At 50.7% G+C, this 461,373-nt stretch carries 400 protein-coding genes, 18 tRNA genes, 3 rRNA genes, 1 other RNA gene, 14 pseudogenes and 1 CRISPR repeat array (1 of these 437 running past the window's edge); of the genes and pseudogenes, 190 read left to right on the top strand and 246 right to left on the bottom strand.

The window, feature by feature from the left end:
* Positions 1–178: 178 nt before the first annotated feature.
* Together RFN81_RS04085 and syd are read right to left on the bottom strand one after the other, a co-directional pair.
* Positions 179–529 carry a YqcC family protein gene (locus RFN81_RS04085; RefSeq protein ID WP_264497903.1) on the bottom strand — a complete coding sequence of 117 codons (351 nt, stop codon included), beginning with the start codon at positions 527–529 and terminating at the stop codon, positions 179–181.
* Between the two features lie 777 nt (positions 530–1,306).
* Positions 1,307–1,855, bottom strand: coding sequence for a SecY-interacting protein (gene syd / locus RFN81_RS04080; RefSeq protein ID WP_264497902.1), 549 nt, complete (start codon positions 1,853–1,855; stop codon positions 1,307–1,309).
* Between the two features lie 70 nt (positions 1,856–1,925).
* Between syd and queF the strand changes: the two genes are divergently transcribed.
* The 3 genes from queF (at position 1,926) to xni (ending at position 5,195) form a co-directional block, all read left to right on the top strand.
* Positions 1,926–2,774, top strand: a complete 849-nt coding sequence (gene queF, locus RFN81_RS04075) for an NADPH-dependent 7-cyano-7-deazaguanine reductase QueF (protein ID WP_264497901.1) — start codon at positions 1,926–1,928, stop codon at positions 2,772–2,774.
* A gap of 228 nt (positions 2,775–3,002) precedes the next feature.
* The gene (gene ppnN / locus RFN81_RS04070) at positions 3,003–4,367 is read left to right on the top strand and encodes a nucleotide 5'-monophosphate nucleosidase PpnN (RefSeq protein ID WP_264497900.1); all 1,365 of its coding nucleotides are present in this window, start codon (positions 3,003–3,005) and stop codon (positions 4,365–4,367) included.
* Positions 4,368–4,427: 60 nt separating this feature from the next.
* Entirely contained in the window at positions 4,428–5,195 is a 768-nt protein-coding gene (gene xni, locus RFN81_RS04065; RefSeq protein ID WP_264497899.1) for a flap endonuclease Xni, read from the top strand.
* A 71-nt stretch (positions 5,196–5,266) separates the two neighbouring features.
* Here xni and rlmM read toward each other — a convergent pair whose 3' ends face one another.
* The 4 genes from rlmM to RFN81_RS04045 all read right to left on the bottom strand — a co-directional run bounded on the left by rlmM (position 5,267) and on the right by RFN81_RS04045 (position 8,561).
* Complete coding sequence (rlmM, locus tag RFN81_RS04060) at positions 5,267–6,367, bottom strand: 23S rRNA (cytidine(2498)-2'-O)-methyltransferase RlmM (RefSeq protein ID WP_264497898.1); 1,101 nt, start codon at positions 6,365–6,367, stop codon at positions 5,267–5,269.
* Positions 6,360–6,755 (bottom strand): DUF423 domain-containing protein, encoded by a 396-nt coding sequence (locus tag RFN81_RS04055; protein ID WP_264497897.1) that lies wholly within the window; start codon positions 6,753–6,755, stop codon positions 6,360–6,362. The genes rlmM and RFN81_RS04055 overlap by 8 nt, the downstream gene beginning before the upstream one ends.
* Positions 6,756–6,876: 121 nt before the next feature.
* Positions 6,877–7,818, bottom strand: a complete 942-nt coding sequence (locus tag RFN81_RS04050; RefSeq protein ID WP_264497896.1) for a transcriptional regulator GcvA — start codon at positions 7,816–7,818, stop codon at positions 6,877–6,879.
* Between the two features lie 521 nt (positions 7,819–8,339).
* On the bottom strand, positions 8,340–8,561 hold the full coding sequence (locus RFN81_RS04045) for a YgdI/YgdR family lipoprotein (protein WP_264497895.1): 222 nt from the start codon (positions 8,559–8,561) through the stop codon (positions 8,340–8,342).
* 183 nt (positions 8,562–8,744) lie between these two features.
* Between RFN81_RS04045 and csdA the strand changes: the two genes are divergently transcribed.
* On the top strand, positions 8,745–9,950 hold the full coding sequence (gene csdA / locus RFN81_RS04040; RefSeq protein WP_264497894.1) for a cysteine desulfurase CsdA: 1,206 nt from the start codon (positions 8,745–8,747) through the stop codon (positions 9,948–9,950).
* An 11-nt stretch (positions 9,951–9,961) separates the two neighbouring features.
* Positions 9,962–10,417, top strand: coding sequence for a cysteine desulfurase sulfur acceptor subunit CsdE (csdE, locus tag RFN81_RS04035; RefSeq protein WP_264497893.1), 456 nt, complete (start codon positions 9,962–9,964; stop codon positions 10,415–10,417).
* Here csdE and tcdA read toward each other — a convergent pair.
* The 3 genes from tcdA to mltA all read right to left on the bottom strand — a co-directional run bounded on the left by tcdA (position 10,414) and on the right by mltA (position 14,766).
* A complete protein-coding gene (tcdA, locus tag RFN81_RS04030; protein WP_264497892.1) occupies positions 10,414–11,244 on the bottom strand; it encodes a tRNA cyclic N6-threonylcarbamoyladenosine(37) synthase TcdA in 831 nt (276 codons plus the stop codon). The two genes, csdE and tcdA, sit on opposite strands and share 4 nt — an antisense overlap.
* A gap of 108 nt (positions 11,245–11,352) precedes the next feature.
* The gene (locus tag RFN81_RS04025; RefSeq protein ID WP_264497891.1) at positions 11,353–13,611 is read right to left on the bottom strand and encodes a molybdopterin-dependent oxidoreductase; all 2,259 of its coding nucleotides are present in this window, start codon (positions 13,609–13,611) and stop codon (positions 11,353–11,355) included.
* A gap of 18 nt (positions 13,612–13,629) precedes the next feature.
* Positions 13,630–14,766 carry a murein transglycosylase A gene (gene mltA / locus RFN81_RS04020; protein WP_264497890.1) on the bottom strand — a complete coding sequence of 379 codons (1,137 nt, stop codon included), beginning with the start codon at positions 14,764–14,766 and terminating at the stop codon, positions 13,630–13,632.
* 267 nt (positions 14,767–15,033) lie between these two features.
* On the opposite strand from mltA, the gene RFN81_RS04015 reads away from it, so the two are divergent.
* The 3 genes from RFN81_RS04015 (at position 15,034) to RFN81_RS04005 (ending at position 15,360) form a co-directional block, all read left to right on the top strand.
* A tRNA-Met gene (locus RFN81_RS04015) sits at positions 15,034–15,110 on the top strand.
* A gap of 48 nt (positions 15,111–15,158) precedes the next feature.
* Positions 15,159–15,235, top strand: a tRNA-Met gene (locus RFN81_RS04010).
* Positions 15,236–15,283: 48 nt separating this feature from the next.
* A tRNA-Met gene (locus tag RFN81_RS04005) sits at positions 15,284–15,360 on the top strand.
* A 140-nt stretch (positions 15,361–15,500) separates the two neighbouring features.
* Here RFN81_RS04005 and amiC read toward each other — a convergent pair.
* Positions 15,501–16,742 (bottom strand): N-acetylmuramoyl-L-alanine amidase AmiC, encoded by a 1,242-nt coding sequence (amiC, locus tag RFN81_RS04000; protein WP_264497889.1) that lies wholly within the window; start codon positions 16,740–16,742, stop codon positions 15,501–15,503.
* Between the two features lie 277 nt (positions 16,743–17,019).
* Here amiC and argA point away from each other — a divergent pair, with 277 nt between their 5' ends.
* Positions 17,020–18,345, top strand: a complete 1,326-nt coding sequence (gene argA, locus RFN81_RS03995) for an amino-acid N-acetyltransferase (RefSeq protein ID WP_264497888.1) — start codon at positions 17,020–17,022, stop codon at positions 18,343–18,345.
* 72 nt (positions 18,346–18,417) lie between these two features.
* Here the strand turns inward: argA and recD are convergent, their stop codons facing one another.
* From recD to rppH, 12 genes are all read right to left on the bottom strand, one after another.
* Positions 18,418–20,277: an exodeoxyribonuclease V subunit alpha gene (recD, locus tag RFN81_RS03990; protein ID WP_264497887.1), complete on the bottom strand. Its 1,860-nt coding sequence runs from the start codon at positions 20,275–20,277 to the stop codon at positions 18,418–18,420.
* The gene (gene recB, locus RFN81_RS03985; protein ID WP_264497886.1) at positions 20,274–23,885 is read right to left on the bottom strand and encodes an exodeoxyribonuclease V subunit beta; all 3,612 of its coding nucleotides are present in this window, start codon (positions 23,883–23,885) and stop codon (positions 20,274–20,276) included. The genes recD and recB overlap by 4 nt, the downstream gene beginning before the upstream one ends.
* Positions 23,882–26,818, bottom strand: coding sequence for a pitrilysin (gene ptrA / locus RFN81_RS03980; RefSeq protein WP_264497885.1), 2,937 nt, complete (start codon positions 26,816–26,818; stop codon positions 23,882–23,884). Before ptrA ends, recB begins: the two co-directional genes overlap by 4 nt.
* A gap of 95 nt (positions 26,819–26,913) precedes the next feature.
* A complete protein-coding gene (gene recC / locus RFN81_RS03975) occupies positions 26,914–30,312 on the bottom strand; it encodes an exodeoxyribonuclease V subunit gamma (protein ID WP_264497884.1) in 3,399 nt (1,132 codons plus the stop codon).
* Positions 30,313–30,374: 62 nt separating this feature from the next.
* Positions 30,375–30,782, bottom strand: a complete 408-nt coding sequence (locus RFN81_RS03970) for a prepilin-type N-terminal cleavage/methylation domain-containing protein (RefSeq protein WP_264497883.1) — start codon at positions 30,780–30,782, stop codon at positions 30,375–30,377.
* 2 nt (positions 30,783–30,784) lie between these two features.
* Positions 30,785–31,240 carry a YgdB family protein gene (locus RFN81_RS03965; RefSeq protein WP_264497882.1) on the bottom strand — a complete coding sequence of 152 codons (456 nt, stop codon included), beginning with the start codon at positions 31,238–31,240 and terminating at the stop codon, positions 30,785–30,787.
* Positions 31,237–31,878, bottom strand: a complete 642-nt coding sequence (locus tag RFN81_RS03960; RefSeq protein ID WP_378929060.1) for a prepilin peptidase-dependent protein — start codon at positions 31,876–31,878, stop codon at positions 31,237–31,239. Before RFN81_RS03960 ends, RFN81_RS03965 begins: the two co-directional genes overlap by 4 nt.
* Entirely contained in the window at positions 31,872–32,375 is a 504-nt protein-coding gene (locus RFN81_RS03955; RefSeq protein WP_264498865.1) for a prepilin peptidase-dependent protein, read from the bottom strand. The genes RFN81_RS03960 and RFN81_RS03955 overlap by 7 nt, the downstream gene beginning before the upstream one ends.
* 169 nt (positions 32,376–32,544) lie before the next feature.
* Positions 32,545–33,339 (bottom strand): thymidylate synthase, encoded by a 795-nt coding sequence (gene thyA / locus RFN81_RS03950; protein ID WP_264497881.1) that lies wholly within the window; start codon positions 33,337–33,339, stop codon positions 32,545–32,547.
* A 35-nt stretch (positions 33,340–33,374) separates the two neighbouring features.
* Positions 33,375–34,241, bottom strand: a complete 867-nt coding sequence (gene lgt / locus RFN81_RS03945) for a prolipoprotein diacylglyceryl transferase (RefSeq protein ID WP_264498864.1) — start codon at positions 34,239–34,241, stop codon at positions 33,375–33,377.
* A 228-nt stretch (positions 34,242–34,469) separates the two neighbouring features.
* Positions 34,470–36,716, bottom strand: coding sequence for a phosphoenolpyruvate--protein phosphotransferase (gene ptsP / locus RFN81_RS03940; RefSeq protein WP_264497880.1), 2,247 nt, complete (start codon positions 36,714–36,716; stop codon positions 34,470–34,472).
* A gap of 12 nt (positions 36,717–36,728) precedes the next feature.
* Complete coding sequence (gene rppH / locus RFN81_RS03935) at positions 36,729–37,262, bottom strand: RNA pyrophosphohydrolase (protein ID WP_264497879.1); 534 nt, start codon at positions 37,260–37,262, stop codon at positions 36,729–36,731.
* A gap of 696 nt (positions 37,263–37,958) precedes the next feature.
* On the opposite strand from rppH, the gene mutH reads away from it, so the two are divergent.
* The 13 genes from mutH (at position 37,959) to RFN81_RS03870 (ending at position 54,077) form a co-directional block, all read left to right on the top strand.
* Positions 37,959–38,669 carry a DNA mismatch repair endonuclease MutH gene (gene mutH / locus RFN81_RS03930; protein ID WP_264497878.1) on the top strand — a complete coding sequence of 237 codons (711 nt, stop codon included), beginning with the start codon at positions 37,959–37,961 and terminating at the stop codon, positions 38,667–38,669.
* Between the two features lie 129 nt (positions 38,670–38,798).
* Positions 38,799–39,515: a TerC family protein gene (locus RFN81_RS03925; protein ID WP_264497877.1), complete on the top strand. Its 717-nt coding sequence runs from the start codon at positions 38,799–38,801 to the stop codon at positions 39,513–39,515.
* A gap of 161 nt (positions 39,516–39,676) precedes the next feature.
* Positions 39,677–39,895 (top strand): YgdI/YgdR family lipoprotein, encoded by a 219-nt coding sequence (locus RFN81_RS03920; RefSeq protein WP_264497876.1) that lies wholly within the window; start codon positions 39,677–39,679, stop codon positions 39,893–39,895.
* A 213-nt stretch (positions 39,896–40,108) separates the two neighbouring features.
* Complete coding sequence (locus RFN81_RS03915; protein ID WP_264497875.1) at positions 40,109–41,149, top strand: NADP(H)-dependent aldo-keto reductase; 1,041 nt, start codon at positions 40,109–40,111, stop codon at positions 41,147–41,149.
* A 261-nt stretch (positions 41,150–41,410) separates the two neighbouring features.
* On the top strand, positions 41,411–41,926 hold the full coding sequence (locus RFN81_RS03910; protein WP_264497874.1) for an RNA polymerase sigma factor: 516 nt from the start codon (positions 41,411–41,413) through the stop codon (positions 41,924–41,926).
* 52 nt (positions 41,927–41,978) lie between these two features.
* Complete coding sequence (locus tag RFN81_RS03905; protein WP_264497873.1) at positions 41,979–42,989, top strand: FecR family protein; 1,011 nt, start codon at positions 41,979–41,981, stop codon at positions 42,987–42,989.
* A gap of 207 nt (positions 42,990–43,196) precedes the next feature.
* Positions 43,197–44,984, top strand: coding sequence for an ABC transporter ATP-binding protein/permease (locus RFN81_RS03900; protein WP_264497872.1), 1,788 nt, complete (start codon positions 43,197–43,199; stop codon positions 44,982–44,984).
* Positions 44,985–45,173: 189 nt separating this feature from the next.
* Positions 45,174–46,184 (top strand): MotA/TolQ/ExbB proton channel family protein, encoded by a 1,011-nt coding sequence (locus RFN81_RS03895; protein ID WP_264497871.1) that lies wholly within the window; start codon positions 45,174–45,176, stop codon positions 46,182–46,184.
* A gap of 1 nt (position 46,185) precedes the next feature.
* A complete protein-coding gene (locus tag RFN81_RS03890; RefSeq protein ID WP_264497870.1) occupies positions 46,186–46,626 on the top strand; it encodes a biopolymer transporter ExbD in 441 nt (146 codons plus the stop codon).
* Complete coding sequence (locus RFN81_RS03885) at positions 46,623–47,432, top strand: energy transducer TonB (RefSeq protein WP_264497869.1); 810 nt, start codon at positions 46,623–46,625, stop codon at positions 47,430–47,432. Before RFN81_RS03890 ends, RFN81_RS03885 begins: the two co-directional genes overlap by 4 nt.
* 108 nt (positions 47,433–47,540) lie before the next feature.
* Positions 47,541–50,063: a TonB-dependent siderophore receptor gene (locus tag RFN81_RS03880; RefSeq protein ID WP_264497868.1), complete on the top strand. Its 2,523-nt coding sequence runs from the start codon at positions 47,541–47,543 to the stop codon at positions 50,061–50,063.
* Between the two features lie 25 nt (positions 50,064–50,088).
* A complete protein-coding gene (locus tag RFN81_RS03875; protein ID WP_264497867.1) occupies positions 50,089–52,806 on the top strand; it encodes a M16 family metallopeptidase in 2,718 nt (905 codons plus the stop codon).
* A 146-nt stretch (positions 52,807–52,952) separates the two neighbouring features.
* Positions 52,953–54,077, top strand: a complete 1,125-nt coding sequence (locus RFN81_RS03870) for a TlpA family protein disulfide reductase (protein WP_264497866.1) — start codon at positions 52,953–52,955, stop codon at positions 54,075–54,077.
* A 141-nt stretch (positions 54,078–54,218) separates the two neighbouring features.
* Here RFN81_RS03870 and RFN81_RS03865 read toward each other — a convergent pair whose 3' ends face one another.
* The 3 genes from RFN81_RS03865 to trmB form a co-directional block, all read right to left on the bottom strand.
* Positions 54,219–54,932 carry a DUF2884 domain-containing protein gene (locus RFN81_RS03865; protein ID WP_264497865.1) on the bottom strand — a complete coding sequence of 238 codons (714 nt, stop codon included), beginning with the start codon at positions 54,930–54,932 and terminating at the stop codon, positions 54,219–54,221.
* 179 nt (positions 54,933–55,111) lie between these two features.
* Complete coding sequence (locus RFN81_RS03860; protein WP_264497864.1) at positions 55,112–55,456, bottom strand: YggL family protein; 345 nt, start codon at positions 55,454–55,456, stop codon at positions 55,112–55,114.
* Between the two features lies 1 nt (position 55,457).
* Positions 55,458–56,177, bottom strand: a complete 720-nt coding sequence (gene trmB / locus RFN81_RS03855; RefSeq protein WP_264497863.1) for a tRNA (guanosine(46)-N7)-methyltransferase TrmB — start codon at positions 56,175–56,177, stop codon at positions 55,458–55,460.
* Between the two features lie 163 nt (positions 56,178–56,340).
* On the opposite strand from trmB, the gene mutY reads away from it, so the two are divergent.
* From mutY to RFN81_RS03835, 4 genes are all read left to right on the top strand, one after another.
* On the top strand, positions 56,341–57,447 hold the full coding sequence (gene mutY, locus RFN81_RS03850) for an A/G-specific adenine glycosylase (protein WP_264497862.1): 1,107 nt from the start codon (positions 56,341–56,343) through the stop codon (positions 57,445–57,447).
* Positions 57,444–57,716 (top strand): oxidative damage protection protein, encoded by a 273-nt coding sequence (locus RFN81_RS03845; protein WP_264497861.1) that lies wholly within the window; start codon positions 57,444–57,446, stop codon positions 57,714–57,716. The genes mutY and RFN81_RS03845 overlap by 4 nt, the downstream gene beginning before the upstream one ends.
* A gap of 53 nt (positions 57,717–57,769) precedes the next feature.
* Entirely contained in the window at positions 57,770–58,843 is a 1,074-nt protein-coding gene (mltC, locus tag RFN81_RS03840; protein WP_264497860.1) for a membrane-bound lytic murein transglycosylase MltC, read from the top strand.
* Between the two features lie 109 nt (positions 58,844–58,952).
* Positions 58,953–60,044: a helix-turn-helix domain-containing protein gene (locus tag RFN81_RS03835; RefSeq protein ID WP_319800200.1), complete on the top strand. Its 1,092-nt coding sequence runs from the start codon at positions 58,953–58,955 to the stop codon at positions 60,042–60,044.
* Here RFN81_RS03835 and RFN81_RS03830 read toward each other — a convergent pair.
* Complete coding sequence (locus RFN81_RS03830; protein WP_264497858.1) at positions 60,007–61,050, bottom strand: alpha/beta hydrolase family protein; 1,044 nt, start codon at positions 61,048–61,050, stop codon at positions 60,007–60,009. The genes RFN81_RS03835 and RFN81_RS03830 overlap by 38 nt on opposite strands.
* Before the next feature lie 552 nt (positions 61,051–61,602).
* Here RFN81_RS03830 and RFN81_RS03825 point away from each other — a divergent pair.
* Complete coding sequence (locus RFN81_RS03825; RefSeq protein ID WP_264497857.1) at positions 61,603–62,013, top strand: DUF2628 domain-containing protein; 411 nt, start codon at positions 61,603–61,605, stop codon at positions 62,011–62,013.
* Positions 62,014–62,081: 68 nt separating this feature from the next.
* Here RFN81_RS03825 and RFN81_RS03820 read toward each other — a convergent pair whose 3' ends face one another.
* A complete protein-coding gene (locus tag RFN81_RS03820; RefSeq protein WP_264497856.1) occupies positions 62,082–64,232 on the bottom strand; it encodes an ornithine decarboxylase in 2,151 nt (716 codons plus the stop codon).
* Positions 64,233–64,462: 230 nt separating this feature from the next.
* A complete protein-coding gene (locus RFN81_RS03815) occupies positions 64,463–64,588 on the bottom strand; it encodes a hypothetical protein (RefSeq protein ID WP_264497855.1) in 126 nt (41 codons plus the stop codon).
* 313 nt (positions 64,589–64,901) lie between these two features.
* Here RFN81_RS03815 and RFN81_RS03810 point away from each other — a divergent pair.
* Positions 64,902–64,977 (top strand) — tRNA-Phe (locus RFN81_RS03810).
* 634 nt (positions 64,978–65,611) lie between these two features.
* Positions 65,612–66,373 (top strand): annotated as a pseudogene (locus RFN81_RS03805) (tyrosine-type recombinase/integrase); the annotation flags it as partial.
* Between the two features lie 65 nt (positions 66,374–66,438).
* Here the strand turns inward: RFN81_RS03805 and RFN81_RS03800 are convergent.
* Positions 66,439–66,815, bottom strand: a pseudogene (locus RFN81_RS03800) (IS1 family transposase); the annotation flags it as partial.
* 473 nt (positions 66,816–67,288) lie between these two features.
* Here RFN81_RS03800 and aepX point away from each other — a divergent pair.
* The 12 genes from aepX to phnP all read left to right on the top strand — a co-directional run bounded on the left by aepX (position 67,289) and on the right by phnP (position 77,607).
* Complete coding sequence (gene aepX / locus RFN81_RS03795; protein ID WP_264497854.1) at positions 67,289–68,221, top strand: phosphoenolpyruvate mutase; 933 nt, start codon at positions 67,289–67,291, stop codon at positions 68,219–68,221.
* Between the two features lie 220 nt (positions 68,222–68,441).
* Positions 68,442–69,593 (top strand): phosphonopyruvate decarboxylase, encoded by a 1,152-nt coding sequence (gene aepY / locus RFN81_RS03790; protein ID WP_338539452.1) that lies wholly within the window; start codon positions 68,442–68,444, stop codon positions 69,591–69,593.
* Positions 69,593–70,540: an NAD(P)-dependent oxidoreductase gene (locus RFN81_RS03785; RefSeq protein ID WP_264497852.1), complete on the top strand. Its 948-nt coding sequence runs from the start codon at positions 69,593–69,595 to the stop codon at positions 70,538–70,540. Before aepY ends, RFN81_RS03785 begins: the two co-directional genes overlap by 1 nt.
* On the top strand, positions 70,541–70,984 hold the full coding sequence (gene phnG, locus RFN81_RS03780) for a phosphonate C-P lyase system protein PhnG (RefSeq protein WP_264497851.1): 444 nt from the start codon (positions 70,541–70,543) through the stop codon (positions 70,982–70,984). It begins immediately after the preceding gene.
* A 6-nt stretch (positions 70,985–70,990) separates the two neighbouring features.
* Entirely contained in the window at positions 70,991–71,572 is a 582-nt protein-coding gene (gene phnH / locus RFN81_RS03775; RefSeq protein ID WP_264497850.1) for a phosphonate C-P lyase system protein PhnH, read from the top strand.
* Entirely contained in the window at positions 71,572–72,675 is a 1,104-nt protein-coding gene (locus tag RFN81_RS03770) for a carbon-phosphorus lyase complex subunit PhnI (RefSeq protein ID WP_264497849.1), read from the top strand. Before phnH ends, RFN81_RS03770 begins: the two co-directional genes overlap by 1 nt.
* Entirely contained in the window at positions 72,675–73,559 is an 885-nt protein-coding gene (locus RFN81_RS03765; RefSeq protein ID WP_264497848.1) for an alpha-D-ribose 1-methylphosphonate 5-phosphate C-P-lyase PhnJ, read from the top strand. Before RFN81_RS03770 ends, RFN81_RS03765 begins: the two co-directional genes overlap by 1 nt.
* The gene (gene phnK / locus RFN81_RS03760) at positions 73,556–74,344 is read left to right on the top strand and encodes a phosphonate C-P lyase system protein PhnK (RefSeq protein WP_264497847.1); all 789 of its coding nucleotides are present in this window, start codon (positions 73,556–73,558) and stop codon (positions 74,342–74,344) included. Before RFN81_RS03765 ends, phnK begins: the two co-directional genes overlap by 4 nt.
* Positions 74,345–74,365: 21 nt before the next feature.
* On the top strand, positions 74,366–75,100 hold the full coding sequence (gene phnL, locus RFN81_RS03755) for a phosphonate C-P lyase system protein PhnL (protein ID WP_264497846.1): 735 nt from the start codon (positions 74,366–74,368) through the stop codon (positions 75,098–75,100).
* On the top strand, positions 75,087–76,223 hold the full coding sequence (gene phnM, locus RFN81_RS03750) for an alpha-D-ribose 1-methylphosphonate 5-triphosphate diphosphatase (protein ID WP_264497845.1): 1,137 nt from the start codon (positions 75,087–75,089) through the stop codon (positions 76,221–76,223). Before phnL ends, phnM begins: the two co-directional genes overlap by 14 nt.
* A 2-nt stretch (positions 76,224–76,225) precedes the next feature.
* The gene (gene phnN / locus RFN81_RS03745; RefSeq protein ID WP_264497844.1) at positions 76,226–76,795 is read left to right on the top strand and encodes a ribose 1,5-bisphosphokinase; all 570 of its coding nucleotides are present in this window, start codon (positions 76,226–76,228) and stop codon (positions 76,793–76,795) included.
* Between the two features lie 59 nt (positions 76,796–76,854).
* Positions 76,855–77,607 (top strand): phosphonate metabolism protein PhnP, encoded by a 753-nt coding sequence (gene phnP / locus RFN81_RS03740; RefSeq protein ID WP_378929291.1) that lies wholly within the window; start codon positions 76,855–76,857, stop codon positions 77,605–77,607.
* Positions 77,608–77,888: 281 nt separating this feature from the next.
* On the opposite strand, the gene RFN81_RS03735 is transcribed toward phnP, so the two are convergent.
* From RFN81_RS03735 to RFN81_RS03725, 3 genes are all read right to left on the bottom strand, one after another.
* Complete coding sequence (locus tag RFN81_RS03735) at positions 77,889–78,221, bottom strand: EmrE family multidrug efflux SMR transporter (protein WP_264497842.1); 333 nt, start codon at positions 78,219–78,221, stop codon at positions 77,889–77,891.
* Positions 78,222–78,400: 179 nt separating this feature from the next.
* Complete coding sequence (locus RFN81_RS03730; RefSeq protein ID WP_264497841.1) at positions 78,401–79,771, bottom strand: amidohydrolase family protein; 1,371 nt, start codon at positions 79,769–79,771, stop codon at positions 78,401–78,403.
* A gap of 977 nt (positions 79,772–80,748) precedes the next feature.
* Positions 80,749–81,711 (bottom strand): LysR substrate-binding domain-containing protein, encoded by a 963-nt coding sequence (locus RFN81_RS03725; protein WP_334584825.1) that lies wholly within the window; start codon positions 81,709–81,711, stop codon positions 80,749–80,751.
* A gap of 15 nt (positions 81,712–81,726) precedes the next feature.
* Here RFN81_RS03725 and RFN81_RS03720 point away from each other — a divergent pair, with 15 nt between their 5' ends.
* On the top strand, positions 81,727–83,136 hold the full coding sequence (locus RFN81_RS03720; RefSeq protein ID WP_334584826.1) for an NAD-dependent succinate-semialdehyde dehydrogenase: 1,410 nt from the start codon (positions 81,727–81,729) through the stop codon (positions 83,134–83,136).
* 76 nt (positions 83,137–83,212) lie between these two features.
* Positions 83,213–84,430 carry an MFS transporter gene (locus tag RFN81_RS03715; protein WP_264497838.1) on the top strand — a complete coding sequence of 406 codons (1,218 nt, stop codon included), beginning with the start codon at positions 83,213–83,215 and terminating at the stop codon, positions 84,428–84,430.
* 13 nt (positions 84,431–84,443) lie between these two features.
* On the opposite strand, the pseudogene RFN81_RS03710 reads toward RFN81_RS03715, so the two are convergent.
* Positions 84,444–84,799, bottom strand: a pseudogene (locus tag RFN81_RS03710) (IS5/IS1182 family transposase); the annotation flags it as partial.
* Between the two features lie 122 nt (positions 84,800–84,921).
* Here RFN81_RS03710 and RFN81_RS03705 point away from each other — a divergent pair.
* The gene (locus RFN81_RS03705) at positions 84,922–85,263 is read left to right on the top strand and encodes a hypothetical protein (protein ID WP_264499051.1); all 342 of its coding nucleotides are present in this window, start codon (positions 84,922–84,924) and stop codon (positions 85,261–85,263) included.
* Between the two features lie 129 nt (positions 85,264–85,392).
* Here the strand turns inward: RFN81_RS03705 and RFN81_RS03700 are convergent, their stop codons facing one another.
* The 10 genes and pseudogenes from RFN81_RS03700 to xerD form a co-directional block, all read right to left on the bottom strand.
* Positions 85,393–85,719, bottom strand: coding sequence for a hypothetical protein (locus RFN81_RS03700; RefSeq protein WP_264497837.1), 327 nt, complete (start codon positions 85,717–85,719; stop codon positions 85,393–85,395).
* Positions 85,720–86,025: 306 nt separating this feature from the next.
* Positions 86,026–86,241: pseudogene (locus RFN81_RS03695) on the bottom strand (Arm DNA-binding domain-containing protein); the annotation flags it as partial.
* A gap of 48 nt (positions 86,242–86,289) precedes the next feature.
* A tRNA-Gly gene (locus RFN81_RS03690) sits at positions 86,290–86,363 on the bottom strand.
* A gap of 81 nt (positions 86,364–86,444) precedes the next feature.
* Positions 86,445–87,128: a LysE family translocator gene (locus tag RFN81_RS03685; protein WP_264497836.1), complete on the bottom strand. Its 684-nt coding sequence runs from the start codon at positions 87,126–87,128 to the stop codon at positions 86,445–86,447.
* 62 nt (positions 87,129–87,190) lie between these two features.
* Entirely contained in the window at positions 87,191–87,946 is a 756-nt protein-coding gene (locus tag RFN81_RS03680; RefSeq protein WP_264497835.1) for an AraC family transcriptional regulator, read from the bottom strand.
* Positions 87,947–88,233: 287 nt separating this feature from the next.
* Positions 88,234–89,751: a lysine--tRNA ligase gene (gene lysS / locus RFN81_RS03675; RefSeq protein ID WP_264497834.1), complete on the bottom strand. Its 1,518-nt coding sequence runs from the start codon at positions 89,749–89,751 to the stop codon at positions 88,234–88,236.
* Positions 89,752–89,759: 8 nt separating this feature from the next.
* A protein-coding gene (prfB, locus tag RFN81_RS03670) for a peptide chain release factor 2 (RefSeq protein ID WP_264497833.1) occupies positions 89,760–90,858 on the bottom strand; the annotation gives its coding sequence in 2 pieces (ribosomal slippage) (positions 89,760–90,782 and positions 90,784–90,858; 1,098 coding nt in all).
* A gap of 113 nt (positions 90,859–90,971) precedes the next feature.
* A complete protein-coding gene (gene recJ, locus RFN81_RS03665; protein ID WP_264497832.1) occupies positions 90,972–92,717 on the bottom strand; it encodes a single-stranded-DNA-specific exonuclease RecJ in 1,746 nt (581 codons plus the stop codon).
* Between the two features lie 6 nt (positions 92,718–92,723).
* The gene (gene dsbC / locus RFN81_RS03660) at positions 92,724–93,440 is read right to left on the bottom strand and encodes a bifunctional protein-disulfide isomerase/oxidoreductase DsbC (RefSeq protein ID WP_264497831.1); all 717 of its coding nucleotides are present in this window, start codon (positions 93,438–93,440) and stop codon (positions 92,724–92,726) included.
* 148 nt (positions 93,441–93,588) lie between these two features.
* The gene (gene xerD / locus RFN81_RS03655) at positions 93,589–94,488 is read right to left on the bottom strand and encodes a site-specific tyrosine recombinase XerD (protein ID WP_264497830.1); all 900 of its coding nucleotides are present in this window, start codon (positions 94,486–94,488) and stop codon (positions 93,589–93,591) included.
* A 291-nt stretch (positions 94,489–94,779) separates the two neighbouring features.
* On the opposite strand from xerD, the gene RFN81_RS03650 reads away from it, so the two are divergent.
* The 13 genes and pseudogenes from RFN81_RS03650 to RFN81_RS03590 all read left to right on the top strand — a co-directional run bounded on the left by RFN81_RS03650 (position 94,780) and on the right by RFN81_RS03590 (position 110,815).
* Positions 94,780–95,562 (top strand): IclR family transcriptional regulator, encoded by a 783-nt coding sequence (locus RFN81_RS03650; RefSeq protein ID WP_264497829.1) that lies wholly within the window; start codon positions 94,780–94,782, stop codon positions 95,560–95,562.
* A 37-nt stretch (positions 95,563–95,599) separates the two neighbouring features.
* A complete protein-coding gene (gene rhmD / locus RFN81_RS03645; protein WP_264497828.1) occupies positions 95,600–96,805 on the top strand; it encodes an L-rhamnonate dehydratase in 1,206 nt (401 codons plus the stop codon).
* A gap of 76 nt (positions 96,806–96,881) precedes the next feature.
* On the top strand, positions 96,882–98,168 hold the full coding sequence (locus tag RFN81_RS03640; RefSeq protein ID WP_264497827.1) for an MFS transporter: 1,287 nt from the start codon (positions 96,882–96,884) through the stop codon (positions 98,166–98,168).
* A 25-nt stretch (positions 98,169–98,193) separates the two neighbouring features.
* Positions 98,194–99,024: a 2-keto-3-deoxy-L-rhamnonate aldolase gene (gene yfaU / locus RFN81_RS03635; RefSeq protein WP_264497826.1), complete on the top strand. Its 831-nt coding sequence runs from the start codon at positions 98,194–98,196 to the stop codon at positions 99,022–99,024.
* Between the two features lie 343 nt (positions 99,025–99,367).
* On the top strand, positions 99,368–100,693 hold the full coding sequence (locus tag RFN81_RS03630; protein WP_264497825.1) for an MFS transporter: 1,326 nt from the start codon (positions 99,368–99,370) through the stop codon (positions 100,691–100,693).
* A gap of 158 nt (positions 100,694–100,851) precedes the next feature.
* A complete protein-coding gene (gene fldB, locus RFN81_RS03625; RefSeq protein ID WP_264497824.1) occupies positions 100,852–101,370 on the top strand; it encodes a flavodoxin FldB in 519 nt (172 codons plus the stop codon).
* A 509-nt stretch (positions 101,371–101,879) separates the two neighbouring features.
* The gene (locus RFN81_RS03620) at positions 101,880–102,398 is read left to right on the top strand and encodes an Hcp family type VI secretion system effector (RefSeq protein WP_264496693.1); all 519 of its coding nucleotides are present in this window, start codon (positions 101,880–101,882) and stop codon (positions 102,396–102,398) included.
* 188 nt (positions 102,399–102,586) lie between these two features.
* Positions 102,587–104,416, top strand: a complete 1,830-nt coding sequence (locus tag RFN81_RS03615) for a type VI secretion system tip protein VgrG (protein WP_264497823.1) — start codon at positions 102,587–102,589, stop codon at positions 104,414–104,416.
* Between the two features lie 29 nt (positions 104,417–104,445).
* Entirely contained in the window at positions 104,446–104,892 is a 447-nt protein-coding gene (locus tag RFN81_RS03610; protein WP_264497822.1) for a DUF1795 domain-containing protein, read from the top strand.
* Positions 104,885–109,135 carry an RHS repeat-associated core domain-containing protein gene (locus tag RFN81_RS03605; RefSeq protein ID WP_264497821.1) on the top strand — a complete coding sequence of 1,417 codons (4,251 nt, stop codon included), beginning with the start codon at positions 104,885–104,887 and terminating at the stop codon, positions 109,133–109,135. The genes RFN81_RS03610 and RFN81_RS03605 overlap by 8 nt, the downstream gene beginning before the upstream one ends.
* A gap of 2 nt (positions 109,136–109,137) precedes the next feature.
* Positions 109,138–109,617 carry a competence protein ComJ gene (comJ, locus tag RFN81_RS03600; protein ID WP_264497820.1) on the top strand — a complete coding sequence of 160 codons (480 nt, stop codon included), beginning with the start codon at positions 109,138–109,140 and terminating at the stop codon, positions 109,615–109,617.
* 153 nt (positions 109,618–109,770) lie between these two features.
* Positions 109,771–110,565, top strand: a pseudogene (locus RFN81_RS03595) (RHS repeat-associated core domain-containing protein); the annotation flags it as partial.
* 1 nt (position 110,566) lies between these two features.
* A complete protein-coding gene (locus tag RFN81_RS03590) occupies positions 110,567–110,815 on the top strand; it encodes a DUF7660 family protein (RefSeq protein ID WP_264498863.1) in 249 nt (82 codons plus the stop codon).
* A gap of 74 nt (positions 110,816–110,889) precedes the next feature.
* Here RFN81_RS03590 and RFN81_RS03585 read toward each other — a convergent pair.
* The 4 genes and pseudogenes from RFN81_RS03585 to sdhE all read right to left on the bottom strand — a co-directional run.
* Positions 110,890–111,012, bottom strand: a pseudogene (locus RFN81_RS03585) (SymE family type I addiction module toxin); the annotation flags it as partial.
* Positions 111,013–111,252: 240 nt separating this feature from the next.
* Positions 111,253–112,188 carry a 23S rRNA (adenine(1618)-N(6))-methyltransferase RlmF gene (gene rlmF / locus RFN81_RS03580; protein WP_264497819.1) on the bottom strand — a complete coding sequence of 312 codons (936 nt, stop codon included), beginning with the start codon at positions 112,186–112,188 and terminating at the stop codon, positions 111,253–111,255.
* Positions 112,189–112,253: 65 nt separating this feature from the next.
* A complete protein-coding gene (locus tag RFN81_RS03575) occupies positions 112,254–112,667 on the bottom strand; it encodes a protein YgfX (protein WP_264497818.1) in 414 nt (137 codons plus the stop codon).
* Positions 112,648–112,914, bottom strand: coding sequence for an FAD assembly factor SdhE (gene sdhE / locus RFN81_RS03570; protein ID WP_264497817.1), 267 nt, complete (start codon positions 112,912–112,914; stop codon positions 112,648–112,650). The genes RFN81_RS03575 and sdhE overlap by 20 nt, the downstream gene beginning before the upstream one ends.
* Before the next feature lie 235 nt (positions 112,915–113,149).
* Between sdhE and ygfZ the strand changes: the two genes are divergently transcribed.
* On the top strand, positions 113,150–114,151 hold the full coding sequence (gene ygfZ, locus RFN81_RS03565; RefSeq protein ID WP_264497816.1) for a tRNA-modifying protein YgfZ: 1,002 nt from the start codon (positions 113,150–113,152) through the stop codon (positions 114,149–114,151).
* Positions 114,152–114,301: 150 nt separating this feature from the next.
* Here the strand turns inward: ygfZ and trhA are convergent, their stop codons facing one another.
* Positions 114,302–114,949 carry a PAQR family membrane homeostasis protein TrhA gene (gene trhA, locus RFN81_RS03560; RefSeq protein WP_264497815.1) on the bottom strand — a complete coding sequence of 216 codons (648 nt, stop codon included), beginning with the start codon at positions 114,947–114,949 and terminating at the stop codon, positions 114,302–114,304.
* Between the two features lie 371 nt (positions 114,950–115,320).
* On the opposite strand from trhA, the gene RFN81_RS03555 reads away from it, so the two are divergent.
* Positions 115,321–115,929 carry an HD domain-containing protein gene (locus RFN81_RS03555; protein ID WP_264497814.1) on the top strand — a complete coding sequence of 203 codons (609 nt, stop codon included), beginning with the start codon at positions 115,321–115,323 and terminating at the stop codon, positions 115,927–115,929.
* A 149-nt stretch (positions 115,930–116,078) separates the two neighbouring features.
* Here the strand turns inward: RFN81_RS03555 and RFN81_RS03550 are convergent, their stop codons facing one another.
* The 8 genes from RFN81_RS03550 to gcvT form a co-directional block, all read right to left on the bottom strand.
* Positions 116,079–117,386 carry an ABC transporter substrate-binding protein gene (locus RFN81_RS03550; RefSeq protein ID WP_264497813.1) on the bottom strand — a complete coding sequence of 436 codons (1,308 nt, stop codon included), beginning with the start codon at positions 117,384–117,386 and terminating at the stop codon, positions 116,079–116,081.
* On the bottom strand, positions 117,379–118,467 hold the full coding sequence (locus RFN81_RS03545) for an ABC transporter ATP-binding protein (RefSeq protein WP_264497812.1): 1,089 nt from the start codon (positions 118,465–118,467) through the stop codon (positions 117,379–117,381). The genes RFN81_RS03550 and RFN81_RS03545 overlap by 8 nt, the downstream gene beginning before the upstream one ends.
* Positions 118,467–119,291, bottom strand: coding sequence for a phosphodiesterase (locus RFN81_RS03540; RefSeq protein ID WP_264497811.1), 825 nt, complete (start codon positions 119,289–119,291; stop codon positions 118,467–118,469). Before RFN81_RS03540 ends, RFN81_RS03545 begins: the two co-directional genes overlap by 1 nt.
* Positions 119,292–119,324: 33 nt before the next feature.
* Positions 119,325–120,224: a carbohydrate ABC transporter permease gene (locus RFN81_RS03535; RefSeq protein ID WP_264497810.1), complete on the bottom strand. Its 900-nt coding sequence runs from the start codon at positions 120,222–120,224 to the stop codon at positions 119,325–119,327.
* Entirely contained in the window at positions 120,214–121,086 is an 873-nt protein-coding gene (locus RFN81_RS03530) for a carbohydrate ABC transporter permease (protein WP_264497809.1), read from the bottom strand. The genes RFN81_RS03535 and RFN81_RS03530 overlap by 11 nt, the downstream gene beginning before the upstream one ends.
* Positions 121,087–121,258: 172 nt before the next feature.
* Complete coding sequence (gene gcvP, locus RFN81_RS03525; protein ID WP_264497808.1) at positions 121,259–124,129, bottom strand: aminomethyl-transferring glycine dehydrogenase; 2,871 nt, start codon at positions 124,127–124,129, stop codon at positions 121,259–121,261.
* Between the two features lie 117 nt (positions 124,130–124,246).
* A complete protein-coding gene (gene gcvH, locus RFN81_RS03520; RefSeq protein ID WP_264497807.1) occupies positions 124,247–124,639 on the bottom strand; it encodes a glycine cleavage system protein GcvH in 393 nt (130 codons plus the stop codon).
* A gap of 81 nt (positions 124,640–124,720) precedes the next feature.
* Entirely contained in the window at positions 124,721–125,830 is a 1,110-nt protein-coding gene (gene gcvT / locus RFN81_RS03515; RefSeq protein ID WP_264497806.1) for a glycine cleavage system aminomethyltransferase GcvT, read from the bottom strand.
* 562 nt (positions 125,831–126,392) lie between these two features.
* Between gcvT and fucO the strand changes: the two genes are divergently transcribed.
* From fucO to napF, 6 genes are all read left to right on the top strand, one after another.
* Positions 126,393–127,544, top strand: a complete 1,152-nt coding sequence (gene fucO / locus RFN81_RS03510) for a lactaldehyde reductase (protein ID WP_264497805.1) — start codon at positions 126,393–126,395, stop codon at positions 127,542–127,544.
* A 390-nt stretch (positions 127,545–127,934) separates the two neighbouring features.
* The gene (locus RFN81_RS03505) at positions 127,935–130,370 is read left to right on the top strand and encodes a DMSO/selenate family reductase complex A subunit (protein WP_264497804.1); all 2,436 of its coding nucleotides are present in this window, start codon (positions 127,935–127,937) and stop codon (positions 130,368–130,370) included.
* A gap of 13 nt (positions 130,371–130,383) precedes the next feature.
* A complete protein-coding gene (locus tag RFN81_RS03500; protein ID WP_264497803.1) occupies positions 130,384–131,010 on the top strand; it encodes a DMSO/selenate family reductase complex B subunit in 627 nt (208 codons plus the stop codon).
* Positions 131,003–131,776 carry a dimethyl sulfoxide reductase anchor subunit family protein gene (locus RFN81_RS03495; protein ID WP_264497802.1) on the top strand — a complete coding sequence of 258 codons (774 nt, stop codon included), beginning with the start codon at positions 131,003–131,005 and terminating at the stop codon, positions 131,774–131,776. Before RFN81_RS03500 ends, RFN81_RS03495 begins: the two co-directional genes overlap by 8 nt.
* 44 nt (positions 131,777–131,820) lie before the next feature.
* Positions 131,821–132,417 carry a TorD/DmsD family molecular chaperone gene (locus RFN81_RS03490; protein ID WP_264497801.1) on the top strand — a complete coding sequence of 199 codons (597 nt, stop codon included), beginning with the start codon at positions 131,821–131,823 and terminating at the stop codon, positions 132,415–132,417.
* A complete protein-coding gene (napF, locus tag RFN81_RS03485) occupies positions 132,414–132,971 on the top strand; it encodes a ferredoxin-type protein NapF (RefSeq protein ID WP_264497800.1) in 558 nt (185 codons plus the stop codon). Before RFN81_RS03490 ends, napF begins: the two co-directional genes overlap by 4 nt.
* Before the next feature lie 355 nt (positions 132,972–133,326).
* Here the strand turns inward: napF and alsS are convergent, their stop codons facing one another.
* Complete coding sequence (alsS, locus tag RFN81_RS03480) at positions 133,327–135,006, bottom strand: acetolactate synthase AlsS (protein WP_264497799.1); 1,680 nt, start codon at positions 135,004–135,006, stop codon at positions 133,327–133,329.
* A 21-nt stretch (positions 135,007–135,027) separates the two neighbouring features.
* Positions 135,028–135,810, bottom strand: coding sequence for an acetolactate decarboxylase (gene budA / locus RFN81_RS03475; protein ID WP_264497798.1), 783 nt, complete (start codon positions 135,808–135,810; stop codon positions 135,028–135,030).
* Positions 135,811–135,939: 129 nt separating this feature from the next.
* On the opposite strand from budA, the gene RFN81_RS03470 reads away from it, so the two are divergent.
* Positions 135,940–136,830, top strand: a complete 891-nt coding sequence (locus tag RFN81_RS03470; protein ID WP_264497797.1) for a LysR family transcriptional regulator — start codon at positions 135,940–135,942, stop codon at positions 136,828–136,830.
* A gap of 115 nt (positions 136,831–136,945) precedes the next feature.
* The gene (locus tag RFN81_RS03465) at positions 136,946–137,236 is read left to right on the top strand and encodes a DUF1435 domain-containing protein (protein WP_264497796.1); all 291 of its coding nucleotides are present in this window, start codon (positions 136,946–136,948) and stop codon (positions 137,234–137,236) included.
* 81 nt (positions 137,237–137,317) lie between these two features.
* Here RFN81_RS03465 and RFN81_RS03460 read toward each other — a convergent pair.
* The 4 genes from RFN81_RS03460 to RFN81_RS03445 form a co-directional block, all read right to left on the bottom strand.
* Positions 137,318–137,404 (bottom strand) — tRNA-Leu (locus RFN81_RS03460).
* Positions 137,405–137,483: 79 nt separating this feature from the next.
* Positions 137,484–137,570 (bottom strand) — tRNA-Leu (locus tag RFN81_RS03455).
* Positions 137,571–137,633: 63 nt separating this feature from the next.
* Positions 137,634–137,720 (bottom strand) — tRNA-Leu (locus tag RFN81_RS03450).
* 106 nt (positions 137,721–137,826) lie between these two features.
* On the bottom strand, positions 137,827–138,729 hold the full coding sequence (locus RFN81_RS03445) for a LysR family transcriptional regulator (protein ID WP_264497795.1): 903 nt from the start codon (positions 138,727–138,729) through the stop codon (positions 137,827–137,829).
* A 113-nt stretch (positions 138,730–138,842) separates the two neighbouring features.
* Between RFN81_RS03445 and RFN81_RS03440 the strand changes: the two genes are divergently transcribed.
* On the top strand, positions 138,843–139,835 hold the full coding sequence (locus tag RFN81_RS03440) for an aldo/keto reductase (protein ID WP_264497794.1): 993 nt from the start codon (positions 138,843–138,845) through the stop codon (positions 139,833–139,835).
* A gap of 6 nt (positions 139,836–139,841) precedes the next feature.
* Here the strand turns inward: RFN81_RS03440 and rsmC are convergent, their stop codons facing one another.
* On the bottom strand, positions 139,842–140,885 hold the full coding sequence (gene rsmC / locus RFN81_RS03435; RefSeq protein ID WP_264497793.1) for a 16S rRNA (guanine(1207)-N(2))-methyltransferase RsmC: 1,044 nt from the start codon (positions 140,883–140,885) through the stop codon (positions 139,842–139,844).
* A 158-nt stretch (positions 140,886–141,043) separates the two neighbouring features.
* Here rsmC and RFN81_RS03430 point away from each other — a divergent pair, with 158 nt between their 5' ends.
* The 3 genes from RFN81_RS03430 to RFN81_RS03420 all read left to right on the top strand — a co-directional run bounded on the left by RFN81_RS03430 (position 141,044) and on the right by RFN81_RS03420 (position 142,549).
* Positions 141,044–141,475, top strand: a complete 432-nt coding sequence (locus RFN81_RS03430) for a DNA polymerase III subunit psi (protein ID WP_264497792.1) — start codon at positions 141,044–141,046, stop codon at positions 141,473–141,475.
* Positions 141,426–141,869 carry a ribosomal protein S18-alanine N-acetyltransferase gene (gene rimI, locus RFN81_RS03425; protein ID WP_264497791.1) on the top strand — a complete coding sequence of 148 codons (444 nt, stop codon included), beginning with the start codon at positions 141,426–141,428 and terminating at the stop codon, positions 141,867–141,869. Before RFN81_RS03430 ends, rimI begins: the two co-directional genes overlap by 50 nt.
* A gap of 200 nt (positions 141,870–142,069) precedes the next feature.
* Positions 142,070–142,549, top strand: a complete 480-nt coding sequence (locus RFN81_RS03420; RefSeq protein ID WP_264497790.1) for a discoidin domain-containing protein — start codon at positions 142,070–142,072, stop codon at positions 142,547–142,549.
* A 99-nt stretch (positions 142,550–142,648) separates the two neighbouring features.
* Here RFN81_RS03420 and deoD read toward each other — a convergent pair whose 3' ends face one another.
* The 3 genes from deoD to RFN81_RS03405 are packed head-to-tail and all read right to left on the bottom strand — an operon-like array spanning position 142,649 to position 144,844.
* Positions 142,649–143,368 (bottom strand): purine-nucleoside phosphorylase, encoded by a 720-nt coding sequence (deoD, locus tag RFN81_RS03415; RefSeq protein ID WP_264497789.1) that lies wholly within the window; start codon positions 143,366–143,368, stop codon positions 142,649–142,651.
* Between the two features lie 41 nt (positions 143,369–143,409).
* A complete protein-coding gene (deoB, locus tag RFN81_RS03410; RefSeq protein ID WP_264497788.1) occupies positions 143,410–144,633 on the bottom strand; it encodes a phosphopentomutase in 1,224 nt (407 codons plus the stop codon).
* 25 nt (positions 144,634–144,658) lie between these two features.
* A complete protein-coding gene (locus RFN81_RS03405) occupies positions 144,659–144,844 on the bottom strand; it encodes a hypothetical protein (protein WP_264497787.1) in 186 nt (61 codons plus the stop codon).
* Positions 144,845–144,983: 139 nt separating this feature from the next.
* Between RFN81_RS03405 and RFN81_RS03400 the strand changes: the two genes are divergently transcribed.
* The gene (locus RFN81_RS03400; RefSeq protein ID WP_264497786.1) at positions 144,984–145,364 is read left to right on the top strand and encodes a GIY-YIG nuclease family protein; all 381 of its coding nucleotides are present in this window, start codon (positions 144,984–144,986) and stop codon (positions 145,362–145,364) included.
* Here the strand turns inward: RFN81_RS03400 and RFN81_RS03395 are convergent.
* Both RFN81_RS03395 and ubiT read right to left on the bottom strand, forming a co-directional pair.
* Positions 145,345–145,890, bottom strand: coding sequence for a GNAT family N-acetyltransferase (locus RFN81_RS03395; protein ID WP_264497785.1), 546 nt, complete (start codon positions 145,888–145,890; stop codon positions 145,345–145,347). The genes RFN81_RS03400 and RFN81_RS03395 overlap by 20 nt on opposite strands.
* Entirely contained in the window at positions 145,884–146,408 is a 525-nt protein-coding gene (gene ubiT / locus RFN81_RS03390; RefSeq protein WP_264497784.1) for a ubiquinone anaerobic biosynthesis accessory factor UbiT, read from the bottom strand. Before ubiT ends, RFN81_RS03395 begins: the two co-directional genes overlap by 7 nt.
* 354 nt (positions 146,409–146,762) lie before the next feature.
* Here ubiT and ubiU point away from each other — a divergent pair, with 354 nt between their 5' ends.
* From ubiU to RFN81_RS03375, 3 genes are all read left to right on the top strand, one after another.
* Entirely contained in the window at positions 146,763–147,758 is a 996-nt protein-coding gene (ubiU, locus tag RFN81_RS03385; RefSeq protein ID WP_264497783.1) for a ubiquinone anaerobic biosynthesis protein UbiU, read from the top strand.
* Between the two features lie 11 nt (positions 147,759–147,769).
* Complete coding sequence (locus RFN81_RS03380) at positions 147,770–148,648, top strand: U32 family peptidase (protein ID WP_264497782.1); 879 nt, start codon at positions 147,770–147,772, stop codon at positions 148,646–148,648.
* A gap of 163 nt (positions 148,649–148,811) precedes the next feature.
* Entirely contained in the window at positions 148,812–149,825 is a 1,014-nt protein-coding gene (locus tag RFN81_RS03375; protein ID WP_264497781.1) for a luciferase-like monooxygenase, read from the top strand.
* Between the two features lie 176 nt (positions 149,826–150,001).
* Here RFN81_RS03375 and RFN81_RS03370 read toward each other — a convergent pair whose 3' ends face one another.
* The 17 genes from RFN81_RS03370 to rlmE all read right to left on the bottom strand — a co-directional run bounded on the left by RFN81_RS03370 (position 150,002) and on the right by rlmE (position 168,384).
* A complete protein-coding gene (locus RFN81_RS03370; protein WP_264497780.1) occupies positions 150,002–151,846 on the bottom strand; it encodes a DEAD/DEAH family ATP-dependent RNA helicase in 1,845 nt (614 codons plus the stop codon).
* Complete coding sequence (yrbN, locus tag RFN81_RS18700) at positions 151,839–151,910, bottom strand: protein YrbN (RefSeq protein ID WP_223193433.1); 72 nt, start codon at positions 151,908–151,910, stop codon at positions 151,839–151,841. The genes RFN81_RS03370 and yrbN overlap by 8 nt, the downstream gene beginning before the upstream one ends.
* A 109-nt stretch (positions 151,911–152,019) precedes the next feature.
* Positions 152,020–152,904, bottom strand: a complete 885-nt coding sequence (gene nlpI / locus RFN81_RS03365; protein WP_264497779.1) for a lipoprotein NlpI — start codon at positions 152,902–152,904, stop codon at positions 152,020–152,022.
* A 139-nt stretch (positions 152,905–153,043) separates the two neighbouring features.
* On the bottom strand, positions 153,044–155,164 hold the full coding sequence (gene pnp, locus RFN81_RS03360) for a polyribonucleotide nucleotidyltransferase (RefSeq protein ID WP_264497778.1): 2,121 nt from the start codon (positions 155,162–155,164) through the stop codon (positions 153,044–153,046).
* A gap of 249 nt (positions 155,165–155,413) precedes the next feature.
* Positions 155,414–155,683: a 30S ribosomal protein S15 gene (rpsO, locus tag RFN81_RS03355; RefSeq protein ID WP_095846101.1), complete on the bottom strand. Its 270-nt coding sequence runs from the start codon at positions 155,681–155,683 to the stop codon at positions 155,414–155,416.
* A 121-nt stretch (positions 155,684–155,804) separates the two neighbouring features.
* The gene (gene truB / locus RFN81_RS03350; RefSeq protein WP_264497777.1) at positions 155,805–156,749 is read right to left on the bottom strand and encodes a tRNA pseudouridine(55) synthase TruB; all 945 of its coding nucleotides are present in this window, start codon (positions 156,747–156,749) and stop codon (positions 155,805–155,807) included.
* Complete coding sequence (rbfA, locus tag RFN81_RS03345) at positions 156,749–157,147, bottom strand: 30S ribosome-binding factor RbfA (RefSeq protein WP_264497776.1); 399 nt, start codon at positions 157,145–157,147, stop codon at positions 156,749–156,751. Before rbfA ends, truB begins: the two co-directional genes overlap by 1 nt.
* Positions 157,148–157,223: 76 nt before the next feature.
* Positions 157,224–159,908, bottom strand: a complete 2,685-nt coding sequence (infB, locus tag RFN81_RS03340) for a translation initiation factor IF-2 (protein ID WP_264497775.1) — start codon at positions 159,906–159,908, stop codon at positions 157,224–157,226.
* A gap of 25 nt (positions 159,909–159,933) precedes the next feature.
* On the bottom strand, positions 159,934–161,463 hold the full coding sequence (nusA, locus tag RFN81_RS03335; RefSeq protein ID WP_264497774.1) for a transcription termination factor NusA: 1,530 nt from the start codon (positions 161,461–161,463) through the stop codon (positions 159,934–159,936).
* A gap of 21 nt (positions 161,464–161,484) precedes the next feature.
* The gene (rimP, locus tag RFN81_RS03330; protein ID WP_264497773.1) at positions 161,485–161,937 is read right to left on the bottom strand and encodes a ribosome maturation factor RimP; all 453 of its coding nucleotides are present in this window, start codon (positions 161,935–161,937) and stop codon (positions 161,485–161,487) included.
* A 213-nt stretch (positions 161,938–162,150) separates the two neighbouring features.
* Positions 162,151–162,227 (bottom strand) — tRNA-Met (locus RFN81_RS03325).
* A 520-nt stretch (positions 162,228–162,747) separates the two neighbouring features.
* Positions 162,748–162,834: transfer RNA gene (locus RFN81_RS03320), tRNA-Leu, on the bottom strand.
* 24 nt (positions 162,835–162,858) lie between these two features.
* Positions 162,859–163,191, bottom strand: a complete 333-nt coding sequence (secG, locus tag RFN81_RS03315; protein ID WP_264497772.1) for a preprotein translocase subunit SecG — start codon at positions 163,189–163,191, stop codon at positions 162,859–162,861.
* A gap of 248 nt (positions 163,192–163,439) precedes the next feature.
* The gene (gene glmM / locus RFN81_RS03310; protein WP_264497771.1) at positions 163,440–164,777 is read right to left on the bottom strand and encodes a phosphoglucosamine mutase; all 1,338 of its coding nucleotides are present in this window, start codon (positions 164,775–164,777) and stop codon (positions 163,440–163,442) included.
* On the bottom strand, positions 164,774–165,619 hold the full coding sequence (gene folP, locus RFN81_RS03305) for a dihydropteroate synthase (RefSeq protein ID WP_264497770.1): 846 nt from the start codon (positions 165,617–165,619) through the stop codon (positions 164,774–164,776). The genes glmM and folP overlap by 4 nt, the downstream gene beginning before the upstream one ends.
* Positions 165,620–165,745: 126 nt before the next feature.
* The gene (ftsH, locus tag RFN81_RS03300; RefSeq protein ID WP_264497769.1) at positions 165,746–167,707 is read right to left on the bottom strand and encodes an ATP-dependent zinc metalloprotease FtsH; all 1,962 of its coding nucleotides are present in this window, start codon (positions 167,705–167,707) and stop codon (positions 165,746–165,748) included.
* A gap of 47 nt (positions 167,708–167,754) precedes the next feature.
* Complete coding sequence (rlmE, locus tag RFN81_RS03295; protein ID WP_264497768.1) at positions 167,755–168,384, bottom strand: 23S rRNA (uridine(2552)-2'-O)-methyltransferase RlmE; 630 nt, start codon at positions 168,382–168,384, stop codon at positions 167,755–167,757.
* Positions 168,385–168,527: 143 nt separating this feature from the next.
* Here rlmE and yhbY point away from each other — a divergent pair, with 143 nt between their 5' ends.
* Positions 168,528–168,821: a ribosome assembly RNA-binding protein YhbY gene (gene yhbY, locus RFN81_RS03290; RefSeq protein WP_264497767.1), complete on the top strand. Its 294-nt coding sequence runs from the start codon at positions 168,528–168,530 to the stop codon at positions 168,819–168,821.
* A 127-nt stretch (positions 168,822–168,948) separates the two neighbouring features.
* Here yhbY and greA read toward each other — a convergent pair whose 3' ends face one another.
* Positions 168,949–169,425 carry a transcription elongation factor GreA gene (greA, locus tag RFN81_RS03285; protein WP_264497766.1) on the bottom strand — a complete coding sequence of 159 codons (477 nt, stop codon included), beginning with the start codon at positions 169,423–169,425 and terminating at the stop codon, positions 168,949–168,951.
* A gap of 266 nt (positions 169,426–169,691) precedes the next feature.
* On the opposite strand from greA, the gene dacB reads away from it, so the two are divergent.
* Positions 169,692–171,125, top strand: coding sequence for a serine-type D-Ala-D-Ala carboxypeptidase (dacB, locus tag RFN81_RS03280; RefSeq protein ID WP_264498861.1), 1,434 nt, complete (start codon positions 169,692–169,694; stop codon positions 171,123–171,125).
* Between the two features lie 67 nt (positions 171,126–171,192).
* Here the strand turns inward: dacB and cgtA are convergent, their stop codons facing one another.
* The 4 genes from cgtA to rplU all read right to left on the bottom strand — a co-directional run bounded on the left by cgtA (position 171,193) and on the right by rplU (position 174,262).
* Entirely contained in the window at positions 171,193–172,365 is a 1,173-nt protein-coding gene (gene cgtA / locus RFN81_RS03275; RefSeq protein ID WP_264497765.1) for an Obg family GTPase CgtA, read from the bottom strand.
* Between the two features lie 257 nt (positions 172,366–172,622).
* A complete protein-coding gene (locus RFN81_RS03270; RefSeq protein ID WP_264497764.1) occupies positions 172,623–173,585 on the bottom strand; it encodes a DMT family transporter in 963 nt (320 codons plus the stop codon).
* Positions 173,586–173,673: 88 nt separating this feature from the next.
* The gene (rpmA, locus tag RFN81_RS03265) at positions 173,674–173,931 is read right to left on the bottom strand and encodes a 50S ribosomal protein L27 (protein WP_264497763.1); all 258 of its coding nucleotides are present in this window, start codon (positions 173,929–173,931) and stop codon (positions 173,674–173,676) included.
* Between the two features lie 19 nt (positions 173,932–173,950).
* The gene (gene rplU, locus RFN81_RS03260) at positions 173,951–174,262 is read right to left on the bottom strand and encodes a 50S ribosomal protein L21 (RefSeq protein ID WP_010283026.1); all 312 of its coding nucleotides are present in this window, start codon (positions 174,260–174,262) and stop codon (positions 173,951–173,953) included.
* A gap of 256 nt (positions 174,263–174,518) precedes the next feature.
* Here rplU and ispB point away from each other — a divergent pair, with 256 nt between their 5' ends.
* On the top strand, positions 174,519–175,490 hold the full coding sequence (gene ispB, locus RFN81_RS03255; protein ID WP_264497762.1) for an octaprenyl diphosphate synthase: 972 nt from the start codon (positions 174,519–174,521) through the stop codon (positions 175,488–175,490).
* Positions 175,491–175,565: 75 nt separating this feature from the next.
* Here ispB and RFN81_RS03250 read toward each other — a convergent pair whose 3' ends face one another.
* On the bottom strand, positions 175,566–175,940 hold the full coding sequence (locus RFN81_RS03250) for a DNA-binding protein (protein WP_264497761.1): 375 nt from the start codon (positions 175,938–175,940) through the stop codon (positions 175,566–175,568).
* A gap of 247 nt (positions 175,941–176,187) precedes the next feature.
* Positions 176,188–176,574: a DNA-binding protein gene (locus RFN81_RS03245; RefSeq protein WP_264497760.1), complete on the bottom strand. Its 387-nt coding sequence runs from the start codon at positions 176,572–176,574 to the stop codon at positions 176,188–176,190.
* 187 nt (positions 176,575–176,761) lie between these two features.
* Here RFN81_RS03245 and RFN81_RS03240 point away from each other — a divergent pair, with 187 nt between their 5' ends.
* Positions 176,762–177,025, top strand: coding sequence for a helix-turn-helix domain-containing protein (locus RFN81_RS03240; protein WP_264497759.1), 264 nt, complete (start codon positions 176,762–176,764; stop codon positions 177,023–177,025).
* A gap of 60 nt (positions 177,026–177,085) precedes the next feature.
* On the opposite strand, the gene mdh is transcribed toward RFN81_RS03240, so the two are convergent.
* Positions 177,086–178,024, bottom strand: coding sequence for a malate dehydrogenase (gene mdh / locus RFN81_RS03235; RefSeq protein ID WP_264497758.1), 939 nt, complete (start codon positions 178,022–178,024; stop codon positions 177,086–177,088).
* Between the two features lie 467 nt (positions 178,025–178,491).
* Here mdh and argR point away from each other — a divergent pair, with 467 nt between their 5' ends.
* Positions 178,492–178,962, top strand: coding sequence for a transcriptional regulator ArgR (argR, locus tag RFN81_RS03230; RefSeq protein ID WP_264497757.1), 471 nt, complete (start codon positions 178,492–178,494; stop codon positions 178,960–178,962).
* An 89-nt stretch (positions 178,963–179,051) separates the two neighbouring features.
* Here argR and tsaD read toward each other — a convergent pair whose 3' ends face one another.
* Positions 179,052–180,065 carry a tRNA (adenosine(37)-N6)-threonylcarbamoyltransferase complex transferase subunit TsaD gene (gene tsaD / locus RFN81_RS03225; RefSeq protein ID WP_264497756.1) on the bottom strand — a complete coding sequence of 338 codons (1,014 nt, stop codon included), beginning with the start codon at positions 180,063–180,065 and terminating at the stop codon, positions 179,052–179,054.
* Between the two features lie 232 nt (positions 180,066–180,297).
* Between tsaD and rpsU the strand changes: the two genes are divergently transcribed.
* From rpsU to rpoD, 3 genes are all read left to right on the top strand, one after another.
* On the top strand, positions 180,298–180,513 hold the full coding sequence (rpsU, locus tag RFN81_RS03220; protein WP_001144069.1) for a 30S ribosomal protein S21: 216 nt from the start codon (positions 180,298–180,300) through the stop codon (positions 180,511–180,513).
* A gap of 151 nt (positions 180,514–180,664) precedes the next feature.
* On the top strand, positions 180,665–182,419 hold the full coding sequence (gene dnaG / locus RFN81_RS03215; protein WP_264497755.1) for a DNA primase: 1,755 nt from the start codon (positions 180,665–180,667) through the stop codon (positions 182,417–182,419).
* A 155-nt stretch (positions 182,420–182,574) separates the two neighbouring features.
* Entirely contained in the window at positions 182,575–184,404 is a 1,830-nt protein-coding gene (gene rpoD / locus RFN81_RS03210; RefSeq protein WP_264497754.1) for an RNA polymerase sigma factor RpoD, read from the top strand.
* Positions 184,405–184,480: 76 nt separating this feature from the next.
* Here the strand turns inward: rpoD and mug are convergent, their stop codons facing one another.
* The 3 genes from mug to RFN81_RS03195 form a co-directional block, all read right to left on the bottom strand.
* Positions 184,481–184,981, bottom strand: a complete 501-nt coding sequence (gene mug / locus RFN81_RS03205; protein WP_264497753.1) for a G/U mismatch-specific DNA glycosylase — start codon at positions 184,979–184,981, stop codon at positions 184,481–184,483.
* Positions 184,982–185,210: 229 nt separating this feature from the next.
* Positions 185,211–185,501 carry an RnfH family protein gene (locus tag RFN81_RS03200; RefSeq protein WP_264497752.1) on the bottom strand — a complete coding sequence of 97 codons (291 nt, stop codon included), beginning with the start codon at positions 185,499–185,501 and terminating at the stop codon, positions 185,211–185,213.
* The gene (locus tag RFN81_RS03195; RefSeq protein WP_264497751.1) at positions 185,482–185,928 is read right to left on the bottom strand and encodes a type II toxin-antitoxin system RatA family toxin; all 447 of its coding nucleotides are present in this window, start codon (positions 185,926–185,928) and stop codon (positions 185,482–185,484) included. The genes RFN81_RS03200 and RFN81_RS03195 overlap by 20 nt, the downstream gene beginning before the upstream one ends.
* Before the next feature lie 154 nt (positions 185,929–186,082).
* Between RFN81_RS03195 and smpB the strand changes: the two genes are divergently transcribed.
* Positions 186,083–186,565 carry an SsrA-binding protein SmpB gene (smpB, locus tag RFN81_RS03190; protein WP_264497750.1) on the top strand — a complete coding sequence of 161 codons (483 nt, stop codon included), beginning with the start codon at positions 186,083–186,085 and terminating at the stop codon, positions 186,563–186,565.
* Positions 186,566–186,615: 50 nt separating this feature from the next.
* Positions 186,616–186,978: a transfer-messenger RNA gene (ssrA, locus tag RFN81_RS03185) on the top strand.
* A 448-nt stretch (positions 186,979–187,426) separates the two neighbouring features.
* On the opposite strand, the gene RFN81_RS03180 is transcribed toward ssrA, so the two are convergent.
* Both RFN81_RS03180 and RFN81_RS03175 read right to left on the bottom strand, forming a co-directional pair.
* Positions 187,427–187,864 (bottom strand): GNAT family N-acetyltransferase, encoded by a 438-nt coding sequence (locus RFN81_RS03180; protein ID WP_264497749.1) that lies wholly within the window; start codon positions 187,862–187,864, stop codon positions 187,427–187,429.
* A gap of 32 nt (positions 187,865–187,896) precedes the next feature.
* Positions 187,897–188,169 carry a DUF1778 domain-containing protein gene (locus tag RFN81_RS03175; RefSeq protein ID WP_264497748.1) on the bottom strand — a complete coding sequence of 91 codons (273 nt, stop codon included), beginning with the start codon at positions 188,167–188,169 and terminating at the stop codon, positions 187,897–187,899.
* A 350-nt stretch (positions 188,170–188,519) separates the two neighbouring features.
* Here RFN81_RS03175 and RFN81_RS03170 point away from each other — a divergent pair, with 350 nt between their 5' ends.
* Together RFN81_RS03170 and RFN81_RS03165 are read left to right on the top strand one after the other, a co-directional pair.
* Positions 188,520–188,786: a DUF1778 domain-containing protein gene (locus tag RFN81_RS03170; protein WP_264497747.1), complete on the top strand. Its 267-nt coding sequence runs from the start codon at positions 188,520–188,522 to the stop codon at positions 188,784–188,786.
* A 1-nt stretch (position 188,787) separates the two neighbouring features.
* On the top strand, positions 188,788–189,303 hold the full coding sequence (locus RFN81_RS03165; protein ID WP_264497746.1) for a GNAT family N-acetyltransferase: 516 nt from the start codon (positions 188,788–188,790) through the stop codon (positions 189,301–189,303).
* 854 nt (positions 189,304–190,157) lie between these two features.
* Here the strand turns inward: RFN81_RS03165 and RFN81_RS03160 are convergent.
* Positions 190,158–190,233, bottom strand: a tRNA-Ile gene (locus RFN81_RS03160).
* A 277-nt stretch (positions 190,234–190,510) separates the two neighbouring features.
* On the opposite strand from RFN81_RS03160, the gene RFN81_RS03155 reads away from it, so the two are divergent.
* From RFN81_RS03155 to RFN81_RS03140, 4 genes are read left to right on the top strand one after another with little or no spacing between them, the layout of a single operon-like run.
* Complete coding sequence (locus RFN81_RS03155; protein WP_264497745.1) at positions 190,511–191,326, top strand: transporter substrate-binding domain-containing protein; 816 nt, start codon at positions 190,511–190,513, stop codon at positions 191,324–191,326.
* A gap of 23 nt (positions 191,327–191,349) precedes the next feature.
* A complete protein-coding gene (locus tag RFN81_RS03150) occupies positions 191,350–192,858 on the top strand; it encodes an amino acid ABC transporter permease/ATP-binding protein (RefSeq protein WP_264497744.1) in 1,509 nt (502 codons plus the stop codon).
* A gap of 9 nt (positions 192,859–192,867) precedes the next feature.
* Positions 192,868–193,590: a GntR family transcriptional regulator gene (locus RFN81_RS03145; RefSeq protein WP_264497743.1), complete on the top strand. Its 723-nt coding sequence runs from the start codon at positions 192,868–192,870 to the stop codon at positions 193,588–193,590.
* Positions 193,590–194,441 (top strand): urea carboxylase-associated family protein, encoded by an 852-nt coding sequence (locus RFN81_RS03140; protein WP_264497742.1) that lies wholly within the window; start codon positions 193,590–193,592, stop codon positions 194,439–194,441. The genes RFN81_RS03145 and RFN81_RS03140 overlap by 1 nt, the downstream gene beginning before the upstream one ends.
* A 52-nt stretch (positions 194,442–194,493) precedes the next feature.
* Here RFN81_RS03140 and aspA read toward each other — a convergent pair whose 3' ends face one another.
* The 3 genes from aspA to RFN81_RS03125 all read right to left on the bottom strand — a co-directional run bounded on the left by aspA (position 194,494) and on the right by RFN81_RS03125 (position 199,196).
* Positions 194,494–195,933, bottom strand: coding sequence for an aspartate ammonia-lyase (aspA, locus tag RFN81_RS03135; RefSeq protein WP_264497741.1), 1,440 nt, complete (start codon positions 195,931–195,933; stop codon positions 194,494–194,496).
* 228 nt (positions 195,934–196,161) lie between these two features.
* Positions 196,162–197,157, bottom strand: a complete 996-nt coding sequence (locus RFN81_RS03130; protein WP_264497740.1) for a LysR family transcriptional regulator — start codon at positions 197,155–197,157, stop codon at positions 196,162–196,164.
* Between the two features lie 515 nt (positions 197,158–197,672).
* The gene (locus RFN81_RS03125) at positions 197,673–199,196 is read right to left on the bottom strand and encodes a glycosyl hydrolase 53 family protein (RefSeq protein WP_264497739.1); all 1,524 of its coding nucleotides are present in this window, start codon (positions 199,194–199,196) and stop codon (positions 197,673–197,675) included.
* A gap of 787 nt (positions 199,197–199,983) precedes the next feature.
* Between RFN81_RS03125 and RFN81_RS03120 the strand changes: the two genes are divergently transcribed.
* Positions 199,984–201,081 carry a glycerol dehydrogenase gene (locus RFN81_RS03120; RefSeq protein WP_264497738.1) on the top strand — a complete coding sequence of 366 codons (1,098 nt, stop codon included), beginning with the start codon at positions 199,984–199,986 and terminating at the stop codon, positions 201,079–201,081.
* A 197-nt stretch (positions 201,082–201,278) separates the two neighbouring features.
* Positions 201,279–201,527, top strand: a complete 249-nt coding sequence (locus RFN81_RS03115) for a 2-hydroxymuconate tautomerase family protein (protein WP_378929286.1) — start codon at positions 201,279–201,281, stop codon at positions 201,525–201,527.
* A gap of 47 nt (positions 201,528–201,574) precedes the next feature.
* Here the strand turns inward: RFN81_RS03115 and RFN81_RS03110 are convergent, their stop codons facing one another.
* Positions 201,575–202,819 (bottom strand): Nramp family divalent metal transporter, encoded by a 1,245-nt coding sequence (locus RFN81_RS03110; RefSeq protein ID WP_264497736.1) that lies wholly within the window; start codon positions 202,817–202,819, stop codon positions 201,575–201,577.
* A gap of 234 nt (positions 202,820–203,053) precedes the next feature.
* Positions 203,054–203,650 (bottom strand): nucleotide exchange factor GrpE, encoded by a 597-nt coding sequence (gene grpE / locus RFN81_RS03105; protein WP_264497735.1) that lies wholly within the window; start codon positions 203,648–203,650, stop codon positions 203,054–203,056.
* 130 nt (positions 203,651–203,780) lie between these two features.
* On the opposite strand from grpE, the gene nadK reads away from it, so the two are divergent.
* The 3 genes from nadK to bamE all read left to right on the top strand — a co-directional run bounded on the left by nadK (position 203,781) and on the right by bamE (position 206,894).
* Positions 203,781–204,659, top strand: a complete 879-nt coding sequence (nadK, locus tag RFN81_RS03100; protein ID WP_264497734.1) for an NAD(+) kinase — start codon at positions 203,781–203,783, stop codon at positions 204,657–204,659.
* Positions 204,660–204,743: 84 nt separating this feature from the next.
* The gene (recN, locus tag RFN81_RS03095) at positions 204,744–206,405 is read left to right on the top strand and encodes a DNA repair protein RecN (RefSeq protein ID WP_264497733.1); all 1,662 of its coding nucleotides are present in this window, start codon (positions 204,744–204,746) and stop codon (positions 206,403–206,405) included.
* Positions 206,406–206,558: 153 nt separating this feature from the next.
* Positions 206,559–206,894 (top strand): outer membrane protein assembly factor BamE, encoded by a 336-nt coding sequence (gene bamE, locus RFN81_RS03090; RefSeq protein WP_264497732.1) that lies wholly within the window; start codon positions 206,559–206,561, stop codon positions 206,892–206,894.
* A 458-nt stretch (positions 206,895–207,352) separates the two neighbouring features.
* Here the strand turns inward: bamE and RFN81_RS03085 are convergent.
* Positions 207,353–207,622: pseudogene (locus RFN81_RS03085) on the bottom strand (LysR family transcriptional regulator); the annotation flags it as partial.
* Positions 207,623–207,999: 377 nt separating this feature from the next.
* Between RFN81_RS03085 and RFN81_RS03080 the strand changes: the two are divergent.
* Positions 208,000–208,075: transfer RNA gene (locus RFN81_RS03080), tRNA-Asn, on the top strand.
* 161 nt (positions 208,076–208,236) lie between these two features.
* Positions 208,237–209,508, top strand: coding sequence for a tyrosine-type recombinase/integrase (locus tag RFN81_RS03075; protein WP_264497731.1), 1,272 nt, complete (start codon positions 208,237–208,239; stop codon positions 209,506–209,508).
* A 134-nt stretch (positions 209,509–209,642) separates the two neighbouring features.
* On the opposite strand, the gene RFN81_RS03070 is transcribed toward RFN81_RS03075, so the two are convergent.
* Complete coding sequence (locus RFN81_RS03070; RefSeq protein WP_039516912.1) at positions 209,643–209,957, bottom strand: helix-turn-helix domain-containing protein; 315 nt, start codon at positions 209,955–209,957, stop codon at positions 209,643–209,645.
* A gap of 184 nt (positions 209,958–210,141) precedes the next feature.
* On the bottom strand, positions 210,142–210,456 hold the full coding sequence (locus tag RFN81_RS03065; protein WP_025918866.1) for a helix-turn-helix domain-containing protein: 315 nt from the start codon (positions 210,454–210,456) through the stop codon (positions 210,142–210,144).
* Positions 210,457–210,602: 146 nt separating this feature from the next.
* Here RFN81_RS03065 and RFN81_RS03060 point away from each other — a divergent pair, with 146 nt between their 5' ends.
* From RFN81_RS03060 to RFN81_RS03040, 5 genes are all read left to right on the top strand, one after another.
* Positions 210,603–210,875, top strand: coding sequence for a helix-turn-helix domain-containing protein (locus RFN81_RS03060; RefSeq protein WP_014699383.1), 273 nt, complete (start codon positions 210,603–210,605; stop codon positions 210,873–210,875).
* A 416-nt stretch (positions 210,876–211,291) separates the two neighbouring features.
* Positions 211,292–212,206 carry a hypothetical protein gene (locus tag RFN81_RS03055; RefSeq protein ID WP_264497730.1) on the top strand — a complete coding sequence of 305 codons (915 nt, stop codon included), beginning with the start codon at positions 211,292–211,294 and terminating at the stop codon, positions 212,204–212,206.
* Between the two features lie 152 nt (positions 212,207–212,358).
* Positions 212,359–212,553, top strand: coding sequence for an AlpA family transcriptional regulator (locus tag RFN81_RS03050; RefSeq protein ID WP_025918863.1), 195 nt, complete (start codon positions 212,359–212,361; stop codon positions 212,551–212,553).
* Between the two features lie 16 nt (positions 212,554–212,569).
* A complete protein-coding gene (locus tag RFN81_RS03045) occupies positions 212,570–213,154 on the top strand; it encodes a DUF2857 domain-containing protein (protein WP_264497729.1) in 585 nt (194 codons plus the stop codon).
* The gene (locus tag RFN81_RS03040; protein WP_264497728.1) at positions 213,144–213,353 is read left to right on the top strand and encodes a TraR/DksA family transcriptional regulator; all 210 of its coding nucleotides are present in this window, start codon (positions 213,144–213,146) and stop codon (positions 213,351–213,353) included. The genes RFN81_RS03045 and RFN81_RS03040 overlap by 11 nt, the downstream gene beginning before the upstream one ends.
* Positions 213,354–213,558: 205 nt before the next feature.
* Here RFN81_RS03040 and RFN81_RS03035 read toward each other — a convergent pair.
* The 5 genes and pseudogenes from RFN81_RS03035 to RFN81_RS03015 all read right to left on the bottom strand — a co-directional run bounded on the left by RFN81_RS03035 (position 213,559) and on the right by RFN81_RS03015 (position 219,229).
* Positions 213,559–214,718, bottom strand: a pseudogene (locus tag RFN81_RS03035) (IS30 family transposase).
* Positions 214,719–214,970: 252 nt separating this feature from the next.
* A complete protein-coding gene (locus RFN81_RS03030) occupies positions 214,971–216,029 on the bottom strand; it encodes a thiamine-phosphate kinase (protein WP_264497727.1) in 1,059 nt (352 codons plus the stop codon).
* Entirely contained in the window at positions 216,016–216,705 is a 690-nt protein-coding gene (locus tag RFN81_RS03025) for a hypothetical protein (RefSeq protein WP_264497726.1), read from the bottom strand. Before RFN81_RS03025 ends, RFN81_RS03030 begins: the two co-directional genes overlap by 14 nt.
* Positions 216,702–217,562, bottom strand: a complete 861-nt coding sequence (locus tag RFN81_RS03020) for a hypothetical protein (protein WP_264497725.1) — start codon at positions 217,560–217,562, stop codon at positions 216,702–216,704. The genes RFN81_RS03025 and RFN81_RS03020 overlap by 4 nt, the downstream gene beginning before the upstream one ends.
* 629 nt (positions 217,563–218,191) lie before the next feature.
* Positions 218,192–219,229, bottom strand: coding sequence for a hypothetical protein (locus RFN81_RS03015; RefSeq protein ID WP_264497724.1), 1,038 nt, complete (start codon positions 219,227–219,229; stop codon positions 218,192–218,194).
* 615 nt (positions 219,230–219,844) lie between these two features.
* Between RFN81_RS03015 and RFN81_RS03010 the strand changes: the two genes are divergently transcribed.
* From RFN81_RS03010 to mobC, 14 genes are all read left to right on the top strand, one after another.
* A complete protein-coding gene (locus RFN81_RS03010) occupies positions 219,845–220,066 on the top strand; it encodes a hypothetical protein (protein WP_205947880.1) in 222 nt (73 codons plus the stop codon).
* A 78-nt stretch (positions 220,067–220,144) separates the two neighbouring features.
* Entirely contained in the window at positions 220,145–220,810 is a 666-nt protein-coding gene (locus RFN81_RS03005) for a lytic transglycosylase domain-containing protein (RefSeq protein WP_264497723.1), read from the top strand.
* Positions 220,807–221,088: a TrbC/VirB2 family protein gene (locus RFN81_RS03000; RefSeq protein ID WP_107332632.1), complete on the top strand. Its 282-nt coding sequence runs from the start codon at positions 220,807–220,809 to the stop codon at positions 221,086–221,088. Before RFN81_RS03005 ends, RFN81_RS03000 begins: the two co-directional genes overlap by 4 nt.
* Positions 221,089–221,097: 9 nt before the next feature.
* The gene (locus tag RFN81_RS02995) at positions 221,098–223,833 is read left to right on the top strand and encodes a VirB3 family type IV secretion system protein (RefSeq protein ID WP_264497722.1); all 2,736 of its coding nucleotides are present in this window, start codon (positions 221,098–221,100) and stop codon (positions 223,831–223,833) included.
* Between the two features lie 23 nt (positions 223,834–223,856).
* Positions 223,857–224,573, top strand: coding sequence for a type IV secretion system protein (locus RFN81_RS02990; RefSeq protein ID WP_264497721.1), 717 nt, complete (start codon positions 223,857–223,859; stop codon positions 224,571–224,573).
* A 10-nt stretch (positions 224,574–224,583) separates the two neighbouring features.
* Complete coding sequence (locus tag RFN81_RS02985) at positions 224,584–224,808, top strand: EexN family lipoprotein (protein ID WP_264497720.1); 225 nt, start codon at positions 224,584–224,586, stop codon at positions 224,806–224,808.
* A gap of 11 nt (positions 224,809–224,819) precedes the next feature.
* Entirely contained in the window at positions 224,820–225,860 is a 1,041-nt protein-coding gene (locus RFN81_RS02980; protein WP_264497719.1) for a type IV secretion system protein, read from the top strand.
* 220 nt (positions 225,861–226,080) lie between these two features.
* The gene (locus RFN81_RS02975; protein WP_264497718.1) at positions 226,081–226,764 is read left to right on the top strand and encodes a virB8 family protein; all 684 of its coding nucleotides are present in this window, start codon (positions 226,081–226,083) and stop codon (positions 226,762–226,764) included.
* Positions 226,761–227,654: a P-type conjugative transfer protein VirB9 gene (gene virB9 / locus RFN81_RS02970; RefSeq protein WP_264497717.1), complete on the top strand. Its 894-nt coding sequence runs from the start codon at positions 226,761–226,763 to the stop codon at positions 227,652–227,654. Before RFN81_RS02975 ends, virB9 begins: the two co-directional genes overlap by 4 nt.
* Positions 227,651–228,874 (top strand): VirB10/TraB/TrbI family type IV secretion system protein, encoded by a 1,224-nt coding sequence (gene virB10 / locus RFN81_RS02965; protein WP_264497716.1) that lies wholly within the window; start codon positions 227,651–227,653, stop codon positions 228,872–228,874. The genes virB9 and virB10 overlap by 4 nt, the downstream gene beginning before the upstream one ends.
* On the top strand, positions 228,864–229,880 hold the full coding sequence (gene virB11, locus RFN81_RS02960) for a P-type DNA transfer ATPase VirB11 (protein WP_264497715.1): 1,017 nt from the start codon (positions 228,864–228,866) through the stop codon (positions 229,878–229,880). The genes virB10 and virB11 overlap by 11 nt, the downstream gene beginning before the upstream one ends.
* Positions 229,881–229,922: 42 nt before the next feature.
* Positions 229,923–230,225 (top strand): conjugal transfer protein, encoded by a 303-nt coding sequence (locus RFN81_RS02955; RefSeq protein WP_264497714.1) that lies wholly within the window; start codon positions 229,923–229,925, stop codon positions 230,223–230,225.
* Between the two features lie 724 nt (positions 230,226–230,949).
* Positions 230,950–232,812: a type IV secretory system conjugative DNA transfer family protein gene (locus RFN81_RS02950; RefSeq protein WP_264497713.1), complete on the top strand. Its 1,863-nt coding sequence runs from the start codon at positions 230,950–230,952 to the stop codon at positions 232,810–232,812.
* A gap of 8 nt (positions 232,813–232,820) precedes the next feature.
* Positions 232,821–233,567, top strand: coding sequence for a MobC family replication-relaxation protein (gene mobC, locus RFN81_RS02945; RefSeq protein WP_264497712.1), 747 nt, complete (start codon positions 232,821–232,823; stop codon positions 233,565–233,567).
* A gap of 193 nt (positions 233,568–233,760) precedes the next feature.
* Here mobC and RFN81_RS02940 read toward each other — a convergent pair whose 3' ends face one another.
* Entirely contained in the window at positions 233,761–234,705 is a 945-nt protein-coding gene (locus tag RFN81_RS02940) for an ArdC family protein (protein ID WP_264497711.1), read from the bottom strand.
* 345 nt (positions 234,706–235,050) lie between these two features.
* On the opposite strand from RFN81_RS02940, the gene RFN81_RS02935 reads away from it, so the two are divergent.
* Positions 235,051–235,854, top strand: a complete 804-nt coding sequence (locus tag RFN81_RS02935; protein ID WP_264497710.1) for a hypothetical protein — start codon at positions 235,051–235,053, stop codon at positions 235,852–235,854.
* 369 nt (positions 235,855–236,223) lie between these two features.
* On the opposite strand, the gene RFN81_RS02930 is transcribed toward RFN81_RS02935, so the two are convergent.
* The 3 genes from RFN81_RS02930 to RFN81_RS02920 are packed head-to-tail and all read right to left on the bottom strand — an operon-like array spanning position 236,224 to position 241,901.
* Complete coding sequence (locus tag RFN81_RS02930; protein WP_264497709.1) at positions 236,224–237,873, bottom strand: response regulator receiver domain; 1,650 nt, start codon at positions 237,871–237,873, stop codon at positions 236,224–236,226.
* Position 237,874: 1 nt separating this feature from the next.
* Positions 237,875–240,850, bottom strand: coding sequence for an ATP-binding protein (locus tag RFN81_RS02925; protein ID WP_264497708.1), 2,976 nt, complete (start codon positions 240,848–240,850; stop codon positions 237,875–237,877).
* Positions 240,837–241,901 carry a DNA cytosine methyltransferase gene (locus RFN81_RS02920; protein WP_085661443.1) on the bottom strand — a complete coding sequence of 355 codons (1,065 nt, stop codon included), beginning with the start codon at positions 241,899–241,901 and terminating at the stop codon, positions 240,837–240,839. Before RFN81_RS02920 ends, RFN81_RS02925 begins: the two co-directional genes overlap by 14 nt.
* Before the next feature lie 722 nt (positions 241,902–242,623).
* On the opposite strand from RFN81_RS02920, the pseudogene RFN81_RS02915 reads away from it, so the two are divergent.
* Positions 242,624–242,848: pseudogene (locus RFN81_RS02915) on the top strand (Arm DNA-binding domain-containing protein); the annotation flags it as partial.
* 298 nt (positions 242,849–243,146) lie between these two features.
* Here the strand turns inward: RFN81_RS02915 and RFN81_RS02910 are convergent.
* The 11 genes from RFN81_RS02910 to RFN81_RS02860 all read right to left on the bottom strand — a co-directional run bounded on the left by RFN81_RS02910 (position 243,147) and on the right by RFN81_RS02860 (position 253,598).
* A complete protein-coding gene (locus tag RFN81_RS02910) occupies positions 243,147–243,734 on the bottom strand; it encodes a cupin domain-containing protein (protein WP_264497707.1) in 588 nt (195 codons plus the stop codon).
* A 57-nt stretch (positions 243,735–243,791) separates the two neighbouring features.
* A complete protein-coding gene (locus RFN81_RS02905) occupies positions 243,792–244,496 on the bottom strand; it encodes a DUF1989 domain-containing protein (RefSeq protein WP_378929001.1) in 705 nt (234 codons plus the stop codon).
* Complete coding sequence (locus tag RFN81_RS02900; protein WP_319800189.1) at positions 244,493–245,743, bottom strand: M20 family metallo-hydrolase; 1,251 nt, start codon at positions 245,741–245,743, stop codon at positions 244,493–244,495. Before RFN81_RS02900 ends, RFN81_RS02905 begins: the two co-directional genes overlap by 4 nt.
* Positions 245,740–246,525, bottom strand: coding sequence for an amino acid ABC transporter ATP-binding protein (locus RFN81_RS02895; protein WP_378929283.1), 786 nt, complete (start codon positions 246,523–246,525; stop codon positions 245,740–245,742). Before RFN81_RS02895 ends, RFN81_RS02900 begins: the two co-directional genes overlap by 4 nt.
* A gap of 31 nt (positions 246,526–246,556) precedes the next feature.
* Entirely contained in the window at positions 246,557–247,198 is a 642-nt protein-coding gene (locus RFN81_RS02890; RefSeq protein ID WP_264497706.1) for an amino acid ABC transporter permease, read from the bottom strand.
* Positions 247,195–247,854, bottom strand: a complete 660-nt coding sequence (locus RFN81_RS02885) for an amino acid ABC transporter permease (protein WP_264497705.1) — start codon at positions 247,852–247,854, stop codon at positions 247,195–247,197. The genes RFN81_RS02890 and RFN81_RS02885 overlap by 4 nt, the downstream gene beginning before the upstream one ends.
* A 7-nt stretch (positions 247,855–247,861) precedes the next feature.
* Positions 247,862–248,716, bottom strand: a complete 855-nt coding sequence (locus RFN81_RS02880; protein ID WP_264497704.1) for a transporter substrate-binding domain-containing protein — start codon at positions 248,714–248,716, stop codon at positions 247,862–247,864.
* Between the two features lie 328 nt (positions 248,717–249,044).
* Positions 249,045–250,913 (bottom strand): Svx/AvrXca family virulence/avirulence protein, encoded by a 1,869-nt coding sequence (locus RFN81_RS02875; protein ID WP_264497703.1) that lies wholly within the window; start codon positions 250,911–250,913, stop codon positions 249,045–249,047.
* Between the two features lie 221 nt (positions 250,914–251,134).
* Complete coding sequence (locus RFN81_RS02870; RefSeq protein ID WP_264497702.1) at positions 251,135–252,451, bottom strand: purine-cytosine permease family protein; 1,317 nt, start codon at positions 252,449–252,451, stop codon at positions 251,135–251,137.
* A gap of 14 nt (positions 252,452–252,465) precedes the next feature.
* The gene (locus RFN81_RS02865) at positions 252,466–253,134 is read right to left on the bottom strand and encodes a helix-turn-helix transcriptional regulator (protein ID WP_264497701.1); all 669 of its coding nucleotides are present in this window, start codon (positions 253,132–253,134) and stop codon (positions 252,466–252,468) included.
* A gap of 50 nt (positions 253,135–253,184) precedes the next feature.
* Positions 253,185–253,598: a GNAT family N-acetyltransferase gene (locus RFN81_RS02860; protein ID WP_264497700.1), complete on the bottom strand. Its 414-nt coding sequence runs from the start codon at positions 253,596–253,598 to the stop codon at positions 253,185–253,187.
* Positions 253,599–254,082: 484 nt separating this feature from the next.
* Here RFN81_RS02860 and RFN81_RS02855 point away from each other — a divergent pair, with 484 nt between their 5' ends.
* A complete protein-coding gene (locus tag RFN81_RS02855) occupies positions 254,083–254,709 on the top strand; it encodes a LysE family translocator (protein WP_264497699.1) in 627 nt (208 codons plus the stop codon).
* 43 nt (positions 254,710–254,752) lie between these two features.
* On the opposite strand, the gene RFN81_RS02850 is transcribed toward RFN81_RS02855, so the two are convergent.
* Both RFN81_RS02850 and RFN81_RS02845 read right to left on the bottom strand, forming a co-directional pair.
* Entirely contained in the window at positions 254,753–255,235 is a 483-nt protein-coding gene (locus tag RFN81_RS02850; RefSeq protein ID WP_264497698.1) for a GNAT family N-acetyltransferase, read from the bottom strand.
* A 64-nt stretch (positions 255,236–255,299) separates the two neighbouring features.
* Positions 255,300–255,722: a hypothetical protein gene (locus tag RFN81_RS02845; RefSeq protein WP_264497697.1), complete on the bottom strand. Its 423-nt coding sequence runs from the start codon at positions 255,720–255,722 to the stop codon at positions 255,300–255,302.
* Positions 255,723–256,102: 380 nt separating this feature from the next.
* On the opposite strand from RFN81_RS02845, the gene nifJ reads away from it, so the two are divergent.
* The 3 genes from nifJ to RFN81_RS02830 all read left to right on the top strand — a co-directional run bounded on the left by nifJ (position 256,103) and on the right by RFN81_RS02830 (position 261,731).
* Positions 256,103–259,627 (top strand): pyruvate:ferredoxin (flavodoxin) oxidoreductase, encoded by a 3,525-nt coding sequence (gene nifJ / locus RFN81_RS02840; RefSeq protein ID WP_264498857.1) that lies wholly within the window; start codon positions 256,103–256,105, stop codon positions 259,625–259,627.
* Positions 259,628–259,709: 82 nt separating this feature from the next.
* A complete protein-coding gene (locus RFN81_RS02835; RefSeq protein ID WP_264497696.1) occupies positions 259,710–260,507 on the top strand; it encodes a deaminated glutathione amidase in 798 nt (265 codons plus the stop codon).
* A gap of 183 nt (positions 260,508–260,690) precedes the next feature.
* Complete coding sequence (locus tag RFN81_RS02830; protein WP_264497695.1) at positions 260,691–261,731, top strand: L,D-transpeptidase family protein; 1,041 nt, start codon at positions 260,691–260,693, stop codon at positions 261,729–261,731.
* Between the two features lie 127 nt (positions 261,732–261,858).
* On the opposite strand, the gene RFN81_RS02825 is transcribed toward RFN81_RS02830, so the two are convergent.
* Positions 261,859–262,233, bottom strand: coding sequence for a hypothetical protein (locus RFN81_RS02825; RefSeq protein ID WP_264497694.1), 375 nt, complete (start codon positions 262,231–262,233; stop codon positions 261,859–261,861).
* Positions 262,234–262,624: 391 nt separating this feature from the next.
* Here RFN81_RS02825 and RFN81_RS02820 point away from each other — a divergent pair, with 391 nt between their 5' ends.
* Positions 262,625–264,151 (top strand): MFS transporter, encoded by a 1,527-nt coding sequence (locus RFN81_RS02820; RefSeq protein WP_264497693.1) that lies wholly within the window; start codon positions 262,625–262,627, stop codon positions 264,149–264,151.
* Between the two features lie 201 nt (positions 264,152–264,352).
* Here the strand turns inward: RFN81_RS02820 and RFN81_RS02815 are convergent, their stop codons facing one another.
* From RFN81_RS02815 to RFN81_RS02805, 3 genes are all read right to left on the bottom strand, one after another.
* A complete protein-coding gene (locus RFN81_RS02815) occupies positions 264,353–265,363 on the bottom strand; it encodes an AI-2E family transporter (RefSeq protein ID WP_264497692.1) in 1,011 nt (336 codons plus the stop codon).
* A 169-nt stretch (positions 265,364–265,532) separates the two neighbouring features.
* A complete protein-coding gene (locus tag RFN81_RS02810; protein ID WP_264497691.1) occupies positions 265,533–266,477 on the bottom strand; it encodes a DUF4880 domain-containing protein in 945 nt (314 codons plus the stop codon).
* Positions 266,474–266,998, bottom strand: coding sequence for a sigma-70 family RNA polymerase sigma factor (locus tag RFN81_RS02805; RefSeq protein WP_264497690.1), 525 nt, complete (start codon positions 266,996–266,998; stop codon positions 266,474–266,476). The genes RFN81_RS02810 and RFN81_RS02805 overlap by 4 nt, the downstream gene beginning before the upstream one ends.
* A 442-nt stretch (positions 266,999–267,440) precedes the next feature.
* On the opposite strand from RFN81_RS02805, the gene RFN81_RS02800 reads away from it, so the two are divergent.
* Genes RFN81_RS02800 through RFN81_RS02760 form a run of 9 tightly spaced genes read left to right on the top strand, consistent with a single transcriptional unit; the run spans position 267,441 to position 274,844 of the window.
* A complete protein-coding gene (locus RFN81_RS02800) occupies positions 267,441–267,761 on the top strand; it encodes a glycine dehydrogenase (protein ID WP_264497689.1) in 321 nt (106 codons plus the stop codon).
* A gap of 10 nt (positions 267,762–267,771) precedes the next feature.
* Complete coding sequence (locus RFN81_RS02795) at positions 267,772–268,134, top strand: SFCGS family glycine-rich protein (RefSeq protein WP_264497688.1); 363 nt, start codon at positions 267,772–267,774, stop codon at positions 268,132–268,134.
* Between the two features lie 2 nt (positions 268,135–268,136).
* A complete protein-coding gene (locus RFN81_RS02790) occupies positions 268,137–268,436 on the top strand; it encodes a DUF4312 family protein (protein WP_264497687.1) in 300 nt (99 codons plus the stop codon).
* A gap of 22 nt (positions 268,437–268,458) precedes the next feature.
* On the top strand, positions 268,459–269,235 hold the full coding sequence (locus RFN81_RS02785; RefSeq protein WP_264497686.1) for a DUF4311 domain-containing protein: 777 nt from the start codon (positions 268,459–268,461) through the stop codon (positions 269,233–269,235).
* A gap of 9 nt (positions 269,236–269,244) precedes the next feature.
* Positions 269,245–269,886 carry a DUF4310 family protein gene (locus tag RFN81_RS02780; RefSeq protein ID WP_264497685.1) on the top strand — a complete coding sequence of 214 codons (642 nt, stop codon included), beginning with the start codon at positions 269,245–269,247 and terminating at the stop codon, positions 269,884–269,886.
* A 41-nt stretch (positions 269,887–269,927) separates the two neighbouring features.
* Positions 269,928–271,061: an amidohydrolase/deacetylase family metallohydrolase gene (locus tag RFN81_RS02775; RefSeq protein ID WP_264497684.1), complete on the top strand. Its 1,134-nt coding sequence runs from the start codon at positions 269,928–269,930 to the stop codon at positions 271,059–271,061.
* Entirely contained in the window at positions 271,045–272,163 is a 1,119-nt protein-coding gene (locus RFN81_RS02770) for a DgaE family pyridoxal phosphate-dependent ammonia lyase (protein ID WP_264497683.1), read from the top strand. Before RFN81_RS02775 ends, RFN81_RS02770 begins: the two co-directional genes overlap by 17 nt.
* Positions 272,160–272,897 (top strand): 2-dehydro-3-deoxy-phosphogluconate aldolase, encoded by a 738-nt coding sequence (gene dagF / locus RFN81_RS02765; RefSeq protein ID WP_264497682.1) that lies wholly within the window; start codon positions 272,160–272,162, stop codon positions 272,895–272,897. Before RFN81_RS02770 ends, dagF begins: the two co-directional genes overlap by 4 nt.
* A gap of 36 nt (positions 272,898–272,933) precedes the next feature.
* Positions 272,934–274,844, top strand: coding sequence for a BglG family transcription antiterminator (locus tag RFN81_RS02760; protein ID WP_264497681.1), 1,911 nt, complete (start codon positions 272,934–272,936; stop codon positions 274,842–274,844).
* Positions 274,845–274,952: 108 nt separating this feature from the next.
* On the opposite strand, the gene RFN81_RS02755 is transcribed toward RFN81_RS02760, so the two are convergent.
* Together RFN81_RS02755 and RFN81_RS02750 are read right to left on the bottom strand one after the other, a co-directional pair.
* Positions 274,953–277,310 (bottom strand): TonB-dependent siderophore receptor, encoded by a 2,358-nt coding sequence (locus tag RFN81_RS02755; RefSeq protein WP_264497680.1) that lies wholly within the window; start codon positions 277,308–277,310, stop codon positions 274,953–274,955.
* 708 nt (positions 277,311–278,018) lie between these two features.
* Positions 278,019–278,411 carry a transcriptional regulator gene (locus tag RFN81_RS02750; protein ID WP_264497679.1) on the bottom strand — a complete coding sequence of 131 codons (393 nt, stop codon included), beginning with the start codon at positions 278,409–278,411 and terminating at the stop codon, positions 278,019–278,021.
* An 888-nt stretch (positions 278,412–279,299) separates the two neighbouring features.
* On the opposite strand from RFN81_RS02750, the gene acs reads away from it, so the two are divergent.
* Complete coding sequence (gene acs, locus RFN81_RS02745) at positions 279,300–281,261, top strand: acetate--CoA ligase (RefSeq protein WP_264497678.1); 1,962 nt, start codon at positions 279,300–279,302, stop codon at positions 281,259–281,261.
* Positions 281,262–281,497: 236 nt separating this feature from the next.
* Here acs and RFN81_RS02740 read toward each other — a convergent pair whose 3' ends face one another.
* The 10 genes and pseudogenes from RFN81_RS02740 to RFN81_RS02695 all read right to left on the bottom strand — a co-directional run bounded on the left by RFN81_RS02740 (position 281,498) and on the right by RFN81_RS02695 (position 291,093).
* On the bottom strand, positions 281,498–282,250 hold the full coding sequence (locus RFN81_RS02740; RefSeq protein ID WP_264497677.1) for an oligogalacturonate-specific porin KdgM family protein: 753 nt from the start codon (positions 282,248–282,250) through the stop codon (positions 281,498–281,500).
* Between the two features lie 49 nt (positions 282,251–282,299).
* Entirely contained in the window at positions 282,300–283,991 is a 1,692-nt protein-coding gene (locus RFN81_RS02735) for a polysaccharide lyase family protein (protein WP_378929280.1), read from the bottom strand.
* Between the two features lie 403 nt (positions 283,992–284,394).
* Positions 284,395–284,550, bottom strand: a pseudogene (locus RFN81_RS02730) (IS3 family transposase); the annotation flags it as partial.
* 39 nt (positions 284,551–284,589) lie between these two features.
* Complete coding sequence (locus RFN81_RS02725) at positions 284,590–285,924, bottom strand: type II toxin-antitoxin system HipA family toxin (RefSeq protein WP_264497675.1); 1,335 nt, start codon at positions 285,922–285,924, stop codon at positions 284,590–284,592.
* A gap of 4 nt (positions 285,925–285,928) precedes the next feature.
* The gene (locus RFN81_RS02720; RefSeq protein ID WP_264497674.1) at positions 285,929–286,234 is read right to left on the bottom strand and encodes a helix-turn-helix domain-containing protein; all 306 of its coding nucleotides are present in this window, start codon (positions 286,232–286,234) and stop codon (positions 285,929–285,931) included.
* A gap of 396 nt (positions 286,235–286,630) precedes the next feature.
* Positions 286,631–287,500: pseudogene (locus RFN81_RS02715) on the bottom strand (tyrosine-type recombinase/integrase); the annotation flags it as partial.
* Between the two features lie 450 nt (positions 287,501–287,950).
* Positions 287,951–288,820, bottom strand: a complete 870-nt coding sequence (locus tag RFN81_RS02710; RefSeq protein WP_205947181.1) for a DNA adenine methylase — start codon at positions 288,818–288,820, stop codon at positions 287,951–287,953.
* A gap of 65 nt (positions 288,821–288,885) precedes the next feature.
* Entirely contained in the window at positions 288,886–290,307 is a 1,422-nt protein-coding gene (locus RFN81_RS02705; RefSeq protein WP_256553918.1) for a ParB N-terminal domain-containing protein, read from the bottom strand.
* A gap of 119 nt (positions 290,308–290,426) precedes the next feature.
* Entirely contained in the window at positions 290,427–290,750 is a 324-nt protein-coding gene (locus RFN81_RS02700; protein ID WP_039304754.1) for a helix-turn-helix domain-containing protein, read from the bottom strand.
* Positions 290,734–291,093 (bottom strand): type II toxin-antitoxin system RelE/ParE family toxin, encoded by a 360-nt coding sequence (locus RFN81_RS02695; protein WP_264497673.1) that lies wholly within the window; start codon positions 291,091–291,093, stop codon positions 290,734–290,736. The genes RFN81_RS02700 and RFN81_RS02695 overlap by 17 nt, the downstream gene beginning before the upstream one ends.
* Positions 291,094–292,114: 1,021 nt before the next feature.
* Here RFN81_RS02695 and RFN81_RS02690 point away from each other — a divergent pair.
* From RFN81_RS02690 to RFN81_RS02670, 5 genes and pseudogenes are all read left to right on the top strand, one after another.
* Positions 292,115–292,993, top strand: a complete 879-nt coding sequence (locus RFN81_RS02690; protein WP_264497672.1) for an integrase domain-containing protein — start codon at positions 292,115–292,117, stop codon at positions 292,991–292,993.
* 2 nt (positions 292,994–292,995) lie between these two features.
* Positions 292,996–293,196 carry a helix-turn-helix transcriptional regulator gene (locus RFN81_RS02685; RefSeq protein WP_005971237.1) on the top strand — a complete coding sequence of 67 codons (201 nt, stop codon included), beginning with the start codon at positions 292,996–292,998 and terminating at the stop codon, positions 293,194–293,196.
* On the top strand, positions 293,193–293,729 hold the full coding sequence (locus tag RFN81_RS02680) for an ash family protein (protein WP_039547926.1): 537 nt from the start codon (positions 293,193–293,195) through the stop codon (positions 293,727–293,729). Before RFN81_RS02685 ends, RFN81_RS02680 begins: the two co-directional genes overlap by 4 nt.
* Positions 293,692–294,558: pseudogene (locus RFN81_RS02675) on the top strand (primase-helicase zinc-binding domain-containing protein); the annotation flags it as partial. The gene RFN81_RS02680 and the pseudogene RFN81_RS02675, both read left to right, overlap by 38 nt.
* Positions 294,559–294,669: 111 nt before the next feature.
* On the top strand, positions 294,670–295,758 hold the full coding sequence (locus RFN81_RS02670; RefSeq protein WP_264498856.1) for a helicase RepA family protein: 1,089 nt from the start codon (positions 294,670–294,672) through the stop codon (positions 295,756–295,758).
* Positions 295,759–295,960: 202 nt separating this feature from the next.
* Here the strand turns inward: RFN81_RS02670 and RFN81_RS02665 are convergent, their stop codons facing one another.
* Positions 295,961–296,227 carry a helix-turn-helix domain-containing protein gene (locus tag RFN81_RS02665; protein WP_180778923.1) on the bottom strand — a complete coding sequence of 89 codons (267 nt, stop codon included), beginning with the start codon at positions 296,225–296,227 and terminating at the stop codon, positions 295,961–295,963.
* A gap of 117 nt (positions 296,228–296,344) precedes the next feature.
* Here RFN81_RS02665 and RFN81_RS02660 point away from each other — a divergent pair, with 117 nt between their 5' ends.
* Positions 296,345–296,608 carry a helix-turn-helix transcriptional regulator gene (locus RFN81_RS02660; RefSeq protein ID WP_039507757.1) on the top strand — a complete coding sequence of 88 codons (264 nt, stop codon included), beginning with the start codon at positions 296,345–296,347 and terminating at the stop codon, positions 296,606–296,608.
* 93 nt (positions 296,609–296,701) lie between these two features.
* Here RFN81_RS02660 and RFN81_RS02655 read toward each other — a convergent pair whose 3' ends face one another.
* The 5 genes from RFN81_RS02655 to lptF form a co-directional block, all read right to left on the bottom strand.
* Positions 296,702–296,863 (bottom strand): CopG family transcriptional regulator, encoded by a 162-nt coding sequence (locus tag RFN81_RS02655; RefSeq protein WP_264497671.1) that lies wholly within the window; start codon positions 296,861–296,863, stop codon positions 296,702–296,704.
* Between the two features lie 18 nt (positions 296,864–296,881).
* Positions 296,882–298,138 (bottom strand): tyrosine-type recombinase/integrase, encoded by a 1,257-nt coding sequence (locus RFN81_RS02650; RefSeq protein ID WP_264497670.1) that lies wholly within the window; start codon positions 298,136–298,138, stop codon positions 296,882–296,884.
* A gap of 220 nt (positions 298,139–298,358) precedes the next feature.
* A tRNA-Leu gene (locus tag RFN81_RS02645) sits at positions 298,359–298,443 on the bottom strand.
* A 151-nt stretch (positions 298,444–298,594) separates the two neighbouring features.
* On the bottom strand, positions 298,595–299,671 hold the full coding sequence (gene lptG, locus RFN81_RS02640; RefSeq protein WP_264497669.1) for an LPS export ABC transporter permease LptG: 1,077 nt from the start codon (positions 299,669–299,671) through the stop codon (positions 298,595–298,597).
* On the bottom strand, positions 299,671–300,786 hold the full coding sequence (gene lptF, locus RFN81_RS02635) for an LPS export ABC transporter permease LptF (protein WP_264497668.1): 1,116 nt from the start codon (positions 300,784–300,786) through the stop codon (positions 299,671–299,673). The genes lptG and lptF overlap by 1 nt, the downstream gene beginning before the upstream one ends.
* 283 nt (positions 300,787–301,069) lie before the next feature.
* On the opposite strand from lptF, the gene pepA reads away from it, so the two are divergent.
* The 4 genes from pepA to RFN81_RS02615 all read left to right on the top strand — a co-directional run bounded on the left by pepA (position 301,070) and on the right by RFN81_RS02615 (position 306,688).
* Positions 301,070–302,581 carry a leucyl aminopeptidase gene (gene pepA, locus RFN81_RS02630; protein WP_264497667.1) on the top strand — a complete coding sequence of 504 codons (1,512 nt, stop codon included), beginning with the start codon at positions 301,070–301,072 and terminating at the stop codon, positions 302,579–302,581.
* 137 nt (positions 302,582–302,718) lie between these two features.
* The gene (locus RFN81_RS02625) at positions 302,719–303,168 is read left to right on the top strand and encodes a DNA polymerase III subunit chi (protein ID WP_264497666.1); all 450 of its coding nucleotides are present in this window, start codon (positions 302,719–302,721) and stop codon (positions 303,166–303,168) included.
* Positions 303,169–303,180: 12 nt separating this feature from the next.
* Positions 303,181–306,036 carry a valine--tRNA ligase gene (locus RFN81_RS02620; RefSeq protein ID WP_264497665.1) on the top strand — a complete coding sequence of 952 codons (2,856 nt, stop codon included), beginning with the start codon at positions 303,181–303,183 and terminating at the stop codon, positions 306,034–306,036.
* A 142-nt stretch (positions 306,037–306,178) separates the two neighbouring features.
* Positions 306,179–306,688 carry a GNAT family N-acetyltransferase gene (locus RFN81_RS02615; RefSeq protein ID WP_264497664.1) on the top strand — a complete coding sequence of 170 codons (510 nt, stop codon included), beginning with the start codon at positions 306,179–306,181 and terminating at the stop codon, positions 306,686–306,688.
* A gap of 105 nt (positions 306,689–306,793) precedes the next feature.
* Here RFN81_RS02615 and rraB read toward each other — a convergent pair whose 3' ends face one another.
* On the bottom strand, positions 306,794–307,225 hold the full coding sequence (gene rraB, locus RFN81_RS02610; protein ID WP_264497663.1) for a ribonuclease E inhibitor RraB: 432 nt from the start codon (positions 307,223–307,225) through the stop codon (positions 306,794–306,796).
* A gap of 161 nt (positions 307,226–307,386) precedes the next feature.
* On the opposite strand from rraB, the gene argF reads away from it, so the two are divergent.
* Positions 307,387–308,394, top strand: coding sequence for an ornithine carbamoyltransferase (gene argF / locus RFN81_RS02605; RefSeq protein WP_264497662.1), 1,008 nt, complete (start codon positions 307,387–307,389; stop codon positions 308,392–308,394).
* A gap of 45 nt (positions 308,395–308,439) precedes the next feature.
* Here argF and RFN81_RS02600 read toward each other — a convergent pair whose 3' ends face one another.
* Positions 308,440–308,907, bottom strand: coding sequence for a YhcH/YjgK/YiaL family protein (locus RFN81_RS02600; RefSeq protein ID WP_264497661.1), 468 nt, complete (start codon positions 308,905–308,907; stop codon positions 308,440–308,442).
* Between the two features lie 448 nt (positions 308,908–309,355).
* Between RFN81_RS02600 and pyrB the strand changes: the two genes are divergently transcribed.
* The 9 genes from pyrB (at position 309,356) to nrdG (ending at position 318,534) form a co-directional block, all read left to right on the top strand.
* Positions 309,356–310,291: an aspartate carbamoyltransferase gene (gene pyrB / locus RFN81_RS02595; protein ID WP_264497660.1), complete on the top strand. Its 936-nt coding sequence runs from the start codon at positions 309,356–309,358 to the stop codon at positions 310,289–310,291.
* Positions 310,292–310,306: 15 nt separating this feature from the next.
* On the top strand, positions 310,307–310,771 hold the full coding sequence (gene pyrI / locus RFN81_RS02590) for an aspartate carbamoyltransferase regulatory subunit (RefSeq protein WP_264497659.1): 465 nt from the start codon (positions 310,307–310,309) through the stop codon (positions 310,769–310,771).
* 118 nt (positions 310,772–310,889) lie between these two features.
* Complete coding sequence (ridA, locus tag RFN81_RS02585; RefSeq protein ID WP_264497658.1) at positions 310,890–311,276, top strand: 2-iminobutanoate/2-iminopropanoate deaminase; 387 nt, start codon at positions 310,890–310,892, stop codon at positions 311,274–311,276.
* A gap of 217 nt (positions 311,277–311,493) precedes the next feature.
* Positions 311,494–312,933 (top strand): circularly permuted type 2 ATP-grasp protein, encoded by a 1,440-nt coding sequence (locus tag RFN81_RS02580; RefSeq protein WP_264497657.1) that lies wholly within the window; start codon positions 311,494–311,496, stop codon positions 312,931–312,933.
* The gene (locus RFN81_RS02575; RefSeq protein WP_264497656.1) at positions 312,927–313,856 is read left to right on the top strand and encodes an alpha-E domain-containing protein; all 930 of its coding nucleotides are present in this window, start codon (positions 312,927–312,929) and stop codon (positions 313,854–313,856) included. The genes RFN81_RS02580 and RFN81_RS02575 overlap by 7 nt, the downstream gene beginning before the upstream one ends.
* Positions 313,853–314,671 carry a transglutaminase family protein gene (locus tag RFN81_RS02570; protein ID WP_264497655.1) on the top strand — a complete coding sequence of 273 codons (819 nt, stop codon included), beginning with the start codon at positions 313,853–313,855 and terminating at the stop codon, positions 314,669–314,671. The genes RFN81_RS02575 and RFN81_RS02570 overlap by 4 nt, the downstream gene beginning before the upstream one ends.
* Positions 314,672–314,693: 22 nt before the next feature.
* Positions 314,694–315,431, top strand: coding sequence for a proteasome-type protease (locus RFN81_RS02565; protein ID WP_264497654.1), 738 nt, complete (start codon positions 314,694–314,696; stop codon positions 315,429–315,431).
* A gap of 418 nt (positions 315,432–315,849) precedes the next feature.
* Complete coding sequence (gene nrdD / locus RFN81_RS02560) at positions 315,850–317,988, top strand: anaerobic ribonucleoside-triphosphate reductase (protein ID WP_264497653.1); 2,139 nt, start codon at positions 315,850–315,852, stop codon at positions 317,986–317,988.
* An 81-nt stretch (positions 317,989–318,069) separates the two neighbouring features.
* Positions 318,070–318,534: an anaerobic ribonucleoside-triphosphate reductase-activating protein gene (gene nrdG / locus RFN81_RS02555; protein WP_264497652.1), complete on the top strand. Its 465-nt coding sequence runs from the start codon at positions 318,070–318,072 to the stop codon at positions 318,532–318,534.
* An 80-nt stretch (positions 318,535–318,614) separates the two neighbouring features.
* Here nrdG and RFN81_RS02550 read toward each other — a convergent pair whose 3' ends face one another.
* The 12 genes from RFN81_RS02550 to RFN81_RS02495 all read right to left on the bottom strand — a co-directional run bounded on the left by RFN81_RS02550 (position 318,615) and on the right by RFN81_RS02495 (position 335,579).
* Positions 318,615–319,082 (bottom strand): YhbP family protein, encoded by a 468-nt coding sequence (locus RFN81_RS02550; protein WP_264497651.1) that lies wholly within the window; start codon positions 319,080–319,082, stop codon positions 318,615–318,617.
* A gap of 239 nt (positions 319,083–319,321) precedes the next feature.
* Positions 319,322–325,762: direct repeats of the CRISPR family, unit length 29 nt; unit sequence CGGTTTATCCCCGCTGGCGCGGGGAACAC.
* An 84-nt stretch (positions 325,763–325,846) separates the two neighbouring features.
* Positions 325,847–326,140, bottom strand: coding sequence for a type I-E CRISPR-associated endoribonuclease Cas2e (gene cas2e / locus RFN81_RS02545; RefSeq protein ID WP_264497650.1), 294 nt, complete (start codon positions 326,138–326,140; stop codon positions 325,847–325,849).
* Positions 326,140–327,060, bottom strand: a complete 921-nt coding sequence (cas1e, locus tag RFN81_RS02540) for a type I-E CRISPR-associated endonuclease Cas1e (RefSeq protein WP_264498855.1) — start codon at positions 327,058–327,060, stop codon at positions 326,140–326,142. The genes cas2e and cas1e overlap by 1 nt, the downstream gene beginning before the upstream one ends.
* Positions 327,061–327,084: 24 nt before the next feature.
* A complete protein-coding gene (gene cas6e, locus RFN81_RS02535) occupies positions 327,085–327,732 on the bottom strand; it encodes a type I-E CRISPR-associated protein Cas6/Cse3/CasE (protein WP_264497649.1) in 648 nt (215 codons plus the stop codon).
* The gene (gene cas5e, locus RFN81_RS02530) at positions 327,732–328,466 is read right to left on the bottom strand and encodes a type I-E CRISPR-associated protein Cas5/CasD (RefSeq protein ID WP_264497648.1); all 735 of its coding nucleotides are present in this window, start codon (positions 328,464–328,466) and stop codon (positions 327,732–327,734) included. Before cas5e ends, cas6e begins: the two co-directional genes overlap by 1 nt.
* Before the next feature lie 9 nt (positions 328,467–328,475).
* Positions 328,476–329,543 (bottom strand): type I-E CRISPR-associated protein Cas7/Cse4/CasC, encoded by a 1,068-nt coding sequence (gene cas7e / locus RFN81_RS02525; protein WP_264497647.1) that lies wholly within the window; start codon positions 329,541–329,543, stop codon positions 328,476–328,478.
* Positions 329,544–329,546: 3 nt separating this feature from the next.
* Positions 329,547–330,182, bottom strand: coding sequence for a type I-E CRISPR-associated protein Cse2/CasB (casB, locus tag RFN81_RS02520; protein ID WP_264497646.1), 636 nt, complete (start codon positions 330,180–330,182; stop codon positions 329,547–329,549).
* On the bottom strand, positions 330,166–331,737 hold the full coding sequence (gene casA, locus RFN81_RS02515; RefSeq protein WP_264497645.1) for a type I-E CRISPR-associated protein Cse1/CasA: 1,572 nt from the start codon (positions 331,735–331,737) through the stop codon (positions 330,166–330,168). The genes casB and casA overlap by 17 nt, the downstream gene beginning before the upstream one ends.
* Before the next feature lie 150 nt (positions 331,738–331,887).
* On the bottom strand, positions 331,888–334,611 hold the full coding sequence (cas3, locus tag RFN81_RS02510) for a CRISPR-associated helicase Cas3' (protein WP_264497644.1): 2,724 nt from the start codon (positions 334,609–334,611) through the stop codon (positions 331,888–331,890).
* Between the two features lie 30 nt (positions 334,612–334,641).
* The gene (locus RFN81_RS02505) at positions 334,642–335,034 is read right to left on the bottom strand and encodes a bactofilin family protein (protein ID WP_264497643.1); all 393 of its coding nucleotides are present in this window, start codon (positions 335,032–335,034) and stop codon (positions 334,642–334,644) included.
* Between the two features lie 64 nt (positions 335,035–335,098).
* Entirely contained in the window at positions 335,099–335,398 is a 300-nt protein-coding gene (locus RFN81_RS02500; RefSeq protein ID WP_264497642.1) for a hypothetical protein, read from the bottom strand.
* A complete protein-coding gene (locus RFN81_RS02495; protein WP_264497641.1) occupies positions 335,391–335,579 on the bottom strand; it encodes a hypothetical protein in 189 nt (62 codons plus the stop codon). Before RFN81_RS02495 ends, RFN81_RS02500 begins: the two co-directional genes overlap by 8 nt.
* Before the next feature lie 344 nt (positions 335,580–335,923).
* Between RFN81_RS02495 and RFN81_RS02490 the strand changes: the two genes are divergently transcribed.
* From RFN81_RS02490 to RFN81_RS02470, 5 genes are all read left to right on the top strand, one after another.
* A complete protein-coding gene (locus RFN81_RS02490; RefSeq protein WP_264497640.1) occupies positions 335,924–336,847 on the top strand; it encodes an aminoimidazole riboside kinase in 924 nt (307 codons plus the stop codon).
* Between the two features lie 181 nt (positions 336,848–337,028).
* Positions 337,029–338,564, top strand: coding sequence for a carbohydrate porin (locus RFN81_RS02485; RefSeq protein ID WP_264497639.1), 1,536 nt, complete (start codon positions 337,029–337,031; stop codon positions 338,562–338,564).
* An 80-nt stretch (positions 338,565–338,644) separates the two neighbouring features.
* Positions 338,645–340,015 carry a sucrose-specific PTS transporter subunit IIBC gene (locus RFN81_RS02480; protein WP_264497638.1) on the top strand — a complete coding sequence of 457 codons (1,371 nt, stop codon included), beginning with the start codon at positions 338,645–338,647 and terminating at the stop codon, positions 340,013–340,015.
* Positions 340,015–341,424 carry a glycoside hydrolase family 32 protein gene (locus RFN81_RS02475; protein ID WP_264497637.1) on the top strand — a complete coding sequence of 470 codons (1,410 nt, stop codon included), beginning with the start codon at positions 340,015–340,017 and terminating at the stop codon, positions 341,422–341,424. The genes RFN81_RS02480 and RFN81_RS02475 overlap by 1 nt, the downstream gene beginning before the upstream one ends.
* A 30-nt stretch (positions 341,425–341,454) precedes the next feature.
* Positions 341,455–342,474 (top strand): substrate-binding domain-containing protein, encoded by a 1,020-nt coding sequence (locus RFN81_RS02470; RefSeq protein WP_264497636.1) that lies wholly within the window; start codon positions 341,455–341,457, stop codon positions 342,472–342,474.
* A gap of 126 nt (positions 342,475–342,600) precedes the next feature.
* Here RFN81_RS02470 and exbD read toward each other — a convergent pair whose 3' ends face one another.
* Both exbD and exbB read right to left on the bottom strand, forming a co-directional pair.
* Positions 342,601–343,026, bottom strand: coding sequence for a TonB system transport protein ExbD (gene exbD, locus RFN81_RS02465; RefSeq protein WP_264497635.1), 426 nt, complete (start codon positions 343,024–343,026; stop codon positions 342,601–342,603).
* A gap of 3 nt (positions 343,027–343,029) precedes the next feature.
* A complete protein-coding gene (gene exbB / locus RFN81_RS02460) occupies positions 343,030–344,058 on the bottom strand; it encodes a tol-pal system-associated acyl-CoA thioesterase (protein WP_264497634.1) in 1,029 nt (342 codons plus the stop codon).
* A gap of 339 nt (positions 344,059–344,397) precedes the next feature.
* Between exbB and metC the strand changes: the two genes are divergently transcribed.
* Both metC and RFN81_RS02450 read left to right on the top strand, forming a co-directional pair.
* On the top strand, positions 344,398–345,591 hold the full coding sequence (gene metC, locus RFN81_RS02455) for a cystathionine beta-lyase (protein ID WP_264497633.1): 1,194 nt from the start codon (positions 344,398–344,400) through the stop codon (positions 345,589–345,591).
* 235 nt (positions 345,592–345,826) lie between these two features.
* Positions 345,827–346,486 carry a DedA family protein gene (locus tag RFN81_RS02450; protein ID WP_264497632.1) on the top strand — a complete coding sequence of 220 codons (660 nt, stop codon included), beginning with the start codon at positions 345,827–345,829 and terminating at the stop codon, positions 346,484–346,486.
* Positions 346,487–346,663: 177 nt separating this feature from the next.
* On the opposite strand, the gene RFN81_RS02445 is transcribed toward RFN81_RS02450, so the two are convergent.
* Positions 346,664–347,632, bottom strand: a complete 969-nt coding sequence (locus RFN81_RS02445) for an AraC family transcriptional regulator (protein WP_378929275.1) — start codon at positions 347,630–347,632, stop codon at positions 346,664–346,666.
* A gap of 215 nt (positions 347,633–347,847) precedes the next feature.
* On the opposite strand from RFN81_RS02445, the gene RFN81_RS02440 reads away from it, so the two are divergent.
* Positions 347,848–348,588, top strand: a complete 741-nt coding sequence (locus tag RFN81_RS02440; protein ID WP_264497630.1) for an NADPH-dependent oxidoreductase — start codon at positions 347,848–347,850, stop codon at positions 348,586–348,588.
* Between the two features lies 1 nt (position 348,589).
* Here RFN81_RS02440 and RFN81_RS02435 read toward each other — a convergent pair whose 3' ends face one another.
* A complete protein-coding gene (locus tag RFN81_RS02435; protein ID WP_264497629.1) occupies positions 348,590–348,724 on the bottom strand; it encodes a hypothetical protein in 135 nt (44 codons plus the stop codon).
* Between the two features lie 275 nt (positions 348,725–348,999).
* On the opposite strand from RFN81_RS02435, the gene dkgA reads away from it, so the two are divergent.
* The gene (dkgA, locus tag RFN81_RS02430) at positions 349,000–349,827 is read left to right on the top strand and encodes a 2,5-didehydrogluconate reductase DkgA (RefSeq protein ID WP_264497628.1); all 828 of its coding nucleotides are present in this window, start codon (positions 349,000–349,002) and stop codon (positions 349,825–349,827) included.
* Positions 349,828–349,865: 38 nt separating this feature from the next.
* On the opposite strand, the gene RFN81_RS02425 is transcribed toward dkgA, so the two are convergent.
* The 4 genes from RFN81_RS02425 to parC all read right to left on the bottom strand — a co-directional run bounded on the left by RFN81_RS02425 (position 349,866) and on the right by parC (position 355,453).
* Complete coding sequence (locus RFN81_RS02425; RefSeq protein ID WP_264497627.1) at positions 349,866–350,606, bottom strand: GntR family transcriptional regulator; 741 nt, start codon at positions 350,604–350,606, stop codon at positions 349,866–349,868.
* A gap of 181 nt (positions 350,607–350,787) precedes the next feature.
* The gene (gene ftsP / locus RFN81_RS02420; protein ID WP_264497626.1) at positions 350,788–352,203 is read right to left on the bottom strand and encodes a cell division protein FtsP; all 1,416 of its coding nucleotides are present in this window, start codon (positions 352,201–352,203) and stop codon (positions 350,788–350,790) included.
* Positions 352,204–352,300: 97 nt separating this feature from the next.
* Positions 352,301–353,038, bottom strand: coding sequence for a 1-acylglycerol-3-phosphate O-acyltransferase (locus RFN81_RS02415; RefSeq protein WP_264497625.1), 738 nt, complete (start codon positions 353,036–353,038; stop codon positions 352,301–352,303).
* Positions 353,039–353,185: 147 nt separating this feature from the next.
* Positions 353,186–355,453: a DNA topoisomerase IV subunit A gene (parC, locus tag RFN81_RS02410; RefSeq protein WP_264497624.1), complete on the bottom strand. Its 2,268-nt coding sequence runs from the start codon at positions 355,451–355,453 to the stop codon at positions 353,186–353,188.
* A gap of 431 nt (positions 355,454–355,884) precedes the next feature.
* Between parC and RFN81_RS02405 the strand changes: the two genes are divergently transcribed.
* Entirely contained in the window at positions 355,885–356,928 is a 1,044-nt protein-coding gene (locus RFN81_RS02405; RefSeq protein WP_264497623.1) for a CAP-Gly protein, read from the top strand.
* A 244-nt stretch (positions 356,929–357,172) separates the two neighbouring features.
* Here RFN81_RS02405 and fkpA read toward each other — a convergent pair whose 3' ends face one another.
* Positions 357,173–357,991 carry an FKBP-type peptidyl-prolyl cis-trans isomerase gene (gene fkpA, locus RFN81_RS02400; RefSeq protein WP_264497622.1) on the bottom strand — a complete coding sequence of 273 codons (819 nt, stop codon included), beginning with the start codon at positions 357,989–357,991 and terminating at the stop codon, positions 357,173–357,175.
* Positions 357,992–358,279: 288 nt separating this feature from the next.
* Between fkpA and RFN81_RS02395 the strand changes: the two genes are divergently transcribed.
* Entirely contained in the window at positions 358,280–358,498 is a 219-nt protein-coding gene (locus RFN81_RS02395) for a protein SlyX (protein ID WP_264498854.1), read from the top strand.
* 93 nt (positions 358,499–358,591) lie between these two features.
* Here RFN81_RS02395 and slyD read toward each other — a convergent pair whose 3' ends face one another.
* From slyD to kefG, 4 genes are all read right to left on the bottom strand, one after another.
* Entirely contained in the window at positions 358,592–359,164 is a 573-nt protein-coding gene (gene slyD / locus RFN81_RS02390) for a peptidylprolyl isomerase (protein WP_264497621.1), read from the bottom strand.
* A 119-nt stretch (positions 359,165–359,283) separates the two neighbouring features.
* Entirely contained in the window at positions 359,284–359,478 is a 195-nt protein-coding gene (locus tag RFN81_RS02385) for a YheV family putative zinc ribbon protein (RefSeq protein ID WP_264497620.1), read from the bottom strand.
* Positions 359,479–359,534: 56 nt separating this feature from the next.
* Positions 359,535–361,346: a glutathione-regulated potassium-efflux system protein KefB gene (gene kefB / locus RFN81_RS02380; RefSeq protein WP_264497619.1), complete on the bottom strand. Its 1,812-nt coding sequence runs from the start codon at positions 361,344–361,346 to the stop codon at positions 359,535–359,537.
* 8 nt (positions 361,347–361,354) lie between these two features.
* Positions 361,355–361,900: a glutathione-regulated potassium-efflux system ancillary protein KefG gene (gene kefG / locus RFN81_RS02375; protein WP_264498853.1), complete on the bottom strand. Its 546-nt coding sequence runs from the start codon at positions 361,898–361,900 to the stop codon at positions 361,355–361,357.
* A gap of 126 nt (positions 361,901–362,026) precedes the next feature.
* On the opposite strand from kefG, the gene RFN81_RS02370 reads away from it, so the two are divergent.
* Positions 362,027–363,934, top strand: a complete 1,908-nt coding sequence (locus RFN81_RS02370) for an ABC transporter ATP-binding protein (protein ID WP_264497618.1) — start codon at positions 362,027–362,029, stop codon at positions 363,932–363,934.
* Positions 363,935–364,004: 70 nt separating this feature from the next.
* On the opposite strand, the gene RFN81_RS02365 is transcribed toward RFN81_RS02370, so the two are convergent.
* Positions 364,005–364,607, bottom strand: a complete 603-nt coding sequence (locus RFN81_RS02365; RefSeq protein WP_264497617.1) for a LysE family translocator — start codon at positions 364,605–364,607, stop codon at positions 364,005–364,007.
* Between the two features lie 106 nt (positions 364,608–364,713).
* Between RFN81_RS02365 and RFN81_RS02360 the strand changes: the two genes are divergently transcribed.
* The 3 genes from RFN81_RS02360 to RFN81_RS02350 all read left to right on the top strand — a co-directional run bounded on the left by RFN81_RS02360 (position 364,714) and on the right by RFN81_RS02350 (position 366,956).
* Positions 364,714–365,706 (top strand): hydrolase, encoded by a 993-nt coding sequence (locus RFN81_RS02360; RefSeq protein ID WP_264497616.1) that lies wholly within the window; start codon positions 364,714–364,716, stop codon positions 365,704–365,706.
* 24 nt (positions 365,707–365,730) lie between these two features.
* Positions 365,731–365,967 (top strand): YheU family protein, encoded by a 237-nt coding sequence (locus tag RFN81_RS02355; protein ID WP_264497615.1) that lies wholly within the window; start codon positions 365,731–365,733, stop codon positions 365,965–365,967.
* A 119-nt stretch (positions 365,968–366,086) separates the two neighbouring features.
* Complete coding sequence (locus RFN81_RS02350) at positions 366,087–366,956, top strand: phosphoribulokinase (RefSeq protein ID WP_264497614.1); 870 nt, start codon at positions 366,087–366,089, stop codon at positions 366,954–366,956.
* Between the two features lie 37 nt (positions 366,957–366,993).
* On the opposite strand, the gene RFN81_RS02345 is transcribed toward RFN81_RS02350, so the two are convergent.
* Positions 366,994–367,401 (bottom strand): OsmC family protein, encoded by a 408-nt coding sequence (locus RFN81_RS02345; RefSeq protein ID WP_264497613.1) that lies wholly within the window; start codon positions 367,399–367,401, stop codon positions 366,994–366,996.
* Positions 367,402–367,774: 373 nt separating this feature from the next.
* Between RFN81_RS02345 and crp the strand changes: the two genes are divergently transcribed.
* Positions 367,775–368,407 carry a cAMP-activated global transcriptional regulator CRP gene (crp, locus tag RFN81_RS02340; protein WP_004090925.1) on the top strand — a complete coding sequence of 211 codons (633 nt, stop codon included), beginning with the start codon at positions 367,775–367,777 and terminating at the stop codon, positions 368,405–368,407.
* 467 nt (positions 368,408–368,874) lie between these two features.
* Here the strand turns inward: crp and rrf are convergent.
* The 10 genes from rrf to ubiD all read right to left on the bottom strand — a co-directional run bounded on the left by rrf (position 368,875) and on the right by ubiD (position 381,059).
* A 5S ribosomal RNA gene (gene rrf, locus RFN81_RS02335) occupies positions 368,875–368,990 on the bottom strand.
* A 137-nt stretch (positions 368,991–369,127) separates the two neighbouring features.
* A 23S ribosomal RNA gene (locus tag RFN81_RS02330) occupies positions 369,128–372,033 on the bottom strand.
* A 241-nt stretch (positions 372,034–372,274) separates the two neighbouring features.
* A tRNA-Glu gene (locus tag RFN81_RS02325) sits at positions 372,275–372,350 on the bottom strand.
* Positions 372,351–372,491: 141 nt separating this feature from the next.
* Positions 372,492–374,031: ribosomal RNA gene (locus RFN81_RS02320) — 16S ribosomal RNA — on the bottom strand.
* The 16S, 23S and 5S rRNA genes sit together here with 1 tRNA gene alongside, the layout of an rRNA operon.
* A gap of 391 nt (positions 374,032–374,422) precedes the next feature.
* On the bottom strand, positions 374,423–374,962 hold the full coding sequence (gene hemG, locus RFN81_RS02315) for a menaquinone-dependent protoporphyrinogen IX dehydrogenase (RefSeq protein ID WP_264497612.1): 540 nt from the start codon (positions 374,960–374,962) through the stop codon (positions 374,423–374,425).
* Between the two features lie 21 nt (positions 374,963–374,983).
* On the bottom strand, positions 374,984–376,435 hold the full coding sequence (gene trkH / locus RFN81_RS02310) for a Trk system potassium transporter TrkH (protein ID WP_264497611.1): 1,452 nt from the start codon (positions 376,433–376,435) through the stop codon (positions 374,984–374,986).
* Positions 376,436–376,477: 42 nt separating this feature from the next.
* Positions 376,478–377,089 carry an IMPACT family protein gene (locus tag RFN81_RS02305; RefSeq protein ID WP_264497610.1) on the bottom strand — a complete coding sequence of 204 codons (612 nt, stop codon included), beginning with the start codon at positions 377,087–377,089 and terminating at the stop codon, positions 376,478–376,480.
* Entirely contained in the window at positions 377,089–378,420 is a 1,332-nt protein-coding gene (gene pepQ / locus RFN81_RS02300) for a Xaa-Pro dipeptidase (RefSeq protein WP_264497609.1), read from the bottom strand. Before pepQ ends, RFN81_RS02305 begins: the two co-directional genes overlap by 1 nt.
* 386 nt (positions 378,421–378,806) lie before the next feature.
* The gene (gene fre, locus RFN81_RS02295) at positions 378,807–379,508 is read right to left on the bottom strand and encodes an NAD(P)H-flavin reductase (RefSeq protein ID WP_264497608.1); all 702 of its coding nucleotides are present in this window, start codon (positions 379,506–379,508) and stop codon (positions 378,807–378,809) included.
* A gap of 60 nt (positions 379,509–379,568) precedes the next feature.
* On the bottom strand, positions 379,569–381,059 hold the full coding sequence (ubiD, locus tag RFN81_RS02290; RefSeq protein ID WP_264497607.1) for a 4-hydroxy-3-polyprenylbenzoate decarboxylase: 1,491 nt from the start codon (positions 381,057–381,059) through the stop codon (positions 379,569–379,571).
* A gap of 199 nt (positions 381,060–381,258) precedes the next feature.
* On the opposite strand from ubiD, the gene rfaH reads away from it, so the two are divergent.
* Positions 381,259–381,747, top strand: a complete 489-nt coding sequence (gene rfaH / locus RFN81_RS02285) for a transcription/translation regulatory transformer protein RfaH (RefSeq protein ID WP_264497606.1) — start codon at positions 381,259–381,261, stop codon at positions 381,745–381,747.
* Positions 381,748–381,782: 35 nt separating this feature from the next.
* On the opposite strand, the gene hemB is transcribed toward rfaH, so the two are convergent.
* The 12 genes from hemB to argC all read right to left on the bottom strand — a co-directional run bounded on the left by hemB (position 381,783) and on the right by argC (position 393,613).
* Positions 381,783–382,805: a porphobilinogen synthase gene (hemB, locus tag RFN81_RS02280; RefSeq protein WP_264497605.1), complete on the bottom strand. Its 1,023-nt coding sequence runs from the start codon at positions 382,803–382,805 to the stop codon at positions 381,783–381,785.
* A 17-nt stretch (positions 382,806–382,822) separates the two neighbouring features.
* Positions 382,823–383,605: a 3'-5' ssDNA/RNA exonuclease TatD gene (gene tatD / locus RFN81_RS02275; RefSeq protein WP_264497604.1), complete on the bottom strand. Its 783-nt coding sequence runs from the start codon at positions 383,603–383,605 to the stop codon at positions 382,823–382,825.
* A gap of 105 nt (positions 383,606–383,710) precedes the next feature.
* Positions 383,711–384,463, bottom strand: a complete 753-nt coding sequence (gene tatC, locus RFN81_RS02270; RefSeq protein ID WP_264497603.1) for a Sec-independent protein translocase subunit TatC — start codon at positions 384,461–384,463, stop codon at positions 383,711–383,713.
* 3 nt (positions 384,464–384,466) lie between these two features.
* Positions 384,467–385,060, bottom strand: a complete 594-nt coding sequence (gene tatB, locus RFN81_RS02265; RefSeq protein WP_264497602.1) for a Sec-independent protein translocase protein TatB — start codon at positions 385,058–385,060, stop codon at positions 384,467–384,469.
* A gap of 3 nt (positions 385,061–385,063) precedes the next feature.
* A complete protein-coding gene (gene tatA, locus RFN81_RS02260; RefSeq protein WP_264497601.1) occupies positions 385,064–385,324 on the bottom strand; it encodes a Sec-independent protein translocase subunit TatA in 261 nt (86 codons plus the stop codon).
* An 81-nt stretch (positions 385,325–385,405) separates the two neighbouring features.
* Complete coding sequence (gene ubiB / locus RFN81_RS02255; RefSeq protein ID WP_264497600.1) at positions 385,406–387,046, bottom strand: ubiquinone biosynthesis regulatory protein kinase UbiB; 1,641 nt, start codon at positions 387,044–387,046, stop codon at positions 385,406–385,408.
* Complete coding sequence (ubiJ, locus tag RFN81_RS02250) at positions 387,043–387,666, bottom strand: ubiquinone biosynthesis protein UbiJ (protein ID WP_264497599.1); 624 nt, start codon at positions 387,664–387,666, stop codon at positions 387,043–387,045. Before ubiJ ends, ubiB begins: the two co-directional genes overlap by 4 nt.
* Before the next feature lie 12 nt (positions 387,667–387,678).
* The gene (ubiE, locus tag RFN81_RS02245) at positions 387,679–388,434 is read right to left on the bottom strand and encodes a bifunctional demethylmenaquinone methyltransferase/2-methoxy-6-polyprenyl-1,4-benzoquinol methylase UbiE (protein WP_264497598.1); all 756 of its coding nucleotides are present in this window, start codon (positions 388,432–388,434) and stop codon (positions 387,679–387,681) included.
* A 158-nt stretch (positions 388,435–388,592) separates the two neighbouring features.
* Positions 388,593–390,131, bottom strand: coding sequence for a DNA recombination protein RmuC (rmuC, locus tag RFN81_RS02240; protein WP_264497597.1), 1,539 nt, complete (start codon positions 390,129–390,131; stop codon positions 388,593–388,595).
* 230 nt (positions 390,132–390,361) lie between these two features.
* Positions 390,362–391,735, bottom strand: coding sequence for an argininosuccinate lyase (argH, locus tag RFN81_RS02235; RefSeq protein WP_264497596.1), 1,374 nt, complete (start codon positions 391,733–391,735; stop codon positions 390,362–390,364).
* Positions 391,736–391,797: 62 nt separating this feature from the next.
* The gene (gene argB / locus RFN81_RS02230) at positions 391,798–392,571 is read right to left on the bottom strand and encodes an acetylglutamate kinase (RefSeq protein ID WP_319800188.1); all 774 of its coding nucleotides are present in this window, start codon (positions 392,569–392,571) and stop codon (positions 391,798–391,800) included.
* 37 nt (positions 392,572–392,608) lie between these two features.
* A complete protein-coding gene (argC, locus tag RFN81_RS02225) occupies positions 392,609–393,613 on the bottom strand; it encodes an N-acetyl-gamma-glutamyl-phosphate reductase (RefSeq protein WP_264497595.1) in 1,005 nt (334 codons plus the stop codon).
* Positions 393,614–393,817: 204 nt separating this feature from the next.
* Between argC and argE the strand changes: the two genes are divergently transcribed.
* Both argE and ppc read left to right on the top strand, forming a co-directional pair.
* Positions 393,818–394,969 (top strand): acetylornithine deacetylase, encoded by a 1,152-nt coding sequence (gene argE / locus RFN81_RS02220; RefSeq protein WP_264497594.1) that lies wholly within the window; start codon positions 393,818–393,820, stop codon positions 394,967–394,969.
* A gap of 296 nt (positions 394,970–395,265) precedes the next feature.
* Positions 395,266–397,905, top strand: coding sequence for a phosphoenolpyruvate carboxylase (gene ppc / locus RFN81_RS02215; RefSeq protein WP_264497593.1), 2,640 nt, complete (start codon positions 395,266–395,268; stop codon positions 397,903–397,905).
* Positions 397,906–398,025: 120 nt separating this feature from the next.
* Here ppc and RFN81_RS02210 read toward each other — a convergent pair whose 3' ends face one another.
* From RFN81_RS02210 to metE, 5 genes are all read right to left on the bottom strand, one after another.
* Positions 398,026–398,808 (bottom strand): tyrosine-protein phosphatase, encoded by a 783-nt coding sequence (locus RFN81_RS02210; protein ID WP_264497592.1) that lies wholly within the window; start codon positions 398,806–398,808, stop codon positions 398,026–398,028.
* A 16-nt stretch (positions 398,809–398,824) separates the two neighbouring features.
* A complete protein-coding gene (gene udp, locus RFN81_RS02205; protein ID WP_264497591.1) occupies positions 398,825–399,604 on the bottom strand; it encodes a uridine phosphorylase in 780 nt (259 codons plus the stop codon).
* 299 nt (positions 399,605–399,903) lie between these two features.
* Positions 399,904–401,559, bottom strand: coding sequence for a methyl-accepting chemotaxis protein (locus tag RFN81_RS02200; RefSeq protein WP_264497590.1), 1,656 nt, complete (start codon positions 401,557–401,559; stop codon positions 399,904–399,906).
* Positions 401,560–402,068: 509 nt separating this feature from the next.
* Positions 402,069–403,679 carry a methyl-accepting chemotaxis protein gene (locus tag RFN81_RS02195; protein WP_264497589.1) on the bottom strand — a complete coding sequence of 537 codons (1,611 nt, stop codon included), beginning with the start codon at positions 403,677–403,679 and terminating at the stop codon, positions 402,069–402,071.
* A 501-nt stretch (positions 403,680–404,180) separates the two neighbouring features.
* Positions 404,181–406,445, bottom strand: coding sequence for a 5-methyltetrahydropteroyltriglutamate--homocysteine S-methyltransferase (gene metE, locus RFN81_RS02190; RefSeq protein WP_264497588.1), 2,265 nt, complete (start codon positions 406,443–406,445; stop codon positions 404,181–404,183).
* 104 nt (positions 406,446–406,549) lie between these two features.
* Here metE and metR point away from each other — a divergent pair, with 104 nt between their 5' ends.
* Positions 406,550–407,485 carry an HTH-type transcriptional regulator MetR gene (metR, locus tag RFN81_RS02185; protein ID WP_264497587.1) on the top strand — a complete coding sequence of 312 codons (936 nt, stop codon included), beginning with the start codon at positions 406,550–406,552 and terminating at the stop codon, positions 407,483–407,485.
* Here the strand turns inward: metR and RFN81_RS02180 are convergent.
* The 5 genes from RFN81_RS02180 to RFN81_RS02160 all read right to left on the bottom strand — a co-directional run bounded on the left by RFN81_RS02180 (position 407,391) and on the right by RFN81_RS02160 (position 411,566).
* The gene (locus RFN81_RS02180) at positions 407,391–408,290 is read right to left on the bottom strand and encodes a carboxylate/amino acid/amine transporter (RefSeq protein ID WP_264498851.1); all 900 of its coding nucleotides are present in this window, start codon (positions 408,288–408,290) and stop codon (positions 407,391–407,393) included. The two genes, metR and RFN81_RS02180, sit on opposite strands and share 95 nt — an antisense overlap.
* A gap of 196 nt (positions 408,291–408,486) precedes the next feature.
* Positions 408,487–409,308 (bottom strand): serine O-acetyltransferase, encoded by an 822-nt coding sequence (cysE, locus tag RFN81_RS02175; protein ID WP_264497586.1) that lies wholly within the window; start codon positions 409,306–409,308, stop codon positions 408,487–408,489.
* A gap of 139 nt (positions 409,309–409,447) precedes the next feature.
* Entirely contained in the window at positions 409,448–410,464 is a 1,017-nt protein-coding gene (gpsA, locus tag RFN81_RS02170; protein WP_264497585.1) for an NAD(P)H-dependent glycerol-3-phosphate dehydrogenase, read from the bottom strand.
* On the bottom strand, positions 410,464–410,934 hold the full coding sequence (gene secB / locus RFN81_RS02165; RefSeq protein WP_264497584.1) for a protein-export chaperone SecB: 471 nt from the start codon (positions 410,932–410,934) through the stop codon (positions 410,464–410,466). Before secB ends, gpsA begins: the two co-directional genes overlap by 1 nt.
* 200 nt (positions 410,935–411,134) lie before the next feature.
* Positions 411,135–411,566: a rhodanese-like domain-containing protein gene (locus RFN81_RS02160; protein WP_264497583.1), complete on the bottom strand. Its 432-nt coding sequence runs from the start codon at positions 411,564–411,566 to the stop codon at positions 411,135–411,137.
* A 246-nt stretch (positions 411,567–411,812) separates the two neighbouring features.
* On the opposite strand from RFN81_RS02160, the gene envC reads away from it, so the two are divergent.
* Entirely contained in the window at positions 411,813–413,114 is a 1,302-nt protein-coding gene (gene envC / locus RFN81_RS02155) for a murein hydrolase activator EnvC (RefSeq protein WP_264497582.1), read from the top strand.
* Between the two features lie 2 nt (positions 413,115–413,116).
* The gene (locus RFN81_RS02150) at positions 413,117–414,082 is read left to right on the top strand and encodes a divergent polysaccharide deacetylase family protein (protein ID WP_264497581.1); all 966 of its coding nucleotides are present in this window, start codon (positions 413,117–413,119) and stop codon (positions 414,080–414,082) included.
* On the opposite strand, the gene pldA is transcribed toward RFN81_RS02150, so the two are convergent.
* A complete protein-coding gene (gene pldA / locus RFN81_RS02145) occupies positions 414,079–414,945 on the bottom strand; it encodes a phospholipase A (RefSeq protein WP_264497580.1) in 867 nt (288 codons plus the stop codon). The two genes, RFN81_RS02150 and pldA, sit on opposite strands and share 4 nt — an antisense overlap.
* A 250-nt stretch (positions 414,946–415,195) precedes the next feature.
* On the opposite strand from pldA, the gene rarD reads away from it, so the two are divergent.
* Positions 415,196–416,119: an EamA family transporter RarD gene (gene rarD, locus RFN81_RS02140; protein ID WP_264497579.1), complete on the top strand. Its 924-nt coding sequence runs from the start codon at positions 415,196–415,198 to the stop codon at positions 416,117–416,119.
* A 49-nt stretch (positions 416,120–416,168) separates the two neighbouring features.
* Here the strand turns inward: rarD and corA are convergent, their stop codons facing one another.
* The 10 genes from corA to RFN81_RS02095 all read right to left on the bottom strand — a co-directional run bounded on the left by corA (position 416,169) and on the right by RFN81_RS02095 (position 427,217).
* Positions 416,169–417,119 carry a magnesium/cobalt transporter CorA gene (gene corA, locus RFN81_RS02135; protein ID WP_264497578.1) on the bottom strand — a complete coding sequence of 317 codons (951 nt, stop codon included), beginning with the start codon at positions 417,117–417,119 and terminating at the stop codon, positions 416,169–416,171.
* Positions 417,120–417,285: 166 nt separating this feature from the next.
* Positions 417,286–417,342, bottom strand: coding sequence for a YsgD/CorL family protein (gene ysgD, locus RFN81_RS18695; protein ID WP_349814568.1), 57 nt, complete (start codon positions 417,340–417,342; stop codon positions 417,286–417,288).
* Between the two features lie 226 nt (positions 417,343–417,568).
* Positions 417,569–419,731: a DNA helicase II gene (gene uvrD, locus RFN81_RS02130; RefSeq protein WP_264497577.1), complete on the bottom strand. Its 2,163-nt coding sequence runs from the start codon at positions 419,729–419,731 to the stop codon at positions 417,569–417,571.
* An 83-nt stretch (positions 419,732–419,814) separates the two neighbouring features.
* Positions 419,815–420,531: a 5-amino-6-(5-phospho-D-ribitylamino)uracil phosphatase YigB gene (gene yigB, locus RFN81_RS02125; RefSeq protein ID WP_264497576.1), complete on the bottom strand. Its 717-nt coding sequence runs from the start codon at positions 420,529–420,531 to the stop codon at positions 419,815–419,817.
* Complete coding sequence (gene xerC / locus RFN81_RS02120; protein WP_264497575.1) at positions 420,531–421,466, bottom strand: tyrosine recombinase XerC; 936 nt, start codon at positions 421,464–421,466, stop codon at positions 420,531–420,533. Before xerC ends, yigB begins: the two co-directional genes overlap by 1 nt.
* Positions 421,463–422,167 (bottom strand): DUF484 domain-containing protein, encoded by a 705-nt coding sequence (locus RFN81_RS02115; RefSeq protein ID WP_264497574.1) that lies wholly within the window; start codon positions 422,165–422,167, stop codon positions 421,463–421,465. Before RFN81_RS02115 ends, xerC begins: the two co-directional genes overlap by 4 nt.
* Positions 422,164–422,988 (bottom strand): diaminopimelate epimerase, encoded by an 825-nt coding sequence (gene dapF, locus RFN81_RS02110; protein WP_264497573.1) that lies wholly within the window; start codon positions 422,986–422,988, stop codon positions 422,164–422,166. The genes RFN81_RS02115 and dapF overlap by 4 nt, the downstream gene beginning before the upstream one ends.
* A 74-nt stretch (positions 422,989–423,062) precedes the next feature.
* Positions 423,063–423,230, bottom strand: a complete 168-nt coding sequence (gene lptM, locus RFN81_RS02105; RefSeq protein ID WP_319800187.1) for an LPS translocon maturation chaperone LptM — start codon at positions 423,228–423,230, stop codon at positions 423,063–423,065.
* 204 nt (positions 423,231–423,434) lie between these two features.
* Positions 423,435–424,616 (bottom strand): MFS transporter, encoded by a 1,182-nt coding sequence (locus tag RFN81_RS02100; protein ID WP_264497571.1) that lies wholly within the window; start codon positions 424,614–424,616, stop codon positions 423,435–423,437.
* Between the two features lie 45 nt (positions 424,617–424,661).
* Positions 424,662–427,217, bottom strand: coding sequence for a class I adenylate cyclase (locus RFN81_RS02095; protein WP_264497570.1), 2,556 nt, complete (start codon positions 427,215–427,217; stop codon positions 424,662–424,664).
* Between the two features lie 321 nt (positions 427,218–427,538).
* Here RFN81_RS02095 and hemC point away from each other — a divergent pair, with 321 nt between their 5' ends.
* Genes hemC through hemY form a run of 4 tightly spaced genes read left to right on the top strand, consistent with a single transcriptional unit; the run spans position 427,539 to position 431,558 of the window.
* A complete protein-coding gene (gene hemC, locus RFN81_RS02090; RefSeq protein ID WP_264497569.1) occupies positions 427,539–428,480 on the top strand; it encodes a hydroxymethylbilane synthase in 942 nt (313 codons plus the stop codon).
* The gene (hemD, locus tag RFN81_RS02085) at positions 428,477–429,217 is read left to right on the top strand and encodes a uroporphyrinogen-III synthase (protein WP_264497568.1); all 741 of its coding nucleotides are present in this window, start codon (positions 428,477–428,479) and stop codon (positions 429,215–429,217) included. The genes hemC and hemD overlap by 4 nt, the downstream gene beginning before the upstream one ends.
* A gap of 23 nt (positions 429,218–429,240) precedes the next feature.
* Positions 429,241–430,362, top strand: a complete 1,122-nt coding sequence (gene hemX, locus RFN81_RS02080) for a uroporphyrinogen-III C-methyltransferase (RefSeq protein ID WP_264497567.1) — start codon at positions 429,241–429,243, stop codon at positions 430,360–430,362.
* Between the two features lie 2 nt (positions 430,363–430,364).
* On the top strand, positions 430,365–431,558 hold the full coding sequence (gene hemY / locus RFN81_RS02075; RefSeq protein WP_264497566.1) for a protoheme IX biogenesis protein HemY: 1,194 nt from the start codon (positions 430,365–430,367) through the stop codon (positions 431,556–431,558).
* 651 nt (positions 431,559–432,209) lie between these two features.
* Here the strand turns inward: hemY and RFN81_RS02070 are convergent.
* The 10 genes from RFN81_RS02070 to RFN81_RS02025 form a co-directional block, all read right to left on the bottom strand.
* Positions 432,210–433,367, bottom strand: coding sequence for a M20 peptidase aminoacylase family protein (locus RFN81_RS02070; protein ID WP_264497565.1), 1,158 nt, complete (start codon positions 433,365–433,367; stop codon positions 432,210–432,212).
* Positions 433,368–433,444: 77 nt separating this feature from the next.
* Positions 433,445–434,206, bottom strand: coding sequence for an amino acid ABC transporter ATP-binding protein (locus RFN81_RS02065; RefSeq protein WP_264497564.1), 762 nt, complete (start codon positions 434,204–434,206; stop codon positions 433,445–433,447).
* Between the two features lie 9 nt (positions 434,207–434,215).
* On the bottom strand, positions 434,216–434,887 hold the full coding sequence (locus RFN81_RS02060) for an amino acid ABC transporter permease (RefSeq protein ID WP_264497563.1): 672 nt from the start codon (positions 434,885–434,887) through the stop codon (positions 434,216–434,218).
* Positions 434,888–435,026: 139 nt separating this feature from the next.
* Complete coding sequence (locus RFN81_RS02055) at positions 435,027–435,818, bottom strand: amino acid ABC transporter substrate-binding protein (RefSeq protein ID WP_264497562.1); 792 nt, start codon at positions 435,816–435,818, stop codon at positions 435,027–435,029.
* Positions 435,815–436,357 carry a GNAT family N-acetyltransferase gene (locus RFN81_RS02050; RefSeq protein ID WP_264497561.1) on the bottom strand — a complete coding sequence of 181 codons (543 nt, stop codon included), beginning with the start codon at positions 436,355–436,357 and terminating at the stop codon, positions 435,815–435,817. The genes RFN81_RS02055 and RFN81_RS02050 overlap by 4 nt, the downstream gene beginning before the upstream one ends.
* A 9-nt stretch (positions 436,358–436,366) precedes the next feature.
* On the bottom strand, positions 436,367–437,731 hold the full coding sequence (purB, locus tag RFN81_RS02045) for an adenylosuccinate lyase (protein ID WP_264497560.1): 1,365 nt from the start codon (positions 437,729–437,731) through the stop codon (positions 436,367–436,369).
* Between the two features lie 502 nt (positions 437,732–438,233).
* Positions 438,234–438,310 (bottom strand) — tRNA-Pro (locus RFN81_RS02040).
* Positions 438,311–438,355: 45 nt separating this feature from the next.
* A tRNA-Leu gene (locus RFN81_RS02035) sits at positions 438,356–438,442 on the bottom strand.
* A gap of 49 nt (positions 438,443–438,491) precedes the next feature.
* A tRNA-His gene (locus RFN81_RS02030) sits at positions 438,492–438,567 on the bottom strand.
* A gap of 99 nt (positions 438,568–438,666) precedes the next feature.
* Positions 438,667–438,743 (bottom strand) — tRNA-Arg (locus RFN81_RS02025).
* A 376-nt stretch (positions 438,744–439,119) separates the two neighbouring features.
* Here RFN81_RS02025 and RFN81_RS02020 point away from each other — a divergent pair.
* The 8 genes from RFN81_RS02020 to RFN81_RS01985 all read left to right on the top strand — a co-directional run bounded on the left by RFN81_RS02020 (position 439,120) and on the right by RFN81_RS01985 (position 448,422).
* On the top strand, positions 439,120–440,040 hold the full coding sequence (locus RFN81_RS02020; RefSeq protein WP_264497559.1) for a LysR family transcriptional regulator: 921 nt from the start codon (positions 439,120–439,122) through the stop codon (positions 440,038–440,040).
* Between the two features lie 295 nt (positions 440,041–440,335).
* The gene (locus RFN81_RS02015) at positions 440,336–441,763 is read left to right on the top strand and encodes a M20 family metallopeptidase (protein WP_264497558.1); all 1,428 of its coding nucleotides are present in this window, start codon (positions 440,336–440,338) and stop codon (positions 441,761–441,763) included.
* A 30-nt stretch (positions 441,764–441,793) separates the two neighbouring features.
* Entirely contained in the window at positions 441,794–443,389 is a 1,596-nt protein-coding gene (locus tag RFN81_RS02010) for an ABC transporter substrate-binding protein (RefSeq protein ID WP_378928957.1), read from the top strand.
* Positions 443,390–443,404: 15 nt separating this feature from the next.
* A complete protein-coding gene (locus tag RFN81_RS02005; protein ID WP_378928955.1) occupies positions 443,405–444,478 on the top strand; it encodes an ABC transporter permease in 1,074 nt (357 codons plus the stop codon).
* Positions 444,475–445,410, top strand: a complete 936-nt coding sequence (locus RFN81_RS02000; RefSeq protein ID WP_378928953.1) for an ABC transporter permease — start codon at positions 444,475–444,477, stop codon at positions 445,408–445,410. The genes RFN81_RS02005 and RFN81_RS02000 overlap by 4 nt, the downstream gene beginning before the upstream one ends.
* Complete coding sequence (locus RFN81_RS01995) at positions 445,403–446,269, top strand: ABC transporter ATP-binding protein (protein ID WP_264497557.1); 867 nt, start codon at positions 445,403–445,405, stop codon at positions 446,267–446,269. Before RFN81_RS02000 ends, RFN81_RS01995 begins: the two co-directional genes overlap by 8 nt.
* On the top strand, positions 446,266–447,027 hold the full coding sequence (locus tag RFN81_RS01990; RefSeq protein ID WP_264497556.1) for an ABC transporter ATP-binding protein: 762 nt from the start codon (positions 446,266–446,268) through the stop codon (positions 447,025–447,027). The genes RFN81_RS01995 and RFN81_RS01990 overlap by 4 nt, the downstream gene beginning before the upstream one ends.
* Before the next feature lie 87 nt (positions 447,028–447,114).
* Positions 447,115–448,422, top strand: coding sequence for an MmgE/PrpD family protein (locus RFN81_RS01985; protein WP_264497555.1), 1,308 nt, complete (start codon positions 447,115–447,117; stop codon positions 448,420–448,422).
* A 76-nt stretch (positions 448,423–448,498) separates the two neighbouring features.
* On the opposite strand, the gene RFN81_RS01980 is transcribed toward RFN81_RS01985, so the two are convergent.
* The 9 genes and pseudogenes from RFN81_RS01980 to RFN81_RS01940 all read right to left on the bottom strand — a co-directional run.
* Positions 448,499–450,229 (bottom strand): nitrilase-related carbon-nitrogen hydrolase, encoded by a 1,731-nt coding sequence (locus tag RFN81_RS01980; protein WP_264498847.1) that lies wholly within the window; start codon positions 450,227–450,229, stop codon positions 448,499–448,501.
* Positions 450,230–450,247: 18 nt separating this feature from the next.
* Positions 450,248–450,886, bottom strand: a complete 639-nt coding sequence (locus RFN81_RS01975) for an ANTAR domain-containing response regulator (protein WP_264497554.1) — start codon at positions 450,884–450,886, stop codon at positions 450,248–450,250.
* Positions 450,876–452,042 carry a transporter substrate-binding domain-containing protein gene (locus RFN81_RS01970; RefSeq protein ID WP_264497553.1) on the bottom strand — a complete coding sequence of 389 codons (1,167 nt, stop codon included), beginning with the start codon at positions 452,040–452,042 and terminating at the stop codon, positions 450,876–450,878. Before RFN81_RS01970 ends, RFN81_RS01975 begins: the two co-directional genes overlap by 11 nt.
* Before the next feature lie 115 nt (positions 452,043–452,157).
* A complete protein-coding gene (locus RFN81_RS01965; protein ID WP_264497552.1) occupies positions 452,158–453,147 on the bottom strand; it encodes an acetamidase/formamidase family protein in 990 nt (329 codons plus the stop codon).
* A gap of 53 nt (positions 453,148–453,200) precedes the next feature.
* Positions 453,201–453,920: an ABC transporter ATP-binding protein gene (locus RFN81_RS01960; RefSeq protein WP_264497551.1), complete on the bottom strand. Its 720-nt coding sequence runs from the start codon at positions 453,918–453,920 to the stop codon at positions 453,201–453,203.
* A complete protein-coding gene (locus RFN81_RS01955) occupies positions 453,917–454,648 on the bottom strand; it encodes an ABC transporter ATP-binding protein (RefSeq protein ID WP_264497550.1) in 732 nt (243 codons plus the stop codon). The genes RFN81_RS01960 and RFN81_RS01955 overlap by 4 nt, the downstream gene beginning before the upstream one ends.
* 2 nt (positions 454,649–454,650) lie before the next feature.
* Positions 454,651–455,736, bottom strand: coding sequence for a branched-chain amino acid ABC transporter permease (locus RFN81_RS01950; protein ID WP_378929270.1), 1,086 nt, complete (start codon positions 455,734–455,736; stop codon positions 454,651–454,653).
* A 15-nt stretch (positions 455,737–455,751) separates the two neighbouring features.
* On the bottom strand, positions 455,752–456,621 hold the full coding sequence (locus RFN81_RS01945; protein ID WP_264497548.1) for an ABC transporter permease subunit: 870 nt from the start codon (positions 456,619–456,621) through the stop codon (positions 455,752–455,754).
* Positions 456,622–456,719: 98 nt separating this feature from the next.
* Positions 456,720–457,607: pseudogene (locus RFN81_RS01940) on the bottom strand (ABC transporter substrate-binding protein); the annotation flags it as partial.
* 103 nt (positions 457,608–457,710) lie between these two features.
* Here RFN81_RS01940 and RFN81_RS01935 point away from each other — a divergent pair.
* The gene (locus RFN81_RS01935) at positions 457,711–458,751 is read left to right on the top strand and encodes an IS481 family transposase (RefSeq protein WP_264497225.1); all 1,041 of its coding nucleotides are present in this window, start codon (positions 457,711–457,713) and stop codon (positions 458,749–458,751) included.
* 58 nt (positions 458,752–458,809) lie between these two features.
* Here RFN81_RS01935 and RFN81_RS01930 read toward each other — a convergent pair.
* The 3 genes and pseudogenes from RFN81_RS01930 to wzyE form a co-directional block, all read right to left on the bottom strand.
* A pseudogene (locus RFN81_RS01930) lies at positions 458,810–459,160 on the bottom strand (ABC transporter substrate-binding protein); the annotation flags it as partial.
* Between the two features lie 534 nt (positions 459,161–459,694).
* The gene (wecG, locus tag RFN81_RS01925; RefSeq protein WP_264497547.1) at positions 459,695–460,444 is read right to left on the bottom strand and encodes a lipopolysaccharide N-acetylmannosaminouronosyltransferase; all 750 of its coding nucleotides are present in this window, start codon (positions 460,442–460,444) and stop codon (positions 459,695–459,697) included.
* On the bottom strand, positions 460,441–461,373 hold the 3' portion of the coding sequence (wzyE, locus tag RFN81_RS01920) for an ECA oligosaccharide polymerase (protein ID WP_264497546.1). It continues 456 nt past the right edge of the window; 933 of the gene's 1,389 nt are visible here — the last part of the coding sequence; its start codon lies off the right edge, out of view; its stop codon occupies positions 460,441–460,443. Before wzyE ends, wecG begins: the two co-directional genes overlap by 4 nt.

Raw genomic sequence — 461,373 nt, 5'->3', positions numbered from 1 at the left:
ATACGACGGTGGTTACTCGACGATAGGTCGCTATCCTGACCTGACTTAACAGGAAACTCAACCCTTTCGAATTCAGGGGAAATACCCGGCAGGCGTTCCACCTGGCGGTAACGTGCCGTGTAAGATAATAGCGGATGGCGACAGGCATTTCGGTCAGCGCTACGAACGGTAAATCATCTCAGGCATCGTGCGCTGCATTATCCTGCGTTTCAGGGCGAAATAGTGCGTCAAGCTGACCGAGATGACGCAAAATCCCTGCCGTTTCTTCCGGCGCCCCGTCCAGCGCTTCTTCAAAATAGGGTAACAGCGCCAACTCGACCGGCAATGCTAATTCGCTGTCCAATAAAGCATGCATGCGAGGCAAAAAAACCCACTGCAACCACTCTTCGGGCCGCATAGTATCAAGGCTAAAAGGTTCAGTGCTGTTAAACGCCGCATCTTCCGGCGGCACCACCTGCCAGAATGCACTTTCCCTCAATGCGCGCTCAATATCGACCAATGACTGACGAATAAGGTGCTCTCTACTCATGCAATTTCCCGCCCCAAAATCAACGATAATAGCGACAAATCATAGCATTGATATCAACCTAGCCCAATCGCCAACGTTAGCTGGAAAACCACGCCTGATATCCTCACGTACTCCGTGTACGCTCCGGTTTTTGCGCGCTGTCCGTGACCAAACTGACGGCGACAATGACGCCTACTGGGATAGGCTCTAAGGCGCATGTGATAAATATTGTAGAAAAAAATGGGGGTACTGATTGCTCAGTACCCCCGGTGCGTTTTATAGCCATCCCGCTACACATTTGCATCCCTGCTCATCCCTGAAAACTTTTCCTTCTTGGTCGTCCTGACCCACAATCCTTGCTGGCGTCCCACTTTCATCCTGACGTTTCCATCCTGTATCTTCCCTGATTGACATCCTTTAGGCTCCTGCCCCACCGATACTCCTTATCGGCTCTCAATCTCCTTCCTGGAGGTGTCCATGATTTCATCCTGAAACCGGGTTTCTTCCTGAATCAAATGCAACCAGTAACGTTTTTTTATTACCGATAGTCGCCGTAACAAACACTGTAACCGGTTACTAATTTAAGTAATAAGATGTATTAATTGTTAGCGCTCGGCAAGGGGTTAGTGACAATGTTTCTCAACACCACTTAAGGAATACTGTATTTCTTTACTTTAATTAGCTAATTAATAATGAAAAAATAAAAATAAAACGTATTTTCAACATTAAAGATAGGAGATTTCTCACAGCAAATGTAAGAGATCTCTTACAACATGGAAAGTGAAATTCGGTTAACCATTAAGCCACTATCGGATGAAGGTGAGAAAGAAACGTTGTCAGCGTCGGCGCTAAGACCTGGCGTTTGTTCGTACCGAACGTTTCCAAAATGATCTCGCCTGAAACATTACACAATGACACGATAGTCATATCAGAATCGGTGGTTGCAAGAAACAACGTCGGAGTAAGTTTCAGGCGTTTCTGCGTTAGCAAATGACCAATGAGATTCTCCTGCATGCGGGTGAAATCGTCTTCGCTCCACACCTGTAATAACTGGCAAGATATTGCATCATACCGTGCCGCCATATCTCCGGCATATTGTGCAGTATAAAAAGCATGGACATCGGGGTGCAGACTAATGTCTAACGCCCGTTCCACCCCATCCAATACGGTGGGAAGCGTAAAAGGCTGCGGCGTCCAATAAACCGTTCCCTCATGGCTTTCAGCAACACACGAGGAAGGCACGCCGTAGAGCGCTTCGCTGGCGGGCAAATGCCCCTTCTCCTGTTGCCAACCAGCGACATAGCGTTGGGTAAACGCTATCAGTGCCGCAATAACATCGTTTTCCATAATTTTTCTCATCACTCTTTTAGTCAGGTTACACTATTTGCCATCACGCTTATCACATTAAGGTAACAGCATGACCTCTGATAACACACATCAAGCCCTGAGCGGGCTGACGCTGGGTAAACCCACATCTTATTGTGACCACTATGATGCCGCACTTTTGCAGCCGGTACCCCGCAGTCTCAACCGCGATCCATTAGGGATTTATCCTAACAATCTGCCATTTCATGGCGCAGATATCTGGACGCTTTATGAACTTTCCTGGCTAAACCGTCACGGCTTGCCTCAGGTGGCCATTGGCGAAATATGCCTCGATGCGGCAAGCGTGAATCTGATTGAATCAAAAAGCTTTAAACTGTACCTGAATAGTTTTAATCAGACAGCGTTCGACAGTTGGGAACAGGTCCGCGCTACGCTAGCCAACGATCTAGCACACTGCGCGCAGGGCGGTGTGACCGTCAAACTCTTCAAACTGAGTGAGTTCGAAGGACAGCCGCTGGCAGGATTCACAGGCGAATGCATTGACGATCAGGACATCCAGATCGACCGCTACGACTTCAACGCCGATTATCTGGCAATACACGATCAGAATGCGCCAATCGTGGAAGAGACGCTGGTCAGCCATCTGCTAAAATCCAACTGCCTGATCACTCACCAGCCAGACTGGGGTTCCGTACAAATACACTACTGCGGTAAACGCATCAGCCGCGAGGCATTATTGCGCTACATAGTTTCGTTCCGTCATCATAACGAATTTCATGAGCAGTGTGTGGAACGAATTTTTAACGACATCATGCGCTATTACCAGCCGGAAAAGCTTAGCGTTTATGCCCGTTACACTCGCCGCGGCGGGCTGGATATCAATCCGTGGCGCAGTAACACCGCCTTTGATGCGCCAAAAGGGCGGCTGCCGCGCCAGTAGCCGATGACAGAGGGCGATTCACGCGATAATTGACGGCGCATTGCGCAAGTCGGCCCCTAAATTCACGGCAATATTGGAAAAAATGATGGCAGCACGTTATGGTGATATGCCAGATAACCAAGGATCTCTCGCGTCTGAACGGTATGCCAGTCGCTGTCATTGAGACTCACGGCAGTTAACGCTGACGCGTTTTGCATCGCGAATTATAGTGTCTTTCAAGGAGCAAAATTGATTACGCATATCAGCCCATTGGGATCGATGGATTTGTTATCACAGTTAGAAGTCGACATGCTAAAAAGCACGGCTAGCAGCGATCTCTATCGTTTATTTCGCAACTGTTCCCTTGCCGTACTCAATTCCGGTAGCCAAACGGATAACAGCAAAGAACTGCTATCCCGCTATGAAGATTTCGATATCAACGTGCTGCGGCGAGAACGCGGCGTCAAATTGGAGTTGGTAAATCCGCCGGAAGACGCTTTCGTCGACGGGAATATTATTCGGTCTTTGCAGGCTAACCTGTTCGCCGTATTGCGCGATATTCTTTTCGTCAATGGCCAAATCGCCAGCACGGGCCGCTATCAGAATCTGAATCTGGAAAATTCCGCGCATATTACCAATCTGGTGTTTTCCATCCTGCGTAATGCCAAGGCGCTCCACGTTGGGGAAGAACCGAACATGGTCGTCTGCTGGGGCGGCCATTCGATTAATGCAACCGAATATCTATATGCCCGCAAAGTTGGTAGCCAACTCGGCCTGCGCGAACTGAATATCTGTACGGGCTGCGGCCCGGGAGCAATGGAAGCCCCCATGAAGGGCGCCGCCGTCGGCCATGCGCAACAGCGCTACAAAGACGGGCGTTTTATCGGGATGACTGAGCCATCCATCATTGCCGCCGAACCGCCGAACCCGCTGGTCAATGAGTTAATTATTATGCCGGACATTGAAAAGCGTTTAGAAGCCTTTGTCCGTATCGGACATGGCATCATTATTTTCCCCGGCGGGGTTGGCACGGCGGAAGAATTCCTTTACCTGCTAGGCATTATGATGAATCCTGAAAATAGCGAGCAGGTGCTACCGATTATCCTGACCGGGCCGAAAGAAAGCGAAGACTACTTCCGCGTGCTGGACGAGTTTATTGTTGGCACACTTGGCCGTCAGGCGCGTCGTTACTACTCGATCATCATTGATAACGCGGCGGAAGTCGCCCGTCAGATGAAAAAAGCAATGCCGCAAGTGAAAGAAAGCCGCCGCCACACGGGCGACGCCTACAGCTTTAACTGGTCACTGCGCATCGCCCCAGATCTGCAACTGCCTTTCGAACCAAGCCACGAAAATATGGCCGAGCTTAACCTGCATCCGAATCAGCCGGCAGAACAGCTTGCTGGCGCGCTGCGTCGGGCGTTTTCCGGTATCGTGACGGGCAATGTGAAGGAAGCCGGTATTCAGGCAATAGAACAGCGCGGGCCGTACAAAATTCACGGCGATCCCCAGATAATGAAAAGCATGGATACGCTGTTACAGGGCTTTGTCGCACAGCAACGTATGAAGCTGCCCGGCAGCGTCTATACGCCCTGCTACGAAATCTGTACATAACCGCCTGTCGATAAACATCTACGGGGGAAGCCCACTTCCCCTTATCTCAGGAATGCTGCTATGCCTTTCCATTTGCTGATTGTCGATGCGCTGAATCTGATACGCCGTATTCATGCGGTACAAGGTTCACCCTGCAATACGGCATGCCAACATGCGCTGTACCAGCTGATACAAAACAGCCAGCCGACACACGCGGTAGCCGTTTTTGATGATGAAGATCGCGCAACCAGTTGGCGTCATCGGCTCCTTCCTGATTACAAGGCGGGACGTCAGCCAATGCCGGATACGCTAAAACGGGAACTTCCGCACATTAAAGCGGCATTCGCTGCGGTTGGCGTAGCAAGCTGGCATAGTCGCGGAAATGAGGCCGACGATCTGGCGGCCACGTTAGCCGCCAAGCTATCATCCGCGGGCCATCAGGCAACGATTGTGTCGACCGATAAAGGCTACTGCCAGCTATTGGCGCCACACATTAAGATCAGAGACTACTTCCAGAAGCGCTGGCTTGATTTACCGTTTATTGAACACGCGTTTGGCGTTTCGCCCCAGCAGTTGACGGATTACTGGGGGCTAGTGGGCATTAGTAGCAGTAAGATTCCAGGTATCATGGGCATTGGCCCCAAAAGTGCCGCGCAACTTATACGACAGGCCGGAAGCCTGGAGGCGTTGTACCAACAATTAGACACCGTACCGGAAAAATGGCGTAAGAAACTGGAACAACATAAAGAAATAGCACTAATCAGTCGTCAAGTGGCCACACTACGTACCGATTTAACACTGAATGGCAACCTACAACAGCTCAGGTTATTGGGGCAAAACAGCGCGTAATCCTCTCCTCGCTAGCGGCAGGATGAAGCGGTATGCGCCCCAGATAATGTCAGGCGCGCACCAGCGGAATATTACCGTTCGTCACGACGGCCAGGCACCGCGCTCCAAAAGCGGCGCGCATGCACGGTAATCTCTTCACGATCGTGGTACAAATGCTTAGCGTGTACCTCGGCATTAATACCCGCATCACTTAGGCGTTCACGCAGCAATGCCAGATTTTGCGACACCTCTTCATAACGTTTTTTCATCGGTAGCTTCAAATTGAAAATAGCCTCACGGCACCACCCTTTCACCAACCAGTCGCTCATTAAACTCGCCACCTTCGCCGGTTTTTCCACCATATCGCATACCACCCAGTACACGTTATTACGCGGGGGTTCGAAACGGAAACCATCTGCCTGATGGTGCATAACCTGCCCGGTATCCATTAGGCTTGGGGCCATGGGGCCATTATCAACCGCATAAACCATCATACTGCGTTTAACCAACTGATAGGTCCACCCGCCGGGGCACGCTCCCAAATCAACGGCATACATGCCACTGCTCAAACGCTCATCCCACTCATCCGCAGGAATAAAAACGTGAAACGCCTCTTCCAATTTCAGTGTCGAACGGCTTGGCGCATCAGAAGGGAATTTGAGTCGTGGAATACCCATATAAAACGGCGAGTTGTTGTTGCTATGCGAGTAGCCGACATAGCAGCAACCTGGGGCGATAAATAACACATGCAGCACCGGACGAGCGGCATTTTCATGGCCCAGCAGAATGTTATGTTCACGCAACGCCGCGCGCAGCGGAACGGTGAATTTACGACAGAACTTCATCAGTTCTTTGCTTTCGTTGGTATCCGGTACTTCAACGCGCAATGCTCCAGCACGCTCAATGGCGCCGGACAACATGCCGACAATTGGCGTAATACGATCGTCTGGTGATAAGTTGCGTAGTAGTTCTCCACTCACAAACATCTGACGAGCAAAAATCAGTTCATGAAAGGGTAGCGTTTTCACCAGACGCTCAGCGTCTTCGTGCTGATAACATTCGAACACAACGTAACCGCTATTTTCTTTTACCCGCGCGAAGCCAAACGCATTATGCTCCGTGGCTTTGGACGTGATTTCCGCTGCGCACTCCTTCTCAAATCCGGGACGGCAATACAAAATAATGTTATTCATGGCGTTCAGCCTTTTTCTTCAGACGCAGTGCGCCAATCAATAATAATATCCATCCCACGAGAAAAAAGGTTCCGCCGATGGGCGTGACATAAACCCACAATTTCAGATGAGAAAGCGCTAGGCAGTACAAACTTCCACTGAAGAGTACCGTTCCCAGCGCCAGAAAAACGCTACTCCAGTAAAACCACATATTGGTTCGCCGTTGCATCGCCATCGCGAGCGCCAGAATCGCTAAGGTGTGGAACGCCTGATATTCCAGGCCGGTACGCAGCCAGGCCAGTTCCGTAACACCCAGCGTTTTGCTCAAAACATGGGAGCCGAACGCACCCAGAGCGACAAATGTAAAACCGCCGATCGCGGCAAATACCAGCATGAAACGACTATTCATCGTTATTACCTATACGTTATTACCTATAAATGAGGTTGCTGACAAAGACCGCCGTTTTCATTTTGCAAATAGGCCTGTCATCAGCCTGAAACGTAGTTATCTACGTGAGTTATTCGGTTAATCAGCCAGCAACACAGCCTCCGCGCGGACCATTGTCATAGCGAAAACGAAATTTCTCTTGCTCGCTGGCTGCCCGCGCCAAAATCCAGTGGCGAAAGGCGGCTATTTTACCCAGTTCTGCCTGGCTGTCATGACATACCAGATAAAACGCATTCCGGCTGACCAGCACATCGTTAAACGGGCATACTAGTCGTCCGGCCTCGATTTCCGTTTGCGCCATGACATTATTCGCTAATGCGACACCCTGCCCATGAATCGCCGCCTGCAATACCATGGCGCTGTGGCTGAAAATCGGCCCTTGCTGTACATTAATCTGCACGCCTAGCTGACGCGTATAAGACAGCCAGTCACGCCGCGACGCATCGTGCAGGAGCGTATGATACGCTAAATCACCCGGCGTCTTTAACGGGCGTTCCCCGGTCAGCAATGCGGGTGAGCAGACAGGTAAAAGATATTCCGCGTACAATTTCTCCACCCGTAATCCCGGCCAGTTTCCCCTTCCATAGAAAATTGCGACGTCCACATCATCCGCAAGCCGATCTTCGTCACGATCCACGGCCTGGATACGCACATCGATCCCCGGATAGTCGGCGTTAAAGCTGGAGAGGCGCGGTACCAGCCAATGAATAGCAAAACTTGGCAGTAGGCTAACCGTTAATGCGCCTTTGGCGCTACGGGATTGCAGTTTTCGAGTCGCATCATTCAATGATGAAAAAATTTCTTTTATATCAAGATAATAACTTTGCCCTTCTTCCGTCAGTAATAGAGAGCGATTACGTCGGCGGAATAATTTAAGCCCTAAGAAATCTTCCAGAGATTTAATCTGGTGGCTAACGGCGGCCTGCGTAACAAACAGTTCTTCTGCCGCTTTGGTAAAGCTCAAGTGGCGTGCTGCCGCATCAAAAACGCGTAATGCATTGAGCGGAGGGAGACGTTTTGACATGAATGAAATCTTTTTGGTTTACGCCAACTCAGCGAGCTATCGGGCACATTTGTCCCCCACAACACTTAACATGCAGAGAAGGATTTAGAGAAAAAGCCTCGTCGTTCGGTCACCTGCGCGTGTGAGGGAATCGCTCACACGCTACTGTGATGTAACGAAAGATAACGGGTACAACGATTAGTTTTTGTAATCCGAGACATTATAATTTGTCCGTTGAGGATGTACCAGCAAATACCTATAGTAGCGCAACTTCCTGGGCCGGAACGAAAAGTACGTAGGGGTAACCTGAGGTGCTTTTGGCTTGTGGTTGTGATGTTGTGTTTGCTATTTTTTTGTCTGTGGTTTGCAGATGCGGTAGCAAGTCTACCCTATTCACTTCCTGTACATTTACCCTGTCTGTCCAAAGTGATTTTATGTGGCACCGCAATTGCGGTGCTTTTTTTTGCCCACCCTATTCTTGCAATGAGACAAAAAAGCCAGCGTTGGGCACTGGCTTATCAACCTGCATTAACGTTGTGCCACTACTTCGCTTCAACCATCTCCCGCACATTATCGCGGCTAATCTGCTGTTTCTGCCCATAAGCGTCGGTGTAGCTAATCATGCCAGTATCGCTATCTACTTTGGGTTTGCCATCGGAGATGATGGTGCGTCCATCATTGGTGTGTAAAACATAATTGCTCGAACAGGCAGCCAGAGAAAATGCCATCACTACTGCGGCAAAAATAGAGATTTTATTCTTCATAATTAGCCCTCATCAACGTTAAGTTTTATCCAATTAACTTAATTCATCAGGATATCCTGAAAACTCACATGTTAAAGCGTAGCAACAGTTGGTTTTTTTGCCATAAAATCGCGCTAGGTATCGTCCTAAACTTGTCTCCCCCGACAAAATGGGACAGGATCGGCTCGACAACAGAGGATGCTCATGACACCGTTTAACCCAGAGGCATTTCGCCAACAGTTCCCCGCGCTGCTGCATCCAACCGTGTATCTAGATAGCGCGGCGACCGCACTGAAACCCCAGCCCGTTATTAATGCGGTGCAACAGTTTTATGAAAGCCAAAGTGGTACGGTACACCGCAGCCAGCATCGTGGCGCACAGGCGCTAACGCAACGTTTTGAAGGCACCCGTGAACAGGTCGCCGCGTTACTACATGCTGACAATCCGCGTTCTATTGTTTGGACCAGAGGCACGACGGAGGCCATTAATCTGGTCGCGCAGAGCTACGCTCGCCCTCGCCTTCAACCGGGTGATGAGATTATCGTTAGCGAAGCGGAACATCACGCTAACCTCATTCCATGGTTGATAGTGGCACAGCAAACCGGCGCGCGCGTGATAAAGTTACCGCTAGGCGCAGACTTCTTACCGGATGTTGAGCAGCTTGCCACATTAATCACGCCTAAAACTCGCCTGCTGGCGCTAGGCCAGATGTCAAATGTGACAGGGGGTCAGCCCGATCTTGCGCGCGCGGTAACGCTGGCTCACCGCTCTGGCGCCGTGGTGGTGATAGACGGTGCACAGGGCATCGTCCATCGTCCGCCCGATGTACAGGGGCTGGATATCGATTTCTACGCATTTTCCGCGCACAAACTCTATGCGCCCACCGGGATTGGCGTGCTGTATGGCAAAACGGCATTACTAGAAAGTATGATCCCGTGGCAAGGCGGGGGGAAAATGATGGCGCACGTGTCCTTTGACGGTTTTAAACCGCAGGCAATTCCGCAAAGATTTGAAGCGGGAACGCCACATATCGCTGGTGTACTTGGCCTGTCAGCGGCGTTGGACTGGTTAACGACACTAGATTGGCCTGCCGCGGAACAGCACTGTCAGCGGTTGGCGCAGCTTGCCGAAACACAATTGGCACAGTTTCCCGGCTTTCGCAGTTTCCGCGCCCCGAATGCCAGCATCCTGGCTTTTGACGTTGCCGGAATACACCATAGCGATCTGGTCACGCTGCTTGCCGAAAGCGGCATCGCCCTGCGCGCCGGGCATCATTGCGCGCAGCCACTCATGGACGCACTCGGTGTCAGTGGGACGCTTCGCGCCTCGTTTGCCCCCTATAATAACCAACAAGATGTTGCTGCCTTGATCGCCGCCGTGGGCAACGCACTTGAAATACTGCTCGACTGAATGATTCGCCGATGATTAAACCAACTGAGATTCCTCATTCTTTTAGCCATACCATTTCCCTTGCCGAGCTCTTGGCGCGCTTCGATAACTGTCGGGCATGGGAGGAGCGCTATCGTCAGCTCGTCTTGCTCGCCAAATCACTGCCTACGCTGCCCGATGAGCTAAAAACCGAAGATGTCTCGCTATCCGGCTGTGAAAATCGCGTTTGGCTAGGCTATCAACGTCAGGAAGACGGAAAGCTACATTTTTACGGCGATAGCGATGGACGCATCGTCCGGGGGCTGCTGGCGATACTATTCATGACTATTGAAGGGAAAACGGCAGAAGCGCTATTACAGGAGGATCCATTAGCGCTATTTGATCGCCTGGGACTACGCGCTGAACTCAGCGCCTCGCGTTCCAGCGGGCTGGCGGCGCTGGCCGCCAGAATCAAAGATATTGCCCAGCGGGAGGCCGCCACAGACTAGTTGTCAGACGGCTTCGGCGTCGCAGAGACTCTCGCATTTTTCGCCATCATCTTTTTCAATGCATGAGAGACTGCGACAAAGCCAAACGTTGCGGTGACCATCGTCGCCGCGCCAAAACCTGACGCACAGTCCATCCGCAATACACCATCAGCCGTGCTGCGAGACGCGCAGACGGAGCCATCAGGCTGAGGATAAACCAGCGGTTCACTGGAAAATACGCAGTCGATGCCCAGCTTCCCCTTGCTATTTTTCACTACGTTAAAATCGTGCTTTAGCCGCTCACGTAACTTGGCAGCCAGCGGATCCTGAATGGTTTTGGCGAGATCGACCACCTCAATGCGGGTTGGATCGATCTGCCCCCCCGCGCCCCCCGTTGTCACCACCGGGATCTTATAGCGACGGCAGTAGGAGAGTAACGCCGCCTTTGGGCGCACGCTGTCGATAGCGTCAATCACATAGCTAAAGTCCTGGTCGAGCAGTTCCGCCACGTTATCCGCGCTAATGAAATCATCCACACAGGTAACATTACATTCCGGGTTAATCGCCAAAATACGTTCGGCCATCACGGCCGTTTTCGGTTGCCCGGTATGGTGACGTAAGGCATGAATCTGGCGGTTGGTATTACTCACGCACACATCATCCATATCAATCAGCGTGATCGCGCCAATACCGGTACGCGCCAGCGCCTCGGCAGCCCAGGAGCCCACGCCGCCAATACCAATCACACAAACGTGAGCCTGAGAAAACAGCGCCAGCGCCTGTTGACCATATAGCCGCGCGGTGCCGCCGAAGCGTTGCAAATAAGCTTCGGATAATTGCGTATTCATCAAATATCCCTCTGGAGCCCTCACCCAATACGGGCGAGGAGCGGTCAATCAACCTTCGAAAACAAAAGCACAGGAGAATAACACAGCGAAAAGCGGCCCAGAATAGCGCTAAACCTGTACGACATCCACCAGGCAGCTCATGGCATTCGGCCCCTGCGTCAGCGGCGACGTCCCGATATCTAACGTAAGCACATTCGCATTGCCTGATTGCTCAACCGGATGCCACGTTTTCTGACCGAATCCGGGTTCAAACCAGGCGCCGGTAGACATGATCACCACGCCCGGCGTAACGCCGTCGGTAATCTGTACACCAGCCAGAATACGACCGCGCGCATTTCTGACCTCTACCAGTGAACGATCGGCGATATCCCGCGCGGCAGCATCCTGCGGGTGCATATACAGCGTCTCTTTGCCAGCGGTCTTATTCGCGGCCACCTGCGGCGTGACGCCCAGTTGGCTGTGCAAGCGGTCAGATGGCTGAATGGAAATAAAGTGCAGCGGCCATTGCTCCGCGCTTTTAGCCCCCAGCCATTCAACGGGTGGCCGCCACTCAGGATGCGGCGCAAAATCGTCATAGCCATAGCTGGCAATGGCGGAGCTAAACAGTTCAATTTTACCGCTTGGCGTACTCAAGGCATGCTGCTGCGGATCGCGGCGGAAATCCTCAAAGAACACAAACGGCTTTTCATCCATCGGGATTTCTACATACCCCTGCCGCCAGAAATCCTCAAAAGATGGCCAGCTATCAATGGCATCCCGTTGCCTTGAACGGCATTCGTCATAAAGATGTTCCAACCACTGCCGCTCGCTGCGGTTTTGTGTGAACACATCCTTATAGCCCAGCCGTTCTGCCAGCTCGCTGAAAATATCCACGTCATTACGTGCCTGATGCTGCGGTGTAATTGCCTGATGCATGGCGAAGATAAAGCGATCGCGGGACGATCCGCCAATATCATTACGCTCCAGCGTGGTGGTTACGGGCAGCACAATATCCGCCATCTGCGCCGCTGGGGTCCAAACGATATCTTGCACAATTATCGTATCCGGCTTACGCCAGCCGTCCACTAGCCGGTTCAACTGCTGGTGATGGTGGAACGGATTCCCCCCTGCCCAGTGAATAAGATGAATCTCAGGGTAAGTCTGGATTTTCCCCTGAAAGGTATAAGGCGTTCCTGGATGTAAAAGCATATCGGCAATACGCGCGACGGGGATCGACCGCCCTGCATTGGGAGTAGACGGCGAAGCTGGCGCAGGCGTCGAAATCCGTTCATTACCGACGCCGTTCATCGAACCGTGGCCGAAGGAAAATCCGCCGCCCGGTAAGCCCACTTGTCCCAGCATTGACGACAGTGCAATCATCATCCAGTACGGTTGCTCACCGCGATGGGCACGCTGCACGGAGTAAGAACAGGTGATAAAGCTGCGCACGCCTATCAGTTGCTGCGCCAGACGCCGGATACGATCGGCCGGAATGCCCGTAATCGCACTGGCCCATTCAGGCGTCTTCGCCACACCATCGCCGTACCCCCGTAGATAGTGCTGCAATTGTTCGTAGCCGACGCAGTAGCGTTGCAGGAAATCCTTATCGTCGGCGTCCAAACGCTGAATCTCATAGCCTAGCGCCAGCATCAGAGCGACATCGGTATTCGGCCGAATGGGTATCCACTCGGCATTCACAAATTCAGGACAATCGTCTCGCATCGGGCTGATGTTAATAACGGGAATGCCTTTCTCCACCAGTTTTTCCAAGGCAGGTTTAAGCGTATGGTGCCCGGCACCACCGGAAGCAATCTGCGCATTTTTCAACGCAAGACCGCCAAACGCGAGGAAAATATCACAGTGCTCGGCGACGCTGCGCCATTCTGTCACCTTGCCCGTCAGCGGATGAAATGTACCAATGACGTAAGGCAAGAAGAACTGCGCCGCGCCCCAACTGTAATTGCCTTGTTGATCGACCGCGCCACCGCCGGAGAAATAGAAACGTCGCACCTGAGAACGCGCATGGTGATAACGCCCAGCTGAGGACCAACCGTAGGAACCGGCAAAAATGCCGTCTGCGCCGTAGCGATCGCGGATACGGCGATTCTCCTGAGCAACCAGATCGAGCGCCACGTCCCAGTCCACTTCAACAAAATCTTCCCGCCCACGTAGCGTTCTATCGCTGTTTTCGCGTTTCTGAAGCCAGGAACGCCGCACCGATGGCCGACGGATACGTCGCTCGGAATACACCAACGGCACAATAGAATCGAGCATGGCAGATGGCGCTGGATCGGCGGCAAACGGTTCGCAGCGGATCAGCCGGCCATCTTCAACAACCGCGGTAAACGCGCCCCAGTGCGCAAGATGTGGATAACGTTTAATCGCCATGACAACCTCAAGGAAGAATTAATTTTTTTGATAATTAACTAGCAGCGAGGAGCCAGAGCCGTTCGCCGTACTATTTTGAGCGTTCTTCAACACCCATACGCGGCCGTAATGGTTATAGAATCCCGCCGAATGCCCCGCATCCGGGCCGATCCCCTGATACATATCGAAGTGTTGACCTTTAATCGCTCCACCGACATCCAACGCCACCATCAAACGCATTTCATACTTACCGGTAAACTTGCCTGCGTTATCCAACAGCGGTATCTCCATTAACAGGGCAGTACCAGCCGGGATCAACGAACGGTCAGAGGCGACGGAGGCTTTCGCTACCAGCGGCACAGCGCTAGCCCCCTTGACCGGGGCAGACGGCATTGGCTTGAAAAAGACAAAAGAGGGGTTCTGCTCGAACAGTTCACGCACCTCATACTCGGTGTGCTGAGCCGCCCACTGACGAATGGCCTGCATTGACATCTCTTCACGCGGCACTTCACCACGATCGATCAGCACTTTACCAATACTGCGATAAGGATGACCATTTTTACCCGCGTAGCCAAAGAACGTTAACGGTTGACCATCACCGAAATCAATATAGGCGCTGCCCTGTACTTCCATCATAAAATTGTCGACTAGCGAATTAGTCCAGGCGAGAACCAGGCGCTCATTCAGCGCACCGGCATAAATACTGGCGCGATCGGGCAGACGGCGGCTTTTCTTACTTTTTGGCGGCATGGCGTATAAAGGATAGCGGAACTCGCCCTGGCGGGTATGACGCGCCTGCAATACCGGCGTGTAGTAACCCGTGAATTGCACATTACCAAAATTGTCGACGCCTTCCATCTGCCAGGCGCTCAACCCAAACTGGCTTAGCTTACGCGTATCCGCACCTGCCACCATCCAATTTTCTATCGCCTGAAAAGTTTTATCATTACGAGCATAGAGCGTCGGTGATGCTGACCGGATCTCAGCGACCTGAGTCATAAAGTCCCGTGCGTTGACCGGTTTTCCTTTGGCATTAGGTTCATTGACCAGTTCCAGAGGCTGTTTGAGGTGGCCATCTTTATACTGCTGACCGCGATCGGTTGGCCCAGATTGACATCCGACCAGAATGGCGATGACCGCCGCGATCGGCACATATTTCCCCCACCGTCCCTTCATTTTCGCACTCACCTTTTACATCTAAAAATTCACCGTCGAACGATAACAAACCGCCATTGAGAAAGGAATGGGCCGAGAAATAAATCCAAAACTCAAGCCTGTGTCGTCCTGTTTGTAATGGCACTAACGCCAGGTAGTGCATTGCCCTGGTTCGGTCACAAAATCAGCCATCAGGATGAAGATCAATCACTTGACGGCAAAAAACGCTGCTTTTTTCAGAAATAGGTTGCATCAACGTTCATGGAGAGTATAGTGCGCATCCACGGACGCGGGGTGGAGCAGCCTGGTAGCTCGTCGGGCTCATAACCCGAAGGTCGTCGGTTCAAATCCGGCCCCCGCAACCAATTGATGTGAGTCATCCATCAATAGCAGTGAAGAAGAGACAGTACGGACGCGGGGTGGAGCAGCCTGGTAGCTCGTCGGGCTCATAACCCGAAGGTCGTCGGTTCAAATCCGGCCCCCGCAACCAATTGATGTAAGTCGTTCATCAACAGCAGTGAAGAAGAGACAGTACGGACGCGGGGTGGAGCAGCCTGGTAGCTCGTCGGGCTCATAACCCGAAGGTCGTCGGTTCAAATCCGGCCCCCGCAACCAATTAATACGCCAAAGTAAGCACCTTAATAGGTGCTTTTTTTTTGCGCCATTTCCCCTCGGTACATTTTCTGCCCGCGCTCCGCGTTTGGTTGCGTGCGTCCGCAGATATGCCATCAACCACATAGCCAGCGAAATATCGACTAACGTCCGGTCTGGCTGGCAAAATAGGCTTTAATTCCGGCAAAAATGGATTCGGCAATTTGCTGCTGGAAATGGCTGGTGCGTAGCTTACGCTCTTCTTCCAGATTACTGATAAATGCCGTTTCAACCAGCACTGAAGGGATGTCCGGCGCTTTCAATACCGCAAAGCCTGCCTGATCGACACTGTTTTTATGCAGACGATTCACTTTGCCCAATCGGGTCAGAATCTCTTTACCGAACTTCAAACTATCGCTAATAGTCACGGTCTGTACGAGATCAAACATCGTATGATCCAGATAACGATCGCCGCTCAAGCTCACTCCCCCGATCAAATCCGATTCATTCTGCGTTTCAGCGAGAAACCTGGCGGCAGTACTGGTGGCGCCTTTCTTTGACAACGCAAACACCGACGATCCCCTCGCCGATCGATTGGTAAATGCATCCGCATGAATCGAAATGAACAAATCGGCACGCTGCTTACGCGCTTTCGCTACCCGCACGCGTAGTGGAATAAAGACGTCTTCATTACGCGTCATATACGCTTTCATGTTGGATTCATTATCGATTAGCTTACGCAGACGGCGAGCGATTTGTAGCACGATGTCTTTCTCGCGAGTTTTGTTCTTACCGATTGCGCCGGGATCCTCTCCGCCGTGGCCGGGATCGAGCATAATAATCAGCGGACGATCCCGCCCTACTTTGCCCGCTTTCGGCGCCTCAGCCGGCAGTGAACGCTCCAGTTCGCCTTTGTTATAATCTTCCAATAGCGCCAGCAGCGGATCGTCTTCGTTATCGTAACGTCCAGCAACAGGATACAAATCCAACACTAGCCGATGTTTGAATCCAGCTACCGGCCCCAGCGTAAACACTTTTGTCGTTGTCGGTTGCTTAAGCTCCAACACCAGGCGTACCGTATTCTTATCGAACTGCCCAATGCGCGCTGCCTTAATCAATGGATCGTTATCCGGCTGTAACTGATTGGCGATATTCTTTAACACGCTATTGAGGCGAATATTTTCCATATCGACCACGATGCGCTCAGGGTGACTGAGGCTGAACTGTTTATATTTCAGCGGAAGATTGGATTCCAGCGCGACGCGGGTGTAGGAGGAAGCCGGCCAGACGCGCACGGCAATGACATGAGTGGTGGCAGCCACACCGACACCACTCACGCTTAATAGCCAGGTGGCCACTGCACTTTGTAATAGACGTCTTCGGGTCAGAGGATTCGAATGAGACATGTCACTCCGATCTGATTGCTGTACGTTATCCGGCATTATTCAATAGCTAATGCATTGGATAGGCCATCAAAGGATAAAAAACAAGAAATTGCCGAAAACTTTAACCAATTGGCTTCGTGCTGTCATGCAAAAATCATCAACAAGCCTTATAACAGGCGAACCGAATGAATTTAGCACAGTATCGTGGTTTTCCTGACGATGACTTCCTCTTGCCTTTTATTAAATAAAGAATAAAAATACAGAAATTACGAATAAAAATGCAGAGAGAGGGTTAACAGTGAAGGAACGCAGTACAGAACTGGTTCAGGGCTTCCGCCATTCAGTTCCCTATATCAATGCCCATCGCGGCAAGACATTTGTCATCATGTTAGGTGGCGAAGCCATTGAACATGCAAACTTCTCTAGCATCGTCAATGATATTGGGTTGCTACACAGTTTGGGCATTAAACTGGTCGTCGTCTATGGCGCACGCCCCCAGATCGACGCCAACCTGACTATGCATCACCAAGAACCTCACTATCATAAAAACACTCGCATTACCGACAGCGCCACGCTGGAACTGGTAAAACAAGCCGCAGGCATGTTGCAATTGGACATCACCGCTCGACTATCGATGAGCCTGAACAATACGCCGCTGCAAGGTGCTCACATCAATGTCGTTAGCGGCAATTTTATTATCGCGCAACCGCTTGGCGTCGATGATGGAGTAGATTACTGTCACAGCGGTCGCATTCGTCGCATCGACGAAGAGGCCATTCACCGCCAGTTGAATAGTGGCGCAATCGTCTTGCTTGGCCCGGTAGCGGTCTCAGTCACAGGCGAAAGTTTCAATCTCACCTCAGAAGAGGTCGCAACCCAGCTCGCGATTAAGTTGAAGGCAGAAAAAATGATCGGCTTCTGCTCTTCACAGGGTGTGACTAACGAAGATGGCAACATCATTTCCGAGCTGTTTCCCGATGAAGCGCAAAAGCGGATCGACGCGCTGGAACGTGCGGGTGACTACCACTCTGGTACGGTTAGATTTTTGCGCGGGGCGGTCAAAGCCTGTCGTAGCGGCGTACGCCGTAGCCATCTGATCAGTTATCAGGATGACGGCGCGCTACTACAAGAGCTGTTCTCCCGCGACGGAATCGGTACGCAAATTGTTATGGAAAGTGCTGAACAAGTACGCCGTGCGACGATTAACGATATCGGCGGCATTCTGGAGCTTATTCGTCCGCTAGAAGAACAGGGTATCCTGGTGAGGCGCTCACGTGAGCAGCTAGAAATGGAGATCGACAAATTTACCATCGTGGTACGCGATAACCTCACCATCGCCTGCGCCGCGCTATATCCCTTCCCGGAAGAAAGTATCGGCGAAATGGCTTGCGTCGCGGTTCACCCGGATTACCGCAGCTCGGCACGCGGCGATATGCTGTTGCAACGCATTGCCGCTCAGGCACGCCAGCAAGGCTTGCAAAAGCTCTTTGTGCTAACGACACACAGCATTCATTGGTTCCAGGAGCGCGGTTTTTTACCGGCCGATGTGGAAATGCTACCGAAGAAGAAAAAGGCGCTGTACAACTATCACCGCCGCTCGAAGATTCTGGTGATGGATCTCTGAAGGATGCTTGTTATTGCCGCGTCGGGTGGTCGACGTAACATCGGCCACCCTTTTGCGTCAGTGGGGAGCCGCTTAAGAAGGCTCCATCAGTGCGCTAATTCTCTCTTTCAGGCCGCTATAGCGCTGCGTTGGCGTCTGCACTGCCCGACACAGAATGCCGATGTCGGTATAAATGGACAAGCGCTGCCGCGCACGCGTGATCGCGGTATACACTAACTCACGCGTCAACACTGGTAAGACATGGTTCGGCAGCACCAACGCCGTATGATCGAACTCCGACCCCTGCGATTTATGCACCGTCATCGCATAAGCTGTTTCATGCGGCGGCAGACGGCTTGGCGTGACGTCTTTCATTTCACCATTCGGCAAAGGGAAAAACACGCGCAGTTGCTCGCGTTCCCCCACCATCGCGATACCAATATCGCCATTAAATAACCCTAATGCGACATCGTTACGCTCAATCATGACCGGTCGACCAGGATACCAGCGATTCAACGGGTTACGACTACGCTGAATCAACCCGGCCTGATGTAAGGCCTGCTCAATACGCTGATTCAGACCGGCGACGCCAAACGGCCCTTCACGCAACGCACACAGTTGCCGATAACGCAAGAAAGCGGAAAGCACGGCATCCGGTCGCGCGCCTGCCGCAATAAGCTGCAAGTACTCTCGATACCCGGCGACACACTGCGCCAGCATTCCCTGATATGCCTCTACCTCGTCAATCGGACGACAGATAATGTCGGCAAATTCGCCATTGAGTACCGCACGGACACGCACATCATCACCACGATTCACGGCGAGCGCGAGTTGCCCAATACCGGAATGCGGATCGAACCGATAGCTACGACGTAGCAGGCAGATACTGTCGCTGACCGTCGTTTGTTCTTTAGCTCCACCGCCGACAAGCTGACATCCCGTTAATCGATGAAGTTGTTGCGCCCGCCCCTGGCTATAACCCGCTTCGGCGAAGCGACAGATATCACCTAATACAGCCCCCGCTTCGACGGACGCCAACTGATCGCGATCGCCGAGAAAAATAAGGCGGGCCTGTGCCGGGAGCGCGGCTATTACATTCGCCATCATCGGTAGATCGACCATCGATGCCTCGTCCACAATGAGTACATCCACATGTAACGGATTATTCTGATGGTAACGCAGCCGCTGGCTATCTGCCACCGCGCCCAAAAGACGATGGAGTGTTGTCGCTTCCTGTGGGAATGCTTCTCGCTGCCGTTGATCGACCACCAGACGCTGTAATGCCGCCCCCAAGGATTCCGTCAGGCGCGCGGCGGCTTTTCCGGTAGGCGCGGCTAATTGAATCCGTAACGCCGGTCCGGTATTTAGCTCAATTAGCGCCGCCAGAAGTTTGGCAACCGTCGTCGTCTTCCCTGTCCCCGGGCCACCGGAAATAACCGCAATACGGCGGGTCAGGGCAACGGCCGCCGCCACCTTTTGCCAGTCAACCTCGTCGTCTGTTTTAGGAAACAGACGGTCAAGAACCGCCCGGATCGCGGACTCGTCAAAGGCGGGCATCTCACGCTCGCCGGCGATAAACTGCGCCACGCGACCTTCACTCTGCCAGTTACGCTGTAAATACAGCCGTTCTTCTTGCAACACCAGCGGCGTTGATGTACTCCCGTCGCTGACGGCATCAAAGGACTGCAAACACTGCTGCCATGCACAAACCGTGTTTACCCCCGCCTGTGTGAGTAGGTCTTGCGCCAGGTCGGGCTCGCGACCATCAAACAGGGTCTGCGCCTGCAAATTCGCCAGCGGTAAACAAACATGCCCCGCTCCTGAATGTGCGCTCAGGCAGGCCGCGGCCAGCAGTAACGCGGGCTGCGTCTCATCCGCCAGCATTCTGGCAAACTGAATATCCAGTGGTCGTAACAAGCGCCGCGCTAGCGCCGTTTCAAGCAACGCGATCATGCGGGTAGCCCTGAATCAACATCATCCATTCCTATACCCTTGCCGCCATCGTCTTTTAATGGCTCACCGTTGAAAAGCGCATCAAGCTCAGTAACAAATTCAGCTGCGGGGCGAAGCGCATAGATGCCATTACCAGGATGAGCCGCCTCAACGCCGCGTAAAAACACATAAAACACTCCGCCAAAATGGCGCTCATAGTGGTAGTCCGCAATCCGATGGCCGAGATAACGATGCAATGCCAACGTGTAAAGCTGATATTGCAGATCGTAACGGTGTTCAGCCATCGATTGGCTCATTGACGCTTGGGTATACGCGCTGGCATCTGGGCCAAGCCAATTGGATTTGTAATCGAGTAGGTAGTAGCGCCCTTCCCAACGAAAGACCAGATCGATAAACCCTTTCAACATACCTTTCACCTGCTGAAAAGAAAGCGGTGGGCACAGTGCAGACAACGCGTCATAACGCTTTGCTAATCGATCCAACTGTGCCGCCTGTATCCGTGCTTCAATGGGAATATAGAACTGTAATTCAGCCTGCTTATCCCTATTTTCCAGTGACGATAGCGTAATCCCGTGATCATCAAGCGGCGTGTTCAACAGCGAGTCCATCCATGCCTTCAAGACCGGGCTCCAGCGAACGTCAAACCCGTGTAATTGCAACTGATCGATCAGCCATCCTTCTTCTACGGGCTGGGTAAAATCCAGCGTTTCAAACAGACTATGCAGAAACGTCCCGGGACTCGCACCGCGTGGAAAGGTATGCGGGGTCAGATGGCCTTCCGCCTCACGCTGACGTTCGCTTATCGCTTCAATATCCAGTCGCGGCACCAACTCCTGCACACTGGCTGAACCGTGCTGTTGCAGCCCAGAATAGCTGGTGACCCGCCAATCATCACTCAACCGACGCGTAATATGGCGAGCCAAAAGCGTTGTCGAGTCAGGTCTATCCGGTTGCCAACGCCGTTCGTCAATTAGCGATAGTGGCGTCAATTCGACGCCGTCGCCCACCATGCTTTCCAACTCGCTGACGAGTGTGGCAGCCTCAGCTTCTTTACCCCGTTGCAGTAAATAGCCTAACGCGCTCAGATGCATATCGCTGCTGCCGTCTTTCTTGCGCGATCGCTGGATGGGCGCGACGCCAACACTACAATGATAAATAGATCGCGTCAGAGCGACATATAGCAGGCGTAAATCTTCTGCCAACCGCTCCTCTTCCGCCAGTTTTTGCGTTTCTTCACTATTTTGCAGATCCAGCATAGCCTGATAGCTGGCGCGATCGTGATAGACCCCCTGCTCCTGCACGCGATAATTACTGATGAAAGGCAGCCATACCAGCGGATATTCCAGCCCTTTCGATTTATGGATCGTCACGATCTGAACCAGATGGCGATCGCTTTCCAAACGTAGTTGTTGATTCTCGGCTTGCGGATTTGGCTGGGCAATCTGTTGCGATAACCAGCGCACCAGCGCGTGTTCACTATCGAGCATTGACGACGCATCCTGCAACAATTCGCCAATATGCAGAATATCGGTCAGACGACGCTCCCCGTCGGCACTCGCGAGTAGATTCTCGGCCAGCCGATGTTGGCTCATTAGCGCACGCAGCATGGGTAGCACGCCGCGCTGACGCCACAACGCACGATATCCTGCAAATTCATCCACCAGCGCGTCCCATGCCCTTTCACTTTGCCCCAATGCATCAACCTGCACGGCATCCATCCCCATCAAGGACGTCGCCATCGCACTGCGTAATGTACGTTCCTGTTCTGGTGCCAGCACCGCCTGTAACACCCATAAAATATCACTGGCTTCTGGCGTACCAAAGACGCTGTCTCGGTTAGACAGGTATACTGAAGGAATGGACAAACGTTTAAGAGCATCACGAATCAATGAGGCTTCGCGTCGGCTACGCACCAGCACGCTCATATCGGACGCCTGAACCAAACGCCGCGAATCATCACTGATCAACCAGGCTTCATTACGCTGGCTGGCGGACAGCCAGTCACGGATCTGCGCGGCACATTGGCGCGCCATCTGTTGTTGATAATCGCCAATACCAATAGGTTCCTGGCCCGTCAGCCAGTATTGCAGAGCAGGCTGAAGCTTGCCTGCTATCTCAAACCGCAAACCGCGTTTAGCCTCGGCAGGCTTAACCGACTGGAAGGGGATATCTTGAAAAATAAAAGGATTGTCGAGACGTTCAAACAGACGATTAACGCCATGAACCATCTGGTGCGACGATCGCCAGTTCGTCGCCAAAGTATAATGCGCGTGGACTTCCCCTCGAGCATGCATGTAAGTAAAAATGTCCGCACCGCGAAAAGCATAAATTGCCTGCTTAGGATCGCCGATCAATAGCAGGCCACACTGAGGCTGCCCGACGTATAACGTTCTGAAAATCCGATATTGTTGAGGATCGGTATCCTGGAACTCATCGATCATCGCCACCGGATAGCGTTCGCGGATAGCGCTGGCAAGCCGATCCCCCTCCGGTTGCTGTAACGCCGCATCCAAACGGCCCAGCAGATCGTCAAAACCCAACTCTGCACGCTGCCGCTTTTCCTCATTTACCGACGTTCGGATCGCCGATAGCGCACGCACAATGACCAAGTCACGCAGAGATAGCGTGGTTTCCAGCAACCGCTGCGTTTCCTCAAACAGGGCATGGACGGGCGGCTCGCCCTTCTTGGTCTTCTCGATTAACGTGTGCTGGGCAAACCTCTCCAACTCTTTCGGCAGTTGATAATCCCGTGTTGGCTGCGCCGCCCACTGAGTGACTTTCTGTAGCCAGTTGGGAAGATGTTTGCTGCTATAGCTGCGTTTATCAACGCCAGAATCACGAATCAGCGCTTCCAAACCCGCCGCTGACGCCAGCCAATGTTGTTTATAGGCATCGATCGTCGCGACGATCTTCTCATGCCGACGCTGCAACGTCTCGCCCTCCTCTGGCATCAGGCGCAATGCGGGCGCTTCGCCGTGCAGATAAGGCGCTAAGTCGGCCAGCAGATCTTCCGGCCCTTTCCACTCCAGACCGATAATTCGAGCAATAGCGACCGGTAGCGGGTAGCAATAACGACGCCAGAAATCAGCACAGGCCTGACGCCGCAGCGGCTGCTCATCTTCTATCAGCACATGTTCAAACAGGACACCGGACTCAAACGCATTCGTACTAAGCATTCGTTGGCAAAAACCATGGATCGTGTAGATCGCCGCCTCATCCATTTGCCGTTCAGCTGCCAGCAAGATATCGGCCGCCTCGCTAAGATCCGCGATTTCCGCCAACAATGGTCGAAGAGATGCATCCTTATACGTCTGCGCCATATTACCCGGCGCGCTGGTGCGCAGGCAGGCAATGCGCAATGCGTGGATTCTGGCACGGATACGCTCTCGTAATTCCTCCGTCGCGGCTTCCGTAAAAGTGACAACGAGAATTTCCTCGACCAGTAACGGGCGTGGATACGCCGCTTGTTGACCAAGCCCCAGCAGCAGACGCAAGTAAAGTACCGCAAGCGTATACGTTTTCCCGGTTCCGGCCGACGCCTCAATTAGTCGCTCCCCGTAAAGCGGCAACGACATAACGTCTAACGATTGCGGCGCAACATTTGTCATTCCACAGCAACCTTCTCAGCGATGCCCGACGCTGTTGGCGCTGGAATCATGGCGGGGGGGTTCTCATGCGGTAGCGTCTTCTGCAACGAGGACGCATCCGCGTAGGTATGCCATCCTTTAGGCGCAGCATAATCCGCCTTGCCATGATGACTGCCAGAAATTTGCGACAGAACCGCTAATCCTTCTGGCTTTAGCGCCTGTTGAAAGAAATCGGCCAGTTGCGTTACCGTCAGCGGTTTAATTTGCGCGATCAATTTTTCACGCGAGTCAAAGGCAAAGTTTTCCCGATCCAAATCCTTGCGGAAGCGGCCAGCCTCTTCACCCAGTGTTTGCGGACGCTGGCGCAATTCATTAATCACACCTTGTTTGTACTGCGCAAATTCCTCTTCGCGCATTTCACGCAGCCGCTTTTGTGCTTTTTGATAAAAATCTTCATAACGCTGATAAAGATACGCAGGCTGTTTACTATTGCTTTGCAGCAGGAAGCCGATGCCCATCTGCCGGCCAATAGAGAATGGGAAGGCGAACACAGCATAGCCGAGCTGCTCCTCCGTTCTTAACTGGCTGTAGAACCAGGGCTGAATGATTTGCCCCAATACCGAGCTGTACGCCATGCTTTGTATTTCCGAGTAGCCTGCCGGCACATATACCGCCGCTAAAGCAGAATCTGAGCTACTACCTGGACGCTGTAGGTTAGCAAGCTGCGCTTTACTCACTTTGACATCGTCACTACGTGACAGATTTTCCCCCTCCGCTTTCAGATGCGCTTTCAGCGTATTGGCTAACTCGATAACGCGCTCTGGCGATAGGTTACCTACGACTAACATTTCCGGCGTCGCTTTGTGCAATAAGTCGTTACGGTAGTTAACGACATCTTGTAAGCGAATATCCTTTAGCAGATTACGGCGTTCGCTGCGTTCGAAATAAGGTAGTTGTGATAATGCCTGAATTGGCTGCAACGCCTGTTCAAACGCTTTTGACTTTTCTACCGCATCCAACTGCTGTAAATACCAGGATTTTGCCTGCTCCAATTGTGCTTCGGTTGGATTAAAGGAGGCATAGCCATCTGCCAGCGTCACCAACAGTTGTGGTAGATGCTGAGTGTAGCCGTTGGAGCTAATTACCAGGCCATCATTACTGCGGGTGGAAAAACCGATCCCCCCAATCGAAGCCTGGTAGCTGAGTTCATCTAACGCCAGACCTGCCAGATAATCGTTTAACGCAAACAATACCTGATGGCGGGCGGTGCTGCGCGCCTCCTGATTGCGCAGATATAACGTGATTTCCGCTTTTGGCTCATCGGAAAAATAGCGGCTGGGCATATACAACACACGCAGCCCTGGCTGATTTAGCAGGAGCGACGGCTTCACTATTGTCTTATCCACATCGATCAGAGAAAAATCATTCGGGATATAAGGGTTTATCGTGGGTAGTGACAGCGCGATTTTTTGCCCTAACCGTTGCCATTTAGCGAAGGTTTCTGATGGGATTTTGTCCATCTCATAGGGTGCATCGACAAAATAGGCGACTTTGTTATGGGGTTCATTCGGACTAATAATCCAGATACGCGCATTCTGCGGCGCCATCTCTTCCAGACGCGCAGCAATAGCCTGCGGATCGTAGCGATCCGCAATATATTGCGCATCAAGGGTATGTTCGATTGGTACCCGTAGCATAGTATCCACCAGCCATTCTATGTAATCCATATCCCGGCTAATGGACGGATAACGGAAATCCAGATCGAGAACATGCGCCATCTCATCAAAATAACGTGGCTGAATTCCCTCGGTACGGATTTGTTGCAGGTAACGAAATATGGCGGCGATGACCTCGTCACGCTGAGCCAGCCCTTTATCCGTTAGCGAGACTGAAATAGCGAACAGGCCGCCGTTACGATCGAGCATCGGCGACGACCCTGCACCGATAGACTCAACCAGCCCTTCCTTTTGCAGCCAGTCAGAGAGCGTATTCTGGCTACGATTACCGATCAGATAACTAATGTAAGTATCCGTCTTACTGCGAAATGCCTGACTAATATTGCTAACGCGAAACTCGATCCGGAGCTGTTTCTTTGGCTGCGCGGGAACATAGTGAAGCATCACGCCGCGCTGCTTCTCCGTCGTGACCGGAACGGTAATGACCGGAACGCTGGCATGACGATTAGCAATACGACCAAAGGTATCCACCGCTATCGTCGCCAATTCAGACAGCGGTTGATTACTGTAAATCACGCCTTTCATCAGATTAGCTGAGTAGTATTTCTGGTAAAACTTCACCAGTTCATCATGTAATTTACTGCCGGGTTTATCGCTCAGCGTTTCAAGGTTACCTCCCGAAAAACGTGCGCTTGGGTGCAGCGGATTCAGCGTCTCTGCCCCAACTTGCGCCATGCGGTGACCGTCGCGCGAACGCGCCATCGTCAATTCCGCATTCACGGCATGACGCTCACGATCGGCGTTCACCGGATCGAGAAGGGGCTCTGCTATCGCATCAGCCAGACGATCCACCGCGGGCCGCAGCGCTCCGTTTTCCACTTCCAGATAAAATGCCGTGCGGTAAGATGCCGTACTGGCGTTGTAGCTACCGCCATGCTTTTTCAAAAACTCGGATAACGCTTCCGGCTCGGGGTAACGCTTGGACCCCATCAGCACCATGTGTTCGAGATAATGCGCTAACCCCAACTGACTATTGGGATCGTCCAATGAGCCAATAGGCAACGCCAGTGATGCCAGTGATTTAGACGCCTGCGGATCGGAAACCAACAACACGACCATGCCGTTATCCAGTTTGATCGCCTGGTAATGTCGCGGATCTTTTTCACTTTTTCGGATGGTCTGAGCTAGCGGCTGCCAGCCAGTTTCAGCCCAGCTTGCCGGAAGCCAGAATGTGAATAACACTAACCACCCAGTCATCCAGATCCACTGTTTACGCATGCAATTATCCAACCTCATCTCCCTCACTTTCCACGTTACAGTGCATGATCTTCCCGCACCTAGAAATCGCGCCTATAGCGGCAACCACAACATCATCACGACAAATTAGAGCGGAACGCTGGCAGTAACCAGGTCTGCGCCGCTTCAATCACTTCATTCATTCGTTTTTCATCTAACTCTCGAACAATACGTTGCAGGTAATAATCCTCACCTTCGCCCCGCATTACCATATTGCCCTGCCAGGCTTGCAGCAGACGCATCCGCGCTTTATTTTGCGTCTCCTGATCTAACCGTAGGCTATCGCTGTCGCGATCGTAGCACTCAGCCAGCCAGGCGCTCCCCGCTTTATTAAGCAGTAATAATGGCTTCATCATTCCCTGACGATATCCATCCAACATGAGGATCAGGTGCTCACGAGCCTGCGTTTCAGATAGAGCAGCAAAGCGCCACGTCGTATTCTCGCGCCCATAAAGACGACTTTCCCCCTTGCCCCCGGTCGCACAGTAGGCCAGATGTTCCAACCACAGCGTAATGCCATCCTTCATAGAAAGCGTGCCCGGACGCCAGCGCAGCAAACCCTCCGGCTGCACCTGATTTAGCCAACCGCTGACGCGCACACCGTCAAGGCGTATATCCACTTCTCGATTCACTGATAGCGAGGGCGTAAACGCATCACGTACGCGCGCAGCCAACTGCGCCATCTCTTGCTGTTGCTCCTGCCAGTAAATTTCGCCGAATGCGCCATAAGGCAGCGCACCCGCGGCTCTGGCCCGGCGATATAACCGTTCGGTATCGCCTTCACTAATCAGGGTATTAAGTAATTCGCTATTCCATTGATAGCGATTAAGACCATCCACCACAAAAGGTTCTTCATCCAGCAGTTCATCGCTGTGCAGCATGAAACTCACCCCCAACCGTAGTTGGAAAAAGGCGCGCACGGGATGACGATAAAAACGCGTTAAATCGTCCAGGCTGATATCCCTATCGCTCTCCCTCTCAGGTAAAGCCTGACGATCGAAATCAGGCTGTGTTTCCCCCCGCCGGCATGCCGCCGCCAGCCATTCTGCGGCGAAACTCAATGGCTGTGGCGTAGGTTGAAAGTTGTCCGCATCAAACGGCATTCGACTGTGTTCACGGCAGAGGTGCTGCAAGACACGCTCCGCGCTACGGTCGATATCCAGCGCTTCATCCCCCGGCAACACATAACTTTGCGCAATATATTCCATGAGTTCACTGACCAATACGGAAGGGTAGCGGCGCGTATTATCCTGAATCGAGCGCCCAATATAGCTGATATAGAGTTTATGCTGCGCGGACAGAAGTGCTTCAAGAAATAAATAGCGGTCATCATCGCGCCGACTACGATCGCCACGCTTGATTTTCCGCCCCATGAGATCGAACCCTAGCGGTGGCAATGTGCGAGGATAGACACCATCGTTCATACCCAGCAAACAGACGACCTTGAATGGAATGGAACGCATGGGCATCAGTGTACAGAAGTTGATCGCCCCCGCCAGAAAGCGCTGGGTAAGACGCTCCTGATCGAGACGTCTTGACAGCTCATCACGTAACAATGTAATTGGCACCCGTTGCGGATATTGCGCCAGCGTTCCCATGCTAATCACGTGCTGCCACTGTTTCTCGACCAATGCCAGCGCCGCTTCGGTTTCGCTATCGGCAGCAAAGAAAGCATCGATCAACTCCCGACATAACGGTAGCCAATCGACCAGCTCGCGTGGCTGAGACAGGCGCTGTCGCCAGTCATGGATCTGCATCAACAGTTCGGCGAGTTGGCCAGCCAACTCCGCAATCAACCCACGGGATTCATCATAGGGCAGCACCCCCTGCCAGTCGCCTGCCTGACTGTCCATTGCATAACCCAGTAGCATACGCGTTAGACCAAAGCGCCATGTATGTTGCCCTGTTGGCGGTAACTTCAAATCGCGTACATTATCGTCATCCAGGCCCCAGCGCACGCCAGATTCCACCACCCACAAGCGCAAACGCCGTAGCCCTTCCTCCTGAATACCGAAACGCGCGGCCAATGCGGGCACTTCTAGCAATGCCAGAATTTGTTCCGCAGTAAAACGGCTGGAGGGCAAATCTAACAGGCTGATGAAAGCCTGTAAGGCGGGGTGTGCATGTCGAGCGCGCTGGTCGGAGAGGGCAAAAGGCAGATAACGGTTATCCGGCGCATTACCAAACACCGCCTGAATAAACGGCGTGTAGCTATCAATGTCTGCCATCATCACAATAATGTCGCGCGGCATCAGTTCAGGATCGTCTGCCATCATGGCCAACAGCCGATCGTGGAGCACTTCGACTTCACGTTGCGGGCTATGGCAAGCGTGAAAATCAACAGAACGATCGTCGCACGCCAACACCCGTTTTTGCGTACTGACCTGCTGTGTTTCATTGCTAACGGCCACTATCGCGTGATCTTCAAGCTCAAGGATATCACGCTGCAAAGTTTGCAGTAGCGTCTCACCATCCAATTCGACAAAGGCATCAATTTCCTGCACATTTTCTAACTCAGCCAGTAAATACAGGTTATCGCGACCCAGCTTTCCCCACGATGCCAGTAACGGATTATTGAGTAACTGTTTACCCTCGCCGTTAAACAGCGTTTCCGCCTGTGAGGGATCGCGAAATAGCGAACGCGTCTCATCGCTCGGCTCACGATCAAAACGATGTAAGCGCCGACTGCGGGCTTTTAATTTTGCCAGAAATTTATAATCCTGAATGTCGCTCCAGTAATGACGGCAGGGATTAGTAAAGAGTAGGTGCACCTCAATATGCCGTGACGTTGCCGCCAACGCCTGTAAATAGATGGGGGGCAAGGCCGAGATACCGCAGATAAAAATACGGGGCGGGAAACCGTTCGGGCACGCATCCAACTGCGCTAACGCTTTTATGAAACGTTGATACAGGATTGCATGGTGCCATTCAGGCTGCGCTAATTCGCGCGTGTAATCTACCAGCGCACGCCACAGCGCAGATTGCCATTGCTGGTTCCCACCGAGGTCATCAACCTGTTTACCCTCTTGCCATGCCGCGATCCATTCGGGGCGATAAATCAGATATTGATCGAACAGATCCGCTACGCGTGCGGCCAGTTGATGCAGCTTGCGCTGGTTGTCATCATCCTGCAAATAGTGATGTAGTGCGGCAAATTCTGGCTGCACCAGTAAATTGGGCAGCAAGTGCATCAATTTCCACGTCATCGCATCCTTGCTGAAGGCGCTTTCTTGTGGAATATCCGGCAGCACATGGCGACACATATTCCACAAAAAAACACCGGGTAATGGGAATTGAATGTTGGCAGCAATACCAAAGTGCCCAGCCAACTCAATTTGCAACCACTGCGCCATTCCTGGGCTTTGTACAAGGATCACTTCCGGTTGAAAAGGATCCGCCAGCGGCTGACGTTTTATCAGTTCAACCATCAATTGTTTCAGGATATCCAATTGATTGGAGTGATAGATTCTAAACATTCTGTCTCCTGCTCGCCGTGGCGTAAGATTGATTATGCATGTGGTTTACCCAAGGACATCGACTAAACAGGCGACCGGCAAAACCAACGACTCAGTGTAGCCTGATAGCGGCGTGGCGTCATGACGCTTGCCGTTACCTGGCGGCATTCGCCGTTTGATACCGGTGCCAACAGACTAAACTGCCAGTTTTTACTCGCAAGAGACGCGGTATCTTCAAGATAGGGAGGATGGTACGGTACGCCCGCCTCAAAGGCCTCTAACTGTTGTAGCGCAAACCGCCAGGCCTGACGTTGCTGCAACTGATGCTGAAATGATTGCCGCAAGATCTGGTGATAGTGCAGTAACCCCATCAGCGACACAGCAAACAACAGTGCCGCCACCAATGTCTCAACCAGGCTGAACCCCGATTGCCGCTTTATCCGCCCATGGCCCTCTATGCTATTCTCGGCTTCATCACTATTTAGTTTCATCGTTATTCAGTTCCATCACAGCGCGTCACATCCTTATCAGGACAAAAATCCAGCCAGCCATTACGTAGGGGGTGAAGCGCAATCTGCCCCGAAGACAGCGCTAAAAATGACACTCGCTGGTATAACTGTAATGGCCGCTTAGAAGCTGGGTAAGTTCCTTCACCTCGTAACAGGCCTTGATCTCCCACTGACGCAGCACGCAGGCACACCACAAGTTGTTCCACTACTCGTTGCCGACACTGCCAATGTTCAGTTAATACGTTCCAGCGTTGACCTCTTCCCCAATTCAATGAAGACAACGCCTGATTGAAAGCACGTAGATAATGTCGCTCATCATTTCCCACCAGAATAGCCGTATCAAGCTGGCGCTGTAGCCCCGACATTAATAGCAGGCCAATAATCGCGATTAGCAGCACCATAGCCAGTGTTCCACTTCCCCGTTGCCGGCCTTTTTTCATTGGTTTCGCCCTAGTATCAGGCGGACGATATGCTGTTTTACCGCAGGGCGCCTCGCCCAGTATCCCGCCAATTGTAATTCATATAGCGCCATCTCATTTTGCGTAGTAAGACGCTGTAAACGGAACGCAGTAAGCATCACCTCCTGCGGATCGAACAGCTTTTCCCATCGATCCCCTTGGCAGTTATGCGCCCCGCTCTGAATTTCCAATGCACGGTTGCGCAGGCGATAGCCAAAGGACTCGGCATCCTGCTGATCGCCACCATCCCATGCGCCATTCCGATTCAGATCGTAAGAGACATTCAGACAACTGTTTCCAGCCTCGCCCGGATAATTCCCGATACTGATCGCCTTTCCCCGACACGTTCCCGCGCAAAACCCCGCTCGACGGATATCTTTCTCAATCCCCATCGCTACCTGACTGAATAACTGCGTCAATCGGAAACCCTGCGCGCTATCCTGGCTTTGACTGCGTAGTAGAGGGTACAACTGCGCGGCTGACAGCACGATCAGGCTACCTAAACTCAGCGCTAACAGGGTTTCCGGCAGTGTGAAACCACAGAGGTTACGTTTCCTCTTAAGCCGTCTCAGACTCATGTAACCTGACGCGGTCTGCTCTATGCGATGCTGTTTCAACATAGTGGAATCGCCAGAACAACGCGCGATTCGCTGCATAGGCGCATACGCCCCCTCACTGAGATGACCAGTCGCAGTTGTCCCGCCCTATTTGATAACGAGATATGCCCGGCCTGCGCCGCGTTACGCAAGCCAAAGAAAGTAAAAACAGGGCTAGTAAACGCGGTCAGCACGACATCCTGCGTGCGACGGACAAACTGATCCGACCGCGCCTCTCGGCATGCTTCCTGTTGCTGTTTGTCATTCTGAACAGCCACCATGCACCATTGTTCCCCCTGTGGAATGAGCTTCACCGTTCGGGTTGCGTTATGCCAGTAGGCATTCGCCTGAACCCGTTGCAAAAAATCCAACAGTTGCTGCGCATTTTGCTCTAAACGAATTGCCTGCTGATATTGAATCCAGCCATGCACGCCGCTGCCCGCCATCAGCGCCACAATCGTCAGCACCACTAATAATTCCAGCAAAGTAAACCCCTGCCGTTGCCGTTTTTCCATTTTCATCATGTCAGAATAATGATTTCTGGTAGCCAAAACAGCGTGTTGTCAGCGCTATGCGCGGCGGTGCGCAATGTTTTAGTTCAACGATGTAACGGCATAAAGCCTGTGCGTGGCGGCGGGAGAAACGACATAAAAAAGGCCGCGGAGTGCGGCCCATTAAAAGAAAGTGACTTTAGATGGCGACAGGCGCTTTGATAGCAGGATGCGGATCGTATCCTTCTATTTCAAAGTCCTCAAAGCGATAGTCGAACAGCGTGTCCGGGCGACGCTTAATCACCAGCTTTGGCAATGCGCGCGGTTCGCGACTTAACTGTAAATGCGCCTGCTCCAGGTGATTGTTGTACAGGTGCGTGTCCCCGCCAGTCCAGACGAAATCGCCAACGTCCAGATCACACTGCTGCGCCACCATATGTACCAGCAGCGCGTAACTGGCGATGTTGAACGGAAGGCCGAGGAAAATGTCGCACGAGCGCTGATAAAGCTGGCAAGAGAGCTTACCGCCCGCCACATAAAACTGGAAAAACGCGTGGCACGGCGCCAGGGCCATTTTATCTAATTCGCCGACATTCCACGCAGATACGATAATACGGCGAGAATCTGGATCCTGCTTCAACTGGGCCAACACCTGCTTCAGCTGATCGATCTGGCGCCCGTCCGCCGTTCCCCACGCTCGCCATTGTTTACCATAAATCGGCCCCAAATCGCCGCGATCATCCGCCCATTCGTCCCAAATACTGACTTTATTTTCATGCAGATAAGCAATGTTGGTCTCACCCTTCAGGAACCAGAGCAGTTCATGAATAATCGAGCGTAGATGGCATTTTTTAGTCGTCACCAACGGAAATCCATCCTGCAAGTTGAAACGCATCTGATGACCAAAAATTGAGCGTGTCCCCGTGCCGGTACGGTCGGCTTTCGGCGTGCCTTCCGCAAGCACTTTTTCCATCAATTCCAGATACTGTTTCATACTACCTCACCACAAAAATTGAAAAATGACAGCACTTATTGCTGCTCAGGCCGACGGCGATAAGCCCAAACCATCATCAGAATACCGGCAATGACCATCGGCAAGGACAGTATTTGTCCCATGCTAAACAGGCCGCCAAAGAGGCCCAGTTGAGCATCCGGCTGGCGGAAGAATTCGGAAATAATACGGAATATGCCATAACCGATCAGAAATAACCCGGATACGCTGCCCATGGGCCGGGAGCGGCGAATAAAAAGATTGAGAATAATAAACAACGCTACCCCTTCCAGCATCATTTGGTATAACTGGGAAGGGTGGCGCGGCAACATGCCGTACTGATTGAAGATGGCCTGCCACTGCGGATTAGCCGCGGCTAACACGATATCTTCACCACGAGAACCAGGAAACAGCATCGCCCATGGCGTGTCCGTCGTTACGCGTCCCCACAGTTCGCCGTTGATAAAATTCCCCAGTCGGCCGGCGCCAAGGCCAAAAGGGATTAAAGGAGCAATAAAATCAGCGACCTGGAAAAAATGACGCTGGGTTCGATGCGCGAACCACAGCATAACGCAGATGACGCCGATTAAGCCGCCGTGAAACGACATGCCGCCGTCCCAAACTTTGAAAAGGTAGAGTGGATTTTCAAGAAATGATGGAAATGCATAAAACAGAACATAGCCCAGACGCCCACCGACGAAAACCCCCAAAAATCCCATATACAGTAGATTTTCAACTTCGTCTCTGCTCCAGCCGCTGCCCGGTTTATTCGCCCGACGTACCGCCAGCCACATGGCAAACACAAAGCCGACCAGATACATGAGCCCATACCAGTGAAGCGCCAGCGGGCCAATTGAGAAAATTACGGGGTCAAACTGAGGAAACGCCAGATAGCTTGTCGTCATCATTCACCACATATTTTATTGTGTTACCCCGGTTTCCGGGATCGTCATTAATAGGCAAAAGGCAGGAGAACGATCTCGTTCCTGCGAACCGCGGTGGCGAATCATAGCATACGTACCGACAGTCGTTGTTCGCAGAGGGGAAAAGTTCTGTAAAACATTAATACGTACTACTACTCGATAATACGTACTGACACTCGCTGGCAGGAACCCACCCTAGCGTGATTTCCATCATCGCCCACCTCGAACCAGACCGCCTAATCCACGCGCCTCCATGAACATCGCGACCTGCTGGCGAACAACGGTGGCGCTTTCTGCACTCAGTAACCGCTGTACTAACGTCTGAGACTCGTCCAGCGTGATTTTGCGTAGCAGATATTTAATGCGCGCGATGCTGCGCCCATTCATGCTGAAAGAACGATAGCCCATGCCAATCAACAGCAGTGCGCCAGGCGCTTCACCCGCCATTTCACCACATACGGAAAGCGGAATATGATACCGCTTACATTCGGTGGCTATCATGTTTAACGCCTGTAATACGGAAGGGTGCAGACCATCATAGAGTGAGGCGACATGCGCATTGTTACGATCGACCGCTAGCAGGTATTGCGTCAAATCGTTGGTACCGACCGAAATAAAATCGATACACGACGCCAATTGAGGGATCAGAAACAGCATTGACGGAACTTCGAGCATGATCCCAATGCGTGGTTTTGGCTGTGGGCCTCCCAGCAACTCCTCAACTTCTCCCACGGCCTGCTTAATCAACCGCCGTGCCTCGCTAATTTCATCCAAGCTACTGATCATCGGCAGCAAAATATTAAGATTGCCGATATCGACATTTGCACGCAGCATAGCGCGCACTTGAATCAAAAAAATTTCAGGCTGATCGAGCGTAATACGAATACCGCGCCAACCGAGGCTCGGGTTTTCTTCGCTGATCGGTAAATAAGGCAATGGTTTATCCGCACCGATATCCAGCGTGCGCAACGTCACTGGACGAGCAGGATAAAGCTGCAACATGCGTTGGTATTGCGCCATTTGCTCATCCTCGGACGGAAACCCGCTTTGCAACATAAAAAGCACTTCCGTGCGATACAACCCCACGCCATCAACCTGGCTAATAAAACGATTTTCATGTTCGGCGTTTAAACCCGCATTCAACATAATCTGAATGCGCTCGCCGCTTTTCAGCTCGGCAGGCCGATCCATGTCATCTTCAGCCAGACGCGTCAGCGCATTTTCTTCCGCCAGCAGATGCTGATACTCCTGTAACAGCGCCGGCTCAGGATCGACCAGCAACTCGCCACGATAACCGTCAATAATAAGCAGGCGCTGGTGCAGCAGATCGGGCTGGATATCCGCCCCCACCAGCGTGGGAATCCCCAGTGCACGCACAAGAATCGCCGCATGCGAATTGGCGGCGCCATCGTACACAACTACGCCAGCCAACCGTTCCGATGGAAGTTCCGCTAGCAGTGTTACCGTTAATTCGTCCGCCACGAGGATGAAACGCTCCGGCCACTGCCCCATGATTTGCGCGTTATCGTCCAGGTGAAACAACAGTCGTTGCCCTAATGCGCGTAAATCGCCTGCGCGTTCACGTAAATACGTATCCTGTAAATGGGCAAACCGCGCGGCAAATCGTTCAATCACCTGTTTTACGGCCCACTCGGCAACATTGCCCGCATCCACTTCCTGAAAGAGTTCGCGTTTAAGCCGCGCATCATTGAGTAAATGCGAATACAAATCAAAAATCGCAGCGCTTTCTTTCTGTGCGCTCGCGTTAAAGCGCTTGCTAAGGCGACGGAATTCCGCCGTCGCGTCTTCCAACGCCTGCGTTAGACGAGAGCGTTCGCGCTCGCGGTTCAGACTCGACGCGGGGAAAACCTGTTCCAGAGAAGGCTGGGTACAATCCTGCCAGCCTGGGGCAATCGCGACGCCAGGCGCCGCAGCCAGCGCCTTGATGCAGGTCTGACGATATTGGCCAAACAGCGTTTTTATCTGCGAAAGGGAAAAAATAGCGGCCATTTGCATGGCCAGCGTCACCATGAACGATTCTTCATTTTTATCAAACTGACGGTGTTCACGCTGCTGAACCACCAGCACGCCGAGTAGGTGTCGGCGGTGGATGATAGGAACACCAAGAAAAGCACGAAAATGCTGCTCTTTCACGGCGGGAATATATTTGAAACGGGGATGAGACTGCGCATCGGCAAGATTAATCGGCTCTGCGCGTTGCCCAACCAGCCCAACGATCCCCTGCCCAAACGCAAGTGTTACCGTGCGCCCGCGCGGCTTTTTCAACCCGCGCGTCGCCATCAGGTAATAGCATTGGCGATCGTGATCGGCCAGATAGAGGGAACAAACCTCCGTGTTCATCGCCTGACAGGTTTCATTGACCAGAATGTCCAGCGCATCACTAAGGCGGGACGTTGCCGCAACATTTTCGACAATTTCTCGCAGGCGCGTGAGCATAATAAGTCTAAACTACCCTCTTTTTCGTCGAGAACCGGATGGGGGAGTCCCCCGCGTCGCAACACTCTCCTGGAGCAATATCACCGGGCTGATAAATTCTTTCATCACGCGGCGATACACATCACGCTTGAAAGAAACGACCTGGCGTACCGGATACCAGTAACTGACCCAACGCCAGCCATCGAATTCCGGCGTGCTACTGCTCTGCATATTGATATCCGATTCATTGCACATTAACTGTAGCAAAAACCACTTCTGCTTTTGGCCGATACAGACCGGTTTTGTATCCCAACGCACCAAACGCTTTGGTAATTTGTAGCGTAACCAGTTACGGGTAAATGCCAATACACGCACATCCTTTTTTCTTAACCCGACTTCCTCAAACAGTTCGCGGTACATCGCCTGCTCAGCACTTTCGCCGGGGTTAATTCCCCCTTGCGGAAACTGCCAGGAGTGCTGACCATAGCGCCGGGCCCACATGACTTGCCCCTGCCGATTACAAATTACAATACCCACGTTGGGGCGGTAGCCATCATCATCGATCACCGGACTACCTCGATAAACATTAATGCAATAGATAGGTTGATTGTTTCACACTCCCGACAGGCGGTAAACCACTGCTTAGAATGCATGTGATACGAATAAAACTACGATAACCCACAGATAAGATCAAAGTTATAAACATGGTTAGTGTGCAGACCGCGGTTTATTCACTTTTTCTGTGGACATCGTTGTGCAGAACCCATGAAGAAGTGAGTAAAACTCTTCTTTCGCCAAAAGACAAAACGGCCAAAACCAGCAAGAAAACCTCACTTACTCATTGAATTTAAATCACTTAATCTTGACTCAGCCCATACATTAATTAACACCGGAATGGCATGATAATCTTATTGGCGAAAGATCGCACTATGTCGATTTTATCCACAGGCAATGCCGTAAAGTCAGCCAATAAATAGGCTAAAACAGCAAAAATCATAGGAGTCAAGGCTGTAAATTGAACCAGTAATTCATGATTATGTGGGTTATCCAATAAATCTGTGGATAACCTAGTGTAAGATCCTGTTTATTATCGGTGGCTATACGTGCACAGTTTGCCAGGCGCAACGTCATCATTGCTATCACACGCAAAAAAAACGCTACGAATCATGCTATTATTTTTTTCTGCACTGAATTATCGACCGTGCATGAACATGTTTTATCTATTGCGTTTTTTTTAACCAGGTAAACATCGAATCAGAAGCTATGAATTTACCCAGAATTCACACAACAGCTCCGCCGCATGAACAGGCCTTATTGGAACGCGCACAAGCGCTTGCGGGGTATTCGCTTGCGGAGTTAGCGGACATCGCGCGCCTGCCTCTTCCCGCCGACCTAAAACGGGATAAAGGCTGGATTGGCATATTGCTGGAGCGATTTCTGGGCGCGAGCGCAGGGAGTAAACCTGAACAGGATTTTCCAGACATCGGTGTTGAACTAAAAACCATTCCGATCGATGAACAAGGCAGGCCGCTGGAGACCACCTTTGTCTGTGTCGCACCGTTAACCGGCAACAGCGGCGTTACGTGGGAAAGTAGCCACGTTCGACATAAGCTCGCCAGAGTGTTGTGGATTCCGGTGGAGGGCTCACGCTACATCCCCCTGGGAGAACGCCGTATTGGCACGCCGCTTATCTGGAGCCCTAGTGAAGAAGAAGAGGAGCAACTCCGCCGCGATTGGGAAGAGTTAATGGATCTGATTGTGTTAGGTCGGGTTGAAAGCATTACCGCCCGGCATGGCGAAGTGTTACAGCTACGCCCTAAGGCGGCAAATAGTCGGGCCTTGACGGAAGCCATTGGCGAATGGGGCCAACCTATCCTGACATTACCGCGCGGATTCTATCTGAAAAAAACCTTTACCGGGCCGCTTCTCGCCCGCCACTTTATGCCGACGGACAACGGAACGCCGTTAGCTTGACGGCTCCCCGCCCTGAAGGACGGGGATTCCCACTTCAAGGATGCTTAATCAGAGCCTCACGTCGTTGTACACATGTCGGAGTCGCGGGGTATACTACCGTTTATGCTCTGTTTAAGGTAAATCGCTATAATGTTCAGTTGGATTTTTGATCCGAATGCCTGGTTGGCACTAGGAACGTTGACTATCTTGGAAATCGTTCTCGGGATCGATAATATTATTTTCCTGTCTCTGGTTGTCGCTAAACTCCCAAAAGCACAGCAAAACAAAGCGCGCCGCTTGGGGTTGCTTGGCGCGATGTTGATGCGTTTAGGGCTACTCGCGTCTATTGCCTGGGTCATGCGCCTGACGACCCCACTGTTTACTGTTTTCGACAATGGTATCTCCCTGCGCGATCTGATCCTGTTTTTCGGCGGGCTCTTTCTCATCTGGAAATCGAGCAAAGAAATCCACGAAACCGTCGAAGGCGGTTCGGAAGAACATACCGCAAAAGTACACTCTTTCTTCGGTGCGATTATTCAGATCATGCTATTGGATATTATCTTTAGCCTGGATTCGGTTATCACCGCGGTTGGTCTTTCCGATCACTTATTCATTATGATGGCTGCCGTTGTTATCGCCGTTGGCGTGATGATGTTTTCTGCACGCGCCATCGGCGAATTTGTTGAAAGTCACCCCTCGGTCAAAATGCTGGCGCTATCGTTCCTGATCCTTGTCGGGTTCACCTTGATTCTGGAAAGTGTCGATATCCATGTACCAAAAGGCTACATCTACTTTGCGATGTTCTTCTCAATGTCTGTCGAGGCGCTGAATCTTTTACGTGGTAAAAAGCAGAAAGCAGCGCTTTGATTGCCATGTCGCGTATGCGTTCACGTAGAAATAGGTAACTGGATCGGCCGGTTACCTACGTACGCTCATCGCAATCACATTTTCCCATTATTCCTACGTTAACCACCGCACGCCTTTGCTAGACTCAGGTTAGCGTTTTCATTTATTGATGAGTTAATTCGATGAAAATAGGTATAAAAGCGGCGATAACGTTGGCACTACTCTTCACCCTTGCTGGCTGCTCCAGCCACTACGTCATAGCCACCAAAACAGGGGAAATATTCCTGACACAGGGCAAACCCGTGTTAGACAAAGACACCGGGCTACTGCGTTATACCGATGAACAAGGCAATCAGAAACAGATCAACGGCGACCAGATCTCCCAGATCGCGCGGCGCTAGATCGCCGCACATGCGCCATCCCCTGCTACCGGTGGTGTGATGCGCCATCCCGCTGAATAATCTGCAAACGGCAACAGAAGAGACTTCCCCACGCGCTACAGCTTCGTTTATAGTCGAACCAGGTGTGTTTTCCCAGACGCATTAAAATCGCCGCAAATCATGTGGAAATGATAGGAAAACCATCGGCTATTTTCAGACATAAGGAAGCTGGCAATGCAATATCACCGTATTCCCCATAGTTCTTTAGAAGTGAGCGTACTGGGTCTTGGTACGATGACCTTTGGCGAACAGAACAGCGAGGCAGACGCTCATGCCCAGTTAGATCACGCCATTGCCGCAGGTGTTAACCTGATAGACACAGCAGAAATGTACGCCGTTCCTCCTCGCCCGGAAACTCAGGGGCTAACCGAGAAGTTTATCGGTTCCTGGCTGAAGTCCCGCGGTGGTCGCGAAAAATTGATTGTGGCGAGCAAGGTCTCCGGCCCGGTGCGCGGAAACGATCATAGCATCCGTCCGCAGCAGGCGCTGGACAGGAAAAATATCCGTGCCGCACTGGATGCCAGTCTGCAGCGCCTGAACACCGATTATATTGACCTCTACCAACTCCATTGGCCGCAGCGCCAGACTAACTGTTTCGGCAAACTAAACTATCAATATACCGATGACAAACCGGCGGTCACGCTGCTTGAGACGCTGGAAGCGCTGAATGAACAAGTGCGTGCCGGTAAGATTCGCTACATTGGGGTTTCCAATGAAACGCCATGGGGTGTGATGCGTTACCTGCATCTGGCGGAAAAACACGATCTGCCGCGTATTGTTTCGATTCAAAACCCCTACAGCCTGTTGAATCGCAGTTTTGAGGTCGGTCTGGCGGAGATCAGCCAGCATGAAGGTGTAGAACTGCTCGCCTATTCGTCACTGGCATTCGGTACGCTGACGGGGAAATACCTGAATGGCGCCAAACCCGCGAACGCGCGCAACACGCTGTTTAGCCGCTTCACCCGCTATACCAGCCCGCAGGCTGAGGCGGCGGTTGCCGAATACGTGGCGCTGGCGCAAAAGCACGGTTTGAATCCGGCGCAAATGGCCCTGGCGTTTGTGCGTCAGCAGCCGTTCGTTGCCAGCACGCTACTGGGCGCGACCACGCTGGAGCAGTTGCAAATTAACCTCGACAGCCAGCATCTGACGCTGGATGGCGAAATTCTGGATGAGTTGGAGGCGATCCACCGACGCTTTACGTTCCCCGCGCCATAAGTCACGCCGGGCGCACAAAGTCCCTCTGAATATCCTACTTAAAAAGCTAATGCCAGAAGGTTTATGTTCCTCATAGACCTTTTGGACGGTTTTTTTATCAGAAATAACCCATCGTATGGTTAAACAATCCAAAAGTTAAATCAGCTGACGTTCAATACATATACAAAAAAAGTATATCTGATGGGGTTTTACTTTTTATGACATTATGGAAATATGCTGAGACTATTAAAATAAATTATTGTTATTCAACAGGGCATGGCTATGTTAACCAAAGATACTAATATTGATATTGTTGATGTTTTTGTCGATATGTATTCGACATTGCTAAAAATTGTCAGCTATCGCACAGGGACATTACATGCCGCGCAAGACATTACTCAGGAAATTTATTTCAAGGTAATAAATATCGCCAATGAGTTCCCGGCATATAATGATGCGCGGAATTACCTCATTCGCGTCGCGTTAAACGCCTCAAGTGATTATCAGCGTACAGAGAAACGTCGAACGCAGATACTAAATGGCGCCCTGTCTTTGTTTGAAAATTACGCGCCCTCCCTTGAAGATAATCACTATGCCGCAGAAAAAATAACACTTCTCGATAGTTCGCTGTCGTCATTACCTGAAAAATGCCGGGAAATCTTGTATTTTAGTCGCGTAGAAGGGCTGACACATAAAGAAATTGCTGAAAAAATGGGCATATCTGTGAGTCTTGTCGAAAAATATGCAATACGCGCGTTGTTGCAGTGCCGGGATGTTATTAAGACGTCTGGAGAATAAGCTATAATACGCTCAGGCTCTTTTCCCCAATAAACATAATTGGAACACCGTCGTGGCACCTAACAACTTTCATACCTCATCAGAAGATGATGCTTTGGAAACAAAAGCCATTTATTGGCTTGTCAGGTTAACGTCCGGCGAAATTACCCAGGGTGAATTAAAAAAGTTTAATCAATGGCGATGTTCAAATCCGCGCCATGAAGCCGCATTGACTTCGGCTCTGAATTTATGGCTTCAGATTGGTAAACCGCTCGAAGCTCATCAACGCGCAATGCTTCTCCGTTCTTATCCTTCTACTGGCTACGGTCGTCGCTTCGCCTCACTGCCTCCCCGGCGTTTAATATCGATAGGCTTCCTGCTGCTGATTAGTCTGATGGGATGTTACCAATGGATGAATTATTGGCGTTTTAGCTATGCCACGCGTTTGGGGGAATTTCGCGAAGTGTCTCTCAATGATGGCAGTAGGATGTGGCTAAATACCGATAGCGCCGCAAATGTAGATGTTTCAGCTTTCCATCGACACGTTATGTTAGCGCGCGGGGAAGCGTTTTTTGACGTCAAACACGACGAAAAAATTCCTTTTACCGTGAACGCCGGAAGCGGCTATATCAGGGTATTAGGAACCGCTTTCGCGGTAAAAATCGAGGGTAAAAATACCGTTATCACCTCTCAGAACGGCAAAGTCAGTATTACCGCTAACGCGCAGAAAACAGTAGAGATCGGTGCCGATCAATCCGCGGTTATTAATTCAGCCAAGAATACGCTGGCGGTTAGCAACGTTGACGCCAGGAGTGAGCTTGCCTGGCAGAAAGGCTTATTGATATTTGAAAACAGTACGTTGCACGACATAGTAAAAACCCTGAAACGCTATGATAGAAAAGTGATTTATCTCAGCCCCTCGCTATCAGATAAATTTCGTCTGAGCGCCAGTATCAATACCGCTAACATTGACGGCTGGTTCGATCAGTTAGAAAAAGTGCTCCCCATTCAGGTAAGGCGTTTAGGGCCGATTATCTGGGTTCAGGCGACATCGGCATATGATGCCCCCACCGCTGGAATGTAAACCTCTTCTTATTCTATCCCCGTATTCCCGCCCACTATCAGCATAAATATTCTTTTTTCTCATTACTGTTTTTGCCTTGCTGGCACGTTCTTGAATAAGACGAAGACAAATTCGCTTTTCTTACGGGAAGAGTTTTGGGACATCTTTAGAAGGTGACGTAATGTTGACTGGCTATGGTTATGCTCGTGAAAAAAGTATGGGGTCGGAATGAAAGACAGTAAAACCCCAGAGGTCAATAAAAAAGATTATCGCATCTCCTGGCTATTACTTAACCGTATATGGATGTTAACTCACCCATTCTGGCGACAAAAGGAGCATCGCCGTTGGTGGGTGTTGATGTGCATATTATTACTCATGACGCCGGCTTTCTCGGCCATCGGTTATTGGACCGCAAACCTGACGGCGGACATGACCAACGCGATTGTTGCGCGCGACCGACCTCAGTATACGAATTTGTTTTGGGTTATCGCCATCGTCAGTGTCCTCAGTTTTGTGGTTCAAATGGTGATGTACTATCTGAGCAACGTGCTGAACGTGCGCTGGCGTAGCTGGTTAACCGAATGGCTTGTAACGCGCTATTTGCATCGCCGAACCTACTACAATATTACCGTACACGAAGATTTGGACAATCCGGATCAACGTATTCAAGGCGATGTGGACCCGTTTGTCAGCACCATGACGGGTATTCCGCTGCAAATAATTAGCCAGTTAATGGGGTTATTAACGGGTGGCATTATCATCGCCTCCATCAGCCAGACGATGATGTGGTATGTGATTGCCTATGCGATTATCTCTACGCTCATCACGCTGGCGATGTATACGCCAATGATCAGGTTGAATTTTAACAGCACGGTGGCGGAAGCCGATCTGCGTTACGGTTTGCTGCATGTGCGAGATAACGCAGAAACCGTCGCTTTTTACCGTGGTGAGGCGACTGAAAAGCAGCAAATCGACCGACGACTGGAAATCGCCACGAATAGCAAAATGGCGATTCTTGTTTATCAGTTAAAAATGTCGATGATTAACTTCGGTATGGGGCAATTATGGAACCTGGCGCCCTTTTTCCTCATCGCGCCGCTGTTCTTCGAACACAAAATTGAGTACGGGGCGATTGCTATGGCCACCACGGCCGCCACGCAGATGATGACGGCGCTGACCACACTTTCGCAATTTATCCCCACCATTGCCAGTATGGCTCCGAGCGCGGTACGTCTGGCGCAAATCGTCGAACGATTTGATGAGTTGGATATTCAACAGGACGATCCGCATAAGCACACAATACGAATCCAGCAGGGTTCCGCGATTGCGCTGCACGATGTCAGCCTCGAAACGCCTGGCGGAGAACAAACATTAACGCAACACCTCTCGTTAACGATCTCGCCCGGACAGCATTTGCTAATCCAGGGGCAGACCGGTGTCGGTAAAAGCTCGCTGTTACGCGCCATGGCGGGATTATGGCAGCGAGGACGAGGGGAAATTACTATGCCAGCGATTGAGGACTGTTTCTTCCTGCCTCAGCGCCCTTACATGATCCTCGCAGATCTACGCTCGCAATTGCTTTACCCCAACACCAACCGGCAGGTATCGGATGACGTGCTACAGCGTTGTCTGGAAAGGGTTAATCTTTCCGACCTATGCGATAAATATGGTGATTTTGACAGCGTGCGGGACTGGGGAAAAGTGTTATCACTCGGCGAACAACAACGTATTGGCTTCGCCAGAGTACTGCTTGCCAAGTCAAAATTTGTGTTCCTGGATGAAGCGACTAGCGCCGTGGATATTGATACCGAACGAGGACTCTATCAACTGCTGGCAGAAACCGGCACCACCTATATCAGCGTAGGGCACCGCCCTTCCATTACCGAATTTCATAAAGAAATACTCCAACTTCATTCCAGAGGTAAATGGTCGTTACTACGCAATACCGCTGATGCGAACGATCCGGCAAACCATTGTAAAGCATTAACGCCATTGCCCAATGTCGCGGGTAATTAAGATCTGGCGACCACAAGAAAGATGCACAACAAAAAGCGATTAAAAAATATTTTTATCATTATCTCAATTTTATTGCGGTAAACCCCTTGCTAACACGTTTAGTTAAGAAAAGAGGCGAAGTAACCGCACGGTGCTAGCGTTCCCAACTTGGGTCACTGGCTTCATTGCATCCAGAGGATAATTTTCATCATGTTAACTATTATCGGGTCTGTATTAAGCGCCAAACGTATGCTGGTCATGCAATGGGTATTCGCGCCGTTGTTTTTCATGTTAAGCGCGTTGCCAGCACATGCCGCAGAGGCGCTCAATTCTCCTGCGGACGCCGCGCCGGTAGCAGCCTCCCCCACCACGGTAACAGAGGCTACAACCAGCGCGCCAGAGAGCGATGCCGAACTACAAGCGCCGACTGAGGCTGAATCCAGCGCCTCTACGCCAGAGAGCGCTGTTACTAAGCCTCAAGAAACCATAACCACGGCGGCGACAAGCAACCTGGACTTTTCACCCATCGCGCTCTATCACCACGCCGATAGCGTTGGCAAGATGGTTATCTTGTTGCTACTCAGTGGCTCGGTACTGAGCTGGTCTGTGTGGTTGAGTAAAACCATCAGTATTCTTTATTACCGCCGTGGTTTGCAAACGAGTGCGGCGCAACTCTGCCAGTCTTTGACGTTGGAAGAGACCCGTAAACTCTCTTCGCGCGTCTGTCGGCACATTGGCGAGCAGGCGCTGGTAGAGTTAAAGCATAAGCAAGAAAATGGTGGACGGCTGATAGTCGAAACCTTAAAAGAACGGGTTCAGGCACGTATCAGCCGTGTCGAGGCCGGGGAAGCGCGCCGCCTGACGCGAGGCGTCAGTATTCTTGCAACGACAACCGCCGTCGCGCCATTTGTTGGTCTCTTCGGCACGGTGTGGGGGATCATGCACAGCTTTACGTCGATAGCGCGCATGCAATCGACCAGTCTCAGCGTCGTGGCGCCAGGTATCGCCGAGTCGCTTTTTGCCACCGCGCTAGGGCTGGCCGTCGCCATTCCGGCTGTTATTTTCTTTAACATGCTAACCCGACATATTAGCGGCGCTCGCCAGCAGATGATGGATGTTTCAACGTTGACGCTATGTCTACTGAGTCAACAGCTTGATGAAGAGCAGGAATCATCATGCCAGGAATTAGCCCAGCAGCATGACATTAAACGGGTGGTTTAACATGGCTTTTACTCCTACATCATCCGATGATGATTTGAATGCGCTGAGTGACATAAACGTCACGCCGTTTATTGATGTCATGCTGGTATTACTGATCATTTTTATGGTTACCGCCCCGCTGGCAACCAGCAATATTGATATTGATCTACCGTCGACAACTAAAGCGCCTCAACCTGATAATCAGCAACCGCTTATTATCAACTTAAAAGAGGGTGGCGATCTATTTATCAAAGATCGGGCCATTACGCGTAACGAATTCACCAGGGAAATTAATCAAGCCAGCAACAACAATACGGGAACGCGCATATTTATTCGTGCGGATAAGAACGTTAATTATCAGGCATTAATATCGCTGATGGATTTATTGCGCGATAACGGTTACCTCAAAGTATCACTCATCGGTATGGATGCCGGCGGTCATACCAAGGAAACCGGAAAATGACGGCTATCTATGGTATGCAGTCGGCGCGGCGGCCTGCCCTATATAAGAAAGCCCTGTGGTTAGCGACGCCACTCTTGGTCATGGCCGGGCATCTTGCCGTAATTGCACTGTTATTACGCGATCCAACAATCAGAATGCCGCCGCCATTGTCACAAACGCCGGCTGCAGCACCGATCGCTATTGAGCTTGCCGCGCTGGCGACATCCGTAAAACCGCAAGTTGAGATGGAGCCAGCCGCTACGCCGGATACGCCTCCCCCACCGCCACCGGAAGCGGAAATCATTCAGTCGGTGGTAAAGGAGGAGCCGAAGGCCGTTGCAAAGCTAACCGTACGTGAAAAGCCTGACGTGAAACACGAACCGCGCAAACAGAAGAAAGTAGAAAAACACGTTGTTACACCTTCGCCAGCGCGGCAAAGCCAGCAGCAAATCGATAACAGCAACCGTCGAATTGCCGACGTTAACCGTGCGCCACAGGTAGGCGCAACGAGTGACGCCACGCTAAAGGCCAATATGAGCTGGCAATCAGCCATTCTGGCGCGTTTGCAAAAAGAAAAACGCTATCCCGCGTTTGCGCTACGCACCCATCAGCAGGATACGATCCTCCTACGGTTTTTCGTTGATGAAAGGGGTAATGTAACGGATGTCAGCATCGTTAAAAGTCGTGGTTATTCGATATTAGATAAGGAATCGCTTGATTTAGTTAAACGCGTATCGCCGCTGCCGAAACCCCCAACAAGCACGCTAAAAAATGGCAGTGCAGAGCTTATCGTGCCTATTCAGTTTTATATTACAGAAAAAAGTTAATGTCCTTTGCCCCGCCTTCCAAAATAAAAATATTTTTATATACAGTGATGTTTTTTCCTGTCGGTCACGTTTTATTTAAAAAAGCCGTTTAACGAGGGAAACAAAATAATGAAGCACAATGTTAAAATAAAAAGACTGGCATTAATTATCGCCTCTACACTATTTCTCTCGCCGCCATTTCTTTCTGCGGCGACAGGAAATGTGACCAATAGCCAATCGGATTCAATTGCAGATTATCAAATCCCAGCGGGGAACTTAAGCCTCGCACTGGTTCAGTTTAGTTTACAAAGTAATATGCAATTAATTGCGCCCAGCTCACTAACCGACGGGCTAGCCACACCAGGGGTAAGCGGCAAACTGAGCGCCTCAGACGCGCTTGAAAAGCTGCTGGCGGGGAGTGGATTGCACTTTATACTGGATTCGCAGCAAAATATCGTCACGTTAAGCGGCCCGCAATCGAACGGTGATAACCCAAATCAGCTTAATGCCGTAAAGGTTGAAGGCGTTCAGAGCGCGATCGTGGCGGGAGGGGCTAATGGCAGCACGGATTTAACGGCGACAGAAGGCAGCAACAGTTACACCACCACCGCTATCAGTATCGGCTCGAAAACGCCGCAATCATTAAAAGAAACGCCGCAAAGCGTCAGCGTTATAACCAACAAACAGATCAAGGATCAGAACCTGACCAGTCTGGATTCCGTGATGTCAAAGGCATCGGGGATTACTGTCAGGAAAATCAGTGGGTCTGATCAATATTATTCACGCGGCTGGCGCGTCACCAATATCCAACTGGATGGCGGCACGCCCATCCAGCTATTCAATTCTCTGACTTCTTCTGACAGCGCGATCTCCTCTTTTGATATGTCGATGTTCGATCACGCGGAAATTTTACGCGGGGGAGACAGTTTAAACAGCGTCGGCAGCAGTTCCCCCGGCGGGAGCATCAATTTAACGCGTAAACGCCCGCTCGATCACAAACAGGTCTCGATCAGCGGTCAAGCTGGCTCCTGGAACGACTACCGTACCTCTGTTGACGTCAGCAGCCCGCTGGCGTTCGATGATAAACTCCGCGGGCGTACCGTCATCACCTGGCAGGATAAAGACCAATTTTATCATCCGGCAAATGAGCGCTCTCGCCTGCTCTACGGTATTCTCGAAGCCGACCTCACGCCAACGACTCTGTTTTCGGTCGGAGGCAGCTATGTTCGAAAAAACAGCCTGCCGTGGGAAAGCGGATTACCCCGATATCAGTCGGGGCGTGATGCAAACTATCCACGCAGCACGAGTTTAACGCTGCCCTGGGGGCATGAGCAGTTAATTTCCAAAGAGCTGTTTACCCAGTTAAAACAAACGCTGGGTGAACATTGGACGTTGAACGCCCAGTTAACTTACTTAGACCAAAGCAACATTTATCGCGAGGGATCGATCATCGGCGCCGTGCCCGACCTAATGCCGGACTGGCGTTATTCCGATAATTCGGCAGGGAATTCGGATAGCAAACAGTATCTTTCCGACATTAACCTCGTCGGTAAATTCGATGTGTTTTCTCTGCCCCAACAGGTGTCTTTTTCCGGCAGCTACCAGAAAAACAAATCAGACATTGTCTCGTTTTATAACGTAACCGGAACGGGTTTACTCACTGACCCCGAGCCAAACTGGGATATCCAGTCGCTTAACACCGTTGGTTATAACACCTCTAATTTAGTGGCAAAAGTGGATTCAGTACTATTGCCTTTTCTACCTGATTTGCATTTCCAAACGGCGCTACGCTGGGATCGTTATGATGCCAACTATAATGCGTTTATCCCCAGCTTAGACATGAACTTAGGGGTAAATGTTAAAACGGAGCGCACATCAGTACCCTATTATGCACTGCGCTACGATATTTCGCCGGACTGGTCTGTCTATGGCAGCTACACCGATCTTTACCAGTTCCAGGCCCAGATGAGGACGGTAGATAACAACCCGTTACCCCCCATGACCGGCAGCACCAGGGAAATCGGCATTAAATACAGTCAAGGGTCAACCAATGCGTCACTCTCCGCCTATCGCTCAATGCAGCGTAATGGCGCCGAGACCGATCTATTGAATCCAGATTATTACCGTATAGGAAGCCGGGAAGAAATCAGTGAAGGGATTGATTTCGAGATTACGGGTGAACCCTTGCCCTGGTGGTCAGTCAATTTTGGCTACACCTTTAACAGCAACAAATCAAAACCGGACGCTGAAGACACCAGTAACGATAGAACGCTGTCGAGCTTTACGCCCAAGCATATGTTCAAACTGTGGAATGACTTCCAACTTAGCGGCAACGAGTACTTGAATAAGACACGCGTTGGATTAGGCGTTATTGCCCAAACCCGCAACTATACCAGTGGTCAGGTATGCAGCAAGGTCAACGCCGACGCTACCTGCGATTTTGAAAATTATGTGACTTATGCGTTTGGTCAGGGTTTTTATAGCGTTGTGTCTACGCGGCTCTCTTATCAAATTACTGACAACTGGTCTGCGGCGCTCAACGTCAACAACCTGTTTGACCGCCATTATTACAGCAGTACCAGTGGCGTTGACTCCGGCAACTGGTATGGCGCGCCGCGTAATGTAGTCTTCACTATCGATGGCACTTTTTGATGTTCTGAAGGGAACCCGTAATTAAATGACGACACGATTAAATAACCTGCATACGCCTAGCGGTTGGACGCCCGATAACATGGCGCTGAATATCGATTGCACAACATTCACGCTGGACAATGGATTAACCGTTATTGTGCATGAAGATCATCAAGCTCCGGTGGTTGCGGTCAACGTCTGGTATCGCGTCGGTTCAAAGGATGAACCCGCAGGGCAAACCGGCTTCGCACACCTTTTTGAACACCTGATGTTCGGCGGCAGCGGTAATCTACCCGGCTCGTATCTGGAACACATGTTGGCCGCCGGCGCGCTAACGGTGAACGGTACGACCAACCGCGATCGCACTAACTATTATCAAACGGTGCCGCTGGAAGCGCTGGATTTTGCCCTTTTCGCCGAATCTGACCGCATGGGACATTTTCTGGAAGGGCTGGAACAAGATGTGCTGGATCGCCAACTCAACGTGGTACTGAATGAGAAAAAAGAGCGTGAAGGTGAGCCTTATGGCGCTATCTTTGAACGCATATCGAAAACCTGTTTTCCTGCGGGTCATCCCTATGCGCATACCGTATTGGGCGAAGAAGTCGATCTGAAAAATGCCTCGCTGGAGGATGTGCGCCGCTGGTTCCTCCGCTGGTATCGTCCGTCAAATGCCGTATTGACACTGGCGGGAGCCATTAACGTCGAAACGGCAAAAGAAAAGGTCACTCGCTTCTTTGGGCATATCCCCGCTGGTGAACCGTTACAACGCCCTGCCGTATGGGTCAATGCGATTGAAGGGCAACGCCGCGAAATTCTGGAAGATCGCGTCGCACACGCCAGAGTGAATCTACGCTGGAATCTCCCGCCCTATGGTGATGATGAGACCACCACATTACTGCTGCTGCCTGCGATACTGACCCATGGCATGCTGTCCGTCATGCATCAGAAGCTGGTGCTTGACGCGGGTATCGCCACCTTCGTCAGCGCCTGGATTGAACCTGGCCAAATCTGTAGCCAATTTACCATTATGGCTCAGGCGCAGAATGATACGTCTCCCGCCGACCTTGAGGCGAGTATCCTCGACATTCTTGCCGAATTTATCGCCAACGGCGTCTCGGATGACACGCTGGAAAGAGTGCGAGATGCCTATCTGATCGACGACATAAAAAGCAATGCGACGGTGACGAACATTGCGGACCTCCTCTCTTTCCATTATGGCACCATGGGAGATGCCCTGGGGTTTCGCCGCATATTCTCCCGGCTGGCAACGATCACCGGCGAAGAAATTCGTCTCTGCGCCGGTCGTTGGTTAAACGATAACCGTTACTCGCTTCATATTGTTCCTTTCACTGCACGTTCGCTTGAGGTCGCCCCACCTGCCAGAGACGTGCCGAAAATCCAGATCTCCGCCGAGATAACGCTGCCGGAACAACGTAAAGCGATGCTAGCAAATGGCATTGCCGTCACGTTCGCCGCACGATCGCCTCAACCTGAGACGCTAATCTCGCTAGTCATTCCACGCGGTTGCGCATGGGATCGGTTTTATGCGCCGGGCGCCGGGCAACTGCTTGGTGCCATCCTCAGCGAATGCGGCACCGAAACCTTGACGGCCAACGACATGGCCGAAAAAGCCGAGCGCCTCGGGGCCGATATTAGCATTTCCGTAGGACAGGATAATCTAACCGTGACGCTGCGGGCGTTAACGTCGCGGCTAGCTCCCGCGCTTGAACTTCTGGCTGACAGAGTGCGTCGGAGCCGCTTCACCGAACAAGAATTTGAACACCATCGTTCGCAGCAGCTCAGTCACCTGCAATCCGAACTGACTACCCCCGATGGCATTGCCGCATTATTGCTCTCACAATCGCTATTTGCCGCCGATCACCCTTATGCAACGCCAATGTTCGGCTCCGGTACACCGGCGTCATTAGAAAACATGGCGTTTGACGCACTGTCCGCGCATCAGTCGCGCCTCCTTGTTCCAACAGGGGCTCAATTTATTCTTGCTGGCAGCGCCGATTTTGCCGATGTGGTCAACCAGCTCGACACGTTGTTCGGCGACTGGATAGACAACAGCTCATATGACGACCTGGCGCTCCCCGCCTTCAGGGCTAATACCGCCACCCTCTACCTTGTGGACAAACCGGGATCGATGCAGACCACCATTGCCGCCGCATCATTGATTCCCCGGCTTGATGGTCAGGAGGATGCCGCGTTCACCCTGTTACATGAAATTCTGTTCAATGGTTTTGCTTCACGACTCAATACCTCGCTGCGCGAAGAACACAACTGGACTTATGGTGTTAAAGGCATATTGAGACAGCATAAGGCCACCTATATACAGGGGCTATCTACCTCGGTACAACGCGAAAGTAGTGGAGAAGCGCTGAGCGAAATCTTCCGTCAGCTAACGACCATTCAGCAAGATCGCCCCATCAACACCAGCGAATTAGAGCAATTTCGCCGGGGAGAATTGCTGCGGTTACGCGGCGGGTTTGAGGGCGTGGGACAATTACTGAGTTACATCCGGTATGCCATTACCCAGCAAAGGCCAGAAAACTATTGGCAACAATACGCGAAATATGTTGCCGCGATGACACCGGCAGACCTGCAACATCAGGCCCAACAATGGATAAACCCCGAACGGATGGTTTGGGTTGTGATCGGCGATATGAAACACGTGGAAAAGGAAATTCGCTCAGCGCTGCCCTCGGCTCTGCTGCCATGCATCTTGTTAAAAGATAACGAGTTACCTGGCTTATAAGGTTGTAATAAACCTGTCGCATTACCCAGACGGTAAGCGACAGGCGCCCGGTTTACCGCCAATAAATTGGCTTTGCGTAACGTACTACGATGGTCATGCCTTTCATGGCGTGCCGAGAATGTCACCTTTTACCTGATGGAGCTACTATGTCAGATACCCCTTTATACATTGGCGATCCCGTCCCCGCGTTTCCACAATTGCACTTTATTAAAGGCTCTCCGTTTTCGGCATTTGAAGCGGGAAAAATATACGTTCTGGAATGCTGGGCGACCTGGTGCGGCCCTTGCGTAGACTCCTTCCCGCACATTAGTCAGTTACAGGAAAAATACCCTGATGTCACCGTGCTGGGAGCGGCGATCTGGGAAGAGGATATAGAGAAAGTACAGGCGTTTGTTAACGAGCATGACTCAGAGATGCAGTACACGATTGCCTTCAACCCGGTAGCAACCGGGGACGATGGGGAAGATATTCCGACCGCCTGGCTACGTCCGACCTATATGGACGGAATACCAACGGCGTACGTCATCGACGCACAAGGGCGCCTGGCCTGGTTTGGCCATCCGATGGATCTTGATGAACCCTTAGCCGCGCTGACATCCGGCAGCTTTGACATCAGTAAAGCAGCGGATAGCTATCGCCGCTGGGTTGCAGAAAGCATGATTGCGGAAAAAACGGCGCTGAAAAAACAGGTGCGTAGTTGTTTATCGAACGATGATTTGTCCGGTGCCATCGCCTTATACGACAAAGGCTTTAAAGAAAATCCGCCATTGGAAAAAGAGCTGTGCCTGAACAAATTAGAGTTGCTATTACGCTCTGGAGACGGACTGCAAGCCTTAGATTATGCCCGTTATTTAGTCTCAAACCCTCACCAGTCAGAAACCGAATTGCATGATGAAGTGGCTTACCTCATTCTCGACAGCATAGAGGATAATGCCACGATGCAGGGCCTGGATGAGCTATTGGCTTATGCTGAAGCACTTCTGCTCAATGCAGAAAAACAGGTGCTGGCGCAGGAACAACAAGACACCGTCGCGCTGTGCTATATCACCCGCGCGCTGGCGTTGATTAAACTCCGGCATAATAATCGGCAGGAGGCCGACCGCTATGCCAAAGCCTCGCTGGCCTACGCCCATCAGGCGGAATTTGATGAGGAAATGATCCAACAGATTTTAGGCCAACTGCTTGAAGACTGCCGGGTTGATGTTCCGGAACCGGTCAGTTCCCCCGGCAGAAAAGTCGTCTGCGATGGCGATCAATGCTGGCTGGAATAATCCGCCATTAACCTAGCGACCGCTCGACACCGCCATTTCCTGCCTTTGCGGCAGGAAATGGCTCAAACCAGACTCATCGATACAATCGCCACATCTGAGCGATCGCTGACTTATCCTTAAGCGTCAGCATGCGATAAACGTTCACTTCAGCGTCTGTAACAGTGCCTTACGCTGATTTTCCAGCGAGGTGATACGACCGCAGACTTCAGTACCAAAACGCTGAAATGTCTGCTCCTGCTGGTTCCATTCGGTCTGAACGGCTTGCTGTAAACCGCCAAGATTGCCCATCATCGCCTGTAACGGATTGCCCCCGCTGGATAATTGCTTCACCCCCATCTCATTCAGGCTGTCCTGTAGGACGCCGCCCAAACTCTGCTGGACGATCTGTTTACCATCTTGCTCAACCTGCTTGATCGCCTGATGATGAAACGTCAGGGTATCGCCACGACGTTCGAGGACGCGATCCAACTGCTGCTCAAGCTGTTTATCCAGTGTCGTTAATCGGTTACGCACATTGCTGTCGCTACCCAGTTCACGCACGATCACGTTATCCAGCGCGACACGCGCTTTTTCAAGATGCTGCTTCGCGCCCTGCGCGATCCACGGCAGTTGCTGGCGTATATCCGCCTGATAGGCTTTGGCCTTCTGGCGCTGTTCGGCATTTAAGGTCAGCGGCGTACCGTTACGGACGATATCGCCCTGTGGGGAAAGCTGTAAATTTCCGCTGGCGCCGACGACCTGAACGTGCTGCGGACTGATGATGATGTCGTCCTGCGGATTCACATTGCATTGGTATGCCGCCTGCACTTGCCAGGATAGCATCGTCAGTAAACCTAATATGACTTTACGCAACATCTCTTCTCCTAAAACAAACGCTTCATCTTGCCCCCAAAATGGCGGCGGCGAGTAACAACACGGTGATTAGATGATCGATGACGCCTGAGCCACAATCCGCTCAGGCATTTTTGCCTGGATCAAGGCCTATGCCTAAGCCAAGGCTGTTTTGCGTATTCCTGCGTGTACTGAAGCAAAAATTACAGCAGGTTTTCTGGCAGATCCCACCAGATATCGAACAGGTCACTGACTTTCACGTCCGTCAGTTTCTGTTCTTCCAGCCAGCGGCTAACCCGTTGGCGGTGCTCTTCGGTACAGTGACCTATTTTTTGCAGGCAGATGAGACCTTCCCAGTGCAGATACCCACTGCCTTCGAATGCCAGGCCCTGTGGTTCAATCACGTCATCGACGAATTTATCCATCAGTCGATCGATATCTTCTACGCTAGTGCCCTCCGGGAAACGGAAGCTAACCGAAAACCCTAACTCCTGAAATTCGTCGATGTGCAGTTTTTTGCGTAAACGACGGCTACGAGCTTGTGCCATTTTATTTTATCCTCTCAAACATCAGATCCCATACGCCATGCCCCAGCCGCTGGCCGCGCGCTTCAAATTTCGTTAGCGGTCGGTAATCCGGTCGCTCAACGTAGTCACTCTTATCGGAAAGATTGCGATACCCGGCGACAGACGTCATCACTTCGAGCATATGTTGCGCATAAGGTTCCCAATCCGTTGCCATATGGAACACACCGCCGACGTTCAGCTTACTTTGTACCAGTTCGACGAAAGGCGTCTGCACGATACGGCGTTTATTATGGCGGGCCTTGTGCCACGGATCGGGGAAGAAAAGTTGAACTCTGGACAGCGAATCATCGGGGATCATATGCATTAGCACGTCGATCGCATCATGACACATCACGCGTAAATTACCGACCCCCGCCGCCTGAGCAGAAGCGAGACATGCTCCCACGCCCGGCAGGTGAACTTCGATACCGAAGAAATTCTGATCGGGTTGCTGTGCCGCCATCGTCACCAGCGAGGCACCCATGCCAAAACCGATCTCCAGCACCACCGGCGCGTCACGACCAAATAGCGCGTTAAAATCTACCTGTTCGGCCTGATATTCCACGCCCATCACCGGCCAGTAGTTATCCAGCGCCACTTGCTGCCCGTTGGTCAAGCGCCCCTGGCGGCGGACAAAACTGCGGATACGACGCATCGGGCGTCCATTTTCATCAAATTCCGGTGAAATGACGTTGTTAATCATAAAGAGTGCTTACTTGCTGTCCGATTACATTAAGGAAACGCGCATTATGCAAGGATACCGTGGTTTAGCAAGCCCGCCGCCTCGGAAAGTTCCGGTTTACAGCACATTCACTCTGTGCTGCAATCGCTTGCAAATTTTATCTGTCGGATAGTGACCCCATTTTATGATGCAAGCGCAACAGTTCGCCCATCAGGTGCTGGACTGGTATCAACGCTATGGCCGCAAAACCCTACCGTGGCAGCTTGAGAAAACCCCCTATAAAGTCTGGCTATCCGAAGTGATGTTGCAGCAAACGCAGGTCACCACGGTTATTCCCTATTTCCAACGCTTTATGGCGCGTTTTCCAAACGTGAGCGCGCTGGCGGCCGCACCGCTGGACGAAGTGCTCCACTTATGGACCGGGCTGGGCTACTACGCCCGTGCGCGCAACCTGCACAAAGCGGCCCAGACCATCGTGTCACGTCACGGCGGCGAATTCCCCACTACGTTTGATGAAGTCGCAGCGTTGCCGGGCATCGGACGTTCCACCGCAGGCGCCGTGCTGTCGCTCTCTCTCGGCCAGCATTACCCGATTCTCGATGGCAACGTGAAGCGCGTGCTGGCGCGCTGTTATGCCGTTGACGGCTGGCCGGGCAAGAAAGAGGTTGAAAAGACGCTGTGGGAGCTAAGCGAAAATGTCACGCCAGCCGAAGGCGTCAGCCAGTTTAATCAAGCGATGATGGATCTCGGCGCAATGGTATGCACTCGCAGCCGTCCCAAGTGCGAGCTGTGCCCGCTCAACACCGGCTGCATTGCTTACGCCAACCACAGTTGGGCGCAATACCCCGGTAAAAAACCGAAACAGACGTTGCCGGAAAGAACCGGCTGGTTTCTGTTAATGCAACAAGACGCGCAGGTTTGGCTGCAACAGCGCCCCGCGGTTGGGCTTTGGGGTGGGCTCTATTGTTTCCCACAGTTCAGCACCCGTCAGGAATTGGAACTCTGGCTGCAACAGCGTGGTCTGAATCCTGATAGGTTGCAACAGCTTGTGGCATTCCGTCACACATTCAGCCACTTTCATCTGGATATCGTTCCGCTCTGGCTGGACGTATCGCAGAGCGAACGTTCACAATACAGCGCCTGCATGGATGACGGTGCAGGTCTCTGGTATAACTTAGCGCAGCCGCCGTCTGTCGGGCTGGCCGCCCCGGTAGAACGCCTGCTGAGGGCGTTGGCTGACCCGCAGGCGACACATTCGCATGCCCGCGAAATTGATGAGGAACAAGCATGAGCAGAACCATTTTTTGTACGTTTTTACAACGCGACGCCGAAGGACAGGATTTCCAACTCTACCCCGGCGATCTCGGCAAGCGCATCTATAACGAAATTTCTAAAGAAGCCTGGGCGCAGTGGCAAACTAAGCAAACCATGCTGATCAACGAGAAAAAACTTAGCATGATGAATGTTGAAGACCGTAAACTGCTGGAACAGGAAATGATCAAATTTCTGTTCGAAGGAAAGGACGTACATATCGAAGGCTATACGCCTCCCAGTCATTGAGAAGGTGGGCTTCCGGGCCCGCTTGCGCCCTTATTCCGACACGGCTTTGTAATATGAAGAAAATGTTAGCTCTGCTGGTGATTGCACCGCTATTAGTTTCCTGTTCGGGAAACAAAGGGAATACCAACAACGAGGCGTTTATCAAAGATACGAATGCCTTTGATATTTTGATGGGGCAGTTCGCCAATAACATCGAAAACATCTGGGGCATCAATGAAGTTTTGATCGCTGGCCCAAAAGACTACGTTAAATATACCGATCAATATCAGACACGTAGCCACATCAACTTTGATGCCGGTACGATCACGGTTGAAACTATTTCGGCGACGAACGCCGTCGCCAGCCTGCGCCAGGCGATCATCACAACCCTATTGATGGGCGATGATGCCAGCAATACCGACCTGTATTCCGACGCTAACGATATTCAGGTCAGCCGTGAACCACTACTCTATGGTCAGGTGCTAGATAACACCGGGCAACCGATTCGCTGGGAGGGCCGCGCCGCCAGCTTCGCGGATTATTTACTCCAGAACCGCTTGCAAAAACGCACGTCCGGCCTGCATGTGATCTGGTCGGTCACCATACAACTGGTGCCGAACCATTTGGATAAGCGCGCCCACAAATATCTTCCGCTGGTGCGTAAGGCAGCTGAACGTTACGGCATTGAAACGTCACTAATTCTGGCGATTATGCAGACCGAATCCAGCTTTAACCCTTATGCCGTCAGCCATGCCGACGCATTAGGACTGATGCAAGTAGTGCAGCACAGCGCGGGGCGCGATGTTTTTAAAATGAAAGGGAAATGGGGGCAGCCAAGTCGCAGCTATCTGTTTGATCCAGAGAACAATATCGATGCCGGCACCGCTTATCTATCGCTCTTAAAGAACAGCTATTTAGCCGGGATCGAAAACCCGACGTCAAAACGCTATGCCATGATCACCGCCTATAACGGCGGCGCGGGTAGCGTGTTGCGCGTCTTCTCCAGCGATCGCGACCGTGCTGTTAGCATTATCAACAGTATGTCGCCAAGCGAAGTCTATCAAACGCTCACGACTAAACATCCTTCTGGCGAATCGCGCCGTTATCTCTATAAAGTGAACATGGCGCAGAAAAATTATCTGCGCTAATTCGTGTGTACCGCTGAACGCCGCGCTATCGAGCCTGTTTCGATAGCGTGGCGTCATGAGGACAGATGGCTAAAAACACTATTTCATAGAAACGTTTCTGATGAACACAATGACCGCGATTCCCCTGCCTTTTATCACCGCACTTTTGCTGGTTATTTTGTTTTTTCGCATCCGATTTCTGGATATTCAGCACAATCGTCCTAACAAGAACACGAAAAAACGCAGCACCAAAGCAGAGGCGATCTTCATCGGCGCAAGCTGTCTTACTATGACGCTGGTGGCACTACGCTGGGGTAGCCACGTGGCCATACCTCTGTTTATCCAGCCTGCGATTGCCGCATCGATTCCGCCTCTGCTATGGCTTTGCCTTTTCCCTCGCAGCGAAAAAAAATCTGAGGATATACCCCGCAGACGCGGCAACTCTCTCGTGCCCCTGTTACCCCCCTTACTCATTCTTGGTGCACACGCCGCCCAGAGCAAAACGTCTATTCCGCTCATTGATATAACGCTGGTGAGTATTTACTTCGGTTATGGGACAACGCTGATTTACCGCGCTCGCTGTCTGCAAACACCATCCCCCAGTTGGAAAAGTGCGCCGTTTATCGCCGGGTTATATGTTCTGATCTCCGGCGCGATTGATATGGTGATTGCGCTGAATATCGCTTTCTACAGCGGCAGTCGCGCGACGACCTTCATCACCGCATTTCATCTTGCCATGCTGGCGATATTGACCCTGCTGATCGTCACACACCGTACAGTACCGCCAGTAGGACTTACCCCGCAGGCTGACCCGCCCCCCGTCGCGCCGCCAGTGACCGAAGACGAACACCGGCTCGCGAAAGCGTTAGATGATTTCATCCGCACTCACGCGCTGTACACCGATCCGAGCATGACGCTTCAGCGTTTGAGCAGACGCATGAGCATACCGCTCCGGCGCCTGTCCGAAACCATCAACCGCGTTCACGGTCGTAATTTTTCTCAGGTGATGAACGAATATCGCATCGAGGAGGCTAAACGCCTCCTCAGCCAAACGGATGACCGAATTACGGATATCATGCTAGCCAGCGGGTTCCAGACCAAATCAAACTTCAACCGCGAATTCCTGCGGCTAACGGGAATGAGCCCCAGCGTCTGGCGGAGTCAGCACCCACTTCAGGAACAGGTTATGGCTTCCGCCACGCCGCCTGAAGAAATTCACTGATATCCTGCGCGACGTCCTGATGGATCTGCTCACGCGAGCGTTCCCCGCCGTCAAGACAGATCATGCCATCTCCCGGGCTCTCGGCATTGATGATGTCAATAGCACCCGGTTTACAACGCTGCATGAAACTAAAATGCGTCGCGTCGGCAATTTCCTTATACGTTGAATGCGCTGGCGGCAGCTTCCGCGCCAGATCGTGAGACTCCAACGCGGCAGGCAGTTCCTCATTGGGATACCCGGCTGCCATAATCAAAACGGGAATATTGATTGCCGCCAGGCTCTGCGCGGTAATACCGCGTGCCAGCCCCATATCCAGCGAAACGACGGCGCGAATACGGGGATCGGCGAGTGATTTATCAAGCTGTGTACGCGATGCGGCATTTTTTGCAACCTGCATTCGTTCGTAGACTTTGCAGGACGCCAGCCCAGCGTGCGTCAGACAATCCTGCTCAAATTGATCCGTACTAAAGCGCCCACCAGCAAGCTCAAGCACCGTCCATCCCCCGAGCGAGTGACCGACAGCAGCAATCCGCTTCTCATCAACCCGCCCCATCTTTTCTGGCGCAGCCAGTAATGCAGTGACGACACGGCTGATATCATGAGGCCGTTGCCACAATTCCTGCGCCTTCTCAGTCCGCATATCTTTAGTGGTGGTTCCAGGATGATTAGGGGCAGCGACAATATAGCCTTGCTTAACCAACGCCTCTGCCAGCCACAGTTGGTTAAGCCAGCTCCCGCCATAGCCGTGCGAAACCACAATCAACGGATATTTGCCGGATTCAGGCGCAGCATTTTTACTCACGGTGATGCCGGGAAAGGCGGCGTTTTCGCCAATGATTGTCGTCTGCGAGGATGACGAAACCGGATAAAAGACGGCGACATCCAATGGCCGATTATCGGCACCTTTTACGATGGTTATCTGCTGAAACCCGATGCCAACATCCGCCAGAGCGGCAAAACTGAGTAGTAAACTGATGAACAATCCGAGTGTGATGCGCCATGCCATAACTATTTCTCCGACATTGATACGATGAAAACCACTTTTATAACAATGGCCTTCATCTCTTCGCGACCTAAAACGCGATATAGTCCCTCTTTTTCGGCGATCATCACCATGATCGTAAATCGATGAAAATCGTTGAGCGGAAAACAAACGCGCGATTAACGCTAATAAATAACGCTTTCTTTTACTATTGTTGCGATCGTGCGCATTAATACTGTGTTTAACCACAGATATTAATTTTACTTAATACAACATGTGACTCTTCATTAATAAAAATTGTCAGAATAAATATTTGTGACGATAAATACGGTTTTACAATATTCCTTTACCACGCGTAGCACCACGCCTAGGATTGACGCAATTAACCTGAAAACAATACCACTTAATTACTCTGCTATTAATACAGAAAGAAAATTATCAGCAAAAAACAACAATAAAATCCACCTAAACTTACCATCCTTAAATACACAGTGGTAAGACGCAGAATCAGTCAGTAAAATTATTAACGAAATAATTCACAGCAATATGATTAATTTTTTATATAAGAGAGCGGTTATGGAAAACACAGTAGGGAAACAATATTCTAAAAAATGGCAGACGCGATTCGCATTTTATAATGAGTTTGGGGCACCCAACACGGCGACCTTCAAAAATGGGTGTAAAAACGCGACATTTCGCACCAGAATGCTATTGAAATTCAACTTCATCGCCTTCTTCTTCAGTATCATTTATTTCTTTGTCCTGGGATTATGGCGTAAGAACCTGACGTTACTTGGTATTTCACTGGTTATCGCCACAATTTTTGCTTATATCGACGTCTATACCAGCATCTCGCTGCCAATCTATACCGAGAGCGCCGTTAGAACCGCCCTTAGTATGATGTGGGCGTTAACAGCTAACCACGCGTATTATCTCAAACAGATTCAGGGTAGCAAAAGCTGGAACCCGTTTGAAGGCATGTTCTAACAACTATGCCTGTACTATTCGGCCAGTTAATACTGGCCGAATTCATGATTTGAAGGACAATCACGCTATTATTCTAGTACGTAACCATACAAACGCTTGCTGCCATCTTCTTCTGTAACGCTGTAAACGCCCTGCAATTCTGGCGTAAATCCGGGTAACAGGTTAATGCCATCTTCCAGCGCCAGAAAATAACGCTGCACCGCTCCGCCCCAGATTTCCCCCGGCACCACGCACAGTACGCCCGGCGGATACGGCAATGCGCCTTCTGCCGCGATACGGCCTTCCGCTTCGGCGATAGGAACCAGTTCGATATTCCCGCGCACAAACTCTCTGTTGGCATCCTGTGGCAGCATTACAGCTGTAGGAAACGCGCTTTTGCGAAACATGGCTTTCTGCAAATCTTTCACGTTACGCTGAACATAAAAATCATGCATTTCCTGACATAATTGACGCAACCGATAACCCCGATAGCGGACTTTGTGTTTCTGATACAGGCTGGGAAGCACTTCACTCAGCGGCGCATCGCGGGCGATCAGCGTCTCGAAATGCACCAACGCATTCACCAGTTCCTGCATTTTTGCCGCGTCCTCCGCTGGCGTTAGCAGGAACAGGATTGAGTTCATGTCGCATTTTTCCGGGATAATGCCGTGTTCACGCAGGTAGTTAGCCAAAATCGTCGCCGGAATACCAAATTCGGTATACGCGCCGCTAGCGGCATCAATACCTGGCGTGGTCAGCAATAATTTGCAGGGATCGATAACGTATTGATCCTTCGCGTACCCTTCGAATGCATGCCATTTCTCGCCGGGCTCAAAGTTGAAGAAGCGCACGTCCTGCGCGATCGTCTGCGTATCGTGATCCTGCCAGAGTGCGCCCCCCACCGTCACTGGCACGAACGGTTTGATGAGCGAACAGCGCGTCAACAGTTGCTTACGCGCCTCAATACCCAGCTTCACGCAGTCCATCCATAGGCGACGCCCGCTCTCTCCTTCGTGCATTTTGGCATTGATATCCAGTGCCGCGAACAGCGGGTAAAACGGGCTCGTCGAGGCATGCAGCATGAAGGCGTTATTCAACTGTTTATGATTGCAGAAACGACGCTGGCCTTTGATGTGCGTATCTTTTTTGTGGATCTGCGAGGTCTGGGAGAAGCCTGCCTGCTGTTTATGCACCGACTGAGTGACAAAGATACCCGGATCATTTTCATTCAGATCCAGCAACAGCGGCGAGCATTGCTCCATCATCGGAATAAACTGCTCGTAGCCCACCCAGGCGGAATCAAACAGAATGTAGTCACACAGGTGCCCGATACTATCGACGACCTGACGCGCGTTATAAATGGTGCCGTCATAGGTGCCGAGCTGGATAACGGCCAGACGGAACGGACGTGGTTCATTGGCACGTTCCGGCGCGACTTCCGCGATCAGCTTGCGCAGATACGCTTCATCAAAACAGTGCGCGTCGATGCCGCCGATGAGGCCGAACGGGTTGCGTACGGTTTCCAGATAGATTGGCGTAGCGCCCGCCTGAATTAGCGCGCCGTGATGATTGGATTTATGGTTATTACGATCAAAAAGCACTAGGTCGCCACATGCCAGCAGCGCATTCGTCACTACTTTGTTTGCTGAAGATGTGCCATTCAACACGAAATAGGTTTTATCTGCGTTAAATACACGTGCGGCGTGCTTCTGCGCCTTCTTCGCTGCACCTTCATGAATTAGCAAATCGCCCAGCTTGACGTCTGCGTTGCAGATATCCGAACGAAACACGTTCTCACCGTAAAACTCAAAAAACTGGCGTCCTGCCGGATGTTTGCGAAAAAACTGCCCGCCCTGATGCCCCGGACAGGCAAAGGTGGTGTTTTTCATTCTGACGTATTTCGTTAGCGTATCGAAAAATGGTGGCAACAGCGCATCCTGATAAGCTTTCGCCGCATGCTCCAACACAATTGCATGCTCGCCGCCCTCATCAAGATTCAACCATTCGCTACCTGCTGGCGGAACATCTGATTCTTTATCTTCATCGGGCTCTTCGACAAACATCGGAATGCCAAAGCCGGTGTGCTGCAACAACGACAAAATGCCGCTACGCGCTTCTTCAATCGACACCACGACCGCCGCCACATCAGTGAAATCCGTCTGCCCCAACGCAACAATCTCACGCGCTGTGATTAAACGGGTGGCAACCGCTGCATTCGCCGCAATTTTTAACTGTTTCATGTAACCAAGCCAAACGGTTGAGGGTAAGTATACGTGTCTGGAAGACACCGCTCAGGGATAACAATACCAACCAATTACCATGCCAATCATCGGCGACAAGCGCACGATCCCTACAGGTCAACTGTAGGCCAAGAATGGAAAAACTGGAGCCAGCACCATCCGATAGACATCAGTAAAAGCAGAGCCGTACTCTATTTTTACTCATGCCTAACAGTGAGCGAACAAACGCCTCACCGCATGGTGAAGAAGGATAATCGACTGGGGGAAAGGTAGGTCGCGCAACGGGGAGAAAATGGCACGCACGATAGCATCATCAATGCGTTGGCGCGTAGCACCATAAACAATGAATCTGACATATCGGTTATCCTCTTTTCGCTACACGCTAGCTAGGCTTAAAGGGACGTTCAGGTGAACGAGACGTTAAAAACCGCGCAATAGTGGCATTATTCTTCGCCGAATTCAATAATACCGTCCGCACGCAATCTGGTAAAAGTGCAACTAAACTTGCCGCGTCGGCCCAGAATAAACACAGACAGGCAAAGAGCGGCGAAAGGATCGCCAGAAGTTGGTTATCAAAAACATCAATTGCCTGAAAATAGCGCAGGCGCTCTGCTTTGTGACATAAACCCGTTGACGCCACGTAATCAATACGGTTTAATGCGCCCCGTTGCCCGGATAGCTCAGTCGGTAGAGCAGAGGATTGAAAATCCTCGTGTCCTTGGTTCGATTCCGAGTCCGGGCACCACTTCTTCTTAACCCTCGCCTTTGGCGAGGGTTTTTTCGTTTCCGGCGTGTGGACTCTCCATCGAACTACGTTCGATTATTCGCCGCAAGCGGCTCACCCTTTCAGGGCCAGCGCGACAAGCGCGCTGTTCAACGCCTTTGGCGTTTGTCCGAGTCCGGGCACCACTTCTTCTTAACCCTCGCCTTTGGCGAGGGGTTTTTTCGTTTCCGGCGTGTGGACTCTCCATCGAACTACGTTCGATTATTCGCCGCAAGCGGCTCACCCTTTCAGGGCCAGCGCGACAAGCGCGCTGTTCAACGCCTTTGGCGTTTGTCCGAGTCCGGGCACCACTTCTTCTTAACCCTCGCCTTTGGCGAGGGTTTTTTTCGTTTCCGGCGTGTGGACTCTCCATCGAACTACGTTCGATTATTCGCCGCAAGCGGCTCACCCTTTCAGGGCCAGCGCGACAAGCGCGCTGTTCAACGCCTTTGGCGTTTGTCCGAGTCGGGCACCACCATTCCTTTTTTTATGCCTCCTTATCAATCCCTATGTTGTTGCGATTCAATAAGTTGGCGTGAAAATCTTTTCCGATGCGTTTTGATTTATCCCTTCGTATCGGGGAATTTGTGGGTCAGATTGCGGGTCATTCAGTTCGATGAACGGGAGTGACCCTCATAGGTTAACTGACAGCAAAGTCCGATCCGCGAAACCTCTCGCAAAATCTTATAAGCTCACTGACTCACAAGGCCTGTACCTCACGGTATCTACCAGCGGCGCTAAGTTATGGTATTTCCGCTATCGCTTCGGCGGTAAAGAGAACCGTCTGGCCTTTGGCCCCTACCCTCAAACCACGCTGGCAGAGGCCCGTGAAAAGCGCGATGCGGCACGTAAGCTATTGGCATCCGGCATCAGCCCTTCTCAGCTTCGTAAATCGAACAACCCCGCCGTTGAGGAATCCCACACCTTTCAGTATGTCGCTCAGGCGTGGCATACCAGCAGCCTTAAACTCTGGTCGGACGCGCACGCCGATAAAATTCTTATCTGCCTGAAACGCTACGTTTTCCCTGCGATAGGTGCGATGGATATTGCTCAGGTTGAAACCCATCATCTGGCGCAGTTGGTTAAGGCCATCGACGATAAAGGTGTGCATGACGTTGCCGGACGGGTGCGCCAGCATCTGACCAAAATCATGCGCCACGCCGTCCAGCAGGGAGTAATCAAATATAATCCGGCTTACGATTTAGATGGCGTCGTGACCCCCGTGGCGACCCAACATCACCCCGCCCTGCCGCTGAAACGCCTGCCTGAACTGCTGGGGAAGATGGAGAACTACAAAGGCCGAATTCTGACCCGTCTTGCGCTGGAGCTGAATCTGCATGTTTTCCTGCGCTCCAGTGAGTTGCGGCTTACCCGTTGGTAGGAGTACATCATCAGTTCGGGACCAAAAGTGTAGGCCACTACACCGCCTGTTTTGGTGTTTTACGCGTACCGGAGCCAGTGCTGCCGGGCTTTACTGCCAACGAAGCCCCATTGCTCATCAAGTTCGCAGATAAGCGCCACCCCAGCATGGGCAACAGGCGAAGACGTTATTCGCTTTGGCGCGAGTTTTTTAAAGTCCGGATGACGGTGTTAATGCCAATTTTCAGTGTTCTGGCGGTATCGCGAACCTCGGCACCATTGAAGGCCATTTCAGTGATCTGCTCTTTAATACCCGGCTTACGTGCTTCATAAGCATAAGTGAGCTGAAACACACGGTGGCAATCACGGCTGCGAAATCTGTCATGGCCTTTAGGGTTCTGACCCTGGCGGTAAACCTTAGCAGACTGACAACGGGCACAATGAACGTTAACGCTGGCCATGAGATAATCTTAAAAGCCCGTATTATACATCAGAGCCAACTAATTAGAGGCATCACCGGAAATCGAACCAAAGGGACGCTCCCGAAATTTCTTTATCCATGTAACCCGACATTATGATCAATCTATAAGAATACGGTTCTACTCATTAGCAGTATTACAGAAAGATTTATTGGAATAAAAAACCAAAAAAACTATTTTTTTAGTTTTTTTATATAAATAAGTCTCGTTTTACTGGTTAAAATTTCGCCAAAGGCGTTTTTTTCTCGTTTAAATCGATTTTATTTCAATAAGGTAGGGGAAATATAAAAATAAACAAAAAATTTTTACCCCTATTGAAGTGTGGTTTTCAAAGAATAGAATCAACTTGTTGGCATATTTTATTTAAATAAATATAACGTAATTGATCTTATGATTGCTGCTTTTGGTTTTCTAGGGAAAGTAGACATCAACTTTATGGTACATAGGAGATAACCATGTCTGTCAATTTATCTAATCATACCCCAACGGATTCCTATAAAGGGTGTACGCCGGGTTCACGACGTAGTGCTCTTCGCGAATTATTACGGCAACAGAAAGGTATTCGTGTGATGGAAGCCCACAGCCCACTTTCTGCTTTATTAATCGAACAAGCCGCTTATGAGGACGGCGATATTCATTATCAATTTGATGCATTTTGGTCCAGCTCACTCACTGATTCCACGTTGCGGGGAAAACCCGATACGGAATTGGTTGATATTAGCCATCGGTTTCATGCGATTACGGAAATATTTGATGTTACCACGCGTCCATTAATTTTTGACGGCGATACAGGCGGGCAAGCAGAACATTTGGCCCACCATATTCGGGCGGCCGAAAATTTGGGCATTTCCGCCATGATTATCGAAGATAAAACGGGTCTAAAAAAGAACTCTTTATTTGGTAATGACGTAAAACAAACGCAGGCCTCCGTAGAGGACTTTTGCGAAAAAATTACGACCGCCAAAAAAGCACAATTGACGCCTGAATTTATGCTAATCGCCCGTATTGAGAGCCTGATTCTGGACGTCGGTATGGAAGATGCGATCAACCGCGCCCTGCGTTATGCTGAAGCCGGCGCCGATGGGATTATGATCCATAGCCGGCATAAGAATCCTTCCGAAATCTTGGCTTTCGCCAGACAATTCCGCGATCATTATCCCAATCTACCTCTGGTTTGTGTGCCCACCAGTTTTAACGATATCACTTTCGATGAGTTAGTTGATAGTGGATTCAATATCGTGATTTATGCAAACCATATGTTACGTGCGGCTTATCCTGCAATGAAGTCGATTTTGCCGGAAATCCTCAAACATGGTCGAACATTGGAAGTTGAGGATAAATGCATGTCGATAAAAGATATTTTGGATCTTATCCCAGGAACACGGTAAAGAAATATATTTCGGTTCAGTATAATTATTTTATAGCGATATTATTGAGCATTAGAAGTCTGTTTTTATTATAAGACATGATAAATAAATCAATGAGTCAATTTGGTTTATTGGCTATTTGGGGGATTACATAATTATATTGCACCTTGTTATTTCTACTTCATAATTAAATTATCATCATTGCGGTTAACTACGGCGTGATGCAAAGGGAAGGTTTATTATGATTGACCCTAATAAACTCATCGAATTTCTTGTTCAACGCGGCGTACATTTTTTCAGTGGCGTCCCTGATTCATTATTAAAAGCATTTTGTCTGGCGATTGAAAGTAATCATAGTGGGTTGGCGCACCGTATCGCGAGTAATGAAGGCTGTGCGATAGGGATGGCAATTGGTCATTATCTCTCGACACGAACGTTGCCCGTGGTCTATATGCAAAACTCGGGGTTGGGTAATACGATCAACCCCCTTTGTTCTCTGGCTACGCCAGATGTTTATGGTATTCCACTATTACTCATCGTTGGCTGGCGCGGCGAGATCGATGACGGCGGAAAGCAACTGCACGATGAACCACAGCATGTGATGCAGGGGCGAGTCACATTGGCCCAACTTAATGTGCTTGATATCCCGCATATCGTTCTGGATGGACTTAACCCGTCTCCGTGGGATGACATTCAGGCCCTGCTTCAACGTGCGCACGATGAACACCGCCCCGTGGCGCTGGTAGTGAGAAAAAATACGTTTTCCTCGTCTGCCGCCCCCGCCAATTCCACGGTGGAACCGGTGCTGATGCAGCGAGAAGCTATCGTAGCCGTCTGCCTGAACGAACTGCCTCCTCATCTTCCTATCGTAAGCACCACGGGCATGTTGTCCCGCGAACTCTATGAGCTACGTGAGCGGCGGAGTGAAGGGCATCAGCGAGATTTTCTCACTGTCGGTGGCATGGGCCTTGCCAGCCAAATTGCATTGGGTCTATGTGATGCGCAACCGCAGCGGAAAATCGTGTGTCTGGATGGGGATGGAGCACTGCTGATGCACATGGGTGGGCTGACGAACACCGCCCAGGCAAACAACCTGATACACGTCGTCATCAACAATGGCGCCCATGATTCCGTGGGAGGGCAGCCCACGGCCGCGTCCCGATTACCGCTAACGCCCATCGCGGCTGCTTGCGGCTATGGCGACACTTACTACACCGAAACGGAAGAAGCCTTACGAGCCGCGCTGCAACAGGCGCTGCGGGCGCACGTCAGTCAGTTCATTGAGGTGAAATGCCGCGTCGGCCATCGTAGCGATCTCGAGCGGCCTGCAACGTCTCCGGCGCAAAACCGTGATGCGTTTATGCAGTTTCTCGATGTACCCCAGGCCTCTTGATGAGTGGCGATACCCTGGGTATTGCTCACTTCTTAGCGACAAGGATTGCCGATATGACTCATTCTGTTTCTTTAGTTGGTGTGGGTGTATTAGGAAAAGCGATTGCGCTCAGACTATTACAACGTCAGTTTTCGCTCTGTGTGTTTAACCGGACTTACAGTAAAGCAAGCGAGGTTGCTGCCGAAGGCGCTCACGCGGTCTCTGAACTGCACCAGTTATTTACGCAGGAAAAACAGGTTGTGCTGATCTGCCTGAAAGATGCAGAGGCGATACGTGATGTTTTCCAGTCGGAAAAGGTGACACAGAAACTGACTCGCTATCACCCTTTGTTTATCAATATCAGCACGGTAGGGCCGGAAGAGAGCCGCTGGATGGAGGCTTTTTTTCATCAGCATGGCGCTCATTATGTGGAATGCCCCGTGTCGGGCGGGCCGGAGGGCGCGCGACAGGGCAAACTTGCCGCCTGGGTGGGTCCGTGTGTCAATGATTATGCTCGTGCGGTTAACGATGTCGTAACCAGCCTATCGGATCATTATGTGCTGATGGCAAGTAACCACAGTGCACAAACCATGAAGGTAATTAATAACTATTGTGAGGCGGTGCATCTGCTGGTGGCGGCGGAAGCGCTGTTGGTAGCGGAAGGCCATGACATCGCCCCTGATGTGTTGGCAAAGGCGTTAACGCTGGGACGCGGTCGCTCGACCTATATGGATGTCATGTTGGATCGCTATCTGAACCCGCGTGAAACTGTGTCTGTCCCTTTATCCATCCGCCTTAAAGATCTCGATCTGGCCAATAGGCTTTTCCAATGCGCCGAGATCCAAAGCGAATTCTTCGATACGGCGCGTCAGTGCTATCAAAACACAGCGGAACTCTCGGCGGAGCCGCAAGATCAAACCGCCTGCTTTGCTTATCTCTCACGCGCCTTACCAGCAAGGAGGGAATAAATGTCAGAGTTAACACAACGCCAGCACTGGATGTCAATTCTTGCGCACAGCGATCCGGCTGAACTGAAAGAACATTGGGGAAGATTGGATTTCCCGGCAAGTTATCAGCTCTTACGCCCGACGCAGATTGGCTTAATCCAGCTACAGGGAAGAATGGAAGTAGATGGCCCGCGCTTTATTGTCGGCGATATGACCGTGACCCGCGCGGCGGTACAGCTGGAAGATGGGACGTGCGGTTACAGCTATATCGCGGGCAGAAATAAATCACATGCCGAACTTTGCGCCTGGATCGATGCGCTACTGCAAACCCAAGCCTGTTTCCACGAAATCTGGGATCGCATCATCACGCCATTAGCGGACGTGCAACGCGCGCATCGGGAGCGGCTACAGCATGAAGTGGCTGCCAGCCGGGTAAATTTCTTTACTTTGGTCAGGGGGGAATAATTTGTCATGACAACAATGACGGGCTTCGCCCACCCTGTATTTGGCACTCAGCTCTGCTTTCGCAAAATCGTGAAGGCAATGAGCGAGCCGGGTTCTCTGGTAACCGTGCCCAATGTTTCCGGTCTGGAATCAATATCTTCCGCTACGGCGGCTACGCTGCTTACGCTGACCAGCCACACTACGCCGCTGTTTATCGATCCGCAGATGAGTAATCCGCTGCTGCTGCGCACGCTTTGTCTGCATACGAACGTGCCGATCGTTACAACGCTGGAAGAGGCCTACTTTGTGCTGCTAAGCGGAAATCCTTTTTCTTACGATCTGATGACGCTCTCCTGTGGCAGCGAAGCCGAGCCAGAAAAATCCACCACGGTTATTGTCGAGGTGGACGGAATGCATGACGGGCCGTGTTTAAAGCTAACCGGTCCTGGCATCAAGACACATCGCGTTATCTCTCCCCATTTGCCCGATCGTGTCAGGAACTACCTATGTAACCGCCCTCATGCTTTCCCTACAGGATTGGATTTTCTCTTTACCTCTGGGAAAAAGCTGTTTGCGATCCCTAGAAGTACCCACGTGGAGGAATGCTAATGTACGTTGCCGTGAAAGGTGGGGAAAAGGCCATTGAAGCCGCTCACCAGCTACAATCCTGTCGCCGACGCGGGTGCACGGATATTCCAGAATTGGACTGTACACAGATAGAACAACAGTTGAACTTAGCTGTCGATCGCGTCATGACGGAAGGCAATATTTACGACCGCCAACTCGCCGCGCTGGCCATTAAACAAGCCAGTGGAGATCTGGTAGAGAGTATCTTTCTCTTACGGGCTTACCGCTCTACGCTGCCTCGCTGGGGAATCAGTCAACCGCTGAATACGTCTGATATGCGTCTCGAACGCCGAGTGTCAGCCATTTTCAAAGACTTACCGGGCGGGCAGCTCCTGGGCCCGACCTATGACTATACTCATCGATTGCTGGATTTCTCGCTTCTGGCCGCCGGTGAGGATCCTGTCGCGCCGAACCTCGACACCGCTGACACGAAAGAGGAAGCTCGCGAGCACATTACTCACGCATTTCAGTTTCTGGCGCAACAACATCTTGTCCCTGAGCGCGATATCAACGAGGACAACGATCCACCAGACATTACGATGGTTCCGCCGAGTTACCCCGGCACGCGGGCGGCACGTCTCCAACAGTTGTTTCGTGGTGATGAGGGCTTTCTCCTCTCGCTCGGCTATTCAACCCAGCGCGGCTATGGGCGCAACCATCCGTTCGTCGGCGAGATCCGAACGGGATATATCACGGTCAGCATCGTCGCCGAAGAGGTGGGTTTTGCCATTGATATTGGCGAGATTCTGCTCACGGAATGCGAAACCGTAAACGGATTTGTTAAACCCACCAGCGATGCACCGCATTTTACTCGTGGTTACGGGTTGGCATTCGGCCGTTCAGAGCGTAAGGCCATTACGGTGGCATTAGCCGATCGCGCACTTCAGACTGCCGATTATCAAGAGGAAATTCGCGGCCCGGCTCAGGATGAAGAGTTTGTGCTTTCCCATGCCGACAACGTGGAAGCAGCGGGATTTGTTTCGCATCTGAAACTTCCGCATTACGTCGATTTCCAGTCAGAGCTGGAACTATTAAAACGACTACGTGAGGAATACCTTGCGTCTGTGTCAAGGAGTAACGCGTGATGGGACAGACAACGATCTCCCACCAGACAGGCAGCCGGCCAGAAACGGAATATAACTATGCCTACCTGGATGAAAGCACGAAGGGCATGATACGGCGTGCAATCCTGAAAGCGATCGCCATCCCAGGGCATCAAGTGCCATTCGGTAGCCGGGAAATGCCGATGCCTTACGGCTGGGGCACCGGCGGCATTCAAATCACCGCCAGCATTATCGGGCCGGACGATACGCTCAAAGTGATCGATCAAGGCTCTGACGATACGACCAACGCCGTGTCGATTCGCTCGTTTTTCCGCAAGGTGGCAAAGGTAGCAACTACAGAAAGAACCTGCGATGCGACGCTGATCCAAACACGACACCGCATTCCTGAAACGCCACTGAGGGAAGATCAGATCCTGGTCTTTCAAGTGCCAATCCCTGAGCCACTGCGCTTTATCGAACCGCGAGAAACCGAAACATGCAAAATGCATGCGTTGGAAGAATATGGTGTGATGCAGGTGAAACTCTATGAAGATATCGCGCGTTTTGGCCATATTGCCACAACCTACGCGTACCCGGTGAAGGTGAATCACCGCTACGTCATGGATCCATCGCCCATCCCAAAATTCGACAACCCGAAGATGAACATGATGCCTGCGCTGCAACTCTTTGGCGCAGGGCGTGAAAAGCGGGTCTATGCCGTTCCGCCGTACACCGTGGTGGAAAGCCTCGATTTCGACGATCACCCTTTCACAATACAGCAGTGGGACAAGCCATGTGAGCTATGTGGCGCCCGCGACAGCTTCCTCGATGAAGTGGTAATGGATGATGACGGGACCCGTATGTTCGTCTGCTCCGATACCGACTATTGCCAGCAGCGACAGAACCAGGGAGGAGAAACGTCATGACGACAGCACATCATGTATCCGACACCCCTTTGTTGACAGTGCAACACCTCACGCACCTGTATGCACCGGAAAAAGGCTTCCGCGACGTGTCGTTTCAGTTATGGCCAGGGGAAGTGTTAGGGATTGTCGGCGAATCGGGTTCAGGCAAGACAACGCTATTGAATGCGATCTCTGCCCGGCTGGCACCGCAGGAAGGCGACGTTATCTATCGTGATCTCAATCATCAGGCACTCTCGATCTATGACATTAGTGAACGGCAGCGGCGTGCGCTGCTGCGAACCGAATGGGGGATTGTCTGGCAGCAACCGCTGGCAGGGCTACGCGCTACCGTGTCTGCCGGCGGTAATATCGGCGAACGGCTCATGGCTATCGGCAATCGGCACTACGGGGATATCCGTAGGAAGGCGGCACAGTGGATGACAAACGTCGAACTCCCCGAGAACCGGATGGACGATCTGCCAACCACGTTTTCCGGCGGGATGCAGCAGCGCCTACAGATCGCACGTAACCTGGTGACGGCGCCACGACTGATATTTATGGATGAACCCACCGGCGGGTTAGACGTATCGGTACAGGCGCGATTGCTCGATCTGCTCAGAACACTGGTCGTGGAAATGCAGCTTTCCGTCGTCATCGTGACACACGATCTCGGCGTTGCCCGTTTGTTGTCACACCGCCTGTTGGTGATGCAGCGAGGGCGGGTTGTCGAACAAGGATTGACGGACAGGGTGCTCGACGATCCGAGCCACCCTTATACCCAATTACTGGTTTCTTCCATTCTGTAAATCCAGACAAAAGGACGCTTGATGGAAACGCAAATACGCATTGAGAACGTTGATAAAACGTTCGTGTTATATAACCAACAGGGCGCACGATTGCCGGTGTTCCACGATGTCAGCCTGTCTGTGAAAGGCGGTGAATGCGTGGCGTTGCACGGGCATTCCGGGAGCGGAAAATCCACTTTGTTGCGATCTTTGTATGGCAATTATCAGCCTGACGGCGGCCACATCTGGATACGTCATCGCGAAAGCTGGGTCGATATCGTCAACGCAGATGCCCGCCATGTGCTGGAAATCCGCCGTGAAACCGTGGGCTGGGTAAGCCAGTTCCTACGCGTCATTCCGCGCATCAGTACACTGAACGTAGTCATACAACCCTTACTGGAACGCGGTATGTCTCGTCAGGAAAGTGAGGTGCGCGCCGGTGAATTACTGACGCATCTGAACGTCCCTGAGCGGCTGTGGTCGCTCGCTCCCGCCACCTTTTCCGGCGGTGAGCAGCAGCGCATTAATATTGCCCGCGGATTCATTGGCGATTACCCGATTCTACTGTTAGATGAGCCGACAGCCTCGTTGGACGCCCAAAACCGACTGGCTGTCATGCAGCTCATCAGTAATGCGAAAGCCAAAGGGTGTGCCATCGTCGGGATTTTTCACGATGACGAGGTTCGTCAGGAGGTCGCCGATCGCCTGTATACAATGTCGATGCACTCGATGCCGATAATCTCCAACGCTCAGGAGACCGCAAATGATCATCAATAATGTCAATATGGTGCTCGCACAGGAAATCGTCCATGGGTCACTGGAAGTACGCAACGGCGTGATTCACCACATCAGCGCCAGGCCCAGTCGTCATCCCGGCGCGCTGGATGGCGAACAGGCCTGGCTCCTGCCGGGGCTTGTGGAACTCCATACGGATAATCTCGACAAGTGTTTTACTCCACGCCCTGGCGTTAACTGGCCTTCCGAAGCGGCAATGCGCAATCATGATGCGTTGGTTATCTCCTGCGGGATTACTACCGTTCTGGATGCCATCGCGGTAGGAGATGTCCGTGATGGCGGCCATCGGCTTGATAACCTGCGACGCATGACGGATGCGGTACTGTACAGCCAGCAGCATGGCGCAAATCGGGCGGATCATCATCTGCATCTGCGCTGTGAATTGCCACACCAGGATACATTTCCGCTCTTTGAACAGCTAGTCGATATCCCACTGGTCGTGCTCGCATCATTGATGGATCACTCGCCAGGGCAGCGGCAATTTTCCTCTCAGGAGAAATATCATCAGTATTACAAAGGCAAATATCACCTGAATGACGAGCAAATGGCCGCATTTGAACAGGAACAGTTGACGGGTTCGCGCCGCTGGTCACAGACTAACCGCGAAGCGATTGTCCGCCTTTGTCATGATAGAGGCATTACGTTGGCCAGCCATGACGATGCAACGCCAGAGCATATCAGCGAAGCCCACCAGTATCGTGTGAGCATTGCCGAATTTCCTACCACTGCGGTCGCGGCGCAGCAGGCGCATGATGTTGGAATGAATGTGCTTATGGGGGCGCCCAATGTCATCTGTGGCGGCTCACACTCGGGCAATGTGTCAGCACACCATCTGGCGACGTTGGGCGTACTTAACATCTTATCTTCCGACTATTATCCGGCCAGCCTGCTGGAGGCGGCGTTCATGATCGCGGAGGATGAACGTAATGATTACGATCTGCCGCGCGCGATCGCGCTGGTTAGCCGTAATCCTGCTCAGGTGCTGCAATTTAACGATCGCGGCTGCATTGAAGAAGGGCGACGAGCTGACCTGCTACTTGTTACACGACATGCTCCGCAAATGAAACTAATGCGCGTGTGGCGTCAGGGCATCCGGGTATTCTGATCATGACGAAACTCATCTACCTCATCGGCCCCTCCGGAGCAGGCAAAGATAGCTTGCTCCGGGCGATTCGTCAGCTAGCGCTGCCACGCCTGCTGGTGGCGCATCGCTACATTACGCGTCCCGCTGAAATTAAAGGAGAGAACCATATTGCGCTGACCATGGAAGAGTTTGCGCTCCGCGAGCGGCTTGGCCTTTTCGCGCTCCACTGGCAAGCGCACGAGTATTACTATGGTATCGGAATAGAGATTGATGACTGGCTACAGCGAGGGAACAACGTCATCGTGAATGGCTCGCGGGCTTACCTGAGCCAGGCACGCGAGCGTTATGGCAACACCTTGTTTCCAATATGTCTGACTGTTTCTGCATCGATACTGCGAGAGCGGTTACGTACCAGAGGACGGGAGAGCGAACAGCAAATCGCGACGCGATTGCGGCGGGCGGAAGAAGAGCAGCGCCGCTTACCAAGCGACTGTATGTTATTGAATAACGACGGCGACCTGCAACGCACTTTATCCACCTTTCAGTCATTGCTACCGTTCGACGGCGCTTGCACAGCACACAATAAGCAATAGATCGAGCGGAAAACACACGGGAGAGCAGGAGAAAACCGATGGCAGCAAATAGTGACGGGATCGTTTTTCGCTTTCTGGGAACCGGCAGCGCGCAGCAGGTTCCCGCATTTGGCTGTAAATGTGAAGTTTGCCAGCAGGCGCTGCAAGATGAAAAAAAGCGGCGCCGTGCCTGCTGTGCGGCACTCACAACCAAATACCGGCTCATCCTGATTGATGCCGGATTGCCGGAGCTAGCGCCGTATCTGCTCCCTTATTCTGATCGGCATATTCTGCTGACCCACTATCATATGGATCACGTTCAGGGGTTATTTCCCCTACGCTGGGGCTATGGCGAGCGTATTCCTGTTTTTGGGCCACCGGATGACGCGGGCTGCGACGATCTCTTTAAGCACCCAGGAATATTGCATTTTCAGCCGCCGCTAATACCGTTCCAGCCCTTCGAACTGGATGGCATCAGGTTCACGCCACTGCCCTTAATCCATTCCAAATTAACTTACGGTTACCTCATCCAAACGTCGACGCATACGCTGGCCTACCTGACCGATACGATTGGATTGCCGCCTGAAACCGTTCAATTTCTCGCGTCATACTCGCTGGACTATGCCGTGGTCGATTGCAGCCATCCCCCGCGATCGTCTCCACCGCGTAACCACAATGACGTCACATGCGCGTTGGCGATCTCAACCCAACTCAATCCCAAACAGTTGTACCTGACCCACATCGGCCACGAGCTGGATAGCTGGCTCCAGACACAAACGCTGCTGCCTCAAAATGTCCGGGCGGCCTACGATGGGTTGGCATTGAGGTTGTAGTCATGGAATTGACGGGAATAGCGTCATATTTACCCAAATAATGGTAACGATGCTTCTATCACAGACACAGACAGGAATACGGATTACAGTAGGCGTCATTGGCGCAGTCAGTTTGGTCACGGACAGCGCGCAGAAATCGGAGCGTACACGGAGTACGTGAGATTTCGAGCACTGCCCTGGGCCAAAATGGCACGTAATATAGCCCTAAGGGATAGGTTCTAAGGATGAGAGGGAGGATAGCTATCGACACGTATCAGATTGCTAATACGTGTCGACGATATCTAATGTGGTGATACTTTGGAAAAGATATTAATAACCAAAACACCAGCGCAGATAAGGAACATACCCGCAATAGCTGGGATATCAAGTTTTTGTCCACTGATTAACCAGCCAGCGAGGCTAATCAGCACTATCCCTACGCCGGACCAAATAGCATAAGCAATGCCAGTAGGTATCGTGTTCAACGTCTGAGAAAGGAGATAAAAGGCGGCGCAATAACTAAGGATAGTTACGATTGATGGCCATAAAAGCGTAAATCCTTCAGAGTATTTCATAAAGGTAGTACCGATGACTTCAGCCACGATAGCTCCGCCCAACAAGATATAGCTATTCACGAACGTTCCTCACTTTACAAAATTTATCTGAGCGTGAAATTATTCTCACATCGACGCTGCCCATACCGGCGGCAGACTTCCCCCTTTAAAGCCGTGACGCCACATACTTCGCTTACACTCCTGAGCATCTCGACATCGTGAGCTTACTTTCATTGACTGATTTGAAAGCAAGATGAGCACTACGTCAAGGATAGGCCAGAAACCTCTGTGCCAGCTTTCCACACAGAACGAATACGGCGCGTATCACTGATATTCTTGATGGGGTTACCATCAATCACAACGAGGTCGGCACGTTTTCCAACAGCCAATACGCCGCGATCCTCCAATTTCAATGCCTGTGCGGCTTTACCCGTAGCCAACGTCAGAGCCTGCAGAGGTGAAATACCACTTTCTACCAAAAGTTCCAGTTCCCGGTGTTCAGCAAATCCAGGAACGCGCAACGGCATCGCACCTGAATCAGTGCCGAATCCAACGTTCAAGCCGTTTTCAATAGCTGTTTTTGTATTCTGCTGGTTTACAGCAAGCCCACTATGCCAACTTGACAAAGCCTTTGGATTGGAGATCTGCTTAGTGCGCCATTCTTCACTTTCATATTGTTTCAGCAAATCAGGGTGCAGCGCCTTACGTACAAACGGGTCTTGCAGAACCTGTGGCTGCTCGGCAAATAAATAGAATGCCTCATCTACGGTCAACGTTGGAATGTACCAGGCATTGTTTTTGCGCATCAATTCAATGAATTCGCCATCGATCGCCTTATCCCGCACACCGTGTGCGAGCACGTCAGCTCCAGCACGCAACACGTCTTTCGCGTCATCCAGATAGTGGATATGAACAAAGGCACAGAGGTTGTTTTTGTGCGCCTCATCGATTGCGGCCCGATAGATTTCCGGCGACATCTTGACGAGTTTGAGTCCCTGAAAATCATCAAGCCAGAGCTTGATAAAGTTCGTGCCTCGCGCCGCCGCCGCACGCACTGCCTGCCGGGCTTCTTGCACCGAAGCCGGACGGTCAAGTTGGTCTGGACCTAGCGGCGCAGGTGGCGCGCCATTAGGAACGCCAATCCCATGATCCGCAACCAGAATATCAGCCCCGGAAACTGAACCCGCGCTCAGGCGAGAACGCAGGTCGTAGACGAGCGCACCATTGGTTCCCATTGAGGCAACCGTCGTAACGCCATATGACAGGTAAACATTGAGCTGTTTCAGTATATTATCGGCATTTTGCGCAGACGGCCCTGCAACCAGGCCATCATAACCGCCGAGGTGCACGTGATCAGAGATGAGGCCCGGTATGACAGTGCCACCATTAACAGGGATGACCCGGGCAGTTAAAGGTATCGCCACTTGCTGTGATGGCCCGATGGCTGCGATGCGTCCATCGGCGATGACTATACGCGCGTTCTCTACAGGCGTTCCCCCTAGGCCATCAACCAGCCTGACTCCATCGAGGACGGTTGGGGTGGCAACAGTTTGCGCGACCGACCGCGTCAACGGCATGGTTAATAATGCGAGGGAATAATACAGGAATGTCCGGCGAGATACTGTTGTCATATTTTTTCCTTGAGCAAGTCATTGACACGCCGTTCGCATAACGGCTAATAGGGAGAATCCTTTACTGCTCCCATGATTATAGGGAGGTTTTCCAGGACAACAAACTGATATGCAGCCTGAGCTCCTAGGTTAAATTTGCGCCCAGAAAACCGGTGTGGTCCACAATAAGCATTTCTGGCGGATCTCAGGGTCTGTCTGCGGCATGTGTATAGTTTCCTACCTGTATTGAGAGCGAATGTATATAGGATTTCAGATGTCCTCATGTCCTATACACATTGAGACGTAGATTTAGATAGACGTGGGTTTTCCCTGAGCGATAGAGAATTCGCGTGAACCCTTGTGATGACTAGATTTTGTGGACTTTGGGGAACTTCAGAGAAGGTATTTCTGTAGCGAGTGAAGGGAACAAATTCACACAACAAAGCCTTTGATTAAAATGGTTTTTTAGGTTTCGACACACTGTGTCCGGCCATTACTCGGGCCACCGCCTTGTACCACCGCCCTTGCGCGCGTTCGTCGATTTCATCAAGTTGGCACAGCGGGCCGACCTCCCTGGCGAAAGCAGAACAGATTTACAACGATGATCTGTGCGCGGACATTCGGGGACATTGCCAACTGACAGAGCTTGTTCAAATGCGACAGTACTGGTTAACTTCAACCTGCATCAGGGCGCCTTCCGCAGGCTCGGGCCGTCGAGCAAGTATCTGGCACCAAAGCTGCACGTGTCTATCGAATTCATGGGCGCGGATCTGTTCAAGCCCAAGGTCAGCTCATCCGACAACCACGCCAAGTACGCGAAGCCATGCGGTCGGATGATGCTGAACTGTGCCGATCGCCTCGACTGGCTTGGCGACATTACGCCTAATGTAGACATCACGCCAATGTAGAAGTTGGCCTTGGTCGTATAGTTCCACCTTTGGCAATTGCTAAGAAAGGGGGATTATCGGGCGCGAACGGGTGGCCCTGGAAAATTCAGCTCAGGCATTTCGCGTCTCCGAAGCGCACAGCGCCTCACGGAGTTCGATGAGCGCGCGGCGGCGGCGGCGGGCGTTGTCAATCACCAGATAGTAAGTCTCGTCGTCTCTGTCGACGCGCAGATCGAATGGCGCGATCAGTCGGCCTGAGGCGAGTTCCGCCTCAATCAGCACTTCCTGGGCGACGATCACCCCAAGACCGTCCTGCGCTGCCTCATACGCAACGGCGGAACTTTCGAACACGCGTTGCCGGCTCATCGTGGAAGGATCGACGCCCACCGCACGACACCATGCGTCCCAGTCGCTCGAACGGGAGCTGACCTGCAAAAGCGTCTGTTCCGAAAGCCAAACAGGGTCCACTGGACGACTTCGCTGCACGAGGGACGGAGCACAAACCAGCACGAGCACATTGCTCACCAGCTTCGTCGATTCATAGCCGGGCCAATGCCCGTTGCCCAAGCGGACCGAAGCATCGCAGTCGGCACCCGTACCCCAGTCGGACGACGTAGTCAGACGAACCTCGATCTGCGGGTGGGTAACCTGAAATGTGCTGAGCCGCGGAATCAACCAGCGGGTTGCGAACGTCGTGTATGAATGCACGCGCACAATTGAACGGACGCCATCGTTAAGCAATTTTGCGGTAGCTTTGCGGATCCCTTCCAAGTGCGAGGTTATCTGTTTGAAGTACATGGCCCCCGCGACGGAAAGTGCAAGCCCACGCCCCTGGTGTTCGAAGAGGCTGGTTTCGAAAAACTCGTCGAGCACCTTGATCTGTCGACTGACAGCGCCAGGCGTCACAAACAATTCCTCAGCGGCCAAAGCGACCGAACCTGTGCGGGCCACGGCCTCGAAGGCGACCAAGGCATTAAGCGGTGGAAGGGAGCGCATGATAGTTTCCAAAAACTCAATGATTGAGCAAGTATAATCGATTGTCCCCTGAACCGCCAAGCCTGATACTTCTGCCAACGCCGCAGTCCTGCGGTGGAAAACATCTCTTCAAGGAGTTTTAGAATGATCAAGGTTTACAACCCCGCCGATGGCAGTGTCGTCGGCGAAGCCCCCGAAATGAGCACCGATGAGGTGCTCGCCGCTATCGACCGGACCTGCGACGCTTTTCCTGCGTGGTCGCGGATGCTGGCGAAAGAACGTGGCGCAAAATTGCGTCGCTGGTTCGAACTGGTCAGCGCCGATCGCCGTATCTTCGCCGAACTGATGGTGAAGGAAAACGGCAAGTGCCTCACCGAGGCGATGGGCGAGATTGCCTATGGGCTAGGCTTCGTTGAGTGGTACGCCGAGGAAGCCAAGCGCGTCTACGGTGACACGATTCCAACGCATGCCCAGAATGCCGCGGTGATCGTGACGAAGGAACCGGTGGGCCCCACGGCCGCCATCACGCCGTGGAACTTCCCGTTCATGATGATCACGCGCAAGGTCGCCACGGCGCTTGCCGCTGGTTGCACGATGATCATCAAGCCTTCGGAGGAAACGCCGTTGACCGCCTATAAGCTGCTCGAATATGCACGTGAAGCAGGTATCCCGGAGGGTGTGTTTGAGATGGTGACGGGCGACCCGAAGACGATCGGCGAGGCGTTTACGAACGACGCGCGCATCCAGAAGATCTCGTTCACCGGATCGACGAATGTAGGTAAGCTTCTGGCGCGCAATAGTGCCGATACGCTCAAGAAGATGACCATGGAACTGGGCGGCAATGCCCCGTTCATCGTTTTCGACGATGTCGATATCGATGACGCCGTGACGGGGCTTGTGGCGGCCAAGCTACGCAACTCCGGTCAAGTATGTATATCGCCGAACCGCGTATACGTACAGGATGCGATCTACGACACCTTTGCCGAGAAGTTGAAGGTGGCGGTGGAGCGCATCCGTGTCGATCAAGGTCTTCAGGAAGAATTCGTGGTCGGTCCCCTCATCAATCAATCGGCCGTCAACAAGGTCGACGCCCTGGTTGCCGACGCCGTCAAGCGCGGTGCCAGCCTTCTTTCGGGCGGGGAATTGGCCAGACCGGAGTCGTTGTTCTACAAGCCGACCATCCTGACGAATGTTCCCGACGACGCGCAGGTTCGTACCACGGAAATATTCGGGCCGGTTTTCCCGCTGTACCGGTTTGCTTCCGAAGACGAAGTGATTCAGCGCGCAAATGACACGGAGTACGGGCTTGTTGCGTATGCCTACACCTCGGCCCTCGGTCGGGCCTTCCGGCTGTCGCGTGAAATCAAGGCAGGCATGGTCGTCCTGAACAGCGGATCGGTTGGCACGGAGTCGGTGCCATTCGGCGGTGTCAAGCAGTCTGGCTACGGTCGCGAAGGCAGCCACTACGGCATTGAAGAATACGTGAGCGTCAAATACACGCTGATGGCCGCGCTCGACAAATAACTTAATCGTCGATTATCTCATTCACCGCCGCCTTCGGCACTCAGCTGAGGGCGGCGCATTTTTTGTGGACCTCATCATGACATCCATCCTCGCACCCAAAACGACGCTTACCCGTTCGCAGGTGTTAACCATGGCGATCGCGACCGGCACGACGATTGCCAACCTCTACTACAGCCAGCCTATCCTCGGTGCCATGGCGGCGACGTTTGGCGCAAGCAGCGCGGAGGCCGGCTCGGTCCCCCTCCTTGCTCAGGCAGGTTTCGCCATCGGCTTGATCTTTGTCGCGCCGCTTGGAGATCTGTATGATCGCAAGCGCCTGGTCATTGCCTTGGAAATCATGCTTTTCCTGGCCCTGGCCTCGTTTAGCATGGCACCAAGTCTCATGGCGCTTCGCATCTGCGCATTTCTTGTCGGCGTCTCCGCGACGTCTGTCCAGGTCGTGGTACCGCTAGCCGCTACGTTGGCATCGCCAGAGCGCCGTGGTCAGGTGGTCAGTCTCGTGTTCACCGGCACATTGATGGGGATATTGTCTGCCCGAATCGTCGCTGGCATCGTGGCCGACACGTGGGGGTGGCGCATCATTTTCGAACTTTCGGCGATCGCCGCAGCCTGCGTGGCTATTCTCATCGCCGTTGTCATACCTGCTGAAGGGAGACGTCAGGGTCCTCCCTATCTCAAACTCCTGGCATCCACGGCGGCTCAGTGGACCCGGTTTGCCACCCTCCGCCGCGTTTCCATCCTTGGTGCCCTGACCTTTGGCGTTTTCTGCGCGTACTGGACAACGCTGACTTTTCAGCTTGAATCCGCGTTTGGCTTTGATGCATGGAGGATCGGGTTGTTCGGTATCGCTGCCATGGCGGGTGCCGTCCTTTCACCTTTTGCGGGAAAAATGGCCGACCGGATCCACCCATCAAGCATGCAACTGGCCACTCTGACCACGTTGCTCTTGGGAACACTACTTGCCGCTATTGGCCGCGAATCCCTATCGCTACTGGTACTCGCCACGATAGTGATCGATGTGGGCATGCAAACCACACAGGTCAGCAGTCTTGCCCAAATCTATGCCTTGGACCCGCTCGCGAACAGCCGAATCAATACCGTCTATATCGCCAGTTTCTTCATGGGCGGGGCACTGGGTACGGCTTTGGGCATTCTGGCCTGGAACCACGGTTACTGGGTGGCAGTATGCGCTCTACTGGCAGCGATGAGTGCTGTCGCACTATGCATTGCGGTGCGCAGTGTCATGCTTCGCAAGGCTAGCGATGCTTCCCGAGATGAACGAGAGCAGGATTAATGGTCTTAGGGTAGGCATCCACCCCAATGTGCGCTTTCTTGCAGAAGTACCATTGCTGATCTTTGTAGCTCTGCTTCATCTCGGGATCTCGCTGGCCGCTGGCATTTTTGGTCGAATTAAAGGCCGAGCTCAGGGTAGCATCGACCACCGTGCGCTGCGCAGTATCAAGTCGCGGGCACTCAGAATCGTGTTGACCGTGGCCGGGATCCGCTCGGCCAAATGATGCTTCTCTAGTACGTGCCGGAACCGCAAAATGGTGCTCTCGTCAGGCAACCGGGCATCCCAGCCGCCCCGTCCAGGCACATCGTGCAGTGTCTCTTCTATGGCCGGATTGCTCACCATGAACCACTGCGGCATATGTAGTACACGATCGGCTAGGTTTGAACCACAGCGAACGCACCTGGACGCCGTGCTGGCGTGAACGACCTCACGTTGCGCGGCACATCGCCTGCGACAAGCGAAGGCATCATGGATTTGCTGAGGGACGGTCCATGGGAATCTCCTTTAGGAAGAACATGGGATTCCCCGTCCATACAGGCGGCGCATTGACGGTTGGAGCCACGACCAGGTGGGGGTGTAATGTAGGAGATGTATCACTCTCTGGCTTTGCAGCTTTAAGAATGCCAGTGTTAATAGAAAATCCAACTAGGCTTGCATCCAGAGGTTTTCTTGATAAACCAAGAACGACGAAATTATTTCGTTATATAGATAAAGACTACAGCCCTAAATTTACTGCCGCCAACAAATTCATGAAAATATATATGGTCGGAAGCTCAATTAAAAAAGTACATGCTGAATTCTCAAACGAAAACTACCTACTAGGTGACAGATAGGAATCAATTAGAAATAGCAATATCTCATCGCATTGCTATTTCTATAATTGTTCTTTTTTTAAAAATTTTTGGGGTGATTTAAAATTTCACGAATTCTGAGATACATTAATTTAGCTATTGTTATCATTTTTACCTTAAAATAACCCCCCTTTGATTTGAAAACGCATAGAAACATAACCCCATAAATAAGAATAAAAAATTAATACTATTTATTATAATACGATATTCATAATAATCATAAATAGCGAAACATAGTGGTAAAAGGAAAGGTATTAACATACCTCTCCAAGATAAACGTGATACAAACAAGATGTAATCAGAAAAGGGTTCGATGTCTTTTATTTTTTTCTCTTTGCTGTAAACTTTATTTTTAGTTTCAATATATTTATTTTTCAGGCGAAGTAATTCCCTGACACTCAATCCTGATTTTAAGATTAATGTTCTTTTATCCATCATCCATTCCCTTGGTTACCTGTTTTTCTAATCAGCTAAATATTAGGCGTCATTGTCGCAGCCAGTTTGGTAATAGACAGCGCGCAAAGACCGGAGCATACACAGATTACGTGAGGATTTCGAGCACTGCCCAGGGCCTAAATGGCAAGTAGAACAGTCCTGATGGCATAGGCTCTAAGTTTCTCGCTCAACGGCACCGGCATCTGTAGAGATTCTGGGCAGGATAATCCTTCACTCTTCCCGTCACGATGGCATATTTCCAGACTTACCCACAGCGCTACCGCACTTTGCGAAGCGTCTCGGTAGCACCTCTTTACGAACTTCGCTGGGATTAATGCCAGCCACCACCCGTTTTTTGGCTTCATCGCGTTTCTGTCTTGCTTCTGTTAAAGAAATGGTTGGGTAAGTGCCAAGCGACAACAGTTTTGCTTTACCACCGAAACGGTAGCGATAGCGCCATCCTTTAGAGCCGTTAGGTTCAATCAGTAGCGAAAGGCCATTACCATCGTTTTTGGTGTAAGGCTGTTATGACTGGGTTTTGTGGACTTTGGGGAACTTCAGAGAAGGTATTTTTGGAGCGAGTGAAGGGAATCGAACCCTCGTATGCAGCTTGGGAAGCTGCCGTTCTACCATTGAACTACACTCGCGCCGAGAGACGCGTGGCATTATAGCGCTATGCCGTTATCGAGCAAGCAAAAAACTTAGCAACGCGTTGAAATACTAACCGGTTAGGCGGCCGTAGACAGCGGTAGGAATAACGTCTCATACCCATTGGCGATAACGTGCCAGGCAAAATAGGCGAATAACAGCGCAGAAATCAGACTGCAATAGAATGAGATTCGTTCTTTCAGCAGACGCTGACCATATTTTACCAGCGCCGCAAGGAAAATCGTCCAGAGTATTCCACCGCCAAAAAAGCCTAATAGAAATAAGCTCACCATAAATGCCGATCCATCGGTAGATTGCGCGATGATAGTGCCGCCAATGGCCGCAAACCACAGTAACGATGTCGGCGAGGCCAGCGCCATACCGATACCACTGAGAAATTCGGTATATCGGGCGGGTGCCGTTGTGTTATCTCTCTCATTCGCAGTTATTGGCAGGTTGGCAAAGCGCTTTACCTGATAATCCCGCCATGCCGCCCGTGCCATGCTGAATGCCATCCAGACTAAAATCAATCCGCCGCCAATCCATAATACCCAGCGCACCGGCGTCAAATTAAACACGACAGCCAAGCCTAGAACCGACAGCGTGGCATAAAATAGATCGCCAAAGCAGGAGCCTAACCCGATATAAAATGCCGATCGCGCGCCGTAGCGTAGTCCACGATTAATAATCGCGGTATTGACCATTCCCAAGTCGAGGCACAGCGATAGGGACAATAGCATCCCCGTAATCATCACTAACAGCATGGTTTTCCCTTTGAACATAACGTATTAGGGCCAGTGTAGCGATGAGCGGAAACGCTGTATTGTCAAAAATTGATGTGACGGAACTGCCCCGGCGTCATCGCATTATAGCGATTGAACGCCTTGGTAAAATGCGCTTGATCGGCAAACCCCACATCGGCTGCAACCTGACTGATCGCCTCGCCCTGTCGCAGCAGTTCGCGCGCTTTACACATACGTCGTTGCATCAACCACGCCAGCGGCGGCAACCCTACCGCCTGATTAAATGAGCGCACCAGGTGTGCGACAGAAATGTTCTCACGCTGAGCGAGCTGGTTGAGTGTAGGGATAGCACTCAGATCGTTTAGCAAATCGTCTTTGATCCGTGTGATACGTTCGACTTCTTGAACCTGGCGGTGAGGCGACACATGATGCTGATTCTCCATCAACGCCGCCAACAGCAGGATAATACGCTCCTGACGCGCGCTATCGTCCAAATCAGAAATGACCAGTTGTTTCAACTCGGATGCGAGTTGCGGTGAAGCATTCCAGCCCCGTGAGAACCGGAAAGTTTGGTGAAAAAAATGCTCAAAAGCCTGCGGATGAACATATAGTGATGCGCACTGCCAGCGCGCAAACGCGTTCTCGCTGCCTTGCAGTTGGTTGGGATTGTAGGTTGTCACCATCTCGTTGGTGGCAACAAAGGTCTCCCCATCCAGCCAGACGGTTTCCAGCCCGCTAAGATTGGCGCTAATGACAAACTCATCATGCGTATGCCGTGGAAAACTGCGTCCGTTGGTTAACAGCGCCAACTCGAACCAGGCATCGCGATACGTAATCATGGAGGTGTTCCGGCAGTGAATGGATGCCTGAAAATAGCATCTTCCCCCATCAGGCGACAATCACAGAATGACGGCTAAAATGCGGAGATAAAATGGGATGAGCCAGGAAGACTATCGAGGTAAGATCGAGATATGCGGGGCAACCACGGTGCAAGATGTCCGTGCGGGAATATCATCCCCTTGTTTCCCCTAATATTTGGCATTGTCGATAAATTTAAACCGGCGCAATTGCACCGGTTTAATAAAGTATGACAACAATGTCAGGCTGACTTTTTACACTCAGCGACTTACTTCTGCGGGCGCATCGCCGGGAACAGAATCACATCGCGGATAGTGTGGCTATTCGTGAACAACATCACCATACGGTCGATACCGATACCCAGACCCGCCGTCGGCGGCAGACCATGTTCCAACGCCGTCACATAGTCTTCGTCGTAGAACATCGCTTCATCATCGCCCGCGTCTTTAGCACTTACCTGTTGCGCAAAACGCTCAGCCTGATCTTCGGCATCATTCAGCTCGGAGAAGCCATTACCAATTTCACGCCCGCCGATAAAGAACTCAAAGCGATCGGTAATGTCTGGGTTCCGATCGTTACGGCGTGCCAATGGCGACACTTCCGCCGGATATTCGGTGATGAATGTGGGTTGGATTAGATGACTTTCTGCCGTCTCTTCAAAGATCTCGGTAACGATACGGCCCAGACCCCAACTTTTCTCGATCTTGATCCCGAGAGATTGCGCGATCGCAGTCGCTTTCTCCAGATCGTCCAGATCGGCGACATCGGTTTCTGGGCGGTATTTACAGATGGCTTCGCGCATCGTCAGTTTCTCGAACGGCTTGCCGAAGTCAAACGTCTGGTCACCGTATGGCACCGTCGTTGAGCCCAGTACCTCCTGCGCCAGCGTGCGGAACAAGTTTTCCGTTAGAACAATCAGGTCTTTATAATCGGCATACGCCATATAAAGTTCCATCATGGTAAATTCAGGATTGTGGCGCGGAGAAATGCCTTCGTTACGGAAGTTTCGGTTGATCTCGAAGACACGCTCAAAGCCGCCGACAACCAGACGCTTTAGGTACAGCTCCGGCGCGATACGCAGATACATGTCAATATCCAGCGCATTGTGATGCGTGATGAACGGACGGGCCGATGCGCCGCCAGGGATCACCTGCATCATCGGCGTTTCAACTTCCATAAAACCATGATCGACCATGAAGTGCCGAATCGCCGCCATCACTTTGGAACGAATGCGGAAGGTATTGCGAGATTCATCGTTGGCGATCAGATCCAGATAGCGCTGGCGGTAACGGGTTTCCTGATCGGCGAGACCGTGGAATTTATCCGGCAGCGGGCGCAGTGCTTTGGTCAGTAGGCGCAGTTCGGTACAGTGGATGGACAGCTCACCGGTTTTCGTTTTGAAGAGCTTGCCGCGCGCGCCCAGAATATCGCCCAGGTCCCACTTCTTGAATTGTTCGTTGTAGATGCCTTCCGCCAGATCGTCGCGGGATACATAGAGCTGGATACGACCACCAACGTCCTGCAACGTAGCAAAGGAGGCTTTCCCCATAATACGACGGGTCATCATGCGGCCAGCCACGGTCACTTCAATGCCCAGCGCCTCCAGTTCTTCGTTGGTTTTGCCACCAAACTCGGCATGCAGGCGATCGGACGTGCTGTCACGGCGGAAATCATTCGGGAACGCAACCCCAGCCGCACGCAACGCCGCCAGCTTTTCACGGCGCGTTTTTAATTCGTTATTCAGATCCTGCGCCTGATCGGCACCCTGTGATTGTGATCCAGCCATGTGAATTTTTATAACCCCGCTTTTAAACTTGCTTCAATAAATTTGTCCAGATCGCCATCCAGCACGGCCTGAGTGTTGCGTGTTTCCACCCCGGTACGTAGATCCTTGATGCGCGAATCATCCAAAACATAGGAACGAATCTGGCTGCCCCAGCCGATATCGGATTTATTATCTTCCATCACCTGTTTCTCAGCATTTTTCTTTTGCATCTCAAACTCGTACAGCTTGGCTTTAAGCTGTTTCATCGCCTGATCTTTGTTTTTATGCTGAGAGCGGTCATTCTGACACTGCGTGACGATGTTGGTTGGGATATGCGTGATACGCACCGCAGACTCTGTCCGGTTAACGTGCTGCCCCCCGGCCCCGGATGCGCGATAAACATCAATACGCAGGTCGGCTGGATTGATTTCGATATCAATATCGTCGTCCACTTCCGGGTAAACGAACGCGGAACTAAACGATGTGTGGCGACGGCCGCCTGAATCGAACGGGCTTTTACGTACCAGACGGTGTACGCCGGTTTCGGTACGTAACCAGCCAAAGGCATAGTCGCCGATAATCTTGATGGTAGCGGATTTCGTACCCGCAACATCACCATCTGACTCTTCAATGATTTCGGTTTTGAAGCCTTTCGCTTCCGCCCAGCGCAAATACATACGTACCAGCATACTGGCCCAGTCCTGCGCTTCCGTACCGCCAGAGCCTGCCTGGATATCAAGATAGCAATTCGCGCTATCGTATTCTCCGGAGAACATACGCCGGAATTCAAGCTGGCCTAATTTATTTTCCAGCGCGTCCAATTCCGCAGTGATGTCATGAAAAGTATCTTCGTCGTCTTCTTCCACCGCGAGTTCCAACAGGCCTGTTACATCTTCCAACCCCTGAGCGAGCTGATCGATGGTGTCGACGATGGCTTCCAGCGAAGAACGTTCTTTTCCTAATGCCTGCGCACGCTCAGGATCGTTCCAGACATCCGGCTGCTCTAGTTCGGCGTTGACTTCTTCGAGACGTTCTCTCTTAGCATCGTAGTCAAAGATACCCCCGAAGAACGGCGCTACGTTCAGAGAGATCCTGAATGCGGTTTTTTATCGGATTAATTTCAAACATGATTTTTATATTCTTACGTTAGGTCGTTGGCTATAGAATGGTGTAACCCGCTATTCTAGCGGATAAAACACGCGGTTTATAGCCTTTCCGCCCGCCATGTTCCGTTCATACGGTTAGCGCGGCCACAGATGTTGAATGAGCAATTGCACCGACCGTTGACCGCGAAATTCGTTAATATCCAACCGATACACCATTTCCACTTCTTTAATACTTGGGTCCGACCAGATGGCGGTATCGACATTGAAGGCGATGCCATCGAGCAGTGGCGCAGATCCTGCGACATCGATCGGTTCAAACATCGCTTTCAAATGACGTTCTTTAAGCAGGCGAGGTTTGATCATACGAAAACGCCCGTCGAACGTGGGTTCAGGGAACGCCTGCCCCCACGGCCCGGCATAGCGCAGCATTTCCGCCGTCGAAAGTAGATCCAGTTCTGACAACGGCAGTTCGCCGTCAGACCAAACGACGCCTTCAAGCTGAGAGGGGTCAAGCCATTCGCTGACCAGTTCGCCAAAGCGCTGGCGAAAATCCTCGAACCGATCTTCGTGTAGCGATAGCCCGGCCGCCATCGCGTGTCCGCCGAATTTCTCTATCATATCGGGGTACAGCGTATCCAGACGCTCCAGCGCATCGCGCAGATGTAAACCAGCAATAGAGCGCCCCGACCCTTTCAGCATACCGTTACCCGCGGGTGCAAAGGCAATGACCGGGCGGTGAAAACGCTCTTTAATACGCGAAGCCAGAATACCGACAACGCCCTGATGCCATTCCTGATGGTACAGCGCCAAACCATAGGGCAATACCGCACGTGTGCGCTCCAGCGTGTCGCAGAGCTTCAGCGCTTCAACCTGCATCCCCTGCTCGATTTCCCGCCGATCCTGATTCATGTCATTCAGTTCATTGGCAAGAAGGCGTGCTTTAACAAGATCATCGCAGAGCAGTAGATCAACCCCGATCTTCATGTCGTGTAACCGTCCGGCGGCGTTCAACCGTGGGCCTAGGGCAAAGCCTAAATCGCTAGCGACCAATTGGCTGGCATCGCGATTAGCAACCTCCAACAATGCCCGAATCCCCGGACGACATTCGCCAGCACGAATACGATTTAGCCCCTGAGAGACCAGAATCCGGTTATTAGCGTCCAGCGGCACCACGTCGGCCACTGTTCCCAGCGCGACCAGATCCAGCAACTCAGCCAGATTAGGCTTCGACAACCCCTGTTGCGTAAACCAATGGCTATCACGCAGGCGCACAAATAGCGCCATCATCAGATAAAACGCTACACCCACGCCAGCCAGCGCCTTGGAAGGGAACCGGCAGCCAGGCAAATTGGGGTTAATCATCGCGTCGGCGTCAGGCAACATTTCGCCCGGCAGGTGGTGGTCGGTTACCAGCACCGTGATACCACGGCGATGGGCCTCTTCAACGCCCGAATGGGAAGAGATCCCGTTATCGACGGTCACGATCATTTCTGCGCCCAGCGCATCCGCCTGCGCCACCACTTCCGGGCTTAATCCGTAGCCATTGTCAAAACGATTCGGCACCAGATATTGCACGTTTATCGCGCCCATACTGCGCAACGCTAATACGGTGAGCGCGGTGCTAGTCGCGCCATCGGCGTCAAAATCGCCAACGATGACAATGCGACGCTTTTCTGCCAGCGCGCGTTGCAGCAAATCGATTGCGTTATCAATCCCGCTTAATAAACGATAGTTGAGCAGGCCACTCAGGCTACGTTCCAACTCCTGAGCACCTTTCACTCCGCGCTGCGCATAAAGACGACGTAGCAGCGGTGGAACCGTGTCAGGCAAATCAATCCCCTCCGCCAGCGGCCGCCGACGGAGTTGTGTCATCATATTCACGTAATATCAACCGCCCGTTTTTTGCGCAGCCTGATGCGCTTCCAACATCGCCAGCATTTCCTTCGGCCCTTGATATCCCGGCACCACCATTCCATCCTGCAGCACGATAGCGGGCGTACCTTGTACGCCAAACTGGATGCCCAATTGATAATGCGCGGCAATAGCGGTTTTGCAGGTTGCTGGCGAAATCGCATCGCCTTTCATCGCGTTATCAAATGCTTTATTGCGATCGGCTACGCACCAGATGGATTGCATATCTTTGGCAGCCTGCGAATTCATGCCCTGACGGGGGAAGGCCAGATAGCGCACGGTAATGCCCAGCGCATTGTAGTCCTTCATCTGTTCATGCAACTTGTGGCAATAACCGCAGGTGATGTCGGTAAAAACGGTAATCACATGTTTTTCCTGCGCGGCTTTATAGACGATCATCTGTTCCTGTAGCGCATTCAGTTTGCCGAGCAGGATTTGATTCGTGGTGTTGACCGGCATGCTACCGCTCACATCGTATAGCGGGCCTTGCAGCAAATGTTTACCATCTTCGCTGATATACAACACGCCGCTATCGGTTATAACGGTTTTCATGCCCGCTATCGGCGAAGGCTGAATCTCCGCCCCTTGCATATCCAGACGTGTCAGCGTCTGTTGGATCGCCGCATCATCAGCGTGCGCAAAGTGAGTCGCCGTCGCCATCAGTAAAGAAAGCAGTAATAAGCCTTTTTTCATTTCATCGATCCTGTTACGCAATTTACCCGGAACCCCGTGCTTTTTTAATATAGGGTTCGTGGCCAATGCGATGTCGTAGTGAACGGGAAGCCCCGTCGGCCAGATAACATCCTGTTACCGTATGTTAACTCTCTGTCGTTACGCGAACCTAGGCGCGCGGATGGTGCTGCTGATGAAGCTGCTTCAGCCGCTCCGTCGCTACATGCGTGTAAATCTGCGTGGTAGAAAGGTCGCTGTGCCCCAGGAGCATCTGCACGACCCGTAAATCCGCGCCGTGGTTCAATAAATGTGTCGCAAACGCGTGGCGAAGCACGTGCGGCGAGAGCTTTTCGCTGTCGATAGATGCCAATACCGCATAGTGCTTGATGCGGTGCCAAAACGTCTGGCGCGTCATTTGCCGAGCGCGGTTGCTGGGGAACAGCACATCCAGCGTCTGCCCATTAAGCAGCCACGGGCGACCATGCTCAAGATAATACTCGATCCAGTACACCGCCTCTTCCCCAAGCGGCACCAATCGTTCTTTATTGCCTTTCCCCAACACGCGTACCACGCCCTGACGCAGGCTGACATCGCTCATCGTCAACCCGACCAACTCGGAAACACGCAGCCCCGTGGCATACAATACCTCAAGCATGGCCTTATCACGCAATTCCAGCGGCTGTTCAATGCTGGGCGCATTGAGTAATGCATTTACCTGAGCCTCGCTTAAATCTTTGGGGAGACGTTGCGGCAACTTCGGTGACGACAGGATCGCGCTAGGATCATCGCTGCGCAGCTTTTCCCGATAAAGGTACTGAAACAGCCGACGCAACGCACTCAGCAAACGGGCTGAACTGGTGGCTTTATACCCCCCTTCAACACGCTCTGCCAGAAATGACTGCAAGTCAATCGCCTGCGCGTGTAGCACATCATTATCATGATGTGCTAACCAGTCCACCAGCGCACGTAGGTCTTGCCGATAAGAGGCTAACGTATTTTCCGCCAGATTGCGCTCCAGCCACAATGCATCAAGAAATTGCTCAACCAACGCTTCATCTGGTGCGTGCATATTATTGATGTCCTCTTTTTATCGTCCATTCGTCATTATGCCTGAGTCATCTATTCAGGGTACACCGATGCGCTCACACGGGTTTTCCTTGTATCACGCGTCGTTCGCCAGCACGCTCATCGCGTCAGTACAACCTGTTGTACTCAAAACAAAAAAATCCGTGATCTGATTCACGATTACAATTGTCGCCGCCCCCGTTTTTCACATTGAGCCACGTTATATGAAGCGCATCACATAATGCAACCTGAGCACAAATAATACTGATTCCATCAAGAAAGACAGGAGTCCAGTATGTTGGAATCAACAAAAGTCCCCGCGTTGACTCGTGCGATCGAAATCATGAATCTGATTGCTCGCCGAGGGCCGTTGTCGGCGGCGGAGATCATCGCCGATCTCGCCATTCCGAAGAGCACAACCTACCTATTGCTGGCCGAACTGAAACGACACCGCTTTGTTTCCGTAGATGCCAATGATAACTACTGCCTGTGGACCAAGTTAGTGGAGTTAGCGGAACAGGCGCTAAGCAAGATCGACCTGCGCGATATTTCCCGGGCCCGGCTGACACAGTTGATGGAACAAACCAACCTGCTTTGTCATTTAGGAATCATCGATGGTGAAAATGCCTATTACATTCTAAAAGTGGAGTCGCCTTCCACCATCAGCGTGCGGTCTCATGAAGGGAAAAGTCTGTCGCTCTCGCGCTCAGGGATTGGCAAATGTTTACTTGCCTGGCAGCCAGATGAACCGCGCGAAAAGATCATCGCCAACCTCGATTTTTCAATCAAGACGCCCAACACCATCAAGACGCCAGAACAGTTACGCGCCGAACTCACCAAGATTCGCCGCCAGGGCTGGAGCTATGACAACGGCGAAGACTATGTGGATGTGCGCTGTGTCGCCGCCCCGGTCTTCAATAGCCGTAATGAACTTACCGCCGCCATTTCGGTGGTAGGCACGCGGTTGCAAATTAATAACGACAACCGCGATCTGTTGGCTAGTCAAACGATCGCCTGCGCCAGGGATATCTCTCGCCTATTGGGCTGGAGGAGTCCGTTCGATCGCCAGACAGCCTAACCCCTACAGATATAATGATAACAATGGAGAATGAAAGATGACCTTACCTACAATTAAACACATTCGCGCCTGGTTCCTGGGTGGAGCAACGGCTGAAAAAGGCAGTGGCGGCGCCGATTATCACGATCAGGGCAGCCATCATTGGATCGACGATCACATCGCCACACCGATGAGCAAATACAAACAATACGAGCAGTCACGTCAATCCTTCGGCATTAACGTATTGGGCACGCTGGTCGTAGAAGTGGAGGCAGACAATGGTCAGATCGGTTTTGCCGTCTCCACCGCAGGTGAAATGGGCTGTTTTATCGTCGAGAAACATCTAAGCCGGTTTATCGAAGGCAAATGTGTCAGCGATATCAAATTGATCCACGATCAGATGCTGGGAGCAACGATGTATTATTCCGGCTCCGGTGGGCTAGTGATGAATACGATTTCTTGCGTCGATCTGGCGCTGTGGGATCTCTTCGGGAAGGTCATCGATCTCCCGGTATACCAACTTCTCGGCGGAGCGGTGCGTGATGAGATCCGGTTCTATGCCACGGGAGCACGCCCTGACCTCGCCAAGGAAATGGGTTTTATCGGGGGTAAAATGCCAACCCACTGGGGGCCACAGGATGGCGATGAAGGCATTCGTAAAGATAGGGCGATGGTTGCCGATTTTCGTGAAAAATGTGGACCGGATTTCTGGCTGATGCTCGACTGCTGGATGAGCCAGGACGTCAACTACGCCACTAAACTCGCTCACGCCTGTGCGCCGTACAACCTGAAATGGATAGAAGAATGCCTGCCGCCGCAGCAATACGAAGGTTATCGGGAATTGAAGCGTCACGTACCGGCGGGCATGATGGTCACCAGCGGAGAACACCATGGCACCTTGCAATCTTTCCGTACATTGGCAGAAACCGGAATCGACATCATGCAGCCCGATGTCGGCTGGTGCGGCGGCTTAACAACGCTGGTCGAAATTGCGGCGATTGCCAAATCCCGTGGCCAACTGGTGGTGCCGCACGGGTCTTCCGTTTACTCCCATCATGCCGTGATCACCTTTACCAACACCCCGTTCAGCGAATTCCTGATGACCAGCCCAAATTGCGACACGCTACGCCCGCAATTTGATCCCATCCTGCTTGATGAGCCGGTGCCAACACAGGGACGCTTACCTAAATCAGCCCTCGATAAACCGGGTTTTGGCGTCGAACTGAATCGGGATCTCAACCTTCAGCGTCCATATACGCACTAATCGATCCCTTCGTTACGGCCCGCCATACATGATGCGGGCCATGACCATAACATTACCTCTAATGAGGATACACACTATGAATACCGTTCTGGAAAGCACGGTGAGGAAGAACCGTGCGCGGTTAATTCCGTTTATGTTGATGTTATATATCTTGGCTTTCCTCGATCGCTCCAATATTGGGTTTGCCAAGGAAACTTACCAACTCGATACCGGCCTTAGCAACGAGTCCTATGCGCTGGGTGCTGGAATCTTCTTTGTGGTCTATGCGTTTCTTGGTGTTCCTGCCAATCTGTTGATGCGCAAATGGGGAGCGCGCCGCTGGATAGGGAGTACCACCGTGGTATGGGGCGCGCTTTCCGCCGCCATGGGATATGCCGATACCGAAGCAAAATTCCTGATCGTCCGTACATTGCTGGGGGCGGCGGAAGCTGGCTTCTTTCCGGGTATGATTTATCTGACTTCCCAATGGTTTCCACAAAACCATCGCGCCAGAATCATGGGGCTGTTTTATATGGGTGCGCCACTGGCGCTGACGCTCGGTTCCCCATTGTCCGGCGCACTGCTGGAAATGCATGGCTTTCTGGGGCATCCCGGCTGGTTCTGGATGTTCATCATTGAAGGCGGGCTAGCCTTACTGGCTGGGGTATTTACGTTTTTCTATCTCGATGACACACCACAACAGGCTCGTTTCCTCAGCGCAGACGAAAAACAGGTTCTGATCGCCCAATTAGCCAGTGAAGATGAGAAGAAAACCACGTCTCGTTTCAGGGATGCCATTACCAACACGCGTGTCTGGCAATTAGCCATTATCTACATGGCGATTCAAATCGCGGTATACGGGCTGATCTTCTTCCTCCCGACGCAGGTGGCCGCACTAATGGGCACCAAAGTTGGTTTCATCGCCTCTCTGGTTACCGCCATTCCCTGGGTGGCGGCGCTGTTTGGGACGCTGCTCATCCCCCACTATTCCGATAAAACGGGGAATAGGCGCAACGTCGCCGCGGTTACCCTGTTTGCTGCCGCGCTGGGGATTGGTATTTCCGGTCTGGTCAGTCCGTTGCTGGCCATCGTCGCCCTGTGTGTGGCAGCGATCGGATGTATCGCCGTGCAACCCGTATTCTGGACTATGCCCACGCAGTTGCTTTCCGGTACAGCGCTGGCGGCGGGAATTGGTTTCATTAACCTCTTTGGCGCGATTGGCGGCTTTCTGGCGCCAATCCTGCGGGTAAAAGCCGAAGCAGCATTCCAGAACGGTGCCGCAGGGCTGCTGACGCTCTCTGGCATCGCCATTATCGGTACGCTGATTATTTTCACTCTGAGCGCGGTGAAACCATCCACGCTGACAGCGCAAACTCATCGCTAAAATACCATTTGAAGTAAGGATTATTATGAATAGTAAGTTAGAACACGATGTCTTGAACCATGAGATATTAGCTAACCCCTTCAAGCAGGGGCTACAAAATGGGAAGGTGCAAATCGGCCTGTGGCTCAGCAGTACATCGGCTTATCTGGCCGAGATTGCCGCAACATCGTCCTACGACTGGTTGTTGATCGACGGTGAACATGCGCCTAATACAATACAAGATCTTTACCATCAGCTTCAGGCTATCGCGCCTTATGCCAGTCACCCTGTGATTCGTCCGGTAGAAGGGAGACGCAGTATTATCAAGCAGGTGTTGGATATTGGTACTCGAACCCTCCTGATCCCAATGGTGGATACCGCCGAGCAGGCCCGCGAGGTGGTGTCCGCAACCCGCTACCCGCCCATCGGGACGCGCGGCGTCGGGGCAAGCGTTGCCCGCGCGGCTCGCTGGGGGCGGGTAGATAATTACATGGCAAAAGCCAATGAAGAACTCTGTCTACTGATTCAGGCCGAGAGTAAGACGGCATTGGATAATCTGGACGCACTGCTGCAAGTGGATGGCGTTGATGGCATTTTCATCGGCCCAGCCGACCTCTCCGCGTCACTGGGCTACCCTGATAACCCGAACCACCCGGAAGTGCAGCGTATTATCGAACAGAGCATCCGGCGTATTCGCGCGGCGGGCAAGGCTGCGGGATTTCTGGCTGTCGATCCGGAAATGGCTAAAACATGCATTTCATGGGGCGCCAATTTTGTCGCGGTCGGCGTAGATACTCTGCTTTATACACAGGCACTGGATGAACGTCTGGCGATGTTTAAATCGACGAGAAAGACACAACCGCAAGCCAGCTATTAACGATAACCGACATAATTACACCGCCTACAGCCCAAGGACGGGCTGCTTTGTCACACCGTTACTCCATATGTTGCTACAGCGATCTCCCGATCACCCTCACGCCGTACATGTGGCTATGGAATGTCCTCTGCGTTTTTTATGCAAATTTATTTTATGCTACCTCATTCGGCCGACCCCGGTACAAAATGCGGAAAAGAGTAATATAAGTCATAGGATGTTTTTATAATCACGTCCACAACCACACAGGCGCTTTTCGCGCCATGCTCATAGCGTGGGCTGACATTGAAATGCTTTTTTTTCTGTGCGTAGAATATGTGTTCATTTGTTAAAATAAAGAAACACTATGCAAGCCACCATCACTCCCACTCTGGATGCCGAAGCGGAAACGCCCCCCGTTAACTCACGTAATAAAGTCATTGTTGCGTCACTGATTGGCACCGCCATCGAATTTTTCGATTTTTATATTTATGCCACTGCGGCGGTGCTGATTTTCCCGCACATTTTCTTCCCGCAAGGCGATCCAACGGCTGCCACGCTACAATCGCTGGCAACCTTTGCTATTGCCTTCGTGGCACGCCCTATTGGTTCGGCGCTCTTCGGCCACTTTGGTGACCGTGTCGGACGTAAAGTGACCCTGGTTGCTTCGTTGCTGACTATGGGGATTTCTACCGTGTTGATTGGGCTGCTGCCTACCTACGAAACCATTGGTATCTTTGCGCCTCTGTTGCTGGCGCTGGCACGTTTCGGTCAAGGGCTGGGTTTGGGCGGAGAATGGGGCGGTGCGGCGCTGCTGGCGACGGAAAATGCGCCATCCAATAAACGCGCGTTATATGGTTCGTTTCCCCAACTTGGTGCCCCTATCGGCTTTTTCTTCGCGAACGGCACCTTCCTGCTATTATCCTGGCTGCTCACCGAAGAGCAGTTCATGAATTGGGGCTGGCGCGTACCGTTCATCGCCTCTGCTGTATTAGTGCTGGTTGGCTTATATGTCCGTATCTCTCTGCATGAAGCGCCGGTCTTTACCAACGCAGTTAAAGCGGGTAAGCAGGTGCGTATGCCGCTGGGTACGTTACTGAGCAAGCACATGAAAGCCACCATCCTCGGCACCTTCATCATGCTGGCGACTTATACGCTGTTCTACATCATGACCGTTTATTCCATGACGTATGGTACGACGCCCGTGCCAGACGGCCTGGGTTTCTCGCGTAATAGCTTTCTATTAATGCTGATGGTCGCGGTGATAGGCTTTGGTCTAACGATCCCGCTCGCGGGATGTTTGGCAGATGCCTTTGGCCGCCGCAAAACCATGATTGTCGTCACGTGCCTGATGCTGGCTTTCTCCATCCTTTTTCCATACCTGCTGGGTTCAGGCAACCAGGTTCTGGTGATGGGCTTTTTGGTATTAGGGCTTAGCCTGATGGGGCTGACATTCGGCCCGATGGGCGCACTGCTGCCTGAGTTATTTCCAACGGAAGTTCGCTACACTGGCGCGTCATTTTCGTACAATATCTCGTCAATTTTAGGCGCGTCAGTCGCACCGTATATCGCGGCATGGCTAACGGCCAATTATGGTCTGTTCTATGTCGGCGTTTATTTGGCGGCAATGGCGTCACTGACGTTGATCGCCCTTCTGTTAATTAAAGAAACGCGCCACCAGTCTCTGGGATAATTTCCCTGCCATGAGGGTCGAAACCCTCATGGCGTCTTTCATTACTATCATCCACCTTTTAGAATAGCGCTATCCGGTACCTTCACTCTCAGGCTACACCTTCATGGTAATCTGAAGCGAATGCGCACACTTTGATAGCATTTTATAAAGAACTGAATATGAAAATCGGTCTATTTTACGGTTCAAGCACCTGTTACACCGAAATGGCAGCAGAAAAGATTCGCGATATTTTGGGCGAAGATCTGGTGGATCTGCACAACGTTAAAGATGTCGACCCCCAACGTATGCAGGACTACAGTATTTTAATACTCGGCATCCCGACGTGGGATTTTGGTGAAATACAGGAAGATTGGGAAAATATTTGGCATCAATTAGCGACGCTGAATCTCAAAGGGAAAGTCGTCGCACTCTATGGTATGGGTGACCAGATTGGCTATAGCGAATGGTTCCTCGATGCACTCGGCATGTTACATGAACAGCTACTACCGTTAGGCGTCACATTCATCGGCTACTGGCCAACAGAAGGCTACGAATTCACCAGCCCAAAACCGCTGACCGCTGACGGCAAACATTTCGTTGGCCTGGCATTAGACGAAGTGAATCAATACGATCTCAGCGATGAACGTCTGGAACAGTGGTGCGAACAGATTCTACAAGAAATGGCGTCACTCCTGTAGGTTATAGACGAATGCCTCTATGTCGATTGCGCCCAGCAGGGGCGCACACAGTTTAAGTCGGTGGTCAAATCCCCCGCATTAATCACGCGAGTACGCTGCTCCCCGCCATCTGACCGTCTACATTCGCGTGTGTTTTTACCTGACAATAGAAGTAAGCACTCACTTTTTACCTGATATCGAGTGGATAATTTATCGCCTTTTTTCTGTCATTAGCAATGAATCCCATCGTAATTGATAGCCTATACCTTTGTTAAATTGATCCCTAACGCCAATTTTCAGCATAAATGCGCATTCTGCGCAACTTCTTGCTCACTTCCCAGTGGATATCACTTTTTGCGCAATGGATGCCGTTTTTTCACGAGGTCTGCGCAACTTTTTGCTCAAATTTTGCTTAGGGAAAATTTGACTTAAGTGATTGTTTAATCATAACAATAACATATAAATTGGCACAGGAGTTGCTATACAGAACGCGACGTTATTCAACTCGTTCAACAACAAGGAGCAAGACCATGCCAACTCCATGCTATATCAGCATCGAAGGGAAAACGCAGGGCAACATCACCGCGGGCGCATTCACCGCCGAGTCCGTCGGCAACATCTACGTGCAGGGCCACGAAGATGAGATGCTGGTGCAGGAATTCAAACACATCGTTACCGTTCCGACCGACCCGCAATCCGGTCAGCCGTCCGGCCAACGCGTTCATAAACCCTTCAAATTCACCGTCGCGCTCAACAAGGCCGTGCCGCTGCTGTACAACGCGCTCTCTACCGGTGAAATGCTGCCGACCGTGACACTGAAGTGGTATCGCACTTCGGTGGAAGGCAAACAGGAGCATTTCTTTTCCACCATCCTGACCGACGCCACCATCGTCGATATCAACTGCCAGATGCCGCACTGCCAGGACCCGGCGAAACTGGACTACACCCAGTTACTCGAAGTCTCGCTGGCCTACCGCAAAATCGACTGGGAACACACCGTGGCCGGCACCTCCGGCTCTGACGACTGGCGTGCGCCGGTTGAAGCGTAATTGATACCCAACCCGGGCGTGCCCGGGTTTTTCACATTTTTCGTTGAAACAATATGTAGCCCGTCTACGCATGGGGGTGAGCAGACTCAACCCCATGTGCAGGTGTCATCAGGGTTGACCCGTGCCGCGCCGGAAAGCGCGGCACGTGCGGTAGCCATGGTTATAGTGAGGGGAAAAGGAGAGGACAGGTGGCAAACAGTACAGGATTACAGTTCACGGTTAAGGTCGGCGCCCTGCCCGAAAGCACGTTTGTCGTGGTGGATTTTCAGCTCAGCGAAGCGCTGAATCGCCCGTTCGGCCTGTCGCTTAGTCTGGCCAGCGCATTACCGGATGTAGATTTTGGCGCGGTACTCGACCAGCCGTGCGAGTTGCTGATTTGGTTCGAGGGAGAACTCAAACGCCGGGTCAGCGGTATCGTCAGCGGTTTTACGCAGGGCGACACCGGCTTTCGCCGCACCCGCTATCAGGCCGAGGTGCGCCCGGCGCTGTGGCGACTGGGGTTACGCACCAACGCCCGCATTTTTCAGGCGCACAAACCCGAAGCCATCATCGCCACATTGCTGGAAGAGTCCGGCATTACCGATTATGCCTTTGCCTTACGCCATGACCACGCCTCGCGTGAATACTGCGTGCAATACCGGGAAAGCGATTTAGCCTTTATCACCCGACTGGCCGCCGAGGAAGGGCTGTATTTCTTCCACGAATTTGAAGCGGGCAAGCACCGCGTGGTCTTTGCCGACGATGCCGGGGCGCTGGCCAAAGGTCCCGAACTGTTCTTCAACCTCGCCACGCAGGGCCTGAGCGAAGGCGAGTACGTCCGTCGCTTCCGCTACGCCGAGCAGGTCAGCACGGCAGAGGTGGCCCTCAAGGATTACAGCTTCAAAACCCCGGCCTACGGCCTGCTGCACCGTAAGATGAGCAACGACCTGGCGCATCAGCGGGAGAGCTATCAGCACTTCGACTACCCCGGTCGCTTCAAGCAAGACCCGAGCGGCAAGGCGTTTACCGGCTATCGGCTGGACGCGTTAAGGGCGGGCGCGATGGGCGGCGCGGGCGAATCCAATGCCGCCATGCTGATGCCGGGCAGCACCTTTCAACTGACCGAACACCCCAACCCGACACTCAATACCGGCTGGCAACTGGTCGCCATCACGCACAGCGGGCAACAACCGCAGGCGCTGGAAGAGGAAAGCGGCGGCGAACCGACCACCTACAGCAACAGTTTTGAGGTTATCAGCGCCAAACGCACCTGGCGCGCCGACCTGCCGTACAAGCCGATGGTGGATGGCCCGCAAATCGCCACCGTGGTCGGCCCGGCGGGCGAAGAAATCTACTGTGACGAACATGGGCGGGTGAAGCTGCAATTTCCGTGGGACCGCTACGGCGCCAGCAATGACCAAAGCTCCTGCTGGGTACGAGTCAGCCAGGGCTGGGCGGGCGGCCAGTACGGGCTGATCGCCATCCCGCGCATCGGCCACGAGGTGATTGTCAGCTTCCTGGAAGGCGACCCGGACCAGCCGATTGTGACAGGGTGCACCTTTCACGCCACCAATAGGCCGCCGTACCCGCTGCCCGCCAACAAGACGCGCACCACGCTGCGTACCTCGACGCACAAGGGAACTGGCTTCAACGAACTGCGCTTTGAAGACCAGTCAGGTCAGGAAGAAGTGTTCATCCATGCTCAGAAAGACATGAACACCGTGGTGCTCAACAATCGCACGACAACCGTGACGGCTGACCATACCGAAAGCGTCGGCGGCAATCAGGTAGTTTCCGTCAGCAAAGACCAGTCCACCGAGATTCAGGGACAGCAAAATATCGCTATTACCCAAAACCGCAGCACGATCGTCAATGATAACGACAGCCTACAGGTGAAAAACAATATTGCCATCCAGTCACAGGAGGGCGACATCCTGATTGCTACTAAAGGCGGTTTTATCGGCATCAGCGCCGATGGCGTCATCAACCTTAAGGGCAGCCATATTGTCATCAATGGCCAGCAAATCGACCTGAACTAAATAACAAAAACGACAAGGACAGATGGAATATGTATCAGATGAATGAAGGATCGCTGGCCATTCCGGCGCAGTGGCGTGACGAATCCCTACACGTTTTTGTCTTGCCGGACGACACCGTCAATCTCGTCGTCAATCGAACCCCGACCGAACCCGGCCAGACGCCGAAAACGGTTTATGAGAACACGTTGGAACAGTTTTCAGCGCAACTGAAAGGGTACAAAGAAATCCAGTCGTGGGAGCTGACGCTGGCAGGTTTACCCGCCCCGGCGCTGGAATACGCCTGGCAGTCGCCGGAAGGCCGGATGCATCAGGTCGTCGTGATGCAAGTGCGTGGTAATCTGCTGCTGACATTCACGATTACCGCCGCTGATGTACTGAGTGAGACGCATAAGTCTGAACTACTGGCGGTGATTGAGACCTTTAGCGTCGCTGCGCCCGCCCTCGATCCGGAGGGGAAGGCAGGCGGCGATGCGTGATGAAATTCTGGCCCGTATTGCGCGCGTCGGTGCGATGCACGCGGGCAATCGCCCCACGCTGCCACCTGACTTACCAGCACCCGGTAGTGGTTCGCCGCCGACCTCGCCGGGCAAAGCTATAAAACACAGCAGCTTTCTGGGCGCATTGCTCGGCGCGGTGGCCGGAGCGCTGGTTGCAGCAGCCGTGGCCACTGTGGCGGTTGCCCTGGTGGGCGTTACCGGTGGATTGGCGATTGCCGTGGTCGGTGGGTTGGCGGTGCTGGGGGCGGGAAGCCTGATATCGGCGGTCAGTGGCCGGGTGTCCGCCATGGTGGATAGCGCCTCACCACCTGCTGGGGTGGTAGCGGGCGGTTCTCCGAATGTGTCGGTGGAAGGCAACCCGGTTTCCCGCGCAGAAGTCGACGCGGTGGCGTGCACCAAGCACAGCGGCCCGCAGCTCATTGCTCAGGGCAGCGAAACCGTCTTTGTGAACGGTCATCCGGCCGCACGGATTGGCGACAAGACCGTGTGCGGTGCCACCATCAAGGAGGGGGCCTCGACGGTGTTCTTTGGCTCCGGTCAGGCTACCGTACTGGAGATACAGGACGAGTTCAGCGGCTGGCAGAAAGCGCTGCTGATTGCGGTGGAATTTCTGGTGCCTCCAAGCCGCGGCCTGTTTCGCGGGTTGGGGAAGTTATTCTTCCGCGGCCCCAAAGCGGTGATGAAAGGACTGGGCGCTGGTGCACTTTGGGCAGGTAAGCGTCTCAAGCAAAAGACACGTTGCGCCACCCGGGCATTTAAGGCGAACAAGGGCCGGGCGCGGGTGACACAAGCGGCCAAAGCCTTCAAGAAGGACCCGGTGTATATTGCCAGCGGTGAGGTGATTGAACGCCGCATCGATATCGAACTGGGGCAGACCATCCCGCTAGTGTTCGAACGCACCTACCGCTCTGGCAGTACCCACGTCGGTCTGCTGGGACATGGCTGGCAGGATAGCTGGAGCGAGGTCGCTACCGTTAGTCAAGATGATGGCGACACTCATGTCACTATCACCCTGGCACAGGGCTATGACATTGATTTCACCTTCGGGCTCGGTGCCATCGTGGTGTACTGCGCCGAATACCCCGAATTCAAGCTGCTGCGGCGGCATAACGGTTTTCATCTGTGGCACCGCGACAGCCAGACCTGGCGTGCCTTTACCGTCAAACACGGTGACCAGTTGCTATTGTCGGCTATTACCGACAACCACCAGAATCGAATCGACTTTCTCCGCGACCCCAAAGGCTACCTGCGCAAGATACAACACAGCGACGGCATTGAACTGCTACTAGTGTGGCGGGGGGAGTTTCTGCGTCAGGTCCAGCGCATTGATGGTGGTCAGAAAACCATTCTGGCCGAGTATCGTCAGGATGAAGGTGCCCGATTGGTCGAAGCGGATGCGGCGCAGGGGTATCGCTTGTCCTATGACTACGATAAGCACCAGCGTCTGACGCGCTGGCACGACAATGACAAGACCTGGGCACGGTACGAATATGACGCGCTTGGTCGCTGCGTTTACACCACCTGCGCCGACGGCTATCTGACGGCGCGTTTTGCGTATCTGGCCGACCGCGTGGTGATGACCGACGGGCGGGGGCAGCGCCATGAATACGGCTTTAATGCGTTGTGCCTGATGGCGTGGCAGAAATCTCCGCTTGGGCATATCACCCGCTATGAGTATGACGATGTCGGCAACCTGCTGCGGGAAATATCCCCGGCGGGGCGGGTAGTTGAGTTCGCTTACCAAGATGACACCGGGCTGGTTAGCCTCTTTACCGACGGTAGCGGCCACCAATGGCATTACGCATACGACGACCACGAGCGACTGGTTGGCATCACTGACCCGCTCGGGCGTCATTGGGACTGGCAGTATGACGGCAAAGGCAATCCGCAGTGTCTGACCGGCCCCGCCAACCGTGAGGTGCGCTTTACCTGGAACCGCTACGGCCTGTTAACGGAGGTCAGTGATGAACAAGGGCGAGTGCAGGCCAACCTGTGCTATGACCACCGTCAGCGGTTGCTGAGCGCCACCGATGCCGAGTCCCGGACCCAGCAATTGCGCTACGACCAGCAGGACCGGCTAACGACCTGGACACGGGCGGATGGTGCGACCTATCGCCTTGGCTACCGCCGTGCCAGTTGGCAACTGCCGGAGCAACTGGTACGTCCGGACGGCAGGGAGGAGAAGCGCCGCTACGACAAACATCACAACTTGCAGGTCTACACTGACGGCAACGGCGCAGAGTGGGAGCAAGGCTACGGGGCGTTCGACCTGCTGGTATCACGTACCGATGCGGCAGGACGTACCTGGCGGTATGAATATGACAAGGAAAGCCAGCAACTGGTGGGCGTTACCGCACCGGACGGCAGCCAGTGGCAATGGTGGCTGGATGCGGACGGTCGGGTTATACGCGAACGGGACACGGCGGGTACGGAGACCCACTACGGCTATGACGAAGACGGCAACTGCATCACCGTTCGCAACGGTGAAGGAGAAACCCGGCACTTCCTGTATGACGGGCGTGGGCTGCTGATAAAGGAGACGGCGCCGGACGACACCCTGCGCTATCGTTATGATGCGGCGGGTCGGCTTATCGAAGTCGCGTCCGCCACCGGTCATGTACTGTTGACGTATGACGAGTGTGACCGTGTGGTCGAAGAGCGCAACAGCGGCACGGTCATCCGGCGTCAATACCTGGACACCTCGCACTCCGTCACCCGGAGTCTGGCCTGGGAAGGAGAGGAAGACGGCGCAGCGCTGACCAGCACCTTTGGCTACAGCGCCACGGGCGAACTGCGTCAGGTCATGTTGCCGGACGGCGCGGCGCTGACGCTGACGCATGATGCGGCCGGGCGCGAAGTGACCCGCCACGGCAGCGGCGGTTTTGCTCAGCAGCGTGAATACGATGTCATGGGTTGGTTAACGCGGGAGCGGAGCGGGCCAACGGTGGATGGTCGTCTGCAACCGACCCAGACGCGGGAATACCTCTATGACGGCGCGGGCAACCTGATAGGCACGCGGCGCAACCGTGAGGCGGCAGGCTACAAGCTTGACGCCAGCGGGCGCGTGCTGGCCGTCCTGAGTGGCGGTGCGGGGCGCACCATCAACACCGAGGAAGAGTACCGTTACACCCGCAGCGGTTTACCACAGGCGGCGACACGCCTGACCGACTGGCAGGCTGGGCGACTCACCCAGCAGGACAACACGCACTACCAGTACGATAAGGCCGGACGGCTCATTCGCAAACAGGTGGTGCAGCCGGGCTATCGCCCACAGGTATGGCACTACCGCTGGGACAGCCGTAACCAGTTGCGGGTCGTCGACACGCCGAATGGCGAACGCTGGTTCTATCGTTACGACCCGTTCGGCCGCCGCATCGGCAAACGCTGCGACCAGAAGGCGGACGACATCCGCTATCTGTGGGACGGCGACCAGATAGCCGAAGTGCGTCACTATCGCGACAAACAGCTTATCAGCCGCCGCCATTGGGTACACAACGGTTGGGAGTTGCTGGTGCAACAGCGTGAGAGCGCAACCGCAAGTTGGGAAACGGATTTTGTCACCAGCGGGCATAATGGCGAACCGCAGGCTATCTTTACTCCGCAAGGCGAACTGCGCTGGCTGGCGCCGCGCGCCACGTTATGGGGCCAGCGCTATACGGATAAGACAGAAAATCTTGATCCGGGGCTGGCGTTTGCCGGACAATACCGTGACGAGGAGAGCCGCTTATGCTATAACCGATTTCGGTATTACGACCCGAGCGGTGGCTGTTATATCTCACCTGACCCTGTGAGTATTTTGGGTGGTGAGAATAACTACGGGTATGTGCATAACCCACTGGACTGGGTTGATCCGTTTGGGTTAGCTGGTTGTTCCTTAATAAAATCATCCTCCAAGGATTATGATTACATCTTAAAGTTGAAGCGTACTGAATATCCGCAAACATTTGGTCATATTGATGACGCTATTGGGAAGGGGCACCCGGATATCGTGACTATCAATAGAGGAACCGCCAAGTTGAATAGGAAAGTGAGTTTAAAAGATGTAAAGACAAAGACTGGGTATGATCGTGACGAATGGCCAATGGCTATGTTTAAAGAGGGCGGAAGTGGTGCAAGTGTCAGGTATATTAATCCTGGTGATAATCGCGGCGCCGGCTCAAGCATTGGTAGTATTTTGTCGGATTTGCCTGATGGAACTAGAATAAAAGTGGAGATTTTCTAATTATGCTCAATGAAACCCAGAAATTCGATTTGCTAATTTCACATGGTCAGATTTTAATAAGATCAAGAACATTTGATGAGCAATTAAGCTCATGGGGTAAAGGGAATATTGAGCAGGGAGCTCTTTTATATAAGGATTATGTTGTATTTGATCCGCTCCCTGAAGATGCTTTCGGTGCAAATGTAATTGTGTCTATTTCCTCTGCTTTTGATATTGATGAAAATTGTCAGCGTTGCATTGTTGTGCCATTTCATGTGAGCAATAAAGATAATGTTGAGGTGGCTTCTGCTACAGAGAAGTTCAAAGTAAATTTGAATTTTGAGACTGAGATATATTCTCTCTACTATGAGATATGTGAAGGTGATGAAATATTTTATAAATTCACATTTGTACCTGCTAAAAAGGAGGTTAATCCTGAATATTTATTGGATGATCCATGGGGAGGGGTTAAGGGAAAACCTCTTTTAATTGGTAAAATTTAGCAGTTCTCATTGATGGGTAATGGTTGGCTACTGGTTTTTAATTAATATCAAGGAGGGGGTTTTTATCTCACTATCTATCTAAGAAGTGAATCTACACGTTTTCCTATTTGCAGGGTCACGGGTGAGCTGTGTCAGGTACCGTTAAGGTGGTGACTGTGGGACGGCGACCAGATAGCCGAAGTGCGGCACTATCGCGACAAGCAGCTTATCAGCCGCCGCCATTGGGTACACAACGGCTGGGAGTTGCTGGTGCAGCAGCGTGAGCGCGCAACCGCAAGTTGGGAAACGGATTTTGTCACCAGTGGGCATAATGGCGAACCGCAGGCTATCTTTACTCCGCAAGGCGAACTGCGCTGGCTGGCGCCGCGCGCCACGTTATGGGGCCAGCGCTATACGGATAAGACAGAAAATCTTGATCCGGGGCTGGCGTTTGCCGGACAATACCGTGACGAGGAGAGCCGCTTATGCTATAACCGATTTCGGTATTACGACCCGAGCGGTGGCTGTTATATCTCACCTGACCCGATAGGGGTGCTGGGTGGGGATGATAACTATCAGTACGCGCCAAATCCAATTACATGGGCTGATCCATTGGGGTTGGCAGAATGTAGTTTAAATCCTAAAGATATTCATTTCATGCAAAGCTCGATTAAAAATCAAACGGGCGCTCATACTGTTTTAGATAATGCTAAAGCTCCATCTAATGGCTCATTGAAAGCATCGGATTTACCTGCGATTAAAGTATGGAAAGATCCTTCAGGGAAAATATGGACACTAGATCATCGTCGTTTGGCTGCATTTAAAATTGCTGGCCTTGATAAAGTACCGGTCCAATGGGCTACTCCTAGAGAAATAGCAAGTCAGATGTGGAAAATGACTACAAGAACCGATGGAAAAAGCATCATCCTTAAAATGGGAGATGGCGTGAGGAAAATCATAGGTGGATGAAATGTTAGATGAATTGTTCCCGATTAGCAGTAAAGATGATCTTGTTAAACTTATATCTGCTTTGGCTAAAGATTTTAAAGAAAATCCCGATGAATGGGAAAATAAAGATTTACCATCTTATCTAGAAGCAATAGCCTCATGGATAGAAGACATGGATGGATATTATGAAAATACCAACCAGCCTATACCGAAAGATACAAACTGGAAAGTTTTTGCAGATATATTAATGGCTGCAAAAGTCTACGAATAAATAAAAGCCGGAAGCGATCCCAACGATTCTTCCGGCTTTATTTTTATCTGCTATTTATTCCTTGATGTGCGGCGTCAGAGATTAATCTCGGTCTCAATAATCATCCTTCCCCGCTCCACCGTCACGGTTATCGGCATCCCGGTCATAAACCCCGACTCCTCCAGCCAGCGGCCTTTAAGGTTAATGGCGGACGGCGGGATCTAACATACGATACGGAGAATTGAATTATCTAGGACACTCAACAGGTGTTAGAGATCGACTAGATCTCTAGTTACCTAAATACAGGTGCGCCTCTAATCCCTCCACCCAACCTACGGGATTCATTGCAAAGCTGGTTTTAATCGTGCTCGTGGACATGTTGTTGGCGGATGCAAACCTCATAGCAATAGCATTGCTGCGAATATCCCGATGACAAGTATCCGTAGTCATGATGTCGTTTAGCGTTTGTGAAACCAGCGAGCGCGGGCGGCGCTATTCAGAAAGCTCCAGGCGACAAAGCGACTTTGCTTTTGGCCTTGCGCCATGTCTTTCGTTTTGATCTGCTCCGCACCAACCGCTTCCAACGCGCGGTAAATCGCCGGCACGTTTTCTTTGCGTGACACCAGCGAGGTAAACCACAGACACTGGCGGGCAAAACCAACGCTTTCCTTGATCATCTGACCAATGAAGGCGGATTCTCCTCCCTCACACCACAACTCATCCTGCTGACCGCCAAAATTTAGCGGCGATCGCGTGTCCAGCCCCAGATGATGTCGCTTACGCTGCGATCCCTCGTGAGCCTCTTGGGCAGAGGAATGAAACGGCGGATTACACATAACGGCATCAAACGTGTCGTTCTTGTGTATAACGCCGACTAGCACCGCCTGACTATTTTTCTGACGGCGCAGACGAATCGAGCGATTCAAACCAGGATTCGCCTCAATCGTCTCATTAGCTGCCTTCATAGCCAACGGATTAATTTCGCTGCCGGTGAAACGCCAACCATACTCGCGGTGCCCAATTAGCGGATAAATACAGTTAGCGCCGCAGCCGATATCTAATATTGAGGCTCCCTGCGGCACCACCGAATGGTTATCTTCCGCCAGCACATCGGCCAGATGGTGAATATAATCGGCACGGCCCGGAATGGGCGGACACAGAAACCCCTCGGGGATCGTCCAGTGTTCAATTTGATAAAAATACCGCAGCAGCGCCTGATTCAGCGCTTTTACCGCGTCAGGATTAGCAAAATCCACTGACTCATCGCCATAGGCATTCACCCTCACAAACTGGGTTAATGCCGGGTAGCACTGCTTGAGCGCGGGGAAATCATAACGATCGCGATGACGGTTGCGAGGATGCAGACCTGTTTTTTGTACGGCGGGCTTAATCATCAATGATACTCAATATATTTCGAAATACAGTCAAACGATGACCGAATAAAAACATAGCGTAACCGCTATCTTGCCCAGCGTTTCTGTTGCAACAGGATCTGACGCAAATGACGCCACTCATCCTCACCCATGCTGTCCGATGCCAGCCATAGTTGTCGCCTGTCTTTACCATTTACCGCCTGCAATGACAATAATACACCATGCTTCAGCAACCACGGCCGTTTCACGATTCGCCACTCTTGCTGCCGCCAATCCAACGTGGTTTCGCTAAGCAACGCGATTTCTCCGTGTCGCGATTTGATATTGCGTTGGCTGCGGATAAAACCAAACATCACCATCGTGACCAGACACAGCCACAGCCACGCGTAACCATCCGGCCACGGCGCCAGAAGAATAAGTAACACTAAGAGGCCATGCACCATCAATGAGAGTAGCTGCATTCGCCAGGAAACGCGGAGATCACATTGCCACTGGGCCACGATCTTTATTTCGCGTCTGAATAAGAGAAATCATGCGTTTTAGCTCTTCGTCCTGCGGCTCGCCGTGGTTCATCAACCAGTTAAATAAATCAGGATCGTCGCTTTGTAACAGTCGGACAAACGTGTGCTTATCACTGTCACTGAGTGTGTCATAGTCATGCTCGAAAAAGGGCATGATCGCGATATCCAGTTCACGCATACCACGACGACACGCCCAATGAATACGTGATTTATTATCGATTTCCATGTTTCATGTCTGCCTTGTTATCGCCACTTATCGCTAGTGTACCCTGATTCCGGTAGCGGGTTTCAACTAATAGTAACATTCTGACATAGTTTACCCATAAGAAAAACGAAGAGCACCTTCCTATACATCGGAATAGGCCAGGCTATCACGCGGCGAGAATAACCCCTTGCAAACCCTGACCGCTCTTTTACCATTAGGCCATTCGGGCATCGCCCTTAGCGTAGGATCGTACTCTATGGTTAACCAACATACGACTTATCAACGTCCTTTTGCATCACACCCTCCGGTTGCGTCAGCCCAATTGACCGCGACGCTGATCTCGCTCGACGATTGGGCGTTGGTCACGTTAGTCGGGCCAGACACCGTCTCCTATCTTCAGGGACAGGTCACTGCTGATGTCAACGCGCTGGCTAATGAGCGGCACGTCCTTTGCGCCCATTGCGACGCAAAAGGAAAAATGTGGAGCAACTTACGCCTGTTTCATCGCGGCGAGGGCCTGGCTTACATTGAACGCCGCAATCTCCGCGACGCGCAGCTAAGCGAACTGAAAAAATATGCGGTTTTCTCGAAAACCACCATCACGCCGGACGATAGCACCATCCTGCTTGGTGCCGCAGGTGCGGGTATCCGCGCGCGGCTGGCGTCGATATACCCTCAACTTCCAGACGCCGAGCACGCTGTCGTACAACATGAAGGGGCAACCTTATTACATTTTGCCCACCCTACAGAACGTTTTCTGTTGGCGCTTTCGCCTGAGCAAAGTACGTCGCTACTCGAACAGCTCGGTGACAGCGTCAGTTTACATGACAGCCAACAATGGCTAACGCTGGATATTGAAGCGGGGCTTCCCATCATTGACAGTGCCAACAGCGGGCAGTTCATTCCACAAGCAACTAATTTACAGGCACTCAATGGCATCAGCTTCAGTAAAGGATGTTATGCCGGACAGGAAATGGTCGCTCGGGCAAAATATCGCGGTGCGAATAAGCGTGCGCTTTATTGGTTAGCGGGAAAAGCGGGTCAGATCCCCCAAGCTGGAGACGATCTTGAATTACAGCTTGGTGATAACTGGCGTCGAACAGGAACGGTATTGGCGGCTAGCCAATTGCAGAATGGTGAAGTTTGGGTACAGGCCGTGTTAAACAACGATCTCACCGCCGAGCACATTTTGCGCGTTCGTGGCGACGTAGACAGCCGACTCGCAATTCAGCCGCTACCTTATGAAATAACTGATTAAAAATATCACGCCGTTGACATCCTTCCCGCCCCAAAAGGCGGGGTTTTACGGCGTACCTAATAATGGGATAGGCGGGTAACAGGACCTAAACGTTTTTACAATCGAACGATTATCATTGCTCGTCTTACGCCATCTCCCCGCAACCAAAGATTAAATATAAAGATAAATCGCCAGAAAGTGGCAGACGCTGCCGCCCAGCACAAACCCGTGCCAAATTGCGTGATTATAGGGAATGCGTTTGCAGACGTAGAAAATAACGCCCAACGTGTACACTACACCGCCCACGGCCAGTAGCGTTACGCTTCCCGGCGCCAATTTCATCATCATCTGATAAATAACGACTAAAGATAGCCAGCCCATCACCAAATAGGTCATCAGCGACAGTACTTCAAAACGGTGGGCAAACGCCAGTTTGAAGATCACCCCCAACAGCGCCATAACCCAGATGACCACCATTAAGCCATGCGCCAGCGGGGAATTTAGCCCGACCAGCAAAAATGGCGTGTAGGTTCCGGCAATCAATAGATAGATAGCACAGTGGTCGAATTTCTTTAGCCAGGGTTTGATGCGCGCCGAAGGGATCGCGTGGTACAGCGTCGACGCCAGAAAAAGCAGGATAATACTACCGCCATAGAGACTATAGCTGGTGATTGCCAGACTACCGACGTCGCGATTGACCGCCTGCACCAACAGTAAAACCAAGCCTACAATACCAAAAATCACACCGATTCCATGGCTAATGCTATTCGCAATTTCTTCTGCCGGCGAATATTCCGACGCTTGTACATTTTTTGCCATCTACCGTTCCACAGCATTCATTCAGTAACGAACCTATTCCATAACGCCATCAGCCATACTATCCCTCCCGAGGTTTCCGCCCCTCATACCGGATATGGCAGACGTTATCCTGAACAGATTAACCGAGAAGCATTTCAGTGTACATCTGTAAGCTGAAATTTTCCCTGCGCGATCGTCCATCAGAGGGGTAATCATGCATGTCAATCCTGCATAACATCCCCTACAATGGTCAGCTTAGATATTCTCTCTATTTTTTGAAAGGCATCGTCGTTGTCTATTATTTTGCGTTGGTCGCCATCCGGTTCTGACGCTTAGAGCGCCTTTCTGTCGTTGTCACTGCATACTATTTCTCTGCAAGAGGTACGCGTTTCATGTCATCTTCTCCATCCCTTCTTAATTTCGGCTCCCTGACCGAGGTGTTTGGCTTTCTGATAGAAATCGATAAATTAAAAAGCGTGCAACGCCGTAATAAGATTATTGGCAGTGAACGTCACGAAGATTCCGCCGAGCATAGTTGGCACTTTGCCGTCGCGGCAATGGCGCTCGCGCCCTATGCCGGTGAAAACGTAGACATTCATCGCGTGATCCAAATGGCGCTGATTCATGACATTGTCGAAGTCGATGCGGGCGATGTACTGGTGTACGATCTCTCTGCGCGCCTGGCGATTCACGACCGTGAAGTCGCCGCCGCTACACGTATTTTTGGCCTGTTGCCGGAACCGCAACGTCAACAATTCCATGCCTTGTGGGAAGAATATGAGGCCAATCAAACCCCGAGCGCCCAGTTCGCTATGATGCTCGATCGCCTCATGCCGATGCTGATGAACCTGCACAATGGCGGGCAAAGTTGGATAGAAAACGGCATCCGTCTGGAACAGGTTCTCGATCGCGCCGCGTTTATCGCTAACATCAACCCAGAACTGTGGCGCTACCTTAAAGCGCATCTGGAAGAGGCGAAAACCAAAGGGTGGTTGCTTTAAAGGAACAGCGCCTCGTTGCTTTCTCACACTGCCGTAGAAAATTTCTTCGGCCAGAAACAGTCTTTTCCGCTGAAACGCTTATTGCCAATGGACGCAGACGTTACCGTCTGCGTCCATTGGCTGTCGGCCAGAGAAAGGCACCGCCTCTGTTATTTCACTTCGCGCAACGCCGTTTGATCTACATACGGCTTCATTATGCTATCCGCTTCTTTTTGTGCCGCAGCGGCCGCATCTTCCACCTTTTTCGCTGGATCATTCAACAGTGCCGCTAGCTGATTTTCCATCGCCTTGCGTACCGCGACCGTTTCATAGGTTGCATACCACGGATGAGCATATTGCAACTGTGACAATGCAATGGCCGCGCGTGGATCTTTCGCCAGATAATCTTTCATTTCCGGCAGATCGTAGGCCGCCATACGCGGTGCGAAATAACCGGTAAAACGGCTCCAGCTCCCGCTGACCTCAGGGCTGACCAGATAGCTCATAAACTGCCAGGCTGCTTTCTTTTTCTCCTCGGAAATCCCCTTAAAGCTCACCAGACTTGCCCCGCCGATAGTCACACCACGACGCTCTTTTTCCGGCATCATCGCCACACCAAGCGTAAAATCTTTGGTGTTTTCGCGCATAAACCCTAACGCGCCGGTGCTTAGCATCGCCATCCCCAATTTGCCGGAGAAAAACGCGGCGCTGATCTGCTTGGAATTCAGCACGCCCGCTGGCATCACCTTGTCGCGGTAGACTAAATTGCGCCAGAACTGAAGTGCGCCTTTGGTCGACGCTGAGTTGTAATAGACTTCTCCCGGATAGTCGGCATTATAATATGCCCCGCCGTTAGCTCGCGTCAGTGCGGATAACATCCAGCCGCCATAATCATCGTTCGTTGACGGAATCATAATGCCCCACTGCCCTTTCGCCGGATCGGTCAATTTCTTCGCGACCGCAACTACCTCATCCCAATTCTTGGGCGGTTCGTTAATACCCGCCTTCTTCAGCATATCTTCGTTGTAATAGAGGATCGGCGTCGAGTTGTGAAATGGAATCGCATACGTCACGCCCATCACCTGTGCGTTCTGGTGTAGCGCTGGCCAAAAGTTTTTGGTCAGGAAAGGCGTGGCCTTTTCGTTGCCATATTTGAACAGTTCGTCCATCGGCAGGATTTCATCTTTGATAACCAGATCGGCGGTAAAGTTTGCCGACATAATCACCAATGCTGGCGGATCGCCCGCTTTGGCGGCGGCTTCCGCTTTCACTTTAGTCGTGTCGTAACCGCCAGTGAAAATGCCACGCACTTCAACCTGATCCTGAGATTGGTTGTATTCTTTGATGATGCGCGTCATTTCCATCGTTAACTTGCCATCAACCGGCGCGGGGAACATAAAATCAATCTTTTCTTTCGCCAGAGCAGAACCTGACATGAGCAAAGTGATTGCCAACGCCATCATATGAGGCTTACGCATTTATTTTCTCCTGGGATAAATTACGGGCGGTTTGCCCGGAAAACCAATGACAATCTTGCGGTGAAAAATGAAGCTCAATAAAAGTACCGACATCCGGCACGCCAGCGCGATTTGGCCGCCGATAGCGAATTACCCCCAACGGCGTATCGACATGAATCAAATACTCAGCGCCGAATAATTCCCGTTGCTTCACCGTTCCCGATAACGATAACGCGCCATCTGACGTGGCGTGATCGGTAATATGCTCAGGCCGAATGCCCAGTAGCACACTGGTGAGTGAGTGAGTTTCTTCGCTAACGGGCAACGCCACCGGCAAGGTTGGAAATAAGGCATGGCCGTTATCGCAGGACAACGTCACCATGTTCATCGCCGGTGTACCAATAAAACCAGCCACAAAAACGTTCGCAGGACGAGAATACAGTTGTTCCGGTGTACCCACTTGCTGCAACACGCCGCGATCCAGTACAGCGATCCTATCCGCCATCGTCATCGCTTCGATCTGATCGTGCGTGACGTAAACGGTGGTCGTTTGCAACTGTCGATGCAGATCCATAATACCGTCGCGCACATCGCTACGCAGGCGGGCATCCAGATTCGACAACGGCTCATCCATCAGAAACAAACGGGGATCGCGCACGATCGCCCGCGCCATCGCCACGCGCTGACGCTGACCGCCGGACAGTTTCCCCGGCTTGCGCTTGAGTAATGGCTCAAGTTGGAGCAGGCTGGCAACACGCTGTACCCGCTGTGGATAGTCCGCTTTCGGCTCGCCGCGCATCCGCATCCCAAAGGTGATGTTCTGCTCAACGGTTAAATGTGGAAACAGCGCGTAATTCTGGAAGATCATAGAGAAATTACGCTGTTTGGGGCTCCACGTCGTGATGTCGTCGTCACCCAGCAGAATTTGCCCGTCACTCACCGCTTCCAGACCCGCCAGCATGCGTAACAGTGTACTTTTCCCACAGCCGGACGGCCCAACCAACACTAAAAATTCGCCGTCAGCGATATCCAATGACAGCGAGGCCAGCGCCTGAGTCTGCTCGAAGCGTTTGCTGATATTACGTAATTGAATCGCCGCCATTATGCATCCACCGGACAACTGATACGCGGATCGTAGAGGAAAGGCCCAGGGTAGGACGCGATCGACTGGCTATAGCTGACTAGCCCAGTTTGCGGTACATAGCGATGCATCACCACGCTGGCGGGTTCCAGGTTGTAATAGGGTGCGTCATCTTCGTAAAAATACGGAACCTGATGGACGGTACCCGGTACGGTGGCAATAATCGCCTGCCGGTGCTGCGTCATAATCAAACGATGCGTATGCCCGCAGAATACGCGAGTGAGTTGCGGGAAACGTTCGATCAGCATCAGCAGTTCATGTCCGTTTTCGCAGGCGATCCGATCCATCTGTGCAGATCCTAATGGGAGCGGTGGATGATGCATGAAGATCGTCGTTTCGCGCGTTGGGTGATCCTGCAATTGTTGCGCTAGCCAGCTCAGCGTGGACGGCGTGAGCCATCCTTTCGACTGCCCGGTCAAACTGGTATCGATGAATAATAAACGCAGCGGAAAATCGTCCACGGCATAACGAATATTTTCCGGATCGTCACCCAATAACGGGCACAGCGGACGCATCGCATCCAGGAAATACGCTTTATCATCATGGTTGCCAGGGATGACATACAGCGGGTAATCCAACATCTGCAACACGCGCTGTGCCATCTGATACTCTTGTGGGCGTCCACAGTTGACAATATCGCCGCTAATCACCACCGCATCAGGCCGTTCGCTCAATGCGTTTAGCTGGTTAATGACTTTGGCGTTTTCTCCATTAATATCAATAAATTCATAAAGTTTTCGTCCTTCACTGCGAAAATGCAGATCGGAAATCTGTGCCAACAACATAACAACCACCTCTATATTTCGCCCGTAGACGATTTACTTAATGCCCGAGAAACCGAAACTACTCAGAAATTGCTTCTGAAACACAATAAAAGCGATCATCAGTGGCAGGCATACCAACAACGTACCTGCGCAAATCAATCCCCACTGCCCGCCAGACTCAGCGCCCATCGCGAACGACACTAACCCAATGGTCAGCACCTGTTTGTCTGGATCGTTGAGCACCATCAGCGGCCAGAGATATTCGTTCCAGTGATACGTGATGCTGACCGTGGCAAAGGCCAGTATCGACGGCCAGGTCATTGGGATCAGGACGTGAAACACCACCTGCCACCAGCGGCAACCTTCCATCAACGCCGCTTCTTCGATCTCTTTAGCAATATTGAGAAACGCCTGGCGCATCAGAAACACACCAAATGCCGAAGCGAAATACGGCATCATCACACCGGTCAGCGTATTGAGCAGGCCAAGCTGCTTGAGCGTCATCATGTTCGGCACCATCATGACGACGGGCATGATCATCAGTTGAATCAGCAGCAGGTAAAACAGCAGCGTTTTGCCGCGAAACTCGTGGTAGGCAAAGATGTAGCCGGCCGTGGTGATCGTCACCAACTGAACCAGAAACGTACCGACCGCAAAAATCAGCGTGTTAGCGTAAAGCCTTACCCAGTCAGCGCTGTCCCACGCATCGCGAAAGTTATCGAGCGTCAGCGGGAATCGTGGTAGCAACGAAGCCATGTCTTCACCAAAACTACTGGCGCTGATGGAAGAAGACAGCATCCAGATAAATGGACTGATCCAGAGCAGTGCGGCACATATCAATAGCAATGGCAGCGTAAATCGCGATGTGGTACGCAGCGGATTGGACGTGCTTAATCCCGCAACGCACGGATTCTTTACGCTCCGAACGTCAACGATTTGATTCTCAGCGCTCATAATGTGCTCCCTTCTCCAGCACTTTCAGATTCATAATGGAAAAAGCGAATAGCATCACCAGCGTCAGGAACGTCGCGGCGGAAGCTTTGCCCAGATCGTGCGTATCATTCGCCAGATCCTGGATGTAATAGAGCAGCACAGTCGTGGCGTTATTCGGCCCGCCGCGCGTCATCACCGCAACATGGTCGATTTGGGTAATGGCGTAAATAAAGGCAATGGTGACCACAAAGGCGATGGTTGGCCGCAATAGCGGCAGCGTGACGTAGAAAAACACCTGACGCCGCGAAGCCCCTTCCATCAGCGCCGCCTCGCGAGCGGAAGCGGAAATCGCTTGCAGACCGGCGAGAAAAAACAGCATGTAATAGCCGGCAAATTTCCAGATACCGATGACGCTTACTGCCACCAGCGCACTATTACTCATGCCGAGGTAGTTGTTGTTCATCGGGCCAAACACTTTCGCCAGATAGTAATCCAACAGCCCCAGCCCCGGCATAAAGATAAAAAGCCACAGCGTCGCGGCGCTCACCAGCGGAATAATCATTGGAAAAAAGAAGGCGGTGCGTAGCCAGCGATTCACACGCGTGTTTTCCCACAGTAGCACCGCGAGCACCAGCGCCAGCAGCACGCCGGGCACTACCGTCATCAGGATATACAGCGCATTGTTCAGAAGAGCCTGCCAAAACACGGCGTCCTGCACCAGGCGCACAAAATTATCCAGCCCAACAAACAGCGGCGCATCGGCATTCAGCCGGGTGTCATACAGGCTGTCAATAACCGAACGCACGAGAGGGAAATAGGTAAAAGCAAGTAAAAAAATCAGCGTTGGTAACAGTACAAGGTAGGGAAAATATTTTGCACGCATAACTCAAGGATCGCTCAGAGTGAAACAGAGGGCGATACCCTAAAGCACTAGCATGTCACGGGGGCGTCAGTTTAATGACATTTTGATTTCGGAGGTAAATAGTTTTCTGGCTAACTAGATATAGCCTCGCAGGCTACAAACACCGGCGAGGCCAGGTTATTCAACTACGCGATTAATAGTCGCTTATTGGCACACATGAACAGAACAGGTTACGATCGCCGTACACATCATCCAGGCGCTTCACGCTCGGCCAGTATTTGTGTTCGCTCCCTGCCGGGAATACCGCCAGTTCGCGGCTGTACGGGTGCGTCCAGTCCGCGACCAGTTCCGCCTGCGTATGCGGTGCGTTAACCAATGGGTTGTCGTCCAGCGGCCATTCCCCCTGAGCGACGCGATCGATCTCAGCGCGGATCGCCAGCATCGCAGCGATAAAGCGATCGATCTCAACCTGACTTTCTGATTCCGTTGGTTCCACCATCAGCGTACCCGCGACCGGAAACGACATCGTCGGGGCATGAAAACCGTAGTCAATTAGACGTTTGGCAATATCCATTTCGCTAATTCCCGTGCTTTCCTTGAGCGGACGAATATCCAGAATACACTCGTGTGCGACACGCCCGTCACGGCCGGTGTACAGCACCGGATACGCCTGCTGCAAGCGTGTTGCAATATAGTTAGCGTTCAGGATCGCCATCTGGCTGGCCTTTTTCAGCCCTTCCGCGCCCATCATCCGAATGTACATCCAGCTAATCGGCAAGATGGACGCACTACCAAATGGTGCTGCGGAGACAGCGCCTTGTTCCGTCAGCACACCTGCGATTTTGACCACCTGATGACCTGGCACAAACGGCGCCAGATGCGCTTTGACGCCAATCGGCCCCATGCCCGGCCCACCGCCACCATGCGGGATACAGAAGGTTTTATGCAGGTTCAGGTGCGATACGTCTGCGCCGATGTAACCCGGTGACGTAATGCCAACCTGGGCGTTCATATTCGCACCATCGAGATACACCTGACCGCCGTATTGATGCACGATCTGACACACTTCCCGGATTGTCTCTTCGTAGACGCCGTGGGTAGACGGATACGTCACCATGATACAAGAAAGGTGTTCGCCCGCCGCCTGCGCTTTCTCCCGTAGATCGTGCAGGTCGATATTGCCCTGTTTGTCACAGGACACCACCACCACGCGCATACCCGCCATCTGCGCCGACGCCGGATTAGTGCCATGGGCAGAGCTGGGGATCAGGCAGATATTGCGGTCGGCTTCATTGCGGCTTTCATGATAGCGGCGGATCGCCAGCATCCCGGCATATTCCCCCTGCGCGCCCGAATTGGGCTGCATGCACACTGCGTCATAGCCCGTTAGTTGTACCAACCAGCCGGATAGTTGCTCGATCATCTGACGATAACCCAGCGCCTGTTCAGGCGGGCAGAACGGATGCAGTTCAGCAAATTCCGGCCAGGTAATCGGCAGCATTTCCGCCGCGGCGTTAAGCTTCATGGTGCAGGAACCCAGCGGAATCATCGCCTGATCCAGCGCCAGATCCTTACGCGCGAGACGATGCAGATAGCGCATCATCTCCGTTTCACTATGATAACGGTTGAAAACCGGATGCGTCAGAATCGCGTCCTGGCGCACCAATCCGGCAGGGATAGTTGCCGCTTGCTGGTTAACCGCTGCATCCAGCGCCTCAATATCCAAACCGTGATCGTCACCTAGCAGCACTGCAAACAGCGTCAATACGTCTTCACGCGTGGTCGCTTCATCCAACGTGATGCCCACGGCACCTGCCAAATCGCTGCGCAAGTTGATACCAAAGCTTAATGCCCGACTGAGCACCGCGTCTTTGTCCGCTACTTCAATCGTCAACGTGTCGAACCAGCTACGATGGCGTAGCAGCAGACCGCCCTGTGTGAGCCCCGCCGCCAGAATATCGGTCAAACGGTGGATGCGCGACGCAATGCGTTTTAGCCCTTCCGGCCCGTGGAATACCGCATACATCCCTGCGATATTGGCCAATAGCACCTGAGAAGTACAAATATTCGAGTTCGCCTTTTCGCGGCGAATATGCTGTTCACGCGTCTGCATCGCCATGCGCAATGCCGTGTTGCCCGCCGCATCGCGCGATACGCCAATGATGCGTCCCGGCATCGCGCGTTTATGCTCGTCACGGCAGGCGAAGAACGCGGCATGCGGGCCGCCGTAACCCATAGGGACGCCGAAACGCTGTGCGGAACCAAAGACAATATCCGCCCCCTGCTTACCCGGCGCGGTCAGCAGCACCAGCGCCATAATATCTGACGCCACACAACTGATGACCTTGCGCGCCTTAAGTGCCGCGATTAAATCGCTATAATCGTGCAACTCGCCGGTCGTCCCAATCTGTTGCAGTAGTACACCAAACACCGCGTCGTCTTTCAGCGCCTCTTCCGCTTTGCCGACCACAATCTCGAAACCGAAGGTTTTCGCTCGAGTTCGCACCACATCCAACGTTTGCGGATGCACGTCGGCGGCGATGAAGAAACGGTCGGCTTGCTTGAGCTTGCTGATGCGCTTCGCCATCGCCATCGCTTCCGCCGCTGCGGTCGCTTCATCCAATAGCGAAGCGGAAGCCAAATCCAGCCCGGTTAAATCCTGTGTGACCTGTTGAAAATTCAATAATGCCTCAAGCCGCCCCTGAGAGACTTCCGGCTGATACGGCGTATAGGCGGTATACCAACCTGGGTTTTCCAGCATGTTACGTAAAATCACTGGCGGCATCAGTACCGCGCTATATCCCATACCGATATAGCTTTTATAGCGTTGATTGCGCCCTGCAATCGCCTTCAACTCAGCCAACGCCTGGTGCTCGGCCACCGCTTCCCCCACTGCTGGCGGGCAGGGCAATTGGATGTCCGCCGGGACAATCTGGCGGATTAGCGCATCCAGCGACGTCGCGCCGACAACCGATAGCATGTGCTGCTGCTGGCTGGCGGAAGGACCGATATGGCGCTCGATAAACGCGCCGTCATGTTCGAGTTGACTGAGTGTCTGGGTCATTACCGTAATTTCCTGCTTCAATCGTGCCTGCTTCAATCGAGATCGCTGCCGCGCTGAAAGACGACGCGGGCGCACAAACAAAACGCCCCCGGTTCAACAAAACCGGGGGCGCGATCACTACTCGTCTTCTTCTAACGATGCCTGATAGCCTTCGGCATCAAGTAGTTCATCTAAATCGGACTCATCAGCAATTTTGATGCGAAACAACCAGCCGTCGGTATAAGGCGCGCTATTCACCAGTTCAGGCGCGTTATCCAGTTCGTCATTGACTTCCACAATTTCACCGCCGATGGGCGCATAAATATCTGAGGCCGCCTTTACCGATTCCGCTACCGCGCAGTCATCGCCTGCTGCGACGACCGTCCCCACTTCCGGTAAATCGATAAATACCATGTCCCCCAGAAGTTCCTGGGCATGTTCGGTAATGCCCACGCTATAAATCCCCTCGCCTTCGTGCAAAACCCATTCATGTGACGTGGTATATTTTAATTCCTCTGGTACATGACTCATTGCATCCTCTCTTACCTAAAATAGTGAACCCTTTAGCGCTACTGCGATTAAACGATAGCGGTTATTCCATGATCGCCGTTATTAAATGATGGCTTTTCCGGCACGCACAAAGCCGGGTTTGGTCACACGCACAGGTAGCTCCCGATGACGGATCTGTACGATGGCCTGTTCGCCAATTCCCACCGGCACACGCGCCAGCGCGATACTCACGCCGAGCGTCGGCGAGAACGATCCGCTGGTAATGACGCCTTCACGCATCACGCCATCCCGGTCGGTAAAGCGCACCGGTAACCCATTACGCAATACGCCTTTTTCCGTCAGTACTAAACCAACCAATTGCTCGGTGCCCTTTTCACGCTGATGCGTTAAGGCCTCACGCCCGATAAACTGGCGATCTTCCGGTAGCCAGGCGATCGTCCACCCCATGTTAGCCGCTAGTGGCGAAATGCTTTCATCCATTTCTTGTCCGTACAGGTTCATTCCGGCTTCCAACCGCAACGTATCACGAGCGCCCAGCCCACAGGGTTTCACACCCGCTGCGAGTAACTGTTGCCAAAAATTAATTACCTGGTCATTCGGCAATGCGATCTCATATCCCGCCTCGCCCGTATACCCTGTCGTCGCGACGAAGAAATCGCCCATCTGGGTGCCGAAAAAGGGTTTCATACTAGCCAGTGTCGCGACATCCGCCTCACTCAGGCCCATTTCCTTCAGGAGGTTTCGTACTTTTTCCTGCGCTAACGGGCCTTGTACGGCAACCAGCGACAGATCCTGACGTTCGCGAATTTCAACGCTGAACGGCGCCGCGTGCTGCTTAATCCAGGCGAGATCTTTTTCGCGGGTCGCGGAATTCACGACCAACCGGAAATAGTCTTCCGTCAGAAAATAAACGATCAGATCGTCGATGACGCCACCGGAAGCATTCAGCATACCGGTATAAAGCGCTTTACCCGTCTGCGTGAGTTTGGCGACATCATTTGCCAGCAGATAGCGTAAAAACTCACGGGTTCTCACACCGTGCAAATCAACGATTGTCATGTGGGACACGTCAAAAATACCGGCCTCTCGACGCACGGCGTGGTGTTCATCCAGTTGAGAACCGTAATGCAGTGGCATCATCCAGCCGTGAAAATCCACCATTTTAGCGCCATCAACCAGATGCTGTTGATACAGCGGGGTCTGCTTTGCCATTTTCCATCCCTCTCATGCGTACGGCGTTATGCGAACAAAACGCACTACGCAAACGATATCTTTTGACTGAACTTACCACCGAAGCCTGGGTTAAACCACAGCTTCAGACATAAGATAAAGTATATATAAAGCCTTAAAACCATAACCTCCCACAAAAAACAAATCAGCAATAAAAACTAAATAACCAAAACAATGTAGATATAAATTAATTTAAAAGAACAAAAAACACATATTAATGCTATTAAATATGAAGAAATCAGATAATAACACACGAAAAAAATCACCTTTCGGATTAGATAATCTAATGATAAAAACGAGCTTAAATTAGATTTTTTCAATCAAACCGTATTGCGCTACTCCCTTTTCCTCATATTCCCCTCGTTGTTCATCATGGCAATTCTGTGAGCTAATTCTCAGAAGTCTTTACCTCAATGCCAGCATATAGGGTGATATGGCAACCGAGGGAAGGCGTTAAGCGCTTATTTTCGTCACCCTAACAGCAGGGAATTACGCAATATCTATCTTTCGATTTATCAAAATTACCGTTAACTGGGGGCATATAATGGCTAACAGAATGATTCTTAACGAAACATCCTATTTTGGCACAGGCGCTATCGCTCAAATTGTCGATGAAGTAAAACGGCGAGGGTTTAAGAAAGCTCTGCTGGTGACAGACAAAGATTTGGTTAAATTTGGTGTCGCTACGAAAGTGACCGACAAGCTTGACTTGGCCGGGCTTTCCTACGAGATCTACGATGAAGTCATTCCCAATCCCACCATTAGCGTGGTGAAAAAAGGCGTAGAACGTTTCAAGGCAGCGCAGGCCGATTATCTCATCGCCATTGGTGGCGGTTCACCGCAGGATACCTGTAAGGCGATCGGAATAATCATTAATAATCCCGAATTTGCCGATGTCCGCAGCCTAGAAGGCGTCGCCGCCACTCGCCGTCCCTCCGTACCCATTATCGCTATCCCTACCACCGCGGGCACTGCCGCTGAAGTCACCATTAATTACGTCATTACCGATGAAGAAAAACGCCGCAAGTTCGTGTGCGTCGATCCGCATGACATTCCGCTTGTCGCCATCGTCGATCCCGATATGATGGCGAGCATGCCAGCATCGTTGAAAGCGGCCACGGGGATTGATGCGCTAACACACGCTATTGAGGGCTTTACGACCAAGGCGGCCTGGGAATTAACCGATACGCTGCACCTGAAGGCCATTGAAATTATCAGCCGTTCATTGCGGGATTCCGTGGCCGGAAAGCCGCAAGGCGTGGAAGATATGGCGCTCGGGCAGTACATCGCCGGTATGGGGTTTTCGAATGTCGGGCTTGGGTTGGTGCATGGTATGGCGCACCCGCTCGGCGCGTTTTACAACACACCGCACGGCGTCGCCAATGCCATTCTACTGCCGCACATCATGGCCTATAATGCGGATTATACGGGGGAAAAATTCCGTGACATTGCCGTCGCCATGGGGGTTAACGGTGCGGTGGAGATGCCGATTGCACAGGCGCGCGAGGCGGCAATCCATGCCGTTAGACAACTTTCTCACGACGTTGCTATTCCTCCGAGACTGCGCGACGTCGGGATGAAAGAAGAAGATATTCCCGCATTGGCGCAAGCCGCTTTTGATGATGTTTGCACTGGCGGCAACCCACGCGAAACCAATATCGAAGAAATAAAAGCGCTGTATCAATCTATTTATTAAAATATTGATAATGCCACCCGTAATCCGCTGCGGGTGGCGTTAAAAATAGAGGCTCGGAAATACACGATAGCTCCCGCACATCACCATCTCGTGAACCCTGTCACCTTCCGAATTCTTTATTCCAGCCATCGCTGTCCCTGAAAAACAGAACACCTGATTAACACCCTTCGATATTATCGGCTTACCCATTGAGGACGACTCAGTCATGCCTTGCCACACCTGTCATATGTTATCAAGCACTCATGACCGATTCTGCTCACCATGAGCGGTTCAACTTATTCAATCAATCCCATCGTTTGATCATTATCAACCGATGAAAATAACCACTCCTTTATGATTAATAAGATTTACATATTAATAATAATATTGAATTCAATGTGAGTAATTAAAATGATTATACAAGAATGGTTTAATACAAAATTAACCCGCCGAGATACGGTAACAGGGACCGTAAAAATCGGAGCCGCTATTGCGCTCAGCAATGCGATCGCTCTACCGTTTTCTCCCGTAGTCCAGGCTGAAATATCCAGCACCTCATCCCCGGCAAGTGACGATGGAGAAACGGTTCGACATAGCGCCTGCCTGGTTAACTGCGGTAGTCGTTGCCCGCTTAAGGTGATTGTCAAAGACGACCGCATTGTCCGTATAGAACCAGAAGATGCAAAAGACGACGCGGTGTTTGGCGAACATCAAATTCGGCCCTGTTTGCGTGGGCGTTCCAGCCGCTGGCGAGTCTATAGTCCTGACCGCATCAAATACCCGATGAAGCGCGTTGGGAAACGCGGTGAAGGAAAATTCAAACGCATTTCATGGGATGAAGCAACGGCTTTTATAGCAGCAGAACTAAAACGCGTGACAGAGAAATATGGCCGTGAGGCCATTTATTATAATTATCAGTCAGGCGCGTATTACCATACGCAGGGGACACAAGCATGGAAGCGTCTTCTTAATCTCACCGGCGGTTATTTAAATTACCACAATACCTATTCCACAGCGCAAATTGCGACAGCGACGCCGTATACTCACGGCACTTATGTCGGCAGCCATTTTACGCAAATCGCCCATTCCGATCTTGTGGTGTTGTTTGGTCTGAATTTGTCAGAAACACGCATGTCTGGCGGCGGTCAGGTGGAAGAATTACGCCGAGCGTTGGAAACGTCAAAGGCCCGAGTGATTATCATCGATCCACGCTATACCGATTCCGTCATTACGGAACACGCCGAGTGGTTGCCTATTCGCCCAACAACCGATGCCGCACTGGTGGCGGGTATCGCACACACATTGATTACCGAACAGCTCATTGATGAAGAACAGGTGAACAAATACTGTGTGGGCTATGACAGTAGCACATTGCCGGAAGGTGCTGCGCCGAATGCCAGTTACAAAGATTATGTAACGGGCAAGGGCGACGATGGCATTGCCAAAACGCCAGAATGGGCGGCAGAGATCACCGGCATTCCGGCAGCGCGCATCCGTCAACTGGCGCGAGAGATCGCCTCGGCACGCGCCTGTTACATTTGTCAAGGCTGGGGGCCGCAGCGTCACGCTAACGGCGAACAAACCGTGCGCGCCATCCAGACGTTACCCGCGTTAACTGGCCACTTTGGCCTGCCGGGAACCAATAACGGCAACTGGCCTTATGGCACACCTTATGGCGTGCCGAAGCTACCAATTTTAACCAACCCGGTCAAAACGTCTATTCCATGCTATCTCTGGACGGATGCCATTCTGAACCCGGAAAAAATGACGTCTACCACGATGGGGGTAAAAGGGGCAGACAAACTCAAAACCGGCATCAAGCTGTTCTTTAACCAAGCCGGTAACACCCTGTTGAACCAGCATGGCGAAACCAATCGCACGCGCAAAATTCTCGCGGATGAAAGCTTGTGTGAAACCATTATCGTCATTGAAAACCATATGACGCCGAGCGCGAAATACGCCGATATCCTGCTGCCGGAAACCAGCTATCTCGAAGCGGAAGATCTGGTCGACAGCTCCTATGCCGCAGGTTCTCATAACTACATGATAGCGTTGCAGAGAACCATTACCCCAATGTGGGAAGTGCGTAGCACCTACGATATCTGTGCCGATATCGCCGGACATCTGGGACTACGCGAGCAATACACTGAAGGCCGCACGCAGGCGCAATGGGTGGAATTGCACTATCAGCAGATCCGTAATAAGCGCCCCTACCTGCCAGAGTGGTCAGTGGCGAAAGATATGGGCGTGGTCGACCAACGTATTGCCACAGAGGAAGAAAGCCTTGCATTTGCCGATTTTCGTGCCGATGTTGAGAAACATCCGCTGAAGACGCCTTCCGGTAAGATCGAGATTTATTCGCAGGCACTGGCCGATCTTGCAAAAGAGTGGACGCTGCCTGAAGGCGATCGCATCCCAGCGGTGCCAGAGTTCTGTGAAGTGAAAGAGTCGCACCTAAACAAAACATTGACCAAGAAGTATCCGTTGCAGTTGAGCGGCTTTCATACCAAAGGCCATACCCATTCAACTTATGCCAACCTGCTGACACTGCATGAAGCTGTGCCAGATGAAGTATGGATAAATCCCATAGATGCCAACGCACGTCAGCTAAAATCCGGCGATCTGGTACATGTATTCAACGATCGCGGTGTGGTGGCAATCCCTTGTAAGGTGACGCATCGCATCCTCCCAGGCGTGGTGGCAATGCCACAGGGAGCGTGGACCCGGCTGGATAGCAATGGTATCGATGTTGGCGGGTGTATTAACACCTTAACTAGCCACCTACCGTCGCCTCTGGCGAAAGGGAACCCGCAACACACTAACCTCGTTGAAATCAAACGTGCCTGAGGAGTGATCCGCAATGAAACAGTATGGCTTTTATGTTGACTCCTCACGCTGCTCTGGTTGTAAAACCTGTCAGGTCAGTTGCAAGGATAATAAAGATCTGGACGTTGGTCCGAAATTCCGTCGTGTCTATGAATACGGTGGTGGAAACTGGGTAAAAGAAGGTCAAAGTTGGCATAACGATACTTTTACTTACTACCTCTCCATCGCTTGTAACCACTGCGATGCGCCGGTATGCGTATCAGGGTGCCCTACCGGTGCAATGCATAAGCGTGAAGAGGATGGGCTGGTGCTAGTGGATGACAGTATTTGCGTCGGTTGCCGTTATTGCGAAATGCGCTGCCCCTATGGCGCGCCGCAGTTCGATGCGAAGGCAAAAGTGATGCGCAAGTGCGACGGCTGCCTTGACCGATTAGAGAAAAATCTGCGCCCAATCTGTGTAGATTCCTGTCCACAACGGGCACTGGATTTCGGCCCAATTGATGAACTGCGGGCAAAATACGGTACTGAGAACGAAATTGCGCCACTGCCTGCCGCGTCACTTACCTACCCTAACCTCGTTATTAAGCCGCATCCGAAAGCCCGCCCTACGGGAGATAAAGAAGGGGCAATCGTGAACCTCAAGGAGGTGCGCCATGCATGAATTACCACTGGTGTTTTTTACCGTCTTTACTCAAAGCGCGGTCGGTGCGTTTATTCTGTTACTGATTGGTGGCACGCTAAGGCAGATAGACGAGCGGCGGATGACCATTGGCCTGTTTTCTATGATGTGTCTCTTTGGTATTGGCGTGTTACTGGGGATCTTCCACGTTGGTCAGCCACTACGCGCGTTGAATATGCTTTTGCGCGTGGGCCATTCGCCAATGAGCAACGAAATTGTGCTATCAGCAATGTTTGCAACACTTGGTGGTCTAGGGGCGTTAGGCCTACTGCTCAACCGTGGCGCGGTTGTACTGTGCAAAGGGTTAGTGTGGCTGGCTGCCATTGTGGGCGTATTTTTTATTCTCGCCATCCCACAAATCTACCAGTTGCCGACCGTAGTGACCTGGCGAACACCTTACACCATAGTGATGATGATACTGACGCCGTTGATTGGCGGCGGTATTCTGGCTGGGCTATTTGGCCTACGTCTTGGGATAGTAGTGAGCGTGCTGGCAATCCTTATCAGCTTCGTCCTGCATCCAGGCTATATCTCATCACTGATGAGCGCTGATGGTGTGTTGACCGCGATGCAAACCCACTGGTTTACCGCACAGGCAGCGCTACTTGCGCTAGGGGTAGTCGGTATGATGGTTTGGGCACGACTCAAATCGACTATAGCCGTTCTGGCATCCACGGCGCTGGTCGTTATTGCCGCTGAATTGGTGGGCAGGATTGCGTTTTACAATCTGTGGACGTTACCGATGTAACCTGTGAGCGGCTTTGGCCGCTCTGTTTTTAAAAGGAGTCAGAGATGACGCCAGATGCACTATTGCCGAGGATACTCGGTGCATTGTTTTATTACTCACCGGAACGACCCGAGGTAAAAGCGCTTTTAGATTGCCTGAAGATACTGCCAGAGCTGTATCCATGGCGCGATCCGGCACGAATCGCGCCACTATGTGAGGATTGCCCGATGCCAGATCATGATGCGCTGCTATGGCAATTCTCCGTCCTGTTTGAAGGGCAAGGGGAGATGCCGATTCCGCCCTGGGGATCGGTCTGGCTAGAACGCGATAACCTGTTGATGGGCAATACTACCGCAGAGTACCGTGCCTTTTTGCAGTCTCAGAACATGATCTTTGACTCACAGCAGAATGAACCGGAAGATCAGTTTGGTTTAATGTTGTTAGCCTGTAGCGCACTTTTTGAAGCTGGAAAGGAAGCCGCCGTTAATCAGCTTTTAGAAATATATTTACTACCATGGGGGTATCGTTATCTTGAACGGTTGCGCGACAACGTGATAAGTCCGTTTTATGCGCGGCTTGCCGCCATAACGATGCTTTATTTACAAGACATTGAGCGGCAACGAGGGCTACAACCTGTAGAGAAAAGGCTGTTCTTCGGATGAACAAGTCAGAAGAATATTATCGGGCGCTGATGACTCATCGGCTCGTCAGTCGGCGCGGGCTATTCCGCGCATTGATCAGCGCGGCAAGACATGCGACACCAGAAACCGCTCCTCCTCGTCTGGCGCATCCGCTACCGCCGGGAGCTATTCCTGATGAGCAGTTCATCACACAATGCACCCGCTGCAACAAATGTATCGATGCCTGTCCGATGGGAATTCTGATCCGGCATGAAGATGGTTATCCGCAACTGGCGATTGAGTATGCCAGTTGCGATGGTTGCGCTCGATGTATCTCCGCATGCCCAACCGATACGCTGCGTGCGCAATCTCATTTTGATACCGGGCTACGCCCGGCGTTCAGTGACGCCTGCGTAAATCTGATACGCCAGTGTAACCAGTGTGTCGAAGCGTGCCCGGAACAGGCTTGCACATTGGACGAGAAAGGGATTCCCCAGGTAGAAAACGATCGCTGCAACGGCTGCGGCGAATGCCAGGTACAGTGTTATGCCGACGCTATCAGTCTGATACGCATACCGCACCTTGCAAAATCATAGATATTATTGACTATTATTATTTACTTAGAACCTATCCCAATAGGCGTCATTGGCGCAGTCAGTTTGGTCACGGACAGCGCGCAGAAACCGGAGCGTACACGGAGTACGTAAGGATTTCGAGCACGGACCAGGGCCAAAATGGCAAGTAAAATAGCCATAATGGGATAGGTTCTTAGCCGGCTCGATGTAATTAAGCTTTAAATCGATAGAATTTTATCTTGCCAAATCAATATCTTGAAAATGGAAATCAGTTCTTCTGCCAAGAAAATCCATATTCTATTGATTAGACACATTATCAGATATTTTTCAAGATGATGTCCGCCCAATGCACTTGGACGGACAATAACCACTAACCTTAGATCAGTAAACTAATATTCAGCTCTTTCATTAACCAATGGTTATCGGAGTAATCTACCGGGATGGCAATGACTGCCGGACCATCAACATCCATGGCCTGGCGGAGTTTACTGACCAACTCATCAGCAGATTCCACTGCAAACCCTTTCGCGCCAAACGCTTCCGCATACGCTTTAAAATCAATCGGCCCGAATCTTACGCCTGCCGGACGGTGGTATTTATGCAGTTGCTGGATTTCTACCATGTTGTAGCCATTATCCACCCAGATAATATGCAAAAGGTTGCTTTTCAAACGCACTGCCGTTTCCAGTTCCATACTGGATTGCATAAATCCGCCATCGCCGGACACGGAAACCACTTTTTTACCCGGTTGTATCAGCGATGCGGCTATCGCCCAGGGTAACGCCACGCCCATCGTCTGCTGGCCATTCGTCATGAGAATTTGCCGCGCCCGAAAACTATATAGATAACGCGCTAGCCAGATATGAAAACTCCCCATATCCACACACAACGTGACATCATCATTGACGATATCTTGCATCGCCCGTACCAGACGTAGCGGGTGAATAGCAAACCCCGCCATGTTGATGGCTCGCGTACTCAGCGCATGACGTTGCTGTTTACGATCCTCCAACACCGCCTGGGTCTGTGCGGATAAGGTACACGGCGTCGTGATGCACGCATTCAACGCATCTATCGTCATTGCGATATTGCCGAGCAACTCAATATCGGGGTGATAAGCGCTGTCGATCTCCGCACGTAACACATCGATGTGGATTAACGTCGCCTTGCCGTTATTCCACAGGATAGGATCGTACTCAATTGGGCTATAGCCCACCGTCACAATCAGATCTGCCTGCTTTAACAACGTGTCGCCAGCTTGATTGTTGAATAATCCGACGCGGCCAGCAAAGTGATCGAAATGTTGTTGGTCGATTACGCCGGCCGCCTGATAGGTACTGGTCACCGGCAGTTGGCTATGATGTAAGAAACGGCGCAGCGCCTGCGCATTTTCCTGCTGGCTCGCCATTAACCCAAGCAGTAGCACCGGATTTTTCGCCTGTTGCAGCCGTTTTGCCGCATCAACAATGTCACGATGCGGCGCGCCATTTAACGGCGGTAAATGCGGGCAGGCCAGAATCGGACTACTAGCTGGCTCGTTGACGATATCCTGAGGCAGGCTGACAAATGCCGCGCCCGGATGACCGCTTTCCGCCGCACGGAAAGCGTTCGCCAACACTTCTGAAATCGCACTGGATGCCGAAATCTCCGCACTGAATTTACTGACTGGCTGGAAGAGGCTGACAGTATCCAGACTCTGGTGCGTCAGCTTAAGTTTATCTGCCCGTTTGACCGCCCCACCTAATGCCACAACGGCGTCACCCTCTGACGTCGCCGTCGCCAGCCCGGTCACCAGATTGGAACAACCGGGGCCAGAGGTCACCAGCGTTACTCCCGCTTTTCCCGTGAGGCGACCTATCGCCGCCGCCATGAAGGCGCCATTTGCCTCATGTCGTACCGGGATAGTTTGAATCGTCGAGTCTTCCAGCTCATCAAATACGCGATCGATTTTTGCGCCGGGGATACCAAAAACATACTTCACACCCTGCGTTTCCAAGTGTCTTACAATCAACTCAGCGCCGCTGTTCCAGCATTGCTGTTTTGTGGACTTTTCCATGACATAACTCCGATGAAATGACTAGCTTTCAACTGACTTGATTACGCTGTTGAGGTTTTCTGAAGAAAGATCGGCATTGAGAAATTCCCGATCCTGAGGTAGGTCGATGATCAATTTAGCAATTACGCCAAACGTTAGGGTGCCGGATTCGACATCATAATTAAGGATATGACCGCCTCCCTGACGATCGTCGGTAATGAAATGTTCGTGATAACCGGCGACATTAATTCCCTGGGTATACGCCGGACTGCGAAATCCAATCACACTGCCGCTGCGATGTTCAAAATGAAAGGTCGGTTGCCCTTCAATCGCCTCTTGCATTGGCTTATAAGGCCGACTTTGCCGGGGGACCGTGCGCGTTTCAACACAGCGAAAATTCCCATCAATGCGCAAGGCGCAGAACAGATTATCCGTCCCCACGATTTCATCAATCCGGCGGTGCACCTCTTCGCGCGAGGTCCAATGATCGAAATGAATCGTTTCCGTCGGCCGGAAAAACGTCATGACCGCAAATGGCGTCTTTTGATCTGGCTTTGCCGCCCGCGCACTACCATCGGATAACAATTGAAAAATCTGACTATTTAATGCAACCAGTTCCCCATCCAAACTATTAAATGTTCCTAATCCAAAATCACCATGCTCCAGTAACTCAGCCATCGTTCGACTACCGTCATACACGCCATTAATTAGCCCACTCATTAATGAAGTTTGATAAATAACGCAGTCTTCGTGCTGCTGGTGAAAATCACAAGCATAGCTAGCAAAGGATTCTTCACAGGATTGTTCACCAATACTCGTTTTCATGTCTTCCTTTCCATCGCGCCAATTACTTAAACGTTACTAATATTTATATAAAGATTGACGCCAGGGAGGACAAAATTCCAATATGCAATGAAGGGCATTTCAAGATCGTATATATATGGAGTTACATAAATGGAGCTACGTTATCTGCGCTACTTTGTGGCTGTTGCACAAGCACGGCATTTCACTCGCGCAGCAGAACATTTAGGCATGTCACAGCCGCCGCTCAGCCAGCAAATCAAAAAATTTGAGCAGGAGATCGGCACACCGCTGTTCAAACGGTTGACGCGCGGTATAGAAATGACGGAGGCCGGGCAGGCGCTGTATGAGGATGCGTGTAGGATTTTGCAACTTACCGATTCGGCGATTGCACGGACGAGGAGCATCGCGCGTGGCGAAAAAGGCAGCTTCAACATAGGTTTCTCACCCTCAGCCATGTTTCACCCAACGGTACTGACTTTGCTGCATCGCTATTGTCAGCAACATCCACATGTTCAGTTGCTACCAAAAGAAGATAACCCGGCTACGCTCATCGCCTCACTGCGGGAACGCAATATCGATATCGTATTTTTGCGTTTACCCTGCGATCTTAGCGATGACATTAATGGCGAAATTTTAGCCGATGAACCAATGAAGTTGGCGTTATCCGCTGAACATGAGCTTAGCCATAAAAAACAGGTGTTGCTGGGTGAATTGCGTCAGGAACCGCTGATTATTTTCCCCCGCGAGGTGTGCCCGGGGCTGCACGATATGATCATTCGCGCCTGCTACTTATCGGGATATGGCGCCAGACCAAGCCCCTTTGCCCCACAGTTGACGGCGACTATCGGGATGGTTGCCGCGGGTTTCGGTGTTACTTTGGTGCCGGAGTCACTTGCCTGTATCAAGGTTGAAAAGGTGACCTATCATGACATTGGCATGCCAGGGATCCATACACAAATTGCGGCTATCTGGCGCAAACATGAACGATCGGCAGTCATCGTGAACATGATTCACCTGATACGTGATCACCTGAACCATTAACATTATGGTTAATGCCAACGAGAGAAAATTTTCGCCTCAGCGAGTCAAAACGCTAGTAATTAGTACAAATTCTTATATGATATTGGTTATCATTATCATTTTTGCGGATAGAAAAATGCTGACGGCAATGATCACGGCCTGCGGGCTATGGGGTGTGAGTTGGTGCATGGGGAAGCATCTGTCTAGCGCCTGGGGGGTGCTCTTGCCCTGCGCGCTTATGCCATTATTGGCACTACTCAATCTGAATTTGACGCACCTGAAGGTGATTGTCGCCATTGCGCTGTTAGCGACTCTGGTCATGTTGGTTCATCAACGCTTGCGTCACTATTTGCTCCTGCCATCCTGCATTGCATTCGCTGGCGGTTTAGCGGCGTTATCCATTATGTTTAACGTGTCGGCGTTATAAACTCACGTAAGATAACGCAATATGTCAACGGGCGGGAAACAAGCATAAGAGGGGATTTCGAAAAATCCTGGTGGTAATTGATGGTGCGAAGAGAGGGACTTGAACCCTCACGTCCGTAAGGACACTAACACCTGAAGCTAGCGCGTCTACCAATTCCGCCACCTTCGCACTGAGAATGGGGTGTTACTTAGCAACTCATTTGACCTTGCGCGACAAATCGGCCCGGCGCGCTTAATCTATCATGGCATGGTGCGAAGAGAGGGACTTGAACCCTCACGTTCGTAAGAACACTAACACCTGAAGCTAGCGCGTCTACCAATTCCGCCACCTTCGCAGGGTTGCCATGCATTAATATAAATTGCCTCGGTTCAAACAACGAGAACCGCTATAGCGATAATGGTGCGAAGAGAGGGACTTGAACCCTCACGTCCGTAAGGACACTAACACCTGAAGCTAGCGCGTCTACCAATTCCGCCACCTTCGCAGCATTGCATTACGCAATATCACTACGGGGGCGAATTCTAGAGCTTTTCGCGTTCTCGTCAACGATTATTTCCCTTAGCACTCGGGGTTTGCTGCAAAAAACATCATCACGCTTTAGTGTTACGCGTAAAGATCTCATCCAGCCATTCGATAAACACCCTAATTCTCGGCGCAAGGAAGCGGCCGGGTGTATACATCACGTAGAGCGGCATCGCGGGCGGCGGCATTTCCGGCAGAATTTCGACGAGCGCTCCGCTTTGTAAAAACGGGCGTAGGCCGCGCCACGGCGCCTGAATAATCCCCAGCCCGGCACATGCTCCCGCGATATATGCATCAGAACCGTTAACCTGCAACACGCTGGGTAACATACGCGTAATACAGGCATCGCCAGACATGAACTCCAATGGATACTGATGTTCATTACGCAGAGAGAAATAGCCCACCATTTGGTGTCCTGACAATTGATCCAACGAACGCGGCATGCCATAGCGCGCCAGATAGTCAGGCGACGCGCAGGTGACCTGCTGCATGGACGGCAAATGGCGAGTCGCGAGCGTCTCGTCGTCCGTCTGCCACGCACGCAGCACGCAGTCGACGCCCTCACGCAGCACATTAATCGCCGTATCATTAGCACTCAGCATCAGCGTCACTTGCGGATAGCGCGCATAAAATTCCCCCAATGCGGGAATCACAATTTCTCGTGCCAGCGAGTGCGGCATATCCACCCGTACTCGCCCTGCCGGCTGCTGCTTTTGCTGTGTGAATAGGGTGTCGATTTCTTCAATTTCCGCGAGCAATTGCAGACAGCGCTCATAATATATGCGTCCTTCAGCGGTAATTTGCACCTGCCGGGTGGTACGTTGCAGCAACCGCGCTCCCAGTCGCCCTTCTAGCTGTTTTATGGTGTTGCTCACCGTCGCGCGCGGTAGCGCCAACCGCTCCGCTGCGCGACTGAAGCTGCCCAGTTCAGCAATACGCACAAAAACCCGCATCGCCTGAATATGATCCATTACCGCCACCATTGTTAGCTATTTTTGAATAGTGTTGCACAAAAAACGGTATTTATCTTTTTAACATAAACAACCAGACTACAAACACTGCCAATGAGATGAGGAAAACAACAATGCAACAGCGGAAATTAGGCGTCAACGGCCCAGTAGTTTCGGCAATTGGACTAGGCTGCATGGGAATGAGTGATTTTTACTCTACCGCACAGGATGAAAAAGAGTCTATCGCCACACTACACCGCGCACTGGAGCTGGGCGTTACCCTGCTGGATACCGCCGATATGTATGGCCCCCACACCAATGAGCAGTTGATCGGCAGGGCGATTAAAGGTAAACGCGAACAAATTTTTCTGGCGACCAAATTCGGCATCGTGCGCGATCCGACCGATCCTGCCGCTCGCGGTGTCTGCGGGAAGCCGGATTATATCCGACGCGCGGTGGAAGGCAGCCTGACGCGGCTCGGTACTGACGTTATCGATCTTTACTATCAGCACCGTATTGACCCGACGGTTCCCATTGAAGAGACGGTTGGCACGCTAAGCGAACTAGTCAAGGAAGGCAAGATTCGTTATATCGGACTGAGTGAGGCCTCTGCCGCTACGCTGGAGCGCGCCCACCGCGTACACCCTATCACAGCGTTACAGAGTGAATATTCTCTGTGGACGCGCGATATGGAAACCGAAATCCTACCTACGTGTGAGCGCTTGGGCATCGGCTTTGTACCCTACAGCCCGCTCGGCCGCGGCTTTCTAACTGGTGCAATTCGCAGCCGTGACGATCTGGCCGCCGACGATTTCCGCCGCGACAACCCACGCTTCTCCGAAGAAAATTTCGGCAAGAATCTGCTGCTGGTGGAGAAAATTAACCAACTGGCGCAGGAAAAACAGATCACGCCATCGCAGCTGGCACTGGCGTGGGTACTTGCACAAGGCGAGCATATCGTGCCGATTCCAGGCACCAAACGCCGTCGCTATCTGGAAGAGAACGTTGCGGCGCTGGATGTCACACTGACAAAAGAGGAACTGGATGCCATTGATGCCATCTTCCCGCCCGATGCCGCAGCAGGTGAACGCTACGGCAAGGAGAGCATGGCGACATTGAATCAGTAACCAGGATTATCGGCGGCCTTTGCCAGTGCGCGGCGGGCGACCTACCGTAGCCTGATACACTTTAAAGCGCCCGGTCTGCGCCAGCACGTCATGGCTACCAAATGCCGCATCCAGCAGTGCCGGGTATGGTAGAAAGGCGTTAGCGACAATGCGTAATCGCCCGCCAATCGGTAGATGGGTGACGGCTCCACGAATCAACATTTCTGCGGCTTGCAGGCTCGTTTGCAGGCCATCGTGGAATGGCGGGTTGGATACGATGATATCGAAGCGATCGTTGATATCAGAATAAACGTTACTCGCAATCACCGTGCCTTCCAGCCCATTCGCCGCTAGCGTGGCGCGACTAGACTCCACCGCTGCCGCGCTGACATCGCTCAGCGTCAGGCGGATCTTCGGTGACTGTTTCGCCAGTACCGTTGCCAGCACGCCTGCACCACAGGCGATATCCAACACCTTGCCTTTCATATGCGGCTCAAACGTAGACAGTAGCAGCCGACTCCCCGGATCGAGGCCATCACGGCTGAAAACGCCAGGGAGCGTCTTTACTGTTACGCCGTCTGTCTCATATTCGTCCCACCAGTCATCCAGCGCAAAGCAAGTTTGCTTATTAATTCGGCCGTGATACAGCCCACAGCGGCGCGCACTGTCGATTTTCATCAGCGCCACAAAATCGGACAACACGCTTTCGGCGCTACGCACGCCGCTACGGTTTTCCCCAACTACGAAGATCTCTGCGCCGATCGGCAATAGTGACAATAGGTTACGCAGTTGGAATTCCGCTTCCTGCTTGCTCTTTGGCCAGTAATAAATCAGCGTGTCACTATCCGCCACTAACGCCGCATCAGCGACCAAACCATATTGGGCGTTATCCCCAAGCGGCTTTGCCATCTGTTGCCAATGGTGATATTGGTTGCAATGGACGCGCACCGATGCCGCCGAGAATTGCGCGGGCAGGGTATCCTGCAAATCACCGGCAAACAGGACGCGGCGTGAAAGAAATTCGTCACTATGGCGCAGTATGACTTCACTGGCGGGAGTTAATGCGGACATCAGGCTACAGCTCCTTAATCATTGAACCGGGGATTATATACACTTCGCCTGAGAAGTTGCAGAGTATAAGGGAAATAGGCGCACCGATATTGGCGCTGCCTGACGGGGTTTGTTAGCATAGGCGCCATCGCTTTCCCGCACGCCAGACAGGATAACGCATGGAATCAAGACGCGACAGGCTGCTACAGCAACTGGGAATTACGCAGTGGACGCTGCGTCGCCCGACGGTGTTGCAAGGCGAAATCGCCGTTAGTCTGCCAGAACAGGTGCGCCTGGTGGTCGTTTCCGCTGAACCGCTGGCCGGTGATGAACCGCTGCTGGCTGATGTGCTACGTAGCCTGGCGCTCACGCCGGATCACGTCTATTACCTGACGCCGCAGCAGGTAGCGATGCTGCCGGACGATGCACGCTGCCATAGCTGGCGGCTGGGTATCGCGGACACCATTGCGCTACAGGGGGCTCAGCTTTCCAGCCCTGCGCTTTCCGAATTTTATCAAAATGCCGACGCCAAACGGGCGTTGTGGCAACAGATCTGTGAACATGAACACGATATCTTCCCTGACGCCAGCCGATCTAGCACAAGCCTTTAAAATTGAACAGGCTAGCCACGCCTTTCCCTGGACAGAAAAAACGTTTATCAGCAATCAGGGCGAACGTTATTTCAATCTGAAACTGAGTCGAAATGGGCAGATTGTTGCTTATGCCATCACGCAAGTCGTTCTGGACGAGGCAACGTTATTCAACATCGCCGTACATCCCGACCACCAGCGTCAGGGGCTGGGGCGTCAGTTATTGGAACACCTGATCGGCGAAATGGAACATAGAGGAATTCTCACGCTATGGCTGGAAGTGCGCGCATCAAATGCCCAGGCCATCGCGCTGTATGAAAGTCTCGGATTTAATGAAGTTTCCGTGCGCCGTGATTATTACCCTGCGGCACGCGGTCGGGAAGACGCAATTATCATGGCGCTACCGCTCGGTTAAGCGTTGTAATTATCGTATTCGCTACTGGGTAAATGCGATAATGTGCGCCCCATCTCGCTCTCCTTTTTTCCTAATAGAAAAAATCCTCGCAACGTGATCGTCATAAATAAAACTTCATTTCTTTTTTATCACAATGAAGTTCCATTTTATTTTCTGGCCTGCATCCCTGCATGCTTTATGCGTTATCAATGAGGAATAATATGAAAAAATACACTCTGGCTACGACACTCCTGTGCGGTTTATTCTCTCTCTCCGCTTATGCGGTACAAATAATGTCGGTGACCGCTTCTGGTTACGATTCAGATAAAGGCCACACGCCAGCTAATATCGCCGATGGCGATGTGAAAACGCGTTGGGCAGTAAACGGTGAAGGCTGGATTCAATTAGCACTGGATAAAACGCAATCGATTGAAAACTTTGTCCTGGTGCCTTTTAAGGCGGATGAACGCAAACTGAAGTTCTCGGTTTCCTACTCTACTGACGGTAAATCCTGGCAAAAACTGGCCGACAATCTTGTCACGTCCCATGAGGCTAAGGGCGGTGAGAAATTTACCTTTCCCGCCGTTAACGCCAAATTCTTTAAACTGGAGACCTTCGGCACCGATGTAAACAAATGGAGCGCGATCAACGAGATCAGTTTTAACAGCGCCGCGCAGGTTCCAACTCAGGCGATTAAGTAATTCCATTCGTTGCAGGCACCGCGCCCAACTTCTCTAATGAGCACGGTGTCTCCCCATGTTACCTTAGCTATTTTCCCGCCTATCCAGACGGATGTGATGTTATTCTTTATCACCCAATAGAACGGATTCCAACGCGATCTCGATCATCTCATTGAATGTGTTTTGACGCTCTTCCGGCGTAGTTTGTGCACCGGTACGAATATGGTCAGACACGGTACAGATTGCCAGCGCTTTCGCACCGAATTCCGCGGCGACGCCGTAGATGCCAGCCGCTTCCATTTCTACCCCCAGAATGCCGTATTTCTCCATTACGTCGAACATCTGCGGGTCTGGGGTATAAAACAGATCGGCGGAGAATAGATTCCCTACGCGGACAGAAATATCACGCGCTTTGGCCGCATCAACGGCATGGCGCACCATGTCAAAATCGGCAATCGCCGCATAGTCATGATCTTTGAAGCGTATCCGGTTCACTTTGGAATCCGTACAAGCCCCCATGCCGATCACCACGTCGCGTAGCTTAACATCGCTTCGCACCGCGCCGCAGGAGCCCACGCGAATGATCTTCTTCACGCCGAATTCGGTGATCAATTCTTTGGTATAAATAGAGCAGGAGGGGATCCCCATACCGTGCCCCATCACCGAAATGTTCCGGCCTTTGTACGCGCCGGTGAAACCTAACATTCCCCGCACGCTATTAACTTCTCGGCTATTTTCCAGAAAATTTTCTGCAATATATTTAGCCCGCAGCGGATCGCCGGGCATAAGAACAACGTCCGCAAAATCACCCAACTCTGCATTAATATGTGGCGTAGCCATGCGTTAATTCCTTATTAAATTCATTCACGTAAAAACGAGCGTTACAGTATCGATTTACCATAATCCATCGGCGACAAACCAAAGTAGGCCGCCACCGTCTGCCCGATATCGGCAAAGGTTTCACGGTGGCCGTATGACCCCGGTTTCACTTGCGGCCCATAAATCAATACCGGTACGTTCTCGCGCGTATGATCGGTGCCATGCCAGCTCGGGTCGCAGCCGTGATCGGCCGTCAGAATCAAGATGTCATCACCTTTCACACGGGACAGCATTTCCGGTAAGCGACGGTCAAAATACTCCAGCGCGGCCGCATAGCCCGAAATATCGCGACGGTGGCCGTAGGCGGAATCGAAATCCACGAAGTTGGTAAACACGATCGTGTTGTCGCCCGCGTTATCCATTTCCTTCAACGTGGCGTCGAACAACGCAGCAATGCCGGTCGCCTTCACCTTTTTGGTAATGCCGACCTGCGCGTAGATATCCGCAATTTTACCAACGGAAACCACTTCACCGCCTTTTTCCTCCACCAGCTTTTTCAGGATGGTCGGCGCTGGCGGTTCAACGGCCAGGTCGTGTCGATTACCGGTACGCGTGAAGTGCCCGGGTTTATCACCGATAAATGGACGAGCGATCACCCGGCCGATGTTATAACCCCCTTTGGTCAACTCTTCGCGCGCAATCTCGCATAACGCGTACAGGTTATCCAGCCCGAACGTCTCTTCATGACAGGCAATCTGGAAGACTGAATCCGCCGAGGTGTAGAAAATCGGTTTGCCGGTTTTCATATGCTCTTCCCCCAGATTATCCAGAATGACGGTGCCAGAAGCGTGGCAGTTGCCCAGGTAACCCGGCAGGTTGGCGCGTTTTACCAGTTTATCCAGCAGTTCTTGCGGAAAACTGTTTTCTTGTTCTTTGAAATAGCCCCAGTCGAACAAAACGGGCACGCCAGCAATTTCCCAGTGTCCAGACGGCGTATCTTTACCCGAAGAGATTTCACTGGCATAGGCATAAGCGCCAATAATTTCAGCATGTTCATCCAGCCCTAACGGGAATGTCCCCGTTGAACTCTCGGCGGCTTTACCCAACCCCAAGCGGCTCAGATTCGGCAAACGCAGCGGGCCACTGCGCCCTTTATCCGCCCTTCCCTCTGCACATGCCTGAGCGATATGCCCCAAGGTATCCGCACCTGCGTCACCAAAACGTTCGGCATCCGCGCTGCTGCCAATGCCAAACGAGTCGAGAACCATAATATATGCTCTTCTCATGCTTTATCTCCCGCGCCGCTAGCGCCTAACATCCTGCCGATTGGCAGGGGAAAATCAGTTCAAGACGATGATTTCCCACCTTACACGATCGCAACCTGACGATCATCTGACGATAGGCAATACGTGAGCTGGTTTTCACCGCCATCGGCGACGCGGTGTTCCACAGCATTGCATCGATCGCCGCAACTAAAGCGAATAATAGATTATCCATATTTAGCGATACATGACGCGTTTTGATTACATTATTCCTTGCGACATTCCTCACCTAACACTGACAACGTTCGCCTTCACATTGCAGAATAAGCCCCTTACACTGGCGATTAACCTGCCGTTTTCAAGGAACCCCCAACATGCTGGCTGCCCCTTCAGAACATGCTTGCTGGTATCTGTATATACTGCGTACCGTCTCCGGTTCGCTATACACCGGAATCACAACGGATGTTAGCCGTCGTCTAAATCAGCATCAATCGGGAAAAGGGGCGAAGTCCCTGCGCGGGAAAGGAGAATTGACACTGGTATTTCAGTGTTTGGCCGGTGACCGCTCAAGCGCACTCAAACTGGAATATCGCATTAAACAGTTGAACAAAAAACAAAAAGAAAGGCTGATACAAGATCAGCCTCAGACACTGTGTATTTCAGACACCCGTATTTCAGACGCTATACTCTGCATTAATACGGCTATGCTTAAGGACGCGGTCGGCTTGCCGAACCCTATGAAAGAAAGCGGTTAAACGGTTCGGCGTATTCAACCAGGCCACCCGCACTTTCTAACCGGCTCCCATCCTCAGAATGTCCTTCACTGCTCACCTGATTATCCGCTAATGGATAAACCAGGAAGGCCGACTCGCTGCTCGGCCAGCGGCAGTGTAACTGGTGTTCACTCGCCGGAACGAAACCAAAACGAGAGTAGTACGCTGGATCGCCTAATACCACGACGGCGGTATAGCTGAACTCATTTAATGCATCCAGCCCCTCGTAAACCAATTTTTCCCCTATCCCTTCCCGGCGCAGAGTTTCATCAACGGCCAATGGCGCAAGCGCAACCCACTGCCGATCTTCTCCGCCGATCATTACCGGGCTGAATGCTGCATACCCCACCACGCCACCGTCATCATTGGTCGCCACGACGCCGAGCGTCAATAAGCCATCTTCACGTAACTGATGCACCAGTTCTGCTTCAGCGCCGGTTGGGAACGTGCGGCGTAATAGGCGGTCAATCCCAGCGGCATCGACGGGGATTTCAACCCGAACTAGCATGATACCGGCGCGTGATCTGCTGTTTGCTCCGCGCCCTCCCGTAATCCCGCCTCAACAAAATTCGCCAGTTGCAGCAGGCCAATACGCAGCGGTGCAGGCATGGCTTCCAGCTCGATGGCGTCCATCAGGTTCTTGACATATAACCCCAACTCGGTGTCACCCTCAATACGCAATCGCCGCTGGAAGAACAGGGTATCAGGATCCTCTTTACGAGCGGCAATCAAAATCAGATCGTTCGCGTCTGCACTGAAACTGACATCCGGCGTCTCAGCCGGACTTACCATCAGGCAACCATTACGTAACGTCACAAACCACTGTAAACCGACGTCCCGCACTTCAATTTTAAGCCAGCGGTTGTCGAGAAATGCCAGATCACCCTCTTCCAACGCCTGACGGAATTGCCAGCCTAGCATCTGTTCTAAAACCTGTCGCTGTAGCGCAAAAGGGGTGAACTTGAGTGGCTTACCTAATAAGGCCGGCCCCTGACGCACAATCTGCGCGCGTAGTTTTTCCAACACTGGCGTACTCCTCTTAACGCAATCTGACGGTTCAGATAATCTGCAAATATTTTGCCACATCCGCCGCAACCGACGAGGGCCTATGTCAATAATTTAGTCGCTTCTCCGCTTAACCCCAACAGATTTTGCCTTTGCGCGACGATTAGTACCATAAACTGCCTTAAATCAAAGTCCATATCTGCCGGGTTAATTATTATCCCATCGTTAACCATATTCATCGGCGGGTAAATAATCGCCAACGGTGGCGCGGAACGCTGACGAGTCGGCTTACCGTCATAAACCTGATTATCCGTCTGAGCATCATTGATCGTACCGACCCGCTACGGCCCCGAACGGGTTAATAAAGGATTGTGTATGGAATTGCTTTGCCCCGCTGGTAACCTGCCAGCACTGAAAGCTGCCATCGATAATGGCGCAGATGCGGTCTATATTGGCCTGAAAGATGACACCAACGCACGTCATTTCGCCGGGCTGAATTTCACCGATAAGAAACTACAGGAAGCTCGCGAGTACGTGCATCATCATCAACGTAAGCTGCATATCGCGATCAATACGTTTGCGCACCCTAACGGTTTCCAGCGATGGCAACGCGCCGTAGACATGGCCGCACAAATTGGCGCGGATGTGCTAATCCTCGCCGATCTCGCCATGCTGGAATATGCCGCTGAGCGCTATCCAGACATCGAGCGTCACGTGTCGGTGCAGGCCTCGGCAACAAACACCGAAGCAATCCATTTCTATCATCGCCATTTCAATGTGTCGCGCATCGTGCTGCCGCGCGTGCTGTCCCTTCATCAGGTGAAGCAAATCGCCCGCACCAGCCCGGTGCCACTCGAAGTTTTTGCTTTTGGTAGCCTGTGCATCATGGCGGAAGGCCGCTGTTATCTCTCTTCCTATCTGACCGGTGAATCACCGAATACCGTAGGCGCTTGTTCACCCGCGCGATTCGTACGCTGGCAGCAAACGGAGAACGGCATGGAATCACGCCTGAACAATATTCTGATCGACCGCTATCAGGATGATGAAAACGCGGGTTATCCCACACTATGCAAGGGACGTTATTTGGTCGATGGGCAGCGCTATCATGCTTTAGAAGAACCGACCAGCCTGAACACGCTGGCGCTTCTGCCCGAGCTCATTGCCGCCAATATTGCCTCTGTGAAGATTGAGGGGCGCCAGCGGAGCCCAGCCTATGTGAGCCAAATCACGCAGGTATGGCGGCAGGCTATCGATAGCTGCCTCGCCCATCCTGAAGCATTCGTACCCACTCAGGCTTGGATGAACACGTTAGGCGCGGTGGCAGAAGGCGCGCAGACCACGCTCGGCGCCTATCACCGCAAATGGCAGTAGCGGGAGAACAGATGAAATACGCATTAGGGAATATCCTCTACTATTGGCCGAAAGAAGATGTTGAGGCGTTTTATCAGGCGGCGATGAATAGCAGCGCCGATATCATTTATCTCGGTGAAACGGTGTGCAGCAAACGCCGTCTGATGAAAGTCGCTGACTGGTTCAATGTGGCTCGTGAGGTCGCCAGTAGCGGCAAACAGGTGGTGATATCTACGCTGGCACTGTTACAAGCGCCGTCTGAATTGGCAGAGCTAAAACGCTATGTAGATAACGGTGAGTTTTTGTTAGAAGCCAATGATTTGGGTGCCGTCAATATCGCCGCCGAACGCAATTTGCCGTTTGTCGCTGGACACGCATTGAATTGCTATAACGCTTATGCCCTGAGAATCCTCCATCGGCAAGGTATGGTGCGCTGGTGCATGCCGGTTGAGCTGTCGCGCGACTGGCTGAAAGATTTGCTGAATCAGTGTGAAGAACTGGGCTTTCGCCATCAGTTTGAGGTGGAAGTTCTCAGCTACGGTCATTTACCGTTAGCCTATTCCGCCCGCTGCTTTACCGCACGTTCAGAAGATCGTCCCAAAGACGAATGCGAAACCTGTTGTATCCGCTATCCTCAGGGCCGAAAAATGCTCTCGCAGGAAAATCAGCAGGTTTTTGTCCTCAATGGCATTCAGACGCAAAGCGGTTATTGCTATAACCTCGGTAACGAGCTGACGTCAATGCGAGACATGGTCGATATCGTTCGGCTATCGCCGAACGATATCAGCACGCTGGACATGCTGGAAAAATTTCGCGCTAACGAGCAAGGCCATGCGCCAATAACATTGGAAAATCAGGCTGATTGCAACGGCTATTGGCGACGCGTCGCGGGCCTCGAACTCGTCCCCTAATCTATTGACTCTCCGGGCGGTACACCGCCCCTTATTCCCAGCGCACCTTTACATTACCCATAACCTCAACATTCCCTCATACTTACCTGACTTTCATCATTGACTGACGGCGTTAGCATCCACCGTATAAGTGGAGTCAGTGACCAACAAAGTGAGCCATCTTATGTCCATATCATCACATCCTCCGGTGCTCTCCGTGCTCGATCTGGCACCAATTCCGCAAGGCGCGACAGCTCGTGACGCCTTCCATCACTCGCTGGATCTGGCTCAACATACTGAACAATTGGGTTATCACCGTTATTGGCTGGCGGAACATCACAATATGACCGGTATCGCTAGCGCAGCCACATCCGTACTACTCGGCTATCTTGCCTCAGGTACGCAGCGTATCCGTCTTGGTTCCGGCGGCGTCATGCTGCCGAACCATTCACCACTCGTCATCGCCGAGCAGTTTGGCACGCTGGAATCGCTGTATCCCGGTCGTATAGATTTAGGATTGGGACGTGCGCCCGGCACGGATCAACGCACCATGATGGCGCTACGCCGTCATTTAAACGCCGATATTGAGGATTTCCCTCGCGATGTACAGGAGCTACAACGCTATTTTGCCGATGCGCAACCGGGGCAGCCGGTGCAGGCTGTCCCCGGACAAGGTTTACATGTTCCGATCTGGCTATTAGGATCGAGCCTTTATAGCGCTCAACTAGCCGCCAAGCTGGGGCTACCATTTGCCTTTGCTGCACATTTCGCTCCCGATATGTTGTTGGAGGCATTACATCTCTATCGTAAAAGCTTTATCCCGTCCGCCACCCACACTACGCCGTATGCGATGGTTTGCGTCAATGTCATTGCCGCCGATAGCGATCGGGATGCGCGCTTCCTTTTTACCTCCATCCAGCAACAGTTTATTAATCTGCGCCGGGGCGCGCCGGGCCCACTGCCAGCCCCAGTAGAAAATATCGACACGGTGGGGTCTGCTGCCGAACAATTTAGCGCGGAGCAAGCATTACGACTGTCGATTGTCGGAGATAGTACGAAAGTCCGCCATGGATTACAGAGCCTACTGCGTGAAACAGAGGCGGACGAGGTGATGATCAATGGACAAATTTTTGACCATCAGGCGCGAAAGGACTCTTTCGAACGGATCATGCAAATTTACCAAGACGTGATTGGCTAATCCGTACGGCCCAGTTAACTGACCTCCGCCTCGCGCTAAAGAGCGAGGACAGTAGAAGCGCCGAATAAAACGGAGTTGATTAGCTTTGTTTCGCCCTAAAAAAACGGCTCACCGATCGCGGTGAGCCGTTTTATATGCCCTAAAATAGGCCAATATGCCTGTTATCCAATATGTTTTTATTGGCCAACATCGGCAGGACGACGGCGCGGAGCGCGTTGACCTTCACGACGAGCATCACCCTGCCCGCCAAATGAACGACGTCCACCTTCGCGGCGTTCACCGCCGGAGAAAGAACGCCCGCCTCGGCTATCAGAACGTTCGCGGCGCTCCTGATGTTGCACTGCGTCACCCAACAATTGCATGTTCATTGGCTTATTCAAAATACGTGTGCGAGTAAAGTGTGACAGCAGATCACCTGGCATCCCTTTCGGCAATTCAATAGTCGAGTGAGACGCAAACAGTTTGATGTTGCCAATGTAACGGCTGCTGATATCGCCTTCGTTGGCGATAGCGCCAACAATGTGGCGAACTTCAACACCGTCATCACGACCTACTTCGATGCGATACAATTCCATTTCGCCAGCGTCACGACGCTCGCGACGTTGCGGACGCTCGCCATCACGGGCTTCACGTGGATCGCGGCGACGTTCGCCGCGCGAATCATCACGCTCGCGGAACTCACGGCGAGGACGGAATACCGGATCGGGTGGCAGAATCAGAGGACGTTCACCCTGTGCCATCTTCAGTAGCGCAGCCGCTAGCGTCTCGATATCCAACTCTTCCTGCGGTTGTAACTTGGTCAGTAGCGCGCGGTACATATCCAAATCGCTACTTTCCAACTGCTGTTGTACTTTCGCGGCAAATTTAGCCAGACGGCGCTGACCCAGCAATTCTGCATTCGGTAATTCCACTTCAGGAATCGTCAGCTTCATTGTGCGTTCAACGTTGCGTAGCAAGCGGCGTTCACGGTTTTCTACAAACAACAAGGCACGACCAGCGCGGCCCGCACGCCCAGTACGACCAATACGATGGACATAGGATTCGGCGTCCATCGGAATATCATAGTTCACAACCAGGCTAATACGTTCAACATCTAAACCACGCGCCGCAACGTCGGTCGCAATCAGGATGTCAAGACGACCGTCTTTCAGGCGCTCTAGCGTTTGCTCACGCAATGCCTGATTCATGTCACCGTTCAGCGCAGCACTGTTATAACCACTACGTTCCAGCGCTTCGGCCACTTCCAACGTCGCATTTTTAGTACGAACGAAAATAATCGCCGCATCAAAATCTTCCGCCTCAAGGAAACGAACCAGCGCCTCGTTTTTACGCATGCCCTGCACCGTCCAGTAGCTCTGGCTAATGTCAGGACGCGTCGTCACGCTTGATTGGATACGCACTTCTTGCGGATCTCTCATAAAGCGGCGCGTAATGCGACGGATCGCTTCAGGCATGGTCGCAGAAAACAGCGCAGTTTGATGCTCTGCGGGGATCTGGGCCATGATATTTTCAACATCTTCGATGAAGCCCATCCGCAACATTTCATCAGCTTCATCCAGCACCAAACCGCTCAGATGAGATAGATCAAGCGTTCCGCGCTTCAAATGATCCAGCAGACGACCCGGCGTACCTACAACAATTTGAGCACCGCCACGCAACGCCCGTAGTTGAACGTCATACCGCTGGCCGCCGTACAAGGCAACAACGTTAACGCCGTGCATATGTTTGGCAAAATCATTACAGGCTTCAGCAACCTGAACAGCCAACTCTCGGGTTGGAGCCAACACCAGCATCTGCGGTGCTTTTAACTCAGGTTTTAAATTATTGAGTAACGGCAGAGCAAAAGCCGCAGTTTTACCACTGCCGGTCTGCGCCATACCCAGCACATCGCGACCGTTCAGCAGGTGGGGAATACATTCAGCCTGAATCGGCGATGGTTTTTCATAGCCCAGATCGGTCAGGGCATTAATAATCGGAGCAGACAGCCCCAAATCGGAAAAAGAAGTAAGTAAATCAGTCATGTACACGTGCCTCATTAAACATGGCGGCCAGTCTACATAACTCATCGTGAAAATTTTCAGTCATTTTCATTGAAAAGTGTGAACCGGCTCAAATTGGATTAAAAAGCGAACAGAAAAGCCACCACCTGCAAAGGTGATACCGAAGTTTTTCAGGCTGATGATATGTTCGTCAGCTATTGCTGGTCCGATCCTGATAGGTCGTCTTGCTCTTGGCCTAATAGCGCCAATTCCAACAATGCATAGCGGTGCTCAACGAAATTATGAACGTTGTTAGCAACCGTCAGCTTGAACAGCGCCAAAGCGGTGTCCTTGTCCCCCAGACTTAGGTAGTGCTTACCTAAATAGAAGTCAGTTTCACTGAGATGCTCAGCGAGCGAAGTGTTATCCGTAGCCTCTTCCTGCAAACGTTGCATCAGTGTTTTCTCACTGATACTGTCCAGGTAGAATTCGACAATATTCCAGCCCCAAGGTCCTTTCTTAGCATCGTGATAGCGTTTATTTAACGCCTTTACAGCCGCATCTGGATTGATCTCTCGCTCCACAAGATACAGCCACAACGAACGGAAAGGATCATTCGGATCGTCTCGATAAAACGCCAGCAGATCATCCTGCGCCAACAGGTAGCGACCACCATAATACAAAGCGATGCCCCGGTTTAAACGCGCGTAATTGTAAGTTGGATCAAGCTCTAGTACAGAATCAAACGCTTCATAGGCAGCATCAAAATTGCCTGCCTGCGTAAAATAAATACCCAGATAGTTAAAAACTTCTGGAATATCAGGGCGGATCGTTAGTGCTTGTGAAAAATCATTTCGCGCTAAAGCCCGCAACCCGATGCTATCATACAACACTCCGCGCTCATATAATAGCTGCGCTCGCTCATCATCAGTCAGCGCCCGGCTAGCAAGGATTTGTTCCATGCGGGCCAGAATAACTTCCTGCTGCAAAGTCGGCTGTAACGGAATCGCCAATACTGCGTCTTTACGCCAATCCGTGTTGCTGCATCCTGCCAGCATGAGTGCTGTTGCAACATAACACCAGCGCAAGAAAGGCTTCATTTCCCACTCCCGAAGACAAACATTGGATGAACATCCTGTCCCGGACCGCTAAGCGTAAGAACATCCATATCCTTACGATAGATGCAGCGCTTCGTCATAAACATCAAGCGGAGCGCCATAGGGCTGTTATTTAACAGTGTTATTCTCCGGAAGCAGCTGCTGCCGCATCCTGGGTTTGCACTGTGGCTTCCTTGATACTTAAGCGCACGCGGCCTTGACGGTCAACTTCCATCACCTTGACAGAGACTTCCTGACCCATCTGTAAATAGTCGGTCACTTTTTCTACACGCTTATCGGCAATCTGAGAAATATGTACCAGACCTTCTTTACCGCCGCCAATAGCCACAAAAGCACCAAAATCGACAATACGAGTCACTTTACCCTGATACACGCGGCCAACTTCAATTTCAGCGGTAATCTCTTCAATTCGACGAATCGCATGCTTCGCTTTCTCGCCATCCGTAGAAGCGATCTTCACCGTACCATCATCTTCAATTTCAATGGTTGTGCCCGTTTCTTCCGTCAACGCACGAATCACCGAACCACCTTTACCGATTACGTCTTTGATCTTGTCGGTGCTAATTTTGAGGGTATGAATACGCGGGGCGAACTCAGAAATATCGCCACGTGGAATGCTGATAGCCTGCTCCATCACACCCAGAATGTGCAAACGTGCACCTTTGGCCTGATTTAGCGCTACCTGCATAATCTCACGGGTAATCCCCTCAATCTTGATATCCATTTGTAACGCGGTAATACCTTCACGGCTGCCAGCAACTTTGAAGTCCATATCGCCCAGATGGTCTTCATCACCCAGAATATCGGACAGAACAACAAAGTTATCGCCTTCTTTCACTAACCCCATTGCGATCCCGGCAACGGCTGACTTAATCGGAACCCCAGCGTCCATCAGAGCCAGAGAAGCACCGCAGACAGATGCCATCGAAGAAGATCCATTAGATTCCGTGATTTCAGATACAACACGTACGGTGTACGGGAATTCGCTCGCTTTAGGCATGACGGCCAGCACGCCACGCTTGGCTAGGCGACCATGCCCTATTTCGCGACGCTTTGGTGAACCCACCATTCCCGTTTCACCAACAGAGTAGGGAGGAAAATTATAGTGTAACAGGAAGCGATCGGTACGTTCTCCGGTCAGCTCATCAATAGTCTGTGCGTCGCGCTCCGTACCCAGCGTTGCTGTAACTAACGCCTGCGTTTCACCGCGGGTGAACAACGCGGAACCGTGAGTACGGGGCAGTACGCCGGTGCGTATATCCAGACCACGTATCATGTCTTTTTCACGGCCATCAATACGCGGTTCGCCTGCCAGCACGCGGCTACGTACCACGTTTTTCTCGATGTTACCTAAGATTTCCAGAATCTCGCTTGCATCCAAAGTTTCATCTTCAGCTTGCAAAGCGGCAACGACATCATCTTTAATGGCGTCAACTTGCGCATAGCGCTCTTGTTTTTCAGTAATGCGATACGCGTCACCCAAACGAGCTTCAGATAGAGCTTGCACACGCTGTTCTAAAGCAACATTGACCTCAGGCGCATGCCATTCCCACTTCGGCTTACCCGCTTCGGCAACCAAAGCATTAATATTTTCAATAACAACCTGCTGCTGATCGTGACCAAACACTACCGCGCCTAGCATCTGATCTTCACTCAACAGATCAGCTTCGGATTCCACCATCAGAACCGCGCCCTCTGTACCCGCGACGACCAAATCTAGACGGCTTTCTTTCAGTTCATCTGTTGTTGGGTTCAGGACATATTGGTCATTCAAATAACCAACACGTGCGGCACCGATAGGACCGTTAAAAGGAATTCCTGATAAGCTCAGCGCCGCAGAGGCACCAATCATGGCAACGATGTCAGGGTTAACCTGTGGGTTAACGGAAACAACGGTCGCAATCACCTGAACTTCATTCAGGAAACCCTCTGGGAACAGGGGGCGGATAGGACGGTCAATAAGACGAGAAATCAGCGTTTCGCCTTCGCTTGGACGGCCTTCACGACGGAAAAAACCACCAGGGAAACGTCCGGCAGCGTAGGTACGCTCCTGATAGTTAACCGTTAATGGGAAGAAATTTTGGCCGGGTTTGGCGTTTTTCGCGCCGACCACGGTAACGAATACCGCGGTATCATCCATGCTTACCATCACAGCGGCGGTAGCCTGGCGTGCCATCATACCCGTCTCTAACGTGACAGTATTCTGGCCATATTGAAATTTACGAACGATCGGATTTAACAAAATAGGATCCTTAACTAGGGCGTGCTACACCTCTTCAAGATAAGCACGTCAATGAACTCTCGACCCTTACACTACATCCTCACGACTAATGACAACCCTTATCTTGCTTATGCAGATAAAGCCTCTCATTAGTCGCGCGAATCTCTGTAATGAAAGATCATATTAACAACAATACACTACTCTGTTTTGCTAACGCTTCCTAGAAGAAAGGGGCCAAAAGAGGCCCCTTCCTACTAAAACTCAGAAGACTTAGCGACGCAGGCCCAGACGCTCGATCAGGCTGGTGTAACGCGCGACATCTTTACGCTTCAGGTAGTCCAGCAGCTTACGACGCTGAGAAACCATACGCAGCAGACCACGACGGCTGTGGTGATCTTTTTTATGCTCGGCGAAGTGCCCTTGCAGATGATTTATCTGCGCGGTCAACAACGCAACCTGAACTTCAGTAGAACCGCTATCGTTAGCGTCACGACCGAAGTCTGCTACGATTTTAGCTTTCGCTTCAACACTTAGAGACATGGTAATACTCCAACATTATAGATAAAAAAACAGGCGCCGATCTCTAATTCAGCCACCCAATAGTCAAGCCGCGTCATTCTACCCTCAGCATTCGACGATAGCAAGAAAGCGACGAGCGAGGCTAGGCCGGATATTCAACGACCAGGCGTCTTGGCGCAACGCGACCATCGCTATCAATTTCACCCATGCCGATGAACTTGTGCTCATCACCTTCGGTGATCCTCACCATCCCGGCACGCGGCGCACCCGCCGCCTGAACAGGCTGCCCTTGCTTAAGATAGCTTGCGACAACGGGTATCAAATTCACTTCAGGAAAAGCTATGACCGGACTCTCCATTGGCATGAGCAGCGAATCGAGACTCAGTGAAGGCGAGAGCTCTTGCGCCTGAGCCTGCTCGACCAATGTGGCCAGTTGCTCCAGCGTTACCATTCTTTCAATAGGATACGTGGCAACCTGTAAACGGCGCAGGTAAATCACATGCGCGCCACAGCCTAGCTTTTCACCCAAATCATCAATAATAGTGCGGATGTACGTGCCTTTTGAGCAATGAATCTCCAGCTCCAACTCATCACCTTCCCAGCGAATGAATTGCAGTTCGTAAACGGTGATTTCACGCGCCTCGCGCGGTACGGTCAGCCCCTGACGCGCATACTCATACAGCTTGCGCCCTTGATATTTTAGCGCCGAATACATAGAGGGTACTTGCTGTGTAGTGCCACGAAAACTCTCCAGCGCCTGCTCCAGTTCCGTTGCAGAAAAACCTATCGCCCGTTCTTCAATTACGTTGCCATCGGCATCAGAGGTGTCGGTTCGCTGTCCCAAACGTGCAATCACACGGTAGCGTTTATCTGAATCCAGCAGGTATTGGGAAAATTTCGTCGCTTCCCCAAGGCAAATCGGCAACATACCGGTTGCTAGCGGATCTAACGCTCCCGTATGGCCCGCTCTGTTAGCGTTAAATATCCGCTTTACCTTCTGCAAAACATCATTGGATGACGCACCTTGCGGCTTGTCTAATAACAATACGCCGTGAACATCACGGCCACGGCGACGAGGACGACTCATTAATCCTCCCGATCTTCGCCCGTAATAGCACGACGTTCCGAATCATTTCTGACCACATTGGTCACCAGATTGGACATTCTCATCCCTTCAACCAACGAGTTGTCGTAGGAGAAGGTTAGCGCTGGGACAACACGCAGTCGCATCGCCTTACCAACCAGGGTACGAATAAAGCCGGACGCATCCTGCAACGCTTTCAACGCCGTTTTAATTTGTTCCGGCTCGTTATCATTCAGAAAAGTTACAAAAACTTTGGCATACGCCAGATCGCGCGAAACTTCTACACCGGATACGGTAGCCATACCGATACGCGGATCTTTCACTTCACGCTGAATGATAATGGCGATTTCTTTTTGCATTTCCTGTGCAACGCGCTGGGTACGGCTAAATTCTTTTGCCATGATAAATTCTCCAGTAAAAATCGGGGGGCTCTAGGCCCCCCTTACAAATTACTTACGTCGTTGTCGCAAATAAGAATTACGCGATCGTACGTTTAACCTCAACCGTTTCAAACACTTCGATCACATCGCCAGGACGAACGTCATTATAGTTCTTCACGCCAATGCCACATTCCATGCCGTTGCGAACTTCGTTAACGTCATCTTTGAAGCGGCGTAAAGACTCCAGCTCACCTTCGTAGATCACGACGTTGTCACGTAGTACACGGATCTTATTGTGGCGCTTAACGACACCTTCCGTCACCATACAACCGGCGATGGCACCAAATTTCGGCGATTTAAAGACATCACGTACTTCGGCCAGACCGATGATCTCTTGTTTGTATTCAGGCGCTAACATCCCGCTCATCGCCTGTTTCACTTCGTCAAGCAAGTCATAAATGACGGAGTAATAACGCAGATCCAGGTTTTCTGATTCAACAATGCGGCGTGCTGACGCATCAGCACGAACATTAAAGCCAAGGATAATCGCATTCGAAGCGGCTGCCAGCGTTGCGTCCGTTTCTGTGATACCACCGACACCGGAGCCCACAATCTTCACTTTCACTTCATCAGTAGACAGCTTCTGCAAGGAATCGGAAATCGCTTCACAAGAACCTTGAACGTCAGATTTCAGCACGATATTCAGTTCAGAAACTTCACCTTCCGTCATGTTGGCAAACATGTTTTCCAGTTTAGATTTCTGCTGACGCGCCAGTTTGACTTCACGGAATTTACCCTGGCGATATAAGGCGACTTCGCGCGCTTTCTTCTCGTCACGCACGACCGTCGCTTCATCGCCTGCGGCAGGAACACCGGACAGCCCCAGAATTTCGACAGGAATAGAAGGGCCTGCGGACGTGATTTCACGGCCTAACTCATCACGCATTGCACGAACACGTCCATATTCAAAGCCACACAACACGATATCGCCTTTGTGCAACGTACCTTCACGCACCAGCACCGTTGCCACCGGGCCACGGCCTTTATCCAAGAAGGATTCGATAACCACACCGTTTGCCATGCCGCTATGGACCGCCTTCAGTTCCAGAACTTCGGCCTGCAACAGAATCGCATCCAGCAATTCGTCAATGCCCGTGCCGGCTTTAGCGGATACATGGACAAACTGAGACTCGCCGCCCCACTCTTCCGGCATGACGCCATACTGAGAGAGCTCGGTTTTCACTCGATCGGGATCGGCCTCAGGCTTATCGATTTTGTTGACTGCGACTACCACCGGGACCTTAGCGGCCTTCGCGTGCTGGATAGCTTCGATAGTCTGAGGCATCACGCCATCATCGGCCGCCACAACCAATACGACGATATCTGTTGCCTGCGCACCACGAGCACGCATTGCGGTAAACGCAGCATGCCCAGGGGTATCCAGAAACGTAATCATACCGTTGTCAGTTTCTACGTGGTAAGCACCAATATGCTGGGTAATGCCCCCCGCTTCACCCGCTGCGACCTTAGTTGAGCGGATATAGTCGAGCAAAGACGTTTTACCGTGATCGACATGGCCCATGATAGTAACGACTGGTGCGCGGGATTCTGCCGCCACGCCCATATCACGATCGCTCATTAGCGCTTCTTCTAACTCATTTTCACGTCGCAGAATAACCTTATGGCCCATTTCCTCCGCCACAAGTTGTGCCGTTTCCTGATCAATAACCTGGTTGATCGTTGCCATTGCGCCTAGTTTCATCATTACTTTGATGACCTGAGAGCCTTTAACGGCCATTTTGTTAGCCAGCTCAGCGACAGTAACGGTCTCGCCAATCACAACATCGCGGTTAACCGCCTGCGCTGGCTTATTAAAACTTTGTTGTAGGGAACTCGGCTTGCGCTTTCCCTTACCGCCACGAGTAACCGCGCGCGCTTCTTCGCGATCGGCCTTGGATTCTGACTGACGATTTCCTTTCTTCTGTTTGGTTACTTTACCGGCACGACTACGGCTACGGCGTTCGCCTTCAACTTGGCGATCATTTTCATCTTCTGCTTCACGGGCATGATGGGACGTCGTCACATGGTAATCGGCCGTCTCTTCTGGTTTAGCGCTTTCCGCTTCCCAACGTCCGGCATTTTCTTCTGCCATACGACGGGCCTCTTCTGCAATACGGCGGGCTTCTTCTTCAACTTTAAGACGCGCCGTTTCTTCCGCTTTACGTTTAAGCTCTGCGGCTTCTGCTTCGCGTTTCGCTTTCTCAGCCTGAGCTGGCTTAGTCATATTTTCGTTTTGTTGGTTCGTCACTTTTTCTTTTTCCGCTACATCACGCTTAGCTTTTTCAGCGGCTTCACGTTTGGCTTGCTCGTCGGCAGCACGTTTCGCTTTCTCAGCAGCTTCGCGTTTAGCTTGCTCTTCAGCGGCACGTTGTGCCTGTTCTTCCGCTTCACGCCGTGCCTGCTCTTCCCTTTCAGCCTGTTCGGCATCAATAGGATCGCGTTTTACATAAGTGCGTGTCTTGCGGACTTCGATCTGCACCGACTTACTTTTTCCGCCAGTGCTAGGAACGCTTAACGTGCTACGCGTTTTGCGCTGCAACGTCAACTTACTTGGCGCATTACCGCGATCGCGGTTCAAATGTGCCAATAATGTTTCTTTTTCATGCTGAGTCACAGAGTCTGATTCGGACTTGGTTATTCCCGCATCAGCAAACTGTTGTATCAGGCGGTCAACCGGAGTCTGGATCTCTGCGGCCAGCGATTTTACGGTTACTTCTGTCATGCTGTTCCTTTCCTGCTACAGTTCATTATTCGTTGTCGTTGCCAAACCAACAGATATTGCGCGCGGCCATAATCAATTCACCCGCTTTCTCATCATTGAGTTCTTCAATGTCTGTCAGGTCGTCAACGCCCTGTTCAGCAAGATCTTCCAGCGTACAAACACCGATCGCCGCAAGCTTGAACGCCAACTCTCGCGATAGCCCAGGCAAGCTAAGCAGATCTTCTGTGGGTTGACCGTCACCAAAACTTTCCTCATGCGCCAGCGCCAACGTGGTTAGTGCCGCTTTCGCTCGTTCTCGCAATACCTCGACGGTTTCTTCATCAAGTCCTTCAATAGCTAGCAATTCCTTGATTGGTACATAGGCCAGTTCTTCAAGTGAAGAGAAACCCTCTTCAACCAACACTGTGGCAAACTCTTCATCAATATCAAGGTGCTTGGTAAAGACGTCGATTGCAGCATGCGCTTCGGCCTGATGCTTAGCTTGAAGATCTTCCACTGTCATCACGTTCAGTTCCCAACGGTCGTCTGAACGATGCTGTTTCAGCAGTTGAGAAGCCAAACGTACGTTTTGCCCGTTACGACCAATTGCCTGAGCCAGATTGCTCGATTCCACGGCGATGTCCATTGTGCAGGAATCTTCATCAACCACAATCGATACCACATCGGCAGGCGCCATTGCGTTGATGACAAATTGCGCAGGGTTATCATCCCATAGAATAATATCGATACGCTCACCACCCAGCTCGCTGGAAACCGCTTGCACACGCGCACCGCGCATACCGACACAGGCACCAACAGGATCGATACGCTTGTCATTCGTCTTCACTGCAATTTTTGCTCGGGACCCAGGGTCACGTGCCGCAGCTTTAATTTCGATAACCTCTTCGCCAATTTCCGGCACTTCGATGCGGAAAAGCTCAACCAACATTTCAGGACGAGAGCGGCTGACAAACAGTTGAGCCCCACGAGCTTCGGGACGGACGGAATACAACACACCGCGAATACGGTCGCCAGGGCGGAAATTCTCACGCGGAAGCATATCTTCGCGGCCGATTACCGCTTCTGCGCTAGTGTTAGAGCCATCGTTAGGCCTGACTTCCAGCGAAATATTATCACGATTCACCTTCTTCACGACACCGGTGATAATTTCGCCTTCTTGATCATGGAATTGATCGACAACCATCGCTCGCTCGGCTTCACGGACTTTCTGTACAATAACTTGCTTTGCCGTTTGCGTCGTAATGCGGTCGAAGGTAACGGATTCAATTTGGTCCTCGACGTAACCACCGATATCAAGAGAAGGATCTTCAAACTGTGCCGCTTCAAGCGTAATCTCACGTGTTGGCTGAGTGACTTCATCGACCACTAACCAACGACGGAAAGTATCAAAGTCGCCTGTTTTACGATCGATACTGACACGGACGTCAATTTCCTGCTCATATTTTTTCTTTGTCGCTGTCGCTAATGCGGTTTCCAACGCTTCAAAAATCTTCTCGCGCGGAAGGGCTTTTTCATTGGAAACTGCTTCAACAACAGCCAGAATCTCTTTGTTCATCCTAGTTGCCTCATCCAAACTTTAAAAGTGGGGTACAAGATTCGCTTTCTGTATATTGCTCAGTGCGAATACTTCATCTTTGCCTTCCACTGTTATGGTGATCATTTCGCCGTTAACAGCTTTGATAACACCCAGCCATTTACGGCGATTCTGGACTGCCATACGCAGTACTACAGTCACCTCTTCACCGATGAAACGCAGGTAATGTTCTGTCGTAAATAAAGGTCGCTCAAGGCCAGGAGAAGATACTTCCAGGTTATAGGCGACAGTAATTGGATCTTCAACATCCAACACCGCACTGACCTGGTGGCTGACATCAGCACAATCATCAACAGTGATCCCATCGACACTATCAATATAGATACGCAGTGTCGATTGGCGACTGCGGATGAACTCAATCCCAACCAATTCATAGCCTAATGCGGCGACGGGAGCTGCAATCATCTCTGTTAATTTTTGCTCTAATGTGGACAAGTCCACCCCCAAGACATAAAAAAAGGGCCTAATAGCCCAGTTGTTTGTTGCCAAATAACAAAAAACCCCGAAAATCGGGGCTTCATGCAACTGGACCCTATACCGCTAATCACAGCGGCATAACTTTCAATGAAGGATTTTTTCAAAAACCACCGCAAAAGATAAAAAATTGAGTGAACATCTATTTGAAAAAACACTTTACTGGAAGTTAAGTGGTTGCGGGGGCCGGATTTGAACCAACGACCTTCGGGTTATGAGCCCGACGAGCTACCAAGCTGCTCCACCCCGCGTCCGAAACGTGGCAAATACTACGCTGACAACCGTATAAATGCAAGTTATCAATAGGATTGGTTCGAAGGCAGTCTTTATATTGCAAAAAGCGTACTTTTGTCAAGTATAAATATTCTTATGGAGCAGCCATCTGCAATTTATCGACAATATCAGCGGTGATATGGGTTAGCTATTGTCCTTTTATCGGTTCATGTTTATTCACCCTTGACTTAAGCAGCGTGGCCGCCAATCGAACCCCGAGGCATGCTTTTTCAGTCTGACGCCGCAATCCCAGAGTCCCTTTTTATATTATGGTGATAAATAGACTAAAGACTATGGATGAACTGATATTTGGTGACTAACGTAATAAAAACGAATTGAAATATGGAAGAATATCATTGAAGTGTTTTGGGGGAAATTTCAAGCTGTAATGGATAGATAGGGCAGAACAAATACGTAGGCAGGTGCCGGGTACAGCAACAGAATAGGTGAAAAACTACAGATAAAAAAATAGACGCCGAACGACGTCTATTCTTATGTTGGTACCGAGGACGGGACTTGAACCCGTAAGCCCAATCGGGCACTACCACCTCAAGGTAGCGTGTCTACCAATTCCACCACCACGGCATCATTGTTACTACTTCAAAACGCTTATTTCGGAATATCACTTGCTGGTGTCGAAGGCGCAACCGGCGCAGTCGTCTGCTCGACTTTTTCTGGCTGACTTAAATTATCCCACGTACCACCAGTCTTCTGCAAAGAACTCAAATTACCCAACACAAGGCTGATAATGAAGAACAGCGTCGCTAATACCGCTGTCACGCGAGTCATGAAATTCCCGGAACCACTCGAACCAAACAAAGTGGCTGAAGCCCCTGCTCCAAACGACGCTCCCATATCAGCACCTTTACCCTGTTGAAGCATGATTAAGGCTACTAGCCCAATCGACACTAACAGGAAAATCACTAATAGCGCTTCGTACATAGTCGCACCTACTAACCGTTTTCCCCATTTATTATGGAGATGCTATATTCTGGCGGTAAACCGCATGTCCTTCCGCATAAAGATGTCTTAAACATCCGTTATTAAGCGGGTTTGAATACTAACCAAAGGAGATAACGTACGCAAGGGTAATTTAGCCACCATGGGTTAATTGCAGAAAAAAACAGCGGCTTTCAACATAAGAAGCCCATCAATCGGTTATCTATCTGATTGATGAATCAAAAAAGCTCTCATCCAGCTGCTTTTACTGCATCGGCAATTCGATTTGCCAACGCGATTACGGTCTCTTCGTTTTCACCCTCAACCATGACGCGGATAAGCGGCTCAGTACCAGATTTACGCAACAAAACCCGTCCGCATCCCGCTAGCTCTTTTTCTACCTCCAGCGTGATCTGCTGAACATGTTTGTCTTCCAACGGATCATTTTCCCCCGTGAACCGCACATTGACCAAGATTTGAGGGAATAACTTCATACCACTGCATAAATCATGAAGGCTCATATTGTTCCTCACGATCGCGGTAAGTACTTGTAACCCGGCAATCACACCATCGCCGGTCGTAGTTTTGTCCAGCAGGATCACATGCCCAGAGTTCTCTGCACCTATCCGCCACCCTTTTACCTGCATCATTTCTAATACATAGCGGTCGCCCACTTTAGCGCGAGCAAACGGGATGCCGAGCTGCTTTAACGCCACTTCAAGCCCCATGTTACTCATCAGCGTGCCCACTGCGCCACCACGCAGTTGCCCCTGGCGTAGGCCTTCGCGGGCGATGATATACAGGATCTGATCGCCATCAACCTTGTTGCCTAAATGGTCGACCATAATAAGACGATCGCCATCGCCGTCGAAAGCCAAACCAACATCGGCTTTTTCAGCCAGTACGCGCGCCTGTAGCTGCCTAACATCGGTAGCGCCGCACTCTTCGTTGATATTCATGCCATCGGGCTCGCAGCCAATCGTAATGACTTTCGCACCCAGCTCGCGCAATACGCTAGGAGCGATATGGTAGGTCGCACCATTGGCGCAATCTACCACAATTTTTAGCCCATTGAGATTCAGCTCACTTGGAAAGGTCCCTTTACAAAATTCGATGTAACGCCCAGCGGCATCAACAATGCGGCTTGCTTTGCCTAATTCAGCAGACTCAACACACGTCAGCGGTTTTTCTAGTTCAGCCTCGATCGCTTCTTCTACGTCATCCGGCAGCTTGGTGCCGTCAATCGAAAAGAATTTAATTCCATTGTCATAATAAGGATTGTGAGAAGCTGAAATCACAATCCCCGCCTCTGCGCGGAATGCGCGAGTAAGATAAGCAACCGCGGGCGTTGGCATTGGGCCTGTAAATGAGGCTGACAGCCCCGCTGCCGCTAGCCCGGCCTCCAAAGCGGATTCCAGCATATAGCCAGAAATGCGAGTATCTTTACCGATAATAATTTTACGAGATCCATGCCGAGCCAACACCTTCCCGGCGGCCCAACCCAGCTTAAGTACAAAGTCTGGAGTAATCGGTGTATCTCCTACCTTGCCACGAACGCCATCAGTACCAAAATATTTGCGGTTACTCATCTTATTATTTGTTCCTTCGCAGAAAGCGTGGCTTCAACAATGCGCATGGCATCAGCCGTTTCTTTAACATCGTGTACTCGAATAACCTGTGCTCCCTGCATCGCTGCGATTACGGCACAAGCGACGCTGCCATGAACACGTTGCGCAGGAGAGACATTAAGGAGTTGCCCAACCATAGATTTCCTCGACATACCAACCAAAAGAGGCAATCTGAAACGATGTAACTCACTTAGACGAGCCAGAAGTGCATAATTATGTGCGAGATTTTTACCGAATCCAAATCCTGGATCCAGTAATAGCTTACTTTTCGGAATATTGGCGCTAACGCAGCGATCGATCTGCTGCTGAAAGAAGTTTCCGATCTCCTGCATCAGATCATCATAATGCGGTTTATTCTGCATGGTTCTCGGCATCCCTTGCATATGCATCAGACATACAGGTAAACCGGTTGCCGCCGCTGCTTCCAGTGCGCCCGGCTCTTGCAAAGCGCGGATGTCATTAATCAGATGCGCTCCTGCCCGTGCCGACGCGATCATGACTTCCGGTTTTGAGGTATCAACGGAGATCCATACGTCAAAACGCCTAGCAATTGCCTCTACCACTGGTATCACGCGGTTAAGTTCTTCCTCCGTACTTACTTCATCCGCCCCAGGGCGCGTAGATTCGCCGCCAATGTCGATCAAGGTAGCGCCAGCAGCGATCATCTCCTGGGCATGCAGTAGTGCCGCATCAAGACTATTGTGCTTACCACCATCGGAAAAGGAATCTGGCGTGACATTGAGAATACCCATGACACGTGGGCAAGAAAGATCCAGCGTTGAGTCTCTGGCAACCAGTTGCATGTTTTACCTCCGCATTCTGGTGGATATAGCGTGAAAATTCTTTGAAAACTCTTTCAGTAAAAAACCCCAGACTGAGCTGGGGTTTCATTGTTAAAAACGTCGGTAGATGATTGACTTAGCATCCACTCATTCAGACATTGTATTCGCGGATGGTGTATTACCAGATGACGTGTTATCCGTCTTAGGCGTCTGCAATTCATCCGTAGACGTAGGGGCTTTGGGCGCGCCGCCGTGACCAGAATCATTGTCAGAACGCGAGGCTTCCCACCCTGCAGGCGGACGAATCTCTTTCTTACGTTCCATTAAATCGTCAATCTGCGGTGCATCTATGGTTTCATACTTCATCAGCGCATCTTTCATTGCATGAAGAATGTCCAAATTAGCCATTAGCAATTCCCGCGCACGCGTATAGTTGCGTTCAACAAGCGACTTCACTTCCTGATCGATGATACGTGCCGTTTCATCAGACATATGCTTAGCTTTTGCCACCGAGCGACCGAGGAAAACTTCGCCATCTTCCTCAGCGTAGAGCAACGGACCTAATTTCTCAGAGAAACCCCATTGCGTCACCATGTTACGCGCAATAGACGTTGCAACTTTTATGTCATTAGATGCGCCCGTGGAAACATGTTCCGCACCATAGATAATTTCTTCGGCTAGCCGACCACCATAAAGCGTAGATATCTGACTTTCCAGCTTCTGACGACTGGCGCTGATCGCATCCCCTTCTGGCAGGAAAAATGTCACACCCAACGCTCGACCTCGTGGAATAATCGTCACCTTATGAACAGGATCGTGCTCGGGCACCAGACGACCAATAATGGCGTGCCCAGCTTCATGATAGGCCGTCGATTCCTTTTGCTTTTCCGTCATTACCATGGAACGGCGCTCTGCGCCCATCATGATTTTATCCTTAGCCTTCTCGAATTCGACCATCGAAACAACACGTTTGTTGCCACGAGCCGAGAACAAAGCGGCTTCGTTCACGAGGTTGGCCAAATCGGCACCGGAAAAACCAGGCGTACCGCGCGCAATGACGGATGGTTCAACATCTGGAGATAACGGCACACGACGCATATGGACTTTAAGTATTTGCTCACGACCGCGAACGTCCGGCAGGCCTACGACGACCTGGCGATCAAAACGACCTGGACGCAGTAACGCAGGGTCAAGAACGTCAGGACGGTTAGTCGCCGCGATGACAATAATGCCTTCATTACCTTCAAAGCCGTCCATCTCAACTAACATTTGGTTCAACGTCTGCTCACGTTCGTCGTGACCACCGCCCAAACCGGCACCACGTTGTCGACCAACGGCATCAATTTCATCGATAAAAATAATACAAGGTGCCGCTTTCTTCGCTTGTTCAAACATGTCGCGAACTCGGGAAGCGCCGACGCCCACAAACATTTCAACGAAGTCAGAACCAGAGATGGTAAAGAAAGGCACTTTGGCTTCACCTGCAATCGCTTTCGCCAGCAACGTTTTACCTGTTCCCGGCGGGCCGACCATGAGGATACCCTTTGGAATTTTACCACCTAGCTTCTGAAAACGACTGGGTTCACGCAGGTACTCCACCAATTCACTGACTTCTTCCTTCGCTTCATCACAGCCTGCGACATCGGCAAAAGTCGTTTTAATTTGATCTTCCGTTAACATGCGTGCCTTGCTCTTTCCGAAGGACATGGCGCCTTTCCCACCCCCGCCTTGCATTTGGCGCATGAAAAAGATCCAGACACCTATCAGTAACAGCATAGGGAACCAGGAAATAAAGATAGAAGCCAACAGGCTCGGCTCTTCCGGTGGCTCACCAACGACTTTTACATTCTTCGTTAGCAGATTATCCAGTAGCTTGGGATCATTGACAGGGATGTAGGTTGTATATCTGTTGCTATCTTTTTTGATAACACTGATCTCACGCCCGTTAATACGCGCTTCACGAACCTGATCCTGATTAACTTCAGTCAAGAAGGTTGAATAATCCACCCTACGGCCATTCGACTCGCTGGGCCCAAAGCTCTGGAAAACAGACATCAGCACAACCGCGATGACTAACCAGAGAATTAGGTTTTTCGCCATGTCACTCAAGGGATTAACCTCATATTACAACTGTGTTAAAAAACAGCGTTAGGGTACTACAGTTTACGCCCCGTCGCTACAATATACACTTCACGAGACCGGGCACGTGAGGCGTCTGGTTTACGAATTTTCACTTTCGTAAACAGGGAGCGAATTTCCCGTAGGTATTCATCAAAGCCTTCTCCCTGAAACACTTTCACCAGAAAACTTCCGCCTGGTGCTAATACATCTCGGCACATACTAAGCGCCAATTCAACCAAATACATCGACTTCGGTATATCAACGGCTGGTGTACCACTCATGTTAGGTGCCATGTCAGACATCACCACCTGAACTTTGCTATCGCCAACCCTTTCTAGCAACGTATTGAGAACTCGCTCGTCACGAAAATCGCCTTGCAGGAAATCAACGCCGACAATGGGATCCATAGGTAAAATATCGCACGCGATGATTCGACCACTTCCCCCAATTTGCGTGACCACATATTGCGACCAACCACCGGGCGCGGCACCTAAATCCACAACCGTCATCCCAGCTTTAAACAGTTTGTCGCTCTGTTGTATTTCATCAAGTTTAAACCAAGCACGAGAGCGCAGCCCTTTTTTCTGAGCCTGCTGTACATATTTATCGCTAAAGTGTTCCTGCAACCAGCGACTGGAGCTTGCAGAACGCTTTTTATTCGCCATCAATTTTCCAACTATTCTCAGTAACGCACCCATGGTCGAGAGAAACATCTCACCGATTACCAATCAAAACAGTCAAATTGGTTATAATCTTGAGATGACGGTAGAATGGCCTGTTTTCAATCCCAACCTAAGTAAAAAAGACAATGAACCTAAGTAATAAACAAAAACAATACCTGAAAGGCTTAGCACATCCATTAAAACCGGTTGTGATGCTAGGCAATAACGGTCTCACCGAAGGTGTTCTGGCTGAGATCGAGCAAGCATTGTCGCATCACGAGTTGATCAAGATAAAGGTAGCGACAGAAGAACGTGAAACCAAAACCTTGATTGTTGAAGCGATTGTCCGCGAAACGGCCGCTGCGAATGTTCAAGTTATCGGCCATACTCTGGTGCTCTACCGTCCAGCTAAAGAGCGTAAAATTGTGTTACCACGATAACACTTTTTGTTTCAGGATACTCGGTTTAAACGGAAAGGTGCCATGCCTATTGATTAGAGAAAAGGCCGCAAGCGGCCTTTTTCTTTTCTTTACAATTTTTGCCGTTTAAATCAACAACACGGCAAATTTATAGGTATTCTACCTTCAAAATTTCATATTCTACATCACCGCCCGGTGTGCTGATGACGACAACATCATCTTCTTCTTTACCGATCAACCCACGTGCAATTGGGGAGTTAACAGAGATCAGATTCTGTTTAAAATCTGCCTCATCATCACCAACAATACGATAGGTTTGTTCTTCCTCACTATCCAGGTTCATCACCGTCACCGTCGCGCCGAAAATAACGCGTCCATTCGCTGCCATCTTCGTAACATCGATGACCTGTGCGTTAGACAATTTCGCTTCAATGTCTTGGATTCGCCCTTCACAAAAACCCTGCTGTTCCCGTGCGGCATGATATTCTGCGTTTTCTTTTAGATCGCCGTGCTCACGCGCTTCAGCGATGGCCGCAATAATTTGAGGTCGTCGCACAGACTTTAGGTAGTCAAGCTCTTCGCGCAGCTTTTCAGCGCCGCGCAACGTCATCGGAAATTGTTTCATATTATCTAACACCTCTAGAAAAGTCCGTAAGATCCAAATAATCGTCATCCTGACGCATTAAAATCAAAGGCAACGAAGTCTCTGCTTCGCGCCAATCCTCATAGGACGTAAACAATAGCAACCAGTCCCGGAACAAAATATCTGGGCTGGCAATGGTTTCGCATTTTGATGAACATTTTACCTCAGAGTTCAATGAGGGTCATCGTTTACTTTAGACCTGATTGCGCCGTAGTATGACCGCACGTTACCCCGTTTTAGCTGAGATTATGCGTTTTTCATCGATTGTTACCGGATTAGCCTGCGCTTTTGTTCTGCATGCCAAGGCAGCTTCTATTGAGGATTATCGTCAATATTTGCCAGACGGCGCCAATTTGGCGCTATTGGTACAAAAGGTTGGCGCAACAACACCCACAACGGCCTTCAATAGCCAGCAAATGGCACTTCCTGCCAGTACACAGAAGGTGATAACCGCTTTAGCTGCATTATTGCAATTAGGCCCAGATTACCGATTTATCACCACAATGGAAAGCCATGGATCCCTCACCGGTGGGGTTTTAAACGGTAACCTGATCGTACGATTTAGTGGCGATCCTACCCTAAAACGTCAGCAAATTCGGAATATGGTTCAGGAATTAAGAAAACGAGGGATTCAGCAAATATCAGGGGATGTGCTAATCGATACTTCCGTTTTTGCCAGCCACGATAAAGCCCCAGGCTGGCCATGGAACGACATGACGCAGTGTTTCAGTGCCCCGCCAGGTGCAGCAATTGTCGATCGTAACTGTTTTTCTATTTCACTTTACAGCGCGCCTAAAGTTGGTGATAACGCGTTTATCCGCGTTGCATCTTATTACCCAGTACAAATGTTCAGCGAAGTGCGCACGCTGGCTAACGGATCCCCTGATGCACAGTACTGTGAGTTGGATGTGGTTCCCGGAGAGTTGAATCGTTTCACACTTACCGGTTGCCTGACTCAACGTAGTGACCCTCTTCCGCTAGCGTTTGCAATCCAAGATGGCGCTAGCTATGCCGGTGCTATCGTTAAAGATGAACTCCAACAGGCATCTATCCGTATTGGAGGTAACCTTCGTCGACAGACGCAGCCGAACTCAGTGGGTAATGTGCTGGCTCAAACACAATCAGCGCCGTTGCATGATCTGCTTACCGTGATGCTTAAAAAATCGGACAATATGATTGCCGATACCGTCTTTAGAACCATTGGGCGTCAACGCTTTGATGTGCCAGGAACATGGCGTGCTGGTGCAGATGCCGTGCGTCAAATTTTGCGTCAGAAGGCGGGAATAAATTTAGGAAACAGTATTATTGTTGATGGTTCGGGCCTGTCGCGGCATAACCTGATTTCGCCGGAAACGATGATGCAGGTATTACAGTACATCGCGCAGCATGATAATACGTTGAATTTTATTAAGATGCTTCCGCTCTCTGGTTACGACGGCACATTACGATATCGGGGTGGCTTGCATGAGGCAGGAGTCGATGGCAAGGTTTCAGCTAAAACGGGGGCATTACAAGGCGTATACAATCTGGCTGGATTCATAACCACCGCAAGTGGTCAGCGTATGGCATTCGTTCAGTTCCTGTCTGGCTATGCCGTGCCGCCAGAAGATCAGCGCACACGCCGTGTTCCGCTGGTCAGATTTGAAAGTCGCCTTTACAAAGATATTTATCAAAGTAACTAATAACAACGCGGCCTTACCCATTAAGGTAAAGCCGCGACAGTAAGAGATGTACTAGTGGAAAAATGCGTTATTTTTGATAAATAATTTCAACGCCTTCATCATCTTCATCGTTCCAATCATCATCCCATTCTTCTTCAGCCTCTTTTTCTACTTCGGCCAGTTGTTCGCGATGATAATCATCCCACATGAACTCGACTTTTTCCGTCGCACTTTCAGCCATCGCTGTTATTTTCGGGTTCGCTTTCAGGAAGCTCATCACATCCCAGCACAGTGGGGTAATGCCTTCGCGGTTGGCAGCAGAAATCAGATAGTACTTGTCATCCCAACCTAGTGCGGTGGCGATATCTTTGGCCCGTTTTTCCGCCTCAGCCTTATCAATCAAATCTATTTTATTAAAAACCAGCCAACGTGGTTTTTCTGCCAAGCCTGCACCATACTGCTCTAACTCGTTGATAATGACTTTGGCATTTTCAACTGGATCAGACTCATCTACCGGCGCTAAATCAACCAAGTGTAACAGTACGCGGCAACGCTCAAGATGTTTTAGAAAGCGAATGCCCAATCCCGCCCCGTCAGAAGCGCCTTCAATTAAGCCAGGGATATCTGCCACAACAAAGCTCTGCTCGCTATCCATGCGCACTACGCCAAGGCTAGGAACCAACGTAGTAAACGGATAATCGGCGACTTTCGGCTTAGCTGCCGAAACGGCACGGATAAAAGTTGATTTGCCTGCATTAGGCAAGCCAAGCATCCCCACATCCGCCAATAACAGCAACTCTAACATCAGCTCACGTTCTTCGCCTTTTGTACCGTTCGTTTTTTGGCGGGGGGCGCGATTAACAGATGATTTAAAACGCGAGTTGCCTAAACCATGCCATCCCCCTTTCGCCACCATCAGTCTCTGCTGATGGTGCGTCATATCGCCGAGTACCTCTCCTGTTCCTTGATCCAGAACACGCGTACCAACAGGAACCTTAATCGTGATATCTTTACCACGTTTGCCGGTACAATCGCGGCTTTGTCCGTTTTGCCCTCGCTCTGCGCGAAAAGATTTTTCGAACCGATAATCAATCAGCGTATTAAGATTTTCATCAGCCAGCAGGTAAACGTCACCGCCATCGCCACCGTCGCCGCCATCTGGGCCACCGTTAGGAATATATTTTTCGCGGCGAAAGCTAACACAACCGTTGCCGCCATCGCCCGCCACAACAAGTATTGTGGCTTCATCTACAAACTTCATTGATTCTCTCCGCAAAAAACCAATAGAGCATACCTATGTGTTTTAAGCTTGTTATTGGTTTTTCTGGGTAATTTCTTAATTTTATGGCGTGTAATGCACTTCTACCTGCCATTAGAAAAATATTGCACCAGAACATATCCTGGCAAAGTGGGTAGATTGTACCTGTCTGCCTACATAATTTCATCTGTATTAAAAATAAGCACCGCTACAGAATAAGCAAACACACCCTCAACTAGATGTAATCGGCCTTCTTTCAACTACTTTTGCGGCATCAACGGCGGCACGAGATCTTTCTTTCCAGGGAATAAACGATGTCCGATAGCCGAAAACATCGCGCCGGCAACAACGACAAAAGCCCCTAGATAGCCGATCCAATTCAGCGCCTGAGCGATAAAAAAATCTGGCCACGCTAACGCGAGTAAATCGGAAAATAGCAATGTAAACAACGGTGTCAGCGTAACGACAGCGCTTACCTGCGACGCCTGCCAACGCGCCATTGCCTCAGCCAGCGCGCCATAGCCAATCAATGTATTCGCACCGCAGAACAGCAGGCATATAAGTTGCCAGCCACTAAGCTGGAAAATAACATCAGGCTTAGCAAAAGGCGTTATGAAGATGACACACAGTACATATAGTAAGAACAAAATTTGCGCTGATGTTAGACGTCGTAATAGTACCTTCTGTGCGACGCCATAAGCTACCCATACCGTCGCTGCGCAAACACCTAACAGTACGCCCAGCGTGTAGTCCGTCAAGCGGGTAAAAATCTCAACAAGGCTAGTGTTAAAAAACATAGTCAGGCCACAGATCAGCATAATTGCGCCAATCACCTGTGTACCACGCATTTTTTCTCTTAAGATAAGCACACTGGCGAACATCATCCCAACCGGGGAGAGTTGCCCAATAACCTGGGACGCCGTTGGACTCAGATACTGTAAAGACGAACTAAAGAAAACAAAATTGCCTAACAACCCTGCCGTGGCAACAAGTAACAAAATCCACCAACGACGATGACGAAAAATCCGTATCGGCGGCAGATTATGACGAGAAGACAAAATGATGCCAAGCCCTATGGACGCAATAAGAAAACGATACCAAACAACAGTATAAGGTTCCATGACTATCAGAACCTGTTTCATGGCTATCGGTAATGCCCCCCAGCATACTGCCGTAACCAGCGCCAGACAAAACCCGATCCCCGTCTGCTGTTTAGTGTTCATACTTATCCAAATGGTTGGCTCAGATCCAGAACGTAAAAAGCCCCGCAAAGAATGCGGGGCCTAAATCTGTAAGACCTAATGCGAAAAATTACGCAGCAACGATGCTGATAAATTTACGATTTTTAGGGCCTTTAACTTCAAACTGAACTTTACCATCAGTCAAAGCGAACAGAGTATGGTCTTTCCCGCAACCAACGTTAGTTCCTGCATGGAATTTGGTACCACGTTGACGAACGATGATGTTACCTGCCAGTACACTCTCACCGCCGAAACGTTTTACACCTAAACGTTGTGCGTTAGAATCGCGACCATTACGGGTTGAACCGCCAGCTTTCTTGTGTGCCATTTAATCCGCTCTCCTAATCTTAAGCGCTAATGCCGGTAATTTTCACATCAGTGAACCACTGACGGTGACCTGCTTGCTTACGGTAGTGTTTACGGCGACGGAACTTGACGATCTTCACTTTCTCGCCACGACCATGAGCAACGACTTCAGCCTTGATCTTACCGCCATCGACGAAAGGAACGCCGATTTTTATTTCTTCACCGTTGGCAACCATCAGAACCTGGTCAAACTCAACGGCTTCACCAGTTGCGATGTCCAGCTTTTCCAAGCGAACGGTTTGCCCTTCGCTTACTCGGTGTTGTTTACCACCACTTTGGAAAACTGCGTACATATAAAACTCCGCTTTCCGCGCACCCATTAATATGTTTCAGAGCGCACTATAAATATTCATAATAGGGCGCGAATTCTACGCAAAAACACTACACATGACAAGAGCAGAATCAACGTATGCGAAGAAAAAGAGAACAACGAGTGAACTGCCGTTTATCTCTCTCATTTTTCAAGTACAATCGGCGTAATAAGTTCCGTCTTGCCGATATGCAACCGCAATTTTACGGCAGTGTTGAAGACATACGTTGGCACAAATCATGAATCTAGAACAAATAACAACATTGGCTGCGCAAGATATGGCGGCGGTGAATGATGTCATTCTCAAACACCTAAATTCCGACGTCGTTTTGATTAATCAGCTTGGCCATTACATCATTGACGGCGGAGGGAAGCGGATACGTCCAATGATTGCGGTACTTGCCGCCAGAGCGCTCGCCTATGCCGGCGATAAACATATCACTGTTGCTGCATTGATTGAATTCATCCATACCGCAACATTGTTACATGATGATGTGGTAGATGAATCCGACATGCGTCGGGGCAAAGCAACCGCAAATGCCGCCTTTGGCAACGCCGCGAGCGTGTTGGTTGGTGATTTCATCTATACCAGAGCATTCCAGATGATGACCAGCCTCGAATCGCTGCGCGTGCTAGCCCTAATGTCAGAAGCTGTGAATGTCATTGCTGAAGGCGAAGTCTTACAGTTAATGAATTGCAATGACCCGGACATTACCGAAGAAAGCTATATGCGTGTTATTTATAGTAAAACAGCACGTTTGTTTGAGGCTGCGGCGCAATCTTCATCTATTCTTGCAGGTGCAACGCCAGAGCAGGAAAATGCGCTAAAGGACTATGGTCGATACTTGGGCACTGCGTTTCAATTGATTGACGATCTACTAGATTACAGCGCGGATGGTAACGTTCTGGGCAAAAACACAGGTGATGATCTCAATGAGGGTAAGCCAACATTGCCGCTACTACACGCGATGCGACAGGGTAACAAGGAACAAAGTTCGTTAATTCGTAAGGCGATTGAAGAAGGAAATGGACGTCATCTGCTCGACACCGTTCTTGCGACAATGCAGCAGTGTGGATCGCTTGAATATACGCGTAAGCGAGCTGAAGAAGAGGCAGATAAAGCGATTCTATCTCTACAGCAACTACCGGAAACGCCATACCGTATTGCGCTAGAGGGGCTTGCTCACCTTGCTGTCAAGCGCGATTTCTAACCGCGCTTGGCAAATATTATGCGGGCTTAATTTCTCTCTATGCGGCACTGTAAAACGGCGCCGCACATTTGCAAATTAATCAGTCTGGCCAGATGTGCCAGTATCCAGACGAGACAACATCGCTATCGTCCCTTCCCTTAAGATGAAATTAATTAGTCGGGTTCTTTCATCAACGGAAAGCTGATGAAAGATATGCACCCATGAAGATAGTAATGTCGGCTCATTATCGATGCGATAATACTCTGTTGGCGGATTCTCCTTCATAGAAAGAGATTGTCTGACCTCGCTCGGCAAACTACGAATAGAATATTCGACACCTCGTCCTTGAACTCCTTTCCGCCGACGCTTTTCCCAGCCGTCATCACGTGCCCGTTTGTTCAGCCCCTGCGGTGATTTAGGCAATCCACCTACGCCGACCAGCTCACTTGTTGTAAACCATTCTTTGTCCACACTCGTCACTCCTTTGTTTGTTTTGAACAGGCAGTACGTCAACTCGCCCAAAAGTTTCCATATAATAGACCATTATTACCCAAATAACTAACATTTACGCGTTACGATAACACCTAAAGCATAAAGAGATAGTCTCAATCCAATTAATAACAGGTGGCACTGCGTCCGCACGAGGCGGTAAGTCGCAAAAAACAGCATCGGCTTTTGCACCACAAAACGAGCGATCGGCCAGCACGCGTCCAATCGATCAATCAATCTCCGTGGATGAGACGCCATCTTCACTTGACGGCGTAATACCCAACTGGCGTAACGTTGCTGACACGCCAACTCGTAAAATATAAGAAATTAGGTTATCTCTTTCTTTTTCAGATAATTGTTGATAGATCTTCATCCATACAGCTAGAGAGGCTGGCTGTTTCTCAGAATACGGTGAAGGTTCAATTTCGCGTAATAGTGCTGTCTTTACCGTATCCGGCAAGCTGTGAATTGAGTACTCAACGCCCCTTCCCTGGACACCTTTGCGACGGCGTTTCTCCCACCCATCTTCACGAGCGCGCTTATTCAATCCTTGTCTGGATTTAGGAAGGCCACCGACTCCAACCAATTCGTTGGTAGCAAACCACTCTTTTTTCATCGCCTTTCATCCTGATAGTGCCGTCCCTAACAAAAACGTGCTTATTTGGAAATTAATTGGGAATTTTAAGGAAATCTAATGCTATATTATTTCCTATTAATAACGGCATGTTAGTCCAACACGTAACTAATATCCGTTATTTATACCACTAATTTACAGTCGTCTTATAGCAAATAAGGGAAGGATTATGATTTCAAGGAAACAAGACTGGCACCCTGCTGATATCATTGCTGCACTGCGCAAAAAAAACACGACGCTGGCGGCGGTATCGCGAGCGGCCGGATTAAGTTCATCGACGTTAGCTAACGCACTCTCTCGCCCCTGGCCTAAAGGAGAATGGCTGATTGCCGATGCATTGGGAATACATCCATCTGAGATTTGGCCAAGTCGGTACTACGATCCTGAAACCAATAAACTTATCGATAGAAAGAAACTCATTCGCCCCGATTAAAAAAAGGCCGGAGATTCTCTCTCCGGCCTTTTTTTAATATGCATCCAAGGGTGATCATCATCACTTCTTGATAAACGCCTCGCCTAATTCAATATCCTGCCTTAGCGTATCCAGCATGGTGTTAAGCGCGTTTTGCTCAAAAGCACTTAATGAGCCGATTTTTTTACGCTCTATAATCCCGTCTTTTCCTAACAGGACCGGCTGCGCGAAGAAGCGGGCATATTCACCATCACTCTCAACATATGCGCATTCCACTACTTCCTTTTTGCCTTGCAGTGCTCTGACGAGGGAGAGGCCGAAACAGGCTGCGGCATGCCCCATAGATAATGTCGCAGACCCACTCCCTGCTTTGGCTTCAACAACTTCTGTGCCCGCATTCTGAATACGCTTAGTCAGTTCAATAACTTCCTGCTCGCTGAATTCGACACCAGGAACCTGAGACAGTAGCGGCAAAATTGTCACACCAGAATGCCCCCCCACCACGGGCACATTAATCTCCTGCGGCAGTTTACCTTTTAACTCAGCGACGAACGTATTAGAGCGGATAACATCCAGCGTGGTGACGCCGAACAGTTTATTTTTGTCATATACTCCTGCTTTTTTTAGCACTTCGGCAGCGATAGCCACAGTAGTATTCACAGGGTTCGTAATCACGCCAATGCAAGCTTTCGGGCAAACAACAGCAATTTGTTCAACCAAATTACGCACAATGCTGGCATTAACGTTAAATAAATCAGAACGATCCATACCAGGTTTTCGCGCCACCCCGGCAGAAATCAGCACAACATCCGCACCAATAAGCGCGGGTTTAGCATCCTCACCGCTAAAACCTATCGTCTTTACAGCGGTAGGGATATGGCCCAGATCAACAGCGACACCTGGTGTAACAGGAGCAATATCGTACAGAGATAATTCTGAACCAGAAGGAAGCTGGGTTTTGAGGAGGAGTGCGAGTGCCTGACCGATGCCGCCTGCCGCTCCGAGAACTGCAACTTTCATCCTAAACTCCTTATTATCGTAAAATAAAAAATCATTCTAATTCAATAAATTAAAAAAAATACATCATAAGTGTAAGTTAAGTCTACGTACCTTTCTGCTCAGCAAAGAAGCAAGAAATAAAAATTGCTATGTCACTAATAATAAACTAAAAGCACCCTTCCGTTTGAAAGGTAACTAAAGTTAATAGGCCGGCGATCAAAAATGAGAAGCGTGTTCACAAAAAACAATCAATACACGCCATTATATTAATTTGAGCGTGCTAAGCGCGCCGATAAAAACTGATAAATTATCTACATATTTATAGCATTAAGCACGCTTTTCAAATATTCCACGCGGTGGATTAATTTGAAAACATTGATTGACACCGATGTAGCGCAATGCATTGGAATTATACGCAAATTAATTGCATAAAAATGCATAAAAATGCATAATAACCAATATCTCTACAACAACTTATCCGGTGCAGAATGCGAAACTCGACAAAGCAGGAAGATCTCGTTAAATCGTTCAAAGCGCTGTTAAAGGAAGAGAAGTTCAGTTCCCAAAGTGAAATTGTTCAGGCATTGCAAGACGAAGGGTTTGAAAACATTAACCAGTCTAAAGTATCACGCATGCTAACAAAATTTGGCGCGGTACGCACACGTAATGCGAAGATGGAAATGGTATATTGTCTTCCCGCCGAACTGGGTGTTCCTACGACATCTAGCCCATTGAAAAACCTGGTATTAGACGTAGATTATAACGATGCAGTCGTCGTCATCCATACCAGCCCAGGCGCTGCGCAACTCATTGCCCGCCTACTAGACTCCCTGGGAAAATCTGAAGGGATCTTAGGTACCATCGCCGGTGATGACACGATCTTTACCACCCCAGCAAGAAATTTCAGTGTCAAACAACTCTACGAAGCCATTTTGATACTCTTCGAGCAAGAGTTATAACTGTTAGCGTAACGCTCGCTACAGTCTATAGCTCGCCCATTTCCGCTACGTGTAGATTAGCAACACGTAGCAACCATCGCGCTTGACACTTATACCGCAGACAGCTCCGCCAGCGGCCAACGTGGCCTGACTGATACACTCAGCGTCTCACTCGTACCATGACGCAAACGTACGCTACCTGCATAGGCAATCATCGCGCCATTATCCGTGCAAAATGAAGGCCGCGCATAAAATACTTCACCACCGCGTTTTGCCATCACTTCACCTAGGCGCTGGCGCAGCGTCCGGTTTGCACTCACACCACCGGCCATAACAAGTCGTTTAAATCCGGTATCATCCAATGCGCGACGACACTTGATCGCCAAGGTATCCACAACAGCATCTTCAAATGCACGCGCAATATCGGCACGAGTTTGATCGTCATCTCCGTGGTTGCGAATGGTATTGGCGGCAAACGTTTTAAGGCCGGAAAAGCTAAAATCCAATCCTGGGCGATCGGTCATTGGACGCGGAAACGTAAAACGATGGGGATCGCCAGATTGTGCCATTTTTGACAACATTGGCCCACCGGGATAATCCAACCCCAATAGCTTCGCTGTTTTATCAAACGCTTCACCCGCCGCGTCATCAATCGATTCGCCAAGAAGACGGTATTTTCCAATGCCCGTCACGCTGATGAGTTGTGTATGACCACCAGAAACCAACAGTGCCACAAAAGGAAACTCGGGCGGATTATCTTCCAGCATTGGCGCCAGCAAATGCCCTTCCATGTGGTGTACTGGGATTGCTGGCACCCCCCAAGCGAACGCCAGAGAGCGGCCAACAGTCGCCCCCACCAATAGCGCGCCTACCAACCCCGGGCCTACAGTATAAGCCACACCATCAATATCGCTGGCCGCCAAACCAGCTTCACTGAGTGCAGCCTGAATGAGTGGCACCGTTTTGCGTACATGATCGCGTGAGGCGAGCTCAGGCACTACACCGCCATAATCAGCATGTAATTTGATCTGACTGTATAATTGATTAGCAAGCAAACCGGTTTCTGTGTCATAGATGGCCACGCCAGTTTCATCACAGGATGTTTCGATACCTAATACACGCATTGCTATTCCTACTTTAATGACTACGCAAACACATATTCATTTAATGTCGCTTGCTTCAGGCTGGAGATAGTCTACCATAATCGCCTTGTTTTCTGCGCTGACCACCATTGGGCGTTTTATGATCGCTACGACACTTTACAAAGGTGTCGGGTTTGCAGTAGAATTCCGCACCATTTTGAAAAGGCTGGCACAAGGCCAGCGGCAAACCGAATTTATTTAAGGTGAGAGGCACATGCCGGTAATTAAAGTACGTGAAAACGAGCCGTTCGACGTTGCTCTGCGTCGCTTCAAGCGTTCCTGTGAAAAGGCGGGTGTTTTAGCTGAAGTTCGTCGTCGTGAATTTTATGAAAAACCTACGACCGAACGCAAACGTGCTAAAGCTTCTGCAGTGAAACGTCACGCAAAGAAATTGGCTCGAGAAAACGCACGCCGCACTCGTCTGTATTAATTTTTGGAGGAATCGCCTCCAACGCGTGATTAATCCGCAGACTTAGCAGTTGCATACGAAGGCCGTGCTTTCCGAAAGGAAGCGCGGCTTGTTGTCGTTTATAAGTTATATCCGATGTAATTTTTTACAAAACGATATACATCAGGGGCTTATGGCTGGAAGAATCCCACGTGTATTTATTAATGACCTGCTTGCTCGCACCGACATCGTCGATCTTATCGACGCGCGCGTCAAACTAAAAAAGCAGGGCAAAAACCATCATGCGTGTTGTCCTTTCCATCATGAAAAAACCCCTTCTTTCACCGTAAACAGTGATAAACAGTTCTATCATTGCTTTGGCTGCGGCGCACACGGCAACGCTATTGATTTTTTAATGAATTACGATCGCCTTGAATTCGTTGAAGCCATTGAAGAACTGGCTACCCAATACGGCCTTGAGGTGCCTTATGAAACGGGTACTGGCACAACCCAATTAGCACGGCACCAACGACAAAGTCTTTACGAATTGATGGGACGCATTAACGAGTTCTATCGACAAGCGTTGAATGAATCAGCGGGAGTACCCGCGTTACAGTATCTGCAACGGCGTGGTTTAAGCGCAGAAGTAATTAACCATTTTGCGATTGGCTTTGCCCCTCCCGGTTGGGATAACGTTTTAAAACGTTTTGGCAGTAGTCGCGATGATCGCAGCTCATTGAACGATGCCGGTATGCTGGTGACTAACGATCAAGGCCGAATGTATGACCGTTTCCGCGAGCGGGTGATGTTTCCCATTCGTGACAAACGAGGCAGAGTCATCGCCTTTGGGGGGCGGGTATTGGGTGACGGCACACCCAAATACCTTAATTCGCCTGAAACGGAGATTTTTCATAAAGGTCGCCAACTTTACGGGCTATATGAAGCGCAGCAAAATCACGTTCAGCTAAAGCGACTGCTCGTTGTCGAGGGCTATATGGATGTGGTCGCGCTGGCGCAGTTTGGCATTGATTATGCGGTAGCGTCGTTGGGTACCTCAACAACAGCCGAACATATCCAGTTACTCTTTCGTGCCACAGATCAGGTGGTTTGTTGTTACGACGGGGACCGCGCCGGACGCGAAGCGGCATGGCGCGCATTGGAAACTGCGCTACCTTATCTGAATGATGGTCGCCAGTTACGTTTTATGTTCCTGCCAGACGGTGAAGATCCAGACACCTTGGTACGTAAAGAAGGCAAGCTTGCTTTTGAGCAGCGCATGGAGCAGGCCCATCCGTTGTCACAATTTTTGTTTGAAACCTTGCAACAGCAGGTGGACATGAGTTCGCCCGATGGTCGAACCAAACTCAGTTCGTTAGCTTTGCCGTTGATAGGCCAGGTACCGGGAGAAACGCTTCGACTGTATCTGCGTCAGCAACTCGGTAATAAATTGGGAATTTTAGACGATAGTCAGTTGGAAAAATTGCTGCCAAAAGTGTCAGAACCAGCGCAATCCTACCAACCGCCACAGCTAAAAGTTACAACTATGCGTATACTCATAGGACTTTTAGTACAAAACCCGAGGCTAGCCGCAGAGGTTCCCGACCTGGCACTGGAAGGGATTGAAGAAGACAAAGTCGCCGGTTTAACGTTATTTCAGGATCTAGTAAAAACCTGTAATGCCAGCCCAGGGATGAATATGGGGTTGCTGCTGGAAAAATACCGTGACAGCAAATACCACAAGCAGCTTGAAACGATGGCCTCATGGGACCATATGATCATTGAAGAAGAGCTCGACGAGAAGTTCAGAATCAGCTTGGCAGAGCTCTACGATCAACTATTGAGACAGCGACAAGAAACATTGATAGCCCGTGATAGAACGCACGGGTTAAACGCCAAAGAAAAAAAAGAGCTTTGGTCGTTGCAACTGGCATTGGCCAGAAGACACTGATTAAAGAGGCTTAATTGCCGATCAATAGCAGGGTTGCCCCTGCAAAGAGCCGCTACAGGGGGCAGCGGCGATAAGAAAAATCCCCCTAATGCTATTGTTAGCGAACTACGCTGACCGACACCAACCCAAATACTCTGAAGTGTGGATACCGTCTTATGGAGCAAAACCCGCAGTCACAGCTAAAGCTACTTGTCACCCGTGGTAAGGAGCAAGGCTACCTGACCTATGCTGAGGTCAATGACCATCTGCCGGAAGATATCATCGATTCGGATCAGATCGAAGATATCATCCAGATGATTAATGACATGGGCATCCAGGTGATGGAAGAAGCACCGGATGCAGACGATCTGTTGCTAGCCGAAAACACCAATGACGCCGATGAAGATGCGGCAGAGGCTGCTGCGCAAGTTCTATCTAGTGTTGAATCGGAAATCGGTCGCACCACCGATCCGGTTAGAATGTACATGCGTGAGATGGGTACCGTTGAACTGTTGACCCGTGAAGGCGAGATTGATATCGCCAAGCGAATAGAAGACGGTATCAATCAGGTTCAGTGCTCTGTTGCGGAGTATCCAGAAGCCATTACCTATCTACTGGAACAATACGATCGTGTCGAAGCGGGCGAAAGTCGCCTATCCGACTTGATCACCGGCTTTGTCGATCCTAATGCGGAAGAGGATATCGCCCCTACCGCAACGCACGTTGGCTCCGAGCTTTCAAACGACGAAATCACCGATGATGACGAGGAAGACGACGAGGAAGACGACGATAACAGCATTGATCCTGAACTGGCTCGTGAGAAGTTCACCCAATTGCGTGAGCAATATGAAACGACCCGCCAGGCAATCAAAACCTACGGTCGTAGTCATGCGCTGGCGGCACAGGAAATCTTAAACCTGTCTGAAGTCTTCAAACAGTTCCGTTTGGTACCAAAACAGTTTGATTTCCTTGTCAATAGCATGCGTTCAATGATGGATCGCGTACGAACTCAGGAACGCTTAATCATCAAGCTGTGCGTTGAGCATTGCAAAATGCCGAAGAAAAACTTCGTCACCATGTTTACCGGCAATGAAACCAACAATACCTGGTTTATTGCAGCGGTTGCCATGGGTAAGCCATGGTCTGAAAAGCTGAAAGACGTTGAAGAAGATGTCACTCGCAGTCTGCAAAAGCTGCGGCAGATCGAGGAAGAAACCGGCCTGACGATCGAGCAAGTTAAAGATATCAACCGCCGTATGTCGATCGGGGAAGCAAAGGCGCGTCGTGCTAAAAAAGAAATGGTCGAAGCCAACTTGCGTCTGGTTATTTCTATTGCGAAAAAATACACCAACCGCGGTTTGCAGTTCCTTGATTTGATTCAGGAAGGCAATATCGGTTTGATGAAAGCGGTGGATAAATTCGAATATCGCCGTGGCTATAAATTCTCAACTTACGCGACCTGGTGGATCCGTCAGGCAATTACTCGCTCTATCGCCGATCAGGCTCGCACCATCCGTATTCCGGTACATATGATCGAAACGATCAACAAACTGAATCGCATCTCTCGCCAGATGTTGCAGGAAATGGGCCGCGAACCAACGCCGGAAGAGTTAGCCGAACGGATGTTGATGCCGGAAGATAAAATCCGCAAAGTGCTTAAAATCGCGAAAGAACCGATTTCTATGGAAACGCCAATTGGTGACGATGAAGATTCACATTTAGGCGATTTCATAGAAGATACGACGTTGGAACTACCGCTGGACTCTGCCACATCAGAAAGTCTACGCTCTGCTACACACGATGTGCTGGCCGGCCTGACTGCGCGTGAAGCGAAAGTCCTACGCATGCGTTTCGGTATTGATATGAACACCGATCATACACTGGAAGAAGTGGGTAAACAGTTTGACGTCACGCGTGAACGTATTCGTCAGATCGAAGCGAAAGCGCTGCGTAAACTGCGCCACCCAAGTCGTTCTGAAGTGCTACGTAGCTTCCTGGATGACTAATTTATCCCTTAGGTAATTCACTCGTCAGATAACCCCGGTGCGCTGGGGTTATCTTTTCTTCTGCAAATTCCCAAACCTAATGATGCCGCAACGCCTGATATAATTCCTGATAGGATGCAACCAACGACGCCAGCGTCGCACGATTCAATCCGCTAGGATTCGGCAATACCCAAACCTGCGTCTCGCCAATAGTCAGATCCTGGCGCCCCCAGGCGACCCTTTTTATACCAAACGCCCGGCTAAACGCCTGCTTCCCCAGCACGGCCAGCGCTTGTGGTTGATAGTGAGTCATCTTCTCGATCAGCACATTGCCACCTTTTTGCAACTCATTTCGCCCAAGTTCAGTCGCTTCAACCGTTGGACGTTCAACCAACATAGTGATACCGCATTTTGTATCCAACAAATGCCGCTCTTCCGCGGGTTCAAGCAACCGTTCGGTAAAACCTGCCTGGTGGATTACTTTCCAGAAACGATTATTAGGATTAGCGAAGTGATAGCCGTAATGGGCCGTCGACAGACCTGGGTTAATGCCACAGAAAACAACCTGAAGATTCATGGCCAGAATATCGGTAATCATGCCTTTTCCTGCTTTCGTTGACGACAGCCATCATATTAGTACCAATTTGCGATCTTTTTTATCATCGGAAATCGGCGAGCGAAAGGGGCAAGGAAGACTCGTTACACCAACGCTATAAGATAATAAAACGTTGTTGCGCAGCGCTTCGCCGTAACCGCTGAAACCCATGTTCTATGGCGCATATAAAATCGATTGTTCGACTCTAGTGACACCTATTCTTAACGCAAAATCATACCCTATTCTTTGCGCGCTCGGCACGCTGGCGGCGAAGCTCCTTCGGATCAGCAATTAACGGACGATAAATTTCCACGCGGTCACCATCCTGCACCACATCGGTCAGTTTAGCCGCCCGGCTATAAATACCGACTTTATTCACCTGTAAATCAATATCATGGCGGAGTTCCAGCAGGCCCGATGCAACGATAGCCTGCTCAATGGTACTTCCTTCATCCAACGTCACCGTACGCAGATACTGGCGTTCAGGCAACGCATAAACCACATCAACACGCATTTCGGACACGATAAACCTCTTTCGCACGCTGCGTGAACGCCTGCACCATATTCCCCGCCAGCTCCTTGAACACTTTGCCAAAAGCGAGTTCTATCAGTGCATTAGTGAATTCAAACTCCAGATGTAGCTCGACTTTACAGGCATCGGCGCTCAGCGGTGTAAAATGCCAGTCACCGCCTAACTGACGAAATGGGCCATCGACCAGTTGCATATTGATATTTTGGTTGTGCGTCAATGTATTACGTGTGGTGAATGTCTTACTGATACCAACTTTGGATACATCCACCGCAGCAGTCATCTCACCCTCCGAGGAGGAAAGCACTCGACTCCCCGTACAGCCCGGTAAGAATGCAGGGTACGAGGCAACATCATTGACCAGTTTGTACATCTGTTCAGCACTAAACGGCACTAGTGCTGAACGGCTTATCTTTGGCATACTATTTTCCGAAAGTCATAAACGCGCAAAATAATAGCACTGATAACCCAACTGGCAAAAATTCTGCGAAGCTTATCGCACGATCGCATTAACCACGACGCGAAAGCACGGCGGGGATTTCATTCCCAATGACATCCAGTATAATGGCGGCACTATGACAAAGAAAAAAGCATACAAACCCGGTTCCGCCACCATTGCGCAGAACAAGCGCGCCCGTCACGAATATTTCATTGAGGAAGAGTTCGAGGCTGGTCTTGCGCTGCAAGGATGGGAAGTTAAATCACTGCGCGCAGGTAAGGCGAACCTCAGTGACAGCTATGTCACCTTTATGAACGGCGAGGCTTACCTGTTTGGCGCGACCATTACGCCACTAAATGTAGCTTCATCGCACGTGGTGTGCGATCCCACACGTACGCGTAAACTCCTGCTCAACAAACGCGAGCTAGAGTCGCTATTTGGTCGTGTCAGTCGTGATGGCTACACGGTCGTCGCACTATCCATGTATTGGAAAAATGCCTGGAGCAAAGTTAAAATCGGCGTAGCGAAAGGTAAAAAAGATCACGACAAGCGTGATGACATTAAAGAACGTGAATGGAAGTTAGACAAAGCCCGTATCATGAAGAACGCCAATCGTTAAGCCACTGGCTTAACAATGGAAAGTTCTGGTATACTGGCGACAGTTTCTTGGGGGCTGATTCTGGATTCGACGGGATTTGCAAAGCCCAAGGTGCATGCCGAGGGGCGGTTGGCCTCGTAAAAAGCCGCAAAAAAATAGTCGCAAACGACGAAAACTACGCTTTAGCAGCTTAATAACCTGCTTTGAGCCCTCTCTCCCTAGCCTCCGCTCTTAGGACGGGGATCAAGAGAGGTCAAACCCAAAAGAGATCGTGTGGATGCCTTGCCTGGGGTTGAAGCATTAAATCTAATCAGGCTAGTTTGTTAGTGGCGTGTCTATTCGCAGCTGGCAAGCGAATGTAAAGATAGACTAAGCATGTAGTACCGACGGTAGAGTGGTTCCGGACGGGGGTTCAAATCCCCCCAGCTCCACCAATTTAGACATCGGGTATTACCAGATAAATCCGATGAAGTACGAAAAGCCCGCATGGCGTAAGCCCTGCGGGCTTTTTTGTGTCCGCCATTGTCCGACGATATTCGCCTGAATCCAGAGATTATTGGTATACGTTTAGGCCTACGGTATCATATATGCCTAAAAACGTAGGCCTAAAACACGGATGCCCCGGCATGCCAAGAATTGCCCGTCCTCTGACACATACAGAAGTCAGCCCTATAAGCCTGACGGCTTTTGGTAAGGTGCTGCCAAATATGATGTCGGAACATGGGCAGACGTACCTCAAAGGCAGAGTCAATCAGGGCATACAGACTAACCTTGAACTGAAAGACGAATCCGACGCCGACTGGCTGCTCAAATGTGAGATAGCGAGGTAGATACCAGAAACGACAAACCGGCTCTGGCCGGTTTTTACATTGGATGCATAGATTACCAGAGCGGTAAAAGCAATGTGATTGGCTGGATTTCCGAAGGGGTAAAGCCCCAGTGCAGATAAAAAGCCTTTGCCTCCTCAGAGAGCGCATGAACCAATAATGCTTTTGTTCCCACCTGTTCAGCAACCAGCCGGGAACGCAAGACCGCATCTTTCAACAGCCCCGCGCCAATCCCCCGGCGATGATAACGTTCATCAACTGCCAGACGCCCCAAAACTAATACAGGCAGCGGATCAGGCATATTACGCCGCAACGCCCCCGATACAGATTGACGTTGTATACTGCCCGTTGCCAGCGCGTAAAAGCCAATAACCTGATTCCCACCGGATTCACACACGACAAAAGTGCGTGATGCCCCCATGGTCTGCTTCTTGGATGCTTTACGCTTTAGCCATTCGTCCAATGACGGCTCTGAACTTCGGAAATCGACCACGGCTTGCTAAGGTAATAATAATTCTGGTGCCGTTATTCCCACGGTGATTTCCTGTTTAATAACGCCCGTAACCGCTCATTCGTGGCGACGGGTTTTTCCAGTGCGTTAACAAACGCATCAAATTGTGAGTCATCAACCAGAAACAGGCGTTGATCCAATAGCACCTCTTCCGCCTCACGACAAGCAGCCTCAAGGATAAAATCAGTGCGTGACTTTGAAAGCAATTTTGCGGCAACGTCTATCAGTTCCCGTTGTGACGATTTAGCCCGAATGTTGATCGGTGCTTCTTTTGCTTCGGTTCTCATAATTACCTATTGTGTAGCTATTAGCTATACAAACTCATAGCCGATTGTATCGCAAATAGCTACACACATCTTAAATCTCACTGTAGGGTGACGAGTCACTCATCACCTGTTCACCAACTCACCAACTCACCAACTCACCAACTCACCAACTCACCAACTCACCACCATTTAATATATTGATTAATAAAAATAAAAAACCATAGTGAAGAAAGCGAACGGTTTTGTGCAAAATCTTTTTATTTTGAGATAAGCACACTCATCCCCAATGCGAATACTCAGACTATCTTTTGATATGTACCTTATATACTTCTTGTACGGCAATCTGCCGGAATTATGAACGTGAGGTAACTATGCCTACAACCGCAAGACTGGAAGCGCGCATCCCTCCGGAACTCCACGCATTGATCAAACATGCCGCCGAGTTGCAGGGGCGCACAATGACGGATTTTATTATCACAGCAACGCAGGAAGCCGCTAAAAGAGCCGTAGAGGAAACCGCAATCCTGAAACTGGCAATTGAAGACCAAAAGCAATTTGCTGACTCACTGCTATCCGAATCACCGGTTTCCACTGCATTATTAGGCGCAATGCAAAGGCGTGAAGCGTTGGGAAGATAAAATGAGCTTATTGACCTACACGCTACTTGCCAAAAACCATAACAAGAAAGATTTTAATTGCGGCGTTCCTGAGTTAAATACTTACCTGCAAAAGTACGCCGGGCAGTACAGCCGGGAACGCTTTACTAAACGTTATGTTGCCGTTGATGAAAACAATAACGTAGCAGGCTTTTATACGTTGTCTTCCAGTGCAATCGACATCAGCGGCCTACCCGGGACAATTACCAAGAAACTTCCGCGTTATCCTTCGGTACCCGCTGCATTACTTGGTCGCCTTGCCGTCGATTCTGAATTTGCGGGAAAAGGCATAGGCGGTTCATTACTTGTTGATGCGATCCTCAATGTTTCGCGCTCGACAACAGGAATATGGGCTTTACATGTCGATGCGAAAGATGAGGTTGCGAAGAATTTTTATCTGAAATATGGGTTTATTGCCTTTCAACGTAAGCCTAATTCGCTCTATCTTCCTACCACAAATACCCTGTTAAAAGAATTAGCCTTATTTGAACTAGTTTGATAAGCATCCATCAGGATTAAGTACACACCAACACCACTAAAAAGTGATATTCGCATGTACTTATCAAAGCATCATCATAGATTGAGGTAACAGAAGGGGTGGGATTCACAGGGTGAAATCATTAGCAAAAAAACCTATCACTTTTCTGCATTGGTATACGTTTAGGTATACCAACAAAGTCTGAATTCATACTAAAAACATAAATATCATTGAATTACGTAAAATATTCAGAATCACTAGACCATCGATCGACGCTACCGATCAATAACGCATAATCGATCTGTATAAACGTTTATAAAATAAACACACCCAATGTCATTATGTGATTGGATTTAAAACAATAATGATGACACCAGGGAAAGCCAAGCCCGCCATGCGCGGGCTTTTTCACGCCGATAGACAACCGTACTAACTGTCTCACACTAAAACATCCAAAATGCGCAACGCCGCGCTCCCCCCATCAATACGTGCTATGTCATGCGATCCAACCCGATAGTTCCACCACATCGCGCAGGCGTGGCAAACGCACGCACAAAATGAACGGTCACATTGACAAAATCGGCGTTACACCGCACCCGCCTTCGGTTTTCGGATCATAGCTATTTTTCAGTTTTATTTTTCTACAAATGGGTACGCCAGCCTGCGCCACTGCTGGGGTTCTGGTGAAAATCTCAAACTGAAAAATAAGATTAGTAATATTTCCATGCCTGAGTAACCTGCTTCAGGTTAACCAATAGTTGTGTATTTTCGATATGGTCTAAATCTGTTGAGACACTTTTGCGACACGAACTGAATATAACAAAAAAGCCACCTTGTGAAAGGTGGCTTAATCATATGATTTTAAAGCTAAAATTTGGTGGCCCCTGCTGGACTTGAACCAGCGACCAAGCGATTATGAGTCGCCTGCTCTAACCACTGAGCTAAGGGGCCGAACGGGCGACGATTATACGGTAATGTATAGCAGAAGATCTATAGCCTAACTGCCGTATGGCGGTTTTATACTCAGCGCTGTAGCGCATCCTCTTCACTATCAGTCGCCCAAATACCCCTTTCTGGTGCAACACCTTCCCCGACATGCCCCATTTTTGTTCAATGAACGGGCTTTTAGTGCACCTCCTCCCTGATTTACGCATCTATTTCACCAACTTAAAAGTTGGCACATTAAATGCTTATTCATTGTTGAACAAATAATTGTCGAGGCTCTCTGATGAAAATGTTATTACGTATTGCCTTTCTTATCGCCCCTGCATTTTTCAACGTGACACAGGCGGCTACGCTAAAACCGGGTAGCCTGATCATTGGCTCAGACCTATCGTATCCTCCTTATAACTTCTTAAAGGAAGACAAGCCGGCAGGTTTCGATACCGAGTTTATTAATCTCATTTCTGCGCCGTTGAAACTTAAACCTGTCGTTAAGGACACGCGTTTTGCTAACTTAATCCTAGGGTTAAAAAGCAATAAATTCGATGTTATCGCCTCAACGCTCTATGTCACACCAGAACGCGCACAACAAGTAGATTTTCTGCCTTATATGAAAACCGGTGGGACGTTGCTGGTTGCAGCTAACTCGGCCTTCCAACCGAAAAAGCCCGAAGATTTGTGTGGCAAACGCGTTTCCTCTATTAAAGGTGGAGCCTGGATAGCACGTCTGAATGCAGTTTCCACTCACTACTGTCAACCGAAAGGTTTAGGGGCTATCTCAGTTCGCGAATTCCCAACGTCACCTGAAGCGACACAGGCGCTGTTATCAGCAGCGGTCGATGTGCAGTATGAAGATGCCGCAGTCGCCAAGGCGACATTAGAAAAAACCGCTCAACGCCTGAAAATTTCCTCTGATGAGATGATCTATCCCGTCGTGGTAGGGCTGGCCGTCAATAAAGACAATCCGCAGTTGTTGAATGAACTGAAAGCGTCATTCGCACAAAAAGTTAGTGATGGCAGTTATCGCGCGTTGTTGCAGAAATATAACCTGCAAATGCCAGATGCCAATGAAGCTGAGAAAGCGCTGGCTGGCACTCTTTAACCCTTCCCACCTCTGGAGGATGCATGCATTTTGACTGGCCTTACCTAATAAGTTTGTTTCATTACGCCGATTTCTGGCGAGCCAGTTGGCTGGTGGTCCAGTTAAGCGTGCTGACCTGGCTGGGAGGCGTTGTTCTGGGCTTAGGTGTGGCGCTGGCTAAACAGTCGCATAACGTACTGTTGCGTAACGCAGCGGCCTGCTACATCTGGCTTTTCCGAAGTCTACCGCTACTGGTGCTGTTGATCTTTATTTTTAACCTGCCACAAATTTTTCCGGCGACGAGCGATGTGTTGTCTAGTCCTTTTGCTGCGGGTCTGCTAGCGCTCATTATTAGTGAAACGGCCTATATAGCGGAGATCCACCGTGGCGGATTGCTGTCAGTGCAGCGTGGACAGTTCGAAGCGGGCCGTGCACTAGGGCTCAACACAACCCAAATTCGTTTAAGTATCATTATCCCACAGGCTCTGCGGATCTCTCTGCCTACGTTAGTGAATGAATTTATCACTATCGTGAAGATGACCTCGCTGGTATCAGTGATCTCGCTGTCTGAAATTCTGAGGGTGGGCGAGCGTCTCTATACTGACAATTTTAAGGTGATGGAAACCATGCTGGCGGTGGCTTTCTACTATGTGTTGATCGTCACAATGTTTGAGCGTCTGTTCGGCTGGCTGGAACGCCATTGGGATGTTCAAAATCGTAAACCCGCTCCGTTTGATGCTGCGCAAGCGCGCGCTCTTTTGCCCATCGCCCCCGTTGTTACACGCAAGCGTCGCAGTGCTTCGGCGAAACCGATTTTACAATTAACGGGGATCAGTAAATCTTTTAATGGCAAGCCTGTATTGCAAGATATTCATCTTAGCGTACTACCGGGCGAAGTGATCTCGATTATTGGCCCATCAGGTTCAGGGAAGACGACGCTCATTCGCCTGATCAATGGGCTGGAGAAAATGGATCGTGGCAGCGTTGAACTCTTAGGACGCGCGTTCATTCACGCCGGGCAACGAGAAGATGCCCTACCCTACCGCGCTCAGATTACTAAACTTGGTATGGTTTTTCAGAGTTTTAATCTGTTTCCCCATAAGACGGTGCTGGAAAATCTGATGCTGGCCCCGCAGTTGCACAATCTCGACAGCCATGAGGCGTTGTATCAACGCAGTCTGGCCATGCTCGATAAGGTTGGCATGTTGGAACATGCCGCTAAATATCCCCATCAATTATCCGGCGGACAACAACAGAGGGTGGCTATTGCCCGTACACTGGTGATGAAACCCGCAGTGGTTCTGTTTGATGAGCCGACCTCGGCACTCGACCCAGAGCGTGTCAGCGAAGTACTCCTGGTCATTGAAAAGCTGGCGCAGGAAGGGATCACCATGTTGATTGTGACGCACGAAATGAAGTTTGCGTTCTCCATTTCCGATCGCGTGGTGTTTATGGAACAGGGGCGTATCGAAATTGATGCGCCACCGGCTGAGATTCGCCAGATGCGCGATCATCGGATTTCCCGCTTTATTAACGATATGGCCGTGGTCTGAGGGACGCATATGAAAGGAAACATCGGGGATTCATGTCCCTTACTGATTGAAATACCAGAACATATTGATCTAAGCGGGTTACCTGCCTTTGAGCGCATTTCTATCCTGCTACGTGAAAATATCATCAACGGTAATCTGGTGGCAGGACAAGCGTTAGGCGAGATTGAACTGGCGGCATTATGCGATAGCTCACGAAATACGCTGCGCGAGGCGTTACGTTTTCTGCATGGCGAAGGGCTGGTGAATTATCACCAGAACCGAGGGGTATTTGTCCGCCAGCTTGATAAACGCGATGTCAGGGACATCTTCAAAGCGCGTCGCCATCTGGAAGTCCTGGCATTGACGGTTAGTACCCCGGTCAGCGATTTTCACCTGGCGCGTATGAAAACACATCTGGACAACGCCGCACAATCAGCGGCGGCGTCGGAATGGCGGAGCGTCGGCACCCACAGCCTGCGCTTTCATCAGAGTATCGTACAAATGTTGGGCTGTGCGCGCTTTAACGATTTTTTCAGCGTGCTACTGGCGCAGTTACGTCTGCTATTTTGCAGCGGCGCCGGAGAGCGCGATTTTCAACTACCGTGGATTGCCCGCGATCGCGAAATTCTGGCGTTACTCAATCAGCAACAAACCGCAGCAGCCTGCCGGGCATTAACCGACTATCTCGATTGCTCAGAACGCCAGTTGATGACCAACTTTACTCATCCTATGACTCATGGAGAATCTTACTGATGTCGAATTATCCCGCCGCTTACCAGAGCACGTCTGGCTCGGCGTTAGACGTTGATCGCCCCTTTTACAAAGCGCTTGCCGAAGGCCCTCGCGAACTGATCGCTTCCCATTTGATCCCTATTCGTACTGGTTTCGCCTGGGAGGTTCCTGCCGGGCATCTATTTCGGATTACTACCCCAGAAGGGCCACAGGTCGGGGATTTGAATATCTGGAACCGCCGCGATCCGCGCGAAAGAATGTGGGTATCCCGTACTCGCCAACTACAACGGGCGCACTTATCTACCTATGATCGCCTGTGGTCTACTCTGCCATTTATTCGCCCGATAGCGACCATCACCGCCGATTCACTGGCGGATTATGGTATTGATAGCGATGGTGGTCGGGTACACGACCTGATGGGCACTCGTTGCGATCCTTATGTGAATAAGTTGCTAACTGGCGAAGATTTCGATTTCCATTGCCATTCCAATCTGGTGCGCGCCATACAGCCGTGGGGACTAACAGAATTTGATGTCCACGACGTGATGAATGTGTTTCAGTGCACCGGTCTGAATGATGATGATCAGTACTTTATGAAAGCCTGTCCGGCGAAAAAGGGCGATTATTTAGAGTTTTTTGCTGAAATCGATCTGTTATGCGCACTTTCGACCTGTCCGGGTGGTGATTTGTCACTACCTATGTGGGGAGATGAGGCGGAAGATACGCTGAAAGTTTGTCGCCCGCTCGGGGTGGAAATTTATCAACCGCAGGCTGAGCTACTCGCCAACTGGGCGCCTCCCGTTTCGCCAGACTATCGTGGCAACCATGGCATGCAGTTAAAACCGGTCAACTGGTCGTCCCACAACGACTAATCCAGAAAAAGCCCGGAGTTATCCTCTGGGCTTATGCACCAATAGACAAAAATTAAAGGGCTTCATTCTCATCGATATAGCGTTTTCCTTTGTAGGCTGGACGCATCAGGTTCTGGATGGAGAAAATGTCGTCTAGTTGTTCTTCGGTCAGCAGGCCACGCTCAAGCACCACTTCGCGCACGCTCTTGCCTGTCTCAGCACAGATTTTCCCCACAATGTCGCCATTGTGATGACCGATGAACGGGTTCAGATAGGTCACAATACCAATAGAGTTGAAGACATAAGCCTCACACACCTCTTTATTAGCAGTGATACCGTTGACGCATTTTTCCAGCAAGTTATAACAGGCACTGGTGAGAATCTGGATGGATTCGAACATTGCCTGCCCAATAACCGGCTCCATCACATTCAACTGTAACTGACCCGCTTCCGCCGCCATGGTGACACAGGTATCGTTACCGATGACTTTAAAGCACACCTGATTCACGACTTCGGGTACGACGGGATTTACCTTAGCGGGCATGATGGACGATCCAGCTTGCAATTCCGGCAGGTTGATTTCATTCAGGCCGGTGCGCGGGCCGGAAGAGAGCAAACGCAGGTCATTACAGATTTTCGACAGTTTTACCGCCAGGCGTTTCAGTGCGCTATGCATCATGACATAAGCGCCACAGTCGGATGTTGCTTCGATCAAATCTTCCGCCGGCACGCATGGCAGCCCACTAATTTTCGCCAAATGCTGAACGGCTAACTTTTGATACTCATCCGGCGTATTCAGGCGCGTACCGATAGCGGTTGCGCCAAGATTCACTTCCAGCAACAGCTCGGCGGTACGCAACAAATTACGGTTTTCTTCTTTCAGCAGCACGTTGAAGGCGTGGAACTCCTGACCGAGCGTCATTGGCACGGCATCCTGCAACTGAGTCCGCCCCATTTTCAGGATATTTTCGAACTCTTTTGCTTTGCGCTCAAAACCCTCGCTCAACTGGGTAATCGCTTCGACTAATTTTAAAATGGATGAATACACCGCGATGCGAAAGCCCGTCGGGTAAGCATCATTGGTCGACTGGCATTTATTGAGGTGGTCGTTTGGGTTCAAATATTGATATTCCCCTTTCTGGTGCCCCATTAATTCCAGACCGATATTCGCCAGTACCTCGTTAGTGTTCATGTTGACCGATGTCCCTGCCCCCCCCTGATAAACATCGACAGGGAATTGGTCCAGACATTTACCATTATTCAGCACCTCATCGCAGGCGCGTATAATAATATCTGCAATGTTACGCGGGATAGTTTGCAGTTCTTTATTGGCTAACGCCGCTGCTTTTTTTACCATCACCATCGCACGGACAAATGCGGGTATATCGCTAATGGTGCTATGGCTGATATAAAAATTTTCAATCGCACGCAGTGTATGGATACCGTAATAGGCATCGGCGGGAACTTCACGGGTACCGAGTAGATCTTCTTCAATACGGATATCGGTTGACATGGTTATTTTTCCTTTTTTATGCACATAGCATTACTTTCAACATTAACATTACGATTTTTAAATTTATTGCTTCTTATTTCTTCATTTTAAAATTACAAAAAACTGCCATAATTCTGATAACGTCAGGACTAAAAAACTTCTCGTCAAAATGGGGCTGAATTTGTATCGTTAAATTGCCATACCTGTCTTTTCAGCCCCCCATTAGTCATTAAAAATGCTGTCTTGCCGTTATTCAGTATCGTTATTGCCGATCTCAACCAGTTTTTCTATTCCGCGGCTTAGCGTTTTTAATTTTGGAATAAATACGGTTTTAATAATTTCATGCGTAACATCGCACGCTTCTTCGAAAAACGCGCTGTATTCATCACGATGCCCGACAATATACAGCGAGCGTTTGATATTGAGCTGATCCGGCATATGCGTCAGCACTTCGCGAGAATGAGCAATGGATTGCAGGAAGCTGATCGGGGTTGTTACCGCCCAACCGATGCCTGCCGCGACCATTGACGTTAAGGTATCTGCGTTATCAAATTCGAGCATATTGGGTACACGGATATCAATGCGCCGCAGATAGCGTTCAATTTGCATTCCAATCTGCGAGTTCCGATTAAAGCGCACCAGCGGTAATGCGGCAGAGAGTTCTCGGATGTCCTCAACCGTATTGATACGTTTGCGGTAATCAGGAGGTGTGATGATGAAGTAACCTTCGGAAAATAACTGATAGCGCACCACACTGTCGCTATCAATTAACGGATCGCTGGTTACGATCAAATCCAGTTCACGTCGCATTAACGCCTCACCTTGCTGCGGGCTGAGACCGGTACGAATGAGTAATTGCGATGAACTTTTCATCAGGCGTTTGGTAAACACGGAGCCACAGGTTATCGCAAATGAATCAACCAACCCGATACGCAGGTCAGGCTTAATGCCCTTTCCCGCTTCCAGCACTTGCGCCTTCAGATTCGCGATTTCCTCCGTCAGGATTTCTCCCCGATTTTTTAACGCAATGCCATAAGGCGTCAGAACAAAGGGGCGGCGAGCCCGATTCACTAATTTGACGCCGAAATCTTCTTCCAATAAGCGGATCGTTTGCGAAATCGCAGAGGGCGTCAGGCCTAACCGCGCCGCGGCGGCCGTCATGCTTCCAACTTCTGCCATCGTTACGAAAACATGGACGGCATACATATCGATCGATTTATTCGCGGACACTGTTCGTTTAACCATCAGGGTTTGCCTACGCTGGCAGGTGAATGCCGTCGAAATATGAAACGTTAGTCTATCCCAACTCGCTGACTACGGCCTTGCTAACTGATTCTAAACCAGAATAGTCAGCTAATTTCAGAAAAAATACAGGTTATGTCACTGATTAATTTTTTCTTATCTTTAGATTTAGTGGATCTGAAGATCGGGCTGATGAATATCTAAAGACACACGCGGAAAACCATTCCCCTTCTCCATCGACGCGCCTATGCCCCATGTTAGGAAACAGCATAATGTTGAAAAACGCTGGCTCACTCGGCTTGGCAGACGATCGCTGAGTTGAACGTCATCTCACTGCGGAAGAGGCAAGCTGGCGATCAGTTTTTTTTGGAATGGTGCTCACCGAAATGAAGTCAAGCCTGGCGGCTCGAAATACAGAAAGTCCACCAAGAGAAGTGTGGGGGGATGAGGTTTTACGTCTATCCAGGTATCCAGTTAAACAGGACGGCCACGTAAGAGAATTACGCGGCCTGACAATATCAATTAGTGGTTATTTTCCATAACTGGTTCGCTTTTCCATTATCCGTTTGCTGTACGCCTGACGCACCATCCTCCACTGAGCGACTCTTAATTTCTAACAACTTGCCACTATTTCTATTCAGGATTTTATAATATCCATCTCCAGCATCTAAAATCAGCCACTGTTGGCTGAAATGGCCGGTGTTGTACATTTGAATAATTTTTGCTCCATTTTCACTGGCGCTTGAATCAATATCGATATACTTTCCGCTATTAACATTCACAATATTGAAATAACCGTTACCAATTGGACTGAAATAGAATCGTTGGCTACTCCAGTTATTATCGCCATATTGTTCTAAAGTAGCGCCATCCTCAAGCGAACCGCTTGCAATATTAAGCGACTTACCACTATGGCGATTGACGATTTTGTACTGCGCACCATCAATGAAATGGATTTGTGATTCAGCAAAAGCGTCTACTGTTCGGGTAAATTGCAATGTATTAGCTGAAACGAGCTTTGTCGCACCTAATGCATAGCCATCCGTCAGCACATTCGCATTCGCGGCTGGCTCCCAGTAAAAAACGCCTATACCTTTATTACCTGGAACCGCTTTTACTAAATCAATCGTATTTTTGACTGTCCAGTAACTATCCTCTGGCTTACTTTCAAGACCGCCAATCTCTACCACCATTACTTCTTTGCCATAGCGGCGCGCCATATCATTAAGATTGTTAGCCAGATCGCCAGTTATCTCCCAATAATTTTTCCCTTCCCAATGGGGATAGAATGAAAAACCAATAACATCAGTTTTACCGCCATGTTTAGTGAGGAAATTGTCAAAAAACCAGCGCGCGTTAGAATTATTATTTCCGTGTGCTAAATGGCTGATGACCTTTGTGGAAGGGCTGACCGCTTTAACCGCATCATAGCCTGAATTAAGTAACTGAGTTAAATCAGCGAACCGATTTATGCTACCTTCTGGCAATAAAATACCCGAATTCATCTCGTTACCGACTTGTACCCATTCTGGCGTCACGCCCGCGGATACTAACGTCGTCATCACCTCGTGAGTGTGATTATAAACCGCGGAGGTTAATTGGCGAAGATTGTAATTCGCCCATGCAGCCGGCTTTTGCTGACGCGCAGGGTCAGCAAAAACATCGCTATAATGGAAATCGACCATAACACGCATTCCCATTGCTTTAGCACGCAAGGCGGCTTCCACCACGCGGTTTTTATCTGAATAACCGAGCATTGTCCAGGTCGTTTTATAGCTATTCCATAGGGCATTGGCCGCCGGATTAACAAAAACACGTAGCCGTACCGCATTGATGCCGTGATCGCGTAATATTTGCAAGACATCGCGCTGCGATCCTGCATCATCAAGCCAGCGCACACCGCGATCTTCTAATTGCTTAACCCAACCAATATCCGCGCCATATGCAAAGGGCGGTGCCGCCTTAGCTAGATTAACTGACATAATCCCCATAAAGAAGACTAATAATAGAATGCTTATTCTTGAATAATGATTCCTTTTCACGTATTTCTCCTTGAAACGACACTATAGAATAGTTTTATACCATAAAAGCATATAGGAACAGATTAAAAAAATGAAGACGATAAGTCTATAAAAAGCATCTGATGAAAATCAACTACTATTAATAGTAATTTTTATTTATTAACTTCACCCACAAAATTAAGCATCCTATTTTATCATCGTAAGATATTAACTGGGTAATTATTCAAAAATCAATTAATTCACCGAATACGATTACCGAGGGTATTAAGATATCTGTCCTGTATACCTATACAGAATTAACATTAGCCATATTCAATCCGCGGGAAAAAGTAAGCATTTTACGCTTTATGATTTAAATACCATTTTTTTAACAGAAATAACCCTGCGGTGAACGGATAAAACCGACAACGCAAAACCTATCTCAGTAGGCGTAATTGTCGCGGTCAGTTTGGTCACGGACAGCGCGCAGAAACCGGAGCGTACACGAAGTACGTGAGGATTTCGAGCACTGCCCAGGGCCGAAATGGCAAGTAAAATAGCGCTAATGGGATAGGTTCTAAACCTCTTCAAGTGGCGACACACGTCGATGACATCAGTAGATGGACTAATGGCCCCCGTCATTGATTAGAAGAAGGTCTGAGAAGCGAATACCAAAGGTAGACGATAGGAGAAGATCGCCTAACTACATGATTATTATAATCTAGCTTTACCGCTTATACCGCTCTTTTCGTCTATTAACAGTTTGTCGGCTATGCTATAACAATGCCATACCGCATCACTTTTATAACAACATCATGAGGTAGATAACATGAACCATTTCATTTTCTCTTCACCTAGAAAATATGTTCAGGGTAGCGGCGTATTGGATGAACTGGGCGAACAACTTAAGCCCCTAGGCGCCAAAGCATTTTTGATGGCAGACAACATCGTATGGGATATTATCGGCCAACGTGTCTATGACTCACTCAAACAGGCAGGCATTGATCATCATTATGAGCGCTTTAACGGAGAGGCATCGAGTAATGAAATAACCCGTCTTGCCGGGTTGGCTCGTGATGCAGGCGCGGATATCGTCGTTGGGCTAGGAGGGGGGAAAACATTGGATACAGCAAAAGCTGTGGCCGATGAGTTAAAACAGAATGTCGCTATCGTCCCCACAGTTGCATCGACAGATGCTCCGTGTAGCGCGCTCTCCGTCATCTATACCGATGACGGTGTGTTTGATTCCTACCGTTTTTATGACAAAAACCCCGATCTGGTTCTGGTCGATACTGCAATATGCGCTCAGGCTCCCGCTCGCCTATTTGCTTCAGGCATTGCCGATGGACTGGCTACCTATGTTGAAGCTCAGGCCGTGCTGCGCTCTCATTCTCTCTCGATGTTGGGCGGTAAGCCAACCCTGGCAGGTATGGCGATTGCAGAAACGTGCGAGAAAACACTGCTGACCTATGGCTATAGCGCCTATAAAGCCGTGGAAAAAGGCGCCGTCACGCCAGCAGTCGAATCCGTTGTTGAAGCGAACACTCTGCTTTCAGGCTTAGGGTTTGAAAATGGCGGATTAGCAGGTGCCCATGCTATCCACAATGGTTTTACCGCCATTAAGGGTGATATCCATCATCTTACGCATGGAGAAAAAGTGGCCTATGGCACGTTAACACATATGGTATTGGAACAGCGTCCCGATGAAGAAATCGCACGCTATATCCGTTTTTACCGAGCTATCAACATGCCGACCCGGCTAAAAGACCTGCACCTTGAAAACGAATCGTTTGAAAATCTGGTCAAAGTCGGTGCTTTGGCGTGCAGCGACGCCGATACACTGAAGAATCTGGACAACAGATTAACCGCGGAAGACGTCGCACACGCGATTGTCGCCGTCGATGCATTCAGCAAAACGATCGACTAACCATTGCCATAGAAGCCCGACGCTACCATCTTTATCGCGTCGGGCTTAGGTCTATAGACGAACGATTCTTTCCAACCATCGGCTAAAACATCCTTTCCATATCATCAACCACCCCATTAATATCAACGCTGAATTGATATTCAACGGTCAAACTAATCTACGTGGATTCACCACGCTTTTATCATGATAGGACTTTGCTGCTCTGCCGCGAGCCACTATCTCATCATCGGAGAATAGAACACATGCCATATGTCAACATCAGGATCACTAATGAGGGCGCTACCGCTGAACAAAAACGTCAGTTGATTGAAGGCGTCACCCAGCTTCTCGTCGATGTGCTAAACAAGAACCCGAAAACGACCGTAGTCGTTATTGATGAAGTTGAAACTGACAACTGGGGAATTGGCGGCGTGCCAGTAACAACCTTAAGAAAAGCCGCGCAATAGGGAATTGCGCGATAGGTTTCCGAGTGGCCGAATACATGCCTACGGCATCAGGCATGTATTCCAAGTAGCGTATCAATTAGCAGGTACATATTCAGGGAAACGACCAGTATGACAATTAATTTCCCGCAACGCTGCACCCAGCGGCCGTTGACCATTCCGCCCATCAGCTCACGATTCCCCGTGAAAGAAAGTAACGGAATCAGAGCCAACGCAATCCCAAAACTCAAGACTACCTGACTCAATATCAGCACTCTCGTCGGATCCATTCCGGACATAATAACAATAAACGACGGTAGCATCGTCACGGTACGACGTACCCAGAGCGGAATATGAAAATGCACAAACCCTTGCATCACCACCTGACCCGCAAGTGTACCAACCACGGTGGAAGACAGACCTGCCACCACCAAACTCAATCCAAAAACGACCGCGGCGGTTTTACCTAAAAGTGGCTCTAACGTGAGGTACGCTTTATCCAGATCGGCGATATCCTGATTACCACTGAAATGAAACGCCGCTGCCGCCGTTGCCATCATGGCTAGATTAACAAATCCGGCGATAGTCATCGCAATCGCAACATCGGCCTTCGTTGCAGAATAACGTTCTGCACGGCTGTGGCCGCCTTCATGCTGAGTAAGAGAAGAGTGGAGGTAAATCACATGCGGCATAATCGTCGCACCTAACACGCCAGCAGCCAATAGCACGGCATCGGAGGAGGGTAAGGCTGGAATTGCCATGCCTTTGGCCAGCGCGGCTAACTCAGGCTGTGAAAACACCAATTCGACAATATATGCCGCCGCCACAAACAATAACAAGCCGCCGATGACTCTCTCCAGGGGCTTCTGGCCGCGCTGTTGCAACATTAAAATCAGAAAGGTTGCAATGGCGGTAAGGATCGCACCTTCCAGTAAGGTCACCCCCAAAAGCAACTTAAAACCAATCGCCGCACCGATGAATTCCGCCAAATCGGTCGCCATCGCGATAATCTCAGCCTGAATCCAATATGCCCAAACAGCTGGTCGCGGGAAGCGATCGCGGATATGTTCCGCCAGGTTTTTTCCCGTTGCGATCCCCAGCTTAGCGGACAATAATTGGATTAGCATCGCCATCAGGTTCGCCCAAACAACGACCCACAGCAAGGTATACCCATAGGTGGCACCAGATTGAATATTAGTGGCGAAATTGCCTGGATCGATATAACCAATCGCCGCGATAAACGCTGGCCCCATCAAAGACAACTTTATCTTCCTTGATGTACGGCTTGTTGATTCAATAGCACGGCTACCCGGCATAGCATGACCCTTCTAATACTGTCGTTATATTACGCTAAGGGTTACTCTCACAAAAATGAGAATGCTTATCAAGCGCATTTATAACGACAACATCGATTTTTGCAATAGTTAAAGATGATGAGTTATTAAGCATCTGTGCGACATCTGTTTAATCAATCGAATTTTAACAAAATAAAAACAAAAACCCCATGCAGGAAGCACAGGGTTTAGCATAAAGACGCGTAAGAGAGAATATCAGTCTTGTGCTTTCGATACGGCAACCATCGCCGGACGTAGCAAGCGACCATTTAATGTATAACCTTTTTGCATGACCATCATAACGTGGTTTGGCTCATGCTCAGCCGAAGGTAACATCGTCATTGCCTGATGTACTTCCGGATTAAACGGCACATTAACGTCGCTGACGACTTCAATCCCAAATTTGCGTACTGCATCTAATAATGATTTCAACGTCAGCTCAACGCCTTCGATCATCGCCGCCAGCGATTCGTCGGTTTTATCCGCCGTTTCCAGCGCACGTTCCAGGTTATCGATAACTGGCAGCATTTCACTGGCAAATTTCTCCACCGCAAACTTATGCGCTTTTTCAACATCCATTTCCGCACGACGGCGAATGTTATCCGCCTCGGCCCGGAGGCGAAGAATATTATCACGTTCGCGTTGCTGCAATTCGTTCAGTTGCGCTTCCAGTTCGGCAATGCGCGCATCTCGCGGATCGGTAACCTCTGGCGTCTCTGGTGTCTCAGGCGTGGCTTCTGCTTGCTGACCTTCAACGGCATCTTTTTGATCCGGCACTTGCTCGTCAGGTGTTTTCTGTTCTTTACTACTCATGAAATTCTCCGCGGTTTAGCATTAATCTCGCTAGTTGCTTATTATGGGGATCAAAATCGGGGATTCAAGGGAACTTGCCACATATTGGTTTAGCAACTTCCGATATATCTCGCTGAGGATAAAAACAACAATGAACAAACCGTTTACTTGTATTGGTATTGTCGGTCATCCACGTCATCCGACAGCATTGGCAACGCATGAGATGCTCTATCGCTGGCTGATGGATAAAGGGTACTCGGTTGTGATCGAACAACAAATCGCCCGCGAATTGAATCTGCAAGATGCATTGACCGGTAGCCTTGCCGATATTGGCCAACAAGCAGATCTGGCGGTTGTCGTCGGCGGTGATGGCAATATGTTAGGCGCGGCGCGCGTGCTGTCACGCTACGATATCAAAGTGATCGGAGTGAATCGTGGTAATCTAGGCTTTCTCACCGATCTCGATCCCGATCAGGCGCAGCAGCAACTTTCCGACGTTCTTGCTGGCCATTATTTGTGTGAACAACGCTTCATGCTGGAAGCGCACGTTTGCCGCGTGAATCAGCCTGACAGCATCAGTACCGCGATTAATGAGGTCGTGCTCCACCCTGGGAAGGTGGCGCACATGATTGAATTTGAAGTTTATATTGATGACAAATTCGCTTTCTCACAACGTTCCGATGGCCTGATTATCGCCACCCCTACGGGCTCAACCGCCTATTCGCTTTCCGCTGGCGGCCCAATACTGACACCTTCTCTGGAAGCCATTGCTCTGGTGCCTATGTTCCCGCATACGCTGTCTGCTCGTCCGCTGGTCATCAGCAGCAGCAGCGCGATTCGACTGAAGTTTTCCTGCATAACGAACGATTTAGAAATTAGTTGCGACAGTCAGATTGCACTACCGGTACAGGAGGGTGAAGAAGTCCTCATTCGCCGTAGCAAGCACCACCTGAGCCTAATACACCCAAAAAATTATAGTTATTTCAACACATTAAGTTCAAAGCTTGGTTGGTCAAAAAAATTATTCTAAAATCTACCTCCAGCACTTTACTGTATATAAAACCAGTTTATACTGTATGTAAACACACCTTGTTTTTACATACAGGAAACTACCATGCTGGCGCAACTCACTATTAGTAACTTCGCCATCGTGCGCGAATTAGAAATTGATTTTCAATCAGGAATGAGTGTCATCACTGGTGAAACCGGTGCGGGGAAATCGATTGCAATAGATGCACTTGGCTTATGCCTGGGAAATCGTTCTGATGCCAGCATGGTTAGGCCGGGAGTTGCCCGAGCCGATATTTGTGCCCGCTTTATACTGTCGGATACCCCTATGGCCCTTCAGTGGCTGGAAAAAAACCAGTTGGATGATAGCAACGAGTGTCTGTTGCGCCGCGTCATTGGTGCCGATGGTCGCTCACGCGGCTTTATTAACGGTACTGCCGTGCCGTTATCTCAATTGCGTGAGCTTGGTCAATATCTGATTCAGGTACATGGGCAGCATGCTCATCAATTACTACTGCGCCCGGACCACCAAAAACACCTTTTAGATGCCTTTGCTGATGAACCGGCACTCCTAGCCGCAATGCAACAAGCCTGGCACCAATGGCACCAAAGTTGCCGCGCGCTGTCGCAGTTGCAACAAGCGACAATCGAACGAGAGGCTCGCCGGGAACTGTTGCAATATCAACTAAAAGAGTTGAATGAATTTGCTCCACAGACTGGTGAATACGAACGAATTGATGCCGAATACAAACGATTGGCGAACAGTGGTCAGCTACTGACGATGAGCCAACAGGCCATGCAACGACTGAGCGAAGATGAAGAACAGAACATCATTAGCATGCTGTACAGTATAAAACATCAGCTTGGCGAACTCGTCAGCCTGGATGGCAAACTGTCCGGTGTGCTATCAATGCTCGAAGAAGCGAGCATCCAACTGAGTGAAGCTAGCGATGAGCTACGTCACTACTGCGAACAAACGGAGCTCGACCCGATTCGACTGTATGAATTAGAGCAGCGTTTGTCACGCCAGATTACACTCGCACGCAAACACCATGTAGCCCCAGAATCGCTCCCGGCATTCCATCAACAGTTGCTGGATGAACAGCGACAACTTGAGCAGCAGGAAAACGATCACGCTACACTCAGTGCTTCCGTTGGCGAATATCATCAGCAGGCTTTGCATCTGGCAGAACAATTACATCAATGCCGCCAGCGCCACGCCAATGAACTGGCACAGCTTATCACCGTCAATATGCGAGAACTGGCGATGCCGCATGGACACTTCATTATTGATGTTAAATTTACGCCTGAGTGCCTGACAGCTACTGGCGCTGACAATATCACGTTCCGTGTGACTACTAACCCTGGGCAACCGCACCAAACTCTAGCAAAGGTGGCATCAGGAGGGGAGTTATCGCGTATTGCACTGATAATACAGGTAATAACCGCGAAGAAAATGGACACTCCTGCGATGATTTTCGATGAAGTTGATGTGGGTATTAGCGGGCCAACCGCTGCTACTGTTGGAAAGATGCTGCGTCAACTCGGCGAGTCCACCCAGGTGATGTGCGTGACGCACTTGCCTCAGGTTGCTGGATATGGACACCAACACTTTTTCGTGAGTAAACAAACGGATGGCGCTGAAACAGAGACACTAATGCAGTTGTTAGATAAGCGAGCACGCCTGCAAGAACTAGCACGCCTCTTAGGAGGGAGTGCGGTGACCAAAAACACACTGGCGAATGCCAAAGAACTGCTAGCGGCTTAAAATCTATCGTTAACAGACACTATGAAGTGGCATCGTTGGTTAAAAAGCTCAACTTTTTTACCTTCTAGCGGTCATACAATCGCCTTGCAGGTTTCCAAGTCCTGCAAGGTCTATTATCATCAATGATCTATGCCCTTAAGGAATGTAATTACTATGCGCTGTAAAACGCTGACTGTTGCCGCTGCGGTGGTTGTTATATTAACCGCTGGTTGTTCCACATTGGAAAAGGCGGTCTATAGGCCGGATATCAATCAAGGAAACTATCTGGCACCGGCCGACGTCGCAAAAATTCATACCGGCATGACCAAACAACAAGTTGCTTATACACTTGGGACGCCGATGATGCAGGATCCATTTGGCAGCGATACCTGGTTTTACATTTTCCGACAACAGCCTGGCCACGAATCGGTAAAACAGCAAACGCTGACGCTAACTTTCAGCAGTGGTGGTGTGTTAACCCATATCAACAACAAGCCAGCCCTAGAGTAATATTTCCTTCAGCGGCTAGCCTTACAGAGAGCATTATTGTTGGGTTAGCCTACCTAGCCCATTGTGTTGGTGGTAGCAACATACATGTAGATACTGCGTACATATTGCGTCTAGCAACTTGTACGTAGCGCCGCGTTGAGTTAATAAATGATGAAGGTTAGCATACGTAGGTAATTAAGCGCGTTGGGTTCCTCGGGGAGATTTGAATTCGTAATGCGCGCTACTGGATATTTACCCACAGAAGCAGAATTTGTTTTTCGGGTTTCTACTGATTTAAGGCTCTTTTCCCCCATTTTAAAAGACATCAGGACTACCTGACGCAGACTACTTTCCTAAAATGAAGCAACTGTGATTAACGATCACGTATTTTTAAATCTTTATGCTCATGCCCTTATGCGCACCAACATAGACGCCGCCAGCCATCGTCAAATGGCTGGCTCCAGAGATTGCCTTCACGCGCTGATTGATTGCCGTGTACCACTTACCGCATTCTTTGCTTGCTCGCACTGTGACAATATCGTCTGTGCATGAGAATAAAGGATTTTTCCCGCTTCGGTTGGAGTAACACCGCGTCGACTCCGCACCAGCAGTTGTTTTTCTAGTTCACTTTCCAGCGTTGCGACCTGCTGGCTCAGCGCTGGTTGTGCAATATGCAACAACTCAGCAGCCTGTGTCAGGCTACCGATGTCAACGATTTTTACAAAATATTTGAGCCGTCTAAAATTCATGTCTGCCTCCTGAATAGTTACCCTAAAGAGGTAGCAAAAATCGCGCCATCTTATACATCCACACCTAAGAAAAAGTGATACCTTATTGATAAACCAGAGGTAAAATAAGGAAAAGCAATGATTGCGCTAATCGATTAACTCCATTCAAAAAGGGAACCTACTGTATACCCGCACTAACTGCACTATATGAAAGCAGGTTCTGCTATTTAAGAGTGCAACGGCATACGCGAATTGACATCTTTCTAAGATGCTAACGCATTAACTTGGGCAGCAATCTCAACGCGTTGGTTATTAGTTCGGCAGTTAAACGCAACAAACCATAACATCCTTTGACAACCATAAATGTGCCCGCTATTATCCACCGCAATTAACGCAATTCCTCTGTAGTTCAGTCGGTAGAACGGCGGACTGTTAATCCGTATGTCACTGGTTCGAGTCCAGTCAGAGGAGCCAAATTCTTGTTTTCATGCCTCTTTGCGAATCCTTATATGATTTAGATTCAATAAGTTAGCGTGAAAAGTTTTCCCGATGCATTTTCAGTTTTCCCTCCGCATCGGGAGAATTTGGTGGTCAGATTTGGGGTCAAGTTGGTTCGATGACGGAGTGACCCCCAAATGTCTCTTAACGACTCAAAAATCCGCAACTTAAAACCATCAGCAAAACCCTTCAAAATTTCCGATTCTCACGGTCTGTACCTTTTAGTTAATCCAGGCGGTTCACGTCTCTGGTATCTCAAATATCGCATCAATAGAAAAGAATCACGCCTCAGCTTAGGTGCCTACCCTGATGTATCTCTGGCCGACGCTCGTCAGCAGCGTGATGGTATCCGCAAATTGCTGGCGCAGAATATCAACCCTGCACAGCAGCGCTCTGCTGAAAGAACCACTTCCTCACCAGAAAAAACCTTCAAGCATGTGGCATTGGAATGGCATAAAAGCAACCGCTCATGGTCAGAGAACCATGCCACCCGTCTGCTTGCTAGCATGAACAACCATATCTTCCCGATAATTGGACACTTGCCAGTCACAGAACTGAAAACTCGCCACTTCATCGACCTGCTGAAAGGGATTGAGAAAAAAGGTTTGCTGGAAGTGGCGGCACGAACCCGACAGCATATGTGCAACATCATGCGTCATGCCGTGCATCAGGAGTTGATAGAGCACAACCCGGCGGCAAATCTGGACGGGATAATCGCCCCTCCCGTTAAACGCCACTACCCTGCCCTTCCATTGGAACGACTGCCAGAGCTGTTGACTAGCATTGAGGACTACAAGCAAGGGAGAGAATTAACCCGTTTGGCAGTCTCACTCACCCTGCACCTGTTCATCCGTTCCAGCGAATTGCGCTTTGCCCGTTGGTCTGAGATCGATTTTAGAAACAAAATCTGGACCATTCCAGCCACCCGCGAAGCCATCCCCGGTGTCCGCTACTCTGGGCGTGGGGCGAAAATGCGCACGCCGCATATCGTTCCCCTCTCCCATCAGTCCATCGCTATTCTGAAACAGATACGGGAAATATCCGGGCATCAGGAGCTGATATTCCCCGGTGACCATAATCCGTATAAACCAATGTGCGAAAACACGGTCAACAAGGCGCTGCGCTTGATGGGTTATGACACAAAAGATGAAATCTGCGGCCACGGATTCAGAGCTATGGCCTGTAGTGCGCTAATGGAGTCTGGCCTATGGTCGCAGGATGCCGTTGAACGTCAAATGAGTCATCAGGAACGCAATAGCGTTCGAGCGGCTTACATCCATAAAGCTGAATATCTCGATGCCCGTAAAGCGATGATGCAATGGTGGTCGGATTATCTAGATACCAATCGAGAAGGATATGTTGCGCCATACATTTATGCTCAAAAACATAAGACGGCTGGAGCTGCCTGATCGATAACCCCCTTAAGAGCAGATCCTGATCAAAGGATCTGCTTTTCGGACTGCGAGAAGTTTTTTCCCTCAGCATTTCACAAAAAATCTAGAAACGTCAGGAAATTACTCAGGCCAGATACAGGAATGAAGGTCTATTGCGGGGTAATCAACAACGTAGAATTAGGGTTACTTTTCTTATAACGATGGTACTGCAAGATTAGCGTTGCGAGATCTTCATCGACAGCATAAAAATAGGCTTCCGGCACATCCAGCACCGCTGCAAAACGGCAAACCAGACCAAAATCCGGCGAACTGACTTCCCTTTCATATTGGCTTACGCGAGAACTCGCTGTCTCTTCATCCAGCCCAGCGAGACAACCGAGCTCGACCTGTTTTAATCCTGCATTCACTCGGGCCAATCTTAATCGTTTACCAATCACGGCATTACCTGCTTCGCAGATTAACATAAGCCGATTATCGCCGTTCCCGCTATGCCTCTCTTGAAGTGGTTCTTCACCTAGTAAATTTAAAATTTATTTTTGGTTATTTTAAACCCAAAAATGAAGATTTAATTCATTGAGAGTAGGAATAATTAAATTTAGAAGGGTAAGTGCACCGGAATTGAACACCAGACGCATTAGGGCACCAATCTTACTGAGGTGTGATGAGCAGCGTGGAGTTTGGGTTGGCTTTCTTGAAACGGTGATACTGTAAGATCAAGGTGGCGAGATCGTCATCGACGGCATAGAAATACGCTTCAGGAACATCCAGCACTGTAGCAAACCGAGAAACCAACCCAAAATCTGGTGCACTGACTTCTCTTTCATATTGGCTCACACGAGAGCTTGCCGTTTCCTCATCCAGGCCAGCGAGGCAACCGAGCTCTGCCTGCTTTAATCCCTTGTTCACTCGGGCTAGTCTTAATCGCTTACCAATCACGGTGTTATCCACTGTACTGATCAACATAGACTGATTATCGCTTCTCTCAGTAAGCCCTTCTTGAAGCATTTCTTTCCTAAATAAATTTTATCTTTATTTTTGGTTGTTTTTTCACCCATAATAAAGATATAGTTTACTGGAAGAAGTAAAGTTTTAATCCAAGAGGAGGAAGTATGAACATTGAACAACAGGAACAACGAATGGACTGGCATCCTGCCGATATCATTGCAGCCTTGCGTAAACGAAAGACGACATTAGCAGCCGTATCACGTGAGGCGGGTCTTAGTTCATCAACGCTTGCAAATGCACTAAACCGACCGTGGCCGAAAGGTGAACGACTGATCGCAGACGCACTGGGCATTCCAGCGAGTGAAATCTGGCCGAATCGTTATTTCGATTCACAAGGGCAGCGCATTCCGCGAGAAATTCGTCATAAAAACAATTAGATCATTTGCTGGGCTTAAACGCCAACAATCAGGGAAAACAAGTTCTTATCTCAACTCGTTTCAACCGTACCACATCATCAATTGGTTCGTTAATTACCTCGAACCAATTGATATGCCTGATTCAGGGTATGTCCCTTCTTTTTTGATACAGAGCTTTGACTGTGTTGACCTGAACAAAACCGGCAACGCGTGGAGTAAAAATCGACATAATCAAGATCGCTCGTTTGGTGATGGCTTCCTAATTTAGACATTTTTTGTGACGACCAGCGAAAAGCGATCAATAACCTCATCGTTATCCCAACAACCCCTCACTAATCCTATTCCTCATTTTCAGAATCCTATCTATACGTCATGGCTGCATAAGGAAACGTTAGCTACCTATGCAATATATCATTTTCATATAAAGGAGATGAATCATGATAATGAAAAATAGGATTTTCAATACCAAGAGCAATGAATTTAACTGGATTACGATACCAGAAGCCATAGTTATCGCGGCTCAGATAAGAAACTCACTGTTAACAGAAGCTGATATTTATCGCCATGCCTTATACGGAGATATCAACCTTTCGATCTACTTCCAATCTCCAGTCATCTTACGAAGAATCAAAACATCAAATGCTAAGGCAAAACTTAAGCCTATAGACAATTATTTGATTAACCAGCTATGCATTCTCGAAAAGAACTGTTTCATCAATAACAGAAACTTAATCGTCACCACCGAGGGTAAATATACTTACCCCACTCAACAAGTGATTGATACAGCGCTTATCGGCTATGAATACGTTCTGGTTCAACGTTTATTAGCGAGATCTCTGGGTATTCCACTACCCGTAATCGGAGAAAATCACGTTAACTATGGTCTTACTGTCAATATCGGCGACGATCACTTTCAAATATTTGAGAAAATCAGGTATCGCGAAAGGATAAAACAGCAAACCATGAGACTTCCTAAAAATATTGCATCACATATTACTGAAAAAATCCCATACCAGAAAACAAAGCAGTATAGCCATAGAGAATATTTTCCGATTCATGATTTGCCAAAGGATGCCTGTTTTGTCATCAAACATGCTGAACTTGAGAAATTAATTAACATGCCCGCCAAAAACGATACCTCTCCCCCCTCCTCGACACGTATATCCACGCCATTATCCAGACTGTTCTGGCTTGCCTGTAAAAAAAATGAAGCTATCAGCCCATTAATTAGGCAACCTTATAAGCTTCTGTCCATCTTTGAACAATGGGCATCAGACGAAGGCATGACCGACCGATTCAGCGGCGATACGTTAAAGACGGCACTTGAACGTGGTTCACCGACGTCCGTTTAAGCACCCAATTAAAATGACATTACAGCTCCAATCTAAAAACCCGTATTAAGGATTGTGGTGTCCGTAATACGGGCTCTTCAACTTTCACTCCTTTCCTCACTGTGTTTTTTTGTCATCTCCGGGCATATCCCATTTCTGCACTGGAGGTATTTATGACATCGCATCAGTTATTACGTCTGAAACAAGTGGAAGTAAAAACCGGCCTGAAACGCTCGCAAATCTACTTGTACATGAAAGAAGGTGCCTTTCCCTCTTCAATAAAGATTGGACCTGCCAGTGTGGCTTGGCTTGAATCTGAAATTGACGAATGGATTAACTTCAAATTATCTAACCGCTTAACGCGCTGAAGGGAGATATAGCATTATGTTCCCCTCACTGAATTACGCGGTATTAACAAACGCCCTTACCGCGCTCAAAGAAGGCAATTTTCGTTATTGTGAAACGTTAGGATTCACATTCGACGAATTGAATGCCCTCAATCAACTATCCCTCGACGAACTGTTTATCGTCAGCCGGGCATCGGCACAGTTTATGTCGATCACTGTCCGTCACGACGTTCTACAACAGATCCTGACGCTGTCCCACCAGGAAGCGCAACGCCAGCGACAGATAAATCGTGCCATCAGATTGGGTGGATCTATTGCACTCCTGAATCATTTTTTTGGCCTCACCTCAAATGAAGTCTGCGCTCGCCGCCGGTTGCTGGGTGTCACCATCCCTTATGGCCGAACGCCTATTCCAGATGAAGACATTGATGCAGAAATTTGGCTGTCATGGAAAAAGAACCGCTCTGAAAACCTTGATACATCTGACGCGCTGGAAACAATGATGCAGGTTACTGAATCCTTATCCTCTAGGGAAAAAGGACCTTCCCTGACCGCCGTCTGGAACCGTATCGCCCTTTGTGAGAAAGAAGCTCTGAACAGGAGGACATCGCATGCCAGATGAGATCGATCGCGATCAGGAATTTAATGAGCAACGTCTGGAAGAGATGATTGAACAGAACCGTTTCAAGCCAGCAACTACCCCCTCATTACATTACTGTCGCTTGTGCGGTGAACCCATTCCCGAGCAGCGGAGGAAAACCCTTCCGGGCGTGACAACCTGTACGGAATGCCAGATTATTCTTGAGCGCCGTCAACGCTGATTATATGCAAAAATATGCGCAGAGAAATGCCCTTCTCTGCGCGTTTTTTATCATCTGGGTAAATCGATATGCATATTTTAAACAGTGAAGAACTGAACAGGAATCGTGCCACCATTATTACTTATCTGTGTAGGCTCAGACTCGCCCTAGTAGTGTTCTGTGTTAAAACTCAATAGAACCTGACAGTCGGCAACGAGCTGTGGGTTCAGCCTATGGATTCAACACACTTATTGAACCGCTCTGCGGGTGATTCATAGTGTAGCGTTTTTCTCGGCCTCTCATTGAGCTGTCTGGCAACACTGTTTAGTCTTTGTTGGCTATGAACCGATAAGTCAGTTCCTTTTGGAAAATACTGTCTGAGTAATCTGTTTGTATTTTCATTTGAGCCACGTTGCCAGGGAGATTGAGGATCACAGAAATAAATCTGAATATCTGTGGCTACAGTAAACCGGGTGTGGCTGGTCATTTCAGCCCCCCGGTCCCATGTTAGTGTTTTATAAAGCTCAACAGGTAATTCCCGGGCTTGTCTGATGAGTGCAGATATTACCGTTATGGTCTTGTTGTCTCTGATTTTGGCCAGCATAACAAAACGGGAATGACGTTCTACGAGGGTGACGATATAGGAGTTTTTCGAGCCCTAGATCAGGTCTCCTTCCCATTGACCCGGTATGGCTCTGTCTGCGGCTTCAGGTGGCCTTTCGCTGATAGGTATCGCATTCGGAATTGACCCTAATCCTTTCCCTTTAAGCGATGACGTTCTGGATCTGCGCACTGCTCTTCCGCTTCGGAGGCATTGCTGTAGTTCTTTTTTCAATGCTCCCCGGGTTTGTATAAAAAGCGTTTTATAAATCGTTTCGTATGACACATGCATTTTCTGATTATCTGGATAACAGCGTTTCAGCCAACCGGCAATTTGTTCCGGCGACCAGTCCTGATACATCTTCTCTGCAATGATTTTACAAATGTGGGGCTTTCAATTAGCTTGCAAGGTTTTAGTCTCAGGGCACTTTCCCACGCAGCTGTCTCCGCTTTTGCTGCACGGTATTGTTTTGCACTTCCGTGCCTCTTGATCTCACGGCTAATCGTTGAGGGGGCTCTTGATAATTTGTCAGCGATATCTCTGATGCTACATTTTGCTACCAACCCTCTGGATATCTCCTCTCTTTCATCAAGCGAAAGCGCTAACCGGTGCCGCTTTCTCACTGGGGGACGGTATCCACCAGTCTGGTGGATAGTGGGCATGATAGAAGAATGATATCTGTCGAACATTCTGGCGATGTCATGCAGGGAATCACCTTGCTTATATCTGTCCCAGATAATCGCTTTTTGCTCTGGCGTGTAGTTAATCCGCGTTCTTCGTTTCATAGCAACGTCCCTCCTTGATTAAGGATAGCGTTGCATCGACCCATTGAACTCACAGCACAAAGCGGACATTAGTATCAACATCTCGATGGCCCCTCTGGCTCCCCCGGCGTTGCCGGGGAGCCAAGCCCTACTGCGCTAAAGCAGAGCCGGTAAGATCCACCGAATCTTACCGGCTCAGAAATGTAGTGTTCTACTCCTGATTCCGGTCAAGAATTTTTTTCAACAAAGCCAATTGCCTATCGAAACCATAATTTACAACTGAGCTTTACCCTTGAGAAAAGAGAATTTTGTAAGTTCAGAAAAATAGTCTTTTTCTTTCTCCATGGTTCGGCGGAAATGCTCATTTGTTAAATCTAAAGTTAACTCGTATTTCATACCAGTTTTGACAGAAAAATATCCAGCCTTATCTGCTTTTACAATGGTTCCAACCTCTGTTATATCAAGACCTGCTGGCATCGATGCTATTGCGCTTTCAGCAGTGCTTTTTGACATTGCAAAAAGAATTCCCCAATCACCTACAGTAAAAGCAAAGTTAGATTTCTCAATACATAATTCATTTGAAGCCAGTCTAGCTAAATGATGTAGGGGTAATAAATCAATATTAATAAGGGGTGCCAATCCATTTTTGCTAAGTAGATTCAATCCTTCGGCAAGTCCATCACTTAGATCTACTGCAGCTGTCACTCCGCCGTGAGAAAATAGATATCTAGCTTCATCCCAAACGCAGGTTGGTAGCGCGAGAGATTCTAGGATTTCGCTACTCTTATTTCTTGCTTTGGTGCGTAATAAATAAGAAGATGCAAATCCTCCCAGACGGCCAGCGAGGAGTACAGTGTTTTCTTCTTCTGCGGCCCTCCTGCTGACAATCATGTCTTTCTGTATTGTTCCGAACGCTGCCCCCACTACATTAGCTTCTCTACCTTCTTTTGTATCACCACCAACGAACGCTACGCCTTTTTCCTGACAAGCTATCTCAGCCCCTTTAATAATCTCTTCAACGTCTGAAGCACTCCAAGTGCCGGGTACAGTGATGGAAAGCATAAACCCAGTTGGTGTAGCTCCAACAGCAAGAATATCGCTAATATTGGCCGTTACAGCTAAACGCCCCCACATTTGAAAGCTAGCCCAGCCTTTATATGCTGCTATGGGTTTAGCTGCACGATCAATTTTGAAAGCAATTGCAATATCGGGAAGGCCGATATCAACTACGCTCGCATCATTTCCAAAACCATTAAGAAATTTATCTGATTTAATCAAGCCAGGGAGAATGGAACGCAAGAATTCCTTTTCTCCAATATCATTCATCAACATTCTTTTCACCTAATTGAAAGTGCATTTCCTCCAAGATTCTTCTCTTTTCATCAATATATAAAGATCTTGATGACTTTCTAACTTCATTGGTAGATTGTCTTGCCCTATATACGTGGATATTACGATCAACTGGAGAATCTTGCAGTATTAAGGAAATTGTACAAATTGATAAAGGCTCCACGCAATGTAACTCATTGAAATTTAAGTAATAAACATCACCCATTTTAATTGTAGACTTGCTATTTGGAATTAATTTTATCGTTTGTGCGCTTTCTGCACTTGGTTCACATCTATCTCCTACTGCTACGAAACCCTGTCTATAATATTCATCACCAAGATCACTGATGCTAAATTTAGTAGAAGTCAAGGACCCTTGTAATATTATAGAAGCAAAAGACGCGATGTGATCATGAATATCTTTCTCTATTTGTCCACGTCTCCAAAAATGCAGGCGGACCCGACGCGGGTACCTTCCACCGACATCTGCAACTATAAATTTATAAAAGCCAAGCTGATGTTCGTATCCGGTAATATTTAACTCACCTTTACTTAATAAATCACCCAAATATTCTTGTATTTCAATTGGGCTAGTATACCTAGTGAGCATATCTACAAGTTCTTGTTGTTTAAGTACTACATTGTTTTTCTTGCTGAGATTATCTATTAATCTTTTCATTGCTTAAGCTCCACTGCTGGTTTCATAGATACACCGGGTGAGCCGTATGCAAATTGTTGTTCGAGATGATCGATAACATCTCCGTTCCTTTCTAATGTATACTGATGATTTCGCAAGTCATGAATGGTCATCCATGCATACTTACCTGCAGGAAGAATAAACTCCCTATCATTCATCTTTTTTGCAAGACTGTCTGAAATTTCCACAAAGAAAATATCGAAGTAATAAGTGGTGAGCTTCCCATTTTTTAATGATAATTTCGTGCTTATTAAATCATCTTTGAGTGTTGATAGTTTAATGTCACTGCCCTTAGCAGCCCATTTTGTCGCTAATGCATTACACAATTCATCATTCGTTTGAATATCCGAAGACGCGCGCTTTCCGAAGTTAGGCAATAGCCAGCATTTCCACGTATTTGAATATTCAACTAATATTCTTAAAGACGATTCAGTATCTTTAGCTAATAATAAAAATGCGAAGCGTCTATCTTCTTTAGTTTGTGATTGGTCTATCAACTTCTGCAAAAAATCTTCAAAACTTGGGGTTTTTAATATTTTGTAAATGATATACGAAAACCATACTAAGAGTGCCCCAAAAAAAGTTAAGGATAAAAAGATCCACACATTCTCATCGATACCCCATTTAGAGCCGATGTCGGACACGAGCATAGTGTAACCAATAGTTACAAGGATGCTTATCTGCGATAGCAAAATCCCTATATTGGAGGCTTTATTATCAAAATAAGGGCGAAGTAAACCGTTGAGATGTAAACGGTCGAACAGTACCTTGTCAGGAGGTATGCGGGATTCTTTCTGGCGCGAAACACTAAACTTGTACTTCCATATATTAAATTCCAATTCAATCTCCTTTAATAATCTGATTTTTAGGAAACAGCAGAATCAGTATTGAATGACATCATATTTAACTTAAAGGTTGGATGACCAATGGCCATCAAACCCCTTAAACATAACGCTCACTTATCGCTAAGGCAATTTTTAATGCGCGACAGCGCATCAAGGCGACAGAAACAGTTTCGTATATTACACAGGCTATTGTCGCCGTGACGCAGCGTCGCAGCCTTGAACTTATAGGTTTTACCAATCCCAGCCCCTCCCTTGTATGACTAAGTAACCTCTTCGCTATGCTAGATCTCAATGAAACTAAGCATTCACAAAAAAACGGCATAACCGAAATTCAGACGGCCATTTTTTAGAAAGGTTTAATCAGGTCTGCGAGGCTGACACGTTCGTAACTTTGAACGTCCTCTCTTGGCACATAGCAACCCCTTCAGTTTGGAGAGGAGACCCTCTTCCCAGTTCAGCCATGACCACATTCATCGTCGAAGAGGACCTACAACTTCAGCCTGACGCTAGCGGGTTTCAGCAAACTTGGCTGTGCGACAGGTTATATACATCCTGACGGTTACGTTAGCTGGCTAAAGATCTCGACTGGCGTCTGGAAAGCATCTTCACCGCAATGATGTGCGTTATCGAACATTCGGGGACATTATCGCCTTCATGTCACTGGCAAGCGCCTCTGCCCGCTTTTCCAAAACAGCTAGCATGAGGTCTTTTTTATCCTTTACTCTAACTAGATAATAGAAAGGTTTACTATTCGTGCAGGTTAAACGTGAGAATGTATAGTCATCATGATGTGGTATTAATGCGCGATAGTTTCCTTCAGAGATAAACATAAAACGGGCATTAGGATGTTCGCTAAGCAACATATATGTATCATTGCAAAAAAAAGTGTCGCGCGTATCATATTTCATGGCCAATTCGAAACCGAATTTGATGATAGAAAGCGCTTGTACATTAAATGCAATATATGAAATATAGCCAATAATAAACAGCGGAGCAAAAATCGACATTGAATAGTTAATATCAAAAGAGGATTTCTTCTTTACTTTTTTTGCTTTCGAGGTGATAGAAGATAAAACAGCAATAAAAACAAAGTAAATAACATAATAGAAGATAAAAATAAAAAATAACGCTGTAACTACAGTTATGAGCTTATTGAGTGTGGTGTCAAAAGGAATATCCAATGAATTAGATGTTAGCGAACGTGCGAGATAGTATGAGATCAATGAGACGATTAGCCATGAATACTTAACTGCTAGCTTTACTCTTAGAGCTATGCTTTTTTCTTTGTTATCGATTGATTTTATATGGGATACGACAGTGTAGATAATTAATATTGCAGTTATGAATATTAGTGTATTCTGAATGACGATACCAATATAGCTGGAAATTTTAAATGAAATACAGGTTACCAAAAACAAAAATGTCGAAAATAATGCCGCCCTTGGCGTTTTCTTATAATTATGCCGAAAGCGAGTGACAGATTGATTAAACGATGTTTTATTACAGTAAAAGTGCACAATTAGCCCGCTAAAGATAATCATACCTAACCAAATAACAATGGGGTATAGCTGCGTTCTCTTCGGCGTGACGAAGAGTATTGCCATATAGAACAATAAAAAATTCGCGATACCAAAATTTAATGAATTCCATATTTTTTTCATAGAAGTTCTGTTTAACAATAAGTTATCCTATTGAGATTTAGAGATCGTCTTTATAACAGACGCCAGCAAAATAGGAAATTAAATCATGGTCGAGGAAAGGAAAAAAGTGATTTACAACAGATTTAACAGATATATCAGAGGATATGTTCGCGGATTTTCTTCAATCCCCATCCTATGAACAACGCATTTTAGGCAATGCCTGATACGTTCAAGCGGTGAAACCTATTAAGCATGCAGCAATAGCCAATATTTCCCCCTTTTGACACAAAGCTGTCTGTCATATTAGGTATGTCCATAAGCGACAATTCAAAACCAAGCCAACCCTTCAAATAATCACCACACTACACATTTTCTCTCTCACCCCCTTTTTGATTTTCTCATTCTCATCCTGACGCTGATATCGCACGCTAATCGCGCCACCTTCCACTGGCGAGCTTTATGGACGTTTATTCGTCCGGGGCGGGTATTGCTCTTTAAAAATATGAACCGGGCTGTCACGCAACCACAATTCAGGATGCCGCTGAATGTTCTCGCTGACCCGTTGAAACCGGAATGCAGAATTGGGATGTGATCGATTGAGTTAATTCACCATGACTTTTTATTAAAGGAAATAGCATGAGAAAACCTACCTATCACGTGTTTGTCACGCAGGAAAACCAGCCCAATTCTAACGGAGAGAAAAACACTTACTGGACAAAGGTCGGCGTAGCGTTCGCTCATAACGGCAAACCTGGATTGAACATCGTACTGACACCCGGTATTGCTGTCTCCGGTAAGCTGGTTCTCCTTGAGCCGAGAGACGATAGCGATACGCCGCAGGCACCCCAGCAAGATTAACGCTCAACTCACCCTCCTTTGCCCTTGCCATCGACTATCTGATGGCTACGTGTGGCTAGATTTGTTACCGAGGCAACCATGCTTTCACCCACTGCTTTTCTGGCGGCGGTCATGCAGTGTGCCGCCACAATTCACCCATCCACCGCGTCTGATGTGGCGAAAGTAGAATCCAGCTTTAATCCTTACGCTGTCGCTGAGATTGTGCCAAAGAAAGAGAGAACACCTGGCAGTGCAGGTGTCATTTCTCATCAGCCCACCAGCAAACAAACTGCCATCAACATCATCAACCAGGTAGTCGCAAAAGGTCGCCGCTATTCGGTCGGGCTGATGCAAATCACCAGCACTAATTTCAGGCATTACGGCGTGACCGCCCATGACTTGTTAGACCCCTGCACCAATCTATCCGTTTTTGAACGCATTCTTACCGATTGCTACCAGCGAGGTGGCACGTTGAAAAGAGCACTCAGCTGTTACTATTCCGGTAATTTCGATACGGGTCAGCAGCCAGAATCTGCCTTTAACCAAACCAGTTATATCCAACGTATTGGCTATGTGGTCCCGTCAACGCGGGAAGATCTCAAGCGTAGTACCACCAGCCAATCCACTTCAGATATTCATTATCCGCCCACCGTCCTACGCGGTGAGCTTACCGATAAATCCATACCGGTTTTGACCTCCTTGCACTATCCCGACGCCATCCTTCGCGGCGATGTATCCCTACCTGTAATTAATGAGGAGCAATGACGATGCAAAAACGTAAATACTGGCCTGCGTTTTCTTCCCTGTTGATATCAACCCAAACGCTGGCAGCCGGGAGCGGATTTAATAAAGCCAACGATACACTGAGTAATACCTCCACCGGCTTGCTCGGACTGGCCGCCGTCACGATCACGCTGGCAACCATGTGGGTGGGTTACAAAGTGCTGTTTGACGGTAAAAGTTTGCATGACATGCGCAACGTCATTATCGGAGCCATCCTGATTGTCGGCGCATCGGGCTTTGGTGCTTATTGGGCATCCTAGGGGGAACCGATGACCACCTTGAACAAAGCACTGACCCGCCCTGCCGCCATTATGGGTATCCCTCTCGTTCCGTTCGTGATCGTCAGCGGGGCTATCGTCCTGCTGTCGGTCTATATCAGCTATTACCTTGCGTTGTTATTGATTCCAGCTTGGCTGGAAATGAAAGCAAAAGCTCGAACGGATATTCATTATTTCGGACTGCTGTGGCTGGCCTTTAAAACCCGTGGGCGATTTGCCACGAATCGCCATTTCGGTGCCAGTGCTGTGCTGGCAAGCCACTATGACACCGTCGATGTTTCGGAGTTTACCGATAAGATGAAATTAAACGAACGCATCACACTGGATAAATACATTCCCTACTCTTCCCACATTCATCCTCACATCATAAGAAATCGCGCCGGTGATTTAGTCGCTACCTGGGAATTGGGCGGTACTGTTTTTGAATGTGAGGATGAACATCATCTGACATTGCTAGCAAGCCACCTTAACAACCTGATCCGCTCGTATGAAGGGCTACCTATGACCTTCTATATCCACCGCATACGGGAGAAATATCAGGATGGCTTTGAGGCCAATTCGGGCATTCCCTTTTCGGATGAAGTCACGGAACGCTATTACCAGCCACTAAAAGAGAAACCACTCTGGCGGCATCGGCTTTTTTTCACCGTCTGTTATGCCCCGTTCTCCACACTAGAGAAAAAAGTCATGAAGACGCAGCCAGCCGGAAAAAGGAAAGAGGCGCTGAAAGGGATACTGGAACACCATGAAGCCATCCACACCACCCTGTCACGTTACGTGGCAAAGCCATTGGGCCTCTATGAGGAAAAAGGTCGGGTTTACTCTTCGCAACTGGCTTTCTACCATCGCCTGATTAGCGGCAAATGGCAGAACGTGGCGGTGACATGCACACCGTTTTATCACACACTCAGCACGCCGGATGTGTTCTTCACCACCGATACCGCCGAATGTCAGACGGTCGGCGGTTCCCACTTCTTCCGCAGTATGGAAATTAAAGACTATTCACCGGAGACCTATACCGGCCTGCTCGATGCGCTGCTGTATGCCGAAAGCGAGTATGTACTGACGCAGTCTTTTACCTGTATGGCACGGGATGAAGCGCAAAATCATATCCGACTGGCGGAAAAACGGCTGAATTCAACCGACGATGACGCCATTTCACAGCGTGAGGAATTGATCGTCTTACGCGATCTGCTCCAGTCCGGGCATGTGTCTTGCGGCAAGTATCACTTCTCCCTGCTGGTCTCGTCGGTCAGTGCCGATCAAGTGGTAAAGGAGACCAATGCGCTGGCGCAGCCTTTTAACGATCTCGGTATCATGACATCCCTGTCTACGCTGTCGTTACCTGCCGCTTATCTGGCTCAACTCCCTGGCGTCTACTCGCTGCGACCGCGTCTGGTGGTGGTCAGTAGCCAGAACTACGCGGATATGGGGGGTCTGCACAACTTTCATTCTCACAAGCGCAACGGCAATCCATGGGGTGAGGCTATCGCCATTCTGAAATCCCCCGGTGGTGGCGGTTACTATCTGAACTTGCATGACAGTCAGGCAGGACGGAATGACTTCAATGAGAAAACGCCGGGGAATACTGCCATCATCGGTAAAACCGGTTCAGGAAAGACCCTTCTGATGACGATGATGAAACAGTTGATGCAGAAGTACCGTAATCCGGCGACATTTTCCACCTCTGCCACCATCAAACGGCTGACCACCGTTTACTTTGATAAAGACAGAGCGGCAGAAATGTCGATCCGCCAGATGGGCGGTCGCTACTTCCGTATCCGGACAGGTATCCCTACCGGATTCAACCCGTTTTCACTTGCTCCCACACGACGGAATATCAGCTTTATCAAGCGACTGATTCGGATGCTGTGCCGTCGTGACGGTAAGCCACTTGATCCCCGCGATGAAGAGCGTATCAGCACAGCGGTGGACACCATCATGCTGGACTACCCGCCGGAATATCGCCGTTATGGTATTACCCGATTGCTGGAAGTGTTGCCCGAACCACCGACCAAGGAGGCCCGAACTAACGGTCTGCGTATACGCCTGAAACAGTGGGCGCAGGGCGGTGAGTTTGGCTGGGTGTTCGATAACGAGGAGGACACGTTCAACATCAGCAATATTGATAACTTTGGTATCGACGGTACGGAATTCCTGGATGATGACGACATACGTGGGCCGATCACCTTTTACTTACTGTACCGCGTCACCAGCCTGTTAGATGGTCGCCGACTGGTGATGTTTATGGATGAGTTCTGGAAATGGCTGGCTGATGTGGAGTTTTCTAAATTCTCCCTCAACATGCTCAAGGTGATCCGCAAACTGAACGGCATTTTTATTCCCGCCACCCAGTCACCCGATGAAATCGTCAGGCATCCCATCGCTCCGGCGATTATTGAGCAGTGCAGTACCCAAATTTTTCTCGCCAATCCCAAGGCCAGCCGTGCGGATTACGTGGAGAAAATAAAAGTCCCTGAAAGCGTTTACGACATTGTTCGCAGCCTCGATCCGAGCGAGCACTATATGGTTGTCCTGAAAACACCACTGCGTGCTGGTGAAACTCGCCCGTTTGTCGCCATGGCAAGGATGGATTTATCGGGCCTCGGAAACATCACCAAAATCCTGAGCGGCAGCGAAGACAACCTGAAAATATTTGATGCTATTTATCAGGAAGGCATGTCCCCTCAAGACTGGAAAGAAACGTTCCTTAACCACGCTATCTGATATTCACCTCGGAGGTCATCACCATGCAAACCAGAAAGATGTGTCTGGCATTATCGCTATTGATGTCTACACCAGCGATAAGCGCCGGTATCCCAGTATTTGATGCCGCCAGTAATACCGAGTCGATTAACCAATGGGTACAGAAACTCCAGCAATGGCAGGACACAGTCACCCATTATAAAAGCGAGCTTGATGCCTATAAGCAGCAATTAGCGACCGCAACAGGTATACGAGATATTCAGGGATTTCTCATCGATGCTAAAAACCTAAAAAACGATATCGAACATCTTCGTAAAAATGGTATTTCACTGGATGACCTGCTGACCAACTCAAACGGTTATTATTCTTCTGACCTTCAGCGCCTATATAAAAAATATCAATCGTTCGATATTTGTAATCAGTCCAGTTCATCGCAACGTTATCTGGAAAGTTGCAAACAACTTGTCCTCAATCAGGCGGTCTCGATTGAGAATACCAGCGATGTTCAAAACAAGATTAATAGCACATTAAACGATATATCAGACTTATCCGACCGTATTGCCAACGCCAAAGACTCGAAAGAATCACAGGACCTAGCTAACGCGGTGGCAGCCAAAAGCGTACAATTGAACGCATTAACCAGCCAATGGGAAATGTCAGTCAAGCAGGCTGAACAGCGAGCCGCGATGTTGACTCAACAGCGGCAAAAAGTATTCAATGAACAACAACTCGCCGCTCCGATTCCTGACTTTAATTATTGAGAGGGTAAGAATGAAAAAGTCACTTTGCATTTTTCCGATTATTTTAAGCTCATTATTTCTGTCGGGGTGTGATAACCCGAAATCAACGCAATGGTACAAAGAACATCCGGATGAAATGAACCAGCGATATAAAGCGTGTGAATCATCCGGCGATGACTCCCAAGATTGCAAAAATGCACGAGAAGCGCGATTTGAACTCCGTCAGGAAAATGCCAAGGTTCCCGATTTGAATTAAAGGGGTAATCTATGTCAGGTGGTATGTTTGTTGGAATGAACAACACGATCACTGACGGTTTACATGCCGTACTGCGGGGACAAACCTCCGTGTACGGCGATATGGTAAGCATTATCGCCGTCAGCTCCTTCACGTTATTTGTCACTTATCGGGGTTATCAAACCCTGGCTGGAAAACTCCAAACGCCTGTAGAAGATGTCATATGGGATGTCGGGCGAATGCTATTAATCATGACGTTCGTTTTAAATCTCGATGGTTGGTTGGATTTAGCCATTTCGGCCATTAACGGATTAACCGACGGCGTCAGCGGTGATGACAACGTCTGGGTGTTACTGGATACCGTCTGGGCGAAAGCGCAAACGATAGGACAAAAGCTTTATCAACAGGATGATTCCACCTATGTAAAACTCAACGGCGGTATTGCCCAACTGCTGGTCTGGGGAGGTGCAATCGTCACTCTGCTATTTGGTTCGGCAGTTAACCTGTTAGCCGGAATTATCATTGTATTAATGACCACCACTGCACCGTTATTTATTTTCTGCCTGCTGTATGGATTCCTTATTCCAATGTTTAACAACTGGCTGAAAATTATCTTCACGGTGATCCTGACGATTATGTTTTCCGCGTTATCCATCAGGATTGTCATTAATTATCTCAATGGCTTATTAGATAAAGCGGTTAACTTTGCAGATAGCGCCAATATCATCACACTGGGTGTTCAGTGCTGCGTTGCGGGTGTTATTTCAGGTGTCATTATCTGGTTTTCAGCAAAAATCGCGAACGCATTAGGTGGCGTAGCCGTTCAAGCAGCACTACAGGGTGCCGCTATGGGCGGTCTACGTGGGCTGGCGAAACCGTCTTCTGACGCAGCGAAACCGGTCATGAAAGCCGGTGCGACAGGTGCGCGACTTGCGACAAAAGCGGGCGTCAGCGCCGCTACTGCAACAGGTTCACTTATCGCCGCAGGCACCAGCAAAGCCCTATCCGCATGGCAAAAACGTGCGGCTTCTATCGATAGCATGAAGCGTTTCAATCAACAGCGTAACCGCTAATCTCCTTCTAACCCCATCCCTCCATCTCATGCCGCGGCAACCGCCATCGGTATGGTATTTCTGTCTTCGACAAACATAGGTATCGATATGAAATCCAGCCTCGTCTTTCTGATGCTGTGCGTCCTCACGGGCTGTGCGCAGCATCGGCACGACCTCCCGCCGGTATCTGGCGATCCTCAACCAGTTAATTCTCCCGCAATTATTCAGGAGCTGACAAAGCATGTCTGAAACAGAAAACATCATTGCGTCATCCCGCGCCTTTGAATCTGTCCTGCTGGAAAAGGATGAACGGGAAAAAAAGATGGCGTGGCGAATAGCGGCCATAGGGTTTGCTCTGGCCGCAATGGCGATCACTGCACTGATTATTCTGCTGCCGCTGAAAACCACCGAAATCGAATTATGGTCAGTGGATAAACAAACCGGGCGTTATGAATATATGACCCGGATTAAAGAGCAGAATATTTCCACAGAGCAAGCGCTGGCTCAGGCGTTAGCGGCGCATTATGTCAGGCTCCGCGAGGGCTATAACTATTTTGCTCTCCAGCGTGATTATGACGATGTGCAGTTATTCAATAGCGACAGCGTGAACAGGGATTATCTCGATGGATTTAACAGCAATCAGGCACCCGATATCATTTTCAATAAAGCGGAATATGTCGTGTCTATCGACATTATTTCCAACGTTCACGCGACCGCGACAAATCCTGACCATCTGGCGACCTTACGCGTTAAACGGACTATCCGCCGCATTGTCGATAACTCGGTTAAAACAGATGTCTGGAACATTCGCCTGACTTATCGCTACCTCCCCCGCAAACAACTGACAGACAGCCAGCGAGAAGTGAACCCGCTGGGGTTCATCGTGACCAGCTACCAACGCGATAAAGAACTGAGGGGTGAATGATGCTGAAAACAACAGTGATCTTGTGGCTCTTTCTGATGTCATCCACAGTCTGGAGCGCGGCGATACCGAGATCCAGTACATATGACAGCCGAATGCAGAATGTCACCTATAACAGCCAGAATGCGACTATCGTCAACACCCGCCCCGGCTACCTCACCACACTCCTGTTTGATGACGATGAAGAAGTTATCGACGCGCAGGCAGGCTTTCCAAAGGGCTGGAAAGTCACAAAAAGTGATAACCGAGTCGGTGTCAGTCCAAACCCTATCACCCAGCCGGTAACCGATGATAACGGCAACAACGTCAATAAAGTGTTTCTGCCAACGGCGAGCGAGTGGAGAACCAATCTCTTTGTCGTGACATCGAAGCGCGATTACAGTCTGGAACTGAACGTACTGGAGAATGACTCGCCTTTTCAGGCCTTTATTATCCGTTTTCGCTATCCGGATGACGAGCGCAGGCAAGCAGACGCAGCCAGCGCAGTGCGTCTGAAACTCCTGCGTGAAACACAGGAAAAGCAGCGGATAACGACAGCCTTCGAGCAGGCTACCACGCCGCGTAACTGGCTTTATACCAAGCGAGTCGCAGCCGGTTCAGCATCGATTGCACCAGATTTCACTTATGATGATGGCCGCTTTATCTATCTCGGTTTTTCTCCCGTCAAAATCCTTCCGTCAATCTTCCGGATCGTTAACGGGCAGGAACAGACCGTAACACCCCGCATAACCAAATACGGAAACCACACCGTGGTCGTCGTGCGGGCAATGTCGCCACAGTTGGTGTTGCGCTATGGCGGTTCGGTAGTCGGGATTGAGAATACGTCATTCGGCAACGCCACCGTTGGCAGCGGTGACACCGTTTCACCTGTCGTCACACTGGAGGCCAGATGACTGATAAAGCAGACTCAGAGACAACGGAAAAAACCGTGGCGGAGCTGGAGGCTGAAGCCCGTGAACGCGCCCGTTCAGCGATGGCGAGTCAGGCACCAGAGCAAAACACACCTCCCGGCCAACCTGAAGTGACCCGCTTCAAAAAAGCCTCCAGCCCCCGGACGCTGCTGGTCAGCCTGCTGAGTCTGGGCGCATTGATTGCACTGGCATTGGGTGGTGATCGCTTCCTTGTCGCATTAAAGCAACGCGATGATAAGTCGGTTGAAACCCCAGTCCCGCCATCAGCCAATACCAGACAACATGAGCGTAAAAACCTCGGCATGGACAATAATCCGTTCGGCCTGTTCGGCCAGGACAAACAGGAAATCGCAACAGATAATCCCCCAATACAGACTGCACCACCGTCAGAGCCACCTGCTTTAAATAAGGCGGCGGCACTGGTCGATGGGTTAAGCAATGATTCAGATACCGTACAGAGCAGCAACGCACAGTATTCAGAAACTGCCCCCTCTGGCAGCACACAGAGCAAGAACACCACCACAACGCCTAGCACAGAGGCTAACGACACCAATCCCGGTGTCGCAAAAGTGACCAGCGTTAGGCGACTGGGTCTCGATCCCAATCTTTACCTTCCGGTTGATCGCTATATTCCATGCTCAATGATGCAGCGTTTTGTCTCTGACGTGGGTGGTCGTATTTCGTGCCTCATCGGTGAAGATGTCTACAGCGCCAACCATTACGTGAAGTTGCTCCCTGCCGGAACCGTCGTCAGAGGGTTCTACCGCACCGGGGCGCTGCAACATGGCCGGAGCCGGATGTTTGTCATCTGGACGGAATTACGCACACCGGAACCCGGTAGCCTGCAAATCCCACTGATTGATACTGAAGCCACCGGTCCATTGGGTGAGGCCGGGATTAGCGGCTGGATTGATACCCATTTCTGGGAACGGTTCGGCAATGCGTTGATGTTGAGCACCGTACAAGATGTGGCTGCCGCCGCATCAGATTCAGCACCGGGGAAAGACCGCAATACCGATTACACCGAAAACACTCGCGCTGCCGCGTCAGAAATGGCGAAAACGGCGTTAGAAAACAGCATCAATATCCCGCCCACAATGTACCTCAATCAGGGCGATGTGATCGGCATCATGACCGGTACGGATATCGATTTCTCTTCCGTTTATCAACTACGTCTAAAAAAGAGGTGGTATGAGCGCTGAAAATCTGTCGCTGGATTTTATGAAAAACCAGTTGTTCGGCGATTATCTCAAACTGGATGGCCTGACGGAAATCGCCATTAACCGCCCCGGAGAGATCCACACCAAAATACACGGTCGATGGCAGAAGCATGATTCTCCGGTTACGTTGCGTCAGTGCCATGCGTTTGCCAAAGCACTGGCCTCATGGAATGAGGATAATATCGATGATACCTCCCCTATCCTTTCCGCAACATTAGGATCAGGTGAACGTGTCCAGACCATTATCCCCCCAGCCTGTGAGCGGAATACCGTATCGATTACGCTGCGAAATCCGTCATTTGAGCAGAAAACACATCAGTCCTGGATTGATGCCGGGTTTTATAACCGGATAGCGGGTAAGGAGAGAAACAAAAGCAAAGATGATGAACTGACCAGATGCTACAACAATGGTGATACTCCCCACTTTATCGAAAAGGCCGTCGAGTACGGTAAAACGATCTTTATTGTTGGTGAAACCGGCTCCGGTAAAACCACCTATATGAAGACGTTGCTGCACTATATTCCGTCACATCTCAGGCTAACCACGATTGAAGATAATCCTGAAATCCGTTTTTACCACCACGCTAATTATGTTCATCTGTTTTACCCGGCGGATGCCGGAGACAAGGCGATTATCACACCCGGCAGACTTATCAGAGCGAATTATCGAATGAATCCAGATCGGATTCTGCTGGCGGAAATTCGTGGGCGGGAAGCGTGGGATGCGCTGAAAATTATCGGCTCTGGGCATGAAGGCCTTATCACCTCCCTGCACGCAGGCAGCCCGGAAGAATGTATTGAAGGGATCATTGACCGCTGTTATGAAAATCCTGACTGTAAAAATATCCCGTTCGATGTGCTGTTACGCAAGGTACTTAAATGCGTAGATATCATCGTCAGCGTAGATATTCACGGTGATATTCGCCGAATGGGGGATATTTATTTCAAACCTGTACACCTCCATCAAATGAAGAAAACATTCAGATAGACGAACAGTTAAACCCCTTCACTCCCAATAAAGGTATTTGATATGAAAACAATCATATTCACCACCTGCCTTTTCTGCATGAGTTTGCTACTACCCTCTTCCGTAATGGCCGCTGATGCCTGTGAAATTGTTTTATGTCTGTACGGTAAAACAACCGGTAACGACGGAGGAAATGGATGTCAGTCTGCTGAAAGCTCTTTCTTTAATGTTGTAAAAAAGAACAAACACGGATTTCACTCCAACCGTACCGCCGATGCCCGAAGAGACTTATTGCTCGAATGCAAATCAGCCGACCCGAAAATTATCGACCAGATAATTAATAAATTTGGCCGCGTGCGTAATTGAAATCAATGAAAAACGGTAATAACAATATCTGGATTATTACCGATTCCCCTGTCAAATCGAGATGGCAAACTCGGCACCAGTCGTGACGGTTTTAGGCTTTTTAATTTATGCGAATAGCAGAAATTTAAAAGTGGCGTAAGGCGAGTAAATTCAATTTCGCAGAAATAGCTAATTTGCGTCGCCGAACCCATCTGCAAACAGCCGCGCCCACGCGGATTTTGCAGACTGGGGGAGCCGAATAAATTTCGCCGCCCCAGCGAGCGAAAAGCTATCGCCCACGATAGCGGTTTATTTGGGGGGCTTGCCCCGCACACCGTCGCAGCTAAGTCTCCGGCCAAAAGCCGGTAGCGTGGCGCGACCACCCGCTTTGAAGGCGTTTTCCCATTTTTTCGCTTGGCCGGAACGGACAAAAGAAAAAATAGGCGAAAAACGGCGTCTCAAAGGGGGTGGTCGCGCGTAGCGGGCGACGGTGTGCCGCCTTTGACCTTGGGGGTTTTGGCGCGGCGTCCAGCCGCGACATTACCCCCATGTGACAGTTCATCAGGGCGTCCAGCCCGCATGAACTGGCGCACGCTGTTTCGTGCAGGGAAGCATGCTTTCCGACACATGGCCGCAGAGCGGTCACCTTCTTCGCCCCAGACGTTCGCCCCGCCTTTTCGCCCAATACCGTGGGGCGAATTGATGGGGCGATGCGTTGGGGCGAGTCGCTGACAAAGGAGGCACCATGATGTTAAATAAGCTTGCCGTTTCACTGTCGCCGATAGTGAATGATGTGCTGTCCTTTATTGATGTTATGCAACAGCATCAATTGGTGCTGGCGTTATTATCGGGACTAACCCTGCCGTTTTTCGCTTCAATGAAAAGCGACGATCGGCAGAAAGCCCCGTTATGGAAAAAGCTGATCATTACTTTTTCCCTGCTGTGTTTCCTGTTTGGCACGGTGGGTCCCTTACTTATTAGCGTTTTTAGGTGGCTTTATAACGTTCGGATACTTACCCGCATTCCCATTCTGGACTGGTCAATATTAATTATATTTACCGTGGCAGGGTTTATTCTCCATATTAGTCTGCGCCGGGCATTAACGCCTGAACTGGATAAAATAAAAAAACGACTCATCAAAAAGACCAGTCTTGAACGGGAATTACGCACCGATGTTCGCACGGTAAAATCCCTACTGCCGGAAACGCTGCATTATAATCCGCTGGATTATATCAACCTAAATAAGGGTATTTTTATCGGGATGGACAGAGAGCAACAGCCGATGTATCTCCCGTTAAAAGACTGGCAAAGACAACATGCGGATATTATCGGCACCACCGGAGCTGGTAAAGGGGTCGCAACCGGCATATTGCTTTATCAAAGCATTCTGGCTGGTGAAGGCATTTTTGTTATGGACCCAAAAGATGATGAATGGGCACCGCATCTTTACCGCAAGGCCTGCGAGGATGCAGGCAAACCCTTTGCCTTAATTGACCTGCGAAAACCGCAATACCAATTAAATCTGATTGAAAATATTACGCCTGACGAACTGGAGGAATTGTTTGTTGCGGGATTCAGCTTGGCGGAAAAAGGTCAGGAATCTGACTTTTATCGTATCGACGACCGGAAAGCTGCTCGTATGGCGGCACAATTTGTCAGCCGTAATACCGCGTCAACCATCCGGGATGTTTATAACGGTGAATATGTTCAGGGCATCGCGGAAGATATTAAAGCTTTTTTCGGCAAAATTGAGGAATTGGCGTTGCTCAATGCCATCAACGCGCCAAAGGGATGTTCACTTAAACAGATCTTTGATGAAGGCGGCTGCTGTTATGTCATCGGCTCGATGCGCAACAGCAAAATTATTACCGCACAGCGTATGCTGCTGGTACGTCTGTACCAGTTAGCAGAACGGCGCGACCGGGTAAAAGAAACGCCCCGCCCCATAGCCATCTTCCTCGACGAATTAAAATACCATCTGTCAAAACCGGCGCTGGAGGGGTTAGGCGCAGCACGGGATAAAGGCGTACATATTATTATGGCGCATCAGTCCATTGCCGATTTAAAAGACTGCCCAGCGGATTTAAAAGGCGATGCAGTTGTGGGTGCAGTCGTTGAAAACGCTAAATTCAAGCTGGTATACCGCGTTATGGACCCGGATACAGCGGAATGGGTAGCGAGAATGTCTGGCACCATCTTAGTGGATGATGAAATCCGCAAAGTCAAAACTGATGCCGTACTGACGGAAACCATCGACGGTGAACGTACTATCAGACAGGCCGAGCGTTTCTTTATCGACAGCAATATGATCCTGAACCTGCCCGACTTTGTCAGCTTTATCTTTACAACGAAAACACTTCCCTCGGCCTCACTGATTTCCCCCATCAGGGTACAAAAACGCGAGCTGGAGATCTATTCCGTTTCTCCGGATATTGCCGCATCGGCAGCACCGGCAAAAATCGCGCTGGACTTCGACGAGGAAGGAGCGACACCCGCTTCAACAACCAATGTCGCGGCAACCCGGCCCGATCTTTTCTTTGAAGGGGAAAGTAAATCAGCAAAACCGAGATCTGATGATGACGAAACACCGTCCTTGCTCAATTTTTAGGAGGCATAATGCTTATCGCAACGCATAGCGAGCGCACCGCCCGCAACAGCGAAAAGATAAAAAGGCTGCTGAATTTCCTGAAGGAAGAAACCTACAGCGACTTTAAAACGCTGATGCTGCTGTTTGGCTTCAGGGATCATAAATCACTGTATACGCTGCTGACAAAAACTGAACGAATGGGGTTAATACAAAAGCATGTGTTTGAATCACGGACGATGAAAATGTCGTTGTGGGGCATAACCAGCGACGGACTGGCTATCGTTTTAACGCCGGACGATGACATTTTCCCGGCACGCTTTGAACCATCAAAAATCACTGGCTGGACGCTGGAGCACCACCTTGATAATCAGGTTGCTAGGCTCATTCTAGAGAAAAAAGGCGCATCCAGATGGGTAAACGGCGATCGCTCAACGTTCCTCAGCCAGTATCAGGTCAAACACCGTCCAGATGGACTCATCACACTCCCTGACGGACAGGTCATCGCAGTAGAAACCGAGCGCCGCCTGAAAACCAAAGCTCGCTACCAGACGATTATCGCCAGCCATTTGCTGGCCCGGACACAAAAGAACTGGATTTACGTCTTTTATATCGTACCGGACCTACAGAAAAAACGGGCGCTTGAACTGCTGTTTGGCAGCATCAAACACGTCATCATCAACCATCAGCACGTCCCGTTGGAAGAACGTCACCGCCGGGTATTTCGCATTTATACCCTTGATGAACTGAAATACCTGTCACTAGGCAGCTATACGTAAGCTTTTACTCAGGCCATCACGATGGCCTCACCGGCCTGGCGGCGATACCGCCAGGCCGGAATTATTTTATTCCACTGCGAGGCGCAGACTGTTCGGTACTCGCTGTGCTGCGTTCCGCCTCAGTCTGCGCCTTGCAGCGTTGCCAGTTAAATACCCTGTAACCGCATTCCCTTGCGGTTGTCCGGCTCCGGCCTCAGAGTTTATCCATCAGATAACGATGCGCTTTAGAGGCGGAGCTAGCGGCTTTGAAAATATAGCGTTTGTCGTTTTTCAGCGCTTCCAGCCAGGAAGCAATGTAGCTTTCATGTTGTACCTCTCCATCAATCCCCAAATCTGCCATCAGAAAGGCACTTCCCAGCTCCGCCACTAATTCCTCCTCCGCATAATCTGCACTGCCAAACTTCCCTTTCATTTCACGGTTCAGGCGTTTTTTACCACCACTCCAGTGAACCAGCTCATGCAGGCCAGTAGCATAGAAATTAGCTGCATCCGAAAAGAGACGGCGCTCCGGTAGCCAGACTTCATCTGTTGATGGACTGAAAAAAGCATTTTGTCCTTTCTCAATGATGTTTGCGCCGCTCTTCCTGAACAGGTTTTCAGCCTGCGGCAACGGGGCAAATGTCGCTTCCGGGCTGACGGTTTCCGTTGTCAGAGGCAAGCCGTCGATTTGCTGAACGTTAAACACGGTGAAAGTTTTCAGCATTGGGATCTGGTCGATTTCTCCGGCGTCGTTTTCCTTCTCCAGTGTTGTGTAGAAAATGGCTGTAGTGCCATGTTCACCCTTGCGAACCTGTCCACCTGCTGCCTGTGCCTGCCTGTAAGTCATCCAGCGGGAATCGCTAAAACCCTGTTTTGACGCGCTGCACCATAACAGCATGATATTAATTCCACTGTAGGCTGTGCCAGTGGCGTAATTGGATGGTAGCCCAGACATGCCCGATACGCGTTGCCACGGGCAGGACCACGGTTTTACACCTCCTTCAAGTGCTGCAATGATGTTGTCGGTAACGGTCTGATAAATATCGGTTTTGGTTTTATAAAATTTCGTTTTTGAGGAGCCTGACGGGTCCAGCGGGGATACGCTGGTCGCCGCTGCGGAGTTAGGGGCGCTGGTCTGGGTATGCAGTGTAATAGACATGGTTTTTTCTCCGTCAGTAGTGTGATTTTCGTCTTCGTATCGCCTGACGGTTCGCTTTCCCAGCATCGTTCTGTCCTGCAAGGGCGCAGCATGCGTGCCATTTACCCTTGCAGGATGGGTTGTGTTGGGAAACGATTAACCGGAAGCAGATACGGAGAACGGAAAGTGCACAGGAGAGAAACTTGCCCCTATATAGCCGGGTGTAGCGCCCCTTACTTTGCAGTGGTGAACTTGAGTTTCGATTACTTACTAAGTAATAATGCAAACTCTGTTTTTGTAATGAGTTATGATAAAATATTCATATAGCACAATCTTATTATTACCTTCAGATTGCAGAGATACGAAATGGCACATATTTTCACGAGTTTACGTCATCCTGTTGAAAAACTTATGGAAGCAGAATATTTCTTCAAACGTTCAATAACCTTAGATGGTTTAGAATTCCAGTTTGTACTCAATGCTTTTCTTTCTGCTAGCCGTAGTGTGACGTTTGTCCTCCAAAAGGCTATGTCAGGTGTAGACGGGTTTTCAACGTGGTATGGCCTTCAACAATCAGAAATGAAATCTGATTTGAGTATGCGTTTTTTTGTAGAATTAAGAAATTTAACGCAAAAAGAGGGTCCTGTATCTTATATTGGCGGGTTTTTGCCAAATGGTTTATGTACATATCGTTTTGTTGGCCACTCACAAAAAATCCCCCCCGAACTGAAAGGGAGAGATATTCGTGAATGTTGTTCAGAGCAACTGATGAAATTAGCAACTTTATTACTTAAATGCCAAGAAGCCTTCCCATTCGCGTCTTGCCCAGCCCAAGCTTTTACAATCGAAGGAAAAACTTCCTTAGGATATAATTGGGATGATGTAACCAGAGCACTTGGATTACCTGATGGATACATTGATGTTGTAGATATACCTGACGCAGAGAAATTAAGGATTTTAAGTAAAGATATCGAAGCGGTCGATATGGCTAACATTCAGCGTATAGCTGCTGGAAAATTTTTCGTAGATGCCGACATTTTTCCATTCAAAAACCCGACTCATGATGGATTGATTGATCGTATGGCTGATTTAATATCATCAGAATTAAATTTGCAACCGCACGCAGCATTTATCAGTGCAATAATGGGAAAGACTGAAGATAAAGATTGACCTTATATTAATCAGGATTAAAGGTAAGTAGTCATTTTTTCGTTAAGATAATACGGGCAATGTTTTTATTTTTTGACTTCTATCTAACTCTTCCAATCACACTAGAAAACAAAAGAAACCTGCAAAGAGAAAATAAAATTTATTAACGGCAATGTAGGTTATATTAGATACTGTTTCGCATATGACCACTTGATGATAATCATAATTAAAACTATGGATTGGACAAGAAGGTTACTTAATTACCTTTTACCAGAAACATATTTTTTGCCAACAACCATAATATATAAAAATAATACTGACAGTTCCCTTTTATTGCACCCTGGAAACTGTCATATAACATCTAAGAAAATACATTTATGGCATAAATATCTAGTTCAACCGCCGTACCCATTCGGGTTCATCAAGACCTACACGAGATAGACTCGAACTATATTCCTCAACTATGCGCTGAGCGTAAAGTTCTTTCAGCTCAATGATAAACTCAAACCTCTCGGAATGTTCTTTTTCATTGGAGTAATAAGATGGTTCAAAATATTTTTTGTTATCAATTTCACATCTTGTTGCAAGAGCGAAACCATTAGTTCCCGAGAACTTAACTGTTCGTAGAGAATATGTAGACTTATCAATTTTAAGTTTAATACCACTAGGGGTTAAAAAGTTAAACCCACCATCATTAACCTCGTCTAATGAAATAAAAAGAAAGCGACGCTTCTCTCCCTCTTGAATTCTTACAGAATCACATCTTTGTTGAATGCAAATATAATAACACCCATTATCGAGAGTGCTTTTAACAACCGTACCCAGTGATAAAAATGGAAGATGGTGAGGCGAAAAAATTGCACTTCTATGGTAGCATAACTTTGCAAAATTTTTATTAATTTCTTCTGTCTTATCAAATTCCGCAAACAAGGTTGTGGCATATTTTTTTATTAGAATACCGATTTTTTTTGTTGATAGTTGTTGCCCATCGCTGCTGATTAAAGAACTAGAAAATTTATTATTAACATCGGAATCAGACTGCAATAATCTCAATAATATGTCCGCATTTCTTTGGTAAAAAACATTGTCTGGAGTACCATCGTCCTTATAGAATGGCTTTACTCCATCTTCAATATTTTGTTCAAGCCATAACTTGACTTTTTCTTCATTCAAAAATTGATTTAGGCTTCTATATCTAATAATGGATGAAAAGGTATCGCTCAGCAGCTGGACTAACAGTTCATTTGCATCAAAAGAGTTAGGTAACAAAGTTTGATGTGCTAAATAAGCTGCGTCTAACTCCTTAGAAAAGAGAGTCAAAATATGATGAAAGTTCCTTCTAATTTCAGCAAGAGATTCCATTGCGAAATTGGAAAGTAACCCACTTGTCATTTCCGTAAATTGTAATGATATGAAATCAGGTAATTCTTCATAACTCTTTGTTTTATTGGCCAATTGTGGTAAATGTTGAGCTCGACCGACTCCTCCATTTGCTTTTGATATGACCATGATTTTACAATTATTAGACATAACAGTGCATGGATCATCTTGATTAATGCTGAAACCAGAAATGTTTTTTTCATTAAGTGCCGCATTAATTTCTGATGCAATGTTAGAGAGATCGACCTCACCAGTATAAATTAGGATCAATTTTATACAGTGTTGATTATCAATATCACCAAGAAGAGATGTGATAATTTTCTTCGTGTACACGCCTCTTACATCATCCTCCTCAGCATCTTCTTCATCATTTTGTGAATCATTTTCTGCTGGTTCCTCATCAAGCACTATCTGCCAATCAAGTATTGTTACATCAGACTTGTTCGCAATTGAAGTTAAGTATTCAAGATCGCTAACTAGCTGAGGTTTATAGACAGCACAAATTTTTCCCTTCTTAGAAAATATTTTTGTGACTTCTTGTGCATCAAATTCATGCTGATCTTTTGGGCCATTGCTATTATATGCTTTATCATCAATGAAGATAATATTCTGAATAAAATGATCTGTAACTGCTGTTGAAAATTCATTGAATGTTTTCATTTTATTTTTCCACCATGGAAATTTTAAATGTAACAGTTGAACCCTCTCTTGGCTCATCTAACGTCAATTTATAACCTATCGACTCCAGAACTTCATTGCTGATATGCAACCCCATTCCCCGACCATTATATTTTCTTGAAAAACCTAGGCTAAATATTCTGTCTTTATCACGATAATCAACGATTGGTCCATTATTAGATATATAGACATTGCCGTTATCATCGGCGTGTAATCTTATAGTTTTGTCGCTACTATTACTTTCATTTAGCCAATAAATTGCATTATCGATTACGTTTACGAAAACTGGATAAAAGGATGAGCGGAAACCATAAAGTTTACCCTTTGAATATCCCTTCGTATGTTTGAAAGAAATATTATGCCTATCCATTCTATTTTTAAACAAATCGATTAAGAATGATTTAATTTCAAGAAGTTTAATTTCTTCTCTTTTCCTCTGTAATCTTCTATTTAATGGGGTAAAGAGATTGAGATAACCATCTAAATGCTCGAAGTTAATCTTAATATTTTTATAGACACCTTCAAGATCTTCATTGACATCGCTCCAAGCCTTTAAATCTTTAAGACTAGTTCTTATCGATCTAACAGTACTATTAAATTCATGATGAATGATACTCACAGCTAAACCAAGCTGACTCAACTCAACATCAGCATGAATTTTTTCTCTCAAAGCATCAACTTCTTCACCAAGCACTTCGGTTATTAGTTCACTGGTTATATAATTATTATCTTCATCTTTCTCCCAATAAACACCCTCAAGTTGTCTGATGATAGTATCTAAAATATTTGTATTTCTTTCGCTGACATTGGTAATTTCTGCTGCTAATTCATTTCGTTTAGCAACTAAATCAATATCAGATTCACTTTCTATAGATATGTGTTTAAATTTGTCTTTTACAATGCGGATTTGGTTATCTAAATCAATCATTAAATCTGATGTTAACTCTTTAACTCTTTTGTTTATATCCAGAACAACTTGTTCTGTGCTTTTTCTTTTTTCAGCATTGACTTTCCTTGCTTCGACAGAAATAAAATCAACCGCCTGTTCTAAACGCTTACGTTTGCTTATTTTTATTTGATAATCATTAATTGCTTTATCAACTAATTGATCAATTTTTTCGATAGCTGGCTGAAAACATGTACCCTCTAACTCCTGCAAGGTCGTTAGATATGTATTATAATCTTCTTTCAGCTCTCCTCTAATTAAAAACCCTCTAGGAGTTGGGACAATAATAGAGCGCTTATATGCATTAATCTCTTCTCTAGTCTGGGATTCAACATCAATTATTTTCTGACTGGCTATGTCAGGATCTTTAATTGAGTATACACTGTGAAACTTATGTTCACTTTCTGTCAGAATATTATTTACATCTTGTTCAATTAGTCCATTTGAATGATGCTCAAAGAAATAGCCAAGAGCAGATTCAAATTTAGCTTTTTTTAGCTTAGCTTGCTTTTCTCGTTTCTCTAATGCTTTGTGAGAAGAAAGTAATTCATTTCTTTTTGTTGCCCAAATTTCTGCTTTTGGGCCCGCTTTTACATCATCTCGGAAAAAATCAGCCGCCAGTTGGATAAAGAAGTTTTTAAGAATATCTCTCAGATGCTTGTATGCCTGATCTTCAATAAACCCTTCACGCCCAGCCTTTTCTTTTAATCTAAAATTTTCGTTTTGCGAAAGACTTATAACTCCAAACATTCTCCTATACGAAAAGAAAGCAGAACCAGCATGTTTAGATCGTCTTTTTTCAATTTCAAGATAATCATAATCAGAATCACCATAAGGTAAAATTCTAATATTATCTTTATAAATATATAAACCACCGAACTTATCAGATTTGGATGTAACTCGGGCATAATCTTCATTAGCCATTATTGAATGCCTTCTATCCCCCTGAACATAAGCAAGGTTTATTTCAAAAGGACCACAACTGGTTAGATTTAGGTTATTTCCAGTCCAATTGACTATATGTTCAAAGTTTTTATCATGATAAATTCTTATGTTACCTTTAAACTGCCCGTATTCGTCAAAAAAACCATGAAAATGATGATCTGCTTGTTCAAAATCCTCACTAGTGAAAAAGTGCTCTTTGTCAATAAGATCAATATAAGTATCATCATTACTTCTATAATCTCTGAATACGATATCTAACAAAGGTTCAGGATGAGATATCGTCATTGTATTATGAAAACCCATCAACATTTTTTCTATTTTTGTAGCCTCTTTATCATTACCATCACCATCGATATCTGAATTCAGAATTTCATCAACGGGAGAAATGATAAAGATCGTACCTCCTGAATCATTACTACCAAAGGTGCTAAATCGAATTAATTTTTTACTCAGCGTTTTTGGGCAAATAGAAAAAGATGTTATGGTTTCTTTTATTTCTAAGTATTTTTCTTCACTTAAAGAATCTTTGCTGAATAAAATATCAACTGAATCTAGTAACTCAGACTTCATAGAGTTTACTTGATCGACATCTGGAATTTGTTGAAATGTTTTGGTCGGAACAACGATATCATCTAAATTTAACCCAGGAAGTTCAAATATTTGCCAATTAATAAATGCAGCCGTTATCTCATTCGTGTTTTTAGCCTTAGTTATTATTAATACCTGTTTACCTATTGAGGCTATAGCGAGGCGACCTATACCTTTCTCCCCCATCTGATGTCTAAATTTTTTAGATTCATCTACTGGGGGAAGGGATGCGTTTGTATGTTGAACTTTCGACTCAGTACCTAATGTAAGCCATCTATTTTCAAAGTCAGTTCTTGACATACCTACGCCATCATCTCTGATAATAAAAAGGCTTTTCCTACGAAAATAATCTATATCAACATGATCAGCATAAGCATCATGAGCATTTTTTAATAGCTCATTTATGGCCGTAGGGATGCCCGCAATCTGTTGTCGGCCTAATAAGTCTAAGGTTCTAGCTCTTGTCTTAAAATTTGCCATGGTTATCTCTCTTTGAAGCCTCATTATGCTCAATGAAGTGCAGACCAAATTGTCGAGCTAACTCACAAGGGACAGCATTTCCAATTTGTTTCGCCATCGAATTAAAAGAACCTTTAAATATATATTTTTTTGGAAATGTTTGTAGTCGAGACGCTTCTCTAATACTTATAGCTCGATTTTGTGTTATATCTGGGTGACCAAAACGTCCATTCGAATAACTATTGCACTTTGTTGTCAAAGTCGGAGCAGGTTTATCCCATGACATTCTGCCATAGGTATCTGTATGGCCAGTATAATCTTTGTGACAAGTGTTGATTAAATTGGTCGGCCAGTCCCTGCGATCCCCTCCTTCTGGGGTATTTTTTATTCTCTCTAAATTCAACTCAGTTAGGATCGCCGAACGATGTAGTTCATCATTTTTATCGACTTCTCCCGATGCAAGTTTTGGATATTCACCAATAAATTCTCTAACTGTTTTTACAGGTGAATTTTCTATATCATGAGTTGGCTCTGGTATTGATATTGGTCCTAGCAAACTAGCCAGAAGAACAAACCGTTTTCTTCTTTGCGGCACGCCATATTTTTCAGCATTTGCCACAAAATACACATAGTGGTAGTTTAGCTTATCAAGCAAAGAAATAAATCTTGTGAAAGGACTTTCTTTACTACCATCAATTTTCTGTATACCAGGAACATTTTCTAATAAAATATATTCTGGTAAGAGTCTTGAAACGAAGCGGTGAGTTTCGTCTAGGAGGCAAATCCTTTCATCATCTTTGTTTTTATATTTGTTTTGCTGTGAGAAAGGTTGGCAAGGGGCGCAGGCACTTAAAAGCAAACCATCTGCACTTTTGAATGCTATAGAGTTCGCAACCCTTTCAACAGTTACATTTCTGATATCATCGAAGATGAAATCAGCATCAGGGAAGTTAGCTTTGTATGTTTCTGAGGCCTGCTGATCTACATCAATGCCAAGAACAACGTCAAAACCGGCCTGACGTAGCCCTTCGCTAGCTCCCCCACATCCACAAAAGAAATCTATTGCAATCAATTTAGTATCCATTCGTCACATACACAATCTAACTAATTATTATTATTAGATTTGTTATTCAATGACATAAAGTTGACAAGAATAGTTCCTCTTATTCTACTCAAGAAAATCATTTAGACCAAACTTTATGATCGCACCTGAGGATGTTACATGACGAGAAAATCATTTAAAAAACATGCAATTAAAAACAATAGCTGTTCATCTGGCGGGGATCTCGTGTTATACAGAGAACTTCTGTTGTTTCTGGTGGGCAACATTATTTCAAATAGTTTCTGTCAATAAAATGCTCGTTTAGTAAAGTACTTACCTTATGCTTCGTCTTAAAATTAACAAATTATTATTTATCAATCACTTATAAAACAACACCATCGTTTGTCTTGATTTACAATATATAAATCAAAGGCTTATTTTTTAAGATGATTAGACCGCATTCGACATTCAATCAAATGGTGGTCACTCTGGTGGTCTTGACAGAAAGGAATTTCTGATTTAGCTTATTTATTAGCCAGTTAATGGCAAAGGCGATCCCAGTCAGAGGAGCCAATTTAAAGAAAGCAGACGTTCACTGACGTCTGCTTTTTTGCTTTTAATCAATTGGTTACCCCCTTCTTTAGGTTCACCCTCGTCCACCTTAAAACACGCGAAGCCATACCCTTTTGCTGGTAAAAATACGGGTAAAGCGGGTTCGATTTCGTTTTTACCAGTAATCGGAGGGTGCCGTCGTGTCACTGACTGATACGAAAGTAAAAAATGCCAAGCCGTCAGAAAAGGTGGTTAAGCTTACTGACGGGTTCGGCCTCTACCTACTGGTACATCCCAACGGTTCCAAATACGGGCAGTTAGGCTATCGCTTTGAAGGGGAATAGAAGGTGTTTTCCATCGGCGTCTATCCTGCTGTTTCTTTGACTGATGCCAGACAACGCCGGGATGAAGCCAAAAAAGCCATGACGGCATATTGGCTTACAAGTTTGACCTACGATCGGACCAAAACTGTCAGGAATTACTGCCACTTTTCGCCCAATTTAGTCTCCGCATGATAACCCGTTAGACACGAGGCATGTGATATCAGAGAAGAGCCAGAGGGAAGACTCTGACAGGGAAAATATTCATGCAACGCATTGAACGTAACACTCGTGGCATTACGCGCCCGCATTTAATGTCTGGCTTGGAAAACCAGCTGTTTCACACGCCCGATTGAAGCGTGGAAAAGGCCATCGGCGCGTTCAATAAAGAGAACAGCAAGAATTAGAATGTGACCGGGGTATTAACCCACAGCACCTTGACGACGACATCGCCACTATTACGATAGCCATGGGGGATCTGGCTCGAGAAATAGAATGAATCGCCCTGTTCCAACGTCCAGACATCATCTCCCAGACGTAATTCCAGCTTACCTTCGAGCACATAGCCCATCTCTTCACCATGATGTTCAATCAACCCATCGCTAGCGACGCCAGGCTCAATAATATGAATATTGCCTTGCAATAATCCGCCTTTATGAGGCTGGGTCAGATTTTCCAGCTCAATCCCCCCCTTTTTACTGCGCTGCAAAAATCGCTTACGGTTTCGTTGTTCTGGTTTTAGTACTGGCTGCTCAGCGGCCCAGTCATCGGCCATCAGGTCGGCAATGCTGGTTTCCAACGCTTTCGCCAAACGATGCAGCATCGCCAACGACGGCGATGCTGCATCGTTTTCCAATTTGGATAACAGGCTCTCTGAGCACGCCACTTTTTGCGCAAGTTGTTTGAGCGTCATTTCATGTACTAGACGTGCATGGCGTAGCCGCATTCCCAACGGCGTGCTGGTAGATTTCGGGTCGGCGTTCTTTTTCATATCTCGACTTCTTGAGTTTTGCCAATGGCCTGCATCATGCAGGCCAGACAGGATAAGTTATTCCATTACGATAAATTGAATTTCTTTTGGCGAGCAGCCGTTGATAGGGACGATGTCTTGTGGGCAGGCAGACATCACCGCCACGCAGTCCAGCTCGGCGCGAATTTCTACATAATCACCCGCTTTGCTGACAGCGGGCAACCAGGAAATAGAATAATCAGGATTTACCGGCGTATTCATCCATAAATTAAGCGGTTGTGGCACTTCACGCGCACGCAAACCAATCGCATTCAGCGCCATACGCATATTGTCGGCACAGCTATCGTGGTATTCCGTGATCCCCATGTTGGTGTAACGATAAAGATCGCACGCCGCGATCAACGTATCGTGTACGCCGGGCGACGTATCGGTCAGTAATGTCGCGATCGCACGGCGCTGGTTGGTCACCAGCACATCACCCGGCTGCGGGATAATCTTGTCGATGAAGGCGCGCGTATGCTCCATGGAAGAAAACTCGCTGAGATCCTCGCTATTGAAAAACCAGGTATCGCAAACCTGACTGCCTGGGGTGTTGATGATCTTAATCACCTGCCCTTTTTTTAGTTTAACGGCACGTCCGCAACGCGGCGGAATCGTATATAGCTCATTGAGAATGGGAACGCCGTCGGCCGAAATGGGTGATGTAGCCGTTGGATTGCGTCCTAGCGCATCGCCATTGTCTTTCTCACAGCAGGATGGATAGTGTGTCGTTGTGGTCATCATTTAACTCCTTCGATTGAGTGGGATAGCTCAGTGAGTGCGCAGGCCAACGCACGAGCGCCGGACGCCAGTGAGCGAGGATCGGTATATTCAGCCGGATTATGGCTAATGCCGTTGTGGCTAGGGACAAAAAGCATGCTGGTCGGACAGTGTTCGGACAGATACATGGCATCGTGAAATGCACCTGACAATAGCGTCATGTGCGGTATATCCAAGGTATTGGCCGTATTCTCCAGGACCTGGTTGAGGCGCGCATCAAAAGTGACGGGCGCCTTATTGAGTAATAATTCGACAGTGACGCAATCACTAGCCAACGACGCCATTACCGCGTCGAGTTGTGCCAGCTTTTCCGTCGAGGGATGGCGAAAATCAAGGGTAAAGCGCACATTTGAGGGAATCGTGTTGATCGCATTCGGTGTGACCTGCCAACGACCAAACGTCAATCTTAAGGCGTCATCCGCCGCATCGTCCATCGCTTGCTCAATACGGTTAAGCTGTTGACGAGCCAGCGTCATGGCATCTCGTCGTTGCATCATCGGCGTCGTTCCCGAATGCGCTGATACGCCGTGACAAGTCACCTGATACCAGCGCACCCCCTGAATGCCGCTGACGATGGCCAGCGATAAATCGCGGCTCTCCAGCACGGGCCCTTGTTCAATGTGCAATTCGATAAAACAATCCATTTCACGATCTGGACGAAAAGGAATCGCCGCAAAACGCGTTTGATGCTGATCCAGCGCATCACGAAATGAAATATCATCCACGCCTACAGTATTAAGATACTCGGACAGGCGTTCAGGATAGACGAAGGCGCTGGATCCCATGGCGCCAGGCGCAAAACGACTGCCCTCTTCGTTAGTCCAAATGACAACTTCGACAGGACGTGCGGTAACAACCTGCGCATCATTTAGCGCTTTCAGGCAGGCCAACCCTGCAATCACGCCGTAGCAACCGTCATAGTTGCCGCCGGAGGGTTGCGTATCGATATGGCTGCCGGTGGTTACCGGGGAGACCTCCAGTCGTCCCGGTCGGCGAAAGAATAAATTTGCGGCCGCGTCCCGGTAAACGTCACAACCAAGCTCTCTGGCGAGACCGATAAGCCAGGCTCGCGCATCGAGTTCCTCACCGCTCAGTGCCTGCCGATCTACGCCGCCATTCGCTAACTGGCCAAACTCCGCCAGTTGCGCCAACCGCTGGTTAATCCAGCCTTCATCCACCTGCTGAGAGACCCGTAAGCCCATCTCCATCATGATAATTTCTCCAACTCTTCGGGCTGTAGCGGCCGACGAAACAACGGGGCAATGAAGCGTTTTAGCCGCTCGCTTTGCGGCTGCGTAAATATCTGTCTCGGTGTACCGCTTTCGATAATGTTACCGTCAGCCATGAATACCAGACGCGAAGAAATGTGGGCGGCAAAGGCCATTTCATGCGTGACCATCACCATGGTCATCCCCTGCTCGGCCAGCACACGGATTACATCTAGCACCTCTTCAACACGCTCAGGATCGAGCGCCGAGGTAGGTTCATCCAGTAGTAATAGCTCCGGGTTCAGCGCCAGAGCACGCGCAATGCCCACGCGCTGTTGCTGCCCACCAGAAAGCCGTGCAGGCCAATCATCGGCCTTTTGCGCCATACCCACTCGCCCCAACGCAGATATCGCCGCCGCTTTCGCCATTTGACGCGACAGCTTTTTACCCAAAACCAGCGGAGCGGCAACATTGTCCAGTACGGTCATATGCGGCCACAGATTGAACTGCTGAAACACCATTGCGAGCGGTCGACGTACTTCGGCGATGAGGCTGGCGCTATCAACATGCGCAGGGCCTCTTTGCCTCCCCGAATAGCCGAGCAGTTGCCCTTTAATTAGCACATCGCCTTTGTCGTAGGCCTCCAGAAAATTCATACAACGTAGCGCCGTGGTTTTTCCTGAGCCGGACGGGCCGATTAGCGTGACGATCTCGCCATAATCGACGCGTAAATTGATGTCATTCAGCACTACCTGGTTTGCGAATGACTTACCCACATGGCGCATTTCGAGCACCGGTATAGAAGTATCGATCACGTTATTCTCCGGTTCGTAATATATGACTCAGCGTTCTTACGCTTAGGCTGACCCCTTGTGCCAGCAGCCAGTAGCTGACGATCAGTAGGGTATAAGGCAAGACATAGCTGTAGGTGTTGGCCACAATCTGGCTGGTCGTCATGGTCAATTCCGGTACGGTAATAATTGACGCGATGGCGCTCTCTTTAATGGTCAGAATGAACTGGTTACCTAACAGCGGCAGGGCAAAACGGATGGCCTGCGGGGTCTGGATATGCCAGAAACAGCAAACCGAAGAAATGTTGTTGGCTAATGCCGCCTCGCGCTGTCCCGGCGGGATGCTGTTCCACGCGGCGCGGAAGATCTCACTAAAATAAGCGGCGCTATACAGCATCAGCGATAGCACAGTGGCCTCAACCGCGCTCAACATGATGCCGATAGACGGTAGGCCAAAGTAAATAACGGCCAGTTGCGCCAGGAATGGCGTACCGCGAATCACCCACACGTATAGTCGCCATAGACGAAACGCTAACCCACATTTGCCGCACAGCCCGTTGAAGGCGAACCCCAGTAACATGCCCGCGAACGCGGCACTCAGGCTTATCCACAGGGTGACACCCAGGGCCTGAATATATTCAGGCAGATACTGCATGAATTCAGTCATCGTTGTTCCCTCTGCCAGTGGCGTTCCGTCTGGCGTCCCAACAGCGCGAGCAGGCTAGTCAGCAGTAAATAGACCAGCGCGACAGCCAGATAGACTTGTAACGGCTGGTAGGTAGAGGATGCCAGTTGCTGGCCAACCCGCATCAAATCGGTCAAGGCAATCACTGACACCACCGCCGAGGCTTTAATCACATCAATCAGCTCGGAAATCAGCGACGGCAGCGTCATCCGAATGACCTGCGGCACCTGAATTCGCCATAAAATTTGCCGCGAACTGAGCCCGCAAATAGCGGCGGCCTCAAGCTGCCCCGGCGAGATGCTGGAGAAACCACTTTTCAGAATTTGTGATTGATAAGCGGCCGTATTTAGCGTTAACGCTAATACCGCGGCTACAAAACCGGGGATGTCCAGACCGAGCTGCGACGGCAAATAGAAGCAAAGGAGTAACTGCGCCAGAACCGGCGTACCGCGAAACAGGCTGACCCATCCCTGAGCCGTCAGCCGACAAAGCCGCAATGGGCTTGTCGACATACGCCAGACGCCAATTCCTACCAGAAAACCGGCGACCATTGCCGTCAGACAGAGCGCAAAGGTCGTAAGCGCTCCCTGAGTCAGCATGGGCAGCCAAAGGATAAAATTCGCGATGAAATCCGTCATGGCTCACTCACAAGGCTGGCTTAGGCATATCTGTTGCAGGAACGTCCATGGTGAAACCAAACCATTTTTGCTGTAGTGACTTCATCGTGCCGTCGCGATTGGCGTCAATAATGCCGTCGCTGATCAGTTTCACCAATGAGGCGCTGTCGGCATCTTTACGCCCGACCCAACCAAAGAATGTCTGCGGACCCAGCATGTCCGGCAGGGTGGAAAAAATACCCGGTCGCGCTTTAATCAGCGGCCCCAGGTTAGCAAGCGACTGTGCTACACCATCGAGGCGTTGAGACGCCAGATCGGCATAAGCTTCATCAAAAGACACATACTGTTTAATCGCTTTAATTCCGGGCTTACCTTTAGCCTTCAACGCGCGATCAAAGGATTGCAAGATTTGCAATTGACCCGATCCGGCTTGTGAACCCACGATTTTGCCGTTCAGATCGTCAAGGGTATTAATCGTGCTGTCGCCCGCCCTTTTAAGTAAGGCAACCGTAGACTCCGCCACCGGGGCGGTAAAACTGAAATGCGCCATACGCTGTTGGTTAACCGTAACGGCGGTGATGACAAAATCGAATTTCTTCGCATCTAATCCTGGCAAGATGCCTTGAAAAGGGAGATCCAACTGCTTCACGGTGACGCCGGGCAACGATTTCGCCAGGATGTGATTCATCAGATCAACGTCATAGCCCACGATTTTGCCGTTTTCGACATATTCAAAGGGGGCATACCGTGCTTCGGTCGCTACCGTTATCTCCTTTGCTTCTTTGATTCTCGCAAGCAGATCGGCACTCCATACCGGGGAGCAAAAAAGGCTGGCGGAGACCAGCGTCAGACAGGCGGATAAGGAAAAACGAGTCAGAGTCATGGCATGCTTCCTTAAAGTAGTTTGAACATCAGTAAAGTCACTTGAACAAAATGATATAAGCATGAAACATGCCAACTGAATTATCGTTAGCGCTAAAAATTCATCATGATGAAAAATAAAGATTATTTAAAAAAACAGACATCAGAATGTAAGTCGGCTAACCGTTAGGATGCGTGCGATGCACAAATAGGGGGCGTAAATACGGTGCAGTGATATCTAACAAGCGTTAACGATCGGCGGAAAATTTAACACCGCCAGGGCAAAGCGCTGTCTAAGATAAGAACCGACGGAGCTAATGCCACGCCGGTCCTTTTATTTTCTTAAGGTACTATTTCGTACTGTAGATCGGGATAGCCGTTACTTCCGGTACGGCCTCAGTCAGGTAAGCGCCAGCATCGCCGCTTTTAACCTCATTTTCATCAATAAACCCATAGAACACGCCCTGCGAAGCGGAAGCGCCACGAATTTCCGCATCGCCGCGCATTTGCGCATTGCCGGAAAGCACTATGCCGCGTTCAAAGGCGCCCGGCCCCATGAAGACCGTATGTAACCGAGCATTATCGCGCACCACGGTGTCGCCTTGTAATACCGTCAGACCGCTAACGACGGCACGCCCTTCCACTGTTCCACTAAGAACGGTGGCACGATCCTCTATCCTGGCATTATCCCTCACCGTACCGCCAATCACTCGCGCATAAGGCCCGACATAAGCGGTCGGGGCAACATTCGCTGCACTCGCTACCCAACCACCGCCATTAGGATGTCGGGAACCGCTAGCGGTAGGGTTCTCAGCGCCAGGCTGACTGCCTTCCGGCCAAACGCCGGTAAAATCAGCCATCCACGGGTAGCGATATAGAGAATAGTAAGCTTGATCCCACTTAATCTTCTGCATTTGCGAAGGCGTGCCCATCACTACCATGTAAACGCCTCGATCGTCCGGACGGATTGTGAAATTTTTCACAGTAGCAGATGCGCCACGCTGTAATTGGCTGTAACGAGAAACGCCATCTGCACCGATAGCGACAACCCCCCAGCGCCAGTCGGAGTGGGGCTGAGGTAGGGCTGCCGGATCGTTTTTCAACCCAGGGAAACGGGTAATAGCCGGTTTACTCTGCACTATGCCACGAAATTTGACCGTAATTTTCCTCACGCCATTTTCAGGAATTAGCCGCACGATGTTGTAACCCAGCTGCTGTGGAGCCTGGTCGAATGGCACGGAGAAACGGCGAAGATTCGGGCTGGCGCCGACCACAGGCTCAAGCGTCGTGGTTCGTAGCAGACGGTCAGCATTATTCTGGTTAGGTTGCACGGCTCCATAGCCGCCGTAGGTTGAACGATAGAAGCGACCGCGATCGAAGCCGTCTGGATCAACATAATCCCAGTTAACATTGTGCATCGCCCAGTCGCCGAATACGTCATTAAATTCAGCCTGACTCCACCCCATATTGGTACGCAGCACCGACAGCGGATCGGCAGTAGATTGGCCGCGTTCTCCCGCTTTTGGCGCTTTTGACCACATATCATTGATGACGCTATAACCAAAGCGATCTTTCAAATATTCCATAAACTGCCAGTTGCAGTAACGGTTACGCGTTGACCCGAGATAGAGATGGGGATAGTTAACCAGCATTTCCGAACAATGTGCCGATGTGCCGCGAAATTCATCCAACTGATGCGTCATCCAGTTCGCGTGGGATTCCCAAATCCAACCAACATAATTTTCTCCGCCGGTACTCTGAAAGCCGCCGGTTTGCCCTTGTAACGCGTGAGTAAACTCATGCGCCAACCCCCAATGATCCTTGAGCGAGGCAGGGCCAATCCACATTCCCATGCTGCCGCCTCCCGCAATCCCGCCACTCAGTCCAAAAGTGGGATCAATGTGAATATTGGCCTTATATTTTACTTTTTGGGTACAGTAAGGTTCAGGAAACTGAATTTGTTTAATAAACTTATCCCAAATTTGTTCGAGCTTCTGCCCTGCGGCAATTGCATCATTGCGGTTAACATCATTATTATTCCAACGAAAAGCGAAATGTTCCGTCTGATATTTTACCGCGGGCATGTCGGTGATCGCTTGATTTACCTGCCATTGGCCCAAAACACAATCTTCAGCGGCATATGCCGTATTGACGAGTAAAACGCTGCTTAACATGAGAAGCCCATTTAGCGGCGTAAGGCATGTTTTTATTTTCAGCATAAATCCTTTTCCTTATCTGACCATTCCTAATCAATCTTATTATTTCACGAAAATATATTTTCGTTAAAATATACGTCCCATTCCCAAGGCCATCATGGCCGCTAATTATCATATTTTAGACCGCAACAGATAACCACAGAAAAAAACACTGTTCATTTCTTCTCTTAAAAAAAGAATCGACCTCGATAGAAAGAGGTCGATTTGTGACAGCAAGAATTCATTCAGAATCTATTTAAAATTTTTGTTACCCCGGAATTACCTAAAACAGGTGTAATGTAATACGTTATTACCCAATAAAATAGGCTGGCGGCCAGCAATGAATTAAATGCTGGAACACCCCAGGTAAAGACTAACCCAACGCTGGCGCCGATAACGCTGGCAATAATCGCAGGCCAGCCAATCAGCGGCGTTTGGGTGCTGTCAGGTAAATCGCCGTTGGCGCGGCTGGTGTCAAGCAGAGTCTTGTGCGTGCGTAAAATATAATAGTCAACCAGCATTACCCCGATAATCGGCGGGAATAACACGCCCAATAATGTCAGGAAATCAATAAAACGATCCAGAATCCCAGCAACAGATAACGCCGTGCCAATGAGGCCAATCACTAATGTGATCGATACATAGCGTAATTTTTTCCCCGTGACGCCTTCTATAGCGTTGGCGATCCCCAAGGATGAGGAATAAAGGTTAATATCGTTTACACGCAACGTTGAAAAAATAACGGCAATCAACCCGATGCCACCGGCCGCCTGGGACATGATCGTCACAACATCTGCGGTGTTGAGCGCCCGGGCGATAATAATAGCGAGGCCATTAACGATAAATTCCCCCACGATAATCGACAGCATTGTCATCCAGAATACATGTTTTCCTTTTTGAGAATAGCGTGTCATATCTGGGGTAATTAAACTGGCGACGATGCAGCCGCCCACAACCATGGTGGCACCGGCGCTGATGGAAAGCCTCTCACCATTTGGCGCTGAAGCCAGCAACTGTGCGATATTGTGGCCGGAGAGCGTCATAACCGAAATATAACCAATAACCAGAATAAACATCGGCACGGCGATTTTGGCGGTGAAACGCAATGCTTTGAAACCAAAGGCAACCAATAATGTTAATGCTATACCGGATAAAGCGGCAGACCAGCCAAAGCCGAGTTTATCCGCCATTGCAAAATTAAGCGCCTTAGCAAACACAGCATTTTGAACGCCAAACCAACCTATGAGACTGATAGCGATAACCAACCCGATGAGGACAGACCCCATACGGCCAAAGCCGCACCAACGGGCGAGCAAACTGCCAGACATCCCCTCTTTCATCCCTGCGTAGCCCAACCCCACGGTCACCACGCCAAAAATCGCGCTGCCAATAAAAATAGCGATAAAAGCCTGACCGAGCGTCATTGAATGGCCGAGTACCGCACCTAACATAAACTGGTCTAACGCGGTTAACATGCCTATGTGAACCAATGCGACGTTGAAGAAAGGCAACCTGACATTCAGCGGAACGCGGCTGACGGGGTAATCATCTAATTTTTCCATGTCGATATATTCTCTTATAAAAATTGAATCCCTTTCTCGATGAGAGAATGGGGAATATAGCCATCTATTCCAACGTGGCGACAAAATTCCTCAAATTGAGGGAATGAGTGTACTTCTGCTTTCTGATAAATATTGTATATTCTATTCTCGATAGTTTTGGGGGATAATTTCATCTTTCTGGCTATCTCCTTATTGGTAAAACGCTGCAAGATAAGAAATATAATATCTAACTCTGATTGCGTAAAAATACTGTTCTTTAGCTCTGTGCGTAAGGTCGTTGGTTTTTTTTGATTAATATAGATCAGGGGTGAACGCGTATCTAACGCCCTGGCGTTCCACATTGTGCCAATACAACGCTTATTTTCATCAAAAATAGGGATTTTTTCACTAACAAAGGGCGCCAGCGTTTTTCTGCCATACCAATAGTGCGTTTCGATAACGGTAACCCGCTGTTCACTCTTTTCTGTCAATCGGTCATGTGCTTTTAAATCATCGGAAAGCTCCGCCCAACTGGCCGGAAATTCATCGTCGAGCCGCCCCTCAATATCAAAATGCATCGGTGTATTGGTATAAAGATAAGCGGCTTTATTCATATAAAGATGACGCGATGACAAATCCTTAATTCCCCAGGGTTCATTGAGACACGCCATCATGGTAATAAGATTGCGAATATAATCATCCATATCTCCTCCCATGAGGATTTCATCCAACTATCCTCAATCAATAGTATTATTTAACGAATTAATTTCGCTAGATAAATCCGGATATGCTTATGCGCATACCCCGGAAGATTCCCATATTCCTGATATCCGAGTTTTTCGTAGAACCCCTTGGCCTGGAATTCAAACGTGTCCACGTACGCCATATGACAACCTCTATTTAATGCTTCTCTCTCGGCAGCCTGCATAAGCTGGCGACCTAAGCCATTATTACGGTAAGGTTCACTCACCCAAAGGTACTGTACTTCTAATGCCCCCCACCAGGTTCGTGAAACCAGCCCGGCGATAATATGATTTTCATCGTCGCGAAAATTTAAAAAAAGAGGGGTAATATCAACAGGATCGTATTGTGCATTATGTTTCCAAAGGCTTGCGATGACAAACGCCTCTTCGTCGGCATTCGGTGAATCAGTAATCTGTAACTTCATGACAATAAAGCCTCATTATTATTAGCACGATAACTTTTAGAACACGATATTTCAGGATTTAATTACAAGCCTTTGTCTATCATATGGAATATATTTGCGCAAGGGTGAATAGCCCCCGTTACAGAGACGGAATTATACGCTAGCGTTAAAAGACAAATTTCACATTAAATTATCTTTCCGCGAAAAATCATTAAATTATCGCGTATGCTCCGCGCCAGGGAAAACACTATAAGTAGTGATAACGATAAAATTATATTCTTCACAAATACATTTTTACGCGTCAGAAGCCCCTTTATTTTTTATTTTACCGCGTTATCGCACACCGACCTCAGCAATAGGATCTTAATGCAAGTGTAAGAGCGCTGTCGGCGCCTTTTTTGTTACTATCGTGCGTTGGAAAATAGCGATAGGTATGCGAATATATCCCGCTTCATATCACCGCTCTCGATCACGCTTTCACAGTGAACTATACGCAGGAGAAATCATGAGCCTTCACCTCTGGCTGGCTTATACAGGCATCATCATCGCCCTGATTGCCATTCCGGGCCCATCCGCCTTAATCAGCATGTCGCACGGTTTACGCTACGGCGCTTCACGCGCAACAGCAACCGTACTAGGCGGCGTTAGCGCGGCAATGATTTTGATGTCCTGTTCAGCATTGGGGCTAGGGGCCATCCTCGCGGCGTCAACCACCGCCTTCATGATATTAAAAATTATTGGTGCGGTTTATCTCATCTGGTTGGGCATCGCGTCATGGCGATCTAAGGATATGAGCATTGCGGAACAGGACGTGCAGGAAACCTCGGCTCCAGGCTGGTTTCCGCTATTCCGTAAAGGTTTCCTGGTTGGGATCAGTAATCCGAAAGATCTGCTGTTCTTCGCCGCGCTCTTCCCAAATTTTATCGATACCAACGCCCCGCACGCTCTGCAACTGATCATTCTGGCGGTAACCTGGGCGGTCTGCGATTTCAGTATCATGTTTATCTATGCTTGCACCGGTCGCCGTTTATCAGGGCTGTTTTCCAACCCACGCCGCATCAAGCTGTTTAACCGCTCGACGGGCGGGATCTTTATTCTGGCAGGCACCACGCTGGCAGCGTCAACACGTTAATTGGCAGGCTCCTGCTGCTTTCAGGCTGGCAGGAGCCACACCGTTACGCTGCCGTGACAAAATCAGCAATGCCCTTCTCATCCATACGATAGCGAATCCACTCCTCCTGCGGCTTGGCCCCAATGCTTTGATAAAAATCGATGGCGGGCTGGTTCCAGTCCAATACACTCCATTCCAGCCGCCCGCACTGCCTTTCTTGCGCCAGCCGCGCGACCTGTTTCAATAGCGCTTTCCCCGCTCCAACCTTACGGTATGCTTGCGCGATATAGAGATCTTCCAGATAGAGGCCATATTTCCCGAGCCAAGTAGAATAACTCATAAAGAAAATGGCATAGCCGATAGGTTTACCATCCACTTCGCAAATTAACGTTTCCGCGCTTGCGCCTTCGCTAAAGAGTGAGTTCTCAATGTTTTCAAGCGAAGCGAGCACCTCGTGGCGAGCCTTCTCATAGTCGGCAAGTTCAATAATAAGATCCAGTATCACCTGCGCATCGGATTGTTGCGCGGGACGGATGACCATGTTCATAAACGTGTTCTTCTCCGGTGAAAAACCATTGTGTTAGGTTTCAAGTAAAGACCTTGCCAAGGGGCTAAACGCCAAGAGCATCGGCCGCCAGTTCACTTTCCGTCTTGGAAAAGCCAGCATTCAGCGCATCGAGTAATGTGTCGCGATCGAGTGTCGGATAAATTGCCGGATTCATCAAAATCTCGCCGATATATTGCGCCGCTAATAGGGGGTAAGTGCTATGTAAACCCACGACAATATCGCGGGCGGGGTAGCACAGTTTATGTAGAATCGCCGCAATCTGCTGCTCGGTTATCGCCTCCTGATACACGGAATAAAGCACATCAGCAATCAGTGTCGATGTCAAAAAAGGGAAACGAGACACATTTCCCGCAAGTCCACCTAATGCCTGAAGAATATGCTCGACGGCCTGCTCCGGCGAATTCCCCTGAGATTGTAGTGACGCGAGCACGGAAACCAATTTATTTTTTATTTCATCATTTGCCATTGCTTGGTTCCTTAATACTTAATTTATTCATGTCATTCTATAGCACGCTACCTGTCCTGATGGTAATGAGCAAATAAAATCATACCGCGATCGCTGTAAAGAAAAATAAAAAACGATTACCCTGCGTTGGCACATATAAACTGTATTCGTTTTAGAAAATGCAGATGCCGCCAATGTGACGCACTATAGCCAATAAGCGCGTTTGTGATACGCGGCGTCACACATATTGATACAACTCCATGTACATCGTTTTTCCCTCTTTCTGACCGAAATGCGATAATTCTCCGATAAGGATCGTATTCTCTTCTCTGCCCCGTCCTTTCCATCATCTGAAAAGGCTCGGTAGAATGAACGAATTAGTGAGCAAAAAGGTAGTAGTCATGATCACCACCGACGGTAATAACGCAGTCGCCTCTGTAGCCTGGCGAACCCATGAAGTCATCGCCATCTATCCCATCACCCCGAGTTCCAGTATGGCTGAACAGGCTTCCGCCTGGTCGAGTGAAGGCGGAACGAATATCTGGGGAGACACGCCGCGCGTGGTGGAAATGCAATCGGAAGGCGGCGCGATTGCGACCGTTCACGGCGCATTACAGACCGGCTCCCTCGCGACCACCTTTACCTCATCGCAGGGGCTGCTGCTCATGATCCCCACGCTGTATAAGCTGGCGGGTGAGCTCACTCCGTTCGTCCTGCACGTCGCGGCCCGTACGGTCGCCACCCATGCGCTTTCTATCTTCTGCGATCATTCTGACGTCATGGCCGTGCGTCAGACGGGTTGCGCCATGCTGTGCGCCAGCAACGTGCAGGAGGCGCAGGATTTTGCTCTGATCGCCCAGATCGCCAGCCTGAATAGTCGTTTGCCGTTTATCCATTTCTTTGACGGCTTCCGCACGTCACACGAAATCAATAAGATTGAGCCACTGAGCGATGCAACGATCCGCCAGCTTCTACCACAGCAGGCAATTGATGCACACCGTGAGCGAGCGCTTACACCGGAACGCCCGGTGATCCGCGGTACGGCATCAAACCCAGATACCTTCTTTCAGGCGCGCGAAGCCACTAATCCCTGGTATAACGCAGCATATGACCACGTTGAGCAAGCGATGAACGCGTTCGCGGCTGCCACCGGTCGCCAGTATCAGCCGTTCGAATATTACGGCCACCCGGAAGCGACCAAAATCGTCATCCTCATGGGATCGGGTGTCGGCACCTGTGAAGAAGTGGTCGATACGTTATTGATGCGCGGCGATAAAGTCGGCGTAGTGAAAATCCGTTTGTATCGTCCCTTCTCCGCCAAGCACCTGCTGGCCGCTATTCCGTCAACGGCGACGCGGATTGCGGTACTGGATCGCACCAAAGAACCGGGTGCGCAAGCCGAACCGCTATACCTTGATGTGATGACTGCGCTGGCTGAGGCATATTCCGTAGGTGAGCGTTCACTTATGCCGCGCGTGATTGGCGGGCGTTATGGGCTATCTTCCAAAGAATTTACTCCGCAGTGCGTACTGGCCATCTTTAGTGAGTTAGCGCTTGCCAACCCACGACCACGCTTTACCGTGGGGATTTATGACGATGTCACCCACCTCTCTTTGCCGCTGCCGCAACAGCATTTCCCTGCTAACGCCTCGCTTGAAGCGCTGTTCTATGGGCTGGGCAGTGACGGCACCGTTTCTGCCACCAAGAATGCGATAAAAATCGTCGGGGAAACCACGCCGATGTTTGTGCAAGGCTACTTTGTCTACGACTCGAAGAAAGCCGGTAGCCTCACCGTTTCCCATATGCGCGTAGGTTCACATCCGATTAACTCAGCTTATCTGATTGATCAAGCCGATTTTGTTGCCTGTCATCAGTGGCAGTTTATCGACAAATACAACATGGTCGAACGCTTAAAGCCCGGCGGCGTTTTCCTGATCAACTCGCCGTATAGCAGCGATGATTTGTGGCACCGTTTACCACAGGAAGTGCAGGCAGAGTTAAACCAGCGCAACGCCCGTGTGTACTGCATCAACGCCGCCAAGATTGCCCGCGAATGCCATCTGGGCGCGCGCATCAACACCGTCATGCAGATGGCGTTTTTCCATCTGTCACAAATTCTGCCAGCCGATGTAGCTGTGGAAAAACTGCGTAGCGCTATCGCCAAAAGCTATGGCAGTAAAGGTCAGGAACTGGTTGAGCGCAACTGGCAGGCGCTGAGCGCCACATTAGACGCGCTGGCTGAAGTGCCACGGCAGGCCGTCAACCCAGACAGCCCACAGCGCCCGCCGGTAGTGTCCGATGCCGCGCCCGATTTTGTCAAAACCGTTACCGCGACCATGTTGGCGGGCCTGGGTGATACACTGCCCGTTTCCGCCCTGCCGCCCGATGGCACCTGGCCTACAGGTACGACTCAGTGGGAAAAACGTAATATCGCGGAAGCCATTCCGTTATGGCAACCGCAGATCTGTACGCAGTGTAACCACTGTGTTGCCGCCTGCCCGCACGCGGCTATCCGCGCCAAAGTCGTTCCCCCTGAGGCGATGGAGAATGCGCCGGCGTCACTGCAATCGCTGGATGTGAAAGCGCGCGACATGCGCGGCCAGAAATATGTGTTGCAGGTTGCGCCCGAAGACTGTACCGGCTGTAACCTGTGCGTGGAGGTCTGCCCGGCGAAAGACCGGCAGAACCCGCAAATCAAAGCCATCAATATGGCATCCCGTCTGGATAATCTGGCGACGGAGAAAGAGAACTTTGACTTCTTCCTCCACTTGCCAGAAATCGATAAATCGACGCTGGAACGGATCGATATCCGTACTTCTCAGCTCATTTCGCCGCTGTTCGAATATTCCGGAGCCTGTTCCGGCTGTGGTGAAACGCCGTACATCAAGCTGTTGACGCAACTCTATGGCGATCGTCTGCTGGTCGCTAACGCCACGGGCTGTTCGTCCATTTATGGCGGTAATCTGCCAACCACGCCGTGGACTACCGATGCCAACGGTCGCGGCCCCGCCTGGGCAAACTCCTTGTTCGAAGACAACGCCGAATTCGGTCTGGGCTTCCGCCTGAGTGTTGATCAGCACCGTCAACGCGCCGTGCGCCTGCTCAACAAGCTGGCCCCGCAACTGCCGTCGGATCTGGTGAGCGCATTGCAAGAAGCGTCTATCGCGCCCGATCTACGCCGCCAGCAAATCGAACAACTCCGTGGATTGCTGGCGACCATCAATGATGCCGATGCCGCCGAACTGGCGAACGAAGCCGACCACTTTGTCGATAAATCCATCTGGCTGATTGGCGGCGATGGCTGGGCGTATGACATCGGCTATGGCGGTCTGGATCAAGTCATGAGCCTGAGCGAAAACGTCAACGTACTGGTGCTGGATACCCAGTGTTACTCCAACACCGGCGGCCAACAGTCCAAGGCGACGCCGCTGGGCGCAGTGACCAAATTTGGAGAGAAAGGCAAACGCAAAGCCCGTAAGGATCTCGGCATCAACGTCATGATGTACGGCCACGTGTACGTCGCGCAAATCTCACTGGGCGCGCAGTTGAACCAGACGGTGAAAGCGATTCAGGAAGCAGAAGCCTGGCCGGGTCCGTCACTGATTATTGCGTACAGCCCGTGTGAAGAACACGGTTACGATCTGGCATTCAGTCACGATCAGATGCGTCAGTTAACCGCTACCGGTTTCTGGCCGCTCTACCGCTTCGATCCGCGTCGCTTAGAAGAGGGGAAACCGGCGCTGGTGACCGATTCTCGTCCGCCATCAAGTAGCCTGAGTGAAACGCTACTAAAAGAGCAGCGCTTCCGCCGTTTGAATAGCATGATGCCGGAAGACACCGTGCGGCTCTATGAAGAGGCCGAAGAGGATCTGCGCCGCCGCTTTGATTTCCTGAGCACCATGGCGGGCAAGGCGGTGCAGGAGTGACAAACAGTAGATTACCTGATGCTTGACGTCATAGCTCGCGCATTGCAAGGTAAATCGCAGATTGGGACAGAGAGGAAGAAGCATGAAAGTTGCACTGGGGCAATTCGCCGTTGAGCGCGAGTGGCAACAAAACGCCACAACCATCGCTGAATTGATGTTGTTGGCACAGCAAAATAGCGCCGACCTGCTGGTGTTGCCGGAAGGCGTGCTGGCGCGCGATATCACCGATCCCAATCTGGTGCTCACCGCCGCGCAGCCGCTAGAGGGGCCGTTTATTTCGCATCTGCTGGCAGCCAGCAAAGGCAACGACCTAACGACCATACTGTGCGTACACATTCCCAATGGCGCGGGGAAAGTCTGGAATACGCTGCTGGCGCTGCGCGATGGCGAGATCGTCGCGCAATATCGGAAATTGCATCTCTACGATGCGTTTTCCGTACAAGAATCGGAAAACGTACTGGCAGGAACAGCGGTTCCACCGCTGTTGACCATCGCGGGGTTAAAGGTCGGGTTGATGACCTGCTATGATGTTCGCTTCCCAGAACTTGCCCGCCGCCTGACGCTGGACGGCGCCGAGGTACTCGTCCTCCCTTCCGCCTGGATCAAAGGGCCGTTGAAAGAGGCGCATTGGGAACTGTTGGTGCGTGCCAGGGCGTTGGAAAACACCGTATATCTGGTCGCCGTCGGCGAATGCGGCGCTAAGAATATCGGCAACAGCATGGTCGTCGATCCGTTAGGCGTTGTCGTGGTTCAAGCGCCGGAAACCCCGGCGCTGGTTTATGCCGATATCGATCGTGAACGGCTCGCGTATGCCCGTCGGCATCTCCCGGTGCTCGCCAATCGACGCTTTAACAAACCGATGTTAGAGGGAGAAGATTGAATCGTGGCACACGCTAAATGGTAGTCTTTCGTTTTAGGGCGCTAAAAAGTGTGATTAGTTACACATGTTGTTTCCCTCCAGGGCCATTGTGCACATATAATGCGCATCCGGTCATCTCGACCTTAGCAGGCTAGCCTCCCAGTTTTCGGGAGGTGCATTTACCACTCAAATTAAGAAACGAAAATGAGTATTCGCGCGATCCTTATGATGTTAGTTCTTGCCGCCGCCACCTTCAGCCAGGCCGCGTCTGCCGTCGTTTATCCTTTGCCTGCGGCTAACAGCCGACTGATAGGCGAGAATATCGAAATTACCGTACCGGAAGATAGCACCCAACCCTTAGAGCATTTTGCTGCCCAGTTTCAAATGGGGCTGAGCAACATGATGGAAGCGAATCCCGATGCGGATGTTTATTTGCCCGCGCCTGGCAGTAAGATGGTGATCCCACATCAGTTGATTTTGCCAGACGCGCCGCGTGAGGGCATTGTTATCAATAGCGCAGAAATGCGTCTGTACTACTACCCGAAGGGCTCCAAAACCGTTGTCGTGTTGCCAATCGGGATTGGTGAGTTAGGTAAAGACACGCCGATTAACTGGATAACCTCGGTTAAACGTAAAAAGGCCAATCCGACCTGGACGCCGACCGCGAAGATGCACGCAGAATACGCCGCGCGTGGCGAAACGCTGCCTAAAGTGTTCCCGGCAGGCCCGGATAACCCTATGGGGCTGTATGCGTTGTACATTGGCAATCTGTATGCGATCCATGGCACCAACGCTAACTTCGGCATTGGTCTGCGCGTCAGCCACGGCTGCGTTCGCCTTCGTGCCGATGATATTAAATATCTGTTCGACCACGTCCCTGTCGGTACACGCGTGCAGTTCATTAATGAACCGGTGAAAGCCACCGTTGAACCGGACGGTTCACGCTATATTGAGGTGCACAACCCGTTATCCCGTACCGTTGAAGAATTCCACTCCGATTCCCCGGCGCCGATCACCATCCCGCCCAACGTGGCCAAGGTGATCGCCGATGCCAGCGTTAATACCCGTGAAGTGGATCAGGCAATTCAAAGGCGTTCAGGTATGCCGACCAAAATCAACGGGCCAGCCGAGCCCATCACGCCAGCCATACCCGTTGAATCGGCTGCCGCCCCCCAAGATAGCCTCAATGCGGAGCAAAATGCCGCACCTGTTGGCGATATCGCCGCCGACGTAAACCGTTCGTAATGGTACTCTGTGTTGGAAACCGATTTAGGTTTCCAACGCTGACTACATTCACTCACGCTTATCGTTACCAGCGGCTGTCCTGTCAACGTCCGATTTCTCACGACAATAGCCGCGCGGGTACAAAGCGTTAAATCGCCATAAACCCAAGCACTACAAGGCATACCGCACTTTGAACGCTTAACGCCAACGTGCGGCTTTTCCCTTTGGTCCCATCCAGCCACGGTAGTGCTGACCAGCTCATGCACGCGCCGATAAACGCGATGATCAAGATCGCTACGGCAACGAGCCAGACGAGCTTATCCAGCAGAGAATTAGGAAACAAAATCTGCAATGCGGAAACCACTAGAAACAGTGTGGCGCAGCGCAACACGCCGACCAGAATACCCAGGCGATCTCTCAACCCACGAGGAGCGGATGAGGGTAGCCACGCCTGAAAAGCAAACAGCCCAACCACGGCAATAAAAAATACATAAATGATGGCGTAGACCAGCAAATGACTCACGTTTCGGCTCCTGATAAGAGAATTTGACAAAAGGCACTGGCCGCGATGATGACGACATTCTCTCACGGAGGTCAACGCGTTATGTCATTTATGTGCCCGATTTGTGAGGTGATTCGACTATCACTGCGCGGGATTTGGGCGCTACCAGCCGTAGATTCCGCGCCGCTGTAACAAACCTACACGTTCTGTAAATTAACCACATAAACCGATCATCAAAAAATAAAAAAAAGCAAATTAAAATATCTTATTTCATGATCGATATGACAGATCGTGATTAAAATCGCTCGAAATCGTGATCACCAGTTTACATTTTTTTCGTAAGGGAAAATTATAAAGAAATGATAGTTCAAATGAACTGAAATATTGTTTCATATTTATAATTAGGCTGATCATGAATAAACCAATCTCTTTTACACATACCTTCTGTTACGGCAGCGCAAACCTGCTTGGCAGCGGCGCGCTCGCGATTAGCGGCGCATGGCTAATGTATTTCTACACCACATTTTGTGGATTAACATTGGTGGAAGCTGCCGCTATTTTTTCCGTCGCTAGCATCATCGATGCTATCAGTAACCCCGTCATGGGCTACATCAGCGATAACTTCTACAATACCCGGGTTGGTCGCCTGTTTGGCCGCCGGCGTTTCTTTATTTTGCTGGGCATACCGCTAGTTTTGGTCTACCCCATGTTATGGGTAGATGGCTTTGGCTTCTGGTACTATCTGACGACTTACGTGATGTTCGAGCTGATTTATACCTCGATCATGGTGCCATATGAAACGTTAGCGACCGAAATGACCTCTGACTTCAAACTGCGTTCCAAGTTGACGGGTTCCAAGGCTATCTTCGGTAAAATCGCTAACTTCCTGGGGGCATTTATCCCTGGTCAGTTTATTGCCATCTACGGTAAAGATTCTGCGACGCCATTCTTCTACACCGGACTGGTCTATGGCGCTATTATGTGCGCAGCAATGATCGCGCTGTATACCACATCGTGGGAGCGTCCGGTCAACGAAATCGTCCGCGAAAGTACTTCCAGCCTGTGGCAAGCCATGAAAAAGCTGAGCGTGGATATGGCGTCCACCTTTCGCCTGCGCATTTTCCGCAAACACTTGGGCATGTACCTGTTTGGCTTTGGCGCTGAATGGCTGTTCGCTTCCTCGTTTACCTACTTCATCGTCTTTGGTCTACAGCAGAACACCGCGCTGGTATCACACCTCAATAGCTTCAGTTCCGTTATGCAGCTTATTTCTACCGCCGCCTTCATTGGTATCTGCGTAAAAATGGGCTTTGCACGGCCGTTCCGCCTGGCGCTAATGGTTGTCATTGTCAGCGTGCTGGCCTATGCCGTACTCTATTTCACTAACTGGTCAGAAGATATGACCATCTTTGTGCTGTTCGCCATTACCGCAGTATTTGGCCTGAGCACTGGCGGGATTTACTACATTCCCTGGACGGTCTATACCTTCCTGGCCGATGTGGATGAAGTGCTTACCGGGCGGCGGCGTGAGGGAATCTATGCCGGTGCCATGACCTTCGCCGGTAAAATGATACGCTCTGTTATTGTCTTCGCGATGGGGTGGACATTGAGTCAGTTCGGCTTTGTTTCTGGCCACTCGGCACAGCCGGAATCTGCCGTTCAGGCGATCGTTGGCGTGTTCTCGCTAGGGGTTATCGGGCTTTCTCTGGTGGCGATTTACTACACCACGCAAATGAAGTTGGATCGTAAGAATCACGGTATCCTGCTGGAAGAGATTGCTCGCGTCAAAGCAGGCGGCGCGCTGGCCGATATCCCGCCGCACGCTCGTGCCGTTGCTGAAGAGTTAACAGGCTGGGAATACGAAAAATGCTGGGGTAACAACCCGTTAGGCGTGAAACCTGAAGAGGACGAACCGCAGGTTGCGCCCTTGCATCATTGATTGAACACAATCGCTGATTACCCGCGTTAGCGATTAAAAAACCGCATCACTGAAAAAATCAGCCCATACTCATTGGGCTGATTCATTTATCAGGTACGCTTAATATCCCTTGATTTTTAGAGCAATGAGCGCGTCCTGCGCGGTACGAACAAGAGGGTCATCTTTTACACCCTCCGTAGCCCCTTCTCGCCAACGCAGCCCTTAAATCAAAGCGGCTTCTTTCAGTTCACTTTTCAGGTAAGCGTAGTATATCGGCGCAGCAATCACGCCAGATAAACCAAATGCCGCCTCAAACACCAACATCGCCAAGAGAATTTCCCAGGCATGCGCTTTGATCCTCGATCCGACAATTTGCGCATTCAGAAAATACTCTAACTTATGAATCAGCATCAGATACACCAGCGCAACCAGCGCAATCGGTAGCGAAAGCGATAAGCCCGAGAGAAAAACAATGGAGTTGGAAATCAGATTCCCGATGACAGGAAGCAGGCCAAAAATAAAGGTGAGTACCACCAGCGTCTTGGCGAACGGCAGGTGAACATCGAACAAGGGTAGCGCACCGAGAATAAAAATAGCGGACAACACCGTATTCACTACGGAAATTTTGACCTGAGCGAAAACAATATTGCGGAATGATGCCGACAGTAACGTCACCCGACGCATTAACTCCGCTTTAAGCAGCGGTTTTTCCGTGTCCTGATCGACGTTATAAAGCGACACGATCACGCCAAGCACCATACCGATTAACATCGTCACAAATCCATGCAGGAAGCTTTTTCCCATGTTTTGCAACATCACAATATGCTCTTGAACCCACTGTAAGAACTCGTGCTGAAGTTCTTCAATACTGACTGGCAGATATCCAGGCAGATAGTGGGCGATCTGCTGTTGGATATCATTAAGGATGTAGCCGATACGCAGATTAAACGCCGTCGTATCCTTCATTTCCTGCATTAGCAACCCAACCAGGCTGCCAAATAATAAACTCAATAGGCTCACAACGAGGGTACTGATCACCGCAACGACAATCCACCGTGCACGTTTACCGCTGATAACACGTTGAAAATAAGGGGTCAGTAAATTCACAATTTCATACACCAGAAAGCCCGCGATGAAACAGGCCAATAGGCGTAAGGGCAGCAAGACGAGCAAGCCGCCCATAATAAAGAAAAAGCTCAATAGGCGAGCTTGTTTCAGGTTCAGTAACTGCATGATGTCATCCCGTATGAAGAAGCAACGCTGAGAATACGCCTTGGGGAGTATGTTACGCCGTTTTCGCTATTAACAGATTGATATATCTGCACCAGATTGACGTTTACTCGGCGAGCAATATCCTGCGCGAAATATTTTGGCGTGTTATCGGCGAAATACCAGCGGTGATTTAACGCGAACGAATATCTATCCACCAGGAAAAACGCCGGGTCACTTTCACCGGCAGAGTTCGTGCTACGGCATTGAGCAGGCGATCGGTTTCATGCAGCGGAAACACCCCCGAAATCCGCAACGCCGCAACGGTGGAATCGACATGAAAGTAGCCATGATGATAGCGGGACACTTCCGCGATGAATGCCCCGAGCGGCATATTATCCGCGACCAGTTGACCTTCGCGCCAACTCTGGCGGAAATTCTCGACGGGTGCTGATTCGCTGCATCGATCGTGAGTAAAAATGATCTGCTGACCCGTCATCACCCGCCGTGCAGCGGATCGGGCCGCTTTTAACATCACCTCACCGCTAAACACCGAGAGCACACTCTGCGCCGAGGTATAGCGCAAAGCCAACTGGCAGGAATGCGCTGCGGCGAGTTCGCCATGCGGCGTGGTCAGCCGAACAGCACGTGTAGTTTGGTTGTCTAGCAGCAATTCGCCGGTAAGTAACTGAAACGTCAACGGCTGGGACAATGCCGGATTACCTTGCTGATTCAGGGCCGAATCCGTATTCAGCCAGACAGTCATACCAGGTTCGATGCTGAGTTTACGTGTTTCCCCCGTTCCCGTGCGATAATCGGCTGCGTAACTTTCCCACGGCAGACTAAAACCCACGCTACCGGTTAGGCAGGCAAACGCGGCTAATTTTAATATACGCCGCCGTTGCGCGCCGCGTTTGCCCAATACCGAAGAGGCTAACTGACCGTCTACGGCATGAAAACGGGCGTGGATCTGTTCGACCCGTTGCCAGGCACGCCGATGGCTTTCGTCCTGCGCCAACCATTGTTGCCAGGCCTGACGATCGTCTTCGGAACAGGCTTCATCATACAGCGTGGCATACCACTCGGCGGCGGCATGAAAAACAGCGTTGGGAATAGACGACGAGAGAGAAGAAATCATAACTCCTGACACAATAGGCAACTCAGCATTGCCTGCGCCATATATTTTTTTACCATCCGCTCGGATACGGCCAAACGTTCTGCGACCTGCCGATACGTTAGCCCCTCCAGATGCACCAGTAAGAATGCCTGACGCACTTTACTGGGCAATGTCGCCAACATCCGATCGATGACTAACAGCGCATCGACGACCATAGCCTGGTGCTCAAGCGAGGGGGAGAACGTGAATTCTTGTTCCGCTAACACCCGCAGATAGGCATGTTCAATCTCTTTTCGCCGCCAGTGATTTACCACCAGACCGTGAGCTACGGTCGTCAGCCAGGCGCGCGGTTCTCGAATGCGCTCGTCCTGACGCTGGCAGAGCAAACGTAAAAACGTATCCTGTGCCAGATCGGCGGCCTGCTGCGAACACCCTAAGCGCCGCCGCAACCACGACTGTAACCAAGTATGGTGGTCTTGATAAATCTGTTGAACATCCAATATGTCAGACTGATGAGGACAGATAGCGTCAGAACGGTTCACAGCATTCACTCAGCATGGCGAGAATGAAATGATTTTTATTATCATTAACAAGAAAGTCAACGACTATTCATTTTTGTTATGCCAATTAGGTAAGAAAATAAGGACATGACAAGGGAATTTGCAGAAAGGAGGTAACCCATAGCGCCTGATAGCGGCCAAAATTCGCCACAGCCATAACTAAATATTATACTTTTCAAATTCTTATCTCACATGAAACTTTTTTAGCCTCTTTAATTTCGCCATTTATCATTATATTTATCCATAATTAATCATTAAAACAGTTTAATTATCCGACAAAATCAATAAATTAGATTTATATCACTAAAGGCATTAGCCTTTCCACTTCGAAACGGAAAATTCCTCGCTACAAACTATTAACTCGCCGCGTTAGTTTTAAACCGAAGCCACTCGTAGTGGTAAACGTGTAAATAACGGAGCAGTAATGAACAACGTTGGAAATCGGGCGGAGAAAACAGCAACGCTGGCCGAGCATATGCTAACGCGAGTCTATAGCTTGCTGGGCAAGCACAACATCGTACCGAATGCGGTTCAGCAACAGATGTTGACTTCCCACGTGCGGGCGATGGCCCATCGGTCTGTAACCGGTGAGCCGTTGCCGGACGTAGACGCCAGCCTGTTCGACGAGATTTCCCCCTCGTCAATGAACCTGGCCCAGGAAATAGTAACGGCGTTTGGCAACCTCCCAGAAGAAGAAGCCTGGCTGTTATCCGTCCATTTCGAGGTAGCAAAAAACAACACTTAAGGAGCAAAAAATGGGACAAATTACGGTAGTGATTGGCGATCGGTTGGGTAAAGGCCAAAAAGTGGCGGCGGGGGTAGAAAAAGCCGGTGGCCGAGCGGTCGTCGTACCCGGCGTCGCGGCTGATATGAAATTGGGTGACGTGATGAAAGCAGAGGGCGCCACCTTCGGTATTTCATTTTGTGGCAGTGGTGGTGCCGGGGCCATCACCGCACAAAATAAGTATGGCTATAAAGCCAAATACGGTATGCGTTCCGTGGAAGAAGGCGTGACCGCTATTAATGAAGGTTGCACAGTACTTGGCTTTGGTTTTATGGATAAAGAGGAGTTAGGTGAGCGTTTGGTTCTGGCATGGTTGAAAAAATACGGCACATAACCATGAAAGAACAGTTCACTACCACCGTTAGGGTTAAAGGCCATGGTGACGCGAAAACCCGCGCCTTCTCAGACGCATTAAATCATGTACAGGCTGCGGTAATGGCCGCATCGCCACACATCTTACTGCGCATAGAACCACAGGATGTGCAGGTCATTTATGCGAATGAATCGATACGCAAAGAGGCTTTTTTATTCTTCTTTTTACGCCGGGAAAAACGCATATACCGTGTGGAGTTGGACGTGACTGTTAACGTCATCGCCCTCAACCTCGATAAAGTGGATTTTGTCACGTCACGCTGATTCTCACTACAAGGACAGACTAATGTTCCTGATTATTTTAATAAAATCGCTCATCATCGGCGGCCTTGTCGGCATCGGTGTCGGCGCTGGGGCCGCCCGCATGTTTCACGCGCCTACCACACAGGGAATGGGCGCATTTCGTACGCTCGGCGAGCTAAACGCTTGCGAAGGCGATCCCGCATCCCACTTCTCCTTTGGGCTGGGATTCTTTTTTAACGCCTGGGCGTCGTCTGTTGCGGCGGGATCGTTCACTCAGGATGTAGATCATCGCATTATCCCAAACTGGGCGGCAGCCGCATTGATGATGAAAAATCGCCATGTCGGTGAAACGTTGCATGATCCGAAAAAGATGGCGGTGGCCTGCGGTCTGATAGGCATGATTGTGGTGACCTTTCTTAATTTGACCGCCTCTTCGGTTCCGGCTGCGCTACAGGTGACGGCGGTAAAAGTACTGGTGCCTGCTGCAAACCTGCTGGTGAACACCATCATGCCCGTCATTTTCTGGTTAGCGGCGATTGATGCCGGCAAGAAATCAGGCTTTTGGGCTACCGTTTTTGGCGGCGCGGCACAGCTGATTATGGGGAACGCCGTACCGGGCTTGGTTCTGGGCATTTTGATCGGTAAAGGCGTAGAGGAAAGCGGCTGGAACCGGGTAACAAAAGTGATGATGGCCGCCATTGTCGCCCTTTTTATCCTCAGCGCCTTTTTCCGTGGCTTCGATCTCAAAGTGCTTCAATCCTTTCATCTGACCCCACCAAACTGGCTCGAACTCATTCACAACGCACTCAGTGGCAAATAAGGAAAGGCAATGGAGCAAAATAAAAACTTTTGGTATGCCGACTGGTCATTTCCGATTTTTGTCGGCCTGCTCTCCTCTGGCGTGTTCGCAGGAACGCATATGTACTACCTCTACGGCATCGGCGCATTTAACGAAGTGGCCTTCGTATCGATGCTGCGTTCCGGGATGGAGACCGGCGTCTACGGTGCCGTGGCGGCGTTTGGCGCAAGTTTCCTGTTCGCTCGGATTATCGAAGGCTCGCTAGTGGGTATTCTTGATATCGGCGGCGCCATCCAGACGGGAGTCGGCCTCGGTGTTCCGGCACTGCTGCTCGGCGCTGGCATTGTTTTCCCGGTGGAGAACTTTATTGCCGCGTTAGTGACGGGGCTCGTTATTGGTTTAGCCATTGGTTACCTGATCATTCTGGCGCGTAAATTCACCATCAATCAAAGCGACTCAACATATGGCGCAGATGTGATGATGGGAGCCGGTAACGCCTCTGGCCGCTTCCTTGGCCCATTGATTATTCTTAGTGCTATGACCGCCTCTATTCCTATTGGTATTGGTTCACTCATCGGCGCGTTGTTGTTCTATCTCTGGCAAAAGCCCATCACCGGCGGCGCAATCCTGGGCGCCATGCTTTTAGGTTCCCTCTTCCCGATTGCGTTATGACTCTGCGTCTATCTCAACAACGGTGATAACTGGAGAATAGTATGTTTGATTTACTGCTACGCCAGGCACGTCTGGTGGATGAAACCGTGACGGATATTGCCATCGTGGATGGGAAGATCGCCGCACTCGGCGCGATAGCAGGTTCCGCGCTTAAAACGGTGGATTTACATGGCAAACACTATGTGAGCGCCGGTTGGATTGACTCTCATGTGCATTGCTATCCACATTCACCGATTTACCATGACCAGCCAGACAATGTTGGTATCGCCACCGGCGTCACCACCGTCATCGACGCGGGCAGCACCGGCGCGGACGACGTTGATGACTTTTACGCGCTCACCCGCGACGCCGTGACGGAAGTCTATGCGTTACTGAACATCTCGCGCCGGGGCCTGATCGCGCAGAACGAGTTGGCCGATATGGCGAACATTGATGCTGAAGCGGCATGTGCTGCGATAAAGCGCCATCCGAATTTTATCGTTGGTTTGAAAGCTCGGATGAGTAGCAGCGTGGTCGGTGATAACGGGATTACACCGCTGAAGCGCGCGAAAGCGCTCCAGAAAGAGAATGGGAATCTGCCATTGATGGTGCATATCGGTAACACCCCACCGGACCTGGATGATATCGCCAGATTACTGACCGCTGGCGATATTATTACCCACTGCTACAACGGTAAGCCGAATCGCATTCTCACGCCATCGGGTGAACTACGCGCATCAATCATGCACGCCATCCAGCGTGGCGTCCGTCTGGACGTCGGCCACGGTAGCGCCAGTTTCAGCTTTGCTGTGGCGCGGCAGGCGATAAGTCAGGGTATTTTTCCCCAGACCATCAGTTCCGATATCTATTGCCGCAACCGAATTAACGGCCCGGTATTTTCGCTGGCTAACGTGATGTCCAAATTTCTCTCCATCGGGATGTCCTTGCCGCAGGTGATTGCTTGCGTCACCAACCAGGCCGCGGCAGGGCTACATCTGCCCCGTAAAGGCGTGCTGTCGGTAGGCTATGACGCCGATCTGACTATTTTCGATCTCCGTCGCCAGTCAGTTCTCTTTACCGATGCAGACAATAACAGCCTACAGGCCACTCAACTATTGACGCCGTTAGCCGCCATCCGCGCGGGGAAAGGCTATATGACCGAACTTGGGAGCGCAGAACATGCCTTCAATTTATGAAAAATATCAACTAAAAAAAGTCATTAACGCTTCTGGACGCATGACGGTGTTAGGCGTATCCACACCACGTCCAGAAGTCGCACAAGCCGTACTTGACGGCATGAATCACTACTTCGAAATGAAAGATCTGGTCAATAAAACGGGCGACTACATCGCCAAATTATTAGGCGTAGAGGCGGCAACGGTCGTTTCCTGCGCCTCGGCGGGCATTGCCCAATCGGTGGCCGCCGTGCTAGTCCGGGATAGTGACTGGTTACTGGAAAACCTGCATAACACCCTCATCGAAAACAACGAGATCATTCTACCGCGTGGACACAACGTCAACTTTGGCGCCCCTGTGGGCACGATGGTGGCGCTAGGCGGGGGGAAAGTTATCGAAGCAGGCTACGCTAACGAATGCTCTGCCGCACAACTGGCGGCGGCGATCTCGCCACGTACGGCGGGGATCCTTTACGTTAAATCACACCATTGCGTACAAAAAAGCATGCTTAGTGTTGAGCAAGCGGTGGAGGTAGCGCGTGCGCATCACTTACCGTTGATTGTCGATGCGGCGGCTGAAGAAGACCTACAAAGTTACTACCGTGCCGGTGCCGATTTGGTGATTTATAGCGGAGCGAAGGCCATTGAAGGCCCCACGAGTGGTCTGGTCATCGGTAAAACACAGTATATCGCATGGGTTAAACGCCAGAGCACGGGCATAGGACGTGCAATGAAAGTCGGCAAAGAAGGCATTCTTGGCCTGACTTGCGCCATTGAACACTATCTAAGCACCATCAAAGAAAGCGGCGCGGAGATGGTGGAAAAAATGACGCCGTTTATCCACAAGTTAAATACGTTCAACGGCGTCAGCGCACGCGTTGTATGGGATAGCGCTGGACGCGATATTGCGCGTAGCGAAATTACATTTGATGAGACCGTCACAGGCATTGCAACGGACAAATTGATTGCCGCCCTAAAGCAAGGTGAATACGCGATTTACTTTCGCGGCTATAAGGCGAATGAAGGGGTGATCGAAGCCGATGTGCGCAGTGTAAGTGCTGAACAACTCGATATCATCGCCAATCGCATCGGCGAAGAATTAAATAAGGAACCGATTGTATGAAATTAACGCCCAACTTTTATCGCGACCGCGTGTGCCTGAACGTGCTGGCCGGTAGCAAAGCGAATGCTCGTGCAGTTTATGACGCTGCCGAAGGTCATGTCCTCGTTGGCGTGCTTTCTAAAAATTATCCAAGCGTGGCGCTTGCGGTAGCCGACATGCGCGAGTACGCGCAGTGTGTCGATAACGCCTTATCAATCGGGCTCGGCGCAGGGGATCCAAATCAGTCGGCGATGGTGAGCGAAATTTCCCGCGAAGTACAACCCCAGCACGTTAACCAGGTGTTTACTGGCGTCGCCACCAGCCGGGCACTGCTGGGGCAAAATGACACCGTGGTGAATGGCTTGGTATCACCCACGGGAACCGTTGGGTGGGTTAAAATCTCTACCGGGCCGCTCAGTAGCCAGGCGGCGGACGGTATTGTACCGATAGAAACCGCCATCGCATTGCTGAAGGATATGGGTGGCAGTTCCATTAAATATTTCCCCATGGCCGGGTTGAAATACCGTGAAGAATATCAGGCGGTCGCTGAGGCATGCGCGCGTCATGACTTCTGGCTGGAGCCAACGGGGGGCATCGATCTGGACAACTACGGAGAAATTTTGCAGATTGCGCTGGATGCCGGGGTCAGCAAGATCATTCCTCACATTTATAGCTCAATTATTGATAAGGCGAGCGGCAACACCCGCCCTGAAGATGTTCGCCAATTGCTGGCACTCACTCAGGCACGCGTATAGTGCCCCCGGCCCTGATGATAACGCGAGGAGAGCAACGTGCGATTCCCTAACCAACGTTTAACTCAACTCTTTATTCTGTTGCAGAACGAGACACTACCGCAAGATGAATTGGCACAGCGGCTCTCCGTGTCCACGCGTACCGTCCGGGCCGATATCACCGCATTGAATACGCTGCTGACACATCATGGCGCGCAATTTATTCTTAACCGCGGTAGCGGTTATCAACTAAAAATTGACGACGCCGTGCGTTATCAAGCCCTACAGCTTGAATGCCCACAGGCATTGTACACGCCACGCAGCGGGCCGGAACGCGTTCAATGTATGCTGCTCCGTTTTTTAACCTCGCCGTTCTCTCTCAAACTTGAAGATCTCGCGGAGGAGTGGTTTGTCAGTCGCGCTACGCTGCAAAATGACATGACAAAAGTACGAGAATGGTTTTCCCGCTATAACTTAACGTTGGAAGCGCGGCCGCGTCACGGTATGAAGCTATTCGGTAGTGAAATGGCGCTACGCGCCAGCCTGACCGATTTACTGTGGGAACTCACGCCCCCAAATAGCCAAAATTCGCCCATCGCCGACGCGGCGCTGAACAAGGATGTGCAGACACAATTAACGTCGATACTGCACCGTGTTTTTACTCGCCATCATATTCGCCTGACCGATGAGGGCGAACGGTTCATTCGTCTCTATTGTGCCGTAACAGTTCGCCGTATTCGCGAGGGGTTCCCCCTGTCGGAGTTTAGGGCCGAAGACGGCGATGAAAACGTGCGTAATGCAGCGCGGGATATTGCGATAGCGCTACAACCGTTAGCAGGAAAACCCTTAGCGACATCTGAAGAACACTGGCTGCGCGTCCATATTGCCGGACGGCGCGTACAAGATCTGGTGCCCAGCGTGATCAGTGCCGATGATGACGAGACGCTGGTCAATTATCTCCTTAGCTACATTAATAGGCACTATGGCTATAACCTGCAAAATGATACGCAACTACATGCCGATCTTTCGACGCATATCAAAGCCATGATTACCCGCGTGCGCTACCAGATAATGATTCCTAACCCACTGCTGGGAAATATCAAACAACATTATCCAATGGCATGGGATATGACGTTGGCCGCGGTCTCAAGCTGGGGAAAATATACGCCATATGTGATTAACGAAAATGAAGTCGGCTTTTTAGTGTTGCATATCGGCGTTGGACTTGAGCGACATTACAACATTGGCTACCAGCGCCAGCCCCAGGTCATGCTAGTGTGTGATGCCGGTAACGCGATGGTGCGGATGATCGAAGCGGTACTCTCGCGTAAATATCCGCAAATTATGGTTACCCGCACTGTTACGCTGCGTGATTATGAGCAGTGCGAAAATATTGTCGAAGATTTCGTCATTTCTACCGCTCGCGTCAGGGATAAAGGGAAACCTATCGTCACTATCGCGCCCTTCCCCACCGACTACCAGTTAGAGCAGATTGGTAAACTCGTTCTCGTAGATAGAACGCGACCATGGATGCTAGATAAATATTTTGACGCAATACATTTCCGCATTATTGATGGCCCAACCGATCAGCAAACACTGTTTAAAACGCTTTGCAGCCAGTTATACGATGAAGGCTTTGTTGATGCGGAATTTTTCGACTCTGTCGTAGAACGTGAAGCCATTGTCAGCACGCTGTTTGGCGAAGGAATTGCCCTCCCTCACTCTCTGGGTCTGCTCGCGCAAAAAACCGTTGTCTACACCGTGCTGGCTCCACAGGGGATTCAGTGGGGAGAAGAGGTAGCACATGTCATTTTTTTACTGGCCATTAGCAAGCGTGAGTATGAAGAAGCGATCGCTATCTACGATATCTTTGTGACATTCCTACGCGAACGCGCCACCGCAAGACTATGCCACTGCACAGATTTTGCCGCCTTCAAAAGGGTCGCTATGGAATGTGTCAGCCGCTTTTAATTCAAGGCTTCCATCAGATATCGCTTATCCCCGCCCGCACTGGGCGAGGATTTATCGCGGATTTTACGAAATAGAAGCCCGCAGGCTTCTGATATTCAAGACGAAAGATTACCAGCGATAGCTGATATTTGCGCTGACGTTGCGCCCTTCGCCGTAGTAGCACCAGTAATTACAGGCGCTGACATACTCATGATTCGCCAGATTGGTCGCATTGATTTGCAACCGCCAGTCTTTGCTGAAATCATAGGCGATCATCGCATCCCATAACGTATAGGCTGGCACTTTCATATCCGACGAATTGGCGATATCGCCGTAAGAGCTGCCTACGTAGCGCACGCCGCTACCAATACTGAGTCCTTCCAGTTTGCCGTTGAAGGCGTAGTTCGCCCAGCCTGAAATGATGTGTTCAGGCAATCCCACCAGGCGTTTACCCACTTCGCCAACAGAGCCGGATTTCGTCGTCTTCACTTCGTTGTAGGTATAGTTTGCCGTCAGCGTCAGCCCGGTATACACCTCACCGCTGAATTCAAGCTCCAAACCGCGTGAACGCGCTTCCCCGGCCTGAACCGTAAGGCCTGGGTTGTTAGGATCGGTGGTTTTAACGTTTTTCTGTTCCAGGTTAAACAAAGCGGCAGAGGCATAGCCGTTAAAGCCTTCCGGTGTATATTTCACACCAATTTCCGCCTGCTGCCCTTCTTCCGGCACATAAGGACGTTGATAACCATCCCGTCCCGCAACGGGCAGGAAGGATTCCGAATAGCTGATATAGGGTGACACGCCGTTATCAAACAGATACATCAGCCCGGCGGCCTTGGTAAATTTGGTGTCATCCGTGCGCGTATCCTCTCCAGAGGATAAATTACGGTCGCGTGACTTCGCCACATCGTAACGCCCGCCGAGCAGGAAGATCAGACGCTCATCATATTTGATCTGGTTTTGCACGTAGTAGCCGGTTTGATGACGTCCGGATCGGTGCTGGAACAACTGGCTGTCCGGAGACGTATAATGACCGTAAACGGGGTTAAAAATATCAATAGGATCGCCGAATGCGCTCAGATTCGCGTCGCGACTTTGTGTATTGGCGCGCCGATAGTCCACGCCCAGTAGGAGGGTGTTATCGATCTTTTCCCCCAGCCATTCACCCACCAGGCGGTTATCCGTGGCCCAGTTTTGCGCAAAGCCATCACGGTAAGTCAGGCCACGACTGGCATGACGCTCATCCACCATCGCCATCGCATACACATTGCGCAGATCCAAATTCAGATAGGTGTAATTCAGGTTCTGCTGGAAGGTCCAGGTATCATTCAGATGATGGGTAAACTCATAGCCCAGATTGAGTTGCCGGGTATTGTGGCGGTTAATATCGGGTTCACCCAGCGACGTGGTATAACCGACTTTGCCAAACGGCGTATTGTGCAACGTACCATAAGGCAGCTTAAAACCATTGGTCGTATCGGATCTCGTATCCATGTAACTGGCTAACACGGTCAGTTCGGTATTTTCACCGAGGAAGGTGACGCTGGGAGCGAGATAAAAACGTTTGCTCTTCGAGAAATCCATCTCCCCCGAGGTGTCGCGCGCCAGCGCCACGACGCGATACAATACCGAGCCATCATCATTTAATGGGCCAGCGCTATCAACGGCCAGATGGCGGTAATCGTTAGATCCATATTCCAGCTCAACTTTCCCTTGCGGTAAGCGCGTCGGCCGTTTGGTGATAACGTTAACCAAGCCACCTGGCGGGTTCTGCCCGTACAGTACCGAGGCCGGACCTTTCAGCACCTCAATGCGTTCAACACCGAACGGTTCAATCTGTTGACCGTAAAACCCGTCTTCATTCAGCGTAGCCAATCCATTTTGGAAACGAGACTGATCGCTAAATCCACGGATGGTCACCCATTCCGCTTTGTTATCTGGGCCGTAGGTCGTCGCCAGCACACCGCTGCTATAGCGTAACGCTTGATCGATTTTTTGCGCACCGCGCTCTTCGATTTGCTTTTCTGTTACCACAGAAACCGCCCGCGGCGTTTCTGAAATCGGCACATCCAGCTTCAGCGCGGTATTCGGCGGCGCGGTGACGACGATACGATCATTTTTAGCGACAGCAGGCGCCGCAGCAGACACGGGGTCATTCGCGATATCCTGCACAAGTGCCACACTGCCATCGCCGCTGTATTGCGCACGCAGGCCACTCTGGCCAAGTATTTGCTGGAAACCCTGTTCAACGCTGTAGTTTCCCTGCAACCCGGTTCCGCGTTTACCTGCGACGATAGCCGGATCGTAAGAAAGCAATACCCCGGCCTGCTGGGCAAATTGATTAAGAACCTGATTGAGTGGGCCAGAAGGCACGGCGTAATGTTGAACCGACGCCGCATAGGCCGCGACTGGCAAAGCAGAGACAAACGATGCCCCCAGTATTCCCGCACGTAAAGCACGCACCAACACATGGGTACGAAATTTAACCATTATTGTTCCCCTATCACCGACAAAACACGTGTATTCGCAGGCTATGCCAATGGAGAGCATCAAAAGGGGAACTTAAAGTGAAAATAATTATGCTGCTAACAACATGGAGGATGATAGACAGCCTCTGCTGAGCAACTGCCCAGGGCCAAAATGGCAAGTAACATAGCCCTAATGGGATAGGTTCCACTATTAGGCTGATCGCATTAATTGAGGGAACGCACTCTATTAAACACAAATTCAAAGAGCGCTACGGTGGCAGGCGGGGTAGAGCCGATTACGGAGATTATCCCTCTATTTTATAAGGAATAAGAGGGCGACGGTATCGATAACGTCATCATTACTCCAGAAACATTTATCATATTTCTCGCACTGGCCCGTCGTTCTCTCCGGCACCGGGAAAACAAAGGAAATAATAATAGCGAAACGTTTCGCTATCAAAGATAAAATGCATTAATATGCAACAAAATAAGATACAACATATTATTTTTATTAATTTTTTATCTTATTATGCATTTAAAAATCGCATATTTCACCTGCTACTTATGCAAACCTGTGCAACATGTGATCTGATGGTGAGTAGCAAATAGGATAGTGGCTGACAAATTCTAACGAGGCACACGAAATGTCATTAATATATCGTTAATTTTTGTTTCGTTGTATGCAGAACAGACTGCAACATGACTCGCTAAAAACGACAGTCGTTTCAGACTACGATGCCAGGTTTTTCGCAGGTTCAACCGTCTCCTGATTTAAAATCAGCAAAGAGAGCACGCTGTTTTCCACATTTAGCTTAGAAAAAGATAGCGTACTTTGCTGGTCTTTAGTAAAGCCATCGGACAGTAGGCCCGACACCACCTGCGTACTCAGCACATTGGAATTATTCATGAAATCGTGATACGCGAACTTCACGTTAAGCGGTAATACATCATCAATTGAGACGGGATCGCTCCTCTCAGCATGCAACCCAAAATGAGCGTTGAAGGCAGAATTCGCGCAAACGACTTTACATTTTTCGTCAATTACCGCCACGGCACGCCGATCCTTCTGAACGGGTTGAGAGAGCATACCTAAAATTTCATTCCGGCCGAATATCAGACTCATTGTTTCCTCTGCATCATGCTATGTAAAAAGATATCTCACAGCACACGGTCACCATGCGCTATTGATAAAAAGCCAACCTACCGGAATATAAAATCCTCCCGGTACAAAATGTTCTTATCTTAAGAAATCGCCAAATAAAATAACGGGTTTTGCTAATCGTGACCGTACCCCCCGACCTTAGATTAACCGGGCTAAAACCGCTGTCGCTTTATAGCGTCAGTAGTAGGGATACAGCTACATTATTTTTGGAAACTGGAAATTTCTGAATTAAGAAATAAGAATTCGCCCTACCTCTTCTTTTTATTCGTCTTATTCGTGCTTAACCGTAACACGGCTCTTTTTGAGATCGACCAATTTGGGGCCGTAGAATCTACTTACTAGGTAGATTATTCTACACCGACCCGCTCGGTTGATAATCTGATCGACCGATTTCACTAATTGCTCAGCCACCCTGCACAACCGGAAAAAACCAATAAACAGCATACTAATAAGGGCTAACCAGCTGCCCGATGAAGAAATATACCCCAAACTGGGTTTCTACTATCGGCTGAATAAGCGGGATCTTTATACCTTTTGATCGTATGTGGCGATCAAAAACTTGATAACAATAGATATAATCTATTGAAAACAATGAATTGATCGTTAGTGGCATCATAACGGGTTGATAACGCGACACGTCGCCATACTGAGGCGTAGCTCGCTTATCGTGTCAGAGTTATACAAAAAAAACGAATTTCTAAACCAGCGGGTATCTTTTAAGTCTTAAGCCTCTCCTCAACGCCTTCCTATCATTGCGTGATCGATAGCGCAAAAAACAAACAAATATAACAAACACATAACAATTAACTAACTATTGACATAAAATTAACATGTTTAAGGAGAAGCGCTATGACATCACATCAAAAACATGCTATTCCCGCCGCCATTGCAGAAAATGCCCTGATCAATGCCCGGCAATACGACGCGATGTATCGGCTGTCGGTTGACGACCCGGATACTTTTTGGGGGGATCAGGGAAAAATCGTCGATTGGATTAAACCCTATACCACGATCAAGAACACCTCGTTCGACCCAGGGCATATTCGCATCCGCTGGTTTGAAGACGGTACATTAAACGTAGCGGCAAACTGCCTGGATCGCCACCTGGCCGAACGGGGCGAGCAAACCGCGATAATCTGGGAAGGTGATGATGCAACCGAAACTAAGAAGGTTACCTATCGGGAATTACACCAGTCCGTGTGCCGTTTTGCCAACGTATTAAAGTCGCAGGGCATCAAGAAAGGAGACATTGTCGCCATCTATATGCCAATGGTGCTGGAAGCCGCGGTAGCAATGCTGGCCTGCGCCCGCATCGGCGCGATTCACTCGGTGATTTTCGGGGGATTTTCTCCTGAGGCCATCTCCGGACGCCTTATTGACTCTAGCGCCAAACTCATCGTGACCGCCGATGAAGGCGTGCGCGCCGGACGTATTATTCCACTGAAGAAGAATATTGATGAAGCATTAAAAAACCCCCACGTCACGACAATCTCCCGCGTCATCGTTTTCCGCCGCACAGGTCACCACGTTGAATGGCAGGATGAACGCGATCGATGGTGGCACGATCTGGTGGAACAAGCTGACGATCATTGTCCGCCGGAAGAGATGAACGCGGAAGATCCGTTGTTCATCCTTTATACCTCTGGATCGACCGGTAAACCCAAAGGGGTTTTACATACTACTGGCGGCTATCTGGTTTATGCCGCGCTGACCTTTAAATATGTCTTCGACTATCACCCCGGCGAGATCTACTGGTGTACGGCGGACGTCGGCTGGGTTACCGGGCACAGCTACCTGCTTTATGGCCCGCTGGCCTGCGGTGCCATCACACTCATGTTTGAAGGGGTGCCGACCTGGCCCGATGCCCGCCGTATGGCCCAAGTCGTTGATAAACACCACGTCAATATCCTCTATACCGCACCGACTGCGATACGTGCGCTGATGGCCGAAGGCGATAGATCGATCGAGGGAACATCGCGTGAATCACTCAGAATCATGGGCTCCGTCGGCGAACCGATTAACCCAGAGGCCTGGGAGTGGTATTTCAACAAGATAGGTAATGGCAAATGTCCGATCGTCGATACCTGGTGGCAAACGGAGACGGGTGGCTTCATGATCGCTCCCCTGCCCGGTGCGATTGAAGCGAAAGCCGGTTCCGCAACGCGTCCATTTTTCGGCGTCCAGCCTGCGATCGTCGATAACCTCGGTACTCCGCTGGAAGGGGCTGCCGAAGGCAATCTGGCGATCGTGGATTCCTGGCCGGGCCAGGCAAGAACGTTATTTGGCGATCATGAGCGCTTCGAACAAACCTATTTTTCTACGTTTAAAGGTATGTACTTTAGCGGCGACGGCGCACGCCGTGACGACGATGGCTATTACTGGATCACGGGGCGCGTTGACGACGTACTGAACGTTTCAGGACACCGTTTGGGTACGGCGGAGATTGAATCGGCGCTCGTCGCCCATCCTAAGATCGCCGAGGCAGCCGTCGTCGGCATTCCACACCAGATGAAAGGGCAGGCTATTTACGCCTACATCACGTTGAACCACGGCGAAGAACCATCCAGCGAGCTGTATACCGACGTTCGCAACTGGGTGCGTAAGGAGATCGGCCCTATTGCCACGCCAGATATCCTGCATTGGACGGATGCCCTGCCAAAAACGCGATCCGGCAAGATCATGCGCCGCATCCTACGCAAGATCGCCGCTGGAGATACCGGTAATCTGGGGGATATCTCTACACTCGCCGATCCTGGCGTCGTCGAAAAACTGCTGGAAGAAAAGCACGCCATGGGCGCCGCTTCGTACTAGCCACCAGCGCCAACCTAGCGGTTTGGTGAAGATTGGCCTACGCGCACGATAAAAAGCGTGAAATAGTGACGAATTCTCAACCGCTCATTGTTTATGAAAAGTAAACGGGTTATGAGAAGTAAACGGGTTATGAAGAATAAATGCACCATTAGGTGCGTACTTGATAGATATTGAGGCTACTAATTAGCAGTATGGCGATATTCACCGCCATACTGCCTAACAAGCCAGATATCTACCTATTTAAAGGTATAGGCGACACCGGCGCGTAAACGAAGCTGGCGTTCGCTGGATTTTGATGAACGACCGATATCACCAAAACTGACATAAGGGCTCCATTCTCTTTTTGCCCCTAAGGCATAATTAAACTGTAGCTCCTGCTCATAGTCGTATTTTTGATTAGAAAACATTTTGGCATCGCCATACTTATAAATAATTTTATACGTGGTGCTTAAGTTATCCCAGCGATAGCGAAGATAACCATCAACGCGGTTAACGGTTCTATGTTTATCGGTACTACAATAAAATCGACCGGCTTGATTACAGCGATCGTCATGCGCATAATCCGTGAGCTCTAAACGATATAATCCCCCCACCGACCAGCTATCGTTAATTTTATACCAGGGCGATACGCCGACCTTCCATTCTGTACGCGATGAATTAAATTCTGGTTGGAATAGCGGCGTTATCGTCCAGTTTCCTACATAATATTTTTTGGCTAACGTCATCTCTACCGCATTGAGCACGGTATCATTATAATACTTATCTTTAGGATCGCTGCCCCCGGTTTTAAATTTTGTTTCAACCGCAAATGAAAAATCATTCGGTAATTGGGTTGCCAACGTTAATTTATCAAAATGCGTTCTATCCCGTAATCGATACTCATGGCGATAATCCATTGAGACATTTCTGAGCACTACATCAGCGCTGGCCTGTCCCAGACAAGCTAAAGATAGGGAGGCAGCAATAAATACCTTATTAGCCGTTTTCATGTCACCCTCATTATTATGGATGTTGTGTTGGTTTTAATAATCGGTAATATTATTCTTCACTTAACGTAACGATGTCATACATCAGGCTTCCGCCTTTTAATTGCAGGGAAATAACGTTATTCCCTTTTTTCAATACCTCATAGCTCACTGGAATACGGTTTAAATGATAACGACCACTTTGTAAGGCGCCACGATAAAGCGTTTTATCATTCTCATACTTGAGCGTTTCAACCTTTTTGCCATTTACGACGACATCCAATTCGGGAGCTGTTGCCTTGGTCATGCCGAAGTTACTCGCTCCGGCCAGAGAGAGTGTGAGAAAATAGGTTTTCTTTTCCGGCTGTAGCGCAAAACGAATATCCCATTTACCGGGTTTGGTCTGAGCGTAATACCAATCGCGTGAATAATCGCTGCGATCAATATCAAAAGTCAGATTAGCAGGGACGTCATTTTGCCAGTGATAATTACGCACTTTATCGCCAAAGCGGAATTCGCGCGCCTGACGATCCGCCTGCCCTATCGCCCAAATAATCTTATTGGCGGCGGGCAAGGAAATATCTGCCAGTTGTTGTTTTACGCCAGTAATATCGACAGTCTGTTGCGCCAGTACGCCGGGCTGAGTCCCACCATTGGCATAGACCGAGACCTGATATTTTCCCGGTCTGACATGCTCAATACTGAATTTCCCCTGGCTATCGGTCGTTCCCTGATAGGAATAACCGCGCGTTTGCAGATCAAAGGGTTCATCTAATGATGAAGACAGGACGACCGTCATCGGCTGTGTGCTATTGATCTTGCCGCTCACCGTGGTGCGCTCTAATGGATAGAGCGGATCATTCACCCAACGATAGGGCCAGGAGACTTTTTCCGTTAGCGATTGCCGATCGGCATCCGCAATCACCTGTTTTTCATCTCCCTGATTAATATATAACAACCAGGGGCCATAGAATTTTTTCCAGCCGGGTTTAGCCACCATGTCCGGGGTGCCAAAATGCGAGCCGGTCATATAATTGAGAATGATGGCATCCTGATGCACCATTAAATCCTGCTTGAGCGCATCGCCGGAAAAATATTCCGGACTAGCATGAATCAACCATGCCCCCATCCCATGACCAAATACGCCCCAGTAGGGTGTTGAGCGCATATAACCAGCAAAATCATATTTGGAATACACATGCCCGTCAGGTAAACGCCAGGTTTCATCCTGTACTTTCGGTAATTGTTCGAGCTGGCGATAAAGCAGAGGTTTGCCAATATGAACGCCGTTATAGAGATGATCAAGTCGCGAGGGGTCAAAGCGATAGACATTACGTAATTCACTCACCTTCACATCTTGGCTGCCCGTATTCTCCGCGACCACATAGCTATAAATACCACTGACCCCCTTGCGCATGATCAGGTGATATTCCAGCCGCAGCAGTCCGCCTTTATCATCAATGTAGGCTACGTGAGCGATATCTTTATCTTGTTTTATGACTTCGACGCGTTCAGGAACGAAATCTTTAACCCCTTTAACGTAATAATCCAGATAAGCACTGCGGGTTTTACTGGGATCGCGTATCGCACCGGAAAGGTTAGTGACAATATTGACTCCTTGTTTGGTTATGCTTTCTGCACTACCGTCTTCCTTAAATTTAACGTTAAGCAAACCATTATCTAAAACGGTATTCATTCCAGTAACCGATAGAGATACATTACCATTCGGGGCGCAATATCCATAAGGAACCAATACCGTACTCATTAGCAGCAGGATACCTTTATTCACAGTTCGACCTCTTTTTTCCACGCAATTTTAAAAAATCTTTAGCGAGTATTTTCGTTGTTTAAAATGGTCTTTAGTCGCCACTAACGATGGGAAAAACTGAAGCCATAACACAGCTAATCACCACCATTAATGGCAACGATGTTGCTTATCTCTATGCTTATGGCTGGCGCTATTCCCAAAATGAATCGTCTGGCGTACAGCAACGATAAAATAGAACGGCGGGTTATTGGTTACCTTTATTCCATTGCCACGGAATGACAAAAACAGGCAACAGAATGAAGATCGGCACGATCAACATCTCATTAATAAAAACTTATCATCGTCATTAAAAAACACGTAAACACATTAGTTTACGAATTGCATTAATCATTAATATGTTGAACCGTCCACCGTGGATGAACTCTACTTTCAGACTGTGGGAGAAACTCTCCGCACAGGCATTATCGTCGCAACATCCCTTCGCGCTCATGCTGCATATCAGCCCATTGCCTTTGATAAAATTCTGATAAGCATGGGAACAGTACTGGCTACTCCTGCCTGAAAGGTGAATTGCTGCAAGATGTTCTTCAATACCCTATTTACGGTGCAATTCTTGTAACCGACCACACTGTTGTCGCATACCGTCAAAAACACATTCCGCAAGCGCTGGTGGGAATGACTCAGGCAGCAATGCAGATACACGTTCAATAACCTCAGGTGTCCTGGAGATAATATCATCCATCATGGCTTCAACCTGTCGCCTGCCCAAACCGGTTAATTCACCCTGATTGACCCAATGCCGCCGTTGAATTCTGTACAGATGGTAATAATTACTGCTACCGCGAACGGCCATTGCCAGCGTGCACGTTTGCCAGGAAATCTGGTTATTACGTGGGCCAACGACCGGCCATGCCGATAAAACATCATAAAGCGGTGTAAGGTGATAGCGGCCTTGTGGCTCAATCGCGATACTGAAATTTTTGGCATGTCCATCAGTTGCCGCTATCAGCCAGAAAATAATTTGCGCCCTGAAAAACCGCGCTTTGTCCTGCTCCGCCTGCTCCGAATGACTCAGTATTTCCATAATATCGGAAATCCCTGGCCCCCCATCAGACTGGTATTTTCGTAGCGGGGAAACCCCCAGAGCCTGACACATATCCTCTTGTGGCAAGCGAATGATCCATTGCCGATCGCTTGACCATCTTCTGTCAAAACGCTCAACAACCAATACTTTCTGATCTTCAAACTGCGCAATCTGTGTTTTTGCGACAGGAATTCCATATTCCTTAAGGATCAAAGAACATAGCCATTCATTTTCAACCGACGTACTCATATCCGCTTGCCTATTACCCACTAGCCCGAGTGGTAACTTGAAAATATGCGTCGTAGGGGTACTCCCTTCTGGCAAGCACCATTGTCCTTCATGCCAGAGTAAAGCCGTTTTTTCCTGCGCACCGGCAATCGATAAACGCACATCGTCAGCATCATCCTGCCGACCTGGCAACAATGACGCTGTTGTATTACGCAATATAGCGGCGATTTCAGCTTCAGAAAGCGGGCGATAATTCACGGAAAAGAGATCTGCGGGCTCCTCATTACCATTCAGTAACTGTATTGCGCCAACACAGTCTCTCCCCAGCTCAGCCAACAGATCAAAGGGCTCAAGGCTATCAGCCTGGTAACGCGTTGCTAACCGCCTGCGTATACCTTCGCTGTCAGGCAATAAATTATCAAAATAGTCGCGTACCACATTGCCGCGCCACATCTGATTACCGGGGGTGAAAAGCAAAGAAAGCGATAAAGGTCTTCCTTGTTCATCAGCGATCCATTCGGGAAGGTATTGCAACCTATCTTCGCCTCGGATCTTTTCCCAGAATCCCACTTGGATTCCATTCATCCATATTGCTAAACGCTGTTGTGTTCGAGGCATAGTGTCACCATTTTTCCCGTCTGGCGGGTGAGTCTATTGGCTTTTCTGACTCTTCCATCGTTGGGAATGACAGAGATAAATGTACGTTTGGTCCAGAAGACAGCACCATCTCAACCCCCAGAACGGTGAGCACTTTAAACAAGCGCTCGATACTGGCACTGCCAGGATTTGCTTCCAAGCGGGCATAGGTTTGCTGTGTGACACCTAACCGTTCAGACACGTCTTTTTGCGTCAGCCCCTTCGCCTTACGAAAGCCAATCAGCAATGGGCGCAACTGATTCAAGGTTTTTAACGGATAAACTGTATTCATAAGGCACTTACCCTTATTTAGATGCTGATACATACTATAGGCTGTTTTTGCATAATACACCCTATAAGCTGTAAGAATAAAATACAGCATATAAGCTGTAAAGTGAGAAAACAGCTTATAGATTGTAAAAAGATAAGATTCTAATGATGGAAAACAATCTGGCGGAAACGATACTTGGGAACTACGAGCCGCAGGAAAACCATCCACATAAGAACAATGAGCGCCAGCCCCTCCAAAAAAGGGGCTGGCGCGGCGCTTAATGCATAGGCTTTCGATACAAGATACGCCCGTATTTCTATCGATTATGCTTGCTTCAGTCTGGCGATAAACGCCTGCATATCAAAGTGATTAACAACACGCCCTGCATCAATATCAGCAAATCCCTGTAAGACCCTCTGATAACGGCACCAGATGTTCAGAGCGCATCTTTGCGCCGCGCTGCGAATGCTTCACGCCGGGAATGGCTTCACGTTCAGCCGGTATCGTCCACATGGCGCGTTTAAAATCGATTTCCGGCCAGCGGGCAAAACGTAGCTCGCTGGAGCGGATAAAAACGCACAGCGTGAGTTTTAAGGCCAGTCTGGTTAACGCCCGCCCTTTGTGGCGTTCTATCCGTGCCAGAAAATCCGGCAGTTTATTCAGTTTCAGGGCTGGCCGATGGGTGGCCTTGGGCGCGGCTATCGCGCCGGAAAGGTCTTGCGCGGGGTTACGCTCTATCAGATCGTTCTGCACCGCATAACGCATAATATCGGTGACGCGCTGACGCAGCCGTGATGCCAAATCAAGATGACCGTTCTGTTCGACGACTTTCAGCGGCTCCAGCAGGTCTTTGGTTTTCAGGTCGGCAATATGGCGATGCCCGATAGCAGGCAGCAGATTTCGTTCCATATCGCGCCATACCCGTCCTGCATGCGTTTCTGACCACCGATTTTGGCTAATGTTTCGGTGCCAGTCCTGCGCGACCTTCGCAAAAGTATTCAACGCCTCTTGCGCCTGCTCTTTTTCTTCTTCGCGCTTTTCCGTTGGGTGAATGCCCTCCAACAGCAGCAATCGTATCTCATCGCGCTTCTATCTGGCCTTCGCCAGAGAGACTAGCGGATAGGCACCGAACGCAATCCGGCTTTCCTTACCTTCAAAGCGGTACTTGAGATACCAGCACTTAGAGCCGTTAGGACTCACCAAAAGATACAGGCCGTGCGCATCCGCGAGCTTATAGGCTTTCTCGCGGGGCTTGGCGGTGCGGGCAACAACGTCGGTCAGCGCCATAATTTGGGGGTCAACGCATAATCGAAGTGAATTGCCCCCCAAATCAGCTGGATGTCAATGGACGAAAAAAGACCACTGTGGATAAAACAGACAAAATCGCAGCGAGAGGAATGAAATTAAAATCGTTATTTTACAGATAGATATGGACGTTACTGGACGATTATGGACATAAAAAAAGCCACCCTAAGGTGACTTGATTTTCATACGATGGTGCGAAGGCCGGACTCGCAACTAAATTTAATACATTGATTAATAGCTACTTAAAATAAACAAATGGATTTAATGACCACCATATTGACCCCTTTTATACAATAAGGGTTTTAAAACCATACTAATGATAGAAATAATGAATGAGCTATTTTTCCACATAAAATACTTGAATAACACTGCCATTTAATTATTTAATATTGTCTATAAAATAAAAACCATTTAGCTATAATTAAAAAACCACTAAGATAACTTGATAATTTTATCACCTATGAGGTTCTCAGGGATATTGATATCATTGCAAACAATTAACAACTCAGTACCGATACGCTTCTTTGCGGCACTATAATTCAAATAGAATTCATACATATTATTTATTTTATAAATTTCTTTTATTTTCAATGCATTATCATAAGTTAATATCCAAGGAACTCTAATAGATGAGATAACTTTAGATAAAGCGGCATGATCATTTTCATTGTAAAAATTCGTATATAAACTAGCCCCCTTCTCAAAATATGGAGGATCTATATACATGAAAAAATCATTTCCGCTGCGATCATCTATTTTTTTTATAAAATCTACTGCATCCTCGTTATAAATTTTTATAGAATCTTTATGTTTTTTTATTTTTACTATTTTTTTTATTAAATCATCTTTATTAAATCTACAGTTCAGCTTGTAATCACCTTCTTGTTTTAGCCCGCCAATTACACCAGCTTTTAAAATAATTCCAGATCTATTCGTCCTATTGAGGAAAAATGATGAGAATCCTAAATCTAGTACATTAGCGCTATTCTTATTATTTTGAATATTTCTTTGTTTATACCATTCATCAATAGTTATCTCGGTATTTTCTATTCTATCTATAAACGCTTCTGTATCATTAAGAATAGAATGCCAGATAGCCCAAATTGAACGATCTAGATCATTCAAATGAATCTCTTCAGCAAACCCACCAAAAAGAAGAGCTAGCGCAAGCCCACCACCACCAGCATATGGCTCGGCATATTTACATTTATTTAGTGAATTATTCTGGATTATATTTGAAACCATCGGATAGATGGCTGTTTTACCTCCAGGGTAGCGAAGAGGGGAATAAGTTACTGGCATAGCTCACCTAAAAATAACATGTACTTTTTGTATTATACAATATTATTCGTAATAAAAACCACTATTTATATATTCTTTGGCTTAGATTGATGTTCAACACAAATTGTAACTAATGGTTTTGCAATTAACCAAACTGATTTTAGCATATCCCTATCTGGTAGGGTATATTCACCATGCGCATAACGATTCAATGAGTCTAAAGAATTCCAGTTAGCACTATCTTTAGATATAAATCTTGTTAAGTCGGCCAGATAAGCCTTATTAGTAAACCATACATCTCTCTTCACGAGAGCATTAATGTTATCAGAAAGATTTTTAACTCTTCCATTACCGTTCAGACACTGATCTTTTTTCCCATGAATTTCAAAAATTCTTACTACTGATATTTCAACAATTGAACGTAACAATAAAGCAGCCGCATTTTTATACGTATCAATAAGCATGCCTTGTGCTTCTTGAATCAATATATCTAACTTATCGCTTCCAGTAATATAATTAACTCCCTTGGGTATTAAGGTTTCCTTAGGTTTTCTTCGAGGCTTACTAATCTCAACATCATCCGATGAGACCTTCGTATTACTATTATCTGGAGTAAAATCCACACTTCCATCATGTATTCCTACAGGTATCTTCTCCATCTCGCTTTCAATATAAGAATCTATTTGCTTACTTGTATTTAACTTACGAGAATCAATTTTCTTTGTAACAATATCAATTACAAACTGTCTCAGCAATGCGTTGAAATACGATTTAGAAGTATCTGTTCTTAATCTATTTTCTTCGATTCTAAAACCTGTTTTTTCTTTAAATATTTTTGAATTAACCAACCTAGATATAGTACTAATATTAAATTTTGACATTAACGCTTTATCTTCAATATCAGTAGGTAACTCTAGCTCTGTAAAATATCTCTCTAAAAGGTACTCTTGGACTGAATCTTGTATTTCTATAACTTTAACATTAAATCTTTCTGCAATATCCTGAATTGACTCACCACTGTCAATACCAATACTAGCAATAAATTTATTTTTTTGCTGTCTACTCCACTGAAGCTTTCCTTCTGCATGTAATTCAAAAAGAACATTTTCAACGGCTCTTCTTGATGGAGCAACAAATACATCTATTTTTTCTATCAAATCGGAGCCTAGACGATTTTTATATAATTCGATTTTTCGTCGTTTAGCTGGTGAAGGAACTAATTCTGGATCAATCAAACATTTCAGCGCAGATACTCGGCGGTTTCCTTCTACCACTACGTAGTTTTCACCCTCTTTAACTACATATATAGGATCGTGTGATATAAACCCCTTTTCTACAATTTTATGTGCAAGCCTTTCAATTCGTTCATTTTGGAATAAATAATTTAGTATATCTTTTGTTGTTCTAATTGTAATGTAACTTGGAATTCTTGGATTTTCTTTGTCAAGTCGTAAATTTGATACAGATAACGACAATCGTGGCCAAGAACTATAATCTATTCTACTCATAAAACTCCCTATTTTGTTTATAATTAGCAAGATCAGTATAATTCATTTTTGACACCAATATGATACTACCAAAGCTGTATATAGCTTAAAAGCCAGCATGGCAGGATAATTAAAAAACATCAAACCAATACCTTCAAACCATGCTTCTGCACCACGGTAAGCAGTTTTAGCGATAACCCGCTAGGGCGTTTTACGCCGCTTTCCCATTTTTGTACCGTTGAAACACTGGTATTCAGGTAGCTGGCGAAAACAGGCTGGCTGACGTTCAGCTTTTCACGTAACGCCTTAATCTCAATAGGTTGAAGATCGTCCACGCTGTTGAGGCACGCTTTGTCAAAGTTGCGCATGGTTTCCTGAGGGATAGCGTCGACACTGAATAATCCAGAAGCCGCGCTGTGAATAGCCTCAAATGCAGGACTCTTGAATTTACTTTTTGCGGTCATGACAAATCTCCACCAGTTCTTTACTCTTAATCAGTACCGTAATTTTTTCATCGGCAAGGGTTGCATAGTGCTTCGCTAATTCGCGGAATCCGGCCAGTTCGCGATTATCGATATTTGCCATATCCTGCTTGGCAAACAGGAACGTGTAAAACCAATGCTGCCCACCTTTTGCCAGTATGATGGCGCGATCGCGATTCTGGTTCAGCCGCTTCTTATAAACGCCGCCGCCGAGATCGTCAGCTTTCCCTTGCATTACCGCCTCAATAGCTTCACACAACTCGCTATCCTTGATGGCGTGGGATTTAGCCGCCCTAGTGAACCATTTGGTTTTGAATACACGCATCAGGCAGACATCCTGCAACCTTAACTATAGCACTTGGTGCTAGATTACTCTTTTTTCTGGCAGAGTCAAAGCGCTTGAAGTCTGCAAAACTTTGTCGTATTTTTGACCGTGAAAACCTGCTGTCGATGACAGCCACCAATGTTTCCAGTATCGGGATGATACGAGTGACCTGTGAGAAGCGCCTTCGGGTGGTCACACTGCCAAAGTCATAAGGAATGGAGCGTGGTCTGAGACTGACGCCTTCGGGCGACCACACGACACTTTTACTCTTCCATCGCCTGAAAGGAAGGGAGCGTGATTAAGAAGCGCGGTAAATCTGCCATCCTTTGAAAGCAGATGTCGTCAGGTAGTTTGAACGCCGCTACGAGCGTGACGATGAAGGTTCCGCTAAACTTTACTTCAAGCCCAACATTGTTGTGGGCTTACTATACCCAGCCAGAGAGCGGCTTCCATACCGTAGGAGACTGGCCGTAGCTGCAACGTTTATCGTTGTGGTGGTTTCACTTCATAAGCGGCTTAAACAGCGCTTATCCTCGTAAGTTCGCGTTTTCACGCGACTTCGATTTTACTCGTCTCAATGATTTGCGTCTGCGCGTGTGAACGTGCAGGCTGCGCGTTGCTATGCCGTCAGGCATCTGCTACGCGCCTGCCGGCAACGTCTGCACCGGCGTCACTTTTTCCGTGTCAACGGATGAAAGTGACGCCGCAGCCGAAGACCCTATCAGCCCCTGAGACATGCACCTCAACCGCCGCGTCATGAATCTGACACACCCGTTTGTGCCGGACTGATCGCTTTTTTTTACAGGAGATTGAACCGATACCGAGGCAGGCCTAACGGCCTGAGAGGAAATCCTGCAACCGCAGGCGGCCGCACCGAGTGCATCACCGACACCTCCCAAGACCTCAACTGCTGTCCGCTCTGGCGCACAGGTATCGTTCAAGGCAGGTCAATTGCGATTGTTTCTGCCCTTTCCCATGCGCCAGAGAAAAGCATCCAGTTGAATTATGAGAGGTAAGTTGCATGAGTAAATTAAGTCGTGAAATGACCACGCTGGCGAAACAGGCTGGCGGGAGCTACAAGACGGTTCATGATCGTATCCGCATCATGGACAGGCTGTGCCGTCACCTGCTGGCGCTGAATATTCAGGTGCGTGACGTTCAGTATCTCAAGGCCAGACATATCGAAAGTTATGTCGCCGAACGCCTGTCACAGCAGATTGCCCTTCGTACCCTGCACAACGAAATGGCAGCGTTGCGCACAGTGTTTAAGCAGGGAGGACGGGAAAAGCTCGCCGCGTCCGACCGCCTGACCAATAACGCGCTGGGGCTGAGTGGGGCAAGCCGTGCCGGGACAAAATTCGCCATTCCGGACGAACGTTATCAGGCCGTTCTGCTTGCAGCGCAACAGCGTGATAAAGGGTTGGCCTGCGCACTTCAGCTTGCCCGATTGCTGGGGCTGCGTTCTCAGGAAGCGGTGCAATGCGCCAGTTCACTGAAAACGTGGGAAAAGCAGCTTGAGCGCCATCAACAGACGCTGACCGTGGTGTTTGGTACTAAAGGCGGCAGGCCGCGCGAAACCCGGATTATCGATCGCGAAGCGATTCAACGGGCAGTAAACGAGGCGCTAAAGGTGGCCAAGGCGCGTAACGGCAGATTGATCGATAAACCCGACCTGAAAACCGCCATGAACTTCTGGCGCACGCGGACCACCCGCTTAGGGCTGACCGGCCACTACTCCCCACACAGCCTGCGCTACGCATGGGCGCAGGATGCCATGCGTTATTATCTGTCACAGGGTTTTTCCCGCAGTGAAGCCAGAGCACTAACCTCTATGGATCTCGGCCACGGTGATGGTCGGGGGCGCTATGTCGAGCGGGTTTACACCCGGAAGGAGGATTGAACATGACGGATAACACGTTGATTCGTTTATCGGGTGTGATGAAAAAAACCGGCCTCAGGAAATCATGGATTTACCTGCTGATGAAGCAGGGGGAATTTCCTCAGACGGTCAAAATCGGCGCTCGCTCGGTAGCGTGGGTGGAAAGTGAGGTGAATGACTGGATCGCGGCGCGTATCAGCCAGCGCGGGGAGGTTAAACCATGATGCATTGTTATTTTTTTCTGGCGGGCAATTTACGATATACTGCTGATGCTGCGGCAAAATCCGCAGCCGGAATTGGCGTTCCGACACTTACCACGTTGCCTAAAAGACACGGATTTATTACGTGTCTTTTATTAGGCGATGCCTGCGCATACCTGTCAATGGTGGCTCAGGCGGGGGCTCCGCAAGGAGCGCCGGGCTACGTGGTAACCGGTTACGCCAACCCCGTCTGGGCTACCACCATAGAGGTTGGCGTCTCAGGTGGTAGTGATACCCTGCTTACCACGGAGGCTGCCTTATGGCTACGATCCTTCCCTTTCTCTACCCGCAATCTTTCTTTTTTTCTGCGGGGGTACATCATGTATGACCCCACTCCCCTGACGTTAGAAGAACTCGTTGATCACTGTCGGGCACTGGCCTACGCCATCATTGAACTCGACAACGCACTCGCGAAAGAGCTGCTGATCTTTATCCTGTGGGAACGTCTGAACCAGTTGAATGACGCACTGCAAGCGGAGGTGGCTGACGATGAGTAAGTTCGTTTCAGACATTACCGCACAGTCGCGCCACCGCTGGCGTGCCATTCTGTCCGCGCTGGCTATTCCGGTGCCTTCCGGCGGTAAACATGGCGCTTGTCCTGCCTGCGGTGGCAAAGATCGCTTCCGCTTTGACGACAAAGAAGGACGGGGAACGTGGTTTTGCAATCAGTGCGGTCATGGCGATGGCCTTGATCTGGTCTCACGGGTGAAAAACTGCGACCTGTCAGACGCCGCAAAACAGGTGGCCGCGCTGACGATCCCCGCCTCAACCGCGCCAGCCAGGGAAAAAGCCGCTGAGCGCCCGCCGCTGGCCGACAAAATCAAGCAGATGCTGACCCATTCAAGGAACGGCGAGAGCGCCTACCTGAAAGCCAAAGGGTTCTCTATCGTCCATGCCCGCCTGACCGCGCAGCAAAAAATGCGCATTGGCGGCGTGCTGTTTGATGAGGGAAGCCTGCTGCTGAAGCTGCATCGTGTTTCCGGTGAACTAATTGGCGCACAGTTGATTAACGACGACGGAGAAAAGCGCCTGCTGCCGGGTTCACAGTTGAAAGGCGCTTTCATCGCGGTGCATTACCCGAAAGAGCCGGACACCATCGTGATCACCGAAGGGTATGCCACCGGCCTGACCATCAGCCAGATCACTACGGCGGCGGTGGTTGCGGCGGTGTCGGCCAATAACCTGATGAATGTTGCACAAGCCCTGCGTGGCTGGTATCCCAATGCCACTATCATTCTGGCGGGCGATCATGACCTGCATGCCGATGGTTCAACCAATATCGGTAAAGAGCAGGCTGAAAAAGCCGCGCTTGCGGTGGACGGCTGGGTATCGTTACCGCCCACCACAACGCTCTGTGACTGGGATGATTACCGTCAGCAATATGGTCTTGAGGCCACTAAATCCGCGTTCAATAAACAACGTTATCAGCCTGACACGATGTATACCCCGTTAGTGCGCACCGATTCTGCTACACCGGCTTTCAACACCGCATTACCCCTGCGCAGAGGCTCTGACGGTTTTGATACGCGGCAGGACTACCTGATTAAAGGCTATCTGCCGAGTTCCTCCGTCGCCAGCGCTTACGGTGCCAGCGGTTCGTATAAGTCGTTTCTGGCGGTATCGTGGGGATGCCACATCGCCACCGGAAAACCGTGGGCAGGCAAGCCGGTGACACAGGGGGCGGTGATTTATGTCGTTGGTGAAGGCGGGATCGGCGTTCCCCGCCGTATCCGGGCATGGGAGCAGACGCTTAACGGCGGTAGCCCGATCGATGCACTGTATCGTGTCGATTGCCCGATTTTTCCGGCCAGCCCAGAGAGCGTGCAGCAGGTGATACGTGCCGCCCGCGATGTGAAAGTCGCCTCCGGTATGCCGGTTCGCCTGATTATTCTGGATACGCTCGCCCGCTGTTTTGGCGGTTCGGATGAGAACGCGGCTAAAGATATGGGCGCATTTATTCAGGGATGTGACGCGATTAAAGCGGCAACACAGGCCACGGTGCTGATTATCCATCATTCCGGTAAAGATCAGGATAAAGGAGCACGCGGCTCCAGCGCCTTCCGTGCCGCGCTGGACGTGGAATTTAACGTCCGGCGTGAAGGTGAAGGCGGCGCGTTGATCCTCAGTTGCACCAAGATGAAGGATGCGGAAGAACCGCCGCGTCGCGCCTATGACCTGAATGCCGTTGATCTGTACGTAGATGATGATGGCGATCAGATCACTTCGCTGGTGCTGAACGATGAAGGCCGCGAAGTCAGAGAAGATGAGGCTGCCAGCGATCCCGATTTAGTCGGTATCCCACGGCTGACGGAAAACCATTTTGCCCTCTGGCAGGCTATTCGCTCTCGCACGGCCAACGGCGAAGGCTGCACCCGTTCATTGGTGCGTGACGATATGCGGGCAATGGGCTTTGATGTGAACAAGAAGTTCACCCGCTGGCTGGACAAGCTGGAAAAGGATGGTCTGATCGCCTTTGACGGGGAACGGATCACGCCGCTATCGCAACGGAATAAGGTGGGGGATTAAACGGGGGAAAGTGGGGGCGAACGGATAATGAGCCTCTCTATCCGGCATTTTCCCCCACTTCCCACGCATATATAGGCGCGAAGTGGGGGAATGACTTAACTCAATAATAAATAAACATTTTTAACAAAGTGGTGAAAATCAGGTGGGGGAAGGCGTGATCCCTGAGTAAGTGGGGGAAAGGTGGGGGATGCCTGCTAATCGCTTACTCTGCCTTACCCCTTTTTCTTCTTGCCTTTCGATCTCGCAATACCCCTGACTCATCAAAATAACGGCTTGGCCAAATTTCCGCAGGATGCACATTCAACGCCGTAGCCACAAGCCATTCTCCTTTCGGCCACGGGCGGGAAAACACATTGGCGAGCGTTGAGGAACTTAGCCCTGCCGAACGTGATAGTGCCGACAATGTAGTCCCTTTTTTTCGTAATGCCGCAATAACATCTGCCTGATGCCAGTCGTTATGTGGTGTCATCACCTTCCCCATTGATATTTCAAGTAAACAGACAAACTAAATACTAAGTATTACTTAGTATATTTTCAAGACGCACAGATGAGAATCGCGGCAAGTCAGTCAGAGATCGGGATTCTCATGCTACCTCATCGTTTAAAAGCCGCACGCTTAAAGGCTGGCCTGTCACAGGAACGCTTAGGTATTCTTGCAGGAATTGATGAAGCGACGGCCAGCGCTCGCATGAATCAATATGAGCGCGGTATTCACACGCCGGATTTTGAGCTGGCCTGCCGCTTAGCATCGGTGCTGCACGTCCCGGCTTGCTATTTCTATACGGTAGAAGACGATCTGGCAGAAATGATACTTGGGTATTATGAACAGCAGGAAAAATCATCTACATAAGAAAAATGAGTGCCAGCCCCTCCCAAAAAAGGGGCTGGTGCGGAGCTTAATGCATAGGCTTTAGATACAGGATACGCCCCGTATTTCTATCGATTATGCTTTCTTCAATCTGGTGATGAACGCCTGCATATCAGCGTGATTCACAACACGCCCTGCATCAACATCGGCAAGCCCCTGTAAGACTTTCTGATGACGTTGTTCTGCCTTCTCAATCAGAGCAGTGAGCGCTCCCGCTAGTTTTTTCGTTGTTTTCATCGTTAACTCACGAATGAATCAGATCTTTTTAAACTCATACGGCACCACATACTCTTTCCGATTGGCATCCAGATAATCTGCCCACCATTGCAGCATTAGCCTGCGCTCATCCAGATGTTCCGCTTTGTGGATATAGGCAGCACGAACGCCGTTGCGTTCCTGATGACTCATCTGGCGCTCCACCGCATCCCGTGACCACTGACCGGATTCTACCAGTGCGCTACAGGCCATGGTGCGGAAGCCGTGTCCGCACACTTCGGTAGTGGTGTCATAGCCCATGGTTCGTAATGCGTTGTTGACGGTGTTTTCACTCATCGGTTTAGTTGGCCGACGATCGCCGGGGAAGATCAGTTCATGAGCACCGCTGATGGCCTTAATCTCTTCCAGCAGCGCTAAAGCCTGTCGGGATAACGGCACCAGATGTTCAGAGCGCATCTTTGCGCCGCGCTGCGAATGCTTCACGCCGGGAATGGCTTCACGTTCAGCCGGTATCGTCCACATGGCACGTTTAAAATCGATTTCCGGCCAGCGGGCAAAGCGTAGCTCACTGGAGCGGATAAAAACGCACAGCGTGAGTTTTAAGGCCAGTCTGGTTAACGCCCGCCCTTTGTGGCGTTCTATCCGTGCCAGAAAATCCGGCAGTTTATTCAGTTTCAGGGCTGGCCGATGGGTAGCTTTTGGCGCGGCTATCGCACCGGAGAGATCGTGCGCGGGATTACGCTCTATCAGATCGTTTTGCACCGCATAACGCATAATATCGGTGACGCGCTGGCGCAGCCGTGACGCCAAATCAAGATGACCGTTCTGTTCGACGACTTTCAGCGGCTCCAGCAGGTCTTTAGTTTTCAGGTCGGCAATATGGCGATGCCCGATAGCAGGCAGCAGATTTCGTTCCATATCACGCCATACCCGTCCGGCGTGTGTTTCTGACCACCTGTTTTGGCTAATGTTCCGGTGCCAGTCCTGCGCGACCTTCGCAAAAGTATTCAACGCCTCTTGCGCCTGCTCTTTTTCTTCTTCACGCTTTTCCGTTGGGTGAATGCCCTCCAACAGCAGCAATCGCACCTCGTCACGCTTCTCTCTGGCCTTTGCCAGCGAGACTAGCGGATAGGCACCGAACGCAATCCGGCTTTCCTTACCTTCAAAGCGGTACTTGAGATACCAGCGCTTAGAGCCGTTAGGACTCACCAAAAGATACAGGCCGTGCGCGTCCGCGAGCTTATAGGCTTTCTCGCGGGGCTTGGCGGTACGGGCAACAACGTCGGTCAGCGCCATAATTTGGGGGTCAACTCATAATCGAAGTGAATTGACCCTTATCTTGACCCCCAAATCATCTGGATGTCAATGGACGGGAAAAGACCACTGTGGATAAAATAGACAAAATTGCAGAGTGTGGAATTAAATTAAAATCGTTATTTTACAGATAGATATGGACATTACTGGACGATTACGGACATAAAAAAAGCCACCCTGAGGTGACTTAATTTTCATACGATGGTGCCGAAGGCCGGACTCGAACCGGCACGTATTTCTACGGTTGATTTTGAATCAACTGCGTCTACCGATTTCGCCACTTCGGCACTGAAGAGGTATGCGGAAAACGAGGTGCATTATACCGTTTGATCTTGATGACACAAGATTAATCCGCATTCTGGCGCATCGAATGCTGAAAAAAACAGCGCCAGTTCATTTTTACCCCACTTCTAACATAGCGCTGGTCACAAGATAAGCTTAACGCCGCTTTAATAGCAGCAATAGACTAATAACCATAAACAGCAGGCTAGGCACTAATGCTCCCAATATTGGCGGCAAGCCATAGACCAGGCTGAGGGGGCGAAAAATTTCATTTAGTAAATAGAAGAAGAAGCCGAAGCTGATACCAATTACAATTCGCGAACCCGCCGAGACGCTGCGTAGCGGGCCGAAGATGAAAGAGACAGCCATAAGCATCATCACCGCAACCGACACCGGGGCAAAAATTTTACTCCACATGTTCAGTTCATAACGGCTCGCTTCTTGTCCGCTTTGCTTCAAGTACTTGGCGTACTCATGCAGCCCTCTGATCGACAGTGCGTCAGGTTCCAATGCCACCACGCCAAGCTTGTCGGGTGTCAGATTAGTTTTCCATTCCCCGCTGAGCGTTTGGCTACCGCCAATCTGTTTGCCATCGCGCAAGTCAGATTCATCCACCTGCGAAAGTTTCCAGACGTTCCTATCCTCCTCAAAATCTGCGGAAGCCGCATAGCGAACAGAGAGCAATTTGTTTCGATCGTCAAAGTGGTAGATATTGACACCAGATAGCGTTTTATCGCCGACCACGCGTTCAATGTAAATAAAGTCATTGCCGTCTTTTGCCCACAGCCCGCCCTGCGTGGAGATCATCGATCCACCGGAAATCATCTGAGAACGGTAATTACGCGCAATCTGTTCCCCTTGCGGAGAAACCCACTCGCCAATCGCCATCGTTAGCAGCACGAGCGGAATTGCGGTTTTCATTACCGCGGCGGCGATCTGCAAGCGGGTAAAGCCGGATGCCTGCATTACGACCAATTCACTGCGGGTTGCAAGCTGCCCCAGTCCGAGTAGCGCGCCGAGCAACGTCGCCATGGGAAAGAAAATTTCAATATCTTTCGGTACGCTCAGCAGCGTATATAATCCAGCGCCGAGCGCCGAATACTCTCCCTGCCCGACTTTGCGTAGCTGGTCGACAAACTTGATGATGCCGGAAAGCGACACCAGCATGAACAGCGTCGCCATGATAGTGGTAAAAATCGTTTTACCGATATAACGGTCTAATACGCCAAACATTAGGCCGCTCCTTGTGTTTTAAGCATCCACGGGGCCAAGCGGGCACGCACTTTATGCATGGGTACCGTATCCCAAAGGTTAAGCATCACCGCGATGCCAAAGTACGTCAGGTTGGTCAGCCAAACCCATATCATGGGATCGATTTTTCCTTTGCTGGCATTAGATCGCAATGAGCTTTGCAGCAGGAAGAAGATCAGATAAAGCAGCATCGCAGGCACCATACTCAGTACCCGGCCCTGTCGTGGGTTCACCACACTCAACGGCACCACCATTAGCGCCATAATCAGCACCGAAACAATCAACGTTAAACGCCAGTGAAACTCGGCGCGCGCGTCGTGTGCGTCCGAGCGCCAGAGAGCCTGCATACCCATTTGCTGCACATCGCTGTTGTTTAGCGTCACGGTCTGGTGGCCGATCACCGCCCGATAGTTAGTGAAATTCGTGATACGGAAATCGCGCAAAAGCGCCGTGCCCTCGTAACGGGAACCGTTATCCAGCGTCACGACTTGCGTTCCGTCTGCATTTTGCGTGATATGACCACGATCGGCGACGACGACCGAAGGTCTGGCGTTACCGCTCGGACGTAACTGCGCCAGGAAGACATGCTCGAACTCCGTCCCCTTAACATTGCCAACAAACAATACCGCGTTGCCGCCCTGAGCCGATTGGAATTGCCCTTCTACCAGGGCGGCCATACTGGGATTCGCCTTCGCTTCCGCGAGGACTTCTTCCTGATGCCGAGATGACCACGGGCTGAGCCATGTGACATTGACGGTGGCGATAACCGCAGTAAACAGCGCCAGAATCAACGCGGCCTTCAGCAACACGCGCTTACCCAACCCACAGGCGTGCATAACGGTGATCTCGCTTTCCGAATAGAGGCGGCCAAACGTTATCAATACGCCGAGGAATAGGCTGAGCGGCAGAATAAGTTGCACCATCTCCGGCACACCTAGCCCTAATAGAGAAATAACCAGATTTGTTGGGATTTCACCATCCACGGCGGCACCCAATATCCGCACTAATTTCTGGCAAAAGAAAATCAGTAACAGGATAAAAAGGATGGCCAGTTGGCTTTTAACGGTTTCTCGAACCAGATATCGAATAATGATCACGCTTAATTACGCCTGTGAAAACTTGTCTTTTTGCAGGAAAGTCGATAGTTTCATCGCTAACGCGCCATTTATACTCATTTTTGCTAGCGCACTTGGCTAAAACGGTATTACAACACACTACGTTTGAGCTGTTGTATCAGAACCTGCTTATTCGTCACGCAAACAGGTTCGCTATGTCGTTTAGATTAACACAGGTTATGTTAACGCAACGGCGGGAAAGTATTACGGAGTTTCATATTCTAGCCGTTGCCCCTGCCTTTGTCTTTAAGATTCAGGAGAGTACATGGAGTTCAGCGTAAAAAGCGGTAGTCCGGAAAAACAACGCAGCGCCTGCATTGTCGTCGGCGTGTTTGAGCCGCGTCGTCTGTCCCCTATTGCCGAACAACTCGATAAAATCAGCGACGGCTATATCAGCGCGTTGCTTCGCCGTGGTGAATTAGAAGGCAAAGTGGGGCAATCACTGCTCTTGCACCATGTACCTAACATTCTTTCCGAGCGCATTCTGCTGATTGGCTGCGGTAAAGAGCGAGAGCTTGATGAACGCCAGTACAAACAGGTGATTCAGAAAACGATCAACTCGCTGAACGAAACCGGCTCAATGGAAGCGGTCTGCTTTCTGACCGAGCTGCACGTGAAAGGCCGCAACACCTATTGGAAAGTGCGCCAGGCGGTCGAAACCGCCAAAGAAACGCTGTATACCTTCGATCAGCTTAAAAGCAATAAGGTCGAGCTGCGTCGTCCGCTACGCAAAATGGTCTTCAACGTGCCAACGCGTCGTGAGCTAACCAGCGGCGAGCGCGCCATCCAGCACGGTCTGGCGATTGCCGCGGGTATCAAGGCTGCGAAAGATCTCGGTAATATGCCGCCAAATATTTGTAACGCGGCCTATCTGGCCTCGCAGGCGCGCCAGTTGGCTGATACCTACAGCCAGAACATCATCACGCGCGTGATTGGCGAACAGCAGATGAAAGAGCTGGGTATGAATGCCTATCTGGCCGTGGGTCACGGGTCGCAGAATGAATCGTTGATGTCAGTTATTGAATACAAAGGCGATCCGAATCCTGACGCCCGGCCAATCGTGCTGGTCGGTAAAGGGCTAACGTTCGATTCCGGCGGCATCTCCATTAAACCCGCCGACAGCATGGATGAAATGAAATACGATATGTGCGGCGCGGCGACGGTCTACGGCGTGATGCGTATGGCGGCCGAACTAGCGCTACCGTTGAATATCGTCGGCGTACTGGCCGGATGTGAAAATATGGTCGATGGGCGCGCCTATCGTCCGGGCGACGTGCTGACTACGATGTCCGGCCAAACGGTGGAAGTGTTGAACACCGATGCGGAAGGGCGTCTGGTGTTGTGTGATGCGCTGACCTACGTTGAGCGCTATGAGCCGGATGTCGTGATTGATATCGCCACGCTGACCGGCGCGTGCGTGATCGCGCTGGGGCACCACATCACCGGGTTGATGGCGAACCACAATCCGCTGGCGCACGAGCTGTTAAGCGCGTCCGAGCAGTCCGGCGACCGCGCATGGCGTCTGCCGCTGACCGACGAATTCCAGGAACAGCTGGAATCCAACTTTGCCGATATGGCAAATATCGGCGGCCGTCCCGGTGGGGCGATCACCGCAGGTTGCTTCCTGTCGCGCTTTACGCGCAAATACAGTTGGGCGCATCTGGATATCGCGGGCACCGCCTGGCGTTCCGGCAAAGCCAAAGGCGCCACGGGTCGCCCGGTCGCGCTGTTGTCACAATTCCTGCTTAACCGCGCCGGACAGAACGACGTAGAATAAGCATTTCGCACAACGGCGATGACCAACGCCGGCGATTGTTCTTAGGTGTGCCGAGCAACGCCGTGAACGCACAGGTAACATGAAGTATGACAAGTGTAATGGGCCGGATATTCCGGCCCTTATCCATAGTGTGAACCATGAAAAACGCAACGTTCTATCTTCTTGAGCACGACAACAGAAGCGGTGAACTCAGCGCCCAAGAGGCACTGGCGTGCGATCTGGCGGCTGAACGCTGGCGAGCAGGAAAGCGCGTGCTGATTGCCTGTGAAGACGAGCAGCAGGCTATCAGGCTGGACGAGGCGCTGTGGCAACGCGATCCCAATGCATTTGTGCCCCACAATCTGGCAGGTGAGGGGCCACGTCACGGCGCGCCAGTTGAACTTGCCTGGCCGCAACGGCGTGGCAACGCGCCACGGGATCTGCTGATTAGCCTGCTACCGCAGTTCGCAGATTTTGCCACCGCTTTCTATGAAGTGATAGACTTTGTCCCTTACGATGAATCCCTGAAACAGTTGGCGCGCGACCGCTATAAAGCCTATCGCAGCGTCGGCTTCCGATTGACCACGGCTACGCCGCCAACTCACTGAATTTTGAGCATAATGGAAACGAAATATAACCCGCAAGATATCGAACAGCCGCTCTACGAACACTGGGAAAAGCAAGGCTACTTCAAGCCGCACGGCGACACGAGTAAAGAAAGCTTCAGCATTATGATCCCGCCGCCCAACGTCACTGGCAGCTTGCATATGGGTCATGCTTTCCAGCAAACCATTATGGACACGTTGATCCGTTATCAACGTATGCAGGGTAAAAATACCCTGTGGCAGGCGGGCACCGACCATGCCGGTATCGCCACACAGATGGTGGTTGAGCGCAAGATCGCCGCAGAGGAAGGCAAAACGCGCCATGATTACGGCCGCGAGGCGTTCATCGACAAAATCTGGCAGTGGAAAGCCGAATCCGGCGGCAATATTACCCGTCAAATGCGCCGTCTAGGCAACTCCGTAGACTGGGAGCGCGAACGCTTCACCATGGATGAAGGCTTGTCCAACGCGGTGAAAGAAGTGTTTGTCCGTCTGTATAAAGAAGACCTGATTTACCGCGGCAAGCGTCTGGTGAACTGGGATCCGAAACTACGTACCGCGATTTCCGATCTCGAAGTCGAAAACCGCGACGTGAAAGGGTCGATGTGGCACCTGCGTTATCCGCTGGCCGATGGCGCGAAAACGGCCGAAGGGAAAGATTATCTGGTCGTCGCGACCACCCGTCCGGAAACGATGCTGGGCGATACTGGCGTCGCTGTTAACCCAGAAGATCCGCGTTATAAAGATCTGATCGGCAAAGACGTGATCCTGCCATTGATGGGGCGCCGTATTCCCATTGTGGGTGATGAACACGCCGACATGGAAAAAGGCACTGGCTGCGTGAAGATCACGCCCGCGCACGATTTTAACGACTACGAGGTGGGTAAGCGTCACCAGTTGCCGATGGTGAATATTCTGACCTTCGAAGGCAATATCCGTCAGAGCGCAGAAGTGTTTGATACTCACGGCGAAGCGAGCACCGTTTACAGCAGCGACATTCCAGAAGCCTTCCAGGGCCTGGAGCGCTTTGCGGCACGTAAAGCGATCGTCGCGGCATTTGAAGAACTCGGCCTACTGGAAGAGATCAAGGCACACGATCTTACCGTTCCTTATGGCGACCGTGGCGGCGTGGTGATCGAGCCGATGCTCACCGATCAGTGGTACGTGCGCGCGGCCGTGCTGGCTAAACCGGCGGTAGAAGCCGTTGAAGATGGCCGCATTCAGTTCGTACCAAAACAGTATGAAAACATGTATTTCAGTTGGATGCGCGACATCCAGGACTGGTGTATCTCCCGCCAACTGTGGTGGGGTCACCGTATCCCCGCGTGGTACGATGCCAACGGCAACGTTTATGTAGGCCGCAACGAAGCGGAAGTGCGTCGTGAAAACAATCTTGCCGCCGATGTCGTCCTGAATCAGGACGAAGACGTACTGGATACCTGGTTCTCATCCGGGCTATGGACGTTTTCGACCTTAGGCTGGCCGGAGCAAACCCCAGAGTTGAAAGCCTTCCATCCCAGCAGCGTGATGGTTAGCGGCTTCGACATCATCTTCTTCTGGATTGCCCGCATGATCATGCTGACCATGCACTTCATCAAAGACGAAGACGGCAAACCACAGGTGCCCTTCCATACCGTCTACATGACTGGCCTGATCCGTGATGAGGAAGGTCAGAAAATGTCCAAATCCAAAGGGAACGTCATCGACCCGCTGGATATGGTCGATGGTATTTCGCTGGAAGCGCTGCTGGAGAAACGTACCGGCAACATGATGCAGCCGCAATTGGCAGAAAAAATCCGCAAACGCACAGAGAAGCAGTTCCCGAATGGCATTGAAGCACACGGGACAGACGCGCTGCGCTTCACGCTGGCGGCGTTAGCCTCGACGGGGCGCGATATCAACTGGGATATGAAACGCCTGGAAGGTTATCGTAACTTCTGTAATAAGCTGTGGAACGCCAGCCGTTTTGTGCTGATGAACACCGAAGATCAGGACTGTGGTTTTGGCGCTGGTGAGAAAGTGCTGTCGCTGGCTGACCGCTGGATTCTGGCGGAATTCAACCGTACGGTGAAGGCCTACCGTGATGCGCTGGACGGTTATCGCTTTGATATTGCAGCCAACATTCTCTATGAATTTACCTGGAACCAGTTCTGCGACTGGTATCTTGAACTGACGAAACCTGTCATGAACGGGGGTTCAGAAGCGGAACTGCGCGGGACGCGCCATACGTTAGTTACCGTACTGGAAGCGCTGCTGCGTCTGGCGCATCCGATTATTCCGTTCATTACAGAAACCATCTGGCTACGTGTTAAAGCGTTGAAAGGCATTAGCGCCGACACCATCATGTTGCAGCCGTTTCCTGAGTTCGATGCCGCGCAGGAAGATACGCTGGCGTTGGACGATCTGGAGTGGATCAAGCAGGCGATTATCGCCGTGCGTAACATTCGTGCGGAAATGAACATCGCGCCGGGCAAACCGCTGGACGTGTTACTACGTGATGCCACGGCTGACGCCCAGCGCCGCGTGGAAGAGAATCGCGGCTTTATCCAAACGCTGGCGCGCCTGGAAAGTATTACGCTGCTGCCTGCGGGCGATAAAGGCCCAGTTTCCGTCACGAAACTCATCGACGGCGCCGAGCTGCTCATTCCAATGGCTGGCCTGATCGACAAAGCAGCAGAATTGGAACGTCTGGCAAAAGAGGTAGCGAAAATCGAAGCTGAAATTGGTCGCATCGACAGCAAGCTAGCCAACGAAGGCTTTGTAGCACGTGCGCCAGAAGCCGTCGTGGCTAAAGAGCGTGAGAAACGAGACGGCTACGCCGTGGCGAAAGCCAAATTGCTGGAGCAGCAAGCAGTCATCGCCGCGCTGTAACGCATCTTTCAGACCCTGACGCGCTGTCAGGGTCTGTCTTTCTCTTGACGACAAGCCACCGAACCATTCAATCATTCGCATCCATCCGCAATGGTATTACAATCACGTATCCCCATAAACCGTAACAGCAAGAGTACGTATTATGATAACTGCGACCTCAGTCCAACTTCAGCATCGGGTTCGCCCCATTACCGCGCAAGACGATGCCGCTATCGCTCAGGTCATCCGCCAGGTTTCGGCTGAATTTGGTTTGACGGCCGACAAGGGCTACACCGTTTCCGATCCTAATCTGGATGCGCTGTTTTCCCTCTATAACCAACCCAGAAGCGCCTATTGGGTAATTGAATACCAAGGCCGCGTCGTTGGCGGAGGCGGCATTGCGCCACTGGTCGAGGGCGAGGAAGATGTGTGCGAATTACAAAAAATGTATTGCTTGCCCGTCGTGCGCGGCAAAGGATTGGCGCGGCAATTAGCGATAAAGGCGCTTGATTTTGCACGTCAACACGCTTTTCGTCGCTGCTATCTGGAGACAACCGCCCATCTGACCAGCGCAATTCGATTGTATGAATCGCTTGGCTTCGAACCTATTCCTTATTCGATGGGTAACACGGGTCATACCGATTGTGAAGTGACCATGCTGAAGATACTGTAAGCGGAAATGGCGCAACGCCGCAGGACACGCTGCGGCGGCCAGTCGAGGAGAGGTGCGGAGCTGAGCCACGTACGGCTCATGCACGGGCAGCTTGCCGGTTAATAACTAGTGGCGTTTCCCGTCGTCGTCTTCGTCATAAAAATCGTTGTCACCCTCTTCATCATCATCGTCATCGTCACCATTCGGGTCTTCAAAATACGTCCCCCAACCGTCGTAATTCACACCATAGCGCTCCGCCAATGCCATCAGTTGCTCTACCTGCGAGTCAATCAGATCCGCATTAAGCGCCACCTCACTAACGGCATCACAGCACATCAGCAATACGCCATCTTCTACTTCCAGCTCTTCCGCATCCGTAACTTCATAACCCAGCTTGAAGGCTTCTACAGCGACTTTTTCTAACACGTCAAACTTCTCCGCCGAGAAGTGGTGTTCAATGGTATAGAGCGCGTCAGGATCGCTGCCATCATCCAGCAATTCTTCAATGATTAGGCGTGTTTCTTCCCGTTGCTCTTCCAGTAATAGGCGGTTTGCCATGCCTCAGTCCTCATTAATCGATGCAATAAGGCTTATTGTCCCACAGCCCTGCGGACTGCTCCACCACAAAGTTTACTACCACCTCTTGAATTTGAATAATTACACATATAAAGTGAATTAAAATTCAGCCAGTGGAATTAAACCACACGGAGACAACTATTATGCAATCGTTCTACAAACGCCATTTTTTAAGATTAATGGATTTCACACCCAAAGAGCTCGCCCATCTTTTAGCCCTATCAGCACAATTAAAGGCCGATAAAAAAAAGGGGACGGAAATCCGCCGCCTGCAAGGTAAAAATATCGCACTCATCTTCGAAAAAGATTCGACTCGTACTCGCTGCTCTTTCGAAGTTGCTGCATACGATCAGGGCGCACAAGTCACCTATCTCGGCCCCAGCGGTAGCCAAATCGGCCATAAAGAATCGCTCAAGGATACGGCGCGGGTACTGGGCAGAATGTACGACGGTATACAATATCGCGGTCACGGACAGCATATTGTCGAAACGCTGGCGCAATACGCCGGCGTGCCAGTCTGGAACGGGCTGACAAATGAATTTCACCCTACGCAGTTGCTGGCGGATTTGCTGACGATGCAAGAACATTTGCCGGGTAAAACGCTGTCGGAAATGACGCTCGTCTACGTCGGCGATGCGCGCAACAATATGGGCAATACGATGCTGGAGGCGGCGGCATTGACCGGGCTGGATTTACGTCTTGTTGCGCCAAAAGCCTGCTGGCCGGATGCGAGTCTGGTGGCGGAGTGCCAGGCCGCTGCGCAACAAACCGGCGGCAACATTACGCTGACAGAAGATATCGCCGCTGGCGTGGCGGGCGCTGATTTCATTTATACGGATGTCTGGGTTTCCATGGGGGAGCCAAAGGAAACGTGGAAAGAACGCATCGCGCTGCTGAAACCGTATCAGGTCAACAGGGCGATGCTCGCCGCAACCGGGAATCCACAGGTAAAATTTCTGCATTGCCTGCCCGCATTCCATGATGACCAGACCACCGTGGGTCAACAAATGGCGGAACAATACGGCCTACACGGCGGAATGGAAGTCACGGATGACGTCTTCGAATCCGAACACAGCATCGTGTTCGATCAGGCGGAAAACCGCATGCACACCATCAAAGCCGTCATGGTTGCGACACTGGCTCAGAATTAAGAGAGGCGCCCTCCTCAGCACAGGGAGGGCAATGGTTCTCGCGGTTTACGCCACCAACGACGCGTCGATTTTTACCACGGCTTTACGTACATGGGCTGGTTCGCCAACGGCGCACAACGGTTTATGGACTTCGCCGGGGAAAAACACCACAAAATCGCCTTCCTGCAGCACAAACTGTTTTTCCTGTTCGCCAGCAGGCAAGAAAGCGATGTCTTTATCCGCCAGCCAATCGGTGTCCGGCTTACCCGCAGGAAGATTACTGAACGTCATACCTTCGACGCCGGACAATACAATCTGAATATCCAGATATTTCGCGTGATATTCGGCGCGGCGCTTCTCCAACAGGTCAGTGCTATCGTTAGAGACCAGCACAAAGACGCTATTGCCTTCAATGTCATGCTTGCCCAGCGGTGTCTCCGCCGTGATGTGTTGCTTCACATACTCAATCGCTTCACGCAGTTTGGCCGGTAAATAAGGAACCAATTCAAGATGGTGGACATTGCCAGTAATCATAAAAACCTCATCAATAGTAAAATGAAACCCTGTTTCACAATATTTATACTCTCCAACGAAGACACCTGCCAGTACGTTAATACGAAAATATGCGCGTTCCCTCACGGCTTGTCTTCGACCATCGCCTTCCCGCAGGAAATGCTGGCGATAACCTGCTCGCAACCGATTGCGATGCATAAAAAATCAGGTATTGCGCTTGAAATAGCCTAATCAGCGCGTATAATTCCCGACAATTTGCCGGGAGGAGTTATGCACCGTTACACCGAAGAATACGCTGCTGATGTCGTTGGTTCTCAACCGCAACTGCCATCCGGCAGTCAGCCTGCATTCTCCTTTCCGTTGCGTTATTAATCAACGAAGAAAGCCCCTCATTGAGGGGCTTTTTTTTGCCCACAATCTGGGCAACCCAACACGGCATTTCCTGTTTACGCGTTAGGAGAAAGACAACATGGCCAACCCGCTCTATCAAAAACATATTATTTCGATTAACGATCTCAGCCGGGAAGAGTTGGAATTAGCGTTGCGTGTCGCCGCTAGCCTGAAGGCCAAGCCCCAGCCTGAGCTGTTAAAACATAAGGTGATAGCCAGTTGCTTTTTCGAAGCCTCCACTCGGACACGTTTATCCTTTGAAACGGCGATGCATCGTCTCGGCGCCTCCGTCGTGGGTTTCGCCGACAGTAACAATACCTCGTTAGGGAAAAAGGGCGAAACGCTGGCCGATACACTCTCCGTCATCAGCCAATATGTCGATGCCATCGTTATGCGCCACCCGCAGGAAGGCGCGTCACGTCTGGCGACCGAGTTTTCCGGCGGCGTCCCGGTGTTGAATGCCGGCGACGGCGCGAATCAGCACCCGACGCAAACGCTGCTCGATTTGTTTACCATTCAGGAAACACAGGGTCGACTAAATAACATCAACATCGCGATGGTTGGCGATCTGAAATATGGTCGTACCGTGCATTCGCTCACGCAGGCGCTGGCAAAATTCGACGGCAACCGCTTCTACTTTATCGCCCCAGACGCGTTGGCAATGCCGGACTATATTTTGAGCATGTTAAAAGAGAAAAATATTGCTTACAGCCTGCACAATAGCATCGATGAAGTGGTCGGCGAACTGGATATTCTGTACATGACACGCGTACAGAAAGAGCGTTTGGATCCGTCGGAATACATCAATATCAAATCCCAATTTATCCTGCGCGCCGCCGACCTGCTCAACGCCCGCGCGAACCTGAAAGTGCTGCACCCGTTACCGCGCGTCGATGAGATCACCATTGATGTGGATGCCACGCCTTACGCCTACTACTTTCAACAGGCGGGCAACGGGATATACGCCCGTCAGGCGCTGCTGGCGCTGGTGTTGAATCGCGAATTGGTTCTGTAAGAGGAAGAAACTATCATGACACATGACAATAAATTACAGGTTGAAGCGATCAAACGTGGCACAGTGATCGACCATATCCCCGCACACGTAGGTTTTAAACTGCTGACGTTATTTAAGCTAACCGCAACCGACCAGCGTATCACCATCGGTCTGAACTTGCCGTCCAACCACCTGGGGCGTAAGGATCTGATCAAAATTGAGAATATATTCCTGACCGAGCAACAGGCGAACCAGTTGGCGATTTACGCGCCGCAGGCAACCGTCAATCAGATTGATGAATATGATGTAGTACGCAAACTGGTGCCGACGCTGCCAGACCACATCACCGGCGTACTCACCTGCCCGAACAGCAATTGCATCAGCCGCAGTGAACCTGTTTCATCCTCATTTAGCGTTAAGCAGCGCAACGGCGAGGTGCATCTGAAATGTAAGTACTGCGAGAAAGAATTTGAGCGTCAGGCGGTGCTGCAAGATCGTTAATTTTCTGCGTTATCCCCGCGATGAGCATTGCCTGGAGCGGGGCTTTTTTGAATAATGGCGACGTCCCCATTCCTTTTTACGTCCCAATAACGTTTTTACGTCTTATCAAGGAGATACCATGTCACGCACCATCAGCACCGAACACGCCCCCGCCGCGATTGGCCCCTATGTCCAGGGTGTCGACCTTGGCAACATGATTATCACTTCTGGTCAGATTCCGGTAAATCCTAAAAGCGGGCTGGTGGCCGATGACATCACCGCCCAAACGCGCCAGTCGCTGGAAAACGTCCAGGCGATTGTTGAGGCCGCGGGATTGAAAGTGTCCGATATCGTGAAAACCACCGTGTTTGTGAAAGACCTGCACGATTTCGCCGTCGTAAACTCGACTTACGAAGCCTTCTTCAATGAACATCAGGCGCCATTCCCGGCACGTTCCTGCGTCGAAGTCGCTCGTCTGCCCAAAGACGTAAAAATCGAAATTGAAGCGATCGCCGTTCGTCGCTAACGTTCGTTATTGACGCCGACCTCACAAGACGCACCATCGTGGCAGCGTCTTGTGGTTTTTTATCCCCTTTCTTCCTCGATCCAGTGCACGTCGCCCTTCCTCTGCACACGTAAAGGGCAAACACACCGCTATTTTCAACTTACCGCGCGCTTTCTCACCATGGCGCATTTTATGCATTGTCCTATTATCGCTATAAGGCGGGATGATGGGGATGACCATGATAAGAATGACGCTTCCAACAGCACCTTATTACGACGAGATGATGTCGTGCGAAGGAAAACACCGTCAACACTACGATGCTTATTGGCAGTGGCTACAGCAAACTGACCAGCACGCCATCCGACAAAAGAAAGCGCAGGCGGAGCTGTTATTTCACCGCGTCGGCATCACGTTTAACGTTTATGGCGAAGAAGGCGGCACCGAACGCCTGATTCCGTTCGATAGCGTACCGCGCATTATCCCCGCACAGGAATGGCGTCAGCTCGATCGCGGTATTCGTCAGCGGGTGCAGGCGCTGAACGCCTTTCTCTACGATATTTATCACCAGCAGCATATTCTCAACGCCGGGATTATCCCCCGTGAACAGGTGTTGGCGAACGAGCAATATCAGCCCTGTATGCAGGGTGTTGACTTGCATAACAATATTTACGCCCATATCACCGGAATTGATATGGTACGTAATAGCGACGGCAATTATTACGTGTTGGAAGATAATTTGCGCACCCCATCCGGCGTGTCCTACATGCTGGAAAATCGCAAAATGATGATGCGTCTTTACCCGGATCTGTTTGCCAGCCAGCACATCGCCCCCGTTGAGCGCTACCCCAGCTACCTGCTGCAAACCCTGCGTGAAAGTACCTTAGTCGACGATCCGACCGTCGTGGTAATGACGCCGGGACGCTTCAATAGCGCCTACTTTGAACACAGTTTTCTGGCGCAGCAAATGGGCGTTGAACTGGTTGAAAGCGCGGATTTATTCGTAAAAGAGGGCGCAGTTTATATGCGCACCACGGAAGGCCCGTGCCAGGTCGATGTGATTTATCGCCGCGTCGATGACGCCTTCCTTGACCCATTGGCGTTTCGCGCAGATTCAATGCTTGGCGTCCCCGGCCTGCTGTCCGTCTACCGTGCTGGCGGCGTGGTATTGGCCAATGCCATCGGCACTGGCGTCGCCGACGATAAGTCAATTTATCCTTATGTGCCGGAAATGATCCGTTTCTATCTGTCCGAGGAGCCGATCCTCAACAATATTCCTACCTGGCAGTGTCGCAATCCCAACGAGCTCCACTACGTGCTCGACCATTTGGATAGCATGGTCATCAAAGAGGTTCACGGGGCCGGCGGTTACGGCATGCTGGTCGGGCCATGCGCTACGCGACAGGAAATTGAGATGTTCCGCCAGCGCTTACTGGCTCATCCGCACAACTATATCGGTCAGGAGACGCTGGCGCTGTCCACCTGCCCGACGTTCATTGATGATGGGCTTGCCCCCCGCCACATCGATTTACGCCCCTATGTGCTCTGCGGCGAGGAAATCCGCCTGGTCCCGGGCGGCCTGACGCGCGTCGCCCTTACCGAAGGATCGTTGGTGGTTAACTCATCGCAAGGCGGCGGCACCAAAGATACCTGGGTGATGGAGGAGGATAAATCATGCTAAGCCGAACGGCCAGTGAACTGTATTGGATGGCCCGCTATCTGGAACGGGCGGAAAGCCTTACCCGCGTGCTGGATGTGACCTACCGGCTATCGATGATGCCCAGTCACAGCCAACAACAACGCGACCTGGCGCTGCCACTCAATCTAACGATGACGCATGCACTGTTTCAGCAGCGCTACGCGCACTTCTCCATGAACAACTTGCTGAACTTCTGCGCGTTGGACAAACAGAATCCCAGCAGTATCTACAACTGTATCGAAATGGCGTGGAATAACGCCCACGCCGTGCGCGGCAGCCTTTCTTCCGAGGTGTGGGAATGCATCAACACCACGCGCATCGATATTCGCAATCTGCGGCACCAAGGCGTGGACAACATAGGTATTGATACCTTTTTTGATTGGGTAAAAGAGCGATCCCACCTGTTTCGCGGCGCCATGTTCGGCACGTTACTGCGTAATGATGCTCAGTGCTTTATCCGCCTCGGTACGCTGATTGAACGCGCCCATGCGACAGCCCAGTTGCTTAATGTCAAACACCAGCAAATCCATAGCGACCCCGATCCAGTGCGTGAATATTATCGTCTGGATACGCTGCTGCGCGCCGTCAGCGCCCGCGAGGCTTATCACAGCATCTATCGCCAGCCGATCAGCTCGGAATCCGTCACCGAATTGCTCGTCTTGCGCGGCGACGTACCGCGCTCGCTACAGGCTTGCGTCGGCGATCTGGTCATGCAATTGGAAGCGATTGGCAGCCAACGCGCCAGAGTGCCGCATCGGCTTGCCCATCTACTGCACGTCGAACTGCGTTTCAGTACGCTGGAGGATATTCTGGCGCAGGATCTCTCGACGTATCTTGACAATTTTATTAGCAAAATCAATGAACTGGCTGACAGCATTCGTCATACCTATCTGGAGGCGCTATGAAACTCACCATCAACCACCTGACGCACTACCGCTATGATGAAGAAGTGAAGTTCAGCACCCAATATCTGCGTCTGACGCCAAAAAACTCGGCACGCCAGAAAATACGGCAATGGAAACTGACATTGCCCGTTCCTGCGGTTCAAACCACCGATGCCTATGGAAATGTGTTGCACGTGCTGACGCTCGATCGCCCTCACCATGATATTACGATCCATGCGCAGGGCGTCGTTGACCTGATCGACGGCGACGCGGAGGATGCGCCTCAACAGGATGGCCTGTCGCCGCTGGTTTTTTTACGCATGACGCCGTTAACCGAAGCCGATGCTAATATCCGGGCGTTTGCACAACGTTATTATCGGCACCATGCCCCAGAAGAAAGCCTGAACACACTGATGGCGGAATTGCAGCTAAAAATGCCGTATACTCCTGGCGCTACGCAGGTTCAGGATACCGCAGCCGCCGCATTTACCCTGCAAAAAGGCGTGTGTCAGGATCACACGCACGTCTTTCTGGCATGCTGCCGTAGCCTGAATATTCCGGCGCGCTATGCCAGCGGCTACGTTTACAGTCAGGACACACAGCATGTTGCGATGCATGCCTGGGCGGAGGTCTGGCTAAACGGCAGGTGGCAAGGGTTTGATATTACCAACTGCACCCGCCAGCTCCGCCAACACCTACTCTTGGCCGTGGGCATGGACTATATGGATGCTTGCCCGGTACGTGGAACACGGCTTGGCGGCGGATGCGAAGAGATGTTTTCAGAGGCTGAAGTCCGTTTGTTTACGCAGCAACAACAGGTACAGCAGCAACAATAGAATGTTAACCAAAAGGTAATTTATGACGTACTGTGTCGCCATGTGTCTGACTGACGGCCTGGTTTTTGCTTCCGATTCTCGCACTAATGCGGGTGTTGATCACATCGCTACGTTCAAAAAACTGCATGTTTTTCATCATGATGACGAACGTATCTTTGTTATTCAGTGCGCGGGTAATCTGGCTACCACGCAAAGTATTCTTAGCCTGATCAGCGCACGTATCACTGCGCAACACACGCCGAATCTGATGCAGATGGAGTCAATGTATGACGCCGCCACGCTGCTGGGCGAAACAGTACGAGAAGTCATTTACCGCGATAGCCGCGCGCAGCAAAACGGCAGCAATACTGACTTTGGTTGCAACCTGCTGCTGGGCGGTCAGATCGCAGGCGACGTACATCGCCTGTTCCATATTTATCCGGAGGGCAACTTCATTGAAGCCACACCGGATACGCCCTACTTTCAAATCGGCGAAAGCAAATACGGTAAACCGATTATCGATCGCGTTTTGACCATGGATACGCCGCTGGAACAGGCCATGTGCTGTGCGTTGATTTCCATCGATTCGACGTTGCGCAGCAACCTGTCGGTCGGGCTGCCGTTAGATGTCATGATTTATCGCATCGGGAGTTTTGACCATAGCGAACAACGGCGCATCACAGAAAACAATGCCTATTTTTCCACGATCCGTAAGGCCTGGTCTGAAGGGTTGCTAAGTACCTTCCGTCAGTTACCCCCTTTTCCAGGCAACGAACCTTAACCCAATACGCCGTGACCATCGGGTTGTCATACAAAACGAGCGACCATCGTCAGATGACAATCCGAATGAGGTAAAGGGCTACCGGCTTTTTCAGATATTTCTTTTTTTGCCCCCCCAAGCGCGGTTCCACCGCTGACAAAATACCGCCATACCACACACGGCAAGCCTTCCCGTCCCCCGGCTCAAAGAGAGTAAATTTTAACCAAGCTCGATTTATCGACCAGCACGGAATTTCTTTGCTCTACATCAAATTTACAGCGATAAAAGCGCAAACACTCCTATGCAATTTCAATATATAGTGCCTATCCTATAAACACTACCCATATATTGTGTTTATCCACAACCTCATCCACAGCCTACGGTAACCCTTGTCGGTTACGGTTTTCGCCTGTGGATAACCTTTCCAGAGGAAGAAAACGTGAAACCAGTAGTGATTAAACGGGACGGTTGCCAGGTGCCTTTTGATGAAGTACGCATCAAAGAGGCGGTCGAACGCGCAGCACACGCAGCCGGTGTGAATGATGCGGATTACTGTGCAACGGTAGCCTGTGCGGTCGCTCAACAAATGCAGGATAAGTCGCGCGTGGATATCCGTGAAATTCAGGACGCGGTCGAAAACCTGCTCATGTCCGGCAAGTACAAGCAATTGGCGCGGACTTACATCGAATACCGTCATGACCGGGATATCGCCCGGGAACGCCACGGTCGGCTGAATCAGGAAATTCGCGGTTTGGTCGAGCAAAGCAATATGGCGCTGCTGAATGAAAACGCCAACAAAGACAGTAAAGTCATCCCGACCCAGCGCGACCTGTTGGCCGGTATTGTCGCCAAACATTATGCCAAACAATACATCCTGCCGCGTGATGTGGTGCTGGCGCATGAGCGCGGTGAGATCCACTATCACGATCTCGACTATTCGCCCTTTTTCCCGATGTTTAACTGCATGCTCATCGACCTGAATGGCATGCTGACCAACGGTTTCAAAATGGGCAATGCCGAGATTGAGCCGCCAAAGTCAATCTCCACCGCCACCGCCGTCACCGCCCAGATCATCGCGCAGGTAGCCAGCCATATTTATGGCGGCACCACCATAAACCGTATTGATGAAATTCTGGCGCCGTTTGTCACCGCCAGCCATGAGAAACACAAGGCTGTGGCCAAAGAGTGGCACATTCCCGATGCGGAAAATTATGCGCGCACCCGCACGGAAAAAGAGTGTTACGACGCTTTTCAGTCACTGGAATATGAAGTCAACACGCTGCACACCGCGAACGGCCAGACGCCGTTTGTCACTTTCGGCTTCGGACTTGGCACCAGCTGGGAATCCCGCCTGATCCAGGAGTCGATTCTGCGTAATCGCATCGCCGGGCTGGGTAAAAACCATAAAACGGCGGTCTTTCCGAAACTGGTGTTTGCGATTCGTGATGGCCTGAACCGCAAAGTGGGCGATCCCAATTACGATATCAAACAGCTGGCGCTGGAGTGTGCCAGCAAACGCATGTATCCCGATATTCTGAATTACGATCAGGTGGTGAGCGTCACGGGGTCATTCAAGACGCCCATGGGCTGCCGCAGCTTCCTCGGCGTTTATGAAGAAGACGGCCAACAGATTCACGATGGCCGCAACAACTTAGGTGTGATCAGCCTGAATTTGCCACGTATCGCGCTGGAAGCTAAAGGGAGTGAGGCGCGTTTCTGGGCGATACTCGACCAGCGTCTGGCTCTGGCCAAAAAAGCATTAATGACGCGCATTGCGCGACTGGAAAACGTCAAAGCGCGCGTTGCGCCTATTCTGTATATGGAAGGCGCCTGTGGCGTGCGCTTAAACGCGGACGATAACGTCGCGGATATTTTCAAAAATGGACGCGCCTCAATTTCTCTGGGTTATATCGGCCTGCATGAAACGATCAACGCCCTGTTTGGCAACCAAACACACGTGTTTGATGATGAGGCGCTGCGTGCTAAAGCCGTGTCCATCATCGCCCGCCTGAAAGCGGCCACCGAGCAGTGGAAAGATGAAACCGGTTATGGCTTCAGCCTTTACAGCACGCCGAGTGAAAATCTGTGCGACCGCTTCTGCCGTCTCGACACCGCGGAATTTGGCGTCGTACCTGGCGTCACGGATAAAGGGTATTACACCAACAGCTTCCACCTTGACGTGGAAAAGAAGGTTAACCCTTACCAGAAGATCGACTTCGAACAGCCCTATCCGCCGCTGGCTAACGGCGGGTTCATCTGCTACGGCGAATACCCGAATTTGCAACATAATCTTAAGGCGCTGGAAGACGTATGGGATTACAGCTACAGCCGCGTGCCTTATTACGGCACCAACACCCCGATCGATGAGTGCTACGAGTGCGGCTACACCGGGGAATTCGAATGCACCAGTAAAGGCTTTACCTGTCCGAAATGCGGCAACCACGACTCGGCGCGCGTTTCCGTTACGCGCCGCGTGTGCGGCTATCTCGGCAGCCCGGATGCCCGGCCGTTCAACGCCGGTAAGCAGGAAGAAGTTAAACGCCGGGTTAAACACCTGAGTAATGGGCAACTCGGCTAATCGTTTTCGGGCCGCCGCAATGCGGCCCGCCTTTCGCACCATCGTTAACCGAATGGCCGCATCACAAGATGGCTCTACCACATGAATTATCATCAATATTATCCCGTTGACGTCGTCAACGGCCCCGGCACCCGCTGCACGCTGTTTGTCGCTGGCTGCGTACATGAATGTGTCGGGTGTTATAACAAAAGCACCTGGCGGCTGAACTCCGGCCAGCCGTTCACGCCCGAACTGGAAGATCGCATCATCGCCGATCTTCAGGATACGGTGATTCCCCGACAAGGAATTTCGTTATCTGGCGGCGATCCGCTTCATCCTCAGAATGTGCCAGACATCCTGCGATTGGTCGAACGAATACGCGCGCAATGCCCCGACAAGGATATTTGGGTCTGGACGGGTTACGTGCTGGCGGAACTCACGCAGGAACAACGGCGGGTGGTCGATCGCATCAACGTGTTAGTCGATGGAAAATTTGTGCAGGATCTGAAGGATCCCGCACTGATTTGGCGCGGCAGCAGTAACCAGGTGATACACCATTTGCGCTGAATGATAAGAGCCGCCACAAGCGCTGGCGGTGTGCCTGTCTCACGGGATGCCCAGTCGCACACCGTTAATCATTTAAAAAATTATTCCTCGCCGTTCGCCCCGTCGCGCCGCCAATAGCGTTTCTTACCAAAGCCCAGCGCATTGTCCGTCATTTTTATTTCTGTCAGGTCGAGCCGCCAGATCGGCGCCTGCGATGTCCGAGCAATCGGGAAACGCGTGTTGTAACGCACTCTGGCTTGCTCTCCCTCCGCCCCGTCTAACTGCACTATCTGCCCCAGAAACTGCACGCCTTTAACCAGCATAACGCTCTTCGGCTGGCCGCTGACCGTGCCTGCAACCAGCGGCGCGCTCGCCATTATTGTGCCATGCCGTGTCTGCAATTCGGTCATCAGATAAAAGGCTACCTGCCGATCGTCATAAATATAGAAGCAACTCGCACACCATAATTCTGAAGACTCACCCACGCATAGCGTCAGTACATGCAATTTCTTCAGATAGCGAGAGATCGCCTCAAGATCGCGGTCGGTTTCTGTCAAAGCTTTCTGCATTATGCCGCCTTGTTGACTTTATGAACGATGAAATCCCCTCAACATCCCTGCTCCTAACGCCTAATAGCACCCTGGGGTCACGAATGATGATTGGCTTAGTATGCCACCAAGAGGGGGAGTACAACATGTTGTCATCCAATATTGGCACGTCATCCCCCCAATCGCGTTAGCCAGAAGCGCTATTTGGCCTGTTGATGCTGGGAAACACCTTTTGGGTGCAAGCAGTCTCCGCTATCAATCGGTTTATCCCCGCTCGCGCGGGGAACACCAAAACAATCGTAGTCGGAAACACTACTTGTTCGGTTTATCCCCGCTGGCGCGGGGAACACGAGGGTCGAAGGGAATGGATCTCGACGAGCACCGGTTTATCCCCGCTGGCGCGGGGAACACTCATGGTCGGGGACATTGCAGTGGGCGCCAGGCGGTTTATCCCCGCTGGCGCGGGGAACACAGTGCTGATAGCATGTAATCACATTCGACCTGCGGTTTATCCCCGCTGGCGCGGGGAACACTGCCGCAAATGCTGAAGCCTGCGGAATGATGCCGGTTTATCCCCGCTGGCGCGGGGAACACTAGTGATGGCGGATACCGATAACGAGCATGACCGGTTTATCCCCGCTGGCGCGGGGAACACTGAAATTCGCCCCAACGAACATCGTAGTTCCACGGTTTATCCCCGCTGGCGCGGGGAACACTAGTAGCCTCACTACTTGGTGATGAAATCGAACGGTTTATCCCCGCTGGCGCGGGGAACACCCATAAGTAGAAGATTACCCATGCCAATCATACGGTTTATCCCCGCTGGCGCGGGGAACACGCCTGATAACTCGACGTTACAGCGATGACATTGCGGTTTATCCCCGCTGGCGCGGGGAACACTCAATCTGAGCGCGAGATTCCTCGAAACCAGCCGGTTTATCCCCGCTGGCGCGGGGAACACTGCTCCTCTGATTTTGCAGAGCGCAATTTTACGCGGTTTATCCCCGCTGGCGCGGGGAACACATTGAAAGACTTATCGACAGGCTAAAAGAGTGCGGTTTATCCCCGCTGGCGCGGGGAACACCCGGAATCATTACGTTGCTGTCAGCGCCATATCGGTTTATCCCCGCTGGCGCGGGGAACACACGTCTTTGCGTCTGCTGGTCGTGGAGTCTGCCGGTTTATCCCCGCTGGCGCGGGGAACACCAACAGGTGTTTTTCAAATACAACCTGATGAACGGTTTATCCCCGCTGGCGCGGGGAACACAGAGTCTGCCCCTCTGCCGCCGTAAATTCGTACGGTTTATCCCCGCTGGCGCGGGGAACACTGTTGTCGCCGCTGTGGTTCGGTTTCATGCGTCGGTTTATCCCCGCTGGCGCGGGGAACACAGAATCAGGATGACCAGTTTACGGATGTTCTGCGGTTTATCCCCGCTGGCGCGGGGAACACACGAAAACGCTGAGAAGGCGCGGATCGCCGAACGGTTTATCCCCGCTGGCGCGGGGAACACGATTCATCATCAATCGAATACCAGTATCCGCACGGTTTATCCCCGCTGGCGCGGGGAACACTTCTGCAATGGCTCGCTCCGTTGGCCTCATGCCGGTTTATCCCCGCTGGCGCGGGGAACACGACCAGCGCGTTAACAACCGCTGTGCCGATTGCGGTTTATCCCCGCTGGCGCGGGGAACACGATTCATCATCAATCGAATACCAGTATCCGCACGGTTTATCCCCGCTGGCGCGGGGAACACACTGATGCTCTCAGCAGAGCTTCATAAATTATCGGTTTATCCCCGCTGGCGCGGGGAACACTATCTGTAAAAAACGGCGGATTGTTTGATCGGCGGTTTATCCCCGCTGGCGCGGGGAACACCCGTTTGATGAATTTCATAATTATCTCAAGCACGGTTTATCCCCGCTGGCGCGGGGAACACCTCTGTCGATTTTCATGATTACCTCTCAGTGACGGTTTATCCCCGCTGGCGCGGGGAACACCCGTTCAGCGTAAACGCGCCAGCCAGACATCGCGGTTTATCCCCGCTGGCGCGGGGAACACTCCTAACTTACCTGTTACTGATACCTTAGCGCCGGTTTATCCCCGCTGGCGCGGGGAACACGCCGCCATCCGGGTTCGGCATGCTGTATTTGACGGTTTATCCCCGCTGGCGCGGGGAACACATCATGTCGCCCGCGTAAGATGTTCTTAATAACGGTTTATCCCCGCTGGCGCGGGGAACACGCAACGTGCATGGCATCGCCGGGTTCCCCGCGCGGTTTATCCCCGCTGGCGCGGGGAACACTTAACCGATTTAACGGACTGAATCAGATCGGACGGTTTATCCCCGCTGGCGCGGGGAACACTTTTCCGTTACATCGAATTGCTGTCCATTTAGCGGTTTATCCCCGCTGGCGCGGGGAACACGAAATGGCAAGGTTTTCAAAGTTACGCGATAACGGTTTATCCCCGCTGGCGCGGGGAACACCATCCATTTCCTATGTGTATCCAGCGCCGGATCGGTTTATCCCCGCTGGCGCGGGGAACACGAACACTTCACGCCTTCCCTTGCAGCCGATTCCGGTTTATCCCCGCTGGCGCGGGGAACACCGACCAAATACCTCTCGAATCGGGTCACCCAACGGTTTATCCCCGCTGGCGCGGGGAACACGTAAAATCGCAGAAAATCTCGGGTGGGATTCGCGGTTTATCCCCGCTGGCGCGGGGAACACTACCAATGACCGATAAGCAAAAGCATCGCTACCGGTTTATCCCCGCTGGCGCGGGGAACACTTCGTGCCTCGATTGATGTTCGCGGACGCACGCGGTTTATCCCCGCTGGCGCGGGGAACACAGCCGCATAAGACTCCCCCCTAGACCTGGTTCGCGGTTTATCCCCGCTGGCGCGGGGAACACGGGGTGTCAGGCAGGTAAATAGACAATGACCGCGGTTTATCCCCGCTGGCGCGGGGAACACACGGGGGTAGCAGGCTCGACCTGAGCACCATGCGGTTTATCCCCGCTGGCGCGGGGAACACTTCTCGGCCAATTCTTCAGCGAGAATCCTGTTGCGGTTTATCCCCGCTGGCGCGGGGAACACTTTCTTAATAAATAATATAATAAATACATACACGGTTTATCCCCGCTGGCGCGGGGAACACATGAAGAGATTGCACTGATGAACCGCGTCAAGCGGTTTATCCCCGCTGGCGCGGGGAACACAATGATGAATCAGTGTTTTCCGCCCATGACTGCGGTTTATCCCCGCTGGCGCGGGGAACACGCACGTGGCAACGCACTCTGGGCAAACTATCCCGGTTTATCCCCGCTGGCGCGGGGAACACACGCCACAGGCAAATCGCGGCAAACGTGCCACCGGTTTATCCCCGCTGGCGCGGGGAACACAACCAATCCGCGACCCACGGCATCCCGTCCAACGGTTTATCCCCGCTGGCGCGGGGAACACACTGCGCAGTGCCCGCTACTGCCCACGCAATGCGGTTTATCCCCGCTGGCGCGGGGAACACCAATCTAATGACCCAGCAGATGGTGGGCTATTCGGTTTATCCCCGCTGGCGCGGGGAACACCCGGAACAGTCGGGGGACTATAAACCGGACCGCGGTTTATCCCCGCTGGCGCGGGGAACACATCGGGTTTAATCCGCCGTAATGATTACGGTACGGTTTATCCCCGCTGGCGCGGGGAACACTTTCTCACCAGAGTTTTTAATTTTGTCGCCGACGGTTTATCCCCGCTGGCGCGGGGAACACCGCCAGGCCACGACTGCGGTCGGTTTCCACGTCGGTTTATCCCCGCTGGCGCGGGGAACACATCGCAGTACGCATCGACGGGGGTTTTGCCCGCGGTTTATCCCCGCTGGCGCGGGGAACACGCGGTGACGCCTGTTGTTGATCGGGGCCTGGTCGGTTTATCCCCGCTGGCGCGGGGAACACCTGTGGGTTCTATACAGATGAAAGATAACCATCGGTTTATCCCCGCTGGCGCGGGGAACACAGCTTGCGCAGGGCGGCATTAACTAAATCACCCGGTTTATCCCCGCTGGCGCGGGGAACACCGTCAGAACATAGTGATAGTTGAACCCCCATCCGGTTTATCCCCGCTGGCGCGGGGAACACTGAGGTGTCCACCGTCATTCGCAACGCGCTGGCGGTTTATCCCCGCTGGCGCGGGGAACACGCTCGCACTGGTTCAAATGATAATTATTCTCACGGTTTATCCCCGCTGGCGCGGGGAACACCAACGCTGCACGCCCGGTTTTATTGCGTGTCACGGTTTATCCCCGCTGGCGCGGGGAACACAAGAGCCTATCGCCAAGATGCGAGCCATGACGCGGTTTATCCCCGCTGGCGCGGGGAACACTCCTGGGCGAATATAGATAATATCAGCATCGCCGGTTTATCCCCGCTGGCGCGGGGAACACTATATTTGAGTGTCCGAACCGTCGTCATAGGCCGGTTTATCCCCGCTGGCGCGGGGAACACCGAAGGTCATATCATCCGGCACTACAGGCAGTGCGGTTTATCCCCGCTGGCGCGGGGAACACGGCGGGGTCGCCATATGCGGTTTTCCAGTCTGCGGTTTATCCCCGCTGGCGCGGGGAACACTGACTACTGCGGGCCTCCCAAAATCGGTTGCCCGGTTTATCCCCGCTGGCGCGGGGAACACTCCATTTAGTTTTTACGTAACTGGCTCTGGTGCGGTTTATCCCCGCTGGCGCGGGGAACACATTTGCTGTTGTGTCAATCGATGCCCGCTAACCGGTTTATCCCCGCTGGCGCGGGGAACACGTTCAAGGCGTTTTTTCTGTGCGTCATTCAGGCGGTTTATCCCCGCTGGCGCGGGGAACACTTGCCGATGTCTGAGCCGTGGTAACCCGTTCTCGGTTTATCCCCGCTGGCGCGGGGAACACCACAGGTTCGGCACTGCGCATCTGTGCGCCCCCGGTTTATCCCCGCTGGCGCGGGGAACACTCGTCATTTGAGGGTGATACTCGTGACGCGACCGGTTTATCCCCGCTGGCGCGGGGAACACAAATCACTACGCGCGCACTGCGCATCTGTGCGCGGTTTATCCCCGCTGGCGCGGGGAACACTATTTCGAAGATGAGGCGATCAGTGATGGTATCGGTTTATCCCCGCTGGCGCGGGGAACACCACCATACACTGCGCCATGCGTCGCCCGGCAACGGTTTATCCCCGCTGGCGCGGGGAACACTGAACCTATTCAACGAACCACTCCAAATGTAACGGTTTATCCCCGCTGGCGCGGGGAACACCGTCTGACGGTACGTCTGAAGAAGGTGAGTTGCGGTTTATCCCCGCTGGCGCGGGGAACACACGTTAAAAACCCTTCGCGATAATTACCAATGCGGTTTATCCCCGCTGGCGCGGGGAACACGCAAAATTCTTCAATACATCGGTTGATCACATCCGGTTTATCCCCGCTGGCGCGGGGAACACGGCTTTTCCGTGAACACTGCGGCATTCAATACCGGTTTATCCCCGCTGGCGCGGGGAACACTGGCGTGGCCTCATCCGGCACTACAGGTAGTGCGGTTTATCCCCGCTGGCGCGGGGAACACATGTAATTGATCACATACAGATCAAGCTAGACCGGTTTATCCCCGCTGGCGCGGGGAACACTGCGCCGCGCGGGATTTCCAAAACTGGGAGCGCGGTTTATCCCCGCTGGCGCGGGGAACACTTTTTCAGCATACCCAGATGTTGAGCAACCATCGGTTTATCCCCGCTGGCGCGGGGAACACCGCCACACCAAATATGGAGCGCTTCAATCATTCGGTTTATCCCCGCTGGCGCGGGGAACACAGGCAACCTTCCGCGCACAGCAAAAAGACAATCGGTTTATCCCCGCTGGCGCGGGGAACACGCCGCAGCCTGCCAAACATAGTATGCCGAGTCCGGTTTATCCCCGCTGGCGCGGGGAACACGATGTGGTTAAGGCGCGCGTCAACCTCCAAATCGGTTTATCCCCGCTGGCGCGGGGAACACTGCTTGGCAACTCAACCAATAGCGCCACCCTGCGGTTTATCCCCGCTGGCGCGGGGAACACAGGTAGGAGAAAATAGTGAAACAGGTCTATCACGGTTTATCCCCGCTGGCGCGGGGAACACCTGCTGATGGTCGTATTCCTGAACGCTCATTCCGGTTTATCCCCGCTGGCGCGGGGAACACCGGCGTTTAGCCATAACACGATCCTGAATCTCCGGTTTATCCCCGCTGGCGCGGGGAACACTCATAAAAAAGCCCGCAGCGATTATCAGCGGGCGGTTTATCCCCGCTGGCGCGGGGAACACGTCTACCAGCCAAGCAAGCGGGCGCTCGCGCACGGTTTATCCCCGCTGGCGCGGGGAACACTCTGAAGTTGGTTACCAGGTTTACTACGCATCCCGGTTTATCCCCGCTGGCGCGGGGAACACAGCCACGCGTTAGGCTCGTCGGTGTAGATCAACGGTTTATCCCCGCTGGCGCGGGGAACACCGTCTTTGCGTCTGCTGGTCGTGGAGTCTGCCCGGTTTATCCCCGCTGGCGCGGGGAACACAATTCGTACTTCTCCGGCGCGCCCTGATCCGGCGGTTTATCCCCGCTGGCGCGGGGAACACTCGTAGTAATATTGGTTCTGCTCCTGGGCTATCGGTTTATCCCCGCTGGCGCGGGGAACACTCTAAAAGTAGAGCGTTGTTTTATAATACTTTTTTCGATATGAAGATTTCCACCAATTATTTCATTTTGTTAAAGAACACTAACTTATTGATTTTCAATAGGTGAAAAAGAGACTAACCGCAGCCCATCCAGATCTACCGGCATTCGCCGATTTTCACCCCAGGTTTGAAATTCAAAACCTGATTCGGTGTTCGTCGCCCAAGCCATAACTATGTTGCCCTGCTCCGCCAGTTCGATAATCTGTTGCCAAATCATCTCTCTAACTCGACGCGAAGTATCACCAACATAGACCCCTGCGCGCACCTCCAGCAACCATACCGCCAGTCGGCCCCGTAAACGTGGGGGAATATTTTCCGTCACCACCACCAACATGCTCATTATCCGCGCCCCCGATGACCACTATCGCCAAACGGCGTCGGTTCTGGGATCGCAGGCGGCTGGGCATCATCCGGCGGTAGCGGCGGCGTAATCCCGCCCGCGGATAAAACGTCCTCAATTAAGGGGATCAATTTACTTAGCGTTTTCTGGCTGCGGAAAATATCACGACAGGCAAGCCGTACTTCACGATCGGGTTCAGCAGGATTGCGCGCGGCAATTTCAAAGGCTTTCGCGACCACGCCCTCGAATTTGATGATATCGGCAATATCGTAGACAAAGGAAAGTGGCTTACCACTGTGGACAAACCCGATTGCAGGCGCATAGCCCGCCGCCAGCACCGCGGCTTCCGTAATGCCATACAAACAGGATGTCGCCGCGCTAATACACTGGTTGACCTTATCGCCTCGTGCCCAATCTTTCGGATCATAGCGACGCCCATTCCATTTCACCCCGTACTGCTGCGCCAATAGCGTATAGGTTTGGCGCACGCGAGCCCCCTCAATCCCTCTTAGCTGTTCGACCGATCGACGGCTTGGCGCCGGTTCGCCAAAGCGCAGTTCAAACATTTTACGTACGACTTTCAGGCGTAGTTCCTCATCCAGAGCCAGTTTGGCCTGATAAAGCAACTTGTCCGACCGCGCGCCGCCGGGTTGCCCTGACGCATACAGTCGGACGCCCGCTTCACCAACCCACACCAGTAACGTACCAACGGTCGCGGCCAATCGCACCGCCGCGTGAGAAACCCGTGTGCCCGGCTCCAGCATAATACAGGCCACCGATCCTACGGGAATGTGCGTTCTCACCCCCGTTTTATCTACCAGCACAAACGCACCATCGATGACATCAATCTGCCCATATTGCAGAAAAATCAGTGAAACCCGATCCTTAAGCGGGATCGGATTGAGTGGAACATACATGATTAACACTCCTTGTCACTGAGCACACTACACCCGTTTCAGCAATATTAGGCCGCATCCCAGTGCTTTGCTTTTACCTAACCCCAGTTGGACTGCCAGCGCAAAACGTTCAGCGTCCGTAATGCGAAGCACGCCATCATAATCCACACTGCTGAACATAATTGCCGCTGGCTGGCCCGGCTTAACCAAGCGATGACGGCGATACCCATCGACCCGCCCCGACACGATCGCAAAGCCCGCATTTTCCCCCTGGCGTACCAGCCAGTCATACGCGCGCTGTTGCTGATGCCGCCATAATGCCTCGCCGGATAATCCGTCGGTTCGCGCCTGGTAACGTGCATCCATTAGCACATCGCTCCGCTTGCCGTCCCGCGTGACCACCGGATTAGCGCGCAGGGAAAACGCCAGCGTCATCCCCTCATGCCACTGCGGTTGGTACGGTTTAGTTTCCACCCGAAATAGATTATGTTCAGCCCGTGGCGCCCGTTCAGAAAGGAGATAAAACAGGCTTTGTATCCCCTGATCTTCTTCACGAAACAGAAACGATCGCTGTAGTTGATCGGGAAACAGTTGCCAAAGCCATTGATGACTGGCATAGCCGCCAGCCTGGCGCCGTTTTTCCGCCATCGCCTGCGGCAGCGCCTTAACGTCCAGCGTTATTCTGGAAAAATACATTATCCCTCCCCCTTCGCTCGCCCGACATATTGTACGCGAGAGGTGAACTGCCAACGGCGTCGATCGGCGGGCTGATCGTTGCGCTCAACGCGGTAGTGCGGCGTTAGCCCCGTGCCGCTTTCCTGTTCCCAGTAGCACACACCTTCAGCACACCCGATCGAACGCAAGGCGGGATCGTTCAGGGCGGGGGTTTGGCTTGCCTGCCGCCAGACCTCTGCCAAGTCGCCAGAAAAGAGATGTGGGGCCAACGGCAGCGCGGGCGGGCAGCTTTTACGCCCGAAATAAAGCGTAAATACCGGTGATTGCAGTGCGTCACGCAATGCCGTAAGCGAATAAGGCGCGCCCGGCGTGGCGCTAATCGCGATATGGTAATAGGCATCACAGCGATATTCGCGTGAAGTCAGCATCGTTTCCAGCGCTTGCCCGGCCTCCGGCCGCAGCTCGTCACGCCGGGTATAGCGTGGGACTTTACGGTTTTCTTTCGGCATCTGCACCGTGTGGTAGTCCGTTAGCCAGGTTTCACGATCGGACAAGGGCCGCACGGCGATATGATAATGCTGGTTGAACACGGCCAGCCTGGCGCTATCGTCACGTCGGATGCCTAACGCCGCCGCCAGCAGGCCCAACAAGGCCGAACGGCTTGGCACCATCGAGGTATGGCGCACTTCGCCAACCGCCGCTTCGCCCCAGGACACCAGCGGGGCATAGATCTGAAAAACCAGATAGTGATCCATCTTGCGCTCCTACTGGCTGATAAAATCCAGCAACCCTTGCAGCGAACCGCCCTCACTGCCGCCTTCTACGTTCAGTTCATAGTGAGGAACGCTGCCCGTGGAGGCATAGACCCGATCAAACTTGGCCTTTTGCTGGCGCAGCAATTCAATCGCATCATTCACTTGATTGTCGCTGCGAATAGGCTTGAAAAAAGCGACCGACAAGGTGCGTGGCTGATCGGTGCCCTTTTCCGCCAGCGCATAGGTTGCCAGCGCCCGACTGGCGAAGCTATTTTGCTTGCCGCCGGGTGATACGGTAAGCGCCGTCTCAGCCAAAGCGCGTAGCGTACGAGCCACCAGATCGTCGTCATTATTCAGATTTTCCAATAGCAGATCGCGGTTAATGCAAACGTAATGGTAGAACAGCGCCGAGGCAAAACTCTGTTCTCCCATATGCGCCGACCCGCTATCAGCGGCCGTATTCAGGTCATCCACCGCGGTAAAGAAATCATCTTCAATAGTGACGGCGCTCACGCCCAGCGCATGCGCCACCTGACAGGCGGCTTCGACATTGAACTCTGGGCTGGAAGCCAGCATCCGACCAAACAACGCGATATCCACGCTCGTCGCCCCTTTACGCAGCAATTTCAGCTCATCACTGTTTGGCTCACGCGCTTGCTCGATTAACTGAGCAACCAGACGATCGATTAACGCCCGTTCCTGTACGCTAATATGCGCAAGCTGTTCGATATCATATTTTTCCAGCGGATCTTTGCTGTCTTTTTCTTCTTTCTTCGGTTTACCAAACTGTGCGGCAATACTCAGCGCCGCTTTATCGGCCAATTTTTCTGTCATGCCGCCAGCAATCAGCGCGTTATAGACTTCTCGACCGAGACGGCGGCTACGCGTGCCAATATGCCCCTCCATCGCGGAAGCAAACACGTCTGAAGTGCGCCATGCGCGTTTCAGGCTTTGCGAAGAAACGCGCAAACGCTCAATGCCGCCAACCATCGCCGTTTTCGGACGCCCTGCGTCGTCACGGTTCAGATTGGATGAGGGGTAAGCCGTTAAAAAATGAAGCTGGATAAAAGTGGTCATCCGTTATTCCTTATCTGAGGCTGTCGTTGCTGTGGTGGGTTCATCAAGGGTGATATCTTGTGACGCCTGCGCATATTCACACGCCCAGCGCACGGCGTTACGTCGTAAGGGATGGATCTCCGGCGCACGGTTTTCCTGCCGCGCCTGCCACTCTTCCACCCAGAGGAAAATACCGTCTGCCAGCGAAGGGAGATTTACGCCCGCCTCACCGCGAATTTGTACGGCGCGGAAAAGCTGACGATATAGTTCTTCCGGCGTTTGCGCCCGCTGTAGTCGTTCAAAGCGTAGAGGAGAAAGATAAGGACGATCGCCTCCCTGTTTTTCCCCCAACTGTGCTGCGAAGCTCTTTTTGCCATCCTTAGCGGTATTTTTCTCGACATGTGCCGCGACAGAAACAAAAATCGCCAGCGCCACAATGTGATGTTCCTGTCTCAGATAATCCGCCAGCTTCCCCGCTAAATCGTGGTATCCCGGACAGGTCAGCACGCCGTAGGGTGGTGACTTAGCCCGACGAAGTTCTGCGCGACGCGCGCGACCGTTGCCGGCGAAACCGTGACGATGTTGTAACGCATCGAACCAATCATTAATCTTTTTTGCGTCATCCTTGTTGATGACCAAAAAGTCAGCCGTGTTTGCCATCCACTGCCTCCTGCATTTGTTTAATGGTGTCTGCCGCTTTCTGTTTACCGAAAAACGCGCTCAGTTTTTTCCGTGTTCCCGCCGCTCTAGCCAAATCGCGGTGTTCATCTGGATTGCTAAACACGCGGGCATCGTAGTTATCCAGCAGGTAACGATAAATCTGCTGTCGCCACGTTTTCAGCGCTCTGGCGGGAGTATCCCCCTGAGACAACGACTGGCATAACCGCATAAAACCGGGCTGCGTTTCCTGCCAGAACGCGACATCAATAGCGCTAAAATCCCCTTTTGCATCCTTGGGGCGCGAAAACCAGGCTTCCTTAATCATCTGACGCAACAGCGTGGCGCTGTCACGCGCCAGCTCCACCGCCAGTTGCAAATGGTCTTTATATTCCCGTTGCGCAAGAAGATCATCGCGAAAATGATCGGAGGCAAACAGCAGCGGAACATGGTGCTCATACCAACAACGCGCCTTCATGTTGTCCATATCGTAACCAAAACACCACAACCCAGAGTCCCTACGCAGTTCATCCCGCCGGACGTTGTGCTGTACGACCGTAGCGGGATAAGTGTGATTAAGCTTATCTTCCACCACCATCATCAACCCTAACCAATCCCGATACGCCAACCCGCCCGGCTGCCCTTTTACCGATAGAAACGGAGCGTCGTCGCCTTTCAGCGCGCGGCGGTACGGCGAAAGCGGGTGTCGCCAACGGTCGTACTGGATGCCATAGTTTTTGCTGCGATACTGCGTGAGCAATGTCGTGGATTGCGTACCACACAGATCGCATGCTCCGGCCTGTAGCGTGGTGAAATCCAATTCGATGCGGCGCGGCATGCCCCAGTAAGCCTGCAACGGATGCGCATTTTCCGGCGTCACCGGCGGGTGTGCGCCATCGCTGGTGGGGGTAGGTGCCAACCACGGGAACACCGTGGCATCGGGCTTACCTTTTGGTATCACCGCCTGCGTCACTACGTTCATCCAGAGTTTTTTCCACAGCGGCACACCGGTTGCTTCCGGCATAAGCAGCGTGGTAAGCGGCCCGCCGCCGCGCATCCCGGTACGGTGCCCCTGCCCGCCAGATGGCGCATTGGTTTGTAACGTAAACAGCGCCATTGCCGCGCAGTGCGGGCATACCGCGTTGACCGTGCCGCGTTTAATGAAGTGATCTTTATTTAGCTTGAGCGTATTACCGCCGGGAGCGTCGATCAGCAGGCCGGAAATCGGTGTAGGGTCACTGTCGAGCGTGGCGAAATCCTGCATAAACGCCGGTTTCTGCGCGCCAAAGCGCATCGCCGGTGCCAGCGCGGCTAACGCTTGCGGAAAATCTACACCAAGCCCGTTTTCCCAGATTTCGCTCCAATCTTCATCATCGGCGGGCGCATAGGCGGTTTGTAGCAGGCCGATAAGGAGTTGATAGGCCGCACCCTGAAAATCGGCTCGCGGCCAGGCGAGATCGATAATATCGTCATCCGGGAGTTGCTGTGGGGAAATGTTACCCACCCGACCATCCGCAAACATCGCGGGTAGCCAGGGGTCTTCAATCAATGAAAACATCGTACCTCCTATGTATGCCGCCTCCCTGCGGCAAGCCTCGTTAGGGCTAAATATGCAACCACTTTTTTAACGCATTTACGCGACGACGCCAGAGAAATGGCTCACGTTTGTGGCTTAGCGCAGGACAAACCTCAAGACCAGACTATCCTCTCAGGAATCCAATAACGCTAACCCCACTCGCTCGCTGTAGAACGCGGGGTTCTCTCCTCGCGGCAATAGCACTACCTCGGCCTGCGGGCGGTGTAATTGCAGCCGGAACCGTTCTAACGCGTCGCCTTCCAGTAGCGGTAATCCGGTTTTACGTTTCTGCCACCAGCTTAACCGAACCTGCACGCGGCTCTGTTCCCAGGCGAAGGTGTCAGATGCGGCATAAGGCTGGGGTAGATCGTCGTCATTTTCTGCTTTCCATGCCAGATACAGATCCTGTGTTTCCTCTCCCAGGCGGGTAGAAATATCTACCGCATCGCTCCAGCCCGATTCGCTGGACTGCGCGCAATACCCATGTACTACGGCCAACGATGACTGGCTGGCAATGGAACGCTGGCCATATCGTTCCCCCAGCACCCTATTGGCTATCGCTTCCAGAGCCGGAGGGGCCGCAATCTGTTCTTCATACACGCTGTTAATCAACAAGCGCGCCGCTTCCGGCATGGTTATCGCACCGTACTCCCGTAATATCGCCTGTGTGCGCCATAACGCCGCATGGTCGGGGTAGACATAGCCACTGTTGCGCAGTTCATCACCTAGCCAGTCAGCCTCCGCTTCCGGTTGCCAAACGGGTGCCATGATGTGTAATACCGCCGCTGGGCGTTCATCCGTTAGTGGTGCCGCGTCCGTCTCGGTTTTCCGTCGGCCATCGGGAAAGCGGATATGGCGCTGGAGCCGCCCGGCGCGCTGAATGAGTAAATCAATCGGCGCTAAATCGCTAATCATGTTATCGAGATCAATATCCAGTGACTGCTCGACCACCTGCGTAGCAATCAGTACTTTGCCTGCGCGTTCGTGCGGCGTGCTGTCTTTACCAAACCATGCCAATGCGCGTTCTTCAATGGCCATGCGATCGCAAAAGGCAAAGCGACTGTGAAACAGCAGCAAATTTTCTTCGGCAATACCGGCGTCAAGCAATTGATGGTAAACGGCTATGGCATCATCTACCGTATTCCTAATCCAACCGATTGATTGGCCCGCCGCGACGGCCCGTTTAACGAGGTGAATACCCGACAGGCGTTCAGTCAGCCAGCCGATTTTGACCTCACGCCGCACTTGCGCTCGCGTTTCTAACGCCGTTTCTCTCAGGCCATCACGCGTTACCTGCGTCAACCACGGATAAGCGGCATCAGGATCGGGACACACGGCTTCACCGTCGATGCCCAATGCGAATGCCTGCGTCAGCTTCTCACGTAGGCTTTGCGGTAATGTTGCGGTGAGAATGATGACGTTGCCGCCCTGCCGTGCATGAAAACCGATCAACAGCTCGACCAGCTTGCTCATGTAAGCGTCATAGGCATGGACTTCATCCAGAATCAGCAGTTTGTTCTGTAACCCCAACACCCGTAGCGACTGGTGGCGAAACGGCATCACCGCCATCAGGGCTTGATCGAGCGTACCCACGCCGATATCTGCCAGCAGCGCTTTCTTACGCGAGTCCGCAAACCAGATGTTGCAATCCTTGCTGGCGGCGCTTTCTTCCTTGTCATACTCTGCCTGCCCCTGGCTATCTCCTTCCCACAACGATTGCATAAAAGCAGACGACATATGACGAGCGCCGTGCGAAAGCATCAGCGAAGGGTTGTGCTCCGGTGTATATAACGCCCGATACGCGTTGGCAAGCCGCTGGTACATCGCATTCGCCGTCGCCATCGTCGGTAATCCAACATAGATGCCGCACGCTTTTTGTTGCGCCATCAACCGATGCGCCAGGATCATCGCCGCTTCCGTTTTCCCCGCGCCGGTCACATCTTCCAAAATAAAAAGCTGCGGCCCGTCAGCAGAAATATCCACCGCCCGTACATACTGTTGTAACGGCGTAGGCTGTTGGATAAAGGGGAAAAGCTGCTGAATATCATGAAAAGGAGCGGGAGAAGGGGTACGCGGCAAACGCGAAATGACGTCTTCCGCCGTCGGCAGCGCGTGTTCACGCCAATAAACATCAAGCGGCATCGGTGTACTGCAATAGTGGAAATCTTGCTGGCGCGAGCCTAGCCAATCCGCCAGTACCGTTAAGCCAGCCAGCGCCCAACTTTGTTGCTTTAGCGTGTTTCTCCAGCCTTTATCGGCAAAACACGCCGGAAACGCCGAGAGGCCAGGGAAACACGTTGCTAAATCCTGCAGATAATCCCGTATGGCTACATAATCATCGCGATGAAAAGCCAAACTGCCCTTACTCACGATTTCTGGCGGTTTGCCGTGGTGCCCGGTAACGATATTCAGCCAGATATCCAGCGAACTCTTCACCACGGAGGGGAGTTTTTGCGCGTCCAGAGGAAAGAGATTGGGCAATACGTCCCGCTCTCGCCATAACCAAAAACCCAAGGTGTCGTGCTTTACCGTATCAACCTGACCAGAGGCCTGAACTAAAGGGGAATCCGGGTTGCTATATTTACGTTGGAATCCACGTGCGAATTTCCCTATATCGTGCCAGGCAAGAAAATAGGAAAACCACATGGACAGATCGCTACCGTCAACGGACAGTTCGCGCAGAATATAACGCGCCTGGAAAACATTATTTTTTAATAAAACATGACCACAGGCCGCGACATCCAAACAATGGTAAGGCAACAGGTGGTATTCATCCCCTGGAGCCTCATCCGTCGATCGGCTGGCTTTGCCCCAATAACGGAAATAGCGTCGAGCAATTATATCTTCATCATCCATATAATTTTATTGTCCTATCTCCCGTATGCTTCACGCCGTCGGTGTAGTACCTGATAGCGCCACGATATTTTCTTGTTCAGTAGCTATTTTATTTTTTTCTTTTTTCGTTTCCGCGTAGGACAATTTGTCCTGATTCTGCGTAGGCGGCGTCAGAGGGTGGGACTGCCCGATGAAAAGGCCGCCTTTTTCGATGGAAAGCTCATCCGTGAAAATATCGCCGAAAACTTTTCCCTCCGCCAGGATAGCCACGGCACTGGCGGCGATGCGCCCTTCGACACGACCATTGATAACGATCTGTTGTGCTTTTATTTCCCCCTTTACCTGACCCGTATGCTCCACTTTAATCGTGTTATCACACTGTATATCACCGTCCACTTGACCTTCTACGGTGATATTGCCATCAACGGTCAGAGAACCCGTCATAGATGCGCCTTGGGAAATAAAGGTATCTTTTTTCACACGCACCGCATTCGCTGAATGAGTCAACTCACCTGACGGAGACAGCGCTGGGGGGGGGATTTTTATCATCGTGCTCATGCTGCGTTTTATATTCTTGCTGTGCGTGAGTATCTTGCGGGGTTTTAATAGATTTTTTATTTTTATCGAATGAAAACATTGTATTATTCCTTTTTTTAACAAAAAAAAACAATGCGCTTGCGACTAATAGGCCAACGGTTTCATAACCATAATCCCAAAGGGGAAATTCATTATAAATATCAATGAACCAGGCAATAATCAATAAGGCCCATACCGCCCATATTCCCCAAAGAAAATTATAATTACGCACGATCGGAATGCCGATTAAATTCAATGTCCAGAGTAGAAATATCCGGAATGGTAATACGTAGCGCTTTACGCCCCCCTTCCAGATAGCGGATGTCGATCTGGACATCTGCGCCATCGCCGACGTGCTGTTTAACTACCGTTTTTAATTCATCCAGCATGTTATCCAAGATTTTATTCGCCATATGATTCTCTCCTTCTTAGAACCTATCCCATTAGGGCTATTAGTCTGTTCCTTATGGCTGTCACGCTGTATGCCGAGCGACATAAAGGGTATCGGGTAGAAATGGATTTTATTTAACCTGCGATAGCAGAAACCCGATCTCGTTCACTTTCCTTTTTTTACGACAAAATGTCAAAAAAACATGGTTACACAAATAGTTAACTAATAAATGTAACGCATACCGCTTATGAGATACCGCGCTATACCACCGAGATATTTTGCCGACAGGATAATATTGACATTGCACAGCTAAACCGATTCTTCTATTTTAGCCAACAGTTTACCTATCATGAGATGAAAAACGTTATGGCAAATCGAATTTGGGTTATGGGCGACGCGGTCGTCGATCTGATTCCGGAAGATGCGGAGCGCTATCTGAAATGCCCCGGCGGCGCGCCCGCTAACGTCGCCGTCGGCATTGCCAGACTGGGGGGAAACAGCGCCTTTATTGGTCGTGTTGGCGACGATGTTTTTGGGCATTTTCTAACCACCGTGTTGGCGCAGGAAAATGTCGATACGCATTATATGACGCATGATGCTTTTCACCGTACATCGACCGTGGTCGTGAGCCTTGATGATAGGGGGGAGCGCACCTTCACGTTTATGGTGCGCCCCAGCGCCGACCTCTTTTTGCAGCCGGAAGATCTGCCGCAATTCAGCCAAAATGAGTGGCTGCATTTCTGCTCAATTGCACTGTCGCAGGAACCATCGCGCAGCACGGCATTTGCCGCGATCCAGCGGATCAAGGCCGCACAGGGGCACGTCAGTTTCGACCCCAATATCCGCGACGATCTCTGGCAAAGCCAGCAGGAACTACGCGATGTGTTGGCACAAGCGCTGATGCTGGCCGACGTGGTGAAGTTATCACGCGAGGAGTTGGCTTTCCTCTGTCCAGCCCTGAATATCGAAGCCGGAATCGAACAATTTATGCAGCGCTTCCCTACCCAGTTATTGCTGGTGACGCTGGGCGGAGAAGGCGTCTGGCTACACGATCGCCGCCAGCGACGACACTTTGTTGCCCCGGCAGTGACGCCTGTCGACACCACCGGGGCAGGTGACGCTTTCGTCGCCGGTTTATTGCACGGTCTGGCACAGTACGACGATCTGTCACAGCCGCTTAACTGGGAGCCGATTATCACGCAGGCGCAGCGCTGCGGAGCCCTGGCGACAACGGCCAAAGGCGCGATGACCGCACTCCCCTATGCGAAACAGGTGCATGAACTGCCGTAGCTACGGCCGGCGTCGGCACGACCCGGTTTTGTAGTCAGGATCACAGTTACAGAATCGGGTGAGTAAATTCACTTGCCAACCCGTCTACTGGCTCTTATTTTCCTCATGAAAAACCGGTTTAGCATTTTAGCTAAACATAAAAAACAAAACTATAAATCTCCTTCACGACGAGAATGAAAAAATGAAACCAAGCCACCTTGCTGTGACGATAGAGTTATTACTCTGTTCCCCATTTTATGTTTCCGCTGCCAATACCGATTCAATTGAAACCCGCCTGAACGCTATGGAGCAGCGTTTACAACAGGCAGAGGCTCGTGCTCAGGCCGCAGAGGCCAGGGCCGATGCCGCTGAAAAGCAGACCCGGCAGCTCGCTGCCCGCACCGCGCTCACCGAACAGAAAACTCAGCAGGTTGAACAGCGCACAACGGCCCTCTCCCAGCAAAAGTCGTTCGCCGAGGGGTTTGAATTCCACGGCTATGCGCGCTCCGGGCTGTCGATCAATGACTCCGCCACCAGCGCCAAAACCGATATTGGCCCGAGCATGTCGCCCGCGGGCCAGACCGGTGGGCATATCGGTCGCCTGGGGAATGAAGACGATACCTACGTTGAGCTCAAACTGGAACATAAGCAAAAGCTGGATAACGGCGCGACCACCCGCTTTAAGGTGATGATGGCGGACGGCCAGCGCAGCTATAACGATTGGACAGCGGACAGCAGCGACCTGAACATCCGTGAAGCCTTTGTCGAACTGGGTTCGCTCCCCACCTTTAACGGCGCGTTCAAGGACACCACGCTGTGGGCGGGAAAACGCTTCGATCGCGATAACTTCGATATTCACTGGCTCGATAGTGATGTCGTCTTCCTCGCCGGCACCGGCGGCGGGATCTATGACGTGAAATGGGCGGAGAGAGCTAAGAGTAACTTTTCGTTGTATGGCCGTAGCCTTGGCGAAATCACCGCGCTGGATAACGACATTAAAAACTACGTTTTTACCGCGAACAACTACATCGGGCCATTCCAGTTGATGCTAAGCGGCATGAAGGCGAAGAATAACGAGATAAAAGCCAACACGGGAACCAGCCGCGATAGCACGCTCGTTACCAACACGCATGCGGGCGATAAAGGCTATCACGCGATGCTGGCCTACCACAGCGACAGCTTCTACGGCTTACGCGACGGAACAGCGAAAACCGCGATCCTTTACGGTCACGGGCTCGGCGGAGAGGTGAAGAACATCGGTTCAGATGGCAATCTCACCAATGATGCCAATACCTGGCGACTGGCGACCTACGGCACCACCGCGTTAAACAAGACCTGGAGTTTTGCGCCATCCATTCTGGCGCAAAGCAGCAAAGATCGTTACGTCAGCGGCGATAGCTATCAGTGGATCACATTTAATGCGCGCCTGATTCAGGAAATCACCGAAAATTTTGCTCTGGCCTATGAGGGTAGTTATCAATATATGGATCTCGATCCGCGCAGTTATCGTCGTCTGAATCAGGTAAGCGGTGGTTTCTACAAGCTGACATTCGCACCCACCTTCAAGGTCGGTGATATCGGCAACTTCTTTAGCCGCCCCGAACTGCGCGTGTTTGCCAGCTATATGGATTGGGACAAACGGCTGGATAACTACTCCAGTGAAGACACATTTGGCTCCACTGGCTTCAAAGCCGGTGGTGAATGGAACGTCGGCGTCCAGATGGAAACCTGGTTCTAAACCGTATTTCGCTTTGGCGTCGATCACCTGCTCATCGGCGTCCCCTTAACTGTATATCCGACTGAAAAAAGAGGAATAATATGGATATCCACGCTACCGCCGCCGCACTCGTCCCCCTGCTTGGCGGGAAAGAAAACATCGTCAGCGCGGCCCACTGTGCGACCCGCCTGCGTCTGGTGCTGAATGACGATAGTCTGGCCGATAAGAAGGCTATCGAGAACGTCGACGGCGTTAAAGGCTGCTTCCAGAATGCCGGACAAATGCAGATCATTTTCGGCACCGGGCTGGTCAACAAAGTGTATGCCGAGTTCATCAAAGCGGCGGGCATCAGTGAATCGAGCAAATCCGAAGCCGCCTCTATCGCGGCGAAAAAGCTGAACCCGCTGCAACGTCTGGCGCGTCTGCTATCGAATATCTTTGTGCCTATCATGCCAGCCATCATTGCTTCCGGCCTATTAATGGGGCTGCTCGGCATGATCAAGACCTATGGCTGGGTTGACGCCAATAGTGCGATCTTTGTGATGCTCGATATGTTCAGTTCCGCGGCCTTTATCATCCTGCCTATCCTGATTGGTTTTACCGCCGCACGTGAATTCGGCGGTAACCCCTATCTGGGGGCGACGCTGGGCGGAATTCTGACGCACCCTGCGCTGACCAATGCCTGGGGCATCGCGGGCGGTTTTCAAACCATGCATCTTTTCGGCCTGGACATCGCGATGATCGGCTATCAAGGCACGGTGTTTCCGGTACTCTTGGCCGTCTGGTTCATGAGTACCGTGGAAAAGCGCCTGCGTAAAGTCGTTCCTGACGCGCTAGACATCATCGTGACGCCATTTTTAACCGTGATTATTTCCGGCTTCGTCGCCATGCTAATCATCGGCCCGGCCGGGCGCGCGCTGGGCGACGGTATTTCTTTCGTCCTCAGCACGCTCATTGCCCACGCCGGCTGGCTGGCCGGTTTGCTGTTCGGCGGCCTCTACTCGGTGATTGTGATTACGGGCGTTCACCACAGCTTCCATGCCATTGAAGCTGGATTACTTGGCAACCCGACTATCGGCGTCAACTTCCTATTACCAATTTGGGCAATGGCGAATGTGGCGCAGGGCGGCGCGTGTCTGGCAGTCTATTTCAAAACACGCGACGCCAAAACACGCGCCATTGCCGTCCCGGCCGGGCTTTCTTGCCTGTTGGGGATCACGGAGGCCGCGATCTTTGGTATCAATCTGCGCTTCATTAAGCCGTTTCTGGCGGCACTGGCAGGCGGCGCGCTCGGCGGCGCATGGGTCGTGTTTAATCACGTTAATATGACGGCGGTCGGGTTGACGGGTTTTCCGGGGTTGGCCATCGTACAAGGGAACTCCATGCTCAACTATTTGATTGGAATGTTGATTGCGTTCGGCGCCGCCTTTGTTATTTCCTTACTGCTGAAATATAAAACGGATAGCGAATAATGAAGGAAATCCACTTGCTAAAACGCACGGCACTCGCCCTGATGTCTGCCCATTCACGCAAACAGGAAGATCCTTATCGCCCAAACTGGCATTTGTCGCCGTGCGTTGGCTTGCTTAACGATCCGAACGGATTTATTCACCATAATGGGCGCTACCATCTGTTTTATCAGTGGAATCCTCTCGCCTGTGCCCACGGGGCAAAATTCTGGGGGCACTGGAGTTCTGTCGATCTGGTGAACTGGCGTCATGAACCCGTCGCGCTCGTGCCGAGCGAAAGCTATGAAAGCCACGGCTGTTATTCCGGTTCCGCTGTCGTCGATCGGGGCGCGATCGTGCTGATATATACCGGCAATGTGAAGTATGACGATGGTTCACGCACCGCGTTTCAATGTCTCGCTCGCGAAAACGCTCACGGCGAATATGACAAGCTAGGGGCGGTTCTGACGCTTCCCGACGGTTACACCGGTCACGTCCGCGATCCGAAAGTGTGGCGTCATGATAACCGCTGGTACATGGTGCTCGGTGCACAGGATCGCGATCTTCAGGGGAAGGTGCTGCTCTACCGTTCTGAAGATCTGCTCGCATGGGAAAAGATCGGTGAGATCGCCGGTTCGCGTTTGGGTGGACTTGGTGAATTTGGCTACATGTGGGAATGCCCTGACCTGTTTCCATTAGACGGCAACGATATCCTGATCTGTTGTCCGCAAGGCATCCCTGCCGAAGATGAACGCTATCTGAATACCTTTCAGGCCGGTTATTTCATCGGTTCACTCGATTACCAAAACGGCCTTTATTCACATCAAGGCTTCCAGGAACTGGATCTCGGTTTCGAGTTTTATGCGCCGCAAACCACATTGAGTGAAGACGGGCGGCGTTTGCTATTCGGCTGGATGTCAATTCCTGACGATAACGAATTTTTTGAACCGACGATCGATTACGGCTGGATCCATACCATGACCTGTCCGCGTGAACTCACGCTGCACGGCGATCGTATTTACCAACGTCCCGCGCGCGAACTGCAACAACTACGCAGGCAGCATGTCACTTGGCAGGGAACTGCCGACTACGCCGCGCCGCTGCGTATGTGTAGCGCAGAAACTATTATTTCCGTTCAGGGTGAATTCCAGCTCAGCCTCGCCTCTCAACTGGTGCTCTGTTGGGATGGGGAACGAGTGACCATGAGCCGACACAATCGGCGCACAGGTGAACCCGAACATCGCTACTGGCGCGGCCCTCTTCGCCAATTGCAGCTATTGTGCGATCGATCCAGCATTGAAGTGTTCATCAATGAGGGTGAGGCCGTGATGTCCGCGCGCTATTTTTCGGAAAACGACGCGATGATGACATTCAGTGGTTCCGGGCAGTTAACGCTACAACACTGGCTGTTAGCGCCATGCGTGATAGAATAGCGTCTCTTTTTTCTGATAGCAGACCTCGCGGTGAAACCGACTAAACGCATAACAATCAGTGATATCGCCGCACTGGCTGGGGTGTCTAAATCCACGGCCAGTCTGGTGCTCAACGGGCGTAGTAAAGAGTTCCGTGTTTCTGATGAAACCCGCGATCGCATTCTGGCCATCGCACATGAGCAGCGTTATCAGCCCAGTATTCACGCCCGTTCACTGCGCTCCTCACGTAGCAATACGTTGGGGCTGGTGGTGCCGGAAATGACTAACTATGGTTTTGCGGTCATTTCCCGTGAGTTAGAGATGCTGTGCCGGGAAGCCGGGCTACAGTTGCTGATTGCCTGCACCGATGAAAATGCCAGTCAGGAAATGATGGCGGTCAACAGCCTGGTGCAGCGTCAGGTCGATGGGCTGATTGTCGCCTCCAGCCTGCTCACCGATACTGAATACCAGAAGATTAATCAGCAGTTGCCTGTTGTGCTGTTTGACCGTGCTATCGGTCACTCCACGTTGCCAATGGTGATTTCTGAGGCGGTAGAATCAACGGCGGAAATGATCGAACGTATCGCCCGCCAGCATCATGATGAGTTTTATTTCATCGGTGGACAACCGCGGATTTCCCCGACGCGACACCGTCTGGAGGGGTTCCAGCTCGGGCTGGCACGTGCGGGAATCGAATGCAAACCCGAATGGATTCTTCACGGTAGCTACCATTCCAGCTCGGGTTATGAAATGTTTGCCCAACTGTGCGCCACGCTGGGGCGCCCGCCGCAAGCGCTATTTGTCGCCGCCTGCGGCCTGATGGAGGGCGTGCTGCGTTATATGAACCAGCATGACCTGATGGAAAGCGGTATCCGTTTATGCTGTTTTGACGATCACTATCTGTTTGATTGTCTACCGTTGAAGATCGATACCGTGGCGCAGGATTGTGAAAATTTGGCGCGCAGTAGCTTTGAGATGGTAACAAGCCTGATTGCGCAACAGCCGCTTGAAGACGTTCAGCGCTATATTCCAACACGTATTCACTGGCGTCACCCTGATTCACGGGCATAGCGCCTGCTCAAATTGCGCCTCCAGAACGTAACACCGATCGATGGGTGTAAAAAAAGAATGCGGATTGAGCTGGACGTGATTCCCCGGTTGCTCATCCCGCATTCTTTCTTAAACCGCCTTCAATCGTTATTTAGCGGCGGCCGTTTCCGCGCCGACCAGGCCAACCTTAAGGTAACCCGCTTTACGCAGTGAATCCATTACACTCATGATGGTTTCATAATCGACGCTTTTATCCGCCTGGAAGAAAATTGTCGTTTCTTTATTAGCGTTAGTTTTCGCATCCAGCACCTGAGCCAGCGACTGCTCGTTGATCGCCTCTTCCCCCAGAAACATTTGCTTATCCGCTTTTACCGTCAGATAAAGCGGTTTTTCCGGTCGCGGTTGCGGCGCGGCCGAGGATGCAGGCAGATCGACACGAATGTCTACCGTGGCCAGCGGTGCCGCAACCATAAAGATAATCAACAGAACCAGCATGACGTCAATGAACGGCGTGACGTTAATGTCATGCATTTCGCCGTCATCATTCACGTCCTCCTTCAAATGCATCGCCATGACTCAACCCACCCGCAGTTTATGCGCCGCCGATGCCGCCAGATTTTCATGGCTGGCGGCAACATCCAGATCGCGACTTTGCAACAGCAGTACTTGTGCCGCCACATCGCCGACCATCGCTTTATAGCCCGCAATCGAGCGAGCAAAAACGTTGTAGATAACCACCGCAGGGATCGCCGCGACCAGGCCGATCGCCGTCGCCAGCAGGGCTTCTGCGATCCCTGGCGCGACAACCGCCAGATTTGTCGTTTGCGTTTGCGCGATACCAATGAAGCTGTTCATGATGCCCCATACCGTACCGAACAGGCCGACAAAAGGCGCAATCGCACCGACCGTGGCCAAATAGCCATTTCCTCGCCCCATATAACGGCCAGTAGCTGCCACACGGCGCTCCAGACGGAATGCGGTACGCTCTTTAATGCCGTTATTGTCATCAGAACGTGCGGAAAGCTCCAGTTCGTTCTGCGCATCCGCCAGCAATTGCTGTGCGACGCTGCCAGCTTTGAATGCTTCAGCCGTATCCAGCGCCTCCTCCAGCGTTCTCGCCTGTTCCAGCGCCAGATATTCACGGCGCAAGCGGCGTTTAGCGCCGGACATGCCGACACTTTTGCTAAAGAAGATCGCCCAGGTAATCACCGAGGCCAGCAGCAAACCGATCATCACCGTTTTCACCACGGCGTCGGCATGTTGATACATACCCCAGACGGATAAGTCGGTTTGCATCAGGTTATTACTCCCCGCCGCCGCACTCGCTGGCAGCGTAAGCGCTGACGTCGTATCGGGTGTCGCAGGCGTAGAAGGATTTGGCATTGCTGGCTGAGTTGCGTCTCCTGCCGCTGACGGTGCCGTCGTGGGTGCGGTATTTTCTGTCGCTAGCGGTACCGTCGCGGGTGCAGCAAACGCATTTCCACATAGCCCCGCCGTAAAAAGTAGAATAGCCAGCACGCTACGGGAAAATGCGCTAAATGCGCCACGTTTTTGTTGCCAGGTCATTAACACCTGTTGAATTCTATTATCGACAGCCGTCTTCACGCTGTGCCTCCACTATTCATTCTGAATCCTACCTGCCTATGTCCGCAGGTATCATGTCGCAATAACGCAGCCCAAAATAATACCAAACCATGAACGAATTGATAGTCGTTCTCATTATTATTTACACCAGATAACGCATTTTCCCGACATTCTGACAACTTTTCTGGAGATTACCGATCGTTAAAAACCCGCCCACAGGCCGCCCAAGCCGTGATAACGTAGAGGTTAATGTGTACTCGTATCAATCCAACCCGACTTCACTATCCCCTATGCGCTCTAGCAAGAATCGCTGGCGAAGTGAGTCATCAGTAGCGTTGAGTAAAAAAGGTGGTAGTGGCTATGACAAGCAAAAAAACGGCAACTGCGTTAGTCGCCGCGGGACGCAGTAAGAAATTCACCCAGGGTTCCGTCAATCCCGTGATTCAACGGGCTTCTTCCCTAGTATTCGATACCGTACAAGATAAGAAACATGCCACCGTTAATCGCGCGAAAGGCGCGCTGTTCTACGGTCGTCGCGGCACCTTGACCCATTTTTCTTTTCAGGAAGCCATGGTGGAATTGGAAGGTGGCGTAGGTTGCGCATTGTACCCCTGCGGCGCTGCCGCGATTTCTAACGCGATCCTCTCTTTTGTCGCGGCCGGCGACCACATTCTGGTGACAGAATCGGCCTATGAACCCACGCAGGATTTCTGTACCACCGTGCTTAAGAAGTTGAACGTTAATACCACCTATTTCCCGCCACTTATCGGCGCCAATATTGCTGAACTGATCCAACCCAATACCAAGGTTGTCTTTCTCGAATCGCCAGGTTCTATCACCATGGAAGTGCAGGATGTGCCAGCGATTGTTCAAGCCGTGCGCCAAATCAATCCTGAGATCGTTATCATGATCGATAATACCTGGGCGGCGGGCATTTTATTCAAAGCATTCGACTTCGATATTGATATCTCTATTCAGGCGGGGACGAAGTATATTGTCGGGCATTCCGATGCCATGCTCGGCACAGCGGTGGCGAATGCACGCTGCTGGGAGCAACTGCGTGAGCATTCTTACCTGATGGGGCAAATGGTGGATGCCGATACCGCTTATGTCGCCAGCCGCGGCCTGCGCACATTAGGCATCAGGCTTAAACAGCATCAGGAAAGCAGCATTCGCATTGCGAAGTGGCTGGAGCAACGCCCGGAGGTCGCCGTGGTCAATCACCCTGCGCTACCGGGATGCAAAGGGCATGAGTTCTACGTCCGTGATTTTAGTGGCTGTAACGGCTTGTTTTCCTTCGTGCTAAAGACGAAGTTGAGTAAAGAAGCGCTGGCGCACTATCTGGATCACTTTGAGCACTTCAGCATGGCGTATTCCTGGGGAGGTTTTGAGTCTCTGATTCTGGCCAACCAGCCGGAAGAGCTGGCACGTATCCGCCCGGTTAGCGGTGTGGATTTTACTGGCACACTCATCCGGTTACATATCGGGCTTGAAGACAGTGACGATCTGATCGACGATCTGGCGGCCGGTTTCGATAGGCTGAACATCCAATAGGGCAGCCGCCAGCACAGCATGGCAACGGTTAGAAAAGCAACATCAATGCCGGGCAATTGCAAGGCTTGGCCGTCGAGGTTTTCTCTACGTTTTAGCAGGCGGTAGGATATACATGCGTAAATGGCGCTTGGAAGCGGCGTAACATCGACCAATATTTTGCAAAGAGATTTCGGGTGATTCAGCGTTCTAGCGCCGTAACCTGAGAGAGTGAATATCGTCACGGGCGGGAAGTTATATGAGTGTGGTTCACGACATTATTCAGGCGCTCTGGCAACAGGATTTTAGTGCGCTCGCCGATCCCCATATTATTTGGGTGGTTTACGGTATTCTGTTCACTACGCTGTTTCTGGAGAACGGCCTGTTACCGGCGTCTTTTCTACCCGGCGATAGCCTGCTGTTGTTAACCGGCGCTATGATTGCTAAAGGAGTAATGAGCTTCTTCCCTACCATGATTTTGCTCACCGTTGCCGCCAGCCTCGGCTGTTGGCTTAGCTACCTTCAAGGGCGCTGGCTGGGGGATACACGGATGGTAAAGGGTTGGCTATTGCAGCTTCCGGCCCATTACCATCAGCGAGCTCATTTGCTGTTCCACCGTCACGGCCTCGCGGCATTGCTAGTCGGCCGTTTCCTGGCCTTTATCCGCACGCTATTACCAACAATGGCGGGCATTTCCGGCTTAAACAATCTACGTTTTCAAATTTTTAACTGGTTAAGCGGGCTGCTATGGGTCGGAGGAATTGTCTCGCTGGGCTATGCGCTCAGTCACATCCCGGTAGTCAAACGCTATGAGGACCAGGTAATGACGGCGTTGATTCTGCTCCCTATGATTTTGCTGGTTAGCGGCCTGCTCGGTATGGCCATTGTGATATGGCGAAAAAAGCGTGCCGTCGTCTGAGAGGGCTCTCCCCGACTGGCTTAGCGCCTATCCCAGTAGGCGTCATTGTCGCTGTCAGTTTGGTCACGGACAGCGCGCAGAAACCGGAGCGTACACGGAGTACGTGAGGATTTCGAGCACTGCCCAGGGCCAAAATGGCAAGTAAAATAGCCCTGATGGGATAGGTTCTTAGGGTCTTTAATTTTCTTCAACGGCTATGTTACCGCCTTTTAATCTGGCAATCTCATCGCTCGGCGTCGCACCGAAGTAACGCTTAAATTCCCGGCTAAACTGCGACATGCTTTCGTACCCAACACGCGCTGCGGCAATACCGGCCCTCAACCCCTCATTGAGCATCATCACACGCGCTTTATGTAAGCGATAAGATTTTAGGTACTGCAAGGGTGATGTGTTCGTGACCGCTTTGAAATTATGATGAAACGCCGAGACACTCATGTTTACCTCAGCCGCCAGTTGTTCTACCGTCAGGTTATCGGCGTAGTGGTTTTCTATACGTCGCAGCACCTTGGCGATCTGGCTAAAGTGCGTATGTCGATTCACCAGCGCCTGCAATGCAACACCGCTTTCACCACAAAGCATATAATAGATAATCTCACGCACTATCGCCGGGCCGAGCACACGGGCATCACGCGGGTTATCCATTGCGTACAGCAGTCGTTCGACGGCACAGAGGATCTCGTTGTTTAGCGGTGCGCTCGTCACCCCACAGGTGCAAGTGCAGGGGCGCACGGCACTGTCGTCGTCACCAATATCAATCAGTAAATCCTGAAGCATCTGAATATCGATACGAATCGCCATTCCCACCAACGGGTTCTCAAGGCTGGCTCTCGTTTCGCATTCAAACGGGAGCGGCACCGTCATCAACAGGTAGTTTTCTGGATCGTATTGAAATGTTTTCCCACCCAGATAGCCTACCTTCTGTCCCTGAAAAATAATCACAATCGTCGGCTCATACATGACCGGCACGCGCGGATGGTGTTGTTCCGTATAAAAAATTTTGACCTGCGGCACGAGTGAAAGCGCGGCCCCATTTTGGGTTGAACAGCGGATTGCCTGTTGCACAATACGGTTGCGCACCGCTTGTAGCGGATCTAGGGGGGCATGTGTTTTTGTTGGTTGAACATATTGCTTGCTGGGGTTTTCCATAAACATAGTGTCACCTCGCTGCTGGTCTACTTTTTTACCCGACGTGTCGCCCTTTAAGGAGAAACAAAATGACATATTCGTCCTTTATTATCACCATTTTCTCCTTATTTTTGTAGAAATAGGCAAAAGTAGAGCAGAAATATGCATTGAACGTCTTTGATAGTTTGATGACACTATTGAACCTGTATTCATCCCTTCATCATTTGAGGTAAGACATGAATAAAACGATTGAATTGTTCACCTCACACCGCAGTGAACGTAGCTATCTTGATAAAGATATTCCAGATGACATTCTGGATGCGATTATTCAGTCCGCTCATTTGGCGCCCACATCCGTGAACTCTCAGCAAGTGTCGCTCATCGTAACTCGCGATCCGGAACGCAGAGCGCGTATTGCCGAGCTGGCGGGCGGGCAACCCTGGATAGCAAAAGCGCCTGTGTTCATCACCGTCGTGCTGGATATGCACAAAACGCAGGTCGGCATTGCGATGAGCGGCAAGCAGCAGCATGCGCATGAAAGCATCGAAAGCCTGATCTCCGGTACGACGGATGTCGGCATTGCCCTCGGCACGCTCATGGCAGCCGCACGCTCTTTTGGGTTAGGCATCGTCCCAATTGGTGGCATTCGTCGTGAGCCACAGGCGATGATCGACCTTCTGGCGCTGCCTGAACTGACGTTCCCGGTCGTCGGCCTGACGATAGGCTACGTGGATAATCCCGCACATCAGAAACCTCGCCTGCCGCTAACGTCATTCCGCCATGATGAAACCTATCATCAGGAGGTTCTGCCCGAAGCAATCAGGCAATACAACCAGACGCTGATGACACATTGGCAACAAACCGGCCGCACAGACGGCGAAGACTGGGGGAACAACACCGCCAGTTACTATCAGCATATTTATTTTCCAAAAGTCCTGCCCGCGATCCTCCAGCAGGGCTTTAAACTGGATCAGTAGTCTATGCCGCATTCCACGCTTCATGCTCTGGCAGGCGAACGTAACGCCTGCCACTCTCCAAATCTTGATGACTGACAACAGCATGAAGCGTGTGGGATGCCCACTCCCAGCCGCCGCCAATCATCAGGCGGCGCATTAACGGCGTTCCCCCTCTCATTCGGGTTATCGGAGAAAACACGATGGCGTTGCTCGGTCTCGATACAGTGCCTGGCAAGGGGAACCCGCCGTTCGCTTTATTGTCTTATGCTATGGGTGGCTATTTTTTATACTAATCTACATGACATATACCTGTTCTTACGTGGAAGTTAATGGTTTTATGATCATAATTTTATGAGCGTAATAGGAACAGGTTATCCATCCAATTAATGCTATAACGCGTTGATGGATTAACGGATATAAAAGGAGAATGAGATGACACAACCAAAAGTTAAGCTGGCGGACGGCAATATCATGCCCCAGTTGGGCCTTGGTGTCTGGCGCGCGAGCAGTGAAGACACGGTAAAAGCCGTGACAGAAGCATTGTCGCTCGGTTATCGAGCCATCGACACCGCCGCGATTTATAAGAATGAAGATGCCGTTGGTCAAGCGCTCAGTGCCGCTAATCTACCACGTGAAGAGGTATTTATTACCACCAAACTCTGGAACAGCGATCATCTCCATCCGCAAAAAGCGCTGGAAGAAAGTCTGAGGAAACTTCGGTTAGATTATGTCGACCTCTATCTGATCCACTGGCCGCTTCCACAGCAAAATACCTTCGTGGATGCTTGGCGAGGGCTCATCAAACTTCAGGAACAGGGCTTGGTAAAAAGTATCGGCGTCAGCAATTTCCACATTCACCATTTACAGCGATTACAGGAAGAGACCGGGGTACTGCCGGTTATCGATCAAATCGAGCTGCATCCACTTCTCCAGCAAAAACAACTCCACGCCTGGAATGCTACGCATCACATCCAGACGGAGTCATGGAGCCCGCTTGCACAGGGAGGAGAAGGTGTTTTTGACCATCCGGTGATCCGTAAATTGGCCGCAAAATATGGCAAAACGCCCGCACAAATCGTGATCCGCTGGCATCTTGACAGTGGGCTGGTGGTTATCCCTAAATCGGTTACGCCAGCGCGCATTAAGGAAAACTTTGAAGTATTCGATTTCCGTCTGGATAAAGATGAATTGAGTGATATTGCCAAGCTGGACTGCGGAAAGCGACTAGGGTCGGATCCTGACAAGCCGAGAAATGACTAGTTTTCTGAGATGCCAGCATGCCCGTGCTGGCCTATTTTTTAATCGGCAAACTGGATTTCATACACATCGCTACGGCAATATGCTTCACTGTATTCAAGCAGTTCACCCTGTTCGTTATAAACGTGCAGTTGGCAATACAGTACGGGCGCAGCGACTGCGATATCGAGACGTGCCGCAATCTCTGCTGAGCACGCCATCGCTTTGAAACGATAGCGCTTTTTGTCCGGTGTGATCCCCCGCGCCAACCAATATTGGTAGAGGGACTGCTCAAGCTCGCCCGGATCTGGCAAAAATGGCCGCGGTATCCATGTTGTTTCCAGTGAAACTGGCTCGCCATTGCTAAGCCGGACACGTTGCAGGTAGGTGACAGATTCCGCTTCCGGCAGCGACATTTTCGCCGCGATGGCAGCCGGTAGAACCTTTATAGTTTTCTCTACCCAAAGACTCCCCGCAACGCCCCCTTGCTTTAGCACCAATGCCGTGAATCCCTCATCTCCAGCACTCAGCACATATTCGAGCCGCTGAGCGATGCGGGTTCCTACGCCCTGCTGACGAACAATCAACCCCTTTTTTTCCAGTAGCGATAGAGAACGAGACACCGTCACGCGCGATAGTCCTAACTGCTGAGCCATCAATCTTTCCGCGGGTAAGAATTGGCCTGACAATAACTTACGATGGCCGATCTCTGATTCCAGCAACGACGCGAGCTGCATATAGCGAGGCGCTGACGATGATGCCTTAGCCAGTTGATCTCTGACCCAAAGCAATAATTCCCGCATAGTACCGCCTCTTTAAATGACACGATGATTGCGGCGTACAGGCGCAAACGGAAATGAACCTGGCTTCCTTAATTAATAAGGAAGCGAAACGCCCTAATGTTAAACGTATGTCATTAGGGTATCGTCCGCACGTCGCTGTATCTTTAATCACAGCTTGCACGAATAGCACATTAAGCGGGGTTTAGGTCTCAGGCTGTACGATGATCTGCCCCGTCGAACCACGATCGGCCAATTCCAACGTCTGGCTGTAATACAGAAAAGGGAAAGCCAGTGAGGAGGGCTGCATAAAATAAACGAGCAGTTCAACGTCGCTATCCACCCATACAGTATCTTTCCATCCGCTATCTTCCACCGTAGGCGGGCTACCGTTCGCGCTACGCACCAGAAACTTCACGCCTTGAATATGGAAGGCTTGCGGCGTATCGGCGTGGATAATCCAGCGCTCGCAGCGGCCAAGATGAGTTTGTACATCGGCGCGCGACATATCCCACATTGCGCCATTGATGCCAGGCAGGCGGTCACCCAAACGAAACTCACGCGTGCGGCTGATATGGCCTTCAATAATATTGTCCGCCAGCAAGCGCATCGGGAGATTGTCAGTGACTAACGACAATAATCCCGTTGGCCTCAGCGTGAGTATTTGAGTAGAAATCAGAATGCTGGAAGGTTCAAAGAGGCCGCGTAGACGATCCATAATCCCGGCTGACTCACCAGCCGTTAGCGTAACGTCTTCACCTTGCGACATATCGATCACGATTTCGCGTCGTTCACCGGGAGCGAGAGAAAGTTGGTTTACCGCCATCGGCGCCGGCAATAACCCTTGATCGCTGGCAATCACATGCATTGGCCGACCATCGCTCAAGCGCATGACATAGCGGCGGGAATTTGACGCGTTCAGTAATCTCAGGCGCACCCAACCGCGAGCAACCTCAACAAAAGGATTTTGGACACCATTAACTAACAATGAATCGCCCATAAAGCCGCCATTGGCGGGCGGATCATAGAGCGGGACGCCAAAATTATCCAGACGCTTATCCTGAATAATCAGGGGAAAATCATCAACGCCGTAGTGGCTGGGAAGCGGCAGGGATTTACTGATGCGATCTTCAATCAGCCATAGTCCTGCCAAGCCATTATAAATATGTTGCGCCATCCGGTTAGGCGTACTGGCATGATACCAGCAGGTTGCCGACGGTTGGCGAATAGGCAAGACCGGCGACCAGTCGGCGCCAGGAGAAATAATACGGGAAGCGCCCCCCATCAGCGGGCCGGGCACTAGCAGACCGCCAACCGTCATTGCAACGGGTTCTGTCAGTCGGTTGCTATAAATCAGCTTAACATCATCGCCTTCATACACGCGTACTGTCGGCCCAAGATAGCGGCCATTGATACCCCAAATCGCGGTTTTATGGCCTTCAGAAAAGGCCCAATGAGCACGCTGCATAGTCAAAAAAAGAGGCTGCCCACGACGCGACTCCAGTAAAGGGGGAATTGGCAACGCGATGCCATTGCCACTGGCTTTCGCTCCCAATGGCATCATACCCGCACATAACGCCAGGCCCGATGCCTGAATAAACTGACGTCGGCTGAGTGACATAATGACTCCGTAAATCCATTAACCGTAAGCAACATTTAACTTCCGATGCCATCTTCGGAAGGAATGATTCACCGATGGTGTAAACCCGATGTGGAACCTATTTTTTATTTGCCATCTCGCGCTCGGCGACTTCCGCATCTAATGCCGCAATCTTAGCGGCCATGATATCGTGGCAGTGTGCTGCCAACTCACGCACTTGCTCTTTGGTATACGCACGGGTATCAATGGGCGGTAGCATTTCGATGATAACGAGGCCGTTATTCCAGCGGTTCAATTTTACTTTATTACTGGTGTTGGAAACACAAATCGGCACGATTGGCACACCCGCGCTAATCGCGGCATGAAAAGCGCCGGTTTTGAAAGGGAGCAAGCCACGCCCTCGGCTTCGGGTCCCTTCTGGGAACATCCAGATAGAGGCATTACGCTCTTTAATATACTTCACCACCTGAGCGATAGTGCCATGCGCTTTAGCGCGGTTCTCTCGATCGATCAGTAAATTTCCCGTTAACCAATAAAGCGGCCCAAAAAATGGGATCCATAATAAGCTTTTCTTACCCACGGTTACGGTTCGCGGCTGAACCATTTTGGATACGGTCACCATGTCGTAATTATTCTGATGATTGGCAATGTAGATGCAGTTACCGTAATGCGCGGCTTCTTCTGGTATCCGCGTTTCAACTTGCAGCCCAAACACACTGGACAGTCGACCAAAAAGATGACCAAAAGTGGCCACATGACGCGGATCTCTTGGGCTAAACAGGCAGTAAATCAAGCCCAAAATACAGACCAAAAGTGAAAACACAACGACAATAAAAAAACGCAAAATGGATAACATAGTAACCTCATTAGCCGACCGCCGCCGCTAGTATAGCGGTTTCGCGCTAAAACACACGGCGACTCAAATGGCGGCGAAATGGTAACAAAGCCCCCCAGAAAGGCAGTGTGACACCGCCTTTCTCAACACTCAGGCAATACGGAGGAGTTATTCTTCGCTGTTGGCGTGACGTTGCGGTGGCGCCTCTACCTCAATGCGATCGATGCGTTGCAGCCCACGTAACAGCGTTCCCTTTCGACCACGCTCACCCTGATACTTCTGAAGCTCATTAGGGCGTAACACTAGCTTACGCTTACCAAAATAGAGCGTAACGGAAGCTTGTGGCGGTAATACGTAGAGCCAGGCCAAGCGATCTTTACCTTCAGCCAAATCAGCCGGAGAGATAGCTACAATCTTGTTGCCTTTACCTTTCGACAACTGCGGCAAATCGGAAACCGGGAACAGCAGCATTCGTCCAGCGGCAGTAATCGCCATGAGTAGATGATCGTCACCATGAATCTCAATGGGCGCCAGCGCCTTCGCATTATCCGGTAGCGTAATGATTGCTTTACCTGCGCGATTACGCGCCACCAGATCGTTGAAGGTACAGACGAAGCCATAGCCTGCATCCGATGCCATGAGAAGCGGCTGATCGTCTGCGGCCATCAGCACCTGTTCAATCGTCGCGCCAGGTGGCAATGTGAGCTTGCCCGTTAGCGGTTCCCCTTGGCCACGCGCGGAAGGCATGGTGATCGGATCCAACGCATAACTACGGCCCGTCGAGTCAATAAACACCACGGGCTGGTTGCTCTTGCCTTTCGCTGCGGCGCGGAAGCTATCACCCGCCTTGTAGCTGAGGCCGGCCGGATCGATATCATGCCCTTTAGCGCTGCGTACCCAACCCATTTCTGACAGCACGATGGTAACCGGTTCAGACGGCACAAAGTCATGTTCGCTCATCGCTTTTGCTTCGCTGCGCTCACGCAACGGCGAACGGCGCTCGTCGCCATAAGCGAGTGCATCCGCCTGAATCTCTTTCTTAATCAGATTACTAAGCTTACGCTCCGACGCCAAAAGCGCTTGCAGTCGATCGCGTTCTTTGGCCAAATCGCTCTGCTCACCGCGAATTTTCACCTCTTCCAACTTGGCCAGATGGCGTAATTTCAACTCAAGGATCGCTTCGGCCTGTGTTTCACTCAGGCTAAACTGTCGCATCAGAACGGGCTTCGGCTCATCTTCCGTACGAATGATGTGAATCACTTCATCAATATTCAGGAATGCGATCAACAAACCTTCCAGAATATGCAGGCGCTTAAGCACTTTCTCCAGACGATAATTCAGGCGCCGACGTACCGTGTCTCGACGAAATGTCAGCCATTCGCCGAGGATGTCAACCAGCCCTTTTACGCCGGGACGCCCATCCAAACCGATCATGTTCATGTTAACGCGATAGCTTTTTTCAAGATCGGTCGTCGCGAACAGATGGTTCATCACCTGATCCATATCGATACGGTTCGAGCGCGGCACCAACACCAAACGAGTAGGGTTCTCGTGATCGGATTCATCCCGCAGGTCTTCCACCATCGGCAGCTTTTTCGCCCGCATCTGGCTGGCTATCTGTTCCAGCACTTTAGCGCCGGAAACCTGATGCGGCAGCGCGGTAATGACTACATCACCGTCTTCTTTCTTCCAGACCGCCCGCATACGCACCGAGCCACGACCGTTCTGGTAAAGTTTACGCACTTCGTTGCGGGGTGTGATGATTTCGGCTTCCGTCGGAAAATCCGGCCCCTGTACATGCTGGAGTAATTCATCCAGCGTGGCCTGAGGGTTTTCCAACAACGTGACCGCCGCCGCCGCAACTTCACGCACATTGTGCGGTGGAATATCCGTCGCCATCCCGACGGCGATCCCCGTGGTGCCGTTCAGCAAAATATTCGGCAGACGCGCAGGCAGCATTTTCGGCTCTTGCAGAGTGCCATCAAAATTCGAGGTGTAATCGACAGTGCCTTGACCTAACTCCGACAACAACACTTCCGCATACTTGGACAGTCGGGATTCGGTATAACGCATGGCGGCAAACGATTTCGGATCGTCCGGCGCACCCCAGTTACCCTGTCCGTCCACCAACGGATAGCGGTAAGAGAACGGCTGCGCCATCAGTACCATTGCTTCATAACAGGCGCTGTCGCCATGCGGATGGTATTTACCCAGCACATCACCTACGGTACGCGCAGATTTTTTAAACTTGGCACTGGCATTCAGCCCCAGCTCGGACATCGCATACACAATCCGACGCTGCACCGGTTTCAGGCCATCGCCAATGAACGGTAATGCCCTATCCATGATGACGTACATGGAATAATTCAGGTAAGCATTTTCGGTAAACGTGCGCAGCGCAAGGCTCTCTGCGCCGTCATGAGTCATTTCACTCATTTATCTTATTCCTTCACATCGCGACACGATGGTTACGCTTTCCGCTACGCCATAGCAGCGGTAGGTTTGGCGGGAATAGTACCTTATCCAATGCGGTGATGTCACAAGGAACCACGTCGTTCACCCTTTATGATAGTTGACGCTACGGGTTCATTGCCCTCGTATCCGTATCGGGGAAGAGAACGATCATCCACGCGGTAGACACCGAATGCATGGAGCCAATGTCGCCTTCAATCACCTATCATATTGTATTAAACCGCTAGGAAACAGATTAATCCTACTAACGATAAAACGATCCATTTTATTAGTTGTACTTATTCAATCAGGCTCACCTCTTTGTTAATCATGACTATACTTCAATTTGTCTAATGACATACTTTTAAATATGTCGTAAAGCAATGCAATGAAATAACAGACAAAAAGGGGATTTTATGAGCGCGACAACTGAACTATACGAATCAAAGAAGATTTCATGGGGCAGTATCATCGCCGGTGTTATTACTGTACTCGCCGTTTCTCTTCTACTTTCCACACTTGGCACAAGTTTCGGCCTTGCCATCGTCGATCCGCTATCGGATGAGCCCGTCAGCGGCGTCGGCACCGCCGTGCTAGTGTGGTCGTCGTTATCCATCATTATCAGTTTAGCTCTCGGTGCTTTTGTCGCAGGAAGGCTCGCGGCCATCGACGGGTTAATTCATGGTTTTCTGGTCTGGGCGACCACATTGATTGTTACCGTAGTCTTAGGCGGCATGCTAATCGGAGGGACGTTAAAAGCGGCTGGCGGCGCATTAAGCTCCGTCGCATCAGTGGCGGGTAGCGCGGTGTCTGGCGCGGGCTCCGCTGTAGGAGGAGGATTACAGGGGCTGGCGAATCTTGGATCGCAGGCATTTGGTGACATTGACCTAGACGCTTCACTGCAACCCCAGGAGCTCACAGAGGAGGTAGCCAATGCGCTGAGCAAAAGTGATATCGAATCGCTTCATCCTGACTTCATGAAAAAGCAGCTCGAAGGAGCCAAACAGGAAATTGGCGCCGCGGTTAAAGCCATCGCGGTTAACGGTGATGATAGTGAGCAGGTCATTCAGGATCTCATCGCTAAACTAAAAAAACGCGGGGAAGCGTTGGCTCAGGATGTCGATCGCGACAGCTTGACCAAAGTATTAGCGGATAATACTAGTTTATCGCAGGAAGAAGTTAACCAAACCGTCGATAATATTATCGCTGCAAAGGATAAAACAACAGAACTCGTCAATACCCGCTTGCAAGAAGCAGAAGCCAGTATTGAGCAAGCCAAACAACAATATGAAGAGTTGAAACAAAAAGCACGTGAACAAGCTGCCGAAGCCGCTGCAGCAGGTGCTAAAGCCGCGCTATGGTCTTTCTTCGCACTGTTAATTGGCGCTATTGTCAGCTTATTTGCTGGTCTTAAAGGCGTCAAAACCAGCGCCCGCTATCGCCATACCGGACAGCCGTAAAGCAAACACGGATATCCTTTCATTTTGACATACTCCCCGTCCTACAGGGCGGGGTTTTACGATGTGCCTGATAACTACTGGCTAGGGATTAGCCTAGACTCTATCTAACCTCATTCTGGCCGTCGCCCTCTGATGCAGGGCTGGCGAGCATAGGGCTATCTCCGTAAGTGACGTGCCTGACGCACGTAAAAAAACCGCAGGCCATTACATGGCCTGCGGTCATATCACACCATAACTGCGCTAATTATTTAGCGGTTTTCTCTGCGGCAGCAGGCTTCTCGGTTTTTGCCCCATCCGCCGCTTTCAAATCGGTGTCGGATTTAATGTCCAGCAATTCAACATCGAACACCAGGGTCGAGTTAGCCGGAATACCAGGCACGCCATTTTCGCCGTAGGCCAGCGCCGGCGGAATAGCCAGCTTGATTTTACCGCCTTTCTTAACGTGTTTCAGACCTTCCGTCCATCCTGGGATCACGCCGTCCAGACGGAAAGATAGCGGCTCACCACGTTTATAGGAGTTATCGAACTCGCTACCGTCGACCAACGTTCCTTTATAATTAACCACCACGGTATCGCTGTCTTTCGGTGCCTGACCACTCCCTTCCTTCTCAACTTTATATAACAGGCCAGATGCCGTTTTCTTCACGCCTTTTTCTTTGGCGAACGACTCAAGATACTTGGCGCCTTTATCGGCATTATCTTTCGCATCTTGCTTCATTTTCGCTTCAGCAGCGGCTTTCACTTTACCTTCAAAACCTTGTAGCGTTTTCTCGATTTCTTCATCAGTCAGCTTACTTTTATCTGCGAAAGCATCCTGAACGCCAGCAATTAACTGGCTTTTATCCAGTTTAATCCCTAACTTTTCTTGTTCTTTCAGGGAATTATCCATATAACGCCCTAAAGATGCGCCCAACGCATAGGCCGCTGCCTGCTCATCGTTCTTGAATTTAGCCGCCCTCGCGTTCTCAGACGCCGGTGCGCTCTCTGCCGCCATAACCGAGCCTGCGTTAAGGGTCAGAGCCATCGTTGTCGCTAATAGCGTTACTTTAAACAGTGATTTCATCCATTTCTCCAGCATCTGGAGCGATGTGCTCCAGCCATCATTAAATATATTCGCGCCTACTATAGCTGTGCAAACGCAGGCAACACAACGGCGCACTCGACAATCCGTTGATAAAAAAACGTCAGTACGCTTTTCTGACACCCATTGTGCCGTCTTAAGGCAATCAGCCAATGACACACCCTATTCCGGATAAGGCATTGCGCCCTACTGCGACCATTTTTACTACCAGAAGTTTCCGCTTTCTGACAAACTCGCGGGTAATAAGAAGTAAGGGGGAAGGAAAGAATGATGTTCTTATCTGAATTTGAAGCACGGCTGGAACAACTAGAGACGCGGCAGGCCTTTCAGGAACTCACGATCGAAGAGCTAAACCAAACGGTGATTCAACACGAGCGGGAAATTAGCCGCCTGCGCGAACACGTCCGCTTGCTGACGGACAGATTACGCAACCAGCAAACCTCGCTCGTTGCGCCGCAGTCCGAGGAAACGCCGCCGCCCCATTATTGAGTGTGAATGACGTATTTGGTCGAGTACAACAGACACTATAAAAAAACCTCAGGCGATATTATCAACCTGAGGTTTTTTATGCGCGGTAACGGATTAGTGGCAACCGCATCCGCCGTGACCGCCACAGCCGCCCTTCCCGTGCTGGTGATCGTGATCGTGGTCGTGGCCGCCGCAGCATCCATCGCCATGTTCGTGATCGTGCTCACCATGGACATGGCCGTGCGCCAGTTCTTCTTCCGTCGCCTCGCGGATAGCAACGATTTCAACATTAAAGCTCAGATTCTGGCCTGCCAACATGTGGTTGCCATCGACGACAACGTGGTCATCTTCAACTTCGGTAATTTCAACCGGCACTGGCCCTTGATCGGTATCAGCCAGAAAACGCATGCCAACCTGCAACTCGTCAACGCCCATAAAGACATCTTTCGGTACACGTTGCACCAGATTCTCGTCATAGTTGCCGTAAGCATCGTTAGAGCCAATATTGACATCAAACTTCTCACCGGCATCCCGCCCTTCTAGCGCCGTTTCCAAACCTGAGATCAAGGAACCATGGCCATGCAGATAGTCCAACGGCGCACTCACCGGAGACTCATCAACCAACACACCGTCTTCTGTACGTACCTGGTAGGCCAGACTGACCACCCGATCTTTTGCTACTTTCATGATATCTCCTACCGTTGGAAATCAAACTGGCGCAAATTGTAGCTGAAAAATGCCCCTATGTACCGTCTGGAATCAAAAAACGTCAGCGGTTAACGGCAATGTCGTCACGCCGCGTCTTCTCATTCCGGCCGAAAGATCCCGATGATATCGCCAGAGCGTGCGTCAGGTGTTGTCATAGAAGCGTCTGGCCGACATTGACGGTATCCACATTTTACGCACACCACCACCTCAACGTCATTCTCTCGACCAACGGCCAGCGTGTCCTGGGCCTGGCACGTCGGACACACCGCCCCGGCAATAAAGCGTTTACGCATGATAGCTCCCACTAGAATTCCTAGCCCTGTAACCTATTTTGATAGACGTTGAGCAATTATTCACCATTCTCATCCCACAAGCTGGGTCGACGGCGCTCGAACTGCATTTCTCGTTGGAAAATATCTTCCAATTCACGGCGCGCCTCTTTCACTCGCGAGATTTGCGCAACCTCTCCCGTCATTTGCGGCATCAGCTCACGCAACATACGCATGTCCAGACGACGGAAATGCTCCTGCGCCCTCATCGCCTGATGCGGATGCATGCCCAGCGTAACCAGGGTTTTTCGCCCTAACTCCAGCGCGCTGGAAAAGGTCTCGCGTGAAAAATACTTTACGCCCGTCTTTAACAACTCATGTGCTTCCACACGCCCACGCGCTCGCGCCAGAATCTCAAGATGCGGGAAATGCTGCTGGCACAAATGTACGATCTCCATCGCATCTTCCGGCGAATTACAGGTGACAACGATGGATCGCGCTTTATCTGCCCCCGCCGCACGCAATAGCTCCAACTCGGTGGCATCGCCATAATAAACTTTGTAACCATAGCTGCGCATCAGGCTCACCACGCTGATATCGCGCTCCAACACCGTAATTCGCATCTTGTTCGCCATCAGTAAGCGACCAATCACCTGCCCAAAACGCCCGAACCCCACGACGATAACCTGCGGTGCGTCATCTTCAACATGCGGTTTCTCATCTGGATCATCCTGCACGTTATAACGACGCACCAGAATGCGGTCAATCGCCTGCATCAGTAAAGGCGTCGTCATCATTGACAGCGTTACCGTCACCAGTAACAGCGGGAGTTGTTCACCTTGCAATACATTAAATGAGGCGGCGGCGGAAAACAGGACGAAAGCGAATTCACCGCCCTGACTAAGCACCCCGGCAAACTGCAAGCGCTCGGAACGGCGCATCCGATTAACGCGTGCCAGAAAATATAAAACAGCCCCTTTTACGGCTACCAGCACCAGTACCGCTATCAGCACTTTACCGATGTGGAGATAGAGAATACCAAGATTCAGCGCCATTCCCACGGAGATAAAAAACAGTCCTAGCAGCAGCCCTTTAAAGGGTTCAATGGCGATTTCCAATTCATGTCGGTATTCGCTTTCAGCCAGCAGAATACCGGCGATAAAGGTCCCCAATGCCATAGAAAGCCCTAATGCTTCCATAAACAACGCAGAACCGAGCACCAATAACAGTGCGGCGGCGGTGAACACCTCGCGCACGCCGGATGCGGCGATAAAACGGAACAAAGGGCGAACCAGGAAACGCCCCCCGATGAGCATACCGAGAAAGGCGGCGACTTTCAGTCCAATTCGTTCCCAATCGCCAAAGTCACCTTGTACGCCTGCCAATATGGGAATCAGCGCCAGCGCGGGGATCACAGCTAAATCTTGAAATAGCAAGACTGAAAAACCAAGCTGCCCGGACTCGTTGCGATTCATGCCTTTCTCTCGCATCAGTTGCAACGCCATAGCCGTCGACGACATCGCCAGCCCCACGCCACCGATCAACGCTGATTGCCACGAGAAATTCGTCATGTATAAGGCCCCGCCTAGAATCAGCGTACTCAGGACCACTTGAGCCGCCCCGATACCGAAGATTGAACGGCGTAGCTTCCAGAGTTTAGATGGATTCAGTTCCAGACCGATAATGAACATCAGGAACACGACGCCGAGTTCCGAAAAATGCAGGATGGCCTCCACATCGCGGATAAAACCTAACCCCCACGGGCCAATGGCGATCCCGGCGATCAAATACCCCAACACCGCCCCCATCCCCAATCGTGCGGCGATCGGTACAGCAAGCACAGCCACAAATAAAAACAAAACGCCAGCGCTCAGTAGCGAGGAACTGTCCATATTCAGTGTTACTCTTTGGGTAAAGGGGAGGAGAGCCATTCGCCATAAGCACTGGCTTGACTCAACAGTGCATCTGGCCGTAAACGGCGCGCGCGGTAAATAATCAGCGGCTTCATCCAATGCATTTGGCACATAGCCGCCGTTAACTCAAACGGGCGCAGTAAATCTGCCATAAGATAACGGTTGCTACCATCGACATGATAAGCCTTTTCCGTTTCGCCGGTGGTGATCACTGAACGCCAATATTTTCCCGCTAACGCATTACCGCCTATACCATTAGCAAAACCACGGGATAACACCCTATCGAACCACTCTTTCAATAATGCCGGGCAGCTATATGTATAAAAAGGGTGTTGGAAAACAATGAGCTGATGTTCACGTAGGAGTTGTTGCTCGTAATGAGTATCGATAAAAAAATCAGGATAGTGCGCGTAAAGATCGTGAACAGTAACATTGGGCAACCGCTGTGCCGGTTGCAATAAGACCCGGTTTGCTACCGAATCCTGTGGTTCAGGATGGGCATACAGCAGCAAAATTCTCGGTGGCTGCGACATCATTCCCCCTCCAAAGCGTCGTCATAATAATCATTTTCCGTTACCATGCAGCGCAACGACTAAAATCAGGACACCCCATGCCCTGATATACCCACAATTTAACATACTCTGAACATACGGCGCTTTATGATTGTTTTCTCTTCTCTGCAAATTCGACGTGGTGTGCGCGTTCTGATCGACAACGCGACAGCAACCGTTAATCCTGGCCAGAAAGTCGGTCTGGTTGGTAAGAATGGCTGTGGTAAATCTACACTACTGTCATTACTGAAAGGTGAAATCAGTGCCGATAGTGGCAGCGTGACATTTCCGCAAAACTGGTCTCTGGCTTGGGTCAATCAGGAAACGCCAGCCCTGGATAAGCCAGCGTTAGACTACGTCATTGACGGCGACCGTGAGTTTCGCCAATTGGAAGCCGCGTTACAGACAGCCAACGAGGAGGACGACGGCAACGCTATCGCCACCTTGCACGGTAAACTGGATGCGATTCAGGCCTGGACGATTCAGGCCAGAGCCTCAAGCCTGCTCCATGGACTAGGGTTTTCCCAGTCACAGCTACAGCAACCTGTTAGCGCCTTTTCCGGTGGCTGGCGAATGCGTCTGAACCTGGCGCAAGCGTTGATCTGTCGTTCGGACCTGCTATTACTCGATGAACCCACTAACCACCTCGATCTGGATGCGGTAATCTGGCTTGAAAAGTGGCTAAAAAGCTATACCGGTACGCTGATACTCATTTCACACGATCGTGATTTTCTCGATCCAGTCGTGACAAAGATCCTGCACATCGAGCAGCAATCGCTCAACGAATACACCGGTAACTACTCTTCGTTTGAACGCCAGCGCGCCACCCGCCTTGCACAGCAACAATCACTCTACGAGCATCAACAGGAGCGCGTCGCGCACCTGCAACATTATATTGACCGTTTCCGCGCAAAAGCGACCAAAGCAAAACAGGCACAAAGTCGAATTAAGATGTTGGAACGTATGGAGTTGATTGCTCCTGCGCATGTTGATAACCCTTTCCGCTTCAGCTTTCGCGCTCCAGAATCGTTACCTAACCCATTAATAAAAATGGAAAAGGTGAGTGCAGGATATGGCGACAAGCTGATTCTGGAATCGATAAAGCTTAATTTAGTGCCAGGTTCCCGTATCGGGCTGCTTGGTCATAATGGCGCAGGTAAATCCACATTAATCAAGCTGCTTGCCGGCACGCTTGCCCCCCTGAAAGGCGAAATCGGGCTAGCTAAAGGCGTCAAGCTCGGTTACTTTGCCCAGCATCAGTTGGAGTTCCTGCGTGCGGACGAGTCACCACTACAACATATGGTGCGTCTGGCTGAACGAGAAACGGAACAACAGTTGCGGGACTACCTCGGTGGCTTCGGCTTTCAGGGCGATAAGGTTACAGAAATCACTGAACGCTTTTCCGGCGGTGAAAAAGCCCGTTTAGTTCTGGCGCTGATCGTTTGGCAACGCCCTAATCTCCTGTTGCTAGACGAACCCACTAACCACCTCGATCTGGATATGCGTCAGGCATTAACCGAAGCATTAATTGATTTTGAAGGTGCACTGGTTGTCGTTTCGCACGATCGACATTTGATCCGTTCGACTACTGACGATCTTTATCTGGTGCACGACCAGAAAGTAGAACCGTTCGACGGTGATTTGGAAGACTACCAACAGTGGCTGGTCGGTCTGCAACGTCAGGAAAATTCAGCCTCCGAAACACCAAAAGAAAATGCCGCCAATAGCGCGCAAAATAGAAAAGATCAAAAACGTCGTGAAGCCGAGTTAAGAGCGCAAACCCAACCGTTGCGTAAAAAAATCACTAAGCTTGAACAACAAATGGAAACACTGTCGAAAACATTGGCCACATTTGAAGCCCGGCTGGCAGATAGCGCAATCTATGACATCAGTCGCAAGGCAGAGCTTACCGACTGTCTGCAACAACAAACTAAGGTCAAAATCGAGTTGGAAGAAACGGAGCTAGCCTGGCTGGACGCACAGGAACAATTAGAGCAGATGATGCTTAATGAATAAGCATCGTCTTTCATACCACAAAGGAGTAGCGAGCAGTAAACCGCTCGCTATTTCATCACCGCACTATTCATTAATGCCAAATCAACAACACACAGGCGGCGGTCAGCAGTCCCATAGACACATTAAAGATAATCCACGCTTTTTTACTTCGTAACAGCCGACCTATCATTGTGCCGAATCCTAGCCAGATAACACCGGACACCAGATTCACCAGCACAATCCCGATGCTTATCGCGATGACAGAATGGTTATACTCTTCACCCGCCAGGCTAAAACTGGCCACCGCGCCCAGCGCCATTAGCCATGCTTTCGGATTCAGGAATTGTAGTAGCCACCCCTGATAAAGTCGGATCGGCTGAGGAGGCGCAACAGAGGTTTCCAGCCGTTCATAAGCCGCCGTAGCGATTTTCCACGCTAGCCAGAGCAAATAGGCGCTCCCCAGAACTTTAAGGATAAAGTGCAGAGAAGGATAAATGAGGATTAGTCCACCAACGCCGAATGCCACCAATAGCAAAATGCTCTGCATACCCAACATAATACCAACCATGAGCCACAGAGAACGCATAAAGCCAAAGTTCGCGCCCGAAGTGGTTAACAGCATATTATTCGGACCTGGTGTAATGGCCGCTACCCACAAAAAACCCAACATCGAAAGAAATAAACTTAGTTCCATTATTTATGGGCGCTCCGGACCCAAATGTTGTACCAACTAGCAGCATTGAAGCTAACAGTGTGATATTGATCATACAAGAGCCACCAACAAGATTTTCGTCTTCTTTATGCCTAACCACTTTCATCCACTACGCGGCGCCCATAATCCACACCTGCAAACACTTTTACCACGCCTAATTCGTCGTTCTGTATCGTTCTTACCCATCTGGCAATCACTTGAATTACCCGACGGCGATTTTGTCGATCTGGCGTGGAGCGAAGCACCGGAACAGGCTAAGCACAAACCACGCGTGGTGTTATTTCACGGGCTTGAGGGCAATTTTTACAGCCCCTACGCTCATGGCCTGTTACAAGCCTGTAAGCAGTACGATTGGTTGAGCGTTGTCATGCATTTTCGCGGATGCGGCGGCAAACCCAACCGTATGAAGCGACTGTATCACTCCGGCGAAACCAGCGATGCCAGTTATTTTCTGCGCTGGATGCAGGAAACGTTGGGCGATGCCCCCACTGCCGCCATCGGCGTTTCTCTTGGCGGCAATATGCTAGCCTGCCTCCTCGCCCAGCAGGGCAGCTCTTGTTACCTGTCCGCGGCCACGATTGTCAGCGCACCGTTGATGCTTGAGCCTTGTAGCCGTCGGATGGAACAAGGCTTCTCCCGACTTTATCAGTATTACCTGCTGCATCTGCTGAAACAAAGCGTCGGCCGTAAGCTAGACGCCTATCCGGATACACTACCGATTCACTTTTCGCAGTTGAAGCGCATTCGCCGATTACAGGAGTTTGATGACGTCATTACCTCTCGTATCCACGGCTTCAGCGATGCTATAGACTATTATCAACGCTGTAGCGCCTTGCCGTTGCTGTCCCAGATTCGTAAACCGCTACTCATCATCCACGCGAGGGACGATCCTTTCATGACGCCAGACGTTATTCCCGATCTATCACAATTACCTTCTAATATTGAATATCAGTTAACAGAACACGGCGGACATGTTGGCTTCGTCAGTGGCACCTGGTTGAAACCGGAAATGTGGCTGGAACAGCGTATTCCTCTTTGGCTTAACACATTTTTGAACCACGCCGCTGATGCCTCTTTATGAACCATTTTACTCAGGAATTATAACGTGATTATTCCCTGGCAACAGCTCGATCCAGATACGCTGGATAACATCATTGAAGCTTTCGTTCTGCGCGAAGGTACGGATTATGGCGAACAAGAATGGTCGCTAGCACAGAAAGTGGAAGATGTTCGCCGGCAACTGAAGTCCGGTGACATCGTGTTAGTATGGTCTGAGCTACATGAGAGCCTCAATATTATGCCGCGTGCTCAGTTCAATGCCGGAGAAGATACCCCTTATTAACGTAGCGAACGGTATCACAGGGCAGACTAAGCATGTTTAAAACTTGCGCGATTATTGAGGATATGCGTAAGCACTCTCACTCTACTTTGTAGGTTAACCATCACGGAGTCACGCGCCTTATGTCATATCAGCATCCGATTATTGCGGTAACTGGCTCCAGCGGAGCGGGTACAACTACAACCAGTCGGGCCTTCCATAAGATTTTTCAGCAACTCCATCTAAGTGCGGCCCGATTGGAAGGCGATAGCTTCCACCGCTATACCCGTCCGGAAATGGATATGGCTATCCGCAAAGCGCGTGATTTAGGGCGCCATATTAGTTACTTTGGCCCGGAAGCGAATGATTTCAGTCTGTTGGAACAATCATTTATTGAATACAGTCTGCATGGACGCGGCCAGACGCGTAAATATCTTCATACTTACGACGAGGCGATTCCTTACAATCAAGTTCCCGGAACGTTTACTCCGTGGGAGCCGATGCCGGAACCCACCGATATTCTGTTTTATGAAGGGCTGCACGGCGGCGTAGTCACTGAGCAAAACGACGTGGCACAGCATGTGGATTTACTCGTCGGCGTGGTGCCGATCGTTAACTTAGAGTGGATACAAAAACTGATGCGAGACATCAATGAACGAGGTCACTCGCGTGAGGCCGTAATGGACTCCGTCGTCCGTTCAATGGAAGACTACATCACCTACATCACGCCACAGTTCTCTCGTACACACATTAACTTCCAGCGCGTACCTACGGTGGATACCTCTAACCCGTTCGCGGCTAAGTCAATTCCGTCACTGGATGAAAGTTTCGTCGTCATTCACTTTCAGGGGTTGGATGCTATTGATTATCCCTATTTACTCGCCATGTTACAGGGATCCTTTATTTCCCACATTAACACGCTGGTCGTTCCTGGCGGGAAAATGGGGTTGGCGATGGAATTAATCATGGCACCACTGGTACAGCGATTGGTTGAAGGGAAAGCGATTAAATAAGCGCGACAGGTTCGGCGATATCGCGCTCAGAGAAACGTTATGACAACGTTCTAATTTCGTAGCTGTGTGTTACCTTAACAATATTACTCAACATTAGCGCTACTGAGCAGTATTTTTCCGCTGATAGTGCAGCAGCGCGTTCAACAGCATTATCGGTCAGATTTTTGCCCGTAACGATAAAATGCAGATTGATATGAGTAAATAAACGCGGCGTTTCAGACCGTCGCTCTGACGTTAATCTCACCTCACAGTCGGTCATATCATTACGCCCTTTTTGCAGAATCGACACTACATCGATCGCGCTACACCCTCCAACCGACATCAACACCATTTCCATCGGGCTGGGCGCTTTATCACCGGAATTACCATCCATCAATATCTGATGCCCTGACGCGGACTCCCCCAGAAACGTTAAACCCTCAACCCATTTCACCCGAGCTTGCATGATGCTTCCCCGCTAAAATTTTTTTGAAAACTTATATCTTAACTGTACAAAAGTCAGCAAAATTCGGCGCGTTGTCATACTGACGCGAGACAACACAAGACACATCCTCAAAGCTGTGTTAAAACAAAAATAGAATAGACTGTTTCTGGACGCCCCCTGAAACGAAGAAGATGATGGCGTAACCAAACATACCTCAGTTATGTTTACGGTGCGGCAAGACAGCAACCGGAAATCAGGGGGTACAATGGTTCCAGTATATTCCCTGACATCATTCTGCCTAGACTAAATTTTATTTTTAGCAGTTAAACGCGCCGTACAGGGAACTCTGACCCCTGTAATTTGCGTAGTAAATTACAACAGAGGATGATAGCGAATGGTTCTCGGCAAACCGCAAACAGACCCAACTCTCGAATGGTTCCTTTCCCATTGTCACATCCATAAGTATCCATCGAAGAGCACGCTGATTCACCAAGGTGAAAAAGCAGAAACGCTTTACTATATCGTTAAAGGCTCTGTCGCAGTGCTAATCAAGGATGAAGAAGGCAAGGAAATGATCCTTTCCTACCTCAATCAAGGCGATTTTATTGGTGAGCTTGGCCTATTCGAAGAAGGTCAGGAACGCAGCGCCTGGGTCCGAGCGAAAACAGCTTGTGAAGTTGCAGAAATTTCTTATAAAAAATTCCGCCAACTTATTCAAGTCAATCCAGATATTCTCATGCGTCTATCTGCTCAAATGGCAAGTCGCCTCCAGGTAACTTCAGAAAAAGTGGGCAATCTTGCCTTCCTTGATGTCACTGGCCGTATCGCACAGACTCTACTTAACCTGGCCAAACAGCCTGATGCCATGACACACCCAGATGGCATGCAAATAAAAATTACTCGCCAGGAAATTGGACAAATCGTTGGCTGTTCACGTGAAACCGTGGGGCGTATTCTAAAAATGTTAGAAGATCAGAATCTGATTTCTGCTCATGGTAAAACGATTGTCGTTTATGGCACTCGCTAACGCCTTGTAAATCGGCATAGGGCGCAGTTCTTATGAACTGTGCCCCTCCGCGTCACCCGGCATGCGGGTCCGCACCGGGCGGTTTGGGAAGTTGAGGCCAAGAGATGAGGCACTCCCAGACTGTCGAGCCATTGCTGGGTTAAAATACCCTATTGAATAGTTTGGCACTGTATCTCCTCCCGCAGCGGCTGTTGAGCCACCGTCGCACTGACTCCCATTGCACATAACGCCCAGTTCACCGTCTTACCACTCTTCCATTGCTTGAGCTGGATTGCCCTGAGCCGATGTATCCAGCTCGCCGCCAGACTCTTGGCGTTTGCGCTCCCCCTCACGCAAGTGCACTTCGCTTCATTCGTTGTGTTGTGATCAACTTATGGCAGGACTTTCCCCCGCAGGAATGTGCTCATGCTGGGCGCAGCACAGCAAAAAGCCCCTGTCTTGCGACAGGGGCTTTCCACTTGTTTGATGCCTGGCAGTTCCCTACTCTCACATGGGGAGACCCCACACTACCATCGGCGCTACGGCGTTTCACTTCTGAGTTCGGCATGGGGTCAGGTGGGACCACCGCGCTATCGCCGCCAGGCAAATCTGTTTCATTCCGACCGTTACTTAACATGACTCCCTTCTTTGTCATCTCCGTAACCATCAGAACCAATCCTAAAACAAGCTGAATATCGTTCTCTATGCGTCTTTCATCTCTCAAAACACCTTCGGTGTTGTAAGGTTAAGCCTCTCGGGTCATTAGTACTGGTCAGCTCAACGTATCGCTACGCTTACACACCCAGCCTATCTACGTCGTCGTCTTCAACGGCCCTTCAGGGGCATCTTGTGCCCAGGGAAGACTCATCTCGAGGCAAGTTTCCCGCTTAGATGCTTTCAGCGGTTATCTCTTCCGCACGTAGCTACCGGGCAATGCAATTGGCATCACAACCCGTACACCAGCGGTGCGTTCACTCCGGTCCTCTCGTACTAGGAGCAACCCCTCTCAATCTTCCTACGCCCACGGCAGATAGGGACCGAACTGTCTCACGACGTTCTAAACCCAGCTCGCGTACCACTTTAAATGGCGAACAGCCATACCCTTGGGACCTACTTCAGCCCCAGGATGTGATGAGCCGACATCGAGGTGCCAAACACCGCCGTCGATATGAACTCTTGGGCGGTATCAGCCTGTTATCCCCGGAGTACCTTTTATCCGTTGAGCGATGGCCCTTCCATTCAGAACCACCGGATCACTAAGACCTGCTTTCGCACCTGCTCGAGCTGTCACTCTCGCAGTCAAGCTAGCTTATGCCTTTGCACTAACCTCCTGATGTCCGACCAGGATTAGCTAACCTTCGTGCTCCTCCGTTACGCTTTGGGAGGAGACCGCCCCAGTCAAACTACCCACCAGACACTGTCCGCAACCCCGCTCAGGGGCCCACGTTAGAACATCAAACATTAAAGGGTGGTATTTCAAGGTTGGCTCCACGCAGACTGGCGTCCACGCTTCAAAGCCTCCCACCTATCCTACACATCAAGGCTCAAGGTTCAGTGTCAAGCTATAGTAAAGGTTCACGGGGTCTTTCCGTCTTGCCGCGGGTACACTGCATCTTCACAGCGAGTTCAATTTCACTGAGTCTCGGGTGGAGACAGCCTGGCCATCATTACGCCATTCGTGCAGGTCGGAACTTACCCGACAAGGAATTTCGCTACCTTAGGACCGTTATAGTTACGGCCGCCGTTTACCGGGGCTTCGATCAAGAGCTTCGCCTTACAGCTTACCCCATCAATTAACCTTCCGGCACCGGGCAGGCGTCACACCGTATACGTCCACTTTCGTGTTTGCACAGTGCTGTGTTTTTAATAAACAGTTGCAGCCAGCTGGTATCTTCGACTGGTCTTAGCTCCATCCGCCAGGGACTTCACCAACTCCAGCGTGCCTTCTCCCGAAGTTACGGCACCATTTTGCCTAGTTCCTTCACCCGAGTTCTCTCAAGCGCCTGAGTATTCTCTACCTGACCACCTGTGTCGGTTTGGGGTACGATTCGATGTGACCTGGTGCTTAGAGGCTTTTCCTGGAAGCGTAGCATCGGTTACTTCATCACCGTAGTGACTCGTCATCACGCCTCAGTGTTAACAATGACCCGGATTTTCCTAAGTCATCCACCTTCACGCTTAAACCGGGACAACCGTCGCCCGGATAACCTAGCTTTCTCCGTCCCCCCTTCGCAGTCACACCCAGTACAGGAATATTAACCTGTTTCCCATCGACTACGCCTTTCGGCCTCGCCTTAGGGGTCGACTCACCCTGCCCCGATTAACGTTGGACAGGAACCCTTGGTCTTCCGGCGTGCGGGTTTTTCACCCGCATTATCGTTACTTATGTCAGCATTCGCACTTCTGATACCTCCAGCAGCCCTCACAGGCCACCTTCGCAGGCTTACAGAACGCTCCCCTACCCAACAACACCTTAGTGTCGCTGCCGCAGCTTCGGTGCATGGTTTAGCCCCGTTACATCTTCCGCGCAGGCCGACTCGACCAGTGAGCTATTACGCTTTCTTTAAATGATGGCTGCTTCTAAGCCAACATCCTGGCTGTCTAGGCCTTCCCACATCGTTTCCCACTTAACCATGACTTTGGGACCTTAGCTGGCGGTCTGGGTTGTTTCCCTCTTCACGACGAACGTTAGCACCCGCCGTGTGTCTCCCGTGATAACATTCTTCGGTATTCGTAGTTTGCATCGGGTTGGTAAGTCGGGATGACCCCCTAGCCGAAACAGTGCTCTACCCCCCAAGATGAATTCACGAGGCGCTACCTAAATAGCTTTCGGGGAGAACCAGCTATCTCCCGGTTTGATTGGCCTTTCACCCCCAGCCACAAGTCATCCGCTAATTTTTCAACATTAGTCGGTTCGGTCCTCCAGTTAGTGTTACCCAACCTTCAACCTGCCCATGGCTAGATCACCGGGTTTCGGGTCTATACCCTGCAACTTAACGCCCAGTTAAGACTCGGTTTCCCTCCGGCTCCCCTATTCGGTTAACCTTGCTACAGAATATAAGTCGCTGACCCATTATACAAAAGGTACGCAGTCACCCAACTAGTGGGCTTCCACTGCTTGTACGTACACGGTTTCAGGTTCTATTTCACTCCCCTCGCCGGGGTTCTTTTCGCCTTTCCCTCACGGTACTGGTTCACTATCGGTCAGTCAGGAGTATTTAGCCTTGGAGGATGGTCCCCCCATCTTCAGACAGGATATCACGTGTCCCGCCCTACTCATCGAACTCACAGCCTGTGCATTTTTGTGTACGGGACTATCACCCTTTACTGTGCGACTTTCCAGACGCTTCCACTAATACACACACTGATTCAGGTTCTGGGCTCTTCCCCGTTCGCTCGCCGCTACTGGGGGAATCTCGGTTGATTTCTTTTCCTCGGGGTACTGAGATGTTTCAGTTCCCCCGGTTCGCCTCATGACACTATGGATTCATGTCATGATAGTGTGTCTAAACACACTGGGTTTCCCCATTCGGGTATCGTCGGGTATAACGCTTCATATCAGCTTACCGACGCTTTTCGCAGATTAGCACGCCCTTCATCGCCTCTGACTGCCTAGGCATCCACCGTGTACGCTTAGTCGCTTAACCTCACAACCCGAAGGTGTCTTTGATAAACCAAAGTCATCATCGCGCTGTGATTATTTGAGAGACTCATTGACAGACAAATTCACCGTGTTTACCCATAAATAGCCAAGGTATTCACGATTATTCCGCTGTCATGTTTCAATTTTCAGCTTGTTCCAGATTGTTAAAGAGCAATATCGTAAACACGACTTATCAAAGTCATCTTTACGATATTCAGGATAATGTCTTTCACTCATTATCGGATTGGCGTCCCCAAGGGGATTCGAACCCCTGTTACCGCCGTGAAAGGGCGGTGTCCTAGGCCTCTAGACGATGGGGACACGAAAACTCCGTACCGAATCAGACATCCGGCACGCTCGCATCAGCATGAGTTAACACTCATTACATCAACAGGTGCGCTTGCTCATTTTTTTCATCAGACAATCTGTGTGAGCACTTCACTCAACGCACATCTTTCTTGGTAAGGAGGTGATCCAACCGCAGGTTCCCCTACGGTTACCTTGTTACGACTTCACCCCAGTCATGAATCACAAAGTGGTAAGCGCCCCCCCGAAGGTTAAGCTACCTACTTCTTTTGCAACCCACTCCCATGGTGTGACGGGCGGTGTGTACAAGGCCCGGGAACGTATTCACCGTAGCATTCTGATCTACGATTACTAGCGATTCCGACTTCATGGAGTCGAGTTGCAGACTCCAATCCGGACTACGACGTACTTTATGAGGTCCGCTCACCCTCGCAGGCTCGCTTCTCTTTGTATACGCCATTGTAGCACGTGTGTAGCCCTACTCGTAAGGGCCATGATGACTTGACGTCATCCCCACCTTCCTCCGGTTTATCACCGGCAGTCTCCTTTGAGTTCCCGACCTAATCGCTGGCAACAAAGGATAAGGGTTGCGCTCGTTGCGGGACTTAACCCAACATTTCACAACACGAGCTGACGACAGCCATGCAGCACCTGTCTCACAGTTCCCGAAGGCACTAAGGTATCTCTACCAAATTCTGTGGATGTCAAGAGTAGGTAAGGTTCTTCGCGTTGCATCGAATTAAACCACATGCTCCACCGCTTGTGCGGGCCCCCGTCAATTCATTTGAGTTTTAACCTTGCGGCCGTACTCCCCAGGCGGTCGACTTAACGCGTTAGCTCCGGAAGCCACGCCTCTAGGGCACAACCTCCAAGTCGACATCGTTTACAGCGTGGACTACCAGGGTATCTAATCCTGTTTGCTCCCCACGCTTTCGCACCTGAGCGTCAGTCTTTGTCCAGGGGGCCGCCTTCGCCACCGGTATTCCTCCAGATCTCTACGCATTTCACCGCTACACCTGGAATTCTACCCCCCTCTACAAGACTCTAGCCTGTCAGTTTTGAATGCAGTTCCCAGGTTAAGCCCGGGGATTTCACATCCAACTTAACAAACCGCCTGCGTGCGCTTTACGCCCAGTCATTCCGATTAACGCTTGCACCCTCCGTATTACCGCGGCTGCTGGCACGGAGTTAGCCGGTGCTTCTTCTGCGGGTAACGTCAATCATGAAAGGTATTCGCTCTCACGCCTTCCTCCCCGCTGAAAGTGCTTTACAACCCGAAGGCCTTCTTCACACACGCGGCATGGCTGCATCAGGCTTGCGCCCATTGTGCAATATTCCCCACTGCTGCCTCCCGTAGGAGTCTGGACCGTGTCTCAGTTCCAGTGTGGCTGGTCATCCTCTCAGACCAGCTAGGGATCGTCGCCTAGGTGAGCCTTTACCTCACCTACTAGCTAATCCCATCTGGGCACATCCGATGGCAAGAGGCCCTAAGGTCCCCCTCTTTGGTCTTGCGACATTATGCGGTATTAGCTACCGTTTCCAGTAGTTATCCCCCTCCATCAGGCAGTTTCCCAGACATTACTCACCCGTCCGCCGCTCGTCACCCGAGAGCAAGCTCTCTGTGTTACCGCTCGACTTGCATGTGTTAGGCCTGCCGCCAGCGTTCAATCTGAGCCATGATCAAACTCTTCAATTTAAGATTTGTTTGATTTGCTGAACTCGTCAGCCATGCTCAAAGAATTAAAACTGTTTATTCGTAATGAATTTACTGTTGTTCACTCTTCAAGACTTTTTATATCGTTAAGATACGGTCTTGTGAGTGCCCACACAGATTGTCTGATTGAATTGTTAAAGAGCAGTGCCGCAGCGTACTGCGGCGCGGGCGCATATGTTATGCGTTTCCGCTGTGAAGTCAAGTCATGACTGACTGCCTTCGTTGAATCTTTTTCCTTTCCACCACAACCGCGTGTCGCTGTTGCCGTGTCAGTGGTGGCGCATTATAGGGACTTCTCGCCGCCTGACAAGCGCTAAATGCAGAATAATTTCCGAGTGAGTTTTTTTTCAACAAAACGCAGTGAAAGTCACCGTTATGCGGGATTTTTCTCCGCTAACTGAGCGAAATCTCGAGCAAACCGGGCAACCTGTTTCCAGTCCGTATATTCAATCTCTTTAGTGCTATCCGTTTCTCCTCCCGTCATTCGCATAATCAGCTGAATCATTACCCGATCAAACCAGCGGTAACGTGGATAGCGCAGGGCACCAGCAAACACACAACACAAATCCGGCTGCCACGGAGAACTCAGCAGGAATTTCCGTGTATAAGCATTGGTTTGTACTGTGCGCTTTTCTGGCTTACGTGCAGTGAGGTTCACGGAGAAGAATGCGCTTGGCAACTGTTGCAGAGAAGACAGGTGTTTATGGATGAATTGATTTACCGCAGGATGAAAGCGCCCGTATCGAATCGATGCCCCAATCATCACCCGATCGTATTGGTCAAGATCGATATCGTTCGCGCTGAGTACGTTAACAACATCACACTCCAGGGTTCCTTTCAGCGTATTCGCAATAGAGGAAGCAATCGCTCTTGTTTGCCCATCCCGACTCGAAAACACGATCAAAGCTTTCATGGTTCTTTATCCTTGTGAGAACTATTCCCGCCAGAAAGTTGGCGTAAACAGTACTAAAAGCGTGAAAACTTCCAAACGACCAAACAACATTGTCAGTATCAGAATCCATTTCGCTGTATCATTCATTGACGTAAAATTCTCAGCGACAACACCTAGGCCAGGCCCCAGATTATTCAATGTGGCAGCGACCGCGGCAAATGCGGAGAAATCATCAACGCCTGTCGCAATGACGGCCAGCATACTGACAATAAAAACCAGCGCATAGGCGGAAAAGAATCCCCACACGGCTTCAAGTATACGTTCTGGCAACGCTCGATGACCGAGCTTAATCGTATAAACTGCATTCGGGTGCACTAAACGCTTCAGTTCACGCGATCCTTGCAGGAAAAGCAGCAGGATACGGATCACTTTCAGACCGCCCCCGGTTGAGCCCGCACATCCGCCAATAAACGCAGAGCACAGAAGCAGAATAGGTAAAAAAAGCGGCCACGATGCAATACTATCCGTCGTAAAACCAGCGGTTGTCGCCATGGAAACGACCTGGAAAAATGCCTGATTGATTGTCTGCATACCGCTGTCATAAACGTGGTGGAACCACAGGACAATCGTACATACGGCCACCAGCGACAACTGAACAAAAATGAACATGCGGAATTCTGGGTCACGCCAGTATACCTTCAGACTACGACCGCTCAGCAGAGCAAAGTGCAAACCAAAATTACAGCCGGAAATCAGTAGGAATATCGCGATGATAGTATTGATCGTTGGGCTGTTGAAGTAACCGATGCTGGCATCGTGAGTGGAAAATCCGCCGACAGACACCGTAGAGAAACTGTGCCCAATTGCGTCAAATACCGGCATCCCAGCCAGCCAAAGCGAGACAGCGCAAGCGATAGTGAGTAAGAGATAAATCAGCCACAGCGTTTTTGCCGTATCGGCAATACGCGGGCGCATTTTGTTTTCCTTCAATGGCCCCGGCATCTCCGCACGATAAAGCTGCATCCCACCAACACCAAGGATTGGCAGGATGGCAACGGCAAGTACGATGATTCCCATCCCACCGAACCATTGCAGCATCTGTCGATAAAACAGGATAGCTTTAGGCAGTGAATCCAGCCCGACCAACGTGGTTGCCCCCGTTGTCGTTAACCCAGAAAACGACTCGAAGAAAGCGTCTGTCACGCCCAGATTAGGGTGTTCAGCAAACAGGAAAGGCAGCGCACCAACGCTTCCCAGCACCGTCCAGAAGAGAACAACAATGAGGAATCCTTCACGAGACTTCAGTTCATGCTTCTGTTTGCGGTTTGGAAGCCACAGCATGATGCCAATCGCCAGCGCGACAATAAAGGTCTGCGTAAACGCCCGGCCTGCGCCATCGCGGTAAATTAATGCCACCAGTCCGGGAATCACCATCGTCCCAGAGAACAGGATAACCAACTGGCCGACAATACGAGTTATGGCGCGCAAGTGCATCGCGAGGAATTCCTTAATGATTCATAAAAAGCGCTGGGATTATTATGGAATCGGCAACAAATGCAACGCACCACGGCTTAAATCACGCAATTTCATTGCCGCTTCCTCAGTTCCCCTAACGGGGATAGAGAACCGCAATATGACATCTACACCATACTCACTATGCAAAACCTTTCCGCCAAGCTGGAAGATCAGGGATTCCACCTGAGGCAGCAGTGCATAGTCACATTGTAAGCCATACTCTTTTTGCAACACTTTCTCTTGCAGCGATATCAGCTTCAGCGCTTGCTGAACGCCACCGCCATAGGCCTTCACCAACCCACCGGTGCCCAACGGGATTCCACCATAGTAACGCACCACCACAGCCGTAATTTCACCGATGCCACTTCCCATCAGTTGCGACAGTATCGGCTTACCCGCCGTGCCGGAAGGCTCACCATCGTCAGAAAAACCCAGTTGTTGCGAATCATCAGGCGCGCCCGCAACAAACGCCCAGCAGTGGTGACCCGCCGAGGCGTGTTCTTCCCTGACGTGCTGGATAAAGGCTTTTGCCGCGTCGATTCCTGGCGTTGCCGCCAGGAACGTCGTAAAACGGCTTTTCTTGATTTCCTCGCTGAAACTCACTGGCGCAGCAGGGATTGGATACGCTTGCATCAGGCCAGATTCAGGTCGCGCGTCATGTTCTCCACACGCCCGTCATGAATGACAATATTATCCTCAATACGGATACCGCCAAACGGTTTCAGCGCATCGATTTTTTGCCAGTCAAAGTGCTGACTCCATTTACTCTCGCGCCACGGAGCGAGTAAAGATTCGATGAAATAGATGCCCGGTTCGATCGTCATGACCATACCGGGTTCAAGTACACGGGTACAACGCAGGTAAGGATATTGGGACGGCGCGGCCAAATGCGTTCCGCGATCGTCCTGCATAAATCCAGCGACATCATGCACCTGCAACCCCAGCGGATGGCCAAGACCGTGCGGCAGGAAAGGCGACGTGAGCCCCTGTTCCACCATCGCCTCTTCGCTGATGTCTCGCACCAGCTGATGTGATTTCAACAGTTTCGCAATCCGCTGATGCATCTGGATATGGTAATCGGTATAACGCACGCCAACCTGAACGGTATCAATCAATGCGAGCATTTCCTGATTGAGATCTTTAATCAGTTGGGCAAAAGGCACGTCGCTCTGTGCGGCATAAGTCCGCGTCAGATCGGCGGCATATCCGTTATATTCAGCCCCTGCATCAATCAGAAAACTGCGAACGTCCGAAGGAGCCTGATGATCGAGTTGGGTGTAATGCAGTACCGCTGCATGTTCATTAAGCGCAATAATATTGTCGTAAGGGACATCGATATCACGGTGTCCCGTAGCTGTTAGATAGGCCAAGTTGATATCGAATTCGCTCATGCCGGACAGAAACGCGTCACGCGCCGCCCGATGGCCGATAATCGCCGTCTTCTGTGCTTCACGCATGCAAGCTAGTTCATAATCGGTTTTATAAGCGCGATGGTAGTGCAGATAATCCAGCACGCCCTGGGGATTGATATTATCTGCACGAATCCCTAACCCCTGTGCACGCTGCGGTGCGTAGCCGATGTAGGCAACCCGCTCACGCTGCGATGGGAGTAGTTGCTCGATATCATCGGCATTCCGCAGCACGATAATATCAATTTCTTTAGTCCAGAAACTCTCAGGAACCGGTGCGACGTTATGCCAGTAATCCACGGGTGAGTAGAACCACAACTTCGGGGGATTAACGCCATCAATCCATAGCCAGCAATTCGGCACCTGCGTGACGGGCACCCAGGCTTTAAACTGCGGGTTGACCTTGAAAGGATAGTCGTGATCGTCCAGAAAAACGGTCAACAGCTCACCAGAATGAATCAGTAATGCGTCAAGCTGATGGCGCGCTAAAACCGTCTGGGCACGCGCTTGCAGCGTCGCCAGATGGTGATGATATAAAGAAGCCAGCTTTTCCATGAGAATCCTTGTACGTCACGACACAATCTCTCCATTTTAACACAGGCATCCCCCAAGGATAGTGCCCGGTGCCTTGTGATCGATTCTACGAAAAATTCACATCAAACCCACAACTCTCATCTCGTCATACTGGATAACACATCGGCAACGGAATAAACATGATCTATCAATGAGCCCCCCAATCTTAATTGGCTTGGAGCGGTATTGCTGAAAAGTCGTGACGCAGAGTTTGGCGTAGCAGCGATGCGCATCGGCTTTGGGGAGGGTACTGCAACCGTATTTTAACGAACCTGAACGTAAATACATGCGGCATGCCTGCCAGTAGGCGCAAAAATCCCATCGTAATGGGATTTTTTGTTATAGATATCGGGTTATCCGCGACCGCTTTAAATAAACGAAAATGCATCACTGAACATATGAGCAGCAAGCGCACCGCGCTCGTTACAAAAACGTTCGCGCGCAATTTTCGCCATCTCAAAACGTCCAGCGATATAAATATCCTGTTCCGCCAGAGAACCGTAATCCTGTAATACCGCGCTCAGAACAGTGCCGGTTCTCCCCCCCCAGCCCTCTTCCGGCTGTTCGACTACCGGCACCACACGCAGAGTAGGGTATTTAGCTGAAAAACGCTCAAGCTCCGTTAAATCATACAGATGCTGGAGCTCACGCCCGCCCCAGTAAATCGAGATATTGCGGTCGGGTTGCTGCGCCAGCGCTGTCAGCAGGATAGAACGCACGTAGGAAAATCCGGTACCCCCTGCAATTAATAGCAGTGGCCGCTTACTCTCTTCCCGCAGCCAGGCTTCACCATGCGGAATATCGACCGTGAGGTTTTTTTCCTTATGGATACGCTCCATCACCGCCATGGCGTAAAGATTTAGTTCGGACGCACCAATGTGCAATTCAATGAAATTTTTATCCATTGGGGTCGATGCCAGTGAGAAAGGTCGTTTATCTCGCTCTCCCATCACCACCATCAAATACTGACCAGCCCGAAAAGAAAACGGCGCTTCAGGTAACAAACGAACGCGATAGACCGTGTCGGTTATGGCTTCGACAGAAGTCACTTTACAGCTCAATGTTGTCATGCGTTCCCTCTATATAGGGTCATAAAAGCGAAACTGAGAACAGGTCAACAGTCGTTAACGTCAAGGCTCTCTGTCACTAAAAATGGCCAGTTCATCCCATATTTCATCAACACGGGCACAAATCCGCGGATCTTTCTTGATAGGATGCCCCCACTCGCGCTGCGTCTCACCTGGCCATTTATTGGTGGCGTCCAGACCCATTTTAGAACCCAGCCCAGAAACCGGCGAGGCGAAATCAAGATAATCTATCGGCGTATTTTCCACGAGAACCGTATCGCGAGCCGGATCCATGCGCGTGGTAATCGCCCATATTACATCTTTCCAGTCGCGTGCATTGACATCATCATCGCAGACAATAACAAACTTCGTATACATGAACTGACGTAAAAAGGACCAAACCCCCATCATGACGCGCTTGGCGTGGCCTGCATACTGTTTCTTCATGGTAACGACCGCCAGACGATAAGAACAACCCTCTGGCGGCAAATAAAAATCGACAATCTCAGGGAACTGTTTTTGCAGGATGGGTACAAAAACTTCGTTCAGCGCCACACCCAGGACGGCAGGTTCATCTGGTGGCCGCCCTGTGTAGGTAGAATGATAAATGGCATCTTGCCGCTGCGTAATATGCGTAACGGTAAAAACAGGGAAAGTATCGACTTCATTATAATAACCAGTATGGTCGCCATAAGGCCCTTCAACCGCCACTTCTCCAGGCTCGATATAACCTTCCAGAACTATTTCTGCACTGGCGGGCACTTCCAGCTCATTCGATAGACACTTCACCACTTCAGTCTTATGCCCACGCAGCAAACCCGCAAAGGCATATTCCGACAATGTGTCCGGTACGGGCGTCACCGCACCAAGGATCGTAGCTGGATCGGCACCCAGTGCAACCGCCACCGGAAAACGCTGTCCCGGATGTTCGTGACACCATTCTTGAAAATCCAGGGCGCCGCCGCGATGAGATAACCAGCGCATGATCAGTTTATTTTTACCCAAGACTTGCTGCCGGTAGATCCCCAGATTTTGCCGCTCTTTATGCGGCCCGCGCGTCACAGTCAGCCCCCAGGTAATGAGCGGCGCAGCATCCTCCGGCCAGCACTGCATCACCGGGATTCGGCGCAGGTCGACATCCTCACCTTGCCAAATCTGCTCCTGACATAGCGCCGAAGACAACCTTTTCGTCGGCATATTCAATACCTGACGAAATTTGGGCATTTTATCTACCAAATCACGAAACCCTTTCGGCGGTTCAGGCTCCTTCAAAAACGCCAACAGTTTACCTACCTCACGCAATGCACTGACCTCTTCTTGCCCCATACCCAATGCAACTCGTTTTGGCGTACCAAATAAATTGCATAGCACTGGCATGTCATAGCCTTTAGGGTTTTCAAACAGAAGCGCAGGCCCTCCCGCACGTAGCGTTCGGTCAGCAATCTCAGTCATTTCAAGGTAAGGATCGATAGGCTGAGTAATGCGTTTCAATTCCCCCCTCTCTTCCAGTAGCGAGAGGAACTCGCGTAAGTCACGGTATTTCATGCTATCCATCGTTGGCTGTCTCTCATTTTGGCTATTATAAAGGCTCTTCACTAGCCTGTCGCTTCCCACTCATCGCGTTGAGGCAAGAACCTAATCACTATCAAGCCATCGAGAGCCAGAATGTGGTAACAAAAATATCTGCCGAAAATGTTTTATCCGCGCTCACTTTTGCTATGCTTGCCCATCGGAATCATAAGTCTGCAAAATTATGGAAGCTTGGTACTTACTGTATTGTAAACGTGGTCAACTGTTACGCGCGAAAGAGCATCTGGAACGTCAGGATGTCACTTGCGTGAGCCCGATGATCACGCTGGATAAAATCGTGCGTGGTAAACGAACGAAAGTGTGTGAGCCACTTTTCCCAAACTACCTGTTTGTAGAATTTGACCCCGAACGCATCCACACCACCACGATCAGCGCGACGCGCGGAGTGAGTAATTTTGTGCGATTTGGCGCGCTGCCGGCGATCATCCCGCAGCAGGTTATCGATGAGCTATCGCTCCGCCCCATGCAGGTAATCGTTGACCCACTAACACCACAGCCTGGCGATAGCGTGGTCATTACCGATGGTATTTTCTCGGGGCTCCAGGCCATCTATACCGAACCTGACGGTGAAACCCGCTCGATGCTATTGCTAAATATGTTGAACAAACAGGTCAGGCAGAGCCTTGATAATCGCGAGTTTCGCAAAGCCTAACCTGCCTCTTACTCAGCGCGCTGATGCCAATAGACTTAGCGTTGCATATGCTGGTCGTGAAGCCACTGTGCGACACGTTTAGCAAAATAGGTCAGCACCCCATCGGCACCCGCGCGTTTAAAGCATAGCAGAGACTCCATCACCGCCGGTTGCTCCTGTAGCCAACCGTTCTGAATCGCCGCCATGTGCATCGCATACTCGCCAGAAACTTGATAAGCAAATGTCGGCACACCGAACGTATCCTTGACGCGACGAACCACATCAAGGTAAGGCATTCCCGGTTTCACCATCACCATATCCGCGCCTTCCTGCAAATCCTGCGCGATTTCCTGCAAAGCTTCATCGCTGTTAGCTGGATCCATCTGGTAGGTTTTCTTATCTCCACCTTTCAGGTTGCTGGCCGAACCGACAGCATCACGGAAAGGCCCGTAATAGCACGATGCATACTTGGCGGAATAAGCCATAATCTGTGTATTGAAAAGATTCTGCGCTTCAAAGGTGTCACGAATAGCACCGATGCGGCCGTCCATCATGTCGCTAGGGGCAATAATTTCTGCGCCAGCTTGCGCGTGAGACAACGCCTGACGCACCAAAATCTCCTTAGTTATGTCATTAATAACATAACCATCTTCATCAATTATTCCGTCCTGCCCATGTGTGGTATAGGGATCGAGCGCGACATCCGTTAGCAAACCTAACTCTGGAACCGCGTCTTTAAGCGCACGAACAGTACGGGGAACCAGGCCATCCGGATTATAGGCTTCTTCGGCATAAAGCGATTTCTTATCCGCTTCAATCACCGGAAACAGCGACAGCACCGGAATACCGAGTTTAGCAATCGCTTCTGCTTCTTTCTGGAGCAGATCGATAGTCATCCGATAGACTCCCGGCATCGAAGGCACTTCCTGGCGATGATTTGTCCCTTCCATGACAAACACGGGATAGATCAGATCGTTCACCGTCAATTGATTTTCGGCGACAAGACGACGGCTGAAATCATGGCGGCGGATACGACGCATACGTCGGCCGGGAAAAGTACCGGGAAAAGCAGTGCTCATGTCATTATTCTCCTGAATCAGGCCAGTCGGAAAACCCGACGGGCATTTTCATCGGTTATCTGTCCCAGCCAGGCAGCATCTTCGCCACGCCATGCCGCAATCTGACGAATAATATGGGGCAGATAACAAGGTTCGTTACGGCGAGAGGCCGGTTTAGGATAGAGATCTCTAGGTAGTAAATAGGGTGCGTCGGTTTCCACCAACAGCCGATCGGCAGGAATATGCGGCAGCAAAGCACGTAGCGCCAGCCCGCGACGCTCATCGCAAACCCAGCCAGTAATGCCCACCATTAGTCCCTCAGCTAAGCATTCATCTAATTCATAACGATTGCCGGTAAAGCAGTGAACCACGGCGGCAGGTAGTTGGTTCAGCCATGGTTTCAATAGGGAAATAAAGCGGGAATGTGCATCACGGCAGTGAAGGAAAACTGGCATAGATCGTTCAGCCGCAATCGCTAATTGCGCACTAAATGCCCGCTCCTGTTCTTGTGGCGTCGAAAAGTTACGGTTGAAATCCAGCCCGCATTCGCCGATGGCAACCACGCAGTCGGCGCTTGCCATGTGATGAATTTGTTCGGCGACTGTATCATTCCATTCGCTGGCATCATGTGGATGAACCCCCGTCGTTGACCAACAATAATTGGGATAAGTTTGTGCCAATAATATGGCCTGCTGGCTTTCCTGAGTGTTGGTTCCAGTAATCAAAATCCCACTGACGCCTGCTTGCTTAGCCCGAATGACAACCTGCTCTCTGTCTTTTTCAAACTGAGAACTGGTTAGGTTAACGCCAATATCAAACATGACTCTTACCTGCTCGTGGCCGTTCGCCAATTTCACTCTAGCGAATAAAAAAATAAGACCTCTCAAAGAGAGGCCGTTTTACTGTCCTACCGCAGGAAATGCGAGTTACTGCGATGGTTCTTCCGTTCCAGCGCGTCGGCCTTTGCCGACATAAAACTGTGCGCAAAATACCCCAATTTCGAATAGCAGATACATTGGAACTGCCAGTAGCGTTTGAGAGAAAACGTCCGGCGGCGTTAGCAGCATCCCGACAACGAAAGCGCCAACCAAAATATAAGGCCGTTTTTTCTTCAGATCTTCTGGTGTAACCACGCCACTCCAGCAGAGCAACACAATGGCGACAGGCACTTCAAACGATACGCCAAACGCCATAAATAACGCCATAACAAAATCGAGGTAGTTATTAATATCGGTCGCAATCAATACGCCAACGGGTGCCGTTTTGGCGAAGAAACCAAACGCCAGTGGGAACACGACAAAATACGCAAACGCCATGCCCGCGTAAAATAACAGGCTACTGGATATGAGCAACGGCATCATTAAGCGACGTTCATGTTTGTAAAGCGCCGGAGCGACAAACGCCCATACCTGATACAACACAAGTGGCGCAGCAACAAAGACTGAGACAATCATCGTCAGCTTGATTGGCGTAAAGAAAGGCGAGGCGACATCAGTCGCGATCATGCTCGCGCCCGCTGGCAACTGTTTGATCAGCGGCGCAGAAACCAGTTGATAGATATCATTGGCGAAATACACCAACGCAACGAAAACAACTAGCACACAGATAATGCTGTTCAATAGCCGCTTGCGTAGCTCAATCAAATGGCTAATTAGCGGTTGAGTATCTTCATCGGCCATAAATTAACGACTATCACTCGGTTGGCGGGCAGGAACAGTGGAAAGCTCGGACTGCTCAGGTTTGACAATATTATTACCAGCAGCTTCAGTACCAGTGACGCTATCGCTTTCATGGTGATGTTCAGCAGCAACAGCATTTTCAGGCTTAGGCTGACCCTCTGCCGGACGTACCGCGGTTTCTGCTTCAATCACCTCGTCATAAGCGGCTTCGGGATCGTTTAGCGGAGCGTTGCTAGGCGGCTCCACCGTCGCGTTTGGATCGTCTGACTTTTGGTGACTCTCTGATTTTTGCGGCGCCGATGTTTCGGTATAGCCACGTTTCATTGCTTCTGCCGCTTCTTTGAGTTCATCCATTGAGGCTTTCAACTCAGGCGACAGATTCTGCAAACTGGCTTTTTCAACTTTCTTCAGGCTTTCCTGAAACTCCTGGAGTTTCAGCTCTTGCGACAGCTCATTCTGAACGGTGGACGCCAACGCACGCAGCGTTCTAATCCAGCTAGCAACCGTCTTGACCGCTACAGGCAAACGTTCTGGCCCAAGAACAATCAGGCCAAGAACCATCACCAACAGCAATTCACCAAAACCGATATCGAACACAGATTACACCTGCTCTTTATGCGTGTTCTTTGCGTCGCTCGGCTTGACATCAGCGCTGTCATCCGTGATAGATTTTGTCGCGAAATCAGCATCCGGCTGCGTTTTGTCTGTGCCAGCAGGCGGCTGATCGTCACCCATCGCTTTCTTAAAACCTTTGATAGAGGCCCCCAGATCGGAACCCAGCGTTCTGAGTTTGTTGGTGCCAAACAGTAATACAACAATCACTGCGATAATCAACAGGTTCCAGATACTAATACCGCCCATAACATATACCTCTTTCGAAAAGGGGAACGACAGAATTCTCGTTAGTATATCGGGAAATTCTGACGTGCATCATGATCTGTTTCAACGAGTCCGACGCCAGCCAATAATCCAGGCGACGATTCCTGCTGCCATCAGTCCTGCGGGAACCATATCGGCTTCAACGTGACTAATCAATAACAACGTACCACTGATGAGTAGCGTAGCGCCAATACCCAAAAGGTATCGTGATTGCCCCTGCCGCGCCTGCTGCACCTTTAATTCACAGGCCAGTTGGTCGACACTTTGCTTTAACATCTTGTGCTGACGTAACCCGTCATAAAACAGTTCCGGAATTTCCGGCAGTTTTTCCGCCCAGAACGGCGCTTTTTCTTTCAGCGCACGAAAGACCGCAGGCAGACCCACTTGCTGCTTTAACCAATTCTCCAGAAATGGCTTAGCCGTTTTCCACAAATCAAGTTGCGGATACAGTTGCCGACCGACGCCTTCAATATACAGTAACGTCTTTTGCAACAACACGAGTTGAGGCTGAACTTCCATATTGAAGCGACGCGCCGTATTAAACAAATTCAATAATACATGACCGAAAGAAATTTCCGCCAACGGCTTTTCGAAAATAGGCTCGCAGACCGTGCGAATCGCAAACTCGAAATCGGCAACATTGGTATCCGCTGGCACCCAGCCCGAATCTACGTGCAGCTCGGCAACTTTACGATAATCACGATTGAAGAAAGCAATAAAATTCTCAGCCAGATAGCGTTTATCTTCTTTATTTAACGATCCAACGATACCGCAATCAATCCCAATGTATTGCGGATCCTCGGGATGCTCATAGCTGATAAAGATATTGCCAGGATGCATATCCGCATGAAAGAAGCTATCGCGAAATACCTGGGTAAAGAATACCTGAACCCCGCGTTCCGCCAGTAACTTCATATCCGTGCCATTGGCTTTCAGCGTATCAATATCGGACACCGGAATGCCATAAATACGCTCCATAACCAGCATGCTTTCGCTACAATAATCCGAATAGATTTCCGGCACGTATAGCATTGGACTATTCTCGAAATTCCGCCGCAGTTGGATGGCATTAGCCGCTTCTCGCAATAAATTCAGCTCATCAAGCAGCGTTTTTTCGTATTCCAGTACCACTTCACGTGGCCGCAGGCGGCGACCATCCGGCAATAGACGCGGCAGCCAGCCAGCCAGACGTTTCATCAGGCGCATATCGGCTTTAATAACAGGCAGAATATCCGGGCGAATCACCTTAATAACGATTTCCTTTCCCGTGCTTTTCAAACGGGCGGTATGCACTTGTGCGATAGAGGCCGAGGCCAGCGGCTTAATGTCAAAATCGTCAAACCATGTTTCGAGAGGGACTCCCCCCATTGACCGTTCGATTTGCTCACGCGCCAGCTTGCCATCAAACGGTTCAACTTTGTCTTGTAACATTGCCAACTGGTCGGCAATAGCCGGCGGGAATAGATCGCGCCGCGTCGACATCATTTGCCCAAACTTGATCCACACAGGCCCCAGTTCCTGAAGCGCTAAACGCAGACGTTCCCCCAACGGCATATTACTGTGGCGGTTAGGCATCCAGAACAACAGGCGGCGACCCACTCGCAGCGGAAGCGTCAAGCGCATTTTAGGAATGAGTTCATCCAGACCATAGCTCAATAACACACGGACAATGTCTAAGAGGCGACGTAATTCACTGGGCGTCATCGTAACGCCTCCAGCTTCGCCAGCCGTTCGGACAACATATCGGCCGATTTATCCAGCGCAACAATTTCCTCATGGAACCAGACATTTTCCAATTTTCCCGGTGCCAGTCGCCACTCTTCCGTTAATGCTTCAGACAAAAAATGCTCCTGCTGATGTAGCGACCTTGTCAGGAAACGCCACGTTTTCTGCGCCGTCTGGCTTAGCCCCTCAGCGACAATATCCCCCAGATACGGCGATAACCATTCAGCCGGATCGCACTCCGCAAGATCGCATAATGCAATAAATTGTTGAACGACTTGAATATCGCCTTCAATCACTAACTCACCGTTACGCATTAGCGATGAAAGCTGTTGACGATCGCGGAGTTTCATCAGAACCGGAACGCGTGTTTTCAGGCGGCAGTCCGCCAAATCGCCCCACTGGCTGACAACATCCAGCCGCTGCTCGCTAAATACCAGGACTAAAGGTGCATCCAGCTCAGCCAGCGCGATCTGGAGTGTCTTCCCCTGTAACCGCTGGCGGGCAGATTTCATGCTTCGATCGCAAGAAACGGTATCGTGAAAAAGCAACCGATTCAGCGCCGTTTCCAGCGCGGCAGTTAGAAAGGAGGTTAGCAGCATCGGCGTTTCCAATCAGAATTTAAATCCACGATGCAGCGCAACAATGCCGCCGGTGAGATTAAAATAGTTAACGCTGTCAAAACCGGCGTCGCTCATCATCCCTTTCAGCGTTTCCTGATCGGGGTGCATGCGAATGGATTCTGCCAGATAGCGATAGCTCCCAGCATCACTAGCCACCGCTTTACCAATTCTTGGCAAGACGTGAAAAGAATAGGCATCGTACACGGTACTCAGCTGTTTAATTATCGGCTTGGAAAACTCCAACACCAGCAACCGACCACCAGGTTTAAGTACGCGGTACATGGAGCGCAGGGCTTGGCTCTTGTCTGTCACATTGCGTAGACCAAAAGAGATAGTGATACAGTCGAAGAAGTCGTCAGGGAACGGCAGCGCTTCAGCATTAGCTTGCACGTAGCTAACGTTGTCGATAATACCTTTATTGCGCAGTTTCTCGCGGCCCACCTTCAACATGGATGCATTGATGTCCGCCAGAATAACTTCACCATCTTCACCAACCATGCGGGAAAACTTAGCGGTCAAATCTCCGGTACCACCAGCCAGATCCAGCACGCGCTGGTTGCGTCTAACGCCGCTGCATTCGATGGTGAAACGCTTCCAGATACGGTGAATACCAAAGGACATCAGGTCATTCATCAGGTCATACTTTGCTGCTACAGAATGAAAAACTTCAGCCACCATGACTTCTTTTTCATCCTTGGCGACAGTCCGAAAACCAAAGTCGGCCGTATTGTCCTGCTCACTTGCCATCTTATCCGCCTACTATTTCAGTCAAATTTCGGGTCTACCCATTAATGATGAGAGTGTACCAGACCTGGGTAAAAAGCCCACTGCTCTAATTTCGCCTGACAGAGCGCCAATCTTGCGACATCTTTACTCATGTCAAACCACTATACTTTACTCTGCCGCTACGTGGGTTGCCCAACTTCATCCTTGGTTTTTACGACCGATGACGTGACCTCGGCCGCGGGGGAATCAGGCCATGCTGACGGCTCGCCATGCTGATTAGCCGTTGCCATTTCCGCCAGTGATGGGCTAATCGGGCGTTTAATTTCTACGCCCAGCGCGCGGAACCCCTCGGCCTGGCCGATAAGGTTACCACGCCCGGAAGACAGTTTATTCATTGCCTGACGATAAGTCCCCTGCGCTTTGTCCAGACTCTGACCCAACGCGGCCATATCGTCGACAAACAAACGCAATTTATCGTACAGCCTAGACGCTTTTTCTGCGATGTGCTGCGCATTGCGGCTCTGTTGTTCATAGCGCCATAAGTTATTGATGGTACGTAGCGCCACCAGCAGCGTCGTTGGGCTCACCAGCATAATATTGTGCTTTAGCGCCTCGTTGATCAACTCGGGCTGGCGATCGATGGCGACAAGAAAGGCGGGTTCAACCGGAATAAACATCAGCACATAGTCTAACGAACGCAACCCCGGAAGTTGCTGGTAATCTTTGCTGCTCAATTGCCGAATATGACTACGTACCGAGAGCAGATGCTCGTTCAGCGCCGCGTGACGCTCGGTGTCGTCGTCGCTATTGAAATAACGCTCGTAAGCGACCAGTGACATCTTGGCATCGATCACCACATCTTTGCCCTGCGGTAAACGCACAATAACATCCGGTTGCAAACGGTTATTGGCCCCCGTTTGTACACTGACCTGAGTCTGATATTCGTAGCCCTCACGTAGACCGGAGGCTTCCAATACGCGGCTTAACACCACTTCGCCCCAGTTACCCTGCGTTTTATTATCGCCTTTTAGTGCTTTCGTCAGGTTGATGGCCTCGCGCGCCATCTGTGCGTTCAACTGTTGTAAATTACGGATCTCATGCACTAGCGTGTGGCGCTCACGCGCTTCTGCGCCGAAACTGTCCTGAACCTGACGGCGGAATCCATCCAGTTGTTCGCGCAACGGCACCAGTAGCTTATCCAGACTCTGTTTATTTTGTTCATCCACTTTGCGGCCACTCTGTTCAAAAATGCGGTTTGCCAGATTCTCAAACTGCGTGGTCAGCCGCTGTTCACTGTTTACCAGCAATCGCTGTTTCTCTTCCGCCGCCATGCGCGTCTCTTCCAGCCGAATGGTGACTTCACGCAGTTCCGCTTCCTGCGCGCTATTGATTTCACGTAGCGTCCGCAGTTCTTGATTTAACTGCACGCACTCTGCGCGGAGATCACTCAACTGTTGCAGCTTTTCATGACTGGCCGAGAGTCGAGCATGAACCTCGCGCAATTCCAACTCGTTTTGCCGTAATCGCTGTTCGTCCTGCTGCTTTGCCTGCTGCTGTTCACTGAGCGACTGTTGCGCTTGTTGTAATGTCTGTGCCAGCAAGCGTTGCTCGGTATCATGTTGAGCCAGTTTTTGCTGATGAATCAGGCTGGCAATCAACCAGCCAATCAGTAGGCCTACCGCCCCACCGCCCAGACCATAAAATACGCTGATATCCATGTTGCCTCCGCCACTTGTCACGCTGTCGGTCAAGGTAAAATGATACTGTATGGATGTCCAGAAACAATTCCGAAGAAGAGTTGGTTAAGCGGTAAAATGCGAGCCGCATTCCATATGCGTATGGGCAGACGATAATTTGCAGAAGAATCAGAGGGGTAACACTGAAATTCCCCCAACGTGGAACACCAACGTTGGGGGAACGGAAGGTATGACTTAACGAAGCGAGCGATTTAAGCTAAGCGCTGCTTCGCATCACCGATCGCTTTAGCGACCTGCTGCGGTGACACGCCACCCTGTGCAGCTCGCTTATCCAGACAGGATTGCAACGCCAGAACCGGGTAGACATCCTCGCCAATCACGGCGCTGAATTTTTGCAGATCGGCCAGCGGCAGTGCTTCCAGTGCTTTACCCTGACGGATGGCCTCAACCACCGCCTCACCCACGATATGATGTGCTTCACGGAACGGAACGCCTTTTGCGACCAGATAATCCGCCAACTCTGTCGAGTTCGCATAACCTTGCTCAGCAGCCTCTTTGCAGCGCGGACGTTTCACCTGAATACCTTCCAGCACCAGCCCCGCCATCATCAGGCAATCGTGCCAGGTATCCAGCGCGTCAAACAGCCCTTCTTTGTCTTCCTGCATGTCTTTGTTATACGCCAGCGGCAGGCCTTTCAACGTCATCATCATGCCGGTCAATGCCCCCTGAACACGACCGCATTTACCGCGAATCAGCTCCAGCGCATCTGGGTTTTTCTTCTGCGGCATTAGGGAAGATCCAGATGTCACTCGGTCAGACAGCTCAACGAATGCCGCTTCGCCGCTGTTGAAGAAGATCAGATCTTCGGCAAAACGCGACAGATGGATCATGCCGATCGACGCATCGGACAGCAGTTCCAACACATGATCGCGATCAGAAACCGTATCCAGGCTGTTACGCGTGGCCGAAGCGAATCCCAGCCAACCCGCCAGTTGCTCACGATCGATCGGATAGGCCGTTCCCGCCAGCGCCCCGCAACCCAATGGACTGACATCCAGACGCTTTAGCGTATCTTCCAAACGGCTCTCATCACGCGTCAGCATTTCATGATAAGCCAGACACCAATGCGCAAACGTCACCGGCTGTGCGCGTTGCAAGTGGGTGTAGCCAGGCATCACCGCGTCCTGATTCGCTTCCGCCGTCGTCACCAACGCCTGGCGCAACTGGCGTATCGACAGTAGCAGTTCAGCGATCTGTGCTTTGCACCACAGTTTTAGGTCCGTTGCGACCTGATCGTTACGGCTACGACCGGTATGCAACTTTTTACCTAAATCACCCACTTTCTCGATCAGGCGCTGTTCAACCCAGCTATGAATATCTTCCGCATCGCTTTGCAGGATCATCTCAGGATCGGCTTGCACTTCAACCAACAGCGCATTCAGCGCCTGTTCTAGTTGTTGCTGCTCCTGTTCGCTAAGCACATTGACCGTCACCAGCGCTTTCGACCAGCCGATCGAACCAACGATGTCCTGTTCCGCCAGACGGTAATCAAACCGCAGTGAATCATTAAATTGTTTAAAACGCTGATCTGCTGCCTGACTAAACCGACCGCCCCACAAAGCCATAACCCGTACTCCTAAAAATATCATTCATGTTGGTATCGCATCATGCCATACTCAGAAACCACTTACGCCAGAATACGCGTACCAATCGCTACGCCATTGAACAACGCAGGTAGCTGCTCGGCATGACGCCAGCTGGCGATATCAACCGAGCGCCCCAGCGCACGCGCGGCATCCAGCGCGGCGTTGACCTTAACAATCATGCCATCGGTGATAATGCCCTGAGCAATTAGCTGCTCGGCTTTTTCCGCCGTCATTTCGGCAATCCGCTGGCCCTTGCCATCCAGAATGCCGCTCACATCGGACAGCAGGATTAAATCCGCGCCCAATGTCTGCGCCAGCGCCGTCGCCGCCTGATCGGCGTTAACATTCATCAGATCGCCCTGCGCCGTAATCCCGATGGAACTGACGATTGGCAGGTAGCCTGCTGACAGCAACGTGTTTAGCAGCGCAGGCGATCCCGCTTCCGCTTTGCCCACAAAGCCCAGCGCTTCATCTAGCTGGGTGACCTTAGTGCTACCGCCGTCGCCCAGACATAAGCCAACCGCATTGATGTCATGCTTCTTCGCCCATGACAACAGCGTCTTGTTCGCAGACCCCGCCAGCGCACCGGTAATGATGTCGATCTGATCGGCAGGCGTGACGCGCAGGCCGTTTTTCTTCACTACCGGCAGCGCGAGTTTTTTCATCAGGTCATCCACCAGACAACCGCCACCGTGCACAATGGCCAGCGGACGCTGATGCGCTTGACGATAAGCCACTAGCGCAGTGAACAGACGCTCCAGCGCTTCTTCGCTGTCCAGTAAAACGCCACCTAACTTGATAATTAACGGATTCATGATGCGTTGTGCCTCGAAATGTCGCGACCAGTAGTCATTAAATTAACGCTTGGGTTTCCGGGAAACCAAAACGAATGTTCATACATTGCACAGCCTGAGCCGCTGCGCCTTTCAGCAGATTATCTTCGGTTGCCACCACGATGAGATGCTCCCCATCAACGGCGAAACCGATGTCGCAGAATGGCAGGCCGACAACGGATTTCAGCGCCGGTACGCCCTTATCATAGAGGCGAACCAGCGGCTTATCGTGGTAAGCGTTGTGATAGGCTTCGGCGATATCCTGCTGGGTGACGCCCGGTTGCAGGCGGCAGGTAATGGTTTCCAGAATACCGCGTGGGAAGTTGCCCAAATGCGGCGTGAAGATTACTGGCGTGCCGAGGTGCGTCGAAATCTCAGGTTCATGGCGGTGGTTGAAAATGCCGTAAGGTTGCAGGCTGACCTCACAGAAGCTGTTGGTCATCGACGCTTTGCGCCCCGCCCCGCTCACGCCGCTGACGGCGTTAATCACCGGCCACTGCGCCGGATTCAGCAGTTGTGCATCCAGCAGCGGCTTCAGCGCCAGCTGCGCCGCCGTCGGATAACAACCAGGGACAGCAATTAACTGCGCCGATTTCACGCTGTCTGCGCGCCATTCAGCTAGCCCGTAGACCGCTTTTGCCAGCCAATCCGTGTGTTGATGTTCGAAGCCGTAATAGCGACGATAAAAATCGGCACTCTGAACACGAAACGCACCGGATAAATCAAAAACAGTGCAGCCCGCCGCCAGAAAAACCGGAGCCAGATCGTGGCTAACTTTATGGTCCGTCGCCAAAAAAACGACATCCACGCCTTTCGCTGCATCTTCGGCGTCGGTAAGCGGTTTTACCGGCATATCGATGATGCCTTTGAGCTGCGGATGTAAATCAGAAATCAGTTTTCCTGCATCGACACTTTGCGCAGAGACCATCAAAGCGGTTATGTTCATCTGTGGGTGACGGTTCAGGTAGAGTGCGAGCTCCGCGCCAGTATAACCACTTGCACCAACAATCAGCGTATTCAGCATGGGATCCGTAAACCTTCTTACTTATCTTTATGGAACAGGTAACCAGGCTCACCAGCGTCGGTACGCTGTTCGCCCACGAAATTCAGTGAAAGTGACGAATCGCTATCGCCCTACCTTTAGGTTTCCTTTCGCTGAGCAATATTGTATTTTTATTCAAAATAAATGCATGAATATTGATACTATCCTAACCAGAGGCTGTCAACAGTGAAGATGAATTTACCCCCTTTTATTGAGCTATATCGGGCACTGATCGCCATCCCGTCCATCAGCGCCACCGACAGCGCACTCGATCAAAGTAATCATACCTTAATCAACCTGCTGGCAGGCTGGTTTGGCGATCTCGGTTTCCACATGGAAGTCCAACCTGTCCCCGGCACGACCAATAAATTTAATATGCTGGCGCGGATAGGCTCAGGTCAGGGCGGGCTACTGTTGGCAGGGCACACCGACACCGTGCCGTTCGACGACGGCCGCTGGACGCGCGACCCCTTCACGCTGACCGAACACGACAATAAGCTGTACGGTCTGGGCACCGCGGATATGAAAGGGTTCTTTGCCTTTATTCTGGATGCCTTGCGCGATATCGACCCAACCACGCTGACCAAGCCGCTCTATGTGTTGGCGACGGCAGATGAAGAGACAACCATGGCCGGCGCCAAGTATTTCGCCGAATCCACGCAGATTCGCCCGGACTGCGCCATCATTGGCGAGCCGACCTCGCTGCAACCGGTGCGCGCCCACAAGGGCCATATGTCTAGCGCCATTCGCATTCAGGGGCAATCCGGTCATTCCAGCGATCCCTCACGCGGCGTAAACGCGATTGAGTTGATGCATGAGGCCATTTCCCATCTGCTGGAACTGCGTAACACCTTACAGGAACGCTATCACAACCCGATTTTCCATATTCCCCATCCCACCATGAATCTCGGCCACATTCACGGCGGCGATGCGGCTAACCGTATCTGCGGCTGTTGTGAACTGCATATGGATATCCGTCCGTTACCCGGCATCACGCTTAACGACCTAAATGGATTATTGTCAGACGCGCTTGCCCCGGTGAGTCAACGCTGGCCGGGTCGCTTGACGATTAGCGAACTGCACCCCCCCATTCCCGGCTACGAATGCCCACCGGATCACCGCTTGGTTTCGGTTGTGGAGAAGTTGTTGGGGACGAAAACGGAAATTGTCAACTACTGCACCGAAGCGCCGTTTATTCAGACGCTGTGCCCGACGCTAGTCCTAGGCCCAGGCTCGATCGAACAGGCGCACCAGCCGGATGAATACATTGATACCAAATTTATCAAACCAACACGGGCACTGATTTCGCAGGTAATTCACCATTTCTGTCACCCATGATGCTGCAAACGGCCCTGTCAGCGAGGCTGACAGGGCCTGTTGCCGAACCATCGAGACGCATTTGCGAAATCTCTACGTCCGCGATATTCCTTCGCTAATTAGTAACCCTAATATCTGCGCCTTTGTAATTAAATTTCACCCATTGCCAAGCCCTTATCAATGCAAGTACAAAGAATAAGGAGAAGAAGGAATCGTCAATTGACGTACTCGTCTTATCGTGGCTAGATGGGGGCATTGCGTCAAATTATGTCAAGTGAAATAAACTTACAAAAATGGTAGGGATGGTCAGGGTAACTATGAACGAACAATATTCAGCAATGCGCAGTAACGTTAGCATGCTAGGGAAGCTCCTCGGCGATACCATCAAGGAAGCGTTGGGTGAAAACATCCTTGATAAAGTCGAAACAATCCGCAAATTGTCAAAGTCTTCCCGCGCAGGGAGTGAGAAACATCGTCAGGAGTTGCTGACCACGCTGCAAAATCTGTCTAACGACGAACTGTTGCCCGTTGCCCGCGCATTTAGCCAGTTTCTGAACCTGACCAATACCGCCGAGCAGTATCATACCATTTCACCCCATGGCGAAGCCGCGAGTAATCCGGCCCAGCTTTCCACCGCCTTTCAGCGCCTGAAAGAGAGCAAAAATCTGACCGAACGAGATATCCGCGACGCCGTGGAATCGCTGTCGATTGAACTGGTATTAACGGCGCACCCGACTGAAATTACTCGTCGGACGCTGATCCACAAACTGGTAGAAGTGAATACCTGCCTCAAACAACTCGACCACAACGATCTCGCTGACTACGAACGTAATCAGATTATGCGCCGCCTGCGCCAGCTGATTGCTCAGTCATGGCATACCGATGAGATCCGTAAGATTCGTCCAACGCCGGTAGATGAGGCCAAGTGGGGCTTTGCCGTGGTGGAAAATAGCCTGTGGGAAGGTGTCCCTGCATTTTTACGCGAACTGGATGAACAGTTGGAACAGGCCTTCGGTTACCGCCTGCCTGTGGATGCCGTCCCTGTACGATTTACCTCCTGGATGGGCGGCGACCGCGACGGCAACCCAAATGTCACGGCAGACGTCACTCACCGCGTGTTGTTACTTAGCCGTTGGAAAGCGGCCGATCTCTTCCTACGCGATATTCAGGTACTGGTTTCCGAACTGTCAATGTCAGAATGTACGCCGGAACTACTGGCAATGGCCGGTGGCAATGAGGTGCAGGAACCCTATCGTGCGTTGATGAAATCACTGCGCTCACAATTAAGCAGCACACTGAGTTATCTGGAAGCGCGTCTGAAAGGGGAAGAACGTTTACCTCCGAAGGATCTCTTGGTTACCAACGAGCAGTTGTGGGAACCGCTGTATGCCTGTTACCAATCTCTGAAGGCGTGCGGTATGGGCATTATTGCCGATGGCAGCCTGCTGGATACGCTGCGTCGTGTAGGCTGCTTCGGTGTGCCTTTGGTGCGAATTGATATTCGTCAGGAGAGTACACGTCATACCGATGCGCTGGCCGAAATTACCCGCTATCTGGGTCTCGGCGACTACGAAAGCTGGTCGGAATCTGATAAGCAGGCATTCCTGATTCGTGAACTCAGCTCCAAACGTCCGCTTCTCCCCCGCAACTGGGAACCCAGCGCAGAAACCAAGGAAGTGCTGGATACCTGTCAGGTTATTGCCAACGCGCCACAAGGTTCGATTGCCGCTTACGTTATTTCAATGGCCCGCACGCCTTCTGACGTGCTGGCCGTTCACCTGTTGCTTAAAGAGGCTGGCTGCCCCTATGCGCTACCCGTCGCGCCGCTATTTGAGACGCTGGACGACCTGAACAATGCCGATGATGTCATGACGCAGTTGCTGGGCATCGACTGGTATCGTGGTTTTATTCAGGGCAAGCAGATGGTTATGATCGGTTATTCCGATTCGGCGAAAGACGCGGGTGTAATGGCCGCATCCTGGGCGCAATATCGTGCGCAGGATGCGTTAATTAAAACCTGTGAAAAAGCCGGGATCGCCCTCACGCTGTTCCACGGACGCGGTGGTTCCATCGGACGCGGTGGTGCGCCAGCCCATGCGGCCTTACTCTCGCAGCCGCCGGGCAGCCTGAAAGGTGGCTTACGCGTCACTGAACAGGGCGAGATGATCCGCTTTAAATATGGCCTGCCGGAAGTCACCATCAGCAGCCTGGCGCTCTATACCGGCGCCATTCTGGAGGCAAACTTATTGCCGCCGCCGGAGCCAAAACAGGAATGGCATGAGGTGATGGATGAGCTGTCGCGCGTATCGTGCGATATGTACCGTAGTTATGTGCGCGAGAACCCAGATTTTGTACCTTACTTCCGCGCCGCAACGCCAGAGCTGGAACTGGGTAAATTACCCCTTGGTTCGCGCCCGGCCAAGCGACGTCCGAACGGCGGCGTAGAAAGCCTGCGCGCCATCCCATGGATTTTCGCCTGGACGCAAAACCGCCTGATGCTACCCGCGTGGCTTGGCGCTGGTGCAGCCTTGCAAAAAGTTGTTGATGATGGCAAACAAAAACATCTGGAAGACATGTGTCGTGATTGGCCGTTCTTTTCGACCCGTATCGGTATGCTGGAGATGGTATTCGCCAAAGCCGACCTGTGGCTCGCGGAGTACTACGATCAGCGATTGGTGGAAGAGAAGCTATGGCCTCTCGGAAGACAATTACGCGAACAGTTAGCCGCGGATATCAATATCGTGCTGGCTATTTCCAACGACGATCATCTGATGGCGGATCTGCCGTGGATCGCCGAATCGATTGCTCTGCGTAACGTTTATACGGACCCGCTGAATGTGCTGCAAGCCGAGCTGTTGCACCGTTCTCGTCAGCAGGAGCACCCCGATGCCAATCTGGAACTGGCGTTGATGGTGACGATAGCCGGTGTCGCGGCGGGTATGCGTAACACGGGCTAATTGGTCTACGCATTGACATCCTCCCCGCCCAGAAGGACGGGGTTTTACGGCACACCTGATAAACACATCGCCTTAGTACAACGAAGAGGCCGGTCAGTCGACCGGCCTAAAACGGAAATCCTACACCAGATACTTATCTTGCAGATACTGGCGGGCTGAGTAATCCAGGCCGTATTCCAACTCAAGCCAGTTATCGATCGTTGCATATCGTTCATAGATGGCCTGCAACGCGGTGACGATAAAGGCTTCCTGCACCGATAATACATACGAGAACTGTCTCAACGCCTTTTCATTCAGCGTTTCCGATAGACGGGCCAGTAGCCGCTGACGGAACGGCATCAGCGTTGTCTCGGTAAGCAGGTAGTCTTCCATCACCGTCTGTTCATCCGCGCCCAGCGCAAACATCACCAGCGCCGAACCGATTCCTGTGCGATCTTTACCTACGGCACAGTGCTGCACCACCCCACCCTCATCTTGCTGCAATAACAGCGATACCAGCTTTTTATAGGCCGCATTATTGAAAGGAAGACGCCGGTAGAGCTCCTGCATAAACGCCTGGGAATCAAACGATTCCAGCACATCAGAGCCCAGTGAATCCAGGTTGGCTGTCACCTCATGACGTAATGGATTCGCCGGATAGGCATGATAATGAGCCCCCTCCCACAACACATCGGGCTTTTGTGCAATTTCATCGGCATCCCGATAATCCACTACATGAGAGACAGGCACGCCAGCAAGGTGCTCACAATCCGCCTGACTCAATAGATCCAATGAACCGGAGCGAAAAAGTTTACCATGCCGAATAATCCGCCCATCAGCAGCGCGATTTCCGCCCAAATCACGGAAGTTGATTCCGCCATCCAGCGGCAATAACGCGGGGTGAAGCAATGAGGATCCTGTCATAACGCTCCTTAAGCGATCAGTTTGCACTTTCGGCTGCCAGCAAACGGCGAGTCGCACCCAATAATACGTCGATTACCGTAGTTTCCGCCTGCGCCATGGTCGCCATATCCGGGATTTCCTGCTGGGTGCGATTCACGATCACGCCAGCGATCATGCCCGCCTTTAAACCCTGGCTGGCACACATCGTCAGCAACGTGGCTGACTCCATTTCATAGTTTAATACGCCCATACTCTGCCATTCTTCCAATGAACCGCGGAAGCGACGCACAACGCGTCCAGAGTAGGTATCATAGCGCTCCTGACCTGGATAAAACGTATCAGAAGACGCCGTGATGCCAACGTGCAATGCCACCGCTGACGCTTTTGCCGCTTCAACCAACGCGGTAGTACAGTCGAAATCAGCGACAGCCGGGAATTCCATCGGCGCAAAATGCAGGCTTGCGCCGTCAAGCCGGACGGCGGCCGTCGTCACTAACACATCACCAACATTAATACCGGGCTGAATCGCCCCTGTCGTGCCCACGCGCAGGAAAGTACGGATGCCAAGCTGCGCCAATTCTTCTACCGCAATTGACGTTGACGGTCCGCCAATACCGGTTGAACAAACTATCACCGCCTTTCCATCCAATTTGGCACGCCAGGAGGTAAACTCACGGTGTGATGCCAAGGGAACGGGATTATCCATCAGACGGGCAATTTTTTCGACACGCGCAGGATCGCCGGGCACTATCGCCAACGTCGCGCCATGTAAATCATCCCTGACCAAACCAAGATGGAACACATCAGTTGTAGACATACCTGCCTCCGGGATAATTATTAAAGGATTCAGAGAAATAGCGTCGGATGTCTCACAAACTTGACCTATCGCCGTCTGTAAGTTTCCCGCTTAAAAAAAGCGCTAACGCATCATGACACTTATAATTGAGGTAAACCGTCTGTAAACAAGGATTGGGTATTAACATACCTAAAATAGGCGGTATAAATCATTCTTTATCAGGTAAACGGCCCCTTGTTGTCCATTATGCGCTTATTCGCAAACGAAAACGCCACCGAGCAACGGTGGCGTTTATTTTCACCATTTTATCTTGGATGGCGCTAGAACGATGCCCAGTCGCCGCTGTTGCCCTGCTCTTTTGCCTGTGCCGGCGCTAAAGACAGCGTTGGGGTCGGCGTTGTCGCATAAGACGCGCGGTTGTTATTACTGTGAGACGACAGTTTAAAGGCACTGACCGCTTCGGCCAGTGCCGAAGCCTGTGCCTGCAGAGAAAGCGCCGCCGAGGCCGATTCTTCGACCAGAGCCGCATTTTGCTGGGTTGTCGTATCAATCTGTCCTATTGCCAGATTGATTTGATTCACGCCTTCGCTCTGTTCACGACTGGCTTGTGAAATCTCGCTGATAATATCGTTAACGTCTTTCACATGCGTCGTTAAACCGCCCATCGTTTCTTCGGCGGTGTCGACAAGATCCATGCCTTCACGAATTTTGCTTACGGAATCATCGATCAAATCCTTAATCTCCCGTGCCGCGGTCGCACTACGCTGCGCCAGAGAACGCACTTCGCCTGCGACTACCGCAAAACCGCGCCCCTGTTCCCCCGCTCGCGCTGCCTCAACCGCTGCATTCAAGGCCAGGATATTGGTTTGGAAAGCAATTCCGTCAATCACGCTGATAATCTCTGCCATCCGCTGCGAAGAATCGCGGATTCCGCGCATTTTTTGCGTGACAGAAACCATTACCTCGCCACTTTGCTGTGCTGCGCCAGAGGCTTTATTTGCAATCGACGTCGCCTGTTGGGTATTTTCCGCCGTATTTTTAATCGTCGATGTTAACTGTTCCATTGACGCCGCCGTTTCTTCCAGTGAGCTAGCCTGCTCTTCCGTGCGCGCGGACAGATCCTGGTTACCCGCGGCAATTTGCGAGGCGGCCGTCGAGATGGTTTCGGCACCATCGCGAACCTGCCCGACAAGCGCGCTCAGGCTGGAATTCATGTGCTCCAGCGATTGCAACAGCAACCCGGTTTCATCTTTGCTGGTTACCGTGATGCGGGAAGTCAGGTCGCCTTGCGCCACGCGGTCTGCCACCTGCAACGCCTGCTGTATTGGCCGAGTTACGCTGCGCGTAATTAACCAGGAAACCAAGACGCCAAATATGATGCTCAGCGCTAGAATCGACAGCAAAATAATACGAGCTTCATTATGCACCACCGCCATGGCTTCGACAGAGGCATCCATCGCATCATCCTGATAGTCCACGAGCTGCCTTACCGCATCGCGATACTGGCGCTGGATGACATCCAGGTGATTGTTGAACTCCTCCATTGCCGCTTCCCGATTGCCCGCGATCACTTCACTAATAATTTTATCGCCTGATTTGAGAAACTCGACACGAATCGCACGAAGAGTACGGATTTGCGCGACGGAGCGCGGTTCAACCGTCTGGCTTTCCAGATGCTCCAGCAGGCGGCCCACCTCCTGACGGAACGCATTTACTCGCTTAATATTAGTCTGGATCTGTTCCTCATTTGAAACTAGCATCAGCCGTTGGTAAGCCACTAACGTACTCGTGACATTGTCGATAAGATTGTTGGCATCCACCGTCTGAGGATATACCTCTTTTACAATGCTGCTGGCGCTGTCTTGAAAGCTGGATAGCTTAGACAAAGAAAAAATACTGACAATAAATAACATCAAAATCAGAATGGCAAACCCGGCGCCCAGTCGATAGCCGATACGCCAATTCGCTAAACTCATGTCTCACTCCTTTCAGGTAATGCATAGCAATATCAACTGCGTATACCGCAGATTGATGGAACCACAGGATGGAGGATGATTGGCGATCCTTATCACGTGCCAAGAATACCGAGAGGCAAGCATGTTACGCACACATGGCCTGAGGGGCACAATGAAAGCGTCCTCTCAAGGATGGGGTGCAAAAAGTGGAAATAACTAACAATGCTGCAAATACAACAAATAAAACCGCAGAGACGTATTTGAGGTGATAATAATAGCCTTCCCTCTTCGAACTCATGCGGCCATGGCCGCTCCTGTGTTACCCATTTTTATCGGCGACTTATTTGCTAACTTTACCAATTGATCGTTTAAATCATTCAAAAATATATATTAAATAGACAATAACTATCAAAATTCAACTTTCGATCGGAAAAATCTCCGATTACTCCTGTCATTATTTATCTAACATATTCCCCCTCGCCCACTCTGGGCGAGGGTTTACGGCAAATTTCTCGCCAAAACATAAAACGCTATGGTTTGCTCTTTAGCGGTAGCATGGGTGTACTCAGCGGCGCCAATGGATCGCCGCTGGCATATAACTGAATTTTAAAGGCGCTCACCGCGTCTGTCAGAGCGGAGGCCTGCGCTTGCAGGGAAAGCGCCGCCGAGGCCGATTCTTCGACCAGAGCCGCATTTTGCTGAGTTGTCGTATCGATTTGTCCAATCGCCAGGTTCATCTGGTTAATCCCATCGCTCTGTTCACGGCTGGCCTGAGAGATCTCGCTGATAATATTGTGGACATCCTTTACGTGGGCCAGCAATCCTCCCATCGTGTCTTCGGCAGTATCGACAAGCTCCATACCATCACGAATTTTGTTCACCGAATCGTCGATCAAATCCTTGATCTCCCGTGCGGCGGTCGCACTGCGCTGCGCCAGAGAACGCACTTCGCCTGCAACTACCGCAAAACCGCGCCCCTGTTCACCCGCTCGCGCTGCCTCAACCGCCGCATTCAGCGCCAGAATATTGGTTTGGAAAGCAATCCCATCGATCACGCTGATAATCTCTGCCATCCGCTGCGAGGAGTCGTGGATGCCACGCATTCGTTGTGTCACGGAAAGCATGACATCGCCGCTTTGCTGCGCCGCATCAGTAGCTTTATTGGCAATGTCAGTCGCTTGCTGAGTATTTTCAGCAGTATTTTTAATGGTGGATGCCAGTTGTTCCATTGAGGCCGCCGTTTCTTCCAGCGAGCTGGCCTGTTCTTCTGTACGTGATGACAAATCCTGATTACCTGCCGTGATTTGGGAAGCCGCCGTTGAAATCGCTTCCGCGCCATCGCGTACCTGCCCGACAATGTCGCGTAAACTGGCGTTCATACGATCCAGCGATTGCAGCAGCAATCCGGTTTCATCTTTGCCGGTAACGGTAATATGCGAAGTGAGGTCGCCCTGCGCCACACGATCGGCCACCTGTAAAGCCTGTACTATCGGCCGGGTTACGCTGCGTGTAATCGCCCAGGCAATCAATGCGCCGATGAGGATACTCAGTGCCAGAATAAATAATAAGAAAGTGCGAGTACTACGATAAACATCGGCCATTACATCGACAGACGCCAACATTGCGTCATTCTGATAATTCACCAGTTGTTTTACGGCATCTCGGTATTGACGTTGAATCGTGTTCAGATTGTTATTAAATTCCTCTACTGCCGCCTCATTATTTCCCGCCAACGCATCGCGAATGATTTTATCGCCAGATGTAATAAACCGCTCGCGAGAAGCACGGATGGTCAGCATCTGTTTGCGAGACTGCTCTCCTTTGGCATGGCTTTCCAAATTTTCAAGCAGGCCGTTAATGTCCTTACGGTATGTCATAATCCGATCGACATATCCTTGCCGCTGTTCCTTACTCGGCACCAGCATCATCTGTAAATATGCGACAAAGTGTCCATTCACGCTATCAATAAGATTATTGGCCGTTAATGTTTGTGGATAGACGCCTTCCACAATATTTCTGGCGCTATACTGAAAGCCGGATAGCTTCGACAGTGAAAAAAGACTCACAGTAAGCAACATCAGAATCAGAACGGCAAATCCGCCACTTAATCGGTAACCAATACGCCAATTTGCTAAATTCACATCTCACTCCTTTTAGGTAAAAATAATACGGATAACCCCGTGTCGTCACCGGCTAATCGCGCTGTAAAATAGGGAAAACATGTTATTGAGGGAAATAAATAATCTTTGTAGTTACGTTATTAATACTCAATAAGAAGTAATTTAACTAACCATAAAAACAAAGAAAGTTATTAATAAATATAATAAACCATACTCTGAGTCGTTTATCTTATCGGCACAACATTGATGAACTTTATAATGGTTTCCTGCCATCCTTTTGACACGAAGCTAAATCCATAGCAGTTCAATATTTATTTATGAAAAAATAAATCACAAAAATGGCGAGGGTATAGTGCAGTGATACCGCTTAATGAAAGACCCCATTAATTTTCGTAAAAAATCAGAGGGCTGAGTCGGGAAGAGGAATTAAAATGAGGAGCAGGAATAATAGCTATGTTTCTCTTAATATAAATAACCGCTCAGGGAAGCTTACGCTCCCCTGATTGCTTCAGCGATTAAATATTACTGTGTTTCTCGCAAACGCTGCGCTGCCTGAACCATATTCGCCAGCGCCTGACGCGTTTCTGGCCAACCGCGCGTTTTCAAGCCACAGTCCGGGTTGACCCACAGACGCTCAGCGGGAATACGCTGCGCGGCTTTCTTCAGCAGCGCTTCTATCCATTCCACACTCGGTACGTTCGGTGAGTGGATATCATAAACGCCGGGGCCGATTTCATTCGGGTATTCAAATTCCTCAAATGACTCCAACAATTCCATATCGGAGCGAGAGGTTTCAATCGTGATGACGTCAGCATCCAGCGCGGCAATAGAATCCATGATGTCGTTGAACTCGCAATAACACATGTGAGTATGAATTTGCGTATCGTCTTTCGCTACCGCGGCATTCAGGCGGAAAGCGTCTACCGCCCAGGTGAGATAGGCATCCCAATCAGAACGATGCAGCGGCAAACCTTCACGTAGCGCCGGTTCGTCAATCTGGATAATGCCAATGCCCGCGGCTTCCAAATCCGCCACTTCGTCACGCAGGGCCAGCGCAATTTGTTTAGCGATGGTTTCCCGGGTAACATCTTCACGCGGGAAAGACCAGCACAGGATCGTTACCGGGCCGGTCAACATCCCTTTCATCGGCTTATCCGTCAGAGACTGCGCATATTTCGCCCACTCAACGGTAATCGCTTCTGGACGGCTCACATCACCAATAATGACCGGCGGCTTAACACAGCGTGAACCGTAGCTCTGCACCCACCCGTTCTGGGTAAAAACGAACCCATCCAGATGCTCGCCGAAATACTCGACCATATCATTACGTTCGGCTTCACCGTGTACCAGTACATCCAGCCCCAGACGCTCCTGCTCAACCACGGCTTGCTTGATATGTTCGGCAATGCCGGTACGGTAGTGATTACCATCCAGACGACCCTGTTTGAAATCCAGACGCAGGCCGCGAATTTCAGGCGTTTGAGGGAAAGAACCAATCGTCGTTGTCGGCCATGCCGGCAGGTTAAAACGCGCGCGCTGAGCCTTGGCACGGATTGGGTAAGCATGCTGACGCTGGCTATCCTGCGCGGTAATCGCGGCCAGACGCTGCGCTACGGCGGCGTTGTTCACCCGTGTCGAGGTGCGACGGGCGCGAATCGGCGCGCTGTAGGCTTCCAGTTCCTGCGCGTTTCCGCTATTGAGCGCCTGTGACAACAGCGCTAACTCGGCACATTTCTGAATCGCAAAGGCAAACCAACTCTTCACTTCCTCATCCAGACGCGTTTCAACACTCAGATCGATAGGGCTATGCAGTAGCGAACATGAACTTCCCAACCACAGGTCGCGCGTCCCCACCAACGGTTGTAGGCGCTCAAACCAACGGCTCAGATCGGCGCGCCACACGTTACGCCCGTTGATCACCCCTAACGACAGTACCCAGTTAGCGGGGAGTTGAGCGCTCAATGCCGCAGCATCATCCTTACCGTGAACCAAATCGATATGTAATCCCTGAACCGGTAACGTTTTAATCGTTGCCAGGTTCTGGCCGACGCTATCGAAATAGGTCGTCAGTAGCAGCTTCACCTGACCCTGTAGGGCATCGTAGGCCGGTTTAAATGCCGCCAGCCATTCCTGCGGCAGTTCCAGCACCAGCGCGGGCTCATCGATCTGCACCCACTCAATACCGCGTTGTGCCAACTCCGTCAGCACTTGCCGATAGACTGGCAAAATATCTTGTAGGAGTGATAAACGGTCAAATTGTTCGCCCTTTACCTTACCTAGCCATAAATAGGTCACCGGGCCTAACAGAACGGGCTTCACGTTATGGCCTAACGCCAGCGCCTCATCCACTTCATCGAGTAACTGTGTCCACGTCAGCTTGAACTGCTGTCCTTTGGTAAATTCTGGCACCATGTAGTGATAGTTAGTATTAAACCATTTCGTCATTTCCGCCGCGGCAGCAGGCTGACCGGTTGGCGCCCGTCCACGGCCAATGCGGAACAGCGTATCCAGATCGACCGAACCATCTTCATTCTGATGACGCGCCGGTACGTTACCCAGTAGCAGACTCGTGGTCAGTACATGGTCATACCAGGCGAAATCCCCCACTGGCAGCAGATCAACACCCGCGTCTTTCTGCTGTTGCCAATGACGCGCCCGCAGCTCGCGTCCAACGGCCAGTAATTCTTCCTGTGTCGTGTTACCTGCCCAATAGCTTTCCTGCGCTTTTTTCAGTTCACGGCGCAGTCCAACACGCGGAAAACCCAGTGTGTGATTCACAATCGTCATCGTTAATTCCTCATTTAGCCGTCCAGATGTTTACACATCCATAATCCGCAGGTAGTGTAGTAATCACAAGCGCAATTTATTCACTGTCACTGTGAAGGACCCTCATGATCGAATTTAAACACCTGCGAACGCTACAAGCCCTGCGCAATACCGGATCGTTAGCCGCCGCTGCCGCAGCGCTTCATCAAACGCAATCCGCGTTATCCCACCAGTTCAGCGATCTGGAACAGCGCCTTGGGTTTAGACTGTTCGTGCGTAAAAGTCAGCCGTTACGTTTTACGCCTCAGGGAGAGATTCTGTTGCAGTTGGCCGAACAGGTGCTGCCGCAAATTCAGCAGGCGTTACAGGCATGTCATGAGCCGCACCAAGCCACATTGCGTCTGGCTATCGAGTGTCATAGTTGTATTCAGTGGTTAACACCCGCGCTCAATGAGTTCCATCAGCAGTGGCCGCAGGTGGTAATGGATTTTAAATCAGGCGTCACGTTCGACCCTCAACCGGCGCTCCAGCAAGGCGAGTTAGATCTGGTCATGACTTCAGACATCATGCCGCGCAGCGGCCTGCATTATTCACCGCTGTTTGATTTTGAAGTCAGGCTGGCGCTCGCTCCCGAGCATCCACTCGCCCAGAAAGAGAAAATCGAACCGGAGGATTTTAGCGCTGAAACCCTCATGATTTACCCCGTACAACGGCAACGTCTAGACGTCTGGCGTCACTTTTTGCAGCCGGCGGGCGTCAGTCCTGCGCTGAAAAGCGTGGACAATACGCTGCTGCTGATTCAGATGGTTGCCGCCCGCATGGGCATCGCTGCACTACCGCACTGGGTGGTGGAAAGCTTTGAGCGCCAGGGGTTGATAGTGAGTAAATCATTGGGAGATGGGCTATGGAGCCGGTTGTACGCCGCTGTCCGTGACGGAGAACAGCGCCAACCGGTTATCGATGCGTTTATTCGTTCGGCACGTCAGCACGCTTGCGAACATTTACCGTTTGTGAAGGACGCTTCACGACCCAGTGTTGGTGTACCCACAACGAGGACGTGATAATTAGCGTGCCGATGATAAAGCTCAGCCAGTCTGGCGTCTTATGCCAGATGGCAAAGTTAACCAAGAGTCCCGCCGGGACGTGGAAGTTATTCATGATGCTGAGCGTGCCCGCATCTACCTGTGTGGCACCGTAATTCCACATAAAATACCCCAGACCGGAAGCGCCGATCCCCAGCCAGAGCAGCACGCTCCACTGTAAGGTGGTGGTAGGCAATTGCTCCCGGTTGCCGAAGAGCAACCACGCCACAATCGTTACTACCGCCGCTCCCAAATAAAACCAGGAGAACGCACAGTGCTGCGGCACCGGATAGACCTCCATCAGGCGCTTATAACCCACCTGACCTGCGGCAAAACAGATGTTAGCCATCTGCACTAGCAAGAACCCCCACCAGAAATGCTCACTCACGCCGTGATAGTGAATGACCGCCGCGCCAAAAACCGCCAGCAAAGCGCTCATGGCATAGCCCCAGCGTAAGCGTTGCCGCGCCAGTAGATCGTAAACCAGCGTGACATAAAGCGGCGTCATTACCGTGAAGAGCAAAAATTCCGGCACGGTCAGATACAGGTAAGCCTGGAACACAAAGAGATACATGATCCCAAGTTGGCAAGCACCCACTAACATATACAGGAAAATAATCCGCGGCGCGTAACCCCGCCAGCGTAAGAATGGCAAAAACACGACGGCAGCGGCCGTCAGACGGAACATCGCCGAAAACCAGCTATCGACCTGACCCGCCAGATATTCGCCGATCAGGCTAAACGAAAATGCCCATAAGAGAGTAGTGATGATAAGTAATGGCACGATGGCATCCGCAGAGGAAAACATAGCGCTCAGTATAACGGAAAAGATGAGGTTATTTTTTCCATTTTGGTTTACATGTGATTAATAAATAATCTAACGAAGCATCGATTTATAGTCGCAAAAACCGATTCAGACAACGTCTGCGGAGATCACCGCAACGGTGAGAACTCGTAAATCGCGGCTAATTCTACCGATGTTAGATGCCATCGCCATATTCGAAGCCGCGGTTAACGCCGTTGAAATACTGATCCATATCCATCGCGGGATTATCACTTTCCGGGCGACCCACGATGCGGGCCGGCACACCGGCGGCGGTCATATGAGGAGGAACCGATTGGAGCACCACCGAACCCGCGCCAATTTTCGCACCTCGGCCAACTTCAATATTCCCCAGAATTTTTGCTCCCGCGCCGATCATCACGCCTTCACGAATTTTAGGGTGACGATCGCCACTCGTTTTACCTGTCCCACCCAACGTGACGGATTGCAGAATGGAAACGTCGTTTTCAACCACCGCGGTTTCGCCGATCACAATACCGGTTGCATGATCGAGCATAATCCCGCAGCCAATCCTTGCTGCCGGATGAATATCGACACCGAAAGAAACCGAGATTTGGTTCTGAAAGTAAATCGCCAGTGCTTTGCGCTCCTGCGACCACAGCCAATGACCGATACGGTAAGCCTGTAACGCATGAAACCCTTTCAGATAGAGTAACGGCGTAGAATATTTATCTACCGCCGGATCGCGCTGACAAACAGCACGGATATCGCGTGCAGCTGAAATGATCATATGGGGATCGGCATGATAAGCCTCTTCCACCACTTCACGGATAGCGATCGCCGGCATGATGGCGTTTGCCAGCTTATTCGCCAGCATATAGCTTAACGCACTCCCCAGATTCTCGTGCTTTAATAGTGTGGCATGAAAAAAACTGGCCAGCATTGGCTCACAGTCTGCAAGACTGCGCGCTTCCGCCTTGATATTAGCCCAAACCAGTTCCAGTTCTTCAGTCGACATCGTCTTACTCTCCGAAAATACCACACCACAACGTATATCTGTTTTCAAACGGCGGGACTCACCAGCCCTGCGCCGCCATATAGCAAGGTACTGTAAGACTACAGTGTGGGGAATCTCTGCATAGAATGGTGTATTTTTATTATTTGACCGTTTCGTCTTTGCGCGTGCGCCCCAATAAGCTTAGCGCCGCTTCCCTGGCATCTTTCCCGCAGTATAAAACCTGCCAAAGTTGCTCAGTAATCGGCATTTCAACACCATAGCGCTGCGCTAACGCCAGAACCTCTTTGGTATTGCGATACCCTTCTACAACCTGACCAATACTATCCTGGGCGTGCTGCACATCCATTCCCTTACCCAGCATCATGCCAAAACGCCGGTTACGAGATTGATTATCCGTACAAGTCAATACCAGATCGCCCAACCCCGCCATCCCCATAAAAGTGGTTGGGTCCGCGCCCAGCGCCGTACCTAACCGCGTCATTTCCGCTAACCCTCGGGTAATCAAGGCGGTACGCGCATTCGCACCGAAACCAATGCCGTCAGACATCCCAGCACCGATAGCAATCACGTTTTTCACGGCACCGCCCAGTTGCACACCGATAAAATCCGGATTGCTATACACGCGGAAGCTCTTCCCACAGTGCAGCAGCCGTTGTAGATCGTCAGCGAATTCAGCATCAGTAGAGGCCAGGGCAATCGCGGTCGGCATCCCCGCCGCGAGCTCTTTGGCAAATGTCGGCCCAGACACCACCGCTAACGGGATCGTTTCCCCCAGTGCTTCACGTGCGACATCCTGCAACAGGCGTCCCGTTTCCGCTTCTAGACCTTTAGTGGCCCATACGATGCGCGCATCGTCACGCAAATGAGGCTTTAACTGACGCAAAACATCACCAAACACGTGGCTTGGTACAACAACCATCACGTTTCTGCTGGCCGCCAGCGCCTGCGCCAAATTCGCTTCCGGCTGTAACGAATCGGGGAAAGTCACCCCCGGAAGAAAGTCGTGATTACAGCGGGAAACCTGTAGCGCCCGAATGTGCACAGGATTGTGGCCCCATAGCACAACCCGATGACCATTACGTGCCAGCGTAATAGCTAAAGCGGTGCCGTAGGAGCCGGCACCGATAACGGTCATGGAAGCGTCAGGCGCGTTCATCAGGCATTCTGATCCTGCGCTGCGCTTTCACCTTCAGTCTGTTGCTGTAAGTAATTCATAAACAGCGCATCAAAGTTAACCGGTGCCAGATTCAATTGCGGGAACGTACCGCGAGAAACCAGGCTGGTAATGCACTCACGCGCGTAAGGGAACAAAATGTTTGGGCAGTATGCCCCCAGGCAATGAGCCAGTTGGGTCCCCTCAATGCCTCCTACAGTAAAGATTCCCCCTTGCTGAACTTCACACAGAAACGCGGTTTCTTCCCCTAGAGAAGCCGTGACTGTCACACGAAGAACCACTTCATAGATGTCTTCCGCCAGTTGGCTGGAAGCCGTATCCAGGTCCAGTTTTACTTCCGGCTGCCATTCCTGTTGGAAGACCTGAGGCGCATTCGGCGCTTCAAAAGAGATATCTTTGGTGTAGATACGCTGGATTTGGAAAGTCATTTCTGTGTTGTTTTGTTCAGACATATTAAGTAATACCCTTTTGTTAGATTTTTTGACGTCTTCCGTCGTCATCAATAGGCAGACGCCGACACATTTCTGTCATTGCCGTACTCATCACGGTAATAATGCGATCAGACGACCCATTATCCTGCGCAATCGTGGCTATTTTATCGCGTAAGGCGACAACACGCGGTACGATGCGGATAGTTTTACCATAAACTATTTTATTTGCCGCGCACTAAAGGCAGATTCTCACCGCTCCAACCCGCCAGACCATCTTTCAGTATCTGCACGCGCTCAAATCCGGCTTTATGCAAATGCTCGGCGGCTTGACGCGAGGTAAGGCCGTTGGCGCATACCACGATAATCGGCTGCGACTTATGTTTCTCAAGCTCTCCAACGCTGCCGTTTTTAATATCGTTTGGCAGCAGGTTAAAGGCGTTGGCAATATGACCACGGCGATAGTCGTCACGGTTACGGATATCGACAACAACAGCATCTTCTTTATTTATCAGACGGATCGCTTCACTACGAACGACTTCTTTTACGTTCGACAGTTTACTCTTCACAGTAAGCACAATTACCGCAACCAACAATGCAACCCAAGCGATACTTAATACAGGGTGCTTGCTAACAAATGGCATAATCTCTTGCATGGGGTGTAACGACTCCCGGATTCAGTTAAGCAACAAAAAGATAAGATTCCCGAGTATACCTGTGCGATACGGCAATTACAGCCTGTAAGCCAACAAAGCCTATCGAATCTGCGGCGAGCTTTCCATTTATGAATTTATTGCTACGCCGGGATGTCGAACTTTGTGCCATGCTTGTCACGTCTGGAAATAGAAATCAGACAAGAGACAACTGGTAAGCCGCTGTTCATCGTGGAATAATTTAGCGATATGAGTAAAAACGCGTTATTTATACAAAGCCGAGTCAATTGCCGCGCCAAACGTTGGTTATCCGCACTAAAAAAGCGGATAACCCTCTACGTTAGCGCGTTTTGCGTCGGCGTTTTACTGCTACCCGCACTCAGCCAGGCGGAAGATAATCAGGCGCAACTCAAAACGCTACAACACGATATCGCCGCGAAGGAAAAAAGTGTTCAGGCACAGCAAAAACAGCGCGCCATACTCGTGCAGCAGTTGAAAAAGCAGGAACAATCCATCTCCCAGGCCAGTCGCCAACTGCATGACACTCGCAATACGTTATCCACGTTAAATAAAGAATTAGCCGACCTTAACGCCTCCATCACCCGACTGCGCAATCAGCAGGAAAAGCAACAAACGTTACTCGCTCGCCAGATCGACGCCGCCTTTCGACAGGGCCAGCATAGCGCACTGCAACTCATACTAGGCGGAGAAGAAAGCCAGCGTAACGAGCGCATTCTTGCCTATTTTGGCTACTTGAATGAAGCACGACAAAAATCCATCACTGATTTGCAGCAAACGCGGACAGCGCTGGCGAGCCAACAGCAGCAATTAGAACTCAAGCAAACGCAACAGAAAACGCTGTTAAGCGACCAACAGCAGCAACAGCAAACGCTGGAGCAAGCGCAGTCCGAGCGCAAGAAAACGCTGGCGGCGCTGGAAAGTTCGCTGGAAAAGGATCGGCGGCAATTGACAGAATTACGCCAGAATGAAACCCGGTTGCGCGATCAGATCGCCCGCGCTGAGCGAGAAGCTAAAGCCCGCGCGGAACGAGAGGCGCGCGAGGCCGCCAAGGTTCGCGCTAAAGAAGAGCAGGCCAAGCGCAGCGGCAGTCGGTACAAGCCTACCGAAAGTGAGCGATCGCTCATGGCCAGAACCGGCGGTTTAGGCCGTCCTGCTGGTCAAGCCGTATGGCCCGTTAAGGGGCGTATCGCGCACCGTTTCGGGGAACCTTTACAGGGCGAGTTACGCTGGAAAGGGATGGTGATTACCGCACCGGAAGGAACAGAGGTTAAAGCCATCGCCGACGGTACGGTTCTGATGGCCGATTGGCTACAAGGGTACGGGTTGGTCGTCGTGGTGCAACATGGTAAAGGTGATATGAGCCTATACGGCTATAACCAGAGTGCATTGGTTTCTGTTGGCGCGCAGGTCAAGGCCGGTCAGCCTATTGCACTGGTCGGCACCAGCGGCGGGCAGAGCCAGCCCGGGCTCTATTTTGAGATCCGCCGCCAAGGTCAGGCGGTCAACCCACAACCTTGGTTGGGAAAATAGTTTTGTCTTATTTCACGAAAATAGCGCTATTGTCGTTGGGTTTTCTCGTCTTATCGCCATTGGCGCAGGCCGGGAAACTGTCAATCGTCATCGATGATTTCGGCTATCGTCCGCATAATGAGAACCTTATTCTGGCCCTGCCGACGGCGATTTCCATCGCGGTATTACCTAACGCGCCACATGCGCGCGAGATGGCGATCAAAGCCCACCGGCAGGGGCGAGAAGTCTTAATCCATCTACCAATGGCACCGATAAGTAAGCAGCCGCTGGAACGCGACACCTTGCGCCCGGACATGAGTAGCGCCGAGATACAACGTATTATTCGTCAATCGATCGATAATGTGCCCTACGCCGTGGGGCTGAACAACCATATGGGCAGCGCGATGACCGCCAGTCGGCCCGGTATGCAAAAAGTGATGCAGGCGCTGAGCGCTTACCCGCTCTACTTCCTCGATAGTATGACTATCGGCAGCAGCCAATCGAGCCAGGCAGCGGTAGGCACTGGCGTCAATGTCATCAAACGCAATGTTTTTCTGGATGACTCACAAAACGAAGCCGCGATCCGCAAACAGTTTGCCAGAGCAGTACACATTGCCCGACGCAGTGGTTACGCCATCGCTATCGGGCACCCACATCCTGCAACTGTCCGCGTCTTGCAGCAAATGCTACCGACGCTGGATGCCGATATCGTCTTGGTGCGCCCCAGTCAGTTGCTGCATGAGCCTACGAGACAAAATAAATCGCCCTCGCCTCCGACCAAACCACGGAATCCATTCCACGGTATAGCGCAGTGTCTGGCTAAGCGGCAACCTCAACCGATGACGAACGTAGTGTTCTTCAGGCTAATCCGCCAGAACGTGCAAGAAAGCGCGCCAGTGTTATTCATCAAACATCGCTGGCAAACCTGGATTGCGCCTGCCATAACAATGCCAGTGAAAACCACGAGTGCAACAGTTTCCGATGGTTAAAACATATCGTTCAGCGTCACCCCAACGCCGAAACGGGTCTGACGATGGTTGTAATCAATCATTGATTCACCATAGCCGCTAAAGACCTTGGTGTAGAATCGAACGTGGCGCGTCAGCGGGTAGCTCCAGCCCAATTCGCCACTGCCGTAGCCGCTGTTCCAGTTATAACGCCCTTCTGCGCTAAATACACTAGCGCCCCACACATAGCCGACACGTAAACGGTAGTGGCCCATATATTTAATGATATCCGGGTTATCGTCTTGGCTATCGGAGAAGCGTACCCACGGCTTGACATCAACCTGCCAGTTGCCGTTTTGCGCCATCAGACGCACATAAGCACGGTTCCAACTGCGGGATGTGGGGTCGGAACGACCATTTGACTGGTGATTAAAGCCCAGTTCCACATCCTGTAGCGTCCAGCCGGCAAACGTATAGTGAGTGGCCCACCCCAGAAAGATTTGTGGCTCATAGTTGGTTTCACGAAACGGGGAAGATTCGCTTTTATTCGACATCTGCCACCACGAGCGCTGCGTATAGGAAGCGCCCAACAAGGAGTTATCCCCTAAAATACCGCGCCAAATCGGGAACCCCAGGCTCAATTGATAATGCACCTCATCTTTAAGTGCATCGTTGCCCCAATTATAGCTTTGGATAGCCGTTTTATTGATGTTGCTGGTATAGGTATACAGTATGTAATTGCTTTCATAAGGATAGAGAATAAACGGCGTATCATGATCTTGTAACAGGCTGGCGATAATGCCGCCACGTACCGCCGGTTGATGCGGCGCGGGTACGTTTGTTGTCTCTTCGGCGTGAGCCTGTGCCAACAGTAAGGCGGCCAGTAAGAGTACTAATTTACGCATTCACTTTCTCCAACATGTCTATATGAATATTCCCCGATTAAAGCCCAGTATTCTACACAGTTCGACGAGGTTTGAATGATTGTTCCTCCCTTGTCCGAGGTTTTCCTGGAAGGAAAAATCCGTAAGTAAAATAAACACCGGAGTCACTTTATTACAATAAAATTAACGATCCGATGATTAACACTCTATGTGAAAGCGCCCCGCATTTTGAGTAAACTTAGCGTTTTCCCGCCGTCGTTATCGAGCCACCATGAATGCGCAACAAACCCGTGAGGGGATATTTTTCGCCCTCGGCGCCTATTTCATTTGGGGCATTGCTCCCGTTTACTTTAAATTACTTGAGCACGTTCCCCCCAGTGAAATCCTGACGCACCGTATTATCTGGTCCTTTTTCTTTATGCTGATTCTGCTGACGATTGGCAGGAAATGGCGGCAAGTCAGCTATGCCTGCCGTAATATCAAGAATCTGTTTCTATTGGCATTAACAGCAGTACTTATCGGTGGAAACTGGTTATTGTACATCTGGGCGGTCAATAACCACCACATGCTGGAAGCCAGCCTCGGTTATTTTATCAATCCGTTGGTTAACGTCATGTTGGGCATGCTCTTTCTCGGCGAGCGCTTTCGCCGCCTGCAATGGGTGGCCGTGCTACTCGCCGTGACGGGCGTGCTGATCCAACTATGGACATTTGGTTCACTGCCGATTATCGCCCTGGGGCTGGCATTCAGCTTTGCGCTATACGGCCTGCTGCGTAAAAAGATGGGGATCGATGGACAAGCGGGAATGTTGATCGAAACGCTATGGCTACTGCCTGTCGCTGTGATTTATTTGTTTTTTATCGCCGACACGCCGAGTAGTCATCTGACCACCAATGCCTGGTCACTGAACCTGCTGCTGCTTTCGGCCGGTATCATTACCACGGTGCCGTTGTTATTTTTTACTGCGGCGGCGATGCGGCTTCGCCTGTCGACGCTCGGCTTTTTTCAATACCTCGGCCCCACGATGACATTCCTGCTAGCGGTAGGATTTTATGGCGAAACTATCGGTAGCGACAAACTGGTCACGTTTGCCTTTATCTGGGCAGCATTAGGATTATTTATTTTAGACGCCCTTTATACGCAGCGTAAACTGCGGCGCATACCGACACATTCATCACAACACAGTGAAAAATAACGGGCGAACAGAGCGCCGCACCTGGCGATCAGGCGCGGCGTAAGCAGATTTAAAGCCAGTTTTTACGTTTAAAATAGAGATACGGCGCTAACCCGGCGAGGATCATCAAGACAATTGCAGCGGGATAGCCAAACGACCATTTCAACTCCGGCATAAACTCAAAATTCATGCCGTAACTGGATGCCACCAGCGTCGGTGGCAAAAATACAACAGAAACAACCGAGAAAATTTTGATAATCCGACTTTGTTCGATATTGATGAAACCCATCGCTGCCTGCATCAGAAAGTTAACTTTCTGAAACAGGGATTCGTTATGCGGCAACAGCGATTCGATATCACGCAAAATTTCACGCGCCTGTTCTAACTGACCGGACGGCAAGCGGGCTTTACGCACCAGAAAATTTAACGCACGCTGGGTATCCATCAGACACAACCGTACTTTCCAACCCACGTCTTCCAATTCCGCCAACGTAGACAAGGCGTCGTCGTACTCTTCCCCCTGACGCCCTTCCATAATAATACGGCTCAAGGATTCCAAATCGCTGTAGATGTTTTCGATTTCGTCAGCCAACTGCTCAATTTTAGTCTCAAAGAGATCGAGCAACAGTTCGTAAGCATTGCCGTCTACCAGCGTTTGGTTACGGGCGCGCATGCGATATAGGCGAAACGCGGGCAATTCCCTTTCCCGCAGGGTGTATAGACGACCATCACGAATGGTAAATGCGACGGTCGCATTGCCAGCATGATCGTCAGCATCTTCAAAAAAGAAAAAGGAGTGAATGTGCAGGCCGTCTTCATCTTCAAAAAAACGCGCCGATGCTTCTATGTCTTCCAACTCTGGTCGCGTTGCCAGACTTTGCCCTAATTCGGCTTGTACTTTCTGACGTTCATCGTCTTCCGGCTCGATTAAATCGACCCACACTGACGTTGTCAGATCATCGGAGTCATCCAGTTCCAGACGAGATAAACGGCAATTATCCAGTTTAAATGCGCTTAGCATAGGCCATAGCTCCCCTTTCAGTAGCAGAGATGGACAACGCGATTGAAGCACAGAAACAGAGGTGAGGTGTCACCGACAGGTTTCAGTCCGTTCGACGGAACTGACTCGTAGCGACGAATACAGCATCGCTGACAACCACGAAGGCTATCAGCAAAGGAAGATAGCCTTAGAAGTTGTACCTAATGAACAGGTTAGTGAGCCAGTATCGACTGGGTGTGTCCAAGGCGTGCGTCCTCCGAGAATAATGATGCGCGCATGTTACGCTGAGATGAAAAAGACTTCAACTTTAAAACCGCAACTGAAACACGCTGTAAACTATGGCGCGAACGAATAAGATTTATCCAATACAGCCGACACGAAAATCGGTAAAGGCCCCCCGCTGATACAAAAAGTATCGCCCGTTGATCCACCACGCAGATAACGCGGCGAGGGAAAGCGCCAGATAACGGTCACACCATCTCTAATCTGGCATAGGCAGCGACCAGCCATTTAATGCCTTGTCCTTGAAACGCGACTTGAAGGCGGGCGTGATCGCCACTGCCTTCCAGATTCACGATGGTGCCTTCGCCAAATTTCGCATGGCGAACGCGTTGCCCCAGCGTATAGCCGCTATCGCTTTGCGTTATCGGCGTGCCAAGACGCTGGTGATTGACCGGTCGGGAGACGCTGGCGCGTAACCGAACTTCCTCAACACATTCTTCAGGCAATTCACCGACGAAGCGGGAAGGCCGGTGAAAAGCCTCTTTTCCGTATAAACGGCGGGATTCGGCATAGGTTATGGTTAACTTTTGCATCGCGCGCGTCACGCCGACGTAAGCTAAGCGACGCTCTTCTTCCAAGCGCCCGCCTTCATCCAGCGACATCTGGCTAGGGAACATACCTTCTTCCATGCCGACGATAAAGACCTGTGGGAACTCAAGCCCTTTCGCCGAATGCAACGTCATCAACTGTACCGCATCCTGATTGGCATCCGCCTGACCTTCCCCCGCTTCCAGCGCGGCATGCGACAGGAAAGCCTGTAGCGGCATCAGATCCAGATCTTCTTCCTGATAACTGAATTGACGCGTGGCCGTCACCAGTTCTTCCAGGTTTTCTACTCGCGCCTGCCCTTTCTCGCCCTTTTCCTGCTCGTACATGCTCCACAAACCGGAATCTTTAATGACCCGATCGGTCTGCACATGCAGCGGCAATTCCGACGTTTCATAAGCCAGCGCGTCGATCAATTCGATAAAGCGTTGCAGCGCCGCCGCCGCGCGCCCAGCCAGCACTTTCTCCTGCAACAGCAACCGTGCGGATTGCCACATCGTCAGTTGGCGATCGCGCGAGGTCTGGCGTACAACATCCAATGTGCGATCGCCGATACCGCGCGTGGGCGTATTCACCACGCGCTCAAACGCCGCATCATCATTACGATTGGCGATCAGGCGTAGATAAGACAGCGCGTCTTTGATTTCCTGACGCTCGAAGAAGCGCATGCCACCATAGATGCGATACGGCATACTCTGTTGTAACAGCGCCTCTTCCAGCACGCGCGACTGGGCGTTACTTCGGTAGAGGATGGCGCTATCGCTCAATGCTCCACCATTCTCCTGCCAGGCTTTAATTCGGTTGACGACATAGCGCGCTTCGTCGAGTTCATTGAAGGCGCAATAAAGTGAAATCGGTTCCCCTTCGACACCGTCCGTCCACAGATTTTTGCCAAGCCGCCCGCCGTTATGGGCAATCAGCGCATTCGCCGCTTTCAGGATATTGCTGGTCGAACGGTAATTTTGTTCCAGCCGGATGGTTTCGGCGCCAGAGAAATCCTTTAGGAACAACTGAATATTTTCGACCTGCGCCCCGCGCCAGCCGTAAATCGACTGGTCGTCATCCCCGACGATCATCACCTTCGCGCTATCGCCCGCCAGCATGCGGATCCAGGCATACTGAATGCGGTTAGTATCCTGAAATTCATCCACCAGAATATTGGTAAAGCGCTCACGATAGTGGTTCAGTACATGTGGCTTGTTCAGCCACAATTCGTGCGCCCGCAACAGCAGCTCGGCGAAATCCACTAACCCGGCTCGATCGCACGCTTCCTGATAGGCCTGATACACACGCTGCCACGTCTGTTCGATCGGATTACCGTAACTTTCGATATGCTGTGGGCGCAGGCCTTCATCCTTCTTACCGTTGATAAACCACATGGCCTGGCGCGGCGGCCACTGCTTTTCATCCAGATTGAGCGCCCGAATCAACCGTTTCAGCAGCCGTAGCTGATCTTCACTGTCAAGGATCTGAAAATCCTGCGGCAGATTGGCGTCCATATGATGCGCACGCAGTAAACGGTGTGCCAATCCATGAAAAGTGCCAATCCACATCCCGCCCTGACTGGTGCCAATCAGGCTGTCGATGCGATGACGCATCTCTGCGGCTGCTTTGTTGGTAAATGTCACCGCCATGATGGAATAAGGCGAGCAATTTTCTACGGATAGTAGCCAGGCAATGCGGTGCACCAGTACCCGCGTTTTGCCGCTGCCAGCCCCCGCCAACACCAATAAATTGCGGCGCGGTGCGGCCACCGCTTCGCGCTGTTTGTCGTTAAGGCCATCAAGCAGATCAGAAACATCCATAGGTACGGGTTATCCGGTGGTGGGAAACACGGCGCAAACTGCGCAGCGTTTCCACTGGTGATTTATACAGACTCATGCTGTGATTATAACAATGCCGACAGCGATGCCAATCGCGAAATTTCAAGATGCGGCAACAGGCGGGCGTCACGGATCTGCATGAGGTTGCCTGCACGCAGATTAATCCAGCAGGCCTGCATTCCACAGCGGATCGCCCCTGCGACATCGGTCGTGAGATCGTCACCTACGTGCAGGATCTCTTGCACAGGGACATTGAGTTTCTGCGCCGCCAATTGGTACATATCATCGAACGGCTTGGCGCGACCATGCGGGCCGGCGCGCAGCACAAACGAAAAATAGCGATCGAGACCAAACCGCTGCGGTTCCGCATTGCCGTTGGTGATCGCCGCCAACGGCACCTTTTCGGCTAATGCCGCCAACGTCTGGTGCGTTGATTCGCTAATGGTAATTTGGCTGCGCCAATGGGCAAAGTTCTCCATTGCCGCTGTTGCGCCAGACTTAGACTCCGCAGCGCTCAGCCCGCGCGCTAACATTGCCTGCTCTACCGCACGGCGACGCCATTCGGTCACGTCGTGATAAATATCCGGTTCACGCTTGAGCAAGTCTTGGCGTATGTTCTGGAAATCCTCTGCCTGAAAGTCACGTAGGGCTGGATGGTACTGCTGTATAAAACGGATGGACTCTTGCCCTGTACGCCGGATGACGTCCGCATTGTCATACAGCGTATCGTCCAGATCGAACGTGATCGCTCGAATGGGGCAAAGAGGTCGGTAAAAACGCATCAGGATTTTCCTCGTTTGGCACGCGGATGCGCGGCATCATACACAGAAGCTAAATGCTGAAAATCAAGATGGGTGTAAATCTGCGTGGTAGACAGGTTGGCATGGCCAAGCAACTCTTGCACCGCCCGTAAATCCCCACTGGATTCCAGCATATGCGTGGCAAAAGAGTGGCGGAGCTTATGTGGGTGAACGTGACTATTGACGCCTTGCTTAACGCCCCATTCGGCAAAACGCTTCTGCACATTGCGCATCGAAATACGCCTTCCCTGATTTGAGATAAACACGGCGTCATCTTGCGGGCCAAACAGTTCGCGTAACGCCAGCCAGCGTTCCAACCAGATTACCGCCGTTTTCCCTATCGGCAATTTGCGCTCTTTACTGCCTTTTCCCATCACCCAGACTTCACCGCTCGCCAGATCGATATGCTGGCAATCCATGCCAACCAATTCCGCCAGACGCAGCCCCGCGCCATACATCACCTCCAGCATCGTACGGTCACGCACCGCGAGAGGATCGTCCAGATCGATATCGAGCAGGCGATCCATCTCATCCACGTCCATATTCTTGGGCAAGGGACGCCCGGCGCGCGGCGTGGCTATCCCTTTCGCCGGGTTCGCCGCCAGCTCGCCACGCGACACCATCCAGTTAAGGAAACTGCGCAATGCCGATAGGCGCAACGCCAGGCTCCCGGCATGTAACCCATCGCGCTTGCTGCGAGACACCACGATCCGCACACCTGCGGCATCCAGCTTACGCCAGTCATCCACTCCGGCGGTGGAAAGTATGGTCATTACCGCCGACAGTTGGCGTGAATAACTGGTTTGCGTCAACGGACTGAGTTGACGCTCTACTTTCAGATAGCGTAAAAACGCATCAACGGCGGTGTGCAACGGCGAAGGGGCGGCGCGCTCCGATGACGCGGGCTGCCTGCTCATACACGCTCTACCCAGCGAGTAAGCATCGCTGGCATCATGATGGCTATTTGCTGTAGTAACGTAGTAGCCATGCCGGCCTGATAGTGATGGGTATCGCGACTGCTAAAAACCAGTACGCCTAAATCGTGATTATGCCCCATCAATGACAACGCCACCGATCCAACCTGCTTAGCTTGCGGCAATAACAGTAGCAGTTCCGGCCCATTTAAGCTGCCGAGGTAGTGATTATGTTGCCCGAAACGCTGAATGCGCAAGGGCTCAAATGTGGTGCGATTCAGCCCCAGGTAGGTAAAATCGGACGGGGCGCCAATACGCCATTTATCGCTGAACAGACGAACCGTTGCCCCCGCCAAACCAAGCTGACGCGCCCAACGTTGTAACCGATTCAACATCTCTGTCAGGCTGTCTGCCGATGCCAATTCGGTTTGTAACTCAAGCAGCCGATTGAATAACACTTCGTTCGCCCCTGCTTGCTCCATCAACAAGGTGATCTCTTCCTCAAGCCGCGTAATCTGATTACGCTGACGTGCCAGTTGCCATTCTACCAGCGACACGGTTCCCCTGACGGGATGAGGAATACGCATTTGCTCGACAGGGCGCGCATTGCGGATAAAAAAATCAGGATTCTGTTGCAGGAACTGCAAAACCATTTCGTCACTCAGTGCAATCTCTCGTTCTGCCTGTTCCTCGACATTTTTCATAAATGAATAAATCCATCGTAAACATGCGTTGCAGGGCCAGTCATAAATAGCGGATGCCCTGGCCCCCCCCACTGGATATCCAACTCACCGCCAGGAAGGGATACGCGCACATTGGCGGCTAATAATCCCTGTTGAATCCCTACGGCTACCGCCGCACACGCGCCACTCCCGCAGGCCTGCGTTTCCCCGGCACCGCGCTCGTATACACGCAAACGGATAGTTTGACTATCGACAACCTGCATGAAACCAATGTTGGCACGTTCGGGAAAACGTTCATGATTTTCTAATAACGGCCCCAGGGTTTCTACTTTCGCGGTGTCCACATCCTCAACCTGAATCACACAGTGCGGATTACCCATTGATACCACGCCGCACAGCACCGTGTGTTCGCCAGCGCGCATAATGTAGGTCTTCTCCGCTTTCACCGCACGAAACGGCACCTGCTGTGGCTCGAAATTGGGTTCCCCCATATTAACGCGCACCAATTCATTATCAGTCACCGTCAGCACCATCCGTCCGGTCTGCGTACTAACCGCAATATCACGCTTATTAGTTAACCCTTTCAAACGGACAAAACGGGCAAAACAACGTGCGCCATTACCACACTGCGCAACCTCACTGCCATCTGCGTTGAAAATACGGTAATGGAAATCTAGTTCAGGATCGTAGGGTGGTTCGACAATTAAAAGTTGATCGAATCCCACACCACAATGCCGATCCGCCAAACGACGAATCAGTTCGGGTGAAAAATAAACGTTTTGCGTAACGGCATCAACAACCATGAAATCGTTGCCTAACCCGTGCATCTTAGCGAACTGCATTATCCTGGCTCCCCCGCGAACTGAACTGGCCACGCATAGCTGCGCAACCGGCTACCTATTGATGTCATTACGCATTACGGACGCATTGACGTTTTCTTTTGCGATGGTTGGCTCTCATTTTGCTGAGTCGTAGACGCACCGGATTTGCCGTTGGCTGGGTTATACAGCGGCCCCTTCAGGCCACAACCGAATAAACTCGCCATGACCAATACCAGAAAAAGCTGGCGAAATACGTTCTTCATTATGCTAAGACCTGTCATTAATACTCATATGTTCTCTATCATCGCAGGTGGATCATGAAAATCAATAGGAATTGAAAAGGAACGATAGCCGCGCCATCTATATCATCAGCACAGACATGCTTTGTTGAAAGATGCGGGAATCGATCGAAAGACGATCGCAACATCAAGATGAGACTCTGGGGGCGCGATGTTAATGCGCAATAGCTATTGGCGTGATTGCCGCCATAACACAAGCCACGTCAGTAGCAACAGCAATAACAGCACGGTACCGACGATATTTACCCATGCCCAACCGCTGCTCAACGCCATCAGGCTACCGGCAGATAGGGAAGCCAGTGCGTTAGGCACGTAGATCACTAATGAATTGATGCCCTGCACGCGAGATTTATGCACGGAATGAGAAAAGGTGTTCAACATAAATGTCCCACCGTTAAACATAAATGCCCATCCGACACCGAATAACATCAGTGCAAAGAGGAAATGCCAGAACGTCAATCCGGTCAGCGCGACCAACACACCGCCCATGTTACACCCGATACCTATCGCCACAACCTGAACCGGCGTCAGCCGCTTTGCCAACATGACCAATAGTAATGCAGGCGCATACATTGCCACAAAATGCCATTGCAAAACTGTCGCGCTATGACTAACGGAAAAATGATGCTGATGCATCGCCAATGGCGAGGCATTCATTAATAACGTCATCACAACAAAGCCGACCGAACAACTTGCCGTTCCCAGCACGAACGCCCGGCTCTTCAAGATTGCCGTCAACGGTTCACTCTGCCGAGCGCTGGCCGTAACAACGGGCATCGGCGGCAGTTTAAGGTTTAGCAACAGCAGTGACGTAACAAGGCAAATCAGCGCGGCGGCAATAAAACTACCGAAGAACGGATACGACGCCCAGAGTTGAGAGGATTGGCTCGCCGCGAACGGGCCGAGAAAGCCGCCCAGAATGCCGCCGCTGATCACCCAGGAAATAGCACGGCTTTTTTGCTGATTATCGGTAAAAATATCAGCGGCCGCGAAACGATAATACTGATTAAAAGCACAGGACATACCTAAAATAAACGTTGAAAATACAAAGAGGGGGAAACTGCGCAACACAATCGCCAACGCCGCCAACAGCGCGCCGACCAACCCGAGCAACGTGCCAATGATGAAAGCATTACGTCGCCCATACCTGGTCATCAGTGACGAAACGGTGTAAATCATCAGCGCCGCTCCGCACACCGTTGCGGTAATCGGCAATGTTGTTAACAACGGAACCGGTGTCATCGCTACGCCGACCAACGTAGAGCACAACGTCATTAGGGAAATAATGCTACCGGTGAGGCCTTGCCCAAGCGCCAGCAATATTAGATTCCTGCGCTGCAACGAACTCATCAACACATCCTTTTATTAATAAGCAGAAAAAAGTATTAAAGAAGGCTATAGGATCTGTAACCGCTGCTTCATTGTCATCGTTTTATCGTCCGTCGTTGGCGAAACGCACAGGTGAGACAATGCGCTGCTACGGAATGGGATCACTTGAGTACGGCCATCCAATTGGACAATTTGGTAGAACTGCGGCAGGTTGAAATTGATAAAACTCGAACCGTAGGTAAAACGATCGTGCGAAGAGGAATAGAAACGGCTGACATCACGCACCAGCTCTTCTTTGCTACCTTCACAATGATGATAGACTTCGACACGGTTCGATTCGTCGAGAATATAAATATTGAAACCCTGATTTTCCGCCAGATCTTCAAAGAAAAACTGAATAATCCCTTCACTGGCGACGCCATCTACCACCGGCGGTAGATGGATATGGTTGGTTTCAACCTGAACGGGTTGACCTTGCAGCTTGTTATTAGAAATCGCACCATAAAATTCAACGGCGTTTTCCAGTTTCTGTACCGACACACTCAGTCGTTCAAAAAACAATCCCCAGGTCTGCCCCGCGACTTTCACCGCTTTGAAGCGCCCCGGCTCCTGACGCGTACTGGTTAAGCGCAGCTCAATGCATTCGGACACCAATTGCTGCACACGAGTACGAATCAGTCCGCGCAAGTGCTGGCTATAGCAGAAAACTTCCAGTGATTCCGGCAGCGCCGCATCCTGATGCATTTTACCCAGAATGGTTTTCAAGGCTTCTAATACGGCTTGTTCACCGCTGAAATGCAAGGTACGGACTTCATTCCACGAGTTACGGTACAACAGATCGATGCTGCCAACGAGGCACTGCTGTTGCTGGCCGAAGCTAAACACGTCAAGATGGCGGAAATCGAAATGTACCACCTGATTGCGGAAGGCCGCTGTCGGATCGTGTTCCAGATTGACGATAATCGCCAGATGACGGATTTCACACGGGCTATATAGCGCCTTTGGCGTGGGTGCAGGCAGGCGTAGCGGAAAGTGGCTAGCGACATCATCGACCAGCGCTTGCAGACGCGTGATATCACACAGTTCATTGCCTTTAATATACAAACGTGTACTTGGCGTTAGCAGGCCGTTGAAATACGCCCACGCCACCAGCTTGTTCAGATAGCGGTTATATTCCAGCGGCTGATGGCTGATGATCGCATCCATCGACGGCGCCTGATTATAAAGATACCAGCCAGAACGGTTTGCGCGCCCCGGCGGAACATAGATAAAGGTTAAATTCGGTTCCGATAAATCGGGTGAAATTTGTGGGTTAAGCAGCGTAACCTTGCCCGGCAGCGCCTCAAAGGCGGCATACAGTTTTCGGGTCAACACACCGATATCCTGCGGGCTGGCGCTAACGCTCAGATTATTACGCCGCGCGAAACGGATCAGGTTGCGATAAGTCTGCATCATCGCATCGAGCAATTCGTTATGCGCTTCGCGCACCTGCTCTATTTTCCAGTTGGCGCGATTATCCAGCATCGCCAAATGTTCGTCGCTCCATCCCCATTCTTGTACCAGTTGGCCCAAAATTTGACGACGCCAGCCAACACAGGCTTTTTCTCTGGAGAGTTTTTCACAGACTTTCAAGTAAAAACATCGACGCACGAGATCGAGGCGCGTGGGGTCGTTGATCGCCGTCAGGTAACGTGTTACGCGTTCCAGCATCATGCAGTAGGGATCAAGACCGAAGGAAACAATTTCGCCATCATGCAGGCGTTTCTTAATTTCCGTCGAAAGCAGACGCGTTTCTGGATACTCCCAGGAATACGCTTCCAATAGCAGCGTTTTTAGTACGGCTTTATAGGGGGAATCGATACTCTTATAGAGTTGCCAGAGACTCGCGCCGAAATATTCTTCCGCCGACAGTGAACTCAAGCCACCTAAATCCATCCACTCATTCGGTGCTAACGCCCCTTGTGAGTACAGCGACAGCACATATTCATCGTAATGCGCTTCTTCTTCGACCGGCACCATGTTCCACAAGATGCGTTTGCCCGCCATACGCACGGCAGTCCGATAGAATTCGTCGAGTAACAGGATATGCTGCGTGGTGCCACAGTCTTCACCGCCTAAACTACCGCTTTCATTATGACGGAATCGGCTTTCATCCATCAGGAAAAAACTGACGTCTACACCTTGCGCCGCCGCCCATTGCTCCAGCAATGTACATTTCTTCTGTAGGCATCGGCGTTCTTCGCTGTCCAGCCAGGATTGGTGGCACACCCAGATGTCGAGATCGGAACTACAGCTCTGACCGATGGACGAGGTGCTCCCCATCGAATAGACGCCAGTAATCGGCAACTCGCCCTGAGGATGCGTATTGTCAATCTGCCCCCAGCGCAGCGCGATGCTATCAAGATACTGTTGTTGTTTTTCATCGGGCGTATAGGCGCAGATACCATGAGGCACCTTGCCTTCAAGGTAACCCGGCATCAACGGATGATGATGATGTAATAAAATGGGCAAAAGACTGTAGACCTGCTGAAAAGCGGGCTTCATTGCTCCCAGAGCACGATCAACACGCAGTTGGTTAATCGCATCCAGTCTTTGCTTCAAAGTCTCGATGTAGAAGTACAAGACAGTTTCGCCTGATTTATCCCAGTGCCTAGAAAAACCCCGTGTTCCAAATCCGCCATGATGATATTAGAAGAATGTGTAGCGGATTATTGCTGGAAACGTGATCAATTTAACACCTTGCGGAATGGGCGTAAAGAAAGTAAAGAAAGTTAGACATATCTATCTTGCTTTCTGACGAAAGACTTATTGAAGAGGCTTAACTCAACGCGGGGTAGGCAAATCTCAAACCGCTTTTTTATAAGCGCCACGCCCATGCCCGTCACCTGACACCAACGCACCATAATGATACGATGGCGGAAAATGATAAAAACGGTATCAAGCATGTCAGCTAATATTATTCGCATCGCTACCCGACAAAGCCCGCTAGCCCTATGGCAAGCACGCTATGTTCAGCAACGCCTACTTCGCCGCTATCCCGATTTATGCGTTGAGCTGGTGCCCATTGTCACCCGCGGCGACATTATCCTGGATACGCCGCTGGCAAAAGTCGGCGGTAAAGGGCTCTTTGTTAAAGAATTAGAGCTAGCGCTGCTTGAAAAGCGTGCCGATATCGCTGTTCACTCCATGAAAGATGTTCCTGTCGCGTTCCCGAAAGGGCTTGGCCTGACTACCATTTGCGAACGTGACGATCCGCGCGACGCCTTTGTTTCCAACCATTACGATAGTCTCGATCAATTACCGCAGGGCAGTTGTGTTGGCACGTCAAGCCTGCGTCGCCAGTGCCAATTGCGCGCTCGGCGTCCCGATCTGGTGATCCGAGATTTACGTGGCAATGTCGGAACACGTCTGGCGAAACTGGACAACGGCGACTACGACGCCATTATCCTTGCCGTAGCCGGGCTTAAGCGCCTCGGGCTGGAAGCGCGTATCCGTTGTGCATTAAGCCCGGAAGAATCATTGCCAGCCGTTGGGCAAGGCGCGATTGGCATAGAATGTCGTCTAGATGACGATAACGTTCGCCAACTCATCGCTCCGCTTAATCACGCCGATACCGCTGCCCGCGTACTGGCAGAACGGGCGATGAATGTGCGCCTTGAAGGCGGCTGTCAGGTGCCGATTGGCAGCTACGCAGAGCTAGAGGGCGATACACTATGGCTGCGCGCGCTGGTCGGTGCGCCAGATGGCAGTCAACTGATCGTCGGTGAACGCAAAGGCCGCGTTTCCGATGCCGAACAGCTCGGTATCGCACTGGCCGAAGAACTCTTAGCCAAAGGCGCCAGCGCGATCCTCAAGGCCGTATATCACGGATCGCCATCGTCATGACGATTCTGGTTACCCGTCCATCACCCACTGGCGAACAGCTGGTGGCCCGTTTAAGGAAATTGGGCTATCACGCCTGGCACAGCCCGCTAATCGAGTTTTCGCCTGGACGGGATCTCGCCGATCTGCCCGCGCGGTTGCAGGATCTGCGCGCCGACGATCTGGTGTTTGCGCTCTCGCAGCACGCGATCCATTATGCCGATCCGGTATTGACTCATGCGGGTATTAGCTGGCCGGAGCACCTCGCCTATTATGCGATCGGCCGCACTACAGCACTGGCACTACATCAAGCCAGCGCCCGCTTGGTAACTTACCCACCAGAGCGTGAAACCAGTGAAACACTGCTACAACTTCCTACGTTGCAGACTCTTTCCGGCAAACGGGCGCTATTACTGCGCGGCAATGGCGGGAGAGAATTACTGAGAGAAACGCTAACTGAACGAGGCGTGCAGGTAAGCTGCTGTGAATGCTATCAGCGTAGAATGGTGCATTATGATGGCGCGGAGCAAAGTCAACATTGGCGACAAATAGGCGTTGATAAACTGGTGATCACCAGCGGAGAAATGCTACAACGGATCTATACTTTAGTACCTGATTACTACCGGGCTTCCTGGTTACTTGGCTGTCGACTAATCGTTGTCAGTGATCGATTGGCAGAGCAGGCCCGACGGCTTGGCTGGCTTGATATTCGAGTCGCCGATAACGCCGATAACGATGCGCTGATACGCGCACTACAATAAACCTGATCACGGGATGTACCATTATGACGGAGCACAACACCCCCGCAGCGCCCTCCGACGACGCAGCAGAGCGGGTTGAACCCAGCCAACCGCAAGGGCCCGCCGCACAACCCAAACGCAGTGGTGGGGCGCTGGGGGCAATCGCTATTGTGATTGCACTATTAATTGGCGCAGGGTTGTATTATCACGGTCAGCGGCAGACACAGCGGGAAGCCGCCGCGCTGCAACAGCTTGCCGCGCAATTGACGGCACTGCAACAGCAGCATAAGCAGGAACAGCAGCAATGGTTAGACGCGCAGCAACAACAAAGAAAAATGCAGGACATGGCCGCACAGCGTCTTGAGGCACTTGCGCGTCAATCTGACGAGCTGCGCGATAAGCTGGCGACACTTTCCAATCATGATACCAATGCCTGGCTGATTGCTCAGGCTGATTTTCTGGTGAAACTGGCAGGACGTAAGCTGTGGAGCGACAACGATGTCACCACGGCTGGCGCGTTACTGAAAAGTGCGGATGCGAGTCTGGCGGAGATGAACGACCCCAGCTTATTAGACATTCGTCGTGCGCTGACCAACGATATCAGCGCACTGGCTAGCGTAAATCAGATCGACTTTGACGGCCTCATCCTTAAAGTCAATCAGCTCACTGACCAATTGGACAATTTACCGCTCGCAGACAACACCACCGATGAAGCGCCGATGGATGCCAACAGCACAGAACTGTCGGCTTCGTTAAGCGAGTGGCGACAGAATCTACGTAAGAGTTGGAACAACTTCCTGGCTGATTTCATCACCATTCGCCGTCGCGATAGCGCTGCCGAACCGTTGCTGGCGCCGAATCAGAGCGTGTATTTACGAGAGAACATTCGCTCACGTCTGCTGGTTGCCGCCCAGGCGATTCCACGCCACCAGAATGAAGTATACAAGCAATCGCTGGATACGGCGGCGACCTGGGTTCGCGCCTACTTCGACACGACGAATGTCACAACGCAGGCTTTTTTAGATCAGCTCGACGCGTTAAGCCAGCAGTCGATTTCGCTGGATGTCCCAACGGAACTGCAAAGTCAGCCGCTACTGGAAAAATTGATGCAGACGCGCGTTCGTAATCTGCTGGCTCAGACGCCAGCCACACCGCAGGGGGAATAAGCATGCTAAAAGTTTTATTGCTGTTCCTGATCCTGATCGCAGGTATCGTGGTTGGCCCGATGATCGCTGGTCACCAAGGTTACGTTCTGATCCAGACAGATAATTATGATATCGAAACCAGCGTAACCGGCTTAGTTATCATGCTGGTGCTATTTTTCCTCGCTTTTCTGGCCGTTGAATGGGTGCTACGTCGGATCTGTCGTACCAGTGCCCGTACGCGGGGTTGGTTCCTCGGTCGCAAACGCAGCCGGGCCAGAAAGCAGACCAAAGCCGCACTACTCAAATTGGCCGAAGGGGATTATTTGCAGGTAGAAAAATTGCTGACTCGCAATGCCGACCATGCCGAGCAACCCGTGGTCAACTACCTGCTGGCTGCCGAAGCCGCCCAGCAACGCGGTGACGAATTCCGTACCAAACAATATCTGGAACGTGCGGCGGAAATAGCAGACGCCGATCAACTCCCGGTGGATATTACGCGCGTACGCATTCAATTAGCGCGTAATGAAGATCATGCCGCACGCCACGGTGTGGATAAACTGCTGGAAGTCGCGCCACGCCATCCAGAGGTATTGCGTTTAGCAGAACAGGCTTTCCTGCGTACCCACGCCTATAATGCGTTGCTGGATATTCTGCCAACCATGCGTAAGCTCAACCTATACCCTGAAACACGTTTATTAGCGCTGCAACAACAAACGTATATCGGTCTAATGAGCCAGGCGATGGCAGAGGGCGGCAGCGAAGGATTAAAGTCGTGGTGGAATAGTCAGAGCCGCAAAGTACGACGCGAAATTCCACTTCAGGTTGCCATGATCGAACATTTATTGGAGTGTGACGATCATGAAATGGCACAGAAAATCATTCTAGACGGCCTGAAGCGCCAGTACGATGAGCGCTTAATCCTGCTAATTCCGCGTCTTAAGACAGGAAATTCAGAGCAGTTGGAAAAAGTCTTGCATCACTACATCAAACAACGGGAAGCCACTCCGCTGTTGCACAGCACGTTAGGACAATTGCTGATGAAACACGGCGAATGGCAGCGGGCCAGCGACGCCTTTCGCACCGCGCTGGAACTACGTCCTGATGCTCATGATTATGCCTGGCGCGCCGACGTATTGGAGCGTTTACATCTACCAGACGAAGCCGCGCAGATGCGCCGTGAAGGGTTACTGCTCACGTTACAACAGCCCACAAATTAGTCACTTTTGGGGCTCATTATTGCCACACTATAAAGCTCGTTCGGAAGCTTTATAGTGTTCGGCACAGAGGCTTAAAACGTATTAACCCCGTCAGGCTTTGCACCAGGCAAAAAAAACGCTTACCGATAAACGGTAAGCGTTGAAAATATCAGGTCTATCAGACAACAGAACGGTGCCTCACTCAACGTTATGTCCAGAAGGCCCGATGAGGATTTGCATCTTCATCTGGAGTTGGACGATAGGCACCTCAAATTGGCTCTGCATCATTCCCAGGGTTATGAAGCCGAAGCAAACATAGAAGGCGGAATGAGCATCTACCCGCTTATTTAAGCACAGACTATGCCAAAATGCATGATTCGATTATGCTCTGGCGGGGAAGATTTAAATAATTCACTAATAATTAATAATATTTTTATTTTCGCATCCACAGTAGGCGTCAATGCGATGGACGGTTAATAATGCGCGGACGGACGGCAACCGTCTCTATTGAGAGACGCATTTCCCCAACAAAAAAATAATCATGATAAATCAGTACCATGCATGTCACCTTTTCGCGACATCACACCCGTGCACACGCCACTTTCTGAGTCATTAGGCGAGAAAGGGAAAATGTCCGCGCCGAAGTATCGACGCGGATAGCATGGCTGACGTTTAGCGAGAGGAGAGCTGTTCCAGACTCTGTTTCGCTATTTGGTATAAATAGTGCGCGGTTGGGAAAAGCGCCCGATCGTCAACGCGGAATTTCGGGTGGTGCAACGCATAGGGGCCGCCAGATCCCACCATCATGAACGTGCCGGGCAACTTCTGCTGATAAAACGCGAAATCCTCACCAATCGGGCTAGCTTCCACCCGGCGGGCTTCGAACCCTTCGTCACTCGCCACGTTGAGCGCAAACTCCACCCACTCTGGCGTATTAACCACCGACGGCGGCCCGGCGTGCCAGATAAACTCGATGTCCGCGCCAAAGCTACTGGCGATGCCGGCCACGATCTGGCGGAAACGCTGCTCAATCACATCGCGCGCTTCTTGGTTGAATGTTCTCACCGTGCCTTCAACGTAGGCCGTGTCGGGGATCACGTTCCAGGTACTGCCGCTATGAACCTGAGTGATAGACACCACCGCGTTATTGTCCGATGACACCGTGCGGCTGATGATGGTTTGCACCGCGGAAATCAATTGACCCAGAATGATAATCGGATCGTTACCCTCATGCGGCTTGGCCGCGTGACAGCCTTTCGCCGCTATCTTGATCTCAAAGCGGTCAACGCCCGCCGTCAACGCGCCATCTTTACCGCCAATAACGCCAACGGGCAGCGTGGGATCGTTGTGAATACCGAAAATGGCGACGGCATTGTCCAGCGCCCCGGCAGCAATCACGGCTGGCGCGCCTAGCCCCGTTTCCTCAGCCGCCTGGAACAGAATTCGTACCGTCCCTTTTAGCTCCGCTTCGATTTTTTTTAGCAGAATTGCCGCGCCTAACGCGGCGGAAGAGTGAAAATCATGACCGCAGGCGTGCATCACGCCTTTGTTGAGCGAGGTGCATTCTACGCCAGACTCTTCTTCAATCGGCAGCGCATCGATATCGGAACGTACCACGACTAGCGGACCATCCTGTAGTCCGCCCACTTCCGCCACCAGGCCGGTTTTCAACGGGAGGTCAAGAATGCGGATGCCTTCTTTTTCCAATACCTGACGAATTTTCTTCGTGGTTTCAAATTCCTGATTCGACAGCTCAGGATTACGGTGTAAATCGTGGCGAAATGCCTGGATAAATTGAGCCAATGGCTCATGCTGGGGTGCGATTTTCATTAATTCTTGCTCCACTTCATCGCGCCCTGACGCGCAGGGCGGCCTTGTTCAGGCGTGCAGGTGTGTCTATGTAGGCGCTAAATATCGTATTCGATCGGCTCAGGCAGCTTGGTCAATTGGCGTAGAAAGCGCTGGGTTTGTGGGTTATCCGAGAAGCTAATCACCTGCTCCGCTGGCCCTTCTTCAACGATATGTCCGTCTGCCATAAAGATAACCCGATCGGCCACTTCTTTGGCAAACTGCATCTCATGGGTGACGATAACCATCGTGGTATCGTTCTTCGCCAGCTTCTGAATCACCTGAAGCACCTCATGAACTCTTTCAGGGTCCAGCGCCGAGGTCGGTTCATCAAATAAAATCGCCTTCGGATCGACCGCTAGCGCACGCGCAATACTCACGCGCTGTTGCTGTCCGCCGGATAAGGTTATCGGATACTGCGCTGCCTGCGGTAGCAGGCCGACCTGTTCCAGCAACGCCAGTCCAATTTCGTTCGCCTGTTTCTTCGGCATTTTTTTCACGACAATCAGCGCCTCTGTCACATTCTCCAGCGCCGTTTTGTTCTTAAAGAGATTGTAATTCTGAAACACCATCGCCGTCTGACGACGCAGCGCATAAGCCTCTTTAGAGGAATAACGGCGCGTATCCAGTCTTTGTTCACCGATTTCGATCGTACCCGTTTCTGGTGTTTCCAACAGATTCAAACAGCGCAGCAGCGTGGATTTACCCGAACCAGATGGGCCAATAATCGCCACAACTTCGCCCTTCGCGATATCCAGGCTAATGTTGTCTAACACCACCTGATCGCCAAAGCGTTTAGAGAGATTCTTTACACTGATCATGTCAGCCCCTTATCGCCGTAACGAGTGATTGAGTTTCTTTTCAAGCTGTTTTTGCAGCCAGGCGTAAACCACGATCACCATCCAGTAAACTAACCCCACGACCAGGAAGGTCTCGAAGAAACGTAAAGATTCCGCCGCAATCATCTTGCCTTCCGCAAACAGCTCGGAAACGCCTAGCGCAAAGGCTACCGAGGTATCCTTTATGAGCGAGATAAAGGTATTACCCGTCGCCGGTAGCGCATTCAGCATGGCCTGAGGCAATACGATACGACGATAAATCTGCGCTTTGTTCATGCCGATGGACAACCCGGCCTCCGTCTGGCCAAAATCCACCGAGGCCAGAGCTGCCCGGAAAATCTCTGCCATATAGGCGGATGTCTTCAGGCTGAAGCCAATAATAGCCGCCGTCATCGCATCCAGATTGGATAAACCGGGAAAGAGTTGCGGAAGGCCAAAATAGATAATAAACAACTGGACCAGCGATGGAATACCGCGGAACAGCGAAATATACAGCTCGACCCCTTTAACGACGACGATAATTTTGCTTTCACGGACTAATGCCAGTACCAGGCCAATCACCATAGCGAAAAACATCGACACCACGGCAAGGAATAGCGTGGTCGGTAAATACATTAATACCTGAGGGAACACTTTCCAAAGGTAAGCAAGATCGATATTCATGAGTAATACCATTAATGCTTCCACCGGCCATACTGCACCGGTGGAACAGGATTATGACTATTCGCTATATAACAAACGATCTGGTGACATAACGAACCATCAGAGAATGTTGCGACTCGCCTAACGTGCTGGCGTAACCTTATTTTGCTGGGGGTACAGTGATGTCTTCACCGAAATACTTTTCGGAAATCGCTTTTAGACGCCCATCTTCCTGCATTTTCGTCAACTCCGCGTCGAATTGCTGGCGCAATGCATCGCCTTTTGCATCCTTATGGAACGGGAAACTGACTTTTTCAATCACCAGCGGTTCACCAACCAGTTTAAACGGCAAGTGACGCTTATTGATTTCCGCCAGCAGGATCGGACGTGAATTCACGTAGCCGTCAACACGCTTAGATAATGCATCACTCATCGCGCCATCGCGGGTTTCATACGTGCGGATATTTACACTGCCATCAGCAAAGGCTTTTTTCAGGTTGTTGACGTGGTTGGAACCCAGAACCCCGGCGATCGTCTTGCCTTTCAGATCGGCCAGTGTATTGATCGTCGTATTGTCTTTGTGCGTTACGATCTGGCTGCCGTAAAAGCTATAGGGCTGCGCAAAATTGTATTTCTCCTGGCGGGCGGGAGTAATGGCGACAACGTTCGCCACCGTATCCAATTTTCTCGCTTCGAGTTGCCCCATCAGGCCGCTAAAATCCGCAGTGACCCACTCGACTTTGTAGTTCAAATCTTTTGCGATGGCTTCCGTGACTTCAACGTCAAATCCAATAAGTTTGTTATCTTGCTTGAAACTGCTCGGATAGCTTTGCCCCGTAGACCCCACTCTCAGGACTTTTCCCTGGTCGGCACCGCTTTTCTCGGAATCACAGCCAGCCACAAGAAAGGCGGTCGTCAACGCCAGAACAGACAACGTTACTTTTTTCATCATTTCACAGCCTCTCTTTTTGAATTTCGAATTTTCCACTGGTCATACAATCGGTTATCAAGAATTTTTTCCATCCAAATGGTCAGGTGCCCTTTTCCCAGATTCGCCTGACCGACGGCCTTGAAACCATAATTTTTATACATTTGAATCAGCCATGGGTGATTTTGCGCGGTGCCTAGTGATACGGCTGGCGCTTTGAGCTGCTTAATCAGAATTTCTTCCTCCAACCAGCTCATCATTTGCTTACCCAACCCCTGTTTTTTATAGCCAGGGTGCGTGGCAAACCAGCCCAGATGAGGGAGACCAAACGGCCCCGGCTCCGGCCCCCACGGATAACGAATGGTAAATGACGACACCATCTCGCCGTCCTTTTCCATCACATAAACGCCATGTGAAGCAATGTGCGCGCGTACCATGCCGATGTCAGCATGGGCGGCCGAGAAATTGATCCCCATCTCACGAATCGGCTCAAACGCCGCCAGCGCCAACGCCAGGTAGGTTTCATCATCCGCCAGCGTCGCTTGACGAAATACAATACTCATACGATCACCTTATGCGGGCAGCAGGCCAGAGTTATCCGCATAGCGAATCACATCATCAACCTTCTGCGGTGCGCTGCCGACGTAATTTGCCGGATTCAGCCATTCATCTAAATCGGCGGCGGTGACTTGTTTAGAAAGCACCGGATCGGCGAGTAGCACAGATTTAAAAGACTGTTTCTGCTCGAATGCCTGCATGGCACATTCATATACCAGATGGTGAGCCGTCTGCTTACCGAGGCGTTTGCCAATCTCGAACATCACTTTTTCAGACAGCAGCAAGCCATTTTGCAGATCGAGATTGGCCAGCATTTGCTTCTCGTTGACCGACATCCCCCGCAGGATACCCAGCGCATTCTGCAACTGGGCAGACAGATAGATATTGATTTCCGGCAGCGCGATCCATTCTGCACGCCAGCTCATCGCATCACGCTCATGTTCAACTTTCATCGATTCATGAATCAGCGCAGCGCTCTTTAACAGCGGCGCGGTCAGACTCGCCAGCCCTTCCAGCGCGGCGGGATTGCGCTTATGCGGCATTGTGGTAGAACCGATTTTCCCTTCGGAAAACGGCTCTTCGATTTCGTTAATCTCGGTGCGCATCAGGTTATACAGCTCATTGCCAATTTTGCCCAATGTACCGCTGATGAGCACAGCGACAGAAGCATATTCGGAAAAACGATCGCGGGCGGATTGCCAGCCAATATTCGGTGTATTCAGCCCCAGTTTATCCAGCGTCAAACGCTCGATTTCCGGCCCTTTTTCGCCAAAAGACGCATAGGTACAGATGGCGCCATTAATATTGCCAACCAAAACACGATCTTTAATTTCATTTAGGCGTTCGAGATGGCGGATAAACTCATCTAACCAGACAGCCAATTTAAAGCCAAACGTCGTCGGTAATGCTTGCATGCCATGAGTACGGCCTGGCATCAGCGTATATTGATATTTTTTCGCCAGCCGCTTCAGCTCAACGGCCAGCAATTGTGTATCTCTGACGACAATCGCAAAAGATTGTTTCAGTTGTAACACGGTCGCGGTATCAACAATGTCTTGCGTGGTCACGCCATAGTGAATAAATTCACCGGCTGCGCCGCACTGTTTCTGAATCGCGGCAATCGTCGGCATCAGAGAGTGCTTCATGCGAACCGCATCCTGCGCAATCTCTTCAACATTAAGTGCGCCCGCATCCGCGTTTTCTGCAATGGTTTTTGCCGCCTCCAACGGGATGACACCCAGTTCTCCCTCAGCAAGCGCCAGGGCAACTTCCACTTCGACCTGTTTCGTTAGGCGATTATGCTCAGACCAGACATCGCGCATTTCAGGCGTGCCAAAATTATTCCCTATAAGAAGAAAATCAATAAGATGTGATGCCATAGTTAACTCGTTAGTGATGGATTTGTCAGGCGGGGTTTTATGTCGTCTTGTTAATTTTTAAAAATATAACATGGGGAAATTAGGCTCCTTATACCTTTGAGATCTATCTTAGATCAAAAAGTTTGATTGCAAAGTATGCATAGAGAAAAATTTGCTAACATTTTTGGGAAAAGAAGAACCCTGTCGTATGAATCATCCGTGTCTTATCAAGAGAACGAGAAGGCGCTGGTTAAAAATAAATCAATGATTTTACCTATTAACCGATGGGACAACGTTATTCTCATTATCAGGAATAACGGCAGGCTCATTGGGGAAGTGTCTACCTTAATGAAAGCGCAGGTTTTCCTTTCGCTGACGACCCCAAAAGAAATAGGTTATTCCAATAGGTTAATACCGAAAGCGGCGCATTATGCATACAACGTGCTCAATCAGTAAGCCGCAACGTATTTTGGTTTAGTGCAATAAAAAAAGCACACCTTTCGATGTGCTTTTTTTATTAAATTGGTCGGCGAGAGAGGATTCGAACCTCCGACCCACTGGTCCCAAACCAGTTGCGCTACCAAGCTGCGCTACTCGCCGAATGTACTACTTACTATGTGAACATCACTGATGTTCTCGTTTGTGTGGTGCGAAGAGAGGGACTTGAACCCTCACGTCCGTAAGGACACTAACACCTGAAGCTAGCGCGTCTACCAATTCCGCCACCTTCGCATAGTTCACAAACCTGCGCCGACAAAATACATCGACATACTGCTTAATCTGGGGTGGCTAATGGGACTCGAACCCACGACAACTGGAATCACAATCCAGGGCTCTACCAACTGAGCTATAGCCACCATAACCACGTTCTACATCAATAAATTACTAATTACGCGGTACTTCCTCTTTACGGGGTAAATGTACCACCGCAGCTCTTGCACACAATATACTAATGATGGTGCGCCCGACAGGATTCGAACCTGAGACCTCTGCCTCCGGAGGGCAGCGCTCTATCCAGCTGAGCTACGGGCGCTTAGCGCCGTTGCGGGGCGGGATATTACGGGCTTAGCGACTGACTGTCTAGTGCTTTTTTATCGAAATAGCGCGTTTGACTATGATTTGCGCATTCGGGAGAAATAACAGCTAAAAGGAATTTTAGCCATTAACTATCCTACCAAGCCATGTAGACAAAAAAACAATCAGGCTAGCCACCAGCAAAGCGCACTACGTTTGTGCATCCTTGCCTATTAGCTGCCCGATCCTGCTGTGCCCCCTCTTCTCCTTCGGTTTAAAATACGTTTAATCATTTGATTATTATTCGATTTAAACCATGGCGTAGTTCTTGCTTGTCATTCAACCGCTTGGTGAAAATGCTTTTTTCCCTTTCGTCCAGACAGAGGTTGCTTGCTATGGAATTGAAATGGTTTGAAGATTTCCTCAGTGTCTCACGCTGCTATAGTTTTACTCGTGCAGCCAGTGAGCGCCATATTACCCAGTCAGCCCTGAGTCGCCGTATACGTCAATTGGAAGAATGGCTTGGCGTCCCGTTATTCGATCGTAAAACCTACCCGGTGACATTAACGCCAGAAGGACAGGCGTTTCTTTCAACAGCGAATGAAACCGTCTTTGCCATGGCGCATTTGCGAAGCAGCTTGAACCAGCGGTATGAGAAACGAACTGCCGTACTGCGTTTTGCCATGTTGAATACGTTGTCGCTGACGTTTTTCCCTGAATGGTTCAAGCACGTCAATCGCCAGCAGCATGCGGGTTATATACGTTTGTGCGATCAAAAGCCTTCTTTTGTCGAACACATTTCTTTATTGCATAGCGGTGAGACAGATTTCCTGCTGACTTACGCACATGATTCGGTATCGCTCATCAAGCAACTTTCCGCTTACCCAATGCTGACGTTGGGAACCGAACGCGCCATTGCAGTTTGTCGTTCGGATAACCAGGGGAATCCGCTTTATCCCATTGGCTTCTCTCGCAAGAAAATCCCCTGGTTAAGCTACGGCAAGCACTCGTTTTTTGCTCATGCCCTCACACAGATGCTTATCGTCAAACCGCTACCGCTGGAGACAATGTATGAGAACAGTATGTCGATAAACCTTAAAGCCATGGCGCTGGCGGGCAGCGGCGTCGCCTGGTTGCCGGAAAGTCTGATAAAAGAGGAGCTAATCAGTGGTGATTTAGTGCGCGCAGGCAGTAGCCACTGGGATGTTCCGTTGGATATACGTTTATATCGACAGCCAGTGCTACGTAACCATCAGGGAGAAATATTCTGGCGATTAGCTGCGGATGCTGTCCTCCCAGAACTGGCCGTTGGATAATATCGGTCGTTTCTCATCATCGTTCCGATTCCGGCCTCAGGTCATGTGAATCAATCCGGTCAACTTTTCCGATTCGAGCCTTCTCATCGCGTGCCGAGTACGGCGCTACTGTAAACGCCAAGGACACACAGGACGCCGTAACATTCACCGCCAGAATTGACGCCAAACTATGAATTTTTGGAATGGGGCGTGTGAATTGCTCATTGGCATTGCCGCTTATTTTTATCGCATTCTGAGGATCTCCGGGGACTGATGCGCCCATCGCTCCATCAAACGATCAATTTTGAGGATAACCATGCAAAATAAAGAGTTAGTCTGGAAATGGGTGGATGACAATAAGGCCGAATTCTGCGATCTGAGCGATCGTGTTTGGGGCATGCCGGAGATTTGCTACAAGGAATATCGTTCGGTCGCTGAGCACACGGCCATGCTGAAGAAACAGGGTTTCCGCGTGACCGAGAACGTCGCCGATATTCCCACCGCCGTGATGGGTGAAGCGGGTGACGGTGGTCCACTCATTGCAATTTTGGGCGAGTATGACGCCTTACCGGGATTGAGTCAGGCATCTGGCGTTGCCAAACCTTCTCCACTACCGGGCAATGGTAACGGACATGGCTGCGGTCATAATCTATTAGGCGCGGCGGCGATGCTGGCCGCTGTAGCTATCAAAGAATGGTTGGAGAAAACCGGCCGACCGGGACGGGTACGCTATTACGGCTGCCCGGCAGAAGAGGGCGGGGCCGCCAAATCTTTTATGGTTCGCGCTGGCGCCTTTGACGGCGTGGACATTGCCATTACCTGGCATCCAAGCCCACATCATGAAGTGGCAAAACCGCTTTCTCTCGCCAACACTCGGATGGATTTCCATTTTACCGGGCGCGCTTCGCATGCCGCTGCCTCGCCTCATCTGGGGCGAAGCGCGCTGGATGCCGTAGAATTAATGAACGTCGGCGTTCAATTTCTGCGTGAACACGTACCGCAGGATAGCCGTATCCACTATGCCATGCTGGATTCTGGCGGTATTGCGCCGAATGTTGTACAGGCTAAAGCGGCGGTTCGCTATGCGATTCGCGCCCGGGATGTTCACGCCATGTTTGACCTGAACGAGCGGGTCAAACGGGTGGCGAAGGGCGCTGCCATGATGACGGATACTCAGGTGGAAATCAGTATTATGAGCGCCGTCTCTAATCTGTTGGGTAACCGGCCGCTTGAAGAGACTATGCAGCGTAACTTCGATGCGCTCGGTCCCGTGCCATTTGATGATGCCGACAGAGCTTTCGCGGCAGAGATTCAGGCCACATTAAGCCCGGAAGAGATTGCCAGTGACTATCGCCGCGCGGGCATGAAACCAGCCGAATTAACACCGCTCAGCGATTACATTATTCCATTGGATGTCCATGGCGAAACCATGATCGGATCTACCGACGTTGGCGATGTCAGTTGGGTGATCCCCACCGTGCAAGCCCATGTTCCTACCATGGCGATTGGTACACCCGGCCACTCATGGCAACTTACCGCACAAGGGAAAATGCCCGCGGCGCACAAAGGGCTGGCCCATGTTGCCAAAATTATGGCCGCCACCGCGGTCGACATGCTGACCGACGAAATACTGCTGGCGCAAGTGAAGCAGGCGCACGCCGAACAAACGCAGGAAACGCCTTATCGCTGCCCTATTCCGGCGGAGGTGACGCCACCTATTCAACCTCGCCCAGACAACCTTTAATCCCTTCTCCATTACGCTGAGGATCGTTCAATGATAAAACTGAATACCATGACGACAGCACTGATTTTCTCGGGGATCATCAGCGCAACGGGTAATGCCGCGACCCCGCCTGACTCGCTGGTGATGGCATGGAATATTGATGCTATTAGTACGTGGGATCCGGCTCAGATAGGTGAAGTCGTTACCAATGAAATCGTGCTGAATACCTGTGATTCGTTGGTCAAGTTTGATGTTAAGGATGAGAAAAAAGTCGTTCCTAATATCGCGAAAAGTTGGGACGTGTCACCCGACTATCAACAGATTACCTTCCACCTGCAAGATAATCTGAAATTTCCCGATGGCACATCCGCCACGGCGGGCGATCTCGCCTGGTCGATGCAGCGCGTGGTGAAACTGGGATACGGCAATGCCGCCGCGATCACCGAATATGGCTTCAATAAGGAAAATGTCGATCGCACGATCGTGGCCCCCGATGACAGAACGCTGGTCATGACGTTGGACAAACCTTATCCAACCAATTTGGTATTACAGGCGATCGCTGCGAATGTCGTATCGACCTTGCAGAATCGCAAATTGCTGGAGAAAGAGGCGATAAATGGCGATTTTGGCCATAAATATCTTTCTACCCATACCGCCTGCGTTGGGCCGTATCAACTGGTGCGTTGGAACGCTGGCGAAGGCGTAGTCTTACAGGCGACAGATCACTATTGGTCAACGCCGCCAGCCCTGAAACGCGTGTTAATTCGTCATGTCGCGGAAACCGGCACCCAGCGCCTGCTACTCACACAAGGCGATGTGGATGTGGCGCGCGATCTTTCTGCCGACGATCTGAAAACGCTCGACGAAAGCGGCAAGGTCAACGTTGAGAAAGTGCTGAAGCCACAACTCTTTTTCTGGACGTTTAATAACGAAGACCCCATTTTCAAAAATGAAAAGGTTCGTCTGGCGATGCGTTATCTGATCGACTATGACGGTCTGGCGAAAAATGTAATGCCCTATCTCGGTGTCCCCCGCGCCAGCTTTGCCCAAATTGGCGCATTTGGCGCGCTGGATGAACGGCAGGGTCAGCCATTTAAACTGGACTTAGATAAAGCCAAACAACTGCTGAGCGAGGCCGGTTATCCTGATGGATTTACCTCTAGCGTTATTTTCGGCACCCTGCCTCATTCGGCGCCCATTGCTCAGAGTATCCAGCAAAATGCCGCTAAAATTGGCGTCACGCTGAAGCTTGAACGTATGGCGAATGCACAACTGTTCAGTCGCGCCCGTGGGCGAGAATTCTCAAGCGCCATGATGGCATGGCAGACCTCGGTGCCAGATGCGCATGGCAACGCATCGCGTCTGGTATTTAATCCTGATAACCGTAAAGAAGCCAGAGCCACGCAGTATCCGAGCTGGCGAGCCGCGTTTTACAGCGCAGAGCTGAATCAGAAAGTAGAAGCCGCACTGCTGGAACCCGATGAAACTCAGCGGATAGAAAAGTACGCGGCGCTCCAGCGCGATGTCATGAATCAAGGGCCGATGGCCATTATGTTCCAGATGTATAACACCGCGGGGATCAATCCGGCGATTAAGAACTGGACCTGGAATGGTTTCCGCGTCTGGTACGGTGCCGCAAGCAAATAATCGGAGGGCGCGTCTATGTCGCAGGTGTTCTCACCACACCCGATAACCCTGGTGTGGGCGCAACGTTATCACCGCCTGATGCGGCTGATAAAAGGAATGATATCCCTTTTTTGTACGCTGTTAGGGCTGGCAGCGTTGACCTTCTTCATTGGCCGCCTGTTACCGATCGATCCGGTAGTCGCGGTAATTGGCGATAATGCCAGTCAGGAAGCTTACGACACCATGTACCGCCAGCTAGGGCTGGACCAACCGCTGTGGAAACAGTTTATCGATTACCTCTGGCAGTTGGCGCATCTAGATTTTGGTATTGCGCTGACGACAAGCCATCCGGTCGCTCAGGATATTGCGCGCGTTTTTCCTGCTACGCTGGAACTGGCGACTCTGGCGGCGATTGTCGGCACCGGATTAGGGATCCCCGCCGGGGTGTTATCAGCCATGTATCGCAATTCCTGGTTTGATCACCTGATCCGTTTTATTGGCCTGCTAAGTTATTCAACCCCGCATTTCTGGCTGGGCTTAATGGGGTTGCTGTTGTTTTACGCGTCTCTGGGCTGGATTGGCGGGCCGGGTCGTATTGATTTCATCTACGAATTCGATCTGCAACCCGTTACCGGCTTTTGGCTGATCGACAGCGCGCTGGCCAATAACTGGCCGATGTTCCGCAATGTTTTCAGCCATATCGTTCTTCCCGCGTCGATTTTGGGACTCAGTTCGCTGGCCTATATCAGCCGTATGACCCGCAGCTTTATGATCGAACAACTCTCTCAGGAATACATGATTACCGCCCGGGTAAAGGGGCTTTCCTGGGCGCGCTGCGTCTGGATTCATGCATTGCGCAATATCGCCGTTCCCACTCTGACGGTGGTTGCGCTTTCCTGGGCCTGGTTGCTGGAAGGCGCGGTGCTGACCGAAACCGTCTTCGCCTGGCCTGGCTTTGGCCGCTATCTCACCAATGCACTGCTGGCTGGCGATATGAATGCGGTCGTGGGTTGCGCCCTACTCACTGGCGCAATATTTATTGCGCTTAACCTGATTTGCGATTTGCTTTACCGCCTCTTTGATCCACGTACTCGTCAGGAGGACCAATGACCGACTTGACTAATAAACCCCATACCGGTCGTGTGCCTTCGTCACTACGCCGTTGGCTGAATGCGCCAGTGCCAACCACGCCTTATCAAGCTCGGATGCAACAAATATGGATGCAGTGGCATCGCTTTTGCGCTAACCACTCGGCGTTATTTGGCCTGCTTATCCTGCTGGCGATCGCCTTTGTCGCGCTGTTCGCCCCTTGGTTAGCTAGCCACGATATCTATTCACAAGATCTCGCCAATCGCCTGCAACCTCCTAGCGGGGAAAATTGGCTAGGCACGGATGAACTGGGGCGCGACGTTTACAGCCGATTGTTATACGGTGCACGGATCACGCTGTATATCGCCGGGCTGACCGCCATCATTATTACGCCACTCGGTTTGGTGGTCGGAACAACGGCAGGTTACCTCGGCGGCTGGGTTGATACCCTCTTGATGCGACTCGTCGATATCTTTTTAGCTTTCCCTAGCCTGATCCTGGCGCTGGCGTTTGTCGCCGCGCTAGGTCCCGGTATCGAGAATGCGATTATCGCGATTTCCCTGTCATCATGGCCGCCGATCGCCCGTCTGGCGCGGGCGGAAACGCTATCGATTCGCAAGATGGATTACATCGCGGCGGTGCGCTTACAGGGGGCATCATCCTGGCACATCATTTTGTTTCATATCATCCCTATGTGCTTACCGTCAGTAGTGGTACGCGTCACGCTGAACATGGCGGCGATCATTCTCACTGCGGCGGGTCTCGGTTTCCTTGGGTTAGGCGCACAGGCGCCTAGCCCGGAATGGGGCGCGATGTTGGCATCAGGGCGCGAGTTTATGCTCAATAACGGCTGGATCGCCACTATTCCGGGGTTAGCCATCCTTTTCACCAGCCTGGCCTTTAACCTACTCGGTGACGGTCTGCGTGACGTAATGGATCTGCGCCATGAATGACATCCTGCTTGATGTACAGAATCTGAATCTGGTGTTTAGTGGCAGCCAACAGGATAACCACGCGGTACGTGACGTGTCCTTTCAGGTTGGGCGCGAAAAAGTCGCCATTGTCGGCGAGTCTGGCTCAGGTAAATCTCAAACGTGCCGCGCTCTGCTGAAACTCACGCCGAAACTTGGCCGCATCACGGCAAAAGCGATCCGTTTTGGCGAGATAGATTTACTGAATGCTAGCGAAAAGCAGATGCGCACGATCCGGGGGAATCGTATTTCAATGATTTTGCAGGATCCCAAATTTTCATTGAATCCCTTGATGCGCATCGGTAACCAGATCACCGAAGCCTATCGCCTGCATACGCGCGTGAGTTATAAAATCGCCCGAGAAAAAGCGCTGGCGATGTTGGCATCGGTACATATTCGCGACTGCGAATATGTATTTGAACGCTATCCACACGAAATTTCCGGCGGAATGGGGCAGCGCGTCATGATTGCCATGATGCTGATCCCCGAACCCGACCTAATTATTGCCGATGAGCCAACCTCCGCGTTAGATGTCACCGTGCGTCAGCAGGTGCTGTCGATCCTTGATGAACAACTGGCACGCCGGAATACCGGGTTACTCTTTATAACCCACGATTTGAATCTGGTGTCGCGTTTCTGCGATCGCGTGCTGGTGATGTATGCCGGGCGTGTGGTGGAAGAGATCCTTGCAAGTCGTCTGCACCAGGCCCGCCATCCCTACACCCAGGCGCTATTAGCCAGTCAGCCACAGTTACATAATCCGGTGGAAACGTTAAGTGTGCCAACGCGCGATCCCGACTGGCTGACCGGCCCCAGCTACCGCAATGGAGAGATCTTATGAACGTGCCTGCATCACAACGCAGTGTGGAAGTTGTAGATCTCAACATCGCTTTTGGTGAGGGAATAAACCGACGTCAGGTTGTCAGCGATGTCAGTTTCATACTGACGGAAGGCGAAAGTTACGGACTGATTGGTGAATCCGGTTGCGGAAAGTCCACCATTCTTCGCGCCCTCGCTGGACTGAACAGCGATTACCAGGGCGCTATTCTGTTTAATAATCGTGAACAACATCCGATACGCGACAAACCATTTTACCGCCAGGTTCAAATGGTATTTCAGGACCCCTATGCCTCGCTCCACCCGCGCAAAATGGTATACAGCACGCTACGTGAACCGCTGCAATTGCACAAACTGGATCGCCATGAGGAGAGGATCAGCGACGCGTTGAGCGCGGTCGGTTTATCGGATGCTTTTCGCTATCGTTATCCCCATCAGCTATCCGGCGGTCAGCGTCAGCGCGTGGCGATTGCCAGAGCGCTAATTACGGAACCGTCCGTATTGCTATTGGACGAGCCGACGTCCGCGCTGGATGTATCGGTACAGGCTGAAATCCTCAACCTGCTCGCCGGCATGCGCCAGCGCCGAAAATTGACCTACCTGATGGTGACGCATGATCTGGCCGTAGTAACCCACCTGTGCCAGCGCGTGGCGATGATGTATCAGGGGCGCCTGCTGGAGGAACTCAGTGCGGAGGCCCTGCGGCGGGGTGAGGTGCGCGAAGAGTATACCCGCCATTTTCTCGCCGCCAGCGAGGCATAAAACAGCAAAAAGCCGTTCTGGCAATGCGATTTGCGCTCGCAGCGTGCCAGCGATAACCGCTATATAAACCTTTTCGGGGAGATGACGATGACGGTCATTGAAACTATTGCCGCCTGGTGTATGAGTAAAACGCCGTTCAGCCAGGCAGCCAGACAACTGGCATGTGACGCTATCATTGATACATTAGCCTGCCTGTATGCCGGGCGTGATAATGTCTCCAGCCGTGCGGTGCAGCGAGCGTGGGCGACTTACCAGCCGGTGCCGCCCGCCGTGTGCGCACTCATTAACGGTACGGCGGCCCATGCTATCGATTATGACGATAACTTTGGCCCTGGCATGAGCCATGCGTCGGCCGTGCTGGTTCCGGCGTTGTTGGCAATGGCGCTGGCGGAAAAACGCAGCGGCGCCGACCTTATCGAAGCCTATCTGATTGGGCTACAGGCTCAGGCATTCGTCGGTTCGGTAGTGAGTTCGTCACATTACACGGCGGGGTGGCACGGCACATCTACCGTCGGCTGTATCGGCACCGCCGCTGGCGTCGCGTGGCTTAAAGGGCTGGATGAACAGGGCATCGCCCGGACATTGAGCATCGCGGTTAGCCTGGCCAGCGGAGTAAAAGGTCAGTTCGGCACGCCGTTAAAACCGTTCCACGCCGGAATGGCGGCGCGCAACGCGGTGGATGCGGTAGAACTTGCCGCTACTGGCATGTCTGGCCGTTTGGATATCATTGAAGGCGAGCAGGGTTTTTATCAGTTATTTGCCGGTAAACGCTTCCAGCCTGAAACAACCGAATTGTGGTTAACTCCATCACCGCATGTGATTGAAACCGTCGGCGTGTTGCCCAAGAAATATCCCTGCTGTGGATCGACGCACCGCATTTTGGATGCCATTAGTGATTTACAGGAGCTGCATGCGTTCAGCGCCGATGATGTGGTCGAGGTCGAGGCTAAAGTGGGGATCGCCAACCGCCGTAATCTGGCCTATCCGCTACCGCAAAATGAAATGCAGGCGCGTTTTTCGCTGCCTTACTGTGTCTCCGTATTGTTGGATAAAGGAACCCTGAGCGTCGCGGATTTTACGCCAGAACACGTTGCCAGACAGGCCGTGGCAGACAAGCTATCACGGGTCAGTATGGCAAGCTGGAGTGAATCCGAGGAAGAAAAAGGGGAAAACCTACCGCATATCGTGACGATAACGCTACAAGACGGTCGAAAACTGAGCGCTCGGCGCTTACATGCCAAAGGGGATATCAGCGAGCCTTTTAGCGCAGCCGAGCGGCGGCGGAAGTTTGCCGATTGCTGTGCCGACCTGGTTGACGCCAATGCGCTTTATCAACGCCTAACGCTTATTGAGCACGAACCCTCATTAGCATTTCTGCGCGTCATGATGGTGTAATGGTGAAGGCATTAGGGTATGTCATATATGGAAGGGCTCTCGCCGTATTATCCGACCAGCGCCCTGTCGGTCAAACCTACTCAACGATCAATGGGGTATAGTGATGCGGCAGGCGCATGGCGACCAAATCTTTTCTGCGGACCACGTTGGTTGGGTAATCGCTATTGGCGGTCGATCGGGTATCAACTACGTGGGTGGCGATGTCTTGTTCCTGCCATAATATCCGCTCATCTCGTGGAAAACGAAAGGTTTCAGGGCCGAAGATTCCACTAAAACCACCGCTGTCGCCGTTTACTGCATTGGAGAATGCTAAATAGAGGTTATTTTCCCCGGCGCGGGTGCGTGCAAAGTGCCAATGCAAGGGATCGGCTCCCATCGGGATCGGGTATTGTTGTTTGACCTTACTACCTGGATGTGAACCGGTGAAGCCCCCAGACAGAGCGGCGGAACAGGCAAGAATATCGCACCCCTCCAGAGCCAGAATACGCCCCGTTTCCGGCAGCAAAAGATCATTGCCCAGAAGTAAGCCAATACGTCCCATTGGCGTATCGAACGTCGCCCACTCATCACCTGCTGTTGCCCATCGCTGGTCAGTTTCAGAAAGGTGTATCTGGCGATAACGCCCAATCATGCCCTGTGGCCCGAGCAATATTTGCGTATTGTAACAGGCCTCACCGTCCCGTTCTGCCATACCTATCACCAAATGGATCCGCCGCGTCATGGCTAAACGCGTCAGCGTCTGTACGGCGGCACTATCTACCGTTTGGGCATTCACGCCTGGCGCCGCGTTACCCGTCAGCGCGCGTTCTGGAAACACCAATAACTCGCTGCTTTGCTCACGAACGGCGGTTTCGATCAATGCGATAATCTGCGTCAGATTATCCTCTATCTGTTCGCCCGGCGTGTATTGCGCCACGCTGATGCGGCTTTGACGTCCTGTGGGGAGTGGCCGGTGTCCGTATAAGCCAAAAAAGTCCTGTGGATTCCATAAAAAACTGTCGCTGAGCAGAGACAGATAACAATGGGGGCGACGCTGGTTGAACACAGGCTGGCCCAGCACCTGATGTCGGCGGCTACGGCTGATATCAATTTCAGCAAGAGCGATACCATCACCGTTGTCAACGACGGCTGCGATCGTTCCGTCGGGGTTGATAATGCAGCTACCACCGCTGAACTGTACACCGCGTTCCAGCCCCCAACGGTTGCTTTCGATCAGATAGCAACTGTTTTCCATTGCACGGCTAATCCAGTAAGGAGCCGGAGTCCGCTCAGCCAGCCAGTTACTGATGTGGCAAATAATGTCTGCTCCCCCCAACGCCAATATGCGTGCGGTTTCCGGATAATGAATGTCCATGCAAACCAACATACCGATACGGCCAATCGAAGTATCAAACACCTGATGACCGAGATCGCCCGCCGCAGCCCATTTGGGTTCGGAAATGTAGGGGTGACTTTTACGGTGGCAACCAATAACACCTTGCGGGCCAATCAATACGGCACTGTTGTAATAAAGGGACGTACCAGCATCCACTTCCGGCATGCCGAGCACGATATAACATTGATAGCGCCGCGCTATTTCGGCAAAGCGAGCGGTGGTGTCACCAGGTACGGTTTCAACCATGGGAGCGATTTCATCACGGTCATACCAACAGTATCCGGTGGTGGCCATTTCAGGAGTGGTAATAAGCGTAGCGCCTTGTCTGGCGGCCTGCTCCACCATTGCCAGCAACTGGCGAATATTATCTTCTTTAGCGGCTAACGTCGGCTCAAACTGCACGGCAGCCGCAAGAAAAGGGGCTATGGACATCATTATCCTCACAAGTGGTTAGGGGGCTTTGGTATTAGGGTTTCCCGGTGTGGTCCACGAGAAAATATCGTTGGCCTGAATCAAGGCGCAGGCCATGTCTTCGACAGTTATGCGTTTACCCATCGCTTGATGGCGCAGAATCTCGTAAGCCTGTTCTTCACCAATATTATGCATTCGCATCAGAATGGCTTTGGCCTCACTAACCTGCCGCAGACCAAGCATTTTTTTTTCCAACCGTTCAAGGCGTTCGATAATTTGTCGACGCTGCTGGGCATGGTGTAAAGCAAACACCATCGTGGATAGTAGCCCAGACGCCCTGACTGGAGTGGTGATGGTCGCGCTCGCTCCCATGCTCAGCGTTTGGTCGATAAAAGTCGGATTTTCATAACCGCTGATAGTGATCAGCGTATGTTTATTCAGATCGAAACAAGGCACTCCCACTCCAGAACTATCTGATTGCAGAGCAAAAAAAATCAAATCGGTATCAGCAGGCAACGTTTCGGGTACGGGCCAATATGCACGTACTTTGAAGCCCATCCGACGCAAATGGTTCGTTAGCGTTTCGCCATCTTCATCGTCGGGATGTAATACTACGCAGCGGATTCCCCGACTAAGGAGTAAGGCTGTGGTACTGGTTCGTAAGTCGCTATGGCGCATGGGGACACTCCACTTTTGTCAGTTTTGTGACCCAGTCGCCTTGGATCTGATTGGTCATATATGGATCCGGCGCGACAATACGGCGTGACTCTCGCATCACGGTGAACTGTCCTGATGCGTTAGCCTTACCAATGCGGGGATAGAGTCCTGTATGCTGGTTAAGTGGATCGATGCGAATACGTCCCTGAGGCGCGTCAAATTCACTGCCGCGCAGTGCAGGCAATAGATGGTGAATGTTGTCGCTACCACATTCCTGCATAGCGTTGGCAAATAAATGCATCTGGCTGTAGGTGGCTTCCCAATTTAAATCGGTATTTATATCCGTCCCAAACTGCCGATGAAACTGCTCAAGCGCCGCATGATTAGCCTTGCTATGCACACTTTGGAAATACGGTGCGGAGGTGTAATGCCCGATAGCCAATTCTGCCCCCATCATGGCAATTTCAGTTTCTGACGTATTCAGGCTGCCAATAGGCATCCGAGCGGGATCCAACCCAGCCTCGTAGTAGGCTCGGTACAGGAATGGGACTGTTTGTCCTACGACCGTGCTGAAAATAAAGTCTGGCTGTTTTTTCTTGATGTCCTCCACCACCGGTAGGAATGCTTCGTAAGGGGCATTCAACGCCAGGTAGCGTTCCCCAACGACCGCGCCATCGGGATATTGCAGAATCAATTCCTGCATATTACGATTGCTTTCGTAGGGGTACACATAACGCGAGCCAATCATATAAACTCTGGCGCCGAAATGGCTGGCTAGGTAGTCAGCTAATTGAACGCAATTTTGGTTAGGCGCTGCTCCGCCGTAAAGAATGTTTTCTGAAAACTCAAAGCCTTCATACAGTTGGGAATAAAATAGTAAACGTTGATATTTCTCCACAATCGGTGACATAGCCTTGCGACTGCTGGAGGTATAACCGCCGAAGATCACATTGACATTGTCTGAAACGATCAAACGTTCGGCGAGCGTACGGAATTGGGCGTCCTCAGATTGAGGATCGTAATGTATCGCGTTCAGCAACCGACCATTAATCCCGCCATTCTGGTTGATTTCAGCAATCGCCTGAGTGGCCCCACGCCATTGAGATAGTTCCAACGCTGCCGTCACGCCGCTGAAGGAATAAAGTAGACCAATGTTGACTGGTGTGGCAGAACCCATATAAACCCTTCATATTTCAAGTTGCAGGCTCGTTGGGAGTAACCTGCAGGTTTGGCTTAAATCACGATGGCAATCCGCCTTGCGTTCAGGCGAACAATCATTGTGCCAATAACAATCATTGTGCCAATAATGTCTTGTTGAGCATGGCACCGACGGTGTATTTGGGATCTACCATGTTGCCGAGGCGAACTTTACCGCATTGGCTGAGCAGCATATAGGCATCCCATTGTTCGAAACCGTAGTCTTCCACCAACCAGTAGATTAGGTCGCGATAAGCGATGCGCGTAGCGTCTTCCAACGGACGCGCACTGCCAATACTCATGATGGATTCCGCGTTCTCCATTCGTGGCCATGAGAGCTTCCAGTGCTTAATCAAGTCCACCTTGATAGTAGTGATTGAGCTGAATTCCACCGCTGTACCGCAAATCTCGCCGTCGCCCTGACAAGCGTGCGCATCGCCGATAAACAGACGCCCTCCTGGCGAACGTACGGGCAGATAGGTAATACTGCCGGGGCCAATATCCGGCACGTCCATGTTGCCGCCATGATTATCCGGCGTCAGCGAGTTAATGGAGTCGATTTCCGGGGAGACGCTTAGCGTACCGATATGAGGTTTGTAAGGCAGAGTATGGCGTTGACTCCAGTACACTTTCTCGCTATCTAGCTTGATCATCCGGACCTTTTCCGGCAGCGGATCGTTGAGCATTGCCGTCAGGTCGGTGCCGGTTAGCCCGCCGAAATGTGGGATCATGGCGCAGATCCCGTAGGGGTTGGCCCCGCGAGGCAACATGGATTCGATGTATACCGCCAGCACATCACCTTTCTCGGCGCCGTTAACCATGATCGGGCCATTCTGCGGGTTGAGAAATGGCATGTTCAGTAATGCACTGGGCATGTCCTGCTCTGATTTAATCGCGCCTTCAAACGCATCACGAGTATCGACAATCACCCGATCGCCTGGCTCGATCGTTAACACTGGCGTGGAATAAGGCCCGATAGTGTAATGAAATTCTTTTTGCATCTCTTCGGTCAGGTGATGAGTGACTGGTTTACGTTCAGCCCCCACGCCGCGTTTATACATGATTGAGTCTTTGAGCCATTTCATAAATTGTCTCCACTAAATAAAAAGAAGTTCGGTCAGTCCGCTGGTGCAACGCATCACAACGCTAGATGGCGACGCATCAAAAGGTCATCAGCAAGCTGGTGTTGCGTCAGGGTTTCGATTACCTGACCTTTATCCATTACGCAACAGCGCTGGGCCGCGCGCTGGATCATGGCGATATCTTGTTCGACCAGAATCACGGCGACGCGCAGTTCACGGGCGATCCGCACCAACGTGTCGGCAATGATATGAACAATCGAGGGTTGTACCCCTTCAGAGGGCTCATCAAGCAGCAGGATCTTGGGTGAGCCGACCAGCGCCCGGGCTATAGCCAACTGCTGCTGTTCGCCGCCGCTCATGGTGCCGGCCTTCTGTTTCAGCCGTTGGCGCAAAATAGGGAAATACTCCAGCACCCGCTCCAGCAGGTCCTGCGCGAATTCGCGGTGCTCGCGGACAAACTGCATCCCTACCTGGAGGTTCTCCGCTACCGTTAATCCGCTGAAGACCTCACGTCCTTGTGGCACATAGCCAATGCCCAGTCTTGCCCGGCGCTGCGGGGTCGCCTGGGTAATATCAATCTCTCCCAGCATGATGCGACCTTGTTTTACAGGCACGGCGCCAATCAGGGTGCGCATCAGCGTGGTTTTTCCAACGCCATTACGACCAATCAACCCCAGGACTTCGGCGGCCTTCAGCTGTAACGTCGCGCCATTAAGCACCTGCCCGCCGCCGTAGCCGCCGGTAACCTCATTGACCTGCAATAACACCTCGTTCATCCGGCTTTCCCCAAATAAATGTCCGCGACATCGTCCCGCGCCAGTACCTGTGCCGCTTCGCCATCGGCAAATACCCTGCCGCCGTGCAGTACGGTAACCCGTGATGCGATTTGACGAACAAAGGTCATATCGTGTTCAACCACCATCAACGTCAGGCCGTCCTGCTGCATGGCTTTAATCAACTCACCGGTGAGATAGGTTTCTTCCACCGATAGTCCGGCGACCGGCTCATCAAGCATCAACAGTGCCGGGCGTAGCGATACCGCCATGGCGATTTCTAGCCACTGTTTTTTTCCATGTGATAAATTGCCTGCTAGTTGATGTTTTTCAGAACTTAGCTTGAAACGCTGGAGTAGCTCATCAATGCTGGCGGTCTCGTGTCTAACTTGCGGTCGCAAGTGACTCAACGACAGTTGCAAATGTTGTTCCACACTGAGATCGGGAAAAATGCCCGGTATCTGAAATTTAATGCTCATCCCCATCTGAATACGTTGAAAGGGTGCCAACGCATTCATCGGATTGCCAAAGAAACGGATCTCGCCATCGCTCGGCGTGTGTTCGCCGGTGAGTAATTTAAAAAACGTGCTTTTCCCCGCACCGTTCGGACCGATGACGCAACGTACTTCGCCACGATGGATTTGCATATCCACCTGATTAATCACCTGCGCGCCGCCGAAGCGCTTGCTCAGCCCTTGGGTTTCCAGGATCAATTCCGGTGTTTGATTCATGGTTACTCCCCTTTATGTCGAACATCGTTATGCTGTAGCTCGTGGTTGACATGTCGTCTGGTCGCCAGATAACCGATTTTTTCCGCCAGCCACGGCAGTAGTCCATTGGGGGCGGCCAGAATCACAAACAGCAGAATGAAGCCCAGTAGAATCATGGCGTATTCACTGCCATATACCGCCAACCACTGCGACAGCCAGACCATCAGCGCGGTGATGACCACAGTGCCGAAAATATTTTTACGCCCTGCGGTGGCAACCCAGATCACCGGCATAGCGGCGGCGGTGAGACCCATGGATGATGGAGTGATATAAGATCCCCAAATGGTATAAAGCGCGCCAGATAAACCGGACAGCACGCCACCCAGAACGAATACCAGCAGTTGGTAGCGACGGATGTCGATCCCGAGCATTTCCGCCCGACGGGGATTTTCACGAATGGACGCCAGTGTTAAACCAAAATTAGAGTGCAGCAGGCGGCGAACGCCCCAGTAAATAACGCCCAGCAAAAGAATAATCAGGTAATAAAAGGCATTTCCTTCCAGCGTAAAGCGTTCGCCGTCCAGACCGGGCAGCGCGAGCGGCGGCATACCGGACATGCCGTTGAAACCGTTGAGACGCGCGCTACCGATGGTCCACTGCGGACCCGCAGTCTGCGACATGAAGGTTTCAAGTACCAATGTAAAAGAGAGTGTCACGATGCCGATGAAAATACCGGTGACGCCACCGTAAAACATCAGATAACCCAGCGCAGCGGCGACCGTGGCAGCCACCAATAATGCAAACAGTAGCCCGGACCAGGTTGACAGCACGCCATCGCCAAAATTGAGCGTCATCACGCCGTAGGTATAGCCTGCCAGCCCGAAGAAAGCGGTTTGTCCGAAAGAGAGAATGCCGCCATGGCCCCACATAGCGGCCAAACCGATAGCGCAGAATGTCCACAGCAGGAAATAGGAAAAATCGCCGATCAACGCGCTATCAAGTACTAGAGGCAATAGTAGCGCGACGGCCAGAATGATCCCGCTAATCAGTGTGGTATTACTCAGGCTGCGCTTGTGCGCATCGTCGACGGAAACGTTAACAGAAGTCATTGTCACACTGCGCTCCTAGCGGTTACGGGTAAAAAGGCTACCAACGCCATTGGGTAATAAGCGAATCACCAGCACTGCGGTCAGCAATAGACCAATCTGCCCAGCGAGTTGTCCGTACCATGCATTGAGCCCAGTCTGGATTGCACCCAGCGCCATCGCCGCAGGGATAGTGCCGACGAGGACATTGGCCCCCCCCACCACCACCGACACAAACGCTTGCACAATAAAACTGCTCCCCATGGTAGGAACGGCCGTTAGCGTTGGGGCATAGATCGCACCGGCCAATCCGGCGAGTCCGGCGCCGAGAGCAAAGGTGAGCGTATAGATCCGGTCGGTTTCCAGTCCGAGGCAAGCGGCCATCTTCGCGTTTTGAATAGTGGCTCGTGCGCACACGCCGTAATTGGTGTGGAAGAACAACCAATACAGCGCCATCAATACGATAATGGCAACCAGCGGAAGAATGGCTCGATAGGTAGAGAAAGAATATTCGCCAAGGGTAAATGAACTGAAAGGGGTGGACAGCCCCTCCAAAGAGGGACCCGCAATCAGTAACATACTTTGTTGTACAATTAGACTAATAGCCCAAGTAGCAACTACAGAGTCATACAGGCGGCCATAAAGATGGCGTACCACCAGACGCTCTATTACACCACCAGCAAAAGCGGCTGCCAGCGTGCCGGTCAGCATGGCCAGTGGTAACGGTAACCCCGCTTTGTTCATCAAAATGGTGACGTAAGCACCACACATAATAAATTCGCCGTGTGCGAGGTTGATCACCCCCATCATGCCGAAAATGACTGCTAGACCAAGAGCGGCCAGCACCAGATAAGCGAAGTTATCGCCAAACTGGTAAATTATGGAATAAAGAAAGGAGAACATTAACATCTGCAAGTAATCCTCGGTGTCCTGACTGACACAGCAAATAAAGGGATTACGTCAGAGAGAAAGATAAGAACGGCCGTCTCTCTGACGCAGAAAGTACATCAGGCCTTTGGTGGATTGGACGGAGTGTACTGGCTGGTATCCGGTTTAATTGGCAGATCGCAACCTGCCTCCCCTAACCAGTAAGGCTTGATATCATTCCATACCTTGGGTATTTCGATGGAATGGTCATCTTTCACATGGGCCAGATAGATGGTGTGGCTCAGATGATGACTTTTGGGATCGATACAGACATTGCCTGACGGGCCTTCGGTACAGATTTCACCGGTTTCCAACGCGTTGCGCACAGCGGTCACATCGGTGCCACCGGCTTTCTCTACCGCTATTTTATATAGATAAACGGCATCATAGGCATTGGCGGCTTCCTGATTGATATACGGCTCGTTAGGAAACTTAGCGCGGAAACGTTGTTTGAAATCGTTGCTGGCAGGCGTATCCACTTCTTCGAGGTAGTTGGCGGTAATATACATGTCTTTCAGAGCTGGAGCCTTGAAACGCTTATGTTCATAGGCCTGACCGACATTGACAGAACTGCCCATCGGCAGGCCGAGTTTGGCTGCAGCGGCTTGCTCGTAGTAGGAAGATTGATTCGCACCAACCAGTAACGTCATCACAAAGTCAGGTTTGGCCTTCTGAATGTTTTGGATGGTTTGGCCGAACTGCGACACGCTGAGCGGGATAAATTCTTCGCCCACCATGGTGCCGCCGTTCTCATTGACGATCTTGCGTACCCATTCAGCGGAGATTTGCCCAAAGTTATAGTCAGCCGCGATGGTATACACTTTCTTACCGTACTTCTCTATCATCCATGGGATTAATGTCGAGAACTGCTGTTCTGGGACGGCGCCGGTCACAAACACGTTGCTATCACACACGCCGCCTTCATATTGGTTGTTGTACCAATACATCTGTTTTTCACGATCCATAATGTGTATTAGTCGCGACTTGATCTGACACATGACCTTGAAAGGTTGAGAGTTACCGGTTTTGATATGGGTGTCGAATCCTTATACAAAACGCGAGGTAACTCTCATGCTTCATACTAACAATCCCATCATCAAACACAAAGCCGGTTTGCTCAATCTGGCTGAAGAACTCAGTAACGTGTCGAAAGCCTGCAAAATCATGGGCGTCTCTCGCGATACGTTTTACCGATATCGCGAGCTGGCCGAGGAAGGTGGCGTGGATGCGTTGATAAATCGCAGCCGTCGTGCCCCTAACCTTAAGAACCGAACCGATGAGGTCACTGAGCGGGCTGTTGTTGATTATGCTGTCGCATTCCCGGCTCACGGCCAGCACAGGACCAGCAACGAGCTGCGTAAACAGGGCGTTTTTATCTCCGGCAGTGGTGTCCGTTCTGTCTGGTTACGTCATAACCTTGAGAACTTCAAAAAACGCCTGAAAGCACTGGAAGAAAAAGTGGCCCGTGACGGCATTGAACTGACTGACAGCCAGATCGCAGCGCTGGAACGTAAAGCCAGTGATGATGAAGCCTGTGGTGAGATTGAAACCGCTCATCCGGGTTATCTGGGTTCACAGGACACGTTCTATGTAGGCAACCTGAAAGGCGTCGGGCGTATCTATCAGCAGACGTTCGTTGATACGTACTCGAAAGTGGCACACTGCAAGCTCTACGTCACTAAAACACCGATTACAGCGGCTGATTTACTGAATGATCGTGTGCTGCCATTTTATGAGTCTCAGGGGCTACCGATGCTGAGGATACTGACCGACAGGGGCACTGAGTTCTGCGGCAAAGTGGAGCAGCATGATTACCAGCTTTATCTGGCGATAAATGACATTGAGCATACGAAAACGAAGGCAATGTCACCGCAGACCAACGGCATCTGCGAGCGGTTCCATAAAACGATACTGAATGAGTTTTATCAGGTGACGTTCCGCAAAAAGTTGTATGGTGCTCTCGACACATTACAATCGGATCTTGATGAATGGCTGGCTCACTATAATAATGAGCGAACTCATCAGGGGAAAATGTGCTGTGGCCGGACGCCAATGGAAACATTACTTGATGGAAAGCGCATCTGGTCTGAGAAAAATTTAGGCCAGATGTAATCTGACAGATACCTGTATAAATAACCGGTAATTGTCAGATCAGGTCTGAGCTAATACACATAATGGGACGTATCGCTTCACGTGAGGCACTGGAAAAAGCACCGAAAATAACGTCAACCTTGTCGTTTTTAATCAAACGGCGCGCCATTTGCTGGAAGCGAGTGTTATCAGACTGCGTATCGTATTTTACCAGCTCAATAGATCGACCCAGTATGCCTCCTTTAGCATTAATCTCTTCAACAGCAAGCTCTGTTGCATGAATCTTTGGGATGGACGGCAAAGCAAAGTTACCTGACGCATCTTCCAACAAACCTATTTTTATTGTTTTTTCTGCTGCCCCGGCCAAACCTGAATAGGCGATAGCCAGTGCCAACGGCAACGATGCATAACAATATTTCATTCTGGACATAAATCCCCCTGGCGTTGGTGATAAAAAATGTGCATGAAAAGTGCTTCTGAAAAAAAAGCAAAAAAAAAGCCCGGCAAAGTCAGAAGACATTGCGAGGGCTCTATTGCCATAACCACAAGCCGACAACGTTGGCGTTCTTGCGGATAAGTTATCGTCACTATAAGAAGGGATTCAAAACGTTGTCAATGGAAAATTTTCAATAAAAATCAAATGGTAAAAAAATAAAACCGTGCACTGGAATAGGGCTGTGATTGCACAAAAGATGAACAGGAATATAACGACGGTATAAATATTACTAACTTACGGAACACAATCACAAATTATGCCGATTCCGCAACGCTTAAGTGGAATCCAATTCAGGCCCAAGACATAAACGTTAATATATTGCACCATCTTAGGGAGGTAAAAAATTTACCGAAGAGCGATTGTGGAGTGTCACCCCCATAATTGGTACAACGGCGCAAGCAGTTGCAGGGAGATACTCTGAGTCACTCGCAGTAACTTTTAGCCCTCCATCTCTCATGAGAAACACGATTACAGCCGGCCGCTGTAATGATAGGCCACATATTTCAATAATCTAAGCTGGCGAAATATACGGCTCGGCTGGGACAGCAAGCGATAGAGCCACTCCAGCCCGGCATTTCGCCACACGAGCGGAGCCCGTTTTACCTGCCCGGTAAAGACATCATAGGTGCCGCCGACACCCATATACAGCGCATCGGGGTAGTGATGACGACAATCGCGCATCAGGATTTCCTGCCGTGGCGACCCCATCGCGACGGTAATTATCTGTGCGCCACTGGCGCGAATACGTTCGAACAACGCATCGCGCTGCTCCGGCATAAAATAGCCATTCTGGCTACCGACGATGTTGACCTGCCACTGTGCACGTAATTTTGCCTCTGTTTGCGCCAACACGTCGGGCTTACCGCCCACCAGAAAAACCGGCGTCCCCGATTTGCCTGCCCGTTCCATCAGCGCTTCCCATAGATCAGCCCCCGCAATCCGCGTGATATGCGCCTGCGGGTACTTGCGCCGAATGGATCGCACAATGCTGATGCCGTCCGCATACTTATATTCAGCGCGCGCCAGCAGCGCGCGCAGGGCCACATCCTTTTCCGCCGTCAACACTTTCTCCGCGTTAATGGCGATGAGCGTCCCCGTTTTAACCCGTTCGCCCGCAAACAGATGATCGACGAACTGCGTCATCGTGCTAAAACCGTGAATCGGCAATCCCCGAATGGTATACACAGGAACGGACTCTGTCGTGTCTACTACCGTCATTCCTGCTCCTTAATGACAGAATGCTGTACGCCGTGACGTATCGCTACCTGCTGCGCGTCACGGCGTTGTAAACGCTGGCGAATCAGTCCCGCGCTTTCCAGCAGCCAATAAAGCAGCTTGGCAAGCAATAGGCACAGACCAAATACCAGACAGAAAAATACCACGCGAGAAACAAAAGCATCCACGCCCTCGCGCGCTAACACTATGATATTAAACACGGCGCCAAAGCAGAACGCTTGCAAAATCGCGGCCTTATAGCGATTGCTATCATTCTTCCCTAAGGCATATATCCAATCGAACCACTTGATCACCAGCCCTACCGCCACAGCACCGAGTGGGATAAATAGCACGCCGCCCATCACCACCAGCGAACCTAACAGCGTGGGAGATATCGCCAGCCCGGAATGGTTATTTAACACTTCCCAGGTGAAATAGTTGGCGCTGTTTAATACCAGATTCGGGCGATCCGGCCATAGCCAGGAGGGGATAAAGACGTAGAAATCGCGGGCAATCGGTGCCAATCCCTGAAATTCGATTTTGTCATAATGCTGCCACAGCAGCGCCAGATTTTCCCAGGGCGAGAAGGTGTCGCGGGTTAAATAGAGGAAGGTATAAAAAGCGTAATCCCCGCTGACATCCAGCCCATAGCGTTTTAACGCCAGCCAGAACATGCCGACAATCCCGAAGATACCCGCCGCAACCAGCATCCAGAGCGTAATCCAGCCGCGTACAATGCCAATAAACAGAAACAGGGCGAAGGCGATAATAAGATTAGCGCGCGTTCCGCCGACAATCACGTAGGTCAGCATGCCAAATGTCACCGTGCCGATCAGGAACATCAGCCACGCACGCTGCGTCTGATGCAGGAAATACACCACCAGCATCGCCGGGATAAAGAAGTAGAAAAAGCGTTTCAACGCCACGCCGGA

It is taken from the genome of Pectobacterium cacticida, from assembly GCF_036885195.1.
In the GTDB taxonomy this organism is placed as follows: domain Bacteria; phylum Pseudomonadota; class Gammaproteobacteria; order Enterobacterales; family Enterobacteriaceae; genus Pectobacterium; species Pectobacterium cacticida.
This window is presented reverse-complemented; position numbering and strand designations above follow the sequence as displayed.

What these genes read in the sequence shown, in the direction of transcription:
- RFN81_RS04085 (WP_264497903.1), bottom strand. Translation starts at nt 529, where the DNA reads ATGAGTAGAGAGCACCTTATTCGTCAGTCATTGGTCGATATTGAGCGC.
- syd (WP_264497902.1), bottom strand. Translation starts at nt 1,855, where the DNA reads ATGGAAAACGATGTTATTGCGGCACTGATAGCGTTTACCCAACGCTAT.
- queF (WP_264497901.1), top strand. Translation starts at nt 1,926, where the DNA reads ATGACCTCTGATAACACACATCAAGCCCTGAGCGGGCTGACGCTGGGT.
- xni (WP_264497899.1), top strand. Translation starts at nt 4,428, where the DNA reads ATGCCTTTCCATTTGCTGATTGTCGATGCGCTGAATCTGATACGCCGT.
- rlmM (WP_264497898.1), bottom strand. Translation starts at nt 6,367, where the DNA reads ATGAATAACATTATTTTGTATTGCCGTCCCGGATTTGAGAAGGAGTGC.
- RFN81_RS04055 (WP_264497897.1), bottom strand. Translation starts at nt 6,755, where the DNA reads ATGAATAGTCGTTTCATGCTGGTATTTGCCGCGATCGGCGGTTTTACA.
- RFN81_RS04050 (WP_264497896.1), bottom strand. Translation starts at nt 7,818, where the DNA reads ATGTCAAAACGTCTCCCTCCGCTCAATGCATTACGCGTTTTTGATGCG.
- RFN81_RS04045 (WP_264497895.1), bottom strand. Translation starts at nt 8,561, where the DNA reads ATGAAGAATAAAATCTCTATTTTTGCCGCAGTAGTGATGGCATTTTCT.
- csdA (WP_264497894.1), top strand. Translation starts at nt 8,745, where the DNA reads ATGACACCGTTTAACCCAGAGGCATTTCGCCAACAGTTCCCCGCGCTG.
- csdE (WP_264497893.1), top strand. Translation starts at nt 9,962, where the DNA reads ATGATTAAACCAACTGAGATTCCTCATTCTTTTAGCCATACCATTTCC.
- tcdA (WP_264497892.1), bottom strand. Translation starts at nt 11,244, where the DNA reads ATGAATACGCAATTATCCGAAGCTTATTTGCAACGCTTCGGCGGCACC.
- RFN81_RS04025 (WP_264497891.1), bottom strand. Translation starts at nt 13,611, where the DNA reads ATGGCGATTAAACGTTATCCACATCTTGCGCACTGGGGCGCGTTTACC.
- mltA (WP_264497890.1), bottom strand. Translation starts at nt 14,766, where the DNA reads ATGAAGGGACGGTGGGGGAAATATGTGCCGATCGCGGCGGTCATCGCC.
- amiC (WP_264497889.1), bottom strand. Translation starts at nt 16,742, where the DNA reads ATGTCTCATTCGAATCCTCTGACCCGAAGACGTCTATTACAAAGTGCA.
- recD (WP_264497887.1), bottom strand. Translation starts at nt 20,277, where the DNA reads ATGATCGCGTTGCTTGAAACGGCGCTAGCGCGGCGCTTGTTACGACCA.
- recB (WP_264497886.1), bottom strand. Translation starts at nt 23,885, where the DNA reads ATGACAAATGTTGCGCCGCAATCGTTAGACGTTATGTCGTTGCCGCTT.
- ptrA (WP_264497885.1), bottom strand. Translation starts at nt 26,818, where the DNA reads ATGCGTAAACAGTGGATCTGGATGACTGGGTGGTTAGTGTTATTCACA.
- recC (WP_264497884.1), bottom strand. Translation starts at nt 30,312, where the DNA reads ATGTTTAGAATCTATCACTCCAATCAATTGGATATCCTGAAACAATTG.
- RFN81_RS03970 (WP_264497883.1), bottom strand. Translation starts at nt 30,782, where the DNA reads ATGAAACTAAATAGTGATGAAGCCGAGAATAGCATAGAGGGCCATGGG.
- RFN81_RS03965 (WP_264497882.1), bottom strand. Translation starts at nt 31,240, where the DNA reads ATGAAAAAAGGCCGGCAACGGGGAAGTGGAACACTGGCTATGGTGCTG.
- RFN81_RS03960 (WP_378929060.1), bottom strand. Translation starts at nt 31,878, where the DNA reads ATGTTGAAACAGCATCGCATAGAGCAGACCGCGTCAGGTTACATGAGT.
- RFN81_RS03955 (WP_264498865.1), bottom strand. Translation starts at nt 32,375, where the DNA reads ATGAAAATGGAAAAACGGCAACGGCAGGGGTTTACTTTGCTGGAATTA.
- thyA (WP_264497881.1), bottom strand. Translation starts at nt 33,339, where the DNA reads ATGAAACAGTATCTGGAATTGATGGAAAAAGTGCTTGCGGAAGGCACG.
- lgt (WP_264498864.1), bottom strand. Translation starts at nt 34,241, where the DNA reads ATGACGACAAGCTATCTGGCGTTTCCTCAGTTTGACCCCGTAATTTTC.
- ptsP (WP_264497880.1), bottom strand. Translation starts at nt 36,716, where the DNA reads ATGCTCACGCGCCTGCGAGAAATTGTCGAAAATGTTGCGGCAACGTCC.
- mutH (WP_264497878.1), top strand. Translation starts at nt 37,959, where the DNA reads ATGAATTTACCCAGAATTCACACAACAGCTCCGCCGCATGAACAGGCC.
- RFN81_RS03925 (WP_264497877.1), top strand. Translation starts at nt 38,799, where the DNA reads ATGTTCAGTTGGATTTTTGATCCGAATGCCTGGTTGGCACTAGGAACG.
- RFN81_RS03920 (WP_264497876.1), top strand. Translation starts at nt 39,677, where the DNA reads ATGAAAATAGGTATAAAAGCGGCGATAACGTTGGCACTACTCTTCACC.
- RFN81_RS03915 (WP_264497875.1), top strand. Translation starts at nt 40,109, where the DNA reads ATGCAATATCACCGTATTCCCCATAGTTCTTTAGAAGTGAGCGTACTG.
- RFN81_RS03910 (WP_264497874.1), top strand. Translation starts at nt 41,411, where the DNA reads ATGTTAACCAAAGATACTAATATTGATATTGTTGATGTTTTTGTCGAT.
- RFN81_RS03900 (WP_264497872.1), top strand. Translation starts at nt 43,197, where the DNA reads ATGAAAGACAGTAAAACCCCAGAGGTCAATAAAAAAGATTATCGCATC.
- RFN81_RS03895 (WP_264497871.1), top strand. Translation starts at nt 45,174, where the DNA reads ATGTTAACTATTATCGGGTCTGTATTAAGCGCCAAACGTATGCTGGTC.
- RFN81_RS03890 (WP_264497870.1), top strand. Translation starts at nt 46,186, where the DNA reads ATGGCTTTTACTCCTACATCATCCGATGATGATTTGAATGCGCTGAGT.
- RFN81_RS03885 (WP_264497869.1), top strand. Translation starts at nt 46,623, where the DNA reads ATGACGGCTATCTATGGTATGCAGTCGGCGCGGCGGCCTGCCCTATAT.
- RFN81_RS03880 (WP_264497868.1), top strand. Translation starts at nt 47,541, where the DNA reads ATGAAGCACAATGTTAAAATAAAAAGACTGGCATTAATTATCGCCTCT.
- RFN81_RS03875 (WP_264497867.1), top strand. Translation starts at nt 50,089, where the DNA reads ATGACGACACGATTAAATAACCTGCATACGCCTAGCGGTTGGACGCCC.
- RFN81_RS03870 (WP_264497866.1), top strand. Translation starts at nt 52,953, where the DNA reads ATGTCAGATACCCCTTTATACATTGGCGATCCCGTCCCCGCGTTTCCA.
- RFN81_RS03865 (WP_264497865.1), bottom strand. Translation starts at nt 54,932, where the DNA reads ATGTTGCGTAAAGTCATATTAGGTTTACTGACGATGCTATCCTGGCAA.
- RFN81_RS03860 (WP_264497864.1), bottom strand. Translation starts at nt 55,456, where the DNA reads ATGGCACAAGCTCGTAGCCGTCGTTTACGCAAAAAACTGCACATCGAC.
- trmB (WP_264497863.1), bottom strand. Translation starts at nt 56,177, where the DNA reads ATGATTAACAACGTCATTTCACCGGAATTTGATGAAAATGGACGCCCG.
- mutY (WP_264497862.1), top strand. Translation starts at nt 56,341, where the DNA reads ATGATGCAAGCGCAACAGTTCGCCCATCAGGTGCTGGACTGGTATCAA.
- RFN81_RS03845 (WP_264497861.1), top strand. Translation starts at nt 57,444, where the DNA reads ATGAGCAGAACCATTTTTTGTACGTTTTTACAACGCGACGCCGAAGGA.
- mltC (WP_264497860.1), top strand. Translation starts at nt 57,770, where the DNA reads ATGAAGAAAATGTTAGCTCTGCTGGTGATTGCACCGCTATTAGTTTCC.
- RFN81_RS03835 (WP_319800200.1), top strand. Translation starts at nt 58,953, where the DNA reads ATGACCGCGATTCCCCTGCCTTTTATCACCGCACTTTTGCTGGTTATT.
- RFN81_RS03830 (WP_264497858.1), bottom strand. Translation starts at nt 61,050, where the DNA reads ATGGCATGGCGCATCACACTCGGATTGTTCATCAGTTTACTACTCAGT.
- RFN81_RS03825 (WP_264497857.1), top strand. Translation starts at nt 61,603, where the DNA reads ATGGAAAACACAGTAGGGAAACAATATTCTAAAAAATGGCAGACGCGA.
- RFN81_RS03820 (WP_264497856.1), bottom strand. Translation starts at nt 64,232, where the DNA reads ATGAAACAGTTAAAAATTGCGGCGAATGCAGCGGTTGCCACCCGTTTA.
- RFN81_RS03815 (WP_264497855.1), bottom strand. Translation starts at nt 64,588, where the DNA reads ATGTCAGATTCATTGTTTATGGTGCTACGCGCCAACGCATTGATGATG.
- aepX (WP_264497854.1), top strand. Translation starts at nt 67,289, where the DNA reads ATGTCTGTCAATTTATCTAATCATACCCCAACGGATTCCTATAAAGGG.
- aepY (WP_338539452.1), top strand. Translation starts at nt 68,442, where the DNA reads ATGATTGACCCTAATAAACTCATCGAATTTCTTGTTCAACGCGGCGTA.
- RFN81_RS03785 (WP_264497852.1), top strand. Translation starts at nt 69,593, where the DNA reads ATGAGTGGCGATACCCTGGGTATTGCTCACTTCTTAGCGACAAGGATT.
- phnG (WP_264497851.1), top strand. Translation starts at nt 70,541, where the DNA reads ATGTCAGAGTTAACACAACGCCAGCACTGGATGTCAATTCTTGCGCAC.
- phnH (WP_264497850.1), top strand. Translation starts at nt 70,991, where the DNA reads ATGACAACAATGACGGGCTTCGCCCACCCTGTATTTGGCACTCAGCTC.
- RFN81_RS03770 (WP_264497849.1), top strand. Translation starts at nt 71,572, where the DNA reads ATGTACGTTGCCGTGAAAGGTGGGGAAAAGGCCATTGAAGCCGCTCAC.
- RFN81_RS03765 (WP_264497848.1), top strand. Translation starts at nt 72,675, where the DNA reads ATGGGACAGACAACGATCTCCCACCAGACAGGCAGCCGGCCAGAAACG.
- phnK (WP_264497847.1), top strand. Translation starts at nt 73,556, where the DNA reads ATGACGACAGCACATCATGTATCCGACACCCCTTTGTTGACAGTGCAA.
- phnL (WP_264497846.1), top strand. Translation starts at nt 74,366, where the DNA reads ATGGAAACGCAAATACGCATTGAGAACGTTGATAAAACGTTCGTGTTA.
- phnM (WP_264497845.1), top strand. Translation starts at nt 75,087, where the DNA reads ATGATCATCAATAATGTCAATATGGTGCTCGCACAGGAAATCGTCCAT.
- phnN (WP_264497844.1), top strand. Translation starts at nt 76,226, where the DNA reads ATGACGAAACTCATCTACCTCATCGGCCCCTCCGGAGCAGGCAAAGAT.
- RFN81_RS03730 (WP_264497841.1), bottom strand. Translation starts at nt 79,771, where the DNA reads ATGACAACAGTATCTCGCCGGACATTCCTGTATTATTCCCTCGCATTA.
- RFN81_RS03715 (WP_264497838.1), top strand. Translation starts at nt 83,213, where the DNA reads ATGACATCCATCCTCGCACCCAAAACGACGCTTACCCGTTCGCAGGTG.
- RFN81_RS03705 (WP_264499051.1), top strand. Translation starts at nt 84,922, where the DNA reads ATGGGAATCTCCTTTAGGAAGAACATGGGATTCCCCGTCCATACAGGC.
- RFN81_RS03700 (WP_264497837.1), bottom strand. Translation starts at nt 85,719, where the DNA reads ATGATGGATAAAAGAACATTAATCTTAAAATCAGGATTGAGTGTCAGG.
- RFN81_RS03685 (WP_264497836.1), bottom strand. Translation starts at nt 87,128, where the DNA reads ATGCTGTTAGTGATGATTACGGGGATGCTATTGTCCCTATCGCTGTGC.
- RFN81_RS03680 (WP_264497835.1), bottom strand. Translation starts at nt 87,946, where the DNA reads ATGATTACGTATCGCGATGCCTGGTTCGAGTTGGCGCTGTTAACCAAC.
- lysS (WP_264497834.1), bottom strand. Translation starts at nt 89,751, where the DNA reads ATGGCTGGATCACAATCACAGGGTGCCGATCAGGCGCAGGATCTGAAT.
- dsbC (WP_264497831.1), bottom strand. Translation starts at nt 93,440, where the DNA reads ATGAAAAAAGGCTTATTACTGCTTTCTTTACTGATGGCGACGGCGACT.
- xerD (WP_264497830.1), bottom strand. Translation starts at nt 94,488, where the DNA reads ATGCACGCACCAGATGAAGCGTTGGTTGAGCAATTTCTTGATGCATTG.
- RFN81_RS03650 (WP_264497829.1), top strand. Translation starts at nt 94,780, where the DNA reads ATGTTGGAATCAACAAAAGTCCCCGCGTTGACTCGTGCGATCGAAATC.
- rhmD (WP_264497828.1), top strand. Translation starts at nt 95,600, where the DNA reads ATGACCTTACCTACAATTAAACACATTCGCGCCTGGTTCCTGGGTGGA.
- RFN81_RS03640 (WP_264497827.1), top strand. Translation starts at nt 96,882, where the DNA reads ATGAATACCGTTCTGGAAAGCACGGTGAGGAAGAACCGTGCGCGGTTA.
- yfaU (WP_264497826.1), top strand. Translation starts at nt 98,194, where the DNA reads ATGAATAGTAAGTTAGAACACGATGTCTTGAACCATGAGATATTAGCT.
- RFN81_RS03630 (WP_264497825.1), top strand. Translation starts at nt 99,368, where the DNA reads ATGCAAGCCACCATCACTCCCACTCTGGATGCCGAAGCGGAAACGCCC.
- fldB (WP_264497824.1), top strand. Translation starts at nt 100,852, where the DNA reads ATGAAAATCGGTCTATTTTACGGTTCAAGCACCTGTTACACCGAAATG.
- RFN81_RS03620 (WP_264496693.1), top strand. Translation starts at nt 101,880, where the DNA reads ATGCCAACTCCATGCTATATCAGCATCGAAGGGAAAACGCAGGGCAAC.
- RFN81_RS03610 (WP_264497822.1), top strand. Translation starts at nt 104,446, where the DNA reads ATGTATCAGATGAATGAAGGATCGCTGGCCATTCCGGCGCAGTGGCGT.
- RFN81_RS03605 (WP_264497821.1), top strand. Translation starts at nt 104,885, where the DNA reads ATGCGTGATGAAATTCTGGCCCGTATTGCGCGCGTCGGTGCGATGCAC.
- comJ (WP_264497820.1), top strand. Translation starts at nt 109,138, where the DNA reads ATGCTCAATGAAACCCAGAAATTCGATTTGCTAATTTCACATGGTCAG.
- RFN81_RS03590 (WP_264498863.1), top strand. Translation starts at nt 110,567, where the DNA reads ATGTTAGATGAATTGTTCCCGATTAGCAGTAAAGATGATCTTGTTAAA.
- rlmF (WP_264497819.1), bottom strand. Translation starts at nt 112,188, where the DNA reads ATGATTAAGCCCGCCGTACAAAAAACAGGTCTGCATCCTCGCAACCGT.
- sdhE (WP_264497817.1), bottom strand. Translation starts at nt 112,914, where the DNA reads ATGGAAATCGATAATAAATCACGTATTCATTGGGCGTGTCGTCGTGGT.
- ygfZ (WP_264497816.1), top strand. Translation starts at nt 113,150, where the DNA reads ATGGTTAACCAACATACGACTTATCAACGTCCTTTTGCATCACACCCT.
- trhA (WP_264497815.1), bottom strand. Translation starts at nt 114,949, where the DNA reads ATGGCAAAAAATGTACAAGCGTCGGAATATTCGCCGGCAGAAGAAATT.
- RFN81_RS03555 (WP_264497814.1), top strand. Translation starts at nt 115,321, where the DNA reads ATGTCATCTTCTCCATCCCTTCTTAATTTCGGCTCCCTGACCGAGGTG.
- RFN81_RS03550 (WP_264497813.1), bottom strand. Translation starts at nt 117,386, where the DNA reads ATGCGTAAGCCTCATATGATGGCGTTGGCAATCACTTTGCTCATGTCA.
- RFN81_RS03545 (WP_264497812.1), bottom strand. Translation starts at nt 118,467, where the DNA reads ATGGCGGCGATTCAATTACGTAATATCAGCAAACGCTTCGAGCAGACT.
- RFN81_RS03540 (WP_264497811.1), bottom strand. Translation starts at nt 119,291, where the DNA reads ATGTTGTTGGCACAGATTTCCGATCTGCATTTTCGCAGTGAAGGACGA.
- RFN81_RS03535 (WP_264497810.1), bottom strand. Translation starts at nt 120,224, where the DNA reads ATGAGCGCTGAGAATCAAATCGTTGACGTTCGGAGCGTAAAGAATCCG.
- RFN81_RS03530 (WP_264497809.1), bottom strand. Translation starts at nt 121,086, where the DNA reads ATGCGTGCAAAATATTTTCCCTACCTTGTACTGTTACCAACGCTGATT.
- gcvP (WP_264497808.1), bottom strand. Translation starts at nt 124,129, where the DNA reads ATGACCCAGACACTCAGTCAACTCGAACATGACGGCGCGTTTATCGAG.
- gcvH (WP_264497807.1), bottom strand. Translation starts at nt 124,639, where the DNA reads ATGAGTCATGTACCAGAGGAATTAAAATATACCACGTCACATGAATGG.
- gcvT (WP_264497806.1), bottom strand. Translation starts at nt 125,830, where the DNA reads ATGGCAAAGCAGACCCCGCTGTATCAACAGCATCTGGTTGATGGCGCT.
- fucO (WP_264497805.1), top strand. Translation starts at nt 126,393, where the DNA reads ATGGCTAACAGAATGATTCTTAACGAAACATCCTATTTTGGCACAGGC.
- RFN81_RS03505 (WP_264497804.1), top strand. Translation starts at nt 127,935, where the DNA reads ATGATTATACAAGAATGGTTTAATACAAAATTAACCCGCCGAGATACG.
- RFN81_RS03500 (WP_264497803.1), top strand. Translation starts at nt 130,384, where the DNA reads ATGAAACAGTATGGCTTTTATGTTGACTCCTCACGCTGCTCTGGTTGT.
- RFN81_RS03495 (WP_264497802.1), top strand. Translation starts at nt 131,003, where the DNA reads ATGCATGAATTACCACTGGTGTTTTTTACCGTCTTTACTCAAAGCGCG.
- RFN81_RS03490 (WP_264497801.1), top strand. Translation starts at nt 131,821, where the DNA reads ATGACGCCAGATGCACTATTGCCGAGGATACTCGGTGCATTGTTTTAT.
- napF (WP_264497800.1), top strand. Translation starts at nt 132,414, where the DNA reads ATGAACAAGTCAGAAGAATATTATCGGGCGCTGATGACTCATCGGCTC.
- alsS (WP_264497799.1), bottom strand. Translation starts at nt 135,006, where the DNA reads ATGGAAAAGTCCACAAAACAGCAATGCTGGAACAGCGGCGCTGAGTTG.
- budA (WP_264497798.1), bottom strand. Translation starts at nt 135,810, where the DNA reads ATGAAAACGAGTATTGGTGAACAATCCTGTGAAGAATCCTTTGCTAGC.
- RFN81_RS03470 (WP_264497797.1), top strand. Translation starts at nt 135,940, where the DNA reads ATGGAGCTACGTTATCTGCGCTACTTTGTGGCTGTTGCACAAGCACGG.
- RFN81_RS03465 (WP_264497796.1), top strand. Translation starts at nt 136,946, where the DNA reads ATGCTGACGGCAATGATCACGGCCTGCGGGCTATGGGGTGTGAGTTGG.
- RFN81_RS03445 (WP_264497795.1), bottom strand. Translation starts at nt 138,729, where the DNA reads ATGGATCATATTCAGGCGATGCGGGTTTTTGTGCGTATTGCTGAACTG.
- RFN81_RS03440 (WP_264497794.1), top strand. Translation starts at nt 138,843, where the DNA reads ATGCAACAGCGGAAATTAGGCGTCAACGGCCCAGTAGTTTCGGCAATT.
- rsmC (WP_264497793.1), bottom strand. Translation starts at nt 140,885, where the DNA reads ATGTCCGCATTAACTCCCGCCAGTGAAGTCATACTGCGCCATAGTGAC.
- RFN81_RS03430 (WP_264497792.1), top strand. Translation starts at nt 141,044, where the DNA reads ATGGAATCAAGACGCGACAGGCTGCTACAGCAACTGGGAATTACGCAG.
- rimI (WP_264497791.1), top strand. Translation starts at nt 141,426, where the DNA reads ATGAACACGATATCTTCCCTGACGCCAGCCGATCTAGCACAAGCCTTT.
- RFN81_RS03420 (WP_264497790.1), top strand. Translation starts at nt 142,070, where the DNA reads ATGAAAAAATACACTCTGGCTACGACACTCCTGTGCGGTTTATTCTCT.
- deoD (WP_264497789.1), bottom strand. Translation starts at nt 143,368, where the DNA reads ATGGCTACGCCACATATTAATGCAGAGTTGGGTGATTTTGCGGACGTT.
- deoB (WP_264497788.1), bottom strand. Translation starts at nt 144,633, where the DNA reads ATGAGAAGAGCATATATTATGGTTCTCGACTCGTTTGGCATTGGCAGC.
- RFN81_RS03405 (WP_264497787.1), bottom strand. Translation starts at nt 144,844, where the DNA reads ATGGATAATCTATTATTCGCTTTAGTTGCGGCGATCGATGCAATGCTG.
- RFN81_RS03400 (WP_264497786.1), top strand. Translation starts at nt 144,984, where the DNA reads ATGCTGGCTGCCCCTTCAGAACATGCTTGCTGGTATCTGTATATACTG.
- RFN81_RS03395 (WP_264497785.1), bottom strand. Translation starts at nt 145,890, where the DNA reads ATGCTAGTTCGGGTTGAAATCCCCGTCGATGCCGCTGGGATTGACCGC.
- ubiU (WP_264497783.1), top strand. Translation starts at nt 146,763, where the DNA reads ATGGAATTGCTTTGCCCCGCTGGTAACCTGCCAGCACTGAAAGCTGCC.
- RFN81_RS03380 (WP_264497782.1), top strand. Translation starts at nt 147,770, where the DNA reads ATGAAATACGCATTAGGGAATATCCTCTACTATTGGCCGAAAGAAGAT.
- RFN81_RS03375 (WP_264497781.1), top strand. Translation starts at nt 148,812, where the DNA reads ATGTCCATATCATCACATCCTCCGGTGCTCTCCGTGCTCGATCTGGCA.
- RFN81_RS03370 (WP_264497780.1), bottom strand. Translation starts at nt 151,846, where the DNA reads ATGACTGATTTACTTACTTCTTTTTCCGATTTGGGGCTGTCTGCTCCG.
- nlpI (WP_264497779.1), bottom strand. Translation starts at nt 152,904, where the DNA reads ATGAAGCCTTTCTTGCGCTGGTGTTATGTTGCAACAGCACTCATGCTG.
- rpsO (WP_095846101.1), bottom strand. Translation starts at nt 155,683, where the DNA reads ATGTCTCTAAGTGTTGAAGCGAAAGCTAAAATCGTAGCAGACTTCGGT.
- truB (WP_264497777.1), bottom strand. Translation starts at nt 156,749, where the DNA reads ATGAGTCGTCCTCGTCGCCGTGGCCGTGATGTTCACGGCGTATTGTTA.
- rbfA (WP_264497776.1), bottom strand. Translation starts at nt 157,147, where the DNA reads ATGGCAAAAGAATTTAGCCGTACCCAGCGCGTTGCACAGGAAATGCAA.
- infB (WP_264497775.1), bottom strand. Translation starts at nt 159,908, where the DNA reads ATGACAGAAGTAACCGTAAAATCGCTGGCCGCAGAGATCCAGACTCCG.
- nusA (WP_264497774.1), bottom strand. Translation starts at nt 161,463, where the DNA reads ATGAACAAAGAGATTCTGGCTGTTGTTGAAGCAGTTTCCAATGAAAAA.
- secG (WP_264497772.1), bottom strand. Translation starts at nt 163,191, where the DNA reads ATGTACGAAGCGCTATTAGTGATTTTCCTGTTAGTGTCGATTGGGCTA.
- glmM (WP_264497771.1), bottom strand. Translation starts at nt 164,777, where the DNA reads ATGAGTAACCGCAAATATTTTGGTACTGATGGCGTTCGTGGCAAGGTA.
- folP (WP_264497770.1), bottom strand. Translation starts at nt 165,619, where the DNA reads ATGCAACTGGTTGCCAGAGACTCAACGCTGGATCTTTCTTGCCCACGT.
- rlmE (WP_264497768.1), bottom strand. Translation starts at nt 168,384, where the DNA reads ATGGCGAATAAAAAGCGTTCTGCAAGCTCCAGTCGCTGGTTGCAGGAA.
- yhbY (WP_264497767.1), top strand. Translation starts at nt 168,528, where the DNA reads ATGAACCTAAGTAATAAACAAAAACAATACCTGAAAGGCTTAGCACAT.
- greA (WP_264497766.1), bottom strand. Translation starts at nt 169,425, where the DNA reads ATGAAACAATTTCCGATGACGTTGCGCGGCGCTGAAAAGCTGCGCGAA.
- dacB (WP_264498861.1), top strand. Translation starts at nt 169,692, where the DNA reads ATGCGTTTTTCATCGATTGTTACCGGATTAGCCTGCGCTTTTGTTCTG.
- cgtA (WP_264497765.1), bottom strand. Translation starts at nt 172,365, where the DNA reads ATGAAGTTTGTAGATGAAGCCACAATACTTGTTGTGGCGGGCGATGGC.
- RFN81_RS03270 (WP_264497764.1), bottom strand. Translation starts at nt 173,585, where the DNA reads ATGAACACTAAACAGCAGACGGGGATCGGGTTTTGTCTGGCGCTGGTT.
- rpmA (WP_264497763.1), bottom strand. Translation starts at nt 173,931, where the DNA reads ATGGCACACAAGAAAGCTGGCGGTTCAACCCGTAATGGTCGCGATTCT.
- rplU (WP_010283026.1), bottom strand. Translation starts at nt 174,262, where the DNA reads ATGTACGCAGTTTTCCAAAGTGGTGGTAAACAACACCGAGTAAGCGAA.
- ispB (WP_264497762.1), top strand. Translation starts at nt 174,519, where the DNA reads ATGAATCTAGAACAAATAACAACATTGGCTGCGCAAGATATGGCGGCG.
- RFN81_RS03245 (WP_264497760.1), bottom strand. Translation starts at nt 176,574, where the DNA reads ATGAAAAAAGAGTGGTTTGCTACCAACGAATTGGTTGGAGTCGGTGGC.
- RFN81_RS03240 (WP_264497759.1), top strand. Translation starts at nt 176,762, where the DNA reads ATGATTTCAAGGAAACAAGACTGGCACCCTGCTGATATCATTGCTGCA.
- mdh (WP_264497758.1), bottom strand. Translation starts at nt 178,024, where the DNA reads ATGAAAGTTGCAGTTCTCGGAGCGGCAGGCGGCATCGGTCAGGCACTC.
- argR (WP_264497757.1), top strand. Translation starts at nt 178,492, where the DNA reads ATGCGAAACTCGACAAAGCAGGAAGATCTCGTTAAATCGTTCAAAGCG.
- tsaD (WP_264497756.1), bottom strand. Translation starts at nt 180,065, where the DNA reads ATGCGTGTATTAGGTATCGAAACATCCTGTGATGAAACTGGCGTGGCC.
- rpsU (WP_001144069.1), top strand. Translation starts at nt 180,298, where the DNA reads ATGCCGGTAATTAAAGTACGTGAAAACGAGCCGTTCGACGTTGCTCTG.
- dnaG (WP_264497755.1), top strand. Translation starts at nt 180,665, where the DNA reads ATGGCTGGAAGAATCCCACGTGTATTTATTAATGACCTGCTTGCTCGC.
- rpoD (WP_264497754.1), top strand. Translation starts at nt 182,575, where the DNA reads ATGGAGCAAAACCCGCAGTCACAGCTAAAGCTACTTGTCACCCGTGGT.
- mug (WP_264497753.1), bottom strand. Translation starts at nt 184,981, where the DNA reads ATGATTACCGATATTCTGGCCATGAATCTTCAGGTTGTTTTCTGTGGC.
- RFN81_RS03195 (WP_264497751.1), bottom strand. Translation starts at nt 185,928, where the DNA reads ATGCCAAAGATAAGCCGTTCAGCACTAGTGCCGTTTAGTGCTGAACAG.
- smpB (WP_264497750.1), top strand. Translation starts at nt 186,083, where the DNA reads ATGACAAAGAAAAAAGCATACAAACCCGGTTCCGCCACCATTGCGCAG.
- RFN81_RS03175 (WP_264497748.1), bottom strand. Translation starts at nt 188,169, where the DNA reads ATGAGAACCGAAGCAAAAGAAGCACCGATCAACATTCGGGCTAAATCG.
- RFN81_RS03170 (WP_264497747.1), top strand. Translation starts at nt 188,520, where the DNA reads ATGCCTACAACCGCAAGACTGGAAGCGCGCATCCCTCCGGAACTCCAC.
- RFN81_RS03165 (WP_264497746.1), top strand. Translation starts at nt 188,788, where the DNA reads ATGAGCTTATTGACCTACACGCTACTTGCCAAAAACCATAACAAGAAA.
- RFN81_RS03155 (WP_264497745.1), top strand. Translation starts at nt 190,511, where the DNA reads ATGAAAATGTTATTACGTATTGCCTTTCTTATCGCCCCTGCATTTTTC.
- RFN81_RS03150 (WP_264497744.1), top strand. Translation starts at nt 191,350, where the DNA reads ATGCATTTTGACTGGCCTTACCTAATAAGTTTGTTTCATTACGCCGAT.
- RFN81_RS03145 (WP_264497743.1), top strand. Translation starts at nt 192,868, where the DNA reads ATGAAAGGAAACATCGGGGATTCATGTCCCTTACTGATTGAAATACCA.
- RFN81_RS03140 (WP_264497742.1), top strand. Translation starts at nt 193,590, where the DNA reads ATGTCGAATTATCCCGCCGCTTACCAGAGCACGTCTGGCTCGGCGTTA.
- aspA (WP_264497741.1), bottom strand. Translation starts at nt 195,933, where the DNA reads ATGTCAACCGATATCCGTATTGAAGAAGATCTACTCGGTACCCGTGAA.
- RFN81_RS03130 (WP_264497740.1), bottom strand. Translation starts at nt 197,157, where the DNA reads ATGGTTAAACGAACAGTGTCCGCGAATAAATCGATCGATATGTATGCC.
- RFN81_RS03120 (WP_264497738.1), top strand. Translation starts at nt 199,984, where the DNA reads ATGAACCATTTCATTTTCTCTTCACCTAGAAAATATGTTCAGGGTAGC.
- RFN81_RS03110 (WP_264497736.1), bottom strand. Translation starts at nt 202,819, where the DNA reads ATGCCGGGTAGCCGTGCTATTGAATCAACAAGCCGTACATCAAGGAAG.
- grpE (WP_264497735.1), bottom strand. Translation starts at nt 203,650, where the DNA reads ATGAGTAGTAAAGAACAGAAAACACCTGACGAGCAAGTGCCGGATCAA.
- nadK (WP_264497734.1), top strand. Translation starts at nt 203,781, where the DNA reads ATGAACAAACCGTTTACTTGTATTGGTATTGTCGGTCATCCACGTCAT.
- recN (WP_264497733.1), top strand. Translation starts at nt 204,744, where the DNA reads ATGCTGGCGCAACTCACTATTAGTAACTTCGCCATCGTGCGCGAATTA.
- bamE (WP_264497732.1), top strand. Translation starts at nt 206,559, where the DNA reads ATGCGCTGTAAAACGCTGACTGTTGCCGCTGCGGTGGTTGTTATATTA.
- RFN81_RS03075 (WP_264497731.1), top strand. Translation starts at nt 208,237, where the DNA reads ATGTCTCTTAACGACTCAAAAATCCGCAACTTAAAACCATCAGCAAAA.
- RFN81_RS03070 (WP_039516912.1), bottom strand. Translation starts at nt 209,957, where the DNA reads ATGTTAATCTGCGAAGCAGGTAATGCCGTGATTGGTAAACGATTAAGA.
- RFN81_RS03065 (WP_025918866.1), bottom strand. Translation starts at nt 210,456, where the DNA reads ATGTTGATCAGTACAGTGGATAACACCGTGATTGGTAAGCGATTAAGA.
- RFN81_RS03060 (WP_014699383.1), top strand. Translation starts at nt 210,603, where the DNA reads ATGAACATTGAACAACAGGAACAACGAATGGACTGGCATCCTGCCGAT.
- RFN81_RS03055 (WP_264497730.1), top strand. Translation starts at nt 211,292, where the DNA reads ATGATAATGAAAAATAGGATTTTCAATACCAAGAGCAATGAATTTAAC.
- RFN81_RS03050 (WP_025918863.1), top strand. Translation starts at nt 212,359, where the DNA reads ATGACATCGCATCAGTTATTACGTCTGAAACAAGTGGAAGTAAAAACC.
- RFN81_RS03045 (WP_264497729.1), top strand. Translation starts at nt 212,570, where the DNA reads ATGTTCCCCTCACTGAATTACGCGGTATTAACAAACGCCCTTACCGCG.
- RFN81_RS03040 (WP_264497728.1), top strand. Translation starts at nt 213,144, where the DNA reads ATGCCAGATGAGATCGATCGCGATCAGGAATTTAATGAGCAACGTCTG.
- RFN81_RS03030 (WP_264497727.1), bottom strand. Translation starts at nt 216,029, where the DNA reads ATGTTGATGAATGATATTGGAGAAAAGGAATTCTTGCGTTCCATTCTC.
- RFN81_RS03025 (WP_264497726.1), bottom strand. Translation starts at nt 216,705, where the DNA reads ATGAAAAGATTAATAGATAATCTCAGCAAGAAAAACAATGTAGTACTT.
- RFN81_RS03015 (WP_264497724.1), bottom strand. Translation starts at nt 219,229, where the DNA reads ATGAAAAAAATATGGAATTCATTAAATTTTGGTATCGCGAATTTTTTA.
- RFN81_RS03010 (WP_205947880.1), top strand. Translation starts at nt 219,845, where the DNA reads ATGAGAAAACCTACCTATCACGTGTTTGTCACGCAGGAAAACCAGCCC.
- RFN81_RS03005 (WP_264497723.1), top strand. Translation starts at nt 220,145, where the DNA reads ATGCTTTCACCCACTGCTTTTCTGGCGGCGGTCATGCAGTGTGCCGCC.
- RFN81_RS03000 (WP_107332632.1), top strand. Translation starts at nt 220,807, where the DNA reads ATGACGATGCAAAAACGTAAATACTGGCCTGCGTTTTCTTCCCTGTTG.
- RFN81_RS02995 (WP_264497722.1), top strand. Translation starts at nt 221,098, where the DNA reads ATGACCACCTTGAACAAAGCACTGACCCGCCCTGCCGCCATTATGGGT.
- RFN81_RS02990 (WP_264497721.1), top strand. Translation starts at nt 223,857, where the DNA reads ATGCAAACCAGAAAGATGTGTCTGGCATTATCGCTATTGATGTCTACA.
- RFN81_RS02985 (WP_264497720.1), top strand. Translation starts at nt 224,584, where the DNA reads ATGAAAAAGTCACTTTGCATTTTTCCGATTATTTTAAGCTCATTATTT.
- RFN81_RS02980 (WP_264497719.1), top strand. Translation starts at nt 224,820, where the DNA reads ATGTCAGGTGGTATGTTTGTTGGAATGAACAACACGATCACTGACGGT.
- RFN81_RS02975 (WP_264497718.1), top strand. Translation starts at nt 226,081, where the DNA reads ATGTCTGAAACAGAAAACATCATTGCGTCATCCCGCGCCTTTGAATCT.
- virB9 (WP_264497717.1), top strand. Translation starts at nt 226,761, where the DNA reads ATGATGCTGAAAACAACAGTGATCTTGTGGCTCTTTCTGATGTCATCC.
- virB10 (WP_264497716.1), top strand. Translation starts at nt 227,651, where the DNA reads ATGACTGATAAAGCAGACTCAGAGACAACGGAAAAAACCGTGGCGGAG.
- virB11 (WP_264497715.1), top strand. Translation starts at nt 228,864, where the DNA reads ATGAGCGCTGAAAATCTGTCGCTGGATTTTATGAAAAACCAGTTGTTC.
- RFN81_RS02955 (WP_264497714.1), top strand. Translation starts at nt 229,923, where the DNA reads ATGAAAACAATCATATTCACCACCTGCCTTTTCTGCATGAGTTTGCTA.
- RFN81_RS02950 (WP_264497713.1), top strand. Translation starts at nt 230,950, where the DNA reads ATGATGTTAAATAAGCTTGCCGTTTCACTGTCGCCGATAGTGAATGAT.
- mobC (WP_264497712.1), top strand. Translation starts at nt 232,821, where the DNA reads ATGCTTATCGCAACGCATAGCGAGCGCACCGCCCGCAACAGCGAAAAG.
- RFN81_RS02940 (WP_264497711.1), bottom strand. Translation starts at nt 234,705, where the DNA reads ATGTCTATTACACTGCATACCCAGACCAGCGCCCCTAACTCCGCAGCG.
- RFN81_RS02935 (WP_264497710.1), top strand. Translation starts at nt 235,051, where the DNA reads ATGGCACATATTTTCACGAGTTTACGTCATCCTGTTGAAAAACTTATG.
- RFN81_RS02930 (WP_264497709.1), bottom strand. Translation starts at nt 237,873, where the DNA reads ATGAAAACATTCAATGAATTTTCAACAGCAGTTACAGATCATTTTATT.
- RFN81_RS02925 (WP_264497708.1), bottom strand. Translation starts at nt 240,850, where the DNA reads ATGGCAAATTTTAAGACAAGAGCTAGAACCTTAGACTTATTAGGCCGA.
- RFN81_RS02910 (WP_264497707.1), bottom strand. Translation starts at nt 243,734, where the DNA reads ATGAAAAAGAACGCCGACCCGAAATCTACCAGCACGCCGTTGGGAATG.
- RFN81_RS02905 (WP_378929001.1), bottom strand. Translation starts at nt 244,496, where the DNA reads ATGATGACCACAACGACACACTATCCATCCTGCTGTGAGAAAGACAAT.
- RFN81_RS02900 (WP_319800189.1), bottom strand. Translation starts at nt 245,743, where the DNA reads ATGATGGAGATGGGCTTACGGGTCTCTCAGCAGGTGGATGAAGGCTGG.
- RFN81_RS02895 (WP_378929283.1), bottom strand. Translation starts at nt 246,525, where the DNA reads ATGCGCCATGTGGGTAAGTCATTCGCAAACCAGGTAGTGCTGAATGAC.
- RFN81_RS02890 (WP_264497706.1), bottom strand. Translation starts at nt 247,198, where the DNA reads ATGACTGAATTCATGCAGTATCTGCCTGAATATATTCAGGCCCTGGGT.
- RFN81_RS02885 (WP_264497705.1), bottom strand. Translation starts at nt 247,854, where the DNA reads ATGACGGATTTCATCGCGAATTTTATCCTTTGGCTGCCCATGCTGACT.
- RFN81_RS02880 (WP_264497704.1), bottom strand. Translation starts at nt 248,716, where the DNA reads ATGACTCTGACTCGTTTTTCCTTATCCGCCTGTCTGACGCTGGTCTCC.
- RFN81_RS02875 (WP_264497703.1), bottom strand. Translation starts at nt 250,913, where the DNA reads ATGCTGAAAATAAAAACATGCCTTACGCCGCTAAATGGGCTTCTCATG.
- RFN81_RS02870 (WP_264497702.1), bottom strand. Translation starts at nt 252,451, where the DNA reads ATGGAAAAATTAGATGATTACCCCGTCAGCCGCGTTCCGCTGAATGTC.
- RFN81_RS02865 (WP_264497701.1), bottom strand. Translation starts at nt 253,134, where the DNA reads ATGGATGATTATATTCGCAATCTTATTACCATGATGGCGTGTCTCAAT.
- RFN81_RS02860 (WP_264497700.1), bottom strand. Translation starts at nt 253,598, where the DNA reads ATGAAGTTACAGATTACTGATTCACCGAATGCCGACGAAGAGGCGTTT.
- RFN81_RS02855 (WP_264497699.1), top strand. Translation starts at nt 254,083, where the DNA reads ATGAGCCTTCACCTCTGGCTGGCTTATACAGGCATCATCATCGCCCTG.
- RFN81_RS02850 (WP_264497698.1), bottom strand. Translation starts at nt 255,235, where the DNA reads ATGAACATGGTCATCCGTCCCGCGCAACAATCCGATGCGCAGGTGATA.
- RFN81_RS02845 (WP_264497697.1), bottom strand. Translation starts at nt 255,722, where the DNA reads ATGGCAAATGATGAAATAAAAAATAAATTGGTTTCCGTGCTCGCGTCA.
- nifJ (WP_264498857.1), top strand. Translation starts at nt 256,103, where the DNA reads ATGATCACCACCGACGGTAATAACGCAGTCGCCTCTGTAGCCTGGCGA.
- RFN81_RS02835 (WP_264497696.1), top strand. Translation starts at nt 259,710, where the DNA reads ATGAAAGTTGCACTGGGGCAATTCGCCGTTGAGCGCGAGTGGCAACAA.
- RFN81_RS02830 (WP_264497695.1), top strand. Translation starts at nt 260,691, where the DNA reads ATGAGTATTCGCGCGATCCTTATGATGTTAGTTCTTGCCGCCGCCACC.
- RFN81_RS02820 (WP_264497693.1), top strand. Translation starts at nt 262,625, where the DNA reads ATGAATAAACCAATCTCTTTTACACATACCTTCTGTTACGGCAGCGCA.
- RFN81_RS02815 (WP_264497692.1), bottom strand. Translation starts at nt 265,363, where the DNA reads ATGCAGTTACTGAACCTGAAACAAGCTCGCCTATTGAGCTTTTTCTTT.
- RFN81_RS02810 (WP_264497691.1), bottom strand. Translation starts at nt 266,477, where the DNA reads ATGATTTCTTCTCTCTCGTCGTCTATTCCCAACGCTGTTTTTCATGCC.
- RFN81_RS02800 (WP_264497689.1), top strand. Translation starts at nt 267,441, where the DNA reads ATGAACAACGTTGGAAATCGGGCGGAGAAAACAGCAACGCTGGCCGAG.
- RFN81_RS02795 (WP_264497688.1), top strand. Translation starts at nt 267,772, where the DNA reads ATGGGACAAATTACGGTAGTGATTGGCGATCGGTTGGGTAAAGGCCAA.
- RFN81_RS02790 (WP_264497687.1), top strand. Translation starts at nt 268,137, where the DNA reads ATGAAAGAACAGTTCACTACCACCGTTAGGGTTAAAGGCCATGGTGAC.
- RFN81_RS02785 (WP_264497686.1), top strand. Translation starts at nt 268,459, where the DNA reads ATGTTCCTGATTATTTTAATAAAATCGCTCATCATCGGCGGCCTTGTC.
- RFN81_RS02780 (WP_264497685.1), top strand. Translation starts at nt 269,245, where the DNA reads ATGGAGCAAAATAAAAACTTTTGGTATGCCGACTGGTCATTTCCGATT.
- RFN81_RS02775 (WP_264497684.1), top strand. Translation starts at nt 269,928, where the DNA reads ATGTTTGATTTACTGCTACGCCAGGCACGTCTGGTGGATGAAACCGTG.
- RFN81_RS02770 (WP_264497683.1), top strand. Translation starts at nt 271,045, where the DNA reads ATGCCTTCAATTTATGAAAAATATCAACTAAAAAAAGTCATTAACGCT.
- dagF (WP_264497682.1), top strand. Translation starts at nt 272,160, where the DNA reads ATGAAATTAACGCCCAACTTTTATCGCGACCGCGTGTGCCTGAACGTG.
- RFN81_RS02755 (WP_264497680.1), bottom strand. Translation starts at nt 277,310, where the DNA reads ATGGTTAAATTTCGTACCCATGTGTTGGTGCGTGCTTTACGTGCGGGA.
- RFN81_RS02750 (WP_264497679.1), bottom strand. Translation starts at nt 278,411, where the DNA reads ATGAGTCTGATATTCGGCCGGAATGAAATTTTAGGTATGCTCTCTCAA.
- acs (WP_264497678.1), top strand. Translation starts at nt 279,300, where the DNA reads ATGACATCACATCAAAAACATGCTATTCCCGCCGCCATTGCAGAAAAT.
- RFN81_RS02740 (WP_264497677.1), bottom strand. Translation starts at nt 282,250, where the DNA reads ATGAAAACGGCTAATAAGGTATTTATTGCTGCCTCCCTATCTTTAGCT.
- RFN81_RS02735 (WP_378929280.1), bottom strand. Translation starts at nt 283,991, where the DNA reads ATGAGTACGGTATTGGTTCCTTATGGATATTGCGCCCCGAATGGTAAT.
- RFN81_RS02725 (WP_264497675.1), bottom strand. Translation starts at nt 285,924, where the DNA reads ATGCCTCGAACACAACAGCGTTTAGCAATATGGATGAATGGAATCCAA.
- RFN81_RS02720 (WP_264497674.1), bottom strand. Translation starts at nt 286,234, where the DNA reads ATGAATACAGTTTATCCGTTAAAAACCTTGAATCAGTTGCGCCCATTG.
- RFN81_RS02710 (WP_205947181.1), bottom strand. Translation starts at nt 288,820, where the DNA reads ATGCCAGTAACTTATTCCCCTCTTCGCTACCCTGGAGGTAAAACAGCC.
- RFN81_RS02705 (WP_256553918.1), bottom strand. Translation starts at nt 290,307, where the DNA reads ATGAGTAGAATAGATTATAGTTCTTGGCCACGATTGTCGTTATCTGTA.
- RFN81_RS02700 (WP_039304754.1), bottom strand. Translation starts at nt 290,750, where the DNA reads ATGACCGCAAAAAGTAAATTCAAGAGTCCTGCATTTGAGGCTATTCAC.
- RFN81_RS02695 (WP_264497673.1), bottom strand. Translation starts at nt 291,093, where the DNA reads ATGCGTGTATTCAAAACCAAATGGTTCACTAGGGCGGCTAAATCCCAC.
- RFN81_RS02690 (WP_264497672.1), top strand. Translation starts at nt 292,115, where the DNA reads ATGAGTAAATTAAGTCGTGAAATGACCACGCTGGCGAAACAGGCTGGC.
- RFN81_RS02685 (WP_005971237.1), top strand. Translation starts at nt 292,996, where the DNA reads ATGACGGATAACACGTTGATTCGTTTATCGGGTGTGATGAAAAAAACC.
- RFN81_RS02680 (WP_039547926.1), top strand. Translation starts at nt 293,193, where the DNA reads ATGATGCATTGTTATTTTTTTCTGGCGGGCAATTTACGATATACTGCT.
- RFN81_RS02670 (WP_264498856.1), top strand. Translation starts at nt 294,670, where the DNA reads ATGTATACCCCGTTAGTGCGCACCGATTCTGCTACACCGGCTTTCAAC.
- RFN81_RS02665 (WP_180778923.1), bottom strand. Translation starts at nt 296,227, where the DNA reads ATGACACCACATAACGACTGGCATCAGGCAGATGTTATTGCGGCATTA.
- RFN81_RS02660 (WP_039507757.1), top strand. Translation starts at nt 296,345, where the DNA reads ATGCTACCTCATCGTTTAAAAGCCGCACGCTTAAAGGCTGGCCTGTCA.
- RFN81_RS02655 (WP_264497671.1), bottom strand. Translation starts at nt 296,863, where the DNA reads ATGAAAACAACGAAAAAACTAGCGGGAGCGCTCACTGCTCTGATTGAG.
- RFN81_RS02650 (WP_264497670.1), bottom strand. Translation starts at nt 298,138, where the DNA reads ATGGCGCTGACCGACGTTGTTGCCCGTACCGCCAAGCCCCGCGAGAAA.
- lptG (WP_264497669.1), bottom strand. Translation starts at nt 299,671, where the DNA reads ATGTTTGGCGTATTAGACCGTTATATCGGTAAAACGATTTTTACCACT.
- pepA (WP_264497667.1), top strand. Translation starts at nt 301,070, where the DNA reads ATGGAGTTCAGCGTAAAAAGCGGTAGTCCGGAAAAACAACGCAGCGCC.
- RFN81_RS02625 (WP_264497666.1), top strand. Translation starts at nt 302,719, where the DNA reads ATGAAAAACGCAACGTTCTATCTTCTTGAGCACGACAACAGAAGCGGT.
- RFN81_RS02620 (WP_264497665.1), top strand. Translation starts at nt 303,181, where the DNA reads ATGGAAACGAAATATAACCCGCAAGATATCGAACAGCCGCTCTACGAA.
- RFN81_RS02615 (WP_264497664.1), top strand. Translation starts at nt 306,179, where the DNA reads ATGATAACTGCGACCTCAGTCCAACTTCAGCATCGGGTTCGCCCCATT.
- rraB (WP_264497663.1), bottom strand. Translation starts at nt 307,225, where the DNA reads ATGGCAAACCGCCTATTACTGGAAGAGCAACGGGAAGAAACACGCCTA.
- argF (WP_264497662.1), top strand. Translation starts at nt 307,387, where the DNA reads ATGCAATCGTTCTACAAACGCCATTTTTTAAGATTAATGGATTTCACA.
- RFN81_RS02600 (WP_264497661.1), bottom strand. Translation starts at nt 308,907, where the DNA reads ATGATTACTGGCAATGTCCACCATCTTGAATTGGTTCCTTATTTACCG.
- pyrB (WP_264497660.1), top strand. Translation starts at nt 309,356, where the DNA reads ATGGCCAACCCGCTCTATCAAAAACATATTATTTCGATTAACGATCTC.
- pyrI (WP_264497659.1), top strand. Translation starts at nt 310,307, where the DNA reads ATGACACATGACAATAAATTACAGGTTGAAGCGATCAAACGTGGCACA.
- ridA (WP_264497658.1), top strand. Translation starts at nt 310,890, where the DNA reads ATGTCACGCACCATCAGCACCGAACACGCCCCCGCCGCGATTGGCCCC.
- RFN81_RS02580 (WP_264497657.1), top strand. Translation starts at nt 311,494, where the DNA reads ATGATAAGAATGACGCTTCCAACAGCACCTTATTACGACGAGATGATG.
- RFN81_RS02575 (WP_264497656.1), top strand. Translation starts at nt 312,927, where the DNA reads ATGCTAAGCCGAACGGCCAGTGAACTGTATTGGATGGCCCGCTATCTG.
- RFN81_RS02570 (WP_264497655.1), top strand. Translation starts at nt 313,853, where the DNA reads ATGAAACTCACCATCAACCACCTGACGCACTACCGCTATGATGAAGAA.
- RFN81_RS02565 (WP_264497654.1), top strand. Translation starts at nt 314,694, where the DNA reads ATGACGTACTGTGTCGCCATGTGTCTGACTGACGGCCTGGTTTTTGCT.
- nrdG (WP_264497652.1), top strand. Translation starts at nt 318,070, where the DNA reads ATGAATTATCATCAATATTATCCCGTTGACGTCGTCAACGGCCCCGGC.
- RFN81_RS02550 (WP_264497651.1), bottom strand. Translation starts at nt 319,082, where the DNA reads ATGCAGAAAGCTTTGACAGAAACCGACCGCGATCTTGAGGCGATCTCT.
- cas2e (WP_264497650.1), bottom strand. Translation starts at nt 326,140, where the DNA reads ATGAGCATGTTGGTGGTGGTGACGGAAAATATTCCCCCACGTTTACGG.
- cas6e (WP_264497649.1), bottom strand. Translation starts at nt 327,732, where the DNA reads ATGTATTTTTCCAGAATAACGCTGGACGTTAAGGCGCTGCCGCAGGCG.
- cas5e (WP_264497648.1), bottom strand. Translation starts at nt 328,466, where the DNA reads ATGGATCACTATCTGGTTTTTCAGATCTATGCCCCGCTGGTGTCCTGG.
- cas7e (WP_264497647.1), bottom strand. Translation starts at nt 329,543, where the DNA reads ATGACCACTTTTATCCAGCTTCATTTTTTAACGGCTTACCCCTCATCC.
- casB (WP_264497646.1), bottom strand. Translation starts at nt 330,182, where the DNA reads ATGGCAAACACGGCTGACTTTTTGGTCATCAACAAGGATGACGCAAAA.
- casA (WP_264497645.1), bottom strand. Translation starts at nt 331,737, where the DNA reads ATGTTTTCATTGATTGAAGACCCCTGGCTACCCGCGATGTTTGCGGAT.
- cas3 (WP_264497644.1), bottom strand. Translation starts at nt 334,611, where the DNA reads ATGGATGATGAAGATATAATTGCTCGACGCTATTTCCGTTATTGGGGC.
- RFN81_RS02505 (WP_264497643.1), bottom strand. Translation starts at nt 335,034, where the DNA reads ATGACGGGTTCTCTGACCGTTGATGGCAATATCACCGTAGAAGGTCAA.
- RFN81_RS02495 (WP_264497641.1), bottom strand. Translation starts at nt 335,579, where the DNA reads ATGGCGAATAAAATCTTGGATAACATGCTGGATGAATTAAAAACGGTA.
- RFN81_RS02490 (WP_264497640.1), top strand. Translation starts at nt 335,924, where the DNA reads ATGGCAAATCGAATTTGGGTTATGGGCGACGCGGTCGTCGATCTGATT.
- RFN81_RS02485 (WP_264497639.1), top strand. Translation starts at nt 337,029, where the DNA reads ATGAAACCAAGCCACCTTGCTGTGACGATAGAGTTATTACTCTGTTCC.
- RFN81_RS02480 (WP_264497638.1), top strand. Translation starts at nt 338,645, where the DNA reads ATGGATATCCACGCTACCGCCGCCGCACTCGTCCCCCTGCTTGGCGGG.
- RFN81_RS02475 (WP_264497637.1), top strand. Translation starts at nt 340,015, where the DNA reads ATGAAGGAAATCCACTTGCTAAAACGCACGGCACTCGCCCTGATGTCT.
- exbD (WP_264497635.1), bottom strand. Translation starts at nt 343,026, where the DNA reads ATGGCGATGCATTTGAAGGAGGACGTGAATGATGACGGCGAAATGCAT.
- metC (WP_264497633.1), top strand. Translation starts at nt 344,398, where the DNA reads ATGACAAGCAAAAAAACGGCAACTGCGTTAGTCGCCGCGGGACGCAGT.
- RFN81_RS02450 (WP_264497632.1), top strand. Translation starts at nt 345,827, where the DNA reads ATGAGTGTGGTTCACGACATTATTCAGGCGCTCTGGCAACAGGATTTT.
- RFN81_RS02445 (WP_378929275.1), bottom strand. Translation starts at nt 347,632, where the DNA reads ATGGAAAACCCCAGCAAGCAATATGTTCAACCAACAAAAACACATGCC.
- RFN81_RS02440 (WP_264497630.1), top strand. Translation starts at nt 347,848, where the DNA reads ATGAATAAAACGATTGAATTGTTCACCTCACACCGCAGTGAACGTAGC.
- RFN81_RS02435 (WP_264497629.1), bottom strand. Translation starts at nt 348,724, where the DNA reads ATGCGCCGCCTGATGATTGGCGGCGGCTGGGAGTGGGCATCCCACACG.
- dkgA (WP_264497628.1), top strand. Translation starts at nt 349,000, where the DNA reads ATGACACAACCAAAAGTTAAGCTGGCGGACGGCAATATCATGCCCCAG.
- RFN81_RS02425 (WP_264497627.1), bottom strand. Translation starts at nt 350,606, where the DNA reads ATGCGGGAATTATTGCTTTGGGTCAGAGATCAACTGGCTAAGGCATCA.
- ftsP (WP_264497626.1), bottom strand. Translation starts at nt 352,203, where the DNA reads ATGTCACTCAGCCGACGTCAGTTTATTCAGGCATCGGGCCTGGCGTTA.
- RFN81_RS02415 (WP_264497625.1), bottom strand. Translation starts at nt 353,038, where the DNA reads ATGTTATCCATTTTGCGTTTTTTTATTGTCGTTGTGTTTTCACTTTTG.
- parC (WP_264497624.1), bottom strand. Translation starts at nt 355,453, where the DNA reads ATGAGTGAAATGACTCATGACGGCGCAGAGAGCCTTGCGCTGCGCACG.
- RFN81_RS02405 (WP_264497623.1), top strand. Translation starts at nt 355,885, where the DNA reads ATGAGCGCGACAACTGAACTATACGAATCAAAGAAGATTTCATGGGGC.
- fkpA (WP_264497622.1), bottom strand. Translation starts at nt 357,991, where the DNA reads ATGAAATCACTGTTTAAAGTAACGCTATTAGCGACAACGATGGCTCTG.
- RFN81_RS02395 (WP_264498854.1), top strand. Translation starts at nt 358,280, where the DNA reads ATGTTCTTATCTGAATTTGAAGCACGGCTGGAACAACTAGAGACGCGG.
- slyD (WP_264497621.1), bottom strand. Translation starts at nt 359,164, where the DNA reads ATGAAAGTAGCAAAAGATCGGGTGGTCAGTCTGGCCTACCAGGTACGT.
- RFN81_RS02385 (WP_264497620.1), bottom strand. Translation starts at nt 359,478, where the DNA reads ATGCGTAAACGCTTTATTGCCGGGGCGGTGTGTCCGACGTGCCAGGCC.
- kefB (WP_264497619.1), bottom strand. Translation starts at nt 361,346, where the DNA reads ATGGACAGTTCCTCGCTACTGAGCGCTGGCGTTTTGTTTTTATTTGTG.
- kefG (WP_264498853.1), bottom strand. Translation starts at nt 361,900, where the DNA reads ATGTCGCAGCCACCGAGAATTTTGCTGCTGTATGCCCATCCTGAACCA.
- RFN81_RS02370 (WP_264497618.1), top strand. Translation starts at nt 362,027, where the DNA reads ATGATTGTTTTCTCTTCTCTGCAAATTCGACGTGGTGTGCGCGTTCTG.
- RFN81_RS02365 (WP_264497617.1), bottom strand. Translation starts at nt 364,607, where the DNA reads ATGGAACTAAGTTTATTTCTTTCGATGTTGGGTTTTTTGTGGGTAGCG.
- RFN81_RS02360 (WP_264497616.1), top strand. Translation starts at nt 364,714, where the DNA reads ATGCCTAACCACTTTCATCCACTACGCGGCGCCCATAATCCACACCTG.
- RFN81_RS02350 (WP_264497614.1), top strand. Translation starts at nt 366,087, where the DNA reads ATGTCATATCAGCATCCGATTATTGCGGTAACTGGCTCCAGCGGAGCG.
- RFN81_RS02345 (WP_264497613.1), bottom strand. Translation starts at nt 367,401, where the DNA reads ATGCAAGCTCGGGTGAAATGGGTTGAGGGTTTAACGTTTCTGGGGGAG.
- crp (WP_004090925.1), top strand. Translation starts at nt 367,775, where the DNA reads ATGGTTCTCGGCAAACCGCAAACAGACCCAACTCTCGAATGGTTCCTT.
- hemG (WP_264497612.1), bottom strand. Translation starts at nt 374,962, where the DNA reads ATGAAAGCTTTGATCGTGTTTTCGAGTCGGGATGGGCAAACAAGAGCG.
- trkH (WP_264497611.1), bottom strand. Translation starts at nt 376,435, where the DNA reads ATGCACTTGCGCGCCATAACTCGTATTGTCGGCCAGTTGGTTATCCTG.
- RFN81_RS02305 (WP_264497610.1), bottom strand. Translation starts at nt 377,089, where the DNA reads ATGCAAGCGTATCCAATCCCTGCTGCGCCAGTGAGTTTCAGCGAGGAA.
- pepQ (WP_264497609.1), bottom strand. Translation starts at nt 378,420, where the DNA reads ATGGAAAAGCTGGCTTCTTTATATCATCACCATCTGGCGACGCTGCAA.
- fre (WP_264497608.1), bottom strand. Translation starts at nt 379,508, where the DNA reads ATGACAACATTGAGCTGTAAAGTGACTTCTGTCGAAGCCATAACCGAC.
- ubiD (WP_264497607.1), bottom strand. Translation starts at nt 381,059, where the DNA reads ATGGATAGCATGAAATACCGTGACTTACGCGAGTTCCTCTCGCTACTG.
- rfaH (WP_264497606.1), top strand. Translation starts at nt 381,259, where the DNA reads ATGGAAGCTTGGTACTTACTGTATTGTAAACGTGGTCAACTGTTACGC.
- hemB (WP_264497605.1), bottom strand. Translation starts at nt 382,805, where the DNA reads ATGAGCACTGCTTTTCCCGGTACTTTTCCCGGCCGACGTATGCGTCGT.
- tatD (WP_264497604.1), bottom strand. Translation starts at nt 383,605, where the DNA reads ATGTTTGATATTGGCGTTAACCTAACCAGTTCTCAGTTTGAAAAAGAC.
- tatC (WP_264497603.1), bottom strand. Translation starts at nt 384,463, where the DNA reads ATGGCCGATGAAGATACTCAACCGCTAATTAGCCATTTGATTGAGCTA.
- tatA (WP_264497601.1), bottom strand. Translation starts at nt 385,324, where the DNA reads ATGGGCGGTATTAGTATCTGGAACCTGTTGATTATCGCAGTGATTGTT.
- ubiB (WP_264497600.1), bottom strand. Translation starts at nt 387,046, where the DNA reads ATGACGCCCAGTGAATTACGTCGCCTCTTAGACATTGTCCGTGTGTTA.
- ubiJ (WP_264497599.1), bottom strand. Translation starts at nt 387,666, where the DNA reads ATGCTGCTAACCTCCTTTCTAACTGCCGCGCTGGAAACGGCGCTGAAT.
- ubiE (WP_264497598.1), bottom strand. Translation starts at nt 388,434, where the DNA reads ATGGCAAGTGAGCAGGACAATACGGCCGACTTTGGTTTTCGGACTGTC.
- rmuC (WP_264497597.1), bottom strand. Translation starts at nt 390,131, where the DNA reads ATGGATATCAGCGTATTTTATGGTCTGGGCGGTGGGGCGGTAGGCCTA.
- argH (WP_264497596.1), bottom strand. Translation starts at nt 391,735, where the DNA reads ATGGCTTTGTGGGGCGGTCGGTTTAGTCAGGCAGCAGATCAGCGTTTT.
- argB (WP_319800188.1), bottom strand. Translation starts at nt 392,571, where the DNA reads ATGAATCCGTTAATTATCAAGTTAGGTGGCGTTTTACTGGACAGCGAA.
- argC (WP_264497595.1), bottom strand. Translation starts at nt 393,613, where the DNA reads ATGCTGAATACGCTGATTGTTGGTGCAAGTGGTTATACTGGCGCGGAG.
- ppc (WP_264497593.1), top strand. Translation starts at nt 395,266, where the DNA reads ATGAACGAACAATATTCAGCAATGCGCAGTAACGTTAGCATGCTAGGG.
- RFN81_RS02210 (WP_264497592.1), bottom strand. Translation starts at nt 398,808, where the DNA reads ATGACAGGATCCTCATTGCTTCACCCCGCGTTATTGCCGCTGGATGGC.
- udp (WP_264497591.1), bottom strand. Translation starts at nt 399,604, where the DNA reads ATGTCTACAACTGATGTGTTCCATCTTGGTTTGGTCAGGGATGATTTA.
- RFN81_RS02200 (WP_264497590.1), bottom strand. Translation starts at nt 401,559, where the DNA reads ATGAGTTTAGCGAATTGGCGTATCGGCTATCGACTGGGCGCCGGGTTT.
- metE (WP_264497588.1), bottom strand. Translation starts at nt 406,445, where the DNA reads ATGACGATTGTGAATCACACACTGGGTTTTCCGCGTGTTGGACTGCGC.
- metR (WP_264497587.1), top strand. Translation starts at nt 406,550, where the DNA reads ATGATCGAATTTAAACACCTGCGAACGCTACAAGCCCTGCGCAATACC.
- cysE (WP_264497586.1), bottom strand. Translation starts at nt 409,308, where the DNA reads ATGTCGACTGAAGAACTGGAACTGGTTTGGGCTAATATCAAGGCGGAA.
- gpsA (WP_264497585.1), bottom strand. Translation starts at nt 410,464, where the DNA reads ATGAACGCGCCTGACGCTTCCATGACCGTTATCGGTGCCGGCTCCTAC.
- secB (WP_264497584.1), bottom strand. Translation starts at nt 410,934, where the DNA reads ATGTCTGAACAAAACAACACAGAAATGACTTTCCAAATCCAGCGTATC.
- RFN81_RS02160 (WP_264497583.1), bottom strand. Translation starts at nt 411,566, where the DNA reads ATGCAAGAGATTATGCCATTTGTTAGCAAGCACCCTGTATTAAGTATC.
- envC (WP_264497582.1), top strand. Translation starts at nt 411,813, where the DNA reads ATGAGTAAAAACGCGTTATTTATACAAAGCCGAGTCAATTGCCGCGCC.
- pldA (WP_264497580.1), bottom strand. Translation starts at nt 414,945, where the DNA reads ATGCGTAAATTAGTACTCTTACTGGCCGCCTTACTGTTGGCACAGGCT.
- rarD (WP_264497579.1), top strand. Translation starts at nt 415,196, where the DNA reads ATGAATGCGCAACAAACCCGTGAGGGGATATTTTTCGCCCTCGGCGCC.
- corA (WP_264497578.1), bottom strand. Translation starts at nt 417,119, where the DNA reads ATGCTAAGCGCATTTAAACTGGATAATTGCCGTTTATCTCGTCTGGAA.
- uvrD (WP_264497577.1), bottom strand. Translation starts at nt 419,731, where the DNA reads ATGGATGTTTCTGATCTGCTTGATGGCCTTAACGACAAACAGCGCGAA.
- yigB (WP_264497576.1), bottom strand. Translation starts at nt 420,531, where the DNA reads ATGCGTTTTTACCGACCTCTTTGCCCCATTCGAGCGATCACGTTCGAT.
- xerC (WP_264497575.1), bottom strand. Translation starts at nt 421,466, where the DNA reads ATGAGCAGGCAGCCCGCGTCATCGGAGCGCGCCGCCCCTTCGCCGTTG.
- RFN81_RS02115 (WP_264497574.1), bottom strand. Translation starts at nt 422,167, where the DNA reads ATGAAAAATGTCGAGGAACAGGCAGAACGAGAGATTGCACTGAGTGAC.
- dapF (WP_264497573.1), bottom strand. Translation starts at nt 422,988, where the DNA reads ATGCAGTTCGCTAAGATGCACGGGTTAGGCAACGATTTCATGGTTGTT.
- lptM (WP_319800187.1), bottom strand. Translation starts at nt 423,230, where the DNA reads ATGAAGAACGTATTTCGCCAGCTTTTTCTGGTATTGGTCATGGCGAGT.
- RFN81_RS02100 (WP_264497571.1), bottom strand. Translation starts at nt 424,616, where the DNA reads ATGAGTTCGTTGCAGCGCAGGAATCTAATATTGCTGGCGCTTGGGCAA.
- hemC (WP_264497569.1), top strand. Translation starts at nt 427,539, where the DNA reads ATGTCAGCTAATATTATTCGCATCGCTACCCGACAAAGCCCGCTAGCC.
- hemD (WP_264497568.1), top strand. Translation starts at nt 428,477, where the DNA reads ATGACGATTCTGGTTACCCGTCCATCACCCACTGGCGAACAGCTGGTG.
- hemX (WP_264497567.1), top strand. Translation starts at nt 429,241, where the DNA reads ATGACGGAGCACAACACCCCCGCAGCGCCCTCCGACGACGCAGCAGAG.
- hemY (WP_264497566.1), top strand. Translation starts at nt 430,365, where the DNA reads ATGCTAAAAGTTTTATTGCTGTTCCTGATCCTGATCGCAGGTATCGTG.
- RFN81_RS02070 (WP_264497565.1), bottom strand. Translation starts at nt 433,367, where the DNA reads ATGAAAATCGCACCCCAGCATGAGCCATTGGCTCAATTTATCCAGGCA.
- RFN81_RS02065 (WP_264497564.1), bottom strand. Translation starts at nt 434,206, where the DNA reads ATGATCAGTGTAAAGAATCTCTCTAAACGCTTTGGCGATCAGGTGGTG.
- RFN81_RS02060 (WP_264497563.1), bottom strand. Translation starts at nt 434,887, where the DNA reads ATGAATATCGATCTTGCTTACCTTTGGAAAGTGTTCCCTCAGGTATTA.
- RFN81_RS02055 (WP_264497562.1), bottom strand. Translation starts at nt 435,818, where the DNA reads ATGATGAAAAAAGTAACGTTGTCTGTTCTGGCGTTGACGACCGCCTTT.
- RFN81_RS02050 (WP_264497561.1), bottom strand. Translation starts at nt 436,357, where the DNA reads ATGAGTATTGTATTTCGTCAAGCGACGCTGGCGGATGATGAAACCTAC.
- purB (WP_264497560.1), bottom strand. Translation starts at nt 437,731, where the DNA reads ATGGCATCACATCTTATTGATTTTCTTCTTATAGGGAATAATTTTGGC.
- RFN81_RS02020 (WP_264497559.1), top strand. Translation starts at nt 439,120, where the DNA reads ATGGAATTGAAATGGTTTGAAGATTTCCTCAGTGTCTCACGCTGCTAT.
- RFN81_RS02015 (WP_264497558.1), top strand. Translation starts at nt 440,336, where the DNA reads ATGCAAAATAAAGAGTTAGTCTGGAAATGGGTGGATGACAATAAGGCC.
- RFN81_RS02010 (WP_378928957.1), top strand. Translation starts at nt 441,794, where the DNA reads ATGATAAAACTGAATACCATGACGACAGCACTGATTTTCTCGGGGATC.
- RFN81_RS02005 (WP_378928955.1), top strand. Translation starts at nt 443,405, where the DNA reads ATGTCGCAGGTGTTCTCACCACACCCGATAACCCTGGTGTGGGCGCAA.
- RFN81_RS02000 (WP_378928953.1), top strand. Translation starts at nt 444,475, where the DNA reads ATGACCGACTTGACTAATAAACCCCATACCGGTCGTGTGCCTTCGTCA.
- RFN81_RS01995 (WP_264497557.1), top strand. Translation starts at nt 445,403, where the DNA reads ATGAATGACATCCTGCTTGATGTACAGAATCTGAATCTGGTGTTTAGT.
- RFN81_RS01990 (WP_264497556.1), top strand. Translation starts at nt 446,266, where the DNA reads ATGAACGTGCCTGCATCACAACGCAGTGTGGAAGTTGTAGATCTCAAC.
- RFN81_RS01985 (WP_264497555.1), top strand. Translation starts at nt 447,115, where the DNA reads ATGACGGTCATTGAAACTATTGCCGCCTGGTGTATGAGTAAAACGCCG.
- RFN81_RS01980 (WP_264498847.1), bottom strand. Translation starts at nt 450,229, where the DNA reads ATGTCCATAGCCCCTTTTCTTGCGGCTGCCGTGCAGTTTGAGCCGACG.
- RFN81_RS01975 (WP_264497554.1), bottom strand. Translation starts at nt 450,886, where the DNA reads ATGCGCCATAGCGACTTACGAACCAGTACCACAGCCTTACTCCTTAGT.
- RFN81_RS01970 (WP_264497553.1), bottom strand. Translation starts at nt 452,042, where the DNA reads ATGGGTTCTGCCACACCAGTCAACATTGGTCTACTTTATTCCTTCAGC.
- RFN81_RS01965 (WP_264497552.1), bottom strand. Translation starts at nt 453,147, where the DNA reads ATGAAATGGCTCAAAGACTCAATCATGTATAAACGCGGCGTGGGGGCT.
- RFN81_RS01960 (WP_264497551.1), bottom strand. Translation starts at nt 453,920, where the DNA reads ATGAACGAGGTGTTATTGCAGGTCAATGAGGTTACCGGCGGCTACGGC.
- RFN81_RS01955 (WP_264497550.1), bottom strand. Translation starts at nt 454,648, where the DNA reads ATGAATCAAACACCGGAATTGATCCTGGAAACCCAAGGGCTGAGCAAG.
- RFN81_RS01950 (WP_378929270.1), bottom strand. Translation starts at nt 455,736, where the DNA reads ATGACTTCTGTTAACGTTTCCGTCGACGATGCGCACAAGCGCAGCCTG.
- RFN81_RS01945 (WP_264497548.1), bottom strand. Translation starts at nt 456,621, where the DNA reads ATGTTAATGTTCTCCTTTCTTTATTCCATAATTTACCAGTTTGGCGAT.
- RFN81_RS01935 (WP_264497225.1), top strand. Translation starts at nt 457,711, where the DNA reads ATGCTTCATACTAACAATCCCATCATCAAACACAAAGCCGGTTTGCTC.
- wecG (WP_264497547.1), bottom strand. Translation starts at nt 460,444, where the DNA reads ATGACGGTAGTAGACACGACAGAGTCCGTTCCTGTGTATACCATTCGG.